The organism is Streptomyces sp. NBC_01571 (assembly GCF_026339875.1).
Classification (GTDB): domain Bacteria; phylum Actinomycetota; class Actinomycetes; order Streptomycetales; family Streptomycetaceae; genus Streptomyces.
The window spans coordinates 626,690-1,047,761 of the sequence record NZ_JAPEPZ010000002.1 but is presented as its reverse complement, the minus strand read 5'-3'; the positions used below and the strand labels follow the sequence as shown (position 1 = coordinate 1,047,761).

General features: G+C 68.5%; 359 protein-coding genes and 50 pseudogenes (1 of these 409 only partly in view). 218 read left to right on the top strand and 191 right to left on the bottom strand.

Annotation, left to right across the window (positions count from 1 at the left end; translation table 11 throughout):
• Nucleotides 1–4: 4 nt before the first annotated feature.
• Nucleotides 5–250 (top strand): annotated as a pseudogene (locus OHB41_RS47975) (LexA family protein); the annotation flags it as partial.
• A gap of 135 nt (nt 251–385) precedes the next feature.
• Here OHB41_RS47975 and OHB41_RS47970 read toward each other — a convergent pair.
• From OHB41_RS47970 to OHB41_RS47960, 3 genes are all read right to left on the bottom strand, one after another.
• Nucleotides 386–2,290 carry an ArnT family glycosyltransferase gene (locus OHB41_RS47970; protein ID WP_266708313.1) on the bottom strand — a complete coding sequence of 635 codons (1,905 nt, stop codon included), beginning with the start codon at nt 2,288–2,290 and terminating at the stop codon, nt 386–388.
• Between the two features lie 23 nt (nt 2,291–2,313).
• Entirely contained in the window at nt 2,314–2,640 is a 327-nt protein-coding gene (locus OHB41_RS47965; RefSeq protein ID WP_266708311.1) for a hypothetical protein, read from the bottom strand.
• A 329-nt stretch (nt 2,641–2,969) separates the two neighbouring features.
• Nucleotides 2,970–4,307: an alpha/beta hydrolase family protein gene (locus tag OHB41_RS47960; RefSeq protein WP_266708309.1), complete on the bottom strand. Its 1,338-nt coding sequence runs from the start codon at nt 4,305–4,307 to the stop codon at nt 2,970–2,972.
• 185 nt (nt 4,308–4,492) lie between these two features.
• Between OHB41_RS47960 and OHB41_RS47955 the strand changes: the two genes are divergently transcribed.
• Nucleotides 4,493–4,807, top strand: coding sequence for a hypothetical protein (locus OHB41_RS47955; protein WP_266708307.1), 315 nt, complete (start codon nt 4,493–4,495; stop codon nt 4,805–4,807).
• A gap of 195 nt (nt 4,808–5,002) precedes the next feature.
• Nucleotides 5,003–5,674 carry a transcriptional repressor LexA gene (gene lexA, locus OHB41_RS47950; protein WP_266708305.1) on the top strand — a complete coding sequence of 224 codons (672 nt, stop codon included), beginning with the start codon at nt 5,003–5,005 and terminating at the stop codon, nt 5,672–5,674.
• Between the two features lie 663 nt (nt 5,675–6,337).
• Here lexA and OHB41_RS47945 read toward each other — a convergent pair.
• Together OHB41_RS47945 and OHB41_RS47940 are read right to left on the bottom strand one after the other, a co-directional pair.
• The gene (locus tag OHB41_RS47945; protein ID WP_266708303.1) at nt 6,338–7,372 is read right to left on the bottom strand and encodes a DNA polymerase Y family protein; all 1,035 of its coding nucleotides are present in this window, start codon (nt 7,370–7,372) and stop codon (nt 6,338–6,340) included.
• A gap of 5 nt (nt 7,373–7,377) precedes the next feature.
• Entirely contained in the window at nt 7,378–10,827 is a 3,450-nt protein-coding gene (locus tag OHB41_RS47940) for a DNA polymerase III subunit alpha (protein WP_266708301.1), read from the bottom strand.
• A gap of 383 nt (nt 10,828–11,210) precedes the next feature.
• Between OHB41_RS47940 and OHB41_RS52870 the strand changes: the two genes are divergently transcribed.
• The 5 genes and pseudogenes from OHB41_RS52870 (at nt 11,211) to OHB41_RS47920 (ending at nt 13,048) form a co-directional block, all read left to right on the top strand.
• A complete protein-coding gene (locus OHB41_RS52870) occupies nt 11,211–11,312 on the top strand; it encodes a hypothetical protein (protein WP_526025100.1) in 102 nt (33 codons plus the stop codon).
• Nucleotides 11,313–11,465: 153 nt separating this feature from the next.
• Nucleotides 11,466–11,687, top strand: a complete 222-nt coding sequence (locus tag OHB41_RS52200) for a helix-turn-helix domain-containing protein (protein WP_323138604.1) — start codon at nt 11,466–11,468, stop codon at nt 11,685–11,687.
• The gene (locus tag OHB41_RS47930) at nt 11,684–12,232 is read left to right on the top strand and encodes a transposase (protein WP_266708299.1); all 549 of its coding nucleotides are present in this window, start codon (nt 11,684–11,686) and stop codon (nt 12,230–12,232) included. Before OHB41_RS52200 ends, OHB41_RS47930 begins: the two co-directional genes overlap by 4 nt.
• Nucleotides 12,207–12,695, top strand: a pseudogene (locus OHB41_RS47925) (transposase); the annotation flags it as partial. The gene OHB41_RS47930 and the pseudogene OHB41_RS47925, both read left to right, overlap by 26 nt.
• A 50-nt stretch (nt 12,696–12,745) precedes the next feature.
• A complete protein-coding gene (locus OHB41_RS47920; RefSeq protein WP_266708297.1) occupies nt 12,746–13,048 on the top strand; it encodes a hypothetical protein in 303 nt (100 codons plus the stop codon).
• 592 nt (nt 13,049–13,640) lie between these two features.
• On the opposite strand, the gene OHB41_RS47910 is transcribed toward OHB41_RS47920, so the two are convergent.
• On the bottom strand, nt 13,641–14,549 hold the full coding sequence (locus tag OHB41_RS47910; protein WP_266708295.1) for a helix-turn-helix domain-containing protein: 909 nt from the start codon (nt 14,547–14,549) through the stop codon (nt 13,641–13,643).
• A 136-nt stretch (nt 14,550–14,685) separates the two neighbouring features.
• Between OHB41_RS47910 and OHB41_RS47905 the strand changes: the two genes are divergently transcribed.
• The 3 genes from OHB41_RS47905 (at nt 14,686) to OHB41_RS47895 (ending at nt 17,868) form a co-directional block, all read left to right on the top strand.
• Nucleotides 14,686–15,954, top strand: a complete 1,269-nt coding sequence (locus OHB41_RS47905; protein ID WP_266708293.1) for an MFS transporter — start codon at nt 14,686–14,688, stop codon at nt 15,952–15,954.
• A gap of 114 nt (nt 15,955–16,068) precedes the next feature.
• On the top strand, nt 16,069–17,091 hold the full coding sequence (locus OHB41_RS47900; RefSeq protein ID WP_266708291.1) for a zinc-dependent alcohol dehydrogenase family protein: 1,023 nt from the start codon (nt 16,069–16,071) through the stop codon (nt 17,089–17,091).
• A 63-nt stretch (nt 17,092–17,154) separates the two neighbouring features.
• Nucleotides 17,155–17,868, top strand: coding sequence for an SDR family NAD(P)-dependent oxidoreductase (locus OHB41_RS47895; RefSeq protein WP_266708289.1), 714 nt, complete (start codon nt 17,155–17,157; stop codon nt 17,866–17,868).
• A gap of 14 nt (nt 17,869–17,882) precedes the next feature.
• Here the strand turns inward: OHB41_RS47895 and OHB41_RS47890 are convergent, their stop codons facing one another.
• Nucleotides 17,883–18,596, bottom strand: a complete 714-nt coding sequence (locus OHB41_RS47890) for a TetR/AcrR family transcriptional regulator (RefSeq protein ID WP_266708287.1) — start codon at nt 18,594–18,596, stop codon at nt 17,883–17,885.
• 129 nt (nt 18,597–18,725) lie between these two features.
• Here OHB41_RS47890 and OHB41_RS47885 point away from each other — a divergent pair, with 129 nt between their 5' ends.
• The 6 genes from OHB41_RS47885 (at nt 18,726) to OHB41_RS47860 (ending at nt 23,035) form a co-directional block, all read left to right on the top strand.
• Nucleotides 18,726–19,403: an SDR family NAD(P)-dependent oxidoreductase gene (locus OHB41_RS47885; protein WP_266708285.1), complete on the top strand. Its 678-nt coding sequence runs from the start codon at nt 18,726–18,728 to the stop codon at nt 19,401–19,403.
• A gap of 101 nt (nt 19,404–19,504) precedes the next feature.
• A complete protein-coding gene (locus tag OHB41_RS47880; protein WP_266708283.1) occupies nt 19,505–20,839 on the top strand; it encodes a 3'-5' exonuclease in 1,335 nt (444 codons plus the stop codon).
• A 185-nt stretch (nt 20,840–21,024) separates the two neighbouring features.
• Nucleotides 21,025–21,303, top strand: coding sequence for an HU family DNA-binding protein (locus tag OHB41_RS47875; protein WP_266708409.1), 279 nt, complete (start codon nt 21,025–21,027; stop codon nt 21,301–21,303).
• Nucleotides 21,304–21,504: 201 nt separating this feature from the next.
• Nucleotides 21,505–21,708 carry a cold-shock protein gene (locus tag OHB41_RS47870; RefSeq protein WP_266708281.1) on the top strand — a complete coding sequence of 68 codons (204 nt, stop codon included), beginning with the start codon at nt 21,505–21,507 and terminating at the stop codon, nt 21,706–21,708.
• Nucleotides 21,709–21,975: 267 nt separating this feature from the next.
• Nucleotides 21,976–22,464, top strand: a complete 489-nt coding sequence (locus tag OHB41_RS47865) for a hypothetical protein (RefSeq protein WP_266708279.1) — start codon at nt 21,976–21,978, stop codon at nt 22,462–22,464.
• Between the two features lie 202 nt (nt 22,465–22,666).
• Entirely contained in the window at nt 22,667–23,035 is a 369-nt protein-coding gene (locus OHB41_RS47860; protein ID WP_266708277.1) for a hypothetical protein, read from the top strand.
• A gap of 181 nt (nt 23,036–23,216) precedes the next feature.
• On the opposite strand, the gene OHB41_RS47855 is transcribed toward OHB41_RS47860, so the two are convergent.
• Complete coding sequence (locus OHB41_RS47855; RefSeq protein WP_266708275.1) at nt 23,217–23,678, bottom strand: RICIN domain-containing protein; 462 nt, start codon at nt 23,676–23,678, stop codon at nt 23,217–23,219.
• 488 nt (nt 23,679–24,166) lie between these two features.
• On the bottom strand, nt 24,167–24,418 hold the full coding sequence (locus OHB41_RS47850; RefSeq protein ID WP_266708273.1) for a hypothetical protein: 252 nt from the start codon (nt 24,416–24,418) through the stop codon (nt 24,167–24,169).
• Between the two features lie 164 nt (nt 24,419–24,582).
• On the opposite strand from OHB41_RS47850, the gene OHB41_RS47845 reads away from it, so the two are divergent.
• The 4 genes from OHB41_RS47845 to OHB41_RS47830 all read left to right on the top strand — a co-directional run bounded on the left by OHB41_RS47845 (nt 24,583) and on the right by OHB41_RS47830 (nt 26,880).
• Nucleotides 24,583–25,413 (top strand): IS5 family transposase, encoded by an 831-nt coding sequence (locus tag OHB41_RS47845; RefSeq protein WP_266708271.1) that lies wholly within the window; start codon nt 24,583–24,585, stop codon nt 25,411–25,413.
• A 195-nt stretch (nt 25,414–25,608) separates the two neighbouring features.
• Complete coding sequence (locus tag OHB41_RS47840; protein ID WP_266708269.1) at nt 25,609–25,842, top strand: hypothetical protein; 234 nt, start codon at nt 25,609–25,611, stop codon at nt 25,840–25,842.
• A gap of 125 nt (nt 25,843–25,967) precedes the next feature.
• On the top strand, nt 25,968–26,540 hold the full coding sequence (locus OHB41_RS47835; protein ID WP_266708407.1) for a GNAT family N-acetyltransferase: 573 nt from the start codon (nt 25,968–25,970) through the stop codon (nt 26,538–26,540).
• Between the two features lie 193 nt (nt 26,541–26,733).
• Nucleotides 26,734–26,880: a hypothetical protein gene (locus OHB41_RS47830; RefSeq protein ID WP_266708267.1), complete on the top strand. Its 147-nt coding sequence runs from the start codon at nt 26,734–26,736 to the stop codon at nt 26,878–26,880.
• A gap of 169 nt (nt 26,881–27,049) precedes the next feature.
• Here OHB41_RS47830 and OHB41_RS47825 read toward each other — a convergent pair whose 3' ends face one another.
• Both OHB41_RS47825 and OHB41_RS47820 read right to left on the bottom strand, forming a co-directional pair.
• A complete protein-coding gene (locus OHB41_RS47825; RefSeq protein ID WP_266708265.1) occupies nt 27,050–27,997 on the bottom strand; it encodes a radical SAM/SPASM domain-containing protein in 948 nt (315 codons plus the stop codon).
• Nucleotides 27,994–28,251: a hypothetical protein gene (locus OHB41_RS47820; protein ID WP_168532041.1), complete on the bottom strand. Its 258-nt coding sequence runs from the start codon at nt 28,249–28,251 to the stop codon at nt 27,994–27,996. Before OHB41_RS47820 ends, OHB41_RS47825 begins: the two co-directional genes overlap by 4 nt.
• 613 nt (nt 28,252–28,864) lie before the next feature.
• On the opposite strand from OHB41_RS47820, the gene OHB41_RS47815 reads away from it, so the two are divergent.
• Nucleotides 28,865–29,812 carry an IS481 family transposase gene (locus OHB41_RS47815; RefSeq protein ID WP_266708260.1) on the top strand — a complete coding sequence of 316 codons (948 nt, stop codon included), beginning with the start codon at nt 28,865–28,867 and terminating at the stop codon, nt 29,810–29,812.
• 354 nt (nt 29,813–30,166) lie between these two features.
• Here OHB41_RS47815 and OHB41_RS47810 read toward each other — a convergent pair whose 3' ends face one another.
• Nucleotides 30,167–31,375, bottom strand: a complete 1,209-nt coding sequence (locus tag OHB41_RS47810; RefSeq protein ID WP_266708258.1) for a right-handed parallel beta-helix repeat-containing protein — start codon at nt 31,373–31,375, stop codon at nt 30,167–30,169.
• A 317-nt stretch (nt 31,376–31,692) separates the two neighbouring features.
• A complete protein-coding gene (locus tag OHB41_RS47805) occupies nt 31,693–32,901 on the bottom strand; it encodes an ISAs1 family transposase (RefSeq protein WP_266708256.1) in 1,209 nt (402 codons plus the stop codon).
• 405 nt (nt 32,902–33,306) lie between these two features.
• Between OHB41_RS47805 and OHB41_RS52480 the strand changes: the two are divergent.
• Nucleotides 33,307–33,858, top strand: a pseudogene (locus OHB41_RS52480) (PP2C family protein-serine/threonine phosphatase); the annotation flags it as partial.
• Nucleotides 33,859–33,901: 43 nt separating this feature from the next.
• Nucleotides 33,902–34,357 (top strand): ATP-binding protein, encoded by a 456-nt coding sequence (locus OHB41_RS47800; RefSeq protein WP_266708254.1) that lies wholly within the window; start codon nt 33,902–33,904, stop codon nt 34,355–34,357.
• Nucleotides 34,358–34,387: 30 nt separating this feature from the next.
• On the opposite strand, the gene OHB41_RS47795 is transcribed toward OHB41_RS47800, so the two are convergent.
• Together OHB41_RS47795 and OHB41_RS47790 are read right to left on the bottom strand one after the other, a co-directional pair.
• Nucleotides 34,388–35,227: a polysaccharide deacetylase family protein gene (locus tag OHB41_RS47795; RefSeq protein ID WP_266708252.1), complete on the bottom strand. Its 840-nt coding sequence runs from the start codon at nt 35,225–35,227 to the stop codon at nt 34,388–34,390.
• A gap of 291 nt (nt 35,228–35,518) precedes the next feature.
• Entirely contained in the window at nt 35,519–35,746 is a 228-nt protein-coding gene (locus OHB41_RS47790) for a hypothetical protein (RefSeq protein ID WP_266708250.1), read from the bottom strand.
• A 171-nt stretch (nt 35,747–35,917) separates the two neighbouring features.
• Between OHB41_RS47790 and OHB41_RS47785 the strand changes: the two genes are divergently transcribed.
• Entirely contained in the window at nt 35,918–37,108 is a 1,191-nt protein-coding gene (locus tag OHB41_RS47785; RefSeq protein ID WP_266708248.1) for a sensor histidine kinase, read from the top strand.
• Complete coding sequence (locus OHB41_RS47780) at nt 37,105–37,764, top strand: response regulator (RefSeq protein WP_266708246.1); 660 nt, start codon at nt 37,105–37,107, stop codon at nt 37,762–37,764. The genes OHB41_RS47785 and OHB41_RS47780 overlap by 4 nt, the downstream gene beginning before the upstream one ends.
• Nucleotides 37,765–38,081: 317 nt before the next feature.
• Here the strand turns inward: OHB41_RS47780 and OHB41_RS47775 are convergent.
• Nucleotides 38,082–39,361 (bottom strand): annotated as a pseudogene (locus OHB41_RS47775) (UDP-glucose dehydrogenase family protein); the annotation flags it as partial.
• A gap of 68 nt (nt 39,362–39,429) precedes the next feature.
• Here OHB41_RS47775 and OHB41_RS47770 point away from each other — a divergent pair.
• Nucleotides 39,430–40,311: an ISAs1 family transposase gene (locus OHB41_RS47770; RefSeq protein WP_266708244.1), complete on the top strand. Its 882-nt coding sequence runs from the start codon at nt 39,430–39,432 to the stop codon at nt 40,309–40,311.
• A 309-nt stretch (nt 40,312–40,620) separates the two neighbouring features.
• Nucleotides 40,621–41,091, top strand: a complete 471-nt coding sequence (locus OHB41_RS47765; protein ID WP_526025112.1) for a DUF6417 family protein — start codon at nt 40,621–40,623, stop codon at nt 41,089–41,091.
• Here the strand turns inward: OHB41_RS47765 and OHB41_RS47760 are convergent.
• Nucleotides 41,088–41,297: a hypothetical protein gene (locus tag OHB41_RS47760; RefSeq protein WP_266708240.1), complete on the bottom strand. Its 210-nt coding sequence runs from the start codon at nt 41,295–41,297 to the stop codon at nt 41,088–41,090. The two genes, OHB41_RS47765 and OHB41_RS47760, sit on opposite strands and share 4 nt — an antisense overlap.
• A gap of 185 nt (nt 41,298–41,482) precedes the next feature.
• On the opposite strand from OHB41_RS47760, the gene OHB41_RS47755 reads away from it, so the two are divergent.
• The 4 genes and pseudogenes from OHB41_RS47755 to OHB41_RS47740 all read left to right on the top strand — a co-directional run bounded on the left by OHB41_RS47755 (nt 41,483) and on the right by OHB41_RS47740 (nt 44,072).
• A complete protein-coding gene (locus tag OHB41_RS47755) occupies nt 41,483–42,190 on the top strand; it encodes an alpha/beta fold hydrolase (protein WP_266708405.1) in 708 nt (235 codons plus the stop codon).
• Between the two features lie 49 nt (nt 42,191–42,239).
• Nucleotides 42,240–42,729: pseudogene (locus tag OHB41_RS47750) on the top strand (transposase family protein); the annotation flags it as partial.
• A gap of 6 nt (nt 42,730–42,735) precedes the next feature.
• Nucleotides 42,736–43,161 (top strand): annotated as a pseudogene (locus tag OHB41_RS47745) (transposase); the annotation flags it as partial.
• Between the two features lie 107 nt (nt 43,162–43,268).
• Nucleotides 43,269–44,072, top strand: coding sequence for a nucleotidyltransferase domain-containing protein (locus OHB41_RS47740; RefSeq protein ID WP_266708238.1), 804 nt, complete (start codon nt 43,269–43,271; stop codon nt 44,070–44,072).
• 107 nt (nt 44,073–44,179) lie between these two features.
• Here the strand turns inward: OHB41_RS47740 and OHB41_RS47735 are convergent, their stop codons facing one another.
• A complete protein-coding gene (locus OHB41_RS47735) occupies nt 44,180–44,653 on the bottom strand; it encodes a hypothetical protein (RefSeq protein ID WP_266708236.1) in 474 nt (157 codons plus the stop codon).
• 311 nt (nt 44,654–44,964) lie between these two features.
• On the opposite strand from OHB41_RS47735, the gene OHB41_RS47730 reads away from it, so the two are divergent.
• From OHB41_RS47730 to OHB41_RS47720, 3 genes are all read left to right on the top strand, one after another.
• Nucleotides 44,965–45,294 (top strand): hypothetical protein, encoded by a 330-nt coding sequence (locus tag OHB41_RS47730; protein ID WP_266708234.1) that lies wholly within the window; start codon nt 44,965–44,967, stop codon nt 45,292–45,294.
• Nucleotides 45,295–45,522: 228 nt separating this feature from the next.
• Nucleotides 45,523–47,853: an FxSxx-COOH system tetratricopeptide repeat protein gene (gene fxsT, locus OHB41_RS47725; RefSeq protein ID WP_266708232.1), complete on the top strand. Its 2,331-nt coding sequence runs from the start codon at nt 45,523–45,525 to the stop codon at nt 47,851–47,853.
• Nucleotides 47,854–47,960: 107 nt separating this feature from the next.
• Entirely contained in the window at nt 47,961–48,140 is a 180-nt protein-coding gene (locus OHB41_RS47720) for a recombinase family protein (RefSeq protein ID WP_526025099.1), read from the top strand.
• A gap of 442 nt (nt 48,141–48,582) precedes the next feature.
• Here OHB41_RS47720 and OHB41_RS47715 read toward each other — a convergent pair whose 3' ends face one another.
• Nucleotides 48,583–49,311, bottom strand: a complete 729-nt coding sequence (locus OHB41_RS47715) for an SDR family oxidoreductase (protein WP_266708230.1) — start codon at nt 49,309–49,311, stop codon at nt 48,583–48,585.
• A gap of 72 nt (nt 49,312–49,383) precedes the next feature.
• On the opposite strand from OHB41_RS47715, the gene OHB41_RS47710 reads away from it, so the two are divergent.
• From OHB41_RS47710 to OHB41_RS47685, 6 genes are all read left to right on the top strand, one after another.
• Nucleotides 49,384–49,761, top strand: coding sequence for a MerR family DNA-binding transcriptional regulator (locus OHB41_RS47710; protein WP_266708228.1), 378 nt, complete (start codon nt 49,384–49,386; stop codon nt 49,759–49,761).
• An 813-nt stretch (nt 49,762–50,574) separates the two neighbouring features.
• Complete coding sequence (locus tag OHB41_RS47705) at nt 50,575–51,591, top strand: LacI family DNA-binding transcriptional regulator (RefSeq protein WP_266708226.1); 1,017 nt, start codon at nt 50,575–50,577, stop codon at nt 51,589–51,591.
• 186 nt (nt 51,592–51,777) lie between these two features.
• A complete protein-coding gene (locus tag OHB41_RS47700) occupies nt 51,778–53,025 on the top strand; it encodes a sugar ABC transporter substrate-binding protein (RefSeq protein ID WP_266708224.1) in 1,248 nt (415 codons plus the stop codon).
• Between the two features lie 21 nt (nt 53,026–53,046).
• Nucleotides 53,047–54,024 carry a carbohydrate ABC transporter permease gene (locus tag OHB41_RS47695; RefSeq protein WP_266708222.1) on the top strand — a complete coding sequence of 326 codons (978 nt, stop codon included), beginning with the start codon at nt 53,047–53,049 and terminating at the stop codon, nt 54,022–54,024.
• Nucleotides 54,021–54,848 (top strand): carbohydrate ABC transporter permease, encoded by an 828-nt coding sequence (locus OHB41_RS47690; RefSeq protein WP_266708220.1) that lies wholly within the window; start codon nt 54,021–54,023, stop codon nt 54,846–54,848. The genes OHB41_RS47695 and OHB41_RS47690 overlap by 4 nt, the downstream gene beginning before the upstream one ends.
• A gap of 81 nt (nt 54,849–54,929) precedes the next feature.
• Nucleotides 54,930–56,690 (top strand): glucosylglycerate hydrolase family protein, encoded by a 1,761-nt coding sequence (locus tag OHB41_RS47685; protein ID WP_266708218.1) that lies wholly within the window; start codon nt 54,930–54,932, stop codon nt 56,688–56,690.
• Between the two features lie 65 nt (nt 56,691–56,755).
• Here the strand turns inward: OHB41_RS47685 and OHB41_RS47680 are convergent.
• A protein-coding gene (locus OHB41_RS47680) for an IS5 family transposase (RefSeq protein ID WP_526025073.1) occupies nt 56,756–57,546 on the bottom strand; the annotation gives its coding sequence in 2 pieces (ribosomal slippage) (nt 56,756–57,222 and nt 57,222–57,546; 792 coding nt in all).
• Between the two features lie 127 nt (nt 57,547–57,673).
• Between OHB41_RS47680 and OHB41_RS47675 the strand changes: the two genes are divergently transcribed.
• Nucleotides 57,674–58,099 (top strand): hypothetical protein, encoded by a 426-nt coding sequence (locus tag OHB41_RS47675; RefSeq protein WP_266708216.1) that lies wholly within the window; start codon nt 57,674–57,676, stop codon nt 58,097–58,099.
• Between the two features lie 497 nt (nt 58,100–58,596).
• A complete protein-coding gene (locus tag OHB41_RS47670) occupies nt 58,597–59,049 on the top strand; it encodes a hypothetical protein (RefSeq protein ID WP_266708214.1) in 453 nt (150 codons plus the stop codon).
• Nucleotides 59,050–59,298: 249 nt separating this feature from the next.
• Here OHB41_RS47670 and OHB41_RS47665 read toward each other — a convergent pair whose 3' ends face one another.
• On the bottom strand, nt 59,299–59,712 hold the full coding sequence (locus OHB41_RS47665; protein ID WP_266708212.1) for a hypothetical protein: 414 nt from the start codon (nt 59,710–59,712) through the stop codon (nt 59,299–59,301).
• Nucleotides 59,713–60,368: 656 nt separating this feature from the next.
• Between OHB41_RS47665 and OHB41_RS47660 the strand changes: the two genes are divergently transcribed.
• Complete coding sequence (locus tag OHB41_RS47660; protein ID WP_266708210.1) at nt 60,369–60,581, top strand: hypothetical protein; 213 nt, start codon at nt 60,369–60,371, stop codon at nt 60,579–60,581.
• Between the two features lie 49 nt (nt 60,582–60,630).
• Here the strand turns inward: OHB41_RS47660 and OHB41_RS47655 are convergent, their stop codons facing one another.
• Nucleotides 60,631–60,831, bottom strand: coding sequence for a hypothetical protein (locus OHB41_RS47655; RefSeq protein WP_266708208.1), 201 nt, complete (start codon nt 60,829–60,831; stop codon nt 60,631–60,633).
• Nucleotides 60,832–61,111: 280 nt separating this feature from the next.
• Here OHB41_RS47655 and OHB41_RS47650 point away from each other — a divergent pair, with 280 nt between their 5' ends.
• From OHB41_RS47650 to OHB41_RS47610, 9 genes are all read left to right on the top strand, one after another.
• Nucleotides 61,112–62,200 carry an AfsR/SARP family transcriptional regulator gene (locus tag OHB41_RS47650; protein ID WP_266708206.1) on the top strand — a complete coding sequence of 363 codons (1,089 nt, stop codon included), beginning with the start codon at nt 61,112–61,114 and terminating at the stop codon, nt 62,198–62,200.
• Between the two features lie 59 nt (nt 62,201–62,259).
• Nucleotides 62,260–64,782 (top strand): TOMM precursor leader peptide-binding protein, encoded by a 2,523-nt coding sequence (locus OHB41_RS47645; protein WP_266708204.1) that lies wholly within the window; start codon nt 62,260–62,262, stop codon nt 64,780–64,782.
• Nucleotides 64,772–66,727 carry a TOMM precursor leader peptide-binding protein gene (locus OHB41_RS47640; protein ID WP_266708202.1) on the top strand — a complete coding sequence of 652 codons (1,956 nt, stop codon included), beginning with the start codon at nt 64,772–64,774 and terminating at the stop codon, nt 66,725–66,727. Before OHB41_RS47645 ends, OHB41_RS47640 begins: the two co-directional genes overlap by 11 nt.
• Before the next feature lie 124 nt (nt 66,728–66,851).
• Entirely contained in the window at nt 66,852–68,441 is a 1,590-nt protein-coding gene (locus tag OHB41_RS47635) for a nitroreductase family protein (RefSeq protein ID WP_266708200.1), read from the top strand.
• A gap of 130 nt (nt 68,442–68,571) precedes the next feature.
• Entirely contained in the window at nt 68,572–71,331 is a 2,760-nt protein-coding gene (locus OHB41_RS47630) for a lantibiotic dehydratase (RefSeq protein WP_323138602.1), read from the top strand.
• On the top strand, nt 71,328–72,494 hold the full coding sequence (locus OHB41_RS47625) for a lantibiotic dehydratase C-terminal domain-containing protein (RefSeq protein ID WP_266708198.1): 1,167 nt from the start codon (nt 71,328–71,330) through the stop codon (nt 72,492–72,494). The genes OHB41_RS47630 and OHB41_RS47625 overlap by 4 nt, the downstream gene beginning before the upstream one ends.
• Complete coding sequence (locus OHB41_RS52865) at nt 72,491–74,905, top strand: ATP-binding cassette domain-containing protein (protein WP_526025098.1); 2,415 nt, start codon at nt 72,491–72,493, stop codon at nt 74,903–74,905. The genes OHB41_RS47625 and OHB41_RS52865 overlap by 4 nt, the downstream gene beginning before the upstream one ends.
• The gene (locus OHB41_RS47615; RefSeq protein ID WP_266708196.1) at nt 74,902–75,654 is read left to right on the top strand and encodes an ABC transporter permease; all 753 of its coding nucleotides are present in this window, start codon (nt 74,902–74,904) and stop codon (nt 75,652–75,654) included. The genes OHB41_RS52865 and OHB41_RS47615 overlap by 4 nt, the downstream gene beginning before the upstream one ends.
• A complete protein-coding gene (locus tag OHB41_RS47610; RefSeq protein ID WP_266708194.1) occupies nt 75,651–77,693 on the top strand; it encodes a TOMM precursor leader peptide-binding protein in 2,043 nt (680 codons plus the stop codon). The genes OHB41_RS47615 and OHB41_RS47610 overlap by 4 nt, the downstream gene beginning before the upstream one ends.
• 140 nt (nt 77,694–77,833) lie before the next feature.
• Here the strand turns inward: OHB41_RS47610 and OHB41_RS47605 are convergent, their stop codons facing one another.
• A complete protein-coding gene (locus tag OHB41_RS47605) occupies nt 77,834–78,007 on the bottom strand; it encodes a thiazolylpeptide-type bacteriocin (RefSeq protein WP_031179489.1) in 174 nt (57 codons plus the stop codon).
• Between the two features lie 368 nt (nt 78,008–78,375).
• On the opposite strand from OHB41_RS47605, the gene OHB41_RS47600 reads away from it, so the two are divergent.
• On the top strand, nt 78,376–79,722 hold the full coding sequence (locus OHB41_RS47600) for an amidohydrolase (protein ID WP_266708188.1): 1,347 nt from the start codon (nt 78,376–78,378) through the stop codon (nt 79,720–79,722).
• Nucleotides 79,723–79,737: 15 nt separating this feature from the next.
• Nucleotides 79,738–79,866: a hypothetical protein gene (locus OHB41_RS47595; RefSeq protein WP_266708186.1), complete on the top strand. Its 129-nt coding sequence runs from the start codon at nt 79,738–79,740 to the stop codon at nt 79,864–79,866.
• A 545-nt stretch (nt 79,867–80,411) separates the two neighbouring features.
• Here the strand turns inward: OHB41_RS47595 and OHB41_RS47590 are convergent.
• Both OHB41_RS47590 and OHB41_RS47585 read right to left on the bottom strand, forming a co-directional pair.
• Nucleotides 80,412–81,704, bottom strand: coding sequence for a fibronectin type III domain-containing protein (locus OHB41_RS47590; protein ID WP_323138601.1), 1,293 nt, complete (start codon nt 81,702–81,704; stop codon nt 80,412–80,414).
• 523 nt (nt 81,705–82,227) lie between these two features.
• Complete coding sequence (locus OHB41_RS47585) at nt 82,228–83,130, bottom strand: helix-turn-helix domain-containing protein (RefSeq protein ID WP_266708184.1); 903 nt, start codon at nt 83,128–83,130, stop codon at nt 82,228–82,230.
• A gap of 33 nt (nt 83,131–83,163) precedes the next feature.
• Here OHB41_RS47585 and OHB41_RS47580 point away from each other — a divergent pair, with 33 nt between their 5' ends.
• The 3 genes from OHB41_RS47580 (at nt 83,164) to OHB41_RS47570 (ending at nt 84,334) form a co-directional block, all read left to right on the top strand.
• On the top strand, nt 83,164–83,631 hold the full coding sequence (locus OHB41_RS47580; protein WP_266708182.1) for a WhiB family transcriptional regulator: 468 nt from the start codon (nt 83,164–83,166) through the stop codon (nt 83,629–83,631).
• Between the two features lie 77 nt (nt 83,632–83,708).
• Entirely contained in the window at nt 83,709–83,963 is a 255-nt protein-coding gene (locus tag OHB41_RS47575; RefSeq protein WP_266708180.1) for a ribbon-helix-helix protein, read from the top strand.
• Nucleotides 83,960–84,334 carry a PIN domain-containing protein gene (locus OHB41_RS47570; protein ID WP_266708178.1) on the top strand — a complete coding sequence of 125 codons (375 nt, stop codon included), beginning with the start codon at nt 83,960–83,962 and terminating at the stop codon, nt 84,332–84,334. Before OHB41_RS47575 ends, OHB41_RS47570 begins: the two co-directional genes overlap by 4 nt.
• A gap of 566 nt (nt 84,335–84,900) precedes the next feature.
• Here the strand turns inward: OHB41_RS47570 and OHB41_RS47565 are convergent.
• The 4 genes and pseudogenes from OHB41_RS47565 to OHB41_RS47550 all read right to left on the bottom strand — a co-directional run.
• A pseudogene (locus OHB41_RS47565) lies at nt 84,901–85,293 on the bottom strand (IS5 family transposase); the annotation flags it as partial.
• On the bottom strand, nt 85,266–85,424 hold the full coding sequence (locus OHB41_RS47560; RefSeq protein WP_266708176.1) for a hypothetical protein: 159 nt from the start codon (nt 85,422–85,424) through the stop codon (nt 85,266–85,268). The gene OHB41_RS47560 and the pseudogene OHB41_RS47565, both read right to left, overlap by 28 nt.
• A complete protein-coding gene (locus OHB41_RS47555) occupies nt 85,424–86,080 on the bottom strand; it encodes a hypothetical protein (RefSeq protein WP_266708174.1) in 657 nt (218 codons plus the stop codon). The genes OHB41_RS47560 and OHB41_RS47555 overlap by 1 nt, the downstream gene beginning before the upstream one ends.
• A gap of 141 nt (nt 86,081–86,221) precedes the next feature.
• Nucleotides 86,222–86,443: a hypothetical protein gene (locus OHB41_RS47550; protein ID WP_266708172.1), complete on the bottom strand. Its 222-nt coding sequence runs from the start codon at nt 86,441–86,443 to the stop codon at nt 86,222–86,224.
• A gap of 1,249 nt (nt 86,444–87,692) precedes the next feature.
• Between OHB41_RS47550 and OHB41_RS47545 the strand changes: the two genes are divergently transcribed.
• The gene (locus tag OHB41_RS47545) at nt 87,693–88,025 is read left to right on the top strand and encodes a histone-like nucleoid-structuring protein Lsr2 (RefSeq protein WP_266708170.1); all 333 of its coding nucleotides are present in this window, start codon (nt 87,693–87,695) and stop codon (nt 88,023–88,025) included.
• A 172-nt stretch (nt 88,026–88,197) separates the two neighbouring features.
• Here OHB41_RS47545 and OHB41_RS47540 read toward each other — a convergent pair.
• Together OHB41_RS47540 and OHB41_RS47535 are read right to left on the bottom strand one after the other, a co-directional pair.
• Nucleotides 88,198–88,871: pseudogene (locus OHB41_RS47540) on the bottom strand (nucleotidyl transferase AbiEii/AbiGii toxin family protein).
• Nucleotides 88,872–88,873: 2 nt separating this feature from the next.
• Entirely contained in the window at nt 88,874–89,116 is a 243-nt protein-coding gene (locus OHB41_RS47535; protein WP_266708169.1) for a hypothetical protein, read from the bottom strand.
• A gap of 336 nt (nt 89,117–89,452) precedes the next feature.
• On the opposite strand from OHB41_RS47535, the pseudogene OHB41_RS47530 reads away from it, so the two are divergent.
• Nucleotides 89,453–89,617 (top strand): annotated as a pseudogene (locus tag OHB41_RS47530) (ubiquinone biosynthesis methyltransferase UbiE); the annotation flags it as partial.
• 90 nt (nt 89,618–89,707) lie between these two features.
• On the opposite strand, the gene OHB41_RS47525 reads toward OHB41_RS47530, so the two are convergent.
• Nucleotides 89,708–89,938, bottom strand: a complete 231-nt coding sequence (locus tag OHB41_RS47525) for an inositol monophosphatase family protein (RefSeq protein WP_266708167.1) — start codon at nt 89,936–89,938, stop codon at nt 89,708–89,710.
• A 335-nt stretch (nt 89,939–90,273) separates the two neighbouring features.
• On the opposite strand from OHB41_RS47525, the pseudogene OHB41_RS52475 reads away from it, so the two are divergent.
• Together OHB41_RS52475 and OHB41_RS47520 are read left to right on the top strand one after the other, a co-directional pair.
• Nucleotides 90,274–90,624, top strand: a pseudogene (locus OHB41_RS52475) (Tn3 family transposase); the annotation flags it as partial.
• Nucleotides 90,625–90,673: 49 nt separating this feature from the next.
• A complete protein-coding gene (locus OHB41_RS47520; protein ID WP_266708165.1) occupies nt 90,674–91,159 on the top strand; it encodes a Tn3 family transposase in 486 nt (161 codons plus the stop codon).
• On the opposite strand, the gene OHB41_RS47515 is transcribed toward OHB41_RS47520, so the two are convergent.
• Both OHB41_RS47515 and OHB41_RS47510 read right to left on the bottom strand, forming a co-directional pair.
• Nucleotides 91,150–91,221, bottom strand: a complete 72-nt coding sequence (locus OHB41_RS47515) for a universal stress protein (protein ID WP_266708399.1) — start codon at nt 91,219–91,221, stop codon at nt 91,150–91,152. The genes OHB41_RS47520 and OHB41_RS47515 overlap by 10 nt on opposite strands.
• Before the next feature lie 95 nt (nt 91,222–91,316).
• Nucleotides 91,317–91,607: pseudogene (locus OHB41_RS47510) on the bottom strand (universal stress protein); the annotation flags it as partial.
• A 414-nt stretch (nt 91,608–92,021) separates the two neighbouring features.
• Between OHB41_RS47510 and OHB41_RS47505 the strand changes: the two are divergent.
• The 3 genes and pseudogenes from OHB41_RS47505 to OHB41_RS47495 form a co-directional block, all read left to right on the top strand.
• Nucleotides 92,022–92,885, top strand: coding sequence for a slipin family protein (locus OHB41_RS47505; RefSeq protein WP_266708163.1), 864 nt, complete (start codon nt 92,022–92,024; stop codon nt 92,883–92,885).
• A gap of 662 nt (nt 92,886–93,547) precedes the next feature.
• A complete protein-coding gene (locus OHB41_RS47500; RefSeq protein WP_266708161.1) occupies nt 93,548–93,937 on the top strand; it encodes a hypothetical protein in 390 nt (129 codons plus the stop codon).
• A gap of 140 nt (nt 93,938–94,077) precedes the next feature.
• Nucleotides 94,078–94,236, top strand: a pseudogene (locus OHB41_RS47495) (universal stress protein); the annotation flags it as partial.
• Nucleotides 94,237–94,259: 23 nt separating this feature from the next.
• Here the strand turns inward: OHB41_RS47495 and OHB41_RS47490 are convergent.
• Nucleotides 94,260–94,478, bottom strand: a pseudogene (locus OHB41_RS47490) (transposase); the annotation flags it as partial.
• 376 nt (nt 94,479–94,854) lie between these two features.
• Here OHB41_RS47490 and OHB41_RS47485 point away from each other — a divergent pair.
• On the top strand, nt 94,855–95,457 hold the full coding sequence (locus OHB41_RS47485; protein WP_266708159.1) for a GNAT family N-acetyltransferase: 603 nt from the start codon (nt 94,855–94,857) through the stop codon (nt 95,455–95,457).
• 607 nt (nt 95,458–96,064) lie between these two features.
• Here the strand turns inward: OHB41_RS47485 and OHB41_RS47480 are convergent.
• A complete protein-coding gene (locus OHB41_RS47480) occupies nt 96,065–97,417 on the bottom strand; it encodes a DUF8189 domain-containing protein (RefSeq protein WP_266708157.1) in 1,353 nt (450 codons plus the stop codon).
• A gap of 531 nt (nt 97,418–97,948) precedes the next feature.
• Between OHB41_RS47480 and OHB41_RS47475 the strand changes: the two genes are divergently transcribed.
• Nucleotides 97,949–98,467: a hypothetical protein gene (locus OHB41_RS47475; RefSeq protein WP_266708155.1), complete on the top strand. Its 519-nt coding sequence runs from the start codon at nt 97,949–97,951 to the stop codon at nt 98,465–98,467.
• 23 nt (nt 98,468–98,490) lie between these two features.
• Nucleotides 98,491–98,864: pseudogene (locus OHB41_RS47470) on the top strand (transposase); the annotation flags it as partial.
• 137 nt (nt 98,865–99,001) lie between these two features.
• Here the strand turns inward: OHB41_RS47470 and OHB41_RS47465 are convergent.
• The 3 genes and pseudogenes from OHB41_RS47465 to OHB41_RS47455 all read right to left on the bottom strand — a co-directional run bounded on the left by OHB41_RS47465 (nt 99,002) and on the right by OHB41_RS47455 (nt 100,660).
• Nucleotides 99,002–99,205 (bottom strand): DUF6207 family protein, encoded by a 204-nt coding sequence (locus tag OHB41_RS47465; protein ID WP_266708153.1) that lies wholly within the window; start codon nt 99,203–99,205, stop codon nt 99,002–99,004.
• Between the two features lie 241 nt (nt 99,206–99,446).
• Nucleotides 99,447–99,584 (bottom strand): annotated as a pseudogene (locus tag OHB41_RS52500) (transposase); the annotation flags it as partial.
• A gap of 152 nt (nt 99,585–99,736) precedes the next feature.
• The gene (locus OHB41_RS47455) at nt 99,737–100,660 is read right to left on the bottom strand and encodes an alpha/beta hydrolase (protein WP_266708151.1); all 924 of its coding nucleotides are present in this window, start codon (nt 100,658–100,660) and stop codon (nt 99,737–99,739) included.
• A 67-nt stretch (nt 100,661–100,727) separates the two neighbouring features.
• On the opposite strand from OHB41_RS47455, the gene OHB41_RS47450 reads away from it, so the two are divergent.
• Nucleotides 100,728–101,204 (top strand): MarR family winged helix-turn-helix transcriptional regulator, encoded by a 477-nt coding sequence (locus tag OHB41_RS47450; RefSeq protein WP_266708149.1) that lies wholly within the window; start codon nt 100,728–100,730, stop codon nt 101,202–101,204.
• 123 nt (nt 101,205–101,327) lie between these two features.
• Here OHB41_RS47450 and OHB41_RS47445 read toward each other — a convergent pair.
• The 3 genes and pseudogenes from OHB41_RS47445 to OHB41_RS47435 form a co-directional block, all read right to left on the bottom strand.
• Nucleotides 101,328–102,136, bottom strand: a protein-coding gene (locus OHB41_RS47445; protein ID WP_526025097.1) for an IS5 family transposase whose coding sequence is annotated in 2 segments (ribosomal slippage) — nt 101,328–101,803 and nt 101,803–102,136 — 810 coding nt in all. Because the reading frame shifts where the segments join, the coding sequence is not laid out codon by codon here.
• 342 nt (nt 102,137–102,478) lie between these two features.
• Nucleotides 102,479–103,394 (bottom strand): annotated as a pseudogene (locus tag OHB41_RS47440) (transposase family protein).
• A 438-nt stretch (nt 103,395–103,832) separates the two neighbouring features.
• A complete protein-coding gene (locus tag OHB41_RS47435; protein ID WP_266708145.1) occupies nt 103,833–104,249 on the bottom strand; it encodes a tautomerase family protein in 417 nt (138 codons plus the stop codon).
• Between the two features lie 319 nt (nt 104,250–104,568).
• On the opposite strand from OHB41_RS47435, the pseudogene OHB41_RS47430 reads away from it, so the two are divergent.
• Nucleotides 104,569–105,020, top strand: a pseudogene (locus tag OHB41_RS47430) (winged helix-turn-helix domain-containing protein); the annotation flags it as partial.
• 34 nt (nt 105,021–105,054) lie between these two features.
• On the opposite strand, the pseudogene OHB41_RS52860 reads toward OHB41_RS47430, so the two are convergent.
• Nucleotides 105,055–106,139 (bottom strand): annotated as a pseudogene (locus OHB41_RS52860) (IS630 family transposase).
• Nucleotides 106,140–106,257: 118 nt separating this feature from the next.
• On the opposite strand from OHB41_RS52860, the pseudogene OHB41_RS47415 reads away from it, so the two are divergent.
• From OHB41_RS47415 to OHB41_RS52850, 3 genes and pseudogenes are all read left to right on the top strand, one after another.
• A pseudogene (locus OHB41_RS47415) lies at nt 106,258–107,173 on the top strand (transposase family protein).
• 91 nt (nt 107,174–107,264) lie between these two features.
• A complete protein-coding gene (locus OHB41_RS52855) occupies nt 107,265–107,585 on the top strand; it encodes a transposase (RefSeq protein ID WP_526025096.1) in 321 nt (106 codons plus the stop codon).
• Nucleotides 107,582–107,803 (top strand): transposase, encoded by a 222-nt coding sequence (locus OHB41_RS52850; protein ID WP_526025111.1) that lies wholly within the window; start codon nt 107,582–107,584, stop codon nt 107,801–107,803. Before OHB41_RS52855 ends, OHB41_RS52850 begins: the two co-directional genes overlap by 4 nt.
• On the opposite strand, the gene OHB41_RS47405 is transcribed toward OHB41_RS52850, so the two are convergent.
• Nucleotides 107,780–108,976 (bottom strand): IS110 family RNA-guided transposase, encoded by a 1,197-nt coding sequence (locus tag OHB41_RS47405; RefSeq protein WP_266708139.1) that lies wholly within the window; start codon nt 108,974–108,976, stop codon nt 107,780–107,782. The genes OHB41_RS52850 and OHB41_RS47405 overlap by 24 nt on opposite strands.
• Before the next feature lie 135 nt (nt 108,977–109,111).
• Nucleotides 109,112–110,542, bottom strand: coding sequence for a group II intron reverse transcriptase/maturase (gene ltrA / locus OHB41_RS47400; protein WP_266708137.1), 1,431 nt, complete (start codon nt 110,540–110,542; stop codon nt 109,112–109,114).
• Between the two features lie 983 nt (nt 110,543–111,525).
• On the opposite strand from ltrA, the pseudogene OHB41_RS47395 reads away from it, so the two are divergent.
• A pseudogene (locus OHB41_RS47395) lies at nt 111,526–111,810 on the top strand (transposase); the annotation flags it as partial.
• Here the strand turns inward: OHB41_RS47395 and OHB41_RS47390 are convergent.
• The 4 genes from OHB41_RS47390 to OHB41_RS47375 form a co-directional block, all read right to left on the bottom strand.
• Complete coding sequence (locus OHB41_RS47390; RefSeq protein WP_266708135.1) at nt 111,802–112,674, bottom strand: LLM class flavin-dependent oxidoreductase; 873 nt, start codon at nt 112,672–112,674, stop codon at nt 111,802–111,804. The pseudogene OHB41_RS47395 and the gene OHB41_RS47390 overlap by 9 nt on opposite strands.
• Before the next feature lie 66 nt (nt 112,675–112,740).
• Nucleotides 112,741–114,042: an MFS transporter gene (locus OHB41_RS47385; RefSeq protein ID WP_266708133.1), complete on the bottom strand. Its 1,302-nt coding sequence runs from the start codon at nt 114,040–114,042 to the stop codon at nt 112,741–112,743.
• Nucleotides 114,043–114,282 carry a hypothetical protein gene (locus OHB41_RS47380; protein ID WP_266708131.1) on the bottom strand — a complete coding sequence of 80 codons (240 nt, stop codon included), beginning with the start codon at nt 114,280–114,282 and terminating at the stop codon, nt 114,043–114,045. It abuts the gene before it with no gap.
• Nucleotides 114,283–114,350: 68 nt separating this feature from the next.
• Nucleotides 114,351–115,085, bottom strand: a complete 735-nt coding sequence (locus OHB41_RS47375) for an SDR family oxidoreductase (RefSeq protein ID WP_266708129.1) — start codon at nt 115,083–115,085, stop codon at nt 114,351–114,353.
• A 201-nt stretch (nt 115,086–115,286) separates the two neighbouring features.
• Between OHB41_RS47375 and OHB41_RS47370 the strand changes: the two genes are divergently transcribed.
• Entirely contained in the window at nt 115,287–115,754 is a 468-nt protein-coding gene (locus tag OHB41_RS47370) for a MarR family winged helix-turn-helix transcriptional regulator (RefSeq protein WP_266708127.1), read from the top strand.
• A gap of 174 nt (nt 115,755–115,928) precedes the next feature.
• On the opposite strand, the gene OHB41_RS47365 is transcribed toward OHB41_RS47370, so the two are convergent.
• Nucleotides 115,929–116,147, bottom strand: coding sequence for a hypothetical protein (locus OHB41_RS47365; RefSeq protein ID WP_266708125.1), 219 nt, complete (start codon nt 116,145–116,147; stop codon nt 115,929–115,931).
• A gap of 19 nt (nt 116,148–116,166) precedes the next feature.
• Nucleotides 116,167–116,658, bottom strand: coding sequence for a MarR family winged helix-turn-helix transcriptional regulator (locus OHB41_RS47360; RefSeq protein ID WP_266708123.1), 492 nt, complete (start codon nt 116,656–116,658; stop codon nt 116,167–116,169).
• 229 nt (nt 116,659–116,887) lie between these two features.
• Here OHB41_RS47360 and OHB41_RS47355 point away from each other — a divergent pair, with 229 nt between their 5' ends.
• Nucleotides 116,888–117,487, top strand: coding sequence for an NADPH-dependent F420 reductase (locus OHB41_RS47355; RefSeq protein WP_266708121.1), 600 nt, complete (start codon nt 116,888–116,890; stop codon nt 117,485–117,487).
• 795 nt (nt 117,488–118,282) lie between these two features.
• On the opposite strand, the gene OHB41_RS47350 is transcribed toward OHB41_RS47355, so the two are convergent.
• From OHB41_RS47350 to OHB41_RS47335, 4 genes and pseudogenes are all read right to left on the bottom strand, one after another.
• Nucleotides 118,283–118,774 (bottom strand): DUF4265 domain-containing protein, encoded by a 492-nt coding sequence (locus tag OHB41_RS47350; RefSeq protein ID WP_266708119.1) that lies wholly within the window; start codon nt 118,772–118,774, stop codon nt 118,283–118,285.
• A gap of 76 nt (nt 118,775–118,850) precedes the next feature.
• Nucleotides 118,851–119,204 (bottom strand): annotated as a pseudogene (locus tag OHB41_RS47345) (ATP-binding protein); the annotation flags it as partial.
• A gap of 706 nt (nt 119,205–119,910) precedes the next feature.
• Entirely contained in the window at nt 119,911–120,204 is a 294-nt protein-coding gene (locus OHB41_RS47340) for a hypothetical protein (protein ID WP_266708117.1), read from the bottom strand.
• Nucleotides 120,204–120,455 (bottom strand): hypothetical protein, encoded by a 252-nt coding sequence (locus tag OHB41_RS47335; protein ID WP_266708115.1) that lies wholly within the window; start codon nt 120,453–120,455, stop codon nt 120,204–120,206. The genes OHB41_RS47340 and OHB41_RS47335 overlap by 1 nt, the downstream gene beginning before the upstream one ends.
• Before the next feature lie 35 nt (nt 120,456–120,490).
• On the opposite strand from OHB41_RS47335, the pseudogene OHB41_RS47330 reads away from it, so the two are divergent.
• Nucleotides 120,491–120,583: pseudogene (locus tag OHB41_RS47330) on the top strand (ISAzo13-like element transposase-related protein); the annotation flags it as partial.
• The gene (locus tag OHB41_RS47325; protein WP_266708397.1) at nt 120,566–121,210 is read left to right on the top strand and encodes a nucleotidyl transferase AbiEii/AbiGii toxin family protein; all 645 of its coding nucleotides are present in this window, start codon (nt 120,566–120,568) and stop codon (nt 121,208–121,210) included. The pseudogene OHB41_RS47330 and the gene OHB41_RS47325, both read left to right, overlap by 18 nt.
• A 402-nt stretch (nt 121,211–121,612) precedes the next feature.
• Here OHB41_RS47325 and OHB41_RS47320 read toward each other — a convergent pair whose 3' ends face one another.
• The gene (locus OHB41_RS47320; RefSeq protein ID WP_266708113.1) at nt 121,613–122,056 is read right to left on the bottom strand and encodes an SRPBCC family protein; all 444 of its coding nucleotides are present in this window, start codon (nt 122,054–122,056) and stop codon (nt 121,613–121,615) included.
• 855 nt (nt 122,057–122,911) lie between these two features.
• Complete coding sequence (locus OHB41_RS47315; protein ID WP_266708111.1) at nt 122,912–125,056, bottom strand: S9 family peptidase; 2,145 nt, start codon at nt 125,054–125,056, stop codon at nt 122,912–122,914.
• Nucleotides 125,057–125,266: 210 nt separating this feature from the next.
• Here OHB41_RS47315 and OHB41_RS47310 point away from each other — a divergent pair, with 210 nt between their 5' ends.
• Nucleotides 125,267–125,524, top strand: a complete 258-nt coding sequence (locus OHB41_RS47310) for a hypothetical protein (protein ID WP_266708109.1) — start codon at nt 125,267–125,269, stop codon at nt 125,522–125,524.
• An 869-nt stretch (nt 125,525–126,393) separates the two neighbouring features.
• Here the strand turns inward: OHB41_RS47310 and OHB41_RS47305 are convergent.
• From OHB41_RS47305 to OHB41_RS47285, 5 genes are all read right to left on the bottom strand, one after another.
• Nucleotides 126,394–127,332 (bottom strand): hypothetical protein, encoded by a 939-nt coding sequence (locus tag OHB41_RS47305; RefSeq protein WP_266708107.1) that lies wholly within the window; start codon nt 127,330–127,332, stop codon nt 126,394–126,396.
• Between the two features lie 610 nt (nt 127,333–127,942).
• A complete protein-coding gene (locus OHB41_RS47300; RefSeq protein WP_266708105.1) occupies nt 127,943–128,809 on the bottom strand; it encodes a hypothetical protein in 867 nt (288 codons plus the stop codon).
• 1,118 nt (nt 128,810–129,927) lie between these two features.
• Nucleotides 129,928–131,016 carry an alkene reductase gene (locus OHB41_RS47295; protein ID WP_266708103.1) on the bottom strand — a complete coding sequence of 363 codons (1,089 nt, stop codon included), beginning with the start codon at nt 131,014–131,016 and terminating at the stop codon, nt 129,928–129,930.
• Between the two features lie 63 nt (nt 131,017–131,079).
• The gene (locus OHB41_RS47290) at nt 131,080–131,682 is read right to left on the bottom strand and encodes an NADPH-dependent F420 reductase (RefSeq protein ID WP_323138598.1); all 603 of its coding nucleotides are present in this window, start codon (nt 131,680–131,682) and stop codon (nt 131,080–131,082) included.
• A 20-nt stretch (nt 131,683–131,702) separates the two neighbouring features.
• Entirely contained in the window at nt 131,703–132,713 is a 1,011-nt protein-coding gene (locus OHB41_RS47285; protein WP_266708101.1) for an alcohol dehydrogenase catalytic domain-containing protein, read from the bottom strand.
• A gap of 821 nt (nt 132,714–133,534) precedes the next feature.
• Here OHB41_RS47285 and OHB41_RS47280 point away from each other — a divergent pair.
• Nucleotides 133,535–133,750, top strand: a complete 216-nt coding sequence (locus OHB41_RS47280; RefSeq protein ID WP_266708099.1) for a hypothetical protein — start codon at nt 133,535–133,537, stop codon at nt 133,748–133,750.
• 1,621 nt (nt 133,751–135,371) lie between these two features.
• Nucleotides 135,372–136,349, top strand: a complete 978-nt coding sequence (locus OHB41_RS47275) for an L-threonylcarbamoyladenylate synthase (protein WP_266708097.1) — start codon at nt 135,372–135,374, stop codon at nt 136,347–136,349.
• Nucleotides 136,350–136,640: 291 nt separating this feature from the next.
• Here the strand turns inward: OHB41_RS47275 and OHB41_RS47270 are convergent, their stop codons facing one another.
• Nucleotides 136,641–137,282, bottom strand: a complete 642-nt coding sequence (locus OHB41_RS47270) for a carbonic anhydrase (RefSeq protein ID WP_323138597.1) — start codon at nt 137,280–137,282, stop codon at nt 136,641–136,643.
• A gap of 494 nt (nt 137,283–137,776) precedes the next feature.
• On the opposite strand from OHB41_RS47270, the gene OHB41_RS47265 reads away from it, so the two are divergent.
• The 7 genes and pseudogenes from OHB41_RS47265 to OHB41_RS47230 all read left to right on the top strand — a co-directional run bounded on the left by OHB41_RS47265 (nt 137,777) and on the right by OHB41_RS47230 (nt 143,359).
• Nucleotides 137,777–138,121, top strand: a complete 345-nt coding sequence (locus OHB41_RS47265; protein WP_266708095.1) for a hypothetical protein — start codon at nt 137,777–137,779, stop codon at nt 138,119–138,121.
• Between the two features lie 7 nt (nt 138,122–138,128).
• Nucleotides 138,129–138,426, top strand: a pseudogene (locus tag OHB41_RS52845) (hypothetical protein); the annotation flags it as partial.
• Nucleotides 138,427–139,681: 1,255 nt separating this feature from the next.
• On the top strand, nt 139,682–139,861 hold the full coding sequence (locus tag OHB41_RS47250; RefSeq protein WP_266708093.1) for a hypothetical protein: 180 nt from the start codon (nt 139,682–139,684) through the stop codon (nt 139,859–139,861).
• 232 nt (nt 139,862–140,093) lie between these two features.
• Nucleotides 140,094–141,089, top strand: a complete 996-nt coding sequence (gene trxB / locus OHB41_RS47245) for a thioredoxin-disulfide reductase (RefSeq protein WP_266708091.1) — start codon at nt 140,094–140,096, stop codon at nt 141,087–141,089.
• 347 nt (nt 141,090–141,436) lie between these two features.
• Nucleotides 141,437–142,258, top strand: a complete 822-nt coding sequence (locus tag OHB41_RS47240; protein WP_266708089.1) for an alpha/beta hydrolase — start codon at nt 141,437–141,439, stop codon at nt 142,256–142,258.
• Between the two features lie 333 nt (nt 142,259–142,591).
• Nucleotides 142,592–142,762: pseudogene (locus OHB41_RS47235) on the top strand (ISAzo13-like element transposase-related protein); the annotation flags it as partial.
• A gap of 393 nt (nt 142,763–143,155) precedes the next feature.
• Nucleotides 143,156–143,359 carry a hypothetical protein gene (locus tag OHB41_RS47230; RefSeq protein ID WP_266695930.1) on the top strand — a complete coding sequence of 68 codons (204 nt, stop codon included), beginning with the start codon at nt 143,156–143,158 and terminating at the stop codon, nt 143,357–143,359.
• A 57-nt stretch (nt 143,360–143,416) separates the two neighbouring features.
• Here OHB41_RS47230 and OHB41_RS47225 read toward each other — a convergent pair whose 3' ends face one another.
• From OHB41_RS47225 to OHB41_RS47200, 6 genes are all read right to left on the bottom strand, one after another.
• Complete coding sequence (locus OHB41_RS47225; RefSeq protein ID WP_266708087.1) at nt 143,417–144,082, bottom strand: hypothetical protein; 666 nt, start codon at nt 144,080–144,082, stop codon at nt 143,417–143,419.
• Nucleotides 144,083–144,210: 128 nt separating this feature from the next.
• Complete coding sequence (locus OHB41_RS47220) at nt 144,211–145,779, bottom strand: carboxylesterase/lipase family protein (RefSeq protein ID WP_266708085.1); 1,569 nt, start codon at nt 145,777–145,779, stop codon at nt 144,211–144,213.
• A 21-nt stretch (nt 145,780–145,800) separates the two neighbouring features.
• On the bottom strand, nt 145,801–146,439 hold the full coding sequence (locus OHB41_RS47215; protein WP_266708083.1) for a GOLPH3/VPS74 family protein: 639 nt from the start codon (nt 146,437–146,439) through the stop codon (nt 145,801–145,803).
• A 114-nt stretch (nt 146,440–146,553) separates the two neighbouring features.
• Nucleotides 146,554–147,213, bottom strand: coding sequence for a response regulator (locus tag OHB41_RS47210; RefSeq protein WP_266708081.1), 660 nt, complete (start codon nt 147,211–147,213; stop codon nt 146,554–146,556).
• On the bottom strand, nt 147,210–148,379 hold the full coding sequence (locus tag OHB41_RS47205; RefSeq protein WP_266708079.1) for a sensor histidine kinase: 1,170 nt from the start codon (nt 148,377–148,379) through the stop codon (nt 147,210–147,212). The genes OHB41_RS47210 and OHB41_RS47205 overlap by 4 nt, the downstream gene beginning before the upstream one ends.
• 29 nt (nt 148,380–148,408) lie before the next feature.
• Complete coding sequence (locus OHB41_RS47200; RefSeq protein WP_266708077.1) at nt 148,409–149,338, bottom strand: HAD-IC family P-type ATPase; 930 nt, start codon at nt 149,336–149,338, stop codon at nt 148,409–148,411.
• 427 nt (nt 149,339–149,765) lie between these two features.
• Here OHB41_RS47200 and OHB41_RS47195 point away from each other — a divergent pair, with 427 nt between their 5' ends.
• The gene (locus OHB41_RS47195; RefSeq protein WP_266708075.1) at nt 149,766–151,100 is read left to right on the top strand and encodes a phosphoribosyltransferase family protein; all 1,335 of its coding nucleotides are present in this window, start codon (nt 149,766–149,768) and stop codon (nt 151,098–151,100) included.
• 179 nt (nt 151,101–151,279) lie between these two features.
• Here OHB41_RS47195 and OHB41_RS47190 read toward each other — a convergent pair whose 3' ends face one another.
• Entirely contained in the window at nt 151,280–151,933 is a 654-nt protein-coding gene (locus OHB41_RS47190) for a DUF6417 family protein (protein ID WP_266708073.1), read from the bottom strand.
• On the opposite strand from OHB41_RS47190, the gene OHB41_RS52470 reads away from it, so the two are divergent.
• Entirely contained in the window at nt 151,921–152,211 is a 291-nt protein-coding gene (locus OHB41_RS52470; RefSeq protein ID WP_353962925.1) for a recombinase family protein, read from the top strand. The genes OHB41_RS47190 and OHB41_RS52470 overlap by 13 nt on opposite strands.
• A 64-nt stretch (nt 152,212–152,275) precedes the next feature.
• On the opposite strand, the gene OHB41_RS47185 is transcribed toward OHB41_RS52470, so the two are convergent.
• Both OHB41_RS47185 and OHB41_RS47180 read right to left on the bottom strand, forming a co-directional pair.
• On the bottom strand, nt 152,276–152,839 hold the full coding sequence (locus OHB41_RS47185) for a pentapeptide repeat-containing protein (protein WP_266708071.1): 564 nt from the start codon (nt 152,837–152,839) through the stop codon (nt 152,276–152,278).
• Between the two features lie 267 nt (nt 152,840–153,106).
• Complete coding sequence (locus tag OHB41_RS47180) at nt 153,107–154,006, bottom strand: alpha/beta fold hydrolase (protein WP_266708069.1); 900 nt, start codon at nt 154,004–154,006, stop codon at nt 153,107–153,109.
• Between the two features lie 56 nt (nt 154,007–154,062).
• Here OHB41_RS47180 and OHB41_RS47175 point away from each other — a divergent pair, with 56 nt between their 5' ends.
• Nucleotides 154,063–154,671: a TetR/AcrR family transcriptional regulator gene (locus OHB41_RS47175; RefSeq protein WP_266708067.1), complete on the top strand. Its 609-nt coding sequence runs from the start codon at nt 154,063–154,065 to the stop codon at nt 154,669–154,671.
• A gap of 484 nt (nt 154,672–155,155) precedes the next feature.
• Here the strand turns inward: OHB41_RS47175 and OHB41_RS47170 are convergent, their stop codons facing one another.
• Nucleotides 155,156–155,743: a TetR/AcrR family transcriptional regulator gene (locus OHB41_RS47170; RefSeq protein ID WP_266708065.1), complete on the bottom strand. Its 588-nt coding sequence runs from the start codon at nt 155,741–155,743 to the stop codon at nt 155,156–155,158.
• A 124-nt stretch (nt 155,744–155,867) separates the two neighbouring features.
• Between OHB41_RS47170 and OHB41_RS47165 the strand changes: the two genes are divergently transcribed.
• From OHB41_RS47165 to OHB41_RS47140, 6 genes and pseudogenes are all read left to right on the top strand, one after another.
• On the top strand, nt 155,868–157,247 hold the full coding sequence (locus tag OHB41_RS47165) for a dihydrolipoyl dehydrogenase family protein (protein ID WP_266708063.1): 1,380 nt from the start codon (nt 155,868–155,870) through the stop codon (nt 157,245–157,247).
• Between the two features lie 155 nt (nt 157,248–157,402).
• Nucleotides 157,403–158,164 (top strand): annotated as a pseudogene (locus OHB41_RS47160) (transposase).
• 43 nt (nt 158,165–158,207) lie between these two features.
• Nucleotides 158,208–158,489: pseudogene (locus OHB41_RS52840) on the top strand (transposase); the annotation flags it as partial.
• Nucleotides 158,490–158,556: 67 nt separating this feature from the next.
• Nucleotides 158,557–158,703, top strand: a pseudogene (locus OHB41_RS47150) (IS5/IS1182 family transposase); the annotation flags it as partial.
• A gap of 408 nt (nt 158,704–159,111) precedes the next feature.
• Entirely contained in the window at nt 159,112–159,945 is an 834-nt protein-coding gene (locus OHB41_RS47145; protein WP_266708061.1) for an MBL fold metallo-hydrolase, read from the top strand.
• A 55-nt stretch (nt 159,946–160,000) separates the two neighbouring features.
• On the top strand, nt 160,001–161,119 hold the full coding sequence (locus tag OHB41_RS47140) for a potassium channel family protein (RefSeq protein ID WP_266708059.1): 1,119 nt from the start codon (nt 160,001–160,003) through the stop codon (nt 161,117–161,119).
• A 60-nt stretch (nt 161,120–161,179) separates the two neighbouring features.
• Here the strand turns inward: OHB41_RS47140 and OHB41_RS47135 are convergent, their stop codons facing one another.
• On the bottom strand, nt 161,180–161,728 hold the full coding sequence (locus OHB41_RS47135; RefSeq protein ID WP_266708057.1) for a hypothetical protein: 549 nt from the start codon (nt 161,726–161,728) through the stop codon (nt 161,180–161,182).
• A 148-nt stretch (nt 161,729–161,876) separates the two neighbouring features.
• On the opposite strand from OHB41_RS47135, the gene OHB41_RS47130 reads away from it, so the two are divergent.
• Both OHB41_RS47130 and OHB41_RS47125 read left to right on the top strand, forming a co-directional pair.
• Nucleotides 161,877–163,115: an IS701 family transposase gene (locus OHB41_RS47130; protein ID WP_266708391.1), complete on the top strand. Its 1,239-nt coding sequence runs from the start codon at nt 161,877–161,879 to the stop codon at nt 163,113–163,115.
• A gap of 79 nt (nt 163,116–163,194) precedes the next feature.
• Nucleotides 163,195–163,374 (top strand): annotated as a pseudogene (locus OHB41_RS47125) (ISAzo13 family transposase); the annotation flags it as partial.
• Between the two features lie 407 nt (nt 163,375–163,781).
• Here the strand turns inward: OHB41_RS47125 and OHB41_RS47120 are convergent.
• Nucleotides 163,782–165,395 (bottom strand): long-chain fatty acid--CoA ligase, encoded by a 1,614-nt coding sequence (locus OHB41_RS47120; RefSeq protein ID WP_266708055.1) that lies wholly within the window; start codon nt 165,393–165,395, stop codon nt 163,782–163,784.
• A gap of 252 nt (nt 165,396–165,647) precedes the next feature.
• On the opposite strand from OHB41_RS47120, the gene OHB41_RS47115 reads away from it, so the two are divergent.
• The 5 genes from OHB41_RS47115 (at nt 165,648) to OHB41_RS47095 (ending at nt 172,314) form a co-directional block, all read left to right on the top strand.
• Nucleotides 165,648–167,417 (top strand): helix-turn-helix domain-containing protein, encoded by a 1,770-nt coding sequence (locus OHB41_RS47115; protein WP_266708053.1) that lies wholly within the window; start codon nt 165,648–165,650, stop codon nt 167,415–167,417.
• Nucleotides 167,418–167,633: 216 nt separating this feature from the next.
• The gene (locus tag OHB41_RS47110; protein ID WP_266708051.1) at nt 167,634–168,200 is read left to right on the top strand and encodes an MFS transporter; all 567 of its coding nucleotides are present in this window, start codon (nt 167,634–167,636) and stop codon (nt 168,198–168,200) included.
• 16 nt (nt 168,201–168,216) lie between these two features.
• Nucleotides 168,217–169,653 carry an IS1380 family transposase gene (locus OHB41_RS47105; protein WP_266708389.1) on the top strand — a complete coding sequence of 479 codons (1,437 nt, stop codon included), beginning with the start codon at nt 168,217–168,219 and terminating at the stop codon, nt 169,651–169,653.
• Between the two features lie 145 nt (nt 169,654–169,798).
• Nucleotides 169,799–170,680 (top strand): MFS transporter, encoded by an 882-nt coding sequence (locus tag OHB41_RS47100; RefSeq protein ID WP_266708049.1) that lies wholly within the window; start codon nt 169,799–169,801, stop codon nt 170,678–170,680.
• The gene (locus OHB41_RS47095) at nt 170,680–172,314 is read left to right on the top strand and encodes a carboxylesterase/lipase family protein (protein WP_266708047.1); all 1,635 of its coding nucleotides are present in this window, start codon (nt 170,680–170,682) and stop codon (nt 172,312–172,314) included. The genes OHB41_RS47100 and OHB41_RS47095 overlap by 1 nt, the downstream gene beginning before the upstream one ends.
• 181 nt (nt 172,315–172,495) lie before the next feature.
• On the opposite strand, the gene OHB41_RS47090 is transcribed toward OHB41_RS47095, so the two are convergent.
• Nucleotides 172,496–172,741, bottom strand: coding sequence for a transposase (locus OHB41_RS47090; RefSeq protein WP_526025095.1), 246 nt, complete (start codon nt 172,739–172,741; stop codon nt 172,496–172,498).
• 33 nt (nt 172,742–172,774) lie between these two features.
• Between OHB41_RS47090 and OHB41_RS47085 the strand changes: the two are divergent.
• Nucleotides 172,775–172,957, top strand: a pseudogene (locus tag OHB41_RS47085) (hypothetical protein); the annotation flags it as partial.
• On the opposite strand, the pseudogene OHB41_RS47080 reads toward OHB41_RS47085, so the two are convergent.
• Nucleotides 172,875–173,275 (bottom strand): annotated as a pseudogene (locus OHB41_RS47080) (hypothetical protein); the annotation flags it as partial. The pseudogenes OHB41_RS47085 and OHB41_RS47080 overlap by 83 nt on opposite strands.
• Before the next feature lie 318 nt (nt 173,276–173,593).
• Here OHB41_RS47080 and OHB41_RS47075 point away from each other — a divergent pair.
• Nucleotides 173,594–174,376, top strand: a complete 783-nt coding sequence (locus tag OHB41_RS47075; RefSeq protein WP_266708045.1) for a FadR/GntR family transcriptional regulator — start codon at nt 173,594–173,596, stop codon at nt 174,374–174,376.
• On the opposite strand, the gene OHB41_RS47070 is transcribed toward OHB41_RS47075, so the two are convergent.
• The 9 genes from OHB41_RS47070 to OHB41_RS47030 form a co-directional block, all read right to left on the bottom strand.
• Nucleotides 174,361–175,197, bottom strand: a complete 837-nt coding sequence (locus tag OHB41_RS47070; RefSeq protein ID WP_266708043.1) for an amidohydrolase family protein — start codon at nt 175,195–175,197, stop codon at nt 174,361–174,363. The genes OHB41_RS47075 and OHB41_RS47070 overlap by 16 nt on opposite strands.
• Nucleotides 175,194–175,532: an L-rhamnose mutarotase gene (locus OHB41_RS47065; protein ID WP_266708041.1), complete on the bottom strand. Its 339-nt coding sequence runs from the start codon at nt 175,530–175,532 to the stop codon at nt 175,194–175,196. The genes OHB41_RS47070 and OHB41_RS47065 overlap by 4 nt, the downstream gene beginning before the upstream one ends.
• A complete protein-coding gene (locus OHB41_RS47060) occupies nt 175,529–176,698 on the bottom strand; it encodes a mandelate racemase/muconate lactonizing enzyme family protein (RefSeq protein ID WP_266708039.1) in 1,170 nt (389 codons plus the stop codon). Before OHB41_RS47060 ends, OHB41_RS47065 begins: the two co-directional genes overlap by 4 nt.
• Nucleotides 176,699–176,729: 31 nt before the next feature.
• Nucleotides 176,730–177,632 (bottom strand): carbohydrate ABC transporter permease, encoded by a 903-nt coding sequence (locus tag OHB41_RS47055; protein ID WP_266708037.1) that lies wholly within the window; start codon nt 177,630–177,632, stop codon nt 176,730–176,732.
• Nucleotides 177,633–177,634: 2 nt separating this feature from the next.
• Complete coding sequence (locus OHB41_RS47050; RefSeq protein WP_266708035.1) at nt 177,635–178,588, bottom strand: carbohydrate ABC transporter permease; 954 nt, start codon at nt 178,586–178,588, stop codon at nt 177,635–177,637.
• A 1-nt stretch (nt 178,589) separates the two neighbouring features.
• Complete coding sequence (locus tag OHB41_RS47045; RefSeq protein ID WP_266708033.1) at nt 178,590–179,960, bottom strand: ABC transporter substrate-binding protein; 1,371 nt, start codon at nt 179,958–179,960, stop codon at nt 178,590–178,592.
• A gap of 953 nt (nt 179,961–180,913) precedes the next feature.
• A complete protein-coding gene (locus OHB41_RS47040) occupies nt 180,914–181,048 on the bottom strand; it encodes a hypothetical protein (RefSeq protein ID WP_266708031.1) in 135 nt (44 codons plus the stop codon).
• A 79-nt stretch (nt 181,049–181,127) separates the two neighbouring features.
• Nucleotides 181,128–181,889: an SDR family oxidoreductase gene (locus tag OHB41_RS47035; RefSeq protein ID WP_266708029.1), complete on the bottom strand. Its 762-nt coding sequence runs from the start codon at nt 181,887–181,889 to the stop codon at nt 181,128–181,130.
• The gene (locus OHB41_RS47030; RefSeq protein ID WP_526025094.1) at nt 181,886–182,905 is read right to left on the bottom strand and encodes a zinc-dependent alcohol dehydrogenase; all 1,020 of its coding nucleotides are present in this window, start codon (nt 182,903–182,905) and stop codon (nt 181,886–181,888) included. Before OHB41_RS47030 ends, OHB41_RS47035 begins: the two co-directional genes overlap by 4 nt.
• Nucleotides 182,906–183,053: 148 nt before the next feature.
• Here OHB41_RS47030 and OHB41_RS47025 point away from each other — a divergent pair, with 148 nt between their 5' ends.
• Nucleotides 183,054–184,040, top strand: coding sequence for an aldo/keto reductase (locus OHB41_RS47025; RefSeq protein WP_266708387.1), 987 nt, complete (start codon nt 183,054–183,056; stop codon nt 184,038–184,040).
• Between the two features lie 360 nt (nt 184,041–184,400).
• Entirely contained in the window at nt 184,401–186,812 is a 2,412-nt protein-coding gene (locus OHB41_RS47020) for a right-handed parallel beta-helix repeat-containing protein (RefSeq protein ID WP_266708025.1), read from the top strand.
• Between the two features lie 758 nt (nt 186,813–187,570).
• Here OHB41_RS47020 and OHB41_RS47015 read toward each other — a convergent pair.
• Nucleotides 187,571–187,708, bottom strand: coding sequence for a hypothetical protein (locus tag OHB41_RS47015; protein WP_266708023.1), 138 nt, complete (start codon nt 187,706–187,708; stop codon nt 187,571–187,573).
• A gap of 2 nt (nt 187,709–187,710) precedes the next feature.
• Between OHB41_RS47015 and OHB41_RS47010 the strand changes: the two are divergent.
• Nucleotides 187,711–188,211, top strand: a pseudogene (locus OHB41_RS47010) (transposase family protein); the annotation flags it as partial.
• Nucleotides 188,212–188,453: 242 nt separating this feature from the next.
• Here OHB41_RS47010 and OHB41_RS47005 read toward each other — a convergent pair.
• From OHB41_RS47005 to OHB41_RS52835, 7 genes and pseudogenes are all read right to left on the bottom strand, one after another.
• The gene (locus tag OHB41_RS47005) at nt 188,454–188,912 is read right to left on the bottom strand and encodes a carboxymuconolactone decarboxylase family protein (RefSeq protein WP_266708021.1); all 459 of its coding nucleotides are present in this window, start codon (nt 188,910–188,912) and stop codon (nt 188,454–188,456) included.
• Nucleotides 188,913–189,031: 119 nt separating this feature from the next.
• Nucleotides 189,032–189,514 (bottom strand): cupin domain-containing protein, encoded by a 483-nt coding sequence (locus OHB41_RS47000; protein WP_266708019.1) that lies wholly within the window; start codon nt 189,512–189,514, stop codon nt 189,032–189,034.
• A gap of 15 nt (nt 189,515–189,529) precedes the next feature.
• Entirely contained in the window at nt 189,530–190,450 is a 921-nt protein-coding gene (locus OHB41_RS46995) for an NADP-dependent oxidoreductase (protein ID WP_266708018.1), read from the bottom strand.
• 180 nt (nt 190,451–190,630) lie between these two features.
• Nucleotides 190,631–191,515 carry an RNA polymerase sigma factor SigJ gene (sigJ, locus tag OHB41_RS46990; RefSeq protein WP_266708016.1) on the bottom strand — a complete coding sequence of 295 codons (885 nt, stop codon included), beginning with the start codon at nt 191,513–191,515 and terminating at the stop codon, nt 190,631–190,633.
• A 163-nt stretch (nt 191,516–191,678) separates the two neighbouring features.
• Entirely contained in the window at nt 191,679–192,956 is a 1,278-nt protein-coding gene (locus OHB41_RS46985) for an MFS transporter (RefSeq protein ID WP_266708014.1), read from the bottom strand.
• Nucleotides 192,957–192,981: 25 nt separating this feature from the next.
• Nucleotides 192,982–193,620, bottom strand: a complete 639-nt coding sequence (locus OHB41_RS46980) for an HD domain-containing protein (protein WP_266708012.1) — start codon at nt 193,618–193,620, stop codon at nt 192,982–192,984.
• Nucleotides 193,621–193,779: 159 nt separating this feature from the next.
• Nucleotides 193,780–194,281, bottom strand: a pseudogene (locus tag OHB41_RS52835) (NAD(P)/FAD-dependent oxidoreductase); the annotation flags it as partial.
• A 127-nt stretch (nt 194,282–194,408) separates the two neighbouring features.
• Between OHB41_RS52835 and OHB41_RS46970 the strand changes: the two are divergent.
• Genes OHB41_RS46970 through OHB41_RS46955 form a run of 4 tightly spaced genes read left to right on the top strand, consistent with a single transcriptional unit; the run spans nt 194,409 to nt 199,706 of the window.
• On the top strand, nt 194,409–195,713 hold the full coding sequence (locus tag OHB41_RS46970) for a bifunctional glycosyltransferase family 2/GtrA family protein (protein ID WP_266708010.1): 1,305 nt from the start codon (nt 194,409–194,411) through the stop codon (nt 195,711–195,713).
• Between the two features lie 17 nt (nt 195,714–195,730).
• The gene (locus OHB41_RS46965; protein ID WP_266708008.1) at nt 195,731–197,944 is read left to right on the top strand and encodes an ArnT family glycosyltransferase; all 2,214 of its coding nucleotides are present in this window, start codon (nt 195,731–195,733) and stop codon (nt 197,942–197,944) included.
• 50 nt (nt 197,945–197,994) lie between these two features.
• On the top strand, nt 197,995–198,738 hold the full coding sequence (locus OHB41_RS46960; protein WP_266708006.1) for a response regulator transcription factor: 744 nt from the start codon (nt 197,995–197,997) through the stop codon (nt 198,736–198,738).
• Nucleotides 198,739–198,767: 29 nt separating this feature from the next.
• On the top strand, nt 198,768–199,706 hold the full coding sequence (locus OHB41_RS46955; protein ID WP_266708004.1) for a histidine kinase dimerization/phospho-acceptor domain-containing protein: 939 nt from the start codon (nt 198,768–198,770) through the stop codon (nt 199,704–199,706).
• Nucleotides 199,707–199,819: 113 nt separating this feature from the next.
• On the opposite strand, the gene OHB41_RS46950 is transcribed toward OHB41_RS46955, so the two are convergent.
• Complete coding sequence (locus OHB41_RS46950; RefSeq protein ID WP_526025027.1) at nt 199,820–201,238, bottom strand: IS1182 family transposase; 1,419 nt, start codon at nt 201,236–201,238, stop codon at nt 199,820–199,822.
• A gap of 188 nt (nt 201,239–201,426) precedes the next feature.
• Between OHB41_RS46950 and OHB41_RS46945 the strand changes: the two genes are divergently transcribed.
• Complete coding sequence (locus tag OHB41_RS46945) at nt 201,427–202,011, top strand: sensor histidine kinase (protein WP_323138586.1); 585 nt, start codon at nt 201,427–201,429, stop codon at nt 202,009–202,011.
• Here OHB41_RS46945 and OHB41_RS46940 read toward each other — a convergent pair.
• The 3 pseudogenes from OHB41_RS46940 to OHB41_RS46930 all read right to left on the bottom strand — a co-directional run.
• Nucleotides 201,961–202,206, bottom strand: a pseudogene (locus OHB41_RS46940) (helix-turn-helix domain-containing protein); the annotation flags it as partial. The gene OHB41_RS46945 and the pseudogene OHB41_RS46940 sit on opposite strands and share 51 nt — an antisense overlap.
• A gap of 14 nt (nt 202,207–202,220) precedes the next feature.
• A pseudogene (locus OHB41_RS46935) lies at nt 202,221–202,634 on the bottom strand (transposase); the annotation flags it as partial.
• A 268-nt stretch (nt 202,635–202,902) separates the two neighbouring features.
• Nucleotides 202,903–203,505 (bottom strand): annotated as a pseudogene (locus OHB41_RS46930) (histidine kinase dimerization/phospho-acceptor domain-containing protein); the annotation flags it as partial.
• Between the two features lie 36 nt (nt 203,506–203,541).
• Between OHB41_RS46930 and OHB41_RS46925 the strand changes: the two are divergent.
• Nucleotides 203,542–203,691, top strand: coding sequence for a hypothetical protein (locus tag OHB41_RS46925; RefSeq protein WP_266708002.1), 150 nt, complete (start codon nt 203,542–203,544; stop codon nt 203,689–203,691).
• A gap of 272 nt (nt 203,692–203,963) precedes the next feature.
• Here OHB41_RS46925 and OHB41_RS46920 read toward each other — a convergent pair whose 3' ends face one another.
• Both OHB41_RS46920 and OHB41_RS46915 read right to left on the bottom strand, forming a co-directional pair.
• Nucleotides 203,964–204,989, bottom strand: coding sequence for a zinc-binding alcohol dehydrogenase family protein (locus tag OHB41_RS46920; RefSeq protein ID WP_266708000.1), 1,026 nt, complete (start codon nt 204,987–204,989; stop codon nt 203,964–203,966).
• Between the two features lie 70 nt (nt 204,990–205,059).
• The gene (locus OHB41_RS46915; protein WP_266707998.1) at nt 205,060–205,740 is read right to left on the bottom strand and encodes a glycine betaine ABC transporter substrate-binding protein; all 681 of its coding nucleotides are present in this window, start codon (nt 205,738–205,740) and stop codon (nt 205,060–205,062) included.
• A gap of 162 nt (nt 205,741–205,902) precedes the next feature.
• On the opposite strand from OHB41_RS46915, the pseudogene OHB41_RS52180 reads away from it, so the two are divergent.
• From OHB41_RS52180 to OHB41_RS46890, 5 genes and pseudogenes are all read left to right on the top strand, one after another.
• Nucleotides 205,903–205,974 (top strand): annotated as a pseudogene (locus tag OHB41_RS52180) (hypothetical protein); the annotation flags it as partial.
• A gap of 422 nt (nt 205,975–206,396) precedes the next feature.
• A complete protein-coding gene (locus OHB41_RS46905; protein ID WP_266707996.1) occupies nt 206,397–206,675 on the top strand; it encodes a LysR family transcriptional regulator substrate-binding protein in 279 nt (92 codons plus the stop codon).
• Nucleotides 206,660–206,824 carry a hypothetical protein gene (locus tag OHB41_RS46900; protein ID WP_266707994.1) on the top strand — a complete coding sequence of 55 codons (165 nt, stop codon included), beginning with the start codon at nt 206,660–206,662 and terminating at the stop codon, nt 206,822–206,824. The genes OHB41_RS46905 and OHB41_RS46900 overlap by 16 nt, the downstream gene beginning before the upstream one ends.
• Before the next feature lie 283 nt (nt 206,825–207,107).
• A complete protein-coding gene (locus OHB41_RS46895) occupies nt 207,108–208,298 on the top strand; it encodes an IS4 family transposase (protein ID WP_323138583.1) in 1,191 nt (396 codons plus the stop codon).
• 276 nt (nt 208,299–208,574) lie between these two features.
• Nucleotides 208,575–209,341: pseudogene (locus OHB41_RS46890) on the top strand (transposase).
• A gap of 68 nt (nt 209,342–209,409) precedes the next feature.
• On the opposite strand, the gene OHB41_RS46885 reads toward OHB41_RS46890, so the two are convergent.
• Nucleotides 209,410–209,841: a VOC family protein gene (locus OHB41_RS46885; RefSeq protein WP_266707990.1), complete on the bottom strand. Its 432-nt coding sequence runs from the start codon at nt 209,839–209,841 to the stop codon at nt 209,410–209,412.
• Nucleotides 209,842–210,417: 576 nt separating this feature from the next.
• On the opposite strand from OHB41_RS46885, the gene OHB41_RS46880 reads away from it, so the two are divergent.
• From OHB41_RS46880 to OHB41_RS46865, 4 genes are all read left to right on the top strand, one after another.
• A complete protein-coding gene (locus OHB41_RS46880; protein WP_266707988.1) occupies nt 210,418–211,137 on the top strand; it encodes an L-dopachrome tautomerase-related protein in 720 nt (239 codons plus the stop codon).
• 197 nt (nt 211,138–211,334) lie between these two features.
• On the top strand, nt 211,335–211,463 hold the full coding sequence (locus OHB41_RS46875; RefSeq protein ID WP_266707986.1) for a hypothetical protein: 129 nt from the start codon (nt 211,335–211,337) through the stop codon (nt 211,461–211,463).
• 757 nt (nt 211,464–212,220) lie between these two features.
• Nucleotides 212,221–214,707, top strand: coding sequence for a SpoIIE family protein phosphatase (locus OHB41_RS46870; RefSeq protein WP_266707984.1), 2,487 nt, complete (start codon nt 212,221–212,223; stop codon nt 214,705–214,707).
• A 448-nt stretch (nt 214,708–215,155) separates the two neighbouring features.
• The gene (locus OHB41_RS46865; protein WP_266707982.1) at nt 215,156–216,250 is read left to right on the top strand and encodes a PP2C family protein-serine/threonine phosphatase; all 1,095 of its coding nucleotides are present in this window, start codon (nt 215,156–215,158) and stop codon (nt 216,248–216,250) included.
• Between the two features lie 178 nt (nt 216,251–216,428).
• Here the strand turns inward: OHB41_RS46865 and OHB41_RS46860 are convergent, their stop codons facing one another.
• Complete coding sequence (locus tag OHB41_RS46860; protein ID WP_266707980.1) at nt 216,429–216,779, bottom strand: GNAT family N-acetyltransferase; 351 nt, start codon at nt 216,777–216,779, stop codon at nt 216,429–216,431.
• Nucleotides 216,780–216,964: 185 nt separating this feature from the next.
• Between OHB41_RS46860 and OHB41_RS46855 the strand changes: the two genes are divergently transcribed.
• The 4 genes and pseudogenes from OHB41_RS46855 to OHB41_RS46845 form a co-directional block, all read left to right on the top strand.
• Nucleotides 216,965–217,333 (top strand): GNAT family N-acetyltransferase, encoded by a 369-nt coding sequence (locus OHB41_RS46855; protein ID WP_266707978.1) that lies wholly within the window; start codon nt 216,965–216,967, stop codon nt 217,331–217,333.
• Nucleotides 217,334–217,721: 388 nt separating this feature from the next.
• Nucleotides 217,722–218,027 carry a DUF427 domain-containing protein gene (locus OHB41_RS46850; RefSeq protein WP_266707976.1) on the top strand — a complete coding sequence of 102 codons (306 nt, stop codon included), beginning with the start codon at nt 217,722–217,724 and terminating at the stop codon, nt 218,025–218,027.
• 408 nt (nt 218,028–218,435) lie between these two features.
• Nucleotides 218,436–218,538, top strand: a pseudogene (locus tag OHB41_RS52830) (IS5/IS1182 family transposase); the annotation flags it as partial.
• A gap of 1 nt (nt 218,539) precedes the next feature.
• Nucleotides 218,540–219,162, top strand: a pseudogene (locus OHB41_RS46845) (MDR/zinc-dependent alcohol dehydrogenase-like family protein); the annotation flags it as partial.
• A 220-nt stretch (nt 219,163–219,382) separates the two neighbouring features.
• On the opposite strand, the gene OHB41_RS46840 reads toward OHB41_RS46845, so the two are convergent.
• The 3 genes from OHB41_RS46840 to OHB41_RS46830 form a co-directional block, all read right to left on the bottom strand.
• Nucleotides 219,383–219,619, bottom strand: a complete 237-nt coding sequence (locus OHB41_RS46840; protein ID WP_266707974.1) for a hypothetical protein — start codon at nt 219,617–219,619, stop codon at nt 219,383–219,385.
• A 75-nt stretch (nt 219,620–219,694) separates the two neighbouring features.
• Nucleotides 219,695–221,392 (bottom strand): MocR-like pyridoxine biosynthesis transcription factor PdxR, encoded by a 1,698-nt coding sequence (pdxR, locus tag OHB41_RS46835; RefSeq protein WP_266707972.1) that lies wholly within the window; start codon nt 221,390–221,392, stop codon nt 219,695–219,697.
• A 182-nt stretch (nt 221,393–221,574) separates the two neighbouring features.
• Nucleotides 221,575–222,812 (bottom strand): IS3 family transposase gene (locus OHB41_RS46830; RefSeq protein ID WP_266695976.1). Its coding sequence is split into 2 segments (ribosomal slippage): nt 221,575–222,486 and nt 222,489–222,812, totalling 1,236 coding nucleotides; the frame shifts between segments, so codons are not numbered across the junction.
• A 164-nt stretch (nt 222,813–222,976) separates the two neighbouring features.
• Here OHB41_RS46830 and OHB41_RS46825 point away from each other — a divergent pair.
• From OHB41_RS46825 to OHB41_RS46790, 8 genes and pseudogenes are all read left to right on the top strand, one after another.
• Nucleotides 222,977–224,187 (top strand): annotated as a pseudogene (locus OHB41_RS46825) (IS110 family RNA-guided transposase).
• A gap of 745 nt (nt 224,188–224,932) precedes the next feature.
• A complete protein-coding gene (locus OHB41_RS46820) occupies nt 224,933–226,204 on the top strand; it encodes an MFS transporter (protein ID WP_266707970.1) in 1,272 nt (423 codons plus the stop codon).
• Nucleotides 226,205–226,516: 312 nt separating this feature from the next.
• Nucleotides 226,517–228,481, top strand: a complete 1,965-nt coding sequence (locus tag OHB41_RS46815) for a SpoIIE family protein phosphatase (protein WP_266707968.1) — start codon at nt 226,517–226,519, stop codon at nt 228,479–228,481.
• Between the two features lie 492 nt (nt 228,482–228,973).
• Nucleotides 228,974–229,645: a TetR/AcrR family transcriptional regulator gene (locus OHB41_RS46810; protein ID WP_266707966.1), complete on the top strand. Its 672-nt coding sequence runs from the start codon at nt 228,974–228,976 to the stop codon at nt 229,643–229,645.
• A gap of 599 nt (nt 229,646–230,244) precedes the next feature.
• Nucleotides 230,245–230,436: pseudogene (locus OHB41_RS46805) on the top strand (AfsR/SARP family transcriptional regulator); the annotation flags it as partial.
• A 265-nt stretch (nt 230,437–230,701) separates the two neighbouring features.
• A complete protein-coding gene (locus OHB41_RS46800; protein ID WP_526025093.1) occupies nt 230,702–230,854 on the top strand; it encodes a sigma factor-like helix-turn-helix DNA-binding protein in 153 nt (50 codons plus the stop codon).
• A 375-nt stretch (nt 230,855–231,229) separates the two neighbouring features.
• Nucleotides 231,230–231,814, top strand: a complete 585-nt coding sequence (locus tag OHB41_RS46795) for a sigma-70 family RNA polymerase sigma factor (protein ID WP_266707964.1) — start codon at nt 231,230–231,232, stop codon at nt 231,812–231,814.
• A gap of 382 nt (nt 231,815–232,196) precedes the next feature.
• Nucleotides 232,197–232,580, top strand: coding sequence for an MmcQ/YjbR family DNA-binding protein (locus tag OHB41_RS46790; protein ID WP_266707962.1), 384 nt, complete (start codon nt 232,197–232,199; stop codon nt 232,578–232,580).
• 620 nt (nt 232,581–233,200) lie between these two features.
• On the opposite strand, the gene OHB41_RS46785 is transcribed toward OHB41_RS46790, so the two are convergent.
• Entirely contained in the window at nt 233,201–233,818 is a 618-nt protein-coding gene (locus tag OHB41_RS46785) for a TetR/AcrR family transcriptional regulator (RefSeq protein WP_266707960.1), read from the bottom strand.
• Nucleotides 233,819–234,834: 1,016 nt separating this feature from the next.
• Between OHB41_RS46785 and OHB41_RS46780 the strand changes: the two genes are divergently transcribed.
• From OHB41_RS46780 to OHB41_RS46760, 5 genes are all read left to right on the top strand, one after another.
• The gene (locus OHB41_RS46780) at nt 234,835–235,293 is read left to right on the top strand and encodes a carboxymuconolactone decarboxylase family protein (RefSeq protein WP_266707958.1); all 459 of its coding nucleotides are present in this window, start codon (nt 234,835–234,837) and stop codon (nt 235,291–235,293) included.
• A gap of 58 nt (nt 235,294–235,351) precedes the next feature.
• Nucleotides 235,352–235,522: a hypothetical protein gene (locus OHB41_RS46775; RefSeq protein WP_266707956.1), complete on the top strand. Its 171-nt coding sequence runs from the start codon at nt 235,352–235,354 to the stop codon at nt 235,520–235,522.
• 27 nt (nt 235,523–235,549) lie between these two features.
• Complete coding sequence (locus OHB41_RS46770) at nt 235,550–236,392, top strand: isocitrate lyase/PEP mutase family protein (RefSeq protein ID WP_266707954.1); 843 nt, start codon at nt 235,550–235,552, stop codon at nt 236,390–236,392.
• Between the two features lie 38 nt (nt 236,393–236,430).
• Nucleotides 236,431–237,078 carry a nitroreductase family protein gene (locus OHB41_RS46765; RefSeq protein ID WP_266707952.1) on the top strand — a complete coding sequence of 216 codons (648 nt, stop codon included), beginning with the start codon at nt 236,431–236,433 and terminating at the stop codon, nt 237,076–237,078.
• A gap of 605 nt (nt 237,079–237,683) precedes the next feature.
• Nucleotides 237,684–238,598: an NADP-dependent oxidoreductase gene (locus OHB41_RS46760; RefSeq protein WP_266707950.1), complete on the top strand. Its 915-nt coding sequence runs from the start codon at nt 237,684–237,686 to the stop codon at nt 238,596–238,598.
• Between the two features lie 117 nt (nt 238,599–238,715).
• On the opposite strand, the gene OHB41_RS46755 is transcribed toward OHB41_RS46760, so the two are convergent.
• Nucleotides 238,716–239,603, bottom strand: coding sequence for an SDR family oxidoreductase (locus OHB41_RS46755; RefSeq protein WP_266707948.1), 888 nt, complete (start codon nt 239,601–239,603; stop codon nt 238,716–238,718).
• An 855-nt stretch (nt 239,604–240,458) separates the two neighbouring features.
• On the opposite strand from OHB41_RS46755, the gene OHB41_RS46750 reads away from it, so the two are divergent.
• The 5 genes and pseudogenes from OHB41_RS46750 (at nt 240,459) to OHB41_RS46730 (ending at nt 244,769) form a co-directional block, all read left to right on the top strand.
• Nucleotides 240,459–240,839: a nuclear transport factor 2 family protein gene (locus OHB41_RS46750; RefSeq protein WP_266707946.1), complete on the top strand. Its 381-nt coding sequence runs from the start codon at nt 240,459–240,461 to the stop codon at nt 240,837–240,839.
• A 432-nt stretch (nt 240,840–241,271) separates the two neighbouring features.
• Nucleotides 241,272–241,740 (top strand): annotated as a pseudogene (locus tag OHB41_RS46745) (IS5 family transposase); the annotation flags it as partial.
• Between the two features lie 109 nt (nt 241,741–241,849).
• Entirely contained in the window at nt 241,850–242,671 is an 822-nt protein-coding gene (locus OHB41_RS46740; protein WP_143606260.1) for a helix-turn-helix transcriptional regulator, read from the top strand.
• A gap of 113 nt (nt 242,672–242,784) precedes the next feature.
• On the top strand, nt 242,785–243,726 hold the full coding sequence (locus OHB41_RS46735) for an NADP-dependent oxidoreductase (protein WP_266707943.1): 942 nt from the start codon (nt 242,785–242,787) through the stop codon (nt 243,724–243,726).
• A 296-nt stretch (nt 243,727–244,022) separates the two neighbouring features.
• Nucleotides 244,023–244,769 carry an alpha/beta hydrolase gene (locus OHB41_RS46730; protein WP_323138575.1) on the top strand — a complete coding sequence of 249 codons (747 nt, stop codon included), beginning with the start codon at nt 244,023–244,025 and terminating at the stop codon, nt 244,767–244,769.
• A 389-nt stretch (nt 244,770–245,158) separates the two neighbouring features.
• Here OHB41_RS46730 and OHB41_RS46725 read toward each other — a convergent pair whose 3' ends face one another.
• Nucleotides 245,159–246,055 (bottom strand): aminoglycoside phosphotransferase family protein, encoded by an 897-nt coding sequence (locus OHB41_RS46725; protein ID WP_266707941.1) that lies wholly within the window; start codon nt 246,053–246,055, stop codon nt 245,159–245,161.
• A 227-nt stretch (nt 246,056–246,282) separates the two neighbouring features.
• Between OHB41_RS46725 and OHB41_RS46720 the strand changes: the two genes are divergently transcribed.
• Nucleotides 246,283–246,678, top strand: a complete 396-nt coding sequence (locus tag OHB41_RS46720; RefSeq protein ID WP_266707939.1) for a NucA/NucB deoxyribonuclease domain-containing protein — start codon at nt 246,283–246,285, stop codon at nt 246,676–246,678.
• Between the two features lie 60 nt (nt 246,679–246,738).
• On the opposite strand, the gene OHB41_RS46715 is transcribed toward OHB41_RS46720, so the two are convergent.
• On the bottom strand, nt 246,739–247,206 hold the full coding sequence (locus tag OHB41_RS46715) for a hypothetical protein (RefSeq protein ID WP_266707937.1): 468 nt from the start codon (nt 247,204–247,206) through the stop codon (nt 246,739–246,741).
• A gap of 841 nt (nt 247,207–248,047) precedes the next feature.
• Here OHB41_RS46715 and OHB41_RS46710 point away from each other — a divergent pair.
• From OHB41_RS46710 to OHB41_RS46680, 7 genes and pseudogenes are all read left to right on the top strand, one after another.
• A complete protein-coding gene (locus OHB41_RS46710; protein WP_266707935.1) occupies nt 248,048–248,554 on the top strand; it encodes a lamin tail domain-containing protein in 507 nt (168 codons plus the stop codon).
• A gap of 302 nt (nt 248,555–248,856) precedes the next feature.
• A complete protein-coding gene (locus OHB41_RS46705; RefSeq protein ID WP_266707933.1) occupies nt 248,857–249,405 on the top strand; it encodes a GNAT family N-acetyltransferase in 549 nt (182 codons plus the stop codon).
• 724 nt (nt 249,406–250,129) lie between these two features.
• On the top strand, nt 250,130–250,708 hold the full coding sequence (locus OHB41_RS46700) for a hypothetical protein (protein ID WP_266707931.1): 579 nt from the start codon (nt 250,130–250,132) through the stop codon (nt 250,706–250,708).
• Nucleotides 250,709–250,917: 209 nt separating this feature from the next.
• On the top strand, nt 250,918–251,355 hold the full coding sequence (locus OHB41_RS46695; RefSeq protein ID WP_266707929.1) for a cytidine/deoxycytidylate deaminase family protein: 438 nt from the start codon (nt 250,918–250,920) through the stop codon (nt 251,353–251,355).
• Between the two features lie 163 nt (nt 251,356–251,518).
• Nucleotides 251,519–252,469, top strand: a pseudogene (locus OHB41_RS46690) (ISAzo13 family transposase); the annotation flags it as partial.
• A 66-nt stretch (nt 252,470–252,535) separates the two neighbouring features.
• Nucleotides 252,536–253,894 (top strand): IS4 family transposase, encoded by a 1,359-nt coding sequence (locus tag OHB41_RS46685; RefSeq protein ID WP_266707927.1) that lies wholly within the window; start codon nt 252,536–252,538, stop codon nt 253,892–253,894.
• Between the two features lie 18 nt (nt 253,895–253,912).
• Nucleotides 253,913–254,662: pseudogene (locus OHB41_RS46680) on the top strand (ISAzo13-like element transposase-related protein); the annotation flags it as partial.
• Between the two features lie 108 nt (nt 254,663–254,770).
• On the opposite strand, the gene OHB41_RS46675 reads toward OHB41_RS46680, so the two are convergent.
• From OHB41_RS46675 to OHB41_RS46655, 6 genes and pseudogenes are all read right to left on the bottom strand, one after another.
• Complete coding sequence (locus OHB41_RS46675; protein WP_266707925.1) at nt 254,771–256,000, bottom strand: IS110 family RNA-guided transposase; 1,230 nt, start codon at nt 255,998–256,000, stop codon at nt 254,771–254,773.
• Nucleotides 256,001–256,465: 465 nt separating this feature from the next.
• Nucleotides 256,466–257,175 (bottom strand): annotated as a pseudogene (locus OHB41_RS46670) (IS5 family transposase).
• Between the two features lie 91 nt (nt 257,176–257,266).
• On the bottom strand, nt 257,267–258,094 hold the full coding sequence (locus tag OHB41_RS46665) for a GNAT family N-acetyltransferase (RefSeq protein ID WP_266707923.1): 828 nt from the start codon (nt 258,092–258,094) through the stop codon (nt 257,267–257,269).
• A 59-nt stretch (nt 258,095–258,153) separates the two neighbouring features.
• Nucleotides 258,154–258,231, bottom strand: coding sequence for a 50S ribosomal protein bL37 (locus tag OHB41_RS52825; RefSeq protein WP_451289919.1), 78 nt, complete (start codon nt 258,229–258,231; stop codon nt 258,154–258,156).
• 31 nt (nt 258,232–258,262) lie between these two features.
• A complete protein-coding gene (locus OHB41_RS46660; protein WP_266707921.1) occupies nt 258,263–259,081 on the bottom strand; it encodes an SDR family NAD(P)-dependent oxidoreductase in 819 nt (272 codons plus the stop codon).
• A 329-nt stretch (nt 259,082–259,410) separates the two neighbouring features.
• Nucleotides 259,411–259,722: pseudogene (locus OHB41_RS46655) on the bottom strand (potassium-transporting ATPase subunit B); the annotation flags it as partial.
• An 802-nt stretch (nt 259,723–260,524) separates the two neighbouring features.
• Between OHB41_RS46655 and OHB41_RS46650 the strand changes: the two are divergent.
• Complete coding sequence (locus OHB41_RS46650; protein WP_266707919.1) at nt 260,525–261,937, top strand: GlnX family signal transduction membrane protein; 1,413 nt, start codon at nt 260,525–260,527, stop codon at nt 261,935–261,937.
• Nucleotides 261,938–261,996: 59 nt separating this feature from the next.
• Here OHB41_RS46650 and OHB41_RS46645 read toward each other — a convergent pair whose 3' ends face one another.
• Both OHB41_RS46645 and OHB41_RS46640 read right to left on the bottom strand, forming a co-directional pair.
• Nucleotides 261,997–262,167, bottom strand: coding sequence for a hypothetical protein (locus tag OHB41_RS46645; RefSeq protein ID WP_266707917.1), 171 nt, complete (start codon nt 262,165–262,167; stop codon nt 261,997–261,999).
• A gap of 199 nt (nt 262,168–262,366) precedes the next feature.
• Nucleotides 262,367–263,959: a Na+/H+ antiporter gene (locus OHB41_RS46640; protein ID WP_266707915.1), complete on the bottom strand. Its 1,593-nt coding sequence runs from the start codon at nt 263,957–263,959 to the stop codon at nt 262,367–262,369.
• Nucleotides 263,960–264,217: 258 nt separating this feature from the next.
• On the opposite strand from OHB41_RS46640, the gene OHB41_RS46635 reads away from it, so the two are divergent.
• The 3 genes from OHB41_RS46635 (at nt 264,218) to OHB41_RS46625 (ending at nt 269,665) form a co-directional block, all read left to right on the top strand.
• The gene (locus tag OHB41_RS46635) at nt 264,218–266,761 is read left to right on the top strand and encodes a sensor histidine kinase (protein ID WP_266708381.1); all 2,544 of its coding nucleotides are present in this window, start codon (nt 264,218–264,220) and stop codon (nt 266,759–266,761) included.
• 67 nt (nt 266,762–266,828) lie between these two features.
• Entirely contained in the window at nt 266,829–267,578 is a 750-nt protein-coding gene (locus tag OHB41_RS46630; RefSeq protein WP_266707913.1) for a DUF4118 domain-containing protein, read from the top strand.
• A 209-nt stretch (nt 267,579–267,787) separates the two neighbouring features.
• Nucleotides 267,788–269,665, top strand: coding sequence for an NAD-binding protein (locus tag OHB41_RS46625; protein WP_266707911.1), 1,878 nt, complete (start codon nt 267,788–267,790; stop codon nt 269,663–269,665).
• A gap of 99 nt (nt 269,666–269,764) precedes the next feature.
• On the opposite strand, the gene OHB41_RS46620 is transcribed toward OHB41_RS46625, so the two are convergent.
• Nucleotides 269,765–270,322: a hypothetical protein gene (locus OHB41_RS46620; protein WP_266707909.1), complete on the bottom strand. Its 558-nt coding sequence runs from the start codon at nt 270,320–270,322 to the stop codon at nt 269,765–269,767.
• Nucleotides 270,323–270,623: 301 nt separating this feature from the next.
• Here OHB41_RS46620 and OHB41_RS46615 point away from each other — a divergent pair, with 301 nt between their 5' ends.
• The 12 genes from OHB41_RS46615 (at nt 270,624) to OHB41_RS46560 (ending at nt 294,275) form a co-directional block, all read left to right on the top strand.
• Nucleotides 270,624–272,465: an APC family permease gene (locus OHB41_RS46615; RefSeq protein WP_266707907.1), complete on the top strand. Its 1,842-nt coding sequence runs from the start codon at nt 270,624–270,626 to the stop codon at nt 272,463–272,465.
• A 299-nt stretch (nt 272,466–272,764) separates the two neighbouring features.
• Complete coding sequence (kdpF, locus tag OHB41_RS46610; RefSeq protein ID WP_033264828.1) at nt 272,765–272,854, top strand: K(+)-transporting ATPase subunit F; 90 nt, start codon at nt 272,765–272,767, stop codon at nt 272,852–272,854.
• Nucleotides 272,855–272,862: 8 nt separating this feature from the next.
• Entirely contained in the window at nt 272,863–274,527 is a 1,665-nt protein-coding gene (gene kdpA / locus OHB41_RS46605) for a potassium-transporting ATPase subunit KdpA (RefSeq protein WP_266707905.1), read from the top strand.
• Nucleotides 274,524–276,656, top strand: coding sequence for a potassium-transporting ATPase subunit KdpB (gene kdpB / locus OHB41_RS46600; RefSeq protein WP_266700717.1), 2,133 nt, complete (start codon nt 274,524–274,526; stop codon nt 276,654–276,656). The genes kdpA and kdpB overlap by 4 nt, the downstream gene beginning before the upstream one ends.
• Nucleotides 276,657–276,661: 5 nt before the next feature.
• Nucleotides 276,662–277,330, top strand: a complete 669-nt coding sequence (locus OHB41_RS46595) for a potassium-transporting ATPase subunit C (RefSeq protein WP_266707903.1) — start codon at nt 276,662–276,664, stop codon at nt 277,328–277,330.
• 124 nt (nt 277,331–277,454) lie between these two features.
• Nucleotides 277,455–278,138 carry a response regulator gene (locus OHB41_RS46590; protein WP_266707901.1) on the top strand — a complete coding sequence of 228 codons (684 nt, stop codon included), beginning with the start codon at nt 277,455–277,457 and terminating at the stop codon, nt 278,136–278,138.
• 124 nt (nt 278,139–278,262) lie between these two features.
• Nucleotides 278,263–280,809 carry a DUF4118 domain-containing protein gene (locus tag OHB41_RS46585; protein WP_266707899.1) on the top strand — a complete coding sequence of 849 codons (2,547 nt, stop codon included), beginning with the start codon at nt 278,263–278,265 and terminating at the stop codon, nt 280,807–280,809.
• A 503-nt stretch (nt 280,810–281,312) separates the two neighbouring features.
• Complete coding sequence (locus OHB41_RS46580) at nt 281,313–283,028, top strand: amino acid adenylation domain-containing protein (protein ID WP_266707897.1); 1,716 nt, start codon at nt 281,313–281,315, stop codon at nt 283,026–283,028.
• 210 nt (nt 283,029–283,238) lie between these two features.
• Entirely contained in the window at nt 283,239–286,613 is a 3,375-nt protein-coding gene (locus OHB41_RS46575; RefSeq protein WP_266707895.1) for a non-ribosomal peptide synthetase, read from the top strand.
• Nucleotides 286,610–292,036 carry a non-ribosomal peptide synthetase/MFS transporter gene (locus OHB41_RS46570; RefSeq protein WP_266707893.1) on the top strand — a complete coding sequence of 1,809 codons (5,427 nt, stop codon included), beginning with the start codon at nt 286,610–286,612 and terminating at the stop codon, nt 292,034–292,036. The genes OHB41_RS46575 and OHB41_RS46570 overlap by 4 nt, the downstream gene beginning before the upstream one ends.
• Before the next feature lie 227 nt (nt 292,037–292,263).
• On the top strand, nt 292,264–293,310 hold the full coding sequence (locus OHB41_RS46565) for a Glu/Leu/Phe/Val dehydrogenase dimerization domain-containing protein (RefSeq protein WP_266707891.1): 1,047 nt from the start codon (nt 292,264–292,266) through the stop codon (nt 293,308–293,310).
• Nucleotides 293,307–294,275, top strand: a complete 969-nt coding sequence (locus OHB41_RS46560) for an NAD(P)-dependent oxidoreductase (RefSeq protein ID WP_266707889.1) — start codon at nt 293,307–293,309, stop codon at nt 294,273–294,275. Before OHB41_RS46565 ends, OHB41_RS46560 begins: the two co-directional genes overlap by 4 nt.
• Nucleotides 294,276–294,405: 130 nt before the next feature.
• Here the strand turns inward: OHB41_RS46560 and OHB41_RS46555 are convergent, their stop codons facing one another.
• The 5 genes and pseudogenes from OHB41_RS46555 to OHB41_RS46535 all read right to left on the bottom strand — a co-directional run.
• Nucleotides 294,406–295,179, bottom strand: coding sequence for a hypothetical protein (locus OHB41_RS46555; protein WP_266707887.1), 774 nt, complete (start codon nt 295,177–295,179; stop codon nt 294,406–294,408).
• A 443-nt stretch (nt 295,180–295,622) separates the two neighbouring features.
• Nucleotides 295,623–296,225 carry a hypothetical protein gene (locus OHB41_RS46550; RefSeq protein WP_266707885.1) on the bottom strand — a complete coding sequence of 201 codons (603 nt, stop codon included), beginning with the start codon at nt 296,223–296,225 and terminating at the stop codon, nt 295,623–295,625.
• A gap of 237 nt (nt 296,226–296,462) precedes the next feature.
• Nucleotides 296,463–297,041 carry a DUF4259 domain-containing protein gene (locus OHB41_RS52175; RefSeq protein WP_323138568.1) on the bottom strand — a complete coding sequence of 193 codons (579 nt, stop codon included), beginning with the start codon at nt 297,039–297,041 and terminating at the stop codon, nt 296,463–296,465.
• Between the two features lie 721 nt (nt 297,042–297,762).
• On the bottom strand, nt 297,763–298,545 hold the full coding sequence (locus OHB41_RS46540; protein ID WP_266707883.1) for a class I SAM-dependent methyltransferase: 783 nt from the start codon (nt 298,543–298,545) through the stop codon (nt 297,763–297,765).
• Nucleotides 298,488–299,381: pseudogene (locus tag OHB41_RS46535) on the bottom strand (transposase); the annotation flags it as partial. The pseudogene OHB41_RS46535 and the gene OHB41_RS46540, both read right to left, overlap by 58 nt.
• A 289-nt stretch (nt 299,382–299,670) precedes the next feature.
• Between OHB41_RS46535 and OHB41_RS46530 the strand changes: the two are divergent.
• Both OHB41_RS46530 and OHB41_RS46525 read left to right on the top strand, forming a co-directional pair.
• Nucleotides 299,671–300,726 (top strand): PASTA domain-containing protein, encoded by a 1,056-nt coding sequence (locus OHB41_RS46530; protein WP_266707881.1) that lies wholly within the window; start codon nt 299,671–299,673, stop codon nt 300,724–300,726.
• Nucleotides 300,727–301,260: 534 nt separating this feature from the next.
• A complete protein-coding gene (locus OHB41_RS46525) occupies nt 301,261–301,653 on the top strand; it encodes a DUF2690 domain-containing protein (protein WP_266707879.1) in 393 nt (130 codons plus the stop codon).
• A 605-nt stretch (nt 301,654–302,258) separates the two neighbouring features.
• Here the strand turns inward: OHB41_RS46525 and OHB41_RS46515 are convergent.
• From OHB41_RS46515 to OHB41_RS46475, 9 genes and pseudogenes are all read right to left on the bottom strand, one after another.
• On the bottom strand, nt 302,259–302,678 hold the full coding sequence (locus tag OHB41_RS46515; protein ID WP_266708379.1) for a CPCC family cysteine-rich protein: 420 nt from the start codon (nt 302,676–302,678) through the stop codon (nt 302,259–302,261).
• Between the two features lie 219 nt (nt 302,679–302,897).
• Nucleotides 302,898–303,326 carry a hypothetical protein gene (locus OHB41_RS46510; protein WP_266707877.1) on the bottom strand — a complete coding sequence of 143 codons (429 nt, stop codon included), beginning with the start codon at nt 303,324–303,326 and terminating at the stop codon, nt 302,898–302,900.
• 148 nt (nt 303,327–303,474) lie between these two features.
• Nucleotides 303,475–303,687, bottom strand: a complete 213-nt coding sequence (locus OHB41_RS46505; protein WP_266707875.1) for a hypothetical protein — start codon at nt 303,685–303,687, stop codon at nt 303,475–303,477.
• Nucleotides 303,688–304,049: 362 nt separating this feature from the next.
• Complete coding sequence (locus OHB41_RS46500; protein ID WP_266707873.1) at nt 304,050–304,703, bottom strand: Type 1 glutamine amidotransferase-like domain-containing protein; 654 nt, start codon at nt 304,701–304,703, stop codon at nt 304,050–304,052.
• A 272-nt stretch (nt 304,704–304,975) separates the two neighbouring features.
• Nucleotides 304,976–305,300 (bottom strand): annotated as a pseudogene (locus OHB41_RS46495) (hypothetical protein); the annotation flags it as partial.
• Between the two features lie 179 nt (nt 305,301–305,479).
• A complete protein-coding gene (locus OHB41_RS46490) occupies nt 305,480–307,207 on the bottom strand; it encodes an enoyl-CoA hydratase-related protein (RefSeq protein WP_266707871.1) in 1,728 nt (575 codons plus the stop codon).
• A gap of 474 nt (nt 307,208–307,681) precedes the next feature.
• Entirely contained in the window at nt 307,682–308,215 is a 534-nt protein-coding gene (locus tag OHB41_RS46485; RefSeq protein ID WP_266708377.1) for a TetR/AcrR family transcriptional regulator, read from the bottom strand.
• A gap of 22 nt (nt 308,216–308,237) precedes the next feature.
• The gene (locus OHB41_RS46480; RefSeq protein ID WP_266707869.1) at nt 308,238–309,074 is read right to left on the bottom strand and encodes an alpha/beta fold hydrolase; all 837 of its coding nucleotides are present in this window, start codon (nt 309,072–309,074) and stop codon (nt 308,238–308,240) included.
• Nucleotides 309,075–310,280: 1,206 nt separating this feature from the next.
• Nucleotides 310,281–310,817, bottom strand: coding sequence for a TetR/AcrR family transcriptional regulator (locus tag OHB41_RS46475; protein WP_266707867.1), 537 nt, complete (start codon nt 310,815–310,817; stop codon nt 310,281–310,283).
• A 75-nt stretch (nt 310,818–310,892) separates the two neighbouring features.
• Between OHB41_RS46475 and OHB41_RS46470 the strand changes: the two genes are divergently transcribed.
• Nucleotides 310,893–311,942 (top strand): aldo/keto reductase, encoded by a 1,050-nt coding sequence (locus OHB41_RS46470; protein WP_266707865.1) that lies wholly within the window; start codon nt 310,893–310,895, stop codon nt 311,940–311,942.
• A gap of 113 nt (nt 311,943–312,055) precedes the next feature.
• On the opposite strand, the gene OHB41_RS46465 is transcribed toward OHB41_RS46470, so the two are convergent.
• Nucleotides 312,056–312,964 (bottom strand): hypothetical protein, encoded by a 909-nt coding sequence (locus OHB41_RS46465; protein WP_266707863.1) that lies wholly within the window; start codon nt 312,962–312,964, stop codon nt 312,056–312,058.
• A gap of 753 nt (nt 312,965–313,717) precedes the next feature.
• Between OHB41_RS46465 and OHB41_RS46460 the strand changes: the two genes are divergently transcribed.
• Nucleotides 313,718–314,317, top strand: coding sequence for a TetR/AcrR family transcriptional regulator (locus OHB41_RS46460; RefSeq protein ID WP_266707861.1), 600 nt, complete (start codon nt 313,718–313,720; stop codon nt 314,315–314,317).
• Nucleotides 314,318–314,632: 315 nt separating this feature from the next.
• Nucleotides 314,633–315,046, top strand: a complete 414-nt coding sequence (locus OHB41_RS46455) for an SRPBCC family protein (RefSeq protein WP_266707859.1) — start codon at nt 314,633–314,635, stop codon at nt 315,044–315,046.
• A 401-nt stretch (nt 315,047–315,447) separates the two neighbouring features.
• Here the strand turns inward: OHB41_RS46455 and OHB41_RS46450 are convergent, their stop codons facing one another.
• The 7 genes from OHB41_RS46450 to OHB41_RS46420 form a co-directional block, all read right to left on the bottom strand.
• The gene (locus OHB41_RS46450; RefSeq protein WP_266707857.1) at nt 315,448–316,152 is read right to left on the bottom strand and encodes a hypothetical protein; all 705 of its coding nucleotides are present in this window, start codon (nt 316,150–316,152) and stop codon (nt 315,448–315,450) included.
• A 238-nt stretch (nt 316,153–316,390) separates the two neighbouring features.
• Nucleotides 316,391–317,065, bottom strand: coding sequence for a GTP cyclohydrolase II (locus OHB41_RS46445; RefSeq protein WP_266707855.1), 675 nt, complete (start codon nt 317,063–317,065; stop codon nt 316,391–316,393).
• Nucleotides 317,066–317,272: 207 nt separating this feature from the next.
• Complete coding sequence (locus tag OHB41_RS46440; protein WP_266707853.1) at nt 317,273–318,319, bottom strand: zinc-binding dehydrogenase; 1,047 nt, start codon at nt 318,317–318,319, stop codon at nt 317,273–317,275.
• Between the two features lie 230 nt (nt 318,320–318,549).
• Nucleotides 318,550–319,623, bottom strand: a complete 1,074-nt coding sequence (locus tag OHB41_RS46435; protein WP_266707851.1) for a tetratricopeptide repeat protein — start codon at nt 319,621–319,623, stop codon at nt 318,550–318,552.
• Entirely contained in the window at nt 319,620–320,789 is a 1,170-nt protein-coding gene (locus OHB41_RS46430; protein WP_266707849.1) for a DUF4331 family protein, read from the bottom strand. Before OHB41_RS46430 ends, OHB41_RS46435 begins: the two co-directional genes overlap by 4 nt.
• A gap of 36 nt (nt 320,790–320,825) precedes the next feature.
• Nucleotides 320,826–322,154: a Dyp-type peroxidase gene (locus OHB41_RS46425; RefSeq protein WP_266707847.1), complete on the bottom strand. Its 1,329-nt coding sequence runs from the start codon at nt 322,152–322,154 to the stop codon at nt 320,826–320,828.
• A 144-nt stretch (nt 322,155–322,298) separates the two neighbouring features.
• Entirely contained in the window at nt 322,299–322,928 is a 630-nt protein-coding gene (locus OHB41_RS46420) for a hypothetical protein (protein WP_266707839.1), read from the bottom strand.
• Nucleotides 322,929–323,572: 644 nt separating this feature from the next.
• Between OHB41_RS46420 and OHB41_RS46415 the strand changes: the two genes are divergently transcribed.
• Nucleotides 323,573–325,186 carry an IS1182 family transposase gene (locus tag OHB41_RS46415; RefSeq protein ID WP_266707845.1) on the top strand — a complete coding sequence of 538 codons (1,614 nt, stop codon included), beginning with the start codon at nt 323,573–323,575 and terminating at the stop codon, nt 325,184–325,186.
• A gap of 34 nt (nt 325,187–325,220) precedes the next feature.
• Here the strand turns inward: OHB41_RS46415 and OHB41_RS46410 are convergent, their stop codons facing one another.
• The 3 genes from OHB41_RS46410 to OHB41_RS46400 form a co-directional block, all read right to left on the bottom strand.
• Entirely contained in the window at nt 325,221–325,808 is a 588-nt protein-coding gene (locus tag OHB41_RS46410) for a TetR/AcrR family transcriptional regulator (RefSeq protein WP_266707843.1), read from the bottom strand.
• 226 nt (nt 325,809–326,034) lie between these two features.
• Complete coding sequence (locus OHB41_RS46405) at nt 326,035–327,546, bottom strand: MFS transporter (protein ID WP_266707841.1); 1,512 nt, start codon at nt 327,544–327,546, stop codon at nt 326,035–326,037.
• Nucleotides 327,547–327,726: 180 nt separating this feature from the next.
• A complete protein-coding gene (locus tag OHB41_RS46400; RefSeq protein ID WP_266707839.1) occupies nt 327,727–328,356 on the bottom strand; it encodes a hypothetical protein in 630 nt (209 codons plus the stop codon).
• A gap of 573 nt (nt 328,357–328,929) precedes the next feature.
• On the opposite strand from OHB41_RS46400, the gene OHB41_RS46395 reads away from it, so the two are divergent.
• Together OHB41_RS46395 and nicT are read left to right on the top strand one after the other, a co-directional pair.
• Nucleotides 328,930–329,499: a hypothetical protein gene (locus tag OHB41_RS46395; protein WP_266707837.1), complete on the top strand. Its 570-nt coding sequence runs from the start codon at nt 328,930–328,932 to the stop codon at nt 329,497–329,499.
• A 405-nt stretch (nt 329,500–329,904) separates the two neighbouring features.
• Nucleotides 329,905–331,041 (top strand): Nickel transporter NicT, encoded by a 1,137-nt coding sequence (gene nicT / locus OHB41_RS46390; protein ID WP_266707835.1) that lies wholly within the window; start codon nt 329,905–329,907, stop codon nt 331,039–331,041.
• Between the two features lie 145 nt (nt 331,042–331,186).
• On the opposite strand, the gene OHB41_RS46385 is transcribed toward nicT, so the two are convergent.
• The 5 genes from OHB41_RS46385 to OHB41_RS46365 all read right to left on the bottom strand — a co-directional run bounded on the left by OHB41_RS46385 (nt 331,187) and on the right by OHB41_RS46365 (nt 337,710).
• Complete coding sequence (locus OHB41_RS46385; RefSeq protein ID WP_526025092.1) at nt 331,187–331,804, bottom strand: malonic semialdehyde reductase; 618 nt, start codon at nt 331,802–331,804, stop codon at nt 331,187–331,189.
• A 144-nt stretch (nt 331,805–331,948) separates the two neighbouring features.
• The gene (locus OHB41_RS46380; protein ID WP_266707833.1) at nt 331,949–333,967 is read right to left on the bottom strand and encodes an acetoacetate--CoA ligase; all 2,019 of its coding nucleotides are present in this window, start codon (nt 333,965–333,967) and stop codon (nt 331,949–331,951) included.
• A 16-nt stretch (nt 333,968–333,983) separates the two neighbouring features.
• Nucleotides 333,984–335,597 carry a bifunctional 3-(3-hydroxy-phenyl)propionate/3-hydroxycinnamic acid hydroxylase MhpA gene (locus OHB41_RS46375; RefSeq protein WP_266707831.1) on the bottom strand — a complete coding sequence of 538 codons (1,614 nt, stop codon included), beginning with the start codon at nt 335,595–335,597 and terminating at the stop codon, nt 333,984–333,986.
• Entirely contained in the window at nt 335,594–336,568 is a 975-nt protein-coding gene (locus OHB41_RS46370; RefSeq protein ID WP_266707829.1) for a fumarylacetoacetate hydrolase family protein, read from the bottom strand. Before OHB41_RS46370 ends, OHB41_RS46375 begins: the two co-directional genes overlap by 4 nt.
• A complete protein-coding gene (locus OHB41_RS46365) occupies nt 336,565–337,710 on the bottom strand; it encodes a VOC family protein (RefSeq protein ID WP_266707827.1) in 1,146 nt (381 codons plus the stop codon). The genes OHB41_RS46370 and OHB41_RS46365 overlap by 4 nt, the downstream gene beginning before the upstream one ends.
• Before the next feature lie 137 nt (nt 337,711–337,847).
• Between OHB41_RS46365 and OHB41_RS46360 the strand changes: the two genes are divergently transcribed.
• Both OHB41_RS46360 and OHB41_RS46355 read left to right on the top strand, forming a co-directional pair.
• Nucleotides 337,848–338,483: a TetR/AcrR family transcriptional regulator gene (locus tag OHB41_RS46360; RefSeq protein WP_266707825.1), complete on the top strand. Its 636-nt coding sequence runs from the start codon at nt 337,848–337,850 to the stop codon at nt 338,481–338,483.
• A 186-nt stretch (nt 338,484–338,669) separates the two neighbouring features.
• Entirely contained in the window at nt 338,670–340,853 is a 2,184-nt protein-coding gene (locus OHB41_RS46355) for an ATP-binding SpoIIE family protein phosphatase (protein ID WP_266707823.1), read from the top strand.
• A gap of 355 nt (nt 340,854–341,208) precedes the next feature.
• Here the strand turns inward: OHB41_RS46355 and OHB41_RS46350 are convergent, their stop codons facing one another.
• Both OHB41_RS46350 and OHB41_RS46345 read right to left on the bottom strand, forming a co-directional pair.
• Nucleotides 341,209–342,255 carry a zinc-binding dehydrogenase gene (locus tag OHB41_RS46350; protein ID WP_266707821.1) on the bottom strand — a complete coding sequence of 349 codons (1,047 nt, stop codon included), beginning with the start codon at nt 342,253–342,255 and terminating at the stop codon, nt 341,209–341,211.
• Between the two features lie 132 nt (nt 342,256–342,387).
• Nucleotides 342,388–345,609 (bottom strand): bifunctional cytochrome P450/NADPH--P450 reductase, encoded by a 3,222-nt coding sequence (locus tag OHB41_RS46345; protein ID WP_266707819.1) that lies wholly within the window; start codon nt 345,607–345,609, stop codon nt 342,388–342,390.
• An 862-nt stretch (nt 345,610–346,471) separates the two neighbouring features.
• Here OHB41_RS46345 and OHB41_RS46340 point away from each other — a divergent pair.
• From OHB41_RS46340 to OHB41_RS52810, 4 genes are all read left to right on the top strand, one after another.
• Nucleotides 346,472–347,128 carry a TetR/AcrR family transcriptional regulator gene (locus OHB41_RS46340; RefSeq protein ID WP_266707817.1) on the top strand — a complete coding sequence of 219 codons (657 nt, stop codon included), beginning with the start codon at nt 346,472–346,474 and terminating at the stop codon, nt 347,126–347,128.
• Between the two features lie 122 nt (nt 347,129–347,250).
• Nucleotides 347,251–347,682 carry a trehalase-like domain-containing protein gene (locus tag OHB41_RS52820; protein WP_526025091.1) on the top strand — a complete coding sequence of 144 codons (432 nt, stop codon included), beginning with the start codon at nt 347,251–347,253 and terminating at the stop codon, nt 347,680–347,682.
• Between the two features lie 126 nt (nt 347,683–347,808).
• Nucleotides 347,809–348,207 carry a glycoside hydrolase family 15 protein gene (locus OHB41_RS52815; protein WP_526025110.1) on the top strand — a complete coding sequence of 133 codons (399 nt, stop codon included), beginning with the start codon at nt 347,809–347,811 and terminating at the stop codon, nt 348,205–348,207.
• Nucleotides 348,208–348,232: 25 nt separating this feature from the next.
• Nucleotides 348,233–348,928 carry a glycoside hydrolase family 15 protein gene (locus tag OHB41_RS52810; protein ID WP_526025090.1) on the top strand — a complete coding sequence of 232 codons (696 nt, stop codon included), beginning with the start codon at nt 348,233–348,235 and terminating at the stop codon, nt 348,926–348,928.
• On the opposite strand, the gene OHB41_RS46330 is transcribed toward OHB41_RS52810, so the two are convergent.
• The 6 genes from OHB41_RS46330 to OHB41_RS46305 all read right to left on the bottom strand — a co-directional run bounded on the left by OHB41_RS46330 (nt 348,901) and on the right by OHB41_RS46305 (nt 352,701).
• Entirely contained in the window at nt 348,901–349,269 is a 369-nt protein-coding gene (locus OHB41_RS46330) for a hypothetical protein (protein ID WP_266707815.1), read from the bottom strand. The two genes, OHB41_RS52810 and OHB41_RS46330, sit on opposite strands and share 28 nt — an antisense overlap.
• Before the next feature lie 656 nt (nt 349,270–349,925).
• On the bottom strand, nt 349,926–350,648 hold the full coding sequence (locus tag OHB41_RS46325) for an alpha/beta fold hydrolase (protein WP_266707813.1): 723 nt from the start codon (nt 350,646–350,648) through the stop codon (nt 349,926–349,928).
• 52 nt (nt 350,649–350,700) lie between these two features.
• A complete protein-coding gene (locus OHB41_RS46320; RefSeq protein WP_266707811.1) occupies nt 350,701–351,453 on the bottom strand; it encodes a TetR/AcrR family transcriptional regulator in 753 nt (250 codons plus the stop codon).
• Between the two features lie 146 nt (nt 351,454–351,599).
• Nucleotides 351,600–351,929 carry an NIPSNAP family protein gene (locus OHB41_RS46315; protein ID WP_266707809.1) on the bottom strand — a complete coding sequence of 110 codons (330 nt, stop codon included), beginning with the start codon at nt 351,927–351,929 and terminating at the stop codon, nt 351,600–351,602.
• A 70-nt stretch (nt 351,930–351,999) separates the two neighbouring features.
• Entirely contained in the window at nt 352,000–352,419 is a 420-nt protein-coding gene (locus OHB41_RS46310; protein ID WP_266707807.1) for an SsgA family sporulation/cell division regulator, read from the bottom strand.
• Nucleotides 352,420–352,446: 27 nt separating this feature from the next.
• Nucleotides 352,447–352,701, bottom strand: a complete 255-nt coding sequence (locus OHB41_RS46305) for a hypothetical protein (RefSeq protein WP_266707805.1) — start codon at nt 352,699–352,701, stop codon at nt 352,447–352,449.
• A 509-nt stretch (nt 352,702–353,210) separates the two neighbouring features.
• Here OHB41_RS46305 and OHB41_RS46300 point away from each other — a divergent pair.
• From OHB41_RS46300 to OHB41_RS46290, 3 genes are read left to right on the top strand one after another with little or no spacing between them, the layout of a single operon-like run.
• Nucleotides 353,211–353,420, top strand: coding sequence for a ferredoxin (locus OHB41_RS46300; protein ID WP_266707803.1), 210 nt, complete (start codon nt 353,211–353,213; stop codon nt 353,418–353,420).
• Nucleotides 353,410–354,774, top strand: coding sequence for an NAD(P)/FAD-dependent oxidoreductase (locus OHB41_RS46295; protein WP_266707801.1), 1,365 nt, complete (start codon nt 353,410–353,412; stop codon nt 354,772–354,774). Before OHB41_RS46300 ends, OHB41_RS46295 begins: the two co-directional genes overlap by 11 nt.
• A gap of 31 nt (nt 354,775–354,805) precedes the next feature.
• Entirely contained in the window at nt 354,806–356,005 is a 1,200-nt protein-coding gene (locus OHB41_RS46290; RefSeq protein WP_266707799.1) for a cytochrome P450, read from the top strand.
• Between the two features lie 117 nt (nt 356,006–356,122).
• On the opposite strand, the gene OHB41_RS46285 is transcribed toward OHB41_RS46290, so the two are convergent.
• Nucleotides 356,123–356,758: a TetR/AcrR family transcriptional regulator gene (locus tag OHB41_RS46285; protein WP_266707797.1), complete on the bottom strand. Its 636-nt coding sequence runs from the start codon at nt 356,756–356,758 to the stop codon at nt 356,123–356,125.
• Nucleotides 356,759–357,154: 396 nt separating this feature from the next.
• Between OHB41_RS46285 and OHB41_RS46280 the strand changes: the two genes are divergently transcribed.
• Complete coding sequence (locus OHB41_RS46280) at nt 357,155–359,617, top strand: SpoIIE family protein phosphatase (protein WP_266707795.1); 2,463 nt, start codon at nt 357,155–357,157, stop codon at nt 359,615–359,617.
• Nucleotides 359,618–359,696: 79 nt separating this feature from the next.
• Complete coding sequence (locus OHB41_RS46275; protein ID WP_266707793.1) at nt 359,697–362,183, top strand: ATP-binding SpoIIE family protein phosphatase; 2,487 nt, start codon at nt 359,697–359,699, stop codon at nt 362,181–362,183.
• Between the two features lie 59 nt (nt 362,184–362,242).
• Here OHB41_RS46275 and OHB41_RS46270 read toward each other — a convergent pair whose 3' ends face one another.
• Together OHB41_RS46270 and OHB41_RS46265 are read right to left on the bottom strand one after the other, a co-directional pair.
• Entirely contained in the window at nt 362,243–362,434 is a 192-nt protein-coding gene (locus OHB41_RS46270) for a hypothetical protein (RefSeq protein ID WP_266707791.1), read from the bottom strand.
• Nucleotides 362,435–362,439: 5 nt separating this feature from the next.
• A complete protein-coding gene (locus tag OHB41_RS46265) occupies nt 362,440–362,838 on the bottom strand; it encodes an ATP-binding protein (RefSeq protein ID WP_266707789.1) in 399 nt (132 codons plus the stop codon).
• A 49-nt stretch (nt 362,839–362,887) separates the two neighbouring features.
• Between OHB41_RS46265 and OHB41_RS46260 the strand changes: the two genes are divergently transcribed.
• Nucleotides 362,888–363,178, top strand: a complete 291-nt coding sequence (locus tag OHB41_RS46260) for a hypothetical protein (RefSeq protein ID WP_266707787.1) — start codon at nt 362,888–362,890, stop codon at nt 363,176–363,178.
• A 6-nt stretch (nt 363,179–363,184) separates the two neighbouring features.
• Here the strand turns inward: OHB41_RS46260 and OHB41_RS46255 are convergent, their stop codons facing one another.
• On the bottom strand, nt 363,185–363,586 hold the full coding sequence (locus tag OHB41_RS46255) for a hypothetical protein (protein WP_266707785.1): 402 nt from the start codon (nt 363,584–363,586) through the stop codon (nt 363,185–363,187).
• On the opposite strand from OHB41_RS46255, the pseudogene OHB41_RS52170 reads away from it, so the two are divergent.
• From OHB41_RS52170 to OHB41_RS46230, 6 genes and pseudogenes are all read left to right on the top strand, one after another.
• Nucleotides 363,570–363,714 (top strand): annotated as a pseudogene (locus OHB41_RS52170) (ATP-binding protein); the annotation flags it as partial. The gene OHB41_RS46255 and the pseudogene OHB41_RS52170 sit on opposite strands and share 17 nt — an antisense overlap.
• 412 nt (nt 363,715–364,126) lie before the next feature.
• The gene (locus OHB41_RS46250; protein WP_266707783.1) at nt 364,127–364,396 is read left to right on the top strand and encodes a helix-turn-helix domain-containing protein; all 270 of its coding nucleotides are present in this window, start codon (nt 364,127–364,129) and stop codon (nt 364,394–364,396) included.
• A 237-nt stretch (nt 364,397–364,633) separates the two neighbouring features.
• Nucleotides 364,634–364,825, top strand: coding sequence for a hypothetical protein (locus tag OHB41_RS46245; protein WP_266707781.1), 192 nt, complete (start codon nt 364,634–364,636; stop codon nt 364,823–364,825).
• A gap of 47 nt (nt 364,826–364,872) precedes the next feature.
• A complete protein-coding gene (locus OHB41_RS46240; protein WP_266707779.1) occupies nt 364,873–365,010 on the top strand; it encodes a hypothetical protein in 138 nt (45 codons plus the stop codon).
• Between the two features lie 2 nt (nt 365,011–365,012).
• Entirely contained in the window at nt 365,013–365,756 is a 744-nt protein-coding gene (locus OHB41_RS46235) for a hypothetical protein (protein ID WP_266707777.1), read from the top strand.
• Nucleotides 365,757–366,384: 628 nt separating this feature from the next.
• A complete protein-coding gene (locus OHB41_RS46230; RefSeq protein ID WP_266707775.1) occupies nt 366,385–368,451 on the top strand; it encodes a SpoIIE family protein phosphatase in 2,067 nt (688 codons plus the stop codon).
• A gap of 397 nt (nt 368,452–368,848) precedes the next feature.
• Here OHB41_RS46230 and OHB41_RS46225 read toward each other — a convergent pair whose 3' ends face one another.
• Both OHB41_RS46225 and OHB41_RS46220 read right to left on the bottom strand, forming a co-directional pair.
• Nucleotides 368,849–369,754, bottom strand: coding sequence for a S41 family peptidase (locus OHB41_RS46225; RefSeq protein WP_266707773.1), 906 nt, complete (start codon nt 369,752–369,754; stop codon nt 368,849–368,851).
• A gap of 443 nt (nt 369,755–370,197) precedes the next feature.
• Entirely contained in the window at nt 370,198–370,587 is a 390-nt protein-coding gene (locus OHB41_RS46220; RefSeq protein ID WP_266708373.1) for a DUF5958 family protein, read from the bottom strand.
• A 239-nt stretch (nt 370,588–370,826) separates the two neighbouring features.
• Between OHB41_RS46220 and OHB41_RS46215 the strand changes: the two genes are divergently transcribed.
• The gene (locus OHB41_RS46215; protein WP_266707771.1) at nt 370,827–372,746 is read left to right on the top strand and encodes a hypothetical protein; all 1,920 of its coding nucleotides are present in this window, start codon (nt 370,827–370,829) and stop codon (nt 372,744–372,746) included.
• A gap of 433 nt (nt 372,747–373,179) precedes the next feature.
• On the opposite strand, the gene OHB41_RS46210 is transcribed toward OHB41_RS46215, so the two are convergent.
• Nucleotides 373,180–373,587 (bottom strand): FKBP-type peptidyl-prolyl cis-trans isomerase, encoded by a 408-nt coding sequence (locus tag OHB41_RS46210; protein WP_323138556.1) that lies wholly within the window; start codon nt 373,585–373,587, stop codon nt 373,180–373,182.
• 226 nt (nt 373,588–373,813) lie between these two features.
• On the opposite strand from OHB41_RS46210, the gene OHB41_RS46205 reads away from it, so the two are divergent.
• Nucleotides 373,814–373,954 (top strand): hypothetical protein, encoded by a 141-nt coding sequence (locus tag OHB41_RS46205; protein WP_266707769.1) that lies wholly within the window; start codon nt 373,814–373,816, stop codon nt 373,952–373,954.
• 168 nt (nt 373,955–374,122) lie between these two features.
• Here the strand turns inward: OHB41_RS46205 and OHB41_RS46200 are convergent, their stop codons facing one another.
• The gene (locus tag OHB41_RS46200) at nt 374,123–374,413 is read right to left on the bottom strand and encodes a hypothetical protein (RefSeq protein ID WP_266707767.1); all 291 of its coding nucleotides are present in this window, start codon (nt 374,411–374,413) and stop codon (nt 374,123–374,125) included.
• A gap of 599 nt (nt 374,414–375,012) precedes the next feature.
• Nucleotides 375,013–375,570, bottom strand: coding sequence for a hypothetical protein (locus tag OHB41_RS46195; protein ID WP_266707765.1), 558 nt, complete (start codon nt 375,568–375,570; stop codon nt 375,013–375,015).
• Between the two features lie 101 nt (nt 375,571–375,671).
• On the opposite strand from OHB41_RS46195, the gene OHB41_RS46190 reads away from it, so the two are divergent.
• The gene (locus tag OHB41_RS46190; protein WP_266707763.1) at nt 375,672–376,370 is read left to right on the top strand and encodes a TetR/AcrR family transcriptional regulator; all 699 of its coding nucleotides are present in this window, start codon (nt 375,672–375,674) and stop codon (nt 376,368–376,370) included.
• 293 nt (nt 376,371–376,663) lie between these two features.
• Entirely contained in the window at nt 376,664–376,999 is a 336-nt protein-coding gene (locus tag OHB41_RS46185; protein WP_266707761.1) for a hypothetical protein, read from the top strand.
• A 46-nt stretch (nt 377,000–377,045) separates the two neighbouring features.
• Here OHB41_RS46185 and OHB41_RS46180 read toward each other — a convergent pair whose 3' ends face one another.
• Entirely contained in the window at nt 377,046–378,014 is a 969-nt protein-coding gene (locus tag OHB41_RS46180; protein WP_266707759.1) for a winged helix-turn-helix transcriptional regulator, read from the bottom strand.
• 246 nt (nt 378,015–378,260) lie between these two features.
• On the opposite strand from OHB41_RS46180, the gene OHB41_RS46175 reads away from it, so the two are divergent.
• Nucleotides 378,261–382,010, top strand: a complete 3,750-nt coding sequence (locus OHB41_RS46175; protein WP_266707757.1) for a S8 family serine peptidase — start codon at nt 378,261–378,263, stop codon at nt 382,008–382,010.
• Nucleotides 382,011–382,265: 255 nt separating this feature from the next.
• On the opposite strand, the gene OHB41_RS46170 is transcribed toward OHB41_RS46175, so the two are convergent.
• A complete protein-coding gene (locus tag OHB41_RS46170) occupies nt 382,266–383,816 on the bottom strand; it encodes a metallophosphoesterase family protein (protein ID WP_266707755.1) in 1,551 nt (516 codons plus the stop codon).
• A gap of 742 nt (nt 383,817–384,558) precedes the next feature.
• Here OHB41_RS46170 and OHB41_RS46165 point away from each other — a divergent pair.
• On the top strand, nt 384,559–385,410 hold the full coding sequence (locus OHB41_RS46165; protein WP_323138553.1) for a class I SAM-dependent methyltransferase: 852 nt from the start codon (nt 384,559–384,561) through the stop codon (nt 385,408–385,410).
• Nucleotides 385,411–385,480: 70 nt separating this feature from the next.
• Here OHB41_RS46165 and OHB41_RS46160 read toward each other — a convergent pair whose 3' ends face one another.
• Complete coding sequence (locus tag OHB41_RS46160; RefSeq protein ID WP_266707753.1) at nt 385,481–385,819, bottom strand: thioredoxin family protein; 339 nt, start codon at nt 385,817–385,819, stop codon at nt 385,481–385,483.
• A 77-nt stretch (nt 385,820–385,896) separates the two neighbouring features.
• Here OHB41_RS46160 and OHB41_RS46155 point away from each other — a divergent pair, with 77 nt between their 5' ends.
• A complete protein-coding gene (locus tag OHB41_RS46155) occupies nt 385,897–386,178 on the top strand; it encodes a protein kinase family protein (RefSeq protein ID WP_266707751.1) in 282 nt (93 codons plus the stop codon).
• A 202-nt stretch (nt 386,179–386,380) separates the two neighbouring features.
• Here the strand turns inward: OHB41_RS46155 and OHB41_RS46150 are convergent, their stop codons facing one another.
• A complete protein-coding gene (locus tag OHB41_RS46150) occupies nt 386,381–387,049 on the bottom strand; it encodes a Type 1 glutamine amidotransferase-like domain-containing protein (RefSeq protein ID WP_266707749.1) in 669 nt (222 codons plus the stop codon).
• Between the two features lie 190 nt (nt 387,050–387,239).
• Nucleotides 387,240–387,776: a hypothetical protein gene (locus OHB41_RS46145; protein WP_266707747.1), complete on the bottom strand. Its 537-nt coding sequence runs from the start codon at nt 387,774–387,776 to the stop codon at nt 387,240–387,242.
• Nucleotides 387,777–387,825: 49 nt separating this feature from the next.
• On the opposite strand from OHB41_RS46145, the gene OHB41_RS46140 reads away from it, so the two are divergent.
• Both OHB41_RS46140 and OHB41_RS46135 read left to right on the top strand, forming a co-directional pair.
• Nucleotides 387,826–388,029, top strand: coding sequence for a hypothetical protein (locus OHB41_RS46140; protein ID WP_266707745.1), 204 nt, complete (start codon nt 387,826–387,828; stop codon nt 388,027–388,029).
• A 104-nt stretch (nt 388,030–388,133) separates the two neighbouring features.
• Entirely contained in the window at nt 388,134–388,571 is a 438-nt protein-coding gene (locus tag OHB41_RS46135) for a hypothetical protein (RefSeq protein ID WP_266707743.1), read from the top strand.
• A gap of 23 nt (nt 388,572–388,594) precedes the next feature.
• On the opposite strand, the gene OHB41_RS46130 is transcribed toward OHB41_RS46135, so the two are convergent.
• Complete coding sequence (locus OHB41_RS46130; protein ID WP_266698704.1) at nt 388,595–390,019, bottom strand: IS701 family transposase; 1,425 nt, start codon at nt 390,017–390,019, stop codon at nt 388,595–388,597.
• 799 nt (nt 390,020–390,818) lie between these two features.
• On the opposite strand from OHB41_RS46130, the gene OHB41_RS46125 reads away from it, so the two are divergent.
• Nucleotides 390,819–391,097 (top strand): GlsB/YeaQ/YmgE family stress response membrane protein, encoded by a 279-nt coding sequence (locus OHB41_RS46125; protein WP_266707741.1) that lies wholly within the window; start codon nt 390,819–390,821, stop codon nt 391,095–391,097.
• A gap of 461 nt (nt 391,098–391,558) precedes the next feature.
• On the opposite strand, the gene OHB41_RS46120 is transcribed toward OHB41_RS46125, so the two are convergent.
• From OHB41_RS46120 to OHB41_RS46105, 4 genes are all read right to left on the bottom strand, one after another.
• Nucleotides 391,559–392,437 (bottom strand): geranyl diphosphate 2-C-methyltransferase, encoded by an 879-nt coding sequence (locus tag OHB41_RS46120; protein ID WP_266707739.1) that lies wholly within the window; start codon nt 392,435–392,437, stop codon nt 391,559–391,561.
• A 15-nt stretch (nt 392,438–392,452) separates the two neighbouring features.
• Nucleotides 392,453–393,697, bottom strand: a complete 1,245-nt coding sequence (locus OHB41_RS46115) for a family 2 encapsulin nanocompartment cargo protein terpene cyclase (RefSeq protein ID WP_266707737.1) — start codon at nt 393,695–393,697, stop codon at nt 392,453–392,455.
• A 70-nt stretch (nt 393,698–393,767) separates the two neighbouring features.
• Nucleotides 393,768–395,180: a family 2B encapsulin nanocompartment shell protein gene (locus OHB41_RS46110; RefSeq protein WP_266707735.1), complete on the bottom strand. Its 1,413-nt coding sequence runs from the start codon at nt 395,178–395,180 to the stop codon at nt 393,768–393,770.
• 394 nt (nt 395,181–395,574) lie between these two features.
• A complete protein-coding gene (locus OHB41_RS46105; protein ID WP_266707733.1) occupies nt 395,575–396,039 on the bottom strand; it encodes an ATP-binding protein in 465 nt (154 codons plus the stop codon).
• Nucleotides 396,040–396,402: 363 nt separating this feature from the next.
• On the opposite strand from OHB41_RS46105, the gene OHB41_RS52465 reads away from it, so the two are divergent.
• Nucleotides 396,403–396,750 (top strand): hypothetical protein, encoded by a 348-nt coding sequence (locus OHB41_RS52465; protein ID WP_353962926.1) that lies wholly within the window; start codon nt 396,403–396,405, stop codon nt 396,748–396,750.
• A 65-nt stretch (nt 396,751–396,815) separates the two neighbouring features.
• Here OHB41_RS52465 and OHB41_RS46095 read toward each other — a convergent pair whose 3' ends face one another.
• The gene (locus tag OHB41_RS46095; protein WP_266707729.1) at nt 396,816–397,169 is read right to left on the bottom strand and encodes an ANTAR domain-containing protein; all 354 of its coding nucleotides are present in this window, start codon (nt 397,167–397,169) and stop codon (nt 396,816–396,818) included.
• A gap of 529 nt (nt 397,170–397,698) precedes the next feature.
• The gene (locus OHB41_RS46090; RefSeq protein ID WP_266707727.1) at nt 397,699–398,445 is read right to left on the bottom strand and encodes a phosphotransferase family protein; all 747 of its coding nucleotides are present in this window, start codon (nt 398,443–398,445) and stop codon (nt 397,699–397,701) included.
• 441 nt (nt 398,446–398,886) lie between these two features.
• Here OHB41_RS46090 and OHB41_RS46085 point away from each other — a divergent pair, with 441 nt between their 5' ends.
• Entirely contained in the window at nt 398,887–399,120 is a 234-nt protein-coding gene (locus OHB41_RS46085; protein ID WP_266707725.1) for a GlsB/YeaQ/YmgE family stress response membrane protein, read from the top strand.
• A gap of 273 nt (nt 399,121–399,393) precedes the next feature.
• On the opposite strand, the gene OHB41_RS46080 is transcribed toward OHB41_RS46085, so the two are convergent.
• The 3 genes from OHB41_RS46080 to OHB41_RS46070 all read right to left on the bottom strand — a co-directional run bounded on the left by OHB41_RS46080 (nt 399,394) and on the right by OHB41_RS46070 (nt 401,045).
• Nucleotides 399,394–399,636: a hypothetical protein gene (locus OHB41_RS46080; RefSeq protein WP_266707723.1), complete on the bottom strand. Its 243-nt coding sequence runs from the start codon at nt 399,634–399,636 to the stop codon at nt 399,394–399,396.
• 322 nt (nt 399,637–399,958) lie between these two features.
• Nucleotides 399,959–400,219, bottom strand: a complete 261-nt coding sequence (locus tag OHB41_RS46075; RefSeq protein WP_266707720.1) for a hypothetical protein — start codon at nt 400,217–400,219, stop codon at nt 399,959–399,961.
• Between the two features lie 163 nt (nt 400,220–400,382).
• A complete protein-coding gene (locus OHB41_RS46070) occupies nt 400,383–401,045 on the bottom strand; it encodes a nitroreductase (protein ID WP_266707718.1) in 663 nt (220 codons plus the stop codon).
• 360 nt (nt 401,046–401,405) lie between these two features.
• On the opposite strand from OHB41_RS46070, the gene OHB41_RS46065 reads away from it, so the two are divergent.
• Nucleotides 401,406–402,008 carry a TetR/AcrR family transcriptional regulator gene (locus OHB41_RS46065; protein ID WP_266707716.1) on the top strand — a complete coding sequence of 201 codons (603 nt, stop codon included), beginning with the start codon at nt 401,406–401,408 and terminating at the stop codon, nt 402,006–402,008.
• Between the two features lie 476 nt (nt 402,009–402,484).
• Here OHB41_RS46065 and OHB41_RS46060 read toward each other — a convergent pair whose 3' ends face one another.
• The 4 genes from OHB41_RS46060 to OHB41_RS46045 all read right to left on the bottom strand — a co-directional run bounded on the left by OHB41_RS46060 (nt 402,485) and on the right by OHB41_RS46045 (nt 406,701).
• Nucleotides 402,485–403,690, bottom strand: coding sequence for an ABC transporter permease (locus tag OHB41_RS46060; protein ID WP_266707714.1), 1,206 nt, complete (start codon nt 403,688–403,690; stop codon nt 402,485–402,487).
• A gap of 147 nt (nt 403,691–403,837) precedes the next feature.
• Nucleotides 403,838–404,917, bottom strand: coding sequence for a lysylphosphatidylglycerol synthase transmembrane domain-containing protein (locus OHB41_RS46055; RefSeq protein WP_266707712.1), 1,080 nt, complete (start codon nt 404,915–404,917; stop codon nt 403,838–403,840).
• Between the two features lie 134 nt (nt 404,918–405,051).
• Nucleotides 405,052–405,489: a hypothetical protein gene (locus tag OHB41_RS46050; RefSeq protein ID WP_266707710.1), complete on the bottom strand. Its 438-nt coding sequence runs from the start codon at nt 405,487–405,489 to the stop codon at nt 405,052–405,054.
• Between the two features lie 372 nt (nt 405,490–405,861).
• Nucleotides 405,862–406,701: a patatin-like phospholipase family protein gene (locus tag OHB41_RS46045; protein ID WP_266707708.1), complete on the bottom strand. Its 840-nt coding sequence runs from the start codon at nt 406,699–406,701 to the stop codon at nt 405,862–405,864.
• 429 nt (nt 406,702–407,130) lie between these two features.
• Between OHB41_RS46045 and OHB41_RS46040 the strand changes: the two genes are divergently transcribed.
• The 3 genes from OHB41_RS46040 (at nt 407,131) to OHB41_RS46030 (ending at nt 408,451) form a co-directional block, all read left to right on the top strand.
• Nucleotides 407,131–407,319 carry a MarR family transcriptional regulator gene (locus tag OHB41_RS46040; protein ID WP_266707706.1) on the top strand — a complete coding sequence of 63 codons (189 nt, stop codon included), beginning with the start codon at nt 407,131–407,133 and terminating at the stop codon, nt 407,317–407,319.
• A gap of 137 nt (nt 407,320–407,456) precedes the next feature.
• Nucleotides 407,457–408,041, top strand: coding sequence for a dihydrofolate reductase family protein (locus OHB41_RS46035; protein WP_266707704.1), 585 nt, complete (start codon nt 407,457–407,459; stop codon nt 408,039–408,041).
• Complete coding sequence (locus OHB41_RS46030; RefSeq protein WP_266707702.1) at nt 408,038–408,451, top strand: VOC family protein; 414 nt, start codon at nt 408,038–408,040, stop codon at nt 408,449–408,451. The genes OHB41_RS46035 and OHB41_RS46030 overlap by 4 nt, the downstream gene beginning before the upstream one ends.
• A gap of 431 nt (nt 408,452–408,882) precedes the next feature.
• On the opposite strand, the gene OHB41_RS46025 is transcribed toward OHB41_RS46030, so the two are convergent.
• The 3 genes from OHB41_RS46025 to OHB41_RS46015 form a co-directional block, all read right to left on the bottom strand.
• Nucleotides 408,883–409,815 (bottom strand): aldo/keto reductase, encoded by a 933-nt coding sequence (locus OHB41_RS46025; RefSeq protein ID WP_266707700.1) that lies wholly within the window; start codon nt 409,813–409,815, stop codon nt 408,883–408,885.
• Between the two features lie 60 nt (nt 409,816–409,875).
• On the bottom strand, nt 409,876–410,736 hold the full coding sequence (locus OHB41_RS46020; RefSeq protein ID WP_266707698.1) for an aldo/keto reductase: 861 nt from the start codon (nt 410,734–410,736) through the stop codon (nt 409,876–409,878).
• A gap of 172 nt (nt 410,737–410,908) precedes the next feature.
• Nucleotides 410,909–412,123, bottom strand: a complete 1,215-nt coding sequence (locus tag OHB41_RS46015; RefSeq protein WP_266707696.1) for an RNA-guided endonuclease InsQ/TnpB family protein — start codon at nt 412,121–412,123, stop codon at nt 410,909–410,911.
• A gap of 51 nt (nt 412,124–412,174) precedes the next feature.
• On the opposite strand from OHB41_RS46015, the gene tnpA reads away from it, so the two are divergent.
• The 3 genes from tnpA to OHB41_RS46000 all read left to right on the top strand — a co-directional run bounded on the left by tnpA (nt 412,175) and on the right by OHB41_RS46000 (nt 415,151).
• On the top strand, nt 412,175–412,603 hold the full coding sequence (tnpA, locus tag OHB41_RS46010) for an IS200/IS605 family transposase (RefSeq protein ID WP_266707694.1): 429 nt from the start codon (nt 412,175–412,177) through the stop codon (nt 412,601–412,603).
• A 539-nt stretch (nt 412,604–413,142) separates the two neighbouring features.
• Nucleotides 413,143–414,387 (top strand): COG1361 family protein, encoded by a 1,245-nt coding sequence (locus tag OHB41_RS46005; RefSeq protein ID WP_266707692.1) that lies wholly within the window; start codon nt 413,143–413,145, stop codon nt 414,385–414,387.
• Nucleotides 414,388–414,860: 473 nt separating this feature from the next.
• Nucleotides 414,861–415,151 carry a WhiB family transcriptional regulator gene (locus tag OHB41_RS46000; protein ID WP_266707690.1) on the top strand — a complete coding sequence of 97 codons (291 nt, stop codon included), beginning with the start codon at nt 414,861–414,863 and terminating at the stop codon, nt 415,149–415,151.
• Nucleotides 415,152–415,394: 243 nt separating this feature from the next.
• Here the strand turns inward: OHB41_RS46000 and OHB41_RS45995 are convergent, their stop codons facing one another.
• The gene (locus OHB41_RS45995; protein WP_266707688.1) at nt 415,395–416,063 is read right to left on the bottom strand and encodes a hypothetical protein; all 669 of its coding nucleotides are present in this window, start codon (nt 416,061–416,063) and stop codon (nt 415,395–415,397) included.
• A gap of 190 nt (nt 416,064–416,253) precedes the next feature.
• On the bottom strand, nt 416,254–416,700 hold the full coding sequence (locus OHB41_RS45990) for a hypothetical protein (RefSeq protein WP_266707686.1): 447 nt from the start codon (nt 416,698–416,700) through the stop codon (nt 416,254–416,256).
• Between the two features lie 433 nt (nt 416,701–417,133).
• On the opposite strand from OHB41_RS45990, the gene OHB41_RS45985 reads away from it, so the two are divergent.
• Both OHB41_RS45985 and OHB41_RS45980 read left to right on the top strand, forming a co-directional pair.
• Nucleotides 417,134–417,949, top strand: coding sequence for a hypothetical protein (locus tag OHB41_RS45985; protein ID WP_266707684.1), 816 nt, complete (start codon nt 417,134–417,136; stop codon nt 417,947–417,949).
• Between the two features lie 328 nt (nt 417,950–418,277).
• Complete coding sequence (locus tag OHB41_RS45980; protein WP_266707682.1) at nt 418,278–418,553, top strand: hypothetical protein; 276 nt, start codon at nt 418,278–418,280, stop codon at nt 418,551–418,553.
• A gap of 53 nt (nt 418,554–418,606) precedes the next feature.
• Here OHB41_RS45980 and OHB41_RS45975 read toward each other — a convergent pair whose 3' ends face one another.
• Nucleotides 418,607–418,816 carry a hypothetical protein gene (locus OHB41_RS45975; protein WP_266707680.1) on the bottom strand — a complete coding sequence of 70 codons (210 nt, stop codon included), beginning with the start codon at nt 418,814–418,816 and terminating at the stop codon, nt 418,607–418,609.
• Between the two features lie 443 nt (nt 418,817–419,259).
• Here OHB41_RS45975 and OHB41_RS45970 point away from each other — a divergent pair, with 443 nt between their 5' ends.
• Nucleotides 419,260–420,210, top strand: coding sequence for an RNA-binding protein (locus OHB41_RS45970; protein WP_266707678.1), 951 nt, complete (start codon nt 419,260–419,262; stop codon nt 420,208–420,210).
• 58 nt (nt 420,211–420,268) lie between these two features.
• Here the strand turns inward: OHB41_RS45970 and OHB41_RS45965 are convergent.
• Nucleotides 420,269–421,072 (bottom strand): annotated as a pseudogene (locus tag OHB41_RS45965) (BamB-related PQQ repeat family beta-propellar protein); its annotated part runs 1,416 nt beyond the window's last position; the annotation flags it as partial.

The window sequence follows — 421,072 nt, the reverse complement described above, 5'->3', positions numbered from 1 at the left end:
TGAGCTGACCAGCCGCCAGGACGCCATCGTCCGCTACATCACCGAATCAGTCCGCCGACAGGGCTACCCACCCTCGATGCGGGAGATCGGCGCAGCGGTACACCTCCCCAGCACCTCCTCCGTCGCCCACCAGCTGATGGCGCTGGAGCGCAAAGGTGTCCTCTCCCGCGACCCGCAGCGGCCCCGCGCCTACCGCGTACGACCGTCGTGGTCGCCCGAGCTCGGCGACCGCAACACCGACCCGGTTGACCACTCAACAACCAAGGTCAGCCGTTAAATTTGACACAGCCGAGCCCGCAGACCGCGGCCACACTCGGAGGCGAGATGCGCGGGTGTCGGGCGTGCGCCCGTGCCGACCGGCCGAATCCATCGACGGCGTCGTGCCTCAGCCCTGCCGGCTGCAGTCGTAAAGGCGGAAGCTGCCCTTGGTGCGCCATCCGTAGGCCCCGGAGCGGATGCGCGTGCAGTGGGATTTCACCCAGGTTGTGGCCGGGGTGGTGGGCCGCAGCGGGGTGAGCAGTACGTAGCGGAGTTGGTGAGTGGTGACCAGGCTGCCGAGTTGATCAGCGGTGGGGAAGGGGGTCTTGCCGGTGAATCCGCCCATGACGAGCATGGGCTGGGACTGGGCGCGCAGCAGGCGCTCCGCGGGGTAGGCGGCCTGGGTGGCGAGCAGGTACTTCTCGCCGTGGTGGTGTGCGGTGAGGTAGTCGAGCAGGGAGGTGTCGCGGTCGCTGGGCTGGTCGAGCCCGACCCGGCGGAGTGCGGATCGGTCGTGGAGGGCGTTGTGGTAGACCTTGCCGACCGGGCCGGCTGTGGGCGAGGTGGAGGCGCCCGCGTAGAGCGGGTCGAGAGAGGAGGCGGCCCAGCCTGCGGGCAGGAGCAGAGTGGCCGTGATCCCGGCGGCCAGGGAGCCCTGGACCATCCCTCGGGAGGTGTGGGACCCGCTGGTCCACAGGCCGAGTGTGCCGCACATCGCAAGGCCCACGGCGAGCAACAGCAGCCAGGAGGCGAACAGGGTCGGCACGTCGAGTACCAGCGCCCAGACCACCGTCAGCAGGATGACCGACGGCAGCCACACGCGCCGCCGACCGCCTGCCTCGTACGCGGACCGGAAGAGGGCGAGCCCGCCCCCGGTAAGCGCGGCGATCGCCGGTGCGAGCACGGCCGTGTAGTACGGGTGGTTGCCGTTGGAGACGCTGAACACCACGGCGTGCACGGCCAGCCAGCCGCCCCACAGGAGGAATCCGGCACGCAGCAGGTCGGTTCGCGGTTCGCGGGCGCGCCAGACCAGGGCCACCACGGCGGCGAGCGCGGCGAGCGGCAGGAACCAGGCGATCTGTGGGCCGACGGTGTGGTTGACCAGCATTCCCCAGCCGGTGTTTCCGGAGGTCCGGCTGGCGGCGGTCCCCGAAATGGCACCGAACGCGGTGTCATCGTCGCTGAAGCGACTCAGGCCGTTGTAGCCGAAGACCAGGCTGAAGGGGTTGTTGTTGGAGGTGCCGTCGACGTACGGGCGGTCCGCGGCGGGCGTCGCCCATGCGAGCAGCGCCCACGAGCAGGAGACGGCCAGGGCGACCGCACCGCTCAGCAGCAGGCGCAGGGCACGTCGCAACGGTAGGCCGCTCGCGGCGACTTGGTAGACGACGGCGAAGACCGGCAGCACCAGCCATGCCTGCAGCATCTTCGTCTGGAAGGCCAGTCCGCCCCAGACGCCACAGGTGATCAGCGGCAGCAGCCGCCCGGTCCGTACAGCCTTCTGCAGGGCTCCGGCGGCTGCCACCAGCAGCAGAGTGAGTGCGGTGTCCGGGATGGTGGCCCTGTTGAGGACCACGGTGATCGGGGTGAAGGTGAGCGTCAGGGCGGCGATCAGCGCGGCGAACGGCCCGGCCCAGGCCCGTACGATCCGGTGGAGCAGCCACACGGTGAGCACGCCCTCGACGACCTGAGGCAGCGCGGCCGCCCACGTGCTGGGACCGAAGATCCAGACGCTGATGGCCTCGGGCCAGAAGGCGCCGGGCAGCTTGTCGAGAGTGATCGAACCGCTGGGGTCCAGACCGCCGAAGAAGAAGGCCCGCCAACTGGCGGCCATCGACCGTATCGCCGAACCGTAGTAGGGGTGAATCGCGGCGTGCCCGATGCCCCAGCCGTACAGCAGCGCAGCGACGACCAGCACCGCGGCCAGCGCCGGGCGTTCCCAGGTTGCCGGAGCTTCCGGCCGGCTGCCGCGCCGGTGCGATGTCCGGTGGCCGCTGTGGGAGCCGGTGGTCTGGTCGGTGGGGATGGTGGCCATGGCGGAGGTCCTTGGATCAGTGGTCAGGCGGGGCGACGGGTTACAGGCGGCGGGTCGGCCGGAAGCCGCAGGCGTTGCTGGTGCGTGCCGTCCAGCGATACGCCGTCCGACGGACTGTCGGTGGTCGTGCCGCTGGCGGCAGACCGGTTGGGGTGGAAGCTGTGGCGGAATGGGCCGTCGAGGCCCGTGCACACGCCGCGGTGGTCGACGGCGGCGGTCGACGGCGCCGGCCCGCCGACGCGAGCGACGCCGGGAGCCGGTGCGCCGGTGGCTGTGGATGTGCCGGCGGTGCGGCCCTGCGCCGTCGTACCGGCGCCGATGGCGACGCGCACCGACAGCGGGATGTCCACGACGACCGGCTCCGCACCGGTCGACACGGCTTCTCGCCCCCTCGGATCGGATGCCGCTCGGCCCGGCCGCGGTGCGGGCGGCCACCACCGGCAGCGGCACGACGAGCGACGCGCCCGGCCGGCACACCTCGCCGGGCAGCCGCATCGCGGTCGGCGACAGGGGCACTGTGGCGCGGAGCCCGGGACGCGGTAGGCAGGGCAGCGGGTCCTCTCTCAACCGAGCGACGAGCGCTCGAACGTTCGATGAACGCACACGGGCGTCCCTGCGTCGTCCTGCCACGGAACTCCCGGGGTGGGCCCCCACGCGGGGGCCCGATTCTCGGAGTCCGTCAGCGGACGAAGGCGATCTCCGGGTAACTCCCGGAGGGCCCGTTCAACAGGGTGGTGTGCTTGCCGCGCAGCTGCTTGTCGAAGAAGGCGGCGAGGTACACGCGCTGGATCTTGATCGCCCGGTCGGGGTCGATCGAGCCGTACTGCTGCTGCACCTGCTCCGGTGAGAGCCCGAGCAGGGGCGCCACCTGCGGGACCAGCCACTCGTTGTCGCTGAACGACAGGTGCCTCGAGCCGTGGAGCTGGATGTCGACCCGGTACCCCTTCAGGTGGGGCCACAGCTTCCGCCACGACGAGTCGTTGTTGCGGTTGTGCGTGCCGGAACTGAACAGCATGAACGGGCGGCTCAGGTCCTTGCTCGGCGCCGTGCCGAAGAACTGGCCGTCCAGGTTGGCGCCGGCGTCGATGCGGTGGTCGAGCTGCATGGCGGTGTCGACCGCGGCGCCGCCCAGCGACCAGCCGAACATCCCGATGTGGGACGTGTCCACGGACTTCGACAGACCGGAGGGGAGCTTGGCGTGGTCGACGTCCGGGTTGCCGCCCTTGGCGATGGTGCCGAGCTGGTTGATGACGAAACGAATGTCGGCGGCGCGCACGTTGAGCGTGTCCGACGAGTGCGAGCCGGCCGGCATGGTGTTGACCTCGAGCCGGTTGCCCGGGAACTGCACCTCACTGGCGTCGTGCGTGTGATCGACGGCAATGACGATGTAGCCGCGGCTGGCGAGGTCCTCGGCCAGGGCCGTGCCCATCGCGCGGTCCGAGTGCAGCCCGGTCGAGTACAGCAGCACGGGGAGCTTGCCGAGCTTGGTGTCGACCGGGGCCAGGACGTGGCTGGAAGTCTGCGGCAGCGTCACCTGCTGCGGCGACAGGCCGCGCGAGTACAGGAAGTGAGCACCCGAGATCGACGGCATCCACGGCGCCACCGGGTGCCCGGAGGTGGAGGAGGCCGGGTACCAGTACGTCACCATCAACTCGCGCGCCCGGTTGCCGGATACGTACGGGTCCGTCCGGGACTTGTCGACGAGGTGCTGGCTGAAGGTGCCGACCTTGTAGGGCCCGCTCGGCGCGGGCAGCTTGAGCTGGACGGCGGAGGCGCGGCCACGGCTGAGCGTGGCTGCCGGGTGGGTGTCCTTGGGTAGGGCCGCGCTGTCGTTCTCGGGCGCCCAGTTCGTGGAGTCCTCGTCGGGCGAGGATCCGGTGGCCGACTGCCTGTCGGACGCCTTCCCGGCGGCCATCGAAGGCGTCACCCCGGCGCCCAGGGCGACAGCGAGCACACCTGCGGTACCGAGCGCTCGGGCTATGAGTCTGCGGCGGTAGCGCGGTCTGCGGTGTTGCATATAACTCCCCCAGTGGTCACGGGCCCAGTGGCCCGCTGATGGTCAGGGCACACCGTACCGCTGCCCAGACCTACGGTTCGCGCGACCACCGCGTTCACCGCGGTTGCACGCACGGACCACCTCTCCCAGGCACTGTCCCGGCGGATCACGGGCGGCGTACCGCCCCGTTCTGCGAGCCGATCGCGTTGATCTTTGCGTTTGGCTCTGCAGCCGGCCGCAAGCCCCTCCTCACTCTCCCGCTGCCCTCACCTGCCACCGCGCCGGACCGTCTCGACATCCCGGACCACCCCGTCTACCAGCAGATCCTCACCGCCCTGGCCGACGCGGGCCGACCGATACGCGCCCGCGACCTCCGCCAGGCCCTCGATCTGCCGATCCTCCCGAAGAACACCGAAGGCATCCGCTCCAAACTGAAACGCCTGGTCAGCCGGGGCATCCTCATCGAACCCGAACCCGAACCCGAACCCGAACCCGGCTTGTTCGCCCGCCCCAACGTCTGAGGACCATCCCCCACTCGGGACCAGGGATCCTTCCCGAACCTCAACCACGAAACGGACAAGAACTCACGTTCCGCACTCTGAAGGCCACCCCGGCCGGCGCCCGGGCAAGCCACCACGGACACACGGTTCCCTTTACGCCAGATGGCGGGATAAGGTCACATTCGGTAAAGATCTTGTCTGACGGAGGTGCCCGCGATGGAGAACACCGCGCCCGCACGCCGGGGACGTCCCCCGAGCACCCGCAACAGGGGCGGTGAGCTGACCAGCCGCCAGGCGAACATCGTCGACTACATCACCGAATCAGTGCGCCGACAGGGCTATCCGCCCTCCATGCGGGAGATCGGCGCCGCCGTACAACTCGCCAGCACCTCCTCCGTCGCCCACCAGCTGATGGCCCTGGAACGCAAGGGCGTCCTCTACCGAGACCCGCAGCGCCCCCGCGCCTACCGTGTACGCCCGTCGTGGGCGCTCGAGCTCGGCGACCGCAGCACCGACCCGGTCGACGTACCGCTCGTCGGTCGTATCGCGGCCGGCGCGCCGCTGCTCGCCGAGGAGATGGTCGAGGACGTCTACTCCCTACCTCGCCAGGTCGTGGGTGACGGAGACCTGTTCGCCCTGACGGTCTCCGGCGACTCCATGATCGACGCGGCGATCTGTGACGGCGACATCGTGACCGTCCGACGCCAGGACAGCGCCGACCCAGGGGACATCGTCGCCGCGCTCCTGGAGGACGAGGCCACTGTCAAAGTCCTACGTCGCGAGGACGGCCGGGTGCGGCTGATGCCCCGCAACCCCGCCTATGAGCCGATTCCTGGCGATGACGCGCAGATCCTCGGCAAGGTCGTCGGCGTGCTGCGCCTGCTCTGACAGGCCCCGCTCTTTCCCGCGCTCGGTCGGGTTGGCTCGACGACCTGTCCTTGCCCCGAGCGTTCACGTTCCGGCGCGCTGTCCTGTCCCGTGCCACCGGCATCCGTATTGTCGTATGTGCCCGGCTCGATGACAGGACGGCAGGGCATGCGGTCCCGCGCTCCGGTCGCACGCCGCGCGGGACCGCCCATACCGGCGGCCGAACCAGCAGATTCGACCAGCCCATGAACGCCGAAGGTATCGGCGTGTGCGAAGCCTGAGCACCGGGTCCTGTGCGTCTTGCAGGCCATCCGGACATCTACGACCTGAGTGCGCTTCTCGCGCATGAAGAACACCGTATGGGATGACCGTTCAGTGACGATCGGCGTTCCGGTTGAGGACTCGCAGCCCGTCCACGCTCTGCACCAGGAGGGCACACCCCAGGAGCGCGCACGCTGCTTCGAGCGTGATCTGAACCCCCGAAGGGTCATCGGAAAGGACTGCGACGGCCTGCACGAGGAGAAGCAGTCCCGCGAGGATGCCGAGCGCGCCAGCCCAGCGGTTCCGCGGCACGAAACGCCACCATGGCCCGCCTTCCGGTCGACCCCAGGCCCGTTCATTGTTAGGCACAGCAACCTCCACATGAGTTCTCGACCAAGGAACAGGTTGCCGAGGATCGGTCGATCATGCGGCCGGTGCCTGTACCTCCCGCCTGAGGTGTGCGCCGGTCGCGAGAGCCGCGGGGTAGATGACAGGCCTCCCGTACCGGGTGCGGGCCCGGTCGGTGACGGCTTCGATCGCCAGCGGCTTCTCGTCGCCGCTGTCCAGCGTGAGTTGTCGGGTCGCCCTGCCGTCAGAACACAGAGCATCAGCGCGCAACGCGATGCTCCGGACCCGGGCGCGCTGCATGCCGAGGGATTCGTAGACCGCGTAGGCGGTGCGGGCCAGGAGCACGGTGTGCTGGGTGGCTTCAGGCAGCGTGCGGCCGCGGCGAGTGGCGGTGTGGTCGGCGTAGCGGATCGTGCAGGTCAGGCCTGCCGCGATCTGGCCGGACGCGCGGAGCTGTGTGCCGAGGTCGTCGGCGAGGGCGAGCAGGGCGCGTCGGTGGGCGGCCGGGTCGAGTTCGTCGCGGGTGAAGCGGTGTTCGGTGCTGATGCTCGCTGCTGTGGGGGCCGGGTCGACGATGGTGGCGTCGTGGCCGAGGGCGTGTTCGTGGAGGGTGCGGCCCGGGCGGGCCCCGAGCAGGCGCTGCAGGGTGGCCGGCGGCAGGTCGGCGACGTCTCCGACTCTGTGCAGACCGTACGAGGTGAGTGTCGCGGCCATCTTGGTGCCCACGCCGGGCAGTTCCCGGACCGGGCGTGGCCGCAGGAACGCGGCGACGGCGTCGGGGGAGTGGTCGATGATGGTGCGCCGGTCGGGCGGGGTGAGGTTGCAGGCCATCGCGGCGAGCATCTGGTTGGGACCGACGGCCGCAGCGCTGTGCAGGTCCAGGAGCGCGAGGGCGCGCAGCTGGATCAGTTCGGTCAGGGCGCGTGCGTCGCGCTTCCAGTAGGGGAGGGCGCCGGTGAGGTCGAGGACGGCCGTGTCCGGCTCGATGATCTGCGCGCGCGGTGTGATGTTCTCCAGCAGCGAGCGCACACCCTCAAGAAGCCCAGTGTCGCCGTCCGTCGGGAGGACGAAGCGGAGATGCAGGACGGTGCGGTGGCCATGGTCGCTCACGGCGATCACCCTGCGCTTCCGGGGCTTCGGTGGCCGAGGCGGCGCAGGTCGGCCGAGCGGGTCCCGGCGGGCTGAAGGTCCGCGTACGGATGCAGACGCGCTCCCGCGGTCCCGTCGGTGAGGGTGCGCTGCGGTGTGGCCGTTCCCGCCGGGGTGGGGGAGGGGGTGGTGCGGCCGAGGAGGTCGAGTGCGGCCTGCGGTCCGTGGTCGCGGCGGGCCGCGGCGACTTCTTCAAGGTTCCAGGCCATCTCGCCGACCACGGTGCGGCGCGGGCCGCGGGCCTCGACGGTGCCACGCACGAGCAGCAGTCCGGAGTGGAAGACGGTGTGCGCGACCTGTTCGTGGGAGTCCTCGAAGAACGCGATGTCGACCAGGCCCGCACTGTCCTCCAGTGTCACGAAGATGACCCGTTTCCCGGACGGGATCGGTGGGGTCTGCGTGGAGGCCCGGACACCGGCGACGAGCACCTTCTGCCCGGGGACCATCGCGCGCAGGTGCGCGGCGTCGGTCGCACCGAGCTCGTTCAACAGTCGGTGGTGGTGGTCCATGAGGTGGTGGGTGACGTCGATCTGGAGCGTCTCCAGCTCCGCGTCGAGCTTGTCCCTGCTGGTCATCTCCGGCAGACCGCTCGCCTCGGTCGACACCAGGTCACCGCCGAGGGGCAGTTGACCGTCGGTGGCGGCCCGGGCGCGGGACTGCCGGTGCAACTCGACGGACTGCAGCAGCAGATCCCGCCGCGTGAGACCGGTCGCGAGCGCATCCAGCGCGCCGATACGGATCAGGTGCTGCGCGGTCGGCAGGGACGGCCGCCCGCGCTGCCACAGGTCCTGCAGACCGGCATACGGCTGCCCGTCGACGAGCCGGCTGACTTCCGCTTCGCTGACGCCCTTCACGGTGCTGAAGGCGAGACGTACCCCCCAGCCCTGCTCGGTCTTCTCGACGCTGTGCTGGGCGCGGGAGTGGTTGACGTCGACGGGCAGGATCGGCACACCGTGCCGGCGGGCGTCGGACACGATGACGCGGCGCGGCCACATTCCCGGGTCGTGCTCCAGCAGCCCGGCGTACAAGAACGCTGGATACCGGGCTTTCAGGAAGGCGCTCTGGAGTGCGGGAACGGCGAACGCGACCGCGTGGGCGCGGCAGAAGCCGTACGCGCCGAACTGGGAAATAATCCCCCAGACTTCGTCCAGCACCGTGCTGCTGTAGCCGCGCTCACCTGCCGTCTGTCGGAACCAGGCTTCGAGCTTCGGCAGCCGGTCGGGGTCGGCGAGGGCGCGGCGGGCGACGTCGCCGGCGGCCCGGTCGCAGCCGGTCATCTTCGACAGGATCGCGATGATCTGCTCGTGCCAGATCACCACGCCGTAGGTGTCGTTGAGGATCGGCTTAAGGTCCGGGTGCGGGTAGTGGGGCTCGGCGCCGTGGCGGGCCGCGATGAACATGGCGGGCATGCCCCCGGACACGGGTCCGGGCCGGAACAGGGAGATGTCGGCGATCACGTCCTGCATGTGGCGCGGCTGCAGTCTTCCCACCAGGTCCTGTTGGCCGGGTGATTCGAGTTGGAACAGGCCGACGGTGTCGGAGGCCTGGATGAGTTCGAACGCCAGGCGGTCGTTGAGGTCGACGTGGTCGGGGTTGTCGAGGTCGAGGGCCCGCCCGGTGGTGCGGTGGATCTCGGTGACGGCGTGCGCCATGGCCGACTGCATCCGAACCCCGAGCACATCGAGCTTGAGCAGCCCCAGATCTTCAACATCCTCTTTATCGGCGAGCAAAGCCGGATATCCGGCAGGAGTCGGCTGCACCGGCAGCCGGTCCAGCAGCGACGCGTTGGAGAGGGTCACTCCGCAGGGGTGCATGGCGAATCCGCGTGGCAGTGCGTCCAGGCCCTCGGCGAGTTCCCACAGCGGGCCGAACTTTTCGGCCCGGGCGGCGAGCTGGCGCAGTTCGGGAAGCTCGGTCAGGGCGGAGCGGATGTCGCGGGCCCGGATGTGCGGAAAGCTCTTGGCGACCTCGTTGACGACCTGGGGCGGCAGGCCGAGGGCGAGCCCGGTATCACGCAAGGCATGCCGGGCCCGGTAGGTCTCGGGCATGCCGGTGACCGCGGTCCGTTCGCGGCCGAACCGGTCGATGATCGCGTCATACACCTCCAGGCGCCGCGCGGACTCCACGTCGAGATCGATGTCCGGCAGCGACGTCCGGCGCTCACTGAGGAACCGTTCGAACAACAGGCGGTGCTCAAGTGGGTTGGCCGTGGCTACAAAAAGCGCGTGATTGACCATCGAGCCGGCACCCGAACCGCGCGCGGCAACGCGGATCCCCAGCGCTCTCGTGTCGGCCACCACCTGAGCCACGGCCAGGAAGTACGGCTCGAAGCCCAGGCGGCCGATGACGTCGAGTTCATAGTCGAGCTGCCGTACCGCGGGTGCGTCCCTGTCGAGGCCGCGGGCGACCATCCCGGCCTCACAGCGCTGCCGCAGCAGCCGCATCGCCGACCCGGGCTCGGGCCTCGCACCCACGACGGACGGCTCGGGGAAGTGCGGTCGGCCCAGGCCCAGATCTGCCGGGGTCAGGGCGCAGGACTGGCCGGTCGCCTCCGTTTCTGCGAGCAGTCGGGCGGGCTCTGTCCGGCCGCCACCGGCGGCTTCCGCGACGCGCTCGGCGGCCACGGCCATGGCGGCCGGGTCCTTCAGCCACCGCTCGCCGCCGTCCAGGTGCCGGCGGTCGACGGGCCGCAGCAGCCGCGCCGCATCGAGCACGTCCGCGAGCCGGTGCTGCGTGGGGTCGGCGTAGCGGACCGCGTTCGTCAGCACCGCGCGCACACCGAGCTCGCCGGCCAGGCCCACCGTGCGCGCGGCCAGCCGCAGCGACCCCGGCCCCGTCCCCTGCTGCCCCAGATACACCGTCTCCAGCCGCAGCCTCTCGTCAGCCAGCTCCCGCCACGGCCCGAGCAGCTGCTCGGCCACGTCAGGGCGGCCCGCGGACAGAGCACGCACCGGCTCGGAGGAAGGACCGAGCAGCACCACCAGGTCGCGGTCGGCGTACTCACGCAGAACCGGCCAGGACACGACCGGCAGACCGCCGTCGGCCTCGGCGTGCGCGGCGGACACCAGACGACACAGCCGCGCCCACCCCGCCAGATTCTGCGCGAGCAACGTGACCCGCAGCAGCGGCTCCATGACATGCGCGCCGCCCCGTACCGGTGTGCGCGCACGGGCGGTCTGCGGGGCGGGCGTACGAAGTGGGGCGACGGCGACGTCGACACCGAAGACGGGCCGGATTCCGGCGGCCGCGGCGGCCTTGGCGAAGCGGACGGTCCCGGTGACGGTGTCGCGGTCGGTCAGCGCGAGCGTCGTCATCCCACGCTCGACCGCACGCTCAACCAGGACGTGGGGGAGGGCGGCGCCGTAGCGGGCGGAGTAGCCGGACGCGACGTGCAGATGAGTAAATCCACAGCTCACGCACCTCCTGCCTCTCCCCAGACCCCTCCCTGACCTGTGTCCTCTCCAGGTTCGCACCAAAACGCAAAATCGCACAAGCGTGCGAATGGGTGATTCGGTCATCCCGCCGCACTGCGGGCTCCCCCGAAGCGGGACAGGCCCTGAATTCAGCCTCGGACCGCCCCCTATGACACGCATCACAGGCTCGTGCTACTCGTTCGGTCAGAGGTCCTCGAAGCTGTGCCGGCCGCCGGACACCGGGCGGAGGTGGGTCAGGCGCCACGGCGCCGGGCCGGCTTCTTCGCGACCGCGGTCTTCTTCGCCGCCTTCTTGGCTGGGGCCTTCTTCGCGGTGTTCGTAGCCGCGGCCTTCCTCAGGGACAGGCCGTGCGTAAGCGGGTGCGTATGCGCGCCGCCGACGGCTTTGCGCGGGGCGAGAAGAACGTTGTGATAGCCAAACGGCTTCGGGTCAGTGCGCGGTCGGTGGAACGGTGGCGTCGGTCCTAGCGTGAGGGAGGCCGGCAGGCACTGTGCATTTCGGGTCCTGCCAAGCGGCCGAAGGTCGGCGACAGTGACTTCGCCGAGCTCGAGCCGCTCCTGCTCAACGGTGCGATAGCCCGGGGCTGGACGGACGAGCGGTGGACGCTCTCGAGGGTACGCGTGCTGATCGCGGGACGGCTCGGTGTGTCGTTGTCGGTCCGAGGAGTGTGGGAGCTGCTGCGACGGCATGGCTGGTCGTGCCGGCAGCCCGCGCGGCGGGCGGTCGAACGGGATGAGGCGGCGGTGGCCGGCTGGGTGAAGGAGACCTGGCCCCAGGCAAAGCCACCGCGGCGGCGCTCGGGGCATGGCTGGTCTTCGAGGACGAGGCCGCCGTCTCGATGACGTCGCACCGCTCACGCACCTGGGCACCCAGAGGGGACACACCCGTGGTGCGGTTCAACGGCGCTTCCCGCGGCCGCATCTCGATGGCCGCACTGGTGTGCTTCAAGGCCGGCGAACGCAGCCGCCTGATGTACCGCTCTCGCATCCAGGGCCATCACCGAGGCGCCCACCGTGGCTTCACCTGGCAGGACTACCGTGACCTTCTCGTACGGGCCCACCTCCAACTCGGCGGCACCGTCGTGGTGATCTGGGACAATCTGAATGTTCACCGCTGCACCCGATTACGTGAGTACGCGGCAGAGCACGCCTTGCTCACCATAGTCCAACTGCCCAGCTATGCCCCCGACCTCAATCCCGTCGAGGGCATCTGGTCGCTGCTTCGTCGCAGCACTACCGCCAACGTCGTCTTCCGTGACCGTGACCACCTTGTCGACGCCGTCCGCAGCGGCCTGCGCCGCATCCAACGACGCCCCGACCTCATCGAGGGCTGCCTCGCCGAAACCGGACTTTCGCTCGACACGACAACTCAACGGAAAGGTCAGTAACAACCTCGCCAAAGCGGTGGAAGAGGCATTCCCCCAGCACCCGGACGCTGAGATCCTGCTGAGCTTCCCCGGACTCGGCATCCAGCTCGCCGCCCGCGTCCTGGCCGAGATCGGCGACGACAGAATCCGGTTCGCCGATGCCCGCGGCCTCAAGGCATACGCCGGCTCGTCTCGCATCACCCGTGCCTCGGGCAAGAAGTCCGCCATCACCAGACGGTGGGTGAAGAATGACCGGCTCGACCACGCCGGCTACCTGTGGGCCTTCTCCGCGTTCCGCCACTCGCCGGGAGCCGGAGCCCACTATCGGCGCCGACGCGAACAAGGCGACTGGCACGCAGCCGCCCAGCGCAACCTTTTCAACCGCATGATCGGACAGCTCTACTACTGTCTTCAGAAGCGCGAGCTCTTCGACGAGGAGTCCGCGTTCCCGACACCCTCGCTTGCCGAGGGGGCCGCGGTCTGACCAGTCAAGATGTCTTGCCCGCAGTGACGAAGGCAGCCGATCATTCGCCCATGAGACCCGAAGTGCAGGTTTTCGTTGCCGCCGGCCCGCTTCCCGACTGGGAGGCGAGCGAAGAAGAAATCGATAGGCGCGTCCAGCAACTCGAAGCGATTTCGAGACCAGTCACCGGAGAAGAAGCCCGAGTGCTTGTCTCCTGCTTCGGTCCCGACGACTGCTACGGCGTCGCCTGGACGCTCCTCCACCTCATCGAGACGGGCCCGAACCCGGTCCTGACCACCGACCCTGGACCGGACGCCAACGAGTGGCACAAGCGGCTCTACCTCCGCGCCGTGAACGGAGGACTCATCCCCTGAACTTGACGGCGTAGCAACGTGAGGTGTCTTCGCGGTCGGGAGCGACATCGCATCCAGTTCCTCCTCCGTGACCGCCACCAGCGTGTCCTTGGAGACCTCGAAGCCCTTGCCGATTTCGCTCGCGGACACCTCCCGGTCCTCCGCCTCGCAGTCCTTGCGCACCCGCACCCGGCCCATGTTTGGAAGTGGACCGAACGGTCCTCGGTGGCGGTGACCAGCTTCACGGGAATGGTCACCAGGCCGAAGCTGAAGGCACCGCTCCACAAGGGTCGGGGCATGACGGACCTGCATGACGGCCCCAAGTCCACCTGCTGTGGGATCTCAGATTCGGTGGCCAAATCCCACGGCCGGTGGCCACCCGGTGGCCAGTCGGCCACAAACCTGAGACGGGCTGGTCCGCCTGTTCACCCTTTGGAGTGCATCAGACGTGATGCAGCCCTCCCATGGGCAGTCCCCTCGCAGCGCCCCTCATCCGCCACCGGCGGCCATTGGGCGCGGGCAGCGGCCGCTGCTGAGCTGATAGCCCTGGGTGTCTTGCCTGCCCGGCTCGCATCGGCTTCGCTGCTGTGAAGTTCTGGGCGATGTCCGGGGTTCACGAGTCCCGGTCACTGGTAGGGCTTATCTCCTTGGACCTGGTCGCTGCCCAGCTTGCGAGGAGCTTGAGCCGGTCCTCATCGGGGGTGTCCGGCTCGGCCGTGTAGATGGTCAGCGAGTGGACCTCGCGTGGAGAAATGGGCAGGTCCAGCGGCTGGTAGACGAGCTCGACGGTTCCGGCGTCAGGGTGCTGGAATTGTTTGACCCCGCCATGGTGGATGCGCACGTCGTGGGCGGCCCAACGAGTGCGGAATTCGGCGCTCGTCGTGCACAGTTCACCGATCAGTTCGCGCAGCGCCTTGTCGTGCGGGTAGCGGCCCGCCTCGGCACGCAGCAGGGCGACGGTGGCGCCGAGGGCGCCGTGCCAGTCGGCGACGAAGTCGGGTGCCCCGCGGTCGAGGAACCAGTACCGGGCGAAGTTCGGCCGGCCTCGAGCATCGGTGGTCTCGCTGTCGAACAATGGTGCGAACAGGGCGCGGGCCAGTGCGTTGGTGGCGACGATGTCGAGGCGGCCGTTGGTGACGAGGCCCGCGGACAGTGTCATGGAGTCGAGTAGCCACTGGACGCGGGGCGGTACATCGACGGCCTTGCGGCGGCGGGGGGTGCGGCTGGACGGCTGGGCTGCCCGGGCCAGGTCGAACAGGTAGGTGCGTTCGTCGTCGTCCAGCTGCAGCGCACCGGCGACCGCGTCGAGGACGTCTTCGGACACTCCGTTGATGTGGCCCTTCTCCAGACGCGTGTACCACTCGGTGCTCACGCCGGCGAGGACGGCGACTTCCTCGCGCCGCAGCCCCGGAACCCGGCGTCGGCCGCTGGTGGGCAACCCGGCCTGCTCCGGGGTGATCTTGGCGCGCCGGGTGGCGAGGAAGTCACGGATGTCGGCGCGGCGGTCGGGGTGGCGTTCCATGGGTTCAACGCTACGGCGCGAGCCGCTGAGGGAGGGGGTTGAGCTTGTCCCCCCTATAAACCCGGCCTCCCGCGCCTGCGGCAGGAGCGGTTTCGTGGGATGCGCCCCTGATTTCGACCTGCTGCGGAGATGAAGCATGACGACGCGAGGAGACACCCTCCACGCCCCCGACGCCCTGCAGGGCACTGGCCCTGGGCAGCTGCCCGCCCGGCTTCCGCTCGTCGTCCACGTCCTGGCGCTGGGCACGTTCTTGATGGGCACGACCGAGTTCGTGGTTGCGGGCCTGTTGCCGGAGATTGCCGGTGACGTGCAGGTCAGCGTGGCCCAGGCCGGTCTGTTGATCACTGTCTTCGCGGTTGGGATGATCGTCGGTGCGCCGCTGATGGCGATGCTGACGTTGCGGCTTCCCCGGAGGCTGACGCTGATCCTGGCGCTGGGGGTCTTCGGGGCCGGGCACGTCATCGTCGCCGTCGGCGCCAGCTTCTCGCTGTTGCTGCTCGCGCGGTTCCTGACCGCGTTGGCGACCGGCGCGTTCTGGGCGGTGGCCAACGTGGTAGCCGCCCGTGCTGCAGGCCCCGTCTCGAGTTCTCGCGCCCTGGGCGTCGTGGGCGCCGGCGCGATGCTCGCCAACGTCGTCGGCGTGCCGCTGGGTGCTTTCGCCGGACAGGTCATGGGCTGGCGGGGCCCGTTCTGGGCGCTCGCGGCCCTGGGGGCAGCCGCCATGGTGCTCATCGCCCGCCACGTCCCGCACGACGAAGTGAGTCACGCGGCGGTGTCGATCCGCTCCGAACTGTCCGCTCTGCGCTCGGGCCGGATGTGGCTGGTCCTCGTGGCCTGCGCGACCACGACGGGCGGCGTGCTGGCGACGTACTCCTACATTTCGCCGCTGCTGACCGACCGGGCGGGGCTGGCCTCCGGCCTCGTGCCGCTGGTCCTGGTCGGATTCGGCGGCGGTGCCCTGGCGGGCTTCCTCGTGGGCGGCCGCCTGGGAGACCACCGTCCGCACACGACGACCATCGCTGCCGCTGCGACAACCCCGATCCTGCTCCTGGCGCTGTGCCTGCTGTCCCGGTCCGCCGCGCCCACGATCGTACTGGTCGCCCTGCTGGGGCTGTTCGGACTCGGCGCCAACCCGGTACTGATCTCCCTCGGCGTCCGCTTCGCAGGCCGGGCCCCCACCCTGGGGTCCGCCCTCACCGTCTCGGCATTCAATCTCGGCACCGCCGCCGGCTCCTGGATCGCGGGCCTCGCTCTGGAGTCATCCTTGCGAGCCACCGGTCCCGCCGCCGTTGGCACCGCCATCGCGGCTCTCACGCTGATCCCCACGATCGCCATCGCACTCACGCAGCGCCGTCGCTCGGCGGTGGTGGTGCCGGACCCGGGACCGGACACTTCGGCTCTTTGAGCGGGCTCGACCGCATGAGCTCTCCGAACCGAGGAAGCCGCGGCAGCGCCGTGCCTTCCTGAACACGGACCGGTGCCTTCAGGTGCCCGCACGATGAAAGCAAGGAGATCCACGATGCGTGGAGTAGTGATGTACACCGCCGGCGACGTCCGCGTGGAGGAGCGCGAGGATCCGAAGATCATCGAGCACACCGACGCGATCGTGAAGCTGACCGCGACCTGCATCTGCGGCTCGGACCTGTGGCCGTACCGCGCCGTCGAAGCCGCCGACCACACGCTCATGGGCCACGAGTACGTGGGCGTGGTCGAAGAGGTCGGTGACGCGGTGAAGACCGTCAAGCCCGGAGACTTCGTCGTCGGCTCGTTCGTCATTTCCGACAACACCTGCGAGATCTGCCAGGCCGGCTTCCAGTCCAAGTGCGTGCACGCCGAGTTCGTCCACGGTGGCATCGGCACCCAGGCCGAGAAGGCCCGCATCCCGCTGGCCGACGGCACCCTGGTCGCCACCCCCGGACAGCCCGACCCCGAGCTGATCCCCGCCCTGCTCGCCGCGTCCGACGTCCTGGGCACCGGCTGGTACGCCGCCGTAGCCGCCGAGGCCGGGCCCGGCAAGACCGTCGCAGTCGTCGGCGACGGCGCGGTCGGCCTCATGGCGATCCTGGCCGCCAAGCACCTCGGCGCCGAGCGCATCATCGCAATGTCCCGCCACCCCGAGCGGCAGAAGCTGGCCCGCTACTACGGCGCCACCGACATCGTCGAAGAGCGCGGCGACGAGGGCGTCGCCAAGATCAAGGAACTCACCGGCGGTCTCGGCGCCCACTCAGTCGTCGAGGCGGTCGGCACCCAGGAATCGTTCATGCAGGCCGTCGGCGCCACCCGCGGCGGCGGCCACCTGGGCTACGTGGGCGTCAACTACGACGTCCAGATTCCCGGCATCGAGCTGTTCTTCGCCGGCATCCACACCCAAGGCGGCCCCGCCCCCGTGCGCCGCTTCCTCCCTGAGCTGATCCAGCTCATCTGGGACAAGAAGATCGATCCCGGCAAGGTCTTCGACCTCACCCTCCCCCTGGAGCAAGCCCCGGAGGGCTACAAGGCGATGGACGAGCGCCGCGCGACCAAGGTCCTGCTTACCCTCTGAGCACCGGGCCGACAGCCCCGCTCGCGCCCTCCACCCCGACGCACGCAAGGAGAACCGGACCACATGGCCCTGATCTTGGTGACGGGAGCCTCCAGCGGGCTCGGTTACGCGACGGCGACCGCGCTGGTCGGGGAGGGGCACGACGTGGTCGTCCACGCCCGCACCCCGGCACGCGTCACCGCGCCGGCGGGAGGAGGCCAGTGGGCGGGCGTGGTGACTGGGGATCTGGCCGAGATGGGCAAGGTCCCCGGCCTCGCCCGGCAGGCCGCCGCGTTCGGCCGCTTCGACGCGGTCATCCACAATGCCGGCACCATGCACACCCCCGTAGCGGCCACCGTCAACATGATTGCGCCCTACCTACTGACGGCCCTGATTAACAAGCCGTCCCGACTCATCTACCTGAGCAGCTCCATGCATCGGGGCGGTTCCACCAGCCTTGCGCGGTTGGCGGACGGCACGGCCTCCTACAGCGACAGCAAGCTGTGGGTGACCGCCTTGGCCATGGCTGTCGCCTCCCGGTGGGAGGGGACGGCCGCCCAGGCCGTCGATCCGGGTTGGGTGCCCACCCGGATGGGCGGCCCCGGCGCGACCGACGACCTCGCCGCCGGCCACCAGACCCAGGTCTGGCTGGCCACCCACGACGACATCATGCCGCCCACCGGCGGCTACTGGTACCACCAGCGCACCCAGGACCCGCACCCCGCCGCGCGCGACCCCGAGTTCCAGGATTGGCTCCTGCACGCCCTGGAGGAGCGCACGGGGGTTCGGCTCGACTGACCGCCGACCGGGGGTCAGTGCCCCTTTCCAGTTTCGGTTGAGGTGAGGCCCAGGCTGGCGCGGCGCATGGCCTGATACAGGGCGGCGTCCTCCGGCGGGTCTGGCAGCGGGCCGCGGGCGGGCGCTTTGAAGGACTGGATCATCCATGCGACCAGACGGCGCCAGGCATCGGGCGCATCCTCACCGGTGGCGCTCAGAACGCCGGCATTGGCCATCAGCAGCAGGACCAGGTCCCTGCTGGTGAAGTCCTCACGCAGGTGTCCGCTGTCCTTGGCACGGGCGATGAGCTCCAGGAAGCCCTGGTACGCCTCGGCGCGACACGCCTCCAGGGCCTCGGCCCCGGGCAGGCTCATCGTCAGGACATCGGCGAAGCCTCGGTCGGCCGCCTGCATCGCGCAGACGGTCTCGATGTAGCCGCTGAAGCCGCGCCACGGGTCGGGGTTGGCCAGTGCCTCGGCGGTGGCTCGCACATAGGCGTCCATCCGGTCCGCGAAGACGGCCGCGACCAGTTCCTCCTTGGTGGGGAAGCGGCGAAACATCGTGGCGATCCCCACCCCGGCCTCCCGTGCGACCGAGGCCATCGACGCGCTCAGCCCGTCACGGCCGAACACCGTGCGCGCGGCGGCGATGATCCGCGCCCGATTGCGCTCCGCATCGCTGCGCAGGGGTTGAGCAGCGGACTCGGCCGTGTTGCCAGCGCTGCCGGTGTGCTGATCTTGGGGGTGCATGCGGACCAGACTAGCAAACCGGAAAGCCCTATCCGATTCCCGTGCTACGCTCGAACCAGAAAACGGATAGGGCTTTCCGGATGAGGAAATGGATAGCCCTATCCACCTCTACTCAATGGAAGGTTTCCCGTGCCCACCATCGCCATCGTCGGCGCCGGCCCCCAGCTGGGGCTGGCCATCGCCCGCACCTTCGGCTCCCACGGCCACAACGTCGCCCTGATCTCCCGCAACCGCGCCAAGCTCGACAACCTGACTGGCAAGCTGGCTGCCGACGGCATCACTGCCGCCGCCTTCCCCGCTGACGTCCTCGACCGCACCGCCCTCACCCGCGCACTGCAGGACGCCGCCGTGCGTTTCGGAGGCATCGAGGTCCTGGAGTACTCGCCGGTCGGCGGCATTGACTCCACCGCCCTCACCACCCCGAGTGCGACCGAACCCGCAGACGTGCAGCACGAGATGGACTTCCAGCTCTTCGGGGCCATCGTCGCCACCCGGGCAGTGCTGCCCGCGATGCGCGAGGCCGGCGCCGGCACTTTGCTGTACACCACCGGCGCCGGATCCATCGACCCCGTTCCTCAGGTCGGCAACGTCAACGCCGCTGCCGCGGCCCTACGCAACTGGGCGATCAACCTGCACAAGGAGCTGGCCGGCAGCGGCATCCAGGCTGCCCACATCGGCATCAACGTCTCCATCGGTATGTCGGTCATCCCCGATTTCCCGACGGCTCAGCCCGAGGAGATCTCCCCGGTCTACTGGGAACTGCACACCACCGACCGCAACAAGGCCGAACGCGTCTTCAGCCGCTGACACCACAGTCCGCCAGCCCTTGATCGTGCCGCGGTGGTCTCTGCCGCGGCACGATCAACGAGACCGGCCCTGCGCCCCTGCCAATATGCCCGCGAAGCCCCGTGAACGCAGCCCTGGGCTTCGCCGCCGTCGCGCGGCGCTTGCAGACGACCGCGATCGCCCGCACCAAGCCCGCCGTACCCCTGGAGCGGCAGCTCGACGCACTCACCGCCGCCGGGTGCCGGAAGATCTTCACGGACAGTACGACCACGGAACTCAAGGCGGAACGCCTCAAGCCCGCCGACGGTCAGCAGCCGGTCGCGTTGGTGCGGGTCTACCGGCGCGGCCATGGATGGGGTGAGTTCCCCCTCTTCGACCCGGCCGCCGCGGCCCCGATGCGGACGCTCTCGGCAAAGCAGCAGGCGGCGATGACAGCGCGCCGGACCTGTCCGAAGTGCGGGCAGGTCCGCCGGTACGTCGTGCATGGACAGTGCCACGCGTGCATCGTGCAGACGCAGGAGGAACGCCTGGCGTTGCAGGCCCGCACGTGTTGGACCTGCCGCCGTGTCTCGGGCACCGCGCTCCCGAAAGGTCAGGAGCCCCGGTGTCTGCCGTGCTGGATGCTGTGGCGGCTGCGAAGGCAGTTCGAGGAAGAGCGGGCCGCCGTCGCGCGGCGTACCTGTCTCGGGCGGGACTGCCAGGTGGTGACGGCGACTGACGAGGAGATCGCCGCCGTGCAGGCCGCCGGGACCTGGTTCACGCCACGCTGGTGCCCGCCCTGCAAGGAGCGCGATGACCGCGAACGTGAGGAAGCCCGCCAGCGGACTGCGGCGCTGGTAGCGCAGGCGCAGCAGGCGCGACGTGATCAGGTCGCCGGGCTCGAGAGGTGGGCCGGCACCGTTCTCGCGGATCCGGACACCGTCGTCCTCGACACGGAGACGACCGGCTTGCACGACGCGGCCCGCATCATCGACCTCGGCGTCCTCAGCATCACGGAGACAACCCTGATGGACCGGCTGCTGGACCCGGGCGAGCCGGTGCCGGCATCAGCCACGGATGTGCACGGTCTGACCGACGACGATGTCCGCGGGGCCCCTACCTTCAGCGACGTGTTCAACGACCTCACCACCGTCCTGGCTGGCAAGCGGGTGTTGATCTACAACAAGGCGTACGACGCCGCCCGACTCCGTCACGAACTCCAGCTCCACTACCGGCGCACCGGGCATCCCGCCCCGCGTGATGCCGCAACCGCATGGCTGGCTGCGATCCGCTGCGAAGACGCCATGATTCCTTACTCGGACTGGTGCGGGGACTGGTCCGACTACTGGGGCAACTACACCTGGCAGCCCCTGCCCGGCAGCGGCCATCGCGCGATCCCGGACTGCCGAGCAGTCGTTGAACGTCTTCGGGAGATGGCAGAAGGCCGTGGGATCGAGTCCTCCGACGAGGGCTCGTAGCGCTCGCGGGTGGTGCGGATCAGAGGGTACCGGGGACGGGCTCGGGTTCATCGGGTGCCGCTGAACACCCGGGGGAGAGACCGCGCCGGGCGTCGCACTGTCAGTGCCCGATGGCAGCATGGTTGGCTCGTCCCGCCTGCACGCCGCGGAACGGGACCATTCAGGAATATGGAGCAAAGCAATGAATCCGGAGCGAACTGGTGACTGCGCTGGCGGAGCGCGCCCAGGTGACCCGCAAGGACGCCGATGCGGTGCTGACCGCCCTCGCCGAGAGCGTCGGTGATGTCGTGGCCAAAGGATATGAAAAGGTGACGATCCCGGGCTTCCTCAGCTTCGAGCGCACGCACCGCGCCGCGCGTACCGCGCGCAACCCGCAGACCGGCGAGCCGCTGGAGATCCCGGCCGGATACAGCGTCAAGGTGTCCGCCGGTTCCAAGCTCAAGGAAGCCGCCAAGGGCAAGTGACCCCCTCCTCCCGTCGCCCTGCCGGGCACCGGGAGCACGGATCGGCGCAGGCGCCAGGCGAGGACGCGGCACGCTACGCCGCGTGCAAAGCCGGGTACTTGAGCCGTCGCGGGGTAGAACGGATGCCGGGCCCGGTCCGCTCGCGGACGGGCCAGCACCCAGACGGGCCGGGAATTCCAGCAGGATTTGAAGGACATCAGTATGGCCAGCGGCACCGTGAAGTGGTTCAACGCCGAAAAGGGCTTCGGCTTCATCGAGCAGGACGGCGGCGGACCGGACGTCTTCGCCCACTACTCCAACATCTCCGGCAACGGCTACCGGGAACTCGTCGAGGGCGAGACGGTCACGTTCGACTTGGGCCAGGGCCAGAAGGGTCCCCAGGCCGAGAACATCGTCCGCGGCTGACACGAACATCGGGGAGCGGATGTCCCAGGCCTTCGGGAGCCTCGGGTTGAATCCCACCGTGTGAAGAGGGGTCCGGCGCCGTCGGGCCACTCCTCCGTTCCCCCGCTCTCCCGCGAGCCTGGCCAGTCCCGGCAGCGCCGAGAAGTGGTCAGCCCGGCCTCGCCAGAGCGTTACGAGACCGGGCTGAAACTGTGGCCAGCAGCCAGTGGGCGCCGGGACCCCAGCCTTCGGATCATCGAGCGGCCCGACGAGCAGGGACGGGAGTGGGTGACCACCCCGCACATCAAGCACCTCGAACGCCTCTACCGCGACGGCCACCTCGCCGAACCGGTCGTCATCCACGACTCGTGGACGGGCAAGATCAACGAGTCGCTGTTCAAACCGTTCTACGAAGCGGCCAGGGCCGCCCGCACCGACCTGATCAAAGTCGGCGGCGAGCCGTACAAGAACTACAAGACCCGGCTGTCGATCGCGCTGCGTCTGCTGTGGCCCAAGCGGCCCGACTCGCGCTCCCCGTTCTGGCGGCCGGACTGGCGCATGAGCATGGTCGCCGAAGCCTCCGTCCGTCACTGGACCGTCGCCTTCAAGGCAGTTCAGGCAGGCCACACCCTCATCGCCCTGCGCAACGTGGATGCCGCGATCTTCTGGGTCCCCAACGAGACGGCGCCCGACACGTACCGGATCGGGACCGGGTTCGGCGAGGTGAAGGCCAAGTTCATCCAGCCCGGCACGTTCATACCGGAAGGTGACGACTGATGGCAGGCCCCACCGGCCGTGGCAACTCCCTGGGCGCCGCCCTGGGCGACCTCCTGCGCGCCCAGGTCACCCCCCGCCACCGGCTGTCCACCTATAGCGCCAAGCACTGGCACGCCCAGCTGAGACAGCTCACCGGTACCCGTCGCGGCTACGAGGCCCTCGAAAGTGCCGGCCTCGACGTCCGGCCCGACACCCTGATCAAGTGGCTGTCGGATCCCGAGTACAACGTCCGCCGCAGCTACCGCGATCTCATCCACACCGCGTACGAGAACGTCGCCATCGTCCCCGCCGACCCATCCCCGACCACATCAAGGACGGTCAGTTCGAGATCAGCGGGCTCGTCAAAACCGGCGCCGACGAGCGCGAACGCGGCACCCGCCGCGCCGCGCCCCTGCGCATCGACGCGAGCCGCGGGGACCGGAGCGACATCGAGGTGCTCTGGCTTGCCGGCGACCTGCGCGACGACGACTTCGAGGACCGCTTCATCGACGACATCATCGTCGCCGACATCGGTGAAGGCACCGACGGTTGGGAATTCTCCGGCGGCTCCTACACCGTCGAGCTGCGGTGAAGCACCGGAAGGAGACCCGTCCATGAGGACCAGCCCCGAACGCCCCGCGTTACCGGTGATCGTCGTGCACGGAGAGGCGGCCGCGGGCGCCGAGCTTCGTGTAGCTGCTTGCCTCGAATGGGCTGCCACCGACTCGCCGTCTGGGTTCGAAGGGTAGGCCGATTGGCGGTGCCTGCAGGAGTCAGGTGGTCTGCATCTCCCACTGCTGGGAGTTGCCGCCTGAGCACGAGACGAGTTTGACGAGGTGCTTGGCGTCCGCCCCTTCGCCGAGACAGGTTTTGGTCACGTTGTTGACCAGCTGGAACTCGACGGTCGTGGGGGCTAGGACCCACAGGGCTGCCGGGTCGCTGGACAGGCACGGCTTCATCGTGGCCGCACCGTTGCGGGCCACCAAGCAGAGTCGGTCGCCCGCGTTCTGCCGCATGGCGGAGAGCTGGAAGGCTTCGTTGTTGATTAGCCAGGTTTGGTAGCCGCTGCCGTTGCAGTCGGTTGCGTAGGGCCCGTAGTCGGCTCGGTAGTCCAGGCAGCGGCCCGTGGCCTTGTTCTTGAAGTGCACGTAGGCCGATGCCGCGTTCGCCGTCGCCGGACTCAGGCCCCACGCCAGCACAGCGGCCGTGCTCACCGCGATAACCTTCTTCAGCAACGCCGTCTCCCTCGACCTCGTCCGGTGCTCCCACTGACCCTGAACAGTAAAGCGCCTATGCCAGCCGCCGGGTGCGCCAACGGCGGATTCGGGGAGCTATCGGGTCAGCCTCTGCGTGTCGGGTCAGAAGGCAGTCAGGAGCCGGGTCTCAAACGCGCCGCCCCACTTCGCATCGACGCCAGCCGCGGCGACTGGACCGAGATCGAGGCCTTCTGGCTCGCCGGCGACATGCGCGGCAGCGGGCAGCGGTACGACGTCGTGTGTCAGTTGGAGGGCGCCGGCGTTGCCCCGGAGTGGTTGGCTTTGTAGCAGGTCATGCCCACCATCTGACCTGTTGCAAGGCTCCGCCAGCACCCTAATGGAGACTGCCCGGCGCTCTGCGAACGCTGTCTGGCCTCGGTGTCCACGAGTTCGTCGCAGGTCCTCAGTGGTGGCGCCAGCGGCGATGGACCTGTTGCACGTCGGCTTCAAGGACATCGCGCAGCTCGTCATCGCTCGCGGGCATTTCCAGGCCCAAGGCTGGCGATCTTGCGGTAGGACGTGGTCATGTCGGGGTCCCCCGAGGCAACGAGAGAGGACAGGAGTGCCTGGTCGGCCGGAGTGCTCTGGTCGACGAGCGTCAGGACCTGCACCCGGTCGGCGAGGGTCATGCGGGGGAGTGCGGATCCGAGTTGCTGTTCCAGCCGGGCCCAGGTGGTGGTCTGCTGTTCGCGTGCGGACCTCTTCAGGGCGCCGCGCACGGCGGCGGCCGCGGCGGAGGACTTCCGGTGCGAAGTCCCAGCGCGCCGGGTTCGGCCGGCCCTGCCTTGCGTACGTGACCTGATGTCCGGTTCGGTATCGCCTGATCGTGTGACTGTGGGAACTCCCAGCCGGTCGGCGGTCTTGGCCGTGCTGGAGTGACGGGGTGAGCGACCGCAAGCCCTACAAGAGCGACTTATCCGACGAACGCTGGGCGCTGATCGAGCCGGTGACCACTGCATGGAAGGCGAAGCACCCGTCCGTCAGCGGCCACCAGGGCAGCTACGAGATGCGAGAGATCGTCAACGCGCTCCTGTACCAGTCCCGGGCCGGCTGCCAATGGGACTACCTGCCCCACGACCTGCCACCGCCCGGCGCGGTGAAGTACTACTTCTGCAAATGGCGCGACGACGGCACCGACGCGGTCATCCATGACCTGCTGCGCTGGCAGGTGCGTGAGAGCCGGGGACGATTAGCCGAACCGAGCCTGGTGGTGCTCGACACCCAGAGTCTGCATGCCGCCGCGGGGGTACCCGCGGCCACGACCGGGCGGGACGCGGCCAAGAAGGTGCCGGGCCGCAAGCCGGGGCTGGCCGTTGACGTGCTGGGCCTGGTGATCGCCGTGGTGGTGCTGGCCGCTTCCGTGCACGACAACGCCTTCGGTACCGCGTTGCTGGACAAGGTCGCCGCGGGGACCTCCACGGTGACGAAGGCGCTGGTGGACCAGGGGTTCAAGAAGACCGTGGTCGACCACGGCGCCGGCCTGGGCATCGCGGTTGAGGTCGTCGAGCGCAACCCGGCCGACCACGGCTTCGTCCCGCAGCCGATCCGCTGGAGAGTCGAGCAGACCAACGGGATCTTGATGCTGCACCGCAGGGCGGTCCGCGACTACGAACACCGCCCGGCCAGCTCCGAGTCCCGGGTGTACTGGGCGATAAGCGATGTGATGACCCGTCGACTGACCGGCACCTCCACCCCGTCCTGGCGCGGCGCGTGAGCGGCGACCCACAGCAGACCCTCGGCGCCCTGCTTGCACGTCTGGAGGTCCGCGAGCGGCAGATCGCTGTGGAAGCGGAGGCCGCTCACGAGCAGATCGCGCAGCTGACCGCGCTGCTGGACGGACTCGCCCAGGCCGCCGAGCACATCACGATCACTCGCAAGACGCTCCTGGAACTGCCCGACGAAAACGCCCTTGGCACCGGCCACACCGACTCCGGCCCTGCCGGACGGCCCCGCCTACCAGCAGATCATGGGCGTGTTCGCCGAAGCCGACGCTCCGCTACGGGCGAGGAACGTGTGCGAGGCGATGGACCTGGACCTAGTGCCGAACAACATCAACAACGTCCGCATCAAACTGAAGCGCCTGACCGGGCGCGGAATCCTCGATGAGACCGAGCCGGGACTGTTCGCCAGGCCGCGACCGTAACCGCCCGGCAAACCCACCACCGGCCCCCTCACGTCGTTCTGCCAGCCCGCCGAGGAAACCCGTTGCGAGTGAGCCGCATCGGATGTCTGATTGATCGGCCACCGATCACGGGATGGAACATGAGTATGTCGCTGCCTGCCCCCTCGTTACACACTGCTCGCCTGCGACTGCGTGCCTTCGAAGACGCGGACGCGAACGACCTGTTCGTGCTGCAGAGCAACGCCTACGTGTTGCGCTACTGGGACGATCCACCGTGGACCGAACGCGCGCGCGCCGAGAAGTTCATCACCCGTTGCCGAGAGATGGAAAAGGAAGGCACCGGGGCGCGGCTGGCCGTGGATCGTGTCTCCGACGGGGCGTTCATCGGCTGGTGCACCCTGAACAGGTGGAATCCGGACTTCCGCAGCGCGTCGCTGGGCTACTGCTTCGACGATGCAGTGTGGGGCCACGGTTATGCGACCGAGGCCGCGCGCGCTTTGCTGCAGTGGGCATTCGACACGCTGGATCTGAATCGCGTCCAGGCTGAGGCCGATACGCGCAACGTAGCTTCTGCCCGCGTGCTGGAGAAGCTCGGCTTCGTGCGTGAGGGGACGTTGCGGGAAGACTGCGTTGTCAACGGCGAGGTCTCTGACTCGTGGGTCTACGGGCTGATCAGGCGGAAGTGGCGGCCGTCGTCCGAGCCGGCTCCCGCCCGCTGAGTCCCATCGCCCGGTACCTGGTATCGACCACGCCCCGAACCACTGATCACTGCGCCTCATCCAAACTCAACGACGAACCGGGTAAAGGCTCACATCTCGCCCTCTCAAGTGGTGTCTCCGGCACGGTCTTCGACAGGAGCAGAAAGCTCGCCACGGCGCTGGCCGCCATCGACGGAGCGGCCGTCCTCGACTCATGACCGTCGAGTTCGAGCAGAGTGCTCACCGGACACACGTCGTGGTGAGCCGGACCTGCGACACCGCCGACGAGCGCGACCTCGCCGAGCAGGGCACCACCACGCTCCTGGACAGCTTGACGGCCTTCCTCAAGACCGCGACCTGACGCACCGCAGCGCCCAGCGCCCGCGCTGTGGTCGGCGAACAGGGGTCGCCCAACCACGCGCCAGTTGGGCGACGGCGCGTAGATTCGACGCGTTGAATTCAACAACGGGCTGGTGCCCGAAGAAGGGAACCTTCGGCACATGGCTAGGCCCATGATCGGGCACCGCTCGCTACAATTCCCTGACTGTCGGCAGAGGTTCGCACGACTGGGTACACAGCAGCGGATCGCACGGACACGAGAGATCGGGCACACAGCACTGGGGACACAGTGTAGGAGCGGTCTTCTCCCGCCACACCGTGTCGTAGATCTCGCGGCGGATCTGCGCGAGCTCGTCACCGTGCAGGATCTCTTCCAGCGTCTGGTCCAGAACGTCACCGACAGCCCAGTCCCGGGCCATGACGCACGGGAAGACCTTTCCGTCCGGCGCGACGGCGAGGTTGCCGTTCCAGCAGTGACCGCACAGGCCCGAGAGGCTCGCGGGCTGTCCCAGGAGGTCCTGCCCCCGGCCGAACTCCCGCACCTCGGACGTCCGCACTGAGCCGTCGACACCGAGGTCGAGCAGGAATTGCCGGGTGCGTTCCGCGGCTGCGGCGTCCCCCTTCACCGCGATGACTCCCACCCGCGTCCGCACCCCCTTCTCGACGAGCCGGCGGAGGTTGGCGACGGTGCGTCGGTGGCTGCCGCGCACGGTGGTAACGGCATCGTGCACAGCGGGGTCGTCAGAGTAGACCGAGGTCGCGAAGTGCACACCTTTCTCGGCCGAGAATGCGAGCGTCTCCTCGTCCAGCGTGGTGAGGTTGGTGAAGACCTCGACGAAGTCGAAGCCGATGTCCACACTGCGGCGCATGAGCTGGTTGAAGGCCGGGTGGAGCTGGGGCTCGCCCCCGATCAGCTGGATCTTACGACAGCCCAGGTCGTAGGCATGGCCCATCACCGATCCGTAGTCATCAGTGGTCAGCACGTCCCGGTCGCCGCTGAGCGGATGCGAATCCGTGTAGCAGTGGACGCACCGCAGATTGCAGCGGTTCGTCAACTCAAGCCACAGAAAGTTCAGGACTCCGTCAACATCCTCAGGCGTCGTCTGGGTCGTCGGCTGTGTTGCTTCCTGAGCGCTCACCGGTTTCCCTCCGCCTCAGCCGAGGCCTGTCCGTATGCGTGGTCCTTCTCCTGACCGGGAATCGGCATCAGGAGCAGCTCGCCGTCCCAGTTCACCGGCGTCATCGTGACCCGGAGCTGGTATGCGGGGCCGCCGTCGACCTGGAACTCCCACGCCTGGCCGATGGTGAACCACGTGTCGCTCTCGGGTTTGTTCCGCGCTCGGAGGGCGAACTGCGGGGGTCCGGAAATGGCTGGCAGAGAATCCTGGGACACAGCTGTCACCCTCCTGACGATCATGCGTTCGACGGACGCATCCCAGCTTCACCGCGTGCCGATGGCTCCGCGATCCAGGCGCCTCCGCTTGAGGCACGGAGTCGCCCGGATGGGTGCAGGCGAAACGTTCCGGCTACGCTCACGCTTCCAGGAAGCTGCCGTCCGCCGGGTCTCGCCTTGGCTGCGGACAGTCGGCGCACCGCCCTGCCTGTGCGGCGCGGGCAGGACGGTGCCCTCGTCGGCCGGATGCCGGTGACGCGTTGGCGGCGCGCGGTGCCCGGATGAGCTGCTGCGCGCCGCCAGGCCGGATCGGTGCCCGGTGATGCGGCCATCGACGGGAGGGGGTCAGTGGCGGTGCCCATGGCGGGGTCAGTTCGGCCCTGGACCCATGCGACACCGACCAGGACATGGAATTTCCCGCCTGGGCCACCCGCACCGTGCTCGGCGAGCTCACCCGGCACTTCCGGCGGAGCAGCGGCGGGCGTTCGGGGCCGGGCAGATGACCGGCAAGCGAACTGCGCGGCTGGAACGGTTGAGCATGGTCTGGTCGGTCGCGGATATAAAACTGCCGATCACCGTTGACACCTGGGTCTCCGATCACTAGGAGATCGACATGTCGAAGACACCCCCGCTCGATCGCGAGGCCAAGCGACGGTTGGCCGTCATACGCCATGTCGAAGAGGTCACCGGCAACGTCGCCATGAGTTGCCGGTACTTCGGAATCAGCCGGCAGGCGTACTACATCTGGTACCGCCGCTACCAAGCTGAGGGCATCGAGGGGCTGCGCACTCGCTCGAAGGCGCCCAAGCACAGCCCGAACGCCACGCACGTGGAGGTCGCAGGGAAGATCATCTATCTCCGGCAGAACTACCACTTCGGGCCCGAGAAGATCGCGATGTACCTCAAGCGGTACCACGACGTCACGATCAGCAAGTCGGGCGTGTGGCGGATCCTCAAGCGCCTGGACATGGGACGCCTGCCGACCTCACAGCGATACAAGCGCCACGACCGCAGATGGAAGCGGTACGAGAAGCAGCTGCCCGGCCACCGCGTGCAAATCGACGTGAAGTTCATCGAACCGCTCGCAGCCATGCCTCAAGGCCGGCGCGGCGGCCGCAACAAGTACTACCAGTTCACGGCGATCGACGACTGCACCCGGCTGCGGGTCCTGAAGATCTATCCGACGCTCAACCAGGCCACCGCCATCCAGTTCGTCGACTACGTCCTGCAGAGGCTGCCGTTCCAGGTGGAGGTGATCCAGACGGACAACGGCGCCGAGTTCCAGTCCGCCTTCCACTTCCACGTGCTCGACAAAGGCATCGGCCACGCCTACATAAAGCCCCGCACACCGCGGCTGAACGGGAAGGTCGAACGCTCCCACCGGATCGACGGCGAGGAGTTCTACCGGCTCCTGGAGGGCATCGTCATCGACGACGCCGAGGTCTTCAACGACAAGCTTCGCGAGTGGGAGGACTACTACAACTACCATCGCCCCCATGGCGGCCTCGGCGGCCAGACTCCTTACGAACGCCTCAAGCAGAAGACCGCGTCCCAGGAGTAAACGATCATCGTCGGTTGCACAGCCGGTCCGCAGACCCCCGCCGGGCATCCGGACCGTTAGGAAGATCGAGAACTGCCGGCGCATCTCGCTGTCGCCGTCGACCGTGACGGGTTCGGCGCCGCAGGTACGACACCGGTGCGCCTGTCTCCCCACAACGGACCTCGGGCCGGTCGGCGTCGGCCAGGCGGACTCCCTACGGACCAGCCGGCACGTAAGCGGCACGACGGCCCCCAGCAGCCAATAATCAAGGCCCAGGCACCGGGATTCACACCGGTTGACCTGGGCCTCTCTCGCGTCCCGAACCTGGTGGGCGCGGACGGTTTCGAACCGCCAACATACGCCTTGTAAGTTCGATCAGCGGCAGATGCCGGGAGGGGCCGCGTTCGGGCCAATGTTGCGAATCCAGGTGTTGGCCGTGCCGTCGGTGCCGGGGCCACTGGTGGCGTCGCGGCAGTCGAGCATGCCGCTGCGGCGGGCGATGTTGGAGTCGATGGTGTTGCCCCCGTTGCCGCCGGCATCGATGCGGATGCCGTCGCCCGCGTTGTCGCTGGCGACGTTCCGGGAGATGACGGAGTTCGCGAGCGAGTTCGCTGCCACGCTGATGCCGTGGCCGACGGTGCTTGATTTGGAATTTCTGATGATGTTGCTGGTGATGGTGACGTTGGTGTTGGGCGAAAGGCCAAAGGCGTTGGCCCGCACGCCAAGGAAGCCCCTCTCAATGGTGTTGGAGGTGATCCTCAATTTCGTATTGCTGTCGCCGAAGAAGATCCCGGGGGCGCCAAAGTTGTCCTGGATGATGTTCTTCCCTACGGAGACGTTGCTGGACTTGAAGATGAATGCAAAGGCTCTATCTTTCAAGGAGGTGTTTCTATTTACTCTGACATTGTCGACTCCTCCGGGTGCCGGTGCGTCCAGAAGGACACCAGAGTTCTCGTTACCGGAAAATGTATTGTTTTCGATGTCCGCGTTCTTCAGGCCCGCGTCCGAGTAGACTCCATTGCCGCTTGCGGAGCCGGGTTTATTGTTCTGACGGATACAGTTCTGTTCAACCTCGGAGAGGTTTGTGCCGCTGGAGTTGAAATAGACTCCGAATACGTTGTCCTGGATTACGTTCTGCCGTACTTGGTAGCCTGAGTGTGCCGCACTCGTGACAATGCCATAACTGGAGGTATTGTTCTGAACGGTGAAGCGGGAGAACCTGATGCCGTTCTCCATCAAGCGGACACTGCCCGAACCATCCGCCGACTGAATGATCGCCTGCCTAGACGGATTCGGAGCTCCGGCCCGGCGGCACCCAGTCCCACTGGGGGCGGCGGCCGGTCCGACCAACCGCAAATTCGCCTTGTTCACGGTGACAACCTCGTTGTATGTTCCGGCGCAGACCCTGATCTCATCTCCCGGCGAGGCCGCAGTAATCGCTGCCTGGATCGTGGTGAAAGGTGCACCCGGGCATTGCGCTCCGTTGTCATCCACAACGAGTACGGCCTGAGCTGCCTGGCTGGGCACCGCCGGGAACGCTGTAGCCACTGCGACGCACGCCGCGACAAGAATCGTCTTCTTCATGGTTTTCTCCTTGACTCTCGATGCAGACCGCAATCCGGTCGTGCGGCAGTACAAGCGGCTAGGTGGCACATAACCTGGCAGCCGGACTGATGGAATGAGCTGGAATTTGCCGGACTCCATCAGTTACGTAAACCGAACGAAGCGCGGGCAAGCACTCGCTGATTGAGAACCTAGGTTGGTTACAGTGGGTGCGCAAGCGATAGCACTCCGTACGCACCACTGAGCGTGCGACGTCACCGACCCGCCGGGCGGGCATGCCTGTGCCTCTGCTCGGAACGTTGTCGAACGGCGTCGTCAACTGCCGTGGCAGGGCTTGATCAAGTTCCGTAGGTGTCCGGATCGTTGGTGATGCCCAGGATGGGGAGTGCTCGCCTGGGTTCGTCGCGGATCGCCCGGGTGGTCTTGGCGATGTTGTGGGCTCCGAGGGTTTTCAGCGCGCCGATGGCTAGGTTGCGGAGGGTTGCCATGGCGCGGGGTGCGGTTCCGGTGTGGACGGTGGAGGTGTCCTCGGCGAAGGTGACGTCTCGGATGTGGTGCGAGGAGTTCTCGATTCCCCAGTGGCCGCGGATCGCGGTGGCCAGGTCGGCAGGGCTGGTCTGGTGGGCGTCCATGCTGGTCACGGCGTAGACGCTTTCACTGCTCTCGCGCTGGCCGGTCGGCTTGCGGCGGCGGTGGGCGCGGATGGCCAGGCGGGCGTGGGGGCACGCGATTCCGCCGAGTCCGTCGGCGATGCCGCAGGTCTTGACCGACCGTGACTCCCGCCGTCCGTGCCCGGTGACGGAGGCGGTGTGCTGGACGGCGATGTCCCGCCAGGGCAGGCCCGCGATCTGGCGGTGGGCGACCGGCTGATTGGCTTTGATCACGGCGATGTAGTGCGCCTTCTTCGTCTCGACCAGCCAGGAGATGTTCGCCTTGACCGAGTGGAGGGCGTCGAAGGTGACGACCGTGCCGGTCAGGTCCAGCGGTGCCAGCAGGGGCCGGAAGTGTGAGGTCTCGTTCGTCTTGGTGCCGACCTCCACCTGGGCGAGGGTCACGACCGGGTCGTGGGTGACCGCGGAGAGCAGATGCCGGCGCGTCGCGGACAGACGGGCTGATCCCTTGAGTGCTTTGCCGTCGACAGCGATCACCCGCGGCCGCCTCGACGCGGAAGCCGACGGCGCCGGGCCGGGTCCGGTGGTGGTGCGGTGCCGGTCGGCCAGATAGGCGCCCACCGCGCGGTCCAGGGCGTCCCCGTCAACAGCCCCCAGCACACGGCCGATCGTGGCCGGCGACGGAGCGTGCCGCCATCTGAGCAGGTGACGACGGATCCCGATCACTGTCAGCAGTGCGTCCGAGGCACGCTGGCCCCACTCAGAGAGTTCGTCGATGCTCCTCGCGCCCGAGACGACCGCGCAGGCACATACCAGCAGGATCGCGGTCAGCGAGTACCACCGCCCCCGACGTGCGCGCGGGTCTGGCACCGAGTCGAAGTAGGGGCGCAGGTCAGTGATCCGGCCGGCATCCAGCGGACCCAGCTTCACCAGCACGGCAGGGACGGGGGAAGATGCAGCGGCAGGCACGGGCAACCTCATGATCATCGGGCTTAGTCACCACAATGATCACGAAGCCCGTGCCTGCCCTGCTACGCGCCCCAACCGGTCACAACCCGACCACTCGGACGACCCTGGAACTTGCAACCGCCCTGGGTTGCGAAGGGAGGCTCTCCCGCCACCCTCGTCGTCCCGCTGCTCGCGCGCGGCGCCACCTTGGGGTTCGCGACCTTCTACCGGTTCGGCAGGGACTTCGAGCAGGGTGACATCGAGGCGGCGACCGAACTCGCCTCGCACGCCGGGCTGTCCGTCGACAACGCCCGCCGGTTCCAGCACGAACACGCGATCGCGCGTGCCCTGCACCTGGATCTGCTCGCCAGTCACTTCCCCGGCCAGAGCGCCGTGAAGAGCGCACACCGTGTCATCGCCGCCGGAGGTGGGACGGACTGGCTCGACGTCATCCCGATCTCCGGGGCCCGCGTCGCCCTGGTCGTCGGTTCGCTGCGGGGCGCGGGTCTGTACGCGGCCGCCGCCATGGGCCGGCTGCGTACCGCCGTACACACGCTGGCCGAGATCGACCTCAGCCCGGACGAAGTCCTCGGCCGACTCGACACCCTCGTCAACCGCATCACCGCCGAGCGGGCGTCCGGCCTCGATCCCGGGGCACACAGTGAGGCGGCGGGAGGAGCGGTCGCGGGAGCCACCTGTCTCTACGCGATCTACGATCCGGCGTCCGGCCGCCTCAGTCTGGCCAGCGCCGGCCATCCCGTACCGGTGGTCGTACACCCCGACGGAAGCCGGCACCTCACGGACATACCTGCCGGCGGCGCCATGGGAACGGCCGACAGTCCGTTCGGTACCGCCGAGTTGGACATCCCGGAAGGGAGCGTCCTGGGCCTTTATTCCAACGGGCTGCTCGCGTCCACCGACCGTGAGAGCTTTCTCGACATGCTCGCCGACCGCCTCATGGCACCCGACGCCGACCTGGACGCGGTGAGTGACGAGCTCGGTCCTGGAGCTCTTGCAGGACCGGGCCGACCGCGACGCGGTCCTGCTGCTCGCCCGGACCCACCGCCTCGGCGAAGACCAGTTCGTCACCTGGGACCTGCCGAAGGATCCCGCCGTGGTGGTCACGGCGCGCGCTCTGGTGGCGCGGCAACTCGCGGCGTGGAACGCCGAGGACATGACCTTCGCCACCCAGGTGGGCGCGAGCGAACTCGTCACCAACGCGATCCGGTACGGCGAGAGTCCGATCCGGCTGCGTCTCCTGCGTGACCAGTCCCTGATCTGTGAGGTCTCCGACGGAAGCTCGACAGCTCCCCATCTGCGGTACGCGCAGACCACCGACGAGGGGGGCCGCGGGCTCTTCATGACCGCGGAGCTGACGCAACGCTGGGGCACGAGATACACGCAGCGCGGCAAGACCATCTGGACCGAGCAGAAATTCGCCTGACGGACCGTCAGACCCCGGAGCGCCGACGGTTCAGGGCCGGTAGACCATTCCCGGCTGGGGCTGGGCGGGGGCAAGGAGCTGGGACACCGTGACGATGGTGTAGCCGCGCTGCTTGAGCGCCTTGATGATCCCCGGGACGGCGGGCACGGTCCCCTTGTGCAGGTCGTGCAGCAGGATGACGCCGTCGCGGTGGGTCTGGTCGAGCACCCGCCGGGTGATGAGGGCCGGGTCGGTCGTCTCGTAGTCCTTCGCCGTGACGCTCCACAGCACCTGCGCCAGGCCCAGCTCCCGGCAGATCTCGGACACCTGGCGGTCGGTGCGGCCCTGCGGCGGACGCATCAGGACGGGCTTGGTGCCGGTGATCTTCTCGATGGCGTCCTGCGTACTGGTCAGTTCCTGACGGGCGTCGTCCGCGTCGATCTGCGTCAGGACCCGGTGGTTCCAGGTGTGGTTGCCGATTTCGCTCCCCTCGTCCGCGATACGACGGATGACCTCGGGGTATGTGTCGATGTGGCCCTTGCCCTGTAGGAAGAACGTCGCGTGCAGGTGCTGCTGCTTCAGGATGTCCAGCAGGCCGGGAGTGGTCGGGCTGGGGCCGCCGTCGAAGGTGAGGGCCACACACTTCGCCTCGCGGCAGTCGACAGGCCCGGTGGCCGCTCCCGAAGCCTTGCCCCGGGCAGCGGCGGGAGACGTGTGATCGTACGTCGTGACGGTCAGGGACAGGGTCAACGCCACGGCCACGACGGCGGTCACGGCCGTCGCGAGGGCGATGACCAGGCGCGGTCGCCGGATGCGGGGCCGTCGCGTGCGGAACGGTGGTATGCGCTCCCGCCGTAGGCGCGTTCGTCGTATGCGGTCGTACAGGGACATCGGAAAACCTCTCACCGGGTGGTGCTGTTCTGCGGTTCGGAAGGCGCCTGGGCGGGTACCCGGGAGCGTCGGGCCGTGGTCAGGAAGGTGGCCGGCGGGGAGCCCGGACCGGGCCGGACGCGGCGCGCCCGCGCCCAGGTCGCGGCCACCGCGTGGAGGGTACGCCGCCGGATCGGGCCGGCCGTCGCGCCGGTGCGCGGCGACGGCCGGCCCGGCCTTGCGGCGTGGGCTTGGGCGTAGGCGTCGGGGAGGGACGGGGGCGGACGCGCCCATCGGTCGGTCGCGGCGCCGCTACCCCTCCTCGGGGCGGGAACGGCGCCAGGGGGAGCCGGGCAGCCGCGTCGCGAGGACCAGCGCCGCGACACCGGCGAGCGCCAGGGCCAGCTTGATCAACGACGGCCCGTAGCCGGGTACGCCGAATCCCCAGAGCGTGAGGTGTGCGTAGAGCCGCTCTGCCAGCGGCACACCGCCGGAGAGCGCGAGCAGCGCACCCACCAGGAGCAGGACGTATTTCTTCATGGCCGAACCCTTCTCGGAAGACCTGTGAGGTGACTCCCCGAACGCTAGGTGTGCCGGTCCGCCGGCCGCCTCGGCTCAAAGTCGGTTCCCGCGCAGACCAAAGTCTGTGGTTTTCCCCGGCCGGCTCTTCCGCCCCGGGCGATCCCGGCCGGTCGCTTACCTTTGTCCCTTGTGAGCAGTTCCCGGCGCGAGAAGACCATCGACCTCGGCATAGTCATCCTGACCGTGGTGCTGTCGGCTGCCCTGTCCCACGGGCGGAGCAGGGGCGCCCTGGATCTGAGTCCGGAGTTCGGCGCCGGTACGTGGCCCGCCCGCACGCTGAGCCTGTCGTCGCCGCTGCTCTTCGGTTTCACCTGGGTGGTGAACCCGATCACTTTGGCGGCCACCGGGATGCTGTGGTGGCGAAGGCGGTGGCCGACCGCTGCCGCCGTCGTGGCCGCGGCGGCCGCGAGCGTCACCCCGGCCGTCGTGCCCCTGGTCGTGGCGCTCTTCACGGTCGCCGTCCTCAAGCCACCGCGCACCATCCTGACCGTCGGCCTGCTGGCGCTGCTGCCCATACCCGTCTACTTCCTCATGCACCCCTCCGTCTCCGGGGGGCCGATCGCCGGCGCGGTGATCGTGGCGGTCCTGATCGCCGCGGCGGTCGGCTGGGGGCTGTTCGTCCGCTCCCTCCACGAGCGCACCGAACGGGCCGAAGCGGAGGCTGTGCTCCGCGCCCAGCGCGCCCAGCAGCAGGCCAGGGAGGACATCGCCCGGGAGATGCACGACGTTTTGGCGCACCGGCTCTCGCTGCTGAGCGTCCACGCCGGCGCGCTGGAGTTCAACTCCAACGCCTCCGCGGCGGAAACAGCCCGCGCGGCCGCCGTGATCAGGGAGAGCGCGCACCAGGCACTGGAGGACCTCCAGGTGGTGCTGCACGTCCTGCGTTCGCCGGCCGAGGACTCCACCGGCGACGGAACCCGGCCTCCGCAGACCGGTCTGTCCGAGGTACCCGACCTGGTCGAGGAGTCGCAGAGTGCCGGCATGCGGGTCGACCTCGACATCCGCTGCGCCGAACCGGGCGGTCCGACGGGTCTCGCCGGCCTCACGGCCTACCGGATCGTCCAGGAAGGCCTGACGAACGCCAGAAAGCACGCCCACGGTTCTCCGGTCAGGATCACGGTGGAAGGCGGCCCCGGCGCGGGGCTCAGCCTGGAACTGACCAACCCGGCCGCGGGCGGCACGACGCGTGACGGCATCCCCGGCGCCGGCCAGGGACTGATCGGCCTGGAGGAACGCGTCACACTGGCCGGGGGCAGGCTCAGCCACGGCAGGACCACGACCGGCTACGTGCTGCGGGCCTGGCTACCCTGGCCCGTATGATCCGTGTACTGCTCATCGACGACGACCCGCTGGTCCGCGCCGGGCTCCGCCTGATGCTCAGCGGCGCCGGCGACATCGACGTCGTGGCCGAGGCGGGGGACGGCGGCGAGGTCCCCGCGCTGGTCGACGAGCACCGCCCCGACCTGGTGCTGATGGATATCCGGATGCCCGACGTGGACGGCCTCGAAGCGACCACGGCGCTCCGTACCCGCCCCGATCCGCCGACCGTCGTCATGCTGACGACCTTCCGGGAGGACGAGCAGGTCCTCCGCGCGCTCCAGGCCGGCGCGGCCGGCTTCCTGCTCAAGCACACCCCACCCGCCGAGATCGTCGCGGCGGTGCGCCGGGCGCACGCGGGCGAGCCGGTGCTGTCACCCGCGGTGACCGAGCAGCTCATCGCCCGCGTCACCCGGGGCATCGGAACGGACCGGCGCCCGGGGAGCGCCGAGGCGCGCACCCGACTCGACCGGCTGGGCCCCCGGGAACGGGAAGTCGCGGTGGCCGTGGGGCAGGGCAAGACCAACGCGGAGATCGCCGCGGAGCTGTACATGAGTCTGGCCACGGTGAAGGCCCACGTCTCCCACATCCTCACCAAGCTGGAACTCACCAACCGGGTGCAGATCGCCCTGGCCGTTCACTCCGCGGGCCTGACCTGACGGCCCCAGCGGGCGCGCTCGACCAGGGGTGCTCGGGTAGGCGGTGACCCGGTCCGCCGCAGCGGCGTGCCGTACCGCGTACGGGCCCCGGCTCGGCCGCACGGCGGAAGCGCTCCGCAGGGAGGGCGGCCATCGAATGCAAGGGGACGATCCCCTATATCCATAGCTGACGCCCGCCCGGTAGGTCGGCCCCGGCCGACCGTCCGCAACGGGTGAGCCCCGGACCGCCCCACCCGGGGGTCCGGGGCTCACCCGTCAGGTCCCACCACCGGCGTCCGCCGGCAGCACGCGGACCGTCCGGCCCCGGTGGACCGCTACGGTCCGCCGAGTCCCCGGTAGGTCCAGCCGGCCGCTTCCCACCGCGCGCGGTCGAGGGCGTTCCGACCGTCGATCACCGCGAGCCGCGCGGCCACCGCGGCGACGGCGGCCGGGTCCGCCTCACGGAACTCGCGCCATTCCGTCAGCAGCAGGACGTCCGCGCCCTCGGCCGCGGCCACCGGGTCGGTCGCGTACTCCAACTGCGGCCGCAGCTTGCGCGCGTGGTCCATGGCCTTCGGGTCGTAGACGCTGACCTGGGCGCCCAGCGCGTGCAACCGCGAGGCCACGTCGAGGGACGGGGAGTCGCGGATGTCGTCGGAGTTCGGCTTGAACGCGGCGCCCCACACAGCTATGCGGCGCCCGGCCGGATCGCCCCCGCACAGCTCGGTGGCGAGCCGCACGACCCGCTCGCGGCGGCGCAGGTTGACGGCGTCCACCTCGCGCAGGAAGTGCAGCGCCGGCCGACACCGAGTTCCTCGGCACGGGCCTGGAAGGCTCGGATGTCCTTCGGCAGGCAGCCGCCGCCGAACCCGATGCCCGCGTTCAGGAAGAGCCCGCCGATCCTGGCGTCGTAGGACAGTGCCGCGCTGAGCTGGACCACATCGGCGCCGACCGTCTCGCACACCTCGGCCATGGCGTTGATGAACGAGATCTTGGTGGCGAGGAAGGAGTTGGCGGAGACCTTGACCAACTCCGCCGTCACCAGGTCGGTCACCAGCATGGGCGGTTGGGGGGCGAGCGGGGTGTACACCTCGCGCAGGACGGCCTCGGCTCCTGGCGACTTCGGGCTGACACGGAACACCAGCCGGTCCGGGCGCAGGGTGTCGTCGATGGCGAAACCCTCGCGCAGGAACTCCGGGTTCCAGGCGAGCGCCGCACCGGCTCCGACCGGCGCCGCCGCGGCGAGGCGCTCCATCAGCCGGTCCGCCGTACCGACGGGGACGGTGGACTTGCCGACCACCAGGCAGGCACGGTCGAGGTACGGGGCCAGCGAGTCGATCGCGGAGTCGACGTGGGTGAAGTCCGCCGCACCGCCGTCCGCGCGCTGCGGGGTCGCGCCGCACAGGAAGTGCACGTCGCCGATCGCGGCGGCCTGCTCGTACGAGTCGGTGAACCGCAGTCGTCCCAAGTCGATCTGCTCCGCGAGCAGTTCGGAGAGTCCGGGCTCGTAGAAAGGCGTCCGCCCGGCCAGGGCGGTTGCAAGTTCCAGGGTCGTCCGAGTGGTCGGGTTGTGACCGGTTGGGGCGCGTAGCAGGGCAGGCACGGGCTTCGTGATCATTGTGGTGACTAAGCCCGATGATCATGAGGTTGCCCGTGCCTGCCGCTGCATCTTCCCCCGTCCCTGCCGTGCTGGTGAAGCTGGGTCCGCTGGATGCCGGCCGGATCACTGACCTGCGCCCCTACTTCGACTCGGTGCCAGACCCGCGCGCACGTCGGGGGCGGTGGTACTCGCTGACCGCGATCCTGCTGGTATGTGCCTGCGCGGTCGTCTCGGGCGCGAGGAGCATCGACGAACTCTCTGAGTGGGGCCAGCGTGCCTCGGACGCACTGCTGACAGTGATCGGGATCCGTCGTCACCTGCTCAGATGGCGGCACGCTCCGTCGCCGGCCACGATCGGCCGTGTGCTGGGGGCTGTTGACGGGGACGCCCTGGACCGCGCGGTGGGCGCCTATCTGGCCGACCGGCACCGCACCACCACCGGACCCGGCCCGGCGCCGTCGGCTTCCGCGTCGAGGCGGCCGCGGGTGATCGCTGTCGACGGCAAAGCACTCAAGGGATCAGCCCGTCTGTCCGCGACGCGCCGGCATCTGCTCTCCGCGGTCACCCACGACCCGGTCGTGACCCTCGCCCAGGTGGAGGTCGGCACCAAGACGAACGAGACCTCACACTTCCGGCCCCTGCTGGCACCGCTGGACCTGACCGGCACGGTCGTCACCTTCGACGCCCTCCACTCGGTCAAGGCGAACATCTCTGGGACCATGTGCAGCACCGCGGCTGCGGTACAGTTGATCTCGCGTTCGCCACTCGAACTCTCAGTGGTGGGCCTGGCGTTGGTGGTCCAAGGAAAGATGCCCCGCTTCCTGCGGGGAGATGCAGGTGCAAGGCCTGCCCGGCGCTCGACACGATCCCGCCTCCGGTATTCGGAGGCGGGATTCGCTTTTCCTCACCCGCCGCCACACGCTGCGGAATCTCCGCGCGCACCCTGTCCTCAGAGCGCCGCCTTGTGACACCGGAGGGCGGGCGGCAACACGGTTGTGTCTGGTCGCTCGGTGGGTTGGCCTTTCCCTTCTTCGCGCCGCATGGGCCCAGGCCGTGTCCACGGTCGGCGGAGACCAATGGGTACGGAGCCGTGGGCGGGGGAGTGGGATGCGGAGTTGGGAGAGAGTACTGCCCGTCTTGGCACTGTGTGAGCGCGGGCAGGTGGTGGGGCACGGCTGGACACTCGACACGGAGTTCCTCCTGATCCACCAGCAGCAGGCCGGCACCCTGGCAGGCCAGGGGCTGGTGGAGCTGGCGGGGAGGGGGACCGGGCAGAGCTGTCGGTGCTGGAGGGCCGGCCCGTACGGTGGGCAGCCCGCCTGACCCCGCACGGGCACGACACCCACACCTACGGCCGACTCCGCCCCCGCGCCGAGGCGACGCCCACCGAAACCGGTGCTGGACGGCCGGTGGAACTCATCCCGTCGCAGAAAGCAGCCCTGCGCGTATTCATCAACCTCGCCGACCAGCTCCGCATCCCGCCCGCTGAAGGGCTTGCTGAGCAGGTCCGTACGGCCTCGTGCGATCACGGGATCAAACGGTGGAGGCTGCATCTGACCGGGGAGCAGGTCGTGTCGGTGGCGTACGGGTTCTGGCTGCATCGCATGACGGGCTCCGCCGCGGAGGCCAACCGCTTCGCCCGCGAATACGGCGCCCTCCACACCCCGTCGCCAGCTGGGCAGGACGGCCTTGCGCCGGGCGCCGACGCCACGATGGCGGCTCCCGGCCAGTCCGGCTCGGGAGGCTAGCGGGCGAGGGTGACGTGGATGGGCAGGTCGGGGCAGCGGGCCAGGCCTTCGGCGAGGACGGCTTGTTCGGTGGGGTCGACGGTGAGGCGGTAGCGGGTTTGTCGGTGACCCAGTCGGTGAGGTACTGGCAGTGGTAGTTGGCGTGAGGGGGGCATCCACGTACTGGGGTCCTTGTCGGCCTTGGACCGGTTGGAGGCTGCGGACACCGCGATCAGGGCGCGGGGGTCGTCGAGGTCGTTGGCGTAGGCCTCGCGTTTTTACGGCTTTGTCGGCTATTGAAGGTCGGGGCCGGAACCGTGTGGCTGAGAATCCGAGCTGCTGACTGGGGATGGTGGTTCGGCTGCTGGTGAACGCCAATCTCCGGCGGGACTTGTCCGCATATCCTCCGGACATGGTTGATCAACGCTCGGTCGACGTTGGCGAGGTCCGGCTGGCTTATCAGCTGTCGGGTCCTGCGGATGCTCCGCCACTCGTCCTGTTGCACGCGCTGGGCAAGGATGCCACCGATTGGGAGGCGGTTGCGCCCGCTCTCGCCCGGAGCCGAAGGGTGTATGCCCTCGATCTTCGCGGTCACGGCCGAAGCGACTGGCCGGGGGACTACTCGCTCGAAATGATGCAGGCCGATGTGCTCCGGTTCCTGGACGCACTGGGGCTTGGACCGGTGGGTCTGATCGGGCACTCCATGGGCGGGCTCGTGGCCTACCTGCTCGCGGAGGACCATCCGCAATGGGTGAGCCGGCTTGTCCTGGAGGATGTGTCGGTTCCCCGTCCCCGGGAGCCGAGCACCCCGGCCAGGCCGGACGGCGCCCTGACCTTCGACTGGGAGATGGTGTTGGCTGTCAGGCGGCAGATCGACCAGCCCGATCCCAGGTGGCTGGAGCGACTCGACCGGATCACCGCCGAGACCCTCGTGATCGCCGGCGGCCCACAAAGTCATGTTCCCCAGGCCGGCGTCGCTGAGCTCGCCCGCTGCATCCGTGGCGGGCGAATGGTCACCATCCCGGTGGGACACCTGATCCACCACGCAGCGCCGGAGGCGTTCACCGAGGCGGTTTCGGCGTTCCTGGAGGAGGACTTCCGTCCTGCCCGCCAAACATGAGCGCGATCACAGGCCGTGACGTGGGGACGGCCGCACGGGTTCTTCGAGTGTGACCACGAATTGGGCCCGTGCGGCCTTGTCCCATCCTGCCTTCACGGGCATCTCGCGCGCGCATCTCGGCAGTTTGATCGAGGAGTTGGCCGGGCCGTGGCAGGCCCGGCGTGAATCGGCATTGCATCAGCGGCGGGGAGAGAAGCGTCACCGTGCCGCCGGGCCGGTGTTCACCGACCGAGTGCTGGTCGCCCTGGTCCACCTGCGCACTCAGCTCCCGCACGCCGCGCTCGCCGAGCTCTACGGGGTCGGCCGCTCCACCGTCACCGAGGCCATCGGCGAGATCCGCCCGCTGCTCGCCGACCGCGGCTTCGCCGTCCCCCGGTCGGCCCGGAGTGCGACTGCGGACGTTGGCCGACGTGTTCGCCTACGCCGATGCGGAGGGCGTGACCTTGCGGATCGACGGGACCGAGACCCAGGTCCGCCGACCGAAGGCTCACCGGCCGGGCCGCTGCGCGTTCGTCTCCGGCAAGAAGAAGCAGAACACCCAACCATCACGCCAGGACTGGGACAAGATCGCCCGTCTCCTCAAGCCGGTCTACACCGCTCCCACCGAGGAGGCCGCCCTGGAGCGGCTCGCCGAGTTCGCCGATGCCTGGGGCCGGAAGTATCCGGCGATCGTGAAACTGTGGGAGAACGCCTGGGAAGAGTTCTCCCCCTTCCTGCGGTTCGACACCGAGATCCGCCGCATCGTCTGCACGACGAACGCGATCGAGTCGGTGAACGCGCGCATTCGTCGGGCGGTCAAGGCCCGCGGCCACTTCCCCAATGAGCAGGCCGCCCTGAAGTGCGTCTACATGGCGATCATGTCCCTCGACCCCACCGGCAAGGGACAGGCCCGCTGGACCATGCGCTGGAAGACCGCGCTGAACGCTTTCGACATCACCTTCGACGGCCGCCTGTCGGCAGCCCGTCAGTAGCCTCAACTACCCCAGTTACAGCACTCGTTTGACAGTCCCGACGGCGCTGAGAAATGGGGTCGCGGCGAGTGATCTGGTTCTGCAGACTCTGGGCTGTGGATTGCTTGATGGAGCTCGCGGATCGGTTGACCGACGTCGGCGGAGTGGTCGGCGTGTGCCTGGGCGGCAGCCGAGCGAGGGGAACCCACCGGCCCGACTCCGATTTCGATCTGGGTCTGTACTACCGGCCGCCGCTGGACGCTGCTGCCTTGCGTCTCCTCGCGTCCGAGCTGACTGGCGAGTCGGTCGAAGTGACGGAACCGGGCGGCTGGGGACCGTGGGTGGACGGTGGAGCATGGCTGACCGTTGACGGTTGCCGTGTCGACTGGATCTACCGCGATCTGGACCGCGTTCACCGGATCTGGGAAGAGTGCCAGGCGGGGAACTTCGAAGTAGGCATTCAGGCCGGTCACCCGCTTGGGGTGTACTCCCATGCCTATATCGGCGAGGTGGCCGTTGGACGCGTTCTCGCTGACCCCCGCGGCGAACTGCGGGCCCTGCAACAGAAGACTCGCCGTTATCCGGAGCCGTTGCGCGAGGCGCTGATCGCCAACGCGCAGTGGGAGGCTCCCTTCACTCTGACCAACGCTCGCAAGGGAGCGGCTCGCGGAGACGCCTTTTATGTCGCCGGCTGCCTCTTCCGCGCCGTGGGGCTTCTCGTGCAGGGCCTGCATGCTCACGCGGGTTGCTGGGTGTTGAACGAAAAGGGAGCTGTTCAGGCTGCGGGGCAACTCCCGGCTGCTCCCGCGGACTTCGTGGCGCGGGCTCACGGGTTGTTCGCCATGCCTGGCATGACCCCAGTCGTTCTGTCCGCCGTGCTCGATGCCGCTGACGGGCTGGCCGCCGAGATATGTAGGCGGCTCACTTCCTGAAGGTAGCCACGGAGACGTAGTCGACCAGCCGGTCATGGTCGAGCACGACCGGCTGGTGCAGCGCCCACGAGGTCTGTGCCCTTCGCAGGGCCGGGTTTCGTTGCGGATCACTGCGTCTCCTCAGGGCGTGGGCGTGGGATATCGAGGTCGGTGGTGGGTCTCTTGGTGAGGCGGGCGGCTTCGGCCTGTTTGGCGCGGAGGAAGGTCAGGGTCGAGTCGAAGCCTTCGACCTCGCCGAGCCAGGACGGCAGCACCCCGCCCGGATCGGGGTGTTGATCGAGTTCGTCGTCGGTGAGCAGCCGCAGCACGGCGGTTTCGTCGTCTTCCGGTGCGAGCGCGGCCGCGGCGCTGTGCAGCCAGTCCGGGATGCCGTTCTGCTGGCAGATCCAGGAGAGTTCCACAGGGTGGAGGGTGGGGAGCGCGTCGGTGACGGCGGCGCGCGGGGTGTGCGGGTTTCCGGCGAGGGCGGTCGGTGCGGCGACCCGCTGGTGCTGATAGCCGCGTTCCAGGAGCTTCGCGGGGGCGGGTCGGTCGTCGCCGGCGGTGTAGAGGTACCGGCCGGTGCCGGGCGGATCTGACACGACGGCCGGCTGTGGCAGCCGCAGGAGCGGGGCGCAGGCCCCGCTGGATGACCAGCCGACCCCACCCCCGGACCGGGAGAAAGCGGAGCCTTCGCCGATGCTGGCAAAGCGGTAGCGAGGCCGTTCCGAACTCTGCTACCTGTGCCGGTCGGCCGCGGGGACGGTGAGTTCCAACAGCCTGCGGGGAACTGGTGGTTGCGCAGAGGCGTCCTGTGCTAACAGTGAATTCATCCAATGCCGCCGAGGGCGCGCGTTCGTCGGCTGCGGGGAGGGGGCGAGTGGTTGTGTCACGGAGCAGGAAGATCACGGTCGTGGTGGTCGCGGTCGTGTTGACCGTGTCGACGCCGTTCTTCTGGCTGCTGGGCACCCCGGATACCGGCCAGCTGGTTGCCGCCTCAGTCCAGGGCGCCACCGGTATTGCCGCCCTGGTGTGGGCGCTGATGCAGTCCTCGGCCACCCCACGCCCCGGGGTTGCGGTGGTCGATACCGGGAATGCCAAGGCCACCGGCGGAGGCCAGGCGTCCACCGGTGTGCGACGCCCGCAAGATGCGGGGAGCGGACCCGTTCGAGCGGAGCGAACCGGGGACGCCACTGCGGACGGGCCTGACAGCAGCGCAGGCACGGGTATCGACTTCAGCTGACCGGGCCGAAACGGCCAAAGCACGCGGGAGGGTTTCTGTCCGATGGTGAGATGGCCCAATCGCCGCCCAGACCCGGACGGTGACCCCAGCGCCCGGCCCGAGGCTGCAGACGCAAAATGCGAGCCGCCGGTAGCCGCCACGGACACCGGCGATGCCACCGCCCGCGGCGGCGCCACGGCGGTATCCGGCTACACCGGACCTGTCCCAGGGACCGCCGGCCCGGTACATGTGACCAATACGGGGGCCGCCACCGCCAGCGAGGGCGGCCTGGCTGTCACCGGGTACCTTGCGGTCGACCGCTTCATCCTGCAGGCCGCCCCGCGCGCGCCCGCCGCCTGGCCGCACCAAGTGGGCGTGATCCCGCCGCGTGCCCTGTCCTTCCAGCACCGCTCCGAGGTCGACCAGTTGCGAGCGGCAGTCGACAGCGGGGGCACCGCTGTGCTCGCCCAGGTACTGACCGGGACCGGCGGGGTAGGCAAGACCCAGCTGGCTGCCGACTACGCACGCACAACCTGGGACAGCGGCGAGGTCGACGTACTGGTGTGGATCAGCGCGAGCAGCCGCTCAGCAATCGCCGCCGGGTACGCGCAAGCCGGAGCAGAGGTCCTTGCCGCCGACCCCAGCGACCCGGAGCAGGCCGCGCGAGCATTCCTGGCTTGGCTGGAACCCAAAGCCGACCAGAGGCAGTGCCGGTGGCTGATCGTACTGGACGACCTCGCGGACCCTGCCGATATGCGCGGCTGGTGGCCGCCCACCAGCCGCCACGGCCGTGCCCTCGTCACCACGCGCCGCCGCGAGGCCGCCCTGACTGGAGCAGGCCGACGCCGGGTGACTGTGGGGGTATTCACCCCTCAGGAAGCCGCCGCCTACTTAACCGCCGTTCTCGCCGCACACGACCGCAACGAGCCGACTGATCAGATCAACAGCCTCGCCGCCGACCTGGGATACCTGCCCCTCGCCTTGGCCCAGGCCGCCGCCTACATCATCGACGCGGACCTGACCTGTGCCTCCTACCGAGAGCTGCTGGCCGACCGGATCAGGAAGCTGGCCGACCTGCTGCCGGAGTCCGGCGCATTGCCCGATGACCAGACCGCCACCGTGGCCGCCACCTGGTCCCTGTCCATCGAACGCGCCAACCGGATCCGCCCGGCGGGCCTGGCCCGCCCCATGCTCCAGCTAGCAGCCTTCCTCAGCCCCGACGGCATCCCCGCCACGGTCCTCACCAGTCAGCCCGCCCTCGCTCACATCACCGAGCACCACACCCCCACCAGCACGGGCGGCACCCACCAGCCAGTCCCGGTCTCAGCCGAGGACGCCGAGCTCGCCCTGCGGACCCTGCACCGGCTCAGCCTCATCGACCACACGCCCGAAGCCCCCCACCCGGCCGTCCTCGTCCACCAACTCATCCAACGTGCCACCCGGGACACACTGGTCCCGCATCAGTACGACCGGACCGCTCGTACTGCCGCGGACGCCCTGGTATTTGCCTGGCCCGCGACCGAGCGCGAAGCTGACCTGGCCCAGACTTTTCGCTCTAACGCAGAAGCGCTCACCGCGTGTGCCGAGGACGCCCTCCACCGGCCCGACGCCCACCGTCTCTACCAGCGTGTCGGAGAAAGCCTCGGAAACAGCGGCCAAGTCAGAGCCGCTGTCCGTCACTTCCAGCGGCTGGCAGACACAGCCACACGCCTCCTTGGCTCCGATCACCCCGACACACTCTCTATCCGCGCCCACCTTGCCGAGTGGCAAGGGAGGGCAGGAGACGCGGCCGGAGCCGCAGCCAGTTTGGAGCGGTTGAATGACGCTCTCGGGCAGATATTCGGCACCGACCACCCCGGTGTGTTCGCCACTCGCCATAATCACGCCTACTGGCTGGGGGAGGCTGGCGATGCAGCCGGAGCTGCCAGTGCTATGGAGCAACTACTACGAGATGAGATACGTGTACTCGGACCCGATCACCCAGGCGTACTAGCGACCCGCGAGAGCATCGCTACTTGGCAGGGGAAGCTGGGGGATGGCGCTGGGGCCAAAGCAGTCTACGAGCAACTCCTACAAGATCAGCTTCGGGTGCTTGGGCCTGCCCATCCTCGCCTACTCATCACCCGTGGCAACCTGGCCTACTGGCAGGTAAAGGCAGGAGATGTGGCTGGCGCCGCGACCGCCTTCGCCGAGCTGCTGGAGGACTACATGCGGGTGCTGGGCCCAGACCACCCCGACACCCTCACCGCCCGTAACAACCTCGCTTTGTGTCGGCGGGAGGAAGGGGATGCGGCCGGTGCAGCGACCGCCTTCGCCGAGCTGCTGGAAGACCGGGAGCGGATGCTGGGCCCGGACCACCCCGACACGCTGGTCACCCGTAACAACCTCGCTTTGTGTCGGCGGGAGGAAGGGGACGCGGCCGGTGCCGCGACCGCCTTCGCCGAGCTGCTGGAGGACTACATGCGGGTGCTGGGCCCAGACCACCCCGACACCCTCACCGCCCGTAACAACCTCGCTTTGTGTCGGCGGGAGGAAGAGGAGCGGCCGGCGCCGCGACCGATTGATGAGCAAGATCGGTAAGCGGCGGCGCGCGGCTGGATCGGCACCGGATCATGCCCATAAAACGGTTTTAGAAAGTTGATGTGCTCAAGATCTTGAGGAGCACCGTTTTCTGTACGATCTGGCAGGTGCAGCCACTCCAAGACGACGACACCGCCGATCTCCTCGCCCCTGTTCCGGACGTACGGACCGGCGGTCTCGTGGGGTACACACGTGTGTCCACGAAAGGGCAACTGCTCGACCGGCAGATCCACGCACTCACCGAAGCAGGGTGCATCCGGATCTTCGCCGACAAGAAGTGGGTCTGATGCAGGTTCGGGTGGCAGGTTGACCTGCCCCACGGTTTGGGTTCCAGCTGCGGTGGCTAACTGGCTGCGTGGATGGTGTCTTGTGTGGAGAGTAGTTCGTACTCGATGGCGGTCGAAGGGTTGCTGGAAGGCCCCGGCTGGAAGGGGGGGCCAGCCGGGGCGGTTGAGGGGGCGTGCGGAGGGGTGCGCCTCGCGGTGGGAAGGCTCCATGGGGCTTCAGCCGGACGATCGTCCCCATGGGCTATGGGTGAGGCCCGGGGGCACTGTCCCCTCCGCAGCCACATACCGCTCAACGGTGAACTTGCTCTGGCTACTCCCCTGTTGACGCCCCGAGACGGTGTGAGGTGTGGCACCCCCGTCGCCGGCCTGCGAGCTGGGGATTGTCGGCTCGTTCCTTTCGGCGGGAGGCCCGGCGCCACGGCCGTGCGGCCGGAGGGGCCTGTCAGCCCGCCATCAGGGCCGCCAGAGCGCGGTCCATCGCGGCGTTGAACTCCTCCGGGGTCAGAGGCAGGCGGGCCTTGACGTCCCGACTCCACTGGTCGGCGAGGATCTCCGCAGACCCTGCCTCGACACCGTCGAGCGCGGCGTCGGCCAGGTCCCACGGTGCGATCTTGGCGACGGGCCAGGCTGCGGCCATGTCGGTGTCGGCCAGGCCGAGGTGTACTGCTGTGACGAGCGTGCCCTGCTCGGCGAGCTCCAGGCGGACACCGTTAGTCATGGCCCAGGCAGCGGCCTTGCTCAGGTGGTAGGCATTGGCGCCCTTGCCCCCGAACCACGACATGGCGGAGAGGACGTTGACGATCGCACCCCCGCCGTTCCTGGCGAGTGCCGGAGCGAACTGCCGGATCATTTCGAGATGGCCGAACATGTTGGTCTCCAGCTCCTGCCGCAGCCTGTCCAGCGAACCGGTCACCAAGCCCGCCCCCGTACTGATCCCCGCATTGTTGATGAGTAGGGCGACGTCAGGGGCGGCCTCGGCGGCGGCCCTCACGGATGCGGGATCGGCGATGTCAAGGGGCAGCACCTCAACCCCGGGCAGGTCCACGGTCGCCGGTCGGCGGGCCGTCGCGTAGACCTTACGCGCGCCCCGATCAAGCAGACGCTGGACGAAGGCGCGGCCGAGGCCGCGGTTGGCTCCGGTGACAAGGGCGACGGAGTTGTTGATATCCATGTCCCGTACGCTAAAACCTGACGCTAACGTCAGAGGCAAGTGACCATCTAAGCCAGGGTGAGAGAAAAGACCATGTCTGTCACCGAGGACGCGAACGAGCCCTTGATCCGCATCGGCGAGGTGGCACGAGGCGCCGGCGTCTCGGTGCGCGCCGTGCGCTACTACGAGCAGCAGGGGCTGCTCACCCCGCAGCGCAGCCCGTCCGGCCAGCGTCTGTACCGGCAGGGCGCCATCTCCCTGGTCCGCTTCTTCCAGCAGATGTACGCCGCCGGCCTGACCAGCCGAAGGATCACCGAACTGCTTCCGTGCTGGGACGCCGGGCACACCGATGCCGATCAACGAGCCATGCTCCGCGTCGAGCGCGAACGCATCCAGGCCAAGATCGACGAACTGGAGGCCGCCCGGAACCGCCTCGACCAAGTCATCGCGGTCACGGACACGCACCCGTAGGCGCGCTCGGTCAGACCTCTCACCAGGACCGCTCCGGCCTGCTCACCTCCTGGTCCACCACGCACTGCGGGAACTGATGCTGAGAACCGCAGCCACCCGCCAACTCGACCCGGACCGCATCTCTTTCACCGAAACTCTGCGTTCCGCCCGGCGTAGTGTGACCGTCACCCCGGGCGGTTTTTCCCCCTGAGCTCCTGGTCCGAGCACTGCACGTACTCCAAGAAGACCTGCTGGAAAGACTCCTGCCCGCCAGACGGCTTCGCAGCCAGCCCCGCGTCATCAAGCGCAAGATGTCCAACTACTGGCTCAAGCGGCCTGGACATCAAACCTGGCCCCAACCCACCCGCGCCGGCACCCAAGCCATCCGCGTCAAACGACCTCCACCACCCGACCCAGACCCGTAAAGCAACGGCACTGCGCCTAGTCCCGCCCTGTCCGTCCAGGCCTGCCGACTCCCGGTCCGCATGCCGTTGCCGGATCCGGATGCCCGCGTTGTCGAATCGGTTCGATTCCGTATGCCAGATGGACGGCGTATCCAGGTGCGTCGCCCCGAAGCGAAAGGGAGCGTGCGGAATGGGCGCCGCCGCCGGAAGATCACTTCGGACGAGCGTAGCGCCGAGGAATTCCCGCAGCAATACCTCTGGCGTCAGCGATGTAAGCGAAGTCCGTGGAAGGTTGGGGTTGTCGTGCTTTTGCGAGAAGTGTCGTTCCGGGGTGTTGACAGCCGTCCGGCTTGTTCCTAACTTCACTTCACGCGAACCGGTTCGACGACCGGGCTGGTTCTCTCGGACCGGTTCGAAGAAGGAGTTCCTCGTGAACATCGGTGAGATCGCCCGGCGGGCCGGTGTCTCACGGAGCACCGTGTCCTACGCGCTGAGTGGCAAGCGCCCGGTCTCGGACGACACCCGCCGGAAGATCCAGCAGGTCATCGACGAGTTGGGCTACCGCCCGAACGCCAGTGCCCGCGCTCTGGCCAACGGCCGGACCAGCACGATCGGCCTGGTCTTCCCGCCGGCAGGCAACCACTACACCGGCATGCAGCTGGACTTCATCGGCAGCGTGGTCGAGGCCGCCGCGGCCTACGACTATGACGTGCTGCTGTCTCCCAGTGGCGTGGACAGCGATCGTTCCTTCCAGCGGCTGCTGGGGGAACGGCGAGTCGACGGCGCCATCCTCATGGAGATCAGGCTCGCGGACGACCGGGTCGACCACCTGGCCGAGCTGGGCTTTCCCTCCGTCGCCATCGGCCGCATCGCCAACCCGGAGAGCGGCTGGTGGGTGGGCCTGGACCACACCGCACTGGTGGAGGCGTGCGTCCACCACCTGGCGGACCTAGGCCACCGCAGGGTCGCCTTCGTCAACCGTCCCGAGCAACTGCTGCGGGCCGGATACGAGTCCGCGCACCGTGGCCTGGACGGCTTCACCAAGGCCGCGGCCGAACGTGGGCTGAGCGTGCGGACGTACAACTGCGGGGACGACGCCGCGTCGGGGCAAGCGTGCCTGGAACGGATTCTGCGGGACGACCCGGACACCACGGGGCTGGTCACGTTGAACGAGGCCGCGCTCGGCGGTCTCTACCGGGGGCTCGCCCAGGCGGGCCGTCATGTACCGCGCGATTTCTCCGTCACCGGGGTCGTCGCCGGCCGGTGGGCGGAGACGGTGACTCCGCAGCTCACCGCCGCCAACGTGCCGGCGGAGGAGATGGGCCGTCTCGCCGTCGACCTCCTCGTCGAGCGGCTCGACGACCCCGGCGCTTCGGCCCGGAACCACCTGCTCGCACCGCCGATCTCCCTGCGGGCCAGCACCGGGCCCGTCCTTGGTTCCGCCTGAGCCCGGCCTCCCGACTCCACCACACTCCCGACCACGACCCACGGACGCACCGCCCACCACGCTCACGGACACCTCGTTCCAGCGCTCCGAGCACCCGCATCCTTCACAGACGCCTTCAGCGTGCTCCGGCCTTCCCCCGTCACCCCCTGTCACGGCACACCCGTGCTAACAAGCAAAGGACCTGCCATGCACAGCACCTCCAGACAACGCCGTCTGACCGCCGTGGCCCTGACGACCCTGGCCCTGGCCGTCAGCGCCACCGCCTGCTCCTCCGGCTCGGACAGCTCCGGATCGAAGGACGCCGCCGGCGGTACCTACACGGTCTGGGACCCGTACCCGCAGTTCGCCAAAGGCTCGGACTGGGCGAAGCTGCTGGACCAGTGCGGCACCAAGGCGGGCGTGAAGATCAAGCGGACGGCCTTCGACACCAGCGACCTGGCCAACAAGACTCTGCTGGCGGCCCAGCAGAGCAACTCCCCGGACATCCTCATCGTCGACAATCCGGTGGTGTCGACCCTCGCCGAGGCGGGTGTGCTCACCACGGCCGACGACAACAAGCTGGACACCTCCAAGACCGATGCCAACCTGCTCGCGGCCGGCCAGTCCGGCGGCAAGACGTACGGCACACCGATCGGCGCCAACACCCTGGCCCTCTACTACAACAAGGAGGTGCTGAAGAAGGCCGGCGTGGACGCCTCCTCGGTCAAGGACTGGGAGTCGCTGACGGCGGCGCTGGCGAAGGTCAAGAAGGCGGGCAAGAAGGGCATCACCTTCTCGGCGATCGGTACCGAGGAGGGCAGCTTCCAGTTCCTGCCGTGGTTCTGGGGTTCGGGTGCGAAGCTCACCGCACTCGACTCCGCGCAGGGCGTCACCGCACTGTCCCTGTGGAAGGGCTGGCTCGACAACGGCTACGCTCCGAACTCGGTGCTCAACAACACCCAGACCACCAGCTGGCAGGAGTTCGCCAGCGGTGACTATGCGTTCAGCGAGAACGGTACCTGGCAGCTCGCCAATGCCAAGAAGGCCGGCTTCGACTACGGGGTGATTCCCATCCCCGCCGCCGAGGGCGGCAACGCCGCGGCCCCTACCGGTGGCGAGTTCGTGACCATCCCGGTCCAGAACGACTCCGCCCGCTACGGCACATCCCAGAAGCTGGTCACTTGCCTGACCAGCGGCGATGCCCTCTACAAAACCGACACCACGCTGTCCTACGTGGCCCCCACCCGTGAAGTCCAGGACAAGCAGGTGGCCGCAAACGCCGACCTGAAGCCGTGGGCCGACGCGGTCCGGGCGGCCAGGGGCCGTACCAGCGACGACCTGGGCACCAAGTACCCGAAGATCTCCGAGCAGATGTGGAAGGCCGTCCAGGCCGCTCTCAGCGGCTCCAAATCGCCCAAGGATGCGCTGTCCGAGGCGCAGTCGGCCGTCAAGTAACCAGGGATTCGCGGTCCGCAGATGAACGACACGAAACAGCTCTCGGACCGCCGGTCCGCGCTCGACAGGGTCGGGGCGGTCGCCGCCTCGACCCGAGCCGCGCGAGATCGGCGCCGTCCGGCCTCCCCGCAGTGGGCAGCCTGGGGCTTCCTCGCCCCGGTCACCGTCTATCTCGCCCTCTTCTACGCCTATCCGCTCTACCGCAACCTCGACCTGAGTCTGCGCGACTACACCGTCCGCTCCTTCGTCCAGGGCGACGCGCCGTTCACGGGCCTGGTGAACTACCGTAAGGTTTTCGACGACCCGGTCTTCGCGCCGGCCCTGCTGCACACCGCGGTCTTCACCGCCGTATGCCTGGTCTTCCAGTACGCCATCGGGCTCGCCCTCGCGGTCTTCTTCAACCAGAACTTCCGGCTTTCGGCCACGCTCCGGGCCCTGTTCCTGGTCCCCTGGCTGCTGCCGCTGATCGTCTCCTCCTCCACCTGGTCGTGGATGCTCAACAGCGACTCGGGTGTGGTCAACGCCGTTCTGCACGCCGTTGGCATCGGGCCGGTGAACTGGCTGACCTCGCCGTCCTGGTCGCTCACCTCGGTGATCATCGCGAACATCTGGATCGGCGTCCCCTTCAACCTGGTGGTGCTCTACAGCGGTCTGCAGTCCATCCCCGGGTCACTGCACGAGGCCGCCGCCCTCGACGGCGCGAACGCCTGGCAGCGCTTCTGGCGCATCACCTTCCCGCTGCTGCGGCCGGTCTCCGCCATCACGCTGCTGCTGGGCCTCGTCTACACCCTCAAGGTCTTCGACCTCATCTGGATCATGACCAAGGGCGGCCCGGCGGACTCGTCGACCACCTTCGCCACCTGGTCCTACCAGCTCGGTTTCGGCAATCTCCTGCCGGCCTTCGGCCCGGGTGCGGCCGTCGGCAACCTGCTCGTGGTCGCCGCTCTGGTGTTCGGCCTGATCTACGTCCGTGTCCAGCGAAAGCAGGCGCTGTCATGAGAACGGACGCTGTCACGAAGACAGGCTGGAAGACGGCCGTCGGCCTGCTGCTGACGGGGGTCATGCTCTTCCCGGTCTACTGGATGATCAACGTGTCCCTCACCCGCGACCAGGACATGCGCAAGAGCCCGCCGGACCTGTTCCCCACCCACGGCACCCTGGCCGGCTACCGCACCGTCCTCGACGAGCAGTTGCCTTACCTCGGCACCAGCCTGGTGGTCGCCCTCGGTACCGTCGTGCTGACCGTGGCCCTGGCCGCGCCCGCCGGCTACGCCCTGGCCAAGCTGCGCCCGCGCGGCGGCGGCCTGCTGAGCTTCGTCCTGCTGGCCGCCCAGATGATCCCCGGGATCATCATGGCGATGGGCTTCTACGCCGTCTACCTCCAGCTCGGCCTGCTCCAGTCCGTGCCCGGCCTGATCGTCGCCGACTCCACTCTGGCCGTCCCCTTCGCGGTGCTGATCTTCACCGCCTTCATGTCGGGTATACCCGGCGAGCTGCTCCAGGCCGCGCAGATGGACGGAGCGAGGGCGCTGCGGACCTTCTGGTCGATCGTCCTGCCGATGAGCCGCAACGCCGTCGTCACGGTCTCGTTGTTCGCCTTCCTGTGGTCCTGGTCCGACTTCGTCTTCGCCAACACCCTGGTCAACGGCGGCGCCCGGGAGCCGATCACCCTCGGCATCTACCACTACATCGGCAACAACAACCAGGAGTGGAACGCCATCATGGCCACCGCGGTCGTGGCGTCGTTGCCCGCCGCGGTCATTCTCGTCCTCGCCCAGCGCTATGTGGCGGCCGGCGTGACCACCGGCGCCGTCAAGGACTGAGTCCCCGGACCTGCCACGCCGACCGGCGCCCTCCCGCGCCAGCCGGCCGGAACCCCCTGACCGAGAAACGAGTCACACCACATGACCGCCGCACTGTCCGGCCCGGCATTCTCCGTCCACGACATCCCGTTCAGCGCGTACGGGTCCTGGTTCGACATCTCGCCCGTGATCGCGGAGAAGACGTATGCCGAGGACCTCCACCTCGTCTCGCACCAGAACGGCATGCACGGTGTCCTGCGTCTGGTCCCCCTGGAACCGGTGGGAGGCGGGCGGGCCGAGACCCGCGTCGAGGCGATACCGGGCCTGCTCAGCTGGGTCGGCGAGAGCGGGCGCGTCGAGCTCGCCTATGAGGCCCCGGACGCCGTACGCCTTCGGGGCAGCGGCCTGGACTTCGGCGTCCTCGCCGCCGTACGGACCCTCACCCCGTTCAGCGGAACGTACTTCTTCCACGATCCGGCCGCGAACGCGCACGTCTTCACCTCGTACGAGACCGGCCGCCGATACCGGGTCACCGTACTGTCCGGCACCCTCGCGGACGCGCCCGGAGACCAGGCCCTGGGCAGTAGCGATCGCGGTGTCACTGTGACAGCGGAGGCAGACGGCCACTGGGAGGTCGCGGTCGAGGAACTCGACACCGCTCGCCCGCCCTACGCATCCTCGGCGTCCTTCGACGACATCGCGTCGGCCGCGCAGGGAGCGTTCACGGATTTCGTGGACGCGGTGGCGCCCTGGCGTTCGGAAGCCACCCCCGCCGCCGAACTCGCAGCCTACGTCGTCTGGTCCGCGACCGTGGCGGCGAAGGGCCTGGTCACCCGGCCGGGCGTGCTGATGTCCAAGCACTGGATGGACAAGGTCTGGAGCTGGGACCACTGCTTCAACGCACTCGCCCTGGCGTCGGGTGCGCCGGAGCTGGCCTGGCACCAGTTCCATCTGCCCTTTGACCACCAGGACGAGAGCGGCGCCTTGCCGGACTCGGTCACCCACTCCGAAGTCCTCTACAACTTCGTCAAGCCGCCCATCCACGGCTGGGCCTTCGGCCACCTGCGGCGCAGTCTGCCAACCCACCTGGGCCGGGCCGAACTGACCGAAGTATACGAGCGCCTGGAGCGCTGGACCGGCTTCTGGCTCACGGTGAGGCGCGCGCCCGGCGCCGAACTGCCTTACTACCAGCACGGCAACGACAGCGGGTGGGACAACGCCACCACCTTCGACCCCGGGCGGGTGGTCGTCACCGCAGACCTCACCGCCTTCCTCGTCCTCCAGCTCCGCGAACTCGAGGCACTGGCACGAGAGTTGGGCAGACCGGACGAGGCGAGCCGGTGGGTCGGGGCAGCCGAGGAAATCCAGGCGGCGCTACTCGACCAGCTCTGGACCGGAGAGAGGTTCGTCGCGCGCTCGGCCGGGACCGGGGAGACCTGGAGCAGCGCCAGTCTCCTCGACCTGATGCCCATCGCGCTGGGTGAGCACCTGCCCGCCGAGGTCACCAGCGCGCTGGCCGACCGCATCAAGGCCCACCTGACCCCGTACGGCCTCGCCACCGAGCTGACCACCTCCCCGCACTACCGGGCCGACGGCTACTGGCGCGGCCCGATCTGGGCCCCCGCCACCGTCCTCATCGAGGACGGCCTGCGCCGCGCCGGCCACCTCCGACTGGCGGACGACATCAGCGCCCGGTTCCGCGCCCTGTGCGAGACCCATGGCTTCGCCGAGAACTTCGACGCCCTGACCGGTACCGGCCTGCGTGACCGCGCCTACACGTGGACCGCGAGCAGCTACCTCCTCCTCGCCCGTGACCACCACCTCCGCCTCGCGGGCACCGGGAGCGACGACGCCGTCGCCTGACCTGCGGGCGAGAACCACGGCCGAGTGGGCTCCCAGGAGCAGCACTCGGCTTTCTCTTAGAGGTCCTAACAAAGGCGTTGGACGTGCCTGTGGGTGATGAGGCAGGTGGCGAGGCCGAGGAAGGCTTCATGGATGTCGTCGCGTCGTTCCCAGCGGACGCGTAAGCGGCGGAAGCCGTGGAGCCAGGCGATGGTGCGCTCCACCACCCACCGGAAAGTTCCCAGGCCGGAGCCGTGCTCGACGCCTCGTTCGGCGATGACTGGGCGGATACCGCGCTGCCACAGCAGGCGCCGGTACTTGTCGTGGTCGTAGGCGCGGTCGGCGAGCAGGGCATCGGGTCTGCGTCTGGGTCGGCCGACGACTCCCGCGACGGCCGGAATCTTGTCGATCAGGGGCAGGAGCTGGGTGACGTCGTTGCGGTTCCCGCCGGTCAGCGACACCGCGAGCGGGATGCCCTGGGCGTCGGTGACGACGTGGTGTTTGCTGCCCGGCCGCGCGCGATCGACCGGGCTGGGTCCGCTTTTGGGCCCCGCCGGGCCGCCCGCACGTGCGAGGAGTCGATCACCGCCCGCGACCAGTCCAGCTGCTTTGCTGCCCGCAGCTGTTTCAGCAGCACCAGGTGCAGTTGATCCCACACGCCGGCTTCGTTCCACGCGGCCAGGCGCCGCCAGCAGGTCATGCCCGAGCCGAAGCCCAACTCCTGGGGCAGGTACTCCCATTGGATGCCGGTGTGCAGCACGAACAGGATCCCGCACAAGGCCTGCCGGTCCGGCACCCTTGGTCTACCCTCGACCAGCTTGGGTCCCGGCTCGGGCAGCAACGGCTCGATGAGCGACCACAGTTCATCCGACACGATCCACGGCCGCGACTGACGTTTCCCCACGCTTGGACCAACGACTGTCCAAGCCGAAGGTCACATGATCAACAACTTCTGTTAGGACCTCTTAGCCGACGCCATTGAACCGCGTCAGGCTGCGCGCGCGGTGGGCCTGTACGGACTCGCGCTGCTCGCCTGCTGCGCGGTCCTGGCCGCCGGCGGCGGCGGGGCCTGGACCGCCTCGGCCGCCCTGCTCGTCGCCGCCCTGCTCGTCGCCGCGATGCTGGTCACCGGCGCCGAGCTGATCCGGTCCGTGAGCTCCTGGGAGCTGGCCGTCTCCCTCGCGCCCCCGCACGCCCGTGCCTCGTACCTCGGCGTGGCCGGGATGGCGCAGTCCGTGCAGAAGTCTGCCGGCCCGCTGCTGCTGACCGGCGCCGTGATGACCGCCGGCCCCGCCGGCTGGCTGGTGCTCGGCGCCGCCGTCGCCGGCCTTGTCGGTGGTGCAGCGGCGCACCGCCCTGCGCCGGCTGGACCTCCTGCACCCGGAACCCGTACCGGCCGACCGGACTGGGCGTGTCAATTTATCGGCTGAAGCGGCCCGTGTTCATGCAGGTCAGATGCCCGTCGGGGCGTGGTCGAGGCGCGGACATCCCCCACAGAGCACCCTGTGACCGTCACGGCAAGAAGAAAAGGGGAAGGGCCGGGAAGAAACAGGGAACGGGGCGCTGCGGGGGATCAGTGGCCCGTGCCCCCAGTAACCCGCGCTGGCGGGGGCAGCGCGGGCCGGGCCGAGAATGCGCCCGGCTGCCCCCGGCGGGTGATCTTGGGCATCGCTGAGGTGAAACACCCGGCCACGAGCACGCCGGACGAACCGTTCGGCGAGAAGGGCCCGGAACTCGTTGCGTTGCGGGCCCTGGGTGTGGAAGGTCAGGAGCGGCCTTGACCTGTAGAGCCATTGCCGACGAGATGGATCACCGACTCATCAGGGCTCACCGCACGAGCGCCTGAGGCGGCCGCTGGAACTGGTGGCGAGGCAGGTCAAAGGAAAAGCAGGTGCCGACTCATGGACCGTGCGGGCAGCATGCCCGCATGTCTACCGAAGTCAGCGGGATGATCGAGTGTCGACCAGGTGCCCGCCTCTGGGGCCCCGACGACGAGGAATCCGTGTGGCACGCTGCCATCGACCTCTTCCTGCTCAACAACGGCAACGCCTACGACGCCCTCGCCTGCATCTTCGGTATCCGGAACTCCTTCGGCTTCCGCCCTCTGGCCGAAGGCCGCGGCTTTCCGAGCGACGCGTCTGAGGATCTGCAGACCGGATACGCCGCGTACAGCGGACCTCCTGACGTCCACGGCACAACATGGATCACCTGGGCCGAGCTTGCCTCCACCGACTGGCAGGAGACAGACAGCTCCGGCACACGAAGCCGAGAATCGGTCGCCGGAGACAAAATCCACTGCGGGCCGGTCTGGAGCGTGATGCGGACACTCAGCGAACTCCACGGAGCAGGCAACGTGCGACTCGTTGCCTGGTTCCACTGACCCGTGGCTTTGCTCACGGGTAGCGACAGCAGTTGTTCACGGGTTCGGGAGGCATCCCGATCCAGGGTCTGGTGATGTTCACGAGCTTTGACAGCACTGCGGTGCTTGCCAGGGCAGCAGTGGGATGCTCCTGGTGAAAGGGGTTGGTCATGCCCGCAGATGTCGAAAGTCGTGCCCGAGCCGAGGCCGGGGCCGGCTAGCTCTCGCCACGACAGTCGGCCACCTCACCAGAACTCACGTCACCAGAACTCACGGGGAGCTGGCCGGCGGCCCGTCAGATCGCAGCGCGGACCGCACCTCATCGAGGGCCGGGGGCCTGGGATCAAGAACGGGCTGACCGACCTCGGACGGCCAATTGGGACGGAAACGTGCCTCGAAGTCTGCGAAGTCGTTCCGCTGATACCGAGAGTCCAACGGCCGCAGCCGGATCTGTTGACGGCTGTCTGCCCACCAGATCTCGAAATCCGCAACCGTGCCTTCCGCCGGCCAGTCATCGCTCTGTTCCGGAAGCCACAGGACGTCGACGAAGCCTCCGATGCTCAGGCCGATGTCCACGAAGATCCCGATCGCACCGGGCCGGGGAACCTTCACAACGGTGCCCTCGAAGACCTGCCCGAAGCACAACCCCCGGCGAATCCGAGCCCACTCGGCATCTGTCACCACGAACGCATTTTCGCACCCTCGTCCGGGTCATGAGCAACTACACCCGGGCGGCAGGGTCCAGTCACAGACGTCGATCGCCCCGCCCGTCTGGGCGACACAGCGCTGCCGTCACTTCTCGTGACCATTCCCCGACGGGCGAACGTTCGACTGCTGCTGAAGCTCATCGACAAACGCTGTCGCTGATAGTGAACGAAGCCAGACCCGGGCTCCGCGGCGAAGCGTCGCTTGGTGATCGTCTCAACTGCCCACAATGCCAAGGGACGGGAATGGGCGCGGGTGAGGATCGCGGACGACCTCACTCCGCCGAAGGATCCGCGTTCATGTACCACGTAGCTCGCCAGGTCCGGGGTGGGGTTCGCGTCCCAACTCACCGCGAAACCGTATTCGGTCGGGACGACAGTGATTCCGGTGACGGCGGAAGGCGGGGCGAGGTCCCCGCGTGAGCCGCTTGATATCGAACATATCGAAGGTACAACCCGAGGTATTGAGGGCATTCGTGGAGCGCCTGGGTGGTGCTGGCGAGCGCTGCTGGGGTGTCGAGGGCGGTGCCGTGGATGTTCGGGGGCGGCAGCAGTGACTCGTCGGTGCTGGTGGCCGATCTCTCTGTCGCAGTCTGCTGACATGATCGTCCGAACAGTGCGGACGAGGGGGCGGGAATGGACCTGGCGGTGGAACAGGCGGCGCGGGAGATCACGGCGGAGGTCGTGGCCCAGGTGGAGGTGGCGGCCGACACGGCGAGCCTGTTGATCGCGCTCGCCCCCGTCTTCAGCGTGCTGCTGGGAAGCCCCTTCCTCGAAGAGCGGCTGAGCCGGAGATCGACTTCATGCCCCGCAGACTCGCCGCCGAATCCACCCCGAGCTGACGCGTGACATGAACCGCACCCGGTGAACGCGATGAGACAACGGGATCAAACGCCTCTCAACGCCGATCCGGGTAGCGGGCCCGGCCGTTGGGCAGCTCGCCCGACGTGGAGTCCTCCAGCAGCGCGGTGTACTTCCGCGAGAGCTCTTCGTAGCGCTCATCGGTGGCCTCGGGCCGACGCTTGCGTCGGGTCATGAGGTACAGAGCGACGGGCCCGGTGATCATCGAGACGACCGGAATCAGCGCCCACCACGGCATGAATCCTCCCCTGAGTGCGGCATACGGAGATCCTCCGGCACTCCTCCGGGAGCGTATGCCCTGGCAGACCACCCGCCAAAACCACACCCCCACACTTGGGCATCCCGGGTCCCGGCGACCGCACTTGTAACCAGTTGTTTCATACCAACCACTGGACGTGGTGGCCTGATCGAATCTAAGTTCCCCTCTCGGCACCGAGCTTGTACCCGCCACACATCCCCGGCGGGGGCAAGTGCGTTGCCGTGCAATGCCTTTGGTGGACCACCCCACCCACCGTGCGATGCGAAAGGCTGTGGTGAAGACCGGTGCCCCCGCGCCCGACGGCGCACTCGCTGAACTGACTACCGCCGCAGCAGGAGCCACCGACCGACCCCGCTTCCTGGTGCTCGGTCTGCTGGCCATCACCGACGGCCACGAGACGGTCGTGCTGCAACCCTCCCGACCCAGTGCGCTGCTCGCCGCGCTCCTTCTGCATCCCGGCGCCGTCGTCTCCGCCGATTTGCTTCAGCGCGTGGTCTGGGGAACCCGACCACCGGCCGGCGGCCGATCGGCGCTGCACACCTGTGTGCTGCGACTGCGCCGGCTCTTCGCGAAGTACGGCGTAGCCGACCAGGCGATCGAGGCCGTCCCCGGCGGTTACCGGCTCCACGCCGACGCCGACACCCTCGACCTGCTCCGGTTCCGCGAGTTGTTGCGACGGGCCGGTGCCAGCGAAGACCCCGAGTCCGCGCTGCACCTCGCCCGGACCGCGCTGCGCCTCTGGAAGGGTCCGGTCCTCGGCAACGTCCACTCCGACGAGCTCCATCGTGACCTCGTGCCCCGCCTGACCGAGGAACGGCTCCTCGCGGTCGAGCGCGTCTTCGACGGTGAACTGAGCCTGGGACGACACCGGGAGATGGTCGCCGACGCCCGCGAGGCGATCCGAGCCGATCCCGGCCACGAGGGGCTGTCCGCCCTGCTCATCGAGGCCCTGTACCGCTCCGGGCGACGCGCCGAGGCACTCGCCGAGTATCGCAGGATCCACGCGCACCTCACCTCGGAGCTGGGCGTGGAGCCCGGCACGGCACTGCGCGACCTGCACGGCGCCGTCCTGCGCGGCGAACCAACCGGCGGACGTCCCGGGTCGGCCAACGCAGGTGTTCCGCCACCCACAGCCGCTGCGTCGTCCGGTCTCGGACGGGCCTCACCTCCGGCCTCGGGAACCCTCGTCCTGCGCGCCCTCGTCAACGCCGGGCTGTTGGAAGAGGATCCGTCCGGCCGCTACCGCGTCCACGACCTGCTTCGGCTCTTCGTCCAGGCGGCCGGCACCAGCCTCCCGAGCGCCGCCCCACCCGATCCGACGTACTTCTCCCCGCCGGCCGCCGGCTGACCGTCCCCCCGCCGACCACTGGCTGACCGCCCCCCGCACTTCGGAGGTTTACGCACCCCATGGCCTACGCTCCCGCGTCCCACGAGGAGATCGCTCAGTCGCGGCCCCGCATCCGCAGGGACGTGCTGTTCACCCGGACCCCGTCCGGGGTGCTCTTCCACAACGCCCACGGCGGGTTCAATGTCGTCACGCAGTCCGCGTACCGCTTCGCCGCGCTGATCGTGCCCCATCTCGACGGCGAGCGCCGGGTCGAGGAACTGTGCGCCGGCCTGGGGGACAAGCAGCGCGACATGGTGGTCCAACTCGTGCGCGCACTCTACGCGCGTGGTTTCGCCCGGGACGCCGGGCTTACGCCACCGGCGGTCGGCTTGTCACCCCAGGTAAAGAAACGTTTCTCGCGTCAACTCGACTACCTTGACCACTACGCGGACAACGCGCCCGCCCGATTCCTGCGCTTCCGCTCCACCCCCGTCGCGGTCCTGGGCGACGGCGCCCTGGCCCGGTGGGCGGCGCTCGGCCTGCTCCGTAACGGCTGCGCCGCCGTGACCATCACCGAGCCGGACCTGCCGTACGACGGGCTCTCCCGCGAACTCCACGGGGTCGAGGGCACCGCCGACCTCGACGCCGAGGCCGCGGCCCTCACCGAGGCGGGCTGCGCCCCCCGCCTGGTCCGCCTGCCCGCACCCACCGCCGGGGCTTCGCCCGCCGAAGTCCGGCCCGCCGCAGGCACCCCCTTCGACGACGGGACGTACGGCTGGCAGGACCTCGACGGCTGGGACACCGTCCTGGTCGCCGGTGCGGCCGGGCGCCGTCAACTGCTCCGACTGCTCGCCGAGGGCGTGCCCGCCGGCCGCCGACTGCTCGGAGCCTGGACGTTCGGCAATCGTGCCGTCGTCGGCCCGGTGATGACCGCAGACGATCCCGGCTGCTGGTGCTGCGCCGTCCTGCGGCTCGGCGCGGGCTCCGACGCCGCCGACAGCGCGGAACTGTGGGCCTCGGTCGGCCCCGCCGCGCCGCTGGGCGCCCCCGCACCCGACCTCACCGGCCCGCTCGCCGGCATGCTCGGCAACCTCCTCGCCTTCGAGGTGTTCCGCCTCACCACCGAGGCGCTGCCCGCCGAGACCCGTAACCAGATCGTGGTCCAGGACCTCGACTCCCTCGACGTACTGACCGAGCCGCTCCTCCCGCACCCCCGCTGCCCGTACTGCGCGGCCGGGGAAACGGGCTTGGCCGAGGATGCCGGGGGGACCGAGGACGGCGGTGGGATCGAGAACACCGGCGCCGCCGAGGGCCTCGGCGGGGCCCTGAACTCCGCCGCGGACGAGAACGCCGGTGCGGTCAAGGACATCGCCGCGGTCACGGGCGTCGCCGGCGCCGAGCAGGCCACCGTCGCCGCCGCGGACACCAGCGCGACCGAACCCGCCGCCCTTCCGGGCGAGATGCTGCGTACGCCCCACTCGGACGACGAGCCCGCGGTGCCGCCCGCCGACGGAGCCGCCGACGAAGACGCCGCCAAGGCCCTGCTCGCGGCACTCGAGCAGCGAAGCGTCCTCGTCCACGAGCGGGCCGGTGTCTTCACCGCGTTCGCCGACGAGGACTGGGAGCAGACCCCGCTCAAGGTCAGCACCGTCGTCCTGGGCATCGCGCCCGGCCGGACGCGCCGGATCTCCGCCGCCGATGTCCACACCGTGGCCGGTGCCCGCCTCACCGCGCTCTTCCGTGCCGCGGAGGTCTACGCCGAACACGTCGTTCCGCCCCGGGTGCTCGACGCCACCGCGCTCCCGGCCGCCGTCGGCAAGTGGACCCGTGTCGCGCCGGCCGAACTCGCCGTCTCCAGCGGGCTCGACGTCCCGGCGGACCGGGTCGCCCACTGGAGCGAAGCCGTCTCCCTGACCGACGGCCGGACCGTGCTGGTACCGGCGGGCGCCGTCCGCACCCTGGGCGGCTGGAACGATCTGGGCCTGTTCGAGCGGACCTCGGCCGGCACCGGCGTCGCCACCGCCCCGCGGCCCGCGCTCGCCCGAGCCCTGGCGACCGCACTCGCGCTCGACGCGCTGCGCGGCGCCGTCCGCCGCACCGCACCGGTGCCCGCCGTGGACCCCTCCTCCCTCACCGCCGACCCCGAGGCGCTCTTCCTGCTGCGCTCGGCGGAGAACCTGGGCGTCGACGTCGAGATCCTCGACCTCACCGCAGCCGGCGACGGTCTGCTGCCCGTCGCCCTGGCCCGCCTCACCGATCCGGCGACCGCCGAGGTGCGCTGGGCGACCGGCAGCGGCCTGCGGCACCGCGACTCCGTACTGGAGGCCCTGCGCGACCTGCTCGGCGCCGAGCAACTGCGCCGCGCCGCGGACGGACCCGACACCGGCGACCCGATGTGGGCCGACCTGGACGCCGCCACCCTCGTCGCCGAGGGCGTCGTACCGCTGGCGGACACCGACACCACCTGGGCCGCCGTGCTCGACGGCCTCGCCGCCGCCGGCCGGGACGCCCTCGCGGTACCGCTGCGCGCCCCCGACCTCGCGGCCGGGCACCTCCACGCGGCGCGCGTCCTGCTGACCCGCGGGGCGCCCTGTGCCGACTGACACCGTGGCCGCGCCGCGCGACCGGGCCGCGGCACGTGAAACGGGGTCCACCGGGCCCTGGGACGAGGTCTGCGCCGCGCTGACCGACGCCCTCGCGGAGCGTGCGGGACGCCACCCCGGCACACCGCCGGCCGTAGTGGTCCCGCTCGGCCGTCGCGATGAACTGGCCGCCGGACCGGCGGAGTTCGCCGCCGACGCCGTACCGGTCGGGCTGTACGGGCACCACGCCGTGGTCGGCCCGCCGACCGTGGACGGCGGTCCGGGCTGTCCGGGCTGTCTGGCCCGGCGCTGGCAGTCGGTACGGGCCGGATTTTTGCGCGACGCCATCGAGCGCGACGGGGAGACCCGGGCCACCGGCATCCCGCCGTGGCAGGCCGACTTCGTGGCGGACGCCCTGTCCGCCCTCGTCGCGGCGGCGGCCCGGCACCCCCGCGCCGCCCGACACCCGTGGGTGTGGCTGCTGGACCTGGAGACGCTGCACGTGGCCCGGTTCCCGCTGGTACCGGACGGTGAGTGCCCGTCCTGCGGGTCACGTCCCGACGACACCGCCGAAGCCGCCCGGATCACCCTCGACTCCAGCCCCAAGCACGCCCCGGACGGCTTCCGGCTGCGCCCGCTGCACGCCTACGACCTGGTGCCCGAGGCGTTCGCCAACCCCGTCACCGGGATGCTCGGACCGTCCGTCGTACCCGACCTGACGTCCGCCTCCACCTCCTCCACGGTCGGCGCGTTCACCACCCGCTCGGGCGACTACCTGCGGGAGTGCTACTGGGGCGGTCACACCGGCACCTACGACGCGAGCGTACGCGTGGGACTGCTGGAGGGACTTGAGCGGTACGCGGGGATGCGGGCCCGCGCCAAGCGGCCCGTCGTGACCGCCGCGCTCGACGACCTCGGCGACACGGCGGTCGATCCGCGTGTCACCGGCCTTTACTCCGACGCCTTCCACGCCGCCGACCCGGACGCGCCGCGCTTCGCCCCGGACCGCCCGGTGCGGTGGGTGTGGGGCTGGTCGCTGCGCGAGGACCGGCCGGTTCTCGTACCGGAGGTCGTGGCGTACTACCACGCACCCGGGGGTATCCAGCGGCGCTTCGTCCAGGAGAGCTCCAACGGCTGTGCCTCCGGCGGCAGTCTCGCCGAGGCCGTCTACCACGGCCTGATGGAGACCATCGAGCGCGACGCGTTCCTGCTGGCCTGGTTCGGCCGGGCCCGGCTGCCCGAGATCGACCCGTCGAGCAGCACCCGGCCGGCCACCCGGGCCATGGTCGCCCGGCTCGCCATGTACGGCTACCGGGCACGGTTCTTCGACACCCGCGTCACCTTCCCGGTGCCGGTGGTGACGGCGGTCGCCGAACGCGTCGACGGCGGACCCGGACTGCTCTGCTTCGGCGCGGGCGCCTCCCTCGACCCCGAGGACGCGCTCGCCGGCGGGCTCTGCGAGATCGCCACCGACTCCGTCAACCTCCGCCGCCGTACGGCTCGCGAGGAGCGTCGACTCCGGCGGATGGCGGAGGACTTCGGCGAGGTGCGGGTGCTGCACGACCACCCACTGCTGTACGGGCTGCCCGAGATGGGCCCGTACACCGACTTCCTGCTGCGCGGCCGCGACGTCGCGGACCGGGTGCCGCTGTCGTCGCTCGCCTCCGGCCCCGGTGCCCTGCCCGCCTCGGCCGATCTGCGGGACGACGTGGCGGCGTGCGTCGACGCGGTCACCGCACGGGGATTCGACGTGGTGGTGGTCGACCAGACCGTCGCCGAACAGCGGGCACTCGGCTTTCACACGGTCAAGGTCCTGGTGCCCGGCCTCATCCCGATCGACTTCGGCTGGAACCGGCAGCGCGGCCCCCTGATGCCCCGCGCACGCACCGCGCTGCGAGAGGCAGGACTGCGCGCCGACGACCTGCCCCCGGACGGCCTCAACCCGGCCCCGCACCCCTTCCCTTGACCACCGCACCCGTCGCTCGACCGACGCGCCGGCCCCCGACATCCGCACCACGCCCCATACGGCGCCCGGCACTTCAGCCGTCCGCGCCCACCACAGACGAGCACGAGCAGAAAAGGGAGTGACCGTGGGATACGCCCATGAGTACGCGACCGCGGTGATGCGGCGGGGCCGAGTCCCCATGGAACCGGCCGACTTCGTCCCCGACTGGTCCGACCGCCCCCGCAAGGGCAAGTTCTTCCCCGGCGCCTCGCACGTGCCACTCCCCGACGGCGGCTGCGCCGCGGACGCGACCCTCGGCCGGGGCCTGTTCGGCGAGTCCGGCACGGGCGCGTTCACGCTGCCGCTGCTCGGCGCGATGCTCCGGGACTCCTACGGTCTGACCGGGCGCCGTCTCGCCGTCCAGGCCAACACCGACCTGGGCTCCCTGCCGTTCTACTCGCACGCCAACTGGTCGCGCGGCACCGCCTCCGGCGGCGGCCTCTACCCCATCGGCGTGCACTGGATCAGCGGGGCGAGCGGGCCCCTGACGCCGGGCGTCTACTACTACGACACCCCGCACCACCGCGTCACCCGGGTCCTGTCGGGCGACGTGAGCGCAGAGGTCCGCACGGCCCTCGGCGATCTGGAGGAAGCCGCCGGGACCGACCAGTTCCTCGTCCTCGGCGTGACGTTCTGGCAGAACTCGTTCAAGTACAACAGCTTCTGCTACCACGCCGTGACGATGGACATCGGCGCCCTCGTGCAGACCTGGCGCATGTGGGCCCGCGCGCACCGCCTCCACCTCGGCAGCGCCCTCTGGTTCGACGAGCCCCGGCTCGGCCGGCTGCTCGGGCTGACTCCCGAGGAGGACGGTGTGTTCGCCGTCGTACCGCTGCGCTGGGCCGGCACCGCCGCACCGACGCCGGCACCGGCGACACCCGACGCCTTCGTGCGCCGGGTCCCCGACGAGAAGTCCCACCGGGTGCTGTCCTTCCCGACCCTGGAACGTATCCACGCCGCCACCCTGGAGGGCGCCGCGGACCGGCCCGCCCCCGGCGTCCTGGACGCCGCCCTCGCCGCTCCCGCCGTCTCCGGCGACCGCGTCCCACTGCCGGCGCCCGCGCCGCTGGAGGTTCCCGTACGCCGTGCGCTGCGTGAACGCCGCAGCAGCTTCGGGCGGTTCACGTCCGTCGAGCCGCTCGACGCGGCCAAGCTGTCCGCCACGCTGCGGGCGGCGATGGCCGCGAGCACGCTGGACAGTGACGCCGAATCGCCCGGGGGAGCACCCCTGACCCGGCTGTGCGTTTTCGTCAACCATGTCCGCGACGTGCCGGCCGGCCTCTACGAGTACGACCGTGACACCGGTGAGCTGGTGCTGCTGAAGGCGGGCGACTACGGCTCCTTCCTCCAGCAGAACTACTTCCTCGCCAACTACAACGTGGAGCAGGCCGCCGCCGTCCTGGTGCCGGTGGCACGTACACACGCCGTGCTGGACGCCGTCGGGGACCGCGGCTACCGCCTGGTCAACGCCGTTGTCGGCGCCGTCGCCCAGGCCGTCTACACCGCCGCCTCCGCGGCCGGCACCGGCTGCGGTGTCGCCCTGGGCTTCGACAGCGTCTCGTTCGAGGAGGAACTCGGGCTGGCCGAGCGGGGCGAGATCCCGCTGCTGATCATGATGATCGGCCACGAGCGTGCCCGCTCCGCCGACTACCGCTACGACATCGTCGCGCCGTGACCCCCGGCCGGGCCCTGCCCCCGAACGCCGCCCCGCCCCGGGGTCGCCGACCGGACTGGCGGCCCGCCCGCGGACGGCGGCACACCCCACACGAAAGACGGCAGCACACCCCACACGAAAGGGGGAGGGCGTGAGCCCCACCGCCACCAGTCCGGCCCAGGACTCCACCGACGCCGGTGGATCCGCGTCCCTGCACGGCCGCTTCATGCTGCGCGTCGCAGGCCTCCCGATCGACACCGTCGTCGCCCTGCGCGCCCCCGAGGCAGCCGACTGGGCCGCCCGCGCCACCGACGAAGAGGATCGGCTCGCCGCACTCGGCGCCGCTCTCAGCGACCCGCTGTCCACCGTGGTCGGCGCCACCGAGGACGCCGCGCTGCGCCGCCGTCTGCTCGCGCTGCGCCGCAACGTCTTCAACAACCGTCTGCCGAACGACCTCGACGCGGCCCGCGCCCTGGCCGCCGAGATCGGCGGGGACACCGGAGCCGACCTCGCGACCTGGCTCGACGCCCGCCTCCGCTGGGCGGACCTGCGCGCCGAGGGGGAGAGCGTCCTCGCCGCCGGACTCGCCCGCACCCGCACCGCCCTGCGCGAGCTCGCCCTGGACGACCGGCTGCGCCGAGGCCTGCTGCTCGCCTCGCCCACTCTGGAGGAGCGGCTCGACGCGTTCGCCGCAGATCCCGCTCCCGTCCCCGGCAAGCGGGCCCGCAAGATGGAACGCTCACTGCTCTCGTACGTCTACCGCACCGCCTGCAAGACCAGCCCCTTCAGCACCCTCACCGGTGTCGCCCTCGGCGGTTTCGAGACGTCGGACGGAACACCGGCGGCCACCCACGTCGGCGACGACTGGACGGGGCACTGCCGGCTCAACGTCGTGGTCCTCACCCGGCTCGCCGAACTGGTCGCCGCCGACCCCCGGCGCCGCGCCGACCTGCTGGTGGCCCTCGCCTCCGGATGGAAGCTGGACGACGACCGGGTCCGCTACGTCCAGCGGGCCGTCACCGCGGGCGACGACAGCGCCGCGGTCAGCTTCGACGCCGCCCAGGACCGGCTCCTCTTCCTCCGCCGCCGAGGCACCCTGGACGGCATGCTCGCCCTGCTGCGGGACCACGACGCCACCCTCCGCCACGGCGACCTGGCCAACTGGCTGGCCACCACCACCGGCGCCGACGACGAGGCCGCGGGACACTACCTCACCGCCCTGCTCGACCTCGGCATGCTCCAACTGCCCAGCCTCGCCACCGAAGTCCACGACCGCGAGCCGCTGCGCGCCTTCCAGCAGTCGCTGCGCGCGCTCGAACGCCCCTGGGCCGACGAACTCGCCGCCCGTCTGGGCGGCCCGGCCGACGTCCTCGCCCGGTACCCGGAGGCGGACGTCCCCGGCCGCCGCGCCCTGCTCAGGACGCTCCGCGCCGACCTGCTCGCCCTCCAGAGCGACCTCGGCGCCGAACGGCCCGCACTGCCACAGACCCTGGTCTACGAGGACGTGTCCGCCGGCACCACCAGCGCCGGCCTCGCCGAGTGGACCGCGCTCGCCGCCGCCCCGCTCCGCTCGATCGGCCGGGTGCTGCCCGCCTTCGACGTGGCGCTGCCCCAACGGCTCACCCTCAAGGGCTTCTTCCTCGCCCGCTTCGGACGCGGCGGGCGGTGCGAGGACCTGCTGCGTCTGGTCCACGACTTCCACGAGGACATCTTCCGGCAGTACCTCCAGTTCACCGCGACCAAGGACGACCGCCTCCCGGACGGCAGCCACGCCCCGGAGGAGAACTGGCTCGGCATGCCGGAGATCACCGCCGTCGACCGGGCGCGCGCGGCCCTCACCGCCCGGATGCGCGCCGACTGGGCCGAACTTCCCGCCGGAGCCGAAGAGTTCGTGCTCGACGACGCCACCGTGGCCGAGGTGGCCGAAGCGCTCGGCTCCGCCGCGCCCACCTTCCAGCCGCACAGCCACTTCCTCCAACTGGCCCGCCGCGACGGCGATCCGCTGGTCGTGCTGAACGACTCCTTCGGCGGCCTGTGCTTCCCCTTCACCCGCTTCACGCACTGCTTCGACGGCGCGGACGCCCCCGGTCTGACCCAGGCGCTGCGCGAGGAACTGCGCCGACTCCTGCCGCCCGGCGCGGTCTTCGCCGAGATCACCGCCGGTGCAGCCACCACCAACCTCAACCTCCACGGCCGCCTCACCGACTACGAGATCGTCTGCCCCGGTGAGCACAGCACCGCCCCGGAGGAGGCCCGACTGCACCTCGACGACCTCTACGCCGTGCACGACGCGGACAGCGACCGGCTCACCCTGCGCTCACACCGCCTGGACCGCGAGGTCGTCCCGCTCTACCTCGGCTACCTCGTTCCCATGGTGCTGCCCGAGATCCCCCGCACCCTGCTGCTGTTCTCGCCGACCGCCCGGTCCGTGCCGGACGTATGGCGCGGGGTGCCCACCGGACCTGAGGACGACGGCGTCACCCGGCGGCCCCGGGTCCGCCACCACTCCCTCGTGCTCCAGCGGCGCTCCTGGACGGCGGCCGACGGCACCCTCCCGCTGCGCGCCCCCGACACCACCGACGGCGAGTGGTACCTCGGCTGGCACCGCTGGCGCGTCCGGCACGGGCTGCCCGACCGGGTGTTCGCCACCGTCCACGAGGAGACCTCGGGCGAGAGCGGCGGCTGGTTCGGCGGTTCCAAGCCCCAGTACGTCGACTTCGAGAGCCCGCTCTCCCTCACCGCCCTCGAAGGCCTCCTGGCAGGGAAACACGCCCGCACCGTCTTCGAGGAGATGCTGCCCGGCGAGAGCGAACTCCACGTCACCTCACCACGCGGCCGACATGTCGCCGAACTCGCCGTAGAGATACTGCCCGGCCCGGCCGGCCTGCCCGAAGAGGACCCCACCCGATGACCGCGCCCACCGCATCCCCCGACACCCCCGGCACCCAGGACGACGACGCCCCCGGCGACTGGCTCGCCGTGCACGTCTTCTACGCAGCCAGCCCCCGCCCGCTGCTCCTGCAGTGCGTCAGACCACTCGTGGACGAACTCACCGAGGAGGGCCTGCTCGCCGGGTACTTCTTCATCAACTACTGGCTGGAGGGCCCGCACCTGCGGCTGCGGCTGCGCCCCCGGCGGGCCGCCGACGCCCCCGTCGTCCGGGAGCGGGCACACGCGGCCCTCGACGCCTTCCTTCGGGAACGGCCGGCGCTGTACGAGGTGAAGGCGGGCTTCCTCGCCGAGCTGTACGAGACCCTGTTCACCCTGGAGTACACCGAGGACCAGCGCGCCGCGTTCCTCGGCGACGACGGACGGATGCGACTGCGCCCCAACAACAGCTTCGAGGACCGGCCTTACGAGCCCGAGTACGGCAAATACGGCGGCCCCAGCGGCATCGCCCTGGCCGAGTGGCACTTCCAGCACTCCAGCGACCTGGTCGTCGAGGCCACGCGCAGCATGAACCTGCACCTGCGCACCGTGCTCCTCGGGCTCTCCGCCCAGCTGATGATGGTCATGTCCGGCACCTTCCTCAAGGACGACGCGGCGCTGCTCACCTTCCTCGACCGCTACCACGCCTTCTGGGACCGGGCGTTCAACGGAACCAACTACACCGAGGACAAGGGCTACGACCGCGCCTACAGCGCGATGGGCGCGAGCCTTCCCGAGCGTTTCCGCCGCATCCGCGACACGGTCGCGCAGGGCGAGCCGGAACGGCTCCCGGCGTTTCTGCGCGGCTGGGCCGAGCACTGCGCCGAACTGCGCGACCGGGCCGAGGCGTTGGCGGTGGGTGGTGAGCTGACGTTCCGGGCGTGGGACAACAGCCGCGACATCCGCCCCACCGATCCCGCCCAGGCGCTGCCCATGCTGCTCTCGCCGTACATGCACATGACCAACAACCGGCTGAGCATGACCATCCGCGACGAGGCGTTCCTCTCCTACGTCCTGGCCCGCGCTCTGCGTGACGAGGCGTCCGGGAACGCCGGGGAGAAGGGGGACGCGGAGGCCGCGGGCACCGACGGACCGGGCGCCGACCCGGCGCCGGAAGGCGGTCGGACGCCGGGGAGCGAAGAGTGAGCACCGACGCGTTCCTCGCCGCCCGGCCGTGCGTACGGGGCGACGTCGTGTTCGGCCCCAGCCTGGTGCGCGGTGCCGACCGCATCCACCTGCTGATGGACCCGCGCACCGGTCGGCGCCTGGAGTTCGGCCCCAAGGAGCACTTCATCATCGCCCGGCTCGACGGCAGTCACAGCCTCGACGAGATCGGCCAGGCGTACGCGGGCGAGTTCGGGGCGCGACTCGGCGAGGCCCAGTGGGGACAGATGCTCCGGCTGCTGCACGGCCGAGACCTCCTAGACAGCGGCCCCGCACCGGCCGCCGTGCCCTCCACGCCGCCCACCGTTCCCCGGGCCGGCCATCCGCCGAGCAGCATCCTCGCCGGACGGACCCGGCTGGTCGCCGACGCGCCCGCGCTGATGGACCGGCTGCACCGGGCCACCGCTCCCGCCCGACGGCCCGCCGTGCTGATCCTGCTCGTCATGCTGGCCGTCGCGCTGCTCGCCGCCGTCGCCGTCCAGGCCGGCCCGCTCTGGCGGCACACCGAGGAGACGGCACGGCAGCCCGCGCTGCTGCTCGCCGTCGGCTGCGTCCTGTGGTGCAGCCTCGCCCTCCACGAACTCGCCCACGGACTGTTCGCACGGGCCTGGGGCGGCCGCGTCACCGAAGTCGGGCTGCGCTGGATCCTCGGCGCCACCTATCTCTACTGCACGGTGGAGGACGTCCAGTTCCTCGGCAGCCGCGGCCGCAAGGTCGCCACCGCCTGCGCCGGCGTCTTCGCCAACCTGCTCTTCCTCGTGCCCTTCTACGCCGTGTGGGCGCTGTTGCCCGCCCAGGCCCAGGCCCGCCCCGCGCTCGGCGCGCTGCTTCTCCTCGGGGTGGTCTCCGCCGTGGCCAATCTGCTGCCGCTGGCACCCCTCGACGGCTACCGGGCCCTCGGCCACGCCCTAGGCGTCACCCAACTCGCCACCGGCAGCCGCGACTTCGCGGGTATCGCGGTCCGTGCCGCGTTCCGCCGCGGACCCGGCCTCACCGCGTACCCGCCCCGACTGCGGGTCCTGTACGGCGGCTTCGCCCTGCTGACCGCCGTACAGAGCGCCGCGCTGCTCGCCCTGTGCGGAGCCGCGTTGCGCGTCACCCTGCCGGACGGCCTCGCGGTCCTGGCCTGGTGGCTGCCCGTCGCCCTGCTCGCCGCCGTACTGCTCCTGTGGGCCCTGGGTTCATTCGGCCGCTCCCGGCGCACCACGCCCGCCGCGACCAGTGGCCCCACGCAGGCGCCCGCGCCCGACGGACGTGCCCCCGCCGCCTCCCCGAAGGACCAGGGCACCGGCCCCACACCCCCCACCGCCACGTCTGGGCACCCCACCCCGGCGACGGGCACCGGACCGCTCCCGCACGGCCCGAGCCCACGGATCCACCCTAGGAAAGAGGCGATGAGCGCACCCGAAAGCAAGTCCGAGACCGTCACCGAGGCCATCCTCACCGAGACCCTCCCCGCTGAGAGCGCCGTCGGTGTGACCGCTACTGAGCCGGTCGTCGCCGTGGACGGCGTCACCAAGCGGTACGGGGAGGTGACGGCACTCGACGGTGTCAGCCTCGACGTACGACACGGCGAGTTCTTCGGCATCCTCGGCCCCAACGGCGCGGGCAAGACCACCCTGGTGGAGATCGTCGGGGGCATGCGCGAGGCCGATTCCGGCACGGTGACCGTCTTCGGGCAGAGCCCCTGGCCCCGCGACACCGCGCTGCTGGCCCGGATCGGTGTACAGACGCAGGCGTCGGCGTTCTTCGCCCGCCTCACCGCGGGCGAGCATCTGCGCACGGTCGCCGCGCTCTACGGCATGGACCCGACCGCAGCGACCACCGCACTGGAACGCGTCAACCTCACCGAGAAGGAGAACGCCCGCGTCGACCACCTCTCGGGCGGTCAGCGCCAGCGCCTCGCCGTCGCGACCGCGCTGCTGCACGAACCCGATCTGATCTTCCTGGACGAACCGACGGCCGCCCTCGACCCCGAGGCCCGCCGCGAACTGTGGGACGTACTGCGCTCGTTGCGCGCGGAGGGGCGCACGATCATCTGCACCACCCACTACCTGGAGGAGGCCGAGGCGCTCTGCGACCGGGTGGCGATCATCGCCGGCGGCCGGGTCGTCGCGCTCGACACGCCCCGCAACCTCATCCGCTCCCTCGCCGCCCCCACCCGCCTGTTCGTCCCCGCCGCCGGCCTCTCCGCCGAGGCGGCCGTCGCACTGGCCGGCGTGGACCGCGCCACCGTCCAGGGCGACGACCTAGTCCTGGAGACGACCGTCCCCAACCGCGTCCTCACCGCCCTCGGGGACCTCGTGGACATCGACACGGTCACCGTCCGCACCCCCACCCTCGAAGACGCCTACCTGACGCTGACCGGAACCGGATCGGAGCACCACCGTTGAGCGCCTACGCCGCACTGACCAGGGCCACCTACGTCGCGAGCGTGCGCGACAGGACGACCCTCTTCTTCACCTTCGCCTTCCCGCTCGCCTTCCTGGTCCTCTTCGGCCTCATCTTCCAGGGCCAGCACGTCGACGGCGGCCTGTCGTCCATCAACTACATCGCTCCGGGCGTGCTCTCCTGGGGTGTGGGCAACGCGGCGGTGTTCTCCGTCGGCTTCGCCCTGATGCAGTGGCGCCGGGACGACCTGCTCCGCCTCATCTGGCGGACCCCGACCCCGCTGCGCACGCTGCTCGCCTCGCGCTGGACCGTGGCGCTGGGCGTCGCTCTGGTACAGACGGTGCTGTTCACCGCCATCGCCCTGCTGCCGTTCTTCGGCCTCCGGCTCAACGGGACCTGGTGGGCGGCGATTCCGCTGCTGGTAGGGGGAGTCACGGCCTTCCTCGCCATGGGTCTGGTCGTGGGCAGCGTCGCCAACAGCCCGGAGGCGGTCGCGGCCATCGCCAACATCGTGATGGTGCCCATGGCCTTCCTCTCCGGGTCGTTCTTCCCCGACGACCTCATGCCGGGCTGGCTGCGTGACGTCGCCAAGGTCCTGCCGCTGCACTACCTCAACGACGGGCTCACCGACGCCTTCGGCGGCCGCGGGGATCTCGGTGACATCGGTGTGGACTGCGTGGGCCTCGCCGTGTTCGCCCTGGTCTTCGGGCTGATCGCCACCCGGATCTTCCGCTGGAGCAACCGGCCATGACCACCGTCACCGCCCCCGCACCCGCCGTCCCGCCCCTGGAGGCCGCCCGCGCGGAACTCCAGACCCGCCTGGCGGCCCGCGCCGCGGCGGCCGGTGTGCCCGCCCCGGCCGTCTCCCGTATCGGCGACATCAACGTCCTCGGCAGGCCGGCCGGCCAGTCCGTGCCCACGGCAACCGTCACGGAGGGGGTGGACACGCAGTCCACGCCCACGGCGGCGGTCCCGGGCGGGCAGCCCGCGCCCCCGAACGCGGCCGTCGTCCACCTCACCGCCCAGGCCGTGCTGCTCGGCCCCTGGGGCGGCGCCCCCGACGCCGACCCGGCCTGTGGAACCTGCCTGGCCATGCGCCGTCAGAGGCTGCGCACCCGCACCGAGCGCGAGGCACTGGAGACCGGCACGGAGACCACCGCGGCCGGACCGTGGCCCACCCTGCCGGACCACACCGTGGACGCCGTGTGGTCCCTGCACCGGCTCATCACCACCGGCGCCGCGCCGCACACCGCCGACGGCGCTGACGGCGCCGACGGCGCACTGCCCCGGATCACCGAACTCGACCTGGAGACCCTCCGGGTACGCACCTTCCCGCTGGTGCCCGAGCCGATGTGCCCGCACTGCCGCCCGTTCACCGAGGAGGCCGCCCTGCGGGCCGCCGCCGAGGCCACCCCGGAGCCGCCGTCATCCCGCCGGAAACCGGGCCCGGACACCTACCGGCTGCGCCGTCCCGACGACTACCCGCTGCCGGTCAAGGGTCTCGCCAACCCGGTGTGCGGGGTGCTCGGCGGCGGCACCTGGATCGACGTCACCTCACCCACGACCGCGCCGGTCGCCGGCAGCGTCTTCATGCGCGGCTACGCCGGACTCACCGACGTCACCTGGAGCGGTCAGGCCAACTCCTACGCCGGCAGCCGCGATCTGGCGTTCCTCGAAGGTCTGGAACGGTACGCGGGCACCCACCGCCGACACCGTGCCCCGGTCGTCACCGCGTCCCTCGACGAACTCGGCGACCGGGCCCTCGACCCACGCGTGTGCGGCCTGTACGAACCCCGCACCTACGCCCTGGACCCGATGGTCCAGCCCTTCGACCCGGCCCGGCCGCTGCCCTGGGTCACCGGATGGTCGCTGCGCGACGAGCGTCCGGTGCTCGTCCCGGCCCGGCTCGTCTACTACAGCGCCGGTACCCGCGAGGACAACTTCGTCTTCGAGTGCTCCAACGGCTGCGCCACCGGCGGGACCTGGGAGGAAGCCGTCTTCTTCGGCCTCCTCGAACTCGTCGAGCGGGACGCCTTCCTGCTCGGCTGGTACGGCGACCTGCCCCTGTCCGAGATCGACTTGGCCTCGGTACGCGGCCCGAAGGTGCGGGCCATGGTGGCGCGGGCCGCGCTCCAGGGCTACGACGTCCATGTCTTCGACAACCGGGTGGACCTGCCGGTCCCCGTCGTCACCGGCCTCGCGGTCCGCCGCGACGACGGGCCGGGAACACTGGCGTTCGCGGCCGGCGCCTCCTTCGACCCGGAGACGGCCGTCGAGTCCGCCGTCTCCGAGATCCTCACTTACATCCCGCACCTGCCCGGCCAGGTCGCCGAACGGCCCGCCGAACTCACCGCCATGACCGAGGACTTCGACCTCGTCGAACGACTTCCGGACCACGCGGCCCTGTTCGGGCTGCCCGCGATGCGCGAGCACGCCGCGAACTACCTCGCGCCGCCCCAGGTCGGTTCCCTCGGCGAACTGTTCGCCGGCTGGGACGGGCGCCGGCCGCGTACCGAGGACCTCCGCGACGATCTGCTGCTCCTGCGCGATCTGCTCGTCGGCGCCGACTGCGACGTCATCGCCGTCGACCAGACCACTCCGGAGCAGCGCCGGATGGGACTGCGTACGGTGGCGACCCTGGCCCCCGGGCTGCTGCCGATCGACTTCGGCTGGCGGCGGCAGCGTGCCCTGCACATGCCGCGCCTGCGGACTGCGCCGCACCGTGCCGGTCTGGTCCCGGCGCCGCTGCGGGAGGAGGACCTGCGGCGGGTGCCGCACCCGTTCCCCTGAGGGGCGAAGTCCGTGCCGTCCGCAGGGAGTTCGGCACGGGTCGCGGAGGTCGATGGCGGGGGAGAACGCCGTACGCCGCAGACGTCGACGGCCCCCGACGCGCAGGAGCGCGCCGGGGACCGTCGATGGCGACGCGGACGTCAGGCGGTGCAGGAGGTGGTGCTGGTGGTGCTGGAGCAGGTGCTGGTGGAGGAGCAGCTCGTGGAGGAGCCGAGCATGACCTCGCTGGCGTCCGAGTAGTCCGTGATCTCGAAGGTCTCCGACTCGAGGTCCAGGATCTCCTGGGCGAGGGAGGCGAGGGTGTTGTCAGCCATGGTGTCTCCTTGTGGGTCCGGGGACCGGGCACCGACCGGGACAGCCCCGGCCGGCGACGCGCTGAACCTGCCGGAGGCCAAGACCTCGGGCTCCACCTTTCTACGCGGCACCGACGTCAGCGCCCTGGCTCCCCGCTGTCACCCCACTGACACACCCGCGCCGTCCCGTTACCGGCAGCTCCACCGGCACCCCTGCCGACCGCCCTCCACCGTCGCTCACCACGCCGTGTAGCCCTCGGGCCGGCCTGGACACCGGAAGGCCGCCTCCTCACCGGCCACCACACATCACCGCACTCCCGCCGCAAACCGCTTCACCGTTCCGTGATCCCACCCCTGTGCACTCGGCCGACATCTGAGGAGTCCCGCCCTTGACCAGCGACCACGACGGACCCCGCACCCCCCAGGGCTCCGGCAGCCCCCCGGCACCGCGCGCACTGCCCGGCCTGGACACCTTGCTGCCCGCCACCGCCGAGCTGTACCTCGACCTGCACAGCCATCCCGAACTCTCCGGCGCCGAACGCCGTACCGCCGCCCGGTTCGCGGACTGGCTTGCCGCGGACGGCTTCCACGTACTGCGTGGCATCGGCGGACACGGCATAGCCGCCACGCTCTCCAACGGCGAGGGTCCGGCCGTCCTCCTGCGCGCCGAACTCGACGCGCTGCCCGTGGCCGAGCAGACCGGCGTCCCCTACGCGAGCACCGTGACGGCGCCCGGACCGGACGGACGGCCCGTCCCGGTGATGCACGCCTGCGGCCACGACGCCCATCTGGCCTGCGTGGCGGCCGCGGCACGGTGGCTCGCGGCCCGACGGGAGAGCTGGCGCGGCACCCTTCTCGTCGTCGGTCAGCCCGCCGAGGAGACCCTCAGCGGTGCCAGGGCCATGCTGGAGGACGGCCTGTACGAGCGGATCCCCCCGCCCGACGTGGTCCTCGCGCAGCACACGGCGTCCTTCCCGGCGGGGATGGTGGCCCATGCGGACGGTCCGGTGCTGGCAGGCAGCCTGACACTGGACGTGCGCTTCGAGGGCGACGGTGGTCACGCCGCCACTCCGCACCTCGCTGCCGACCCGTTGCTCGCCGCGGCCGGCTCCGTGACGCGGCTCTCCACGATCGTGGCCCAGGAGACCGACCCTGCGGAGCGGCTGGTCGTCTCGGCGTCCTCGCTGCGGACCGCGGACGCCGGGCACACCGGGAACGTGATCGCCGCACAGGCGGTGCTGCGAGTCACCGTCCGTGCCTTCTCCGAGGCGGCCCTCGACCGTGCCGCCCTCGCGGTGGAGCGGATCGCCCGCGCTGAGGCGGGTTCCGCGGCCATGCCTCCGCGGGTCACCGTCGCGCAGTCGTCCCGTTCCAGTGTCACTGTCGCCGACCCGGACGTCACAGCCGCCGTCCGCGCCGCGCACGTAGCCGCGTTCGGCCCCTCCCGCGTCACCGGCTGGCCCGCCACCTCGGCCACCGAGGACTTCCCGCTCCTGACCGGCGCAGGCGCGCACCTGCACGGACGCCCCGGCATCCGCGGCGCATACTGGATGCTCGGTGCGGTCGGCGTCGCACAGTGGGCGGCCGCCCCCGGCACCGCCGCCGCCGAGAAATTCCGCAGTCTGCCGGGCAACCACTCGTCCCGCTACCTGCCCAGCGTCCGTCTCACCCTGGAGACCGGAACGACCGCACTCGCAACAGCCGCTCTGGCCCGGTTGGCCGGTCCCGACGACTGACCGGTCCTTCTGCCTGTGCCGTACGGGCAAGCGGCGGAGCGGCGGTTCGCCCTGGTCACCGACCAGGGCGGACCCACTGGCGAGCAGACAAACGCGTTCGCGCTGCGCCGCGAGGCCGATGCCAGCGTTCTTCTCGGGCGCTGACCGTCCTGTACGTGTCCGGTGGGAGGTGTGCGCCTGAAGTGCCGCCTGCGCGGCAACTGCGCAACTAGGCTGGGTCACTTGGAGCGCTGAGGGCCCGGAGCCAGAGAACGGCCCGGGCCCTCGCCCCCGCCCACGGGCTGTAGGGGACCCGTGTGCGGTGCCCGTTCAACGACAGCCGTTGGGGGCAGACACGCCGCGCCCTCTCCCCTCTGGGCGGCCGGAGATCGCCGCTCCCGGCCCGGCCGACAGCCCCGCCAAGAAAGCAGGAGGAGCGGTGTGCGGCGCCAGACTCTGCCGTCCCCGACGGTCGGGCAGCCAGATCTCTCGAGCTTGCCGGGACGGTCGGGCGCCGATCAGGGGCCTCCGGTGGGCAGCCATACAGTGAAGCCCGCCGGGAAATGTGGACCCGGCGGGCTCTGGTGTGGCCGACGCGACAAGGGTGGTCGCCCATCGCTGACCGGCCGGGTGGGCGGCGATCTCCGAAGCGATCATGCGTGGCTCGGATCCAGGGGGAGTCTCTGTTCGAGCCTGTCCGTCGGGTCAGGTCACGCCGCGGGTGCGGTGACGGCCCAGTCGCCGGCGGGCAGAGTTTCGGTGCCGTCAGAATTCACGCCTGTCACCCAGTAGTAGCTGGTCGTGCCACGCCGGGCGCCGGTGTCGAGGTACTCGAAGGCTCCGGCGGGGGCCTCGTGGATCTTCTCGTAGGCGGCGGTGGCGGGGTTCCACCGGTAGACGCGGAAGCCCAGCGCGGGTGCGGACGAGCCTTCCTCGCCCGCAGCGAGCCCGGACCACGTCAGACGGTTTCCTTCCGCGCCCTCTGCGGCGGAAGCCTCCAGGCGCAGGGGCGAGCCGTCGGGCGTTGCGACGCTCGGCGTCATGTCGAACTCGGTCGCGGTCACGATCTGTGCCTCGCCGGTCCACTGGAAGGCGGAGTTCCCGGCATCGTCGACGGCGTCGACGATGAAGCAGCTCTCTTCGCCGTCGGGGACGGTGGTGTACGCGTACGAGGTGGTGTCGGCCGACACGTAGTAGCCCGGATAGAGGGAGCACATCTTCTCGTCGTCGTCTCCCCAGAGTTCGCCGCGGCGGACCACGTAGCTCGCCAGGTCCGGGGTGGGGTTCGCGTCCCAGCTCACCGCGAAACCGTATTCGGTCGGGACGACGGTGACTCCGGAGACGGCGGAAGGTGGGGTGAGGTCCCTGCGTGTGCCGCTGACGGCGGCGGACCGCGCTGACTCGTTGCCCGCCGTGTCGAGGGCGGTCACGCGGTAGGAGTAGCTCACGTCCTCGGCGGCCGAGGTGTCCGTGTACGACACCTGGCCGGTACTGCCGACCAGGGTGTACGTCCCCTGGGCGGTCGCCGCCCGGTAGACCCGGTACGACGCCGCCCCGTCGACCGCGCTCCACCTGACCCGCAGACCGTTGGACTCGGCGGCCGAGCTCAATCCGGTGGGGACGGCGGGTGCGGTGCGGTCGGCGCTCACCACAGCCTGGTCGGCGGAGCCCGCGGAGACGTTGCCCGCCCTGTCGTGGGCGCGGACCTCGTAGTAGTACACCTCGCCGCTGGCCGGCGGGGTGTCGGTGTACGAGGTGGAGGTGGTGGTGGCCAGAGGAGTGCTGCCGAAGGCCGCGCCCTTGAGGCGGCGATAGACGCGGTAGCCGGCGAGATCCATCTCGTTGTTCTTCGTCCAGCCGAGCTTCGCCTTGCCCGTGGTCTTGTCGTACGAAGCCGACGCGCCCACCGGTGGGAGCGGCTTGACCTTGTCGGCGGTCGCCGAAGTGGTGGGTGCATAGCCGAACTTGATGTTCGCCGAGCCCGTCCAGTTGACGTAGTCCACGCGCAGGGTGTGCCGGCCCGCCGGGATCGTGACGTTGACGGTCTTCTTCGTCGTCGTCGAGCCGTTCTTCCACAGGTCGACCTTGCGGGAGCTGTCGACGTAGACGCGGATGCCGTCCTGGACGGCGACCGAGAGGGTGAAGGGGCCCGCCCGAGCCGAAGTCGCGGGTGACGCTCCAGCGGACCGCGAAGTTGTTCGTCGGCAGGCCGGAGGCGGGGGCCTTGGCGCCCCAGTTCTCGTCGACCGTGCTGTCGCAGTCGGTCCGCTTCGGAGTTCCTGAGAAGGTGGTGTTCGCGTAGAACTGCCGTTTGTACACCGGCGACGTGCAGGTCGTCGCGGCGGACGCGGGGACGGCGGTGACGGTGAGCAGACCGCCGGCGGTGGCGAGCACGACGGCGGTTGCGGACGCCGTGGACGTGCATCGTCGAGTTGAGTTCATTCGGCCCTCTGGTCTTGATCGGGACGGGAGTTCCGGCCCGTGATGATCATGACTCACGAGGAGTGGGGTTGGTTGTACGGATCTTTACCCGTGCATGGGCTGCGCTTGGATGACGAGTCCGCAATAAGAGTTGTCAACGCTTTCATAGCTGTCTTCGGCTCGATCCGGAGAACGCCGCTCTCGACCACGCGTCGCAGAGTTGGCCGACCTTGCAGCCGACATCGACCGACAGCTGAGTATCGAGAGCACGTGATGCGTTCGTGGTGACAGAAAGCCGAGTGGGCTCGGATCTGCACGGTTCTGCACTTCGGGCAGGCCTTCGAAGGCGCGGCCGTGAAGGTTCTTCGGCCCGGCCCCGAGCGGAACCTTCGTGGACATGGGCATGAGCGTTGTCGCGGACAGCACTCGGGCCTGCGAAAAGGGAGCGAGGGCGATCCGCACGATCAGTCCGCGGGTGATCGCGAACCGCGAAGCGGCTCCCGCCAGGCGCTGGGGCGACTCCCGCACGTTCGGCACCTGCCATCCGCCCAGAGGAGCACCGTGCAACGGGTCTCTTGTGTCTGCGGGACGCCGCCGCCGCGTCACAGACCCCGCAGGGCGTGGGCGTGAGGTGTATCCCTCTGGTGCGGAAGGCGGCCTGGCGGCAGGCAATGGAGGCGCGGTGGGGGAGCGGTAGAGGTAACCGATGCCGCGGACGGAGACGATGGACCCGCCGCCCACAGGCGTGGCGTCGAGTTTGCCACGCAGCCGGGAGACCGTGAACTTGACCCGGCCCCGCGCGCCCGGATCCGAAACGTCCCAGCCGGCCTTGAGAAGCGTCGCGAAGTGCTGGACGGTTCCGGCATGGCGTACGAGACGGTCGAGCACCCGGAACTCGGTCACGGAAAGGGACAACGGGGAGTCCGCGGCCCATGCCTGCAGCTGCTCGGAATCCAGCCACAGCAGCCCGTCGTCGAAGATCCCGTGGTGCCGGCTTTCCTCCGCCACGCGGTACCGGTACAGAACTCGTCTGATACGGGCATGGCGCGCTTCGCAGCTGGGGCGTCGGGACGACGGCGTCACGTTGGAAGGGGGCGGGGCGGGACAGTGCGCGCGGTCCGGGGGTCGAGCCGAGAGGGCAACCTGCAACAGCGTGATCAACTTGCTCAGCCGTGGGGAGTGGGAAGCCAAGACGAGTGCAAGGGCCGACTGGAGAGAGAACGCCGCGTGTGGAGCGCCGATGCGGCGGAGCTGTTCGCGGACAGCTCACGCCAGAAGCGGTCCAAGATCACCTGCCTGCGGTGTCCCGTGCGCACGGAGTATCTGGCTGAGGCGCTCGACGACCGGTTCGAGTTCGGGATGTGGGGCGGTATGACCGAGCGAGCACAGAGTTCTCACGCGGCGCGAGCCGGGCATCTGGCTGTCTGTACTGAAAGCGGAGAGGGAGAGCGTGGTGCCTCGAGGCCGGCTGAAGATGCGCGGCCCCGCGGCCGCTGCGCGCCGGGGTAGAGGTGGTCCAGACGGATTCTGTGCTGACTTCCGCAGCCATGCTGCTCCGAAGTTCTACCGGCGGTAGAATCGACTACATGAGCAGGCCCACGAGCATCAAGACGAGCGAGGAGGTACGCAACCGGTTGCGTATCCTCGCCGCGGAACGCGGCACCACGATTACCGAGCTCCTCGAAGAGCTCGCGAGCCGTGAGCTCACCGAAACCGAGCGGGAACAGCGTGCCGTCGAGGCGGCCGCCGAACTCGGCATCGACTACACCGAGCAGGTCCATCAGGCCGGTCAGGACGCCTGGGCGAAGATCCGCACCCATCAGGGCGGCGCCGTCGCGTGAACCTGACGGCCGTCCTGGACCACACCGCTCTGACCGCTCTGTACCGTGCGGACCCCTTCTTCACCGGCCTTTACATCGAAGCCTCACGAGGCACTGGCCGCGTCCTCATCCCGTCACTGTCCGTCCTGGCTGCCGAGCGCCGGCTCGTGGGAGCAGGCAGACACGCGGCATCCCTGCGTTTCGCGGAGAGCGTTCCCTTCACGGAGGAGCATGCGAGAGATGCGATGGACTGGGGGAAGGTGGAGTTGCCAGTCGCTCATGCGGCTGCGATCGCCTGGCACGCGGTGAAAGCGGGAGAGCGGCTCACCGTCCTCTCGCTGGAACCCGAGCTGTACGCGGGCACAGGCATCACGCCACTGGACCCCACCTGAGTTCACGCCTGGACCTGTGGGGCCGCCGGGCATCCACACGAGCCAAGATCCAGCGGAACTCGCACAACTGCTCCGCGCCTCCGCCCGGCTCGCCGCGTCCGAATTCGGCAGCGCCCACATCGCACGCACCCGGGTGGGCAACCACCCCATCCCCGCAGACGGCTTCCCTCGGTAGGAGCGCTGCCGTCTATGCCGGGCTACTACTACGAGGCTGTTTCGCACCGGCGGGAGCCACGTCGCCCACGACCAGGCCGGACTCCGCTACGTGTACTTCGTTGATCGCTTCCACACACGCTCCTACGGACAGTCACGACCAGCGGGCTCTCCCACACCGCCCAGTTCACCCGACGGGCCCGAACCCCGGCACAAACAGCGAACGTCGTCGACTCCGGGGGAGCCCGGCCAGGGACACCCTGTTCCCGAGACGATCGATTCCACTGAGGCCTGATGAGCGGAGCCAGGCGCGACGGCCGCTCAGAAATGGCTGTCCGGGAACTGCCGTGCCTCTGCGATGCTCATGGGCCCCGTGCTGTGCGCCACCGTCTCTTCCTCCTTTACTGATCATTTCAGAATGAGGTTCGGAGTCGCCTCAAGCAGATGATGCTGCAGGCGAGTTGCAGCAGGCCGAGATGAAGGTCGGCGCCTATCTCGTAACGGATCCGCAGGCGTTTGAACTGGTGGAGCCAGGCGAAGGTCCGCTCGACGACCCAGCGGGTTCTGCCCAGGCCGGAGCCGTGGGCCGTGCCCCTGCGTGCGATCTTCGGTGTGATGCCGCGGGCCCGGAGAAGTCGGCGGTACTTGTCGTAGTCGTAGCCGCGGTCGGCATACAGCCGGCCCGGCCTGTGACGCGGACGACCCCGGACTCCGCGAATGCGCGGTATCGCGTCCAGCAGCGGTATCAGTTGGGTGACATCATGACGATTTCCGCCGGTCAGCGAGATGGCCAGTAGTGTTCCGTGCCGAAGGAGCCCTTCACGGTGCCGAAACTTCGCTCCGGCGGGATCACCCCGAGGAATTCGCCGAGCCGGTACCCCGCGACATCGAAGTCGGTCCAGTCGCCAAGGCTGTCGCGCAGCAGCACGCTCGTCATCACCAGCCTTGCTGGGGTTTGCCCAGGGAGAGTCCGGACTCGTGGATCCAGTTCTGGCCCTCGGGCGTCCGGGCGACGCGGGGGCCGAGGGAGATCCAGACGCCGAACTCGCCGGGGGACGGCTCGGCGATCTGCTCCGTCCAGACGCCGTTCAGGCAGAGTTGCACGCCGCAGTCCTTGAACTCGGGCAGGCCGCGCCAGGCACAGTCCCATCTGACGTCCAAGGTCAGCGGCCCGAGCACCGAGACCATCTGGTCCAGTTCCTCCTCGGTGCAGTTCTCGTCGGGCTCGCTGTGGGGATCGCCGAAGGGCAGGGCCGAGTCCAGCGTGAGGGTCAGCCCCTCTGGCAGCGGCCAGAGTCCGGCCAGGTCGGGGCGGAGCCCCAGATACCCCGCGAACCAGGAGTTCGGCTCTTCGTTGTCGAACGTGATGACCCTGCGGCGCCGCAGTTCGTCCAGGGCAGCACCGACGCCGGGCTGTCCCTGGTTCCCGTAGATGCGGGCGGTGTCGAAAGCTCGGAGGGCGTGTGCGTACTGCTCGGCCGTGGTGACCGGCTTCAGTCGAGGCCAGGGGAGGGCGGTCCAGTCAGCCAGGTCGTGCATGATCGCCCGCGCCCGCGTCAGGGCGCTCCGGGCGTCGGGGAAAGGTTCGCGCACTCGGCAGAGCGTCGAGGACAAGGAACGTGCCTTTCGGACAGGGACAGGGGCGGACGCGCCCTCACGGTACGCGTCCGCCCCCGTTCCTCGCCGGGTGAACAGCAGTGACACCAGGCATCCGCATCACCTGGACGCTGGGGGCTACGTGAGGCTGGTGGTGGGGTCGATGGTCTTGGCGAGGAAGGTTTTGTCGTCCGCCGTCCAGAGCGGGCTCGACCGTCTCCCGGAGGAAGGAGTTGATTGAACACTCCTGGTGCGGCGCTGCTGTCGCGCCGCGGCCGCTACGCGTTGAGGCACGACAATCTCGATCAGCGAAGCTGCCGCGTACACCTGCTGTCGCATCGCCAGGGCCGCTTCTCTCATGGCCGCAGGGGGACTTCCTGCCTCGCCGCTTCTCGAACGCCGAGCCGACGGCAGCCGTCACACGCAGGTCGGCCTTGAGCATGGCCTGATAGGCCGCCTGCCGTTGATCATGCTGCCGACGCCGGTCCTCTGCGTGCAGCTGCAAGCTGAGCATGTTCGCGCTCACCTTTGCCGCCCCAGATGGCTGCCACAGTGCCAACTCCCGCCCTAGCCAGCCCGGATGCGGCCGCCACCCAATCGCTCATCCAGCGCATTCTGGGCTGTCTGCCATCCGGGCGCCAGCGGCAACAGCTTCCACGGTTCCTGCCGGCGGCCACCCTCAAGACCGAACGGCGGACCGGCAGTGGCGGAGGCCCGCCGCGCGGACGCCTGGCTGACCCGGGACGAACGCGGCGGGGCCCCTGGAAGGCAGGACGGGAGGGTCACGTTCCTGGGCGAGGGGGGAGATGCAGGGCTGGGGCCGGGCACAGCAGTCATCGAGGGTCCGGTCCTCGGTGAGGACCTTGCTGAAGGTTCTCATGACGGCGTCCGCGCCGGCGGGCTGATCCTCGCGGGTGCCGACCCGTCTGACGGCGCGGGGTGGAGTGTTCGGCGGAAGAGGGCGCCGACGCGGCACGCCGTGAGGGATGGGCGAGGAACTGCTCCTGAGGCGTTTCAGCGCGGGCGTTGTCCAGGAGCTGGTGGAAATGGTCGGTGTCCCCGCCTAGGACGCGTGCGAAGGTCTCGAGGACGGCCTCGTGGGGCAGGACGGGGCAGCGAGAATGGAGGCAACGGCGCTGGTGCTCAGCAGCCAACGGCTGGCGACCGCGCCATCGTTGGCAGCGGGGCGTCCGGCACGCACGTGCAGTGTCTGAACCGCGGCGCGCAGCCGTTCCCTGGCGGACCGGGATGCGTCGTCCAGGTCGGTGTTCGTTTCACGGTTTTTCTGGCTGAGTTTCTCGGACTCCCACGGTTCGCAGGACTTCCGGGTCGGCTCCGCCGGCGTCTACCTGGCAAGACGCAGGAGAATCCATGTTTTATGCCAACTCCGTCTGTGTGCCGCATAACGCCGAGCGGCGACGCACCCATCTATTACTTCGCGCCTGTCCGATAGAAGCGATGGCTAGCTCGACAGTAATCATGAGACGAAGAGGCCGAGATTGATCTGCTTCTATCCTCTTTCCTCCCGAATGCAGGGCATCCGGTCTGGATCTGTCAGCTTCAGAAGGTTCGGGTTGGACGCCGGGAGGAAAGTCGGTACCATCCCCGTATGGCTCAGAAAATTGTTACCGTTTACACGGATGACCTCACGGGCGCAGAAACTGACGAGGTGCGTACGCACACCTTTTCCCTCGACGGCGTGAGTTATGAGATCGACTTGGTCTCGGACAACTATGACAAGCTGTTCGAGGCGCTTGCCCCCTTCATCGAGAAGGGCCGTAAGACTGGTCGGGCGAGCGGAGTCGGTCGAGCACGCAAGGCGCCGGTCGACGGGCCGAGCTCTGAGGAGCTCCGGACCTGGGCCAGAGCCAACAATTACGAGGTCAACGACCGCGGCCGTGTCCCGGCCAGCATCCACGAGGCTTACCGCAAAGCCCACTGACTGCACATAATTCCCTCACCGAGACGTTCCCGGCCGTCCCCGGCCGGGAACGCGGGCATTTCGCAGAGCGAGGTCAGCGGCGCATGACCCCGGCGCACTGCACATTTTTCAGACGATTGCGCCCCCAGCTGGCGTTTGAGCGGGCTGCGGGTCCGGGCTGCTGAGGCGATTGCTACTCGTCGAAAGGCTCTTGGTAGGGCTCGGCGAGCCGCTGTGCGAGATCCTCCAGCCACTCCTGGGCCCAGTGACGTAGTTCGGCGATCCCGGCGGAGTCCAATCCATATGCCTCGAACTCGGCATCACTGATCCATTCCAGGCTTTCCAGCCGGTCGTGGAGCTCCTGGAGGTCGAATTCTTCTGGGCGTCTGGCTGCGAGGTTTTCCAGCTGGGGGATGGTGTAGTGGTGGCGGGCGGCGTGGATGTGATGGCGTCGCGGGCGAGACCGCGGTCTCCAAGAGCGCGTACTTTCGTCCCGATGAGGTCGTCCAGGTCGAGCACGGGTCCGACGTCCAGTACGACGGGAGGACGTCAGAGGACTTCTTTGAGGAGATCCACTTCGCAGGTGGCTTCAGTGTCTGGGTCGGTGGCGAGGAATCGTGCCTTGAGCGGGGCCACGTCGATGACGGTAATGCGCCAGCTCCGGCTGCTGAGGGACTGGGTGATCTGGTCGATGATCTCGTGCATGGATGCCGGGTGCTCGGTGGCGAAGTCGAGGTCCTGGCTGGGCCGGTGAACGATGCCGTGCGCCTGGACCGCGTAGCCGCCCATCAGAGCGAGCCCGTAGGGGTGTCCGGCGGCAAGGGCGTCGGAGAGCAGGCGGCGATGATGGTCGGGCAGGCCGGACAGGGTCACGCGGCGGCCGCCGGCCGCAGCTGCGTGAAACGGTCCTCCCAGGCGGTGCGTACGCCACCGCCCAGCATCTTGCGGAGGATGGGCCAGTGGGCTACCAGCAGCGCGGCGTCCAAGTAACGGGTGTAGTCCACGTACCTGCCGTTGAGCAAAACGATCCGGTACATGCCCAGGAGCAGCTTCTCGTCGCCAAGATCGAACGCGCGCAGCCCGGACCACGCCAGATGCAGCGGAAGTTCCACGACGCCGTGGGTAGGGCCGGTGAGTACAGCAAGATCACCAGGCAGCTGACCCTCGGCCGGAGCCCAGCGAGAAGAGACCGATACCCCCGATAGCCCTTCACCCATGGCCCCAGCCTCCCCGCTCCCTGTAACCGGCCCGCACAGAAGTCAGCCTAGTCTTTCGAAGCGATGGAGGTCGTGAGGCCGATCATCGCTACACGAGGCAGCCATCCCTGCGGGCTGCACGGCAGGGGGCCAGTTGCAAGGGACGATCGGCACCACCGCACGCCTGGACCTCGCACCTATAGGGGCGTCTTGGTGACCGGGCCCGATCGCGCCCCTGTTCAAGGAGACCGCATGACCTTGCTGCATGACGAGGGGTCGGCCTCCGCGTTCAACCACGCCTCTCGTTGCTACGACACGCTGGTGGCCTTCAACCCGGGATACCACCGCGACCTGCGCCGCCCCGCGCGCCGGCTCGGCTTGCCGGAAGGCGGCCGCGGCGTGCGCGTGCTGGACCTCTTTTTGAGTGGGAACGGGTTCTGCGAACCGGAACGGTGCTTCGCGGTTGCCGGGCCGTCGCATTTGATCTTGCTGGGGAATAGGGGCCGTTCATACGAGTCGCGTGGTGCCGTTGATGGGGTCGATGATCCAGCGTCTCCCTGACATTCCGGCGGTCGATCCCTTCTCCTCGCCGTAGATTCCGTCCTCGGGCATGTGGCGGGCCAGCTCGTTCCTGACCGACTCCTCGACCGCGAGGTCGATCTCCGTGACCTCGCTGCCGTCTTCCTTGCGGTGGCTCCCAGTCCCCGAAGAAGCCCTGCGCGGACATTTGCTCGGCACGCGTGGCCAATCCGACGGCGAAGTCGAGGACCTCTCGGTCAGCGGGTGGAGCGTCGAATGCGTGATCCATCCGGTGAGCCTGCCACGACATCCGGGACCAAGATGCACTCTCCCTCAGACGACCAGTTCACGACGGTGTTCGGAGCCGCGTAGGCAGGTGATGCTGCCGGCAGCGGCATAGGCGGAACCCTCAACACCGCTGTCCGAGAAGCGCAGGGCAACCCGCCGAAGCCCTCCACCGCCTGCGTGACCGCGCTGAGCCCGCCGGTCGGTCTGGCGTATTCGACGGTTCGGGACTACCGGTGGGTGGCCTCGCGCACCGGGCCGCGGGGCCGATGGCCCAAGCCGCGGTCGTCGCGTCCCGGCTCAGCACAGCGCGGTCAGCGGAGACGGCAGTCCACGTAGCTGTGGACCCGCTGGGGGTCATGGTGCATCAGTTCCGCAAGAACGAGGCGATCTCCGACCTGGTCAACGCGCACGCACGCCTGGATATCTCGCAGGCGTCGGGCGACGGGACCGCCGTCGCGGCGGACGGCACCCACATGGACACCTATCTCGACAACCTGCTCTCCGAGATGAGCGTCAGGTACGGCAAGCCGGGCGGGATCGCCTACCACCACATCTCGGACACGTACATCGCGCTGTTCACCCACTTCATCCCGTGTGGAGTGTGGGAGGCCGCCTACATCATTCGAGGGCCTCCTGAAGAACACGAGCGAGGTGCAGCCGACCACCGTGCACGCAGATACGCAGGGCCAGAACTTCCCGGTCTTTGCGCTCGCCCACCTGCTGGGCTTCGACCTGATGCCCAGGATCAGGAACTGGAAGGAACTGACCTTCTACCGGCCGTCCAAGCAGAGCAAGTACGTGCACATCGACGCGCTGTTCGGGGAGCCGGGCAAGCACGTCATCGCCTTCGACCTGATCGACTCCCAGTTTCGGCACCTGATGCGCGTGGCCGTCTCCGTGAGGGAGGGGGCGATCTCCTCCTCCGCGCTGCTCAAGCGGCTGCGCTCCGGGTCGCGGAAGAACGCCACCTACGGCGCGTTCCGCGAGGTCGGCCGCGTGATCCGCACCGTGCAGCTGCTGCGCTACCTCTCGGACGCGCCGCTGCGGCGGCGGGTGACTGCGGCGACGAACAAGGTGGAGTCGTTCAACCGGTTCTCCCAGTGGATCGTTGCTTCTACCCGACCGACGTTGCGTCGCACGGGTCACGGTTGAGGGATGACGACGACCGGGCAGGGCGCGTGCTGCACGCAGTGCTGGCTGACCGAGCCGAGCAGGATGCCTGAGAAGGTGCCGTGCCCCGGCTGCCCAGGACGAGCAGTTGTGCGTTGCGTGCGGCGTCCATCAGGACCTGCGCCGGGTGGCCCTCGGCCACCCGGATCGACACCTGCGCAGGGTGGTCCATCTGGCCGCGTACGGTGTCAACGGTTTCCTGCAGGGCGTGTTCGGCGGTCTTGGCGAACTCGCCCCCTTCCGGCATCGAGGGGATCCATCCATAGCCGTACCCGTACACCTCGGGGTACTGCCAGGCGGCGATCGCTTCGACGGTGCTTCCGGTCAGTTTGGCTTGGGCCAGTCCCCATCGCAGGGCCGCCTGTGAGCCGGTCGATCCGTCGACCCCCACGACGACGGGCCAGGGCTTCTTGTCCGTGTGCTGGGGCATGTCGTTCTCCTGACGGTCGGTTGAGAACTGAGCCGACGTACGAAGTGCGGCGCCGATCCGTGCATGGCGGCCGTCGCTGGGACACCGGAGACATACAGCAGCACGCTACTCACTTTCGCCGGTCCGGCGGTCGGCCGACCGGCCCTACCACCGGGGCCGGTCGGCCCTGCCCCTCTCGCCTCGTGCATGCCTGCCGAGTGTGAGGCACAGGATTGGGGACCGTTCGGCCCCAGCGCGCGCCGCAGGCAGCGAGCCACACTCGGAACACGGCACGACTGCCGAGTCAGCAGGACCCGCCGCTCCGGAGCCATTCGTCCCCACGGACGCAGGAGCGCCGTCCGGCTTCCGTGTCCTTCGTGCTCCGGCTGGAGCGCGAAGGGCCACAGGTGTCGTGCCCTAGCTGAGGAGCAGCACATGGGAGTACTCATTTTCCTGATCATCGTGGTGGCCGTGCTGGTCATCGTGATGGTCGGCATGGCGATCAAGGTCGTCAAGCAGTTCGAGAAGGGGGTGCTGTTCCGCTTCGGAAGGCTGGTCGGCCCTCGCTCTCCCGGTCTGCGGTTCATCATCCCGTTCGTCGATGTCCTCCACCGGGTCTCACTGAGGATCGTCACGATGCCCATCCAGTCACAGGGCATCATCACGCGCGACAACGTCAGCGTCGACGTCTCGGCTGTGGCGTACTTCCGTGTGGTGGACGCGGTGAAGTCGGTCATCGCGATCGAGAATGTGCACGCGGCGATCAACCAGATCGCCCAGACCACACTGCGCAAGGTCGTCGGCCAGCACACGTTGGACGAGACGCTGTCGGAGACCGACCGCATCAACCTGGACATCCGCGAGATCCTCGACATCGCCACCGTCGAGTGGGGCGTCGAGGTCACCCTGGTCGAGCTCAAGGACATCCAGCTGCCGGACAGCATGAAGCGCGCGATGGCCCGCCAGGCCGAGGCCGAGCGGGAGAAGAGGGCGAAGATCATCAACGCTCAGGGCGAGTCGCTGGCCGCAGCGGCGCTCGGGGACGCGTCGGACATCATGATGGACCATCCCCTGGCCCTCCAACTGCGCAATCTGCAGAGCCTGGTGGAGATCGGCGTCGACAAGAACACCACCGTCGTCTTCCCCGCCCCGCTGATGAGCACGATCGGCGAGCTCGGCTCCTTCCTCGCCCGCGAGTCCGCGGCCGCAGGTACGGGCGCCGTGACCACGCCGCCGCCGGCCGACCGCATCACCGCCCTCCCGGAGCACGTATTGAACGGGGCGCCCAAGCCGGTCTGATCAAGCACGCCGCTGTCGTGGCCTGCCGGAACATGCGTTCTGGCAGGCCACTGTCCTTGCCCGCGATGGTGGCGCCCTTGTGCCCTGCTCGAATGGGGCTAGGGTGAAAGACAGATGTCCCGGACCCCGGCGACTTACCGCCAGCTGACACGGATGGACCGATGTGGCGTGGTATGGCCACCCGGTACTTCCCCGGCGGCCGCCGGCCAGGTTCCGACTCTCCTGCCGTAGGCCGCGTTCATGCACGGCTGTGCTGCGCTGGGCACTCACGATCGTCTGTCCGCAGGCGTCAGCAGGGGCGGGTGCTCCGGTCCTCGTCTCGCGAAGACTGCACGCCCGCCTTCCACAACGCCGCCGTGCCCTTGGCTTCCAGATTGAGGCACCATGCCTGCCCCTCAGGTACCAACGGCGTATCCGCACGGCAGCCAAGCCCCTGGTCTGAGCGGTGGGAAAGGCGGATCCGGCAGGGTTTGGATCGCGCGCATCGAACCTGGCCGACCGCCTGGGACCGCCCACCCGGCCACCGGACTGAGTTTCCGGAGTCGGCTGTGGTGACCACACCGGACAGGACCCGAACCACTGACACGCCGCCCGATGACGTCCCGATCGAGCACCTTCTTGCCCGCCGACGTTCGATCGTCGCCTGGTGCGACCGTCATCTGATGGCCATCCACGCGCTGTCCACGCTCATGACGGACGATCCCGGCGTTGTCGACGCGGCCTTGTCCGAGGTGCTCAAGGATCCCGTGGAGCCTGCCCTCGGCTGCAGCCAAGGAGACGATCACCCTCCGGCGGTGACCACCACCCACCGAGCGCGCTCGCAGCCCGCGCCCTCCCACCTGCCCGCCACCCGCGACCACTGTCCTGACCTGGCCGCCTCCCCGTACGACCGCATCGAACTCGCTCTCCACCTCGTCGGAGACCGCTCTTGCGCCGGCGTCTCCCGACTCCTGGGCATACCCGAACGCGCTGTCGCCGCCCGACTCCGGTCGGGGCTGTGGATGCTCTTCACGCCCTGCGACGGCGATTCCGGCACCATCAGGCTGCTTTGAGTGCGCACTGCGAGGCGATGTCCGTACGCCGGGACCTTCGGCTCACGGTGTGTACCCTCGGCCCTCGCCGTCCGGGGTGAGGGTGAGGAGGCTGATCGAGACCGGCACGCAGGCGCAGCCAACCGAAGGCGAGTCCCCCGATGGCCACCGTTCCCGTATCCAGTCCCCATGGCCTCAAGCCTTTCGTCGTCGGCGTCAGCCGGTCGGAGGCCAGCAAGGCCGGCGTTGCCTGGGCCGCGGAGGAAGCAGCAATGCGGCATCTGCCGCTGCGCCTGGTCCACGCTCTGGAGTGGCCTCCGGGGCAGAACCCCACCCGCATGTTCCGACCGTGGTTGATCCCGGAGTACAACGCCCCGTGCCCGCGCCGATGTTCGGGAGCGAGCGCCAGGTCCACGAGGGTGCGGACCGGACCATCGGTGCACAGCAATGCGTCGCACAGCTCGAACAGGGCGTCGCTCCGCGAGGTCAGGCACGCGTACAACTCCGACCGAAACGCCGCCACCACCGTCAACGCGTCTCGTTGAACCTTATGCCCGACCAGTCCACGATCCCGGCCTCCGCGCTGCGTTGTCGCTCTGCACAGGATCGGCCCGCCGCCCCTCACTCATCTGGTGAGCTGGGAAAACACCGAACAAGTTCGAGCCCCGTTCGATGCCGGACCATAAACGACAAGATGAGTGCCTGTGTCTGAACCTCGGATGGAGAGTCTTCTCAGGTCAGGATTCGAACGAGGCGATCCGAAGGCGGCTAGATGGGCAGCACAAGACGCTCGGCCCCCGGCGAGGAGCCGGGCAGGCATGAGAAACTGAGCCTGGTGTCGGTGTATGGGGCAACGTGGCCCACCGGGTATAGCCGAACGTGCACGTCCAAGCCGATGCTCAGGGATTGATCTCGGTTGTCCCGCCTATCGAGCGCCCATGATCGGGAGGACCAAGCGCACCCCGTGGCACGACAGCGCGTTCACCCGTGCCATGGTTGCTGCCATGACAGTTGGCGCGGCTCCGGGCAGTGAGGTTGTACTCGAGACAAGTCGCCTGCTGCTCAGGCCCTGGCGGGTAGCCGAGGCCGTCGTCCAGCATGAGCTGTGGACCGAACGTGATCCACGAGTGCCGCCGCACCGCCGAATCGACGCGGACGGACACCCCACGGTCGCGGAGCTCGAGGATTCGGTCCGCACCAACCAGCTGTGGTCGAGCGGGTTGCTGGCGGTCGAGCGGAAGGCATCTCGTGACGTCATCGGCTACTGCGGGCTGGTCGACAGCGAGCGAGGATCGGCAGGGGAACCTGAACTGGCATTCGAGCTGCTACGCCGAGTTTGGCGTCAGGGATACGCGACCGAGGCATCGTTGGCGGTTCTGGAATGGGCGAGATCATCTGGGTACGAACGTCTGTGGGCCACGGTCTGGGACTGGAACACCGCTTCTCGCCGTGTGCTGGCCAAGATCGGATTCACTGAAACCGAGCGGAAGGAAGTGGACGCGGTGTACGGGACCAACCTGTTCACCACGAGACGGCTCTGACACACCTCGTACTGGCCTTGCGGACGGCTCCGTGTCGACGGCTGACGCCGAGTCCCCTGGTGCGGATTGCCCTGTGGAGCCGTCGTGGTGGTGCGACAATGAGGTTGGTCTGAGGGCCGTTGATCTCTTTCAGGCACCAAGCAAAGGAACTGGCCACTGCTCGGACAGGACCGTGGACCAAGGACCTGGACACAGCCTTCTACGTCGCGCTGTTCCTGCGCGCCGCCCAGCACTCGATCCGACGCGGCTGCCCCATCGTCTGTACCTGAGACCCATCTTCGGTCCCATTCGTCCCCCAGCAGAGATCACTCACCGTGCACGCGTCACGGAAAGCGAGCCAGAACCTCCGATCGGACAGCAGTTGTTCAGCACTTCGGACAGCACTGGGGGGAGTTCTCGATTCGAACAGCGAGCAGTTGCAAGGAGCGGCGTTATGGCATCGAACCGATCGCCCAGCTGCTCGATTCTCCTCGGCTCTCACCGCGCCAAGGGCGGCGCGCTCCAGTTCGGTTCCCGCGCCGCGGGGTGGGTGACAGACACCGGTAGGCCGGGGCGGGTGGGGCCCCTGCCGACCGGTGATCAGGACCGGTCGGCGGGAGCGCGGTGATCAGCTGGCGTCTTCCTCGGCGGCGATCTGTGCCTGCACTTCGGCGCTGTCGGTGCCGGCGGCGCGGTTACCGTAGCCGCGGTGGATGACCATGAGTTGGTCTTGCGTGCCGTTCTTGTCGCGGTACACGACGACCGCTGGTCCGGCGCCGCTGGTGTGGCCGGGGAACTTCTGGTCGTCGGTCCAGGGGCCGCTGCCGGGCTTGTAGCTGGTCCACCACAGGTTCTGGTCCCCGTTGCCGTGGCCGCGGTGGACGCAGTAGAGCCTGTTGTCGAAGACTGCCAGGCCGGGCCCTTCCAGGCTGGAGTGGGCGCGGAACTTGTTGTCCGAGCCCCAGCCCCCGTCGCTCGTGTAGGTGGTGTGCCACCGGGAGGTGTCGTTGCCGCTGCCTCGGTGGACCATGTGGAGCGTGCTGCCATACACCGCCAGTGCAGGGTTCGAGGCTGTGGAGTGGCGGGGGAGCGGGGTGTCTTGGGTCCAGCCCCCCGAGCTGGTGAAGGTGGTGTGCCACAGCGTGCTGTCAGAGGTGGCGCCCTTGTGGACGCAGTGCAGCTTCTCGTCGTACACCGCCAAAGCCGGGCCGACAGAGCTGGAATGGGCGCCGAGCGGCCTGTCTGCGGACCAGCCACGGCCGTCGAAGGTGGTGTGCCACAACTTGGTGTCGCTGCCGTGCCCGCGGTGAACGCAGTGCAGCTTCCCGTCGTACACCGCCAGAGCCGGGCCGGCGGCGCTGGAGTGGGCGCCGAACTCCGTGTCCACAGACCAGCCGCTGTCGGGGTCGAACGAGGTCCACCACAGCCGCTGGTCGTCGAAGCCGCGGTGGACGAGGATCAGACGGCCGTTGAACACCGCCGCCGCTGGGTTCGCGGCGCTGGCATGGGCCGGGAACATGGTGTCCTCGTTCCACTGAAAGTGACCGGTATCCGCGCTCCGACCGAACACCGTCCACCACAAGTTGGGGTCCTCGGAGGGATTGATACCGATCGGGATGAGCATCGTCGGCGAGATCCACGGCGAGACCAGCTTGCAGCCATACCCCCTCGACACCGCCTGCACCCAGACCTTCTGCGCCATGGCTGCCAGAGTGACCAGCATCGACAGGGGCTCCTTGAGAGCTTCGCCGAGGATGTCCGCGAGGAGGTCCTTGATCTCCAGGTACGCGTCCACCGCCGCCTGGTTCAGGTGAACCTCAAACCCCCACCACTTCGCCTCGAACCGAACGGTGGCGCCCAGCGCCTCCAGCTCCTTGCGTGCGTGCTCCGCCCTTTCCACCAGCTCCGGCGGTGGCGTGTCGTAGAGCCCGCCGCTCTGCGGCGCGCTGTCCTGGGACTCGGTGGACTGGTCAATGGCCATGGTCTCCCTCTCCACCGGCGAATGTCGTACCGGCCTGCCCGGGCTCGTGACTCGAGGAACCCGGCGGACATCAGAATGCACACATAGCGCAGCACGATGACTGCATAGAGTTACCGATTGGCCGCAGAGGTACTCAATCTGGCGGAAAACATCCACGCCCCGTCATACGGTGAAAACCGAGCCGGCTGTCACCAGGCGCGGACGGGAGCGACGGCGCACGCACCCGCCCGCGGCGGTGTCCTCAGTCTCAGCGGCCATGATGATCAGAAAGTACGAGACCCCGGACCTCTGCGGCCCGGGTCCTTCCTGGGCTGTGCAAGCTCGCGTCACATTTTTCCCACTGATCGCGATGCCAGCAGCTCGGGGCCTTCCTGATGTTGAAGTGACGGTTCCGCAAATGCCGTGCGAACGAGCAGTCAACAGCGCATGCCGGTCTAGAGCCGAGGGGGCGGGCGGTTTTACCGGGGGACGCACGGTGTCCATAGTGGGTTCCGCGCCCGCCCCAGGCAGGCGCGGGCAGAGGGGGATGCCATGGTGCGCTACGTTCACTTTCAATTGGCGACGATCTTCGAGGTGGGGGCTGCCATTGGCGTGGCTGCTCCTGTGGTCCTCGGCGTGCACGGGCTGCCGCAGAGCAACTATGCACTTCCTCTTTTGTGTGTTTTGGGATCCAGCGCGCTCTTCGGCCTGCTAGCGGTTTCGACCCGCTCGGGCTGGCTGGGCGGCGAGAAGCGCGATTTCGAGAACGCAGTCCCCTTGGCCGACCCCGAGGCGATACTCCCCGCCCCGCGTGAGTCGATGCGCCGCAGCTTCGACGGATCCTTCGTTGTCATCGTCGCGCTGCCGACCCTAGTTTTCGGCCTGCTCTGGGGTCCTTGGGTCATCAGCTGGGGGCTCTTTTTTGTACCGGAGCGGATCGTCAAAGGTGTGTACACGTTCTTCTGGGAGCGACGCCACGGCGTACTCCTGTGGCGTGGAAAGGCCGAGGAACAACCCCTGGGTAGGGACCAGTTCCTGTATTCCTCGCCACGGATCGCGACGCCCAGGTGAGTTCGCACTGCCGTGCCGGAGGTGCCACGGAGCAGGAGGCGGCCCTGGAGCGGCTCGCCGAGTTCGCCGATGCCTGGGGCCGGAAGTATCCGGCGATCGTGAAACTGTGGGAGAACGCCTGGGAAGAGTTCACCCCCTTCCTGCGGTTCGACACCGAGATCCGCCGCATCGTCTGCACGACGAACGCGATCGAGTCGGTGAACGCGCGCATTCGTCGGGCGGTCAAGGCCCGCGGCCACTTCCCCAATGAGCAGGCCGCCCTGAAGTGCGTCTACATGGCGATCATGTCCCTCGACCCCACCGGCAAGGGACAGGCCCGCTGGACCGTGCGCTGGAAACCGCGCTGAACGCTTTCGGCATCGCCCTCGACGGCCGCCTGTCGGCAGCCCGTCAGTAGCCTCAACTACCCTAGTTACACCACTCGTTTGACAGTCCCCGTCACGGCTGCAGGCTCACCTGGGGCTATGGCTCGACAGAGATCGTCCCGGGCGTAGAGGGCCGGGTGCCTCTGTTCTGGCGGCGGGCCGGGCCTGGTCAGGGGCTGAGGCTCTGGCGCATGTCGAGGTAGCAGCGCAGCCGTACGCCGGGCTGTCCGGGGTCCCAGGTTGTGGCTGCCCACATTCCGGTCAGGGCCGCCTGGAAGGCGAAGGCGGTCTGGTCGTCGGCGGCTGCGACGTCGACCACGACCAGACCGGACTCCGATACGCGTACTTCGTTGATCGCTTCCACACCCGGCACGACGCACCATCGCGGGATCGGGTTCTCCCATCGCGGGTGGTTCACCCGACCGGCCCACAGCGAGAGCCGGAACCAAGCCGGAACCAGGGTGAAGGTCCGCGGTGCATGGCCCTTACAGCGGGGGCTCCTGGGTGAACTCGCCCATGCCGCCCCAGGGATCATCCTGCTCTATCAGGTCCGCCCTCTCCCGTTCCCGCCGCTCGGCGGCCGTCCGTTCTTCGACTCCTCGGACGCTCCAGGGGCGGCCTCCCGTCTTGAACCGCCAGATCACGCCCTCGAACTGCTGTCGCAGACGCTCGGGGTACGGGCCATACTCGCCGATCGGCAGGTACGGATCGACGAACTCCCCCTCGCTGTCGGTCAGTTGCACTCGCGTCACGCAAGTAGATCTAGCATCCTCGCGTGAGCCAGCGCCCACGGAGAACGCACCTCCGGGGTCTTGAACGGCCCTCGGAGCGAGGTGGGGCGCCGGGCGTCAGGAATTGGGAACGGCGGGCCGGGGCTCGGTCCGCGTGAGACCTTCTGCGGGCTTCAGCCTGCCGACGTGCGTGCCGTGTCCCTGGGGCGGATGTGCTGGCTGAGAAAGAGAGCGGCGCGGTCCAGTGCCTCGTCGGCTTCGTCCAGGACGCCGGTGAACGCCTGGAAGACATGTGGAACGTCAGCGGTGATGTCCAGGATGACATCCACTCCGGCGTCCCTCGCGCGCGTGGCCATGCGTGTGGAGTCGTCCAGGAGCATTTCGTTGGTGCCCGACTGCAGAAGCATCGGGGGGAAGCCGGTCAGGTCGGCGAGGGTGGCGGGGCTGAGCATGGGCTGGTGGGGGTCCTGTCCCGCGCGATACATGGCCCCGGTGTGTTCCAGGCCCTCACGCGTGAAGAACGGATCGATGCTCGCCTTGGTGTCCATGCTCTCGCCTGTCCGGGTCCCGTCGAGTCCGGGGGAGAACGCCACGATCGCGGCGGGCATGGGCAGGCCCGCGTCGCGAGCGGCGAGGCAGGTGGTGACAGTGAGGCCGCCACCGGCGGAGTCGCCGGCGAACACGGTCGCCGAAGGGTCTTCGCCGCTTTCGAGAAGTGCGCGGTAGGCGCTCAGCCCGTCCTCGATCGCGGCCGGGAACGGGTGCTCAGGGGCAAGCCGGTAATCCAGCGAAAACGCCCTGAACCCGGTTCTGGTCACCAGGTTCCCCGTCAGCGACATCGCCGTCTCCGGTGAACCGACCACGTAAGAGCCGCCGTGAAAGTAGAGGATCGTCCCTGCCTTCGGAGTGCTGGCTGGCTCGACGAGCACCGCGGGCCGATCGCCGAGCGTCGCAGTCCGGGTGCGGATCCCGGCCGGGACGATCATTTCCCCCATCATCGCCCTGAACCCGGCGCGGAGCTCCTCCACCGACCGAGGGCTCTCCGGCTGAGGCCGTCGGACCATCGCGTCGATCTCCGCCCGCTGTTGCCTGCTCATTGTCGCCTCCATCGCAAGTGCATGCCAAAGAACTATATGCCATGGCATATAGATTAGACTATATGCCATGGCATCTAAGTCAAGCCGTAGCCCGATCGACCTCCCGGGCTTCTTCGCCGATCTCGTCCGCTGCGAGACACGCCTCTACAACGCGCTGAACGACCGCCTCCGCGAGCGGCACGGGATCGTCACCTCGCAGTTCGAGTTCCTGCGCTTCCTGCGCGACCACCCCGGGTCCCGGGTGGCGGACCTCGCCACCGAATTCGCCATCGGGATCGGCGCGACCAGCAAGGGCATCGACCGCCTGGAGAAGCAGGCATGGGTCATACGGCGAACCAATCCATCGGATCGCCGCTCATCACTGCTGGACCTGACCGCTGGAGGCCTGCAACTCGTCGAGGCGGCGGAGGCGACCTTCACCAAAACACTGGCCGAGCTGACCGCAGACGTCCTCGGCGGTCCCTCAGGACTGGCCGCCGTACAGATCCTCTCGGAGCTGCGCTCCGTGCTCGAACGCGACCAGATTGGCCTGCCCACAGGCTGACCGGGATCACCTACAACGAGCCGCCCGCCATGGATCGTGCGGAGCACGAGACAGGTGAGTAGGAAGCGAGCGCGTGGAGGGTGCCCCGGCGTATTCGCCGCCTTCTCAGAACTCGTAACAGCATCATGAGCGGGCCTTCTTGAGGCGGCGCCAGCAGATCAGGCTGCAGCCCAACGAGACGAAGGCGTCATGGAGTTCGACGCGTCGCTCGCAGCGGACGGCGAGGCGTTTGAACTGGTGGAGCAGGGCGAGGGTCTGCTCGACGACGTAGCGGAGCTTGCCCAGGCCCTTGATGTTCGGGGAGCCCTTGCGGGAGATCACCGGGAGGATCCGGCGCCGGCGGAGTTCGCGGCGCACGGCCCGGGAGTCGTACGCCTTGTCGCCCAGCACGGCTGCGGGGCGTCGGCGGGGACGACCGGGGCATCCGGCCACCGGCGGGATGCCGTCGACGAGGGCGAGGGTCTGCGTGATGTCGTTGACGTTCGCCGCGGTAGTGATGACGTACAGCGGGGTGCCCTTCCCGTCGCAGATCAGATGGTGCTTGCTGCCCGTTTTCCTCCGGTCGACCGGTGACGGGCCGGTCGCGGCTCCCCCTTTTTCGCGCGGACGTGGGAGCCGTCCACGCACGCACGCGTCCAGTCGAGTTCACCGGCCGCGTGCAGCTTCGCGAGCAGGATGCGGTGCAGTTGGTCGAGGGCCCCGGCCTGCTGCCAGCGGTCCAGGCGGCGCCAGCAGGTCTGTCCGGAGCCGAACCCCAACTCCAGCGGCAGGAGTTGCCAGGCGATGTCATTGACCAAGACGTACAGAATGCCCTGCAGACAGCGCCGGTCATCCACCGGCTTCGGCCCAGGCGACCGCTCGGGCCAGGGCGGCAGCAACGGCTCGATCAGCTCCCATAGGTCATCGTCCACGATCCACGGCCGAGTACTCACGAGCCCATCAACGGCCGGATCATCACATCGGACACGCGCGACCAGCGCACTCGCCCAAGATCTTGTTACGAGTTCTTAGGGCGTGCAGAAGAACAACACGCTGATTCCGGTTCTGGGGCAGATCGTTGTGGTAGACCTCGGCGACCAGGAAAGATGCGACGTTAGCCGTCGCTGTAGAGCGTGGCGTCCACGACGGTGGTCAGGCAGATCCTGCAGCTCAGCGAGCCGTTTACCACATGACGGCGCACGCGAATCAGACATCAGCGTGTTGTTCTTCTGCGAGCCCTTACGAGTTGGTGCGTGATAGCGAGTGAGGCGTGTTTGCCTCGCTCACGGCGTTCGTCAAGCGGTGGTGGTGCGGTCGGATGCCAGGGTGGCGATGGCTTGGTATGTGTCGGGGGGGGCGGTCACGGCGGTGGGTCCAGCGCTGGAGTTGCTTCCAGCGTTTGTGGTCGGCGAGGGCGTGTTCGACGGTGATGCGTCGCGAGGAGTGGTCGTGTCGCTGGCGTTCTCGGTGCTCGACGAAGGGCGCTATTGCTCCCGGTCGCAGTTTGTGTGGCGGGGTGAGGGCCTTCCCTCGATGGTCTCGGCTGAGGCCGAGGTAGCCGTCATCGAGGAGGACCTGGACCAGGTCGAAGTGGTCGAAGCATCTGCCGATGCCGGCCGTGCGGGCGGCTGTGATGTCGTGCATGCGCCCTGGCCGTAAGGCGTCGGTCCACAGGGTGCGGCCCTGGTCGTCGGCGACAACGGTGGCTTTCATCGTGTTCTGTTTCTTCTTGCCCGATACGAACGCCCTGCGGCCGCCCCGGCCTGCAGCGGGCCGGCGGACCTGAATCTCGGTGGCGTCCAGCCGCAGCTGAACGCCCTCGGTCTGGGCGTAGGCGAACACGTCCTCCAGGGTCCGCAGCCGCACACCGGGCCGGTCCGGTACGGCGAACCCCCGCCCGGCCAGCAGCCGACGCACCTCACCGACCGCGCGGGTCACGGTGGAACGGTCCACTTCGTACAGAAGGGCCAGGACCGCGTGCGGGAGGTCATGACGCAGATGAATGAGCGTTGCGACGAGTCGGTCCACGAACACCAGCTGATGACGGGCACCGGCCCCGGGCGCCCGCTTTCTGGCCCCGCCTCGTGCCTGGTGTCGGCGACCCTCGACCCCGACCACCCACGGCCTGGCCAACTCCGTCACCAACGAGGACAGATGAGCCGTCGAGATGCCCGTGAACAACGGATGCGTTAGAACCGAGCGGTCCACCATGCCTCTCACCAGCAGAGCATGCCCACCCGCTATCACGCACCAACTCGTAAGGGCGTGCAGAAGAACAACACGCTGATTCCGGTTCTGGGGCAGATCGTTGTGGTAGACCTCGGCGACCAGGAAAGATGCGACGTTAGCCGTCGCTGTAGAGCGTGGCGTCCACGACGGTGGTCAGGCAGATCCTGCAGCTCAGCGAGCCGTTTACCACATGACGGCGCACGCGAATCAGACATCAGCGTGTTGTTCTTCTGCGAGCCCTAAGAGTCAGTTAGACCGCTGTCCCTTGTACTACCGCAATGGCCTCCACGATTCACGGCAACATGACGCCGGGCTCACGGAGGCCATTGGTCACCCAGAGTGTCCGCAGCCCCACCGCACACTCGCGGGATAGGTGCGCCCCCCAAAGGCCCCCAACTCGTGATCGCTTACGGGACACCCTCAGACCGAGTTGGGGTCGAGACGATCAGCGGGCACCCCGTTGTTATACGTAGCTACACCGTTACCCATAGACCAATCCGCTGGGGTAACGGTGAAGAGGTTGAAGAAGACGTCCTCCCGCCGTAGGTGCAGCTTCTCATGCAGTTCGTCGACGACAGCCTTGTAGAACCCGGCCTTTTGCTCAGGACTCGCGACGTCCAGGAAATCCAGTTGGATGAAGATGCAGTTCTCGGACCGGTAGATGCCGAGGTAGTCGGGGTCATAGAGGAAGTTCTCAATTTTATGTTCGGTGATGACCTGGAAGCGGTCTTCCGGCACACCCAGATGCTCGATCATCTTGTCGTATACGACGTTCGCAATGGTTTGGCGGTACTCTACTGACTTCCCCTCTACGAGGTCGATTCGCGCGAGCGGCATGGGAGATGTCCTTTCTTTACGGAGAGGCGCGGCGCCGTCTCTCGACCGCGATCCTAGGTCGCGGTCCCGGCATTGCGACAGCACCGGGGCCGGGCGTGTCCTGCCATCCGCACGACTCGGGCGGCCTGAGTTAAAAGGCAGGCGCTTGGGGTGCGGAAGGTGTCTGCAATAGAGAGAGCGGTGCGAATTCAGACATGCCAAGTGAAGAGAAGACCGTCGGGTTGGTGAGCTGCTTTCACCTGCACGCCGCTGAACTTGATTGGGTGATGTCGGAGCCGTTCGCCTGACGGCGGCGGGTCCGCTCCGGTAGCCCTGGATCGTGAGATACGCGCAGGGCGGCGGGTTGACCGACGCCGGGGGAGGGCCATGAGGGAGCGGGTCCGACTGCAGGCCGTGGAACGTTTCGAGGGCGGGCAGAAGAACAGGGAGATCGCTGCCGCGCTGCGGGTCAGCGAGCGGTCCGTGGAGCGGTGGCGCCGCCAGTGGCGCGAGCGTGGCGAAGCGGGGGTCCTGTCGAAGGGATCGCCGGGGCGGCCGAGGCTCAGCGAAGCGCAGATCGCGAGGCCGGAGCGGGAGTTGGAGCGCGGGCCGCTGGCCCACGGCTGGGCCGACCAGCGGTGGACACTTGCACGGATCAAGACGTTCATCGGCCGCCTGTTCCACGTGAGCTACACGGTGGAGGGCACGTGGCTGCTGCTGAAGCGGCACGGCTGGTCCTGGCAGCAGGCCGCCCGGCGGGCGATCGAGCGCGACGACGTGACGGTCGAGGTGTGGAAGAAGGAGACCTGGCCGCGGGTAAGAGGTCCTACTGACCTTTCCGTTGAGTTGTCGTGTCGAGCGAAAGTCCGGTTTCGGCGAGGCAGCCCTCGATGAGGTCGGGGCGTCGTTGGATGCGGCGCAGGCCGCTGCGGACGGCGTCGACAAGGTGGTCACGGTCACGGAAGACGACGTTGGCGGTAGTGCTGCGACGAAGCAGCGACCAGATGCCCTCGACGGGATTGAGGTCGGGGGCATAGCTGGGCAGTTGGACGATGGTGAGCCAGGCGTGCTCTGCCGCGTACTCACGTAATCGGGTGCAGCGGTGAACATTCAGATTGTCCCAGATCACCACGACGGCGCCGCCGAGTTGGAGGTGGGCCCGTACGAGAAGGTCACGGTAGTCCTGCCAGGTGAAGCCACGGTGGGCGCCTCGGTGATGGCCCTGGATGCGAGGGCGGTAGATCAGGCGGCTGCGTTCGCCGGCCTTGAAGCACACCAGTGCGGCCATCGAGATGCGGCCGCGGGAAGCGCCGTTGAACCGCACCACGGGTGTGTCCCCTCTGGGTGCCCAGGTGCGTGAGCGGTGCGACGTCATCGAGACGGCGGCCTCGTCCTCGAAGACCAGCCATGCCCCGAGCGCCGCCGCGGTGGCTTTGCCTGGGGCCAGGTCTCCTTCACCCAGCCGGCCACCGCCGCCTCATCCCGTTCGACCGCCCGCCGCGCGGGCTGCCGGCACGACCAGCCATGCCGTCGCAGCAGCTCCCACACTCCTCGGACCGACAACGACACACCGAGCCGTCCCGCGATCAGCACGCGTACCCTCGAGAGCGTCCACCGCTCGTCCGTCCAGCCCCGGGCTATCGCACCGTTGAGCAGGAGCGGCTCGAGCTCGGCGAAGTCACTGTCGCCGACCTTCGGCCGCTTGGCAGGACCCGAAATGCACAGTGCCTGCCGGCCTCCCTCACGCTAGGACCGACGCCACCGTTCCACCGACCGCGCACTGACCCGAAGCCGTTTGGCTATCACAACGTTCTTCTCGCCCCGCGCAAAGCCGTCGGCGGCGCGCATACGCACCCGCTCACGCACGGCCTGTCCCTGCGGAGTGAGCCCACCGCCCTGGGCATACCTCATGACCCCGAACTACCGCAGGGATCAAGGAAAGTCACCCGACAACTCAACAGATAGGTCAGTAGGACCTCTTACGAGTTGGTGCGTGATAGCGGGTGGGCATGCTCTGCTGGTGAGAGGCATGGTGGACCGCTCGGTTCTAACGCATCCGTTGTTCACGGGCATCTCGACGGCTCATCTGTCCTCGTTGGTGACGGAGTTGGCCAGGCCGTGGGTGGTCGGGGTCGAGGGTCGCCGACACCAGGCACGAGGCGGGGCCAGAAAGCGGGCGCCCGGGGCCGGTGCCCGTCATCAGCTGGTGTTCGTGGACCGACTCGTCGCAACGCTCATTCATCTGCGTCATGACCTCCCGCACGCGGTCCTGGCCCTTCTGTACGAAGTGGACCGTTCCACCGTGACCCGCGCGGTCGGTGAGGTGCGTCGGCTGCTGGCCGGGCGGGGGTTCGCCGTACCGGACCGGCCCGGTGTGCGGCTGCGGACCCTGGAGGACGTGTTCGCCTACGCCCAGACCGAGGGCGTTCAGCTGCGGCTGGACGCCACCGAGATTCAGGTCCGCCGGCCCGCTGCAGGCCGGGGCGGCCGCAGGGCGTTCGTATCGGGCAAGAAGAAACAGAACACGATGAAAGCCACCGTTGTCGCCGACGACCAGGGCCGCACCCTGTGGACCGACGCCTTACGGCCAGGGCGCATGCACGACATCACAGCCGCCCGCACGGCCGGCATCGGCAGATGCTTCGACCACTTCGACCTGGTCCAGGTCCTCCTCGATGACGGCTACCTCGGCCTCAGCCGAGACCATCGAGGGAAGGCCCTCACCCCGCCACACAAACTGCGACCGGGAGCAATAGCGCCCTTCGTCGAGCACCGAGAACGCCAGCGACACGACCACTCCTCGCGACGCATCACCGTCGAACACGCCCTCGCCGACCACAAACGCTGGAAGCAACTCCAGCGCTGGACCCACCGCCGTGACCGCCCCCCCCGACACATACCAAGCCATCGCCACCCTGGCATCCGACCGCACCACCACCGCTTGACGAACGCCGTGAGCGAGGCAAACACGCCTCACTCGCTATCACGCACCAACTCGTTCCACTGATGCCGCGGGCCGCGACGGGCCGTCCGCGTGTGGAGGATCGGCAGGTCATCAACGGGATGGTCTACAAGATCCGGACCGGGATCTCCTGGCGTGACCTGCCGGATCGCTACGGGCCATGGAAGACGGTCTACACCCGCTTCCGCCGCTATGCGCTGGACGGCGTGTTCACCCGGGCCCTCCAGCAGATCCAGAGGCACGCGGACGCGGCCGGCGACATCGACTGGCTCGTCCAGATCGACTCCACCATCGTCCGCGCCCACCAGCACGCCGCCGCCACCGGCCGAAAAGGGGGAACCACCCGCCGGACGAACCGGACGATCACGCCCTCGGCCGATCCCGAGGAGGCCTGACCACCAAAATCCATCTCGCCTGCGACGGCAAGGGCCGCCCGCTCGCGATCCTGCTGACACCCGGCCAACGCCACGACAGCATCTGCGCGCGCCCCCTCCTGGAACGCATCCGCGTCCCGCGGACCGGCCTTGGCCGGCCCCGCTCCAAACCCGACCAGGTCATCGCCGACAAGACACCCCATGCAGCTATCGGGTCAAGCAGCTGCGGTGAGTGGTGATGGTTTTGGTGGGGCGAATGCGATTGCCTCGTTGAACTTCTGGCGGGTGGTCAGGTAGTGGTGGAGCTGGCCGAGCATGCGGTTGAAAAGGTTTCGGAGAGCCGCGTAGTAGCGATCGCCGGTCTGCCTTCGGCGGTTGTAGTGGTCGTGGGCGCCGATTGAGGCAGTGAGTGCGGCGAAAGCCCAGTGCCGGCCGGTTGCGGCCAGGCGGCTGTTCTTGATCCGGCGGTGGCTGACGTGGCGGCTTTTGCCGGACTCTCGCGTCACGGGGGCACTTACGGCGTAAGCCTTCAGATCGTGGGCTGTGTCGAACCGGGTGCGGTCGTCGCCAATTTCGGCGAGGAGCCGGGCGCCGGTCAGCGCGGCGAGACCCGGGAAGCTCGTGATGATCTCCGCGTCGGGGTGCTGCAGGAAGAGCTCCTCGGTGGCGCTCGCCAACTCGTCGCAGGCCTTGCAGGCGGCTTCGAGCTGGGCGAGCAAGGCAAGTGTTTGCTGTCCCATCGCCGTCTCCACCAAAGCCGGCTGACGAAGCCAGGTCCGGCGGAATACCTCGAGCAGGCGGTCGGTCTCGGCCTCGATCCGGCGCTGGCGGCCAGCCTGTTTGACGGCGGCTTTGAGCTTGCTGCGGGCGAGCTTGGCGGCTTTGGCCTGTGTGGGCGCGATCGCCAGGATCGCTCGAGCCTCTCGTGCCAGTAGCTTCTCGCGCTTGTCGGCAAACGCTTCAAGGACTGCCGGGTAGTACTCGCGCAGGTGCGAGCGCAGACGGTTGTGGGCACGGGTGCGGTCCCAGACCGCGTCCTGCTGGGCTCTGGCGAGGACGGCGATCGCCTTGACCAGCTCAGTGTCGCCCGGCAGAGGCCGGTGAAGCTGTGCGTCGGTTCGTAGGATGTTCGCCAGGACGACGGCGTCCTGGTGGTCGGACTTTTTGCCGGAGACGGAGTGCCGGTCTCGGTAGCGTGCCACGGCCATTGGGTTGATCGCGAACACTTGACGCCCGGAGGCCCGCAGACAGGCCACCATGAGTCCGCGCGAAGTCTCGATCGCGATCGGGATCGGATCGTCGGGAGTGTCGCCGTGTTCGGCGAGCAGACGGAGCAGGTCCTGGAAGCCCGCCGCGTCGTCACTGACCCTGAGCTTGCCGAGCAGGCGAGCGTCGCAGTCAACCACCGCCACGTCATGGTGGGGTCGGCGCGGAGCGCGGTACTGGGGTTCCTCCCAGCCCGTTTCTCCGCGCCGCCCTCCCGAACCGGACGTGCGAGTTGGCCCCGCATCCGGCTCTCCACAAGCCCCGTTGAGCAGTTGCTTTCCTCAGGTCGTGCTGGGCCAGGGCGACGGAATGGTCGTCCCTCTGGGCCGGTATCGCGTGGTTACTACCGAGCCCGGGTTGAACAGGACGACGTCGCCGTCGTGTGGCCACCATCCGCCGTCGCAGTAGCGGCGGCGGAGTTCCTTCCATCCGGTTCCGAGGTGTTTGCGGCGGAGCCATCCGAAGACCTGACGCCAGACGATCATGCGCAGGTATTGGAAGGCCCGGGCAGACACCCCGGGGCGGAAGTAGGCCGTCCAGCCCCGCAGCACTTGGTTGAGCTTGTGCAGCAGGACTGCCAGCGGCAGGCTGACGTTCATCCGGCAGAGCGCCTTCGTCTTGGCCTTGATGGACCGAAGTGCCTTCTTGGCCGGGTAGTTGTAGACGTACTGCCGGTCGGTTCCCCGCTTCTGGTGGCGCTGGATGCGCCAGCCGAGGAAGTCGAGGCCCTCGTCGATGTGCGTGATCAGTGTCTTCTCCTCCGACAGCCGCAGGCCGACGGTGGAAAGGACCTCCGCCACTTCGGGAAGCAGTGCTTCCGCGTGAGCTCGGGTGCCCGAGACCAGAATGACGAAGTCGTCCGCGTATCGGAGCAACCGGTAGTTGGCCAACCCCTTCTGGCGCCGGGTGAACCGTCGCTTCGGGCTGGTCTGTGGTCCGCCCTCGATCTTGGTGAAGTGCTCGTCCAGGACCGAGAGGGCCACGTTGGCCAGCAGCGGCGAGAGAATCCCGCCCTGCGGAGTGCCAGTGACGGTCTCCTTGGAGGTGCCAACCTCGGTGAGGATGCCCGCCTTCAAGAACGCCTTCACCAGGGCGAGCACGCGCTTGTCCCCGATCCGAACCCGCACTCGGTCCATCAGAGCCGAATGCGAGATCTCGTCGAAGCACGCCTTGATGTCGCCCTCCAGCACCCACTCGTAGGTCTTGGATGCCAGAAAGCGCGTCTCGGCCATCGCGTCATGCGCACGCCGGTTGGGCCTGAAGCCGTACGAACACGGCGCAAAGTCCGCCTCGAAGATCGGCTCCAGCACCAGCTTCAAGGACGCCTGGACCACCCGGTCGGCCACGGTCGGAATCCCGAGGCGCCGCCGCTTGCGCGACCCCGGCTTGGGGATCATCCGTTCCCTGACCGGCACCGGACGGAAGCTGCGGGATTTCAACTGCTCCCGCAGCTCGGCGAGGAACTGAGCCTCGCCAATCCGTTCCCGGACGAAGGTGACGGTCATGCCATCCACTCCGGCCGAGCGCGCACCCTTGTTCCCCGCTACCCGCTCCCAGGCCATGGCCAGGAACGCGGGATCAGCAACGAGGTTGTACAGATCGTCGAACCGACGATGAGGATCGTCGTTCGCCCAACGGTGCAGCTTGGTCTGGATCTCCAGTACCCGTCGTTCAGCCCGGAACGAGCCGAGCGGCAGATCACTCGTATTCACCAGCGGTCTCCTGGTCTTCCAGTACTTCCACTACTGACTTGCTGGCCCCCTTCGCCATGCGGCCGGCTTTCCCGACCTCGGACTACTACGGAGCCTCCGCCCCGCCCGGCGCCGTCGGCTGACGACGTGCCTGTCCTTCCGCCGCACTGGCTGCGCGGGGCGAGGACGACACCGGACGGTTCCCACGTTCACTTGAGAGTCGATCGACGGGTGAGGCGCCCAGCTCTACCCCTGCGGCATCGCCACGACTACGCCGCAGACATTCACCGTGGCCTCCTGGCCGTTGATCACATGGCGACCAGGAGTTACCCGCTCTCGCACGAGGAGCAGGTATGCACCGCGACCAGCCCATATCCGCCAGATTTGAGCTGGTGGGCCGTTAAGGGGCGTCAGACACCAGTTCCTCTCGTACACCTTCCCGTCTCGCTGACCGGACCCGCACCATCTGGCAGTACTGGCACGTCCCGGCGTTGTCAGGGCTGCTCCCACCCTCCCCGGCGTCTCCCGGATCAGGCTGCCCTCAGCTTCACCCGACCGCTGCGACGGCCAGGAGTCGAAGGTCTCTCACCCCCGCTCGACTTCAAGCGCCTCGTGGCGCACATGGTCTTCGGCCCAGTCGATTCCGCAGGTCACCTGCATGCACGCCTCTTTTCGATACGTCGCTGTCCGCTGGCGTCGAGCCGCGGCAGGACCACTCGGCGACCTAATAGAAGCGCTCGTCGGCGCACCACCCCATCAGCCGTCCGTGGCCCCAGCTGTTCGCAGGGTCCTCGCTCTCGTGAAGAGCTCCACGACTCCGGCTGATCAAGAGGTGGCCCTGGGAACGGCTCGAACCACGGCACGCTACGGCGGTCGAGTGCTAAGCGGCAGGGGTCGCGCACGCGTCGCTCTTGTCGAAGCACTCAAAGCGCGGCATACAGCAAGACATCTCGCTCGACCCCTGCCCAGAGCTGATCCAACTCCCAGCCCTCAACGCCTATTAGGCCTACAGCTCCCGAGGATTCCGCGCCTACCTGCGCAAACGCGGCATCGCGTGCACCATCCCGGAGAAAGCCGACCAGCAGCGACACCGGCTGGGCCGCGGCCGTCGCGGCGGCCGGCCACCGGCATTCGACCGACAGATCTATCGCCGCCGCAACGTAGTCGAGCGCTGCTTCAACCGCCTCAAAGGCTTCCGCGGCATCGCCACCAGATACGACAAGACCGCCGCCTCCTACGAGGCAGCGGTCAGTCTCGCGTCATTCCTGCTCTGGGCAAGATCAGTTTGAAGACGGACCCTCGTTGCGTTCGCGGGCGACGTGTTCGCGTACCGCGGGGATGGTTTCAGCGGCGAAGCGCTCGATTACGTCCTGGTCGTCGCTGGCCAGGATGAAGGTGCTGACGCCGTCCTCGACGGCCAGCTGGGTCAGTGCCTCCGGAGTCTGCTGGCCCGGGAAGATGTTGAGTAGACGGGTGATCTCGCGGGGATCGCGGCCGGCGGCCCGGGCGGCATCGTCGATGATCGCGTTTCCCTTTGACACGCCGCCCGGCTCCATCATCGGCAGTGACGGCAGCCAACCATCGGCCTTGCGTCCCACCAAGCCCTGCATCTTCGGCTTGTGGGCGCCGACCCAGATCGGGATCTCGTGGGCGGGCGCGGGTCCACGTTCGGCGCCGTGGACCGAATAGAACTCGCCGTCAACGTCGACGCCGCCGGGCCCGTCGGCATCCCAGACCCCGCGGATGATGTCGATTGCCTCGTCAAGTGCCGCAACGCCCTGTAGTGGGGTCAGCCGCCGTCCGCCGATCGCCTGCACGGCATCCCAGTAGTAGCCGGCTCCGAGTCCGAGGCTGGTCCGTCCACCGGAGAGCAGGTCGAGGCTGGCCGCCGCGCGGGCGAGTACGGCGGGGGGCTGGCGCAGCGGCAGGTTCAGCATGTTGCCGGACACGCTGATGCGCTCGGTTCGCGCGGCCACCCAGCTCAGCAGAGTCCAGGTATCGAGAAAGCTCGACTGGTAGGGATGGTCCTGGAAGGTGACGAAGTCGAAGCCGAGCCGTTCACTTAGCTGTGCCAACTCGACCGGACGGCTCGGCGGGGAGTTGGTGGGACCGATGAATGTTGCGAAACGCAGGGGATGACCGTAGTCAGGCATCGATGTCTCCTTCGGTCGTTCGTTCGTGGTCAGCCGCGACGCGACGTCGTCGCGCACAGCGTGTCGTCAGATCAGGACGCTGACGATTTCGTCGAGAGGCTCGGGCTGGCCGGCCTCGTGGTGAAGGCTGGTGCCACCGCGGATCAAAGCACCGCAGACGACAGCGGCGGCCCAGAACAGGCCGGCGGCCCACCAGAAGCCGACAGTGAACCCGTGCACGGTGGCACCAACAACGGCCGTGCTGCCATGGTGGGTCAGGTAATGGTGGGCTGAGGTAGCGACGAAGGTGCTGATCAGGGCGACGCCGAGCGCCGAGCCGAGCTGCTGGGAGACATTGTTGAGCGCCCCCGCGGTGCCGGCGTCGCGCGGTTCGACACCCAACTGCCCGACCGCGACGGCCACGACGGCGGCCGAGCCAATACCGGTTCCGATCAGGATCAGGCCGGGCAACACCCAGGCCGCGTACGGGCTGCCCGCATCGGCCTGGGCCAGCAAGGCCGCCCCGGCACCGGAGGCGATCAACCCGGCGGCGACGATGACTCGCATAGTCAGGCGCTGCAGCAGCACGCCCTGGGTCAGCGTCGCCACCACCCCGACCGTGACCATCAGCGGCAGGAACGCGACGCCGGTCGTGATCGGCGAGTAGCCCAGCACGCCCTGGAAGTAGTACGTCAGGAACAGAAACACTGCGAACACCGCCGCGTTCGACAGGAAGAGCGTCAGATAGGCGGCACCGCGGTTGCGGTCGGCGAGCACGCGCAGCGGGATGAGCGGGTGCCGATCGACCTTCTGAAGCACGACGAAGCCGACCAGTAGAAAAACACCGGCGATCAGCGGGGTCAGGGTGACCGCCGAGCCCCAGCCGTCGGTCTGGGCCTTGGCCGATCCGAAGACCAACCCGAAGATTGCCGCCGAGCCGACGACAGTGCTCGGCCCGGAAAGCTTGGGCTTGTCGGGTTCGGAGGAGTTGTGCAGCAATGCGAGTCCACCGGTGATCCCCACGACCGCGAGGACGATGTTGACGTACATGCACCAGCGCCAGCTGACGTAGTCGGTCAGCAATCCACCGAGCAGCAGGCCGATGGCGCCGGCGCTGCCGGACACCGCTCCGAAGATCCCGAACGCCTTGTTCAGCTCCTGGCGGTCGGTGAAGATCACGGTGATCAGCGACAACGCGGCCGGCGCGAGAATCGCGGCGAACCCGCCCTGAAAGGCCCGGGCAGTGATCAACGTGCCGATGTTCGGGGCGGCGCCACCGACGGCGGAGGCAATCGCGAAGCCCAGCAGTCCCACGATGAACATGGTCTTGCGGCCGTACGCGTCGGCGAGTCGGCCGCCAAGCGGTAGCAAACTGCCGAAGGCCAGCACCTAAGCGGTGATGACCCACTGCCGGTTGGCGTCAGAGAAGCCCAGGTCGGCCTGCGCCGTAGACAAGGCCACGTTCACGACAGTCGCATCCAGCAGGATCACGATCTGGGCGATCACGACGACGCCCAGAGCCATCCACCGTCGCTCGTAGTAGGGATTGTGCGTAACCGACGATTGCGCCGCGTCGGCTTTCGCGACGGCTGAGACGCCAGGGGCCCTGGATGTCTCGTTACTGCTCATTTTCTCTGCTCCTCGTGCGGTCAGGTCGGAGCGCCGACATGAGGCACTTCTCTGGTCGTCACTCGCCGTCAGATCTGGCTGAACCCGCCGTCGACGACTAGGTTCGCGCCGGTGATGAAGCTGGCGTCCGAGGAGGCCAGGAACAGCGCGGCAGCCCCGATTTCCTCGCTGGTGCCCAGCCGTCCCAGCGGGATGGCGGCGGTGATCTGTTCCCGAAACTCGGGGGGCACGGTGCTGAAGAGCGCGGTGTCGATCGAACCGGGACTGACGACATTCACCCTGATACCGCGGACCTTCAACTCCGCTGCCCAGGTGCGGGCAAGTGAACGAACGGCGGCCTTGCTCGCCGAGTAGACACCGGCACCGGGGATGCCCTTGGTCGCGCTGTTCGTGCCGTTCAGGATGATCGACGCACCGTCGCTCATCAATGGCAGCAGGTACTGAACGGTGAACACAGTGCCGCGGAAGTTCACGCCCACCAGCGCATCGAACGTATCGGGGGTGATACTTCCCAACGGGTCCGATACCGACGCGACGCCAGCGCTCGCAAATAGGACGTCCACTCGTCCGTGATGCTCCCGCACGGTCTCGGCCAAGCTAGCCAGGTCGTCCAGATTTCCCGAGTCCGCCTGTACGCCCGTCACGTTGTGGCCGATGGCCGCGACCGCCTCGTCCAGCCTTTGCCTGTCTCGTCCGGTGATGAACACGTGGGCGCCTTCGGTCACGAACAACTTGGCCGTTGCCAACGCCATCCCAGAGGTCGCTCCAGTGATCACGGCGACCTTGCCATCAAGTTTGGGCATTTTGTCCTTCTACTTTCTGTCGGCCGATCGGCCGATCGATATGTGGACCTGCGAGCTACGTGGGGCCGGCGGGGTGACGCCGGTTGTGAGTAGCGCTCCGCAGCGGGATCGGTTCCCGTTCGTACTGCATGCCGACCGTAACAGATGCGTGCGCGCGCGTGTAAATGGCAGGGCATCCAATTTTCGGGTATGCTGCCGAGCGTGAAGGCACCCGTGTCGCAACCGCGAATCATTTCCCCGGACCAGGTCAACGGCTGGTTTGCGCTGCTGTTCACCCACGCCACGGTCACCGGTCGGATCGACGCCGTGCTGATGGACAAGCACAAGATCTCGTTCAGCACCGTCGAGATCCTCTGCTGGCTCCTGGAGGCCGAGCCTCAGTCGGTTCGAGGTCTGTCTCGCGAACTGGTCAGCGTCAGCCCGACCAGAGCATCACGGTTGGTTCAGGAACTGATCGATGCTGGGCACCTACAACGTGGAGCCGACCAAGGCGACGGTCGGGTGTCGCTCATCAGCTTCACCAAGAGCGGACGGCACTACGCCGAGACGGTCAGACGAACCTTCGAAGATTCGGTCAAGAAATATTTCGTCGATCCCCTCGACGACGATGACATCGCTGCCATCACCCGGATATGGGCCAAGCTCGAAAACGCAGAAGGTCCTAGCTGAGGGAATCCGATTCGCCCTGATCACTGCCCCTCTCCCGGCGATACGAGACCGATCAGCGGCTGTCGTCCGCTGTTGGACTTCGGACGACAGGGCCGCGCGATGCTGGGATGGATCGCAGCGACGACCACACTGAGCCGCTGCCCTCCGTAGACCTCCGCCCGGTTCGGCGGGACGTCACGAGTGAACCGCCGGCCTCGTCGTCCGGCGGTTCGCCGAGTGGATAGGCCGCGGGCCGACGAGGGCCGGACCACGCAGATCCCTGTCGATCTCCTGAACGCCGCCGGCGAAGTCCTCCGGTCCGGCGTCGAGGAGTTCCTGCACGACGGTGGCGAACACGGTGAGGCCGTTCCCCGACTCCGCCCTGGCGGGCGGGGGTGGGTGGCGGGTGTCCATCGGGTCGCCCGGCGGCCGCTCAGCTTTCGGCGGTGCCGTCATCTTGGGCGGCTTCGGCGACAAGCCGGCGGAGGATGCGTTCGTGGATGGCGGCAAGGGTGTCGAGCTCGTCAGGGGCGAGCAGATCGATGAAGTACCGGCGCACATTGTCCACGTGCTGGGGTGCCGCTTCCTCGATCGCCCGGCGTCCGGCAGGCAGCAGGCGGACGAGGGTGCTACGGGCGTCGGCCGGGTTGGCCTCGCGGGCGACCAGTCCGCGCTGCTGCATGCCCCGAACCTGATGGGAGAGACGGCTCTTCTCCCAGAGAAGCAGGTCGCACAGCTCTCGCGCGGGCAAGCACTCCTCGGGATGCTCCGACAGTACGGCCAGGACCTCGTAGTCGGCCTCACTCAGTGCGGAGTCCTGGAGGAGGCGCCGCTGCAGGCGGACACGAAGCTGGTGGTGCGCGTGCATGAAGGTCCGCCAGGCGTGGTCCTCGCGCGCGTCGAGCCACTTCGGCTCAGTGGGCATGCGCCCACTCTAGCTGGAGGTTGAGTACTCAATCAAATGGAGTTATTGTTGAGTCCTCAACCGTTTTGCCGGGGAGGGCCGCGCCCCGCCGACGGCTTGGTCGGCGGCCCGGCCCCGGTACTGATCGGCTGCACCGCAGTACGTCCCCTGATACGCAGGCACCATCGCCGCGGTCATCGCCCGGAGGGCGGCCGATCGTGCGAGCCCACAGCAGTGAAGGAGCACACCGATGAAGTTCGGGATGATCGGTGCGGGAACGCTGTCCCGCGCCATCGCCGGTCACGTCGTGAAGGCCGGACATGACGTGATTTTCAGCAACAGCCGCGGCCCCGAGACGCTGGGTGACGTCGTGGCCGCCTTCGGTCCTCGCGCCTCGGCCGGCAGTGTGGCCGAGGCCGGTGCCGCGGACATCGTCGTCCTCGCGGTCCCCTGGTCGAAGGTCCGCGAGGCGGTGCGCCACCTGCCGGCCAGGGAGGGGCGGATCGTCATCGACGCAACGAACCAGTGGATCAAGCTCACCCCCTCGTTTGTCGCAGAGCACCTCGACATCGGTGGGAGTGAACTGGTCGCCTCGCTGATCCCCGGGGCACATGTCATCAAGGCCTTCGACAACATGTACGGCCGCTACGTCGCAGCGGACCCCGTCACCGAAGCCGGCCGCCGGATCCTCTTCTACGCCGGCGACGACCAGGACGCCAAGAGCATCTTCCGCTCCGTCGTCGAGGGCTTCGGATTCGCTCCCGTCGACCTCGGTCCGCTGGTGATGGGTCGCCTCATGCAAGTGGACGGAGGGCCGCTGACCGGTCTGCACGCCATCCGAGAGGGATGACCACCCCGTACCACCGACCTTACGGCCCTCAGCCCTCCGCCCCGGCGGGACCACACACACCCACGCAACAGGAGTTCCCTCAGCGGCCGTTCGTCGCCGGCAGAACCAACCGAACGCCGCGCTCAGCGCCGTGGTGTCGACGGTCAGCCAATGCCCAACCCGGAACGTCACGTAATGGGCCAGGGGGACGGTGACCGTGCGTCGGGATCCCAGGGTGCCAGAGGTTCCCGGGCCGCCCGATAGCCAGACCTTCGTTCAGGCTGTCCAGGGTGGCCGAGAGGCCAGCGCGTAGCGCCGCCGAAGGCGCCCTTGACCGACCGGACCAGCCGCACACTCAGCCGTCGGGCGGCCCGTCACGGCCCCAGCCCAGGTGGGGAATTACGTGACGCTGATCATGGAGATCCTGGGGAATTGCATGACCGCTGACACTGGTCTCCCTCCGGACGGAGGCGCGGCATGCATGACACATCGTCGCCACGAAGCCGCCTTCTCGGTATCCGCAGGCTGCCCGGTACGACTGGCCTCTTTCCCAGGGCAACCCACACACATCTCGCAAAGGAGCAAGGCGTTGACAATGGAGTCACAGCAGTCCGCCGCCCGCCGCGCATTCCTCAAGCGGACGCTGGCCGCCGCCGCAGCCACTTTGATCGGCGGCACACTGCCGTGGCTGTTACGTCGTTCATCGGCCCCGGCATGTTGGCTCCGAGCGGCCCCAGTTGGTGAAGGTTGTGTAGCTTCCCGACGTCCTGAAGTGGCCCCGGGAATTGGCTTGCGTCGGGACCAGCCGCGGCGTAGTCAGCTCCGCGTGGTTGAGAACGGCATGGCGTCGGTCCATTCCCAGAAGGCGCCGGCCTCGTCGACTTCCCGTTGCAGCAGGGCGAACAACGGGCTCATGTCGGTGCCGGGAGGTACGTCGACGGCGACGAAGTGCTCTCCGTGCCATTCGCTGAGCAGCCCGGACTCCTTGATCGAGTTCTTGATGAGGCTGATGCTGCGGCCAAGTCGTGCAGCGTCCGTGCTCAGCCTGAGCAGTGTGCGCAGGACGCGGTGTCCGCTCGCCTGGGCAACTTCGACCACGCGAGCTTCTGGTGACAGACGGACCCGGTCTGCAAGAGCGAGGCCGTAGGTCATGAAGGGGAGGCAAGCGACCGCGTATGTGCCGTCCTCTTCGGGCTGGAGCCACAGCTGCTCGATCTGCCCGTCGAGGTCGAAGGGGGTCAGATCGGCCTGGGCGATGTAGTTGCTCTCGGCCCGACCGACCGGGTCCTTGTGCACGATGTACTGCATCTCCGCCCCCTCTGCCTGCTCATCTCGGCGAAGATCGTCCCATGGCGTCAGCTGGCGAAGCTGATCGGGTGCGCCACTACTGCCTGCCCTTGTGCTCCGCCCTGGCTTTGGAGCGGGCCAGGCGGTAGGACTCGATGCCGGTCTCGATGAGGGTGGCGTTGAAGGTGAGCCGGTCCACGATCGCCGCGCAGAGCCGTGGATCGGTGAAGGTCCGGCTCCAGCCGGTGAATGCCTCGGTGGAGGCGATCGCAATACTGCTCTTCTCCTCACGCTCCGTGAGAACCTGGAAGAGCATTTCTGCGCCGCGGCGGTCCAGTTCGCGATAGCCGAGCTCATCGATTTCGAGAAGGTCGACGCGCCCGTAGCGGGCGATGGTCTTGCCCAGCTGCTTGTCGTCTGCCGCTTCGACCAGCTCGTTCACCAAGGCTGTCCGCGAACTCGACCGCCTTCACTCGTTGCTTGCGCCCGCGTGGGCGCAAGGGACGCCGAACACTCTGGTTTCTCCGCCATCGGCAAGACCGCGCTGGCCGTGCACTGGGCGCACCAGGTCCGAGCCCCTTCCCGGACGGCCAGCTAGGCTGCTCTACCTCCGTCTGCGCCCCGAGCACGGCGAAGCCGGGATCGACGAAGAGATGTCCCACCCAGACCGCCTCATCGGATCCGGACCGCCCGCCCGGCTTCGGACTCGTTCAGGCACTCGCCGATCGACCGACGTCAGACGGGGGGGCCATGCAGCCTGTAACCGTCCGTGACTACCCGTGAGATCTGGGGCCAGTCAGCGTGCCCGGCATGACGTGATCGACTATGCGAACCAGCAGCGCGACCGTCCGTGTCGTCGTCAGGGGATGCCACCGGGTTGTACTACCTGCTCACCGTGGAGAGTTCGCATCGCACCGGCTTCGGCCTCCAGGTCGAGCCGGCCGTGCGGATCCATCCGGTCCGGTTACGCCTCGGTGCAGTTGTCCTCGGGCTCGCTGTCCGGTCCGCCGAAGGGAGGAGTCGTGGCCAGAGCAGGGGTCAGGCTGCCCGCGCGGCGCCGAACGTCCGAACCGCGCGCGTGTAATGCTCGGATGTGGACCAACGACAGCCGACCGGCTGCGTCGGCCGTCCGCCGCGGGTCGGCTGTCGTCGTGGGATCACGTCAAGGGCGGCAGGGGCTCCTCGTCCAGTGGCTGGCCGATGTCGGGCTGGGCGGGATTCCACCGGTACTGCAGGTCGTCGTTCTTCTCCAGGAACCCCGCCTTCACCATGCTCTCCAGCATTTCGTCCAGCATGATGCCGAGCGGGAATCCGTCGATCCAGAAGAAGCCCTTCACGGAGTCGAAACTTCGCTCCGGCGGGATCACCCCGAGGAATTCGCCGAGCCGGTACCCCGCGACATCGAAGTCGGTCCAGTCGCCAAGGCTGTCGCGCAGCAGCACGCTCGTCATCACCAGCCTTGCTGGGGTTTGCCCAGGGAGAGTCCGGACTCGTGGATCCAGTTCTGGCCCTCGGGCGTCCGGGCGACGCGGGGGCCGAGGGAGATCCAGACGCCGAACTCGTCGGGGGACGGCTCGGCGATCTGCTCCGTCCAGACGCCGTTCAGGCAGAGTTGCACGCCGCAGTCCTTGAACTCGGGCAGGCCGCGCCAGGCACAGTCCCATCTGACGTCCAAGGTCAGCGGCCCGAGCACCGAGACCATCTGGTCCAGTTCCTCCTCGGTGCAGTTCTCGCAAGCAACACCCGGACCGCGACGCCCAGTTCCGCTACATCAACGAGCAGGCCAAAGAACACATGGCCGACGGCCAGCCGGTGATCAGTGTGGACTCGGCCATCGGCTCCCCCTACCCTCTGGTGCTCACCGGCGGCTACGCCGTTCAGGCCCACGAACTGATCGCACGCTCAAGCCAGGATCTCGACGTTGCCACCGAGAACCCTGCCCCGATGGGCGAGATCGTCCGCAGCCTCACCGAAGGGCTCACCGAACGCGGCTGGCAGCCTCAGGTGATCGAAGTCGCCCCACTCTCCGCGCGCCTCAACGTCACCGACCCCCGCGCCGGAACCCAGGAGACGTGCGAGGTGAACGTCCTGAAGGAAGTATTCACCCGGCCGGCCGCCTCCTGCGCCTACGGGCCCGTGCTCGCGGAGGAAGACGTGATCGGCACCAAGGTCCGAGCGCTGGCCGAACGCGGCGTGGCCCGTGATGCTTTGGACGTTTTCGCCGCCTCGCGCCGAGGGCCTACGACCGACCTTGAGGAATTCGGCCGTCGCCATGCCCGCGAGCGATTCGACCTGGAATCTCTCCAGACCCGGCTGACCGCTGTCGCCTGGATCGATGACGCGGAACTCGAGGCATACGGCGCGACTCCCGAACTGATCGACGATCTGATGGCCTGGGCCCAGGAGTGGGCCGACGACCTCAGCCGCCGACTACTTCGCGACCAGGACCTGGATTAGATGCGGCAGTCGCGTGCCGTGCCACGCCAGGCGCGGAGCCAGCCACCGACACTCACCAGGGGCGCTCTCTCGACGGCCCTCAGTCGCCTGCCACCGTGGCCAACCCGTACACCCGGCCAATCCGTAGCGCGGCAGACCTCTCGGAGGGGCACACCTGTATTTCGGCGCGTCGGCCCAGGTCGCGTGAGTGCCCAGGTACAGCCGCCCGAACTGGCCGACCTTGTGTGCTCGTCCGACGGCATCATCCACGGGGACTTACCGGCGAAAGGGACCCCCGCGCCCCCTCCCCGTCCCCTCTGGTGCCCGCAGCCGGTTGGCTGCGGGCACCCACGCGTCGTCGCGCTACGCGCGCGTGAGTGAGCGGTCCCTGCCCGCCGATCACAGCGCGGGCGGCGCGGTGCGTCAGGCCGCGGTCTTCAGGAAGGCAGTCAAGCTGTCCAGGAGCATGGTGGTGCCCTGCTCGGCGAGGTCGCGTTCGTCGGGGGTGTCGCAGGTCTGGCTCACCACGACGCGTGTCTGGTGAGCACTCCGCTCGACGAGTTCGACGGTCATGACTGCCGGCTCGTTCTTCCCCGGTACGTCCATGCCGATCACCAGACGCTGATACTCATCGACCTCGGAGTAGGAGCCGGTCAGCGGGAACTGGCCGCCGTCCGGGGTGACAATCGTTGCCTTCCATGCCCCGCCCGGCCGTACGTCCATCTTGACGGACCCGGGAGCGGCATAGGACCACTGCGCGTAGGACTCCGCGGTCGTCCAGGCACTCCAGACTTTCGCCACCGGAGCTTCCAACGTCCGTTCCAAGGTGTAGGAGAAACGCTCGGCCGTCGTCTGTTCTGCGGTCACTTTGTGCTCCCTGGCTCGCTCGTGCGGGTCGTCGTACTGCAGACAGGGACCGATGCGAAAAGTCATCGGTCATCCGCGCCCCTTCTGAGCAGCCACCGTCCACCCCGGCCGCGGTTCGCCGGTAAGTGCGGCTCCAGCCGAGCCCACTCTTCATCCGAGAGATCCCCTCCGCCCCATGTCCCACAGAACGAGTCCCCAGCCGGAGCGTCACATGACCCATCGGACAGCCCCCAGTGCGGAGCATGCTCTGGAGCGAGCTGCCCTCACCGGCGGCAGTGGCCTCTTCGACCCAGGCGCTCACGATGCGGTCGGTCTGGTGCCAAAGGTCGGCCCACCCGCACGCTTCGTACGTCTGCGCCCGACCTGCAACAGCAGCGGCGATAGGCGACGTCGCCACAGGTGAAGGAAGCGGATATCGTCATAGCCGTCGAGGGCCCGACCGTTCACATCCGACGCGTCCGCCTTGGCCCGCGCCGCCAGCGACTCCGCCGGGCCACGAGCCGCATCGCTGAGATGCCCGAAGCGTCGAGCGGTATGGCCCAGGCACAGCCCAGCCGGCCCGAGCAGCGGACTCCCCGACACAGCCCGCGTGCCCACCTGCACGCACCAGTGCTCGACGAACCCTGCGTCGTCGTCGGGTGGCGGCGTCGTTGCCGGGCATCACGGCGTTGGCGGTGATTCCGTCATCAGCCCAGCGTTCAACAACGCCGACGGCGAACAGAGCAGCTTCGAGAACCCTCCCGCGCTGCCTCACGAAGTGGCGGTCGAGATTTTGGAGCTGGCTCGGCGTGACCGCGCTCAGCAGAGGGCGAGGCGGCGGGAGTCCTGGTCGGCTCGGCGTTGTCGGTATGCGCTTTAGCAGGGCACCGTGGCGGGTGAGCCGACCAGGTGCCGCTGGAGGAATTCCAGTTGGTGCCCCAGTAGCCGGGCGAACGTGTCGTTGGTCGGTGTGCCATGTGTCATCCCGCTCAGTGGCAGCACCTCGTGCGGCTTCCCAGCGGCCAGCAGAGCGCTGGAGAGCTGCAGCGTACTGGCCACGAAGACGTTGTCGTCCGCCAGCCCGTGCATCAGCAGCAGCGGACGGCTGAGCTTCGGAGCGTCGGCAAGCAGCGAAGACAGCTCATAATGCTCCGGGTATTGGTCGGGCAGACCGAGGAAGCGCTCTTTCCAGCAGGCGTCGTAGAGCCGCTGGTCGGTGAGCGGGGCGCCGGCCACCGCGGCGTGGAAGGCGTCGGGCCGGCGCAGCACCGCGGCGGCGGCCAGCATCCCGCCGAACGACCAGCCGCGGATGCCGACCCGGCCGAGGTCCAGCTCCGGGTGGCGCTCGGCCGTCGCGTGCAGCGCGGCAACCTGGTCGTCCAGGGTCGGGCCGATCAGGTCACCGAAGATCTCCTTCTCCCAGCGTGGCCCGCGTCCGGGCGTGCCGGCGCCGTCCGTCACCAGCACCGCGAAGCCCTGTTCGGCAAACCACTGAGAGACAAGGGTGTGAGCGGTCTGTTCGGCCATCACCTTCTGCATCGCGGGGCCACCGTAGGGGTCGACCAGCACCGGCAGCGGGGCATCACCGGCCCGATGCCAGGACGGCAGGAAGAGGTGTGTGCGCAGTTCACGTGGCCCGACCGCGGCGGATTCGACACGCAGTTGCAGCAGCGGTCGTTGGGCCAGCGAACTGATCTCGACGGGCGCGACGCCATCCGGTTCCGGTCGGTCGTCCCCGGTCAGGTGGTGCACGGTGGTGTACGAGCCCGGCAGATCCAGCGTGCGCGTGGTGTGCACAAACGTGTCGCCGCGAAATGCGCCGGAGTGTACGCCCGGCTGCTCGGTCAACCGGCTTATTCCCTGGCCCGGACGGTACCTCCACACATGGCGCTCGGTGGGTTCTGCGGCCGCCGTGAAAAGCACCGTCTCGCCGTCCACCGCGAGTACCTCGTGCAGCTGCAGGCCGTCCGGCGTGACCGGAGTGCCGTCAATGCTCAGGTGCCGGGTCTCGTCCCGGTCGAGGTAGTCGACGAGCAGGCCCGTACCTGTCCGCGCGGGCACTCCGGGCACCAACAGCTCCACCCAGCTCTCATCGTGCCGCTCGGCCAGGAGGCTGGTCCTCCCGTCTGCCGGGTCGACGGCCAGTACCTGGAGCGTGCGCTGGTCGCGGCTGAGCACGGCGGCGAACGGACCGTGCCCGTCCCAGCCGGCCGCGGGGAGGTACTCGAAGCCGGCCCGGTCCCAGTGGACCTCGGTGCGGTTGCCCGCCAGGTCGGAGATCCAGAGCGTGACCTCGGCGTTGGCGGTACCGACCTGCGGGTAGCGCATCGTGCGCGGCGGCTTGGCGGGATCGGCCGGATCGGCGATGTACCACAGCCTGACATCCCGGTTGTCCACCCGGGTGGTCAGCAGCTGCTCCCCGTCCGGTGCCCACCAGTACGCCCGGTAACGGCCCATCGACTCGCTCGCCACATGCTCCGGCAGGCCGAAGAAGACGTCCGGACCTTCCGCCGGCTCGGGCGCGGCCACCACTCGGTCGCCACTGCCGTCGGCGCCGATCACCCGGAGCGCGCCGCCGGAGACGTAGGCGATGTACCGGCCGTCCGGGGACGGGCGCGGGTCCACCACCGGCTGCCGGGCAGGCAGATGCCGGACGGCGTCGGAGCCTGTATCCGCCACCCACAGCTGCCCAGAGAGGGCGAACGTGGCCACCTGAGCGGCCGTGTCGGTAGCGTAGTCGGTGATCCCGGCGGCCTGCTGGCGGGCGCGCTCGCGCCGGATGCGCTCCTCCTCCGGCACCTCATCGGCCGCGTCGCCGAGCAGCACGGCGGGGTCAGCCAGCAGCCGCTCCGCGCCGGTTGCCAGGTCCAGCCTCCACAGGCACCCGACCGGATCGTCCCCGGCCCGGCTCCGCAGGAACAGGACACAGGAACCGTCCGGTGCCACGGTGAAACGGCCGGGTGCGCCGAGGGTGAAGCGGCGAGTGCGGGCGAGCTGTCGCAGAAGTGGGGAAGTCACCATGCCTGGCACTGTGCCATTCGTTCTGTATAGCAGCATTGGAATATCGAGATCAGGTGGGCACCAACCGCACTGGGCGTCCTTCACCGACACCCGACGCACGGGTCATCGTCTTCCCCTCCGGCGTCGGAGGCGTCATCACTGAAGAGGGCGTTCACCTCGTTGGTGAACTCGTGCGCGCACGCTGGTCGTGCGGGCCTTCATAATGCCGGCTTGCTCGCGGCCGGCTCAGGCGGCCGCGCCGAACCGGCGTCAGCGCCGCACCAGGAGTGTTCAATCAACTCCTTCCTCCGTGAGACGCTCGAGCCCGCTCTGGACGGAGGGGTGTGGGACGCGGCCGCGGCGTCCACCCGCCTCCCCACGGCGGTCGGGGCACGGACGGCGGACGACCTGATAAGCCATCTGCTGATGTTCACCGTGGACGGCCGGCCGCTGACGGACGACGAACTCCTCGTCGACTGCCTGGGCTAGCTGCTCGGTTCTGTGGTGACCACGGCCCAGTCGATCAGTGTCTGTCGACGGATTGGTTCAGCACGACCGGTCGGTACTCGCTCTCGCTGCTCCAGGCGATGTGCTTGCGGAAGAACAGGTGGCCTTTGTTGGCCTCGGCGTAGGCCAGTGACACCGCGTCGATCCCATGGTGTGCTGCGTTCGTTTGTCGGTGACGGGAGCACATTCCGCTGCCCGGGCGGCCGGTGGCGGAAGCCGGGCTGAATCGGGATACCGGCCTTGTTGCCGCAGGCCGCGGCCTAGGCTTGGTGTCGGAACGCGGGGCGTCCCGGGAGGTTTTGGGACACTGGGGGATGGGGCGGCGTTGCAGCGGGGAGACGAGGCACGCAAGCGGTTCGCCGTCTGGCTCCGGGAGGTGCACCGGGCAGCGGGTACACCCAGCGTCGCGGAGCTGGAGCGGACGATCGCTCGCAACCCGGCGGTCGGCGCCGGGGCCTCAGCAGGTCGAGCGTCCACCGGCTCCTGCAGGGCGATTTCGTCAGGCCCCCGGACTGGGAAGCCGTGACGGCGGTCCTCGACGCGTGTGTCCGCTGCGCGCCGCCCTCCGATCCGGTCAGTACTTCCCTGGTGGACCGGGAGTTGTGGCGGAATCGGCACCGGCAGCTCGTCACGCTCCTCGAAGCGGCCAAGGGCGACGGCCAGGACGACGTCACCGAGGACGAGCAGGACGCCCCCGAGCGGGCGTTTGTAACCTATGCACGCCGCGTCAGGGATCAGGGATACGTATGGACGTCTCGACCTGGAGGTCCTCACCCCCGACGACGACCAGCCGCGTGGTGAAAGCGGCGCCACCCACGCAGTCGCAGGCCGGCCTGAACCGGGAGCCGACTCTACGGAGCAGCCCGGTTGCAGTGACCGGGACGCGGCGGGCGTTCCGTGTGAAGGCCCCCGGGCCGCGTCAGCTGGGTCAGCAAGTGTCTGTACGCGGCAGGGTCTCCTGCGAAGTCCGTCGCGGCCGCGAGGGCGGCCAGGTCGGCGTCCTGTCCCCGAAGCAGGTCGACGGAGGTCTGTGTGAAACGCTCGGGCAGGCCGTTGCGCTCTGCGACGGACAAGTGCAGGCGCAATTCGGCAACTGCCTGGGCTGCTTTGCGGCGGGCTGCCGGGCCGGCCTGCAGCATGCTCCGCAATCCGGTGGCGGGGGCCGCGTCGTTCAGCAGTTGGTGAAGCTGGTCCGTGAGATTCCGGCCGAAAGCCGCCGTCTTCCGTGCTTGCGGTCCAGCCTCCCGTAGTACCCAGAGTGCCGTGATCAGCTGGGAGTTGGAGCCGCTGTCGGCCCCGTCGGGAAGGACGTCGTGGCGTCCCGCTTCCTCTACGGCCGCGACAGCCCGTTCGTAGTCCTCGACGGCCGACGTCGCGGTTGCCACGAGCTTGTTCGCACGGTGGATGAGCCCTTTCTGCACCCCGAGGATCCGGGGCAGGGCTCGGAGGTTCCCACCGAGCAGCCCGAGGGCGATGAGCGGTGTCCCGAGCAGCAGGAGGATGTCCGCAGAGACGGGGTCGTGTTCGGTGGCGAGGTCCTCAAGATTCCCTCGCTGCGGCCCCTCGGTGAGCATGAACCCAGTCTCCCAGCCGTGGCCGCGGCTGTCGTACTGCGGCGCCTTGAGGAGGTCGGACCGGCCGGGATCGCAGTGGTAGGACGCTTCCCTCGTCCGCTTCTCATAGGGGTCGATCCAACGAACCCTGCAGGACCCGTCGGACTTCTCGTCGAGCACAGTCAAGTCGATCTGCCGCGCTTCAGGCAGGGCCGAACCGGCGGCATACAGCCCCACCGCACATGCGCAGAGGACGAACCCCAGTGTCAACACCCAACGGAAGAAAGGCACATGTCTCATCCCGCTACCCCCCAGTAAAGGCTTGCCAGTATCCCGTGGAATCGGCGGGGGCGCGAGAGGCTGCCCCGGCAGCCCTCGGGCGTGGGGCGCTCCCGAATCCGGCAGGTGGCGCACTTCGGACCATCCTGCCGCCTCGATCGGGACGTTGAAGTCGATGGTGCGGTGACCTCAGGGACCGCTGGCGCTGACTTACCGCGGCCACGGCTACGGACAAGCCCTGTGGAGCGTGGTGATGCAGTGGGGCTACGAACCCTGCGCGACCCACCGGGTCCTGGACTCAGGTAGGCCGCGCAGCTGGACGAGTTCACGTGGACGAACCGCTCCACCCCGAAGCGACGTGCCGTGTCCAGGAGCCGTTGCGCCTCGACAAGGCCGACCAGGTCCGGGTCGAGGATGTCTCGGCGTAAGCCTGTTCTGCCCAGTTGTCCGGTAGCTGGTCGCGGTGACCGGCCTCCGAAGAGCCGGTCACCGCCTGTCCACCGTCCGCGAGTCCGCTTGCAGCCCCCTGTACCGGCCCCTTGGCGCCTGGACCGGCCGCGCGATGTGGTCAGTAACGGTCCAGGATCACCTGGGTCTTGAGGATGTCGCCGTGGTACAGCCAGCCGTGGCTTTCCGCGACGTCCACGGCGTCGGTGTGAAGCTTTGTGGCGTCGCTGTAGCTGTCTGTCTTGAAAGACACCTCGACGATGTACTCGGTGCCCGAACCGCTCGCGCCGACGACCGGCAGCACCTCGATGCTCGCATCATCCGAGACCTCCCACGCACCGCCCCACGCCTGCGAGGTGACCGGGCCGTGCACCCGGGACGCCTGCAGCGTGGTCTTGCCCCAGTTCGAGGAGCTCCAGTCCTCCAGCTTGCCGGGGATGTCGCCGACGACCCAGCCCAGGCCGGTACTCACGCTCGGCAGGGCTGTGCCGGAGTAGCCCGAGGCACTGTGCGACTTCTCGTTGCTGAAGCTCAAGGTCTGCTTGGAGTAGCCCCAGTCGACCTCTGCATCGTAGTTGGTGTCGTTGCTGCTGAAGCCGGCGGTGTTGGCGGTGCTCAGCGCTGCGTTGATGTCGCCGCCGGTGACCGGGAAGCGTTTCTTGTAGCTCTCCTCGAACGACGAGCCGCTCTTGTGACGGAGCCGGACGTCCCAGCCCTGGCCGTTCAGTCCCAGCGCGCTGGTGTCGAAGTATTCGTAGGAACGGGCCTTGGCGGAACCACTGATTCCGAAGGCGGACTTCACGGCGGCGAGCGGGTTGTGCGAGGAGTCCAGCGCCGCAGTCGTGAGGTTGATCTTCACTTCGTACGTGGGAACCGCATTGGAGGCGGCCTGCGCGGGGGTCGTAGTGGCGAACAGCGACGCAGAGGCGGCCAGGGCGATCGCGGCGGCGGTGGGGTGGAGCCGGGCGATGCGGGAAGTGATCGTCATAAGGAGGAGGATCGCCAGCGAGAGTGATCTCCGCCCGACCGGCGGAGGCGTTCCGGGTGAACGGCTAGGTGCGCGCCGGCCGTTTCGTGGACCACCTGTGAAATATCCCAGTTGCGGGTTTGGAACGGCCAAGTTCTCTATTGGCGCGTCGACTTGGAGCGGGCGGTCGCAGGCCGAGCGTTGGTCACGTACTGCCGCTGTTGTCACGAACGAAATCCTCCTGGACTGCAGCGGCCCCCCCAGCGTCAAGGTCTCGATGCCATGTGGAGGCCGTGACTGCACGGAGGCAGTGACTGCGCTGGGCGTTACACCGGGGCGCCGCGGCGGCCGGAGGAGGTACGCAGGAACCCCCGCTGTAGGCGGGGGTTCCTGAACGGTGGGTGGGCGGATTCGCTGCCTACGGTGCTTGTCCCAGGCGCGGGCCGGTTCCTGTATCGGTGTTGCCCAGTCGCCCGCGCTTTCGTCGGCGGTGGAGTCCCACAGGCGACGGTGAACGTGGGCGAGGACCCGAAGGCCTTCGCTGGCGCGCGGCGCCATGCCGGGTGCGTGGCGGCCGCCCGCTCGGCCTGGTCGGTGTGGCCGTGCGCAAGCAGCCACAGCAGCCACAGCGCCGGGTCGATCCACGCGGCCCCGGTGGAGGCCCACCCCCAGTCCACGATCAGCGCCTGGTCCCCTGGCGATGAGGACGATGTGCGCGTTCCATTCCGTGTGGAGGAGACTGTCGTCTGCGAACCAGGACAGGTCCGCAGGCTCGTCCACGTACGAGCGGAACCGACGGGTCATCGATTTCGGTTCGAGGGTCGGCGTACGCCACGACGGCGCCCTGTTCTGCGAGACCGGGGTCGGCGGAACGGTCGACCTCGCTGTCTGATCTCTGGCAAGGAAGACCATCCGCCAGCAGGTCAGATCCCGCGGGCATGGCATCTGCAAGGCCCCGGAGGGCCGCCACCAATGGTGGCGACCCTCCGGGCGTTTGGGTCAGAAACGGCTCACCCACACGATGATCAAGCTCACCGCGCCGCTGCCGAGGCTGTAGGAGGGACCGCGTCTTCGAGGTTCTCTACTTCGACGTTTGCGATCATCCCTCGGATGTTGCTGCTCGCGGAGATGTTCTTTGCTCAGTTGGCGGTGAAGGTGGGGTAGTCGGTGTAGCCCTCGCTGTGACCGGCGTAGTAGGTGTCCCTGTTGCCGTCGGCCAGCGGGTGGCCCTGCGTGAAGCGCTCGACCAGGTCGGGGTTGGCGATGAAGGGTTCGGCGAAGGAGACCGCGTTGACGATTCCGTGGTCGAGGATCTCGTTGCCGAGGGCCTGGGTGAAGCCGAGGTTGGCGACGATGTTGCCCTGGTAGTGGGCGCGGTAGCGGGAGAAGAGGGCGACGCGCTCCTCGATGGTGCCGGGTGTGCCCAGGAGGTGCAGGTAGGCCAGGTTGCTGTCGTTGAGCTTCTTGAACAGCTGGTCGTAGTCGGCGAGTGTCTCCTCGTCCGCGGTGAACGTGCCTCCGTTGTCCCAGGTCGGGGACATCTTCACGCTGACGCGGTCGCTGCCCCACACGTCGCTGACGGCGTCGAGGATGTCGAGGAGGAACTGGGCCCGCTTCTCGCTGCTGCCTCCGTAGGCGTCGGTGCGCTGGTTGAGACGGGGGTTGAGGAACTGCGGGATCAGGTGGGACTGCTGGGCGTGGATTTCCACGCCGTCGAAGCCGGCGCGGCGGGCGTTCTCGGCGGCTTGGCGGTAGTCGGCGATGGTGGCGGCGATCTCGGCGGTGGTGTAGGCGCGCGGGGTGACGGTGTCCTTGGGGCCGGAGGGGGTGAAGGACTTCTCGTCGGGGTTGATGGCCGAGGGTCCGGCGGGCAGGCGGCCGCCGAGGTGGTCGGGGTGGGAGGCCGCGCCGAGGTGGCCGAGCTGGGAGACGATCCGTCCGCCGGCCTCGTGGACGGCTTCGGTGACCTTCGCCCAGCCGGCGGTCTGGGTGTCGGTGTAGATGCCGGGCGCGTGGATGAAACCGATCGCGTCGCGGTTGACCCAGGTTCCCTCGGTGACGATCAGGCCGGCGCCGGCGCGCTGCGCGTAGTAGGTCGCGTGCAGGTCGGTGGGGGCCAGCTCGGCGTTCTGGGCGCGGGCGCGGGTCATGGGGGCCATGACGACGCTGTTGGCGAGCTCCAGGGCGCCGAGGCGGACGGGCTGCAGCAGGGGCTGGGTGGTGGTCATGAGCGACTTCCTTGTGCTGAGGGGTGATGAGGAGGAGAGCGAAGAAATGGGCGAGGGCCCGGCTCAGTCCTGTTTGAGGGCGTGGAGGCCGGAGAGCGGGCCACCGAGCTGCATGAGGCGTCCGCCCTCGCGCAAGGAGCCGAGGTCGACGGGGGCGAAGCCGAAGGCGGCGGTGAGGTCCTTGACGGTGGTCTTGGCGTCGGCGTCGTCACCGGCGAGGAACAGCACCTGGCGTCCGGCCTGGTGGTGCGGGTCGGCGGCGATGTACTGGCCGTAGAGGGTGTTGAACGCCTTGACGACGCGGGCTCCGGGCAGCAGTGAGGCGACATGTTCGCTGCCGGTCAGCTCGCCCAGGTCGACGATCTTCATGGGCGGCGGCGGTGAGGCGAACTGGTTGGTGGCGTCGATGACGATGCGCCCGTCGAAGGGTGGCAGGCCGGCCACCGCGTCCGTGATCTGGGGCCAGCCGACTGCGAGCACGACGAGTTCCGCCGCGGCGGCTTCCTCCGGGGTGCCGGCGTGGGCGAGCGGTCCGAGTTCGTCTGTGAGGCCGGCCAGGGAGGCGGGGCCGCGGCTGTTGCTCAGTACGACCTGGTGGCCGTGGGCCACGGCGTGGCGGGCGATGGCCTGGGCGACGGTTCCGGCGCCGAGGGTTCCGATCTTCATGGCGGTGCCCTTCGTGGGGTTCAGGGTGTGGGGCTGGTGAGCAGGACGGTTCCGCTCTTGCCGGGGCGGCGGACATGGTCGATGGCCTTCGCGAAGTCGGCGAGGTCGTAGCCGGCGGCGACCTCGAAGAGTTCCGGGGCGGTCGTGGCCAGACGGGCGGCGAAGGCGACGTCCTCGGCCCGTTCCTCAGGCGTGCGGGCGGCCATCCAGTGGAAGACGGACGTGCCCCGCACGGTCAGGGCCCGCGGGGTCAGCGCGAGCGACTCCAGCGGCGTGCTGCCGGAACCGAGCCCTCCGTAGGTGATCAGCGTGCCGCCGTCGGCGAGCAGTCCGGCCAGGTCACCGGTCAGGGATCCGCCCACCGCGTCCAGTACGACCTGGACGCCCCGGCCGCCGGTCGCGTCCTGGACCTGAGTGCGCCAGTCCGCGTCGGCCGTCGAGATGGTCGGCAGGCCGGGGAAGCGCTGCCGCAGGGTCTGCGCCCCGGTGGCGCTGCGTACCAGGTTGACCAGCGGGATGCCGTGCTTGAGTGCGGCGGCGCTGACCAGCTTTCCCACCGACGAACCGGCGGCCGTCTGCACCACCGGACCGGGCTGGCCGTGCTGGGCGTCCTCGACCGCCCGCAGCAAGGAGAGCAGGGTCAGCGGGTTGACCAGCATCAAAGCCGCCCTCTCGTCGCTGAGGTCGTCGGGCACCGGCACCACAAGATCGGCCGGCGCCGTGACGAGTTCGCTCCACGCGCCCGGCACCGGGAAGAACGCCACCCGCCGACCGGGCCGCAGGTCCTGCACGCCCTCGCCGACGGTCTCGATGACGCCCATTCCCTCCACGCCGGGAATCCGTGGCGTGGCGAACCGCTGCCGCGGCCCACCCGCAGGGCCCTCCACTCCCGCCAGGTCGCCGGGGTGGATCGGCCGGGACAGCACCCGCACCCGCACCTGCCCGGCCGCGGGCGCAGCAGGGGCCGGCTGCTCGCTCAGGCGCAGTACCTGCCCGGCTTCTCCGTGCCGGCCGTAGGTGATGGCGCGCATGACGCTCCCTTTCCACGAACTATTAATGATGGGCATCATTGCAATTTCTGCTATGATGAGAGGCATCATTAAAAATGTCAAGTCGAGAGCGATATGAGAGGACGGCCCTGCCGCCGCCTACGCCGCCTCGCTCGAGGCCCTGGCCCGGACGATCGAGGACGGTCCGGACCAGGCCGGCTCTCCGCTGGAACGGGTCGTGGCCGGGTACCTGTCCACCGCGCACCGTGACGCCCCGGACGGCGGCTGTCCCTCCGCCTCCCTGGTCACCGACGCCGGACGGCACGGCGAAGCCGTGCAGAGCGCGTACGCCCGAAGGCGTCGAGGGCTACCTCACCGGCTTCGCCGCCGAGTTCCTGCGCGAAGCCGACGAGAAGGGCCACGAACGAGCTCGACCCGGCCGACGCCCGCCACAAGGCCATCCGCCTGCTCAGCGAAAGGGTCGGCGCGCTGATGCCCGCCCGCGCCGTACACCACGTCGAACCCGAGCTCTCCGACGAGATCCTGCAGACCGGCCGCAGCCACACCCTCGACTGACACGACTCAAGGCCGCTGCGGGACGTGGAGCTGAGGCGTTCGCGACGGACGGCCGGCCCCCGACAGGCGCAGGAATGGACACGCTCTCTACAAGGCTGATCGGCCTGACCTGGTTGAGGGCTCTACTCCTCCGCGCCGTCTTCGTCGAGCTGGCGTAGGTGGCGGATGATCGGCGCCCTGTGCGCTCTGGCAGTCGTCGTGAGTGCCGTGTACGCGGTGCGTGCGATTATCCGCGGGGGCCTGGAGCCGGCCGACACCGTGACCATCCTGGGATTCCTCTAGTTGTGGTGGGGATCGTGCTCGCGGTCGCGGCGTTGGGTAAGCCGGTCGAGGGCAACGACGCAGAGCTCGCCCGAGGTTGGGCCGCGACACTGGCCAAGCAGGTCGAGACCGGCGAGAGCGCGGTGTGGCGGCAACTGCTCGGCGACGACAACCGGCGCATCAACCTCGCCTACGTCCTGCACCCGGCCGCGGCCCGCCCGGCCTCAGCCCCGGCCGCCTGAGATGGCGTCCCGCCGAGTGGTGTAGCCGATCAAGCTGACGGAATCCCCAGGTCGCGGCCCGAATCACCCCCGCCGGAGGCCCTGTTGAGGCTCGCCGGGCCGGGACCAGCGATGATCGCACGACGGCTGGCAGCGGCACGTACCGGACGGCTCCAAAGCGGAAGCGACGGACTGTGATCGGCTACACCACGACCGGGAACACGACCCCGCCTGACCACCGACGGCCCCAACCCGGCGACACTGCCAGACATCGTCGCCTACTACCGCATCGCCTACTACCGCAGCACCCATCCGCTGCGCCTGATCGTCACCGGCGCCGCTGGGGCCGGCGAGACAGTCCTGGCCCTGGAACTGCCGCTGGCCTTGAGCACAGGAACGAGCTCTTCGGCGCAGCGGTCGCGGTCGGCTACCTGCATGCCAGCGGTCTGCTTGCACGGATCCTCGCCAAGGGAGCCGCCGACGTTGCCGAACAGGTGTCGTCCGGGCACACGAACGTGCAGGCTCTGGTGGCTGTCCTCAAAGAATGGACCGAGCGCAGCTGACCACCGGTTCCCTCGCAATGCTCAGCGGTTCCGTCGTGTACCGGCCGGCTGACCCTGGCCGGTGAGGCCTCCGCTTGAAGCGGCCGGGAGCGGCCCGCCGATGAGCAGCGCTGGTGACCCGGTGCGGATCCTGCCTGTCGAGGGCGTGCCCGGCCCGCTGTCGAGGGCTCACTCAGGGCGATCCAGCGTTCCGGCCGGTTCCCGCACTGCGCGAGCAGGTGCTGCAGAGCATCGCTGGGGTTTGTGCGTGAGGACGTCGTCCGCGGGGAGCTGGCGCAGGTGATGCAGCGTGCGGTGGCGGGAGTTGAGTACGGCGCGGTAGACGTTCCCCGACTACCACAAGCCGTCGTTTTCGTGTGCGTCGCGCCAGGACTGCAGAATGCTGCCTGGGTCGGGGTGGCGGTCGAGTTCGTCGTCGGTGAGCACCTGCAGCACAGCGGCTGGTCGTCCTCCGGCGCGATGGCGGCCGCGGCAGTCTGCAGACAGTCTGGGATGTCGCTCTGGTGGCAGGTCCAGGCGAGTTCAAGCGGATGCAGTGCGGGGAGGGCCTCCGTGACCGCGGTGCGCGGGGTGTGCAAGCCGCCGGTGCTGGCGCCGCCCGTCCACGAGGCGCGGGCCGGCGGCACGCAAGGCCGGACGGAACGCGGTGTCCGTAGCCTGCCGGCAGCCCTTCTTTGTGCTGCCGCCTTTGGGACCCGTAGCACAGCTACTAGCGTTCAGCAGATGATCTTGGCGGCGCTCCAGAAAGAGATCGGGGTACTCGGAACGCTGGAGTTGCTGGGTCGTTGGGTATGTGAGGCCCTGATCGCCCGGGAGCATCATCCCGGCGATGCTGGCGGTGACCGACCAGCCGGGGTAGGGCCCCGGGTTCCACGCTGAACCGGGCCGACCTGGCAGTGCTCACCGGCGCTGCCGTGACGGCTTTCGTGCGTCCGGGCTCGCGGTGCCGACCCACGGCGCGGCGCCGGGACCCGGCATCGGCAAGGCTCCCTCGGTGGAGCCGGACGGGCGGGACGACGCTGCTCGTCGGCCGTGGGAGAGCGGAGCAGTGAGAGGAAGACCAGTGAGAGGACTCGAGGGTGACAGCAGGAAGCAATGACATCGAGAAGGCGGCTGGTGTGCTGCGCACCGGAGGGCTGGTGGCCTTCCCGACCGAGACCGTCTACGGTCTCGGAGCGAACGCCGAGGATCCCGCCGCGGTTGCGCGTATCTTCCAGGTCAAGGGGCGTCCGACCTCCCACCCGCTGATCGTCCACCTTGGCGGCGCGGAGCTCCTGGACGACTGGGTCGAGGATGTGTCGGCGACCGCGCGCCTGTTGGCCGAACGCTTCTGGCCGGGGCCTCTCACGCTGGTCCTGCGGCGCGGTCGCCGGGTACCCCTCAAAGCGACGGGTGGCCTTGAGACAGTGGCTGTGCGCGTGCCCGACCACCCCGTCGCGCTCGCGCTGCTGGCGGCCTTCGGCGGTGGTGTCACGGCCCCGTCCGCCAACCGCTTCGGCCAGGTCAGCCCCACGACAGCGCACCACGTCGGTGCCGAGCTCGGTGATGCCGTCGACTTCGTGCTGGACGGCGGACCTTGCGAGGTCGGCGTCGAGTCCACGATCGTCGACGCCACGGACGAGATCCCGAGCATCCTGCGGCCCGGCGGAGTGACGCGCGAGGATCTCGAAGCGGTGCTGGGGTGCCCGCTCGCGGTCCACTCGACGAGCGGCGTTCGAGTGCCGGGGCAGCATCCGTCCCACTATGCGCCGCGTGCGCGCGTCGTCCTCGTCGAGCCGGACAAGGTCGTGGCCGAAGCGGAGCTTGCGCAAGAGCTGGGACACCAGGTGGGCGTCTTGCTCCCTCCTGCCTTCGCCGACGCTCCGGTGAAGGCGCACGCCGTGGTGACGTTGCCCGGGTCGCCGGCCGCCTACGCGCGCGGCCTGTACGGGTTTCTGCGCGAACTCGACCAGCAAGGGTGCGAGCTCATCCTCGCGTCCTTGCCAGCGGAGGAGGGGCTGGGATTGGCGGTCGCCAACCGGCTCCGCCGCGCCGCAGGGCCCCGTCTCACGGCGTGACCAGCACCGGCCCTGTCCCCTCCCTGCTCCCAGACACGGGTGCCAGGTGGATTCGTGACGGAGTCGACTGAGCGCCCACCAGACCGGCAGGCCGGGCACAGCTTCGTGCCACCACCAGTCATGGGTGACGACCGTCCCCCATCCCCGCCACACCTCGCAGCCCGCGGCCAGAGCCAGTCGGCCGCGGGGGGCGATGCTGCACGCCCGGTCGGCGCGGTGGTAAGCGGTGTCCGCGTATACGGGTGTCCTCCGACGGCCGCCAACTCACGCTGAGCAGCCACGCCGGGGCGGTCAGGACGCGGTGGGCACCGCCGCATCGAGGCCGCGGGACGCGACGAGCTGCGCACTGCCGTCAGCCAGGCGGTAGCACAGCCCCGCCACGGCGGCCTGCCCGGCAGCGACCTTGTCGGCAAGCACCCGGGAACGGTCCAGCATCAGGTCGACGGTGTGCCTTATGTGCTCGGCGAGGATCTCCTCCGGTTCAACCCGTCCGGCGGCCCGCGCCGCCAGCACGCTGGGAGTCACCCGCTCCACAACGTCCCGGATGTACCCCGCCGGCGCCATGCCATCCTCCAGCGCGGCGCACGCCGCACCGACCGCACCGCACGAATCGTGCCCGAGCACCACGACCAGCGGGCAGCCCAGCACGTCCACGCCGTACTCGATGCTGCCCAGCACTTCCGCACCCATGACGTGGCCTGCGGTGCGCACCACGAACAGGTCGCCCAGGCCGCGGTCGAAGATGATCTCGGCGGCCAGCCGGGAGTCGGAGCACCCGAACAGCACGGCGAAGGGCTGCTGGGCCGGTGCGATCTCGGCGCGGCGGGTGGCGTCCTGGTTCGGGTGCTCAGGAGCACCCGCGACGAAGCGCTGGTTACCTGCCAGCAGTAGCCGGAAGGCGTCCTGGGGGGTCGAATCGTTGATCTCGGTCATGACCGCAGCCTACGACCAGCACCAGCCGTCATACCGTCTGGCTCTCGCACCGGGCGCAGCTCGCTCACGCCGAGGCCGAACTTGTCGTTCGACCTCGCATGCGCGGGAACTGCAAAATGACCGCTCCCGCCTGGTATGGCTACCCGCCGTTCGCCCTCGCGCTGTTCAGGGACCCCAGTCGGCGTGTAACAAACCAATCGCCTGCACGCCTGGACCTCGATGCTTCCGTAAAGTCCCCGGGTTGTCGTGGCGGAGAGGCGGTTCGGAACGTGGCACCCAGGTCTGTGACGCGGGAGCAGTTTGCAGGTGCGGCGCGGGCCGCGCTGGGCGGCGGGCAGCGGCTGGCGGCGGTCGAGCCGCTTGCGGGCGGCAGTAATAGACCGTGTCCTATGTGGAGCTAAGGGCTGTCCCGCAAAGGCTGGCCGGATGTAACCATGTGAGAGCCGGGGGATACCCGCGACCCTGCGGCACGACAGTTGTGGCAGCCTGCCGACATGTCATGGGAACTGCGAGAACATGCAGGACGTCACTACGCCGTCCTGTTCCACTACGCCTTGCCCGATGATGCGTGGGCTGTGGAGTTGAGTGAGGCTGTGCCCGCGTCGGCCATGGGGGCCGAGAACCCCGACGCCGCGGTGACCCACTTGCCCGGCGCCGCCTTCTTGGTAGCGCTCGTCCCAGACGAGGACCCCACTCTGCAGCCGACGGTCCGCGTCTACAGTCCTGACGAGCACGTTGTCCCCTACGAGGTCATGCGCTGGTTCATGGACCAGGTGGCCGACCAGGTGGAACGCTGCCGTATCGCGTTCGAGCAGGGGGAACCTGAAGCAGTGGAATGATCACGCAGTGACTGGTGTGATCACTGCGTCGATGCCTTCTTGGATAGGCCCGTTCTCTGGGCTGAGCCGTTCGGGGTGCCCAAGTCGGCGGCGGACCGGATCATCGATCATCTCGGGCCGATGCTCGCGCTCCAGCCGCGGAAGCGGTTCGCCAATCGCGCCTTCGGGAAGCTGGTGACAGTTCTGCGGCGCCAGGGTGCGGACGCGGTCCGCAAGGGCCGGGCGTGGAGTCTTCCGACCGGGCTCTGCTGGTCGCGGCGTACTGGCGAACGAACCTCACGACGCGCCAGCTCACCCCGATGTTCGAGCCCGTGTCACGATGCCGTGCTGCCCCGCTACGCACTGCACCGAGCGGGGCGCTCCTGATCGTGGCCAGCCGTCCAGAGCGGGTCGCCGGCCCGCGTCGCGCATTGACGCCCCCTCCGGCGTGCCACCATCCGGAGAGGTGTCCTGTCCATCCCGGGGCTCTTCCAGCCGCGCGCAGCCGTCGACCCACTCCGCTCTGGACGGCTGCGCAGGGCACTCGGATCACACCGAACACCACACTGACGACGGCCATCGGGACCGCCAGAGTGGAGGCATTGGCGGCCGTGCAGGGCATGAGGGGTGAAGTTCACCGGCGTCGAGCCCGTCGAGTTCGACCTGTGATGAGCCGGGCCCCGGGGTCGGCCCGGTTCGGGGCCCGGCTTGCGCGCCGCTCGCCAGTGCTCTGACCGGGAAGGTTCACCGGGGTCGGTGCGCTGAGCCCGGCTGCGGTGGACGAGGAGGTCGGGCATGACGCGGAAAACGTCGATGGACAAAGCCGTGGGACTGCTTGAGGGTGGACTGGGGTCAGCGCAGCGAGCGCTTGACGATCTGGTCACGGAAGACCTCTGGCCAGGCTTCCTTCGATTCTGCCGACGGCTGTTCGACGTCCCGAACACACCCGACGTTGACGGTCTTCTGTTCCAGTACGGGACGCACCCCGGGCAGCGCGCGGCCTGACCCGCAGCCTCCCATAGCGCTGGCCGACTGCCGTGCACTCACGGCTCCTGATGCCGGCGAGTCAGCCGCGCGCGAACGGGGCGGGGAAGTTGTGCTGGCCGAGTCGGTCCTGTGTCTGGTCTCGCGCTGCTGTGCGAGGCGCCGGTCACGGCCGTCCGCCGGGTCGATTGTCTGGACCCGGCCTCGGCCCCGGTCCATCCGCAACCCGCTCACCGGACACGCCGGCTCGGCTCACGCGAGCGTGCGCAGGTGATCGTCCCGCACAGGCGTGTCGTGAACCGGCCTGCGGTTGGGTGCGGAACAGTTCTGACGGAACGATGCTGACTGCTGCGCATGCCACCTCCACCACTCGACGTGCGCCACGTAGGCATGCGCGTCAGGCTGGGAAGCGGGAGGGCAACGGCTCCCCCGAGCACCCTGGCCCGACGGGACAAGGTGGAGAAGTCATCCATGGGCACAACCGTTCTTGAACCTGACACGCAGGGCGTCGCGGACGCCACGTCGAGCCCGCCTTTCCTCCATGAGCCAGGCCCAGAGGGTGCCCGCAGGGTGCTGGACGATGTTCAGGTGACGCCCATGGACGAGACCGAGGCCGGGGGAGAGTGGGCGGCAGTGCCGGCCGAGGTCGGCGACCTGTACGTCCAGCTCGTCGAACCGGTCGGTCGCGGCGCCGACCTGCTCGTCGTTCCTCACGTACACCAGGGGGGCTTGATTCTGGGCAACGCCGCAACGCATTCGCCGATGGGCCCTACCTGACTGTCAAGGCCATGGCTGGGTGCCGGGGCCTGCGCGCGGCACCTGACGCAAGCCGGCGTCGCCACCACGAGTGTCCGGTACAGCGGCATCATTCACGATTTCCTGAGGTCGGCCCGATCCGCGCCAGCCACACTGCGACCACTGCGATGGAGAAGCCATCGGTGTCCTTCGCAAGGCTGTCAGAAGCAGTTGACGGTTTCCCGATGTTCCCTAGTGAGACGGGGTCAGGACAGTGAATGACACCCTTCGTAACGTAATCATCGTCGGGTCCGGCCCGTCGGGCTACACGGCTGCGCTCTATTGCGCCCGGGCGGAACTGCGGCCATTCCTCTTCGAAGGCGCCATTTCCGCTGGTGGCGCCTTGATGAACACAACCGAGGTCGAGAATTTTCCAGGTTTCCCGGAAGGAGTGCTGGGTCCGGATCTGATGGACAAGCTCCGCTCGCAGGCTGAGCGTTTCGGAACGGAGTTCGTCACCGACGACATCGTGGAAGCACGTCTGACGGGACAGAGTAAGGAACTCGTCGACAGCACCGGCCAGGTCTACCGCACCAAATCGGTGATCCTTGCCACCGGATCTCGCTATCGTGAACTGGGGTTGGAAAACGAGAAGCGTCTGTCGGGTCGGGGAGTGAGTTGGTGCGCAACGTGTGATGGGTTCTTCTTCCGTGAGAAGGACATCGTCGTAGTGGGTGGCGGCGACTCCGCCTTGGAGGAGGCCACCTTCTTGACCAGGTTCGCCCGCTCGGTGACCATCGTGCACAGGCGCGAGAAATTCCGCGCCTCGAAAATCATGCAGGACCGGGTCCGGCGCAATGAGAAGATCCGCGTCCTGTGGAACCGTGAGGTGTTGGACATCATCGGCGATGAGAAAGTCGACGGGGTACGTCTGCGCGAGGTGACCAGCAACGAGGACAGCACCCTGGCAGTTTCCGGTGTGTTCGTCGCCATCGGCCATGACCCCCAGGTCGGCCTCGTCGAGGGGCAGATAGCTCTGAACCACGCCGGCTACATAGCAGTCGACGGACGCTCAACGCGTACCAACATGGATGGCGTGTTCGCCTGCGGCGATGTCGTCGACCATGAGTATCGACAGGCGATCACTGCCGCAGGCTCCGGGTGTGCGGCAGCGCTCGACGCCGAACGGTACCTGATGGCGCTGCATGACTGCGCGACGCCGGAAGAAGCCCGTGTGGAGGCCACGGCCGTGGCGGAGCTCGCGTACTGAACCGGCGAGCCGTGACATCAGGGGGCTGCACCGCCACGCCAAGGTCATCGCCCACGCGGCGACCGGCGTACCGGGTGGTATGCGCACTCGGGTGGGTGCGTACCTACTCTCCCTCGATTGCCCCACTCAACGCGCCCAGGGGGCGGGGAACACGAAAGATGTAAGCCCCGCCCCCTCCCAGAGGATGCGAAGAAATGGACGTAGGTATAGCACCTATCACCCTGCGGGTGAGGCGTACGATAGCCTTCCTAGCGACTCTCGTAGCCGCTGGAACATCGCTTTCGGCGGTCGCTTCTGCGGACTCTTCGAGTTCCTCGAAGACACCACACGGATCGGCCGAGCCCACGGTGGTTCTCGTCCACGGCACCAACCTCGACACGTCGTCTTGGAGCCAGGTTGCGAAACAACTGCGTCGCGACGGCTATCCGGTGGTGGTGTCGACCAACCCTCTGCGCGGTCTGAAATACGATGCCGCTTACACAGCGAGCGTCCTGCGCAGCGTCAAAGGCCCCGTCATTCTTGTGGGGCACTCCTACGGTGCTGCTGTGGTCAACGAAGCGGCGCTCAGCAGCAAGAACGTCAAGGCGCTGGTCTCCGTCGCGGGTTTTCTGCCCGAAAAAGGCGAGAGCCCTGCCGAACTAGTGGGCAAGTACCCCGGAAGTACGCTGGCAGGAACCCTGGAGAAAGTGCCCTACCCCTTGCTCTCCGGCGGTACCGGCACCGAACTGTATGTCAACCAGGACCAGTTCCCCCAGCAATTCGCGGCCGACCTTCCGCTGTCGGTCTCCTCCGTCCTGGCAGTGAGCCAGCGTCCAGTAGACGCCAAGGCCCTGGATGAGAAGGCCAGTGGTGCGGCCTGGAAGACCATTCCTGCCTATGACCTGATCACGGCGGAGGACAAGAACATTCCCGCTGCGGCCCAGCGCTGGATGGCGAAGCGGGCCCACGCGGTGACGGTTGAGATCCACTCCTCCCACGTCGCCCCGTTGTCACACCCCGAGGCTGTCACCGACCTCGTCGAGCAGGCCGCGGGCCGAACGCCTGAACCGTCAACAACAGCCCTCGCTTCCACTGGGTCAAGCACCTGGGCGTTGCTCGGCGGAGCTGCGGGTCTCACAGCTGTGGGGGGCGCACTGCTGCTGACAGCCCGTCGGACCAGAAGAAGCTGACACGGCCCGCCCCCGGGAAGCAGGTCGTTCGGCAGGCTGGCGCCGCCGAACGACCCGTCCCACTCAGGCCGAGCCTTTTCGGCCCGAGTGGGACGGGTCCGTGAAGCGGCGCCTCTTCCGACATGCCCAACATCGGGCACCCCACCACCACTCCGTCGGTGGTCCGCACCGTGATCCTCACCGGGCTCCGGCCAGCTCCCCCTTGTCGATCAGCACCGAGGCCAGGTGCTGAAGGAGATCCTCAGCAACAACGCGACACATCACCAGCCCGGCCCACATGTGGCGCCTTGAACGGTCCGAATCTCAGAACCGGTCTACGCCTACGAAAACGAGCGGGGTGATCCGATGTCGCCGCTGCGCTGGACGACGAAGTCGACCCGGAACCTGGCAGCGGAACTGATTCCGGCCCACGGTCAGTCCGGAGTCCGCGCCGATACCGTCTCCCAGCGCCTCAACCATGCCCACGCCTTCCATACCCGGCGTGACCGGGGCCGGCAGGTGTGATCGGTGGTGTAACGACCGCGAATGCCGGCGAGATCCCCAGGGTGCACGGGGCGCGTCGTCACCCGGATCAGCACCTCACCAGGGCCGGGCGCCGTCGGGTCGGGGACCTCCGCACCCGCAGGACCTCCGACGGCTCGCCGAACCGGTCGTGAACAATGCTTCGCACTGGAGCCTCCAAAGAATTCAAAATGGGCGCAAGGACTCGCGCCGCGGCCACGCCACCCGGGGCTGGGGAAGGTGCGGTGCCGTTTCGGCTGGGACCCTCCGGTGAGCAGCGCAGGGTAGTCCGCGCGGCCCTGGAACTGACGCAGCCACCCCAGAGCGGCTCGGGGTTCTGTCCCGAGTGCGCAGTGAAGGGGAGTGGGTGAGGCTGGAGAAATGAGGGAACGTTCCGTGATCGTCTGCCTGCCCGTGAAGGGTGAAGGTCGGCGCGTGTGGGTGGACAGGAAACTTGTGGGCGCGGCGCACAGTCTGCGTGATCTGACCGAGCTGCTGCGGCGTGCCGGCTGGGAAGACCTGGACGAAGTCGACGTAGCCGTCCTGCCGGTTGTCGAGTGGCACGGAGGCGGCCCGGAAATCTGGTCACCGGGCGGCTGACCCACACGCCCACCGACGCGTTTTCGTTTCGTGGCGGTTCGGGCTGCCTGGGTGGCGTCAGGGCTGCAGGGCCGGTGCTGCGGTGGGTGTGTGTCGGGTGGCGCTTCGGTGGGCGGAGATGCCCAGAGCCAGCATCCAATAGCTGAAGAGGGCGCCCATCAGGGCGGTCGTGCCCCAGCCGTTCGCCGCGTAGAAGTGCGAGGGAGTGTTGCCGAAGAACAGGGACGGCACGAAGAGCAGGTTCGCCGCCGCCAGAATGTAGGCCGTGCGGCCGGTCCAGCGAGGCAGGAGGTTCGCACGGGTGATGACGTAGCCGACAGCGGTCAGGAAGAACGCGAGCAGGAGGCGGCCGATCGTCCCGTAAAGGACGTAGGTGCCGTTGACCGTGATGGTCGGGTCGATCGGGTGGGCGGCCGCGATGACCGCGCCGGCTTCCAAGCCGCTGGACACCAGGGTGATCGTGGCATAGACCAGTCCGGCGGCAAAGGCCGCCGTCCCTACCCACTCGTAGGCGGGGGCTGCCGCCCTGACCAGTTCGCGGAAGAGTACGACGAACGCAATCAGGAACGCCAGCGCGATGATTCCGACCAGCAGTCTGGACAGGACGTTCGCGTCCGGCGGCGGGCCGGAGTAGAGGAAGTAGAGGGGCACTTCGACGATGAAGGCGATGGCGGCGGCGACGCCCGTGTAGCCCGTCAGGCGCCTGGCGGTGGTTTCGTTCATGACTGTCCCCCGGAGGTTCGGATGGTGGGTTTTGTTTCCGGCGATGTGTGATCCGCCTGTTCGTTCGCCCCTTGCCTTGCGGGATGCGGCTCGCGCTGTTCGAGCGATGCCGGCCGGCCCGGCCCGAGTTACCGCTGTGCTCGACCGAGCGTTTTCCAGAACGCGCAGTGGTGGCGGGCCCCCGCCGTGTGGGTGGGGACGATGTGGTCCGGGGCCAGGGAAAGCACCGCCTGCCGCGGCCAGGGCGGTGAGGAGGGCCCGTTCGGGTCTGCGGTGCGGGCGAAGCGGCTCCAGTAGTCGATCATGGTGTATGCCAGCCGGTGCTGCGCCGCGGTCAGGTCGCGGGGGCGGCCGCCCAGGTCGAAGAGGTAGGGCAGTTCGCTCGCGTGCGGTGCGCCGAGCGGGAAGGGCGGTGTGCCCGAGGTGAGGGGCGGAGCATGTTCGTCGGCGAACTCGTAGCGCCATACCGGTACTTGATCGGTGAGAAGTCCGACGGTGCGTTCCGTCGGGCAGGCGAAGTCGGCGTCACCGATGACCGCGCCGAACACCGGGCCGCCGTTGGTGCGATGCACCGGATACGCGCGGACGATCGCTTTCGCCCGCCCCGGCGCGGGGAAGAAGGTCGCCACTACGTCCCGCCAGGTGTTCGGAGTGACAGGATGGCCGGCTTGGATGATCCCTGCGGCCCAGCCATTGCCCTCGTCATGGGTGCTGCCGATGAGCGTGGGGACGCGAGGGAAACGACCGGCGGCAAGCACCGTCGCGGGGTCACTCGGCAACAATGGAGTGGTGTACGCGGGCTGTTGATCGGCGTCCTGAGCCGCGAGCAGTCGGGACACCTTCACTCGCCGCAGGCAGGCCAGGACGTTGCGACCCGAGCCGCACCCGACCCGCGCCGCGAAGTCTGAGCCCTCGGCGCGGGCCGTGGGCAGCGAGATGGAGGACGGGGCGAACGGCTGATCCGGGCCGCTGTCACACGGGCCGCTCTCGATGATCGCCCGGTCGAAGAGGCCCGAAGCGGCAGGGGAAGCGAGTTGGGCGCAGACGCTGTACCCGCCCGCCGACTCACCGGCGAGCGTCACATGGTGCGCGTCACCGCCGAAGGCGCCGATCTCGGTGCGTACCCAGCGCAGCGCCGCCTGCTGGTCGGTCAGGCCGAAGGTGCCGGAGCCAGGTAATCCGCTGTGCGCCAGAAACCCGAGTTCTCCCAGCCGATAGTTGAGGGTCACTACCACCACGTCACCCCGTGTGGCCATGCGGTGAGCGTCGTACGAGCTGCCCGCACCGGTGGTGAACCCGCCTCCGTGCAGCCACACGATCACCGGTCGGGGACGTCCCGGCTCGGCGCCGTCGGGCGTGGTGATGTTCAGGTGGAGGCAGTCCTCGTCGGTGCTGCCGCCAGGCACCTCGCCGGCTGGCTGGGGGCAGGGGCTCGTGGGCCGAGTGGCATCCCGCACCCCGGGCCAGTGGACGGGAGGCCGGGGCGGGACCCAGCGCAGCCGGCCGACCGGGGGCGCCGCGTAGGGGATGCCTTCGAAGGTGCGGTAGCCGTCGTGACTGGCGCCCCGCACCGTCCCGTCGTGGGTGCGTACCGTGGCGGTGGCGGGCCGGGCGGGCTTTGTCGCCGGCGCCGGGACCCAAGCCGTCGCGAGAGCGGCGATCAGGGCGCAGCCCAGAGTGGTCAGGGTGCGGTACATGGTGGTCGTCTCCTCCCGTGGTCAGCCGCCGCCCATGCCGCCCCGCGCGGCGACCATGGTCATCGGCAGAGCGCGTACGGCTTTCTCCAGGCCGGGCGCCAGGGCGGCGAGGCTCTGCGTACAGGCGTCGATGCGGTCTCGGTGCGTCTCCCGGTCCTGGCGCGAGAGGACCGTGCGGACGCGGCCCGCCGCGGTCAGTGCCAGCAGTGCGGCGTCCGCGACGGGGATCTCCCGCACGGGTGTGTCCCCATGCATCGCCACGATCACGCGGGAGCGGGCGTCGGCGGTTTCGGCGTGTCGCGTCACCATCAGCCTCCGTCCGCCCAGGCGTGTGCGGGTCGGTTTCACGGTGAGAAGTCCCGTCGCCACGAGCCGGTCCTCCACCGCCGTCAGGGTCCGCTTGCGGTGGCGGCGCACGAGGTGCTTCCAGCTGTGCCCGGCTCCGATGTCGCGCAGCACACCGTCCAGAACCGGGGCGCCGGTCGGTTCGCCGCCGGACTCGACGACCGTGCCGCCGTCCTCCTTCAGTCGGCCGCGCGCCGCCAGGTCGATCAGGGCGGCGGCACGGACCAGCAGCTCCGTCCGGCCACGGTCGTAGAGGCCCTCGGCCGCGGCGTCATGGGCGAGCAGATACATGGTGCAGGCCAGGTCTTCGATCACACCTCGACCGTAGGGCCCGGCGCTCTGGTCAGGGATCGGCCGCAGGAAGGGTCCGTCGCTGGGAACAGGGGAGGAGTCCGGCCCCGTCTCCTCCCCAAGGAGGAGGCCGGACCGTCAGGGGCGGCGCGGCCGTACGAGGCCGTGGTCGTAGGCGGCGACGACGGCCTGCACGCGGTCGCGCACGTCCAGCTTCCGCAGTACCGCGGTGACGTGGTTCTTGACCGTGGCCTCCGACAGGCCCAGCCGCTCGGCGATCTCCGCGTTCGACAGTGCCTGCCCGATCAAGGTGAGCACCTCCCGCTCGCGGCTGGAGAGGTCTCGCAGGGAGGGCGGTGGCGCCAGGTCGGGTGTGGTGCGCAGAAACCGGTCGAGGACTCGGCTCAGCACAGTCGGCGCGAGCAGCGCGTCTCCTCGCGCGGTAAGGCGGATCGCCTCGACGAGTTCACCAGGGCGGATGTCCTTGAGCAGGAAGCCACTGGCCCCCGCCCGCAGGGCGGCGACGACGTGTGCGTCGACGTCCCAGGTGGTCAGCACGAGGACCCGGGCCCGACTGCCGGACCGCACGATCTGCCGCGTCGCCTCGATACCGTCCACCACGGGCATGCGCACGTCCATCACCACCACGTCCGGCGCCCGTTCGCGAGTCAGCCTCACGGCCTCCCGGCCGTCCGGAGCCTCACCGACCACCTCGAGGTCGTCCCGCGCGTCGATGATCATACGAAACCCGGTACGGACCAGAGCCTGGTCGTCGGCCACCACCACGCGCAGGGTCATGACGCACGCTCCACGGGCAGCCGCGCCGTCACCTCGAACCCGCCTCCGCGCACCGGGCCGGCGCGCAGACTGCCGCCCACGAGCCGTACGCGCTCCTTCATGCCCACCAGACCGCGTCCTGCGCCTGCCGCGGGCGAGCTGCTCTGCGTCGTACGTCCGTTGTCGACCACCGTCACCTCTACACAGTCCCCCGAGGCCGCCACGCGCACACTCACCTCGTCGGCGTCGACCGCGTGACGCAGCGTGTTGGTCAGTGCCTCCTGGACGATCCGGTACGCCGTCTTGTCCACTGCCGCCGGCAACCCTCCAGTGGCACCCTCGTGATACACGCGCACGGCCATCCCAGTAGCTCGTACCGTCTCGGCCAGCTCCTCCAGACGCGCGAGCCAGGACCCCGGCTCCCGCTGCTCCATGGTCCTGTCCTCGTCCTCGTCGGAACTGAACGCCCTTAGCAGCAGACGCAGTTCACCGAGGGCGGAGCGGGCGCCGGTCTCAATGGCCCGGAGCGCTTGACGAGCCTGTTCGGGCCTCTGCGCGAACACATCGTCCGCCGCCCCAGCCTGAATGACCACTACCGACAAGGTGTGCGCCACGACGTCGTGCACCTCCCGCGCGATCCGCGCCCGCTCCTCCACCACGGCACGGCGCAACTCCGCCCTCGTTCGTGCCTTCTGGGCGCTGCGCCACTGTCCAGCGGTCCACGCGAGGATCACCGTCAGCAGCCAGACCGCCACACCGGCCGGCCCGCCCGCCCCGAACGCGAGGGGCGCCGCCAGACACATGGCCGCGAGCGCCCACACCGACGCCCGCCACGGCCGGATGGCCGACAGCACGCACAGCGTGATCTGCGCCGCGAGCATCGCCCCCGTCAAGGTCACCGCGGGCAGCAGCGCCCACACCACGAGCCCCGACGCCGCATTCACGGCGAGGACGGTGACCGGGGCGCGCGCCTGCCACCTCAGGGCACCCGCCTGTGCGAGGACCAAAGTCAGGGCAATCGGCATCCGGCGGACGTTCTCTGTACCGGCCACGGACACCGAGGCGCCGAGGATGGTGAGCACCAGACCCGCCGACCCCCACCACAACGTCCGCTCCGCGCGAGGGGACAGCTCACCCCGCGATTCCCCGACCAAGGCGCCGCCCGGCTGTGCACCGTTGCGGCTCACGGTTCGTCCAACGCCTGCTCAGCCATGTACTACCCCGTCCTGCCACCCGATGTCAGCACCCTAGCCGTGTGATCAAGGCAGGGGCGCACGTTCAGTAGATCGTGCCAGGCCCCACGCGCTTGGCAACACCGAGACGTCCCTTGTGAGGCGGCCCTCCCAGGCGATGACCACCTTGTCGACGCCGTCCGCAGAGGCCTGCGCCGCATCCAACGACGCCCCGACCTCATCGAGGGCCGCCTCGCCGAAACTGGACCGTGGTCAGCGGCAGCGGTACGGCCCCGCCTGGCCAGGGCGTAGACCAGGAACGGGGCGACCTCCAGGGTGGTGGGGGCGAGGATGTAGCAGACGAACTTGCGGATGTTGTCGTAGACGCGGCGGCCCGCGTGCACCGCGGCGACGATGGTGGCGAAGTAGTCGTCAGTGAGCACCATCGTGGCCGCCTCGCGCGCCACGTCGGTGCCGGAGCGGCCCATGGCGACCCCGATGTCAGCCCGGCGCAGGGCGGGTGCCTCGTTGACGCCGTCGCCGGTCATCGCCACGACGTGGCCTTCGGCGCGCAGCGCGTCGGCGATCCGCAGCTTTGCCTCCGAGGATGTGCGGGCGAAGATCAGCTCCTGGTGGTGGCGCAGGATTGGGTCGAGTTCGTGTTCGGGCATGCGGTCGAGTACGTATCCGGTTACCACCTTCGGTTCCAGGCCGCCGGAGACCACGATGATCCGGATTCCGGCACTGTGGCAGCGGGCGACCGCGTCGGCCACCTCCGGGCGGGGCGGATCGGCCATCACCATCAGCCCCGGGAAGATCAGCCGGTCTTCGGCCTCCTCGCGGCTCTGCGGCAGTTTGGCGCCGGCGGCCAGTTGCCGCTCTGCCGCAGCCAGGGCCCGCAGCCCCTGACGGGCGAGTGTGTCCACGTGAGCGGCGTTCGTACGGCGTCGTTCCTCGGAGAGCGGGCCGGCCATCCCGTCGGCTTGTCTGGTCGCGGTGCACAGCGGCAGGAGTGCTTCGGGGCCCCCTTGACGGCGATCCGCATTCCTTGGTCGTCGTGCTGGTGCCGTCCACCTGGGCGGGTCGGCCGCAAGGCCCAGTCGGCAGCCCCGTGGATTCAATGACGGGCTGTCACCACTACTTGAGGGCAAGGATGTTGGGGCCTGGACTCCGTCGAGTGGTTCTCGGGTGATCAGGCGGTTCACCGTGACGCCGTGATCGCGTCCCGCAGCGGTGACGCCGTGATCCCCCACACGGTCCACACGCGGGAGGGCACACCCCAGATCCGAGAGCGCCTCCCACAATGGTGCGCATTCGTTCTCCGCTGGGGTGAGGATAGAAGAAAGGGGCACATGCGCATCGCGTTGTCCGCCGTGTTCCCTGGGGCGAGGAGGCCGGATCGTGTTCTTCCTGGATCGTCGAGATGCCGGCCGACAGCTGGCGGCCCTGCTGAAGCACTTCAAAGGTTCCGACGTCGTGGTGCTGGGGTTGCCTCGTGGAGGGGTCCCGGTCGCTGCGGAGGTCGCGAAGGCGCTGGGCGCGCCGCTGGACGTCTGCCTGGTGCGCAAACTGGGTGTGCCGTTCCAGCCGGAGCTGGGCATGGGGGCCATCGGCGAAGGTTGCGTCCGCGTGATCAGCGACGAGGTCGTGCGTAGCGCGCGTGTCACCCCGCACGAGCTGGCCGAGGTCGAGGCACGCGAGCGGGAGGTACTCGAAAGCCGTGCACGGCGCTACCGGGGCAGACGGGAACCGGCAGTCCTGACGGGCCGCACGGTACTGGTCGTCGACGACGGAGTCGCCACCGGTTCGACGGCGCGCGCGGCCTGCCAGATCGCCCGCGCTCGCGGAGCCGCACGGGTTGTACTGGCGGTTCCCGTGGCCCCGCACGACTGGACCGCGCGGCTGGGTGCTGACGCCGACGAGCTGGTGTGCCCGCACACGCCGTGGGACTTCTACGCGATCGGGCAGTTCTACGCCGACTTCTCCCAGACCGACGACGACGAGGTCGTCGCCTGCCTGGAGGAGGCGCTCGCCCGCCCGGTGAGCGCCCGCCGGGCCCCGACGGGGCAGAGCGCGCCCGAGGACCGGGAGGCGGATGTGCGCGCGGGTCCGCTGGTGCTGCGGGGACAGCTGACGGTGCCCGAGGGCGCGCTCGGGATCGTGGTGTTCGCGCACGGCAGCGGCAGCAGCCGGCACAGCCCGCGCAACCGGTTCGTCGCGGCCGGCCTGAACGGCGCGGGTCTGGGCACCCTGCTGTTCGACCTCCTCACCGAACAAGAGGCGACCGACCGGGCCAACGTCTTCGACACGGATCTCCTGGCCCGACGGCTCACGGACGCCACCGGCTGGCTGCGTGAGCAGCCCGAGGCCCAGGGACTGGCCGTCGGCTACTTCGGCGCCAGCACCGGCGCTGCCGCCGCGCTCTGGGCCGCCGCCGAGCCCGACGCGCGGATCGCCGCGGTCGTCTCCCGCGGCGGGCGGCCCGACCTCGCTGGCCCACGGCTGCCGGCCGTGACCGCCCCCACTCTGCTCATCGTCGGCGGCCACGACCGACTCGTGCTCGACCTCAATCGTGGGGCGCAGGCGCGGTTGCGCTGCGAGAACGATCTCGCTGTCGTTCCCGGAGCCACCCACCTCTTCGAGGAGCCCGGAACCCTGGAGCAGGTAACCGGCCTGGCCCGTGACTGGTTCACCGACCACATGGCTCCGGCCCCTCACACCACGGCCCGATTCTGAACGCGGCAGCCGGTCGCGGGCTGACCGGCGTGTGGAGGGACATCGTTCTGTTGCTCCTGCCAGGCACCTCGTCGGCTCCGGGGCCGGGCTTCCGGCCTGGGCGGAGGCAGCACGGTTGGCCTGGTCACTCGGTGGGCTGGGCCTTTCCCCTCTCCGCGCCCCGTGGGCCCAGGCCGTGCCTACGGTCGGTGGAGACCAATGGGTGCGGAGCCGCGGGTGGGGGAGCGGGATGTGGGGCTGGGGGCGAGTGTTGCCCGTCTTGGAGGCATTGTGCGAGTCCGGGCAGGTGGCAGGGCATGGCTGGACACTCGATACGGAGTTCCTCCTGCCCCATCAGCAGCAGGCCGCCGCCCTGGCAGACCAGGGGTTGGTGGAGCTGGCCGATCCGGAGGACCGGGCGGAGCTGTCCCTGCTGGAGGGCCGGCCGGTGCGGTGGGCGGCCCGCCTCCTGCGGCGCCGGCGCCCTTCGGCAGGTGGTCCTGCTCGGTTGGGGACGGGGTGTAGGTGGCGCCGTACTCGCGAGTGAAGCGGTTGGCTTCCGCGGCGGAGCCGGTCATCCGGTGCGGCCAGAACCCGTACGCCACCGAAGCGATCTGCTCCTCGGCCAGATGTAGCCGCCGCCGTTCGATCCCGTGATCACACGACGCCGTACGGACCTGCTCGGCCAGCCCGTCAGCGGGCGGGATCCGGAGCCGCCCGGCGAGGTGGACGAACACGCGCAGGGCCGCCATCTGCGACGGGATGAGTTCCACCGGCCGTCCCGCATCGGCTTCGGCGGGCGTCGCCTCGGTGCGGGGGCGCAGCGCGCAGCCGGCCGTAGGTGAGGGTGTCATACCCGTGCGGTGAGGGCGGCGCGTTCGGCGGGGTCGACGGTGAGGCCGTAGCGGGTTTTACGGCTGAGGGAAGCTCCGGCGTCGAGCAGCCCGCCGAGCAGGTCGGTCTCGCCCGGGCTCGGGAACTACAGGCGGCGGGCGCCTCGCTGCGTGAGATCTGCCGCCGCCTGGAAGCGGAGCAGCTCCCGCCTCGCGGCAGCGATCGATGGTATCCGGAGGCTGTGCGACGGATGCTTCGGCACGAGGCGCCGTACACCCTCCGGCCACGCACAACCTGAGAGCGCACGTCGTGCGAACGCCGGTAACAGTGACGGCCGGATGGCAGGCATGGCACGGCATGGCTCACCAGTGGGGAGGCAGGGTCAAACCAGAAGGAAGGGGCGATCCGCTCGCCGGAACCAGGTCAGGTGGTGCCTCGCCGCTGACCGTGTCGAAGCTGACTGTTGCGCCGGAGAACTGCGCACTGTCGACGCCAATGGCTGCGCCGGAGAACCGCGCCATGGTGAAGTCGACCGAGCCGCTGTCGAACCGAGCACCCGCGAAGTCGACCGTGCCGTCGGAGAATCGACCACCCTCGAAGGAGACCGTGCCGCCGGAGAAGACTGCGCTGGAGTAGTCGACCGTGCCGCCCTGGAACCTCGCGCGGTTGAAGGCGACATTGCCGCCGGAGAACTGGTTGCCGACGAAGGCAACGGTGCCGGTGGCGAACTGGCAGAGCCTGAAGTCCACTCTGCTGCCGGAGAACGCCGCGCCGGATAGATCCACTTCACTGCCCCTGAACCGGGCGCCGTTGAAGTCGACCGTGCCTCTGGCGAACTGCGCGTCGTTGAAGTAGACCTCTCCCTCGTCGAACGCAGTGCGGGAGAAGTCGACCTTTCCCGAGAGGACTGCCTCCTTGAAGCGCACAATCCCCCCGTTGAAACGTCGCGTATGACACGGATGGCCGTGTGCCGGACTTTCCTCAGGGCGAGGTAGGCATGCTGTGCCTGAGGCGTCGCCAGCAGATGAGGCTGCATGCCAGGAGACGAAGGCGTCGTGGAGTTCGAGGCGTCGTGCCCATCGGATGGCGAGGCGTTTGAACTGGTGGAGGAGGGTGAAGGCCTGGTCGACGACGTAGCGGAGTTTGTGAAGCTCTGCCTGTCGCTCGCGCGGTTCAACCGTGTGGCGTGCCTGCTACCGGTTGGCCGCGAGGAAGTCCTCCAGGATCTCGACAAACCGCGCCGGCTGCTCCTCGGCTGGGTAGTGGCCGCAGTCGTCGAGGACGACCCCCGTGACGTCGTCGGCCGCCAGCCGCATCGTCTGGGCGGCATTCGCACCGCTCCACAGCGCGCCGCCGAGGGCGAGCACCGGCAGCGTCAGCCGGGTCTTGCTGCGCTGCTCGTTCTGCGCGATCGTCTCATCCAGCGCCCGGTAGTACGCGAAGCTCGCCCGCAGCGCGCGAGGATCCGCGGTGATCGCGTCGACGTAGACGTCGACGGCGTACGCGGGTATCGCGTCCGGGGTGGCTGCCTTCTTGGCGAACTGGTAACCGAAGAAGAGCCGCTCCCGTCCCCGGACCAGTTCCTCGTTGAGGTCGGTGAGCCGGTTGAAGCCGAACTGCCAGAGCTTCAGGTTGACCGCGGCCGGGCCGAAGAACGGCGGGGACGGCGTGAGACCGGGGATCACTGCTTCGACGATGGCGAGGCGGCCCACTCGCTCGGGGTGATCGGCGGCGAGGGCATATCCGGTCCACGTACCGATGTCGTGGCCGACCACGTCGAACCGGTCGTGCCCGAGCGCGGCCATCAACGCGACCAGGTCGGCGGACAGCGTGCCGGCGTCGTAACCGTCGTCGGGCTTGTCGGAGAGCCCGGACCCGCGTGAGTCGACGGCGACGACGGTGTGCTGGCGGGCGAGCGCGGGCATCACCTGCCGCCAGGCGTACCAGGTCTGGGGCCACCCGCCGATCAGCAGCAGCGCCGGGCCGTCCCCACCGGTGACCGTGTGCAGCCGCAGCCCGTTCACCTCCACGAGCCGGCTGGTGAAGACGTCAAGGAATCCGTCAGGCAGTCGCAGCGAACGCAAGCTTGTCATGGCAGCGACCATACCAATCTTTGAACGATCGGTACAACATGTGTAGGCTGAGGACCATGGCAGGCCGCAAGCAATTCGACGTGGACGAGGCGCTACGACGTGCGATGCACGTCTTCTGGCGCTGGGGTTATTCGGAGGCCTCGATCGATCGCCTGACCGAGGGCACGGGCCTGGGCCGGGGCTCGCTCTACGGCACCTTCGGCGACAAGAGCGCCCTCTTCCGGAAAAGCCTCCAACGGTACGCTCAGACCTACCACCCGCTGTACGAGCAGGCACTGTCCGGCCCCCACCCGAGCCCGAGCGCCGTTGTGGCCGCCTTCCTGCAGGTCGCCCTGAACCGCATCGCCGACCCGACGGTCCCGGATGGCTGCCTGCTCACGGTGTCGGCAACGCAGTTCCCGGCCCTCGACGCGGAGGGTCAGGCGACGGTCCGCGCCATGATCGACGGTTTGCGGGCGATGCTGGAGCAGGCGTTGCTGGCGGCGGGGACCGGTGAGCAGGAGGTGGCAGAGCTGGCGTTGTGCACGCTGGCGACGAACAAATCTCTGGCGGTGCTGAGCCGCGCCGGCTTTTCGGGCGAAGACCTGGCAACCGTCGCGGCAGCCGCCGCCAAGAATGCCAAGGTTCTGCCGAATCGACCGGCCGATCCGTCGGGGCCGCGATAGGCGGGAACGGCTTCGTCGCCGATGGATCTGCAGAGACCTTGGGGCAGCCGGCGGCTCGGCAGGAAGTGACTCGGCACAGCCCTCATGGGGGCTGAGCCGACCCGGGCGACGAGATCGCCCCACCGGGGGAAGAAGCTGACCTGAGCCGCCTCGGTCTTCGGGCTCTTGGAGCTCGTAAAAGGGTCATGGGTGGGCCTTCTTGAGGCGTCGCCAGCAGATGAGGCTGCATGCCAGGGAGACGAAGGCGTCGTGGATGTGCCCTGCGAACACAGCCGGTCCGCCGCCGGCTTCGGCCCCGGAGACCGCTCGGGCCGAGGCGGCAGCAACGGCTCGATCAGCGCCCACAAGCGCAGCCAAGGCGCACGCATACCCGACTGCTCAGTCTTCGGGAGACTTCGTCCCAGTGGCGGCGTTGAACCGGATGAGGTGCATCCAGTTGTCCCGCCGGCTCAGGCCCCCGCTGGCCGTTATCGAGGAGTTCGCTCTACTCAGAGTTAGCCTGGAGTTGGCGGGCGATGAGTTCCGCCGCCATGTCCTTCGCCTGGCGGATGGGCTTCACCGACCTGCTGAACTGAGATCCCCGAAGGCCGCCGTCGTGAAGCAGCAGCAATTCTTCGGCCGTCTTGGCTGGTTGGGGTACGCCCAGAGCTGCGAGATCCCGGGTCCATGCGTCGAGTATCCATTTGCGGTGGCGGTCGACCACCGTGTGAACGGGATGGTCGCGCTCCGGGAATTCGGTCACCGCGTTGCCATAGGAGCAGCCTCGGAACTCGTTGCGGGGGGCGGTACGCGCGTCCAGGTCGAAGATCATCAGGATCCTCGAGATCGGGTCGGACTCGCCGCGAACGGCCTGTTGGAAGGCGGCGCGATCCCGTTCGTCGCACTGTTCCATGTAGGCGACGACAAGGGCGTCCTTTGATCCGTAGGTCTGGTACAGGCTTGCCCTGGCCGTGTTCGCTTCAGCGAGGATCCGGTCGATGCCGACTGCGCGGATTCCTTGCCTCAGGAAGAGTTCGGAGGCCGCCTTGAGCAGGCGCTCCGCTGGCAGCTGTCGGGCAGGCTTGAGGGGCATGCCCCCATCATACTCGTAGACCGACTGGTCTATCTGTTACCGTGGGCAACAACGCCGCGGCTCTCCCCCGACGCTGTCGACAGCGACGCGCTCGACCGGCGACCATCCAACCTGTGGAGCATTAATGACTGGCATTGTCGAACGATTCGATCTCCTGGTCGTAGGTGGTGGAAAGGCGGGCAAGACGCTCGCCATGGACACCGCCAGGAGCGGCAAATCTGTCGTCATGGTCGAGCGAGACATGATCGGTGGTTCCTGCATTAATGTGGCGTGCATCCCTACCAAGGCACTGGTGAGCAGTGCCCGCACACTCAGGTCCCTGCGCCATGCCGGCCAGGTGGGGGTCGAGGTCGAGGCTCCGCGGGTGACCTCCGAGAGTCTCCTGGAGCACAAGGTCGGCGTGGTTGAGGGCATGGTTGCCATCAATCACAAGCAGTTTCTCGACTCGGGGATGGACCTCGTCCTCGGCCAGGCCCATTTCGTCGCCCCGGGCACCGTGGAGGTGGCTCTCAGCGGGGGAGGGACCCGCACTCTCAGCGGGGCGCAGACCGTGATCAATACTGGAACCCGCCCGTTCATCCCGCCGATTCCCGGCTTGTCGGAGGCGGGCTATCTGACCAGCGACTCGCTACTCGACTTGGAGCGGCTTCCTCAGCACCTGGTCATCATCGGCGGGGGGGCCATCGGCCTCGAGTTCGCCCAGATGTTCGTCACCTTCGGTACACAAGTGACGCTCGTCGAGGCAGGGAACCGACTCCTGCCCCGCGAGGACGAGGACATCGCACGTAGCGTGACCGAACTCCTTACCCGTGACGGCATCCGTATCGTGACAGGTGTATCCGTCTCGGAGATTCGCCGGAACCACGGAAACGTGCACGTCACCCTGAGTGAAGGCTCCTCGCTCGAAGGAGACGCCCTCCTCGTGGCAACGGGACGCGCGCCTGTCACCTCCGACCTCAATCTGTCCGCCGCCGGCGTGGACGTAGACGACAAGGGCTACGTCGCGACGGACGAACGACTGGCCACCTCCGCCCCAGGAATCTGGGCTGCCGGGGACGTGGCAGGGAGCCCTCAGTTCACGCATGTCTCACTGGACGACTACCGCATCCTGAAGGAGAACCTTGCGGGCGGCTCGCGCAGCACCAAGGACCGGCTCATCCCATACACGATCTTCCTGACACCCGAGCTGGCCCGCGTGGGCCTCACCGAGGAGCAGGCGCGGGCCGCGGGGCACGACGTCCGCATCGCCAAACTCCCTGTCGCCGCCATTCCGCGCGCTCGCACCATGCGGGAGACGGACGGCCTCTGGAAAGCGGTCATCGACCGGCGCACGGACCGCATTCTAGGAGTCTCCCTGCTGGGGCCAGAAGCCGGGGAAACCCTCACCACAGTGCAGACGGCCATTTTGGCCGACATGCCTTATACCGCGCTGCGAGACATGATCATTACTCACCCGACCATGACGGAGGGACTCAATCTCCTGTTCGCCGCCGTGAAGGACTGATCGGCTCCCTCCGTTGATCGTCGGGAGCCGTCGGTAGTCGACCGTCCGCTCTATGGAGCACGGCAAGCGGGACGAGGCATGTCTGTATGACACCCCAGGTCAGGGGGCTAAAGGTTGTCCCGTAACCGATTCGGCGGGTGGTGTGTTGACTGGGCATGGGTGGGGTGGTTTCAGGTGATGATCCGAAGTGGATCGAGCCGTTCGCGCTCTGACCGAGGTGCAGTTCGCCAGGCTGGTGGGTCTGGTGCGGCGTCGTGGCGGCGATGCGCAGCGTGGCCGGCCGTGGCGGTTGCTGCTCGAAGGTCGGGTGTTGCTGGCGACGTACTGGCGAATGAACCTCACGTTGAGGCAAGTGGAGCCGTTGTTCGGAGTGTCGAAGTCCGCCGCGTGATAGGATCCTCGACCACCTCGCACCGTTGTTGGCGATCTCGCCGGCCCGATGGCCGCGCAAGGACACCGTCTACGTGGTCGACCGCACGCTGGTGCCTACCCGCGACCGCACCATCGCGTCTTCGAGCAAGAACTACCGGTAGTCGACGAGCCTGCAAGTTGTCATCGACGCCAACAGCCGCCTGGTCGTGGCCATCGGCTTGCCGCTGCCTGGCAGCCGGGACGACTGCCAGGCCTTCACCGAGTCCGGTGTGGATCTCGTCTGCCGCGGTGCCCTGACCATCGCGGACGGCCGTTACCAGGGCACTGGCCTGTTCCCAGATCGTGAACGCCGAGGCCAGACGCATCTGAACCCGCAACAGGAAGCGGAGAACGCCGTCCACCGCCGAGCCCGTGCACGGGTGGAGCATGCGCTGTCCCGGCTGAAGAACTGGAAGATCCCGCCGGACTGCCCGCTCAAGAACAACGGCGTTCACCAAGCGATGCTTGGCATCGCCCGGCTCGACAACCTGACCCTCACTGGATAGCTCGCACCCCATACGGGACAACCTCTAGCGAGGCCACGCAGAGATGCATAACAAGCTGAGCAAGTGCCGACGCGCGGACCTGGACAATCGTCACGGCCCAACGTCGCTGTTGACGCGTCGGCCGGAGGGCTGCGCGATCGCAACCCCCAAGCTCAGGACAGGCAGTTACTTCCCGCTCTGGCTCTTCGAACGCCGCCGCCAGGGCGACCAGGCCCTCATCAGTGTGGTCGCCACTGCCTACCGGCTGGGCGTCTCCACCCGCCGGGTCGAGAGGCTCGCCGAGTTCCTCGGCGTCATCCAGCTGTCCAGGTCGCCGCCTTCCGCGGGCCGTCGACCTTCTGGCCGCTTCGGGCGCCCAAGGCAAGAACCTGTGCGGCTGGCGTCGCCGTCACAACCGCGATCAAGCCGAGGCTCGCAGCCTCGGCGAGCGCGCCGTGGCCACCCTCAAGTGCTGGCGCCTCCTGCGGAAGTACCGTTGCAGCACCACCCGGATCACCGCCATCGTCCAAGCCATCGTTGCCCTCAAACTCGCCACCTGATCAAGATGAAAAGGCTCAGCGTGCACCTCCGGGCCTTCCGGCCTACGCTTGATGTCTATCGAATACTTGGGCGGTCTGAGGCACCACCGCGCGACAACGTTCCACGCAAGCCCCCTGTCCTCCATGAGCAACCGAGTCGTGGAGGATGGGGTACCTGCACGGAGCCTGACTGTCACGTGACATCTTTCAAACCCCCACATAGCGATTACGGCCTGAGGGGGAGGGGTTCACGGGGTCAGGGGTCGCAGGCAATCTTCGCAAGCTCATCTCAAGAGACGAGTATATGACACTCTCTCAGATACGCGCATGAGCGTGTGGTTTCGGGGCTGGGGAAAACAACCGGAGCTTGACAGCCGCTGCGACGTTCGAGTTCAGAGCCCGTTCCATAGGCTCTTGGGAGGAATCCCTATGAGTATTGAATTGATGAGCACAGCGCAGGCAGAATTCGATCATGGCGAGTTGTACTTCGTCGGCAATGCCACGACGGTGATCCGTTACGCTGGGTTCTCGATCCTTACCGACCCGGCCTTTCTCCATGCTGGCGAACATGTACACCTCGGGCATGGCATGTACGCGCGCCGTGAGGTCGAACCGGCATGCCAGATCAGTGAGTTGCCTCCTATAGATCTGATCGTTCTGTCGCACCATCATGGCGACCACTTCGATGACGTGGCGGCGCGAGAGTTGGACAAGGATCTGCCGATCGTCACCAACGAGCACGCGGTGGGTCGCTTGCGCGAGCAGGGGTTCCTTCGTGGATACGCTCTCGACACTTGGGAGTCGCAAGATGTGGTCAAAGGTGATGCCCGTCTCCGGATAACTTCGATGCCGGGAAAGCATGCGCCAGACCAGATCGCAGGGATGCTCCCGCCAGTGATGGGAAGCATGCTGGACTTCAGTTTGGGTGAGGAGCGTAAATTCCGCCTCTACATCAGCGGGGACACGCTGCTGCACGAGCGGTTGTATGACATCCCTCGCTGGTATCCGGGCATCGATCTTGCGATGGTGCACGCGGGCGGTACAACCCTGATGGGTATTGTGGTTACCATGACGGGAGAAGACGCGGTGCGTGTCGTCGAGATTGTCGAGCCGAGGACTGCGATCCCGATTCATTATAATGATTTTTCAGTTTTCCTATCAGGGCTTGAAGATTTCCAGCGTGCCGCCGAACAGACGAGGACGCCAGCCGAGTTTCACTACGTAAGTCACGGTGACACGTACCGTTTCCGCCCAGCGCAGTGACCCGAGGAAGAGATCACTGAATCAGTGCGTCGCGGGGTTGAGACTGGGAGAGACTGTGAACGGGCTGTGGATTGCCCTCGGATTTGTGGTCCTGCTGGTAGTATTCAGCGATATTTTCCTGGCTACGATGAATTACAGAGAGAAGGCATTCCTGCATCCGTCAGTGTGCGCGCTGGCGTGGATGGGGATGCGGCGAGTTTTCTGTAGGCTGCCGGAAGTTGCGCGGAGAAGAGCGTTCCAGCAGGTCATCGGAATCCAGATCCTGCTCGTGCTGCTGGTCTGGCTTGTCGGAACCGTCCTCGGTTACGGGCTGATCTTCTTTGGCGCGATGAATAGCTTCGAGGTCAGTGGACCTGGGCTAGAACCGGGACTGTCCGCAGCGTTCTATTACAGCTTTGCCCAGCTGGCCACCGTCGGCAGCAGTCAGCTTACGCCCGCCAGCGATGTGCTGCGGGTGCTCAGCATTATGGTCACCTTCAGCGGACTGGCCGGGGTTGGCCTGGTCATCGCGTTCCTGCTGGAAAACTTCCAGGTCCTTCGTGACCTGTCTAGGCTGTCTGCGATCTTCTCCAACCTCACACCGGCGACTGCAACCTCGGATACCCCGGTCAGGTGTGTGGCCCTGTATTACCCCCGCGGGCGTCCCGTCGGCCTGGATAACCATCTCCTGGCGCTCTATGAGGCTTTCACCTCTTATAGCGACGGGTTGCAACGCCACCACCTGGTGTACTGGGCCAGATGCCCAGATGGAGCGTCCTCCCTGGCCTACCCGCTGCACGTGCTCGGTGGAGTAATCGGCGCCCTTCGCTGGGGTCTTCCCTCCGGAACTCCGGGCTCTGACCATCCGCTCCTGTACCAACTGGAGAATGCCTTCGAAAAGTTCATTGTTTTCCTCACCAAGAGCAAAGGCTGGTCGCTGGGTCAGGCCCCGAATGCCGTCGACATGGACAGCTTTGCCGCCGTGACAGCCGGCAGGGAAACACCAGATATCTGGCTTGCACGGTTCCTTAGTCTCGAGAACAACATGGCTGCAGTTGCTCGAATTGCTGGCGTGAAGGATCTGCACGGTTCCTACGCGCGTTACAGAGAGTGGCTTCCCTTCGCATATCAGGCTCAGCGGATCACTGAGGCCGTGAGCCGCGACCTCGACAATCAGCCCTTTCCCATCCGCTAAGAGGTCCTACAGTAGGACCTCTAATACTCCAGCTGTAGATCGTTCTTTGGCTGCTGGTGGCTATGCTTTCCTCGGTTTGCGTCGCTTGCTCCAACTGCCGTAGGGGCGGTTCCGGTCCTGGGCCAGCATCGTCGCGTCGAACTGGGCTTTGCTGGTCACGCTCCGTGGTTCAGGTACGAGCGTAGTCGCGGTCGATCGCCACGGAACTGATGAGGCCCAGCCGACCATGGGCATGGTCTCGTCGTAATGCGGAGCGAATTGCGCGACGGTGATGGTGGGTATCTGGTAGTTCAGGCTGCGGACGTGTTCGAGGAAGGCGTCGGGCAGCGAGACGTGGTGGGTTTCCACATAGTGCGGGAAGTCCTGGCGCCACAGCCACGCTCCGTCAGTCAACAGGGATGAGCATCCTGGAGAGTGCCGGTGGGGGCTGCCGGTAATGACGTCCGGTCCGCCTTCCATGACGTCGTTCAGGACGTAGCCTGCGTCCAGGTAGGCCACCAGGTCCGTCTCGTCCGGCTCACCGGCGGGCCGGACGGCATCGCGGATCGATCCGTTCGGCTGGCTGGAGCGGGTGTCGAATTCGTCGTAGAAGCCCAGCAATCCCAGCACTGCGTCTCCTTCGACGAGCCGTTCCGCCCTAGCTGGCACTGGAGGTGCGGCCACCGTTGATCATCGGTGTGTGAAGACAAACGATCACGCGGCGGCCGCAGGTCACAGCGTAGACGCTGCCCGCTGGCAGGAAGCGTTCGAGGGCCTGATGGACCGCATTGCAGGCCGGTTTGCCCGGGTCGAACCCCGTCGCCGAATACGGCACCTGGTGCTGGGACTGCTCGCGGACCTCCCGCGGAAGAACTGCTGGACCATCGCCGAATGGGCCGGGGAGGCGACTCCGGACGCCATGCAGCACCTGCTGAGCCGCGCCAAGTGGGACGCCGACGCCGTCCGTGACGACCTGCGCGACTACGTCGTCGAGCACCTGCACGACGACCAGGCAGTACTCGTGGTCGACGAGACCGGTGACGTGAAGAAGGGCATCCACACAGTCGGCGTCCAGCGCCAATACACCGGCACCGCGGGCAGAATCGAAAACGCCCAAGTCGCCGTCTACCTCGCCTACGCAGGCCAGCACGGACACGCCGCACTGGACCGAGAGCTCTACATCCCACGCTCGTGGACCGACCAGCCCGACCGCTGCCAGGCCGGCGGACTCTACCCGGACACCGCGTTCGTCACCAAGCCCGAACTGGCCGCCCGCATGATCACCCGTTTCCTGGACTCCGGACACCGCGCCCCCTGGGTGGCCGGAGACGAGGTCTACGGCGGCAACCCCACACTCCGCGCCGCCCTGGAGGACCGCGCCACCGGATACGTCCTCGCGGTGGCCCGCACTCACGAGGTCATCACCGGGGCCGGCAAGTTCCGCGCGGACATCCTGGCCAAGAAGCTCCCCAATCGGGCCTGGCAGAAGCTGTCCGCCGGAGCCGGAGCCAAGGGACACCGCTTCTACGACTGGGCCCACATTGACCTGCCCAGCATCGCGCCCGGCCACCGCCATCTGCTGATCCGCCGCAACCGCACCACCGGCGAACTCGCCTACTACCGCTGCTACTCACCCGAATCGGTACCGCTGACAGCCCTGGTGCGGGTCGCTGGATCCAGGTGGAGGGTCGAAGAGACGTTCCAGTCCGGAAAGGGCCTGGCTGGCCTGGACGAACATCAACTCCGCCGCTACACGTCCTGGTCCCGCTGGGTCACCCTCGCCATGCTCGCCCATGCCTTCCTGGCCGTCGTCCGTGCCGACGAGCACCGTCTCCGCCCTGGCCCCGACGACCTGATACCGCTGACCTGCAACGAGATCCAGCGGCTCTTCATCCCCCTTGTCGCCCGACCCGTCCACGAGGCCGGTCATTGGCTCCGCTGGTCCCACTGGAGGCGTCGTCATCAAGCCCGCTCCCAGGCCAGCCACTACAGACGCCAAGCCGCGACCCAAGCATGATCGTGATCTACAGCTGGAGTACTAAGGGCTCGCAGAGGATCAAGGTGTTGCTTCCAGTGATGCCGCTCGTTTTTGTGACATGAACGTCTCCGATGGGGTACGTGGTCAACTCGGCGTGAAGTTCGAGGTATTGTTCCGGCACCTCGACGAGCGGCAGCGCCGGCTCCTGATGGGGGCCGAGGGCCGGGTGCTGGGGCACGGCGGTGTCCGGGCGGTCGCGCGTACGGCACAGGTCAGCGAGACGACGGCCGGCCAGGGCAGGGACGCGGTCTCTCGCACGACGGCAGCACGCCGCGGGACACCCGACGTGACTCCGCACAGATCGACAGCGACTTCGCCGACAACGGTCTGTCAGCTCGCTGACGGACCCTCTTTGCTTGTGAATGGGCGTGGCGGCGGTGGCTGGGATACGCGCCAGACAGCCGTTGCCACGTCCCAGCCTCCAGTCGCACATGAGCCGCCGCCTCGACGGTCGGCGGCGCGGGGACGATACGGCGATACAGCCCCCTCCAGTCACCCAGCTGCCAAGTTCGGGCCGTTGCCTGCTGGTCGTAGAGGACGTGGCCGACGTGCCGGTCGACGGACGGTGCGTCGCTCTGCGTCGACGCCGCTAGGCACCAGCCGTGACACGAACCCCTGATCCACCGGGCCCGTTTGCGGGATGGTTCACGGAGAACGCAGCAACCGCCGCAATGCCTCTTTGGACAGTTTGCCCGTTCCAGTCGTGGGGATGGTCTTGAGGACGATGAACTCGTCCGGCAGCCACCATGAGGCCACCTGGTGCGAGACGTGTTCGCGTAGTTGCTCCACACTCGTGGTCGTGCCTGCGCGGAGGACGACGAAGGCGACGGGGCGCTCGACCCATCGCGGATCGTCCCGTGCGACGACGGCAACCTGTTCGATGTGCGGGTGCGTGGCGATTGCTGCCTCCAGCTCGACCGAGGAGATCCACTCACCACCGGACTTGATCAGGTCCTTCATCCGGTCGACAAGTCGTAGGTAGCCGTGCTCATCGACGGTGGCAAGGTCGCCGGTGCGCAACCAGCCGTCCATGGTGAGGTTGTCAGCCCCCTCGCCTCCGTAGTAGCCCCGTGCCACCCAGGGCCCCGTGACCTGGAGCTCGCCTACAGCCTTCCCGTCGTGTGGCATCTGCTCACCGGACTCGAGGCAGACGATGCGCAGGTTCACCAAAGGGATCGGCTGCCCCTGTGCCGCTCTGACGGCGTCGCGCACATCATCGTCGAGGCCATCGTGATGGCTGCGCAACCCTCCGATAGCACCGACCGGACTGACCTCCGTCATCCCCCAGGAGTGCGTGATGGGAACTCCGACTGCGTCTTCATACGCCGCGGACAGTTCCGGAGTGACCATCGATCCGCCGCCGAGGAGGAGACGGATCGATTGCAGGTTACGGCCCGCCAGCTCCGGGAGCAGATCAGTCCAGATGGTCGGGACCGCGGCTGCCAGCGTGACCCGGTGCCGCTCCATCAGATCGGCCAGGTGCCTGCGATCGGCTGAGGGACCGGGCAGTACGAGGTCGGCTCCGGCCATCAGCGAGCCGTACGGAAGTCCCCATGCATTGGCGTGGAACATCGGGACGATCGGCAGGACCACGTCGCGCTCGTTGATACCGATGAGCCCGGCCGCCATGGTCCCGAGGCAGTGCAGGACGGTCGACCGGTGGCTGTAGAGGACACCTTTAGGTCGGCCGGTCGTCCCGGATGTGTAGCACAAGCCGGCAGCCAGGTTCTCCTCCGCGCTAGTGAAGGAGGCCTCGAAGGAACCCTCGTACGGCTCGGCGCCGGCGATCAGGTCGTCGTAGTCATGGAATCGGGAGTCCGGTGGCAGCTCGCCACCCGTGCCGTCGGGGAACACCACCCAATGTCGTACTCCAGGCAGCCGGTCGAGGCAATCCTCAACCAACGGCAGATGCCGCCGGTCGAGGAACACGATGTCGTCGTCGGCGTGTTCGATGATGTACGTGAGGTGATCTGACGAAAGTCGGATGTTGAGCGTGTGGAGGACTCTCTTACTGATCGGCGCCGCGGCGTAGACCTCCAGGTGCCTACGGTGGTTTGCTGCCAAGGTAGCCACCCGTGCTCCCGCCGGAACACCCAGTCCGGCCAGCACGGTGACCAGGCGACGTACCCGCTTTGCCCACTCGCGGTAGACGAGGCTATCCCCGTCGGCATCGATGACGCGCTTGTGCGCGAACAGTGTCTCAGCCCGCTCGAAGAGGTGTGCGATCGTCAGTGGTCTTGCCTGCATGAGCCCGTCCATGTGCGCCTGCTCCTCGCATCTAGTTCAGGGCGCAGGGCAACTTGCCCGGCAGGGCCGCGTCGTGGCAGGTGCGCCGACTGAGCCCTGCCCCCGTAGTCGGCATCACAGTAGGAGCCGGGATCCCCATGCCGGGAGGTGAGCATCGACCACAAGTAAGTTCATGGCGGTGGACGAATAATCTACTGTTCCGCACGGTAACGACCCGCCCCGGTCTTGCACCAACGGCCGCCCACCGACGTAGATGCAGGGAACATGAGCGATCGAGTAAACGCGAATATCCGCCCGGGCCGCGAGCGTGAGCTCGCATCGCTGTATGCGACGGCGAGATCCCTGACCGCCCTGGGTGATGTCGATGACGTGCTGGACTCCATCGTCCGGCACGCGCACGACCTAATCGGCACGGATTTCACCTATCTGTCCCTGCTCGACGACGCCGGCGAGCTGAGCATCAGGGCCAGCGAAGGCACTATCTCGGCCGCGTTCCGGTCCGCTCACATCCCGCCGGGCACCGGAATCGGCGGCAAAGTGATCGAGTCGCACGCCGCCCACTGGGTCGGCGACTACCTCAGGGCCCACAATGTGCAGCACGATCCCGCTTTCGACGCGGTCGTCGGCAACGAGGGCTTGGTTGCGCTGCTCGGAGTCCCTCTCCTCGTGAGGGAGCGGGTGATCGGGGCCCTCTTCGCCGCCCACCGCAGCGAACGCCGGTTCCGTGCCGACGAAATTGCTCTCCTGAGCGCGTTTGCCGACCACGCGGCGATCGCCCTCGACAACGCCAGGCTCTACGAGGAGAGCCGCCGCGCGCTCGCCGAGCTGCGATCGGCCTATCGGACCATCGAGGAACAGGTGGCCGTCATGGAGCGGGCCCAGTCGCTGCACGAGGCGCTGACCGGAGTCGTCCTCGCCGGCGGCGGGCCACAGGTAGTGGCCTCCGAGCTCGCCGCACAAATGGGGGGCAAGGTCGTCATCCTCGACCGAAACGGAGATCTCCTCGCCCGTGGCGGTACCCACGAGTCCTCCGGCAAAGAGCCGGAAGGCGGCGTACTCGCCGAGGTGATCGAGCGGGCACGCAGCACAGGTCGTGCAGCCACTACGACGGAAGGCGGCCGACGGCACAGCGCCGCGACCATCCGAGCAGGGGACAGCGTCCTGGGCACTGTGCTGTGGAGCCAGCACCAAAAACCTTCTGCCATGGATGTGCGGGGTCTCGAACTCGCATCGCACGTCGTCGGACTGCTGATCCTCAAGGACACCGCTGCCGCCGACGCGGCCGAGCGGCTCAGCGGCGAACTCCTCACCGAGCTGATCGTCGCCAGTCCCCACGTGAGCGTGACGCAGCGGACGCGGGTCCGCTCCCGTGGCATCGACCTCAATGCTCTCAACGTTCTGGTCATCGCCGAGGCTCACAACGCCTCGGCCAGAGAGCTTGTCCGACACTTGCACGTGATCGCCCGGCAGGAGGCCGGACTGGCGGGCGAGCACCTGGGCCACGCCACGCTCATCGCTGCCGCTCAGGACGCCGAAGGATTCGCTCGCACCGTCCAGCAGCGACTCCGCACGGAACTCGGTCGTCCCGTCATGGCAATCTGTGAACGCGTTACCGGCCACGACTGGGCGCGTGCGTTCTCACGTGCCACACGCTGCATGGCGGTCGCCCGACACCTCGGGTGGTCCGACAACGGGGCCGCGACAGACAGGTTCGCCCTCTACGCACTCGCCTTCGACGTTGACCGCAAGGTCGAGCTCGACCGCTTCCTCGCGGATTCGATCGGCCCCCTCCTCGCCTACGACGCGAGCCGGTCGACCGAACTGGTCGCCACCTTGGACGCCTACTTCCAAAATGACGGCAACCTGCGCCGTACCGCGGACGGCCTCCAGGTGCACCTGAACACCCTGATCAAGCGCCTCGACCGCATCTCGACGGTCCTCGGCGACGACTGGCGGGCCACTGACGACCTGCCTCTGCGGCTGGCCGTCCGCCTGGAGCGGCTACGGCAAGCCGCGCAGTCCTGCCGCGTGTAACTGCACTGCATCACGGTGGTCTTTTACTCCACCCGTGCTCACGCAACTGTGGACGATCCACACCTCATGAGGCCATGCCCCGCTCCCTACAGTGACGGCGACCACATCGGGTGGCGCGGAGACCCGCCCGGCCAAGGGAGACCTCATGAGAGTCGCACCACGAATTCACTCAATGACGAATGGTGGCCTCCAGCATCAAACCGCTGGAGGCCGGTCATGACAGAGCAGCACACCATCCCAGATGACACCGATCGCACCCATGCGGTTGCCAGCCGCAAGGCTGCGCTGCACCTCTTGCCGATCTTGTGCTTCGTCTACTTCATGGCGTTCGTGGACCGCACCAACGTCGGCCTGGCCAAGACCTCGCTCGACGCTGACGTGGGCATCGGCGTCGCTGCATACGGCACCGGCACAGGCATCTTCTTCCTGAGCTACGCGCTCCTCGAGGTGCCCAGCAACCTGATCATGTACCGCGTGGGTCCGCGGCGGTGGATCACTCGCATTGCCGTGACCTGGGGTGCTCTCTGCGCCTGCATGATGTTCGTGCAGAACGAGCTTTCTTTCTACATCGTCCGGCTCCTCCTGGGAGCCGCCGAGGCCGGCCTGTACCCGGCTCTCATGTACATCATCACCATCTGGTTCTCGCAGAAGCAGCGGGTGACGATGGTCGGGATCCTCTACCTAGCCGTCTGCGCCGGCCTGGCCCTAGCCTCGCTGTTTCGCTTGGGTACGGCGGCTGGTGGGGCGGAAATGCGAAAGTGCCTTCCTGACCTGGGACGATGAACCTTGCTGAGGAGTTCTGTCGGTCCAGGCGGAGGGCACTTTCTACGTGCAGGCTATCGGGTTGCGTCCCAAGATCCAGGTCAGTGCAGATGGTTCGGGGGTGGTCGGGCATGCCGGGGCACGGTTACTGGCCGATCTCGCTGATGCCACCGGGCTGACCGCCGCGTACTCCACCGCGCTCAGGCCGCTTCGGCCGCGCGGGACCGGGCATGATCCTGGCCGGATCGCCACCGACCTGGCGGTGGTGCTCGCCGACGGCGGTGAGGCCATCGCGGACCTGGCCGTACTGCGGGACCAGGCAGGGGTGTTCGGTTCGGTCGCCTCGGCACCGACGGCCTGGCGACTGCTCGCCGACACCGACGAGAGGACACTGGCTTCTCTGCGCGCGGCGCGTGCCCAAGCTCGGGAAGTCGCCTGGATGCAGGCCGCCGAGCAAGGCGAGGGCATACCCGCAGTCCGGGCCGCGGGACGCATTCTGCCCGGGCTGGTCCTGGACCTCGACGCCACGCTGATCACCTGCCACTCCGAGAAGGAGCAGGCCGCACCCACCTATAAAGGCGGCTTCGGCTTCCACCCGCTGCTGTGCTTCCTGGCCAACACCGGCGAGGCACTGGCGGGCCGACTCCGTCCCGGAAACGCCGGTGCCAACACCGCGAGCGACCACATCACGGTGTTCGACCAGGCACTCGCGCAGATCCCCGACGCGCAACTTCACGGCACCGACATCCTCGTCCGCACCGACAGTGCCGGATCCGCGAAAGCATTCCTCGCCCACGTCCGCGACGTGCGGAAACGAGGAATCCGTACCTTCTTCTCGGTCGGATACGCCATCACCGAGCCGGTCCGCCGAGCCATTCGGGCCATGCCCGACCGCCTCTGGCATCCCGCCCTGGACCAGGACGGGACTCTGCGTGATGGCGCCGAGGTCGCCGAGCTGACCGGCATGGTCGATCTGGACGGCTACCCGGCCGGCACCCGCATCATCGTGCGCCGAGAGCGGCCGCACCCCGGAGCCCAGCTGTCCCTGTTCGACCAGGACGAGGGCCTACGGCATCAGGTGTTCCTCACCGACACCCCGTACTCCGGTGGCGGTTCCGCCCAGTTCCTCGAGGTCCGCCACCGCGGACATGCCACTGTCGAGGACCACATCCGGTGCGGCAAAACCACCGGCTTCGGCCGCTTCCCCTCCCGCGACTTCGCCGTCAACGCCGTCTGGCTCGAACTCAGCCTCGCCGCGATCGACCTGCTCGCCTGGACCCGTGTCCTCCTCCTGGACGGGGAGCTGGCCACCGCCGAGCCGAAGAAACTCCGCTACCGGCTACTGCACGTCACGGCCCGCCTCACCCGCGGCGGCCGACGCCTCCACCTGCGAATATCGGCGACCTGGCCCTGGAGACACGAACTGGCCACGGCCTTCCACCGACTCGCCGCACTGCCCCGACCCGCCAGCTGACCAGCAAACCCCCGTCCGCCCACGACCCGAAAGAACCCGGAGAACCCGACCACCGCGCCGGGACTCCGACCTGCCCAAGCACCGAAATCACATCGGCCACCCAACAGTTGGCGATCAGCGACGCCGCCTCAGCCCAACCGAAACGGTGAGGCTAGGCGCCCCGCTCGGCGGCGCACTCATGGAACTCCACGGCGCAGCCGGGTTGTTCGGTTGGCAGTGGATGTTCCTTATCGAGGGCGCGATCACGATCGTGGTCGGGAGCGTCGTATGGCACTGGGTGCCGGACAAACCGTCTGACGCGCTGTGGCTCTCAGCACAAGAGGCCGCGGTGCTGAACGAACGAGCCACCGTGCACACAGCCCCCGCACACGCCACCTTGAAGGGCAACGTGAAGGTGGCGTTCGGCCGGCCCTTCATCCTCGTACTCGCGGTGATCTACTTCGCCAACCAGATCAACAGCGTCTCGATCCAGTACAACTTCCCGTCAATCGTCGAAAGCCTCGGTGTCGAGGGATCCTTCCTCATCGGTGTGGTGAGCGGCAGCGCGGGCATCGGCGCGCTTATCGGCGTGCTCGTCATCCCCTGGCTCCACCGGCGGGCGTCAGGTGAGCTCCACGTCCTCACTGGCGCCACCATTGGCACAGTCCTAGTGGCAGTGGCTTACACCCTCGCGGATGGTGCGGTAGCCCGCATCCTGCTGATCGACGTCGCGATGATGCTGCTCATCGGGGTTCTGCCCCTCTACTGGTCGATCGCGATGGCGCGGATGTCCGGGCTGATGGCTGCGGCAGGGCTCGCTTTCATCAACACAGTCGGACTGCTCGGAGGTTTCACCGGTCCCTACCTGTACGGGTTCGCCGAAGGCCGGGGCAGCGAGGCAGGCGGGTATGCGGTGCTGATCGGAGGCTCAGTTCTCGGCGTGCTGGCCCTTCCGCTGTTGCGGCGCACGGTGCAGAAGGAGGACAGCGAGCCGCAGCCCAGCACGCCGCCGGTAGAACCCAGTGTTCAGACGGGAGGGAGACAGTGATGCTGATGACACGAGTCGGCGCCGCACTGCTCGGCATGGTGCTGGCAGCCGCAACGATGAGCACAGCGTCGGCACACGGCGCACCCAGAACACCTGTCGTACGGCAGACCAACCTCGGCAAGGTCCAGGGCATCGACCAGGACCGGTCGACCGGAACCTATTCCTGGCTGGGCATCCCCTACGCAGAGCCCCCCGTGGGGCCGCTACGCTGGAAAGCCCCCGTCCCTCATCAGCCATGGCGCGGGGTGCGTGACGCCAGCCAATTCGGGAACGGCTGCATACAGCAAGGCCGCATGTTCAGCCCCGCACCGTCCGGCCCTCACTACGGGCTGGACGTCCGCGACGGCCTTGGCAACCCCGTCGGCTCCGAGGACTGCCTCACCCTTAACGTCTTCCGCCCCTCGAACGCGAAGAAGAACCTGCCGGTCATCGTGTTCATCCACGGAGGAAGCAACGTGGTCGGGTACTCGGCAGATCCGATGTACGACGGCCGCGCCCTGGCACGCCGGACCAATGCGGTCGTGGTCACCGTCAACTACCGGCTCGGGGTCTTCGGGTGGCTCGACCTGCCTGGGCTGAAGACGGGCGACAAGGTCAACGACTCAGGAAACTTTGGAACGTTGGACCAGATCGAGGCCCTTCGCTTCATCAACCGCAACGCCCCCGCCTTCGGCGGCGATCGCTCGAATGTGACGGTGATGGGGGAGTCCGCCGGCGCCGTCAACGTGTGGGCCCTCATGGTGTCCCCTCTGAGTAAAGGTTTACTGGACAAAGCGATCCCGCTCAGTGGCGGCCTCCTGTTCACCACCCCGCAAAAAGCGCGCACGTACGCTGACGGGCTGGTCGAGGAAGCCGCCGGCACAGGTGAAGGCCCAGACGACGCCGTGCGCCGTCTGCGATCGATGCCGGCCGGTGACATCATCCGCGCGCAAGTCCGGCAAGGCTCCAAGGCCGGCGACCCGCCCGCAGTCATCGCGGAGGGGACGGTCTTGCCGACGGACTACCACGCCGCTATCAAGGCGGGAAAGTTCCGCAACGTCCCCACCCTCGCCGGGAACACCTTGGAGGAGGGCAAGCTCTTCGGATCGGCGATCGGGGCGTTCCGGCCGACCGACTACCAGCGCTTCACCTCGCAGTACTTCTTCGACCCCGACAAGCCATCACCGTTCACGGTGTGCGATTTCATCACGGACGCGTACCTTCCCGTCGACGGGCCTGGCGGCTGGAACGAGGCTGCGGACGATCTGACCGACCTCATCTTCACCGGCATCACCCACGACTCCCTGAACTCAGTACAGGAAGCGGGAAACAAGCACCTGTACTACTACCAGTTCGCCTGGAACCAGGAGTCACCGCCCTTCGACCAGGTGTACGGCGCCGCACACGCCATGGACCTGCCCTTCGTGTTCCATACGTTCGACGAGGGCTTGTTCACCTTCGCGTTCAGCGCCAAGAACGAGCCGGGGCGACTGCAGCTGTCAAGCCTGATGATCGACAGCATCCGGACCTTCGTACGTACGGGAACCCCGCAACACGCGAGTCTGGGCACACGGTGGCAGCAGTGGCCGCGCGGCGTCGTCTTCGACGCCGGGGACCAGAGAGCAACGGTGCAGCCCAAATCACCGGGCAGGTAGGTCCTGCGGTGGCCGGTCATACACAAAACGGTGCGCCGTCCACCGTAAAAGCGTGCCCTGCCGCAATTGCTTGGGCGCCTCGCCAGAGTGGGCGGCTGGAACATTCCTGTTTGACCGGATGAGCCCTGCGCAAGCGACGTCCTTCAGGGCGGGGTGAGGCGCAACGGTCCGCAGAGCGAAGCTACAGCCGGCGGCGCTGCTGCTCGATGTACTGCTGCACCACCGCGAGCGGGGAACTGCCGCAGGACGCGGCGAAGTAACTCGGCGACCAGAAGGGGCCGTGCATGATGGCCCGGTTCACTCGGGAGGTGAAGTCTCGACGCAGGATGCGGGCGGAGACACCTTTGAGGCTGTCCACCAGGCCGGACAGGGCAACCTTCGGCACCTCGATGTCCTCGCGCACCTGCCGCACGGTCGCCTCGTGCACGTCCGCATCTCGTCGTTGAACACACCACAGGCACTGCCCCGCCGCTGGGTCGTCGAAAGATCCTTCGCGTGGCTCCTGCTCAGCCGGCGCCTGGTCCGAGACTACGAACGCCGCACCGACGCGAGTGAGGCCGTCATCCGCTGGTCGATGATCGCACCCATGAACCGCCGGCTGGCCGCCCGACATGATCAACCTGTTCCGACGGCGGCGTCGTGAACCTTCCCGGCTTCGCCTCCACCAGCCAGCCCCGTTCCACCACCCTCTTCAACCGTGCTCTCGCACCCTCGACGCGCGAGGCGGACGCACTGTCCCAGCCGAGTACCACGGCTGTCCGCCGGGCATCCAACCCCTCGACTCCGGCCTCCGCCGCGGCAGGCGCCAACGCTCGGTAGTCCACCGACAGATCCCCGCCCCGGCCGCGTTCTCCCAATGCGACACAGCACGGCGCGGACCCGTCGGCTCTCTCCGCGACGGCCCGACGACCACCACGGCCGGGGCTTCCTCCTCGACCAGCGCCTCCAGATACTGCTCGAGCACTGCTTCCGGGGCCCGCGCCGACATTGATCACCCCAAGCCAAGACGATCCGGGCAAACGCTGGGCCCTGACCCGTGGACCAGGGCCCACACCTGGCTGGCAGGGTGGCCTTCACCGACTGCGACCCGCGCGCGAGGGTTGCCGGCCGGTGACTTCGGCGGCCGCCGTGGTCCAGGCTGACTCGGTATGCCGCTGCCGACGACTTCGAGGCTATGCGTCGTGAACGCCTCTGCGGCCCGGACGTTGAACGTCGGCGACATATCGTGGACCAGGAACCTCGTCGACCGCAGGTTGATTGAGGCGTTAAGGTCATACGTATGCCAACCGAGTCGCAGCACTCAACCCGTCTGTTCCCGCGACGTCTGCCCGCCGGGCGCTTGGGGGTTGCAGTCGTTTCCGAGCTCGTAGACCTCATCGTGACGGGCCAGTTGAAGGAAGGCGAGTTGCTGCCCCCGGAGGGTCCGCTGAGCGAACACTTCGGCGTGAGTCGCACGGTGCTGCGTGAATCGGTGAAGCGGTTGGAGGAGAAGGGCCTGGTGATCGTTTCCCAGGGGCGCGGCACCCAGGTGCGGGCGCCGGGTTACTGGAACATGCTCGATCCGGTGGTGCTCTCCGCGTTGATCGACAACGACGAGACGCTCGGCGTCCTCGACGAGTTGACGATCGTGCGGGCGAGCCTCGAGTCGGCGATGGCGGGCGCGGTTGCCGGTTCTCGCAGCGCAGACGGGTTGCGGAGGCTGGAGAACGCCTTGACCACGATGCGTGAAAGCCAGTCCGAGACGGACTCCTTCCGACAGGCGGATGTGGTGTTCCACTACGCGCTCATGGAGATCTCCGGCAACCGGCTGGCGGAGAACATCGCCAAGCATCTGTACAAGCGAGCCACGGAGTCCAGCCGCTACCAGGGCATCGACCCGCCTGACGCGTTCGCACTGACGCTGAAGGAACACGCGGCGATCGTCGATGCCATCTCGAGGCAGGACGTCGCCGCGGCCCAGAAGGCGATGCACGATCACATCCACATCTCGTGGGAGCGTCGTCGGCTGCCCGACCACGCGCCTCGGGCGCGTGGTCGAGCGCTCGATCAGGAGAGCGAGTAGACGTCGGCAGCGTTGCCGCCGAACACACGCGCGCGTTCCGCGGCGGAAAGCCCGTCGAGCAGGGCTTCCAGAGCGGACTTCCAGGGCGCCGCCCCCCCGCCGAGCTCAGCCAGCGGCCAGTCGGAGCCGTAGAGCAGACGCTCGGGGCCGAAGGATCCCAGGGCGATCGTCACCGGGGCGGCGAGATCGGCCGAACGCCATGATCCTGGGACGAGTCCCGACGTGAGTCCCGAGACCTTCGCGACGACGTTCGGTTGGCGCGCGAGCTCCCGCAGCTGCGACGCCCACGTACTCCTGTCCTGCCCGGGCCCAGGCGGATCGCCCAGGTGATCGAGAAGAAAGCGGAGTCCGCCGTGGCGCGTGGCCAGGCGGGTCGCCTGAGGGAGCTGCCACTCACGCACGACGAGGTCGAAGCAGAGGCCCTCGCGCTCGAGTACCGCGAGGCCCGCGCCGACCTCCTCGCGCATCATCCACTCCGGGTCCGGGTCGATGTGGGCCAGATGCCGCACCCCGACGACGGGGACAGCGGCGTTTTCGCGGATCCGGTCGAGCTGGGGTCCGACCTCCGCCGCGAGGTCGACCCACGCGACGAGGCCGGCGATGGCGGACGAGTCCAGCTGGGCGAGCCGGACGCTCTCGTCGAGGCTGTTGCTCGACTGCACGACCACGGCACCGTCGAGTCCGGTCGAGGCCAGCATCTCGCTCAGATCAGAGGCGCCGAAGTCGCGGGCGATCGGCGCCATGGTCTCCGCGTCGATCCAGTCCTGCGGGTCCACGGCCCGGTCCCACAGGTGCACATGGGCGTCGATGCCGGCAGTCATGCGAGGTGCCACAGTTCCTCGACGGGCTGCCACAGCGCCCCGGGATCACGCTCCTCGGCGATCCTCACCTGGCACGGGTCGGTGTGCGTCCACCATTCCTGCGAAACCGGGTCGTCGGCGATCCTTCGCATGTCCGCCTCGTGGTCCTCGCCGACGTACTCGTAGTAGGCGAACAGGATGTCGCCGAAGATGAAGATGCTGTAGTTGCGCACGTTGCATTCGGTGAGCTTTCGCTCGACGCTCGGCCACACGGCACGATGCAGCGCCAGGTACTCCTCGCGCTTCTCGGGCCGCACACCCACGACGAAGGCCCTGCGCTCAGGTCGACGGGTCACGAGGGTCGGCCTCCGCGGTGCGTCACGTCCGGCTCGGCCACCAGCCGCAGGGCAGCGCGTTCGGGCCGGATGTGCGGTCCAGTCGCCGCGGGCCGGGGCGTCGCGGCGCCGGCTGGTGACATCTGGGATTCGTCGACCACGATCCCGATGCCCGGGCGATCGCCCAGGACGATGCCTCCGTCGTCGAACTGCTGGTCGACATCGAGACCGACGGGAAAGAGGAGATCCTGGACTTCGAAGGCCAGATGGTTCGGCACGGCGGCGGCGGCGTGCGCCACCGGGTTCGCGTTGTACGCGACGGGACTCACCGGCAGATCGTGGGCGTGCGCGAGCGTCGCGACGCGGAGGAAGTGGGTGATCCCCCACACGTTGCCGACCTGCACGATATCGACCGCGTTGGCGTCCAGCAGGGGGCGGTACTGCTCCAGTCCGGTCAGGTTCTCGCCGCTGGCGATCGCCGCGCGCACCTTCCCGCGCAGCGCGGCCATGCCGGCCGCATCCCACCGGCGCAGCGGTTCCTCCACCCAGGTGAGGTCCATGCGCTGCTCGATGGCCGCGACATACCGGGCCGCCTGGGCGTGGTTCCACGACTCGTTGGCGTCGAACATGAGTGCCGGGCGGCGGGAGTTGCGGCTGAGAATGTCGCGCATGATCTCCAGCCGGGGCAGGTCCCGGTCGAGGTCGCGGCCGCCTTTGAGCTTGCCGGCCTTGAACCCGCGGTCCGCGAACCGACCGTAGAGGTCGGCGAGTTCGTCCTCGGTCAGGCCGTACTCGAGGCCGGACGCGTACCCGGGGACGAAGCGCTCGCGGCCCCCGAGGGTCCGCCAGAGCGGCTCGTCAGCGGCCTTGGCCTTGATGTCCCAGAGGGCCATGTCGACGGCACCGATGGTGCCGAAGGTGGATCCTGAGTGACCGGCCTTGAATACCCAGTCGAGCATTCGGTCGTAGAGCGCCACGACCGACCGCGGGTCATCGCCCTCGATCGCGGGGAAGACACGGGCGATGTCGGCGTGGGACCCGAGGCCTACTCCCTCGATGCCGGTGTCGGTCTCGATGATGAGGACGGGGACCGGCGTGGCGTGGCTGGGCTGGACCCCGTTGACGTCCCCGGTGATTCTGCCCCAGTCGTGAACGGTGCTCAGGCTGCGGTACCCGGTGATCTTCATCGGCGGTAGTTCTCCTTGCATGTGCGAGCGGTCATTCCTTGGCTCCTCCCGCTGTCATGCCCGCGACCAGGAATCGCTGGGAGAACAAGAAGACGACCAGGACGGGCAGGATCGACACGATCGTCCCCAGCGCCAAGGTGGGCAGCTGGACGGAGTCGGATCCTGCGGAGCTGGGATTGAAAGCCGGGGTTGACGCCAGAAGCGAGGTGAGCCCGACCTGGATCGGGTAGCCGTCGCTCGAGGGCAGCATCACGAACGGGAGGAAGAAGTTGTTCCAGTTCTGTACAAAGCTGAAGAACGCCACCAGGGCGACGATCGGGGCGGCCAGCGGAAGGGCGACTCGGGTGAAGACCTGGACTCCGTTGCAGCCGTCGATGCGCGCGGCTGCGAGGATGTCACGGGGGATGCTGGTCGAGAAGTAGATATAGGTGAGATAAACGCCGAACGGGAAGAAGGACATGGGCAGGATCACCGACAGCGGGCTTCCGATCAAGCCGACACTGTTCAGCTCGAGGAAGATGGGCAGCACCAGTGCGGTGCTGGGGATCAGCATGACGACGAGTGTCAGCACGAGCAGCGCCTGCCGAAGCCTGAACTCCGTGAGCGCGAGCGCGTAGCCGGCGGGGATGCTCACGAGGAGCGTGATCACCAGAGCGCCGATCGCGTACAGCGCAGAGTTCCCGATCCAGGTCGTCACTGCACCGTCCTGGAAGTTGAACAACTGATGGCAGTTGGCGACGAAGCCCGACCACGACCCGAGCGAGAACGGGTCGGCGACGACGAGCGTCTTCGAGTTCTTCGTGACCGCGAGGAGCAGCCAGACGATCGGGATGGCGAAGAACAGGACGAAGACGACGAGCAGGACGCCCGCGATGGACCGCCCGCTCCACCCGCTGAGGCTCGGCCGGCGGCGTCCGGCGGGGAGTGCAGTCATGGTCATTCCTTCTCGAAGAGGCCGCCACGAGCCACGAACACCCAGGACAGCAGGAGTGCGACGACCAGCAGGATCAGCGAGATCGCGGCCGCGCCGTTGAAGTCGTTCTGCTGGAACGCGTACTGATAAGCCAGCTGGTTGAGCGAGTAGTCGTTGGGCACTACTGCGTTGCTGGCCTGGCTGAGCAACTGTGGCTCGACGAACAGCTGGGTGCCGGCCGCGAGCGACATGACCCCCATGTACGCAACCCACTTACGAAGCATCGGAAGCTGGATCCGCAACGCGATCTGGACGGCGTTCGCTCCGTCGATGCGGGCGGCCTCGATCACTTCGGGGCTGATGTTGTTGAGGGCGCCGTACATGATGATGATCCACCCGCCGGCTCCGGTCCAGAACGCGATGATTGCGAAGATCGCCGGAAGGTGGCCGGGTTGGATCACCTGTACGAAACTGTCGAATCCCATTGCGCTGAGCAGACCGCTGACCGGGCTCGCCGTCGGATCAAGGACGAAGAGCCACAACAGGACGCTGGACGCGCCCGCGAGCGCGCCGGGCAGGTAGTAGATGAAGCGCAGGGTCGTGCTCACCCACCGCAGACTGACAGCGTGGACCACCAATGCCAGGCCGACGACGAAGACGACCAGCGCGAGGAGCCAGATGAGGAGATAGGTGGTCACGTGGAACACGGCCGGCCAGAACCGGAAGTCGCCGACGACCTTGGTGAAGTTGTCGAAGCCCGCGAATCCACCGTCGGCGGTCGTGAAGGCCAGGAGTACTGCGTAGAGAGAAGGGAAGATCCCGAAGGCGATGGTGAGCAACGCGTAGGGCGAGACGAAGAGATAGCCGATCGGACTGCGAGCGAAGGCGCGGCCGGCCGGCCGGCCGCTAACCCGGCGTGACCGCCGACGCCTCGAGGCGTCAGCGGTCAGCCGGTCACTCGGAGGAGCGAGGGACATTTCACTTCACCCTGTATCCGTTGACCTCGGCCTGGTTCTCGATTGCCTTCTGCCAGGTCGGCAGCAGGTCCACGATCGACTTGCCGCCCGTGATCCCCGGGGTCATCGTCTTCGCCCATATCGCCTCCTGGCTGAACGTGGGGTAACCCCAGCCGTCCCAGATCCGCGACGCTGCGGTCACCACCGGCTGCAGCGGGGTGGCGTAGTACTTGCTCGCCTCCTGCTTGGCGATCCACTTCTGTGCGGCGGGCCCGTACGCCGGGTATCCCGGTGCGACATCGACCTGATACTCGTCGGCCGTGGTGACGAACCGGACGAACGTCTCGGCGGCCTTCAGGTTTTTCGAATGGCTGGAGATGAACCAAGTTCCGCCACCCACGTTGCCCGTCACAGCCTCGCCCTCGCCCTTCCACGGCAGGGGCGCGGCGACTCCGAGCCGCCCGGCCGACACGTTGAGCGACTGAGGATTGTTGAAGATCGCGCCGGCATACCAGGCAGGACCCGGCATCATCAGCACTTTGCCTGAGTACTTCTTCAAGAACTCGGGAGTGAACACGCTGACCACCGGCACGGTGCCGTTCTGGCGGAGGGCGTCGAGCAACGAGGCCGCCCGCTTGCACTCGGTTGAGTCGGTCTTCACGGTGAGGGACTTGGGACCGGGCACGTCATTGGCCTGGCACTTGCTCGCCCACATGAACACCTCGGGCGTCCATGCATCCCCAGCCGTCCCGATGATGTAGCCCGGGTGCTCCTTGGCGACCTTTTCTCCGAGCGCCTGGTACTCCTCCCACGTGGTCGGGAGGGCGTAGCCGAACTGCTCCAGCAGTGACTTGTCGTACCAGAGCACCGCCTGGGCGAGGTCGTTGCGCAGGCAGTACACGCGGCCGTTTACCGTGCAGGGTTTGAGGGAGCCTTCGGTGAAGTTGCTGAGCGTGTCCTTCTGGACCAGTCCCTTGTCCAACACGGCCGCGAACGCCTGCTTGCCGCCGCTCTTCTGGCTGGCCCATGCCGCGTCGTTGTTCTGGCTGGAGAAGACGACGTCGGGCCAGCCACTACCAGCGCGGTCGAAGAGCTGCATCTTCGTCCGGAAGGAGTTGGACCCGTTGGCCGACCCGTCATAGGTGACGACCTTGACCTTGGTGTCCGGGTTCTTCGCCTGGAACGCCTTCGCGGCAGCCTGTCGGTCCGCGTCCACCCAGACGGTGATCGTGGAGGAGGCCTCCTGCTTGGCTTCGGGAAAGCCGTACGACCCGTTCGCCGAGCTGCCTTCGCCGCCGCAACCAGCGAGGGTCAGGAGCGCGGTTGCTGCGCACAATACGGCGACGGCCGGCGCCTTACGGCGCGAACGCACCACAGTGTGGGTTCCGACCATGGGATGTCCTTGTCCTGTCGACTTCGTTGACGACTCTGCGCCAGGACTGTAGGACATACGTATGATGTTTGTCATCACCTGAGTAGCCGGTGTCCTTCCGATCTTGAGGGGTGCCCGTCGAACGGTGGTCTTGTTCGGCGGTTGCTGTCGGCTGCGGGCATGGAAGCAGGGCCTCTTGGCAGTTCGGGGTCGCGAAGCCAACCGAGATCCAGCGGCTCAGTCGCTGCGTTGTACGTGCTCACACCGGTGGAGTTCAACTCGGCCGCACCGACACGTGATTGTGTCGCTCAGCCGGAGGCAAACTGCCGCCGGGCGATACTGGACGCTATCCGCTGCCTCGTCGACAACGGCATCAAGTGCGGGCGGTGTCCGCCGACTTTCGCCGCAGGACCGGATCTGTGCGGTCTTCCGCCGGCGGCGCGACCACTAGCCGGTCGGGGAGTTCCAGGACTGGTTGCGCGCAGCGCTCCGCAAGAGCCGCCGTCGGTCTCCTTGCCCACCCGAAGCGCGCGCAGCCTCGTCCAGCGACACCCTGCGCGAGCGTGAACCGGCCCTTGCGCCACCTTGGCAAGGCGGCCGCGCGTGACCGGACGCCTCGCCGTCGACCGCGGCGGCTCCACCCGTGCCGACACCACCTCCCTGCCGAACACGGCGGCCATCTCCTGAAAGGTCAGCGGTCCTTGACCGGGCCAGAGACGGTCCGAGAGCGCTTACAGAATGCGCTGGTGGTCCACCGACAGCGCTGGCCAGGTCAGCCCCTCACACCGCACCGGCACCTGTGACTCCGGCTCCGCCGAATCCCGGGGCACCGACGGCCCGCCCGCAGCCGGCCCATCCGGGACGCCGGTATGTCGGGATCGACGGTGACCTCGCGTCGAACACCTTGCCCTCCGATGTCGCGAACGACCCACCAACCGAGGGCGTTGGCGCCGACTCGTCCTACCCCGACCGCCTCAATGCCGAGCCGACTGGGGCCCGTGGCAGCTTGCTGTCCGCACACCGGTCGCGGTGTGGGCGTCGGCCGCCTTGGCGAGGTCGCCGACCTCGGCGGCGCGGAAACGCTCCATCGTCTCCCCAACTGTCAGCACGTGCCGGCTCATCAGGCCGCCCTTACCGCTTCTTGCCGGAGCCGGAGCGTTGACACCACCGGCGCGCGTTCGAAGAGCATCATCGGCCGAGCCAGCCGCCGTCCACCGGCAGGACCGTCCCGGAGACGTAGCGCGCGGCGTCCGAGGCCAGGAACACGGCGGCGCCTGCTATGTCCTCCGCCTTTCCCCACCGCCCCGCCGGTATTCGCTCGAGGATCGTGCGGGCCCGGTCAGGGTCGTCCTGAAGTGCTTGGGTGTTGTCGGTCGCGATGTAGCCCGGTGCGAGGCCGTTGACAGTGACACCGTATCCAGCCCACTCGTTCGAGAGCGCCCGGATCAATCCCGCCATGCCGGACTTGGCTGCCGCGTAGCCCGGCACGTTGATCCCGCCCTGGAACGAGAGCAGGGAGGCGGTGAAGATGATGCGCCCATGCTGCGCATTCAGCATCCGCCGCCCCAGAACCTGGCTGAGCACGAACGTGCTCGTGAGATCGACTTCGAGCACCTCGTCGAACCATTCGAGAGGGTGCTCGGCGGCAGGAGCGCGCCGGATGGTCCCGGCGTTGTTGACCAGGATGTCCACCGCCCGCTCGCCGGCGACGAGTTCCTCGGCGAACCGGATCACCTGCCGCCGGTCGGCAAAGTCGACGCGGTGTCCCGAGAACTCACGGCCGAGTTGGCGCACGCGGTCGCCAATCGCCGACGACGCCGGATCGAGGGTGGCAGAGAGTCCGACGATGTCGGCACCGGCAGCGGCCAGAGCCTCGGCGACGGCGAACCCGATTCCACGCTTGGCCCCCGTCACGACGGCAAGGCGGCCGGTCAGGTCGAACGGGTTCATGACGCGCTCACCGCGACGAGCAGTTTCATAGCCTGCCCCGCCTCGAGGACACCAAGGGCCGGTTCGATCTCACTCAGGGGCACGATGCCCGTGATGAGCCTCTCGGCCGGGATGGCGCCCTCGGCCAAGAGCTCGATGGCGCGCTCGAAGTCGTGGCGCTGGTAGACCCGTGCCCCGAGCAACCTCAGCTCCCGCCAGAACACGCGGTGCAGGTCAATGGGCCGCGGTTGCGAGTGGATGGCCACCACCACGAGCGTGCCACGGACCTTCGCCAAGCTGGTGGCGCCGAGCACGGCGGCGGCCGAGCCGGAGACTTCGAACACGACGTCCGCTCCGGCGCCGTCCGTCCACTCCTCCACCCAGGCGACCTGGTCGACCGACGAGGGGTCCAGCGTCGTCAGTCCCATCTCCTCGGCGGCGGACCGCCGGGTCGGGTCCATCTCGGCGATCACGACCTCGGCGCCGACCGCGGCAGCGACGATCGCGATCAGAACGCCTATCGGGCCCGCACCGATAACGAACGCCTTGCCACCTGCGGCGAGTTCGGAACGTCGTACGTCGTGAACTGCCACCGCGACGGGCTCCACGAGCGCGGCGTCTCGCAGCGACATCTGTGACGGCAGCCGCACGAGTGTCGACGCCGGTACATTCCAGCGCTCCTGAAGTGCTCCGGGGGTGTCGATGCCGATGAAGTTCAGGTTCTGGCAGATGTGCTCGTTCCCAGCACGGCAGGCCGGACAGGTGCCGTCCCAGGCCAGCGGCATGACGGTCACCGCATCACCCACCGACCAGCCCTCCACGCCGGCGCCGAGGGCGACGATCGTGCCTGACATCTCGTGTCCGATCGTCGCTGGCTTGCTGACCCGACCGTCCATGTCCCCGTGGAACACGTGGAGGTCCGTGCCGCAGATTCCGACGTAAGCCACGGCGATCTGGACCTCCCCTGCACGTGGCTCGGCCGGTTCCCGCTCCTCGACCGTCATTGTGCGCGCACCTACATAACTTGCCGCCAGCATGCGACCGGCTCCTCCTCGCTATGCCGCAGGCCGCAGCGGCCCACAGCCCGCGTACCCTAACAGGAAACATAATACGTATGCTGTCGCAGCTATAGTCGGCCTCGTGACCAGTAAGCGACCGCCGCGCGACCCTGCATCCATAGAACAGATGCTGCCGGCCCGAGGGCTGCGAACCGGGCACCAGCTCACGGAGTTGGGCTTGGGTGCAGCCCAGTTCGGCAACCTGTTCACCGAGACGACCGACGACGAGTCACATCGCGCCGTCAGAGCCGCAGCCGAGGAAGGGATCCGCTACTTCGACACCGCGCCGCATTACGGCCTCGGGTTGTCCGAACGCCGCCTGGGGGACGCCCTGCATGCGACCACTCGGCGAGGCACCGTCATCTCTTCGAAGGTCGGCCGCCTGCTCGAGGACAGCCCGGACACGCGTCACCGGCTCGACGACGACGGGTTCATCGTGCCGGCAGCGAAGAGGCGCGTCTGGGACTTCAGCCGCGACGGGATCCTTCGCTCCGTGGAGGAGTCACTGGCTCGCCTCGGGACGGACCGGCTTGACATCGCCTATCTGCACGATCCGGACGATCATTGGGGACCGGCATCGGTGAGCGGGGTCGCTGCTCTGGCCGAGCTTCGGGAGCAGGGCGTCGTCGGTGCCATTGGCGCCGGCATGAACCAGGCAGCGATGCTGGCCGAGTTCGTAAGGCAGACCGACGTCGACGTGGTGATGGTCGCCGGGCGGTTCACCCTTCTCGACCAATCGGCACTGGACGACCTGCTGCCCGTCGCCAGCGCCCGCGGCGTCGGTGTCGTCGCCGCGGCGGTCTACAACTCCGGACTGCTGAGCAGTACGGCCGTGGACGGCTCGGCAACCTACAACTACAGAGCAGCGCCGCGAGCCGTCGTCGAACGTGTCGCCCGCATTGCCGCAGTCTGTGAGCGACACGGCGTGGAGCTTCCCGTGGCCGCCATCCAATACCCGTTGCGCCACCCCGCGGTCGCCTCGGTGGTGACAGGGATGCGCACCCAGGAACACGTGCGAAGCAATGTCGCGCGGTATCGGGCGGTGATCCCGGAGGCGCTGTGGGAGGAACTGCACGGCACAGGGCTCGTCCCGGACCCGACCCGGACAAGCTAGCTAGTCGTCCAGGGCCCTAAAGCAGACGTCATATAAATCTTGTCGCAAACATCATACGTATGCTAACTCTGTGGCGGGCATCAACGCCCCCATCACAGGAAGCGATCGAACATGACATCGACGTCAGACTCGACACGCTCGGTGAGCAGACGATGGACGCGCAGGGCAGGCACCCTGGCAGCGCTCGGCACCTGCGCCGTGATCGCATCAGCGCTCATTCCCCTGCAGGCGCAGGCCGCGCCTCGGACGGTGTACTTCGCAGCGCCGGACGGCAAGGACTCCGGACACTGCAGCCAGTCGCAGCCGTGCTCGCTCGAGCGGGCTCAGCATCTGGTCGGCCCGGCCGCCAAACATGGTGACGTGAGCGTTCAGCTTGCCGACGGCACCTACCGCCTTTCCGAGCCCCTTCGGTTCGGACCCGGCAATGACGGCGGCGACCACACCGTCCACTGGAACGCCGCCCCGGACGCTCACCCCGTCATCACAGGCGCCTCGAAGGTCACCGGCTGGTCCAAGTCCGAGGCAGGGTCAGGTATCTGGGAGGCGAACACCCCCAGCGGCCTCGACACCCGCCAGCTCTACGTGAACGGCGTGATTGCCCCTCGCGCCGCGATCCGCCTGGCCAACGCGGACGTCAGTCCCACAGCAACTGGTCTCACCATCAAGAACCCGGCCCTGAGCTACCTCGCCACGCTCCCCGACCAGGGGCGCATCGAGTTCGAGTCCCTCGGCGACTTCACGAATCGCTACTCGCCGGTGCAGAGCATCAGTGCCACCGAGATCACGATGGCGCAGCCGGCGTGGGACAACAACACGTGGGGCTGGGACACCGTCCAGAACTCATTCCTGGCCGGTCCGAGCTGGTACCTCGACAACTCACTGAGTTTCCTTACCCAGGTCGGCCAGTGGTACATAGACCCGGGCGCCAGGAAGCTCTACTACAAGCCGGCGGACGGGGTCGACCCCAACCAGCTCGACATCGAGCTGCCCCGTCTGGAGACATTGATCAGCATCGGCGGGACGTACGGCAAGCCGGTGACCGGCCTTGCCTTCAAGGGCATCCAGTTCTCCGGAACCTCCTGGCTCGGCCCCTCGACCGACGGCTATGCGGACCAGCAGAACGGCCTCTTCATCAAGGGCGCCTACGACTACCGTCCCGCTGACGCCTTCACCAGTTGCTCGCGCGGATGCGAGATGTTCGAGCGAGCGCGCACCAGTTGGTACCAGGAGCCCGCCGCCGTACAGGTCTCCGCTGCCAGCCGCATCTCGTTCACCGGCAACACGTTCACCAACCTCGGTCAGTCGGCGCTGGGTGTCGGAAACGACGCCAACGCCACGACGACCGGCGTCGGGCTGGGCGCCAGCGACATCGACGTGGTCGGCAACCGGTTCATGGAGAACAGCGGGCACGGCGTCGCGGTCGGTGGCGTACTGCCTGACGCGCACCACCCCAGCAACCCGAGGATGACCAATCGGAACATTCTGATCGCCAACAACACGATCAATCGCGTGGCGGTGGACTACAAGGACAACAGCGGCATCCTCAGTACCTACGTCACCAACGCCCGCATCTTGCACAACGAGGTCTCGAACGTCCCCTATGACGGCATCGACACCGGCTACGGTTGGGGCATCAACGACGCCGGGGGGTCGAACGACTACGTCGACCGCGGCTACTACAAGTGGAACACGCTTTACACGACGCCTACCACGCTCAGGGACAACCGCGTCGAAGGCAACCTCGTGCACAACACGAAGGCACGCTTCGCCGACGGTGGCTCGGTCTACAACCTATCCGCTAGCCCGGGGACCGTGGTCGCCAAGAACTACCTGTTCAACATCTCAGGAGTCGGCCTCTACCTCGACGAGGGCTCGCGCTCGATGTCATACGAGAACAACGTGGTCCAGGGCGGTTCGTTCCTCTTCACCAACGCGTACAGCCTCCGCAACAACACCAGCGACAACGTCATCCAGAACAACTGGTACAACTCGGGTGGAGCCTCGACGCCGAACGCTGAGGCGCACAACAATAAGCTGATCAACAACGTAAAGGTCACCGGCGTCAACTGGCCCGCGGGTGCACAAGACGTGATCTGCCAGGCGGGTGTCGCGCCGCAGTACCGGACGTCGCTCAACGCGAACCAGTTCGGCTTCAGTGGGTGCGCGGTTGATGCACCGGTCGCAGCCGGCCACGCCGCTGCCGGAGGTTCGGCCGTCAGCTCGTACTTCGGCCAGAGCGGCGATGGCTTCGGGATCGCGGCAGCCGGCACCGACGTGTGGGGCGCCGGCGGTCAACACGACGACCAGTTCGGCTCGATCTACCGGGCCGGTTCGTTCAACGCCGACTCAAGCGTGTCCACCCGGGTCGTGTCGGTCAACGACGCCAACGCCTGGGCCAAGTCCGGGGTCATGGTCCGCAACGACATGGCCAAGGCGGGAGAGTCGGCCGGATATGCCGTCGTCGCGGTTACCGCCCGCAACGGCGCCGTGTTCGAGTGGGACACCAACGGCGACGGGTACCTGGACACCGACGCCCGCGTCAGCGTCGACAACTACCGCCCCATCTGGGTGAAGCTCACCCGATCGGGCAGCTCGTTCAGCGCCTCGTACTCCTACGACGGTGCCAACTATGCCCCGATCGGTCAGCCCGTGACGTTGACCTCGGCCGCAGTGAAGCAGGACGCGGGCATCTTCTCCACGTCCCACGACGCCGCCCAATCGGCGATCAACCAATTCGACTCCGGCGCCTTCACGGCCGTAACGATGCCGTAGGTGCGTCTCACGGTGGCTCGACGACAGGCACGGCGAGGTGTTCTGGAGCGCGCCGACAGGCGGACGGTTCAGATTCACGGACTCTGGCGGCTGGCTCATGAAAGGACCAGAGCACCAAGCGTGGCCTGTCGTCGACCATCTGGCCGTGCGGGGCGAGGGTACGCTCACCCCGCACGGCCAGATACCCCAGTGTGATGAGCCGCATCCAACCGAAGTCGCAATCTACGTGGATCTTGGAGCGTAGAGAACTACATGACCACAGGTGCCGTGTTCACCTGCTTCCGGGGCCCACCGCCGACATCAATCACCCCAGGCCGAGACCATCCGGGCAAGCGCCGCGGTCCTGGGGCTTTCCCGAGACGCCCGAGCCCCGCAGCTACTGCAGGAGGACTGGATGGAAGTCCACATTGAGGCTTCCCCGTGATCTCGGACGCGTGATCGTTTTGCCGCGAGGACGTGCTGAGGCCGGTGCCTGGTCTCGGGGGGGGGGGGGAGAGATAGCCGAAGGCCTTGCGCTTGCGCAGGCGGTGGGGGTTGGACGCGTTTGCGGACAAGCGCGAACGTCTGCTCGCCCGAGAAGCCCGCGCGATCCTGGCGCTTGCGCCGACTCCCGTCGAGACTGCCCGGCCCACGCGCCTTCTCGCCCGGCACGGCCGCGCCGAGGAGGCTGCTGGCGGCTACTCGAACCTGCTGAATGGTATGTATCGACGCAGGAGTACGGGCAGTGACTGGCCGCCCTGGGTCTCGGCTGCAGCAGATCAGATGGCTCCGGAGAGTCCGGCTGCGTCTGCGACGACCCTGAGGGCACCTGTCCAGGGCGAACCGACCATCAGGTCGTTGAACGCGACCATGCCGAAGAACAGGAAGAAGAAGGCGATGCAGGGCGAAACCTCCATTGGTCGTGGTTGACGGCACCCTCATCGCCATCGACCGCGTCAAGGCGGACGAGCCGTACCACTCGCAGAAGCCCAAGAAGCACGGCATGAACGTGCAGGCCATCGCCGCTCGGACGGCACCCCGCTGTGGTTCTCGCGGGCCACGCCCGGCCGCACCCACGACCTGACCTCCGCCCGGGTCCACGGCATCGTCCAGGCCTGGCTCACCCGAGAGATCTCGTCCTCGCGGCCCGCGCCTACCAGGGGGCCGGCACCACCTTCCAAACCCCCCCACTACCACCACCGCGAACAGCCCGAGCTCTACCAGCAGTTCAACCGCGACCACGCCAGACTCCGAGCCCCCCCCCGCGAATGCGCCTCCGCCTGACTCCAAGACCTGGCGCATCACGCGCAGAGCATCGACACCCACGGGCTGTTCAGGAGGCCCCGTCTCCGTGCTCTCGCCCGACGAGGATCACCCCACCGGGAACCACGTTCGACTATCACTGCTCAAGACCGGATGAACCGGCACGGCCTGGCCGCCCTGGTCTGGTACATCGTCAACCGGTACGGCACCTTCCGCCTCGACATGGACAAGCGGCTCGGCCTGGCTCCCCTGGCCGTTCCCGTGCGCGGACGCCGTCGGACGCTTCCGCGCTTGTGCGGGCCGGGGCAGCTCGCACAAGCCGCCCGAGTGATTCCGCCGTCACCTTCACGACGGTGGAGGCTTCGGCAGCCCGTATCACCGCCGGTGTCACCGTCGAGGTCAGTTGCCGACGGGGTATCGGCTGGTGATCGCGACGCGGTTGAAGGCGTTCATCACCGTTGACAGCCAGGCGATTGCCGAAACCTGGTCTGGGGCGAGTACGGCCGCGGCGGCGTTGAAGTCCTCGTCGCTGACGTGTCCGTCCGGCACGCGTGTGATGGCCTCGGTCAGGCGGAGGGCGGCGCGGTCGGTCTCGGAGAAGTAGCCGGTCTCTGCCCAGGCGGGCAGCACGGCGATCCGGTCGGGGTTTTCGCCCTTCTTGAGGGCGTCGCGGGTGTGCATGCGCAGGCAGAACGCGCAGCCGTTGATCTGAGAGGTGCGGATCCTCAACAGCTCGACCAGGAGGGGGTCGAGGCCCGCTGTGGCGGCGGCCTCTTCCACCTGTGACGACAGAGCGATGAGAGTCTTGTAGGCGGCCGGGTGCTGCTTGCCGATGTCGACGCGCTGGGGGTCGGTCATGATTCCTTCGATTCGTTCGGGTGGCCTGCGCCGTGCACTTGGCGTGCGTGGGCTGGCCGGTGTGTTTGGCAGGGGCCGAGTGTTGGGCGGGGCGGTTTCCGTCCGCTGCGTGCCCCGGCCTACGACGCCGGGTCGTCGATCTTGAGCTTCTCTCCGGTGTTGGAGACGAAGACGACCAGGAGCCTGGCCCGTTCGGTCGGGCTGGTGTTCTCGGTGAGGAGGTGGTGCGCACCCGGCGTCTCGACCCAGTTGTCGCCCTGGTGGTAGGTACTCACGGGCTTGCCTGCGAGCTGGCTGCGCACGGTGCCTTCCAGGACGTAGGCGTAGACGAACGCTTGGCCGTGCCGGTGAGACATCGCGCGTGCGTTGGGCGGGAAGTCGACGATCACCGAGGTGAACGTCTTGCCCTTCACATTCGGAAGGGCCTGCTGGAGCAGCGGCTTGAGGGTTTCGGTGGGGCGTGTCGATGCCATGGCCGCAGGCGATGCCACGGCTGCGGTCGTCCCCTTGACGTGGGTGGGCTGGGCCGAGGTCGAGCAGGCCGTGGCCGCCGTCAGCGTGGCGACGGCCAGGAGGCTGGCGGCGATTCGTTTTCTGATCACGAGGGGTCTCCTTATTCAGCCATCCGTGACGCGGATGATCGTCTTGCCTGGGGTGCGCTTGCCGGGGGCGAAGGCGGAGGGCGCTTCGGCAAGCGGCCGCACAGCACCGACGAACGGCTTGAGCCGGCCGTCCCTCAGCCGCGCGGCGAGATCGGTGAGCCGGGCGCGGTCGGGTTCGACGACGAAGAAGATTGCCCGCCCGTCCTTGGGGTGGACCTTGGCCGGCATGACGATGGTGACCAGCGTGCCACCGGGGCGCACCAGGGCGGCCGAGCGGTCGAGGATGTCGCCGCCGATCACGTCGAACACGACGTCGGCCTCGCCGGCGTCTTCCAGCTTCTCGGTCTGCAGGTCGATGAAGGTGTCGACGCCGAGTGCGAGTGCCTTGTCCCGCCCGGAGGCCCGGCCGGTGCCAATGACGCGGGCGCCGACCTCGTGGGCGAGCTGTACCGCGATCGAGCCGACGCCGCCCGTGGCGCCATGGATCAGGACGGTCTGGCCGGTGGTGAGGCGGCCGTGGTCGAACAGGCCCTGCCAAGCGGTCAGCCCGGAGATCGGCAGCGCGGCGGCCACGGTGTGGTCGACGTCCACTGGCAGCGGGGCGAGGTTGCGGGCCTCCACCGCGGTGTACTCGGCGAGTGTGCCGTTACGGGTCCAGTCGGCCAGGCCGAACACCCGCTGTCCGACGCTCAGGCCGGTGGTGCCGTACCCCAGCTCTACGACGACACCGGACAGCTCGTGTCCGGGCACGCTCGGCGTCCGGTCGCGCCCGGCACGATCGGTCCACGTGGCGGGCCAGTCCAGCTCGCCAGGGGTGAACCCGGCGGCGTGCACCCGCACGATGACGTCGTTCTCGGCCGCATGGGGGTAGGGCATGTCCGTCAGGGACATCCCGGCAAGACCGACCTCACGGTCTCGCACAGTGATGGCTTGCATACAGGTCCTTACTATGGAGGGGCGACCCGAGCGCACAGCGCTCGCGCGCAGGGCTCATAGCGGCTGCAGGTGGATGTATGCCGTGCCGCATGATCGATCTCACTTGCTCTGGCGTCTTCCTTCGTCACCCGTCGTGCGTTCTCACCAGGGAGACGAGGTGGCCCCTACGTGTGTGACAGCTCAGACGCGCACGAGTTTGTCGGGATTGAGGACCCTGCGGTACGCGGTGATCAGACCGCCTGTGATCTGGACCGTGTCGACGGAGTAGACCCGGCCTTCCCGGTGGAACACGAGTGCGAGCTCGCCGCCGACCTCGGCGAAATCGATGTGGTCCGGATGCCACTGGCGCCCCGTACGCACCATGACCCCGGCGACGCGCTCGCCGCCGTGAACGAGCTTGCGTGCCGCCAAGACCTTGCCGCCGCCGTCGGTGACGTAAACGGCGTCTGGGTGGAGGAGCCTGACCAGGCCGGCCAGGTCCCCGGCCTCGTAGGCGGCGCGGAAGACCGTGAGGACGCGTTCGCGCTCCGCCTTCGACGCCTGCGGCGTGGACTGCTTCGCCTTGGCCACCCGCCGTCGTGCCCGCGAGGCAAGCTGCCGGGCAGCCGGCACGGAGACGGCCAGCACTTCGGCGATCCGGCCGAACTCAAGGCCGAAGACATCGTGCAGGACGAAGGCCACCCGCTCAGGCGGGCTCAGCTCTTCCATGATCAGGAGCATCGCCGAGCTGACGGACTCGTCGACGAGTACCGGCTGCGACGCGTCCGGCCCTGTCAGCAGCGGCTCCGGCAGCCACGGCCCGACATAGGTCTCCCGGCGGAAGCGGGCGCTCTTGAGAATGTCGTACGACCGTCGCGCAGCCACCGTCACCAGCCAGGCCCGCAGATCACCGATGTCCTGCAGATCCGCTCCGGCCGCCCGCAGCCACACGTCCTGGGTGACATCCTCGGCATCAGCCACAGTCCCCAGCAGCCGGTACGCCACGCCGAAGACCGCGGGCCGGTGCCTCTCCCATTCGGCTCCGAGCGGGTCCTCCTGCTCACACCGTCCGGGCCCGTCACCCATACAGATCGCAACCTCCTCCAGCTTGCGGATGCAGCGTAGCTATTTCGATCTCAGGATCTTCGAAGACAGCTCCGCACAAGCGAGCCGACCCGCTCCGACACGACAGCCGCAAGTCCTGATCAAGCTGCCTCGGGGACGCTGTCGCGTAGGGCGTGCGGCGCGCTCAGCAGCGGGACCGCTCGACGCGAGGGCCGCTTTCCCGGCCTGTGCCTATCGGATCGCCGGTGGGCCTGTGACTGTGAGCATGTGATCGTCCGGCGCGCAGGGCCGCACCCAAGGACAGCGCCCCGACGAAGCCGACGTACAGATAGCCCGTAGTCTCCAGCCCCCATGAGGGCGCCGCGAGGCCGGCCGCGAGGGCCGGAAGACTCAACGCCGCATAGCTGATCACGTAGACGGCCGAGAAGACCTCCGACCGCGACTTCACGGTGGTGACCGCGCTGATGGCGCGGAGGTTGCCGTTGAACGTCAGGCCGACGCCCAGCCCCGCGACGACCGATCCGCCCACGTACACGGCCGGCGATGCGACAGCGATGGCCACCGCCAGCCCGGACGCACCCAGGGTCAGGAGAACCGCCCCCAGCAAGGTGGCGAGCCGAGCCGCATGCCGAACGGACCACAACCCGCCCACGCTGTTGGCCACAAACAGCGCCGCGATGCTGAGCCCGCCCGCGGCGCCGGACCGCACATGCAGGACATTGCTCACCAGGGACGGAGTGAGCGCGAGGAACAGACCCGTGACGGACCACCCCGCGACGAGGGCGGGAACGGAGGCGAAGAACTCCGGCCGGGCTTCCCGAGGAACCCGGACTCTGGGGCGCAACGACGCCAGTCTCACCGCTCGCGGGACGAGTGTCTCAGGCATCGTGAGGACGACCGCGGCCAGAACGACGAAGGTCAGCGTCAGGACGGGAAAGACATACGCGTCGGGGCGTGAGGTCGACTGAACCAGCAGCCCCACCACTCCGGCACCGGTGGCCATGCCGATACTTGTGCCCACCGCTGTCGTCGTGGGCCCCAGATGCGGACGTTTCTTGGGTGAGAGCTCGACCAGTCCGGCGGCAATAGCGCCCGTGGCCGTCCCCGTGGCGATGCCCTGCACCACTCGGGCGATCAGGAGGGAGACGATGCCGTCGGCCGTCCAGAAGATCGCCGTGCTGGTCGCCGCCACCAGAAGGGCGGCGACCAGCACCGGGCGGCGACCCAGCTGGTCGCTCAGCGATCCGACCAGCAGCAGGGCGCCGAGCAGAGCCCCGGCATACACGGCGAAGATCACTGTCAGCATCGTGACCGACAGGCCCCAACGTTCCCGGTACAGCGGGTAGATCGGTGACGGTGCGCTTGCCGTGGCCATCATCACCACATTGGCGCAGGCCAGCACAGCGAAGGCCGCACCTCGCCCGAGACGACGCCCGTCGCGACGGCCACTCACACGTTTCATCACGTTGCCTTTTATCGCGCCTTTATCAGCTCTGCCAGGGGGCGCCCATGATGCGCTCGACCGTGGTTGTGCGCTGGAAGTCGGGAATGAAATGCTCCAGCACATCCGAATTCACGGTTCCGTTCGTGGTCTCCGGGCGGTGCTTGAGTCCCTCGACGAAGGCCTGCAAAAACTCGTTCTTGAAGTCACCCCGCGGATGGACGGCAGTGATCTCGTCCACCTGGCTGCGATCCAGCTCATCCAGGCCCAGGCCGAGCACGTCGGTCAGGACCCCCAGATTCGTGATGGCGATCTCCGGGCCCATCCGCCCGGGAATTCCCGGGGTGGTGTGCAGCGCGATCGCCGTCCACACCACGTCGGCGGCCCTGGCCGGGAAACCGCGGTCGAGCATGAACTTGCGTGCATGGTCGGCTCCATCGACCTCGAAGCGCTGCTCATCGTCTGAAAACGGCGTCAAGAGGCCGGTGTCGTGAAACATGGCGGACAGGTAGAGAAGCTCCCGGTCGGGCTCCAGGCCGAGCCTGTGAGCATGCATGGCGCCGAAGACGAAGACGCGCCGGGAGTGGTGGTAGATGAGGGGGCTGGTCATCTCCTCCATGAGGCGGGTGGCCTCGGCGACCGCCACCGTTTCAGGAATCTCTACCCCCGCGATGATCTCGCTCATGAACTCTGCTCCTTCCGATATCGGTGTGTTGCGAATGGACGGTGCGTCCGTCTTCCACACTGCCAACCACCCGCCGTCCGGCGCTCCCTCGGTCCGGCCATGAGTCACCCGAATCCGGACAGGCGGGTAGCGGGGCTGTGGGCTCCGCCACGCATCGGGCAGGGTGGAGCGGCGGTGTACGACGGTGACCGAGCGGGCAAGGGGGCGCCCTCTGCTCGAGTGAGGCCGAGGCCTTGGGGGAGGGTGAGGAAGGTGGCCTCTTCCATGGCGGTGTCGCCGCGGCCGACGACCACGATGTCGCGGTCGCGGAAGAAGAAGCCGTCGCAGGTCGTGCCCCAGGACACGCCGCGCCCGGAGAGGGTGTCCTCCTTGGGCAGGCCGAGCTTGCGGGAGCCGGAGCCGGTCGCGATGATCACGGTCTTCGCCCCGTGCACCGTACCCGCGCTGGCGGTAACGGTCTTGACGGGGTCGGTCAGGTCGGCCTCGACGACATCGGCGTCCAGCATCTCGGCGTCGAACCGCCTGGGCCCGCATGTCGTCCATGAGGGCGAGGCCGTCCGCTTCCTCGGGGAGGCGGGGGAAGTTCCCCCTCGGTCGTCGTAGTCAGTGAGCCGCTGACGAAGATCGAGCTACCGAAGACCAGCGGCTTGAGATCGGCACGGGTTTCGGCAACTGATCTGACTCTCTGTCAGTTCTCGGCATCCTCCCGCCGCACCCACAGGCGGGGCGGCGACAGTGAGGCCGCAGCCCTGGATCAGGGCCTATGAGCCGCAGTCTGCCGTCCCCTCATGCCTGAGGAAGCCATGACCCCCACCCCCCACCTTGCCGAAATCGCAGCCCGCACGGAGCGGCCGGCCTCATTCCAGCCCGTCGACCGGGTCCTTCTCCCAGACGCCGACACCGCTACGGTGGACATCGTCGTACCGGTCTACAACGAGGAACGCGCCCTCCCCGGGTGCCTGCGCACCCTTCACGCGCGGCTGTCCGAGGGGTTCCCCTTCCCCTGGCGGATCACGGTCGCCGACAACGCCAGCACCGACGACACCCTCGCCACCGCCCGCCGCCTCGCCGACGAACTGCCCGGGGTAGGCGTCGTCCACCTGGACCGGAAGGGGCGCGGGCTGGCCCTGCGCACCGTCTGGGGCGCCAGTGACGCGGACATCGTGGCGTACATGGACGTGGACCTCTCCACCGGCCTCGACGGACTGCTCCCGCTGATCGCGCCCCTGGCCAGCGGCCACTCGGACATCGCGATCGGCTCCCGGCTTGCTCCGGGCGCACGCACGGTGCGCGGGCCGCGCCGCGAGTTCATCTCCCGCTGCTACAACGGCATCATCCGGCTCACCCACGGAGTCCGCTTCAGCGACGCCCAGTGCGGATTCAAGGCAGCCCGTACGGAGGTACTCCGGCCGCTGCTGAAGGTGACCCGGGACGACGCATGGTTTTTCGACACCGAAATGCTCCTGCTCGCCGAGCACAACGGACTGCGGATTCATGAGGTCCCGGTCGACTGGGTCGAGGACGTCGACACCCGGGTGGATGTGGCGCGCACCGCCAAGGAAGACCTGCGGGGCCTGTGGCGCATGGCGCGGCTCAAGGCGTCCGGCGAGGCCCGGGTCGAGGTGCGGCCGCGCCCCGAGCCGGCCGCCGAACACCCCGACGCCGTCCTTGCCCCCTCCACCGGACGCGGTGTGCTGTCGTGGGAGGTCGGCTGTTTCCTCGCGATCGGTGTCGTCTCAACGGCCGGACAGGCCTTGCTGTACTGGTTGCTGCGCGACTGGTGGTCTCCGGCCGTCGCCAACCTGATCTCGCTGTTCGGCCTCACGGTCCTCAACACCGAGGCGAACCGCCGCCTCACCTTCCGGCACTCCACCACTGCGCCCGCACGTGCGCACCTCGGCGCTGGGGGTTTGTTCGTCCTCGGCTATCTGGTCACGTCCGCGGCGGTGCTGTGGTTCAAGTGGCTCGATCCCGGTGCCTCACCGTCCGCCGAGACCGCGGTCCTCGCCACGGCCTCCGCCGCGGTCACCTGCGTGCGCTTCGCCGTGCTGCGGCTGGCCGTCTTCGCCGACCCCCGCAGCCGTACCCGTTGATGAGAGCGATTCCCGACATGAGCAACTCCGCGCACATCAGGCCCGCACCGGCGGCATCGGCAAACGACGGGGGGCACACGGGTACGTCCGTCCGCTCGCTGCCCGCCTGGGCGGCACCCGTGGCGCTCGGCGCCGTCCTCGTGCTCGCGGCCGTCCTGTACGGCTGGGCACTGGGCTCCCTGGGGTGGGCCAACAGTTACTACTCGGCGGCAGTGAAGTCGATGGGGAGGAACTGGACGAACTTCCTCTTCGGCTCCTTCGACCCGGCGGGCGTGATCACGGTCGACAAGCCCCCGGCCGCACTGTGGCCGCAGGTGATCAGCAGCAAGATCTTCGGGATGCACGGCTGGGCGCTGATCCTGCCGCAGGTACTCGAAGGTGTGGCCGGGGTGCTGGTGCTGCACCGCACCGTGCGCCGCTGGGCGGGGGAGGGGGCGGCGCTGATCGCGGCTCTGGTGCTCACCCTGACGCCCATCACCGTGGCCATCAACCGGGACAACAACCCGGACACACTGCTGGTCCTGCTACTGGTGTCGGCGGCGTACGCGCTCACCCGCGCGCTGCAGGCCGAGGGCAGGTCCGCGACCTGCTGGCTGTGCGCGAGCGGCTTCCTGATCGGGTGCGGATTCCTCACCAAAATGCTCGCCGCCTGGATGGTCATCCCCGCGTTCGCTCTCGCCTGGGTCGTGGGAGCAAGCGGCCCCTGGATTCCGCGAGTGGGGCGTCTGCTGGGCGCGGGAGCCATCCTGGCGGCGTCCTCCCTGTGGTGGGTCGCCATGGTCGCCCTGTGGACGGGCGACCGCCCCTACATCGGAGGCAGCACGGACGGCTCGGCCTGGGACCTCGTGATCGGCTACAACGGGCTCGGGCGGGTCTTCGGCTCCAGTGACGGAGCACCCCAGGGAATGGGAGGCGGAGGCGGCGGCGGGTTCGCCGGCGGGTTCGGCGGTGAGTCCGGCCTGACCCGGATGTTCGACGCGCAGGTGGGCGGTCAGATCAGCTGGCTGCTGCCCCTCTGCGGGCTGGCTCTGGCCGTCGCGGTCGTCGTGGCGGTGCTGCACCGCCACGGGAAGCTGCCGGCCTCGGCCCTGCTGCCGGCCTCCGGCTGGCTGCTGTGGGGAACCTGGCTGGTGGTCTGCGCGGCCGTGTACTCGACTCAGAAGGGCATCTTCCACCCCTACTACACCACCCAGCTCGCCCCGGCCATCGCCGCCTTGTGCGGCGGGCTGACAGCCGGCCTGGTCCGTGTGCACCATGCGGGCTTCAGCTGGGCTCCACTGGCCGGTGCGGCTGGGGTCGTGGCGAGCGTGGTCTGGGCGCTGGTGCTGGTCCGTCGTGTACCCGACTGGAACGGCTGGCTGGTGTGGCCGGTCCTGCTCGTGGGAGGTGCCGCCGTCGTCCTGCTGGTGCTGGCACGACGGAACGCCCGGTTGCTGACAGTTGCCGTGGGCGCGGCGGTGGCGTCGGTCCTGGTGGCTCCCGGGGCCTGGGCGGTGAGCGTGCCCGGTTCCACCAGTATGGGCGGCTCCAACCCGACGGCCGGCCCGACGACGATGGGCTTCGGCGGAGGCGGTGGCATGCCCCGGCAAGGTCCGAACGGCGGAGGCATGCCGTCGGGCATGCCGTCCGGGATGCCGTCGAACATGCCGGGCCTCCCCGGCGCCGGCGGGTCCTCGAGCGGATCCGGTGCACCCTCGTCCGGCGGAATGCCGTCCGGGATGCCTTCCGACATGCCCACGGCGGGAGCGGGCGGCATGCCTGGTGCCGGCTCGGGAGGTACCCCGGGCGGGCGCGGCGGTCCCGGCGGCGGTGGGGAACTCACCGCTGACCAGCGCAAGATCCTCCAGTACGCCGTCAAGCACGCACCCGACGCACGCATCAAGCTCGCGGTCGAGGGTGGCGCCCTGTCCGCCAGCCCCTTCATCCTGGGCAGCGACGAGAACGTCATCGGCATGGGCGGCTTCACGAACAGCGACAACGCGCCGTCGGTGGCCCAGCTGAAAGAGTGGGCCAAGAACGGCGAACTGCGCTACATCCTGGGGTCCGGCACCAACGGCGGCGGGTCGGGCGGGATGTCCGGCGGATACGCCAAGCAGCGCTCCGACTGGATCGCCGACAACTGCACGAAGGTGCCGGCGTCGTCCTACGGCGGCACATCCTCCGAGTCGGGCAGCGGAGGTGTGATGGGATTCGGGGGAGCCAGCGTGCTCTACGACTGCGCCGCCAAGTAACCCGGGCCGGAGCAAGCGCCGCCAGACAGCAGAACGGATCAGCAGAGGTCATGACCGACAGGCCCCCAGCAGCGAGGCCGGGACATCGGCTCCTCGTGGTCGAGGACGAGCTCAGCATCCGTACCCTGCTGGAGGCGACGCTTCGGCTGACCGGATACGAGGTGAGCAGCGCCGACACCGGACAGTCGGCCCTCCTCGAGGTCGAACGCCTGGAACCGCACCTGGTGCTGCTCGATGTGATGCTGCCCGACCTGGACGGCTTCGAGGTGACCCGCAGGCTGCGGGCGGCGGGGAACGACTGTCCGATCCTGTTCCTCACCGCCCGCACCGGCACCCACGACCGCGTCAACGGTCTGCGCGCGGGCGGAGACGACTACGTCTCCAAACCGTTCAACATCGAGGAGGTCCTGCTGCGCATCGAAGCCATCCTGCGCCGAACGGCTCCGGCCATCACGGCGGGGGTGATGCCGAGCGTCCTGAGCTACGCCGACCTGGAACTCGACGAGGGCGCCCACGAGGTGCACCGCTCGGGGGAGTACATCGCGCTGTCACCCACCGAGTTCAAGCTCCTGGCCTACCTTCTGGCGAACGCCGGACAGGTAGTGAGCAAGATCCAGATCCTCGACCATGTCTGGAGCTACGACTTCGCGGGAGACGTCCGGATCATCGAGACGTACGTCCGCTACCTGCGCAAGAAGATCGACCGTTTCGATCCGCCGCTCATCCAGACAGTGCGCGGGGTCGGCTACAGCCTCCGACTCTCCCGCGACCACGGAGGGACGCCGGAGCAGTGATCCGCTTCCTGCCCCGGCCGTCCGGATCAATGAGACGACGCCTCGTCCTCGGCGTCACCGTCCTCGCCACCGCAGCCGTCCTGGCCTCTCAGGCCCTCGGCTACGTGGTGATGCGCTCCTGGCTGCTCGACCGCGTCGACGAGCAACTCGTCGAGTTCCACCCGCCGGCGCCGGCCTTCTACGACGCTCTCGACGGGACCCTGCCGAGGCCGGGGGAACAACCGGACATACTGCCCTCGGACTTCCTCGTCTACTTCTACGACGCCTCCGGGCGCCTCCTGAACGGCTCGCTGGGCTCCGAAACGAAGCCAGGGCCCCGGTTGACCGACGACGCGCAGGACCTCGATCTGCGGGACGGGCATCCGGAAACCCTGCCTGCCACCAGCGGTGACGGCCGCTGGCGAGTGATGCTCAACCCCGGCCCCGGGGGCATGAATGCGGTGGTCACCCTGCCGCTAGACACCGTCGATGGCGCCGCCTCGAAGATCCTGTGGCTGAACGCGGTCCTGCTCGCCGTCACGATCGTCTCCCTGGTCGCTCTGGGCGGGTGGGTGGTGCGGCTGAGCCTGTTGCCCCTGACCAGGATGGAAGGCATCGCCCAGGACATCACCGCGGGCCGGCTCAACCTGCGGTTGCCCGACACCGATCCGCGCACCGAGATCGGACGCCTCGGCCGGGTTCTGAATTCCATGCTCGACCGCCTCCAGAAGGCGCTGCTGGCCCGTGAGGCGTCCGAGGCCCGGCTGCGTCGGTTCGTCGCCGACGCGGGGCACGAACTGCGCACCCCGCTCACCGTCATCCAGGGCTACGCCCAACTCGCACTGCGTCCGGAGCGACGCCCGGCGCAGGAACTGCGGGAGGCCAACCGGTTCATCGCGCAGAACGCGCATCGCATGAGCCTACTCGTCGACGACCTCCAGCTGCTAGGAGCGTGTCTCGGTAACGAGCAAGGGGCTCGCTGGCCGTGATCGATGGGATCGGTCGCGGCCGTTTCGTGTGCACCTGTGAGGCCGTGGTTGGGTCCTTCCCGGCTGTTGTTCGGCTGGTAGGGCCTGTGGCGTGGGCCGGGGGGCCTGGCTGGTCAGCCGGCCTGGGCGGCGAGCCCGGAGTGTCGGAAGATCTTGCGGAGGTTGTGGCAGGCGGCGAGCAGTCGCCACTCACCGCGGGCGCCGTCCTCGCCACGCAGGAGGAGCTGGCGGCCGTTCTGGCAGGTCATGACCTGTCCGAAGACAGGTTCGACGATGGCTTTGCGGCGGCTGTATGCCTTCCGGCCGGGTTTGGTCCGCAGTTTGCGGGCCATGCGCTCCTTCAGCGTGGCGTCCTTGGGGATGCGTCCGCGTGGAGCGGGCGGGACCTGCTCGTCGTGGGCGAGTCGGCCGGTGGCCATGAAGGTGTCGGTGCCGCAGGCCAGTTGGCGCTCGTTCGCGGCTTCGAGGTTGGTCTCGGAGCAGTACCCGGCGTCGACCAGGGCCTGCTTGGGGTGGATGCCGGTGTTGTGGGCGGACTGGTCGAGCATCGTGGTGTAGTTCAGTGCGTCGGAGGGGTTGGTCGTCACGTCGGCGGCGGTGATGACCTGGTGTTCTTCGTCGACGACGGCCTGGGCGTTGTAGGCCTGGATGTAGGCGCCGTCGCTGTTCTTCATGATCCGCGAGTCGGGGTCGGTGAAGTTGGCCTGGGCTTTGGGCTTGGGACGGGCCTTGGCGGCGGCCGCTTCCCCGGCGTCGGTGACGGCCTGCTCGTCGCTGCTGGCGGCACGTTCCTGACGGCGGCGTTCCTTGTCCTCGGCGTGGGCGCGGGCCTTGGCGGCGGCCTCGGCCTCGATCTGCGCGCGGGCGGCCTGCAGCTTCGCCAGGCGTTTCTCACGCCGGTCCAGCTCGGCGGGCAGGTCCGCCTCCTTGCCGTCCACGCCGAAGGTGTCGTCCTCGGCTTCGTCGGCGGCCTCGGCGTCGGTCAGCAGGGCGTGGGCCTTCGCTTCCAGAGCGGCGATCTCGGCCTCTATCCGCTCTTCCTTGTCGACCAGGCGGCCGTAGCTCATCGCCTTGTGTTTGGAGGCGCTGGCCTCCAGTTTCGTGCCGTCCAGCGCGACGCGTCCCATCTTGACCATGCCGAGTGTCTGTGCGAGGTGCAGGGACTGGGTGAACAGACCGGCCAGCGCGTCGAGGTGGCGGCGGCGGAAGCGGGCGATCGAGCGGAAGTCCGGTTCCTGGCCGGCGGCCAGGAACCGGAACGCGACATCGTCGGCCAGGCGGCGCTCGATCGCCCGGGAGGAGCGGACGCCGGTGGTGTAGCCGTAGATCAGCAGTCGTACCATCAGCCGCGGATCGTAGGGCGGGTAGCCGCGCTTTTCGGTGTAGTCCGCCAGGACCGGTCCGAGGTCGAGCACCTCATCGACCAGGTCGGCGACGAACCGGGCCAGGTGGCCCTCGGGCAGCCAGTCGTCCAGCGACGGCGGCAGCAGCAGGACCTGATGCGGATCGAAGGGCCGAAACGTCTTGTCCACCGCCGCCAGCTGACCCTGCGGCCGCTTCTTCCCGACCGGCTCGACCTCGAACAGCCCCTCGCCACCACGCATACCGTGATCATCCCGTATGAATAATCACGAACCGCAGGCGGGTTGCCGGTTACTGAGACACGCTCCTAGCCACCCTGGACAAGGAACCCTCGTACCGGAGGGAACAGGTCGATCTGTTGTCCCTGGCGGCGGACGCCGTCACCGCGACCGCCGCCCACGGGGCGTCCCACCCCGTCGACCTCGGCCCGCTGCACACCCCGGCTGATCCCACCGGAGCCGAGCAACTCGACGTCGCGGAGACCGTCGGCGATCCGCACCGGTTGCGGCAGATTCTCGAGAACCTGCTCTCCAACGCCCGCATCCACACCCCAACGGGCACCCGCGTCCATGTCCGCGTCGGCACGACCGAGGCGGGTCCCGGAGCCGGCGGCACGGACCGACCCGGACGCTTTACCGCTTCACCGGCCCTGCCGGAGTGCACGCCGATCAGCGTGATCGAGGTGGCGGACCAAGGGCCGGGCCTCGAACCGGTCGACGCAGAGCTCGTCTTCGAGCGCTTCTACCGCGCCGACCCGGCCCGCTCCCGCCTCCACGGCGGCAGCGGCCTGGGTCTCGCCATCGCCGCGACCATTGCCGAGGGTCACGGTGGCCGCCTCGAACTCGACACGACCCCCGGCCACGGTTGTACCTTCCGCCTGGTCCTCCCCGCAGCCGGCTCTGGTCAGGAGCCTTCTGACGTGTGTCTTCGCCGTCGACGGTGACAGCACCGGCCGTGCGGCGATCTTGTCGTTCGTGTGCCCTGCGGCCACGAACCGCATGACCTCGCGCTCCCGTTCGGTCAGACCGTCGAGCTGGGGATTCGGCCTCGGACCCTGTACCCGGCCTGCGAACTCGGCGATCAGCCGCCGTGGGACCGAAGGGCTGATCAGGGCATCGCCCCGCGCGGCGACCCGTACCTTCTGGAAACGGGGTAAACGCGGTCGAAGGGACGGCTCTGCCATTCGGCCATGCCCTCCATCACCTCGTCGGTGATGGTGGAGATGGTCTGCTTGGGAGCCTCGGCCTCGTGGACCTCCGCAAGGTGGGCGGCGATATCGCCGTGTGTGAGCCCCTTCGCGGACAGCGACAGCACCATCTCATCGACCCCGGTCAGCCGCCGCTGCCGCTTCTTCACGATCTGCGGTTCGAACGTGCCCCAGGTGTCTCGCGGCACCGCGACCTCGACTGGCCCGAGGTCGGTCGGCACGGTCTTGGTCCGGCCCCCGTTGCGGGAGTTGCCACTGCCCCGGCCGGCAGCATCGTGCTTCTCATAGTCGAGGTGATCGGCGATCTCACCTTCAAGACCACACTCCAAGACCCGCTTGGGCAGCTGCTGCACCTTGCCCGGTCAGCTACGGCCCCTCCGACCGGGCCCGCTCCACCAGCATCGCGACCAGTTGCTCGTCGGACACAGGCGAAGGAGACCCGGACTAGGCACTCTCGACAGGTTCATGGCCCCCAACTCCACGGCTTTGCCGGTCATTTGACGTCTCTCCCATGATCGTCGGATCCGCCGTCAGATTTACACTCCCGCGCGCGGGTCGCCTGGTGCCTTCCGGTTCTGAAGGGCTGCTGCGGTGAGCGCGTCATCTCTTGGCTGGGGTGGGGGGCCTCGGGTTTCCGTATGCGTGTGCGGGGGCGGCGCCGTCGCAGGTGAGGGTCAACGGTCGCTCAGTGAGGGGGTATTGCTCGGTCAGCCGGGAGGCGAGGGCCGTCAGGTCGACGGTGTCGAGGCTGGCTATGGGGGTGCGGGTGTCGAGGCGCGCGAGAAGCAGCAGGTCTTCGGCGAGGGCTTGGAGGCGGCGGGTTTGTCGTGCGGCGGTGGTGGCTGCGGCGGGCCAGTCGGTGCGTTGCGGGTAAGTGAGCGCGACTTCCAGGCTGGCCAGCAGTGTGGTGAGAGGGCTGCGCAGTTCGTGGGCGGCGTCCGCGACGAAGCGGTGTTGCTGCGCGGCGGCGTTGTCGAGGCGTTGGAGGGTGGTGTTGATGGTGGTGGCCAGGGCGGTGATCTCGTGTCCCGTGGCGGGGACGGTGACGCGTTCGCGGGGGTCGCTCGCGGTGACCGAGGCGGTGAGGATGCGTATGGCCTCGACTGGGCGCAGCGCGATTCGGATGGCGAAGTAGGCGACTGCGGCGGTCAGTACGAGGGTGACGAGCCCGGCCCGCAGCAGCAGGCGGTCCGTGGTCTTGGTGATTGCTTCGGCTGTGTCCGGGAGCACCCGCTGTTCACCTACGAGTTCCAGCGCAGGCTGCCCGTGGGCGGACCGCTGGCCGTCACCGCGCATCCCGGCGGCGCCGACACCACGGGCTCCAAGGACGCGATGACACATGCGTCCGCTCTGACCCGTACGGCGTTCGCGGCCGTCCGGCCGCTCCTCCTCCAGACCCGGCGATGGGGGCGCTGACCGTCCTCCGTGCCGCGACGGACGCGGGCGTCCGGGGTGGGGAGTTCTACGGCCCGCGCGGATTCCAGCAGAGCAGGGGCTACCCGAAGGCCTTCCGGTCGAGCGGTCCGTCCTACGATGCGTGGCTCCAGCGCCGGTTGTGGACGATTTCCGAGGAACTGACCGGGGTCTTTCCCCGCGCGGTGAATGGACGGAACCGTGCGCCCCCCCGGAACCGAGCTGAACTCGGCCCAGGGGGTGCGCCGTCACCGCGAGAGGAGCCGGCCGAGGGTTCAGAAGCCGGTGAGCGTGATCTTCCCGATGGCGGAGCCGGACTCGAGGATGCCGTGTGCCTCGCGGAGGTTGGCCGCGTTGACCGGCCCCAGATCCTTGGTGGCCGTGGTCCTCAGGATGCCGGCGTCCACGAGGCGGGCGACCTGGGTCAGGATGTGGTGCTGCCTGTCCTGGTCCGGAGCCTGGAAGAGGGACCGGGTGAACATGAACTCCCAGTGGAACGCGATGGACTTCGGCTTGAGCAGACCGAGGGGCAGGCTCTCGTGGTCGTCGATGGCGACGATCCGGCCGAACGGAAGCAGGGCCTCGGCGTAGTCGGGCAGGTTGCGGTCGGTGTTGGTGGTGCTGAACACATGGGTCACCCCCTCCGGGGCCACCTCGGCCAGCTGAGGCGCCAGCGGTTTGTGATGGTTCACGACGTGCTGGACACCCATGCGGGTGGCGAAGTCGACCGTCTCCGGGCGCGAGGCTGTGCCGATCACCGTCAGACTGGTCAGTGCGCGGGCGAGCTGGGCGACCATCGCTCCGACACCACCGGCCGCCGCGGTGATCAGCAGGGCACCCTGCTGATTCATGCCGCCGTTCTCCAGACCCAGCCGCTCGAACAGGCCTTCCCAGGCGGTCAGCGAGGTCAGCGGCAGCGCGGCGGACTCGGTGAAGGACAGGGTGCTCGGCTTGAGCGCCGCGATGCGCTCGTCGACCGTGTGGTACTCGGAGTTGGCCCCGGGCCGGTCGATGGCACCCGCGTAGTAGACGTCGTCGCCGACCTTGAACCGCCGCACCTTCTCGCCGACGGCGACGACGCTGCCCGCCGCGTCCCACCCGAGGACCTTCGGCTCTCCGGCCGGATCGGTGGTCTGGCGGACCTTGTAGTCGACGGGGTTGACGGCGACGGCCTCCACCTTGACCAGCAGGTCGTGCGGTCCGGGCTCGGGAACGGGCAGTTCCAGGTCGATCAGGCTCTCCTGGTCACTGACCGGCAGGCTCCTGCGGTAGCCGACAGCGCGCATGGACGTTGCGTTCATAGGGTGATTCCTTTTCGGTGCGGTCGGTGGCGATGGGCGACGGGCTCGCGCTGGAGTGGCGTGGCCCGGGTCAAGGAAGGAGTCCGGAGTGGTGGTCGGCGAGGTAGCGGTCGGCGGCCTGCAGCGGGCTCAGCCCGCCGACGTTGATGAGCGTGTCGATCTCCTCGACACCGTCGTTGCCCAGACGGAGAGCGTCCAATTGGGAGACCGCTTCGGGGCGGATGCGTTCCAGTGCCTCCAGGCCGATGACCGGGCAGGCGTCGTCCACGGTGCCCAGCAGCCCCTTGGGCTCTTCGAGTCGGTGCAGACGGTGGTGCCGGTTGAGGTACTGCGGTCGCCACAGCGGGATCACGAACCATTCGCGGGCGGCGACGCCGCGGTCCACACGGGCGGTGAAGCCTTCCTCATCCCCGGGCGCGGAGGTGTATCCGGCCCGGTCGAGACCGTAGGCGCCCACCATCGTGGCGGAGAAACGGCTGATACCCGCGCCCGGATTGATGCCGTCGACGGCCTTCGTCATGCGCTCGGCAATCCCGGGCCGGGCGAGATCGGACACCTCCCCGACCTCGTCGACGGGAACGTACGGCGGCACCGCCCACAGGCGGTACGGCTGAGAGTGAGGCCTCAGCACCCGGACCCGGTCCCGGTACCCGGACAGATACAGAACCCGGCGAGTAACGCCGGCGGCGGCGCGGTGAAAGGACAGAGTGATATTCCCTACGATGATCGGATCGGAAGCACCGACGGACATGACGCCTCCCTGAAAAATAGCAGTGCCGATTTCGCTTCAGCGGCTACGACCGCGACGCGACCGCAAACCCGATCCCGTCGGATCGGTGTACGGGAACCACCCTCTCCCAGTGCCAACCATAAGTCCAAGAAACATTTGGCCTGGTTTCTATATGTTGATTTCATGGCAACGCTGAGACAGCTGGAATATATAGTGACCATCGTGGACGAGGGGTCGTTCGCGCGGGCCGCCGAAAGCCTCAATGTCACCCAGTCCAGGCTCTCGCATCAGGTCCAGGCGCTGGAACGGCTGCCCGGCGGCGTCCGCCTCACTCCGGCTGGACGGTCGATGCTGCCGCACGCCCGTGCCGCTCTGACAGAAGCGGCGCGCGCGACGACCTCCGCCCGGCGCGCCACCGGGGTTTCCGCCGGCGAGCTGCATCTGGCGGCGCTCTACTCGATCAGTTCCGGCGTGCTGCCCAGGGTCCTGCGCCTGTGGCGGCAGCAGCACCCGGAGTTGCGCATCCGGTTGTTCGAGCACCGCACGTGGGACGAACTGGCCCAGGTCATGGACGCCGTCCAACCGGACGTCGTGGGGCCCCTGCCTCAGGATGGGGAGGGCACTGCCCGCCACACCGAGCCGAAGAGTGCCTGGTCGTCACGCATGTCGACCACCCCGTGGCCGCCGTCGCCGAGGGGTCGGGCGTCCGGCTCGCCGATCTCGCGGAACGGGACCGGGTCCGCTTCACCCCCGACAGTGGGCTCTCCGAAATCCTCGACAACCCCTGCGCTGCGGCCTGGCTCCAGCCCCGCATCGCGGTGCGCACCGAACAGGCCCCCTCCGCCATCGAATACGCCGGGGCAGGTCTCGGGCCCACGCTCGTACCCGCCAGCACCATCCCACCGCACTTCGCGGCACGGTCCTGCGCCCCGATCCGCCCGTGCGCCGACAACTGACCGGATACACCCACACCAGCCCGGACCCGGTCACCAGGTCCTTCCTCGACATCCTCAGCACCCAGACCCCCCTGATGCCCGCGCAGGTGGCAGAGCGCCTGCGCGACACGGACCGCACCACGCGCGCGGTACCGAATAGGCACGAGTGAACCTTTTGCGCCGGATGCGACTGCGCGTTATCATCCGATTCCGTGAATTCCGGAGAGTGCCGGAACAGACGCCGAGTGTGTTTGCATGCCCGTCTCCGCCGGCCGGAACGAAAATATTCCCGGTTGCGATCCCCGTTCATCGGCCATAGGTTCGTATGGGTCTCATGGCCGTTCTCGTGACCGCAAATGAAAAGGCGGATCAATTGCCCGGAAATTCTCGTCCCTAAGGGCAATGCCGTTGCTTTTGGCGTGGGCGTAGGCTAGTTGGCAGTGGGTCCCGGGGGTGGTTGGGGTGGCGTCGAGTGCGTCGGACTTATCGGGTCTTGGTCTGCTGACGTGGGTGTATCCGCCGGGGTTGGTGGACCGGGTGGTAGCCGCGTGTGGGCGTTCAGAGCAGCGTAGACGGCTGCTTCCTGCGCGGTTGGTGGTGTATTTCGTTCTGGGGCTGGCGTTGTTTTCGCCGGCTCCTTATCTCGAGGTCATGCGGCATCTGGTCGCGGGTCTGCGGGGGCTGGGACTGCTGGGCGACTGGCATGTTCCGGCGAAGTCTTCGCTGTTCAGAGCTCGGCAGCGACTGGGCTTCGAACCGCTGCAGGTGCTGTTCGCGGCGAGTCCGAAGCCGATGGCCGATGAGTCGACGCCTGGCGCGTTCTGGCGGGGCCTGCGGGTTGTGGCCGTCGACGGGACCTGCTGGGACGTCGCGGACACGGAGGCCAACCAGGCCGCGTTCGGCCGTCCTGGCAGCGGCCGCGGCGCGAAGCGCAGTGCGTTTGTCCAGGTGCGGATGGCGGCGTTGGTGGAGGTGGGCAGTCATGCGGTGCTGGATGCGGAACTCGCCGGCTGCCGGACTGGTGAAGTCACCCTCGTCGGCCGTCTACCCCGGTCCTGCAGTGCGGGCCAGCTGGTCCTGGCCGACCGCGAGTTTCTTGGCGTCCCGCTGTGGCGGGCCTTCACCGACAGTGGCGCCGACCTGCTCTGGCGGGTGCCGGCCAACCGCGTCCTGCCCGTGAACAAGCTATTGCGTGATGGATCATGGCTCTCCAGCATTCACGCCGGCACCGACCCTGCGAAACGAGATCCGGTGCAGGTCCGCGTCCTGGCCTACCAGCTCAAAGGCATCGGCAAGGACGCGGCGGCAAACAACAACTTTCGCCTGGTCACCACGCTGTTGGATGCCCGCCGCTATCCAGCCCGGCAGCTGGCCGCTCTCTATCGCGAGCGGTGGGAGATCGAGTCCGTCTTCGCCGAGATCAAGACCTTCCAACGCGGTGCGAAAGTGGTCCTCAGCAGCAGAACGCCTGACGGTGTCCTCCAACAGATCTGGGCTCATCTCCTGGTCCACCATGCGCTGCGGGAACTGATGCTGAGAACCGCAGCCACCCGCCAACTCGACCCGGACCGCATCTCTTTCACCGAAACTCTGCGTTCCGCCCGGCGTAGTGTGACCGTCACCCCGGGCGGTTTTTCCCCCTGAGCTCCTGGTCCGAGCATTGCAAGTACTCCAAGAAGACCTGCTGGAAAGACTCCTGCCCGCCAGACGGCTTCGCAGCCAGCCCCGCGTCATCAAGCGCAAGATGTCCAACTACTGGCTCAAGCGGCCTGAACATCAAACCTGGCCCCAACCCACCCGCGCCGGCACCCAAGCCATCCGCATCAAACGACCTCCACCACCCGACCCAGACCCGTAAAGCAACGGCATTGTCCCTAAGGGTTGTCCCGTAAGTGACCTCGCCCCGCAATGATCTTGATCGTGTCAGGTGTGATCACGGCGTCGGAACCGTCCTGGATAGCCCCGTTTACCGGGCTGAGCCCGCGCGTCTTCGGCAAGTTGGTGACCGCGCTTCGCCGCGAGGGCGCCAGCTCCCCGGGCCAGGGGCGGCCGTGGGGTCTGCCGCTGGAGGACCGGGTGCTGTTGGCAGTCGCTTACTGGCGCACGAACCTGACGATGCGCCAACTTGCCCCATTGTTTGGCATCTCGAAGTCGGCGGCCGACCGCATCATCGACCAGCTCGGCCCGCTCATCGCATTCCAGCCTCGGCGCCGGTTCGCCAAGGACACCGTGCTGGTAGTCGACGGCTCCCTGGTGCCTACCCGGGACCACAGCATCGCTGAACAGTCAAAGAACTACCGGTACTCCACCAACCACCAGGTCGTCATTGACGCGGATACCCGCCTGGTCGTTGTGGTCGGTGAGCCTTTGCCCGGCAATCGCAACGACTGCCGGGCATTGGAGGACTCTGGCGCGAAGGCCGCCGTGGGCAGGACCCTCACGAAGGCCGGCGGCAGCTACCCGGGCACCGGCCTCCTCATGCCCATCGCCGCACCCCGGGCGAAGAGTTGCCGGGCTGGAAGCGCGAGCACAATCGCTCGCACGAACAGGTCCGGGCCCGCGTCGAGCACGTCTTCGCCCGCATGAAGACCTGGAAGATCCTCCGCGACTGCCGTCTCAAGGGCCAAGGGGTCCGACACGCCATGCTCGGCATCGCCCGACTGCACAACCTCGCTCTCACGGGATAGCTTCTGCCGCATACGAGACCTGAGAGGTCCCCGGGAGACGGCTCCCCTCTCGCAGTCTCGGAGGAGAATCAGGCGAGACAGAACTCGTTGCCCTCGATGTCCTGCATCGTGATGCAGGACTCGTTGACGCCATCGGCGCGCTGCGTCAGCACGTGTTTCGCGCCGAGCGCCATCAGCCGTGCGCATTCGGCCTCGAGTGTGGCCAGGCGCTCGTCACCCACGAGCCCTGTGCCGACCCGCACATCAAGATGCACCCGGTTCTTGACGACCTTGCGTTCGGGAACTCGCTGGAAGAGCACGCGCGGACCCACACTCGAGGGATCAGCGCACGCGAAGTAGACCTCCTCCTCAGGCGGCAGCGAGTGGTGGTACTCCTCCCACGTGGCAAAGCCCTCCGGGACTGTCGGTACGACGTACCCCAGCACCTCGCACCAGAAGGCGGCGAGGCGCGCAGGTTCCGCGCAGTCGAAGGTCACTTGGAACTGCTTGATCGTTGACATCGGCGCACGATAACAGGAGCCCTGCTCATCTCCCCGGGCGGGTGGATCCACACGTTGCCGGGAGGACGGCCCCTGCCATCCGCTGCTGTGTCGTGCGGTCACAGGGGTGAACCGAGGTCGGCGCCTCTTCCAAAGGGTGGGACCCAGGATCCGATCTCAGCCGACCACTCTCGTGCCAAAGATCAGTTACGGGACAGCCCTTGGAATCTCGGAACAGGAGCAGGACGTGACTGGGAGAAAGATACCGAGCGGCGGCGTCGTCGCCCTGGTGGCGGCCCTCTGTATCGGGGGCAGCGCTACCCAGACCTCCCTGGTGAGCTCGCCGTCCGATTCCAGGGAACCGGCCGGCGCACCCGCGCAGAACCAGCAACGCCTGCAGCCTGTCGCGAAATTCAATGGGGCAATGCCCACAGGAGTGAGCGTCTCACGCACCGGCCGGGTGTTCGTGAACTTCCCCCGCTGGGGCGACGAGGTGCAGTACTCGGTTGCCGAAGTGCGCAAGGGGAAAACCGTCCCCTACCCGAACCGCGAGATCAACACCGCCGACACACGCGACCCGCGCATCACTTCCTGGGGGTGCAGAGCGTCGTCGTCGACGCCGCCGACAGGCTGTGGGTCGTGGACACCGGGCGCATCCAGTTCGGCAACGCACCAGTGGGCGGGCCCAAACTCGTCGCCATAGACCTGCGCGCCAACAAGGTCATCCGGACCATCCTGCCGCCCCGTCAGGTCGCCGGCCCCCGCAGTTTCGTGAACGATGTGCGACTCGACCTCACCCGTGGCAAGGCGGGCACCGCCTACCTCACGGACGCCTCCCCGGACGGCCCCAACGGACTGATCGTCGTGGATCTGGCGTCGGGGACATCCTGGCGCCGGCTGAACAACGCGCCCTCGGTACGCCCGGGGCCCGACTTCGTTCCCATCAACGACGGGAAGCGGATGCTCAACCGGCCGGCACACGGTCCCACCAGCTCCATCAACATCGGGTCGGACGGCATCGCCCTGAGCCCGGACGGCAAGACCCTCTACTACTGCCCCCTGTCCAGCCGCACCTTGTATTCCGTGCCGACGAGCGGTCTGACCGACCGCCGGGTAGCGGATTCCAAGATCGCGAAGACCGTTCGCAATCTCGGCACGAAAGGGATGTCCGACGGGCTGGAGACGGACAGCGCGGGCCGCGTGTACGGAGGCGACATCGAGCACAACGCGCTCGTCTTTCGCCACACCGACGGGCGATTCCGCACCCTGGTCCACGACAACCGGCTGATCTGGCTGGACACCTTGTCGATCGGCTAAGACCGGAACCTGTACGTGATGGCCAATCAGCTGAACCGGCAGGCTGCATACAACGCCGGCGTCGACCTTCGGCGCAAGCCCTACGTGCTCTACCGGATCCCGGTCGACGGCGGCCCCGCCCGTCGGTAGAACTCGGGGTCAGCGCCGAGTGGCTGTGGAACTGGGTCAGGCAGGATCAGGCCGATCGGGGTCAAGGCGTGCCGGGCGAGCTGACGACGGCGGAGCGGGAGGAGCTGCGCCGATTGCCCAGGCTGGCCCGCGAGCAGGCCGAGACCATTGAGGTGCTGCGAAAGGCGGTCTTCTTCGCGAAGGAGAGCGATCGGTGAGCGCGGTGTATGCGTTCATCGAGGCGGAGAAGACCACCCACAACGTCGCCCTCCTGTGCCGGCTGCTGAACTTGGCCCGCTCCTCCTTCTTCTATGCCTGGCGGGCCGGGCAGTAGGCCCGCGCCGCGTGCGCCAGCTGCAGGCCTTCGCCGCGATCGACCAGGACCGCCTCAGTCTGCCGGCGAAGCCGGAGCCCCGCGTCGCAGGCTCGGAGCGCCACAGTCGGGAGCGGGATGGTGTCCCAGCTTCGTCGATCGCGATCTTGCTTTGTCCGGAATTGGTCTGGGAATTTTTCATAGAAATGGACCCATCCTTCAGCGTCACTGGATGCGTAGCCTTGCGCGCATGAGTACGAACGAAGCGCACGGAAGCCCGCAGCGCATTCCGAGCACAGGCGCCGTCTGGACTGCCGACTTCAGGCCATGAGCCGCCTGGCGGGCTGCCCTGGGGGCCTGGCTGCGGTCGCTGGCTGACGTGTGAGGTACGGGTGAGTGCAAGCGAGGGGCCACCGGACGGCCGTGTTGCCGCACATCGGTGTCAGCCGACGGCCGTTGGCCGCAGCCCAGGCACCGACATGGGTCCCGCCGGAGCACGCCTTACGGGCCGAGACCACCACCGCAGCCACCGCCGGCGGCCGGGTGAATGGGCTGTGGCATGCCCTGCCCGGAGCTCGATCATTCCTGCCCTGAACCTATCCATCCACCAGACAGCTGATCAGCTGGACCGCGTCGCCGGGGGGAGATAGAAGGGAAGAGCCATGGGCAGTTCCGCAGAGACAGCAGTCCCCGAGGTTCAGGCGACCATCGAGACAGTCTGTCCAGCGATAGCTCTCCTCGACACGCAGGGGACGGTGGTCGGATGGTCGCAGACCGCTCAGCGGCTCGTGGGCTACTCGGCTGCGGAGGCGGTGGGGCGGTCCGGCGGTGTCCTGTTGGCGGCTGCTGGCGACCGAGAAAAAGCTTCACAAGCCGCACAAGAGAGCACCCTCCGGGGCAACTGGTCCGACCTTGCGCAGGTACGCCACCGCGACGGTCACTGCGTCGATGTGCGCCTGTGCGTGTCATCGCTGTCCGGGCAGGACGGCCAGGGCTGGTGGGCGGTCTGCGCGACCGGCAAGGTTCTGCTTCCCGCGTGGCCGACCGAGGCCACAAGAGCGGAGCCGGTCCTCGCTACGCTGCCGCTGCAGAGCTGCCCGCCGATCGGTGTCGTCATACGGGACACGCACCTGCGCTGCATCCAGGTAAACGACACCCAGGGCTCAAAGGACGGCATCCCTGTCCCCAAGCGGCTGGGCCGCAGGCTGACGGAGGCAGCGCCCGGAACGGAGGCCGAAACGCTGGAGGCGGTGATGCACCAGGTGCTGGAGAGCGGCGACCCGACGATCAACGTGGACTATCAGGCCTTCCTGCCGGCGAAGGAGGGAAGCAGTCGCATATTGACAGCGTCCTACTTCCGCCTCGACGACGCGCAGGGGCGCGCGCTGGGCGTGTGCGTCGTGAGTGTGGACGCCACCGACAGCCGACGGGCGCAAGAACGTCTGGCAATCCTTGGCGCAGCCAGCAGGCGCATCGGCACCACTTTGGACGTCATGCAGACCGCGCAGGAACTGGCCGACCTCGCCGTGCCGTTCCTCGCGGACTACGCCACCGTCGACCTGGCGGAGTCAGTCCCACTCGGCGAGGAGCCCCTGGCCCATCTCGGCCCACAGGACGGGCGCATCCCCGTCTTCCGCCGTGCGGGCCTGGCCTCGATCCACCCGGGAACGCCGGAGTCCCAGTTCGCTCGCGGAGAGCCGGTCTTCGTCCCGCCCACTTCGCCCTTCACCGGCGTCCTTCGCTCCGGGAAATCCCATTTCCAGCCGATGCTGGACACATCCCCGAGCACATGGCTCGACCACCACGACCCGGCGCGGGCGAAGAAGATCCGCGAGCACGCCATGCACTCGTTGATGGTCGTCCCAATCCATGCCCGGGGCGCAGTGCTGGGCGTCGAGGTCTTCGTGCGGACCGAGGACCCCAGGCCGTTCGAGGAGGACGACCTGCTCCTGGCCGAGGAGCTCGTCAGCTGGGCAGCACTGGCCCTGGACAACGCCCGCCAATACGCGCGCGAACGCTCCGCGGCTCTCGCCCTGCAGCGCCTGCTGCACCCCCACCGCCCCACGGGCGGCTCCGCCGCTGATGTGGCCTGGCGCTACCTGCCGGCCGACAGCCACCACGGCATCGGGGGTGACTGGTTCGACGTGATCCCCCTCTCCGGCGCCCGCGTCGCCCTGGTCGTCGGCGACGTGGTCGGACACGGCATCAACGCGGCGGCGAAAATGGGCCAACTCCGCACCGCCATGCACACCCTCGCGGACACGGACATGCCTCCCGACGAAGTACTGTCCCGACTCGACGAGCAGGTCATCCGCTTCACCGAGGCGGAAGACCCCCGGAGCCCGGACACCACCATGATGGCCGCCACGTGCCTGTATGCCGTCTACGACCCGGTCACCCGCACCTGCACCATGGCACGGGCCGGCCATCCTCCGCCCGCAGTCATCGCCCCGCACGGCCGCGTCACCTACCCCGACCTGCCCGCCGGAGCACCGCTCGGTCTCGGACTGGTCCCCTTCGAATCCGTTACGTTGGAACTCGCCGAAGGAAGTGTGCTCGCCCTCTACACCGACGGTCTGATCGAGACCCGCCACCAGGACATCAGCGCCGGCATGAACCGCTTGCGCGCGGCCCTCGCACGGCCCGACCTCACGCTGGACGATCTGTGCGCTTCGACGGTCGACACACTGCGGGCCAAGCCGCCGAGCGACGATGCCACTCTGCTTCTCGCACGGACCCGCTCGCTGAGCACAGACCAGGTTGCCTCCTGGCAGTTCCCCAGCGTCCCCGCCGTCGTCAGCCGTGCCCGAACTCTCGCTGCCCGGCAGCTGACCCAGTGGGGACTGGAACACCTAGCCGAGTCCACAGAGCTGATCGTCAGCGAACTGTTCACCAACGCGCTCATCCACGGCAACGGCGAGTGCAACAGCGACCACACGATCGGCCTGCGCCTCATCCGGCACACGATGCTGACCTGCGAAGTCTCCGACGCCAGCCACAGCCACCCGCTTGTGCGACAGGCCCGCACCACCGACGAACACGGCCGCGGCCTCTTCCTCATCACTCAACTGTCCCGCCGATGGGGAACCCGCCACATCCCGGACGGCAAAATCATCTGGGCTGATCAGCAACTGCCGGCCAGTGCGTGAAGCCACTTCCCCGCCCATCTCCAGCGCTTGGAAGCCAGCGCCTACGCTCGGAGAAGACCGACACTCGTAACTAGACAGCAGACCCACGCCACGCCAGCGACAGCCCGGTATCGGGGGTGGAAAGTCCCATACGGCCCTCCCACCTTGTCGCCAAACCACAGCTACTGCGTCGGAGGTTTCGTGAAAGTCGGACCTCGTCCGCCCCAGAGATTGGGAGTGGATCTGCTACCTGGTCGAAGCAGCCAGAACGGCCGAAGCAGCCGGATACAGCAGTTTGTGGATGTACGAACGGCTGCTCTGCCCGGTGCCCTGTGCCGTGACGCATCTCGGTGTGCGAACCGAGCGGTGACGCTTCATTGCCGTGCGCGCCGAACCTGGGAGAACAATGATGAGCAGACCGCCTTTGCAGGCGCCTAGAGCAACCAGCCAATGGCGGGGTTACCGATGGGTGACCCTGTGGGCCACGCTGATCGCGGCGGTTCCGGTGGCCGACTGGTTCCTGCCGCCGAACATCCACCTCGCCCATCTGCTGGTCATCCCGCTCGCGCTCGCCGCCGCCTTCGCCGACACCCGCCGTACTGCCGTCATCGCTCTGCTGGCCCTCGCGGCGCTGGCCGCCGCGGGAGCTGAGCGACACGCGCTGACCACCGAAAACGTACTCGTGCAGATGCTGTCCCTGGTGCTGTTCTCGACGCTGCTCCTGATCGTCACCCGTCTGCGCGAGCAGCATCAGCGTCAGCTGGCTATCGTGCGCCAGGTCTCGGAAGCCGCGCAGTCCGTGCTGCTGCGGCCACTGCCGCGACGCGCGGGATCGGTGTCCCTGGCGTCGACGTACGTGGCCGCCCAGACCGAAGCCCGTATCGGTGGAGACCTCTACGCACTGGTCCGCGCGCCTGGCACCACTCGGCTGATCATCGGGGATGCGCGCGGCAAGGGGCTCGGGGCCATCGGGGACATCGAGACCGTCCTCGGTGCCTTCCGCTTCAACGCGCACGGCCAGTCCACCCTGTCCGCGCTCGCGTCCGCGCTGGAGTCCGACGTGTCCTGGGACCTGGGCCAGTCGCACCGTGGGGATCCTGACGGATGGCCTGGTGAACACTTTGTCACGGCGGCCGTGCTCGAGATCCCGGACGACCAGTCCTGTGCCCGTCTGATCAGTTTCGGCCATCTGCCGCCGCTCCTGCTGCACGGAAGGCAGGTCACGCCTCTGGAGGTCAGCGTCCCCGCTCCGCCGCTGGGTCTTGGCGCACTGACGGAGACGGAGTACGCCCCATTGACCTTCCGTTTCACCCCGGGGGACCGGCTGGTGCTGTACACGGACGGAGTCACCGAGGCCCGGGACTGCATGGGCAGCTTCTACCCCCTCGTGGAGCGGGTGACGGCTTGGGCCGATCAGCGTCCGGATGCGCTCGTGCGCAGGCTCGGCGCCGACCTGCGGGCGCACACGGGCGGGCCGCTCGCCGACGACATGGCCCTGATCGTGCTGCAGCACGAAGGGGCGAGAGTCCGGGCCCGGATCCCCGAGAACCGGTGGGATTCGTGACACAGGCGCGGCCTGCTTGAGGAAGAGTGGCGACGGCGCCGGACGCGCCCGGGTCCGGCGGGCTGTTTCCTGCCGGGCGCGGCGTGCGGCGTGCGGCTCTGCCGTGTTCGCGTCACTTCAACGCGTCGTAGTGACGGCGAGCCCAGGCTCGATGGCAGCATGCAGGTACTTCGCAGTGTCAGCGCTCGCTGGTCGTGTCTCGGGCGGTGCGAGTGGCGATGAAGGTTGATCGGCTGATGTCGACGGCGTCGTTCCACTCGGGGTGGTCTTGGACGTAGTCGGCGACAAAACCGCAGTAGATGCCAACCTTGGTCGGCCCTCGAGCCAGGTCTTCCAGGGCGTGACGCGCTAGGGCAGACGCGATGCCCCGATGTCGTTGATCTGGATCTACATAAGAGTGGGTGAGCGTGGCACGTCCGCCAGCCGTCTCGTATGCCAGCGTACCGACGACCTGCTCATCGATCAGCGCCTCGTAGAGGCGGGTGGTTTCGTCCTTGCGTACCTCAACGGCGGCCGGTGATGGCTGCATGTTTCCTCCTCGCCTCGTTCGTCTTCGGTCGGTGGTTCCGAGCAGCCCTCACTAGGTCTGGGAACGGACCATCGAGTCCAATTTATACACGCTCTTGCGCCTAGAAAAGCTTCATACTGGACTAGGAGGTCCGAGACGGGACCGTTCGAATGGTCCACGTGACGACACATCGAAGGGGTAAGGCGATGAGCGGCGAAGAGCAGGTTCCAGTAACTGAGCAGCTGACCGACAACTCGGATCGAGGCCGCTTTGAGCTCCGCCGTGACGACGACCTGGTCGGCTGGCTCTACTACACCCACCTGAAGCCCAACCGGTACGCTCTTCGGCACACTGAAGTCGAGACGAGCCACCAGCACCAGGGGGTGGCGGGCGCGCTGGTGCGGCGCGTGTGCGACGAGATCCGCACCCGCCAAGGCACGATCACCGCAATCTGCCCCTTCGTGGCCGACTACCTCTCACGAACAACCGCCTACGCCGATCTGGTCGACGCCCGGCACCCCGGCTACTCCGATCGCGCTGCTGCCGAGTCGGCGCGGGTGGCGGCTGGTGGCTGAGCTACCGGGCCGCAATCAGCAGTCCCCTCGGAGGAGCCCCATCACGGCCTCACCACGTGCCGCCTCGAGCACCTGGGCGGCATACAGCGACCCAGCCGCAAGGCAGGGTGATTCGGCACGCCTGGCGAACGCCGATGAGCTCACGCTCCCCGATCACCCGTAGCGTCAAGACACGGGTAAGAAGCGGAGTCCACCCGACGCCAACCTCCGACCGACCGCGTGAGCTGGCTGTGACCGCACCGACTGGACGCCCGCCCGAAGCCCGGCATCTCAACCGGTGATCGCGACCTGGAAGCCAAAGTGCGAGGCATTGGTGCCTCTGTGGTCACACGGCCGGACACGAGGGCAGATGCGGCCCGAGCAAAGGGATCGATGAGGGGAAAGACCGATGAAGGCAGTGGTTGGAGAGACCGTCGTGGCCGAGGCCGCGAGCGAAGCGGTAATCAGTATCGAGGGAAATGTCTACTTCCCGCCGGACTCAGTTGCGGCCGGCGCGCTCCGCGACAGCCCGACTCCTTACACCTGCCCCTGGAAGGGAAGGGCGCGGTATCACGACGTTGTGCTCGGCGAGATCACGCTCAGGGACGGGGCTTGGTCTTACCCGAACATCAAGGAGTCTGCAGCGAGCCGTGTCGGTCGCGACTTCAGCGGCTACGTCGCCTTCGATGTACGCCAGGTCAGGATCGAGAGCTGACAAGGCACACCGACCTCTGCCCGCAGAGCAAATCCGTCGTCGAGTACTGAGACGGAGCCCACGCGGCCGCCGTGGCGCGGACCCCCGGCCGTACGGCCGGCCGGGCAGGTCAGGACGGACACCGCCGCTACTTCTCCGGGTTGACCACCGGTCGATGTCATTCCCATCGCGCCTGCGCCGCGAGCGGCGGCGACCAGCGGCGGTCAGCCCGATCTGAGGTGTTCTCGGCCGTCCATCTCATCAGTTTCGCGGCGCTGAGCCCTTCCGTCCCTCACAGCCGGTCTCCCGGTACCCTCATGGGGGCTGAAAGCCACGAGCTGTCTCTCGATCGGGTTCGTCGGGGTTCTGCCACTAGGCCGTGTCCGATGGGTCGTGTGACGTTCCGGCTGGGAACTCGTTCCGTGGGACATGGGGCGGGGGGATCTCTCGGATGAAGAGTGGGCTCGGCTGGAGCGGCACTTGCCGACGAATCGCGGCCGGGGTGGACGCCGGCAATGCCACCGTCGCCGACTTGGGCCCGCAACGGCGCGCTGGCCGAGTACGTCGCCGTGGAGGCCCGCAACCTCGCCCCACTGCCCGCAGATCTCGACTACACGGTGGCGGCGCGCTGCCGATCTCCGGATTGACCGCCTGGCAAGGCCTGTTCGACCACGCGCGGATCACGACCGGGCAGAGCGTGCTGATCCACGGCGCCGCGGGTGCCGTCGGTTCGACCGCGGTGCAGCTCGCGCTGGAGGCGGGAGCCCGGGTGATCGGCACCGGTCGCTCCGCCGACCAGAGCACGGACCTCGCTCTCGGCACGCATACGTTTCTGGATCTCGAGGCCAGCCGACTGGAGGACATCGGTGAAGTCGACGTGATCGACGGTGACATCCTCGACTGCTCGACCGCGCTCGTACGCGCCGGCGGCACGCTCTTCACGATTGCTCAGCCGCCCACCGTCCGGCCCGAGGACGGGCGAGCGATCTTCTTCGGCGTGCAACCCGACCGTGCGCGCCGCGCGGACCTGGCGCAGCGGCTCCGGGACGGGCGGGTCGGCGCGGTGCATCCGCTGACCGAGGCAGCCGCCGTCTTCGCCCCGGAGCGGCGCGTCACCGGCAGGACGATCATCCGGGTCACCGAGGACCCCCAGTGATCACAGGGCGTCGCAACTCCGCGATCACCAGGTGGTGTTCAGCAGTTCCGGCAGCACCCCGGCCACTCATTTCTCGACCAAGAGTGCCAGGTGCGAGCTCCGGTTCCAGGCCGCCAAGCAGTGACGGCCTGGTCCGCCGAGTCAGGAAGCGCGGCAGGTGCCGTGGCCGAACGAGGTACGGGCGAACACGTCCCCGCTTCGTCAGCGGACAGGACGCGGGTCACTCGGCCGTACCCGGGGACAGCGGGACGCACCGGTCGCTGTTCCAACTGCGTTGATACATCTGCTCGTCCAGCATGAGCAGGCGGCATCCCTCCTCCACGGGGATGTCGCCGGGCAGCCCCTCGTTCGTGGCGTATCCCTCCTCCGCCAGCTCCTCGAACGCCGAAGGGGGGCAGCAGGCCCGAGACCAGCGCCCGGCGACCAGCCGGGTTCGCCCCGACCTTGACCCCGGCACCAGGCGCTTTCACCTGGGGCAGGTCCCCAGGACACTGCCGTCCGCGAACGCCCTGTCCAGGGCGTCACGGGTGCGTCAGGAAAGGATCCGCACGAGTGCGGAGAGCGCCTGAGGCCACGCTGCGTCGGAGGGCACCCCGTATCCAACGACGAGGGCATCGGACAGGACGTTCAGGGACCGTTCATGGCGGTATCGAGACAAGCCAGCCACCTTGAGGCCCTGCTGGGTCGCCGACTGAAGGACCCGCTGCTCGGTCCCGGGCGTCAAAGCAAGCACGGTGTGCAGGCCAGCCGGTGTCCCGATGACGCGCACTTTTGGGGCGTGCTGGGCCAGGGCCGTCACGAGAGCGTCTCGTCGATCGCGGTAGCGCCGACGGGCAGCACGTACGTGACGGTCGTAGGCGCCGGAGGTGATGAATTCCGCCATCGTCAGCTGGCTGAGTACCTCGCACGAGTCGATCTGCCCCTTGGCCGCCGCGGCTTCCTCAGCGAGTGCGGGAGGCAGCGCCATCCAGGCCAGCCGCAGGCCGGGAGCAAGGGTCTTGCTGGCGCTACCCAGGTAGACCACGCAATCGGGGTCGAGTCCTTGGAGCGCCCCGACAGACTTGCGGCCGAACCGGAACTCACCGTCGTAGTCATCCTCCAGGACCAAGCCGCCGGTCCGTCTGGCCCAGTCCACGACGGCCGTCCGGCGATCGCGCTGCAGCGCCGTGCCTACGGGGAACTGGTGAGCCGGTGTGAGTAGGACCGCATCGGTGCCGACTGGCGGCACCGGGTCGGTCCCGTGGGTATCGAAGGGAAGCAGGAGGGTCTTCAGCCCTGCATCCGCCAGCAGCCCGCAGTGCTTGTCCAGGCCGTAGGACTCGACGGCGACGTTCCGCGCCCCCCGCCCGGCCAGGACTCCGCTCAGGATTTGCAGGCCGTGGGAGACGCCGGCGCAGATCAGTATGTGCTCCGGACTCACGTACACGCTCCGGGCTCGAGCGAGATGGTCCGCGAGTGCGGCCCGTAGTTCCGGCCGACCGCGGGGGTCGCCGTAGCCGAGCGCGTCGGCGGGGGCCGCTGCCAGGACGCGGCGTGTGGCCTTCAGCCACGCTGCACGAGGAAAAGCGGTGAGGTCGGGGGTACCTGGGATCAGGTCGTGGCAAAGGTTTCCGGACGGCTCGGTGGCCGAGCGCGCCAAGATCGGCCGAGTGTTCATCCTGTCTGCCACGAGCGTGCCCGAGCCTCTGCGCGCGGTAAGCCACCCTTCGGCGACGAGGTCGGTATAGGCGTCAGCCACGGTGTTGCGGGCAAGGCCGAGATCAGCGGCGAGCTGGCGAGAGGAGGGCAGCCGTGTCCCCGGGGCCAGGTGGCCGGTGCGGACCGCTTCGCGCACGGCTTCGGCCAGCGCACGGCGCACACCTCGTCCAGCTCGCATCAGATCATTCTCAAGGGCCTGCCGAAGCTGCGCTGCACTGATCCTGGTGCGGGCGCCGAGGTGTTCGACAGTGGCCGCATTGCTGACCGGAACATCAACCGGGCCGCCGGGCAGCATGCAGTCGATGGCCGTGGTGCGCTGATCGTCGTGGGTCAGATCGGTAGTCACGATGCGAACCTCAATGCTCGACGCGCTTGCTCTGATGGCGTTGACGGTTTCGTCGAGTTGGTCGGCGGTGCGGGCGAGAAGGATGACATCGACTCCGGCATGGGCAAGTCCGGTCGCGATCGCCGCGTCAATGCCGTGGCCAGAGCCGGTGATCAGTGCGGTCTCGCCAATAAGTCCAGCTGTCACGCATGAGGGTTCCTTACGTTGTTGGTGGGTTGATTCCGGTCACTCGTAGGATCGGGAAGCCCAGGGATGCCGGGTGTGGCTTGTGGGTTCCAGCCCTGTGGTGGCTTGAAAGGATTGGCTGCCCGGCGTCCCGCGACGACTCGACGGGCCTTCCCCCGTGAAGGTGGGCACGCGGTTATTGATCACACGGCGAGCGTGAGTTTAGCGGTGTGGTGTCGGTGTTCGTATTCGTTGGGGCTGAGGTGGCCGTTGGCGGAGTGCCGGCGGCGGGTGTTGTAGCGGGTCAGCCAGGCGAAGACCGTCCGGCGGCAGGTGCCGGCGTCACCGTAGTCGTGGGCGCCCTGGAGGGTCTCGCGTTTCAGGGAGGCGTGGAAGCTTTCGCAGGCCGCGTTGTCGGCGCTGGTGCCGACCGCGCCCATCGAGCGGGTGACCCCGAGCTGGTAGCAGAGGTCGGCGAAGGCCCGGGATCCGTATTGGGCCCCGTGGTCGGAGTGGAACACGGCGCCGTCCAGACGGCCGCGGGTCGCGGCTGCCATCCGCAGCGCGTCGGCGACCAGGCCGGTGCGCATGTGGTCGGCCATGGACCAGCCGACGACCTTGCGGCTGAAGCAGTCCAGCACGGTCGCGAGATAGAGGAACTCCCCGCCGGCGAGCGGGAGATACGTGATGTCGCCCATGTACTTCCGTCCCGGATCGGCGGCGGTGAAGTCCCGCTGGAAGAGGTCCGCAACCGGTGAGGCTGCCGGGTCCGGGACGGTGGTGCGCACGCGTCTGCGCAGGCGGATGCCGGTGATCGAGAACGTCCGCATGATCCGGGCGACCCGCTTTTCGTTGACCCGCCGTCCTTTCTCGCGGAGCTCGGCGGTCACTCGCGGGGAGCCGTAGGCGCCGCCGGACTCGCCGTGGATCTCGCGGATCTCCTCGGCCAGGATCCGGTCCTTGTGCTGCCGGGCGGCCCGGGCCTCGGCGCCGGCGAGCCACTTGTAGTAGCTGGACCGGTTCACGTCCAGGACGTGGCAGAGCCGCTTCACCTCGTAGGTGTCCCGGTGGTCGTCGACGAACTGGAAGCGGCTGATCACCAGTTCGTCTCTCCGGCGAAATACTTGGCCGCCTTGCGGAGGATGTCCCGCTCGGTCGCGAGCTTCCGCTCACTCGCCTCGAGCTCGGCCACCCGGGCCTCCAACTGCCGGATCCGCTCGTCCGGAGCGTCGGACGGCACCGCCGCCCCCGGTTGGACGGCCGGCTTTGCAGCCGTGGCGGTGACACCGCGGCGTTCGCGGTCCCGCAGCACCCACTCGCGCAGGGTCGCCCGGTTGATGCCCAGGTCGGCGGCGATGCTCTTGTAGGTCGCCCCGGGTGTGGACTCGTACAGGGCCACGGCATCGGCCTTGAACTCGTCCGAATAGTCCTTCATCGCCATCGGCGGTCTTCTCGCTTCCTCCGGATCAAGCAGATCCAGTATCAGCGTGTCCACCACTCAGGGGGAGGCCCCGACCACTCATTGGGATGCGCGCGACAAGATCGCTTGGTAAGGACACGCTGGCGAGGTCGTCTGCTGGGATCGGTACAGGAGCGACTTCGGAGGTGGCCGTGCCCGAACTGTGGGCCGGTACGGATGCGGGCAAGGCCGAGCATCACTGCGTGGTGATCGGTACGGACGGGAAGCGGAAGCTGGCGCGGCGGGTGGCCGACGACGAGACCGTGCTGCTCAAACTGATTGGCGACCTACTGGAGTTGAGCGAGGGCGAGCCGGTGAACTGGGCAATCGACCTCAATCCGGTGATGCCGCGCTGATGATCGCGCTGCTGACCGACAACGGGCAGGATGTGCTCTACATCCCCGGTCGCACCGTCCATCACGCCTCCGGCTCCTACCGGGGCGACGGCAAGACGGATGCCAAGGACGCGTTCGTCATCGCCGACCAGGCCCGCATGCGCCGCGACCTCCAGACGATGCACCGCGGTGACGACATCGCCGTCGACCTGCGCATCCTCACCTCGCGCCGCCTCGACCTGGCCGCGGACCGCACCAGGGCGATCAACCGGATGCGGACCCAGATGTTGGAGTACTTCCCCGCGCTGGAGCGCGCCTTCGACTACAAGACCTCGAAAGCGTCCCTGGTACATCTGACCGGCTACCAGACCCCGGCCGCCCTGCGCCGCATCGGCAAGAGCCGGCTGGCGGCCTGGCTGAAGAACCGCAAGGTCCGCAACTCCCAGCTGGTCGCGGCCAGCGCCATCGAGGCCGCCGAGGCCCAGTACACCGCCGTGGCCGGGGAAAAGCTGGCCGCCGCCGTGGTGGCCAGGCTGGCGAGGGAGGTGATGGCCCTCGATGAGGAGATCGCCGAGACCGATGCCCTGATCGAGGGCCGGTTTCGCGACCACCCGCACGCCGAGGTCATCCTGAGCATGCCCGGCCTCGGCCCCGTCCTGGGCACCGAGTTCATCGCCCACACCGGCGGCGACATGAGCGTCTTCGGCAGCTCCGACCGGCTCGCCGGCGTCGCCGGCCTGGCCCCCGTCCCCAAGGACTCCGGGCGGATCAGCGGCAACATGCACCGTCCACGACGGTACTGCCGACGCCTGCTGCGGGTCTTCTACATGTCCGCGATGGTCGCCGCCCGCTGCTGCCCCGTCTCGAAGGCGTTCTACGAGCGCAAGGTGGCCGAGGGCAAGGGCCACCGGCAGGCCGTCATCGCTCTCGCACGACGTCGCCTGAACGTCCTGTGGGCCCTCATACGCGACGGCCGCACCTTCGAGATCACTCCGCCGCCCAGCCCCGCCGTGCTCGACTGACACGCTCACAGTGAGTCACCAGTCGGGCTTGACAACTCCATTGGGAATCCTTTCAACGCGGAGTGTGGGACGGGCTCTCTCACACCCCGTGGCGCATGACGCGACTCCGATGAGGGAGAGGGGCTACCGGAGAGCCTCTGCACTGTCTGATGAGCGTCGATCCTTCGCGCCGTCTTACCAATAATTCCCTATCACCTTGGCGGCCTCCTCTCGACAGCAGGTCAGTAACCCCAACCACCCTGGTCAAACCGTTCCCTTGACCGGCCCAGGCTTACTGATCATTTCAGAATGAGTTTTTGAGAGGTGAGAGCAGGTCAATTCCCCCCGATCTCGCGAGGGTGAATACGTCTGTCCAGACGTCGATCGAGCACGACCTGGCAAAGCCGTCCGGCGTTCCGACGGGTCGTTCGCCCCAGACCGACTTGGCGCCTCGCCGGCTCACCATCCTCAGGTGCGCGGCCCGTCGGCGTCGTACCACGTTCACCGGCGCGGGCAGCGGTGGGAGGGCGACGCGGAACGGGCGAGATCGCGACGTGGTTGGTAAGACGGCCCCGCGGTTCGACGCTGACCCGATGGACGCCGACATCCATTCGTTGTGACTTCTTGCTCACGGGTGGTGTCGCGTGGTGCGTCATTTGGCCGGAGTGTGTCGGCCCGGCTCTGCCCGGTGTCGGCGCCCGGGGCAGACAGCCCCGGACTTCCAGAAACTCCGGGGTGGTTCAGAACAATAGAAAGGCACGGTTAGATGCAAGACGTGGCACCAGTGATCAACCTGGCGCGCGGGGGCAAATCGCCCCGGCTGGCATTCTCATCTGCGGTGGTCTCCCTGGTGGCCTCGTTTGCTGCGACGGCCGCTCCGATCCCCCTGTTCAACACCTACCGGGCCGAGGACGGGTTCACCAACGCCAGCATCTCACTGGCCGTCGTCACGTACTCCGTCGGCACTATCGCCACCCTGTTGGTGCTGGGACGACTGTCCAATCATCTGGGCCGGCGGCTCACCGCGATCGCCAGCCTCGGGCTGCTCCTGTTGGGCTGTCTGCTCCTGCTGAACGTGCACGACATCGGCACCCTGCTGGCCGGTCGGCTACTGATGGGCGTCGGTGCGGGGTTGGCCAGCAGCAGCCTCACCTCCTACATCGTCGACACCGCACCCGCCAGGCCGGAATGGTTGGCCTCCGTCGCGTCCAGCCAGGGACCCATGCTCGGCCTCACCCTCGGCGCCGTCACCTCCGGCGCCCTGGTCCAGTTCGCCCCCTGGCCACGCGATCTCATCTACCTGGTTTGCGCCGTTCTCCTCGTACTGGCAACCGCACTCATCGTCATCAGTCCGGAAACCGCGAAGTCGACGCCAGGCGCTTGGCGATCACTGATACCCCGGGTCCACGTAGCGGCCCGGGTCAGGCACCTCCTCCCTGTCGCGGCCGCGGTGTTCTTGGCCACCTGGGCCACCGGGGCCTTCTACCAGGCCTTCATGCCCGCACTGGTCGCAGATCAACTCCACACCCACAGTCCACTCCTCCTCGGACTGGTCTTCGCTGCCTACATGGCCCCCAGCGTTCTCGGCGCTCCCGTCGGCGGCCGCTTCACATCCATGGCGGCTCAACGCATCGGCATGACCATCTTCCTGGCCGGATGGATCGGCATCGTTGCAGCGATCGCCATCGGCACACTGGCGCTGTTCATCGCCGCAACCGTCGTCGCCGGAGCCGGTCAAGGCATTGCCATCAGTGCCGCCACCCGCGGCCTGCTGCACGGCAGCACACTCGCCGACCGGGCGCCGATCTTCAGCGCGATCTACCTCCTCTGCTACAGCGGCGCCGCCTTCCCCAGCCTCATCTCGGGCCAACTCTCGAACGCCTTCCCGCTACCGCAGATCGCCCTCGGATACGGCGGACTTGCCATCGTCGCCACCCTGTTCACCGTCCTTGCTGCACGCAACCCGTACACCGACACGTCGAGCACGGTGAGTAATCATGATGATTCTCACCGTCATCCAGGCCTCACCCGACCCTGAGCGGGTCGCCTCCCGAGCTCGCCGGCGCACGCCGATAGCGACAGCCGGATCACCGATGGTGATATACCCGTCGATCGTTGATCGGCGTGATCAGGAGGTAGCGGGCCAGTTTGACCAGGTCGCGCGGGAGCCGGTCAAGCTGGTGGGCGGCGGCCAGGCGGTCGACCAACAGGTAGCAGGCTGTCCGCTCGTCTCCCGCGGTCTGCGCTCTGTTGCATGCCCCTGCTGGTGGAGGCGGCCTGCTCTGCACGCAGATACTGTTATTGAAGGACAACGAGGTCATATCGCTCGAAGATGGGTAGTGAGCGGCGAATGGACGCCTCGGACGAAATTCTTCAGATGGCAACACCGTCGGCTCTTTTGACCCTGGCCGGAGTTATCCGCAACCTCAACGCGGCGATGGCAAGGACACTGGGCAGGACAGTGGAGCAGTGCGTGGGTCGTGGCTTCGGTGATCTGTTGCCCACAAGTCAGCTGAGCGCGGTCGAGAGTCTCGTTTCCCACGCTGCCACGACAAAGACAGTTGCGATGCGAGTGTTGGAGTTCCCCGGGCCAGGTTCAGCATCTGTCGTCTGCCTTGTCGAGGCGCGACGAGTGAATGATCCCGTAGGCGGCGAGGCGCTGGTGTGGGTGCACTCGTTGGACGCGACAAACGACCGGGGCGGCCTGTTGATCCCGTTCCGTCTGGCGGCCAAGGCCGCCAACCTCGGTCTGTGCATGTATTCACCCCAGGAGCGCAAGCTGGAGTGGCTGGGCGGCGCACCCGCCTTGGCGGCGCTGTTCCCGGAGGCCTCCATGTCGATGTCCGACGTGGTTCGGCGAGTCCATCCCGATGACCGCGGCGCTCTGCGGCGGCTCGTGCGTTCGACGGCCCCCCGGTCCCCCTGGATCAGGTTGAGGTTCCTTACCGAGCATGATGGCTGGCATTTTCTGGTCTGCCGGGCCCGTCGGATCATTCTGGGGTTTGGCGGCCCTGAGCGGGTCTTCGGAGTGATCCGCGACGAGACCAAGAGGCAAGCGCGCCGACGGCGAGCGTTGGTCGCGCTGAGTGCTGAGCGTCAGCGTGCCGACGAGATCGCGGCCTTCTCCTCCGCCGTGATGACAGCAGTCACGGAGCAGGAAGTACAGCAGGTCGTCCTGACCCGGCTCGCCGCTACCTTCGGTGGTACGGGCGCCGCGCTGGCGTTCATCACCAATGGCCGCCTACGCGTCTCCTCCGATGCCGGGATCCCGATACCGGTGGCCGCCCTGCACGGCCTGCCGCTGGACGCCCCCAGCCCGCTGCTCCATGTGATCCGCACTGGTGAGCCGCAGTTCATTCCCAACCAGGCGGACTACATCCGCCGCTGGCCGCACGGGGCCATGGTGCCGTACTTCGACCAGCTCGACTCCGGCTACGCCATCTCGATCACCTCCCTCAGCCCGGGTGGCGATCAGCCGCTCGGGGCCTGGTTGGTGACCTACGACAGTGAACACCGCTCCTCCCCGGATGAGCGGGCCCTCATGAGCACTCTTGCCGACCTTGCAGGCCAGGCACTAAAGCGCGTCAGGTTGCAAGAGGCACGAGTCGAGCTGGCCACGGCGCTCCAGCAGACCATGCTCCCCATGCTGCCCGAGCACCTCCCGGGCCTGGAGGCCGCCGCCTGCTACCAACCAAGCCGCGACGGGCTCGACATCGGCGGAGACTGGTACGACGCTTTCGTCCTGCCCGACGGCGCCATCGCCCTTGAGATCGGCGACGTCCAAGGGCACGACGTGGACGCCGCCGCGGCCATGGGACAGGTGCGCGCCTCCATGCGCGCGATCGCCGCCCACGAACCGGATCCCGCGACGGTGCTGACGCGCACCAACGAGCTGCTCGTCACGATGGGCGCGGCACGCTTCGCCAGCTGCACCATGCTGCGTATCGACCCAGACGATGGACGGGTCACCGGCGCGAGCGCCGGCCATGTGCCCTTGCTGTACGCACGCGACGACGGCAGCCACAGCATCCGTGAGATGCCGGGCGGCCCGGTGCTGGGCGTCCTGCCCCACGCCGACTATGCCGAAGAAACCTTCACACTGGACAAGGATGCCGCGCTGGTCATGGTCACCGACGGCGTGGTCGAAGGGCCAGCCCTGACACTGGACGCCGGACTGGAGCGAGCCGGAACGCTGGCCGCCCAAGCCATCCACGACGGGCTCAACGCCGAGGAGACCGCCGACCGCATCCTCGACGCCGCCGTCGCGGTAGACCACCTCGACGACGTGGCCCTGCTGATCATCCGACGCACATGACGGCGCCCGCGTCCTCACACATCCTCTCTTCAGAGCCACTGCAAGACCCCCTCTCACTCATTCGCCAAGCGGTGTGTTCTGGATGACTCGGCCAAGCCGGCCGCGGGAAGGGACCTCCAGCCCAGCCGTAACCACCCAGAGACCTAGGTTGGAAGGTCGCGTACGTGGACGACACCTGGCCTGCAGAGTCGCTGACCTGCGATGTCGTGCGGGGTTCCCCGTGACTTCCCCTTGTTCACCGGATGGCGTGTCGTTCCGTCGGTGCATCCAGTGGGCCGTTTCGGCTGCTCGGTCGAGTGGCCGGCATGGTCGCGGCTCGGCTGTCGCGTCGACTGGGCGCCGGGTTCCAGCTCTCCGGTCGTGGGCTCGTCGGGGTGGGGAGGCCCAGGACGATGGCTCCAGGTCGGATCGGCCGCGAGCCGGAGGCGCGGAAAAGGGACCTTGAGGTCCACTCTGAATCCTGCTAGCGTTCGCACCGGTAATCTGGTCAATGTGGCGGAACAGGCGAGCGACAAAAACGGCTCCCGGCTGACTGAGCGCGGGCGGGCGACTCGAGAGCGCATTTTGAGGGCCGCCGCCGACATGATGTACGTCAAGGGCGTGGGTCCCACCACCCTCGACGATGTCAGGGCGGCCAGCGGAACGAGTAAATCTCAGCTCTACCGCCACTACCCCGACAAGGATGCGTTGGTGCGGGACGTTGTCGCGTTGCAGGCCACGGAATTGCTCGAACGCCAGCACCAGCTACTGCGGCGGCTCAACTCCCTCCGCGGGCTGGAGCGCTGGCGGGACGTAGTAGTCGAACATAACGCGCTCCGAAACGGAGCGTACGGCTGCCCGCTCGGCTCCCTTGCAAGCGAGCTGGCCGATCAGGACGAAGAGGCGCGCAAAGCGATCGCGCGGCACTTCGGCACCTGGGAAGGGCTGCTCGAGGCCGGGCTCGCACGGATGAAGGACTCGGGAGTCCTCCGTGCCGACGCGGACACTGGAGAGCTCGCCACCGGCCTCATGGCCGCCCTTCAAGGCGGCTACCTCCTTGCCCAGACGGCCCGGAACGTCCAACCCATGAGGATCGCCCTCGACATGGCGATCGGCCACATCAAGACTTATGTCGCGCCTGCCGAGGACGGCGATCCGCCTGCAGAGGGCACGCGAGAGCACTGAAGCCGCCCGGGACGAGACGGCGCCGAGCAGGCCCAGTGCGGCACCACAGGCGGTTGCGCCGCGGTCTCCTACCGGCTGAGATTCACCGTCTCCCGTAGGCCAGAGGCGCGACGGCGGAAGGGCGTGTCCGTCCGCTTGCCTCACTGTCCGCATACGACCCCAGTTGCCAACGAAAAGCGGGCCGCCCCTGTGTAAAGGCAGGTCGCTTTCGGTCGAGCTCTCCGGACGGAACGCGCACGGGTCGCCCGCTCGCCGCTGCATGCCTTCCTCCATACCGGAGGTCACCGAGCGGTTCGCCGACCGCTACCGGTCGCGGTTGCGCGCGAGCACACCGCCGCCCGCGAGGACCCCGACGGCTCCGAGTCTGCCCCTGGGTCATGAGGAGTTACTCGACTGCGGCCAGGACGGCGCCGTCCGGTCATGCCGGCGCAGCGCCGTGGCCGCCCTGTAGAGCGAGGTGCCAGTAGGTCTGACAGCGAAAAAAAAGGGACCATTTGGTCCGGAAAACTGGACCTACCTGCGGTACGTTTGGGGGAAGCGGTCCCTCGCGGACGGCCAAGCAGTCAAGCCTCACAAGGATCCCCAAGGCGGTAGGCACCATGTATGCGGGCGTCCAGTTCTCAGTGCTCGGCCCGGTCCGGCTACACAGACAGAGGATCGAAGCCGGAGCCGGTCAGCCGAGGCAGTGCGCAGTGCTCGCTTCGCTGTTGCTCGGGGCAGGCAAGCCTGTAAGCCTCTCGAAACTGGTGGAGGACGTGTGGGGCGACGACGCCCCACCATCTGCCGCAGGCTCCGTGGGCACATACGCGTACAGGCTCAGGCAGGCACTGGGGGAGCGGAGCGACCGCTCCGTGAGCCTGGTCGACGGGGGCTGTCTCCTGCGCATCCAACCGGACGCTCTGGACCTGAACAGGTTCGACGGGGCGAGGGAGGCACACACCGCCGACGACCTGGCGTCCACGGCGAGCCTGCTGACCGAGGGCCGCGAGACGCGGAAAGGAGTCTCGCCGGGGTCCCGGGGCCGCTCGCGGGCCAGCAGCGCAGCCCCGGCCCGCTGTGTACCGCGAAGACGTCGAGGGCCTCTCCTCCCGCGAAATCGCAGAATCGACAGGAACCCCTGCGGGCACCGTGACGTCGCGCATCCACAGAGGGCACCAGCAGCTCCGTCAGCTGCTGCCGCAGTACACGCCCGGGCTGCGCACGGCGTGACCGCCTGCCACCGGCGTGGTGGGTCGCAAGCCTCCACGGTCAGCCTGCTCACCAACCAGCCGCAACAGTACGGAAAAGCGTGCCCCACGCCGCGCGTGAATCCCTCGTCGAAATACGCGGGAAACCCCTGCCGTGAACCGCAGGATGCGCGCACGGCGAAAGAAAAAACAGGGACTTCGCGTAGACGTCCTGTAGATGGTCTCTTGACGGGCTTGTCCGCACGAAATGACCTGGGGATTGAGATCCATGCACTCTGCGGATGTTAGAAAGACGTGCCGCTCGGCTCTGGATAGACATACCGGAACCAGCGGCAGCTCCCCGGCAGCAGGGCCCGACACGGGCCGACGGCAGCTCGACCCGGAGTCCGCCGCCTGGGTGGACGCGCTCGAGAGTGGCCGTGGGTCGCACTACGAGCAGGCCTGCACACAGCTGCACGAACTGCTGGTGCGGATCGCCATGAAAGAAGTGTTCCGCCGGGGTCCTCGTTATCGAATTACCGGGCCCGAGTTGAACGATCTCGCCCACCAGGCGGCTGCCGACGCACTGATGAGGATCACGCATAAAATCCGGGAATTTCGAGGCGACGCCAGGTTCACCACATGGGCGTTCCGATTCGTCGTACTTGAAGTGTCCAGCAAGCTGGGCCGCCATTTCTGGCGTGTTTCAAATCCCTTGTTCGACTTGGACGAATGGGCGCAAGTGCCCGACCGTTCCGGTACCGACCCCGTCAGCCACTGGCAGGCGCGAGAGCTGATTGAAGCCGCGCGCAACGCAGTCGAGACAGCACTGAGCGCCCACCAGCGACAGGTCTTCACCGCCGTCGTCAACGGGGTCCCCCTGGAAACGCTCGCCAGTGAGCTGGAGACGAACCGTAACGCGCTCTACAAGACGATGTTTGACGCCCGTAAGAAACTGCGAGCTCAGCTGATAGCCAGCGGACATCTCAGCGCTGCGGGCTGATTCAGCGGCGTCGACGTCGGCCCGGCAGCGCTGACCTGGGGGCTCGCACCGCCGCCGAATACGCCCTTCTTTCCCGTCCACGCCGGGAGGACGACTGCCAGGCCCCCTGCGCCGCCAGGAACTCACCTTCCCGACGGGCCGGAAGTAAGAAGTCGCCACCCGCGGGCGCTCACCTCCGGAAGTAAGAAGTCGCCACCCGCGGGCGCTCACCTCCGAAGTGGCCCGCAGGAGCCGCCCCGGACAAAGGTCGGCGGCGTTCGTCGAGCAGTTGCCGGCGTACTGGCGCCGCCGTTCGTGGCGGCCACGCGATAAACGCCGTCTTGGGCCTTGGCCGGTCGGTCGACCGGTCGAGGCACTCGGATCGATAAAGGAGTTGATCACCTTGGACGGACAGGAGCTGCAGAAGATCGCGGGCGACTGCACTGTGGAACTGCCCGGCGCCGACCTGGAGCATCGTTTCGGCCCCGACTGGGACCTCTACAAGGTGCGCGGCAAGGTCTTCATGCTCATGACCGACATGCCGGGGCGTCCCGTCGTGATCCTGAAAGCTAGTCCGGACGACGCCGTGGCCCTGCGTGAGCGGCAGGCGGACATTACCCCCGGCTATCACATGAACAAGAGGCACTGGATCACGGTGGAAGGCGGGGGCACCATCGACGAGAAGCTGGTGAAGGAACTCGTGATGGACTCCTACCGTCTCGTGGTCGGCGGGCTTCCCAAGTCCGAGCAGCCCGTGGATCCGCACACCTACGGCCGTCGCGTCTGACCTTCGTCATGCCCATCAGCAGCGAGAAGCTCCAGGACAGACCGCGCGGCACAGCGCTGGCGCTGCCCGGAGTCAGCCACCGGCGCCCGTTCACCTAGCACCTGGACGTCTGCACGGTGGCGGGCAAGGTCCTCCTGATCGTCACGGACGACCCAGCCGTACCCGTCGTCATCCTCGAGGTAAAACCGGTGTACGGGCGGCTGCTGCAGGACGAACACCCATCGATCACCGCGGGCCTGCCAATCAAGCCCTCGTTACCTGGTACTTGGCGGAGTAGTCACCCCGGGGTGGAGCGCCCTGGTCGCCACGTCCCCCGTAAGCCGATCACCCTTGCCATCGACGGAAGGGCCGCCCTGGACTGGTCTGCGGCCGTCGAGTTGCTTGGCTCGGCGTCGCAGGCGCGCGGGCTCGCCGCCTCGGCAACCGATCTCCGGGCCCGCCACGCCTCTGGCCGGCGATCCTCGAACGCACAGGGTCCGGGCTCGTCGACGACCGGACTCCAACCGGCTCGCGAAGTCCCCCCTGCGGCCGGCGTGTTCTTGGGCCGCGCAGGTATGCGCAGCTGGCCTCAGGAGGCAGCGACCGCCTGAGAAGTGTGTCGTGTAACTGCGAACATGTGCTCAGTGGCGAGCGAAGGAGGCGATGTGGTCCAGGGCCATGTCCAGCGCGACGGCCATAGGCTCGGAGTTGTGAGCGTTCTGTGCGAGCACGTAGCCACCCTGCAGAGCAGCCAGCAGACCAGTACCCAGGCGTTGTGGGTCCGCGTGCTCGGCAAGTACGCCCAGCACGCGGAGCCGGGTCAGCGTTTCGACGAGCATCCGCCGCCACGTATCCAATGATGCGTTGAGCGCTTGGCGGGACCGCTCATCGTTGTCGGACAGCTCGATCGACATCGCGCCCAGCGCGCACCCGTACGAGCCGTCCTGCAGCGAGTTGGCCTGGACGAGAGCGTCACGCCATCGGCGCAGACCGGTGAGGGTCTTCACGCCGCGCAGGCGCTGTTCCTCGCGGGCGAGGACGAACTTCGACTGCAGGTCGATCACGGCGTGGATCAGCGCGAGTTTGTCCTCGAAGTGGTTGTACAACTGCGACTTACTCGTGCCGCTCGCCAGCCGGACGTCATCGAGCGTAGTGGCGTTGACGCCCCTGACATAAAACAGCTTGGCCGCCGAATCAACGATCCGTGAACGGGTCTCCAGGCCGCGTGGCGTGCGGCGAGTACCGCTGGTTCCGGGCACGGTGCCTCCCTCGGGCATGTTACTCACTCGTGCTGCTCGGCCGCGGGCTGCATCACAACCGCGGTGGCCTCGATCTCCAAGACGGAGACCGGACCGGATCAGTTGTGGCACCAATACGAGCATATACGCCGGTCGGTGAGAGATGACGTCCTTGCGAACCTCCATGTAGGCGTCGATGTCGTCGCGGTCGGTGAGCCGGAATCGGACCTGGCCGATGTCGCTCAGTTCGGCGCCCCGCCCGCCACAGCGCCTCGCACAGGCTGTCCGAGGCTTGCCCGACCTCCTCGGCGAAGTCTGCCGGCAGTTCTGTCCAGCCGAGGATCGCGACCGCATCGGAGTAGTGCCGATGCGGCACGACACCCTGGCGTCGATGAGCGCTGTTGCGGCGGTCATGTCAACTAGAGCCTCCTCGTGGACGGATGTGAGACGAAGGCGCAGGCAGATCCGGGAGATCTTGCCTTCGGTACCGTCAGTCCTATCTAACATTGGACTAAATAGTCCACCAAACCCGACGATCGAGTTCAAGTCGAACCGACTTTAGGCGGTTTGCACTCGCCCGCCCAGACGGTCTGCGTTGCTCGCGACGTAGCCCTATCGGGCTTCTGAACTGCACACTTGCAGATCCGACGCGACATTGCCCCGCTTGTACGCGACAAGGCGGACGTGATCCGCCCGAGGAGGGGTTGCATTGAAGTTTCTGGTCTGTATAGTCCTTCATAGGTGGTGTCGGGGGTGGTGATGAGGTCTCCGGACTCGGCGCCGACGGAGTCACCCCCCGCAATGCACGGCACCAGGCGCAACCGACGCCACCGGCGAGGTTGCAGCCAACGCAGGTAGGGCCTGCGACGGAACTCCGAACCACTTCGAGCCCGACCCGGGCGCAACGACGACTACACACCCCGACCGGAGGTCGACTCGCCGTGTCACGACTGAACGTTCCCCCTCCAGAGGATGTGCCTACCGGCGCACAGCAGATACTCGACAACGTTGGTGCGCAGCTGGGCTTCGTTCCGAACATGTTCAAGACCCTCGCGTCGAACCCGACCGTTCTTGAGGTCGTCACGACTCTGCAAGGCACCCTGAGCCGGGTTCTCGACGCCAGGACGCGGCACAGCATCGCGCTGGCCGTGTCGCAAGCCAACGGCTGCAGTTACTGCGGGGCGATGCACACCCACGTCGCGACCAGATTCGGCGGTATGTCGGGCGACGACATCGAACTCGGCCGGGTCGGGAGCTCTGTCGATCCCCAACGCGCCGCGGCCGCCCACTTTGCGCAGCGAGTGGTCGAGAGCCGCGGGCGGGTCAGCGACGCCGAGCTCGCAGGTGTGCGGAGCGCCGGGTACACCGACCCGCAGATCCTGGCGATCGTCGCGGTGGCAGTGCAGTTCCTGCTCACCAACTTCATCAACAATGTCAACCAGACCGACCTCGACATCCCCGCTGTCGACTCGGTCGATACGACTGTGCCCCAGTGAACCCGCACCCGGATCCGCCGGGCCCGGCCCGGCACGGCACGCGAGAGCGTGATCGAGCATGGTCGAGTCCACGGACATCGTCCACGGATTCAGCGCGCGTCATCTCGTCTGCTGGGGCTGGGGCGGCTTTAGGAAGCTCCGCGCCGCCGCCGACAACTCCCCACCCACCGGTTGTTCTTTGGAATCCCTCGGCGCGGTCCAGGCACCCAGCCGGCACACCCCTCACTGAGTCAACGATCATTCAGGAAGGCTCGACATGCCGGGCTCCGAACTCTATGAGAAGTTCATGGCGCTGCACACCCGCGACGGTGGCGTCGTCATGCCGAACGCATGGGACGGCCTCTCGGCGCTGATGCTGGCCGATGCCGGCTTCGAGGCGATCGCGACGTCGTCCGCGGCGATCGCCGCCACCCTCGGCCGCCTCGACGGGCGTCACGAAGTCACCCGCGAAGAGCACCTTGAGCATGCGCGGCTGCTCGGCCGCCTCACCGGGCTGCCCGTCAACGGAGACTTCGAAGACGGCTATGGCGACATGCCTGAAGACGTCGCCGCGACCGTCGAGGCGGCCGTGGAGTCCGGCCTGGCCGGTATCGGGGTGGAGGACACCTCCGGCGATCCCGATCAACCGATCCGCGACTTCGACGAAGCAGTCAGTCGCGTACGTAGCGCCGTCGACGCTGCCAAGGGGCGCATCGTCGTCACCGGCCGCACCGACAACTTCCTCCAGGGACGGCCCGATCTTGACGACACCATTCGGCGTCTGACGGCCTTCGCTGAGGCAGGCGCGGATGTGGTCTACGCGCCGTTCCCACCCGACCGCGAAGCACTCGTCGCGATCGTCACCGCGGTCGCCCCAACACCGGTCAACGTTCTGGTGTCTCCGTCGGACAAGGTGCTGACCGTTGCTGAACTGCAGCAGGCCGGGGTCAAGCGCATCAGCCTGGGTCCGTTGCTCTACACCCACGCGATGGGCGCACTCGAACAGGCCACGAAGGCGCTCCGCGCGGGCGACCTCGCGTCGGCAACGACAGGTATGAGCTTCGCGCGCATCAACGAACTGCTTGCCCACGGCAAGAACCCAAACAGCAGGAATCACTAACTCTTCAACCAGTGATTGCAAGACAAAGGCAGGTTGCCATGAATCTCGACAAGCTCATGAACAAGCACCTCACCAGGTACTTCGACCCCAGCAAGACCATCCCGGAGGAGACACTTCAGCAACTGCTGGGGTTCCTGCGCTCGACACCGTCGTCGACGAACGTACAGCCCAACCACTTCTACGTCCTCGCCACCCCCGAAGGCAAGGAGCGGCTGGCGGCCAACCTCGGCGAACGATTCCAGGACAACAGCGAGAAGATCCTGAACGCCTCACACACCGTCATCCTCACCACCAGGGCGGATCTTCCCGACAGCCACCTCGATGCGGTCTTCAGCAAGGAGAGGGCCGACGGCCGGTTCGCCGACCAGGCAAAGCACGAGCTGTGGGAGTTCATGACCCGCGACTTCCTCAACCTGCGCAAGTACGGCTACAAGGACGTGAACCACTGGATGGAAAAGCAGACCTACCTGGCCATGGGTCTGACCATGATGGCGGCTGCCGAGCTCGGAGTCGAAGCCATGCCGCTCGAAGGGTTCGACCCGACGAGTGTCGACAAGGCGTTCAAGATCCGCGAAACCGGACACACCACGACAGTGCTGCTGGCCCTCGGTTACCCCGACCCCGCGAAGGTGTACACCAGCCCGACTTCGCGCTTCGAAACCGACCAGCTGTTCACCTTCGTCTGAACACCCGAGGCACCGGGAACAGCGTGGCCGAAGTCCGCAGGCCGCGGACATCCCTGGCCTCGATATCGGCCCACCCGCACCACCAGACCGGCGGCAGGCGCCGCCGGTCATCACGGACATCGCGATGCCGGTCGCAGGGCGCCGGGCGGCGCCCCAATCGTTGGGCTCCGGATGACCCAGCGCCGTCCGCGGACCTCCGGCTTCGGGTTCTCCGACCCGCACCGCGGGGTCGTTGAACGGCTCGGCACGGAACTGCTGGCGATAGGCGTCGACGAGATCCAGACCGTGCCAAGCCGGCACCCATCTCGGCGACGCCGATCGGGTCGGGCGGCGCCTCCCGCAGCGCCCCGACATCCACCGCGTACTGCACGTCGAGCGCCGCGGCCTCCGCAACGCGGAGCCGCGGACTGATGGCGACCCGCCGCCGGCAGCAACGCTGCTGTACCAGGCGCTGGAGATCTGGAACCTGTCGGTCGGACTGAGTGCGAAGACAAAGATCTACTGTGAAGGCATGCGGAATGTCCTGTTCGACACCGCCGCCGGATTTGAGTTTCCGGCCCGTACCTCCTGGTCGGCCGGACTGAACGAGAGGACAACGATCTACTGTGAAGGCATGCGGAGTATCCACGGCCGAGAAGGAAGTCGTCCTGCTGGAACTGCCCGAACCGTCATCTCCCAAGCCCGGTCAGATCCTGGTGGAGGTTGAGGCAGCCGGAGTAGGCCCCTGGGACGAACTGGAAATCGACGCCAGCTGGGACGTAGGGCTACGCCCCCCGGCTGCACTGGGAGTGGAGGGCGCAGGCAAGGTGCTGGCCGTGGGTGCGGGTGTCACCCGGTTTGCCGTAGGCGACCGGGTGCTCGCACACGAGGCCCCGCTGCCCGGGGGAAGCGGCTTCTGGGCCGAACGCGTTCTGATCAACGCGGAACACGCGGCGGCCTGCCCACCCGGGCTGGACGCCGTCCACGCGGCGGCACTGCCGGTCAACGGGCTCACCGCGGTGCAAGCCCTGGAGAAGCTGAACCTCAGCCGAGGACAGCGCCTCCTGATCACCAACGGAGGCGGGGGCACCGGAGCCCTGGCCATCCAACTTGCCGCGGTCAACGGCATCGAGGTGACCACCACCGCTTCTGCTACCGCCACAGAGCGCCTGACTGGCCTGGGAGCGACGGAGGTCGTCGACTACCACGACCCGGACTGGTCGACGAAGGTGCGCGGCGGGTTCGACGCTGCCCTCATCATCGCTGCAGGCACGGCGGACGCGACCCTGCCCTTGGTGCGGGACGGCGGCCAACTGTGCTCCCTGACCTCGGACGCGCCTCCGGAGGAACGCGGCATCACGAGCTGGGACCTCTACATCGAGCCCAACGGCGCGCAGCTCGTCCAGCTCGCGGAGCAGGCCGCGGCGGGAACCTTGAAACTCGCACCGGAGCCCCTGCCCCTGAGCGAGGGACCCGCTGCATTCACCCAGGTGGTTGCCGGACGGGCCGGCGGTAAGAAGATCGTACTCATTCTGGCATGACCAGACCGGGCACCGATCGATCCCGATGCCGGGCCACAATGCCCGCCAGGCGCGAGCGAGAAGTCGTCAGGCTGAGAATAGGAAGGTTCATCAAGGCTCAGCCGCCGGGAGAGGTTTTCAGCCCAGGGCGGGATAGCCGCCAGCGACGAGGTCGGCCATCAGGCTCGGGTGGGCAGGTTCCCAGCCGAACCGTTTCCGAGTCAGTGCACTCGATGACGCCATGTCGAGGGCGAACAAGCGGCCGATGACGCCGAAGTCATCAGCCGACGCCGACTCGACCGGCAGTGCGAGAGCCCCGCCGATAGCCTCCGCCAACGACCTCATTGTGTCGCCCGTGTCGGCTACGGCGTGCAGGACCGTGCCAGGCTCAGCATCCTCGAGTGCGATGCGGAACAGCCGGGCGGCGTCGAGCCGGTTGACCGCCGGCCAGCGCTGCGTGCCATCGCCGACGTACGCCGACACGCCCGTTTTCTGCGCGGCGGCGATGAGCACCGAGCAGAAGCCGTACTGCGACCCGCGCTGATGCACGGAGCGTGGCAGCCGAACCACAGAGGACCGGACACCCTGGGCGGCCAGCGCCAGCACCGCGTGGGAATTGCGGCCGCGTCCACCGACCGGACCGTTGGTCGTGTCGGGGTCCTCCTCGGTGGAAACTTGGCCAGGCACCATCGGCGTGAGGCCGGCATGCACGAACAGCTTGCCACTGCCCGAAAGTGCGGCCGCGAAGGTCTCCACGGCGCGCGCTTCCTCGTCGATGCACGGCTCCAAGTTGCTCCAGTCGTTCCCAAAGGCCAGGTTGATGACACCATCGGCCTGAGCGACGCCAGCGCGAAGGCTGTCAAGGTCGGCGAGGTCGCCGCGGAGCGGCATCCCGCCGGCAGCGGAGACGGCCGCAGCTGCAGCATCGGAACGGACAAGGCCGAGGACTTCGTGACCAGCAGCGATAAGTTCGGGAACGACAACTGAGCCGATGCTGCCGCTGGCTCCAGTGACGAATACGCGCATGGGAGGCTCCAGATGAATCCTGCGACGCTGCGTCGCACGACAAGATCCGGCGGTCCGGGCAACTCAGGCTCGCGACGCCCGCCGCTGAGACATCCCCGCCGAGGCGCCTGCAATCACCTCAGACCCACCGCACCCGCCATTCTACCAATCGCATACAAGTCGCGTACGCATGGTGATGCCGGTTGCGCACGCCTCGATCAGGCTCAATCCTTCACGGCGAGTCCCGTGTGCGAGGACCACTGGATCGCATTGCGGACAACGCATATCGGGCGCGGCATCGCTGCGCAGCTGCCATGGCAGAGTCGCCCTCATTGATGTGATGGCCCTCTCCCACTACATGATTTCGGGATGCAGGAGGATTTGTCACGGACACTCGCTTGGCGGGGGACGACCCGAAGTGCCGTGTGAAGATTCACTTAGCCGCTCGGCTCACTCGCCAGCCGACATCGTGACAGATCAGGTACGCTGCTGAATTTCTCGGGTGCAAGGCGGGCCACTCCGCATACAAAGCGCATTCCTCGTCTTGTCCGACCACGGGAGCGAGGTCTTGCACGGCCTCCTCTGCTCAGGAAAGATGAGAGGAGGGCCGTCCAGACGGGAGTCTGCGCCGCACCTCAGCACTGCGCTCAAGTTCATCACAAGACTCTGCACGTACACCACGCCCGCGCATGCTTACCAAGTGGGCAGGCGCCGCTCTTCTGAGCGTAGGTCCTGCGGGTGATATGCAGCCCGATAACTTCGGGAGCTACGGAGTGGGTTCAGGAAAAAAGTACCGTTCACAACGACTCGGCGTGCATTGCCGCGAAATGGAAATTCAGCCTTACCGAAAATAAACACGCAGAAAGGGGCAGAGAGATGAATGACATCCAGCCGCCCTCTGAGGATCTGGCGGTCCTTGAACAGCTGAACAATGACTACGTCCAGTCTGATCAGTTCAACGATGTCAAGCGCTTCAGCGAGTTTCTCGCCGAAGACTTTATCTCTCAGACTCCGGGCGTCACGCGCAACCGTGCCGAATTCTTGGAGTACATCGCTAAGCCGCGTCCCTTCCAGGATCTTGCCGTACATGACGTCAAGGTCCGAATCCTCAGTGACGTTGTGCTGATCCACGGCCGCGCCACGTACAACGTGCTCGCTGATGGATCTGAGCAAGAAGCCCTGTACACGGACACGTACCAGAAGCGTGGGGGTACCTGGGTCTGCGTCTCAGCGTGTGCGATCGCGCCGGGCACCTGATCCGCCCGTACGAGTCCACCTGTTTGGACGACCACGACACGCTCCGCCTTCCGTTCCGACCACCACAGTTCCTTGTCGTAGGAGAGGAACCGGTCTGTCTCAGCCACCTCCACCACGGCGGCGAAGGTCAGGAAGCAGGCCGCCCGGGTGCACACGGCCGAGGTTCGGCATGAACGAGGAGTCACCCGCGGCGCGCCCTCGTCCTGGCTGCACCCGTGCTCGTGCTCACCCCGGCCCTCACCTGCGGCATCAGCGTGCCGAGTTCACGTTTCGGCGCTCGAGCCTCTAATCAGCGGTCTGTCGATGCCCTCGATCCCGGTGACGCCACTTTTTCGATCATCGTCGACGAGGGGACGAAGTCATGCCGGGCCGAAGGCCGGGAGCCTCATCGCGAGGCCACGAAGAAGGTGACGGGGGCAGTCCTGGCCGGGTGAGGCAATCGGCCGGTCCCGCGGCGGACTGACCACGAAGATCCACCTCGCCTGTGACGGCCAGGGACGGCCGCTGGCCTTCACCCTCACCGCCGTCAACGTCAACGACTGCACCCAGTCGAACAGGTCATGGCCCGCATCCGCATCGAGCGGTGCGGACAGGGACGCCCCAGAACCCGTCCCGCACGCGTCGCGGCCGACAAGGGCTACTCGTCCACGAAGATCCGCTCCTACCTGCGGCGACGCGGCATCAAAGCAGCGATCCCGGAACGGACGGACCAGATCAACGGCCGTATCCGGCGAGGCGAGAGCCGCTGCCGGCTCGACCGGGCCGCCTACCGCCGCCGCAATGTCGTCGAACGCTGCTTCAACAAGCTCAAGCACAACAAAGCCCTGGCCACCCGCTACGACAAGCGCCGGCACTACCAAGCCCTCGTCACCCTCGCTGCTTACGACTCTGGTTGACCTGACATTGCGGACACGGCCTAGCCAGGGACAACTTGTCCGGGGTTAGAACTGCCCTTCATCCGGTCTCCGGTTCGCGTCAAGATTGTCCTGTCGAACAGAGGAGGTCGGACGATGGACCGGGCGTTGCTGGCGGATTTTCTCCGAGCGCGTCGTGAGGCGCTGCAGCCGGAGGATGTCGGGCTTCCCCGCGGGCAGCGGCGCCGCACCGGCGGGCTGCGGCGCGAGGAGGTGGCGGTGCTGGCCGGGATGTCGGCCGACTACTACAGCCGAATCGAGCAGCAGCGGGGTCCGGCGCCGTCGGAGCGGATGCTCGTCGCACTCGCCCGGGCGCTGCGCCTCAACCAGAGCGAGCAAGACCACCTCTTCATCCTGGGCGGGAACCCGGCGCCGCGGCGGATCCCGCGGGACGATTACATCGGTCCCACGATGACGCGAATCGTCGCCGGTCTCTCGGACGTGCCCGCCATCGTGCTGTCACGTCTCGGCGAGGCGTTGCTGCAGACGCCCCCGGCGGTCGCCCTGCTCGGTGACTACACCCAGTACTCGGGTATGTCCCGTTACCTGGTCTACCGTTGGTTTACCGGTGATCCGCGGGTTCGTGGCCTGTACCCCGTCGAGGACCATCCGATACGGGGCAGGGTCTTTGCCGCGGAGATCCGGGACGCGTACACGGCGGATCCCACAGGAAGGGCCGGCGAGATCGTCGCGGCGCTGCTGGAGGCCAGTTCCGAGTTCGCGAACATCTGGCGATTGCACGAGGTGGGAGTGACCCATCATCACGACCTCAAGCGCTACCTGCACCCCGAGTTGGGGGAGCTGGAGCTGTACGCCGAGATGCTGTTGGATCCGGAGCAGTGTCAGACGCTGCTGGTGTTCACCGCCGTGCCCGGCTCCCCGAGCCACGGCAAGCTTCAGCTCCTGACCGCCGTCTAGCGGCTGTCGTCCCTCACACACCTGAAGGCACTGCCTCGAAGCCGAGGTGTGCCCGGGTCGCGCGATGCTTCAGATTCGAAGCATCTTCCCTGCCATGAAAGGTGGTATTTGTCATGAAAGCAGTGCGTTTCCATGAGTACGGCACTCCGGACGTCTTGCGTTACGAGGACGTGGAACAGCCGGTCCCCGCGGCCGGGGAGGTGCGGATCCGGGTGGCGGCGACGTCGTTCAACCCGGTCGACGGCAACATCCGCGCGGGCTTCATGCAGGGCCCCATCCCGGTGACGCTGCCGCACACCCCCGGCATCGACGTCGCGGGCACGGTCGACGCGCTGGGCGAGGGCGCGGACAGGGTCAGGGCGGGTGACCAAGTCGTCGGCTTCCTGCCGATGACCGGTGCCGGCGCGGCGGCGGAGTACGTGCTCGCACCGGCCGGCCTGCTGACGTCAGCGCCCGCGAGCATCCCGCTGGCCGATGCGGGCGGGCTGCCGCTGGTCGGGCTCACCGCCTGGCAGGCCCTCTTCGACCACGCCAAGCTCACTGCTGGCCAGCGGGTGCTGATCAACGGTGCGGGCGGCGCGGTCGGCGGCTACGCCGTCCAGTTGGCCAAGCACGCCGGCGCACACGTGATCGCCACGGCCGGGCCGCGCAGCAGCGAACGCGTCAGGACGGCAGGTGCCGACGAGGTGTTCGGTCACGGGGTCCCCGAGCTGTCCGCGCTGGTCGACGTCGTGCTCAACCTCGCACCGGTCGATCCGATTCAATTGGCCGCGCTGACCTCCGTGGTCCGCGACGGCGGCATCGTGGTGAACACCACGGTGTGGATGCCCGCGCCTTCCGACGAGGAACGCGGCGTGCGCGGCGTCAACCTCTTCGTCAACAGCGACGCCGCGCAGCTCGCGAGGCTGGTGACGCTGGTCGACTCCGGAGCGCTGCACGTCGACATCGCTCGACGGGTGCCGCTGGCCGAGCTGCCGGCGCTGCACATGGAGGCCGCAGAAGGCGCGCTCTCCGGCAAGGTCCTCGTCCTTCCCACCGCCGCTTCTCTCACCTAGGCGACCTTCTTCGGCACGGCGATCGCGTCGCGTCTCCCTACAAGCGGTCGAGCCATCGCGGGGAGTTGCGCTCTGCCGGACCTGGCAGAGCGCAGCCCCAGCAATTCATGCCAGCCAAATCTTGCTAGGGCCACACCGCTCCTACGTCGCACACCAGCTCAGACCCATGCGTCAAAAAGATGGACAGCCATGTCACTCGGTTTCGACCCCGAGTCCGCGCAGGATTGCGCCCCCTGGCCGAGACCAGGGCCCACACCACACCCCCGGCGGTCGGCGACGCGCCCGCACGCCGGGCTATGAGGGAGTCGATCACCGGTGCCGCCTCGGCGGCCCAGCCGAACCCGACCGACGTCACGACCGCCGAGCACCACGCAACCGCCGACGACGGCACGCAGATCACCATGCGCTGGTACGCCAAGACCGGCGCCGCAGCAGGGTCGGCGGTGCTGTTCTTCCACGGCGGTGGCTACATCTTCGTCCACATCGACCTGTTCGACGGACCGGAATCGCGCTATCTCCGCCAGTGGCGTGCCGATGCTGTCGGTCGAATGCCGCCGGGCCCCGAGCATCCGTTCCCGACGCCGGTCGAGGCCGCCTACGCCGCCCTGTGCTGGCTGCACGAACATGCCGGCGAACTAGGAGTCGACCGGGACCGGATCGCAGTGATGGGCGACAGCGCCGGGGGCGGACTTGCCACGGCTCTGCCGATTTTCACCCGGGAGCGCGGCAGTCCGGCAATCGCTCGGCAGATCCTGCTCATGCCGATGCTCGACGACCGCACCAACAAGCCCGACCCGCACATCGAGCCGTACCTGCTGTGGTCCTGCGACGACAGCCGCACCGCGTGGCCGGCGTTGGGGGACGTCGCCCGCTGCCGTGGACCCGCCTTGAACACCCGAGCGTTCGGAAGATCTGGGCCGACCAGGGCTTCGCCGGCGGTCTGGCCGACTGGTCCGCTCAGATCCTTGGGCGCGAACTGGAGATCGTGCGCAAGGAACCGGATCAGCGTGGCTTTCAGGTCCAACCGAAACGGTGGGCGGTAGAACGGACGCTGTCGTGGCTGTCCGCCCATCGGCTCTGGCGCGGGACTACGAGACCAACCCTGCTCGCTCGGAGACCATGATCCGCTGGGCGATGATCGGCATCATGCTTCGGCGACTCTCCCGCAAGGGAACGGCTGTCCGCCCAGGCGCCCGACCACTCACGCGGAGCTCTGCAATGACCGGACTGTCCGCTGTTGGCGGACCTCTTGCTCCTCCTCATCACCAAGGAGCATGGTCTCCAGCGCGAGCAGGTCCAACCGACTGAGCCAGTTGGCTGACCGGGATCGAGGGGGCTCGGTCTGGACGGTTCCAAGGGCCGGGACTGCATCGATTCCTGTCAGCGATTGCCTGGCCGCCGGGGAGGCAGCCCAGTCGATCCATGCCGACGGTCAAAGGCCCTTCAGGACACGGTCAAGTGCGGACCGGCCCGCGGGCCCCCAGTTCGGCTTGCCGCCGGGCAGGCCGCGGTCCCCGTTCTGGCCCATCGACATCAGGAACAGGCTCTTCATCGTGGCCAGTCCGCGCGCCCGTCGCACCGCTGCCACATCCGCCTGTGCGTAGCTGTTGAAAAACCGTGAGGCGCCGCCCGTGGGGAGTAGCAGCCAGGCGGCCGCGAGATCCCACGCCGGATCGCCGGCGAAGAGTGCGCCGAAGTCGACGACACCCGCCAATGTCCCGTCCGCGACGACGACGTTCGCGGGATGCAGGTCGCCGTGTACCCACACCGGTGGGCCCTCCCATCCAGGGGCCGTCACCGCTTCGCCCCAGACTTCACGGATCTCGTCGGCGAGCTCGGTCGGAGCAACGGCCTGGAAGAAGTGCTCGAAGCCGTCCGTGCAGTCATTGGGGTGAGCGCCGAAGTCCGAAGCGGTCGGTGCGTCGGCGGGCGCCTCCACGTGCAGCGCCCTGAGAAAGCCCGACAGTGTCTCGGCCGCGTGGTCGCCGCGAGTGATCGAGCCGTGGTCCAGCGGCGTGCCCTCGACCCATGTCATGACGGTCCAGATCTTGGGGAAGCGGTCCGACGGTGCACCGTCCCGTAGGGGGACGGGAATTGGCAGCGGCAGGCGCGCGGCCAGAGTCGGCAGCCACCGGCGCTCCTTGAGTTGCAGATCGGGGCTCGTGTCCATCCGCTGCATCCGGACGGCCAACTCGTCACCGAGGCGCCACATTTGGTTGCCCCAGCCGCCCGCCACTTCGCGGATGGGCAACTCGGCCAGGTCCGGATGCTGTTCCCGAAGCAGGTCGCGGACCAGATCCTCGCTGATCTCAATCTCGGATTCGATCATGCCGAGTCACCGTACTTGAGGTAGGTGGAGGCCACCTTGCACATCGGGAGATCCAGCTCCCCAGCTGGATCTCCCGAGCTCTCTGAAGAACCCGCAGGCAAGCGCTGCAGGCCGTGCCCGCCCGCCAACTGTCGGGCTCATCCGCCAGCTGGAGCGCAACGCGCGTACGAGCGGGCGGGACCTACCGTCTCCTGCGCCGTCCGTGCACCCGGCTCCGCGGGGCTTGCTTGGGCAGCACCACGAACTTTTTCCTGAAGTCCGCGTTCGCGTTGTCTGCGAAGAAGGTGCCCGGGCAGGCAGTCAGCGACCCGCTGCACCGGACGGTGAGCGCTGCCCACATCCACGAGAACCGTGCGGCGGCGGTCAAACAGTGCAAGCGCGCCTGGGGGGACAACTACACCAACGGCGGCACGAAGGAGTGCGACGAGTACCCCTTCGCGAGCACCTACGACGGCGCCGCGGAAAACTACTACGACCTAGAAGCGATCAAGTTCAACTTCTCCGCGAAGCCGATCGCGAAGGGTGACAACCAGGCAGGTGGACTCATCCTGAAGAGCTTCTACGGCAAAGAGCGCATCATCGACGGACTCAACGACGGCTTCATCGTGAGGATCATCGTCTGAGTCGGGCCCACCAGGACGGCAGCGGGCCGGTGCCACCGGCCCGCTGCCGGCGGGGTCCATTCACGGCTGGGCGGGCCAGAACTGCACCAGGTAGCGTTCGACACCCAGCCCGGTGCCCTCGCCCTCCGACAGAGCCGCTGCGGCGGCCCGGCCGACGCAGCTGACACGCACCCGCCACGAGCCGCCGGAGTCCGCCAGCGTGATGAGGTCGTCGCCGCGGCCTGTGTGCATGGACCACACGGCGACCTCACCGCTGGTGGACTCGAAATCCGCCTCGGCCTGCTCGTCCCAGTCAGCCAGGTCCTGCTCGGGCGGGGGGCCGTCCCATGCTTCGACGCTGACTGCGGCGGTGTGCGTGTGGCCAGCGCTGGTGATGTCCAGCCGCCCAGGATGGGCGCCGAGAAAGACGTCGAAGTCGAAGTCGTCCGGGAAGGGAGCAGGCAGGTCTGCGTCGTCGCTCTCCTGGAGCCCGAAAGCGTGGTACCCCACGTAGGCATCCACGTGCTGCCGACGGACAAGCTCTGCCACGGGCATCCCCCCAACTCGCCCAACAGGTTACCGAAGTGACCCTAGCTCTCAGTCGCTCGAGCCGGCGCCGCTCCTCCTTCAAGCACGCCCATGGCGCGAACCTCATCTGCTACCGGGTCCATTCGCAAGCCACTGGGCTTCAGCCTGTGATGTAGCCCGATGCAGAGCTTCCCCTGTACGGAAGTGACTCGCGTGCCGCATCAAGGCCCGGCCGGCAGCAGGCGACCGCCTCCACACCTGGAACAGGACACCGAACGAACCCGTTCCTGACTCCCGCGGTTCCTCGTCAGCCGAGTCCGTGGAACGGGCGTACGTCAAGAAGGTCCCCGGACAACTGGACACCGCAGGACGCTGACCGTCCACCGCTCGAAACGACATCCTGTGAGAGCGACACGGCAGCGGGCCTTGGCCACGCGCCGCGTGGCCAAGGCCCGTCCAGGTCTCTGCAGCGGCTTGATAAATAGAACGTGTCATCAAATACCAGTCGACAGTTCGCTTTCTGCCCACATTTTTCTGTTACGTGCCAAAGGCGGCAATGCCTCGAAGCGGATGGGCGCCGCAATCAAGGCACTCAGAGGCTGGAAACCGCTTCCATCGAGATGGCTGACGGATGGGTGCAATCGCCTGCGAGCTGGACGGCACCGCGCAGACGGCTGGTTGAACGTTGCAAGTGACCGTCACGGAAATGTCCGCATACAGCAACATGAAACGGCGCAACTCCCATCGAGCCGGACGGGCGGCCAGGCTGTGGGTTCTCGGCACCAGCGGGGATCCGCACACCGCCCGCTCCAGCCGTCCCGCACTGGTCGGCTGGTTGGGCTTGCACCTCAGGGGAGTGCTCATGTCTTCTCGTTCGATCCGCCGTATCGCCGCCGCCACGCTCGCCGCCGGCGCCGCCCTCGGCGCGGCCGCCCTGCCGGCCTCCGCCCAGTCCAGTCCCGTCCAGGCCGCCGCGTACCGCTCGGGCGTGGTCATCAGCGATGTGCAGGCCGACTCCCCGGGCTTCGACGACCGCGGCAACCGCTCCCTGAACCGGGAGTGGATCGACGTCACCAACACCTTCCGCCGCAGCGTGAACCTCGACGGCTGGACCCTGTCGGACAGGGACGGCCACACCTACACCTTCCACCACTACCGCCTCGACGGCCGCTCCACCGTCCGCGTCCACACCGGAATCGGCCGCGACACCTACCGCGACGTCTACCAGGACCGCCGCACCTCCGTGTGGGACAGGCGCTCGGACACTGCCACCCTCCGCAACGACCACGGCCGCTTCATCGACGATGCCTCCTGGGGCGGCCGCCACCACCGCGGTCACGACGGTGACCACCACGGCCGCCGCCTCTGAACCCCAACCCACCGGTGACCGTGCAGCCGGTCACCACCCCGAGCACTGTCCGGCGGCGCCCGGCGGCCCACCTGGCCACCGCGCGCCGCCGGGGCGTTGGGACGTCTCTGATCCCTCGCCCTCCTGATCGGCGCCGTCACGCACGTTGTGCCTGATTCAGTTCTGTCCTCTGACAGTGAAGTTAGCCCGTAGGTGGGCGCTGACCTGCGGCGACTATGTTGAATGACAGGGCCTGGAACAGATCTCCAGCCTGGGCCTTCTCTTTCGGATCACGCTCATGGGCGTGCGATAGGTTGCCCGCCATGACTGAGTTAGGATCCGTCGCTTGGCCACCTGCCCCGATAAGTACCGAACGGCTCGTGCTCCGCGAGTCCGATGCCCGGGACCGTGCGGCGTACATCGAACTGTTCGCCTCGCCGGAGGCGCGCACCTACCTCGGTGGCCCTCGACCCCGCGACGAGCTCGAACGCGCGGTGCCTGAACTGCCCGCTCGGCGCCCTGGCCTTTTCGTAGTCGATCTCGACGGAGCGATGATCGGCACGATCACACTCGACCGGCGCGACGCGGAGCGTCCGGGGCACGTCCGTCCCGATGCCGGGGAGGCCGAGCTCGGCTATATGTTCTTGCCGGAGGCGTGGGGATGCGGGTATGCCGCCGAGGCGTGTGCGGCGGCGCTCGGCTGGTTCGCCGACGCGCTTCCCGGCGAGCTGGTGGTGCTCTGCACCCAGACTGCCAACGACCGTTCGATGCGCCTCGCCGCGAAGCTAGGGTTCGCCGAGGTGCAACGGTTCGAGGAGTGGGGCGCCGAGCAGTGGATGGGCGTGTGGACTCCGGTCACGCCGTCCGGTTGAGCGGCGAATGGCTGCTCCGGCACCCTGCAGACCAGCGCCGACGGCGGCCGAGACCTCGTAGTCGTCCACGAGGTTCAGCCAAATCTGTTTGGGCCCGAGGCTCTCGTCCACCATGGTTCGGATGTCCTTGATGAGGTCGCTGTCGAGGCCCGAATGGCCCCGTTCGACTCCTCGGGGAGGCGGTTGAATCGTGTCCAAGGCGAGGCGGACGAGCCGTCGGGGGACTTCGTGCCGCAGAGCGAGCTCCTGGATGGTGTGACCTCTGCGAGCGTCGATATAGATGAGCAAGGGCAGATGCGGTTGGCCGGGGAACAGTTCCGTTCGAGCTGTGCGTGGATTGGGCTTCATGTGGCCGCGCGGGGAGCTGGCGTCAGCGAGTGCCCGGTCGGGCGCAGCTTGTCACTTCCGCAGCCGGTAAGCGCCAGGGCTCCGGGAGCGGTAGCTGCCAGGCCGCGCCGCGGAGGAGGGAACGCGCGCGCGATGATGGAGGCGCGGCTGGGTGTCATACGCACAGTCTCCGGCGGGCCTCCTGCGCCCCGCATGAGCACGCGGACTCATACATGTCGGGGTCACATAATTCCCCACCAGCGGCGTCAACTTCCCCGCCCACACGTTCGAACGAGGCGGGTTTCTCCTGCGCCTGGCGATCCGCATGTGGTTTGCTCCGGTCTGCTCAGCTGATAAAAGCTGGCTCGCGTCCGTCTCATGCGTGAAGATTCTCGGTGTGGCAGACACGGAACCTACCGAAGAAGAGACGCCGGACGGACTGCTGGGCTGGTGCCTGGTGGCCAACGTGGCGCAGGAAACCGTGCGCGGCGAGAGTGGTCTCGACATCCAGCGCGGCACGAAGCACTTCCCCGTAGGCGCCCTGCTGTGGATCCCGCCCGTGCGTTGGGACCCTGGCTGGGGTCGCTGGCATGCGGTCGGGCGGCACAGAGGCAACGGCCGCCGGTACGTCAACATGGTCGTGCGCGCGGACGACTTGGAGAACTTCCGGGTCAAGGGTGTCTACAGCGAGGGTCTCGTCCGCAGCCTCAACGGCTACGACCACGACCCGGCCGCTCCGCGCACCCTGCAGAACCCGTGGACTCGCGAGCGGGCCCAGAGCTGGGCGGACGGCCGGAACGACCTCCGGGAGGGCATCGTCATCGACGGCCAGCGTCACCCGCGGATCTCCGTTCCCAACCCTCCGCCGGCAGAGCTCGTGGTCGGCGGCGAAATCCTGCACCTCGCCCAGTACGGGACCAGGGGACCCCACTACAGTCGCATGCCCCCTCCCGTGGAATGGGTCCCCGAGACCTGAGACGTGGCGTTCGAACGTGTGCGGGGAAGTTGACGCCGCTGGTGGGGAGTCGCGTGACCGTCGACAATACACATGGGCGTCCACGTTCAGCAGCCGACAGCCTGCCCTGCCGCAAAACACAAAGGCACTCACGGACGCGTCGGCGCGGGTGCCTACGCGCCGTCGTCACCAAGGCCAACGTCGCCTGACACCGCATGAAGGCAGAGAAGATGACCACACGGACCGACCCCGTCGACCATGAACTGATCCAGGCCGCAACGCATATCGCGGCCACTCGCTGCCGGGGTGACAACCACACCATGGCGGCTGCGGCCCGCGCCCGGGACGGCCGGATCGTCACCGCGATGAACGCCTACCACTTCACTGGAGGCCCCTGCGCTGAGGTGGTCGTCATCGGTACGGCGGCCGCCCAGGGCGCCTACGACCTGGACACCATCGTCGCCGTGGGTGACCGCGGCCGCGGGGTGGTGCCCCCATGCGGCCGCTGCCGGCAGGTCCTTCTTGACTACTTTCCAGCCCTCAAGGTCATCATCGGCGCAAGCGACAACCTCCGAACCGTCTCCATCACCGACCTGCTGCCCGAAAGCTACATCTGGGCAGACCACCAGCTCGACGCCGAGCAAAACGCACCGATCAGCACGAACTGACACCCCAGGCGGCAACACGGAAAAGATTGCCTGATGCGGCACTTGATGCTGTCGTGGGCGTCGGCAGCCATGGATCGAAGGTCTCCCGCATAAGGACTCCTACGTGTAAGGGCGTGCAGATCTTTAACTCGTAGCTTTCCGCTCGGTGGTTCGTTGGTCGGGCATGAGTGGGTTGGATGGGCAACGGGCGGTTCTGGCAGCCAAGTTCGAGGCGATTCTGCCGCACCTCGACGAGCGGCAGCGTCGCCTGCTGATAGGGGCGGAGGCCCAGTCCCTGGGCCACGGCGGGATCAGAGCAGTCGCCCGTGCCGCCGGTGTCCGTGAGGCCACTGTGTCTGTCGGAGTGCGGGAACTCGCCTCCGGAGAGGCCCCGTTGGGACGCATCCGCCGGCCTGGCGCTGGCCGCAAGCGCGTCGTCGACCGGAACCCGGCCGTTCGGGAGGCACTCCTCGTACTGGTCGAGCCGGATGTTCGCGGAGATCCCATGTCGCCGCTGCGCTGGACCACCAAATCCACCCGCAAGCTCGCCGAGCAGCTGACCCGGCAGGGCCACCGGATCTCCGCGGACACGGTGGGCGACCTCCTGCGCGAGGAGGGCTTCAGCCTGCAGAGCAATGCCAAGACGCTGGAAGGCAAGCAGCACCCCGACCGGGACGCACAATTCCACTACCTCAACGAGCAGGCCCGCGACCACCAGGACGGCGGGGCCCCGGTGATCAGTGTGGACACGAAGAAGAAGGAACTGATCGGCCCGTTCAAGAACAGTGGCCGTGAATGGGAGCCGAGAGGCGAGCCGGTACGGGTCGACACCCACGACTTCCCCGACCGCGAGCTGGGCAGAGCAGTGCCTTACGGCATCTACGACGTCGCCGCGAACGCCGGCTGGGTCAACGTGGGCACCGACCACGACACCGCCGCGTTCGCCGTCGAGTCGATCCGACGCTGGTGGAACGGCGCCGGACGGGCCTCTTACCCGACAGCCGGCCGACTACTGATCACCGCCGATGCCGGCGGCTCCAACGGGTATCGCACCCGCACCTGGAAAACCGAACTGGCCCGGTTCGCCGCCGAGACCGGCCTGGCCATCACTGTCTGCCACCTGCCTCCCGGCACTCAATGCCGTTGCTTGAGGTTGTCGAGTAGTTCGTGACATTGGGGCAGCGCGGTCGTTGGGCCGGGCATGCATCCTTGGGTGGGGTTGTCTGATCACGTGCGGCTGGGTGTGGTGACTCGGTGGGTGACGCCGGAGCTGGTCACCGAGGTGCTGGAGGGCTGCGGGGTCCGGGACAAGAAGCCCGGTGCGCTGCCTGCGGGGTTCATGGTCTACTTCACCCTGGCCCTGGCGCTGTTCCAGCAGGACTCCTATGACGATGTCGCCGAGCAACTGGTAGGCGGTATCCCGGAGTTGAGTGCCAGCATCCCGAACAAGTCGTCGTTCACGCGGGCGCGCGGACGTCTGGGGCCACAGGTTTTGGAGTCCCTGTTCCGCGAGCTGGCCGGCCCCTTGGCGTCGGTCGGTCCGGAGGGCTCCTTCTACCGCGGGATGCGGCTGGCAGCAGTCGACGGGTTCGTGCTGGACGCGCCGGACACGAAGGCGAACCGGGCCGCGTTCGGCGCGCCGACCAAAAACGGCTGGCCGGCGGGATTCCCTCAGGTGAGGGTGGTGACGCTGACCGAGTGCGGCACGCACGCGCAGATCGACGCGGCGGTGGGCGGCTTCAGCGGCGGTGAACCGGAGCTGGCGATCAAGACGGCCGACTCGGCCGCCGGGATGCTGGTCATCATGGACCGCGGCTTTCCCGGGGTGGCGCTGTGGAAGGCCTACACCGGGGCCGGCGCACACCTGCTGGTGAGGGCCCGCTCGAGCGTCGCGGCACGTCCGGTCGAGCACCTGCCTGACGGCACATACCTGGCGAGGATGAGCCTGGCCGGCCAACGGGCCTCGCATCCGGGCGGAGTGACCGTGCGGGTGATTGAGTACCGCGTTGACGGCGGCGAGGTGGTCAGGCTGCTGACCGATCTGCTGGACCCGACTGCGTATCCCGCGGCGGAGCTGGCCCAGCTCTACCACGCGAGGTGGGAGGCGGAATCGGCATTCCGGCAGATCAAGACCTTCCAGCGCGGGCCGGCCGAAGTCCTGCGCTCAGCGGACCCCGACCTGGTGCGGCAGGAGGTCTGGGCGCACCTGGTCGTGCACCACTGCCTCACGCGGGTCATCATGTCCCTGGCCGACGACAACGGCATCGATTCCGACCGGGTCTCGTTCGTCAAGGTCCTCAAGCACACACGACGCAGCGTGGTCCGGCAGTGCGCGGACACACCTGCGAAGATCAAGAAGTTCCTGGCCATACTGGCGGCGAAGGTGCACCGCAAGCTCGACAACGGTGCCAGGCGCCTACGCGAGGCGGACCGGCACCTCAAGCGGCCGGACTCGAAGTACTCCTCCAAGCTCTCCTACCGGATCAACACTCGCGACCGGCAGCCGACACGGCGCGTCGCACCCAAGGTCATCACCCTGCAAGCAGCAATACTTCACTAACTCAAGCAACGGCATTGTCCCGGCACTTCGAAGTGGAACCGGATCGAGCACCGGCTGTTCTCCCACATCACCATGAACTGGCGAGGCAGGCCCCTGACCAGCCACGAAGTCATCGTCGAAAGCATCGCCGCGACCACCACCAAAACCGGCCTGACCGTCCACGCCGAACTCGACACCAACCCCTACCCCACCGGCATCCAGGTCACCGACGACGAGATCGCCGGCCTGCCCATCACCCGGCACCGCTTCCACGGCGACTGGAACTACACCCTCCACCCCCAGCATCCGATGGACGCGGCGACGACTGACAGCACGTCCGGCCAGACCGCGGCGAGCAGACTGCCTCGCCTCACGCGGTGTTCGCTGCAGGACCCAGAACTGACCGGGATGACCCGCCAGCAACTCAGCGAACTCATCGACGCGTTGACTCCCGCGCTGGAGGTCCAACGCGAGCAAGTGCTCCGCACACGTCGCGGTCACGAGCGCCTGGTGGCCCCTGGCACAGGCGCCAAAGCCAAGCTCACCCCAGCCGACCGGGTCCTGGTCACCATTCTCCACCTGCGCAAACTCGCCACCATGGACCTCCTGGGCCAACTCTTCGGCGTCACCGCCATGACCGTCAGCCGCGCGAAACAGGAGGTCCGCCCACTCCTGGAAGCACACGGCCACGACATCGACACTTCTACCGCTCGCCTTCGCACACCAGCCGACGTCGCGGCGTTCCTCGCTCCCGACTCCACCCAGACCAAGGTCAAAAAGACGAGTTAAAGATCTGCACGCCCTTAGAACTCCTAACGAAGTGGGAGGTTCTTCAGTCGTCGCCAGCAGATGATGCTGCAGGCCAGGCTGAGGAAGACACCTCACGACCCCAAGTCGTCAAGCCGCAGCGGCCAAGGCAGTTGGGAATGCGGTGTTCTCATCGAACAGTTCGCGTCGCTGGAGGCAGTGGAACATCTGTCCGAGCATGCGGTTGAAGAGGTTGCGCTGGGCGGCAGCGTGCCAGTCCCCATGCTCGTCGCGGCGGCGACGGTAGTGAGCCATGGCTCCGGGCGAGGCCCGGAGGGCGGAGAAGGCCCAGAGGTAGCCGGCGTGGTTGAGGCGGTCGTTTTTGACCCAGCGGCGGGTGATGCTGGACTTCTTGCCGGAAGCCCGAGTGATGGGCGAGGAGCCGGCGTATGCCTTCAGGCCGCGGGCGTCGGCGGAACGGCCGCGGTCGTCCCCGATCTCAGCGAGCACCCGGGCGCCGAGCTGGACGCCGAGGCCGGGAAAACTGAGGATGATCTCAGCGTCCGGATGCTGAGGGAAAGCTTCCTCCACCGCCTGGGCGAGGTCGTCGGCAGCCGTGCAGGCAGCCTGGAGCTGGACCAGGAGGGCGAGCATCTGCTTGCCGAGCGCGTCCTCGACGAGGGCAGGATGGTGGGTGTGGTCCTCGCGGAAGACCTCACGGAGGCGTTCGGTCTCGGCTTCGATGCCGCGTTGGCGGCCGGCTCGCTTGAGGGCGGCTTGGAGCTGGGCGCGAGTCAGTCGAGCAGCTCGCGTGGGAGTTGGAGCCAGTTTGAGGACTTCGTGGGCTTCGGGGCGGCACAGACCGTTCTTCCACGACTCGAACGCCGTCAGGGCGGCTGGGTAGTACTCGCGCAGCAGGGAGCGGAGCTGGTTGGAAATCTGCTGGCGGTTCCAGGTGGCGTCCTGCTGGGCGCGGGCGAGGACAGCGATGGCGCGGGCCAGTTCGCTGTCATCGGGCAAGGCCCGGTGGGCGTGCATGTCGGTGCGCAGGATGTTCGCGAGCACCAGGGCGTCGCCCGGGTCGGACTTCTTGCGGGAGACGCTGTGCCGGTCGCGGTAGCGGGCGGCGGCCATCGGGTTGATCGCGAAGACCTTCCTCTTGCCCTGCCGCAGCACGGCGACCAGCAGACCGCGGGAGGTCTCGATCGCCACCGGGATCGGGTGTTCCTCGGTGTCGCCGTACTCGGCGAGCAGCTCCAACAGGATCTTGTAGCCAGCCGCGTCATCGGTGATGTGGCGTTTGGCCAGCAGCTGGCCCGAGTCGTCGACCAGGGCGACGTCGTGCGTCCTCTCGGCCCAGTCGATTCCGCAGTAGATCAAGGCATCCTCCCCATGGCGTGGGTGTTTGCGCTGGTCACGAGCGCATGCGGGCCACGCAGCGACCTAATTCCAGGACTCGGCGACAGGGCCGGTCCGCCACCTCACTAGCCGTTCGTGGCACCAGCGCGTCACACGGGCCTCGGTCTCGACGGGAGCTCGCAGCTCGGGCATATCGAGAGGTCACCATGTAGCGGGCTCGCACCACCAACGTCAACGAGCAAGCACGGCCTGGGGTGGCGGCGGTCACGCAGGCACGAGCGCTTCGCTCTTCGCTCAAGGCTTCTCAAGCCAGGCTTCGTGTAGGAATCCGTCCGACGCCCACGCGACCACCACCACGAGCACGGGGGGCTGCACGCCGCTCTATGCGGAGGTCTCAATGAACCCGGTTCGCCGGAGGCGTCGCAGTCCCGTACTCGAACAGCCCGCTGGAGCGACAACCGCTCTGTATGGGCCGCTGAGAACGAATTAGGCTTCGTGGATGTCGTCGCGTATCTCCCAGCGGATGCGTAACCGGCGGAACCAATGCAGGAGTGCGAAGCTCTGCTCGACGACCCACCGGTGGACGCCCAACCCGGAGCCGTGTTCGGTGCCGCGGCGGGCGATGACCGGCGTGATCCCGACCGCCCGGACCTGCTTGTGGTACTTGTCGTGGTCGTAGCCCCGGTCGGCATAGAGACGGTCAGGGCGTCGGCGGGGCCGTCCGGGTCGGCCGCGCACCGGTGGGACGGCCTGGATCAATGGGATGAGCTGGGTGACGTCGTTGCGGTTTCCGCCGGTCAGGGAGGCGGCCAGCGGGATGCCGTGCCCTTCGGTGATCAGATGGTGCTTGGAGCCTGTTCGGGCACGGTCGACCGGGCTCGGTCCGGTTTTGGGCCGCCTTTCATGGCCCGTACGTGGGATCCGTCGATCACCGCCCTGGACCAGTCCAGGGCGCCGGCGGCGTTCAGCTCGGCCAGCAGCGATTCGTGTAGACGCTGCCAGACACCCGCGTCGTTCCAGTCACGCAGGCGCCTCCAGCAGGTCATGCCGGAGCGGAAGCCCAGTTCCTGGGGCAGGAACTCCCACGGATTGCCGGTGTAGAGCACGAACAGGATGCCGGACAGTACCTTCCGGTCGTCCAGATTGCCAGCAGTTCTTCCTCTCGACGCCGGACAGAAGTCCGAACAGGTAAGCACGGGCCGACGCCCGAGGCTCGACCCGGCGGAACCGGCCCGCGATCCGGTCGAGGATCGGCAGGGTGAGGAGGGGAACCCCGGTCACTTCGGATCACTTTCCTGCGCGCGGTGTCTGGGGCCCTGCGGTGGTGTGGCTTCTATGTCTATGCGGTGAGGCGGTCGTGCCGCGAGGACTTCCCGTCACGTAGTGGACGTACTCGCGCTCCAGTCGGAAGCCGGCGGTCCAGGCGAGCAGGCGACTGGGGCGGTTGTCGCGGGAGCAGGACCAGCTCGGGGTGTGGCCGCGAGCCGCGATGTCCGTGCACAGGGCGGTGACGCAGGCGATGGCCAGGTGTTCGCGCCGGTGCTCGGGGACCGTGACGCAGGCGATGTCCTCGTATCTGCTGCTCAGGAGGTGGGCGCAGGCGACGGCGAGGACGCGGCCTTTGTGGAAGGCGGCCCAGCCCAGACCGGAGGCCGCGAGAGCGGTCGGTCCGCCCCATGTGCCGTGGATCCAAGCTGTGTCCGTGCCGAGTTCGGCGAGGGCCGGGGCGTGCTCGGGCGTCAGCCGTCGCAGCGTCACGCCCCACGGGAGACGGGGTGTGGAGGTGGTCGATGTGCGCTGGGTATACACCATGCGCTCCCACGGGATGACCTGGTCGAATGCGGTGCCGAGGGCGGGGAGGAAGCGGTCGGGTGCGTCGATGCAGCAGTCGGCCAGCGGCGTGAGGTCCCCGGCGGTGAGGGCATCCGGGTCACCGCGCAGCAGGGCGTGGTCACCGCAGCGTACGGCGACGGTGCGTGGGTGCACCGGCCGGTCGGCCCACCACTGCCCGGTTCCGGTCGCCAGGGCGTGTTCGGCGAGGGCGGCGGGGCCGGGCGCCGCGGCGGGGAACCACCGGGAGAGGGCGGGAAGTTGGCGGGGGAGGAGTTGGATCACGGGGTCGCCTTTCACTGGGTCGGGGCGACCCCGGTGAGTGGTGGGGTCGCCCCTGGGGCTCAGTTCTGTCCCGCCTTGCGGCCGTGGTTCGCCTTCTTCTTGCGGCGGGCCCTCTTCTTGCGGGCGCGCTTCGACATGGGCATCAACTCCGTGGTGTGGAAGAGAAGTTCAAGCGGTGCGGCCGACGAGCAGGTCGGCGAGTTTGTTGAGGCGTTTGACCGTGCGGTCCTCGGTGGCGGCCGGGGCCGGTTCGACGCGTTCGGCTCGGTCGTAGTAGGCGCCGTTGACGATCTCGACGGCCGGGTCGCAGAGGCGGACCACGTTCGTCGCGCCCTCGGCCGGCGTGACGCCTTCGTGCGCGTACAGGGGCATCAGTGCCGTGTCGCAGATGCCGGGGTGGACGGAGACCGCGGTGACGCGGGGGTCGGCGGCGAAGACGGTGAGCGCCAGTTGCGACTGGGCGTAGGCGGCGAGCCGGGAGTAGCGGCGGGCGCGGTTCGGGTCGTTCCACTGGATGTTCGCGGTGCGGTGCAGGGACGACGAGACGTTGACGACCCGGCCGCCGGGGTCGCTGGTGAGTGCCGGTTCCAGCAGGCACGTCAGGAGGTAGTGGGCGAGGAAGTTGACCTGGAATGCGATCTCGTTGCCGTCTGTGGTGACGGTGTGCCGCTCGGGCGCCGCGATGCCCGCGTTGTTGACGAGGACGTCGAGGTGCGGGTGCTCGGCGACGACACGGTTCGCCAGGCACTCGACCTCGTCGAGGTGCGTGAAGTCTGCTGCGAAGGGGCGGAGCCGGGCGGCGTCGATGCCCACCGTGGCGACCAGGCGGTCGGCAGCGGCGCGCGCCTCCTCGTCGGTGCGGCCGTGGAGCAGCACGGTGGCACCGCGTTCGGCGAGCTGCCGGGCGGTCTCCAGGCCGATGCCGGAGGTGGCCCCCGTGACGAGGACGGTGCGGCCGGGAAGAGGGGAGAGGTCGTGGTCAGACATGGTCCATCCGGGGTTGTGGGCACGTCGGCGGCCCCTGCGCGGGGACGCCGAACATGTGCGGATACGAAGAACGGGGCGCCGGAACGAATCACGGCGCCCCGAGGGCTACGGACGACGCGTCGGCGTCAGCGGAGAGCGGACGCGGGCGTTGCCGGGCAGCGAGGCGCACAACGGGCCGCGCCGGTACTCGGCGGCCGGTCGAAGAGAAGCCATGCGCTGTTCACGGGTCCCATGGAACCCGTCCCGCAAGTCCCGGACAAGCACAACTTCCCTTCTCTGACGCGCCCCTGACGTGCGCAGACCTCTTCTTGACGGGCTTCGTTCGGCCATCAGGAGCCCCCGCGTCCCAGCCCGGGCACTCCGGAGATCGGCAGGTTGATCAGCTTGATGCCGACGAAGGGCAGGGCGAGTCCGCCGAGGCCGTACAGCGTGAGGTTGCGCCGCAGGAGGTCGTGCGCCGACGACGGCGTGTAGCGCACGCCCCGTAGCGCGAGCGGGATCAGGGCGACGATGATCAGCGCGTTGAAGACGATCGCCGAGGTGATCGCGGACGTGGGGGTGTACAGGCCCATGATGTTGAGCGACTTCAGGCCCGGGTAGGCCATCGCGGACATGGCCGGGATGATCGCGAAGTACTCCGCCTCAGGGAGGGACTGCACGAACCGGGTGGGTTCGAACAGCCCACTCGGCGCCCGGCGTTTCACCCCTCCCGCCGATCCGGGCCGGGGCGCGCGCTGAGGGCGGGACGGCGGAGCTTGCTGGGGAGCGGCGGAGAACTTGGGGACCTTCGAGCCTCGGTGGGAACCGGCCCACGCGCACAGAGGTACCCCGGTGACCGGTCGGCCGAGAGAGCGTGTGGTGGCCGCCGGGCCCTGCGATGCCGGGGGTCCCGGCACCGCAGAGCTGAGCACGGGCGTCGGCGGCGCGATGACGACGAGAACGCCGCCGCGTGCTCGGCCGCCGGGGGAGGCCATTCGGATGCCTTCGGGCGAGGAAGGCATCCGAGGGTGCTTCCGGGGTGAAGCCGTCATGCCACTGACGTCCGAGGTCTCCCCGGCGGCCGAGGGGAAATCTAGCCTGGCCGCACCTGCCAACCGCCCGGCCGAGCCTGGAATTTGCGCCTCTCTTACGGCCGGTCGGGGCGACGTCAAGGTGCCGTCAAGGTCACCTGATATGGCGTCAGGAGAACATCAACGGACGACGTCGGTGGCCGAAACCGGTCTCAGACTGAGCGGCACGGGGACACGGGCGACCGTCCGTGGCGTGACGGTTGGAGGGCTCGTGACGATCACGGCCGGTACCACGCGCAGTCCTGAGGCAGGGGCCGGGACCAGCGCACAGCCACAGCACAGACCGCTCGTCCGACCCGGGGGTGGACCCGGGCCGCGGTCCGGAAGGGGGCCGCGGCCGCGTGGCCCGGGGCGTCGCCCCCGTCGCGAGACCGTGGCCGCGTGGGCCGCTCTGCGCCGCCGTTACTGGGCCTCCCTGCCCGCGCGGTTGCGTCTCCTGCGCGTGGTCACGGTCTCGCTCGCCGCTGCCCTGGCCCTGTTGCTCGCGCTGGCCGGGCTCGCTGCGACCAGCAACTGGGACACTGTCGCCGGCCGCGACGCGACGCGTACGACCAGCGCCGCCGACCTCGACCTCGCCCTGAACGACATGGACGCGCAGGCCGCCAACATCCTGCTGTCCAGCGGCGACGCGGGCAAGGGACGTCTGGCGACGCCGTACGAGAAGGCGGTCGGCTTCTACGGGGGCGCGCGGCGCGCGATCGGCCACGACCTGCGCACGCTCGCCGTCGCCGCCCAGGGCGACCGCGCCGACGAACACACCGTGGAGTCCCTGACCGACGACTTCGCCGAGTACCAGGAGCTGATAGGCCGCGCCCTGGAGAACGACGGCCGCACCGGCGGCAAACCGGCCGCGCTCGCGGACTACCGCAAGGCCACCGACCTGCTGCAGAATCACCTCCTGCCAGGCGCACGGAAGCTGGTGGATTCCAACAACAGCGCTTTCAACACGCGATACGAACAAGCCCGTTCGACCCTGGCAACCCAGCTTGCCGTCGTCGTTGTCCTCGGCGTACTGCTCCTCGTCTCGCTCGGCGTCCTCCAGTGGTACCTGGCCCGCCGTTTCCGCCGGATCCTCAACCCCGGCGTCCTGGCCGCCACGGTGTGCGCGGTGCTCGCCATCCTTCTCGGTGTCCAGGCGCTGTCGGCCACCGCCGAGCACCTGCGCGGGGCACGGCGTGATGCGTTCGACTCCGTCGTCGCGCTCTCCCGCGCCCGCGCGATCGCCTACGACGCGAACGCCGACGAGAGCCGCTACCTCCTCGACCCCGAGCGCCGCGACCAGTACGCGCAGGCCTTTCTCACCAAGTCGCAGGAGCTGTACGGGCTCAAGGGCGCGAGGCTCACCACGTACGACGACGAGTTGGCCACGACATGGCAGTCGTACCGCTCCGACCACGGCGACCTGCGCTTCACCGGCGAGTTCCGGCGAGAACTCGACAACATCACCTTCGCCGGCGAGCGGGCCGCGGCGGAGAAGACGGTCGAGACGTACGCCATATACCAGCGCGACGACCGCAAGATCCGCGCCCTGCTCGCGCAGGGCGAGGAGCGTGAGGCCGTCGCGTTCTGCATGGGCTGGGAGGCGGGCACGTCGAACGCGCACTTCGGGGCGTGGATGACGGCGCTGGACAAGGTGACGGACATCAACCGCCAGCACTTCACCGCCTCGGTTCAGTCCGGCCGCTCGGCAGTGGGGGATCTGCTGCCCGGGGCTCTGGGAGCCCTCGTCTCGGCGGCCGCGCTCACCGCCCTCGGGCTGCGGCCGCGGCTTGCCGAGTTCCGCTGAAGTGCGCGGAGCGCTCAGCGCCATCGTGCGAACACGCACGAGCTCTGTGGCGGGCCGGCTTACGGCGGGTGGTTCTGTGGGGCGGCAACACCAGGCACGCCGAGCTTCGTGGCCGTCGCCTCGACGAACTCCGACAGCGAGTCCTGCACATCGCTGATGACGATTTCCTCGTCGAGGAAGGGGAAGGGGAAGGGGTTCCCCGTCGTGAGCCACGTTCCTTGGGCGCCCACGGCGTCCCCCGCCAAAAGGCCGGGGAAGAAACGGAGTTGTGCTGGGCAGCCGATCGGCCCGATGTGTGGCCCACCTGCCGGGAGTTGCTTCGGCCAGTAGCCGTACCGAAGGCGGTCGGCCGGCGTGGTCGCTGCCGACCCGCACGCCTGGCTGCCGAATCACCCTCCAGCCGAGCCTCCAGACCGGCACACCTCAAGATCAATCGCGGGGTGGCGCGTAAGCGTCCGCGAGCCGCGCCTCCTCCAGGTCCAGCGAGCGTTGCAGGCGGCGGCGGGTCGTGTCGCTGATGCGGTGTTGGTCGTACAGGCGCTGGAGCTCGGCCTCCTCGACCGTGATCAGGTCGCGTCGTAGCTGGCGGTAGGTGAGGTCGGCGGATTCCGGCGGAGTGCCGTCGCCGTCGGCCTGCCCGAGGCGATCGCTCGCGTCGTCGAGGCGGGCCGTCAGGCCTCGGCGGAGGCGGTCGAGGACGACGTCGGGGACGGCCTCCAGCTCGGAGATCTCCTCCAGGCGGCTCAGGCCCGCGTTCGCCAGGCTGCAGCGGGCCGCGGCCTCCTCACGTTCGGTGTGGTCGGGTTCGAGGGCGATGCCCGAGCGACGGACGACGGAAGCCAGTGTGAAGCCCTGGACGACGAGCGTGACGACCACCACCGAGGTGGTCAGGACGAGGACGAGGGGGCGTTCCGAGAGAGCGTCCCCGGCCTGCGTGGTCACCGGGATGGACAGGGCGGCGGCCAGGGGGACTACGCCCCGAGTGCCCGCCCAGGTCAGTACGACCGGCACCCGCCAGTTCATACGCTGGATCCCCCCCTTGCGCTGCACCACGGCCGACAGGGGCGCCAGCCACAGCATGCGCATGGTGATCAGCGTGGCGGCGACGGCGAGCGCGTACAGCGGCCAGGCCCGACTGCCGTCGGACAGGGCCCGCACCTGGGCCGGCAGCGCCAGCCCGATGAGCGAGAACACCACGCTCTCCAGAAGGAAGACCACCGTTCCGTAGACGGCGTGCAGTTGGAGGCGAATGCGGGCGTTGGTGAGGCGGTCGCCCCGGCCGCCGAGGACGACCCCGGCCACCACGACGGAGGTGACACCCGATGCGTGCGCGGCCTCGGCCAGGACGTAGGCCGCGTACGGGGTGACGAGGGCGATCACGGTCTCCAGGACGGGGTCCTCGGTGCGCCGCCGGATGAGCGTCACCACGCCCGCGACCGCGGCACCGATGACCATGCCGCCGCCCGCCAGCAGCGCGAACTCTCCCGCTGCCGAACCCCAGCCAACGGCCGCCGATGCCACGGCGACGCTCACCGCGACCCGAAAGAGGACGAGGGAGGTCGCGTCATTGAAGAGGCTCTCGGCCTGGACCAGCACCTGGACCTTGGGTGGCAGCGCCAGCCGTCTGCCGAGCGCGGTGACCGCCACCGGGTCGGTGCTCGCGAGTACCGCGCCCAGTACGAACGCCATCTGCCACGACAGGGGCGTGACCAGGGAGGCGACCGCCCCGACCGCGGCCGCCGAGGCCAGGACCAGCCCTATCGACAGCACCCCGACGGGTTTCCACACGGCGCGCAGCTCGCGCCAGGGCAGTTCCTCGGCACTCGCGTACAGGAGTGGTGGCAGTACGACGAGGCCGATGATCTCGGGGCTGATCTGGATCTCCGGGGTGCCCGGCAGCAGCGCGACGGCGAGGCCCGCGACCACGAGCAGGGAGGGCGCGGGGATCCGCCAGCGGCGCGCGAAGGTGGCCACCACGGTGGCGAGGACCACGAGAGCCAGGACTGTCCCTACACTGCGCATGCCATCCCTTTGGTCATGAGAAGGAGACCTTGTGGGCTCCCTGCCGACCAGACTTCCCGGCACACCGCTTTCACCCTATCGGGCCAGGGCCCGTCAAAGCAGTGTCAACGTCCATGTGACCGGCGCCAAGGATGCGTCAATGAGGGCGCCGAACGACTCGCACAAGCGCTTCGGTAGGGGGAAGCAACCCTTCCCTGCGGGGAATTGATCTCCAGTGAGCGGAGCGCCTCGGCTGCGATGAGTGACGTACGGACCGATATGAGTGACGTACGGACCGGCGGGGGTGAGGTATGGCCCGGTGCGGGTGACGTACGGCCCGGTCTGCTGAAGGTCTACCTTGGGGCGGCCCCGGGGGTCGGCAAGACCTACCGCATGCTCGACGAGGGGCGACGCAGGGCGGCGCGGGGCGCCGATGTGGTGGTGGGATTCGTGGAGTGCCACGGGCGCCAGGGCACGGAGGCGATGCTCGACGGCCTGGAGGTCATCCGGCGTGCGCCCTGCGCCTATCGTGGCGGGGAGTTCGAGGAGATGGATCTGGCCGCGGTCCTCGCGCGGCGTCCGCAGGTCGCGCTGGTGGACGAGATCGCCCACAGCAACGTGCCGGGAGGCGGCCGCAACCCCAAGCGATGGCAGGACATCGAGGAGCTGCTCGCCGCCGGGATCGACGTCATCACGGCGCTCAACATCCAGCACCTGGAGTCCCTCAACGACGTCGTCGAGAAGATCACGCGGGTGCCGCAGCGCGAGACGGTGCCCGACGAGGTCGTACGACGGGCGCAGCAGATCGAGCTCGTGGACATTCCGCCGGAGGGTCTGCGCCGCCGGATGGCGCACGGCAACATCTACGCGCCCGAGAAGGTCGATGCCGCCCTCGCCAACTACTTCCGCCCCGGTAACCTGACCGCCCTGCGCCAGCTCGCCCTGCTGTGGGTCGCCGACCGGGTCGATGAGGCGCTGCAGTCGTACCGCTCCGAGCACGGCATCGGCGGGGTGTGGGAGACCCGGGAGCGGGTCGTGGTCGCGCTCACCGGGGGGCCCGAGGGGGACACCCTCATCCGGCGGGCCGCACGCATCGCCGACCGGTCGGCCGGTGGCGATCTGCTCGCCGTACACGTGACCCGCAGTGACGGTCTCGCCGCGGGCGCCTCGTACGCTTCCCTGGCCCGGCAGCGGCGGCTCATCGAGGACCTCGGCGGGAGCTACCACTCGGTCGTCGGTAACGACGTGGCCACCGCCCTGGTCGAGTTCGCCCGCGTGGAGAACGCCACCCAACTCGTCCTGGGCACCAGCCGCCGCGGCCGCCTCGAACGCTTCGTCACCGGGCGCGGCACCGGCGAGACGGTCGTCGGCCTCTCCGGTGACATCGACATCCACACGGTCACGCACGAACGCGCCGGACGCGGCACGCTGCTGCCCTCCCGCCGCCGTACCCTCTCGACCGTACGCAGAATCGCGGGCCCGGTGGCCGGACTGCTGCTGCCCGTGGCACTCACCCTCCTGCTGAATCCGGACACGGCACGCGACAGACTCAACCTCACCAGCGAGGCCCTGCTCTTCCTGCTCACCGTGGTGGGTGTGGCCTGCATAGGCGGTGTTGTGTCGGCGGTGATCGCGTCGGTGACGGCGTCGCTGCTGCTCAACTACTGGTTCATCCCGCCCGTCGGCCGGTTCACCCTCGACGATCCGAACGCGCTGCTGGCCCTTGCGGTCTTCGCGGTGGTGGCCGCCGTGGTCGCCGGCGTCGTCGATCGCTCCCTGCGCCTGTCGCGGCGCTCGGCCCGTGCCACCGCGGAGGCGGAGACCATGTCCTCGCTCGCCGGCACCATCGTGCGCGGGGGTGCGACGATCCCGGCGCTGGTGGAACGGACCCGCGAGACGTTCGGGATGGACTCCGCGGAGCTGGTGGACGAGCCGCCCGGAGAGGACGGCGTCACGGCCGTGCCCGCGGGGCCCGGCGCCTTCCTGGTCTTGCGCGGTCGCACCCTTCCGTCGTCCGAGCGGCGCGTCCTTGCGGCCTTCGCCGCGCATGTGGGGTCCGCCGTCGAGCGGGCCAGGCTCGCGGAGGCCGCCGCCGAGGTGGAGCCGGTCCGGGCCGCCGACCGGATGCGTACGGCGCTGCTGCGGGCGGTCGGCCACGACCTGCGCACCCCGCTCGCCGCCGGCTGGGCCGCCGTCGCCTCGCTGCGCAGCCGTGACGTCGAGTTCTCCGCCGCGGACCGCGACGAACTCCTCGCCACCGCCGACGAGTCGATGGCCAAGCTGAACCGGCTGGTGGAGAACCTGCTCGACCTCAGCCGTCTGCAGGCGGGGGCGCTCACGCTGAACCTGCGGGCCACGGCATTGGAAGAGGTTCTCCCGGCCGCGCTGGCCGACACCTCCGAAGTCGAGGTAGGGGACCTGGAGAAGGTTCCGGCCGTGCTGGCCGACCCGCCCTTGCTGGAGCGGGTGATCGCCAACCTCGTCGCCAACGCCGCCCGGCACAGTCCGGCCGGGCGCAAGGTACTGCTGACCGCCAGCGCCCACGCGGGCCGCGTCGAAGTCCGTGTCGTCGACCGGGGCCCCGGCCTGCCGCCCACCGACCGCGAGCGTCTCTTCGAACCCTTCCAACGCCTCGGCGACACCGACAACACCACCGGACTCGGTCTGGGCCTGGCACTCTCGCGGGGCCTGACCGAGGCGATGGACGGCACGCTCACCCCGGAGGACACTCCTGGCGGGGGCCTGACCATGGTGCTGTCCCTGCCCTTCGCCGAGCGGGCGGAGCACCCTGGTGGTACGCAGAGCGTAGGAGGCAGCGTATGAGCCCCGAAAGGCGTACCAGGACGCGGGGCTCGGAGCCGTCGCGTCGAGCGAGGGAGGTGACGGCGTGATGACCGGTTATCCGCTCCGGGACCGGCTCGCCCTGGTGGCGGGCCTTGTGGCCCCCTTCCTGGTGGCGCTCGTCCTGGTGCCCTTCCGTACGGATCTCTCGCGCGCGAACGCGGCGCTGATCCTGGTCGTGGTGGTCGTCGCGGTAGCCGCCCTCGGGAACCGCCTGGCAGGCGCGCTCGCGGCGCTTTCGGCCGCGGCCTGGTTCGACTTCTTCCTCACCCGTCCGTACCAGACCTTCGACATCACCGCGGCCGGCGACATCGAGACGGGCGTCCTGCTGCTGGTTGTCGGCCTGATCGTGTCCCAGCTCGCCGCCCGCGCACTCCGCCTCGAAGTGATCATCGTGACGGACGCGGGTTACCTCGCCCGTCTCCATGAGACGGCCGATCTCGCCCAGTCGGCGAAGTCCTCGGACACCGTGGTCGACCACGTCCGTCGCGAACTGACCGAACTGCTCGATCTGCGCGGCTGCCGCTTCGAGTACGGCACCCTCATGGGCCAGCCGCCACGCCTGGAACAGAGCGGGAACGTGGCGGTCGGGCGGCGGCGCTGGGATGTCGACGCCAGCGGCTGGCCGGACGGCGAGATCGAGCTGCGTACGTACGGCAACGGCCAGTACCGCGGCCGCTTCATGCTCACCCCCGGCCCGGGCCCCGTACCCCCGCTCCAGGCCCGTCTGGTCGCGGTCACCCTCGCGGATCAGACGGGCGCGGCCCTCAACACGGCGGGACCGGCGAAGGACGGTTGACACCGGGGAGTGTGTGGGCGTGCGATGCCAGGGCAGCAGTCACGTCGGCACGGCTGACGGACGCATACGGGACGAGATGACGGACGCATACGGAACGTTGACGCCGAACCGTTGCCCACCCGGAACCGGGTGCGTCCGCGCTGCCGTTCTTGACTGGTGTGACGTCAACTCTTCACCTTCATACGGAACTTGGCCCCCGCTCTCAGCACATGGTGATCTGCGGCGACGACGGGCTCGCACACCGGCTCGCCGTCGAACTGGACGCCGTGTGCGGCGAGGCCGTCACCGTCGTATTACGCTCCCGGCGCGATGAGTACGGCGCGGAGATCGCCGCACTGCACCGGGATCCGCACTCGCCCATCGAGCTGCTGGTGTCGACGCACCCGGATGAACAGACCCTGCGTGCAGCGGGCGTGCAGCGGGCCGCGGCCCTCGCGCTGACCTATCGCGACGACCAGGTCAACATGACCGCGGCGCTCATGGCCAGGGGCCTCAACCCCTCCATACGCCTGGTCATCCGCATGTTCAACCGTGAGCGCGGCCGCCACTTGGAGCGCCTTCTCGACCGCGCGGCCGCCGAGTTCACGGGCGGGGGCGACGACGATCCCCGGCCGGACATGTCCACCACGGTGCTGTCCGACGCCGACACCGCCGTGCCTGAACTGGTGGCTGCCGCCACGGTCGGCCACGGCCACACCCTCCAGATCGAGGGAAAGGTATTCCGCGGCGTCGTGCGGCCCGCCGGGTCGGCGTCCCGATCGACCGATCTGGCCACGCTCGCAGTGCTCTCCGGCGCGCACGAGGACGACCCGGCGAGCGAGGACAGCGCCGAAACGCCGGGAGAGGACGGCACGCAGCTGCTGCCGGACACCCGCACCGCCTACCACCGCCAGTTCACGCACGGCCGGCTGATGTTCGAGGAGGTCACCCATCACCACGCGCCCGAACCGGCCGCCAGGGAGCGGCGCGGCTCTGTCGGCAGCTGGCTGCGGGCGCGGCTCGCGCACCTGCCGTGGCGGGTCTTCCTCTCCCGCGACGTCCTCGCGGTCTTCGGGGCGCTGGCCGCGATCGTGCTGGCGCTCACGGCCGCCACGGCGCTGTTCGCCGACGAGCATCCATGGTGGAAGAACGTCTACCTGCCGCTGCTGGACATCTTCACCATGGGTGACCCTGCCACCGGAGAGGCCGTGGCCCGCCGGGTGCTGCAACTGATCGCGGGTTTCGTCGGACTCGCGGTACTCCCACTTGTCGTGGCCGCCACCATGAACGCCACCGAGGCGTTCCGCACCGCCTCCGCCGGCCACCCGCCCGCCGGCGACCTGACGGGTCACATCGTCGTGGTCGGTCTCGGCAAGATCGGCACCCGGGTGCTCGCACAGCTGTGCACCACCGATCACGAGGTCGTCGCGGTCGAACGAGACCCGCACGCGCGCGGTGTCGCCCTCGCCCGCGAACTGGGCGTACCGCTGGTCCTGGAGGACGCCGGAGTGCCGGGTGTCCTCGACCGGGCACGCATCCGGCACAGCAAGTCGCTGCTGGTCCTCTCCCGCGACGACGGGGAGAACCTCGACATCGTGATGGCCGCACGTGAGGCCAACCCGGGTGTACGGGTGGTGATGCGGCTGTACGACGATGACTTCGCCGCCACCGTGCAACATACCCTGCGCGCCTCCTACCCCGACGCGCCCACCCGCAGCCGCAGCGTTTCGGCGCTCGCCGCGCCCTCCTTCGCCGCCGCCATGATGGGCCGCCATGTGCTGGGAGTGATGCCGGTCGAGCGGGGCTCGCTGCTGTTCACGGTGGTCGATGTGGCCGGGCACCCCGAGCTCGAGGGACGCTCGGTCCATGAGGCGTTTCGGGAGCACGAGTGGCGGGTCCTGGCGGTCGGTTCCGCCGCGGCGCACCCCGCGTCGTCCTCCGGGGACACCCTCGCCGGAATCCGGTCCCGCCGGCCCGGCTTCGACTGGCGTCCGCCGCACGGGAGGGTGCTTCGGGCGGGCGACCGAGTCGTGCTGGCGACGACGCGGCGCGGTCTGGACTTCCTCATGACCGGGGTGCAGCCACATCCGGTGGACAGACGGGGATGAGGATGGTGTGGCTACCGTCGCCCGCCCGCCCGCCCGCCCGCCCGCCCGCCCGCCCCGCCTGCCGTGTGCGCGTTCGCGAGGACGGGAGTGGGGGGGGGCTCAGTCCAGGCCGGAGACCTTGAACACAGTCAGGGCGGTCTCGCGATCGATCCGTTCCGAGACCTTACGAAGCGCGGTCGCCCCGCAGGTGAGTGATCCGGACGCCGCCGACTTCTGGGCGTCCTCGTCCAGGCGGTGCCACAGCTCGGGGTTGTTCACCAGGACCTGGGGGTTGATCTCGACCCGCGCGCCGAACATGTCCCGCAGGAGGAGCCGCTGCGAGACGCCGTCCAGACAGCGCACCGACACCAGCAGGTCGGTTCGTACCCGCCGCTTCCGCAGCGGCCCGTGTGAGGCCAGCCAGCCTTCGCCCACGCTGACCCTGGGCGGGTACAGCACGAGGAACAGGAGTGCACCGAGCCCGGCCCACAGCGCGCCGCGCAGGGGGGTGAATGTGCCTGCTCCCCAGTCGATCAGCAGCAGAAAGGTGAGGAGTGCGGCCGCACAGCGGATCGAGCTGCGCAGATCCCCTGCCCAGCGGCGGTCGTGCGTCACCTCCGCGGGTGGCTCTGCAGGAATGTGGACCGCGTCGTGTCGCGCGTCGTTGCGGCGTCCCATAATGCCGACGGTAGAGACCCGGAGAACCAGGCCCCCACACTTTGACGCGACTCTGATGAGCGCTCTGCGCGTCCTTGACGCCCAGGTTGTGGTGCGTGCCGTGGGGACGGAATTCGCCCGGGCGGGAGTCGTGTGGGGCACGCGGCCGTCAAGGCCGCGTCAAGGTCCAGGGGTTCGGCGCGAAGAAGGCGCAAGGAAGGGTCGGAGCCTGCCGGACATGGACAGAACCTGGACGCACCCGCGCACCGCCTCCCCGCGTGCGCGGGCTTTTTCGTGCAGTTCGTGAAGGAGCCCGTGCCCCATGTCTGTCCTGACCGCAGCGCCCGGCGCAGCCCCCGCGGACGAGGAGCCGCCGGATAGCGGCGAGCCCCATCGCCTCACCGCCGTCACAGGTCTGGCCGCGCTGTCGCTGGACGCGATGGCGTCCGTGGCGTACGGCCCGGAGGCGATCGTCCTGGTGCTGGCCGCGGCGGGCGCGCACGGTCTCGGTTTCACGCTGCCTGTGACGCTGGCCATCGCCGGGCTGCTGGCGGTGCTGGTCGCCTCGTACCGGCAGGTGATCGCCGCATTCCCGGACGGCGGCGGGTCGTACGCCGTGGCCAGAACCCACCTGGGCGCGCGTACGAGTCTCGTGGCTGCGGCCTCGCTGGTCCTGGACTACGTGCTCAACGTGGCGGTCGCCGTCACCGCCGGGGTGGCGGCGCTGACCTCGGCGTTCCCTGAGCTGTACGGCGACCGGCTGTGGCTGTGCCTGGCCGTGCTGGTGCTGATCACGGGCGTGAACCTGCGTGGCATCGTGGAGTCGGCGCGCGCGTTCATCGTGCCGACGGCGGTCTTCGTCGTGTCGATCCTGGTGCTCATCGCTGTCGGTCTCTTTCGGTCCGCGCCCGTCAGCACCGCGGCCGCGGCCGGGCATGCCTCCGTTCTCGCCGACAACGCCACGACCGTGGGCACGCTGCTCCTGCTGAAGGCCTTCGCCTCCGGGTGCAGCGCGCTCACTGGTGTGGAGGCGCTGGCCAACGCCGTGCCGTCCTTCCGCGTCCCGCGGGTGCGCCGGGCCCAGCGGGCGGAGGTGGCGCTCGGGGCCGTCCTCGGGGTGATGCTGGTCGGCCTGTCGGTGCTCATCTCGCGCTTCCACCTCCAGCCGGTGGAGGGCGTCACGGTCCTCGCTCAGCTTGCGGACGCCTCGCTCGGCCACAACTGGGCTTTCTACGTCATCCAGTTCGCCACGATGATCCTGCTGGCGCTCTCCGCGAACACCTCCTTCGGCGGCCTGCCCGTGCTGCTGAAGCTGCTGGCCCGCGACAACTACCTTCCGCACGTCTTCGCCCTGAAGGCAGACCGGCAGGTTCACCGTCACGGTGTGCTCGTGCTGGCCCTGGTGTCGGCGGCCCTGCTCGTGTTCTCCGGCGGCGAGACCAACACCCTGGTGCCGCTCTTCGCCATCGGCGTCTTCATCGGCTTCACGATCGCGCAGGTCGGGATGGTCCGGCACTGGCGTGGTGAGCGGGGGAGGGGGTGGCGGGGCAAGGCTCTGCTGAATGCTTTCGGTGCCGTGCTCGCCGGTGTCTCGGCGGTCGTGGTGACGGCGACCAAGTTCGAGGAGGGTGCCTGGCTGATAGTGATCGCCGTGCCGCTGCTGGTGGCGGCCTTCGAGACGGTGCACCGGGCGTACGCCATGATCGGGGAGCGACTGGGCCTGGGCCGCGTTCCCGAGCCGCCGCACCGCGACCGTTCACTGGTGATCGTGCCCGTGTCGAACCTGTCCCGGCTCACTTGCGAGGCGATCAACGCCGCCACGTCGCTCGGTGACGAGGTGCGCGCCGTCACCGTGTGCCATCCCGACGCCGAGGACCGCGCCCAGGTCGCGGCCCTGGAGCGCGCTTGGGAGGAGTGGAACCCCGGGGTCCCACTCGTTCGGCTTGCTTCCGAGCGCCGGGCACTCGGCCGCCCTGTAGCGTCGTATGTGCGTCGTACAGCGGTCTACGAGCCCGGCACCCGCATCACCGTGCTGATCCCCGAGGTCGAGCCCGACCGCCTGTGGCAGCGGCTGCTGCAGAACCAGCGGGGCGCGGTCGTCGCCCACGCGGTGCGGAGGGACACGGACGCGGCGATCTGCCGGTTGAGGTTCCGGCTCTCGTGACGCTCACCTTGACGGCCCACACCCCGTTGGCGCGGGTTCTCGGCGTTTCAGGCGGACGAGGCTATGGGTTCCCGCAGATGGATGAGTCGGCCGTAAGAGTTCCGTCAAAGGTGTACGAGGCTCCGTATAGGAGGCGTCAACGGCGCTCGAAATCGGCCAGAGAGGCGGTTTCCTCTACCCGTCCGTTCCATTATTCCGAACCTCATCCAGGAGCTCACGATGGCCGATGTGGCCTTCGTTGTCACCACGATCGCGGTGTTCGCGCTGGTGGCCCTCGTCGCCAAGGGGGTGACGAAGCTGTGACCGCCGAGAACATTGTCGGCCTGGTCGTGGCCGTCGCCCTGCTGGGCTATCTCGTCCTCGCCCTCGTCTTCCCGGAGAGGTTCTGAGTCTCGACATGAGTCCCGTCCTCGCCGGCGTGCTCCAGCTTCTCGCCCTGATAGCGGCGCTGGCTCTCGCCTACATCCCGCTTGGCGACTACATGGCCAAGGTCTACTCCTCCGACAAGCACTGGCGTGTCGAGAAGTGGATCTACAAGGGTATCGGTGCCAATCCGAACACGGAGATGCGCTGGCCCGCGTATCTGCGTGGTGTCCTCGCCTTCTCCGCGGTCAGTGTCCTCTTCCTCTATCTGCTGCAGCGGCTCCAGGGCCATCTGCCCGGCTCGCTCGGTTTCTCCGCGATCGACCCGGACCAGGCGTTCAACACTGCCGCGTCCTTCGTGACGAACACCAACTGGCAGTCGTACTACGGCGAGCAGGCCATGGGCCACGTCGTGCAGACCGCCGGTCTGGCCGTGCAGAACTTCGTCTCCGCTGCTGTCGGTATCGCGGTGGCCGTCGCGCTCGTGCGCGGCTTCTCGCGTTCGCGCACCGGTGAGCTCGGCAACTTCTGGGCCGACCTGGTGCGTGGCACGATCCGTATCCTGCTGCCGCTCTCGGTGGTGGCCGCGGTCGTCCTGGTGGCCTGCGGTGCGATCCAGAACTTCTCCGGGATTCACTCGGTGGGCCAGTTCATGGGCGGCTCGCAGCAGTGGAACGGCGGCGCGGTCGCCTCGCAGGAGGCCATCAAGGAGGTGGGCACCAACGGTGGCGGTTACTTCAACGCCAACTCCGCGCACCCCTTCGAGAACCCGACTCCGTTCACGAACCTTTTCGAGATCTTCCTGCTGCTGGTCATCCCGTTCGCGCTGACCCGCACCTTCGGCCGGATGGTCGGCTCGCTCAGGCAGGGTTACGCGATCCTCGCCACCATGGCCACGATCTGGGTCGGTTTCGTCGCCCTGATGATGTGGACGGAGTTCGCCCACCACGGCCCGGCGTTCCAGATCGCCGGCGGTGCGATGGAGGGCAAGGAGAGCCGCTTCGGTGTGGGTGCGTCCTCGATCTTCGCGGTGTCCACGACCCTGACCTCGACCGGTGCGGTGGACTCCTTCCACTCGTCGTTCACCGGTCTCGGCGGCGGCATCACGATTTTGAGCATGCAGCTCGGCGAGATCGCGCCGGGCGGTACCGGGTCCGGGCTCTACGGCATCCTGATCATGGCGGTCATCGCGGTGTTCATCGCCGGTCTGATGGTCGGCCGCACCCCGGAGTACCTGGGCAAGAAGATCGGCACCCGTGAGATCAAGTTCGCGGCCTGCTACATCCTCATCACCCCGGCTCTGGTGCTCGTCTTCACCGCCGCGGCGATGGCGCTGCCCACTCCGGGCCACTCGATGACCAACAGTGGGGCGCACGGATTCTCCGAGATCCTGTACGCCTACTCCTCGGGCGCCAACAACAACGGTTCGGCCTTCGCGGGTCTGAACGCGGACACGCAGTGGTTCAACAGCACGATCGGTCTCGCGATGCTGCTGGGCCGGTTCCTGCCGATGGTGTTCGTGCTGGCGCTGGCGGGCTCGCTCGCCGAGCAGAAGCCGGTCCCCGCCACCGCGGGCACCCTGCGCACCGAGAAGCCGCTGTTCACCGGTCTGCTGGTGGGCGCGATCCTGATCATCACCGGTCTGACCTACTTCCCGGCGCTCGCGCTGGGTCCGCTGGCCGAGGGGCTGGCGTCATGACCACCGACGTAACGAACCAAGAGGACGAGATGTCCACAGCCACTCCGACCCGGGCGCCGCACAGTGATGTGCCGACCGGCCACAAGTCCGACGAAGGCCGTGTCGGTGCGGGTCTGTTCGACCCGCAGCAGCTGCTGAGGTCGCTGCCGGACGCCTTCCGCAAGCTCGACCCGCGGGTGATGGTCAAGTCGCCCGTGATGTTCGTGGTGCTGGTCGGCTCGGTCCTGACGACGGTCTTCTCCTTCAAGGACCCGGGCGACTGGTTCGGCTGGGCGATCAGCGCCTGGCTGTGGCTGACCGTGATCTTCGCCAACCTGGCGGAGGCGGTGGCCGAGGGCCGCGGCAAGGCCCAGGCGGACACGCTGCGCAAGGCGAAGACGGACACCGTCGCGCGGCGCCTGAGTGGCTCCGCCGAGGAGCAGGTGCCCGGCACCGAACTGCGCGTCGGTGACCTGGTCGTGTGCGAGGCGGGCGACATCATTCCCGGCGACGGTGACGTCGTCGAGGGCGTCGCGTCCGTCGACGAGTCGGCCATCACGGGTGAGTCGGCTCCGGTCATCCGGGAGTCGGGCGGCGACCGCAGTGCTGTGACCGGCGGTACGAAGGTCCTCTCCGACCGGATCGTCATCAAGATCACGACGAAGCCCGGTGAGACCTTCATCGACCGGATGATCGCCCTGGTCGAGGGCGCGGCCCGGCAGAAGACCCCGAACGAGATCGCGCTGAACATCCTGCTCGCGTCCCTCACGATCGTCTTCCTGCTCGCGGTGGCGACCCTGCCGCCGTTCGCGGACTACGCGGGCACGCACCTGACCATGGTCGTGCTGGTGGCCCTGCTGGTCTGTCTGATCCCGACGACGATCGGCGCGCTGCTCTCGGCGATCGGTATCGCGGGCATGGACCGACTGGTGCAGCGCAACGTGCTGGCCATGTCCGGCCGTGCGGTCGAGGCGGCGGGCGACGTGTCGACCCTCCTCCTGGACAAGACCGGCACCATCACGCTCGGCAACCGTCAGGCTTCGGAGTTCGTGCCGGTGACCGGCACGACCGAGGCGGAGGTGGCGGATGCCGCCCAGCTCTCCTCGCTGGCCGACGAGACGCCCGAGGGCCGCTCCATCGTCGTCCTGGCGAAGGAGAAGTACGGGCTGCGCGAGCGCCACCAGGGCGAACTCGCGGGCGCCGAGTGGATCGCCTTCACCGCCCAGACCCGGATGTCGGGTGTGGACGTCGACGGGCGCATGATCCGCAAGGGTGCGGCCGGTTCGGTCGTGGCCTGGGTCTCGGAGCGGGGCGGCGAGGTGTCCGCGGACGCCGCCACCCTCTCCGACCGCATCTCCCAGGCGGGCGGTACCCCGCTGCTGGTGGCCGTCGAGGACACCGAGGGCGCGCGCGTCCTCGGGGTGATCCACCTCAAGGACGTCGTCAAGGAGGGCATGCGCGAGCGGTTCGACGAGCTGCGCCGGATGGGCATCCGCACGGTCATGATCACGGGTGACAACCCGCTGACGGCCAAGGCGATCGCGGACGAGGCCGGCGTCGACGACTTCCTCGCGGAGGCCACTCCCGAGGACAAGATGGCGCTCATCAAGCGTGAGCAGGCCGGCGGCAAGCTGGTCGCGATGACCGGCGACGGCACCAACGACGCCCCCGCGCTGGCCCAGGCGGACGTCGGCGTGGCGATGAACACGGGTACGTCGGCCGCCAAGGAGGCCGGCAACATGGTCGACCTCGACTCCAACCCGACCAAGCTCATCGAGATCGTCGAGATCGGCAAGCAGTTGCTGATCACCCGGGGCGCGCTGACGACGTTCTCCATCGCCAACGACGTCGCGAAGTACTTCGCGATCATCCCGGCGCTGTTCGCGGCGGTCTACCCGGGCCTGGACAAGCTGAACATCATGCACCTGTCCTCGCCCGACTCCGCGATCCTGTCGGCGGTCATCTTCAACGCGCTGATCATCATCGCGCTGGTGCCGCTGGCCCTGCGGGGTGTGCGGTACCGGCCCATGAGCGCCGACCGGATGCTGCGGCGCAACCTCGGGATCTACGGCATCGGCGGCCTGATCGCCCCCTTCATCGGCATCAAGATCATTGACCTGCTCATCTCCCTCATCCCCGGAATCGGCTGATCGCCATGAACAACTCGGTTACGAACACGGCCCGGTTGCTCTGGGCCGGCCTGCGGGCCCTGCTGGTCCTCACCGTCGTCTGCGGGGTGATCTACCCGCTCGCCGTCACCGGCGTCGCCCAGGGCCTCTTCTCCGACAAGGCCAACGGCTCGGAGATCAAGGCGGACGGGAAGGTCGTCGGCTCCTCGCTGATCGGCCAGTCCTACAACCTGCCGCTGAAGAAGGGTCAGGAGACGCCGGACGCCGACCTGAAGTGGTTCCAGGGACGCCCCGCCAACGGTCTGGGGACGAACTCGGTCAACACGCAGTACAAGCTGATCCTGTCCGGCGCCACCAACCGGTCGGGCGACAACAAGGACCTCATCGACTGGGTGACCGCCGCGAAGAAGGCCGTCGTCAAGGACAACTCGGTGAACGGCTACACGGTCAAACCCTCCGACGTGCCCGCCGACGCGGTGACGTCCTCCGGCTCCGGCCTGGACCCGGACATCTCCCCCCAGTACGCCGACATCCAGGTCCACCGGATCGCGGAGAAGAACGGCCTGTCCGTCGCCCAGGTGCAGAAGCTGGTCGACGAGCACACCGACAGCCGCACCCTCGGCTTCATCGGCGAACCCCGCGTCAACGTCCTCGAACTCAACATCGCGCTCAAGGCACTCGTGGCGAAGAGCTGATGGCTTTAGACGCACCGCACGGGAGTTGGCGACCGAGGATACTCCTCGAATTGCCAACTCCCGCAGCCACGAAACCGGTTCCGCATCGTTCCGGGCCGCCGTACGACAGGAAAGGCGCACAACGATGACCCGGGTACTGGTGGTGGAGGACGACCCTCAGCTCGTCCGGGCCCTCGTGATCAACCTGCAGGTCCGCCAGTACGGAGTGGACCCGGCCCCCGACGGCACCACCGCACTGCGCATCGCCGCCGCCCGGCAGCCCGACGTGGTCCTGCTCGACCTGGGACTGCCCGACATGGACGGCGTGGACGTCATCAAGTCCCTGCGCGGCTGGACCCGCGTACCGATCCTCGTCCTGTCCGCCCGCCGGGCCTCCGACGAGAAGGTCGCGGCCCTGGACGCGGGCGCCGACGACTACATCACCAAGCCGTTCAGCATGGACGAACTCCTCGCCCGGCTGCGCGCCGCCGTCCGCCGCACCGAGGACATTCCACTGGCCCCCGAGACCGTCCTGGTCACCACGGAGCACTTCACCATCGACCTGCTCGCCAAGAAGGCCGTACGGGGCGGGCACGATGTACGCCTCACGCCGACCGAGTGGCATCTGCTGGAGGTCCTGGTCACCAACCCCGGCCGGCTCATCACGCAGAAGCACCTGCTCCAGGAGGTGTGGGGCGCCTCTCAGAGCAACAAGACCAACTATCTCCGGGTCTACATGGCCCAACTTCGCCGCAAACTGGAGATGGACCCTGCTCACCCCCGCTACCTCATCACTGAACCCGGCATGGGCTACCGCTTCGAAAGGTGAGCCCCTGGATGAGTCCCAGACCGGATTCCTGGCTGGGTTCCTGACCGAAATTCCTGACCGAATTCCTTTCGAGACCGGCCCCGGCACCCCACGGCCCCGCCCGTAGAGACGAAGAGAAGAGAAGATGGCACGCGGCAAGCTTCGGATCTACCTCGGTGCGGCACCGGGGGTCGGCAAGACGTACGCGATGCTCTCCGAGGCGCACCGCCGGGTCGAGCGGGGCACCGACTGCGTGGTCGCCTTCGTGGAGCACCACCACCGGTCGCGCACCGAGGTGATGCTGCACGGTCTGGAACAGATCCCCCGCAAGGAGTTGGAGTACCGAGGCACCGTCTTCACGGAGATGGATGTGGACGCGGTGCTCGCACGGCAGCCCCAAGTGGCCTTGGTCGACGAGCTGCCCCACACGAACATCCCCGGCTCCCGCAACGCCAAGCGCTGGCAGGACGTCGAGGAACTCCTCGCCGCCGGCATCGACGTCATCACCACGGTCAACATCCAGCATCTGGAGTCGCTGGGCGACGTCGTCGAGTCCATCACCGGTGTCCGACAGCAGGAGACGGTCCCGGACGAGGTCGTACGACGGGCCGACCAGATCGAACTGGTCGACATGTCCCCGCCGGCCCTGCGCCGCCGTATGGCGCACGGCAACATCTACAAGCCCGACAAGGTCGACGCGGCGCTGTCCAACTACTTCCGCCCCGGCAATCTGACCGCGCTGCGCGAGCTGGCGCTGTTGTGGGTGGCCGACCGGGTCGACGAGTACCTGAACGAGTACCGCAGCGAGCACCAGGTCTCGAAGATCTGGGGCTCCCGTGAGCGGATCGTCGTCGGCCTCACCGGTGGTCCCGAGGGACGCACGCTGATCCGCCGTGCCGTGCGCCTCGCGGAGAAGGGCGCGGGTGGCGAGGTGCTGGCCGTCTACATCTCCCGCAGCGACGGCCTGACTTCCGCGTCACCGAAGGAACTGGCGGTCCAACGCACGCTGGTGGAGGAGCTGGGCGGCACCTTCCACCACGTCATCGGGGAAGACGTACCGACGGCGCTCCTGGACTTCGCGCGCGGGGTGAACGCCACCCAGATCGTCCTCGGGGTGTCCCGACGCAAGGGATGGCAGTACGTCTTCGGGCCGGGCGTCGGCGCGACGGTCGCCCGGGAGTCAGGGCCCGACCTCGACGTCCACCTGATCACGCACGACGAGGCGGGCAAGGGACGCGGGCTGCCGGTAGCCCGTACCACACGGCTCGGTCGGTCCCGGGTCGTCTGGGGCTGGCTGGTCGGTGTGGCCGGCCCCGCCCTCCTCACGCTGCTGCTGGTCGGCGTCGCGCCCGAAGTCGGCCTGGCCAACGACATGTTGCTCTTCCTGGCGATGACGGTGGCCGCCGCCCTGCTGGGCGGCCTCTACCCGGCGCTGGCCTCGGCGTTTGTGGGTTCCCTGCTGCTCAACTGGTTCTTCACCCCGCCAGTCCACACCCTGACGATTGCCGATCCGAAGAACATCGTCGCCATCGCGATCTTCGTCGGCGTGGCCGTGTCGGTGGCCTCCGTGGTGGATCTCGCCGCGCGGCGTACCCAGCAGGCGGCGCGACTGCGCGCCGAGTCGGAGATCCTCTCCGTTCTCGCGGGCAGTGTGCTGCGCGGGGACACCAGCCTGGAGGCGCTGCTGGAGCGGGTCCGGGAGACCTTCGGCATGGACTCGGTCGCCCTGCTGGAGCGGGCCAGTGACGTCGATCCATGGACCTGCGCGGGCAGCGTGGGCACGCGAACGGCGGTCGCGCGGCCGGAGGACGCGGACGTCGACGTGCCGGTCAGCGACCGCATGGCACTGGCGCTCTCGGGGCGGGTGCTGCCGGCGGAGGACAGGCGGGTGCTCGCCGCGTTCGCCGCCCAGGCCGCGGTGGTCCTGGACCGCCAGCGGCTGCAGTCGGAGGCCGACCAGTCCCGTGCGCTGGCCGAGGGCAACCGCATCCGCACGGCGCTGTTGGCCGCGGTCAGCCACGACCTGCGTACGCCGCTGGCCGGGATAAAGGCAGCGGTCTCCTCGCTCAGGTCAGGTGATGTGGCCTGGTCGGAGGAGGACAAGGCGGAACTCCTCGAAGGCATCGAAGACGGTGCCGACCGCCTAGACAACCTGGTGGGCAATCTGCTGGACATGTCCCGGCTCCAGACGGGCACGGTCACTCCGCTGATCCGCGAGATCGACCTCGACGAGGTGGTGCCGATGGCGCTCGGCGGGGTCCCCGAGGGCAGCGTGATGCTGGACATCCCCGAGACGCTGCCGATGGTCGCCGTGGACCCCGGCCTGCTGGAACGCTCGGTTGCCAACCTCGTTGAGAACGCCGTGAAATACAGCCCTTCCGACGAGCGGATCCTGGTCTCCGCGTCCGCGATGGCAGACCGGGTGGAGGTCCGGGTCGTGGACCGAGGCCCGGGAATTCCGGACGAGGCCAAGGACCGCATCTTCGAACCCTTCCAGCGGTACGGGGACGCACCCCGTGGCGCCGGGGTGGGTCTGGGCCTGGCGGTCGCCCGCGGCTTCGCCGAGGCGATGGGCGGAACCCTCGCCGTCGAGGACACCCCCGGTGGCGGCCTCACCATGGTGCTCACCCTCCCGACAGCGTCCGGCATCGAGCCGATGCGCCCCGACCTTCCGGTGACCGCCACCTCTTAGCAGTCCGACCAGGGGCGAATGGGACCTTACCGGCGGGTGGTCGGCACGCTGGCAGTCCTGCCGTGGTCGTTCCTCGATGGGAACAGGACCGGGCTCAGCGGGTGAAGGCTCCGGTCCAGTGAGGGTTGTTGTCCATTCTGGACACAATGGTGCCGCGCCTTGAAATGCGCTGGGCTGACGATGCCCGGTCTGTCGATGCCAGGAACCGGCAAGGCCGAACGGTCGTCGTCGTACTCCTCCGCGCGCCTGCCGGCCATCGCGACCCGGCCGCCTCGGGCCGTGTCTCGGCGCGGCGGGACAGCCCGGCCGACTTGGCGAGCGCGGCTGCTGAAATGCCTCACCGGTACCGGCTCGTTCCGGGGCGGTCGACACACTGACACAACACCGAGCCGCGTGAAACAGCAATGTGTCAAAGGGCAGTCAGCGACGCGTTAGCGCCCGGCTCTTTCGCCACCCGCATACCTATAGTTGCCAGCGCCATACGCTGAGAGGAACTGTGAGAAGTGCGGCCAAACCCTGTCGTCCCCCGAAGCGAACTGCACGGCCCTGCGGTGGAGCGCGACAGCTCGAAGGGTCTGCCCGGCCTCATCAGGGCCACCACCCTCAGCCACCCTGATGCCGTCGCGGTCAGCGATGCCACGGGTGAACTGACCTACCTCGAGCTGGAGGTGTGGTCCGACGCCGTGGCACGGAAGCTGCGCGAGACTGCACCGGGCAAGCCGGTGGCCGTCGCGATTCCTCGCAGTGTCGGTCTGCTGGTCGCCTTGCTCGGCACGGTGAAAGCGGGCCTGCCCTATCTGCCGATCGATCCCGACGATCCGGCCGAGCGGCTCGGCCGGATACTGGACACCGCCGGCAGCAGCACGGGCCTCGGGAACGTCGGCACTTTCCGGGTTCTGGCGGACCACGGGCTCACCGCCCTCGATGTCGAGGCGCTGCGACCCGTGACAGCGGATGCCGATCCCGACCCGCTTCCCGAGGTGGCCGGCGACCATCCCGTCTACGTCCTGTTCACTTCCGGCTCCACGGGGGAGCCCAAGGGCGTCCTGTTGCCCAACGAGGCTCTGTGCAACCGGTTGTTGTGGATGCGCGACACCTATCGGGTGGGGCCGCAGGACCGGATCCTGCAGAAGACCCCGGTCACCTTCGACGTGTCCGGCTGGGAGCTGTGGCTGCCGCTGATCTCGGGGGCCACCTGTGTGTTCCTTCCGCCGGAGGAACATCGCGACCCGGTGTCGGTGGCGCGGGCGATCGTGGAGCAGTGGATCACCGTCTGCCACTTCGTGCCGTCCATGCTCCGTGAGTTCCTCCGGTGGCCCGACGCCAAGGGGTGTACGTCACTGCGACACGTGTTCTGCAGCGGGGAGCGGCTTCCGGTAGAGGTTGCGAGGGAGTTCGTCAGCACCCTGCCGGCCACCCTGCACAACCTGTACGGTCCCACCGAGGCGGCGATCGACGTCAGCCACTGGACCTGCCCGGCGGCAGCGGAGAACATCAACGGGGTCTTCATCGGGCGCCCGATCGACAACTGCATGCTGGTCACGCTGGACGAGGACGGAGCGCCGGTCCCGCCGGGCGAGGACGGGGAACTGTACATAGGTGGTGCCCCGTTGGCGTTGGGCTATCTCAACAGGCCGGATCTGACGGCGAAGGCGTTCGTGACCGCTCCGCGGGGCTCGGCGGCGGGAAGGCTGTACCGGACCGGTGACCGGGTGCGGCTGGTCGACGGTGAGCTGGAGTATTTGGGGCGGGCCGACGACCAGGTCAAGATCCTCGGGCAACGGATCGAACCGCAGGAGATCGAGCACCACTTGGCCGAGCACCCTGAACTCAACGGGGCCGTCGTGGTCGCGGCCAAGGTCGCCGCCGACGTGCAACTCGTCGCCTGGGTCCGGCCGGCGGATGCCGAGGGACAAGCAAGCCAGTTGTCCGGGAGGTTGCGCTCGTACCTCGCCGCCAGGCTGCCCGCAGCCTATGTGCCGACGAAGTTCCTGGTCATGGACGAGATTCCGCTGACCAGCAGCGGCAAGCTGCATCGGGCGCTGCTGCGTGAGCGTGCTGAGCAACGGCTGGCCGACGGGCGGTCGGCGTCCGCCACGCCGCGCCAGGCGGATGGTGACCGGTCACTGTTGCGGGAAATCCTGCGAGAGCGGCAACAGCGTGCCGGCGAGCCCGCGGGGGACGCCCCCGGCGGGCCGACAGCGAGTTCCTCACGCTGATGGCCGCCCGACCCTGAGATCCACCGCCGCGTCCGGGCGCGGAGGGCCCGCACGGGAGCCGGGACACCCAGGCCACGCTTCGATCCACGAGGACATGGGGCACCCGACCGCCTTTTCCCGGTCAGAACAACGAGGAATCGCAGTGCCGTGCCGCCCTGGTGCCGCGGCAGGCTGCGGCACCACTTCGAGCTCATAGAAGGAACCACCCTCATGACGAGTGTGTACGATCTTGTCGCCTCGCAGGTCGAGCGCGTCCCCGAAGCGACCGCGGTCATCGTCGGCGATCGCCGCACCAGCTACCGGGAACTGGACCGCATGGCCGCCGGGTTCGCGCGTGGGCTCACCCAACCCCGCGGGGGCCTGGTCGGTGTCTGCCTCGGCCGCGACGAGCGCATGGTGGCCGGGTTGCTGGCGGTGTGGCGGACCGGCTGCGGCTACGTACCGCTCGACCCGGCGATGCCGGTACCGCGCCTTGCCGGGATGGTCCGGCAGGCAGGGGTACGGCAGGTCCTGACCACCCGGGAACTCGCCCCGACCGTCGCCGCGACCGGCGCACAGCCCGTGCTGGTCGACGGCGCGGACGACGACGGCGAGGAGACCCCGTCCAGGGCGGGTGACGGCGTCGCCTACGTCCTGTTCACGTCCGGCTCCACCGGCACCCCCAAGGGCGTGGTGATCGAGCACTCCTCCGTGCTCGCCCTGCTGAAGTGGATGGCCCGGACGATCGACCCCGCACACCTGCGGACCGGCCTGGCGACCGCGTCGCTCTCCTTCGACGCATCGGTCCACCAGATGTTCGGACCGTTGAGCACCGGCGGTTGCGTCGTCCTGGCCGACGACATCCTCGCGCTGCCGTCGCTGCCCGCCCGCGACGAGGTGACCATGATCAGCGCGCCGCCCTCCGCGCTCGCCGCCCTGCTGGAGCGGCCGTTGCCCCGCGGCGTGCGCCGGGTCAACGTCGGAGCCGAGGCGGTCACCCGCCCGCTGGTCGATCGCCTCTACGCACAACCGGGGGTGGAGACGGTCGTCAACCTCTACGGGCCGACCGAGTGCACGGTCTTCTGCGTCACGCACGCCATCGGACGCGACGAGACCGGCGCCCCACCCATCGGGACGGCCGTCGCCGACTGCGAGCTGACCGTCCGCGACGCCGACGACCGGGTGGTGGACGACGGCACGCCCGGCGAGCTGTGGGTGGCGGGACCGCTCGTCGGGCGCGGCTACCTCGGTGCGCCCGAGCTGACGGCCGGGCGATTCGTCGAGGACCCGGCATCTCCCGGCGGCCGTCGCTACCGCACCGGCGACCTCGTCCGCCGCGTGGACGGCCTCCTGCACTACCTCGGCCGCCTGGACGACCAGGTCAAAGTGCGCGGCTTCCGGGTGGAATTCGGCGAGGTCGAGTCCGCCCTGGCCGCGCACCCGGGCGTGCGGCACGCCGTGGCCGTCGCTCCGGCGGACACCGACGGGACGCGCGTGCTGCACGCCTACGCGGAGGCAGCGACGGCCGGCGCCATCCAGCCGCCCGACGAAACCGCACTCCGCGACCACCTGCGTGAGCGGCTGCCCCACTACCTGGTGCCCGCGCGCATCCTGGTGATGGAGAACCTGCCGCGGAACACCAATGGCAAGGTGGACCGGGCCGCGCTGCCCTCCATCCCGTTCGGCAAGGACACCGCCGGCGCCGGCCGGAGCACGTACGAGGAGCCGCGCGACGCCGCCGAGGCGCAGGTGGCCGCCATCATCGCGGACGTCCTGGACCTGCCGCGGGTGGGACGCACCGACCGTTTCGACGACCTAGGCGGCCACTCGCTGTCCGCGGCGCGCGTTGTCGCACGCGTCCGCGTCGAACTCGGCGCAGCCGTAAAGCTCGGAGACTTCCTGGCCGACCCCACCGCCGCGGGCCTCGCCCGCCGTCTCGAGGGCTCCGGGTCCCCGATACCGCCGCCCACCAGGCTCCCGGGCGTCACGAAGGTGCCGCTGACCGACGTGCAGCGCCAACTGTGGACGTCACGCCGGATCAGCGGCTTTCCCGGAGCCACCACCGAGGCGTTCGCGATCGGCATCGCCGGCCGAGTCGGCTCGGCGGCACTGACCGACGCCCTGAATGCCCTCGTCGTACGGCACGAGGCGCTGCGCACCGTGGTGCGCGAGGACGAGTACGGGCTGACGGGCGAGGTGCTCGCGGCGGTTCCGGTGCCGTTCACCGAACACGACGCACGGGACATGACGGAAGCGGAGATCCGTACGGTCGTCGACCGGGCGGCACGGCAGACCTTCGCGTCCGACCAGCACGCACCGCTGCTGCGCGCGGCCCTGCTGCGCACCGCGGAGGACGCGGCGACCCTGGTGATCGCTGTCGATCACCTGGCCTTCGACGGCTGGTCCGGCGGGATCCTCAGGGACGAACTCGCCGCGCACCTCGCCGACGCCGGTGGTCCGATCGCGGAACCCGCCGTGCAACTGGGCGACGTGGCCCGCTGGGAGGAACAGCTGTTCGCCGCCTCCGCCCCGGCCGACCAGGCGTTCTGGACCGAGGAACTGGCGGGCGCACAGCCGCCGTACGGCATGACCCGCACCCCTCGCGGCGGCCTCCCGAAGTACCGGGGGAAGCGGCTGGTCCGCCCGCTGCGCGCGGAGACCGTCGAGGCGGTGCGCCGATTGGGCGCCAGCACCGGGCTGAGCGATTTCGCCGTGCACCTGGCTGCGCTGGACGTGCTGCTCGCCCACTGGACCGGCTCCCGTGACGTCCTGGTCGGGGTCTCGGCGGCACGGCGCGACCTGGTGGAACTGGACCGGGTGGTCGGCCCTCTGATCGCGGTCCTGCCGGTCCGGGTGCGCTGGGAGCCCGAGCAGAGCTTCCGCACGGTGGCCGGACTCGCGGCACGGGCACGCAACCGCACCCTGGCGCATACCGACCTGTCCACGTCCGCCCTGTCGGACGCGGCCCGCGCAGCGGGTGTGGAGCGGCTCGCGGGTGTGCCGCTGACGCCGGTGGCGCTCTCCATGCAGCCGTCGGGGGTACGCGTGTCCGTGCGGGCGGGGGAGACGGAGCTGCGGTCGCTCGGCGAGTTGGACACAGGTGTCTCCCGCTACGAGGCCACCTTCTTCGTCAACGACACCGCCTCGGGCGTCGAAGTGCAACTGTGCTACGACGTGGAGCGCTTCGACGAAGCCGCCGCCGGCGCATTGTTGGACGGCTTCATCCAGGTCCTCACCGAGGGCACCGCCGCGCCCGACCGCGCCTGCTCGGCGATCGCGCTGCCCGCGCCACCGCGGGCGGAAGCCCTGCCACAGCCCGTCACCGAGCGCAAGCGGCTGGAACCCGCGACCGTCGTGGAGCAGTTTCTCGCGGAGACCTGGGAGCGGCTGCTGGCGGTCGAGAACGTGGCCGCCTCCGACTCCCTCTTCGAACTCGGCGGTACCTCACTGACGGCGATCCGCGTGGTCAGGGAGATCTGGGAGGCGCTGGGCGTCGAAGTGGCCGTACACACCATTTTCGAACTCCCCGTCCTGGCCGACCTGGCAGCGGAGGTCGAACGCAGAGCTCTCGCCCTCCTGGACGCGGAAGAGGCCGAAACCGAATGACCGTCACCACCAACTCCTCGACCAGGGACCAGGACCGGTTGCGGGCCCTGCTGGCCGCCCGCGCGGCGGGCCCCCGACGTCCGGCGGAGCGGACCGGCCCGGCGCCGCTCAGCGCCGCTCAGCGGCGCATGTGGTTCGAGTCGCAACTGCAGCCCGACAGCCCCGCCTACCTGGTTCCGGTACTGCTGCGGCTGCGCGGCGCCCTGGACCGCGCGGCGATGCTGGGGGCGGTACGCGACCTTGCCGAACGGCACCAGGTGCTGCGCGGCGTCGTGGACGCCTCAGGACCTCAGCCCGTCATCGTGACCCGGCCGGCCGGGGAAGTCCCGCTGGACACCGTGGACCTCGGCTCGTACGAGGACCCGCGGGCCGAACTGGACCGGCGGGTGCGCGAACATGTGCGCCGCCCCATCGCGGTGGAGCGTGAGTGCCCGCTGCGCGTCGCCTACTTCTCTCTGGGCGACGACGACCACGCGCTGCTGCTGGTGATCCATCACATCGCCACCGACGCCTGGTCCACCGGGCTGCTGATGGCCGACCTGGGCGCGCTGTACGGCGCCAGGCTGGGCCTGGGCCCGGTTCCACCGGCGCCCCCGCAGTACGCCGCGACGGTCGAGCCGTTGCCCGAGGAACTGGAGGCCCGCCACCTGGACTGGTGGCAGGAGCGGCTGCGCGACTGCACGGCCGGGCTGGACCTGCCGGCCGACCACCCGCACCGCCCGGTGCCCTCCGACCTCGGCGGCAACGTGCCCCTGGTGTTCTCCGCCGAGGTGACCGCACGGCTGCGGGCTCTGGCCGCCGAGTCGGGCGGCACGCCGTTCATGGTGCTGATCGCCGCCTGGCAGGCGCTGCTTGCGCGCCTCTCCGGCAGCGACGACATCGCCGTGGGCGTGCCGGACGGCGGACGTCGCGTGTCGGGGAGCGACCAGGCCGTGGGCCTGTTCGTCAACACGGTGGTGCTGCGCTGCGATCTGTCCGGTGACCCCACGGGGCGGCAGCTGCTGGAGCGGGTGCGGAGCACCGTTCTGGACGGGCTCAGCCACGCCGACGTGCCCTTCGACCGTGTCGTGGAGCGGGTACGCCCGCAGCGCACCACGGGCGCCAGCCCACTGTTCGACACCATGGCGAACCTCTACCACCGCTCGGACACCTCCGGGTTGTTCGCGGGCCTCGTGGCCGAGTACGCGGAGATCAGCACCGGCTCGGTCAAGGCGGACCTGGCCCTGCAGTGCTTCGAGCGCGAGGACGACGGCACGCTCAGCGGTGTCCTGCAGTTCCGCGCCGATCGGTTCACCCACGACAGCGCGCAGCGCATCGCCGACTGGTACCTGCGCCTGCTGGGCGGTCTGCTGGCCGACCCAGACCTGCCGGTGGGGGCGCTGGCCCTGGCCGAGCCCGGCACGGGGGTGATGCGCGGGCCCGTACGCGACTACCCGCTGGAACGCCCTCTCACGGAACTGGTGGCGGACTGGGCGGAATCCACCCCGGACGCCGTCGCGGTGACGGCGTCCGACGGCGCACTGTCCTACGCGGAGCTGGACCGGCGGGCCAACCGGGTCGCCCACCGGCTGCTCGCCGCCGGGGTGTGCGCCGAGGAGCCGGTGGCGGTGCTGGCCGAGCGGAGCCTGGACCTGGCGGTCGCCCTGCTGGGCGTGCTGAAGGCCGGGGCGGCGTTCGTGCCGCTGGAACCGTCCTACCCGGACGACCGGCTGGCGCGGATCCTGGCGTCGGCCGGCACGGACATCGTACTGGCGCAGCGGGACCTGGCCGGGCGAGTGCGGGCGGAGCAGGTCGCGGTCATCGAGGAGGCGGCCGGCGACAGCGGGTCGCCGGCCATGCCGCCTCCGGTGCGGGTGAACCCGGACCAGCTCGCCTATCTGATCTTCACCTCCGGCTCGACCGGCACACCCAAGGGCGTCGCGGTCGAGCACCGCAGCCTCGTGCATTACCTGCGGGGCGCTCTGGAGCGCATCGGCGGGCACGGGCGGTCCTTCGCTCTGCTGTCCACCGCCGCGGCCGACCTGGGATACCTGTCCTTGTTCGGGGCACTGGTGAGCGGGGGCACGCTGCACCTGGTCGAGCGCGAGACGGCCACGGATCCGGGGCGACTGGCGGAGTACTTCGCCACGCATCCGGTGGACGTCGTCAAGATGGTGCCCAGTCACCTGGAACTGCTGGCCACGCACGGCGACCTGGCAACAGTGCTGCCTCGCCGCACCCTCGTGCTGGCGGGCGAGGCGTGCCCGTGGCACCTTGCCGACCGCGTCCGAGCGGCCCGGCCCGACCTGACCGTGCACAATCACTACGGCCCGACCGAGACCACCGTTTCCGTCCTGGGATGCGACCTGGCAGAGGCCGGAGCACCTGAGGACCGGAGCGGTGCGGTCGCGCCGCTGGGATCGCCCTTCCCCAACGCGGTCTGCTACGTGGTCGACCCGGCCGGCCGGCTGCTGCCGCCCACCGTTCCGGGCGAACTGCTGATCGCCGGCCCCGGAGTCTCCCGCGGGTACCTCAAGAACACCGAGGCCACCCGACGCGCCTTCGTGACGGACCCGTTGGAGGGCACCCGCCGCTGCTACCGCACCGGCGACCGGGTGCGCGTGCGCGCCGACGGCCTGATCGAGTTCCTGGGCCGCCTCGACGATCAGGTCAAGGTCCGCGGCTACCGCGTGGAACTCGGCGAGGTCGCCGCCGCCTGCCGTGCCCTGCCCGAGGTGCGCGAGGCCGTCGTCCTCGCCGTCGGCGAGGCCCACCAGCGGCGGCTCACGGCCTGGCTCGTGCCCTCGGGCGACGAGCCGCTGGACACCAGGGCCGTACGGACCGCGTTGCGCGCCGTGCTGCCCGACCACATGGTCCCGTCGGCGGTGGTCGGCGTGCCGGGCATCCCGCTGACGCCCAACGGCAAGGTGGACCGCGTGGCGCTGCCCCGGCCCGAGGCGCAGGGCCCTGCGGACCGGACGCCCCCGCGCACCGATACCGAGCGCCGCATTACCGCCGTCTGGCAAGAGGTCCTCGAACTCCCCGACGCGGACATCGACATCGACGCGGACTTCTTCGCCCTCGGCGGAGACTCCTTCCGGGCCCTGCGGGCCGCCCGGCTCATCGACCCCACCCTGCGGGTGGTCAATCTGTTCACCCGTCCCACCGTGCGGGAACTGGCGGTCTTCCTGGACCAGCCTGCCGAGATCGACTCCCGGCTGCTGCAGCGGCTGGCGGGTCCCGCGGAGGGCACCACCCCGAGCGTGACGGTGCTCTGCGTGCCCTACGGCGGCGGCTCCGCGGCCTCGTACCAGCCGCTGGCGCAAGAGCTGGCCGTACGACACCCGCAGGCGGAGATCCTCGCCGTGGAGTTGCCCGGGCACGACCCCGCCGGCTCGGACGAGGCCATGCTCACGATGTCCGAGCTGGTCCAGGGCTGCCGCGACGAGCTCGCGCAGCGTGCCGGGGGACCGGTGCTGGTCTACGGGCACTGCGTCGGCACCGCGGCCGCGGTCGCGCTGTCACTGGAGCTGGAAGCGCAGGGCAACGAACTGGCCGGCGTGGTGCTCGGAGCCTCGTTCCCCACCGCCAGGCTGCCTGGCCGGCTGTCCGCGCTGATCCAGCGCTGGTTCCCCAACGACCGCTGGACGTCCGACCGCGCCTACCGCGAAGTACTGCAGGCACTGGGCGGCCAGCTGGAGGAGGAGACCGAGGAGGCGATGATCCGCGCCGTACGGCACGACGTGCGCCAGGCGACCGACTGGTTCAGCTCCCAGCTCGACTCCGCCGAACCCGTGCGGTTGCGGGCGCCGGTCCTGTGCGTCGTCGGAGACCGGGACCGCACCACGGAACTCTTCGAGGAGCGGTACCGGGAGTGGTCCGTCTTCGCCGAGGAAGTCGAACTTGCCCGGATCACCGGAGCCGGCCACTACTTCCTCAAACACCAGGCAGCCGATCTGGCCGAGCTGGTGTCCGGGCGGCTTGCCGGGAACAGCACCTCCGTCCCGGCACCGCTTCGGGACGGGGTATCCGCCGATGCTGATGCCCCTGCCGTAGCCGCCGGTGGCTCTCGCCGTCCGTCGCGTCCGGCCCGCCGGGACCTGCGGGACCTGCGACTGTTCGGGCTGCTGGCGCTGGGCCAGACGGCCTCGATGACCGGCGCCGCACTCACTTCGTTCGGCCTCGGCGTATGGGTCTACCAGCGCACCCACCAGGTCGGCTACTACTCCCTGATCACCATGCTGGCGATGCTGCCCATGTTCTTTGCCGCCCCCGTGGGCGGCGCGGTCACCGACCGGTACGACCGTCGCCGCGTGCTCCTGGGCTGCGCCGCGGTCTACGGCATCACTCTGTCCGGTCTGATTGTTGCGGCGGCCGTCGGGAGTCTGCAGGTGTGGGAGGTCGCCGTCTTCGCCGGACTCACGTCACTGACAGCCGCCTTCCAACGACCCGCCTACCTGGCCTCGGTCGCCCAGTTGGTACCCAAGCCTTACCTGGCACAGGCCAACGGCATCACCCAACTGGGCTCCGCGATCAGCACCCTGATCGCACCGCTGCTCGGCGGCGCCCTGATCAGCCTGACCGGGCTGACCGGCGTGGTGTGCGTCGACTCGGTAGCCGTGCTCGCGGGCGCCGGCGTGCTGCTCCTTGTCCGGTTCCCGGACCGGCTGTTCCGCAAGCGGCGTGAGTCCTTCGCTTCGGCGCTCACGGGCGGCTGGCGCTTCATCGCGCGCCGCCGGCCGATGGTGGCGATGGTGGTCTTCTTCGTCGTCGTCAACTACATCACCGCCACTACGACCGTGCTCACCGCGCCGCTGGTGCTCTCCACGGCCAACGCCGGCGTGCTGGGTCTGGTGATCGCCGCGGGCGCACTGGGCGCGGTGGCAGGCGGCCTCGCCATGGCCTTCTGGGGCGGCACCCGGCGCCGCGCCGACGGCATGATCGGCATGACCATCGGCATGGGGCTGGCGACCGTCCTGATCGGGCTGCGGCCGACACCGCTGCTCATGGGCGTCGGACTCTTCCTGTGGTGGGTCTGCAACGCCATCCTCAACGCGCACTGGCTGGCCATCCTGCAGGCGAAGGTCGGCCTGGACCTGCAGGGCCGCGTCGTGGCCACCAACCAGATGCTGGCGACCGGGATGATGCCGCTCGGCTTCCTGCTCACCCCCCTGCTGTACAACCACGTGTTCGGCCCGATGGTCGCCGGCAGCCACGAGCTCCAGTGGCTCATGGGCGGTACCGGTCAGGGCCGCGGCATGGGTCTGCTCATGGTGGTAGGCGGGCTGCTGTTGACCTGCTGGGGCGTGCTCGGTATGCGCTACCGCCCGCTGCGCCACATCGAGGACAGGCTTCCCGACATTCCCACCGGCAGTGTCATCGCGGCGGACCTCGACGACCTTCAGAACGAGGCGGACGCTCTGCACGAGCAAGCCGCGTCCTGATCTCCACTGGTGACGACGTGGCGACATGAAAAGACGGGACATTCCTCGCCCGGCCCGACCGCGCGGCGACCGTCCCGCCTGCCCTCGCCGTCGTGACCAACCCGCTTGAGAAGAAACCCGAAGGACAGCACCACATGACTCAGATACTGCACAACGGTCCCACACAGGTCCCATCGCCCTTGTTCACCACCACACTGTCCTTGCCGGGCTGCGACGCCGACGCATGGGTGGTCGTCGACAGCACCGTCAACGGTCTGGCCATGGGCGGCACGCGGATGACCGCCACGGTCGACCAGACGGAACTTGCCGCCCTGGCACGGGCGATGACCCACAAACTTGCCCTGGTCGACCTGCCTATCGGCGGTGCGAAAGCGGGCATCCGCCCTCGTGGCGCGGTCGGCGATCGCGACGCCCTGATGCGCACCTTCGGCCAGGTCTCCCGGCCGCTGATGCATGGCGGCCTGTACCTCGGGTGCGACCAGGGAACGACCCAGGCCGACCGGGACACGTTCTTCGCCGCGGCCGGCTACGACGTCACCGGCGTGCCCGGTGCCACCCGGCTCGACATGGAGTGGCACCAGTTCTACAAGACCATGTCCGACATCACCGGTTTCGGCGTGGCTGCAGCCGCGCTGGGCACGCTTGAGGCCCAAGGGGTCCGCACGCCGCAACGTGTCGTGCTTCAGGGCTTCGGGGCGGTGGGCCGAGCCGCCGCGCTGCACCTGACGGCCGCGGGCCATCAGATCGTCGCGGTCGCCGACGTGCTGGGCACGATCGAGGATCCTGCCGGTCTGCCGGTGGACAAGCTGATCGCGTGCACCGGTATCGACGGCACGATCGACCGCGGGAAGCTGCCGTTCTCGGTCCGCACGCACGCCGGAGACCGCGCGTGGCTGAAGGTGGGGGCGGACCTGTTGGTGCTCGCCGCCAACGCCGATGCGGTGGACGAGTCAGCGGTCTCCTCGGTGCGCGCGGGCATCGTGGTCGAAGGCGGGAACATGAGCTGCAGCAAGCCCGCGCGCCACATGCTGCGCGATGCGGGCCATACCGTGCTCCCGGATGTCGTGGTGAACGTCGGCGGAGCCGCGCTCACGGGTACGGTCATCACCGGCATCGCGCCGTCCGGGCTCACCGCGCCGCGGCTCTCGGCATGGATGCGGGACTGGATCTCCACCAAGATCAAGAAGAACTGTGCGCTCGTCCAGGGGCTGACCGCCTCGGGCAGCCCCGATCCGGTCGCCGAACTCCTGGCCGCCCGGAACATCGCGCTGTGAACGCCACCGACTGGTCGCGCCCAAGGGTGCTCGTCGCGCACCCGAAGATGGCGCCGAAGCTCGTGCCGTATCTCGACGCGGAGGTCTCGGTGCTGTCCGCCGAGTCCATCGCCGACCTGCCCGAGGACTTGCGGGCCGGTGTGGACGCCCTGGTCGGCTACCACTTCCCGCCCGGTGGTCTGGCACGGCTGCCGAATCTGCGGTGGCTCCATCTCACCGGTACGGGCACGGAGCACCTGTCGGCCGCGGGGCTGCCCCCGGGGGTGCTGGTGACGAACTCGGCGCGAGTGCCGGTGGAGTCCGTCGCCGAGTACGCGGTGTCCGCGCTGCTCATGCTGCTCAAGGACTTCACGACGCTGTCGGAACGCCCGCAGCACCGTCCCTGGTATGCGTCGTCGGCATCGATGCTGCACGGTTCCACCGTCCTCGTCGTGGGGGCGGGACGCATTGGGCGAGCCGTCGTACGCAGGCTCGCCGCGCTCGGCGCGCGCTGCATCGCGGTCACACGGACCGGCGCGGTTCGGGTCGCAGGCGCCGACCGGACCGTGGGCGTGGCCGGTCTGGCCGAGGCCGCCGCGCGCGCTGACCACATCGTGTGCTGCCTGCCGGAGGCCCCCGGGACGGCGGACCTTGTGGACAAGGACGTGCTGGCTGTGTTGTCTCCGCACGCGGTGCTGGTCAACGTCGGACGTGCATCCACCGTGGATGACACCGCGTTGTACGAGGCGTTGCGCTCACGCGCTCTGCGCAGCGCCTTCCTCGACGTACACCGCGTCGAACCGCTTCCGTCCGACGATCCCGCGTGGACGGTACCCAACCTCGTCGTCTCCCCGCACTGCGCCTTCGCCTTCCCCGGCGAAGCCGCCGCGGTGGGACAGGCGTTCCTGGACAACCTGTCCGACCTGCGGGCCGGTCGTCTGCCCCGAGACCTCGTCACCGTTCACCACGACAAGGAGGCCTCCTGACCACCGCGTCACTATCCGACCCAGCTGTTGGACCGTATCCTCAGCTCCCCTCTTGTTTACGCAGAAGAGGAACGGGTGGAACCGCTGGCTGCTCCTGGTCATGGGCGTCCGTGGAGGGCTCTGCGGCCCGTCAGGTGGTCAGGGACCATCCCTGCGTTGCGTCGGTGAGGGCTTGCCGTCTGAGGTTGCCGCCGAACAACTGCATCGTGGTGGCGGCCAGGATGTCGTCCCTGCCGATGGTCCGCCTGTCCCCCCTGCGGGCGGACAGGGGCGGGAGGGAATCCTTGAGGAACGGGGGTGGGGCCGGTTCGCCAGACATCACTGGGGTGACCGTACCGAACCGTTTACCCCCGCCCTCGCGGACGACCATGGCCGCGTCCCGGGCGAGGTCCGTCAGGAACACGCTCCCGATTCCGTCCAGGTCACGGACCATCGCCGGGACGGCTGTCGCCCCCTGGCTCCGCAGCAGCTTCTTGACCCCGGCCTCGAACCTGTGGGCGCCGACCACAGCGCTCGGTTTGCGCGACCTGCTGCGCTTACGAGGAGGCACGATGACACCCTCGGCGTCGTACAGGACACCGGTCAGGCCTTGAAACGTCGGGCTGTGGTCGTACCACTTGCCCCCCACCTCCAGCTCGACGTTCCGGTCGATCGCCGAGAGAAGGTCCCCGGGAATCAGCTTCTTCCGGGCCTCCTCCGCCGCCGCTCTCCTCGCGCCGTCGATAATCTCCGTCAGCACTGTCCGCGTCACCGACGCGGCGGCCCACGCGGCCGACCGAGAGACGTGCATCGGGGTCACGTCCCTGAACACCGCTTTGACGAGAGAAGGCTTGAACGGCGAGACGTCCATGACCGAGGGGGTCTCGGGGCTGCTGCGTTCAGGGCGGGCGGACTGTGCGGTCATCGGAAGAAACGTCCCTGCTGTCGGAGTTATCGGCGGCCCAGACTTCACCAGGCAGACCCGCTCTCCTCTCCCATCCTGCGTCGAAGTGACACCCGGTCAAGGTGGGAGCAGGTATGAGACGGAGAAAGATCAGAGGACTGCCAGGGACCATCCCCGCGCGTGCGGGGAGCAGGCCCCCCAGGTCTGCGCCGCGTACACGATGGGACCATCCCCGGCGCGAGATCCGGGCGGTTTCGCCCGGCGCGCCCTGCTCCCGCACGAGGCCGGCGCGCCTGATCGGCGCATACGCGAAAAAGCTCCGCAACCTGTGCGGGTCGCGCGGGGCGGGGCGCCCGGCACCAGCGCCCCGCCCCGTCTCGTCCCGATCGGGTCAGGCTGTGTGCCTGAAGTCGGGCGGTGACAAATAGCAGCCGTCGGCGTGCGTACTGCGGGCGGCTGTCGGCTCAGATCGTCGGTGTGTCGTCGATGGGCTCGTGGTGCGGTTCGACGATGAACTTCCAGCCGGTGCTGGGCTCCATGAACCGCACTCGGGTGGGGTAGATGTCCAGGGCGCGGCGGTCGCGGTTCTGGCCGCTCGTGCTCTTCCGACCGCGGGCCGGCTCTTCGAACAGGTCGACCTTGACGTCCGGCACCGCGACGACTTCCTCGTTCCAGCGCTGGACGATGCCCGCGCCGAACGCTTCCCTCGCGGCGGTGTAGAGCGACTCCAGAGATTCCTTGTTCCCGTTGGGCACGAAGAGCGCGAGGTTCAGGAGGACGCCGGCACTCTGGAGAACCTCGATTTCTTCCCCGACTTCGTCGGCAACCCAGATGCCGCGCTCTTCGGCATTGTCCGGAAGAACATGAATTTCCTTGCCGAAAATTGTCCTTGCGATGAAGGATCCTCCATCGAAATATTTTCCCGGCTTCGTGAGGAAAGCCGGGGCGAAGCAGTCGAGAGAAAGGAGGTCGTCCAGCTCTGCCGAGACAAAAATCTCCTCCTGGAGGCCCAATTCTGAAACCTCCTCGCTCGTAAGACGTCGAGCTGTAACCTTTTCGGTGTTCACGCTATTTCTCCTTCATGGTATGGCCACGGACAGTCCGAAGATCCGCTGGATCCGATGCTCCTGGCTCGGCCACGGCGCCACCAGCAGGCCTGAGTTGGGGCCGGGGCGAGTGGTGCCGGCGGCCGAGCGCGTTGCTCGAGCTCGCCGCTCCGGACAAGATCCCAGACACGGTACCCGGGCGGCAAATCTTCGTGGGAAAAGGCGAAGGCGACAGCATCGCCTCCGGACATCGCGGGCTTACCGACCCGCCCCTCTCTTCTGGACACCCGCCCGCGTAGACCTGTTGAGCTGTATCGGTTGGTCGGTATTGATTTTTCGACGTGGATGTGCCAGCACCTGTGGTTTTGATAACGGCCGGTTGGTGAGCAGTCGGGAGGCAGGGCTGCGGCCTGGCTGAACGCCTCTCGAAGTCGTGACCATATGCAGTCCGTTCTCGGGCTCTGGCTCACCTTCCGTGCGGAGTGACGCTTCAGTCCTCCGGATCGACCCACTTCGAGGCCGGCCCAGCTTCGTCGCTGGAGATGCGGGCGAGGGCTTCGTCAGCGAGCGTCCGAAGGTCGGAAGGGAACCCGGCATAGGCGTTTCCGGGCCGTAGGGCGTGTCGACGACAGGTTGGCCTCCCGGGCATTGCGCCGCGATGAGTGCGGCGGCGGCCACCACCTCGTCCGCTTCCCTGAGATAGCCCGTGGCGCCGACCGTCCGGACGAGGACGCCTCGGATCAGAGCTCCACATGCCTCGGGCCCGGCGTCGTCGAGAGCGTTGGCGAAGTCCGCAGCTGTGTCGAAGCAGAAGAGACCGATGTCCCAGGTGCCCATGCTGATCTCCTTGCGTAAGGTCGTCCGGATCCTCGCATCAGGCACTGACAACGTGACTACGGAGCGAACAGGACTCGTTTGCATACCTGTTCCACCTGTCGGGGTTGCGGGAAGCGGCCGGGATGGGGAAAGCGCCCATGGACGCACGGATGGCCGGCGCGGACTCGACGGCGCGCAATGCCCCGTCCCCGCCGTGCACAGCGTCAGAGTGATGGGGCGGAAGACCAACGAAACCGGCGACGCGCTCCCGTCGGGTCTGCATGGTCTGTGACCTGACGGTGAAGGGGCGGGCGACGTTCACCCCGCGCGGGTATGCGCAGATCTTCAAGGACTTCCACCGGTTCCTGTAGGCCCGCAAGGCAGTCGGGATCGAGGCGAGTTCAGGGTCCGACTCGTCTGCCCAGTCGACGAGTTCAACGCCTGTCGGCATGTCGGCGACGACTCCCCGGCTCTGCTGTCGCCGCTGACACTGGAGCAGGCGACGGAGTTCTTCGACCTCATGCCCGTTCGCGGCTCGGCACCGGCCGGGATTCGCACACCGCCCACCGGCCGCTCCGCATCGGCCAGCTGGCAAGACTTCGCACGATGTTCCTCCCCACTCCGCACCCGAATCCGCCGCCCCCGGTGGGTAATCCAGATCACGCTAGTGCCATGCCCGGCGACGTTCACCGGTTTGCCATGGATGAACGGAAAGCCAGGCAGGGCGGGACCGAGGTCTGGACTACCGCGCTGAGGGAGCGCGCTGTGCGGTGAGCACGGGCTGGTAGTACCCGCTGGAGGCCGGACTGTGCCAGGTGATGTTGGTGAAGCCGGCTTCAGCCACGAACTCTGTCACCTGCGGCGTCGTCAGCGCCCAGGAGGTGCTCCGGCGCACTCGAACATGCCAGGTGTTCTCCGCGGGGATGAGCTGGAAGTGCTCCAGATCGTAGCGTTCGCCGTCTTCGTACCAGTGCCACAGCTGGAAGGTGATCGCTCGGCCGTCGCGTGTTTCCGTGACCTGGGGAGGTGCCGCCGTGGGTCTGGTCTGGCGCGTCTCGTCATAGGCCCGGACAGTGATCACCAACAGTCCGTCGTCTCGGAGTACCCGTCTCATGCCGAGGAGTGCCGCCCGGAGATCTTTCCCGGAGAGCAGATGCGGGAGCGAGTTGTCCGCGCAGAGGACGACGTCGAATGACGCCTCCTTGAAAGGCAGTTGGCGCATGTCGGCCGCAGCGGCCGGAAGCCGGCTGCCCCGCGCCGCCGCCTCGGTGGCGGCGCGCGCGGCGGCGACCGGGCTCAGGTCGCTGCCGATGACCTGGTGCCCGGCCAGGGCCAGGCCGATGGCCTGGGTGCCGATCCCGCACGAGCAGTCCAGGACGCTGTGCGATCCCGCGCCGAGAGATTGGCGGAGGAGCCCGCCCAATACCTCGGCCTGGTAGGCCATGCTCGCGTCCCAGTCCCGGAACATCAAGTGGTAGTCGGGGGCCAAATCGTCGTAGAAATCCCGCACGGAGAGCTCGGACATGTATCCCACCGTAGTGCGTGGCCGCCAGGGAGGACGGGCAGTTCAGCAGCGGCTGCCTGGCTACGGCCGCCCCAGCGGAGGCCCTTCTCGTCGCGGATACGGGCGCGTTCGCGGCGTTGGACGGCTAGCACGTCGGGGTGGCGGGGTTCGCGTTCCGCCGGCGGAGGTAGGCGTGGAGGGCTCGGGTCTGTGCGGTGTGGTTGCGGTGGTCGGAGTTGGCGATGGTGAACTGCCGCAATGGTCCGAAATAGGCCTCGATCGGGTTGGCCCAGGACGCGTACGTCGGGGTAAAGCACAGCTCGCCCCGGTTCTTCTTTGCCCAGCTCCGGATGGTCCCGCCCTTGTGAGCGGAGAGGTCGTCCAGGATGACGTAGATCGGGGCACCGTCCGGGCGGGCCGCGCGGATCGACTTCAGGGCGGCCAGGGTGTTTACAGCGCCCCCCTCCTGCAGTTGACGCCCCACAGGGTGTCGTCGCCGACGGGGTAGCAGCCGTGGAAGTATCGGACGCCGTTGGTGCGGTGGTAGGTCGCGGAATGGCGTTCGGGGTGGCCGGCGCGGGCCCAGCCGGCTCCAGTGGTGGGGCGGATGACGCCGCAGCGGGCGAGCAGGCACCGTAACGCGTCGTGGCCGGTCCGGATCACACGGCGGTGTACGCGGCACGGATAGGCGGCGAGTTTGCGGAGTGACCAGCGGGTAAAAGGCTGCCCGAGCTTGGTCGGGCGGGTGATGGCCGTCTGAACGACGAAGTCCTCGTCGGCAGGACTGAGGTCGGGGACGGCCTTCCCGCCCACTGAGGGTCCAAGCAGACCAGACCAATCTCGTTGAACCAGTGGATTCGGCAGCGCGGACCCTCACGCTTCGCCGCCAGACGGACGAAACTCCGACGGCTGCCGCATCACGACGCGGCTGCCCGCGGGAACCCGATGATGACCGGTCGGGTCCAGTCGGGCGGCGTGTTCTGGCGCGTGGGAGTGAGCTGGCGACAGGTGGCACGCGGACTGAGCTGGTTGTTTGCGCTGCGCAGTGAGCTGAGGTCTGTAGGATGCCGACGCTCGACAGATGCCCGGAAGCGGCCTCGGCGGGCCCGTCACTCACCTGATCCGGATTCAGAGAAGACACCACCCATGAACCACTCGCCCGCTCCCCCTCCCGGCACCCGCTGGTGGCTGAGCACACCGGCCCGCATCGGCTTCGTACTCGCCGTCCCCCTGCTCGGTCTACTCAATCAGTACCTGGGTTTCCTAGCGTTGATCGCGGCGATAGTCCTGGTGTGGAAGAACAGCTCCTGGCAGAAGGGCGCGAAGGTGGCCGCCACCATCGGTGCCATGGCGCTGCTCGGCGGAGTCCTCCCCGACCCGCCAGAGAAGGGGAGCGCCGACGCCGTGGCCCAGGAAGACGGGAAGGGCGCGGCGGCCCGTACCCTGACCTCGCCGTCGCCCTCCGCAGCCCAGGATGACCCGTCACCGGCCCCCAAGCCTCGGCCGAAAGCCGCGGACTACCGGGGCATGCGCCTGGACGAGGCCCGGGACAAGGCCGAGGACGCCGGGTTTGGCGTGGGCGACCACAATGCGTCCGACGACGACAAGAGCATCTGGATGCGGTCCAACTGGACCGTCTGCTTCCAGAAGACCGGCTGGACCTGGGCGGAGACGAAGACGATCGACTTCGGCGCCGTGCAGACCGGCACGCCCTGCCCCGACACGGATGGCGGTGCCATCCCGTGGCCGACGATGCCGGAGCTGACCTGGAAGACCTGGAAGACGGCACGGAAGGAGGTCGTGGCCCTTGACGTCGTACCCGCGGAACACGTGCGAGCTGACACGGCCTACCTCAACGACACGCTGCCCGACGAAGGCAGATACGACAATTGGCGAGTGTGCCTGACCGACCCGGTCGAGGGCGCGGACGTCACCGTCGACACATGGGTCACCCTGGAGTTGACGCACCCGGACAACGGCTGCCCGGACCCCCGCGGAAGCGAGGACGACAAGGCGCACCTATCCGACCGGGACGACGACGGCGACCCCGACTACCGCGACCCGTTCCCAGGTGACCGCAGTCGCAACAGTACGTTCCCGAACGGCTTCCCAGACAGCCCGGACAGCCCCGGAAGCTCGTCCGGCGGAGGCGGCGGGGGTGATGGAGGCGGCTGGAACTGCCCCCGCACCCGTTGGTGCTGACTGTTCTCGGCGAGACGGCGCCGACGGAGCGTGGCAGTCCCAACGGGCCGATCCGGCGAAGTACTGATCAGGACATGCCGCTCGACCAGCTACGCCAGCCGACAGCCTTTCCTGCACCGCGCTTACTGCGATCCCGACATCGATGGCTACGACGAGCGTATGCGCCTCGGACTGGCCATCATGAGTGCAGGGACCGCCGGGTCGCGAAGGTCACGGCGGCCGATCACACCCACACCATGCTCGCGTTGTGCGGCTGATGAACGAACTCGTGCGGGAACGGGGGCTGTCGATCCCAGAGTTGCCGGAGCGGAGCGTCGGCCAAGTCAACCTCACGCCACTATCCAGGGCACAGTCCACTCTTTGCGGTGATCATTTCCCCGCGCTCGTCTACAGCGCATACGCGCTGGCTATCACCTATTGCGTGAACTTAAACGCGACGCGCTGTCCCCACCACAGCGCACGATAGGGGTCTCCATGGCTACTCACCGAGTTCCGCATCTCCTGGCAGGCACTCTCGCTGTCCTGGCGCTGGGCGTGACCGCTCCCGCCGAGTCTCTCGCGCAAGCCGCGGCAGCACCCGCGTGCAAGGGAGCGACCTGTAACGGCAAGAACCCCCACACGACCGGCTGTGACAGGGACGCCGTCACCCCCGGAGGGGCAGTAGCCCGGTCGGACGGCGGCGGGCCAGCCGTTCAAATGCGTTATTCGAAGAAGTGCAACGCCGTGTGGGCGCGCTTCGAAACCGCAGCGATCTCCAACTGGAGGGGCAAGCTGGAAGTCAAAAATAGCAACCCGTACGTGTTCAACGCGTCTCCCAACTACGCTGCCTACACCACAATGGTGAACGCTAGCTTCGCCACCCGCCCCTGCGTGGAGCAATACGATGGCGTCGGCGGCAGTTGGGCGTGCACGAAGAAGTGGTACTGAGTAGGGCTTGGACAGGTCGGTTGGCCCCCTGCTGGCTCAGGGGAGGCCGCCGAGGGGACTGACAGTGATGCTGGCCGAGGGCGTAGGCGACCTCGTACTCGCCGCGTAGGCGACAGCCCATACGGATGCCGTCCTCAGCGTGGCATGGTCTCCTTGCCGGTGCTCACGATGCTGGCGGGCACCTTGCCCGGCACGCAGTCGGCGCCCCCTCGCCGTGCGCGGCAACTTTCTTTGTCAGGCCGCGCACGGCATCCCCGCCGACCAACCCGGCGATCCTCAGCTCCAGTTGAGTCCGAGGGCGGTGAGGGCGGCGAGTTCGGCGGCGGTGAATTTGGCCCGCCCGATCTTGCTGTTCGACAGGAACACCCCCGCGTTTCATCGTTGCCGCATCGCGGTTGCGACGACGTCGCCGCAGAAGGTCTCTCCCGAGCGCCGGAAGGGCAGGTTCGAGGTCGCCATCGCCGAGCGCTGACTCATAGCGCGAGGCTTGGAGCTGGAAGAACAAGTTCGCGGCGTCCTGGTCGAACGGAACGTGGCTGATCTCGTTCATTTATGCGGATATCCGCATAGGTCGACCCATGGCGAGACCGCGACTATGCCGAGGGCTAGATCAAGGGGTGAAGATCACCGCTGGTTGAGGCCTCGGGCTGCTCGGTGGTGTTCGGCATAACCACGGGGGTGGGCGAGGCAGCGAAGCGCTCTGGCAGGTGCCGAGAGGCGCGGTAGGCGAGGCAGGCTTCGAACCAGCTGCCTTGACCGCCATTTGCCACCGATCTTGAGTCTTTTGCTCTGGCGGCCGCGACGTACTGCGCGTATCGGAGGCGTGCATCGGTGAGGCTGTCCGATCCGTTGGGACCGCCCCATACTTCGTCGGCGTTCAAGTCGTCCTGACCGTCGTCCTCCCAGCCGCATTCGTGGCAGATCTCCCACTCGACGCGGGCTTCCAGGGTCGGGAGCTTGCAGCAGGGGCAGGCGTACGGACCCTCGCCCGCCGGGTATGCCTCGCGCAACTCGCTGGGTGTCATCACGCCTTGAGTGTCGCATCCCGACTCCGTCGGTCTGCTCCTGTCTGATCCAAGGTCGCCCCCACTTAACGCCGTTTGTGGTGGAGTGCCGGACCGGGCGGCTGCGCAGACAGGGAAGCAGCCTCGCGGGAGGGAGAGAGCCGGCCGCTGCTGGGCGGCGGCTGTGTCCGCAAACGGCCGGCAGTTGGGCCCTGCCCGGGGCTTGGACCGCCGTGAAAGCTACGAGCCCTCCACCGCCTTCCAGTTGGGCAGGGCATCTCTCCACAGGTGTCCTGGCGGCAAGCCGACGCGCGGGTCGTCCACCCACGCTCTCCAGGCTTGTGGCAGCCGAACTGGGCACTGCGACGTGGGCTGCTGCAGCAGGTCCCACGCGTCGCGGTAGCCCTCCCAGGTCGGCGCGTACACGCGGGCCTGATCGAACCCGGTGTTCCTCTTGCCAGGTGGGACACCCAGCTCGGTCAGCCAGGCCTGATGCTCCATCCACGCCGCAGCCCACACATGGTCGCGCGGGACGACGTACGACGCCGGGGCCCTCCCAGGCGTTGGGTCCAGAGCGACGAACACGAACCATTCGCGGTCGCTCAGGGACGGCAGCTGCGTCTTGGTTCCGCAGCGGATGGCGTCCCGCCGAGTGGTGTAGCCGATCAAGCTGACGGAATCCCCAGGTCGCGGCCCGAATCACCCCCGCCGGAGGCCCTGTTGAGGCTCGCCGGGCCGGGACCAACGATGATCGCACGACGGCTGGCAGCGGCACGTACCGGACGGCTCCAAAGCGGAAGCGACGGACTGTGATCGGCTACACCACGACCGGGGACACGACCCCGCAGCGCCAGTTCGGCCGCGGCATAGGGCTTGCCGTTTTCACCTGTACCTCGATCATGCGGCGGGTGCCGTCGGCGCGGACGGCGAGAATGTCGGTGCGCTCCAGCCCGTCGCGGGTGAGCGCGGCACCCCACCCGGCGCTTGCGAGAACCGAGCAAACCCAGTGCTCGCCGGCGTTCTTGGTCATCTTTGTGTCCACGACAGACAGTGTGCGCGATGGCCACGACGTTCCGCGAGCGACGTGCGCTCGGGGCAGACCAGCCCGGCGGCAGCCGACCGGTCACGTGTCTGCGGGCAGGGCGAACTTCCCGCGGGCGGCGGCCAGCAGCTGCGCGCCCCTGGCCAGGGCCCTCTTTCGCTTCGCACGCCACTGCATCAGCGCCCTGTTCGCCATGCTCCGCGACCGATTCAACAGCGAGGCAAAGAGGCAGTCGCCCACGCTGGGACCCCGCCTTGAGCGGTGGGGGACCGCACGCACCGACCATGAGCCCCCGGTGTCCTTCACACCAACGGCTGAGCGGTGTCTGAGTAACAGTCAAGACCTGTGGATCAAGAAGATTGTGGCCAGGTGACCGGCCCGGTGGTGTCATGGACGTTCACCGCCTCCCCGTCGCGTAGGCGGCGGTGCGACAGCCCGCGCTCGGCGAGATGGACGGCGGCTCGCTCCGCGCCCTCCGTTTCACGGTGTTCGGATCGCCAGTGGGGGACGATCCGGTAGGGCACCAGGCAGAGGCACTCCGGTGCGGTAGTCGGCAGATAGCCTTCGGGTAGGACGGTTGGATCGTCGATGAGGTCGATGCCCTGGAGGTCCGGTCCGGCGACGCAGGCTCCCGCTGAGTAGCCGCCGTAGGTGAACTCGGGTCGATGCAGCTGCTTTTGGAGGGCATCGCGGAATCCTGCCTGGGTCATGGCGCGGGCCAGGACGAACGCGTTGCCGCCCAAAGCCCAGACGAGGTCGAGGCCGTCCAGGCGTTCGGGGAGTTCTTCGGGGGCGGTGAAGTAGTCGCGGAGGTCGAGTTCTTCGCAGGTGTATCCGAAGGTTTCCAGGGTGCGGCTCTCGCGGGCGAAGTCGCGGGCGCGTGAGCGGCCGTATTCGTCGAGCGCGTTCAAGACGATGCCCGCTTGGCCGGTGGCCAGAGTGCCGGGGAGCGCCGACGGTCGGCTGTCGGGGGTCAGAAACCAGGAGCTCAGTAGCAGCCTCATCAGTACCTCTCGGTTAACGGATAGCGCATGGGTGATCATTCAGGCTGCCGTGACTGGGACCTGGCTACTGGGGCTTTCGACGAGGATGCCGCCGTCTGCGTGGCCTCGGCGATGGGGTGCAGGAAGCGCCAGTCTGAAACTCCTCGACGAGGTGCCGGTGAAGAGCGTGGATCTACGAAAGTGGCTCCGTGGCCTGCGAGAGGCTTTCACGTCGCTCCCCGCCACAAGCACGCCATTACGACAGGCACGCCGTCCTCGTCGGTGGACACTCACTCCTCGACGAAGGGCTTGAAAAGCTCCGGGACTTCGTCGATCACTCCCGGCCAGGGCTCGCCGTCATTGCCATACGGGCTCATCGGCGATTCATGGTCGAAGCCACGTATATAAGCCCCGGCAGTCGAGAACAGGATGGAGTACTCGTTTCCCGACCCGTTGCGCATCGAGGCCACCCCTCGCCGTCGGCCCAGTTGGCGTTCATGGAGTACTACCGGTCTTCCAGTCCGGGCTGAGGATCGCATCGAGCGTCGCCAGTGAACGGCACAGGTCCCGCAGGTCGGCGATGGCAGGGAGCCGGCGAGCTACGTCATAGACAGTCACGTGCCCATCCAAGCGGATACCGGTGACAGCCAGGCCGCCGCCAGGAACGTCACGAACCACCACCCCCGGTCCCAATATGCGTGGCCAGGTTCCAAATTCCGTGTCCCGGCTCATCACGAGATCTCCGGCAGAGCCGAATTATGTGATCGTCCACCAACGGGGCCTCCTGGCATCGGCCGTCAGGGGACGTGGTGCCATCCGGGGGCGACGGGTGCGGTGAGCGGGAAGGGAGAAAGGCTCGGGGTCTTGCGAACGAAGGCGGAGCGCAAGGCGTGGTAGGGGGCGCGGGGGTCGAAGAAGGTGGCGTGCATGCGGGCGAGTTCGGCACTTCGGTGGCTTGCGAGGGAGCGTGCGCGTTCCTTCGCGGCGTGGGCGTCGGCCTTGGCGGCGATGCGCCGGTCCAGGTCAGGGTCGGCGGCGATTTCGCGGGCCAGCCGCTCGGTCTCGGCGGCGAAGTCCTGCGGTGCGGTCGGTACAAGCCGGTCCACGAGCCCGATCCGTTCGGCGTGGGCCGCGCTGATCGGCAGGGCCTCGTTTGTAAGTCGCTCTGCCTGTTCGGGGCCGACGCGCCGGGGCAGGGTGTACGTCCAGTACTCGGAGCCGTACAGACCCATGCGCCGGTAGTGCGGGTTGAGGACGGTGCCGGTGCGACACCAGACCTCGTCGGCGGCGAGGGCGAGCATGGCGCCGCCGGCGGCCGCGTTCCCGCCGAGAGCGGCAACGACGAGCCGGTCGGTGGTGAGCAGGATCTCCTCGACGAGGTCGTCCATGGCGTTGAGGTTGGCCCAGGACTCCCGGCCAGGATCGGGGGCTGCTTCGATGACGTTCAGATGGATCCCGTTGGAGAAGAAGTCCCGCGTGCCACCAAGGACGAGGACGCGGGCGGGGCGGGAGAGCCCGAATCGGTAGGCGGCGAGCAGTCGGCGGCACTGCCGGGTGCTCATCGCCCCGCCGGGAAAGGAGAAGCTAAGGAAGCCGACATCGCCGTGCTGGCGGTAACGGATGTCGCTCCAGGTGCGCCGGTTCGCCGGGATATCAAAGGGGAGGCGGGCCTCCGGCAGGGCCGTCCCGTCACGTCCGGTGAGGGAGGCGAGAACGGAGGTGGCCGGACGCCGGAAGGGAGCGGGATCGCCAGAGTTCTTGCGGGGGCGAAGCTCCGGGATCCAGATCGCGCCGTCCTTGGTGGCCCGGCAGACGGCACCGGCGCGTTTGGCGAGGAGTTCGCCGGGGTGACCGCGTAGCAGGTCTTCTGGATAGCCGCCGTGAAGGAACACCTCCCGGCCGAGGAGTTCATCCAGCACGCCCGGCTGCGAATCCGCGGCGCGAAGCTTGTGCAGCACCGTCTCGGTGTCATCACGGTGCCAGTCGATGCGGCGCCGCTCCTGCCGGAAGGCGTCGCGCCAGACAACCGTCACCGACGCGTCTGCCTGCGGCAAGGGCTTGTGTGTGCCTTCCGCGAAGCGTCGTACCGCCGCAAGGACTGCGCTCACCGCAGCGTCGGCGACCTCGCCCCGGTACAGGTCGCTCTTGCCGACGGGCGGCACGAGGAACGGCTCGGCCGCCCAGATCGCGCCCGCGTCCATCGCCGCCTCCGCCTGCAGCACAGTCACACCCCAGTGGAGTGTCCGTGCGTCGATGGCCCAGTCCAGAGCGGACGGTCCCCGGTCGCCGGGCGGGCCCGGGTGCACGATCAAACACGTGTGCTCCCGCCACACGTCCTCGGGCAGCGCCGTCCGGAGCATCGGCGCGACGACCAGGCCGGGTCGCAACTCGCGTACAGCAGCCCGGATCGGGTCAGGGCCATGAGAGGCGAGCACGACCTCCACACGGTGGCCGTGGCCCGACAGTTCGGCGTACAGGCGCTGGGAAAGGCTGTTGAATGCGCTGGCGATGAGCAGGATGTCCACGGCACCGCATTTTCGCGGGTTGTGGAGGGAACGGCGAAGAAGCGCGGCCGCGTTTCGTCCGCCCGGTCAGCTCACCCTGTGCCCTCCGGAACACCCGTGCAGGCCCAACTGCGCAGCTTGCGCATAGACCCGATTGGCCCCCCACAGCAGATCTCGGGCCCAGTGGAGCGGGCCGAGGTCCGGTAGCGAGCGGCACCCCTGCGAGACCTTCCGAAGGCTGCCCGGTCCGCGGCCGCCACTGATCCAAGGCCGCGGCGGCTAGCGCGACGACCGCGCACCGGGGAAGCAGGAGCGCAGGCGGTGGAGGTGAACGCACGCTTCGGTACGCCGGTGCTGTCCCATGGCGGCGGCACCAGCCTGGCTGGTCAGTCGACATACCGCCCCCAGTGTGCCGCGCACGCGGTGTGTACGTCGGCCTCCTGGAGCAGAACCACGTTGTCAGAAATGTGGCGACCGTCGAGGTCTCCAGCATTCCTACCTAGCGCGCAGGCCTCTGTCGGCGAAGGTGATCAGCCACTCGAAGCTCTCGTCGATGTCGGCGCTCCACTGGAAGGCGTTGTCCGCCTGCAATGTGGCGAAGCCGTGGCAGAGGCTGCGGAGCATGCGCAGGGCGTGGTCCACGTCGGACTCTGCGATCTCGTAGCCGCGCAGGACCGCCATGAACGCGTCGAGCAGCCGCTGACCCTCGGTGGCCAGCGGATCGTCCGGTCCGGACGGTTCCACGCCGATCGTCGCGGCGTACCGGCCAGGGTGCTCCAGAACGAAGGCACGGAAGGCGCGTGCCGCAGCCGCCAGGGCGTCGCGGCCCGCGTACCCCTGGACCGCGCCGCCGACAGCGTCGGCAGCCTCGCTCAACGCCAAGGCCGCGATGCGCCGGTTGAGGTCTTCCTGCCCACCCACGTGCTTGTACAGGGACGGAGTCCGCACACCCACCCGCTCGGCCAGCAAACCCATTGTCAGGTTGGCGAAGCCCACCTCGTCGGCGAGGGCGGCACCGACCGCGACCACGGCCGCCGCGTCCAGACCGGCCCTAGGCACGAGAGGCGACCGATCGGAAGAAGACGAGCATGAGCGAAACCACCTGATCGGAGAACTGGTCGTGCGGGTAGTGCCCGGCACCCTCGATCATCTCAAGCCGACCGAGGCCGGACGGCACGGCATCAACAACCGCCGAACCCTCGGCGTGCGGGTCGGCCCAGTCGGGGTCGAGCGTGCCCATGATGACCAGAACCGGGCAGCGGACATTGCCGAGCTGCGCACCGGCATCGGTCGGGGCGCTGCGACCCATGCCCTGCAGGGCCTTCATCCGGCCCGGCTCGCGCAGCAGGGAGTCGATGCGGCCGAGCCTCTCGGCCCAGTCCGCCGGCTTCACGCCGGGGTAGGCAACGTCGAGGTACGAACGCCAGAGCGGAACGCTGCCGAACGCGCCCGCGCCGAGCAGCCGCAGCATGCCCCGCCGGAAGCGCTTGACCCGCAGGTCGCCGAGGCGGATCGACTGCTTGCGGGTGAACGGCGCCAACTCGACAACCGCGGTGATCAGCGAGGGCTCCCGCGCCGCGGCGATGGTGGCGGCGCCGCCGGAGATCGAGTGGCCGACGAGCACGGCCGGCCCGCCCAGGTGGCGGATCACGGCGAGCAGGTCGTCGGCGATGGCAGCGCGGCTCCAGGCCGGCCAGCCGACGCTGGACTCGCCGCAACCGCGCAGGTCGACCGCGGCAACCCGATAGCCCGCTGCCACCAACTGCGGGATCACGGCGCGGTACGCGGCGCGGCTGTCGCCCATGCCGTGCGCCAGAACGATCAACGGGCCGACCCCCGCCACTTCGTAAGCGATCATTCCGTCGTTGACGGCAAGGTACTCGGTCATGACATCCTCCAGCTTGGCTAAGTTCGTTAGCTTAAAGCTAATCTTATTAGCCAAGCCTGTCAATGAGACGGTCCATGCTGGAGGGCCTGTTCATCGACGGCGCACTGGAAGATCCCTGGACGCTGGTGGCAACCGACGACCGACCGGGACAGTGCCCAGGGGCGCCGACATCGCCGGCTCCAGCGCAGCGCACGACGGTTCGCGGAGCGCGCCGTCGCGCGCTCCGGGCGGAAAGAGGGCGGACATGGCGCGGCCTGCGAAGGAGATCGACTCCGGGACATCCCTGTCCCTGCGCTCGCTCGCGATCGAGCTGCGTCTGCTGCTGACACTCGACTGTGCCCTTCCAGGTCATCGCATCGGTAGGAGCTGGATACGAACGGGTGGCTTGGCAAGCTGCCGGCCGCACGAGTCCCGCCGAACGCCACGAGACGGCATGGGGGAAGTAGAGGCAGAGACATCACGCGAATCCCTCGGCCTGCGTGAGGGCGGGTGTGCAGTCCGGAATGACGCGAGGGTGACTGCCGGCAGGGCCGGGTTCACCGGACCGCGGTCGGCCAGGGCGCCCGGAAGGCTGAGCACCCGCAGGTCGTGGATGTCGGGAGTCGCTTCGAGCCCGGTCGAAGTGATGGGCGTCGACAGCCTGGGCGGTGAGACTGGAACGACAGCCGGCAGGGTCCAGCAGGCTGAAACGACCAGAGTCATCGAGGGAGTTCCGATGCGGATGCCCCAGCGTGTTCTTGCCGCCGCTCTCATGGCCATCGCGGCCATCGCGGCATTCGCCGCCCTCGGGGCACCGGCCGTGGCTGCGCCGACGCCGTGGGATTCACACAGGATCCCTGCCGCTGCAGTGGTGACAGGTGACAGCGGCACGGTCGCCGTGCTGTGCGGCGGTAGCTGCTACGAGTAGACGGTGGCGCGGCGGTTCTGGCATTCCCGTAGGGCAGGACCCTCTGGCTCTGGACGGCACAGTCGCCGCACAGGGCGCGGCCGCCGACACGGGCCAGGTTGGGCGGCTTGCGGGGCTCCACCTTGAGCGCAGCCCGGACTTGGACCCGGAGTGCGGTGAAGTCGGGTCCGTCGTCGGGGCAGATGATGCCGGGGGCGGGAGCCCCGCAGGTTTTCGCGTGCCGGATGAGGTCGGTGATGCGCCGGTCGGCGCGGAGGCTGTCGCCCCGCACCTCTTGACAGGCCCTGTGTGTGCGTCGTCTACCGGTGCGCGCGGAGTCCGTCGAGGATGAGCGCGAGCATGTGGGGTGCCCGGTCCTCGGGGCTGGACGCGGCACGCCACAGTGCGCCGGTCAGTTGGAGGAAGTCCCCGGGGTCGGCGTCCACGCGGATGCTTCCGTCCTTCTTGCCGGCGTCGAGGAGTCCGGTGATCGCGGCGATGACCGGCCCGTAGCTCTGCTCGGTGATCGTCTGGTGCGCGCCCGGGCCGAGGGCGTCGCCCAGTCCGTGCTTTTTGCGCATGGCCTCGACGAGGTCGGTCGTCCAGTGGCGGAGCGCTTCCAGTGGCGGCATCTGGGTCAGCAGGTCGGGCACGGTGCCGATGATGCGTGCCACCTCGTCCTGGTAGACGGCCAGGACCAGCGACTCGCGTGTGGGGAAGTTGCGGTACAGGGTCCCCGCGCCGACTCCCGCGCGCTGGGCGATCTGGTTCATCGACGTGCTGCCGTCCGCCGCGAGCGCTTCGCGTGCGGCGGCGAGGATGCGTGCCCTGTTCTCGCGGGCGTCTGAGCGGACCACAGGACCTCACCTTGCTAAGTGGAGAGCTCTCCATTACGTTATGTGGAGAGCTCTCCACATACTCTAAGGAGCGTCATGCATTACATCAAGCTCGGCATGACCGGCCTCGACGTGTCCCCGATCGCGATCGGCGCGATGACCTACGGAGAGCCCGACCGCGGGCACCCCGTCTGGTCGAAGGGAGAACAGGACGCGCGCCCGCTCATCCAGCACGCGCTTGAGGTGGGGATCAACTTCTTCGACACCGCGAACATGTACTCCAACGGTTCCAGTGAGGAAATCCTCGGCCGGGCGCTCAACGACTTCGCCGACCGTGATGCCGTGGTGATCGCCACGAAGCTGCGCCATCCGATGCGGCTGGGGCCCAACGGACGGGGACTGTCGCGCAAGGCGATCATGACCGAGGTCGACCATTCGCTGCGCCGCCTCGGCACCGACTACATCGACCTGTATCAGGTGCACCGCAACGACCATGCGACGCCGCTGGAGGAGACCCTCGAAGCCCTCAGCGACCTCGTCAAGGCAGGCAAGGTGCGCTACCTCGGCGCCTCCTCCATGCATGCCTGGGAGTTCGCGAAGGCGCTGAACCTGCAGAAGCAGAACGGCTGGGCGCGGTTCGTGTCGATGCAGGACCACTACAACCTGCTCGCCCGTGAAGAGGAGCGGGAGATGATCCCGCTGTGCCTGGACGAGGGCGTCGGCACGATCATCTGGTCGCCGCTGGCCCGCGGCCGCCTCACCCGCGCGTGGGACGACGCCCGTTCGACGGCGCGCTCCGAGACGGACGGCGCCTACGCGGACCTGCTCTACTCGCCGGAGCAGGAGGCATCCAACCACGCGATCATCGACGCGGTCGGACAGGTCGCGGACGCCCACGGCGTCAGCCGCGCACAGGTCGCGCTCGCCTGGCTGCGACGCCAGCAGGTCGTCACCGCACCGCTGGTCGGCGCCGGCTCGGTCCGGCAGATCGACGAGGCGGTGGCCTCCCTCGGCATCGAGCTCACCGACGACGAGGCGCGCGCCCTGGAGGCCCCGTACACCCCCCGGTACGACTGGCAGGGCGTCTCGGACGAAGCCGAGATGGAAGCCATCCGCAGGCGCGTCCCCGGAATGGCTCTCGCATGAACCCCATCGTCCGCTCCGGCGCCGCTGCCCGCGCCGGAGTCCTCCTCGGCGGGCCGGTCACGGGTGAGTCCGGCCCGACGTGTCCCTCGCGCCGGATCTCCTTCCCGTAGGGATCAGAGGTCGACCGCAGCCCACAGCGCCATGTCTGTGCGGTTCAGGCGTCCGGGCATCTGCTTGGTGCTGTCGGGGACGACAGCCCGCACCAGCGACAGGTCCCCGCTCTTGTCCACCGTCACCTTCGTGCCGTCGTACGTCGGCGCATCTTCCGCGACGATCGCTCTCAACCGGCCTGCGATCTTCGCCGCGGTCGCTGCGTCCTTGACCACGAAGCACATCGCCTCGGTGTTCTTCGCCGCGGTGGCGGCCCGTTGGCCGAGGACCGAGAGTCGCACCGGTCCGGAGGAGCGCAGTGCGGAGAAGTCGACGCGGTAGGCGTCGCCCACGCAGTCGGCGGCCCGCCGGTACTCCTTGATGTCGGCCAGCGTCTTGCCGTCCTCGGGATGGAGGGCCGACAGGCCGATGCCGCTCCTGGTGGAGTAGGAGACCGAGTTCTTCGCGATCTCGTATGCCTGGTGGGGGTGTTGGGAGCTCGTCCAGGTCTCCCTGCCGTCCTTCTTGCTCTTCGTGTATCCGTTGGACTTCAGGGACGTGGTGACGGCCGACTGGTCGAACTTGCCCTCCCAGTGCCCCGCTCCCTGGAAGTCGATGGCGGTGTCGATCTGTTGCGCCGCCAGACTGTGGCCCCACGGGGGCGGACTGTACGAGGAGAGCAGCGAGCTGGCCGGTCCCCGCACGAACGCGAAACGATCGGTGGCGCCCCGTGAGAGGCGGCGTGCCTCGGCGGCGTCTACGTAATTGACCATGTCCGCACGCGCGCTCCTGGCCACACCGCCCAGCCCTTGCAGGACTCCGGAGCCGTCGTCCGTCTTGTCCGTACCGGACGAGCAGCCGGTGAGGGCGAGCAGGAGGGCGGTGCTGAGCGCGAGGGCGGCTGGTCTGGATCCGCGTCCGGTTGTGTACATGACGGAGGAGCCTATAGGTCGCAATGGCGTGGTTCAGCGTGCTTACATCTTCGACCGCCGATCCGGAAGTGCCTTCCGCGACGGGTGTGACGCCCGCGGTACTCCGCCGGTGACGAGCGCGTCCAGGAGGGCGTCGTGGCATCAGGACTCGTTTGCCGAACCGAGGAGAGGCGGGGTCAACTCCTGGTGTTGTCCGCTGCTCGCGCACGAGTTGGGTTCGACCGGTGACGGACGGGCGTTGGCAGCTTCCAGCGGTACATGAGGGTCTGCGAGGCGCATCTGGCCGTGCGGCGGTCGTATCCCGTCGCTTCACGGATCTCATCGATCGCTTCGTCGAATTTCCGCTGCCGGATGAGCTCACGAGCTCGGTCCTGTGCGGATTTCGGGACGGTCAGCCCCAGACCACGAATAATGTCGTGATCCCAGTTCTGTCCGCGCGCCCGCCTGATCCGCACCCACGCCGCCACGGACCAGACCATCGCATCTCCGAGAGCTCCCACGGACTGCTCTGCTACCCGTGAGTGAGGATACGCGGGGCCGCGGCGGCTGGAAGAGGGCTCGGCCGTATTGAGCACAGCCCCGCGCTCTGCGCAGCCCGGCAGCAACTCGCCCTGCGGGTCGCTCAGGGGTGACTCAGGGGTGACTCAGCACACGTACGAAACGGTTTCGTTTCGCAAAATTCCTGCGCTAGATTGATCGTGTAGGAAGCGGAGCTACGAAATAGTGTCGTTCGGAGTGGGAAGGGTGAGCGGCATGGCCGAGATCGCAACGGCCCGGCGCAGTCGGATCACGCCCGAGCGTGAGGCCGAGTTGTACGAGGCCGTGCTCGACCTGCTCCGGGAGGTCGGCTACGACGCCCTCACCATGGACGCCGTGGCCGCTCGTACACGGTCCGGTAAGGCGACGCTCTACCGCCAGTGGGGCGGCAAGGCCGAGCTGGTGGCAAGCGCGATGCGGCACGAAAAGCCGGGTCGTATCGCGGACGGGGGCACCGGATCCCTCCGCGGCGACCTGCACGCCCTCGTGCAGCGCGAGGACGACTGCTGGATAGAGCAGTACGCCGCACTGATGCGAGGTCTGGCCATGGCGACGCACACGAACCCGGATCTCCTGCGGGCGTTCAAGGAACTGCTCATCAATCCCGAGATGGACGAGTTCCGCCTGGTGATGCAACGCGCCGTCGACCAGAGTGAAGTGCGTGCGGACAACCCGGCGTTGGAGTATGTGGTGCACATGATGCTCGGCGGGTTCGCCACCCGCACGCTGATCGACGAGCTGCCGCCGACGCAGGAGTTCCTCGTTTCCTACATCAATGCCGGGCTCCTCCCCGCCCTCGGCGTTCCCACCGTCTGACAAGTCCCCCGCTGCTACGCCCGTTACCCGTCGCGGAAGCCGGGGCACCGATCAGGCCCGGAGCACTTCACCCTGCGTGGTGGTGCGCACGTGAGAGACCCGTCGTCTGCGGATCGCCTCGCCGGCGCAGGACGTGAACGGGTGGGCGCGGTCGTGCCGACTGGTGCCGTGCATGACGGCGCCGACGGCGCTCTGCCGGTCCTGTCCGGCTTCCGTGCGGCGTGCACAGGCGCGTCGTGGATGACTTCTGCGCAAAACGGGCGATCCCTGCGTTGTTCCGTTTGGTCACCAAACGCTTCGGGGACCAGGTGGGCTATGGGTGACTACAGCGAGAGCATCATTGTGCAGGTGTCGCCGGACCGGCTCTTTGCCTACCTGTCCGACGTGCAGCATCTGCCGTCCTACATGCCGCGGCTGACGTCCGCGCGCCCTCATGACGGCGACAGGGTCACCGTCACCGCCCATATCAATCCCCCTGATGCGTCGGAACAGGACGTGACCAGCGAGGCGTGGATCCACGTGATGAGGGACGGCAAAAGCCTGGAGTGGGGCGCGCCGGGACCGCACGACTACCGGGGCCGGCTGCACGTGGACGAAGGTGAGAGCGCCGGCAGCTCCCGCCTTACCGTGGAGCTGCATACCGAGCACGCGGAAGGCGAGCAGATCGACCACGGGCTCGACGAGGCATTGCGCGGCATCAAGCAGGCGGCGGAAGACGCTGAACGCTGACACCGCTCCAGCACGGGGACAGGGTCGCGGTAAGCGGTCGCTTACCCGCTCTCGGCCCCTTGGGGCCAGTGACGCGAGGCAGGACGCGAGTCCGGTCGCCGAGGTGATGCAGCACCCCACGTTCCGTCACTCTCATCACCGAGATATTCGAGTCGTTGCGCCGATAAACGGGGGAGGGGTTGCTGGGAAGAGTCGCTGCCGACCAAGTTCCCCGTGGCAGCGATGGCCGGCCGACGCCTAAGGGCTTTCCCGTGATCCCCGGTGGATCAGCGCGCGGCGTCGGATGCGGTGCATCGCAAGGCGGAGGGTCGTCCTCATACTGGGTGTGCTCGGGCGATCCGACAACGCGGCGAGGTGCCGTAGCTGTCGTCGTGCGCCCGCCGGGGATTGCGGGACGGCCCTTAGGGATTCGTGCCGGTGTCGCCTTCGTCATTCGAAGAGTCCCGCTGCTTCCTCTCACCCGGAGGGGAGAGGCCCTCGTGCTCGTCCAGCAGTTCCAGGAGCGCGGCGTCCGCCTTCCGCCTGTCCTCTTTCGTCAGTCCAAGAGGTGCGTTCCTGTAGACGGTGTACCGGTCGGGATCGACGATGTTGGCGGCTCTCAAGGTGAACGTCAGAAGGGTACGCCACCCCTTGCGGTGACCGACCCTCGCCTGAATCTGAGCCTTGTAATTACGTGGCTCCGGAACGAATCCGGAAAACGGTGCCTCGAACTCGATGAAGAGTTGCTGCGCTTCCCTGCCGGCCACCGCGAATACCGCCGGCAACTTCGGCTCCTCCTCCGGCCCGGGTTGGAGACGGGACGGTGAAGAGATCCACAGGAGCGGCAGGTGAGAGGCGGGCTCATCAGGGAAGGTCAACCTGAGATCCTGCACGACTATCGGCTTGGCGCCGGTGTTGTGAAGGACGAGCGGAAGCCTCAGGCGAGCCACGGAGCAGTGGACGATCGCGGCAAAGGAATGAGGCTCCCAGGACTTCAGGTGCCCTCGCCTGGCGTTGATCCACCAGAAGGATGCGACGGTAAAGATCAACGCGCAAACCGACACGACGCCGGCACCAGGAATCGATGGAAACGCACCCTGAACTGCAGCGGCCGTCAGTGGAAGCACAAATTCAGTGTGCCAGCCGCAGGGCGGGCGCGCTAACAGAAATCGGTGAGGCGGGGCCCTTGAGCGGCCCAGCCTCTCGGTGCGGAGCGGCTGGATTCCTTCGTCCCTCGGCGATGAGGTGCGCCGGCGAAGCGACCAAGTCGACGCGGCCGGGCTCGGCCCCTGGGCACTACTGCGTCGGTTTCCCGCAGGCACGCCTCGATGGCAGGCTGCGCCATGACCCGATGGGCATCGGTCGTCAGCCCGTCGGCAGTTCCGTCAGCGGCAGTGTGTGCTGAGTGCGGACCACCTTGGCACGGAGGTACCGGACGTTGTGCGTCGTGGTGAAGACGCCTGTGGGGACATGCTGGGCCACGGTGAGGCCCAGGGCGCACAACTGGGCCGCCTTGTCGGGGTTGTTGGACAGGAGGTCCAGCTCAGAGATGCCGAGAGCGACGAGCATCTGCGCGGCGGCTGTGTAGTCGCGGGCGTCCTCCGGGAGGCCGAGGGCCGCGTTGGCCTCATAGGTGTCGAGGCCCTGGTCCTGGAGGGCGTAGGCGTCGAGCTTGTTGTAGAGGCCGATGCCGCGGCCCTCCTGGCGCAGGTAGAGCAGAACGCCGCCCCGGTCGGCGATGCGCTCGACCGCCTCGCGCAGCTGGGGGCCGCAGTCGCAGCGGGCCGAGCCGAGGACGTCGCCGGTCAGGCACTCGGAGTGCAGGCGCACCAGCGGGGGCCGACCGGCGGTGGGTTCGCCGAGGATGACGGCCACGTGTTCCTGACCGTCGACGAGGCCGTGGAAAGTGGCGAGGTCGGCAGTCACCGAGTAGCCGTCGTCGAAGCGGAGCGGGACCGTCACGCGGGTGCGGACCGTGGCCGCCAGGCCGGTCGGATCGCTGCTGTCGCTGGGTGCGGTGGCGTTGCGTGAGTCGCGCATGTCGGTCTGCTTCTCCGGGGCGGCGGTTGCGGGTGTTGTTCGCACAATGGGCCGACACCGACGCCAGGGCGCCGTGATCGGCCGCCGATCACGTCGAGCGCGCCGCCATTCGGCCTCCTTCTGCGCAACCCGGGTCTTCACGGGACGCGCCGGCCGTACGTCTTCGCAGAGTGCACGGCCGGCAAGCCCACGCGCTCGGTCGTGTCGTCAGGGAACGAGGATGAGGCGGATCGGATCGCCGATCTTGCGCTCCAGGCGGTGGATCGCCTCGGGGGCGTCGGCCAGGGGGATGTGGTCGGTGATGGACGGGGCCAGGTCGAGACGGCCGCTGCCGGCCAGCCGGATCAGTTCGTAGACGTGGTCGAACGACGATCCGTAGTGTCCGTACACCTTCTTGTTCTTCAGGTTGAAGGTCATCTTCTCCGAGATCTTCAGCGGCTCCATGGTGATACCCACCAGGACGAGCGAACCGTGGTCACCGAGGAGGGGCGACGCCTGCTCCCGGACCCGGGGAACGCCCGCGAAGTCGAAGGCGTAGTCCAGGCCCAGGCCGTCGGTGGCCCTCAGCACGGCTTCCGCGAAACCGGGGTCCGACGGGTCGAGCGCGATGTCGGCACCGAACGCGAGGGCTCGCTCACGCGCATTGGGCAGCGGGTCGACGGCGATGATCGGCGTGGCACCCATCATGCGGGCCAGCCGGACGGCGTGGGCGCCCACCCCGCCGACACCCCAGATGCCCACGGCCTGGGCGGAACGTACCTGCACGGTCTCGACCAGGGCCGCGTACGAGGTGGAAACGGCGTCCGGGATGATCGCCGCCTGGTCGAAGGGAAGTGCGTCGGGGATGGGTACGACGGTGTCCTCACGAGCGATCGTGTACTGGGACCAGCCACCGTCGTAGTCGACGCCGCGGCCGCGGAACGACGTGCACGTGCCGCCCCTCACGCAGGTGGCGCACTCGCCGCAGGGCTGTCCCGCCTGCAGCGCGACCCGTGTGCCGACGGCCAGGTCCCGCTTGAGGCCGGGTCCCAGGGTATGGATGACACCGGAGATCTCGTGGCCGAGGGTGAGCACGTTGGAGTTCAGGTGCAGCGGCGAGATGCTTCCGTCGATGAGGTGGAGGTCGGAGAGGCACACGCCGGCCGCCTGCACTTCGATCAGTACCTCGCCCGGCCCGGGTTCGGGGACCGGGATCTCCTCCACGAGGAACTTCTTTGTGTCCAGGTGGACGCGACCTGCCAGCATGGTGTCCATCGTTTGAGCCTTCTTGAGTGGTGGTTGCTGATTCGGAGTGCTGCAGCGGTCGGTGGGACCACAGGGGGTGAGGGGCGCTGCGAGAGGGGGCGGGGGATGGGGGCATCAGCCGGCAAGAGGCCGAGCCACTTTTGCCCCTGGCGGGTTGGTGCGGGGTCGGCCGAAGGGCATGCCGATCCGTCCGGCCGACCCCCGTCGGTCCCTCTATCGACGGCATCGCCGCTCGGCGGCTATGGGGCAGCCTGTGCAACCCGGTTCTGCGCGAGGACAGCACGCTGGAACAGGGCATGGGCTCGGGCCGTCTGGCGGAATGCGAGGTTCTGCAGGGCCAGTTGGAGGCCCCGCTCGGCGTCGGCTCCCACGGTGAGCCAAAAGTCGGCCGCGTGGTCGGCGTAAGCCTCCGGATGGCGCAGCACCAGTTCGTCGTAACCCGCGACCGCGCGCTCGCGCCACTGTTTCGCCTCGTGGACGCGACCGCCTGCGTGCAACGCGGTCGCGAGGTGGCCGGCGTACTCGGGGTCGTCGCTGATCCAGGTGAGGGGACGCAGGAGACCGATGGCGGTCTGAGGGTCTCCGCGCAGCAGCTCGACCTCGGCCAGGTGGCCGAGTGCCGGCGCGTAGTCGGGCACCCGGTGCCGGGCGGCCTCGTAGCACGAGCCGGCTGCACCGAGATCGCCCTCGCGGTGCCACATCACACCGCGTCGGAAGTCCAGCTGGGCGAGCGGGAACGGCGAGGTCCCCCGATAGTGGCGCCGCGCCTCGTCGAACAGCCGCTCCGCCTCGGTGACCTCCCCGCGCTCTGCCTGAAGTACGGCGAGCGCGCCGAGCGTCGTGAAGCTGCTCTGCCGCTCCGCCACTTTGCCGATCAGGGCCATGGCATCCGCGTAGCAGCCGAGGGCCTGCAGGACGACGGCTCGTTCCGCGGCCAGTGTGGCCTCGTCCGCACCCGTCCGGCCCGCCGCGCCGAGGTCGGCGACGGCCTCGGCGAAGCGGTGCAGGGTCGCCCGCGTCCTGGCGCGAGCGAGCAGGGCAGTGCCGTCCTCGGGTGCGATGTGCACGAGCCGCTCAGCGAGTTCCGCGGCCCGCTCGTAGTCGGCGACACGGCCCAGGATGTGGCCTCGGAGGTTGAGGAGGTCGATCAGGGCCGCCCCTTGCGCCACCGCCAACGGAGCCCAGGGCGTCTCCCCGGTATCCGCACGGCTGAACCGTACGGCCAGGCCGTCGATCTGCCCGTGCAGATTCGTTACGGCGATGGTGCCGTTCGTCGTGACCGGCTCCCACTTCCGGGGAGACGCCCCGGTCATGCCGCTTCCTCGCGGGGAGGCATCTGCGCGGCCAGGCGGGCCCCCAGGTCCGGCGGGGTCGGGTTGGAAGCGTTCAGGTAGGGGAAGCTGCGGGTCGCGGGCTGAGTCGGCTGGTCGACGCCGTCGCTGATGCGCTCGCCGTCGACCCCACCCACCAGCAGCGTGAAGAGGGTGTCCACGATGTCGTCGTTGAGCGACCGGCCACCGCAGGTCGTGTGCGGGCGGCCGGCGAGCAGGGCGGTCTCGATCTCGAAACAGCCGTCCTCGGAGAAGGGCTTGGAAAGGTCGACGACGAGGAAGTCCGCCAGCAGCAGTTCGGTCAGCGGGTGAGAACCCTGCTCGTCCAGCGGCCAGGCGGTCTTGCCGTCCAGGCCGTCGTAGAAGGCGAGGTTGGCGCTGAGTCGTGCGCGGTAGGTGCTCGCATAGTCGGGCCGCACACCGAAGGCGTCCTCCTCGTTGAAGAGGTCGCGGATCTCCAGATCGCTGTTGACGGTGTCGAACTTCTTGGGCGACATGATCACGTTTTTGATCTCCGGCCGGCCCATGCGCTCCAGCCGCACCGGGCGTTCACCGGAAGTCACGGTCTCGCCGACGACCGCCACCAGCGAGCCGGCGGCCGGACCGAGCACCGCGGCGTCGACTTCGAGGACGATGCTCAGCACGTTCAGGCCCTCCAGAACATTGCTGGCATCAGACCTGAAACCCAGCTTCCCCGTCGCCTCGGTGACCATCACGCCCACGAAGTCGATGAAGAACGGGTCGAGTCGCGACCCGGCGAAGATCTTCAGTCCCTCGGCCTCGGTGGGCACCTCGTTGCCGACCTGGAAGGCGACCTGGCGGCCTCCGGGTGCCTGGCACGTGCCCATCTGCACCGTGGTGTCCGGGCCGTCAGGCTGCTGAGGGGCGTCGAAGGTGAAGTCGAAGCTGTACTCGTCCTCGCCGACAGTGAACGGCGCAGCCGCACTCTCACTCCCGGGCGCGACCGGCCGGACACGGAAACGGTAGGTGATCGCATCGGAGAACAGGGCCGTAGGGGCCGAGGCGGGGAACGTGTTGAGGACGAGCACCAGGTTCCCCGGCCGCTCCGGGCTGGGGAAGGCATACACGTCGGCGATGTCGGACGCAGGGTCGGCGATGGCACGAGGCCCGGAGAAGTGGTCAGCCATGAGAAACGCTCCTTGTCGTGTTGATCGTGAGAGATGTCAGGTGTCGAGGTCGGAGAGCCAGCGCAGCGCCGACCGCCCGGGCATGAAGCAGTACTCGCCACCCCGGTTGACGACGAACGGCGGCAGCCCCTTGAAGCGGCGGCGGATCGGCCGGCGCGGGACGGTGAACCCTCCGTCGTCGTTCACGCCGATCAGCGGGTCCTTCTCCGCGGGCGCCCCGATGAACTTGCCGTCGTTCACCCACTGCCGCTGGACGAACTCGAACTGCCGGTCCAGGTGCGCTCCGACAAAGGCGAACATGATGCCGCGGTCGGCGCCGTCGTTCTCCAGCACTCCCTTGGGCAGCGGCGGGCCATAGGTCGTACCGCGCCGGATCATGCGGTGCAGGCGCACCTCACCGGTGACGACCGCGTCCCGCGGGTTCATCCGCCGGGCGTGGGCGCCCACCGGGCACTTGAGGCCCTCCGGGTCGTCGCCGTACAGGAAGGCGTTGTTCCGCTGAGGGTCGGCACCGAGTTCAGGATCGTCCTTGTCCGGGGTCAGTGACAGCGGGGCACCGCTGGGCCAGCGGCCGAGGAACTTGGCCGCAAGCAGCTCCTCGTCGGCGGGGTCCTTGGCGCGGTCGCGGAGGTACTGACGGAAGTCGGCCACTCGCGTGTGCAGCTTGCGGAAGGCCACGTACGTTCCGTTGCGCCCGAGCACCTCGGGCTGTGGAATGGGCGCGATGCCGTGGGTCTCGTCCTTGTATCCGGTGATGAACTCGCCTGCCCTGAGCGGCTCTTCGTACGGATTGGTGCCGGGTATGCCCGTGCCCTCGATCGCCGGCTGACCGATGCCGTCCCGGAAACCGAACGGTTCCTTCTCGTCCGGTCCGACGTGCACGTCCTGCTGCCAGATGGCAACGACGCCGGGCAGATCGCGCAGGGCATCGCGGGTCAGGAGGAGGACCATCTGCAGGCGGGCGGCGTCCGGGGCGAGTCCGGCCAGGATGAGGTGCACGTCCTTTGAACCGAGCGGGCTCTCCCAGTTCTCCGGCGCGCTTTCCCCGACGTCCCCGATGTACTCCGCCCGCGCGGCCATGCCCTCCTGGAACTCCTCCGGGAAGGTGGCCAGCGACTCCGCGGGCACCCCCAGGGCCTTCAGGCCCTGGAAGCTGAGTGCCACCGCGAGCGAGACCTGACGCTCGGGGTCGAACGAGGCGACCGAGTCGAGGACGGGGGTGAGCCGCCGCAGCAGCTCGCGCCCCTGACGCCGGTCGTCGATGCGCAGGGCGAGGTAGAAGCCCGCGTAGGGGATCGGCCGTGGCTGGAGAGCGGCGGCTTGGATGTCGTCGAGCTCCAGGGCGCTGCCCTTCTCGATGCTCATGATGCCTTCCAGAACTGTCTTGCGTGGACGCAGTCGGCACGCGGGTCGTGGAGGGGGCAGGGGCGGGGCCCCTGACCGGAGGGGGCGGGGTGCCGCCCGCATCTGGCGAGGCGGGTTGGCGCCTCCTCCGGGGTGTGGGGTGGGTCAGCTGGCGGCTTGGGCGAGCAGGGGCTGGAGGGCCGGGTGCTGGAGGGCTTCCTCGGCGGCGGGGTCGTCCAGGACTTCCTGGAAGGCGGCGTTGATCCGCTCGGCCTTGGTGATCTCCGACATCGTCAGGGAGCTGACCGGGTTCCAGTAGGCGGTGGCCTTCTGCTGGCCGTCCTGCAGGATCCACCTCATGCCTGCCATGTTCGCGATGATGTGCTCGTCGAAGCCTTCGCGTGTCTTGTCGCCGGTGAGCGACTCTAGGCCGCCGGACTTCTCGATCCACGGGGCGATCTTGGTGTCCCACTCGGTGGTGTGCTGCATCCAGTCCACGAAGTGCTCGAAGCCGACGGTCAGGAACGCGTCGTCGATGTAGGGCACCCACTCGGTCTCGAAAGTGGTGGCCCACAGCAGCTCCGTGCCGTTGTTGAAGATCACGTGGCGGGTGTCGCGCAGACCGGTCTTGATGGTGGCGGCCATGGGGGCCTGCTTCAGGGCTTCGACCATCCGCTGGCAGGCCGCCGCGCACTCCTGTTCGTGTCCCGGCTTGATGTGGAAGTACGTGGCCATCTCTGAAACGACACCGTCGGTGGCGCCCTTGCCCGCCTTCTTCGTGACCGTAGCGTTCATGACTTCCTCTTCCATGAGAGACCCTGTGCGCCAATGTCATGGCATTGGCGATATCTGCTGGTAGGAGCGGGATCTGCGTTTCCACGATCCCGATGTGAGACAGATTGACTCACAGTGAGTCTATGAGTCAACTTGTCTCATAGTGACCTGTACCACAACGGCTCAGTGCAAAAAGATGCAGTGGATCGGACCGGTGGCGCCCGCACCAGCCTGCGGGCCGATCGGTTCGCGTCGCCGGGTTCGGCCGACTGCCAGCTAGGTAACGAAGCGGGGAACCCAGGGGTGACAGGGCCTCGCAGATGTTCATGGGTGCGAAGGGCCTGTCACCCTGATCAGCCCCGGCCGAACGGCGGACGTCCAGCCGCGCCGGGGACTCGACGACGCTAGGTCGTGTTGCGAAAGTCCCGCCTGCCAGGCGCCGCGAGGCAGGCGGGACTTTCGCAACACGCCCTAGCTTGACTCTGTCGGGGATCTTGGAGTTTCCCGGTGCAGCAGCATGGTCAACGGGCATGCTCGGGTAGTTCAGGCCGACGAAGCTGTCGAGGTGCCCGTTGTCCCTTCGCCCCCGTTCCGGTGAGCAAGTCCCGCCTCTGACTGCGCAGATCGCGCGGGCGAGCAACCCGGGCGGCACGACAGCGATATGGGTGCGTGACCGGCTGGACGGGCTGTGGCATGACGAGGACTTCGCCGACTGGTACCCGCGGGACGGGCGTCCGGGTCTCTCGCCCGCTCAACTTGCCACCGTCTGTGTGCTGCAGTTCCTGCTCGGCCTTTCGGACCGGCAGGCCGCCGAGGCGGTCCGCTGCCGCATTGACTTCAAGTACGCCATGGCCATGCAGCTGGACGATCCCGGTTTCCACCACAGCGTGCTGGCCGATTTCCGTGATCGTCTTGCCGAGGGCGACCGTGCTGACCGCCTCCTCGACCTCGTACTGACCCGTCTCAAGGAGGCCGGGCTGGTGCGCGAGCGCACCACGCAGCGCACCGACTCCACCCATGTCCTGGCCGCAGTGCGGGACTTGACCCGGCTGGAGCTGATCACCGAGGCGGTCCGCGCCGCACTCGAAGAAGTCGCCGGCATGTTCCCTCACCTGTTGGACGAGCTGGTCGATGAGGGCTGGGGGCTCCGCTACGGCAGGCCGGTCCGCCTGGGCAAGAACCCCACCAAGCCCAAGACCAGGATCCTTGCCACCGGGAACGACGCCGTCCGGCTCCTGGAACACCTCGACCGGCACAGAGCGGACCACACGTCCGGTCCTCGCGTGCAGGCCCTGCGCCAGATCATGGTGCAGAACTACCACCGGGATGCCGCAGGGCACCTGCGCTGGCGCACCGCCGAGAAGGAAGGCGGGCCCGGACTGCCGCCCTCGTCCCGGGCCATCGTCTCCCCCTACGACACCTCGGCCCGCTACGCGCGACATGGACACATCATCAGTTGGAAGGGGTTCTCCGCGCATCTGACCGAGACCTGTGCTCCCGACAGCCCGAACGTGATCACGGACGTGGCCACCACTGCGGCCACCACCCACGACAGCCAGGTCCTGCCCGGCGTCCACACCCGCCTGGCCCGCCGCGGGCTGCTGCCCGCCGAGCACCTGGTCGACGCCGGCTACACCTCCCTGCCCCATCTGGAACAAGCCGCCCGCGAACACCAGGTCACCGTCTCCGGGCCGCTGAAGAGCAACCCCACCCGCCAGCACCGCCGGAACGAGGGCTTCGCCCGGGATGATTTCCACATCGACTACGACAGGCAGCAGGTCACCTGCCCCCAGGGACAGGTCAGCGTGGGCTGGCACGGCCCCTACCCGACCTCCTCACCCACTGCCGCCCCGCTGATCGTGGCACGGTTCACCAAAAGCCAGTGCCGCCCCTGCCCGACCCGCACCCAGTGCACCAGCACCGCCGACAACGCCCGCACCGTGGGATTTCCCCCGCAAGAGCTCCGCGATCTGCAACTCCGCGTCCGCACTGAACAACAGTCGCCGGAGTGGAAGGCCCGCTACGCGGTCCGCTCAGGAGTAGAGAGCACGGTCAACGAGCTCGCCCACGGACACGGCATGCGACGCTGTCGCTACCGAGGACAAGGAAAGGCCCACATCCAGCACATCCTGACGGCCATCGCCGTCAACATCGAGCGCCTCAGCGGACTGCCACCGACCGAGGAAATCCCCATGCCTCGCCGGCCGACTGCCTTCCAAAACTATCTCGACCAGCGTGAGATACCCCGGCCGAAGTCCTGGCGGACTCTGGGCAGCTGACCCCGGCGACACCAAGATCCCCGACAGAGTCAAGCTAGGACCAGCCCCGCATGGCGGCATCCACGACGGCGTCCACGGTGTCACGCCCAAGACGGTTCCCTGCGAGAAAGCGCTCGAAGAACAGGGGACCCGCGGTGGCCATGGCAAAAGTCTCGGGGGTGACGTCCGGCCGGAGCTGGCCGCGCTCCACGGCCTCGGCAACAGCGGGACGCAGGGCATCGGCGATCTGCTTCAGCAGTGACTCCCGTAGGCGGCGCATGCCTTCGTCGTGCCGGGAGCCGCCGAGGACCGCAGCAAGGACGGCACCTGCCTGCTCGTCGTCCCACCGCTCGGCAAGCACGCCCAGGCGGTGAACGAGCTCCGCTCTCGGATCATTGCCCGAGGCGGCCCGAACCTCCTCAGGCATGGGGGGGAGAGGTGGCATGCCGGCTTCCAGCGCGGCCAGGCGGAGGTCGAGAAGATAGGGCCAGTGCCGATAGACGGTGGCTCTGCCAACACCGGCACGTGCGGCCACCGCTTGATGCGTCACGGCCTCCAGCCCGCCTTCCGTAAGCAGTGCGGTGGCCGCCGAGACCATGGCTTCACGACTGCGCAACAGACGCGGATCGGTTCTGTCTTCCACCCCTCTGTTCCCTTCTGTGAGACAGTGCGATTTAGCTTAGTAGGACATTCTGTCTCAGAGGGGTGAAGGGGTAGCTGGTAGGCCAGCAAAATCTGCACGACCTTCCTGGGCTGCCCCGTCAAAAGTACCTGGACACTTCCCCCTTTTGATTCCTCGTGCACGGCAGCTGTCGCAGCAGATGACTGCGGCGGGGCCTGCGCTGCTCTCGGACAGATCCGTCCGCCGGTCACATGTGGACGAGAGGTGCGGCGTTCTCGTCCTGCTGGGGCGCACCGCGACGGTAGAGCAGGGCGGTCGCGACCAGGCCGGTGAGGAAGAAGCCTGCCGACCACCAGTAGGCGGTGGAGTAGCCCTCGAGGCCGGCCTGGGCCAGGACGGCGGGGTCCTTGGGGTTGCGGCCGGAGAGGTGTTCGGTGACGGCGTCGGCGGCCATCGTGCTGAGCAGGGCGACGCCGATGGACCCGCCGACCTGCTGGACGGTGTTGACGGCGGCGGACGCCGCACCGGCGTCGGCGGCGGCCACGCCGGAGGTGGCCAGGCTCATCGCGGGCGCGACGACCGTGCCCAACCCGACGCCGACGAGCAGCAGTTGGGGCAGTACCTCCGTCAGGTATCCGCTGTTCATGTCCAGCGTGGTCATCCAGACCATGCCGGCGGCCGCGACGGCCATGCCCAGCGGTACCACCGGCTTGGGGCCTGTGCGCGGCACCACGACGTTGTTGGCCACGGCTGAGGCGGTCGACGATGCCACGATCATGGGCAGGAAGGCGAAGCCGGTCTTCAGGGCGCTGAAACCGAGGTTCTGCTGAAGGTAGTAGGTCAGGAACAGGAACACGCCGAACATGCCCGCGCCGCTGACGAAAAGGGCGGCGAAGGAGGCGCCGCGGTTGCGGTCCAGCAGGACCCGCAGGGGCAGCAGGGGATATGCCGCCTTGTTCTGCCGCCAGACGAAGAGGGCCACCAGGACGGTGCCGGCCGCGAGCATCCCCCAGGTCGATGCCGACCCCCAGCCGTGCGTCTCGGCGTTCGAGAAGCCGTAGACCAGGCAGAACAGGCCGGCGGAGACCAGTAGGGTGCCGGGAACGTCGAGCTTCGAGGACGTGTTGCGCGGAGCGCGGTGCAGCAGGGCTACGCCGCCGACGAACGCCACCACCGCGAAGACCACGTTGACATACATGGTCCAGCGCCAGTCCAGGTACTCGGTCAGTACGCCGCCGAGGATCAGGCCGACGGCTCCGCCCGCACCGGAGACCGAACCCGCGACGGTGAAGGCCTTCGCCCGCTCGCGCGGCTCGGTGAAGGTGGTCATCAGGATCGACAGCGCGGACGGTGCCAGCAGGGCGGCGAACCCACCCTGCACTGCGCGCGCTGCGACGAGCATGAGGAACCCGTTCGCCGCGCCTCCCACCATGGAAGCGGCCGCGAAGCCGACCAGACCCACCAGGAAGGTCACCTTCTGCCCGACCAGGTCCGCGATCCGGCCGCCGAGCAGCAACAGGCTGCCGAAGGCCAGAGCGTATGCGGTGACCACCCACTGCCGGTCGGCGTCCGAGAAGCCCAGGTCGCGCTGGGCGGACGGCAGGGCGATGTTCACGATGGTGCCGTCGAGCACACCCATCAGCATGGACAGGGAGATGACCATCAGGATCCACCAGCGGCGCCCGTGTGACGGGTCGACAGGCACCTTCTCCGGTGTGGTCTCAGCGCCGCGAGCGGCGGCGACGGTGTTCTGCGACATGGGGACAGCCCTCCAGGCGGCGGATGGGGTGTGGCGGAAAGAGAAAGGGACAGGCGGAGTGATCAGGTAGGGCTGCGGGACGGCGTGGCCGCTTCGGTGAACGGGTCGCGCGGGTGCTCCAGTTTGACTAGCGGTGAAGGCCCCGGAGGGGTTGGCGCTTCCTCCGGGGTGTGGGGTGGGTCAGCTGGCGGCTTGGGCGAGCAGGGGCTGGAGGGCCGGGTGCTGGAGGGCTTCCTCGGCGGCGGGGTCGTCCAGGACTTCCTGGAAGGCGGCGTTGATCCGCTCGGCCTTGGTGATCTCCGACATCGTCAGGGAGCTGACCGGGTTCCAGTAGGCGGTGGCCTTCTGCTGGCCGTCCTGCAGGATCCACCTCATGCCTGCCATGTTCGCGATGATGTGCTCGTCGAAGCCTTCGCGTGTCTTGTCGCCGGTGAGCGACTCTAGGCCGCCGGACTTCTCGATCCACGGGGCGATCTTGGTGTCCCACTCGGTGGTGTGCTGCATCCAGTCCACGAAGTGCTCGAAGCCGACGGTCAGGAACGCGTCGTCGATATAGGGCACCCACTCGGTCTCGAAAGTGGTGGCCCACAGCAGCTCCGTGCCGTTGTTGAAGATCACGTGGCGGGTGTCGCGCAGACCGGTCTTGATGGTGGCGGCCATGGGGGCCTGCTTCAGGGCTTCGACCATCCGCTGGCAGGCCGCCGCGCACTCCTGTTCGTGTCCCGGCTTGATGTGGAAGTACGTGGCCATCTCTGAAACGACACCGTCGGTGGCGCCCTTGCCCGCCTTCTTCGTGACCGTAGCGTTCATGACTTCCTCTTCCGTGAGAGACCCTGTGCGCGAATGCCGTGGCATTGGCGACATCTGCTGGTAGGAGCGGGATCTGCGTTTCCACGATCCCGATGTGAGACAGATTGACTCACAGTGAGTCTATGAGTCAACTTGTCTCATAGTGACCTGTGCCACAACGGCTCAGCCCGCATACGGCCACGGGGGTAGGTGGCCCTGGCGTTCGCGAGTCCCCCTCGGTGTACCGACCGGGGGCGGCATCGGTAGGGAGTCCCGATGGGCCCCAAGTCACTTGACGGCTCAGCGGGCCGGATCCCTCAGGCCGCGACCAGATCCCGCGAGCTGCACCTCGGCGCCGCGATCCCCCGTGTTCGACATTTATGGACATTCTCTGATATCACTGAAGTTCCATACGGCGTATGGAAAAGGGCGGAGTGCCACCGAACCTGTGACCTCCATTCCGCAGATGGCCGTCGGCTGCGCCCTCACGAGGGGTGAACTCGCCGATACGGCTTCGACATAGATGGGGCGCACCGCATCACATGCACAGCAATCGCTGGGTTTGCGGACGACGCCAACACGAAGGAGATAACCATGAGGAAGCTCACGAAGCGCATTTCTCTCGCTGCCGCCTCCGCGGCGGTCGCGGGTGGCGCCATTCTCGGCGCTGGGGGCACCGCCTCGGCCGCGGTTCCTGGGTCTGCGCACGTGCAGCGCCCGGCCGTCAGTGCCAAGGCCGGCGACTATCGCGGGGAACGCGGTGTCGCCTACCGGCACGACTCCGAGAAGGACTACCGCCGGGACGGATACAGCACCCGACAGCACAGCGACCGCTTCACCGCCTGGGACCGGTACGACCGCCGCGGTCACTTCTACTGCTGGGGCGACGAGGACCGCAGCTGGAAGTACGACAGGAACCACGGCTACGACTGGGACCGAAACAGCCGTGATTCGAACCGGTACGACCGTGCCTGGGACCGATACGACCACGCGTCGAAGCGGCACGACTGCGCCTCGAAGCGGTACGACCATGACTGGGGCCGACACGACCGTGACTCGAACCGGTACGACCGTGATTCGAACCGGTACGACCGTGCCTGGGACCGATACGACCACGCGTCGAAGTGGTACGGCCACGACGCGAACCGGTCCGACAACGGCTGAGGCCGAGACAACCGTGAGGCAGGGGCCGTCGGCACGGGTGGGCTCAGACCGTGCACGTCGCCGTGACAACCGCTGGCGGTAGGGCGGCGGACGCCGACCTCAGGATCGGCAACCCCTGGCTACCCCGGGAGGCAGGCAGGAGGGGCTCAACGGCGCCCTCCTGCCTGCACCCGTCGTCATCCCATGCGGCGTACGGAAGAGGCGATGCCGTGCAGCGTATGAAAGAGCCGCGTCGTCCTCGTCCGGCCGGAAGACCCCTCCGGGCGGGCTCTCACGGGTCTGCGCGTCGGAGTGGGCAGCAGCACTGACGAGAGCCGCGGCAGGCGACGAGGGGAGAACGGCTGCTGCGCCGCGATGTCCGCGCACCTTGATCACGTTCCTTTCAGAAGCGAGGGAAGACCGCACATGACAGCCGCACCCACGGCCACCGGCGGCCTCCGTTCCCGAGGGCAACGCATATCAGGCTCGATGAGCCGTGCCGAGTGGGCCCGCGCCGCCGGGATGGCCGCCTTCATCACCGTGCTTCACGTCGTCGGGTGGTTCACCCTGGTGGCGATCGTGTCCCCGGAACACCACAGCCTGGGTACCAAGGGCTTCGGGATCGGCATCGGGGTGACCGCCTACACCCTGGGGATGCGGCACGCGTTCGACGCCGACCACATCGCCGCGATCGACAACACCACCCGCAAGCTCATGGACGAGGGCCGACGTCCCCTGTCGGTCGGCTTCTGGTTCTCCCTGGGGCACTCCAGCGTCGTGTTCGTGCTGGCCCTCCTGCTCTCCCTGGGCGTCAAATCCCTTGCCGCACCAGTCCGTGAGGACAGCTCCGAGCTGCACCACGTCACCGAGTTGATCGGCACGACCGTCTCCGGAACGTTTCTCTACCTCATCGCGGTCATCAACATCGTCGTCCTTGCCGGCATCTGGAAGGTGTTCCGGCAGATGCGGTCCGGCCACTTCGACGAGGCCGTGCTGGAGCAGCAGCTCAACAACCGCGGCCTCATCAACCGCCTGTTGGGACGCGTGATGAAGTCGATCACCAAGCCGTGGCAGATGTATCCGCTCGGACTGCTCTTCGGTCTCGGCTTCGACACCGCAACCGAGGTCGCTCTGCTGGTGCTGGCCGGCACCGGAGCCGCCTCCGGCCTGCCCTGGTACGCCCTCCTTTGCCTTCCGGTCCTTTTCGCGGCTGGCATGAGCCTGCTGGACACCATCGACGGTTCTTTCATGAACTTCGCCTACGGCTGGGCCTTTTCCAAGCCGGTACGGAAGGTCTACTACAACCTCACCATCACCGGCCTGTCCGTCGCCGTCGCGCTGATCATCGGCACCGCCGAGCTGCTGGGCCCGCTCACCGACAAGGCCGGCCTGCACGGCACGTTCTGGGACTGGATCAGCGGTCTGGACCTGAACACCCTCGGCTTCGTCGTCGTCGGCCTCTTCTTCGCCACGTGGGCTGTTGCCCTGGCCGTGTGGAAGCTCGGCCGTGTCGAGGAGAAGTGGACCGCCGGGCTGCGGCCCGCCGAGCAACAGGCCGACTGACAGCGAGTGATGCGTGAGCCCGGCTGGAGGGCGCAGAAGTCCGTCACAGTCAACTCGGCTGGGGTGAAGAGTGGGCGCCGGTACTCAGAACAGCACCGGCGCCCACGGCATGGCACCTTTCACCCACCAGGCGGCGGCAGTGCCGTCAGGCCCAGGCGAGGGCGTGCTCGACGGGCACGCGGGGCAGCCGCGGGAACCACGGGTCGGCACCGGGGTGACCGATGTTGACCACAAGATGTGAGCGCCAGCTGGTACCGGCGAAGAACTCCTCGTCCACGCCGGCTTTGTCGAAACCCGCCATGGGACCGGCCGCGAGCCCCGCCGCGCGGACCGCGAGCAGGAAAACCCCGGTCTGCAGTGCCGAGTTGTACGCTGCGAGGCTCTCGCGCGTCTCGATCCGGTCGGCGAACGCCGCTCGCAGCATGTCGCCGCGAGCGGGGAAGACGGTCGGCATCTGCTCGTGGAAGTCGACGTCGTACGCCAGGATCGCCACGGCCGGCGCACTGAGCGTCTTGGCCCTGTTGCCCTCGTCGAGGTGCCCGACCAGTCGCTCCTTGCCCTCGCGGGTGCGCACGAAGAGCACGCGCAGAGGCTGGCCGTTGGCGGCGCTCGGCGACCAGCGGGCGAGTTCCCAGATCATGGCGAGTTCGTCGTCGGCAACGGCCACGTCGGCGAAGGTGTTCGCGGTGCGGGCCTCGGTGAACAGCACCTTTCGTCCGGCGTCGTCGAGGACATCGAGGGCCTGCGGTTCGCGGTCGGTCATGCTCATCATTTCTCTCTTACTTCGATTGTGTGGTGCCGGGGCGGGTTGACCGCCCCGGCACCACCCCGTGGGGACGGGGTTTGCGGAGCCGGGCGGGGCACAAGGACCCGGTGCTGTCACATGGGCTGTGTCCCCTGGCCGACGTCATGCGTTGTGTGCTGACCGCCTGTTCCGCTCCGCGCCCAGGCGGGCGAAGTAGGCGATCAGGTCGGGGTTGTCGACCGCCGCGGGGTTCAGGACCTGCTCGGCGGGGGCGCCCTGGAGCAGACGCTTGACGGGAACCTCGAGTTTCTTGCCGGTCTTCGTGTGCGGGAGCGCCGGTACGGCGAGGATCTCGTCGGGGACGTGGCGAGGTGAGGCGCCGGCTCGGATCGCGTCGCGGATCTTCTCGCGCAGGGAGTCGTCCAGGCCGACCCCGTCGGCGAGGACCACGAAGAGCGGCATCCAGTAGCCGCCGTCGGGCTCCTCCGCGCCGATGACGAGGGCCTCGGCGATCTCGGGGAGATGTTCGACGATGTCATGGATGTCGGCACTGCCCAGGCGCACACCGTTGCGGTTGAGGGTGGCATCGGAGCGGCCGTGCACGATCACCGAACCGTGCGACGTGAGCGTGATCCAGTCGCCGTGCCGCCACACACCGGGGTAGGCGCCGAAGTAGGCGTCGCGGTAGCCGCTGCCGTCGGGGTCGTTCCAGAAATACAGCGGCATGGAGGGCATGGGGCGGGTGACGACCAGTTCGCCGACCTGGTCGAGGACAGGGGTGCCCGCCTCGCCGTAGGCGGCCAGCGCCACGCCCAGGCCGGGGGCGGACAGCTGCCCCGCCCAGACGGGGGTCGTGGTGGCGCTGCCGGCGAAGGCCGAGACGACGTCCGTGCCGCCGCTGCTGGAGGCCAGCTGGACGCCTGCGCCCACGTGGTCGCGGACCCAGGGGTAGGCGGAGGCGGGCAGCGCGGAGCCGGTGCAGCCGATGACGCGGATGGCCGACAGGTCGTGCACGGAGGGTTCGATGCCCAGCTTGGCCATGGCCAGCAGGTACTGGGGGCTGGTGCCGAAGAGGGTGACCTTGTGGCGGGCCGCCAGCTCCCACAGGATGTCCGGGCGCGCCTGCGGTGCCGGGCTGCCGTCGTAGGTGCAAGTGGTGGCACCGGTCAGCAGGGTGGAGACGACCAGGTTCCACATCATCCAGTGGGTGGTGGTGTACCACAGCAGGCGGTCCCCGGTGCCCAGATCGCTCTGCAGGCCGAGCATCTTGAGGTGTTCGAGCAGAACCCCGCCGTGCCCTTGGACGATGCCCTTGGGTACGCCGGTGGTGCCGGAGGAGAACACCACCCACAGAGGGTGGTCGAACGGCACCGGGGCGATGGTGAGGTACTCGGCGCGAGTAGCCGAGTCCTCCCAGTCAACCGTCAGCCCCGAGTCCCCGCCCTCGGGCCAGGCAAGACCCACGTGGTCCACGAGCACCGTGGCCTTCAGCGTGGGCAGGGCGCGGACCAGTTCGAGCGAGGCGGTCCGACGGTCGTGTGTGGTGCCGTTGAACAGGTAGCCGTCCGCCGTGATGAGCACCGTGGGTTCGAGCTGGGCAAAACGGTCGGCGGCGGCCTTGGGCGCGTAGTCCTGGCCACACACCGACCACACCGCGCCCAGACTCGCGGTGGCGAGGAAGGCGACGATGGCGTGGGGGGTGTTGGGCAGGTAGCCCACCACCCGGTCGCCCTGTCCGACGCCGAGGTCGCGCAGGCTGGCAGCGACGGAAGCGACCCGGGCGCGCAGCTCCCGGCCCGTGATCTCATAGCCGGCTCCGGTCTCGTCCAGTGCGGTGATCGCTGGAGCGTCCGGCTGCAGGTTGCGCAGCGCGTGATGGGCGTAGTTGAGGGTGGCGCCGGGGAACCAGCGGGCGCCGGGCATGGTCTCCTCGGCCAGCACCCGCTCGTACTCAGTCGTCGCGTCGATGTCGAAGTAGTCCCACACCGCGGCCCAGAACCCTTCGAGGTCGGTGACGGACCAGTGGTGCAGGGCTCGGTAGTCCGTGGCGTCCTGAATCCCTTCGGCGTCCCGGTGCTGGACCACCCATCGGGCGAAGTCCGCGATGCGGCTGCGGGCGGCGGACCTCGGGTCGGGGGTGAAGAAGGGTTCCGTATACGGCGTGGAGTGCGGGCTGGTCATGGTGTGGTGTTCCTCGTCAGGGGACGGGCCGGACATCGGCGGTATGGCTCGCCGTGTGCAGCAAGGGGGCCCAGGTGGCGGTGTCCGTGAAGTCGCCGGTGCCGGCCTGGACGGTGTCCATCACGACGCGGTCCGGGCGCAGCAGGACGGCGTCGGCCCGGCCGCGTGCCAGCCAGCCGGCCAGAGTGCCGTCGTCGCCCAGGTCGTCCACGTGAATCATCGGGGCGCCCAGTGCGGTGGCCACGGCCATCATCGGCGCCGTGGGCGGCACAGCGGTCAGGGCGGCGAAGGAGTCCCCGAGGACGTCATCGAGGCGCACTCGCCTGCCGTCGTGCCGTACCCAGGGCTGCGGGCAGAAGGTGCCGGCCAGCACACGACGGGTCAACCTGGGGCGGCGCCGTACGAGTGGACCGGTGGTCAGGGTGGGACTGAGGTCACGGCCCACCGCCGCGGTCACGCCGGGGATACGACAGGCCGTGCCCACGACGGCCCGGCGGAGCGCCGCACCGCGGTCCTGTCCGCCGGTCATGGCCCAGCCGACGGCGACCGCGACTCGGATCACATGGCGGGCGTGCGGCTTGCGCTCGCGTTCGTAGGTGTCCAACAGCTCCTCGGGCGCGCCTTGTCGGAGGACACGAGCGAGTTTCCAGGCGAGGTTGTGGGCGTCACGCAGGCCCGCGCACAGACCCTGCCCGACGAAGGGCGGGGTGAGGTGAGCGGCGTCGCCCAGCAGGAAGACGCGCCCCTGGCGCCACCGGTCGGCGAGGCGGGCCCGGAAGGTGTACTGGGACTGGCGGATCACCTCGAAGTCATCGCCCGGCGAGGCATCGGGCGGCAGGTCCACCCAGGGGGCGACCAACTGGCGCAAGCGCTCCCATCCGTCCGGACCGTCCAGGGGCTGATCGTCGGCCAGCCGGAACTCCCAGCGGTAGCGGTCCTCACCGACGCGCATGAAGGTGCCCGGCCGGTTGGGGCAGCAGATCTGCTCGGCGCCTTCCCAGGTGCGCACCGGGCGGCTGGTGCGCACGTCGATGACCCGCCAGCTCTCCTCGAAATGCAGGTCCTCCCAAACGGCGCCGATGGCGTCGCGGGTGACGCTGCCCGCACCGTCGCAGCCGAGGACGGCATCGGCCCACAGGTGCTCCTCCTCGTCGCTGCCGGCGCGGCGGAAGGTGACCCGGACCGGACGCGTGGGGTCGTTCGATCCGTCGGTGTCCTGGGCGACGGACACGACCTCCACCCCGCCCCACAGCTCGCACTCCGGGCGGCGCGCCAGGGCGTCGCGCAACAGGCGTTCCAGCTCGGGCTGGTCGAACATGCTGGTCTGTGGGAAGCCGTGGTGCCCGTGCAGGGACCGCGGGAATTCAGCGATCATGCGGCGCCGGGCGTCCAGCAGCCGCAGCCCGCGCGCCGGGCGGGCGAGGGCGGCGAACTCCTCGTGGACACCGACGCTCTGCAGGATCCGGCGGATCTCGTCGTCCACGACAACGGCGCGCGGCAGAGGGTAGATGTCCCGGTGGCGTTCGAGGAGCAAGCTGCGCACTCCGCGCCGGGCGAGCAGGAGGGCGGCCGTGACCCCGACGGGTCCCGCACCGATGATCACCACCGGCCTATGGGCTGTGGCACTCACGGTGCGTCCGTAACGGGGGTCCGCTGCTCGCCGAGGTCGATGTGCCCGTCCGGGGTGGCGATCGTGGCGGTGATGAGGTCACCGCTGCGCAGATAACGGGGGTTCTTGGCCTGGCCCTTGAAGAACGCCTTCCACTTCAGTGCGGGCGGCAGCAGCGCACCGATCTTCTCGGCCAGCTTCGGCGGGGCCTTCAGAGCCGTGCCGCCGGGAGTGCCCGTCAGCAGCAGGTCACCAGGGTCGAGGGTCTGGAAGCGGGCGAGCAGGGTGAGCGCCTGCGCGGGCCGTACGATCATGTCGGCCAGCGTGCGGTCCTGGCGTGACACGCCGTTGACCGACAGCCGCAGCCGCAGGTTCAGCAGATGGGCGAAGTCCTCGGGCTCCAGCAGGGTCAGGTACGGACCCGTCGGAGTGAAGGTCGGATAGGACTTGCTCTCGTAGAACTGGGTCTTGGTCAGCTGGACGTCGCGGGCGCTGACGTCGTTGGTCAGGACAAGGCCGGCGACGTAGCGCGGCAGGTCCTGCTCCTCGACGACGGTGCCCACGGGCAGAGGGGCGCCCATGACGAGGCCGAGTTCCACCTCGTAGTCGAGAAAATTGACGTGCGCGGGACGGATGACCGGGGCATGGGGGCCGCTGACCGAGCCGGACGCCTTGCGGAAGAAGGTGGGCGGGATGTCCCCGGTGAAGCCTGAATCCTTGGCGTGACTGCGGTAGTTGACCATCTGGGCGACCACCCGGCACGGGGTGGTGACCGGGGGTAGCGCCACCAGGTCGGCGGCAGGTGTCCCCGGCCCGTCGGAGGCGGCGGCCGCGCGGACCGCGTCCCGGTCGGCGAGCAGTTCGGCGGTGGTGAGCGCCTTGGTCTCGATGCGGAAGGCGCGCTCGTCCCGGACGACCCACCAGCCTCCCCCACTCTCGGCTTCGCTCGAGCGGGAGGCGCCTCCAGTGGTGCGCAGAACATTGGTGCTCATGAGCTCATCGCTTTCATCAGGCCCAGCAGGCGTGCGGGGTCGAGTTCGTTGTCGCCACGCAGGGCCGTCATGACCTCGCGCAGCTTGGCGGGGGACGGGTTGGCGCCCAGGAAGTCGCGGGTGACCGGCGGGCCCCACTGGGCCAGGCCGCTCGACGACATCGGTGCCCAGCCGGGCTCCAGGTCGCAGGAGAACAGGTCGCCGTCGGCGAAGTGCTCCAGCATGAAGTGGTCGGGGTCGCGCCAGTAGTCGAACAGCTGGCTGCCCTGGATGTGTCGGCCGATGCCCCAGCTGCGCTGGTAGCCGCGCTCGCCCAGGTACTCCCCGCCGGCGGCGATCGAGTCGAGGTCGGTGACCTGGTAGGCCGAGTGGACGTAGCCGGTGCCGGGCCCCAGGTGCAGGGCCAGCGTGTGGTGATCGACGGCCACGCTCCCCTGGTCGCACCGGATGAACGCCATCGTCGGCCCGCGCCCGCGCTGCCCGTCCAGGAACAGGAAGTCGGACACGATCAACCCGAGGGTGTCCAGGTACCAGTCCAGGGTGCGGGCGAACACCCGTGTCTCCAGCACCACATGGCCCAGCCGCTGGATACGGGACGGCTCACGGGGCGGACGCTGGGTGATGTTCGTACGACGGTGATCGGTACCGAAGTTGAGGATCAGCGGCTCCTGCTCGGGCAGCGCGGGCAGCTGCTCGGCGCAGTGCACGACCCGGACCGGCAGGCCCGAGGGGTCGAGCAGGGCGACCGCCTGGCCACCGCCCGGCACGCCGATGTCCCGGACGGTACTGCCGGTGGCTCGGGCCAGCCGGTCCAGGTCGGCCCGCTCGGCCGCGCGGAACGCCGGCCCGATGAACCGGGACGCACGCCCCCGCCGGATGACCATGCAGGGTGAGCCCGCGAAGGTGCCGCGCAGCCATAGCTCCGCCTCTGTGCGGGCGGCGATCGCGAACCCGAAGTCACGCGCGAAGACCTCGGCCCGGTCCAGGTCCGGCTTCTCGAACTCGAGCCAGGCCAGATCAGCCGCCTTGATCACGGGATTCCGGGAACGTCCGGGGTGCTCACCGCGCAGGGCGCCCTGCTCACTGTGGAGGTCTTGGTGGGGCGTCTGGGGATCGGCCCTGTTAACGGGGGTGTGGGACATGGTGTCCTCCAAGCAACACTGCTGTAATGAGGAAATCATCAACTTTGCCGTAACCCATCGTCAATAGAGCGAGGCCAAATAATTGAGGATCTCATCAGTAATGGCAGACTCATCGCGACGGTTGTTACACTCGCCGTATGCCGACGTCAGCCCCGCCCAAGAACCGCTTCGAACGGCGCCGTGCCGAGACCCGCCAGGCGCTCGTCCGTGCGGCCCGGCAGATCCTCGCGGAGACCGGGGACACCAGCGCCAGCATCCAGGCCATCGCCGAGCGCGCGGACGTCGGTTTCGGCTCGTTCTACAACCACTTCGAGTCCAAGACGGAGCTGTTCGACGCCGCGGTGACAGACGCCCTGGACGAGTTCGGGCAGGTCATAGACGAGCGCGTGCGAGGAATCGACGACCCGGCCGAGCTCGTCGCTGCGGGCTTCCGGCTCACCGCCCGGATGGCGGACTCCCACCCTGAGATCATGCGGATCCTGCGTGACCGCGGTCTGGCCTACATCCACGCCGACCGCGGCCTCGCCCCGCGAGCCCTGCGTGACCTGGAGAACGGCATCGCCTCGGGCCGCTTCACCTGCCGCAACGCGACGACCGCCTTGTCCGCCGTGGGGGGCACCCTGATGTCCCTCGTGGCGCTGCGGCTGGCCCGCCCGGGCCTCGACGGCGACGAAGCCGCCTCGGACTTGGCCGAGATGGTCCTGCGCATGCTGGGCGTCCCGCCGGACGACGCCCACCAGCTGACCCGGCGGCCGCTGCCCGACCTCGGTTGACCCGAGCGCCTGCTGCGCCACGCCCCGGGGCCACCGGAAAGCCGTGGACGGCACTCCGTCCGCCGGTGGCCGCGCGGACCCTCGTCCTCGACCAGCCCGTGAGACCGATTCCCTCCCGGCCACCGCGCAGCCAGATGCGGCCGGCTGAGGCTTCGCAGTCCACCAGGGCGGCGTAACGTCGACAGAGTGGACTCCACCGCGGACAGTCTTCTGTCCCGTGCCGCGCATGAACTCAGCCCGCGAGCGGACGAGCTGATCCACGACGTAGTGCAATGCCTTCGGCGCGAGGTCCCCGAGCTGTGGGACGAACCGGGCCTCGCGCGGATGACGGGTGACAACGTCGCTGAGCATGTGGCCGCCCTGCTCGTCGGCATCGAGCAGGGCGTCGAACACGGCATCGAGCCAAGGCGGATCGATCCGCCGGCTGCCGACGCTGAGCGCGCGCGTCGGCTGGCTCAGCACGGGAAGCCGGTCACAGCGCTGCTGCGCGCCGTCCGGCTCGCCCAGGGCCTCATCCTCGACCGGCTGCTCGAAGAGCTGCCCCGGCTCACCAGCGATGCCGAGACGATCAGTGTGGCCACCCGCAAGCTGATCGCACTGGCGACCGAGTACACGGACCGCACATCGGAGACGGGCGTCCTGGCCTTCCAGGACGAGCGGGACCGTCAGGTTCAGTGGCGGCTGTCGGTGGTGAACGAGGCGAGCGTACGCGTCGGAACGACCCTGGACATCGCCCGCACCGCCCAGGAGTTGGCGGACTTGGCATGTGAGTGCTTCGCCGATGCCGTCACCGTCGACCTCCTCGACACGTCTTCCGGGGACGAGCCTCCCGCGATGGGCACACTCGTGGTCCGCCGGGTCGCCCAGCGGTCGGTAACGGACGGTTACGCCGGGGCGAGCTACGGGGAACCGCTGATTCCGCCGCAGCAACTCCACAGGTATCCGGACGGATCACCGCAGGCTCGCGCCCTGGTCACCGGCCAGCCCTCACGGCACCACCGCGGCGCATCCGCATCCATGCTGCTGGTGCCACTGTGCGCCCGGGGCACCACGCTGGGTGTCGCTCAGTTCTTCCGACACCACGACCACGACGCGTACGGGGACGAGGACCTGCTCCTCGCCCAGGAGATCGCGGCCAGGGCTGCGGTGGCCGTCGACAACGCCCGCCGCTATACGCACGCGCGCGACACCGCCCTTGCCCTCCAGCGCAGTCTGCTCCCGCGCGGTACACCCGAGCAGTCCGCCGTGGACGTTGCCTCCCGCTATCTGCCCGCCGCCTCCCAGCTCGGCGTGGGCGGCGACTGGTACGACGTCATCCCGCTCTCCGGTGCCAGGGTCGCACTCGTGGTGGGCGACGTGGTCGGCCACGGCATCCGGGCCGCCGCCACCATGGGTCGGCTGCGGACCGCCGTACGCACCCTCGCCGACATCGATCTGCCACCCGACGAACTCCTTACCCACCTGGACGACGTCGTCATCCGTCTGTCCGCCGAAGTCTCTTCCGAAGCGACCGCCGAGACGGACCCCGAAGCCACGGGTGACATCGGGGCCACCTGCCTGTACGCCGTGTACGATCCCGTCGCCGGCTGCTGCACCCTCGCCACCGCGGGGCACGTGCCGCCCGTGGTGGTGACCCGGGACGGAACCGCCGACATCATCGAGCTGCCCGTCGGCCCGCCACTCGGGCTGGGCGGCCTGCCGTTCGAGACGGCGGAGATCGACCTGCCCGAGGGCAGCCTCATCGCCCTCTGCACCGACGGCCTGATCGAGGCCCTCGACCACGACATCGAGGCGGGCCTCACCCGACTGTGCCAGGCCCTCGCGCAGTCCTCCGCCTCCTTGGAGGCGAGCTGCGACGCTCTCCTCGAAGCGCTCCTGCCCGCAGACCGACCGTGCGACGACGTGGCACTCCTCCTGGCCCGCACCCACGCCCTCGGGGACTGTCAGGTCGCCACGTGGGACGTGGACCCCGACCCGGCCGAGGTCGCCCGGGTCAGAGCGAGCGTTGCCGAGCAGCTGACCACCTGGGGACTGGAGGAACTGGACTTCACCGCGGAACTTGTCGTCAGCGAACTGGTCACCAACGCCATCCGTTACGGCCGGCCTCCCATCCAGCTGCGTCTCATCCACGATCGCACCCTCATGTGCGAGGTCGCGGATGCCGGCAGCACGACTCCGCACCTGCGCCGGGCACGTGCCTTCGACGAGGGCGGGCGAGGTCTGTTCCTCGTCGCCCAACTCACCGAGCACTGGGGAACGCGTCATGCCCGTGGTGGCAAGACGGTCTGGGCGGAGTGCGCCCTGGGTGCGCCGGAGCTCTTCGCGGGAGCGGCAGCGGTGGAGGCGGAAAGTATTCCGGGGGCCGTATGAGCACCATCTCGCCCGGCCCGCCGAGACGATCGCGAGGTTCCTCGGCGGCTTCGACTGGCCGACGATGCAGCACCAGCCGGTGTACGCCTGAACGCGGACAAGGAGTCACCTGATTCTTCACTTCGGAGTGGCGCTCACCGGGAGACCTCGCCTTCCGTTCCTCCCGCAGCAGCCCGTACATCGGTGCGTTCCCCGCAGAGGTACCACCCGGCTCGCCCTGCCCGACTACACCTGCCCCGGAGTCGGTGTGCCCCAGACCCGGATACCGGAAAGCCGCGGGCGCCGGTGCTCCCTCAAGCACCGGCGCCCACTCACCCCTGCCCGAGGTGGTCTTGATGAACTTTCTGTTCAGTTGTCAGGGGACGAGGATGAGGCGGATCGGATCGCCGATCTTGTTCTCCAGCCGGTTGACCGCGGCAGCGGCCTCGGCGAGCGGGAGGTGGCCGGTAATGGAGGGGGCCAGGTCGAGACGGCCGACCTCGGCGAGGCGGACCAGCTCGGTGACGGACTCGGGGCTGCCGCCGTAGTGGCCGCGCACCTGCTTGCCCAGGTAGTTGAAGGTCAGGCCCTCGGTGATGGTGAGGGGCCTGGGGCTGATGCCGACCAGGATGAGGGAGCCGCCCAGGCCGAGTGCGGCGGCGGCCTGCTCGCGGACGGCGGGCACGCCGGCGCAGTCGAAGGCGAAGTCGAGGCCGCGTCCGGCGGTGGCCGCGCGCACCTGGTCGGCGAAGTCGTCGGCAGCCGGGTCGAGGGCGAAGTCCGCGCCGAAGGCCAGGGCGCGTTCGCGGGCGCTGGGCAGCGGGTCGACGGCGATGATCGGTGCGGCGCCGGCCAGGCGGGCGAGGCGTACGTTGTGCGCGCCGACTCCGCCCACGCCCCAGACGCCGACGGACTGGGCGGGGCGTACGCCCGCGGTGGTGACGACGGCGGCGTAGGGGGTGGAGACCGCGTCGGGGATGATCGCGGCCTGGTCGAAGGGGAGGTTGTCGGGGATGGGGATGAGGGTGTCCTCACGGGCGACGGTGTACTGGGCCCAGCCGCCGTCGTAGTCGATGCCGGCGGTGCGCATCTGGGTGCAGGGGCGGCGGCGGACGCAGCCGGCGCACTGGCCGCAGGTCTTGCCGGCCTCCAGGGTGACGCGGGTGCCGACGGTCAGGCCGCGCTGGAGGTCGGGGCCAAGGGTGTGGATCACACCGGAGACCTCGTGGCCGACAGTGACCGTGTCGGAGGTGGCGAACAGGGGGACGAGGGAGCCGTCGATGAGGTGGACGTCTGAGAGGCAGACGCCTGCGGCTTTGACCTCGATGAGGACCTCGCCCGGGCCGGGCACGGGGACGGGGACCTCCTCCACGGCGAACTTCTTGCTGTCCAGGTGGAAGCGTCCGGCGAGCATGGTGTCCATGGTGCTCTGCTTTCTGTGAGCGGCACTCCCGGCGGTTCGGGCCGATGGGTGCCATGTAGTGCCTCGCGGGTGAGTGGTGGCCGGGATGGGTGCGGGGTGTCAGGACCGCCGCACCCTCCCGGCGTCTGGGGGTCAGGCGAAGACGTCCTGCTGGTAGCGCTCGTCGGCTTCGAGCTGGGCGAGCCACTGCTGGGCGGTCTCGTCGTCGCTGCCGGTGTGCTTGCGGTAGATGGCGGCGAGCGCCTCACGCACAGCGGGTGCCATGCGGCGGCCATCGCCGCAGACGTAGATGTACGCGCCGTTCTGGATGGCTTGCCACACGGTGTCGGCGGCGCCTGCGATGGCGTCCTGGACGAACCGGGCCGGGTGTCCGGTCACCGCGGAGAAGGCGGTGTGGACGTGGGCGATGCCGGACAGCGCCCACATCTCCATCTCGTCCCGGTAGAAGTAGTCGTGCTCAGGGTGGCGGCAGCCGACGAAGACCTGCGACAGGCCTACCTGCGTACCGTTCGCGTGCTGCCAGGCCCGCTCCTCGAGGAAGCCGCGCAGCGGTGCGATGCCGGTGCCGGGACCGATGAGGATCAGCGGCGTGGCCGGGTCGGCCGGCGGGGCGAAGGTGGGGGAGGGCACGCGCACGTAGCCGTAGAAGATGTCTCCGGGCTCGAGGCCTGCGATGTAGGAGGAGCAGGTGCCGCGGTACCGGCCGTCGCCGGACAGGGCCGGGCCTTCCAGCAGTCCGACGGTCAGGCGCACGTGCCGGGGGTTGGCCAGCGGGGCGGAGGAGATGGAGTAGAACCGCGGGCGGATCGGGCCCGTCATCTCCAGGAAGACCGCCAGCGGCAGTTCGACCGCGGGGAAGCGATCCAGCAGGTTGAGCACGGAGACGCGCTTGCCCAGGACCTCGGTCTGGTAGCGCTCCTCGGCCTCGGCGGTGTCGGCCGTGTAGGCCTCCAGCTGCGGCCGGGTCCATGGGCAGTCGGTGTACCCGGTCAGCGTCTGTATCTGGGAGCGGGTGGCCACGTCCTGCAGCTCAACGAACTCGGTGAACAGCAGGCCCGCGGTGACGGGAGTGCCCACCGGCAGGTGGGTGCGGCCGCCGGCCGGCTGGTCCAGGCGCAGGACCTGGTCGCGGTCGACGCCGAGCCGCGCGAGGGCGCGGTTGACCAGCTGCGGCTCGTTCTTGGCGAAGACGGCCAGGTGGTTGCCGGTGTCATAGGTGACACCGTCGGGGAGTTCGACGGTGATGGACTTCGCGGCCGGGCGAGGCGGCTCGATGCTGAAGTCCCACAGCCCGGTCGCGTCGCTGACCAGCTCCTCGTTGGCGACCACGGTGAGGGGGTAGGCCTGCTCGGAGACGATCGCGGGACGCACCTCCGCCTCGGTCAGCAACTGCACCTCGAAGCGCGGGCCGCTGGCCTGGGAGGTGTCGGCGGCGTACTCCTCGGCCAGGGTGGCCCACAGGGTGTCCATCCAGCGGGAGGCCATGCCGTCGAAGTCACCGGCGGCGTCCGCGATGCCGCGCTCGATGACGCGGGTGGCGCCGGCGGCCAGCAGGCCTGCCTCGATCCGCTTGGGGAAGCCCTGGTAGGTGGCCACCCACTGGGTGTTGCCGGCGCCCAGCAGCGCGAACCGCACGTTGGACAGCGAGCCCTCCGGCAGGCCGGCGGCGAGCAGGTCGTCGAAACGCTGCGCGTTGTCCGGGGCCTTGCCGTTGTAGCTGGAGGCCACGACGACGAGCAGGCCCTCGGTGGGCAGGTTGTCGCCCAGCTCGTCCAGGCCGACCAGGGTGGTGCCGAATCCGGAGCGCTCGCCACGGTCGGCGATGGTGCGCGCCAGGTCCTCGCACGAGCCAAGGCTGGAGCCGTAGGCGACGGTCAGGTTCACCCCGACACCGCTGACCGCGGCCTGCTCCCGCGTGTCGTCCCTCTGCAGGTCCACTGCGCCGAACACGGTCCGCTCGTGCTCCTGACGGGCCCGCACCTTCAGTTCGAAGCCGCCGGGCTTGCGCGTCAGCGCCTCCTTGACGTCCATCTTGTAGTCGCTGGTGTCGGCGAACTTGAACTTCTGCAGCACCAGCGCGAGGGCCAGACGGGCCTCGGTGAGCGCGAACTGCCGGCCGATGCAGGCACGCACGCCGTTGCCGAACGGCTTGTAGGCGTGCGGGTGGTGGTTGACCCGGTTCTCCGGCAGCCACCGGTTGATGTCGAACTCCTCCGGGCGGTCCCAGGCCTTGGGGTGGGTGTGCAGCGGACCCTCAAGGATGTTGACCCGCGCTCCCTTCTTCAGCCCGTAGCAGCCGCCGATGACGGTGTCCTCCAGCGGGGACTTGCCGATCATCGGGATGGGAGCCCACAGGCGCAGTGTCTCCTCCAGGATCCGCGGGATCACGTCCATCTGCATGATCGTGTCGTAGTCCGGGACCGTGTCACCCGGCAGCAGCCGGTCCACCTCGGCGTAGGCCTGGGCCAGGATGTGCGGGTTGCGCATCAGCGAGTACGTGGCGAACGACAGCAGACCACTGGTGGTCTCGTGACCGGCGATCAGGAACGTCAGCACCTGGTCACGGACGTTGTCGTCGTCCAGCCCCTTGCCGGTCTCCGGGTCGGTGGCCTCCAGCATCAGGCCCAGCAGGTCGTCCTCACCGGTGCCCTTCCCATCACGACGCTCCTTGATCACACTCTCGACCAAGTCCCGCATCAGCCGGATGTTCTCGCGGTACTTCTTGTCATCGGCCTTGCGCATCTTGGTCATCATCGGCAGCTCCTGCGAGCGCCGCAGCGACTCGATGAGGGCCTGCAGCAGCGCGTTGAGGAAGGGGTGCAGATCCTCCTTGGCGAAGGAGTCGAACCGGTAACCGAACCCCGTCAGGGCGATGGTGTCCAGGGTCAGCCGGGTGTAGTCGTCGGTGATGTTGACCGGCTGGCCCTCCTTGCGCTCCCACTTGCCCGCCAGGTTCTGGGCGATCTCCAGCATCTGCCCGAAGTAGCCCTTCATCGCCCGCTGGCTGAAGGCCGGGAGGAGGACTCGGTGCGCCATGCCCCATTCCTCCTCGTGCTGGTGGGCCGTGAACAGGGCGGCTCCCGCATAGTCCCGGACATGGGCCAGCGGCGTCTTGTCGATCTGCTTGAAGAACCGCGTCTCGTCACAGACCTCGGCCACCAGGTCCGGGTCCCAGACGAAAACCTGCTCGATGCCGGCGATCTCCATGCCGTAGAGCCCCTCGGGGAACTGCTTGGACAGCTTGCCGAAGTACTCCACTGGGTTGGTGCTGGGGATCTGCGGCGTGTGGCCGAAGAGCGGGACCCCCCGCGGAGAACGGATGGGCCGCAGGTCGGTCTCGGGCTGTGTGGTCATGGCTGGCTCCTTCAAGGGGAAAGGCGGGCAGGGCGCCATGCGGTGTCGCGGGGCGCCGGTACGGCAGCACCCGGTTTCCATACGCTGTATGCCTTCAGTAGTACCATACGACGTATGGAAATTCAATCGGCGGGCCCGGAGTCGAGAAACAGGAACGTTCGGCTCATCAGGGACGGCGTCGCTCGTCGCAGCGGGGTCGCATCAAGATCAGGCGCTTGCGAACGCTCTCCCGGCTGGAGGGGGCGAGGGGCGAGACCGGTCGCCGTCAGTCGGCGGCTCGACCGGGCTCCTCCAGGTGGGTGCGACCCACGGAGGACGTCTACGGTCCGCGACGGCGGCCGCGCCGACATCCCGGCGAGGAGCCAATCCCCCTGCCTGTCAGTACGCATCGCGGCGGTCGGGTCTGCATCCATACGCGTCGGTGGCTGACGGCAGCGCCGGAGAAGCAGGCGCGTGTGCCGCGTCGTGGCGGCGCCTCTACGTCTCTGTGCCGCGCTCGATCGGTCCGGCGTCAGTCCGTGAGAGCGGGCAAGTCGGGTTCGCGAGGGTCTTCTCGGCAGGGCATACCTGCGATCCGCTGCCGCAGGCGAGCACACCAGGGAAGGGGGACGGCCGACACGCCTTGCCTGGTTTATGCCCGCACGCGTCAGGCGGCAGTGCGCTGAGGCCGCCGCTCGAGCGTCTTGCCGCACTCCTCGAGCGCAGCTTCCAGTCGAGCCTTTTCCTGTTCAAGGCGCGCCTTGGCGACCTCGTCGCCCACCAAGGCCAACCAGTCCGGGACTGTCCGCGAAGCCGGAAGAACGGGGGGCTGAAAACGGTGCCACTGCCCTCCGCATTGGCGAAGGCTGGTACCGTACACCGTATGGCGACTGAACGGAAGCCCCCTCGGGGCACGAGAAAGAGGGACGTACCGCTCACCAAGGACGGCATCCACGCCATGGCGTTGCAGCTCATCGACGCCGACGGGGTCGAGGAGCTCACCATGCGCAAACTCGCGGCCGCGCTAGATGCGAACCCGATGTCGCTGTATCACCACGTGCCGAACAAGGACGCCGTGCTGCGCGGCGTGGCCCACCGGGTCGGTTCGCAGTTCAGCGCGGAGGAGCGGGGAGACATCCCCTGGCAGGACCGACTGCGTGAACTGGCCCGGGACTTCCGCGAACTGTCGCACCGTCACCCGAAACTGATGGGGTATTCCTTCACACGCCCCGACTACGTGCAGCCGGAGGACCCCTTCTGGCAGGCACTGATCGACATCCTGGCCACCGCGAAACTGCCCGAGGAGGAGATTCCGCGCGTCGCCGCGACCCTGGTCGGTGTGTTCACAGGTTTGCTACTCAGCGAACTGAACGGGGCACTGCAGCGGTGGGCCACTCTGCCGCCGGCACCGTCGGGCCTCAACGAGGAAGAAGCGCCCCCGCCCTCCAAGGACGTGATCGACACTATGTTCAACTCCACGCTGGACGCCGCGGTCGCCGGAGTGGAGAACCATGTCGCACGAGCCCGCGACAGGGTGTGACGGAAGCGATACGGCTCTGGTGGGGCGGTGCGCGGTCCGGCGGCGTCCCCGCCGGGCCGGCCTGGTGCCGCCGCGACAGCGAAGGGCCATAGTGGAGGCAGGAACATAGAGAGGCCGCTGCGATGTCCGGAGCGCCGACACAGCACACGTCAGCCCGGTACCTGCCGATTGCCGAGCACGGCTTGATCGGGGACCTGCGCACAGCGGCCCTGGTGGGTACCGACGGGACCATCGACTGGTACTGCTGCCCGTCCTTCGACTCCCCGAGCGTGTTCGCCGCCATCCTGGACGCGGACCTGGGACGGGCGTTCGAACTGTCCGCGGCCGTGCCCGCCGTCACGAAACAGTTCTACTTCCCCGACACCAACGTACTGATCACCCTCGGCTACGGCGCCCACCCGCACACCCTGCGGATGTTGGAGGGCGCCGCCCTGTTCGCTTCCGAGACGCTGTCGCCGACGCTGACCTCGACGGTGCCGCTGGAGTCCGACGGGAAGGACGTACGGGCCGAGTTCACGCTGTCCCAGGGCGACACGGCGGTCTTCGCGCTCTAGCGGGTCACCGACGAGACTCCGCCGCGCGGCTGCCCGCACGCCGAGGACGAGCGGGAGTTCACCGCCACGGTCGCCTTCTGGCGGCACTGGCTGCAGCAGTCCCGCTACCGCGGCCGCTGACGGGAGATGGTGCACCGCTCCGCCCTCACCCTGAAGCTGCTCACCTACGCCCCCACCGGTGCGATCGTGGCGGCCCCGACCACGAGCCTGCCCGAGCAGCTCGGCGGCGGCCGCAACTGGGACTACCGCTACACGTGGATACGCGACTCCGCGTTCGCCGTCTATGCGCTGCTCAGACTCGGCTTCGCCGAGAAGGCCGAGGCGTTCACTGGCTTCCTCACCAGCACATCGACCGGCGCGACGACGGACCGTCCGGGCCGCTGCAGATCATGTACGGCATCGACGGACGGGCCGAGCTCCCCGCACACGAGCTGCCCCACCTCGGGGGCTACCGGGGCTCGGCGCCCGTGCGGGTCGGCAACGGCGCGGCCACCCAGCTGCAACTCGATATCTACGGCGCTCTGATCGACTCCGTGTACCTGTACGACAAGTGGTGCCGGCCCTCTCCAGTGGCCACTGGCGCGCGGTGTGCGCGCTGGTGGACTGGGTCTGCGAGCACTGGGACCAGCCGGACGAGGACGTGTGGGAGACCCGCGGTGGGCGGAAGAAGTTCCTCTACTCCCGGCTGATGTGCTGGGTGGCCATCGAACGCGCCATCCGCATGGCCCTGCACCGCAGCCTGCCCGCCGAACTCGGCCGCTGGGGTCCGGTCCGGGACCGGATCTACTCGCAGATCATGGACAAGGGCTGGTCGCCCACCAGGCAGGCCTTCGTCCAGCACGAGGAGGGCGACGTACTGGACGCATCGGTGCTGACGATGCCGCTGACCAAGTTCGTCTCCCCCACCGATCCCGTCCGGCTGTCCACTCTCGATGCCCTCGGCAACGAATTCGTCTCCGACTCCCTGGTCTGGCGCTATGACCCGGAGGCCAGTCCCGACGGCCTCGAAGGCGACGAAGGCACGTTCTCCATCTGCTCCTTCTGGTACGTCGAGGCCCTCACCCGCGCCGGACGACTGGACGAAGCCCGCCTGGCCTTCGAGAAGATGCTCACCTACGCCAACCATGTCGGCCTGTACGACGAGGAGATCAGCCACACAGGTGAGCAACTGGGCAACTTCCCGCAGGCATTCACCCACCTCGCCCTCATCAGCGCGGCCTACAACCTCGACCGCGCCCTGGGCTGACGACCGACCGGCGGCGTTCCTCGATCAGTCGCCGTGGGAGCCTCCCGTTCCGCCCTCATGTCGAGCTGCGCGCCGAGGAGGGGCTGCTGTACGTCACGGCCGTGCCGGACGATAAGCGGTTCCCCGACCCCGACCGGTTCGACCCGACCCGCCCGCACAAGGCGGGCCTCGTGCGGGAAAAGGCCGAACATGTGCAGGAGCATCTCCGCCATGGTCTGTGCAGCCTGGTCCATGTGGGGTTCCGGCCGGTTGAACCACAGTTCCAGGAGCGCCAGCAGGCCGCCGTTGACCACCGTCAGGGCGATGACCGGGTCGGCCACGGTGAAGTGGCCCGTGGCCATGCCCTGCCCCCATGTCGCGCTTCGCGCGGGTGGCCAGTCCGTGGCTGGCGCACATGCGGCCGAGCTCGCTGTGGCACAGGATCCGGAGGATCTCCGAGTACGCGCCGGCCATGCGTGCGCTGAGCCGCACGCCCCCAGCGAGGCGCTCGGCGGGATCGCCGGTGCTGTGCAGGCGTTCGTCGATGGCTCGGTCGTACTCGTCTTTCGTCGGCGGCGGCCGGGCTCGCGTCCGGCCGCCCTGCCCCGTGTCACCGATGACACCCACTCAGAGAACCGGAAGGGGAACGAGTCTTCATGTCCCAGTACCAGTTTCGCGTCTCAACACCGCGTACCCCCGAGGCGCTCGCCGCCTACGAGACCATCTGGGCCAAGCACATCCCGGGCCCGGCCAAGCGCCGGATCACCACGCATGGCGTCTGTCCATCCCCGAGTTCAAGGCGGACATGGAGGGCTTCGGCATGAGCCAGATCGTGAACGTCGCCGAGACCTCGCTGACACCCACCGCCGATTCACCCCTACGGTGACCGGCGCGCAGGTCCAGTCCCTGCCATGGCCGAGATGAAGGGCCGGTCAGTAGGTGGTTCCCCTGAGTGGCCCCTCGGTGTCAGCGACACCGAGGCCGGCCCCCAGTCGACAACCCGAGGGCGGGCACCTTGTTATACAGTCCAGTGTGTCTCCAAGGCCGCAGCGACCTCGGCCGGCTTCTGGACTACCGTCCAGTGGTTGCAGTCCAGCTCCACGACGGGCGACGCCCGCACGGCTCCGCCGAGCTTTCCGGCGAACTCGACGGGACAGGCGGGGTCGAGCGTCCCCCAGAAGACCAAGGACGGCGCAGACACGTTCGCCAGTTCCGGCTCCCACTCCGCACCCACCGCCTCGGCGGAACGGTACAGCTTGAGGATGCTGTTCCTCATGGTCCCGTCTACGCGCAGGACCATCTCCGCGGCCACCTCAGCCGGGAGATCGAAGTTTTCCACCAGGTCCTTGGCGAAGGACGCCGGGTGAAGCTCGTCCATGAACCGGTCGCCCTCGACCGGGTCCTGCCAGATCTTGGCCAGCGGATGCCAGTCGTACTGAGCACTGACCGGAGCGCTACTGCCGGCCCACGTACGAACGAGGTCCGGCCGCAGGGAAGCGACGCGCGCGGTGAGGATGCAGCCCCAGTCATGGCCGACCAGGTCCACCGGCTCGCCCACCTGCTCCAGCCGTTCGATGAGCCAATGGACGTACTCCTCTTTGGTGGAGCCGAAGCCACGCGGCCGGGGCATGCCGAAGCCGGGCAGATCCCACGCCTCGACGTCGCTCCGGATCAGGTGTCGGCGCACGCCGTCCCACACACGGTGGGTGTCGGGGACGCCGTGGATCAGAACTGCAGGCATGACTGAACTCCCTTACCACTACACAAAAACAGCATGTCTGGGCTTTCGGCCCTCACTGCTCTTTCAGGTCGAAACCGGCCTCCATGTCTGAGACGGGATTCCCTGAGGACTCTCCTTCGCAGAGCGCGGCCGGTGGTCGGAGTTGACGGGGGATACGTCTGGAGGCGCGCCGGGAGTTCTGCGGGGGCTGACCGTCGCGCCCACCGGCGTGATCGGCCGTGAGCCGACTTTCCATGCCGCTGATGATCGTGTCCAGCACCAGGCGGAACATCCGGTCCTCGCCAAAGCCCTCGTTCGTCGGCCCGTCCTCGCCGGAGGCGGGTGTGGTCGGCTGGAGGTTCGACCACCGGTGGAGCGCGCCGTTGAGCTCGGCGATCATCACGCCGATGACGACGGCGCACACGAGCGCGGCGAGCTGCGGGATCTCCGACTGCGGAACCCCTGCCGCGTCCAGCACGGCGGTGAGCGCGACCCAGAAGGGATCTTCGGGCTGGATGAAGTCCGGCTGGCTGAACGAGTAGGCCATGAGGTTGGGATGGCGGTGTGCCAACGTCCGGAAATCCGTGGCAAGCAGGCGCATGCGCTCCTGCCAGGGAGCGTCCTCCAGCGTCACGGTGCGGAACCGGGCGCCGACCATTCCTGCCACGCCACGCAGCAATGCTTCCTTGTTCGGCACGTGGTGGTACAGCGACATCGGGTTCGCGTCCAGCGCGGCGGCGAGTTTGCGCATCGTGAGCGCCTCGACCCCGTCCGCGTCGATGAGCCGCAGGGCGGAGGTGCAGATCCCTGCCTCGGTCAGAGGCACATCCCTCTTCCGAGTACCTCTAGGGGTACGCTTCACTCTTTCCATACGGTGTATGCTATCAAGCCTTAGGCCAGTGAGGGGGACTCGCCGCCCGTGGTGGCGATCACTCCCAAGGTCGCCGCAGACTTCGAGCGGCTCGGTGCCTGTCACCGCAAGGGTGAGTCGGCGGTGGGCGTCAGCACGGACTCGGCGACGCCGGCGATCTGGCTGATGTCGAAGTCCTCCATGTCCGCACGGAATTCGGGGCTGGACAGGTACGCCTCCAGTCGCTCCTGAACGTCGTCGGCGTCCCGGTAGGAAACGAGGGCGTACAGCTGGGGCGACTCACTCCCGGGAGCTGCGGGCGCCGTCCAGACGCCGTGTGTGGTGATCCTGTGCTTGGCCATACCGGGAATGTGCTTGGCCCAGATGTTCTCGTAGGCGACGAGGGCCTGAGGGCTGCGCAGTGCGTAGACACGAAGCTGGTACTGGGGCATGAACTCTCTTTCCTTCTCTTCCGCCGCCGGGACAAAGGTCCCCAGCGGCACGGCGGTTGGGAGGCTTCTCTCAGCCTTTCGCGAACAAGTTCGCCAGTTCGGGCTCCCAGTCGATGTGTCCGGACTCGGTACCCCGTGGCACCAGCGCCTCCGTGTCCTCCAGGAAGGTCCTGACGTCCTGCACGGGAACCTCGAGCAAGGCGGTGCCCGCCGGAGCCCCGAGGACGATGTACATCGCTTGGTCACCACGGCCGACGGCCGGCCAGACCCGGATGTCCCCACAGCCTGCGGAACCCCTCAGGCCATCGGCCAGAAGATCACGCCCCAGGACCCATTCGGCCGGCTCGTCAGTGTCGGTGAAAAAGACGGCACGGACGACGTAGGGATCAGTGGGCTCGTACTGCAGGCTCATGCGCATGGACAGCGAGTAGGTGCGCGAGATGACAAGCTGCACGGCCATCCCCTGCGTGACGGTCTTCAAAGACTCCATCGATTTCCACTCCTGCCTGGGCGGCGGTCAGCAACCGCTGATCTCATCCCGGCCGTCGTTGTGCCAGCCATAGATCTCGTCCCATGAGTAGCCCAGTTCGAGCAGGTAGCCGACACCGTGGTCCCAGCGGTAGTCGCCGGCGGTGACGCTGGCGGCCGGGCGTTGGACGTACGCGGATGCAGAGGTCGCGGCCGAAGCGGTGCCCCCGGCCCCGAGAACGGCGACACCCGCGACCGCCACGGAGAAAGCGGTGACGGCAACGCGCCTCGTGAGCTTCTTCATGGTCTTTCCTTCCCGATTGGCGTGATCTGCGCCATGGCTGCACGCAGGCGATGTGCGGCGCCTGGCGCGGTCCGAGCAAACCCTTCCATACGGCGTATGGAATTGCCCTTCCAGGATTACCATACGATGTATGGAACTGTCGAGGCGGCGGAAATGGGCCGCCCGGCGGGCAGCGGCATGAACAGCTCGATGTCTTCGCCGAGACCGCGTCGGCCACCTGGACGAAGTCCGCCTGCCCTTCGAGGAGATGCGCACCTGAACCGACCATCTCGGGCTCTGCACCGCGGAGATCAGTCACACCGGCGAGCAACTTGACAGCCACTCCCGGGCGTTTGTGCACCGTTCCCTCATCGGTGCGGCCTTCGGACTCGACTACGCCCTGGGCTGAGCCCTTGCCCCTGCGGGACGAGCTGCCCTGGATTTCCGTCTCCGGAGCCGTGGCATGCGGGCGCCCGGGTCCGGCCCCATGCTGGAAACGAGGGGGTGAGACACCGGAGGGAGTGGTGGGGATGCAGACCGTTGTGGATCTCACGCGCTGCCAGGGCTATGCGCAGTGCGTGTTCCTCGCACCGGAGGTGTTCGAGTTGCACGGGGAAGAGGGGCTGCTGTACGCCACCGCAGTCCCCGACGACCAGGTCGAGCGCGTACGCCAGGCCGCGGCGGCGTGCCCGGTACAGGCGATCCTCCTCGGTGAGGAGGTGAGCGTCGGTGCCCGGTGACCTCAAGGACGGCCGTATCGTCATCGTCGGCGCGTCGCTGGCAGGGCTCAGGGCCGCGGAGGCGCTGCGGGAGGAGGGCTTCACCGGCTCACTGACCGTGGTCGGAGACGAGCCCCACCCGCCCTACGACCGGCCGCCGCTGTCCAAGCAGGTGCTGCTCGGCCGAGCGGCGGCGGACACCACCGGGCTGCCGATGCGCCAGGACCCGGACGCCGACTGGCGGCTGGGCGTGCGCGCCACCGGGGTGGACCCGCTCGCGAAGCAGGTGCTGCTGGAGGACGGCGAGTCACTTCCGTACGACCGGCTGCTGATCGCTACCGGAACCCGCGCGCGGCCCTGGCCCAACCCGGAGGAAGCCGCCCTGGAGGGGGTGTTCACCCTGCGCACCCGCGAGGACGCCGGGGGACTGGCCCAGCGGCTGGCCGCGGGGCCGGAGCGCGTGCTGGTGATCGGCGGCGGCTTCACGGGCTCGGAGATCGCCTCGGCCTGCCGGGAACGGGGACTGGAGGTCACGGTCGCCGAACGCGGCCCCGCACCCCTGGTGGGCGCGCTCGGTGGCACCCTGTCGAAGCTCGCGGCTGTCATGCAGCGCAACCACGGCGTGGACCTGCGCACCGGGGTGACGGTCACCGCCCTGCGCGGGAACGGCAGCTTCACCGGTGCGGAGCTGTCCGACGGCAGCCGCGTCGACGCCGACGTCTGCGTCGTCGCCCTGGGCGCTGTACGCAACGTCGAATGGCTGGCGGAGTCCGGGCTCGCGGCGGGCCCGCGCGGGATCGCCTGCGACGCCGGGTGCCGGGCCTTCAACATGTACGGGATTGTCACCGACGACGTCTTCGTGGCCGGTGACGTCTCCCGCTTCCCCCACCCGCTGTTCGGCTACCAGATGCTCTCCCTGGAACACTGGGGAAACGCGGTCGAGCAGGCCGAGGTGGCGGCACACAACATGGTCAATCCCGGGCCCTTGCAGCGCCCTCACCTGGCCATCCCGTCGTTCTGGTCGACCCAGTTCGGGCTCAACATCAAGTCGGTGGGCGTCCCCACCTACTCCGACCACGTGGTCATCGCCCAAGGCTCCCTGGAGGCGCGCCGCCTGGCAATGGTCTACGGCTACAAGGGGCGGGTCACCGCCGCGGTCACCGTCGACATGGCCAAGTCGCTCGACTACTACCGTCACCTGATCGAGACGGCCGCGCCTTTTCCGCCCCCGCCCGGCGCGGCGGACCGTGCGATCGCAGCCGATGTCCCGATTCCGTCCGACGTGCCGGATCCGAAGGGGCTGTCGCACGGCCCCACCGTGGCGCTCACCGGTTATCTGCCGGACCGCCGGCTGACGCTGGTGCAGCCCGGCTGACCCACGTCCCGCCCCACCACGAGGAGCCACCATGGACTCCGACACTCTGCTGGCCCGGATCACCGACTACGCCAACCGCCCCGACCCCTACCCGCTGTACGCCGAACTCCGCGAGGCGGGGCCCGCGGTGCGGCAGGCGGACGGCAGCTACCTGATCGGCACCTACCACGAGATCGTCGCGCTGCTGCACGACCCACGGATGAGTGCCGATCCGCGCTCGCGCACCGCTCCCGCTCCGTACGAGGTGACACGAAAACCGCCGTTCCTGCGGCTCGACGACCCGGAGCACCACCGGCTGCGCAACTCGGCCATGCGGCCGTTCGGCCCGCCGCACAGTCCGGGCCGGGTCGACTCCATGCGCGGCGAGATCGTCCAGCTGACCAAGGAACTGGCGGAAGTGTTCCAGGAGGGCAGGCAGATCGACGTCGTCGACGACTTCGCCTACCCACTGCCCGTGACCGTGATCTGCCGCCTGCTCGGCATCCCGGACAAGGACGAGCAGCTCTTCCAGGACTGGACCGACACCCTCGTCGCGTCCGCAGACATCGGGCCCGAAGGTGACACCGCCGAACGGGACCGGGCGGGCGGCCAGGCGCAGGAGGAGATGGGCCGGTACCTGCTCCAACTCGCCGAACTGCGCCGCGGTCGGCCCACCGGCGACATGCTCTCCGACCTCGTCAACGAACCGGACCCGGCCGTACGGCTCAGCGAGGAGGACCTGGCGGCGAACACCATCCTGCTGTTCATCGCCGGACACGAGACCACGGTCAATCTGATCGCCAACGGCGTCCTCACCCTGTTGCGCCGGCCCGACCAGTTGGACCGTCTGCGCGAGGACCCCGGCCTGCTGCCGCGAGCGGTGGAGGAACTGCTGCGCTACGAGCCCCCGGTCCACATGCGCGAGCGGGTTCCCCTCGTCGACATCGACGTCGCCGGCACCACGATCCCCGCCGGCACGTCCGTCATCCTGGCGCTGGCCTCGGGCAGCCGTGATCCGATGCGGTTCAGTGAACCCGACCGGTTCGACCCCACCCGCCCGGACAACCAGCACGTCGGCTTCGGCAGCGGTATCCACCTGTGCTTCGGCGCGCCACTCGCCCGTATCGAAGCCGAGGCCGCGCTCGGAGCGCTGATCCCCCACCTCGGCACGGCACACCTGGTCCAGGACCCGCCCCCCTACCGGCAGAACGCCATGCTGCGCGGCCCCCGCCACCTGCCCATCCAACTCTGAGGCCGAGGGGCGGCGACAACAGGCGAGAGAGGCCAGCCAACCCGGTCCATTACCCAGGCCGCGGGAACCGGTGCGCCGCCGGCGCCAGTCGGCCGGTGCGCAGCAGCAGGGTCCTCTTCACGCTGCGGCGGGAAGGGGCCGCCGGGCGACGTCACGGGCCTCATCCGGGGAGAGGCCGAGCATATGCAGGATCATCTCGGCCATCGTGCCTGCGGCCCGGTCACTGTCAGCCTCAGGCCGCTTGCACCACAGCTCCAGGAGCGCCAGCAGGCTGCCGTTCAGCACGGTCAGGGCGATCACCGGGTCGACCACGGTGAACCGGCCTGCGGCCATGCCCTCCTCCACATCGCGTTGTGCCCGCGGAGCCAGTCCGTCGCCTGCGCATATCCGACCGAGCTGGCTGTGGCACAGCATCTGCATGATCTCCGGGTACGACTCGGCCATGCGCACGCTGAGCCGCACGCCCCCGGCGAGGCGCTCGGCGGGATCATCGACGCCGTGCAGGCGTTGGTCGACGGCTTGGGCGTACTCCTCCAGCGCATCGGCCACGGCCACGTCGAACAGGTCCGGCTTGCCCGTGAAGTGGTTGTAGAAGGAGCCGAGGCCCACGTCCGCGCGCTCCGCGATGGCATGGACGCTGGCGCCGACGCCACCGCACTCGGCCAGGATCTGCCGCGCGGCGCGGACGAGTGCCTGGCGGGTCTCGGCACGACGGCGTTCGAATCGGTTTCTGCGTAGGGCTGGCATCGGCATGCTCCATGAATAAGAGCAGCAGTTCTGATGGATTCATCATGTCATCGCCCGCCTCGGACGTCCACCCCCCTGCTCGTCGATCCCGACTCCACGGCCCAGCGATGTGACACCGCACACTCATTTCTGACGCTTTGATCAGTTTCGAGGGGCTTGACGATGAAGCGCTCGTATCTGACAATTTCATCAGAAATGGACAAACTGGTCCGAGATGGGCAGATGTCGCGCTGGGCCACTCAACCATCGGCGCAGCAGCGCGTCCCGTCGCACGCCTGGCACGACCGGTCCCGCCGGGGGCTCCTCAGCCCCGGCCCACACCGTTCCACCACGGCTACGGATCAGCCCGACGCCGCACATGCCGGCGCTGTCTCACACCTCCGCACCAACGGGAAGAACCAGATGACGAAGACTGACCAAACGCCGCTCGCCAAGCCGGTGAGCCCCCGAGAGATACCCGACGCGGCCATAGCGATGCTCGATGTGGAGGGGACGGTGGTGGGGTGGACGCACGCCGCTGAGCAGCTTGTCGGGTACCCGGCCGGGGAAGTGGTGGGCCGGTCCGCGGCACACTTGCTGCCGCCCGCCGAGGACGCCCCGAGTGCCGCGGCGTTCGCCCAGCAGTGTCGTGCCCAGGACGGCTGGTCCGGCACCGTGACGGTCCGCCACTGCGACGGCCACGCCATCAAAATGACACTGCGGATCTCACTGTTGTGGGGGCAGGACGCCGGCACCCGGTGGTTGGTGTCCGTGACCGATATAGGAACCCTGTCCTCGGGGGCACCCAACGGAGCTGTGCGGGAGTCGCTGCTGGCCCACGCACCGGTCGGCATCGCTGTCTATGACCCGCAGCTGCGCTGTACCTGGGTCAACGACGTCATGGAGCGCCACGACGGCACCTCTCCTGAGCGACGGTTCGGACGCCGTCTGCGGGACTCACTGCCCGCCGTCGAGGCCCAAGCGCTCGAGGTGGTGATGCGGCAGGTGCTGCAGAGTGGCACCACCATGGTCCACGAGTACCGGGCGTGGTCGTCGACGGTCCGGCGCCGGGAGCACGCGTACTCGGCCTCGTTCTTCTGCCTCCAGGACGCGGACGGCACGGCACTGGCAGTGTGCGCCATGAGCGTGGACGTCACCGGCAACCAGCGGGCGCGCGAGCGCCTTGCCATCCTCAGCGAAGCCGGCACCCGCATCGGCAGCACCCTCGAGGTCATGCGCACCGGGCAAGAACTGGCAGACCTTGCCGTACCCCTGCTGGCCGACCACGCACTCGTCGACCTGATGGAGGCGGTTCCGTTCGGCGTGGATCCCTCGGCGGGGACCGGCAAGGCGAACGACCGCCCGCCTGTGCTGCGCCGTGCCGGTGTGGCCTCCATCGACCGTGGTGTCGTCAAGTTGCCGTGGGTGCGGGAAGAGGTGATCCGCCCCTTCCCGACGTCACTGTTTGCCGCCGCCCTGCGCACGGGCAGGTCTTACCTGGAATCGGTGCTGGACACCCATCCAGGCCCCTGGGTCATTCACGACCTGACGCTGGCGCAGAGGGTCCGCGACAGCGGCGTCCACTCTTTGATGGTCGTACCCATCCGTGCGCGGCGCTGTGTACTGGGACTGGCGGTGTTCGGCCGCTCCCATGAATCGACGCCGTTCCAGGAGGACGACCTCCTCCTTGGTGAGGAGCTTGTCACCCGGGCCGCGCTCAGCCTGGACAACGCTCTCCAGTACGCCCGTCAACGCACCGCGGCCCTGACGCTCCAACGCGACCTGCTCCCGCACCATGTGGGCGGCGGCGCCGCCCTCGATGTGGCCTCGCGCTATGTGCCGGCCGACATGGACCACGGCGTGGGGGGTGACTGGTTCGACGTGATCAAGCTGTCTGGCGCCCGGGTGGCCCTCGTCGTCGGAGATGTGGTCGGCCACGGCATCAACGCCGCGGCGACGATGGGGCGACTGCGCACCGCCGTCCGCACGCTCGCGGACATGGAACTGCCTCCCCACGAACTGCTGACGCATCTCGATGACACGGTCCGGCGGCTGAGCGAGGAAGATGCCGACGCTCCGGACCAGAACCCCGCGGCGGTGGGCGCCACCTGTCTGTATGCCGTGTACGACCCGGTCACCCGGCGGTGCACGATGGCGCGGGCCGGGCATCCCCCGCCCGCGATCATCGACCCGCAGGGCCGTATCACTTTCCCCGACATGCCCGCCGGGGCCCCGCTCGGCCTCGGCCTCGGCCTGGTCCCTTTCGAGTCCGTGGAACTGGAACTGCCCGAGGGAACTCTGCTCGCGCTTTACACCGACGGTCTGGTCGAGTCCCGCGACGACGACATCGACGTGGGCCTGGATCGCTTGGGCGCCGTCTTGGCGGAGACCAGTTCGTCCCTGGAAGACCTGTGCTCTCGGGTGATCGAGTCCTTGCCGACTCAGTCCCCGGCCGACGACGTCACCTTGCTCCTCGCGCGGACGCGCGGACTCGAACCGGCCCAGGTAGCTTCCTGGGAACTGCCGAACGAGCCGGCGGCCGTCCACATCGCCCGGCAGGCAGCCACCCGTCAGCTCAGCGGATGGGGGCTTGAGCGTCTGGTGACCACCGTGGAGCTGATCGTCAGTGAACTGGTCACCAACGCCATCCGCTACGGCGGCGGCCCGATCCGCCTGCGGCTCATCCAGCACCAGGTCTTGACGTGCGAAGTCTCCGACAGCAACGCCAGCCACCCACGCCCCCGCCAGCCTCACATCATCGACGAGCAGGGCCGTGGTCTTTTCCTCGTCGCTCAGTTGTCCCGCAGGTGGGGCTGCCGTACTGCCAGGGACGGCAAGGTCGTCTGGGCCGAACAAGACCTGCCCTCCAAAGCCGTCGCGTTGTGACGCGCAGCCGACCGGGCCGGCGACGGCCGCCACAGCATGCGGTCTCCAGAGCCGCAGGCTCTCGCAAAGGAAGCCAGAGATGGACAAAGAGAGTGTCAACAAGGCCTGCTCGGCAGGCGCCTCCCGAGGGTCGACGGGCGTCTCCTGTTCCGGCGGTCCCGGCGGCAGGTTGTACGCCTTCGACGGTCCGGCAGCCGCCGTGCTCGACGATCGAGGCGCGGTGGTGCGGTGGACCGGGACAGCAGAGGACCTGACGGGGTTCCGCGCCGAGGATGTCTGCGGCCGTCCCGTGCGGGAACTGGTGGCCGACCTCCCGGACGACCTGCGCCGCGCCACGGAGATGCCGGCGTCCGGCCGGGTACGGCTGTGGCACCGGAGCGGCGACGCCATCGATGTCACCTTCCGGACCACCAAGGTGGGCGGCTCGGCGGAGGTCCTCGTCCTGGCGGCCCCTACCCACCATGTCGCCGGCCACGAGCAGGGTGCAGCGCTCCTGCGCGCACTGTCCGCGCAGAACCGGGTCACGATCGCTGTGCACGACACCGATCTCACCACCGTGCAGACGAACGCCACGCCGGGCACTCTCGACGGCCCCCCGGTACAGCCCGGCACTCGGCTGAGCGACGTGCTGGGCGCCGAGGACGCCGAGAACCTCGAGGCAGTACTGCGCCAGGTACTCGAGACGGGTGCCCCGGTGGTCCGCAGAAACCAGCAGGTCAGCTGGAGGCACGATCCGACGCGGCAGCACGCGCTCTCGCTGTCCGCTTTCCGACTCGAGGACGCGCGAGGGCGCCCCACGGGGGTCGCAGCCCTGTACTTCGACAACGTCGACCAGATGCGCGCCCGCCGTCATCTGGATCTCGCCCGCGAGGTGGCGGAGCGAGTAGGAGGATCCCTGGATGTCGTGCGCACTGCGCAGGACCTTGCGGACGTTCTCGCACCCGCGTTTGGAGAGCTCGCCTCAGTCGACCTTGCTCACTCCGTTTTCGACGGGGACGAACCCTCGAAGCAGTTGGGCGGTGGAGACATGGGCAACGCGGCCCTCGCGCCGGGCACCGCGGTGTGGCCGGCCGGCATCAAGCGTGGCGGGTCCATCCCGCCCCTTCCCGACCACCCCTTGCTGCACAGCTTCCGCAACGGTGAGCCGGTCGTCTTCGGCCTTGACGACTTCATCGCCATGGTCAGAGACCCGCACCTCGTCGAGTATCTCGTCCCGAAGGACGTCCATTCGGTGCTGGTGGCCCCGTTGCACGCCCGTGGTCTGACGCTCGGTGCCGTATCGGTCTGGCGCTGCGGCCGATCCGATCCCTTCACCGAGGACGAGGCGGATCTCATGAAGCAGATCGCCTCACGGGGTGCGCTCGCCATCGACAACGCCCGCCGCTACACGCGCGAGCACAGGGCGGCCGTGGCTTTGCAGCAGAGCCTCCTTCCCCCGGCCACGACCGACACTCCGGCAGCCGAGACCGCCGGCCTCTACCTGCCCGCAGGGAACGGAGCAGGCAGCAGCGGCGACTGGTACGACGCCATTGCTCTGCCCTCTCTCCGGCTGGCCCTCGTCGCCGGGGACGTGGTCGGCCACGGCATGCCCGCAAGCACCACCATGGGGCGCCTGCGCGCCGCCATCCAGACGCTCGCGGACCTGGAACTCGAGCCGGACGAGTTGCTCACACGGATCACGGACCTGGTCCAGCGACTGGCGGCCGAAGCCCCACTCGGCGACCACGACATCGTCGGCGGCACATGCCTGTACGCGGTCTACGACCCGGTCACCAGGCGCTGCGCCATCGCCAGTGCCGGGCACCCGCCACCCATCCTGGTCCGGCCCGACGGGACCGCCGAAGTCGTCGAGATCTCCCCGGGGCCACCACTCGGCGTCTGCGCCATGGCGTACGAGACCACCGTGATCGACCTCGAGCCGGGCAGCGTCCTCGCCCTGTACACCGACGGCCTGATCGAACAGCTCGACCGCGACATCGACCAAGGCCTGCGGCGCCTGACGGATGCCCTCGCCGCGTCCTGCCGTCCGGATCGCGCCCTCGACGAAACCGGCCGGGCGCTCCTCGCCGGTCTGGCAGACCAAGCGCCGCGCGACGACGCGGCCCTGCTGCTGGCCCGCACCCGCGCCGTCCCAGCGGCCGACACCGCCAACTGGGAGATCCCGGCCGATCCGGCCGCCGTCTCCAAGGCCCGAGAATGGACAACCCGCCAACTCACGCTGTGGGGCCTGGACGACCTCCTCTTCGCCACCGAACTCATCGTCAGCGAACTGGTGACCAACGCCATCCGCTACGGTCGTTCGCCGATGGACCTCCGTCTGATTCGCCACGACGTCCTGGTGTGCGAGGTCACCGACTCCAGCAGCACCCAACCTCGTCTACGGCGTGCCTGCACCACCGACGAGGGAGGACGCGGCCTGTTCCTCGTCGCTCAACTCGGCGGACGATGGGGCTGCCGCCATGTCCGGAACGGCAAGACAATCTGGTCCGAGCAAGCCATTCAGGACCGAGGTGGGTCGCGGCAGATCACCCACAGCTCTGACGTCTCTCGACCCGGTGTGCCGTGACAGCAGCCGCCCGGGGCCGGTGCCGGTTGCCAGTAACACTGAAAGCCGTGACCGCCGGGTCACCGAGCGTGGCTCGGCTCCCCGGATCTGCGGGCAAAAATCGGCCGCGCGGCCGAGGCGTGTGCACCACCGTGGCATCGGCGGCCTCCTCCCTGTTCAGGGCGGGGGTTCTCCACCTCGATCGACAGTTCCACGGTGGTGCGCGGCAGGAACGTGGTCAACTGCTTTTCTGGCGCCAGCTGTTGCTTCACCCGCGTCAGCTCCTCGGGCAGGGCCGCGTGCCGCTCGGCGAGTTCCTGGGCAGCTGTGGGCACCCTGCCTTGCGCTTTGGCCCTGAGACGGAACTCGTCGACCAGGTCCTGATGTTGTGGATAGACCACGTCGCGATGAGGATGGTGGAGTCCTCGGCCCGCAGGGACGCGAAGGTCTTGCCGGTAGGGAAGTTCGCCGACCGGCGCCGGAGGTGCATGGTTGCTGCGTCGCGGCCGGTGACCTCCTCGGAGATCAGCAGCCGCAGGACCTCGGCTGGGTCCCACCGCTGGGCCCGAGCGGTCGCCAGGACGCCGGGTGCGGCGTTGCGCATGTAGGGCAGCCGCATCCGGCGCATCAGCTTGTCGAGCTCCTCGGGCAGGGCCGGAGCCTGGGGAAACGTCACGGTCGGTAATTCCTTCGTGGGTCGCAGTGGGCGCCGATAGGCTCGGCGGATGATCAATATGGCGGTGCGTGGTGGCAGCGGGAACGTGGTGGCTCGGGCCAAAGCCGGTGTGGAGTGGACGGCCGGCTTCGCGGATCTGGACCCGGCGGAGTTCCCGATGCTCTGGGCCCTGACGCCGTATGGGGATGCGGTCTTCAACCAGCGGCAGGTGTCGCTGCTGCTGGCGGAACTCGACCGGCTTCCTGCCGACTTGGGCAGTGACTGGGTCGGTCAGGCCCGCGAGCTGTGCCAGGTCGTGGAACGAGGGCTGCACCTGTATCTGTGGTTCATCGGCGACTGACTCAGGTCAGTCTGCCCTCGGCTCCCCAGCCGCCGTATGCTGCCGGCCCAGGGCTTGCCAGGCGACGGTGCCGTTCTGCACGGAGTGGGCCTCGTCGGCACGGACGACCTGGCCGACGGGCTTGCCGGCCGCAATGTGCTCCAGGATGGAGACCAGGTCGTCCTCGGCGAAACGCCCGGCCGCAGCCGCGAGTCCGAGGGACTGGTCGACCCGGTGGCTGCCCAGAACCGCGGTGAGCTCGCCGGCATGGGCCATCTTGGCGCGGATGCGGGACGCCCCGGCGGGGCCGGCCTCCTTCAACCAGCGCCCGACTCCCGGGCCGATGCCCACGAACGCGACCTCCGCCTCCGAGCACGGCTGGAGCCTGGGCTGGTGAACCGAGCGGCCGTCGGGGTGGTCGGCCTTCACCGACCCGTCCTCTGCGCGGCCATCGTCGACCGTCTCACACTTTCGGCGGCAACATCATCGAGACCGGCACGGACTCCTATCGCCTCGCCACCACGCGCGCCCGCGCCGAACAACAGGCCGCCGGCTGAGCGCTGAGCAGCGAGGAACCACCAGACCCTCAGTTCTCCATGAATCGCCTGCGTCAATATCCGCGTCAATATCCGCAAGCACTGAACGGAGTTGCAAGCACGAGGTGAGCTGGGGAGACGGACCTGCGGCCGAACTCAGCGTCGAACCTGGCAACAAGCCTGCCGAGGTCAGCCCGAGCACCACGGGAAAGCCACTGCAGCGCGTCCTCCAGACGGTCTCGCGCCACCAGGGGATCGCAGCAGTCGCAGCCCATCATCGGATCTGGCAGAACGCGCCCCGGTTGCCCCACCACCGGCACTCCGCATCGACTTGGGTTCGGCCTGGTGAGCGCGTTGCCGCGGCCGGTGCCCCTGGGGCATGGGATCGAGTCAGAGGGCTGTCCCAGCCCGGGCTCTGCGAAATACTGCGGTCATGAGTGGAGAGGAATCGGCGCGGCTGGCGAGAGCCCTCATCGAGTTCCGTGAAGCTGAAGGCATCTCAGAGCGTGAACTCGCGCGCCGCACCTGGCTGAGTGAGGCGACCATCAGGACCTTCGAACGCGACCGTGGAGAGCTGCCCACCCCGACCGTTGCCCGAAGCTTCGAGGAAGTCCTCGGCTGGGCTCCGGGCAGCATCAAGACCGTGCCGTCCGAGGCGATGGGCCGTGAGGCATCGGCCGACTCGGCCATGGACCTGGAGTAGGTGCGCTGGTCAGGTCTGGCTTCCGGGCGATTGTGGTCGCGGCCTGGTGAGCAGTCCCGGCTCGAGCGATGGAGGTTCCTCGATGACCGTTCCCGCCCAGCGGACCCCCGCCGATGCCCGCACGCGCCCCCGGAGCAGCACACCCGCATACGGGACACCGATTCCGGGATCTCCCAGGTCACCCTGCCCAGTGGCCAGGTCGCCTGGTCCCTGAGCCGGTTCGAGCACATCCGGGCCATGCTCACGGACCCGCGGTTCAGCTCCGACCGCCGGAATCCGAACTTCCCCCATTTCAGCCGCGAGCGGCGCGCCTTCTTCCCGCGCCGCTCGCTCATCCACTGGGACCCGCCCGAGCACGGTCCCGCTCGCAAGGCCGTGGTCGGCGAGTTCACCGTGCGCCGCATGGCCGGCCTGCGCGTATCTCTCTGAAACATCAGACTCCGGCCGTCTGCTCATCGTGTTCGCGAAGCATCCGCGTGACGGTGGCCGACGAGGTCGACAAACTGGCGGTCACGTCGCGAAGGGTCGTCGTCCAGCTGAAGTACGTCGGCAAGGGAAACCATGCGCACCCTCATGGCAAGTGGGTCGTCTTTACCTCCTATCTGAAAGGGTGACCGTGACACACGAGCCTGAGAGCGACGTCGAGGACGATTTCGTCGAAGTCGAGTTCATCGAAGACATCTACGTGACGGACATCGGGTTGACCTGGCTCGCCTCGCGATGGCGCGACCTGGAGGAGTTCTACAGGGAGCACTTCCCGTCCCTTGCCGACGACCCCGGCCCCGTCACGGTGTGGCTCATGCTGGTGGAAACGTCGCTCGACCAGTTCGACCGCACCAAGGCCGCCCAACTGGGCCAGGACATCCAGCGGCTCCTGCGCTCACCGCTGCCGGACGAGACGATCCGCACGGTGTGGCTCGCCGCCACGCACGGCATCCTCGACCCGGACGAGCACGGGATGACGGCCTGTACCTGGCTGCGGCGGATCGAGGAGGCATGGCTGGCCCGCGTGCACCAGGACGATCCGGCGTTCGTCCCTCCGCCGCAACAACCGGTGGTCGACCAGGAGCTGCGGCGGGCCGTGATCGAGGTGATGCACACGGTCGCGGAGCCGTTGCGCCTCACCTCGGAGCAGCCCCCGTACGGGGTTCCGGCGACCGGCCTGATCCCCGCGCTGGAGCGGGTGGTCACCGAGGCGTGCGCCGACCTCGGCTACCGGCTCTTCCTGCGCGCGGTGAAGACCTACTTCGTGCCGGTGCCGGCCGACGGGGAGACGCACGCCAGGTTCGTCGCCCTCGGCGAGAGGTTCGGCTACCCGTACTGGGTCGTGCGCGAAGGACTCAACGACCGGACCGATTGACGCCAGGGCAGCGGGGCGGGTGGGAACGCCGCCCGCCCCTGCAGGAGGCCGTCCGGAAGACTGAGTCCTCTGACGTCCTTCACGTCCTCAAACGGTGTCTCCTGAGCGCCGTCGTCACCTGGCAGTCATCTACGCCGTTGCCCAAGCATGGGAGTCCGGCGGGCACCCGGACACAGGGCGTGAACGGCCGGCATCCACCGCGGGTGGGTCAGTCCCGGCAACGGGACGGGACCCACCCGCCGTCGTCTTTCGGCACCGAGACGATCAAGGTGCTGTGGCTGTCCGCCACGGGGTGGGGCTACAACATCGACCACCTCGGTACCGACGCGCGGGACTGGCTCCGGCTGATCGACGGCATCAGCGTCGGCGACAGAACCATCCGGAGACGGCGGGTCCCGGGACCCGCCTGGGGGAGGGGTAGCCGGAGACAAAGCCTTTTTGCAAGGCTTTCATCGATTTAGCTAGCTATTGTCGGTGTATATCTTGCGCACGGGAGGCCCTCGGTCGACTCCGGCACCAGGCTGGAGCCCGCCGGGTGCGCGGTAACCGAGCGTGTGGCCGGTTTCCAGGAAGGTCGGTGACGGTCGTGGAGTCTCCTGCGTCGGGCTCCGCACGGGACTGGAAGGAGATGGCCGCTCACTTCCGGCATCTGGTGACGGACACCGACGCCTCGAGCGCCATGCTGTTCCTCCTTTCCCCCAAGGAGCCCGTCCTGCAGTTGTCGATGCTGTACGGCACGTCCTGGACCGTTCTCTCCGCCTGGGCACGGATCCACGTGGAAGAGGCGATCCCGGCTGCCGAGGCGACGCGCGAGAGGCGCATGGTCTGGGTCGGCGACTCCGAGGAGCTGGCCCTGCACTATCCCCGGCTCGCTCTCATGGTTCCCGAGCACGCCGTGGCGGCCGCCCCGATCTTCTCCGGTGAGGCCGTACAGGGTGCGGTCTGCCTGCTGTGGCCACCCACGCATCCCGTGCGGCTGAGCCCGGCGGAAGAGGCGGCGATCGATACGTTCTGCCGCCGAGCAGGCCTGTTGTTGGAGCGCTCGACGCGAAGCGGACATCCGTTGCTGCCCGGCAAGCGCCCCATGGCATTGACGGCGGAGCGGTCCCGCACCCCGGATCAGGCCGAAGCACTGGCCGCTCATGACTACGCCATGCGCCTGCCGGGGGCGATGTCCCTGGATCTGGAAGGTCGGATCACCTTTGTCAGCAAGGCGGCGAGCGACCTGCTCGGAGTGGGCGCCGCCGACCTGCTGGGTGCGCGACCGTGGGAGCTTGTGCGGTGGCTCGGTGGTCCCGACTTCGAGGAACGGTTCCGTGCCACGGTCATCGGCCACCGGCCCGCTCACTTCACCGTCACACCCGCACCCGATGTGTGCCTGTCCTTCGAGCTCTACCCCGACCCCTCAGGTGTCAGCGTCCACATGGCGGCCCTTCCCCAGACGTCACCGGCCGGTCAGCGCCGACACGTCCTGCCTTTCGTGGAGCCGACCGAGATCAAGCCGTTCCACCAGTTGATGCACCTGGCGGCAAGCCTCACGGAGACGGTGCGGGTGAGCGATGTCGCCGACGCCATCGCCAACCAGTTCCTGCCCGCCTTCGGTGCCACGGGCCTCGTGCTGATGACCGCGGCCGAAGGACGGCTGCGGGTCGTCGGTCACCGCGGCTACAGCACGGCCTTCCTGTCCCTCTTCGACGGCCGCTCCCTGGCCTCCGACAATCCGCCCGCGAAGGCCCTGACCGGCCACAGCCCCCTGTTCTTCGCCAGTTTCGCCGAGTTCCAGCAGAAGTACCCGGAGGCTGTCCGATACGGCACCAAGAACGCGTGGGCGTTTCTGCCGCTGGTCATCCGCGGTCGGCCGGTCGGAATTCTCGTCCTGTCCTTCGACCGGCCCCGCCGGTTTCCGTCGACGGAGCGCAATCTCCTGATTTCAGTGGCCGGACTGGTCGCCCAGGCCCTGGACAGGGCCTGTCTGCACGAGGCCAGGGACGATCTGGCCCGCACCCTGCAGACCGGTCTGCTGCCGCAACGACTACCCGCCGTTCCCGGCCTGCGGGCCGCCGCCCGCTACCTGCCCGCGGCTCACGGCATGGACGTCGGAGGCGACTTCTACGACCTCATCCGCTGCGGCACCGCATGTGCCACAGCGGTCATCGGCGACGTCCAGGGCCACAACGTAGGGGCTGCGGCCGTGATGGGCCAGCTGCGCACCGCCGTTCACACCCACGCCGCCTTGGGAATGCGTCCGGACGACCTCCTCGCCCGTACCAATCAGGTGATGTGCGACTTCGATCCCGGCCTCTTCGCCAGCTGTCTCTGCATCCAGTTCGATCTGGTCCGGCGCCGGGCCCTCCTGGCCACGGCCGGACACCTTCCGCCTCTCCTGCGCCATCCTGACGGCCGTACGGAGGCCCTCGCACTGCCCCCGGGACTGCTGCTCGGTATCGTCGCGGACGCCGACTACCCGGCAGTGGACATTCCGTTGTCCTCAGGTCTCACCCTGGCGCTCTACACCGACGGGCTCGTCGAAGCACCGGGCATCGACATCGACGATGCGATCAGCGCCCTCGCCGACCGAATGGCCCATGCCCCGAACGACGACGTCGAAGGTCTCACCGAAACCCTCCTCGGCGATGCCTCGCTCAACCCGCGCACTGACGACATCGCCATACTGCTGGTCCGCGTCACGAACTGATCCACGACTGCCGACGAGTCCATTCGTCGTGGTACCCACCGAATCTCGTGGCGAGGCCGGGCAGAGCCCCTGCTTCAGTCTGTGGCGGACGTGCGGGCTTCGCAGCCCTGGCACGCCCACGCTTCTACCGCATGGCAGCCGCAAGCACAGGCAAATCATGGCCGAATGAACGCTTTCAGTGGCGAAACCGCACTTCTCGTTGCGGCACCAACGGGATGGCGCACCATTGAATGACCGCCGCGATCATGAGGGACTCGTGCCGAAGCCGGCCAGGAGCAGGGATGCGGTACATCGTCACAGCCAGGCATGCCGGCCGCACCAAGGCCGGCCTTCGCCCAGCTCGCCAGGGTGGGTGGGGGAGGCGCTGCCAGCAGTGCTGTCGGTGAGCTGGACTGGCTCAGTCTGCCAGTCGGGCAAGAGCCAGGGCGTGAGCGTGGTCGAGGGAGTCGGCAGCGGCGCAAGGGATGTCCGGCTGCACACCGACGCCCTCCCAGTTCTTGCTGGAGACGGGGTGGATGGCACGGCCGACGGGGACGGTGGCTTCCAGGTGTGGATGCAGGGTCCAACCCTGGCACGGATGGGCGCCGCCGCGGGTGGGCTCGCCGACGACCACGGCGCGGCCGAGCTGCTGGAGGTCGTACGCCAGCTCCTCAGCGGCAGAGAAGGTGCTGTCGCTGGACAGCACATACAACGGCTTGCTGCCGCCGAAGCGCGCGCCGGGAACGTGCGGGAGGCTCCAGGACTGCTCGCTGCGCTCGCCGCCGCGCCAGTACATGGTGTTGAGGTGGGTGCGCTCGTCGAGCAGGTAGCTGCAGACGAAGGCGACCGTGTCCGGGTCGCCGCCCCGGTTGGCCCGCAGGTCCACGATCAGTGCCTGGGCGCGGGAGGCCAGGGTGAGCGCGGCGCTCAGCGGCTCGGCTGCCCACTCCAGCGGAAACAGCATCGGTGCGAGCTCCACCACGGCGACCCCTCCGTCGAGCAACTGCACCCGGGGCGCACCGCCCAGAGAGGAGTCGAAGTCCCGGCGCATGGCGTCCAGGGTGGCCGCCCCCTGCTTCGGGGGGACCGGGACGGCGTGGTGCTTCAGTCTCAGGTGCCGGTCGCCGTTGACGGACTGCAGGTCCGCGGTGACCAGGCGGGCGAACTCCTCGGCGTCGTCGACGTCGTAGGCGCCCTCGGCGAGGCGTCGTTGCAGCAGGCCGGCCAACTGCTCAGCTATCTCGGGGAAAACGTAGTGCTCGGTCAGCAGCCTGGCCGTCTCGTCGATGACAGGGGCAGGCGCAAGCTTCGTCGGAGTCGTCATGGCAGGGAGTAGAGCACTGCCCTTGCGAAAGCATCAAAGGGTTTAGACGCTCTTGGCATGTGTGATCAGCCTCCCTGTCCGCCGCCTCCTGAGGACGTCCTGGAGATCGGTGCGCCTGAGCAGTTCGCGGCGCTCTCTCACCCCTTGCGTCAGCGGTGGCTCTTCGCCCTGGGCCACCGGCCTGCCACCACCAGCCAGCTTGCGGCGCAGCTCGAGCGAAGAAGGGCAACGTGGCCCACCACCTCAAGGTGCTCCGCGAGGCCGAGTTGGTCCACATCGCCGAGACGCGCCAGGTCCGCGGCGGCACCGAGCAGTACTACCAGCGCACGGCCCGCCAGATGGTCGTCGCCGAACCCCAAGCGACAGGCACCGCCGCGATGCTCGCCGCGGTCGCCCAGGAGCTGGACCGCTCACCCGTGGAGACCCACCTGACACTTCGCCACCTACGTCTGAGCCCCGCGAAGGCAAGAGAACTCGGCGAGGCCCTCGCCCAACTGGTCGATGAGGCCGAGGAGGAGGCAGACGCGCCGGAGTTCGGCGAAGGTAACGATCAGCAGCGCGCCGTCCATCACCGCCATGTTCCGTGCGTCGGCGATCGCGAGTACCGCGATCAGCAGCCGGAACGCCTTGCGGCGCTCGTCGAGAGGGGCAAGGCCAGCGATCTTTCCCAGCTGCTGTTCGATTCGGCCGCGTGTGATCAGTACCGCGGCGCCACAGTGCTCGGAAACGGCCTCCGCCGCCTTCGGAATGCCTGGCCAGAGGGGCTCTCGTGAACAGTCCCGTAGCGGATGTCCCGTAGCGCTGGCTACAGCGGCGTCAAACGGCCCCGTCATGACGGCTCGAAGCGGCCCCGTTTCGTGAAGATCCATGGCGGCCCGAAGCGGCCTCGTGCCGGCATGGCCCGGTCTCTGCCGGAGCCGGCGAAAGCCTCTGCTGCACAAGTGGGGCCAACTCGAGCCGCCTGAGCGGGGCCGAACGACATCGCAGCCAATCAACCTGTACGCGGGTGAGGGCCGGTTGGGCCTGGGCTGAGGGCCTTGTCCCACCGTGAGTCGATGGGGATCATGACCGGGTGCAGCACCAACAGAAACTCCACGAACTACTCGCACGCGCCGGACTCACGGTTGTCGAGGACGTGCGCCCGGGCAGCCTGTTCCCGCCGGAGGCCGGCTGGCGGATCGCGCGGGGGATCGCGGCACCGGACGGTGCGGCCCGGGAAGCGCTCGACGCCGCGTGGTGGAGCCGCCTTGCAGATGCCGACGGAGAGTTCCTGGTGGCAGTCCTCGGACATCGGATCGGCGGCAACGACTCCTGGTGGACCCAGGTCCGCTACGCCGGCGGCGGTGTGCCGGGGCTGACCGGCGACCCCGGGTTCGTGGCGCTCTCCCTCGACGGGCAGGTGCTGCTGGCGGAGGTGCCCGGCGCGGACGGGTCTCGGGTGACGGCCCTCGACCGACTGCCGGAGCGGCTGGAGGAGGCCGCCGTGGCCGCCGGGCGCGAGACGGAGGTCGAGCGCGCCGAGGTGTGGGCGGCGGTGCCCGGCCGGCCGGCATGGCCTTTGCACTGGGCGGAGGGGATCGGGTCCAATCCGGCCGCACCGGACGAGCTGCTGATCCGGCTGCTGGATGTGGAGGCGGGCTTCCTGTACGGCTGCGACCGGCCCGCCGTACTCGACGCCGCCGTGGCACATCCCGATCCGAGGGTGCGCTCGAGGCCCGCGGACACCTTCCGGCCCAAGCTCACGTCCGATCAGTGGGTACGCCTGGTCCGCGCCGAACCGTCGCCGAGCCGGCGCGTGCTCTGGGCCGAGCATGCCTGCGCCTGGGGCGTCGAACTCCCCGGAGACCTGTACGACGACCTCCTCGCCGGCCCGTCCCGCGCTCAGGCGGCCGAGCTCCCGGGACTCCCTGCACACCACCTCCCCAGCCTCGCGGCCGACGCCGATCCCCGGGCGCGGGCGACTGCCTGCGCCCGGTGGGAAGACCTCGCCGCGCCGCTGCGGGCGCGACTGCTGGCCGACACCGACGACGCGGTGCGTACGGCGGCGCTGCTCGCCCACCACACCGGCGTCCCCATGCCTCGCGAGGTCTTTGCCGCGCTGCCCCCGCCCCGTAGCGCGCTCGAACAGTGCCGTCTCTCAGCCGAGCTGGAGGCGGAGCTGGTCCGGGACGAGGACGCGGAGGTACGCCGAGCGCTGGCCGCCAACCCGCGGCTCAGTGCACACGGCGTCGCGGTCCTGGCAGAGGACCCGGACGACGACATCCGCTCGGCGGTGGCATTGCGGCCCGACCTCGACGAGGATCAGCGTGCCGCGGTGCGCTACGACTTCGACCCGACGTCGGTGTCGCGCACTCTGCCCTGGGTCAAGGGCCTGCACGGTGACGCCGACGCGATGCGCCGCCTCGCCGTATCGTCCCATCCGCTCATCCGCCGAAGCGTGGCCCGTGCGCGACATCTTCCACCGGACGTCGTGGAGCGTCTGGCGCGGGACGAGGACCGGACGGTCCGCCTGTTCCTCGCCGAATCGTGCGACGACGCGCCGGCCGAGATGCTGCTGGAGGTCTGGCGCTGGTGGGACGGCAGCTTCACTTACCCCGACCGCCCCCGCAGCCACCCCAACTTCCCCCGTACGGGCCTGCTGCGCTACGCCGGCGACCCCGGTGGGCGGATGCGCCGCCTGGCCCTGGACGACCCGGAGTCCACGCCTGCCGACGTCGCACGTCTCGCCCGCGACCCGGAAGCCGAGGTGCGCCGCCGCGCGGCCGAGGACCCCCGGCTGTCACCGGCCGACGCGGTGCGGCTGCTGAACGACCCAGCGGACCACGTCCGCGGGACCGCGATGCGCAATCTGCGACTGCCGGCCCGCGTCCTTGCCGGGCTGCTGCACGACCGCGACACGGCATGGGCGGCGGTCACCAATCCGGCGATCCCGGTCCCCGTCCTGCACCGCATCCTGGCCGCGGCCGCGGCAGCCGTGGCAGCCCGGAGCTGAACACCGCCACCCCGCAGGGCAGCGGTGGCGCTCTGACCCTGAACTCCGGCACACCCCCCGGGCGGCTCGAGCTGGCCCCACTAATGCAGCAGAGGCTCTCGCTGGTCCGGGTCTTGGTTCGTGTCGGCTTGCGCACTGTGTTGTCGCTGGGCGGAGCCTTCTCGGAACGGCGCCGTGATCGGCAGTGCGACGAGCTGGATTCCGCCGGGGACCCTTCCCGTTTGCTGAGCGCGCGGCCGCTGGGTTCAGACGTCCGGGCGGCGGCGCCGGGCAGGTCGTCGAGCAGTGGGTCGCTTCGTGGCCTTCGGCGGTCGCTGAGTCGCAGCGGTACCGTCGGACACTGCGGAGGCGGAAGCAGGAGCGGCAGCGAGGAGCACGGCGGCGCCAACCCCGGGGGACGACGCAGCACGTCGTGGGGGAGGAGCGGCCAGGGTCACCAGGCTTTGCTCCACCCGGTTGTGCTGGAATACGAGTCCAGCAGGTCCACCACGAAGACCAGGGTCGAGCCCCCCGGGATCAACGGCGAGGGTGACTGACTGCCGTAGCCGAGCCGCGGGGGAACGATGATCTCGCGCCGACCGCCGACCTTCATCCCCCTCACCCCCCGGTCCCAGCCCTTGATGACCTTGCCACCGCCGAGGGTGAACTTGAACGGCTGCCCCCGGTCCCAGGAGGCATCGAACTCCTTCCCGGACTCGAAGGTCACCCCGACATAGTGGACCCTGACCACCATCCCCGGCTTCACCTCAGCTCCGTCCCCGACGACCAGGTCCCGGATGGTCAGCTCGGTAGGAGCGTCACCCTCCGGAACGTCGACCTCGGGCTTCGTCAGTTCACTCATTGCAGCCTCATCACTCTCCGTCGGAAGCCGTCGCACGGACCAGCAGGACACCTGGACACTCCATGCAGCAGATGGTTCACGCTACCGAGAACGCCGGTCCCCGGAGCACACCGGATCCGGCGGCCACACGTGATGATCCTGCGCACAGCCGGACGCAACGGGGGCGTGTGGTGACGACGACGGGCGACGTGTCTCGCAATGTGCCGACAGCCGTCTGCACCGCGTCTTGTTCTGGCGAGTACTCCGTGACCTCGTCGAGGAGGCGTGGAAGGCCGGCATCCCCGGCGACCGCCACGTCCGCGCGGAGCTCTCCTACAGCGGGAAGATCAAACAGGTCGAGATCGCGCTCACCGAGGACGACGGCTGACCGCGTTGCCATACCTGGGCGAGCTCGTCGAGGGTCATCTTCTTGCCTTCACCGGTCGCCCGGACAGAGGTTGGCGTGCGCCCAGGATGACGCAACGGGCCCCGCTGCGGGCGACGTTGGCAGCAGGGCCCGGGCAGGCGCGCATCATCCGTTCCCGATACCGTGACCTCACTGCTTGTGGACGTCGGTGATCTCGATGGACACCTCTGTGCTCGCGGAAGCGGTGTTGATCATGGCGGGCTTGTAGTTCAGGCTCGTCCGGGTCGTCAGCTCGGCCGTCTCGATGACCGGGTCGGACCCGTCGCCGCTGATCTCGTACGTGGCGTCCGGGCCGACGTCCTCGGTCCCGACCCGGAGGGTCAGGTTCGGCTCGACGGTGACGTTGCAGCCTGCGAGCCCGAAGCGCTGCCGCTTCGTGGTACGCAGCTTGACCGAGAAGCTGTCGGTGTCGAGGGGCACGTACGTCGGGTCCTCGCTCGTGCGGCGGCGGCCGAGATGTCCGCGTCCGGGATGCTCGACTCGGAGGCTGTCAGGCGGGTTGCTCTGTGGTTTCTTCCAACGGGCTTGCCGGGACTGCCTGTTCGGGCCACTCCGCGGAATTGGGGTTAGTGCATCGAAGGGAGGCGCTCCCTGGAGTGAGAGCGGAACGGTTCGTGCGGCGGTCCGTCCGATACCGAGGGACTGGCCTGCAGCAGGCCGGTGACACTGATTTCCTCGACATCGAGACGATGATGCGACGGGCCCGGCAAGGCCGGGAAAAGATCCCACTGACTGGTCGCCCCATTCCGCGGCGCACGGGGCGGGGCGGGGGCGGCCGGCTCAGCTCCAGCCGAAGCCTGACCTTGCGGTGGCGGCTGCAACGTGGCGGACCACGCCGGTCGGCCAGTCGCATCGATCGAGTTGTCCCGGTCTGTCGGCGGCCCCCAACTCCCCGGCCGGGCCAGGCCTCATGGCGCCGAACGCAACCGTCGCACCGGCCTGTCGCCGAGCCGGACCTTGTCGGGCACGTCCGGATTCGTGCGCCGCGTCTGGTCGCCGCGCTCCTTGGTCGACACAGGTCAGCCCTTACGGGCCGCGCGGGACAGGCGGATCGCCGAGACGAGGAAGAAGATCCCTCCGAGCGTGGCGTAGCCGGCGAGGGCGGTCAGCGAGGGGTCGTTCTGTGAGGCGCTTCGGATGAAGGACGCGCCGGCCAGTACCGAGATGCCGCCGCTGACGATCATGGCCCACTGGCCGCCCATCGGTCGGCGCGCGACGCCCACGAGGAGCTGGATCAGGCCGGAGACGACCGCCCACGCGCCCCAGACGCGCAGAACGTCGGCGATGTTCGAGGTAGTGGCGACCGCGACGCCGACGGCGGCGAGCGCGCTGACGGCCATGTTGGCGTACAGGCCCTTGACCGGCCCGGCGGCGCGCGCCGACCTCGAGTCGACGACGGCCGCAGCCACGTCGAAGGCGGGATAGAGGAACAGCAGCAGCTTGGCCCCGGTGGTGAGGTCGGATCCGGACACCAGGAGGAGCACCGCCCACACGGCGGCGAAGACGAAGCGGATGACGTACAGCCGGTGCAGGGAGGGCGTGGCGGCGACGTGCTTGTCGGAGGCGACGGATGCCATGGGGTTCTCCAGTGGGTGCAGGGTAGAGAGAACGTTCTTTCTTGTCCGCAGCTTGGCACACCCCTTCCGCGATAACAAGAGAGAGCGTTCTACCCGCTACGATGGGCGATATGACGAGGACGGAAGCTGGCACGGGAACCGGCAGGCGAGTCTCCGAGGCTCGGGAGCGGCTCCTGAGGACTGCCGGACAGCTCTTCTACGCCGAGGGCATCCACACGGTGGGCGTGGACCGCCTGGTCGCCGAGTCGAAGGTCACCAACGCCACCTTCTACCGCCACTTCCGCAGCAAGGAAGACCTGGCCGTCGCCTACATCGGAAGCGTCGACCAGGCGATCCGCGCCCAGATCGACACCCTGATGGCAGCGGACACGCCGACCGACGGAATCCTGAGGGGCATCGGCGCGTCCCTGGTCGAGCAGATCCGCTCGCCCGGTTACCGCGGATGCGCCTTCCTCAACGCGGCAGCGGAATTCCCCGCCCCCGACCACCCGGTCCACCGGGCCGTCGTGCAACACCGCGAATGGTTCCTGCAGACGGTCACCGGACTGTTCGCCGAGATCACGGACGAGTCCGCCGACCACGCCGGGCGGCACTTCGTCATGCTCCGCGACGGCGCGATGAGTGCCGGCTACCTCGGCAACCCCGTCCTGGCCGGCGAGACCCTGCTCCGTGGCATCGAGGGACTGCTGCGGATCCACACCGCCCGTCGGCTCGACGAGCCAGCCGCGCCCACGCCCGACCAGGCACCTCCGAACGTCACGCCTGTCCCCGACATCGAGTGCTCGCCGCCCGGCGCGTAACCGCGGCCGGGGCGCGACCGGCGCGTTCAGCTCGTGATCGCCAGGGTGGGGTCCGTCGGGCTCATGATCGTCTGGCTGATCGTGGACGGGCATCCGTGGCCTCGGCAGCAGAGGTCTCGCGGGGGTGCCCCTTGTCTTTGGTCAAGCTGACTGAGTCCCTGCCGCCCGTGGCGGTGTCGGCCTTGGTGTATGCCTGGATCCAGGTGAGCCATCGGGACATGGCGGGGTGTGCACTGTGGTGGATGGCTGGCGCCTCCGCAGGCGAATCGGGTTGCAAACCGCAGGGGGTATGAGTGGAACGGATCACTGAGGATCAGGTCGCACGGCTGGTCGGTTTCGTGTCGGCACGCATCCCCGAAACGGCTCCGCTTCAAGGCGAAGCCCGCCGCACGGCCGCAGCCCTGCGACTGGCCGCGAACAAACAGATCGCGGCGGTGATCTTCTGCCGGAACTCTCCGGCTGAGCACGCGGGGGAGACGGAGCTCAATGCGGCCGCCTCATGGAACCTGCTGGTCGCCTTGGCCGGAATCTGGGACGACCACCCGGAGTTCCCCGCCGATGCCGCCGTAGAGACCTTCGATTTCGACTGCGAGTCGCCCCTCTCGACGACCACGCACCGCGACTCGTGAGCGATCTCGAGCCACTGCGCGGACAGCGGGACCTTCACAACACGCCCTAGATCCAGCCCCTCTTGGCCGCCTCGGCCCCCACCTGGAAGCGTGTCTCGAGGCCGAGCCCGGACGCGATCGCCGCGATGCGGCGGGTCACGGTGCGCGCGCTCGTCCCCAACTGCCGGGCGATCGCATGGTCCTTGTAACCCGCCTGCATCATCTTCAGCAGCAGGAGGTCCTGCGCGCTCGGCCCGTCGGGGGTCTCCGGAGCGGCCGCGACGAGGGACTGCCCACGCTGCCAGTAGGAGTCGAACAACTCGAGGAGTGCGTCGAGCAGTCCCGACCGGTGGACGACGGCGATCCTGTCGTAGCGGCCCGGGACCAGTGCGACCAGCGCGACGCGTCGGTCCATGATGCGCAGTCTGAACGGGAGCGCCGGCAGGATGCGGGCCTGCTCGCCGATCCGGGCCAGGTGGGTGATCAGCTCGAAACGCTCCGGCTGCGCCAGCGCCTCGGGGGTGTAGACCGACCGTATGTCGACGCCGCGGCCCAGCAGGTCCATCGTCAGCTCCTCCTCCAACTCGGTGCTGTAGGGCCCGAGATAGGGGGGTCGATCCAGCACCCAGAAGTGGGTGCGGACCGACTGCATCAGTTCGGCGACGCGCAGGGTGATCTCCGCCTCACCGGTGATCACCTCCACCAGTCCGGTCGGATCCTCCTGCAGCCGACGGGCGCGGTATTCGTCCGCCAGATCGTCGACGGTGCCCCACACCGCGGTGAACGCCGCCTCGGTCTCGGCTCGGCGCCTGGCGAGCAGTGCCCTCAGCGCGGTCTGCGGGCTGACCGGCCGGTACTGGCCGTGCCCTTCCCTTCTCAGCATGCCCAGCTCCACCAACCGGGAGACCGTGCGCCTGACCCGGCTGGGTGTGGTGCCCAGGCTCTCGGCGATCTCGGCAGCCGTCCGGTCCGGCTTGGTCAGATAGATGCGATAGACCCGTTCGTCGAACTCGCTGATCCCCAGGGTGCTCAGCACCGGACGCCCTCCCAGCGAATACCGCCCGGCGAGCCGTCGGGACGGTCGTGACGCGAATCGCCAACTGGCGATGTACGACACGAGTTTGATCTAGACATTCCTCGTTCACAAGCTTTCACTCTGAACGTTCACGCCACCTGTGGAAGGGCTCCGAGCATCCTCGATGCCGACGACCGGTCAGGCGGCGCCACTTGGACGGCAGAGGACGACCGTGCTCTGCCCGACTGCACAGCCGGGAGAGACCTTGTGAAAGCACACCACCGCAGACGCTGGAGTGTGCCGGTTGCCGCCGGTGCTCTGGTACTCGCGCTGGGCGGCCCCTACGACGCGACGGCCTCGGCGCCCTCAGCAGCCCGTTCCGACACCGCCGACTCCCCGACCACCACATCCGCGTCCGACCGGGTGCCCGCCGGCGACCACTCCGTCACACTGATCACCGGTGACGTGGTCACCACCCGACAGAGCCCCGGCACCGACGGCGGGACCGGAGGCACCGTCAGCGTCCGCGGTGCCGGCGGACGCCCGGTGCAGACCCGCATCCTGACGTCGGGCGACGACCTCTACGTGTTCCCCGAGTCCGTGCTGCCCTTCGTGGCCAAGGGCACCCTGGACCGGCAGCTGTTCAACATCACGGCCATGATCGCCGACAGGTACGACGACGCCCACCGTGACCGGCTGCCGCTCATCGTCTCCTACACGCACCCCGCCGACGCGCGCGGCAAGGCCGCCGCTCTGCCCGATGGGGCGACCCGGGTCCGTACCCTCGACGGCATCAACGGCGCGGCCCTCACCGCGGACCGCTCGCACGCCGCGGACTTCTGGAAGTCCGTGGCCGGGACGGCGACGACCGACGGAGCCCGCAAGCAGGCCGCCGCACCGGCTTTCGCCGGCGGGATCGCGCACATATGGCTGGACGGCCTCGTCCACGCCGACCTCGCCGACAGCACCACGCAGATCGGCGCCCCCCAGGTCTGGGCGGACGGCAACACCGGGAAAGGCGTGGACGTGGCCGTCCTCGACACCGGCGTAGACGCGGGACACCCGGACCTCACCGACCGCGTCGCGGGCCGGCAGAGCTTCGTACCGGACGAGAACCCGGACGACCACTTCGGTCACGGCACACATGTCGCGTCCATCATCGCCGGTACCGGTGCGGCCTCCGACGGCAAGGAGAAGGGTGTCGCACCCGGCGCCCGCCTCGACATCGGCAAGGTGCTGGACGACACCGGCTCCGGACAGACCTCCTGGGTCCTGGCCGGCATGGAATGGGCCGCGGTCGACCAGCACGCCAAGGTCATCAACATGAGCCTCGGCGACGGCCAGCCGTCCGACGGAACCGACCCCCTCAGCCAGGCCGTCGACAAGCTCAGCGCCCAGACCGGTGCGCTGTTCGTCGTCGCCGCCGGTAACTCGGGCGCACCGAGCACCATCGGCGCACCAGGCGCGGCGAGCGAAGCGCTGACCGTGGGCGCCGTCGACGCCGACGACGCCGTGGCCGAGTTCTCCAGCCAGGGCCCCCGCGTGGACGGCGCTCTGAAGCCGGAGATCACCGCCCCCGGGGTCGACATCCGCGCGGCGAACTCCCAGTTCGACGGCAACGGCGAGGGCGCCTACCAGACCATGAGCGGCACCTCCATGGCCACGCCCCACGTGGCCGGCGCCGCCGCGCTGATGGCCGCCGCGCATCCGGACCTCACCGGAAGCCAGCTGAAGGATCTGCTGGCCAGCAGTTCCCTGCAGACCCCGCGGTACGACGCCTTCCAGGCGGGCAGCGGCCGCCTCGACGTAGCCGCGGCCTCGCATGCCGGCGTCTTCGCCACGGCGACCGCGTACGCCGCGCAGGTTCCGCAGAATCCCGCCGACGGCGTGCGGCGCCCGGTGACCTACACCAACACCACGGACGCGCCGGTCACCCTCGCGCTGACCGTCGAGGCGGCACACGCCCCCGCCGGCGTGTTCCGGCTCTCCGCCCCCCAGGTGGTCGTGCCCGCCCACGGTACCGCCGGTGTCACCGTGACGATCGACGGCTCGGGCGTCACCACCGACGGCCGGTACACCGGCCAGGTCGTCGCGAAGACCGCGGACGGCAAGGTCGCGGCGCACACCGCCGTCTCCCTCGGGGACGTCGAGCACAAACTGACCATGGAGTTCAAGGACGCCCAGGGGCGGCCCATGTCCGGAGTGGTCGAACTGCTCAGGTCAGGTGACGACGTCCCGCAGTTCATCGTGATCGACGACTCCGGTACGGCGCAGATGTACCTGCCCAACGACGTGTACTCGGTGCTGTCCTTCAAGACGGTGCAGGGCGTCCACGGTCCCCACTCGTGGGGCATGGCGCTGCTGGGGGACCCCGACGTCCGCCTGGACCGCGACACCACCGTCACGCTCGACGCGTCCAAGATCGACCGGATCGACATGACGGCCCCGCAGCGGACCGAGACGACCTACCAGCGACTGGACTACACCCGCCTGATGGGCGGCCAGAACTGGCGGGACTACATGGAGACCCAGACCAACTACGACAGCCTGTGGGCCCAGCCGACCACCCACAAGGTCACCCACGGCGACTTCTACCTCGCGGCCCGCTGGCGCAAGGAGCAGCCCGCACTGGCCCTCTCCACCCGGACCACCGACTTCACCGACGTGCTGCGCCAGGACGGTGTCACCCCCCTGACCAAGGGCAGCGCCAAGCTCCCCCTGATCTTCGCCGGCCAGGGCGCGAGCGCCGACTACGCTCACCTCGACGTGCACGGCAAGGCCGTGGTGGTACGCCGTAACGACGACGTCTCCGACAGGGACCAGGCGGCCGCCGCGATCGCCGCCGGCGCCAAGCTCATGCTGGTCGTGAACAACGTGGACGGCCGCGGCTTCCGCAGCTACAACGCGCCGTTCAGTTCGACGCCCGTCCCGCTCGACGTGGGCCTGCTCAGCACCGACGAGGGCGAGAAGCTCGTCCGGCAGGCCCAGGCCCGCGGCGCTTCGGTCACGGTGGACTCCGCGCCGGTGAGCCCGTACGTCTACGACCTCGACCAGACCTGGCACAACGAGATCCCCAGCCACATGGTGGTGCAGGGCAGTTCCAAGAACCTCGCCCGGGTCGACGAGACCTTCGACAGCCCGGCCCCGGGAAGCACCGGCGGAGAGTTCCGGTTCGACTGGCCCGCCTACAACGACTGGGCCATCGGCGGAATGATGCCGGAGCCGGTGCGGGGGAAGCGCACCGACTGGGTCTCCACCGGGGGCTTCAACAGCTGGAGCCAGAGCGCGTACGCGGACGGCATGGTCTTCGAAGCCGGGCCCAAGACCTCCTACCGGGCGGGCAGCACCCTGTCCGAGGACTGGTTCAAGCCGATCGAACGCCCCTACCTGAACGACGTCTACAGCATGCCCACGCGCAAGGGTGACCACCTGTACATCGACACCCCGGCCTGGGGCAGCCGTGACCACGTCGGCATGAACCAGATCGACGGCGGAGCGGAGCAGCGGCAGACCCTCTACCAGGGCACCACCGAGCTGGGCACGGGAACCTTCACCAACGTCTCGGGCGACGCACCCGGTGCCGGCAAGCTGCCGTACCGGCTGGTCGTCACCGGCAAGCGCGACGTGGCGTTCACCCCGTATTCGTCCAGCACGCGTACCGAGTGGGACTTCACCTCGAAGGCGGCGGCGGACGACGCCGACGCGGTGCTGCCGCTGGTGCAGATCGACTACGAGGTCGGCACCGACTCGGCAGGGCGGGCCGGGCGGCGCGACACCCTGTCCGTCACCGCCGCTCAGCTGCCGGGGGCGGCCGGCGCCGGCAAGGTCGGTGCGGTCACCCTGGAGATGTCCTACGACGGCGGCACGACGTGGCACCGGGCCACGCGTGACCACGACGGGCGATACCGCCTGGACGCGCCGAAGAAGGCGTCCTACGTGTCGCTCAGGGCGAGCGCCGAGGACTCGGCGGGCAACGCGGTGCACCAGACGGTGATCCGGGCGTTCGGCCTGCGCTGACCCACAGCTGCGGATCGCGCGCGTGAAGAACGGTCCGTCCGGGGTCGCACGACCCCGGACGGACCGCTGCCGTCCTCCACGGACCGCTGCCGTCCTCCACGGCCGGGGCGTTCAGCGGGTGCGGGTCCCGTCGGGCCGCACCCGCTGACAGCTCCCCCAGAATCCTCCCGACGACCTGAAGACGATCCCGCACCCGTACCCGTCGGGGCCGGAGCCGACAACACCCCGATCGACGCCCACGCCTGACAGATCACCTCATGACGACGCGCCCCGAACCGAGGAACGACCCGACCGTTTCCCGGACACGCCCGGCAGCGGGATGACCACCTCGTCCTCGATCGGCGGGTCGATCTCCTGCTCCCGGTTGCCGGTGGCGGCGAAGCAGCGCAACCGGACCGAGGACGGGGTGACGTCCAGACGCAGGAACGACTTGAAGAACGGCGGACTGTAGGTCGCCGAACCCGGGGAGAAGACCTGGGTGTACGTCTTGCGCACCGGGAGACGCAGGCGCGAGGCACGGTCGGGACGCCCGCCCGCGCCCAGCAACGTGGCGACCAGCCGATGCCGCCAGGTGACCCGGGCCGGCGTCCCCGCGGACCGGATCGGCGGAACACCGAGACGCTCCGCCATGACGGCCATGGACTCCTCCTCGGTCAGGGTGAACAAGCGGCGCATCCGTAGCCGGCGCCCGTAGAGCCTGCTGTAGAAGGCCAGCGAGTCGCCGCGGAGCGGGTAGCAACGGAAGTCCGTTTCGGTGACCCCGGCGACGGAGACGCGCGGGATCGTGTGCGTGGCGTGCATGAACGCCCCACCGCCACCCGCGACCACGTACTGCAGGGTGCGGTCGCCGACCCGTACGGGATAGCGCTGGTAGTTGTGGATGTCGCCCCCTATCGCCGCGACGTAGTGATGCGCGGGGTCGCGCACGATGTCGTCGACGGTGCCGCCACCCTCGATCTCGCACGGGTGGTGCTCCGCATCCACGTACAGAGGGGAACCGGTGATCAGGATCTTGGGCGTGTCGCCCGCGGACACCTCCCGCAGCCAGCGCCCCTGCTCGGCGTCGATCGTGCCGAGGAGGCCGGTGTCGATGCCTATGATCCGCACCGGACCGGCGTCGACAGCCCAGTACGGCCCTGGCTGGACCGCCTGTTGGGCCGGTTCCGACCTCAACTGCCGTGCCTCTTCGAGCCGTTGCTCTTCTTCCTTGTGCGGCGTGTGCCACAGCAGTGAACGCAGCCGCTCCCGTGCCGTACGCCGCGACTCGGTTTCCGGGGCGAGGGCAGGCGCGTCGCAGAAGACCCGCATGAACCCGTGGAGATCCTCGTACCAGTCGTGGTTGCCGGGTACGGCGTAGATGGGGGCCTGGTAGTCGCGGTACGGCCGGTGGAACTTCGTTCCGTAGTCGTCGAGACTGCCGACCGGATAGATCACGTCACTGGCGAGGACCGCGAAGCTCGACCCCTGACTGGCCTTCAGGAACCCAGGGACCACGGCGTATTGAGGTTCGTCACCTTCGCCGGTGTCCCCGATGACCATGAAGGAGAAACGGTCGGGATCGTCGCGCCGCACCACCGCGTCGGCGGGCGCGCCCGCGTTCCTGCGCTGCTCCACCCACCGGGCACGGGTACGGCCCGTGGGGTCCCCGAACCACGAGGCCAGCACGCCGTTGCGCGCAGGCCACATCGTCCTGGGGTCGAGCCACGAGAGCTTCTCGACGCGGGCGGGCATCAGGCCTCTGTAGTCACCGGGTTCCGGGCTGCCCCAGCCGGCGCCCCGGGCGGTGTCGCGTGAAGAGTCGGACATCGGCGAACGGTAACAATGATCTCCCGAGGCGCAGGACGGGGGGCGTGCCCCTGGCGCTCGGCACCCACCGGAGGGACCACCCGTGCCACCCGGGTATCGGATCGCGCCGGCCGCCTGCCGCCCCTGCTCCTCACCCCAGGGCCGCACCTCGACAGCCGCGAGAAACCCGGCCCTTCTGGGCCTGACACTGCCCCAACCCCGCCGCCGTCAGTCACCCCATCAAGTCAGGCGGTCGGCTGCTCACGGTCACCGACGGGCTCGTCGAGACCTGGGACAGCAACCTGTTCAGACGCCCGGGCCTCCTCAGCAGCGTCGCTGCGACCGGTTCCGAAGAACCCGACGCGCTGCGCAGCGACCGCCAGAGCAACCATCCCGAGATCGCTGGCAATTGCTGGTCAAGGCCGCTGGTTCGAAGCCTGCCTCGGTTACCACGCTTCCCGGCCGACCTGACTTTGATTGCGAACTCCGGGACCGGACAGTATTCGGGGGGACACCACCCTGGCGCGACTCTGTTCGCAAGACCGCATCCTGCAACAATTCGCGGACCCCGGACAGGCCGCCGCGACGCTGGGCCCGGACGAGCGTGGGGCACGGCCGCTGCTGGCCCGCTTCGGCCGCTGGAGCCCCTACAGCTGACAGTGCAACCGCGCCGCACGAAGGCCACTCGTGTCATCGTGGACCGCGCGTCTTGTCCGTCTCCACCCGTCAGGTCCCCTTGGAACCGATCATCTAGTCTGGCGCGGTGACTGATGAGCAGGAGCGGGTGCAGCCGTCGGGAGTGTGGGCCACGGCAGTGGGGGTGGCCAAGGTGCGGGCGCTGGAGACCGAGCGGGAGGACGCGCTGTTCCGTGACCCACTGGCACAGGCCTTCGCCACCGCCGGCGGCCTGGGGCCCTCCTCGCCGCCGTTGCCCGGTGACGAGGCCGCGCGACGCCGCCGGCTGGGCGTGGCGTTCTCCATCGTCATCAGGACGAAGTTCCTCGACGACCTGCTGCGGCAAGCCTCCGCGTCCGGGGTCCGACAGGTCGTGCTGCTCGGCGCAGGCATGGACAGCCGGGCCTTCCGGATGGACTGGCCCGAGGGAACCCGGCTGTTCGAGATCGACACCGCCGCGCCACTGGACTTCAAGGCTTCGGTGCTGCGCCAGGAGCGGGCCGTCGCACGCTGCGAGCGGATCACTGTCGCGGTGGATCTGCGTGAGGACTGGCCACGCGCGCTGGCCGCCGCAGGGCACGACCCGGCGGTGCCGACCGTGTGGATCGCCGAAGGACTGCTGATCTACCTGCCCGAGGACGCGGTGGAGCTGCTGCTGGCGCGGATCAGCGCGCAGTCGGCGGCAGGCAGTCGGATGGGCCTGACGTTGGGCTCGCGCGGCGTGATCGAGCGCTTCGGCGCGGACGCATTGCCGGGATCGGCGGCGTCCATGTGGGTTTCGGAGATGCCCGACGACCCGGTGGGCTGGCTGGCAGGGCACGGCTGGGAGGCCGACAGCCACACCCTGCGCGAGCGCGCTGCCGCCTACGGCCGCCCGATCAGCACCCCGCCGCAGCGCGAGGAGCTGCCCGGCGGACTGATCTCGGCGGTCCGCCGGTAGAACGACTCGCCGGCTCCCTGGATGATCGATTCAAAGGGGCCTGCCGAATGGGGCCAGGCGCGGCGGCCGCTCAGAGGTGGCCGTCCAGGAACTGCCGTACCTCGGCGATGGTCATGGGCCCCGTGCCGTGCGCCACCGCCTCTCCGTCCTTCAGCAGGACGCAGGACGGGGCTCCGGTGATCCCGTATCGCTTGGTCGCGGACGGACAGCGCGTGATGTCGGTGCGGACGGCCGTCAGGCGGCCCGTGTACTCGTCGGCGATGCCGCCCACGACGAGGTCCATTGCCCGGCAGGGCTCGATCGCCTTGGGCCAGGTCCCGGTGAAGTATGCGAGGACCGGGACTGCGCTCATCCTGAGGATGAAGTCGAACTCCGCGTCCTCACGGGGTTGGTGAACCGGCTTCGCCATGGAAGCTCCTGACCTCGCGTTCCGTCATTCCATCCCTATCTTCCCCCGCGCGGTGCGTCAGGCTGGTCCGGTCGGTCGTGGCGGCCGTCCACGCGGCCGGGGTGGTGCACCGCGATGTGAAGCGGGGGAACGTCATCCTGGCGCCGGACGGGCCGTGGGTACCGGACTTCGGCATCGCCCACGCCTTGGACAGCACCCCGGATACCCCAACCGGCGTAATGACCGGCACCGCGGGCCGAATCAGCCCCCAGGGCTACCGCACCGGCGCTGCGGGGCCGGCCGGGCAGTGCACGGTGCTGATCGCCGCTCAGACCACTCAGGTCCCGCAGCCGGGGGCCGAGGCGCCGAACCTCTCTTGACGTTCCCGCTTGTCTTGGGGGCGAGTCCGGCGATCCACTCCGGGTCCCTGGTTCCAGACCTGGTGGTTCCGACGTTCACGGAACCCGTGGTCCCCGACGGCGGTGGGATGGCTACTCCGCCGAGGGGGCCTGGAGGCGCCTGGCACGTTCGACCTGGCGCAGCAGGGGATCGGCGAACCGGTGGGCGCCACCACGCGTTGGGTCACGGATGGAACCGCCACCGGCCTTCAGAAACGACATCCACCTTGCCGCCCCTGACCCGAACGGCCGAGTCGTCGTCGATGAAGTAGATCGGGAAGTCCGCCCGCTCGGCGATGCGGTCAGCCCAGGCGTCGTCCCGCTCGGGGAAATCCGGCGAGTACAGGTGGGGCTTGAGATACCAGTCGAAGAGGCCGAACGGCGGCTCCACGGTCGTCGCGCCGAGAATGTGGAGGTCCGTGGAGTCCCCGATGACGTCGGCGGAGTGTCCGGTGAGATTACGGCTGAAGATCATTGATCCGGCGCTGACCCCCACATAGACGCGGCTCTCCAGCGCCTCCAGGAAGCCGTCGGCCAGGCCGTTGCCGGTGATGCTGCGCGCGAGGTGGTAGTGGCTGCCTCCCTCGACATGGATGACGTCGGCGTGGAGCAGCCGGTCGAGCACCATCTGCCGGGGCAGGCCGTTCAGCTCCAGGATGTCGAACTCCCGCCAGCCGAGGCCGTGCAGCCGGTTCATGTCCGCGACGACCCACCCGTGGTCACCGGGCTCGGCCACGGATGCCGTGGGAACGTACACGACGTTCGCCGAACCGAACGGCTTTCCCAGCATGTCCCGCAGCGCATCCCGCAGCGTCTCGTTGCGCAGGCCACTCGCCGTCAACAGAAGGTTCATCGGGTGATCCAAACATGGCTGACGGCGGCGCGCAACGAACTCAGGGCCACCACGCATACCGTCATGGCACGGCCGTATCAGGTACAGGCAGTCAGCCTGGCGTCCAACCTCAGTACGTGGGTTTCGCTACGGGCGGGCCGCCACCATCAAGATCACGCCGGAGAACGCTCGTAGCCTGGGTCTGGCACAGTCATGGGCCTGTGTTTCCTTCGAAGGCGCCCAGGTTGATCAGGCTTATTCGGTGGTCCCAGGCGTCCCAGCTCACGTGCTTCTGCGCGCCCCAGTAGTAGGCGTCGTAGCCCATGAGGTCGCCGTATACCTCGTCTTCGCGCGCCCGGTCGGGTGTGCCGAACGCGCCCAGGAGTTCCTCGTACGAGGTCAGGTGGGCGAAGTGGGACAGGTGCGGTCCGTAGATCGCGAAGCCGACGACCGTCCCGGCTCGAACCTTGTAGGAGAGCTTGTCGGCGCAGTACAAGAATCCGTCTGACTGGGCAGCGTGGTTGACGACCTCGTCGAGGGTCAGCCGCCGCCCGTCCGCGTCGTAGTACTCGCTGTCGATGTCGGTCCCGCCGCGGTACCGGACGACCAGGGAGGACTGGGCCTCGACGATGCTCCGGCGTGGAACGCTGGTGGCTGGTGCCCCCAGGGCTACGCCGCCCAGCCTGACAGCCGTGAGGTCGAGGTGTGGCCGGGACAGCGTGTCCAGGTTGTCGAGGATCTCGATCACCGCCAGAGTCTAAGCTCGTCATGCGAACAACGGCCGCCCGATGTTGGCGGTGGACGTCTCTCCGCGGCTGCGGCCGGATGCCGGCATCCGCAATGTCCGGACGGGCGAGCCGGACCTCCAGCAGCTTCCGGCCCTGGCTGCCGGTGAGGGTCTCGCGGGGCCGCATCAAGAGTCCTTGGGGATCCGCCTCTTCGACCAGCGCGCCCGCGCCGCCCGGGTGATCCGCACCGGCCTCGACCCGTGGATGCTGTAGCCCTGTACCGTACGACCTTCTACTTACGCGTCTTCGGCAACTTGCGAAACCGACACCACACTCGCGGCATGATGTCCGCTCAACTCGGATCCCATGGGGGGACCTTGAAGAACCGCGCCACCCTGCTCGCCGTCCTCCTGCTCGCGACGGCCGCCGCGCTCACCGCCTGCGACGACGGCAACAGCAGGGCCGACAGCAAGCCCAACAAGGCCCCCACGGCGCCCAGCAAGGCGGTCTCCACCGCGGCCGCGACGCCGAGCGTCGATGCCCTCGCGAAGGCAACCGGCATCCCGCCGAAGCCGACCGGCGCCGCCCGGGCCCGACTGCTCCGAGCCCTGGCCGCCGCTGCCCCGGCCGCCTCCCGTTACGAGGACAAGGCCGTCGACGCCGCCCGAAACCAGTGCAGCGCCATCAACGCCGGTGCGCAGCGCCTCGACCACCTCGCCTCGCAGCGCTTCACTTACAAGGACGTCACCACCACCGAGGCCCAGGGCAAGCAGATCAACCAAGCTCTCAAGGCCACCGGTTTCTGCGTCGTGTGACGCTCAGACCCTTCAGTTGTAATTCAGGGCGAGTTCGCGAACCCGGCGTCTGCGATGATGCCCGTTAGCGTCGGCCTGGTGACGTCGTCGCCAGCGTGACCAACACAGTCCGTGGGCGGTCCGACCGTGCTCGGGTGGGGGTGGCGGGTGGATGAGCGTAAGGAGCTTGCGGATCTCGGCCGCGGTGTAGGGGATGAGCTGTTCGGGGCTGATGATGTCCTCGCGCTCCCCCCTTTGGGCTCCTCATCAGACTGGTCACCGCTGAGGGCTTCCCGGAGCGGTGCGGGAGCGTCAGCGTCGCCTGTGGCGGCCTGTACCGCCAGGAATGCGGCGGCCAGCATCGACAGGGTGATGTGCCGGTACCAGCTGTGCCAGTGGCGCACCTCGTAGTCGGCCAGCCCGCACTGATGCTTGCCGAGTTTGATCGCGTCTTCCACCCGCCAGCGCGCGCCGGCGACGTGGGCCAGGTGTTCCGGCGGGGTGCCGGACGGGCCCCAAGCCAGGTAGTAGTCGAGGTCGTCGGGCGTTTCGGGGCGGCGTCGGGCGATCATCCATCGGCTCGGCCAGGGCTGCCCCCGCACCGCGCTGCCCACGGGCTCCTGCGGGTCGGCGATCCGGCGGACCCACCACTGCCACCAGCGGGAGCCGGTCTGGCTCGGGCCGGCTTCGATCAGCTGCCACTCGCTGTCGTCTGCGGCGGCGGCCAGCTTGTCGATACGCCGCCAGCCCGGTCGGGGCAGCACTGTTTGGGCGCTGGAGACGTTGACCACGTACGGCAGTTGGCGGCTCTCGGCGAAGGAGCGGAAGCCGCCGTCACGGCCGTAGACCTCGTCGGCGGCCAGCCAGGTGTTCTCCGGAAGCTCGGGGAGAATCCGGTCGATCATCTTCTCGGCGAGGCGGGGTTTGGTGGCGAAGCCGACCACCTCGGGCACCTGCGCAGCCGCGCACCGCTCGCGATCGCCTGTCCAGACTTGCGGCAGGTAGATCTCCCGGTCGACCAGGGTTGCCCCGCGGGTGGTGGCCCAGGCGGCGAACACCCCGATCTGGCAAGGAAAGACGCCGCCGAGTGAGCCGGTGAACTGCCGGGCCACGCCGACGGAAGTCTTGCCCTTCTTGGCGAACCCGGTCTCATCGATGACCAGCACCCCGCCCACGCCGTTGGCCAGCCCGTCCAGCGCATACCGGCGGACCCGGTCGCGCAGCTCATCGACGTCCCACTTCGCCCGGTCCAGCAAGTGCTGCTGCCCGTCGGGGCGCCGCCAGCCGGCGTACTCGGCCAACTGCCAGCCATTCTTGCGGGAGACCGGGCCCAACAGCCCGCGCACACACGCGTTCGCCCGCCGCCGCAGATCCGCCCGGGGGAAGACGTCGCCGACCTGCCGCAGCAACGTCTCCAACTCAGCATCCCACTCGGCTACTTGTGCCACATCACCGGACCAGTCGTCCATAACAGGGAGTTACCCTGCGAACCTGATCGCCGAACTACAACTGAAGGGTCAGACACGCCAACACCCCCACGGCGAGCAGCACATGGACACCGCACTGCGCTGAGCACGCACGTACGCCCGCTTCAACGACCTTGCCTGCCGTCGCCTGCGCACCGCGGCTGTCCCGATTCTCCTCCGGGGAGGCGTCGCAACCGTCATCGCCTGGGCGATCGGCAACCAGACGGGCAACCGGCTGATGCCGTGGTCGCCCGCCGCGTGCGCCTGGAACCTCGTCTGCTTCCTGCTGCCGTAACGACCCCGTGGACATCCCTGCTCCCGACCTACGCGAGCCCGCGACGTGGGCAGCTTGACGGCCAACCGGGTAGCCCAGAAGGGCCGGCCCTGCGACGCCCACCGCAGGTCCGGGCAATTTGCGTTTCTTCCCCATGCGCGGCCGCGCAGCGCATCCTGTTCCTCTTGCCGGTAGCCGCCGAGAGCGAAGCCGCACACGCTGCGCTGGAGGAAGTGGGCAACGATGATGACTTCTTCCTTGTCCGGGTCAGCACTGCCCTGCGGGCCGGGACCCCTGTTCCAGCGAGGCGAGACTTGTGTCAGCCGTCGCCGACAGTCGGCGTCTGCGGCACGGACGCGGTCTTCAGGTGCAAAGGGGCCGTAGATGTCTGGATGCTGCCGCAGCCTGCCTGGCCGTGGTCTTGGATCCGGGGCCTCCAGGATTGCCATACAGAGGAGACGTTTGTTCGCGCGTGATCGGTGCACACGATGAGCTGACACGTTCTTTACGAGGAAGCGGAGTGGCATCATGGGTATCATCGCGTGGATCATCATCGGCTTGCTCGCAGGCGCCATCGCCAAGGCCCTGATGCCGGGCAGGGACCCGGGCGGCATCATCATCACCATGCTCATCGGCGTCGCCGGCGGTCTGCTCGGCGGCTGGCTCGGTAAGGTGATCTTCGGCGTCGACTCCATCGACGGATTCTTCGACCTGTCGACCTGGATCGCCGCGATCGTCGGCTCCTTCATACTGCTCGCCATCTACCGCCTCGTCACCGGTAACCGGCACTCGCACCGTCACGCGTGACCTGCTGACGGAATCCACATCCGAGACACCAGACGGCTCCCGCCCCTGCTCGCAGGACGGGAGCCGTCTGGTGTGCAGTCACGATCTGGGACGACTGCATCGAAGGCCGGCGGCATAGCCTGATAGGACTCCGTCAGGTCTTCCTGTTTGGGCTGTTCTTGGGCATGTTGGATGGGCGGACGCACATGAAGTGAGCAGTGTCCGGGCGGCGTTGGCGTTGTGTGTGGCGGATGTGTCCGCAGTCCTTGAACCCCGGTAACACCTAGATCAAGAACGACCCGACGGAGTCCTACCAGCGATCCTCGTTGGCGTGGCGGAGGGCACCTGTAGGGCCGGATCGTCCGCGCACGCGGTTCGACCGCCCCCGTCGGCATGCGGGCCCTTTGCCGTCAGGTGGATCGGGCGGCTGCCCGACGGTCCGGGCACGTCGTGTGACGTGCCCGGAGGTGTCATGTGGTTGGTCAGACGCGGTCGGCCGCGATCAGGAGGTACTGAAAGGAGCCGTCCTCGTAGGAGTTGACGAACGCCGTCTCGATTCCGGTGACCAGCGAGGACGTGGCACGCAGATTCCAGTAGGGCAGGGTCTCGGGCGTCAGGTCGATCACGGCCTGGGGTACCAGTCGGTTGTTGGCCATGGCGCGGAGGTACTCCCGGCGGGAGTGGATGTTGCACTCGAAGTGGGCGTTGATCTGGGAGACCCACTTCGACGGCTGGCCGTAACGCGGGTTCCAGCAGCCGGTGATGGTCACGTATCGACCGCCGACCGACAGGACGCGGGAGTGCTCGGCGAAGAGGTCTTCCAGGTCGACGTACATGCTCGACTCGTTGTTCCACGAGGCGGCGACCTGTCCCGTTTCGAGCGGGGTGTCCAGCATGTTGCACACGCGAGCACGGACGTGGCCCTCGATGCCGAGTTCCAGGGCGCGGCGGTTGGCGAACTCCGCCTGCTTGGCCGACAGGGTGACGCCCTCGACGCCGCACCCGAACCGTTGGTGGGCCATGACCATCGAACCGCCGCGGCCGCAGCCGGCGTCAAGGAGGGTGTCGTCACGCTCGATGGGGCCCAGGTGGTCCAGGAGGACTTCGGCCTGCGCCGACTCCAGGCGGTGAAGCTCCGAGATCAGCCTGTTCTCGTACCCACCGTCCCCGGTGTCCCCGAGGGCGGCGTGGTCGATGTCGCCGATGCCGTAGTGGTGGTGGTAGAGCCCGTCCACGTCGCCGAGACGAAGGTTGACGGGCCTCGCCTCGCCGTCCCAGTAGCGGGCGATGTCCCCTTGGTAGGGCGAGGCAGGGCCGGGGACGAACGTGGCCGCGGTGGTTGTGAGTTCGGTGCTGGTCATGGTGGAATCCGCTCCTTACCAAAAGTCGGGCAGGCTGTATCGGTAGGTGTTGGTCCGGTGCCAGTAGTGGTTGCCGTCGACCCACACGGCCACGCCTCGCAGGAAGCGCAGCACGTTCGGGACAGGGCAGGCGGCGGCCAGGCCGGCGGCTTCGGATTCGAATGCGCGCATGAGGTCGTTGTGGATCTCGACTGCTTTCAGATAGCCGTCCCGGTCCGAGACGCCCTCACGTTCGGCGATCACCACGGGCAGGTTCAGGTGTCTGCCCGGGCTCTCGAGTTCCTTGGTGTATGAGTAGAGGTCGTTCACGATGGTCGTGGCGTTGGAGGCGAGCGCGATGACCCGCTGCATGTCCGGCTGGGCATGCAGGTCCGCCGGCAGTTCGTAGCCGCCGATGGTGTCGGTGATCGTCGGGCAGGGACGGAAGTTGTTGAACTGGCGCATCGCCAGGTACTCCCAGACCTCGGGGACGTGATCCGCCTCGGACCACGCGGCCTCCGCGAGGTAGCCCAGGTGCAGACGTGCCATGTCGTGCCGGTACCGGTCGGCCTGCGAGGGAGTGGCCTGTTGGAGGAAGTACGCCATGGCGGAGCGGTAGGCGCGCCGGGGGGCGTCCGACTGGAGTGACTCCGTCCACGGCTGCTCGTACTCCTGCGTCGTGAGCAAGGGGTCGAGAGCCGTGTGCGCCAGCAGAAGGCGACTGCCGAGCCCGACCGGTGAGCCGCCATGGTCCTCGCAGTAGCAGTCGTCGAGCACGTTCTCCGCGACCATCAGCCGTGTGGCGATCATCAGATGGTCGACCGTGGGAGCGTCGGGGTGGCAGGCCACCATGTAGCGTCCGACGGAGAAGCCGTCGAACTGGTCCTCCCACTCCGGGGGGTAGGCCTGGACCTCGTCGACCGCCCACCTCTTGATCCTGCGGCTGACCTCCTCCACCCGAACCGGGTCCGGCTGTGTCACCGGATGGTGGTAGAGGCCGGGGACCGGCGTGCCGTCCGCCGGTGTCCCGGGCGCCGGTGGTTCCTCTCGCGGGGTGAGATACAGGCCGGCTGTGCCCAGCCCGCTGGGACCCCGCAGAATCCGTTCCAGGGCGGGGCCCGCTGGACCCATCGCCGTACCGCCCTCCTCCCTGCGCTGTGGGACGACGTCACTGGTGGTGGCGCCGTCGGCCTCGGTGTGGGTGAGCCGGGTACGGGCCCCGACGAGGGCCACGGCTTCAGCCAGGCACGACTGCACAGGGGAAGGCCCGGGCTCGGGCATCCTTAGCTCCTTGGTGAGAGGGGGAGGGCCTCGCCAGGCCGGGAAACCGAGGCGGTCGAACGCGATCCTTCTAGCTGCGGCTGCGGGCGATCTGCACGTCCTCCAGCACGCCCAGCGCGTCGGGCAGAAGGACAGCGGCGGAGAAGTACGTGGTGACCAGGTACGAGAGGATCGCCTGCTCGTTGATGCCCATGAAGCGCACCGACAGCCCCGGCTCGTACTCCTCGACCAGGCCGGTCTGACGCAGGCCGATGACGCCCTGGTTGTCCTCCCCGGTCCGCAGGGCGAGGATCGAGCTGGTGTTTTCCTCGCTGATGGGGATCTTGTTGCAGGGCAGGATCGGGACCCCGCGCCACCCCGGGACCTGCTGGCCGCCGAGGTCGACATGCTCCGGGTAGAGCCCGTAGGCGCTGAACTCGCGGCCGATCGCCGCGATCGTTCTGGGGTGGGCGAGGAAGAACTTCGTGCCGCGGCGCCGACAGAGCAGATTGTCGAGGTCGTCCGGCGTGGGCGGCCCGGAGTGGCTCTGGATCCGCTGCTTGAAGGCGGCGTTGTGGAGCAGGCCGAACTCACGGTTGTTGATGAGTTCGTGCTCCTGGCGCTCCCGCAACGCTTCGACGGTGAGCCGGAGTTGTTCCTCCGTCTGGTTCATCGGACCGTTGTAGAGGTCGGCGACCCTGGAGTGGACGCGCAGGATCGTCTGTGCGACGGAGAGTTCGTACTCCCGCGGGTGGAGTTCGTAGTCGACGAAGGTAGTCGGCAGCTCGGCTTCGCCGGTGTGCCCGGCCGACATGGCGATCTCGGCCTCGCCATGGTGGTTCTGCCGCCGGAGGGCAAGCTCGCCGAAATGCTGCAGGTGCGTCCGAAGGCCGGGGGCCGAGGACAACACGGCGGCGAAGTCGGAGCGGGACAGGGTCAGCAGGGTACCCGCCGTCTGAGCGGTGACGGTGCAGTCCCACCTCGCGTCGGTGTCCACAAGGGCGTTCTCGCCGAAGTGGCTGCCGTCGGCGAGCACGGCGACCGTCACCTCGTCCCCGTACTTGCCGGCGGAGGTCTGGCTGAGCCGGCCGCGGGCGATCAGGTGGATCTGCTCGGCGGCCGTGCCACGACGTGCCAGTACCTCGCCGGCCTGGAAGTCGCGGGGGACGCACCGGTCGGCGATCGCCGTCAGCACGTCGATGTCCTCGAAGCCGCGTAACAGGGCCAGCTCACCGAGCTGGCGGGGAATCACCCGGACGTCGGCACCGTCCTGGACGAACTCGACGTGTCCGTCGCCGACGTTGTAGCTCAACCGGCGGTTCACCCGGTAGGTGCCGCCCTTGGTCTCCACCCAGGGGAGCATCCGCAACAGCCACCGCGAGGTGATCTCCTGCATCTGCGGGGCGGACTTGGTGGTGCTCGCAAGGTTGCGGGCTGCCGCAGTGCCTAGGCTGGACTGCCGACGCGGCTCCAGCCCTGCGTCCGAGCTGGTCTCAACGGTCATCGAGCGAGATCTCCTTTGCGGCGGCGTCGACCGGCGGATGAGCGCCGACCACTGCGTGCGGAAACAGGTGGATGAAACGTCGGGAATCGATCCAGATCCACCGGAACCGTAACGGCCTCCGCGACCGATTTGCCCGTCGTGCCAATCGAGTTACTTCGATGCAGCGATCTTGCTCCGGATCGGGTTTATCGGATAACTGGTGATGTTCGGGCAGTGCGAGCCAGATCCGGCCGACGCCTGGCAGCGGCCGGGGCCGTTGTCGCCTCCGGCGCTCAACTGGCGTTCACCACGCAGGCCGGCCAGACATCCTGGGCTGTCGTGACGGGGCGGGGGCGGTCACGACCGGTTGTGGCCGAATCTTCCTGCGCGTACTCGTTCGGCGAGGCCGGTGCGGTTATGCGGTGGCGGGGGTGAGGGGGACGCCGGCCGTGATGCGTTTGCCGCCGGCTGTCCGCTCGACGGTGACGGTGCGGGCGAAGGCTGCGACGATCTCCAGGCCGTGCTGGCCGACGCGCGTCGGATCGGGGGCTTTGGAGGCCGGCGCGACGGGGTTGCTGTCCCAGAGTTCGACTTCCAGGATGGGGCCGGTGATGCGCAGGTGCAGCAGGGCGGGCCCGGGGGCGTACTTGCGGGCGTTGGTGACGAGTTCGCTCACGACCAGCTGGGCGATCTCCACCGTGGCTGCCACCACCGGTATGCCGTAGCGGTCCTTCACCTCCGTGAGGAACGCGGCGGCGAGATGGCGGGCCTGGGCGATGCGGGACCCGTCGCTGTCCAACTCTAGCGAGGCCTCCAGCGCCGGGGCCGTGCCGGGCTGTCCGGGTCGTTCAAGGCCGGAGTTCCCACGTGTTTCATCCATTCGTGCCCGCTTCCCTCTCTTCGCCGTTTACCCCTCCAGGCACCGTGTACGCCAGCCTCCCTACGTTACCTGTGGCACAGCCACCCACAGGCAGCCTCCATACAATGGTGCGCTTCATGCACTTCTTCCCGACGGGTTTGCCTGTACCGCAGGAGATCGCCGAAGGGCGCACGTGGCAGACATGCAGGACACATCCGAGCAGCCCACGCCGCTGTCGATCACCCAGACCACCACCGCAGGCATCCGGGTCCTGGTCCTGAGCGGTGAAGTCGACTTCGACGCCCTGGAGTTGTTCCGTGTGGCTCCGCGGATCGACGACGGCAGTCCGGTGCGGTTGTGCTCGACCTCAGCGCCGTCACGTTCATGGACTCCAGCACCATCGGTGTCCTGGCCGCCGCACACGGCAACGCCCTGTCGGCCGGCGGCCATGTCGCACCCGGTCCGGCAGGTCGTCGGACTCGTCGGCCTCGACGCGGTCCTCGCCTGCTATCCCACTCTCGGCCAGGCCCTCGCCCCCTGACATGGGGCCGAGGGCCAGCTATGTCTGTACCGGCTGCCCGGCTGCCCGGCTGCCCGGCCCCGGCCCCCGGGCCCTGCGGGCTGGGAGGACGCCGGCGGCTGGCTGGGCGTTGCCGGTGTCCACGGGCGTGCCGTGACCGTCCTCTCCCGCGGCAGCCTGGATGCCATCACGGCCTGTCACCCCACCACTGAACACGCCCTGGCCGACTGCGCACGTATTCGCTTTGCGGCAACAGCTGTGCTGCCGACTCCGTCCGCTAGCCGACGCCGCCCAAGTCCGGACCGTCCTGACCTTGCGACCATCGCTGCACCGCCGCGTCCAGCTCCGGCCCGACGGGCGGCTTCAGTGGCTGTCCCAGTGCCCAGCCGATCACCGTCTCAGCGACGCTGCGCAGCTTGATGTTGGTGCGCTGCGAGACCTCCCGCAGTACCTCGAACCCGGCCGCCGGCGGAACGCGGCACAGCGCAGCGAGCACACCGATGGCCTGGTCGACTGTGGCGTGTGCGCCCACCGCGCGCCGCAGTTGGAGGTTCTCCTCTTCTACACGGGTGATCATCGCCGCATCAGGCGCGCCGTCCGGTGAGGGGTACGGCCCACGGGAAGTCGTCACGGTTGGTCCTTCGTACAAAAGTGGATCGGCACTCCCTTTACGCCTGCCCCGGTCGGAAGGAGCAAGGCACCACCATCCTGAAACGAAGATCACACACGAGCAGTGGGCGCTCCTGTGTATCGGACCAGGCGCCGGAAACCGGGAGACGGCGGGCGCCATCGAACGGACAGCACCGCTCGCCGCGCGACATCAGCGAACCGCGCCCTGGCCACCGGCGGCAACGACCCAGCCGCCCTCGAGGTGACAACGACCTCCTGCGTCGACTCCGCTTCCGCGCGCCGATGACGTGCGAACGACTCCATGGGGCGTGGAAGGAGCGATCGCGCTGCTGCACCGGTTCCGCCGCCTGTGCACCCGCTGGGAGATCCGCGACGACATCCACCACGCGTTCGTCACCCTCGGTTGAGCCGTCATCTGCTGGCGACGTCCGCGCACCGTACTTTGCCGGGAGCAAGGGCGGGCGATCGCCCCAGGGGAATGCCCTGCTCGATGGGTCAGAACGTACTCACAGTAGTCGGCCCGCGCAGCCTCACATCCGGGATCTCAGCACGTCCACCTCACAGCCCGGCGCGGACGGGTCGAAACCGTGCTCGACCAGCCAGCGAACCACCAGCAGGCTTCGTAGCGACCACCACGCGCGGATCACGTCGAGGTCGACGTCGGTGCCATAGCCGGCGATGAGGTCGTCGAGGTGCTCCTCGTGTCCGAGCGTGAAGGTGGCGAGGTCGTACAGGGCATCACCCTGGCCCGCCTCGGACCAGTCGATGATGCCGGTGACCTCGTCGCCGTCGACAAAGACGTGCGCGATCTGCAGGTCGCCGTGCGTGAACGCCGGAGTCCAAGGCCGGAGCGCGGCCTCGGCGACCTGGCGGTTGCGGGTGACCAGGTCGGCGGGCAGGACGCCGTTCGCCACGAGCAACTCGCACTCGTCGTCTAGTTCCGCCGCCAGCGCGACGATGCTGCGGCCGGCCCGGCCGGGCCGGGGCGGCAACGGCGCGTCGTGCAGCTTCCGGATGGCGGCGCCCGCCGCGGCCCACGCCGCCGGCGACCCGGTCGACGGGCCGCCGAGGCGCCCAAGCGTCGTCCCCGGGAGTGCAGCCGTCGCAAGCACGGACGGCTTGCACCACAGGACCGCCGGGGTCGGGACCGGCGCCAGGGCCATCGCCTCGACCTCGAGGTCGATGCGCGCCTGATCGGCGTCCACCTTCAGAAAAACGTCGCCGACGCGCAGGGTCGCGCGCTCGGAATGGGCGACGACGACTTCGACCTCATCCATGAGCGACCAGTATTCCGGGGATGGCCGCCGACGTCGCCCGGTTTGTCGTGTGCGATGACGCGGCTGATCGCGTCCCGCTGCCCGGCGGCCTCGTGCACGACACCGACTTCCGACCAGGTCGAGCCCACCACTTCTGTTGACAGTCCTCAGTGGAGAACGCGGTTCGCCATGGTGAACCGGCCGAGGATGGCCAGGAGTTGCGGGAGCCTCTCGACGCGGCGACGTACGTCCGGAAAGGCCAATTCGCCGCGCGCGCCAACGGCATTGTCTGCCTAGGGGTATTGCCGGTGATGACCGTGTGGGCCGTCGCCTCCTTCGTCCCGAAGGCCAAGGCGGTGGGCCTGTCTCAGGAAAGCGGGGGCACCGTTACTTCGACATCTTGCGGAGAAGCAGGAGGAGGCAGACGGCACGGAGATCTCAGGGGTCGTCACGGCCCTCGTGATGGGCATCGCCATCGGTCTCCTGGGCCGTCTCACCCTTCCCGGCCGTCAGCACGTCGGGGTGTTGTCGACCATTGTGGTCGGCATCGCCGCCGCCCTGCTCGGAACAGCCATCGCCGGTGTGTTCGACGTCGCGGACACCCAGGGTGTCGACTGGATCGAGCTGGCCTTCCAGATTGCCCTCGCTGCTTTCGGTGTTGCCGGGTTGGACCGCCTTCTGGGTGATGTCCCGTAAGTCTTGGGCTGGGACGGTGCGTTGTACTGGTAGATCAGCGTGGTGTCGCATTGCCGTCGGTGTCGGCGGTCTGGTGCCCGGAGGCGTCGTAGCCGCACTCCGTGGTGATGGACACGGTGTCGCTGACCGGAACGAGAGCCTCACCCCGATCGAGCGGCAGGAATGCAGCGGTACTTCTGATATGCCACGGCCGAGGGCGACGACGTCCTCGCAGTCGAGCGCCCTCGCGCCAAAGCATCCTCGGGGACTGCCATCTGAAAGGGCGACAACTGCTCAGGCGCCGCGCGCGTGCTTGCGCTCGTCGCGGGCCGCACGCCAGTTCCGTCCTGCCCTCTGCGCACGTTTCATGTACCAGTCCCGGAACTTCCACATGGCCACCAAGAACGGTGCCGCGATCAGGCCGAGGAGCATGGAACTGCTCCAATCCTCGTCCTTGCCGAAGTGCAGATACAGCACTACTCCCACGAACGCCAGAAGGAACAGCAGCAGAAACTTCACCGGCCTCGAAAGACTCATACAGGTCCGCCTACCCGCGATCCCGGCGCTGCACCAACTGCCGCCGCATGGACGCCGCGTGGCCCGCAATGACGCTCGCTTGCGAACCCCGCACACCACGACCGGAGGACGGACGCGCGTACCGGGTCCAAGCGCGAGCAGGCCTGGTCGCCTCGATGAGGCTGCCGAGTTGGGTGTTCAGCCCGGTGATGCGCAGGTGCGGTAGGGCGGGCCCGGGGCGTACTGGCGGGCGGCGCTTGCCACGCTTCGGCGCGGAAGGCCGCGCGGGTGCCTCCGCGGTGTTTCCCACCGCGGAGATTCCCGGTCTGCCCGCTGGTCCGACCTACGTCCACTGGGCCCCCGGCTCCGGGACGGCTCCGGCGGCACGGATGCCCGTCGTACCGGCGGCCGCGACGGCGAGGACGCGTACCCCGCCGATTCCGCCGGGGTCGACTCCTACGTGCCGCCGTACTGGAAGGGCGCCGAGATCGCCACACACCCGCTGCGGCACGGCGCCCGGCCGCGCGTCGTGCAGAGACTGACCGCCGGCACCGACCACGTGGGCGGCCACGTGCCGTCGGACACGGTGCTCTGCAACGCTCACGGGGTGCACAACGCGAGCGGACGAGCGGGGTCGGTTCGCGGGCGTGACCTGGGCGCCGGGAGCGGGCCGGGTGGAGAGGGCTCGGCCTGCCGCTGCTCGACAGTCGGCAAGGTTGGATCCGTCTGTCGGGTAGTCGGGCTGTCGTGGTTTGCCTTGCTCATCGTCAGCGGACGTAGGTCACCGTCTCGCCCAGCGGTGCCCGGCCTGTACGAGGGGCCCGCGCCGTGATGTCCTCGAATCCGACCGACATGCCGCAGAAGAGGATGAGCTCGTCCGGGGGTGTCAGGACCTCCGCCACGGTCTTGCGGTATTTCGCCCATGCCATCTGTGCGCAGCTGTGCAGTCCTTCGGCGCGGAGCAGCAGCATCACGGTCTGCAGATACATGCCGACGTCGGACCACTGGGGTCGGCCCATGGCACGGTCGATGTAGCAGAACAGCGCGACGGGCGCGCCGAAGCAGTCCCAGTTGGCGGCCGCGGCCCGCTGGCGTGCCTCCAGGTCTTCGCGCGGGATGCCGAGCGCACCGTAGCGCTGCTCGCCGAAGGCGGACCGGCGCTCGCGGTAGGGGGACTCCAGCACCGGCGGATACTGCTCGTACTCCGGTTCGTCCCAGGGGTCGCCCGAGGCCACCCGTTCGCCGGCGCGCTTCTTGAGCGTGGCCAGCGGCTCACCGGTCAGCACGTAGAGGTGCCACGGCTGAAGGTTCGATGCCGACGGTGCCCAGGCCGCTGCGTGCAGCACTCGCTCCAGTACCTCGCCGGGCACCTGCCTGTCGGTGAATGCGCGCGTTGCCTGTCGGCTTGCGACTGCCTCATAGACGTCCACGGCTTCCCACCTCCATCCGCTCTCACTTCACCGACCGCAGAAGAGCGTGAAATGTGACAGCCCTGGGCTACTTCCTGTGTGATGGGCCTGCCGGGAACCGCGCGCGGATGGCCGGCGGTAGGTATGGCGGAGCCTCGCCGACCGGGCCGCCGTCGGCCCTGTGCCCTGCGTCCGCGTCCCGCCAGGTCTGTGACTTGCTCGGCGCATGGCCGAAGTGGTCCGACCTCCGGTGGCGGCCGACGGCGCAGTGTGTACAGCGAACCCGGAGAACGGCAGCGCGAACCCGGAGGACGGGTGGGCGTATCCTCCGTATGCTAAGATAACACGAAGGTTCGTTTTGTTTCCGCATAGGATGGAACCATGCCCAAGGTCACGCAGGAGTACATGGACGCCCGCCGTGCGCAGATCTTGGACGCGGCGCGCCGCTGCTTCCTGCGCGAGGGATTCCATTCGACTTCCATGCAGGATCTCTTCGCGGAGTCGGGCCTCTCGGCCGGCGCCGTATACCGGCACTTCGCCAGCAAGAACGAGATGATCACGGCGATCGTCGAGGAGAACATGCGTGACGTCCTCGCGATGGTCAACAGCGTCGCCAGGAACCGGCCCAGCAGTTCGATCGGGGACCTCCTCGCCGATGTCCTCGAAATCGTGAAGACGAAGACCGCTGAGCAGAACGTCGCCGGGCTGGCCGTTCTGGCCTGGTCCGAATCACTGCGGAACCCCTCTCTGGCCAAACAGTTCGACGACCTGATGGCACAGATGCGCTCCGCCATGACCGATGTCATTCGCGAGAACCAGCAGGGCGGCAACCTCACACGCGCGGTGTCCGCGGAAGCGATCGCCGCCACACTGATGTGCATGCTGCCCGGCTACATTCTCCAGCTGGCGATGGGGGACTCCAAGGCGCTGGAGGGCGTTTCGGACGCCCTGCGGGCTCTCTGGCCGGATCCGGCGACGTCCTGACACGTCGACCCGTCGCACCGTGACGCCCGACCAGAAGCGCTCGGCAGACGCGTGCTGGTACTTCGTCGTTGACGACGGCCGACAGCGGGGAACTACGCGGCCTTCGCGGCGCCCCTGCCCTCGGCGTACGAGACAACCTCGTGCGCGAAGAACCTCCCCAGCGCGGCCACGTTTCCCGCGTGGGCACCCCCCGCGAAAGCCGTCAGGAACCGGTAGCAGTCAGCGGCGTTGGCAGTGGCGCGTTTCTCCGCCGTCAGATGCCCGCAGGCCCTGCTGACAGGTCTCCGCCGTCAGATGCCCTCGGGCCCGGCTGACAGGTCGGCGAGCGCCGGCCGGGGACTGACCGGCGATCTCCGTCCTCTGCTGGTCTGCTGGTCTGTGGAGGGGGCGTGGGTCTGCCGGCGCATCCGGGCCTCCTGGAGGGCGTCATCTGGCTGGTGCGACCACACGCGCCACCGTGAGGATGACCGGCTGCCTCATTCCTGGGCCGTGTGCCGGGCGTGCGAGTGCGGACGGTTCGTGGGTGAAGACGGCAAGGACGTCGGGGTCTCGTTTCCGGCCGGTGAATCCGCGCTCCTGCCGTCGGCAGCGGCGAGCTGTGCTGCGAGCGTCGCGTTCGCGACGGCGGGGGTTCGGCGACCGAGGACGACGGCGGTCAGCCCCAGAGTGCTCCACAGGGCGAGGACGGCGATGTGGCCACCGGATGCGGCGCCTTCGAAGTAGGCCGTGCTGCGCAGAAGATTCGCGCCGGCGCCCGGCGGCAGCCACTGGCCGATGTCGCCAACTGCTTTGGGCAGCAGTTCCGGTGCGGAGGTGATGCCGGAGAACGGGTTCCCCACGAAGACCATGAGCGCCGCACTGAGTCCGATCCCGGTAGGACCGATGAGGGTGATCAGGCCGACGCTGGTCGCGCTGATGGCGAGCATGGTGAGGGACAAGGCCCCCCACGTGGCCAGATGCTCGTGCGGCAGGGCGCCGAGGAGACCTTCGGCAACCAGGTAGGCGGCCAGACCCGTTGCTGCGCACGCGGCGAGCAGGTCGATGAGCCGGCGCCACACCGGCATCTGCGCACCCGACATCGCGATGAGAGCTGCGATCAGAATGCTGCATATGGTGAGGGGGAGGAGTGCCGAGTTGAAGACCACCCCCCGCGGGTCGTCGGCAGAGGTGGACACGACATCCGCCGTTCGGAGACTGACCTTGGGCACGGGCTTGGCCAGGCTCTTCCCCGCGGAGGGCCCAGCGGATGTGCCGGCGGCCGGCTTGGCGTGACTCGCAGGCAACTTGGCTGCGTGGGCGGCAAGTTGTTGGCCCGTCGTGGTGAGCAACTGGGCCACGGACGTACTCGCGGCAGTGGCTTCCAGCACCGTGACGTTGCCGGTGGTGACCACGAAGGCGCCGTAGACCTCCCGGTTCTTGATCGCGGAGCGCGCCGACGCCTGGTCGGGGTAGAGGTGGAAGTCGAATCCGCCCGGTTTGTTGTGCGCCAGGCCCTCGACCGCGTTCTGGCCGGCCGTGCTCGCGCCCACGACACCCACGGGCAGATCGCGGGGCGCGATGCGCGATGCGGGCCAGGCGTACGCCATCACGGCCAGCGAGATCACCAGCGGCAACGCCACGGTCATGATGACGGTCCGGCGCCATGAGAGCGGTCCCGCCGACAGGTTCTTCACTATGGTCATCCCTAAAAAGACGAACGATCGTTTTGTTAAGGCTTCAGTCTGCCGCCGACACTCCCGCGCGTCAATGCGAGCATTCGTTTTCTTGCGGGGAGCGGCCCGCCTCGCGGGGTGCCGGGGGTCATAGGCCAGGCGCCGGCTACGCCTGGTCTACGTCCTGCAGGTCACGGTGCTAGTTTTCGCCGTCGCGTCGGAGGCTGCCGAAACGGTTCGGGCGTGGTCGCCGGACTCGCGCACATGGTGAGGGCGGGCTGGTCGTCGGCGCTGTTGGACCAGCAGGACCCATCCGGTGATGCCGACCAGTCCCGGGGTGATCGTCCGGTAGAGGAGGTCGGCGGCTGTGGCGGCGCTGACGGGTACCCCACCGTGGTGCAGGGTGAGGACCAGGGCCGCGTCGAGTACGCCGATTCCCGCGGGCAGCAGCGGCACCGCGGACGCGGCTGTCATCCCGGCGATGTAGGCGAACAGCGCCGTGCTCAACGGGGGCGATGCTCCGACCGCATGGCATACGGCGAGCAGGCACGCGAAATCGCCACCCCAGTTGCACAGGGCCAGGCCGAGTCCCCACGCCCAGAACCGGGCCGGGGGGTGCATGGCGGCCAGTTCGTCGAGCAACCGGTCGGCCGACGTCTGTACCCCGGCGCCGCGGCGCAGCCCGCGCAGCAGGTGAAGCAAAGCACGCACGGGCCGACGCAGCACCGCGGGATGGCGGACCAACGCGAACACGGCGCTGGTGAGGGCACAGATCGCCCCGACGCGGACGGCGACCGAGAGGAGCTGAGCGCTGTCGCCCGAGAGAAGGTGACCGGCGCCGGCGAACAAGGCGAGCGCGACCGTGCTCAGAACACCGGTCGCCGCGTGCGCAAAACCGATCTGAGACGCGCTGGCTCCCCAAGAACGCATGCGGCGCGTCCGGTAGGTGATCGAGAGCAGGCTACCGCCGGGCAGGGTCGCGCCCACCGCGTTGCCGGCGAAGACGGTGGCTGCGGCAGAACCGAGCCGGACGCGTAGTCCGCCGGTACCGAGCGCGTGCCGTTGCAGGCGGGCGAACATCATCATGGAAATCAACTCGCCGGCAACGGCCGGCAGGATCCACGCCAGTTGGGCTTGGGCCATCTCCCCTGCGGCCCGACGTGTGTAGGGCGCGATCAGCACCAGTTCGGCACTCATCGCCACCGCGACGGCACCTCCCATCAGCGCACTGCGCCGGCGCAAGGGCAGCAGGGACATGAACCGGCCTGTCCGGTCAGCCTGCTCCGCACGCCGGTGAGCCTGCTCCGCACGGCCTGCCGTGTCCGCGTCCTGATCGTGTGCGCTGTCGCTGTCGCTGTCGCTGTCGGTATCGGCTCCGTGCGACCCGCACATCATTGCGACGGCCAGTGAGGCAGGACGCGGAACGAGCCCTCTAGGTGCACCTGGCATCGTGTGCGCTCCGGGAACGCCAGGTTCCACAGGCGCGCGACGAAATGAACGTCAAGGCCGGCGGGTGCGGCACGGCCCCGTCCCGTGCCGACGGCGCAGGGGAATGGGTCGGCGACGTCGAGACGCGCCAGGGGTGCGACGTCGGTGATGCCGTTGATCGTGAGTACGGCGATGGGGGCCCGGGAAGTGACGCCTTGATCGACGGGGCGGTAGCGGACCAGCCGCAGCTCTCCTGCAGATCCGGCGAGTTGACGGCCTACGTCTGTACGGCGCGACCAAGAGCGCCGGGAGCGGCGCTCTTCGACGTTGTCCGATATCCGAAAGCGCACCAGACCTTCTGCCGGTCTTCTGCCGGCACGGCTGACGAGGAAGGCTTCCACGAGGTGCAGGGGCAGAGGTGAGGAGGCCTGGCCGCGACGCCGACCGCACAGCCAGCTGTCGGCCTCGCCGCTGCCGCTGACTGGTGGCCTGCGACCGACATCCGGGTGGTCCCCGGCGCCCGGAGGCAGGGGAAGGGGAGGATAGATCATGGTGGACTGCCTAGGGGGAAGCTTCGGGTGGGGACTCGGGCGGCCTGCCCAGGCCGGTTCGGGAGTGTTCCGGGCGACCGGCAGGGGTGACCGGGCCCGGCCGGTTCCTCGGCCCGGCGGCAGTTCCCCCCGCCGTCTCGGCAACCCGTGCCCGACCGGTGAAGCCGAGGGCCATGGAAGCGGATGTCGCACGGACGGGGGCACGCTGGCCATCGGGCGTTCTCACGCCATGACCGCGGGCTGCCGTGCGAGCCAGTCCTGGGTGAGCGAGTAGCCGGCCTGGATCAGCCGCCGGGTGTCGCTGAAGTCGATGAGGCTACCCACCGGGGTGTCGGCGGCCGGCAGACGTACGACCGACCCGCGTACCGCCGCCACGTCCCGCCGCTCGCGCTCATCCAGGATGTGGCCCACTGCCTGGTAGGCGGCGAACAGGACCGCATGCGCCTGACGGCCCGTCTGCTTCGTGACCGCAGCAGGCAGCACGTAGATTTTGGTCGCGCCGAGTGCTTCCGCCTGGAGTACGGGCGTGTCCGCCGACACACCACCATCGATGAGCCGATGCTCCCCGACGCGCACCGGAGGGTACAACCCCGGGAAGGCCGCGGAAGCGAGCAGCGCTGAGACGGCGTTCCCCCGGGACAGAACGACCGCGGCGCCGGTCTCGAAATCGGTCGCCACGACGTGCACCGGCACGACGACGTCCTCGAGCCGTCCGACGCCGACCCCGAACCGCAGCAACTTCCCCAAGCCCGCGCTCGAGACGGCCGCTTCCCCACGCCCCACCACGGCCATGACCAGAGTCCGGAGGGAAATCGGTGCGACGTGCCGACGCTTGATGTTCAGCCACAGTGCTTCCAGCCGGTCGATGCCCTCGATGCTCGGGTCGGCGGCGAACGCAACGCCGTTGAGCGCACCAGCCGAAGACCCCACTACGAGATCTGGCGTGATCCCCGCCCGCGTGAGCGCCCGCAGCGCGCCGACCTGTGACGCGCACAGACTGCCACCGCCCTGCAGTACGAACGCCACGACGTCGGGCGACGCCGACTCAGCCGTGGAAGGCATGGGCAGGACCCCGTCTTCCCGGGGAACCTGAAACGGAGCGATCGCCGGTCTTCCGGCTCGCAGGGTACTCACGCCGCCTCCGCCCTTCCGGGAACAATCGTTCTTTTTAACGGTCTCCATCCTGCGGCACGGACGGAAGAGACGTCAAGACGAACATTCGTTTTCCTTGTGAGAGGGGAAGCCTTCGCCGCCAAAGCCCTCGCCGACGCCCCCACAGGAGGCGCGAAGGAGGCCCACCGGTGCGCGGCCAACGAACGATCCCGCGTTCCCGCCGCGTGTATCTGGTCGGGGTGCGGCATGGCGGCGTGCGGACCGGTGACGGCGCCGAGGCTGCAGCCGAGCATTGATGAAGATCGGCGAGGCCGCGCTAGCCGAGCCCCCCCCGGCGGCGCCGCGCGGTATGCCGGCAGGACTCGGACGGTATTGGTCGTGGCCAGCGACATCGCGGCCCATCCCGACAGCGTGGTGGGCGAGATCGCCGCACGCACCGGCTTGCCGCAGAGTCAGGTGTCGACGGCTGTCGCCCGACTGAAGGAGGCCGGCTCGGCGCAGGCCGTCACGGACCCGGACGGTTCACGGACTGTGAAGGCTCCACGCAGCCTGAATCACCGCAGCTGATCGACTGCTCCTGATTTACGCCTCGTCGGGCCGATGAGATTGCCTGCCGCCTGAAGTCCTCCCCTTTGACATTCCGGCCCCCCGACGGGGCGGGAAGCGGAGCATCCCCATGGCATGGAGGGGAGAGGGAGGCCAGCATGAGCAGTCCGATTCGGTTGTACATGTCGATGTCGCTGGACGGCTACATCGCCGGTCCGGACGATCGACCGGGCCAGGAGCTCGGACACGCCGGTGGGCGGCTTTTCAACTGGCTCGACGACCGGGAATCGGACGGTCCCAGCGGACAGGTTCATCGAGAGGCGCTGGCGACCGGCGCGGTGATCTCGGGCCGTCGGACCTTCGAACTCGCCGGGCGTTGGCAGGGCGACCATCACGACGGTGTGCCGATCTTCGTCCTCACCCATCACGTGGATGACGGGGACGTGCCACCAGGCCACGCGCGATTCGTCACCGACGTCGAGGACTGCGCCCGTCAGGCTCGCGCGGCCGCCGGGGACCGCCCGGTCATGGTCCATGGGACGGGCGCGGCCCAAGCGCTCCTCCGAGCGGGGCACATCGACGAGATGGAGATCCACCTGGTGCAGGTCCTCCTCGGGGACGGCCGACGACTCTTCGACCACCTCGGTGGTGATCCCATCGAACTCGACCTCGTCCGACGGCTCGAGGACCGAGACGTCACGCACCTCCGCTACCGGGTATGCCGCCCCAAAGAGGCCGCATGAAGACGCTCTTCGTCGCCTACCGCGTCACCGACCTGGACCGCTCGCTCGATTTCTACACCGTGTTGGGCTATGTCGAGCTGGGCAGGGTCGACAGCAGGGAAGGGAGTCACCTCGTGATCCTCAAGTTCCCCGGCGAACCGGCGGCGTCGCTCGAACTCGTCCACCGTCCCGCTGGCGGACGCGTCGACGTGGGCGGAGGTTTCGACCACCTCGCGATCCAGGTGGACGCACTGGCCGCCACCCTGGAGCGGCTGACCGACGCCGGCCTGGAGCCGGGACCTGTCGGGTACCCGGGCGGGCCTCGCGGCCCGAAGACGTCATGGCTCACCGAACCGGACGGCTACCGGATCGAGTTGGTGGAGTGGCCGCCCGGACACCTCGACGGCATCACCGCCGCGGACTTCTCCTGAGCGGTCCGGTGAGCGGAGCGGACCGTGTCAGCCCGCATCGACGCGGACGCCCTCGCCGAGGACACGGCCACGGACAAGAAGTCCGGGCAGACTCTTCTACTCGGCCAGGGCACCAGTCTGGAGCAGGCGTGCTTCGCGGCGAGTCGCGCTTTTGTGAGCGGACGCGGGGTGCCCTCCAGGGGGCACCCCGCGCCGTTGACTGTCTGCCCTTTGGGAAACCCGCCGACGTGCTTGCAGCATCGTTGTCCGACTGCGCGGAACGGACAGAGCAGTGAGCATCCGGCTCGATCGAAATCCACCGCGAAGCACCGGCCACCGTCCCGGCTCGACCAGCATCGGCTGCACGATCTCGCCGGCCGCCCCTGAGGCCGATGCGGATGGAGTTGGGCCGGCCGCCCCTGAGGCCGATGCGGATGGAGTTGGACCGGCGATCAGGGCACGATGTAGTTCGCGGCGCGGAACAGTTCGTACCATTCCGCACGGGTCAGTGGTACGTCCGATCCGAGGGCGGCGTCCGCGACGCGCTGCGGTGTGGTCGTGCCGATGACCACCTGCATCCGGGCGGGGTGCCGGGTGATCCAGGCTGTCGCGATGGCCAGGGAGGGCACACCGTACTTCGCCGCCAGACGGTCGATGACGGCGTTGAGCTCGGGGTGGCGCTCCGAGCCGAGGAACGGTCCGTCGAAGAAGCCGGCCTGGAACGGTGACCAGGCCTGCACGGTGATGTCGTGCAGGCGGCAGTAGTCCAGGAGCCCCTCGTCGCGGCTGACCGACTGGTCGAGGCCCTGCATGTTGGCTGCGACGCCTTGCGCGATGAGCGGGGCGTGCGTGATCGACAGCTGGAGCTGGTTCGCCACCAGCGGCTGACTGACGTGGCGCTTCAGCAGGTCGATCTGCCGGGGGGTGTGGTTCGAGACGCCGAAGGCCCGCACCTTGCCTGCCGTGGCGAGCTCGTCGAACGCACGCGCGACTTCTTCGGGTTCGACCAGCGCGTCGGGACGGTGCAGCAGCAGGATGTCGAGGTAGTCGGTGCCCAGGGCCTTGAGTGAACCGTCTACCGACTCGATGATGTGGTCGTAGGAGAAGTCGAAGTACGGGCCTTCGCGGACGATGCCCGCCTTCGACTGGATGATCAACTTTTCGCGCTGCGAGGGGCTCAGTCGCATCGCCTCGGCGAAACGGCGCTCGCAACCGTGCAACTCGCTGCCGTACACGTCGGCGTGATCGAGGAATGTGATGCCGGCGTCCATCGCGGTGGCGAGGAGCTCTCGCACCTCCGCGTCGCTCTTGTCCTGGATGCGCATGAGGCCGAGCACGATGTTCGGGACGACCATTTCGGTGCCGGGCAGCTTGAAAGTCTTCACGATCGGATCCTTGTCCATAAGTGGTATTCGGTGCCGGTGCCGGTGCCGGTGCCGGGCGCCTCAGGCCGCCGACAGGCGGGAAATCTGCTCGGGAGTGAGCTGGACGTCGGTGGCGGCCGCTGAGTCACTGATGCTTTCGGGGCGAGAGGACCCGGGAATCGGGACCACCACGGGCGCGAGGGCGAGCTCCCAGGCCAGGGTCACCCGGTAGACGCTGACGCCCACCTCGTCCGCGACCTCCCGGAAAGCGGCGTGCTGCGCCGAGAGTTCGGGCGCGTTCGCTATGCCGCCCAGCGGGCTCCAGGGCAGGAACGCGATTCCTAGTTCGTTGCAGCGTTCCAGCTCGCGCAGACTTGAACGGAACCTGGGCGAGAACTGGTTCTGGACCGAGTCGAGCCGACCGCCCAGGATCTCGTTAGCCTCGTCGATCTGGTCCACGGTCGCGTTCGAGATGCCCGCCATGAGGATCACGCCCTCGTCGAGCAGGTCACGGATTGCACCGATCGAATCGGCGTACGGGACGCTCGGGTCGGGGCGGTGGAACTGGTAGAGGCCGATCGCCTCGACGCCCAGACGCTTGGCCGACTCCTTGGCGGCCTGCTTGAGATGGGCGGGGGTGCCGTTCACCGTCCAACTGCCGTCGCCGGGCCGCAGGTGACCGCCCTTCGTCGCGACGAGCACGTCGTCCGCTCCGCGGCCGTACGCGCGCAGAGCCCGGGCGATGAGCTCCTCGTTGTGTCCGACCTCGCCGGCGTCGCGGTGATACGCGTCCGCCGTGTCGATGAGCGTGACACCGGCATCGAGCGCAGCGTGGATCGTCGCGAGCGATCTGTGGGTGTCGGGGCGGCCCTCAATGGACATCGGCATGCCGCCGAGCCCGATCGCCGACACCGTCTTTCCGCCGATCGTGCGTTGCTTCATCGAACGTCCCCTCCGGATGTGGAAGACAGGTGGTCGAGGTCTTCTCGCACGGAAGGCCTGCCCGGCCGAGCCTAGGAATCAATGATTCGCAAGTCCAACAGTTGCTGGTCATGGCATTGAGAACTGGAATGGATAAGTGACTCCTCCTCCTCGTGAACGAGGGGGTTTCTCGCTATGCCGGTTGGGCTTCGCGACGGGCCAGCCCGGCCCGTAGAACGTTGAGCGCGCCCACGGTGTCGGCGTGCGTCTGGTGGTCGCAGTTTTGACAGTGGAACTTCTCCTGTGCGGGCCGGTTCTCCGCTGCGACGTGCCCGCATTCGGGGCAGGTGCGGGAGGTGTTGCGGGGGTCCACGGCGATCACTTCCCGTCCGGCGCTTTCAGCCTTGGCGTGCAGGATCGTCAGGAACACCCCCCATCCGGCATCCGAGATCGAGTGGTTGAGTCCGGCCTTGGCGGCAGCCCCGTTGGGTAGGAAGGTGCCTGGGGTCGTGGGGTCCGGCTTCGGGGCGGGAGCCTTGACCATATTGCGAATCTTGAGGTCTTCGTGCGCGATGAAGTCGTGTGCGCGCACGAGGTCGAGGGCGGTCTTGTGTGCGTGGTCGAGGCGGCGGTGCCGGACTTTGCGGTGCAGGTCGGCGACCTTCTGAACGGCCTGCTGGTGGTTCTTGGTGCGCTTGTCACGGTGCACCCGGGGGAAGCGGGACAGCGCCCGCTGTGCGGCTTCGAGTTTCGCGGCGGCGCGGCGGCCGTGGCGCGGGTTGGGCGCGAACTCGCCGTTGGAGTCAGCAAGGAAGTTGGCTATGCCCATGTCGATGCCGACCACGCTGCCGGTCGCGGGCAGCGGCTTTGGCTGGGGCTGCTCGGCGGTCAGGATCACGTACCAGCGCTTGCCTTCGCGCTTGACGGAGACGGTCTTGATCTTGCCGACCACGGGCCGGTGCTGGTTGACCTTGACGTGCCCGACGCCTTGGAAGCGGACACGGGTGACCGGGTCGTGCGGGGTGGAGTTCCAGCGGCAGCCGTCGCCGTCCTTGGGGAAGTCGACGGTGTCGAACCAGTTGTTGCCCCGGAAACGGGGGTAGCCCGGCGTCTCGCCGGACTTGACCCGGCGGAAGAACGCGGCGAACGCCTTGTCCAGACGGCGCAACGTCGCCTGCTGCGACGAGAACGACCAGCGAGCCTGACGTTGCGGGTCGAACGCCCGGATGTCCTTGAGCTGCGCGGACTGCTGCCCGTACGTCACGCTCGTCTTCGAGGCGTGCCGGTAGGCGTCGCGGCGTTCCTGCAAGGCTCCGTTGTAGAGCGAGCAATGGTCTCGCAGCATCTCGCCGAGCGCGGTTGTCTGGCGAACGGTGGGCCGCATGAGGAACTTGTACGCACGGATCATCCGGCCCACCCCCTTCCTGGTCAGCTCCAAAGAAGATTCTACCTTTGGTGTATGTCACCGCGTTGGGAACCAAACCCTGATGTCCGTACCGGACGTCACGTCGCTTACCACCTGCATGCTCACTTGGTGTTTGTCACCAAATATCGGCGCGATGTCTTCGATGACACCATGCTCAAGCGCTGCGAAGAGATCATGCGGGAGGTCTGCACCAGCTTCGAAGTGGAACTGCGCGAGTTCAACGGCGAAGCCGACCACGTCCACCTGCTCGTGCACTACCCGCCGAAGATCGCCCTGTCCAAGCTGATCAACAGCCTCAAGGGCGTCAGCTCCCGCTACCTGCGGGCCGAGTACACCGGCCGGCTACACCGCATCGGGATGGGCTCGGTGTTCTGGTCGCGCTCCTACTTCTCCGGCTCTTGCGGCGGTGCACCACTGACCGTGATCCGTCAGTACATCGAAAGCCAGAAGCGGCCTGTCTGACCGTAAAAACAGAGACGAAGTCAACTCAGGCGCCGCGTGCCTCCGGGACGAGGACGCGTTTCCCTCCCTGGCTGAAGCCGGGGGTACCCACGCAAGATCAGGGATGATCTGCGGCGGACACACTTTTGTCGTGCTTGGCGAGGAGTGTCACTGAAGTGCTGCAACAGTGCTGGTTCTGGTCGCTGGGCAGGCTTTCAGGGGCTGTGGCCTCGTCGTTCGTAGTGGCTGACGCAGGCTTGGTGTCGGCGTCTGCGACACCATGTCGACCGGTGCAAGATGTGGTTGCCTTGATCGCCTATCCCGGCGAACCCGCGTGGCCGAAGCGCTAGCGGATTCGACAGCCGCTCGCACCCCAGGGCGGTCCAGGAGGTCAGGACAGCACGTCGCGGCCACCGTCGGAGAGCCCGCCAGATCCCATGAACAGGTCAAAAACAACTGGTCGTTACAACTAAGGTGACCCTCCAGGTGTCCAGAAGGTGAACCGGCGGACGGAAAAAGCCACCGCCGTCCTGCTTTTTCCTGTCCCTGGAGGAGATTCCGTGGTGCGTGCACGATTCCGCCGAACGGCAACCCTGGCCACCGCCGTGCTCGGCATGACCGTCCCCGCACTGTCCGCCTCCGTCGCGCACGCCGACGCCTCCGGTGTGCAGCTGGTGGTCTCGACGCTCCCGACCCCGGCCCTCGAGCCGGGCGGGACGTACGACAAGAGCGTCACCCTCACCAACACCGGCACGGAGGCCGCGCACGGCGTCCTCTTCCAGGTGCGGCTGACCCGGGGGCTCGGCTTCACCGACCACACCGAGGGGTGCACCTATTCGACCGACGCCGACCAGGTGGGTCAGGCACGGTGCAGGCTGGACACCGTCGTCGAACCGGGAGCCTCCCTCACCGTGCCCGTACGGTTCAAGGGGCTCGCCAAGGGCCTCATGGAGTCCGTCGAGTACGGCACCGGCCCCACGGGAGATGTACCGGGCAAGGAGGGGTACGGCGACAGCTATCACCGTATGCCTCTGACGGTGGACAGTTCGGCCGACCTCGTGGCGGTCGGGGACCGGGCGAAGGGCCGGCGCGGGCACACCGTCACCGTCACGGCCGCCCTGCGCAACGACGGACCCGGCTGGATCCACAACACGCAGAGCGACGACCAGCCGGGCCTGATGGTGCACGTTCCGGCCGGTACCACCGCCGTCCAGGTCCCGCAGGAGTGCGCCCCCTTCGGGATCGACTCGCCGACCGGTCCGTCGGAGCCAGGGCACCCCGTCTACGTGTGCTGGCACGACGACAACCTCATCGAGGTCGGCCAGACGCTCCGTTACACCTTCGTCCTCAAGGTCGGCGGCAAGGCGCACGACACCGAGGGAGAGGTCCGGGCGAGTTCCGTCTACGGCACCCACCAGGACTACGACAAGAACGCGGCGAACGACACGGCCTTTCTCCACGTGGACGTGGCCAAGGACGACGACCCGGGAACGGGCGGCTCGGGCGGCACCACCTCCGGCGGCGGGACAGGACACGGTGGTACGGGTACGGGTACGGGCACGAGCGGCGGTGACAACACCCACGACCCCTCGACGGGCGGCCCCCACACCATGACCGGCTCGACGTCCCCTGCGCCCACCGACAGCCCCACCGGTGACTCGTCCGGCACGAGCCCGCAGGGCAACCTCGCCGCCACGGGCGGCAACGGCACTGCCGAGCTGGCCGGTTCGGCCGCGGCGACGGTCACGGCCGGCGGCACCCTCGTGCTGCTCGCCCGACGCCGCCGCGGCGCCAGGACACGGTGACGTGCGGACGCCCCATCTCAGAGCCGTCTGAATACCAATTCGAGCCCTGTACCTGGTGTGTTGCTGTCGGACGACACCCACCGGTCCGCGGCAGGCTGCTGTACGGCGCGACTGCCATCCTCACGGGCAGCGTGGTGACCACGTGACGAATGCCGGGGCGGTCCGCGCCGTCGGGCTGCTCATCGGGGCATTCGTGCGGGGGCTCACCGGTCAGTTGGTGTACGGCAGCCTTCAACACCCGTGAGCGGATGCGGGTTGCGTCACGTATATCGGGATGGACGGTGAACGAGGGGCCGATGCCCTGCGCGGCAGTGGCGCGGTTCGCAGTCCCGAGCGTCGGGGCGACGGCGCCGCGTTGGGGAGGAGTGGGTTGGGTTGGGGTGGGAGGGCGCGTGCGGTCCGGGGATCGAGCCGGGACGGCAGCCTCTGCAGCAGTGTGATCAGCTTGGTCAGGGGTGGGGGAGAGGGAAGCCATGACGAGTGCGACGACCGACTGGAGAGAGAACTCCGCCTGTGGCAGCGCCGATGCGGATGAGCTGTTCGCGGACAGTCCGCGCCAGAAGCGGGCCAAGCTGATCTGCATGGGGTGTCCGGTGCGCACGGAGTGTCTGGCTGAGGCTCTCGATGAGCGCATCGAGTTCGGTGTGTGGGGCGGCATGACCGAGCGGGAGCGCAGAGTGCTGCTGCGGCGCAAGCCGGACGTCGCCTCCTGGCTCTCTGTACTGGAAGCAGCCCGGGACGGCATGGTGTCCCGGGCCGGCTGAGGACGCGAAGGGCCCACTCGCACGGAACAAGAGGCTGAAGGGTGCGGAATCCCGGACGGGTTTCACGGGTGCTGGTCTTTGAACTGGCGTCCCCTCCGCTCGAGTACGCCAGCGTGCTCGACGGAGCCCCGCGCTGACGAGCGGGTCGGGCAGGGGACGATTCACATGGAGACCTCCGAGGGGCCGGACGCCGCCTACCGGAGTTGGCGGCGCCCGGGTGTGGGGCGGCGCTCCGGTGCGTTGCTAGCCTGTCTGGGGTTCGCCGAGCGGCAGTCCCGAGGCGCGCAGCCATGACTGGCCGGCCGGGCTCCAGGCGACGCGGGAACCGAGGGAAACCCAGACCCCGAACTCACCGGGTGTCGGCTCGGCGTACTGCTCGGCCCAGACGCTGTTCAGACAGAGCTGGACGCCACAGCCTTTGGAATCGGCCAGGCCCCGCCAGCCGCAGTTCCAGCTGACGTTCATGGTCAGAGGCCCGAGTGCGGAGACCATCAGGTCCAGTTCCTCCTCCGTGCAGTCGTCCTCGGGTTCGCTCTCGGGGCCGCCGAAGGGCGGAGTCCTGGCCAGGGAGAGGGACAGACCTTCGGGCAGTGGCCACAGGTCGGCCAGGTCCGGACGGAGCTGCATGTCCGCAAGGAACAGGCAGCTTCGCTCCTCCCGGTCGAACGCGACGCCGCGGCGCTGCAGTTCATCCCGGACGGGTCCGAATCCAGACAGGTCCTGATCCCAGGCGGCCAGCGCGGCGCCGAACGTGCGCACTGCGTGCGCGTACTGCTCGGCTGTGGTGACCAGCTCCAGTTGGGGCCAGGGGATGGTCTGCCAGTCGGACAGTTCGCGCATGATCGCGCGCGCTCGTGACAGCGCGATCGGCGCATCGGGAAAAGGCTCGCGAACCCGATAGAGAATCGACATGGACAAGAGAATTTCCTCTCACAGCGACAGAGGCGGAGGCGCCTGACAGCACGCGAGTTCGGGAGTCGCTCGTAGCTGTACTCCGGCGACTCGCCGAGTGCCGCAGCGCCGATGAGCGGCTCCCCATGTGCCAAACAGGGACGCCGCTTTGGGCATGTGTCCGACTGAGGCGTTCTGCCGGGTCCAGGGATCAGCGGTCGGTGACGGTGGTGTCGACCGCGTCCGGGTCCGCCTGATGCCAGTCACCCGAGGCGATGTCGGCGATGATGCGGCGCCAGCCATCGGTGCGGTGACCGCTGGTCGGAGCGTTGTCGTCGAGCCAGATCTCGGTGCCCACCGGGAGGCTCTCCTCCGGGCCTCCCCGGCCGCCGAGGGCCAGTGTGAACTCCGGGTCGGCTGGGTCGCTGCGGGTGTAGACGAGACCGTCCTTCCGCCACGCCTCCAGGCCGAAGGAGGCCAGCGGGGCGATCCACCACGTGCCCGTGTCGGGGCGAAGCAGCAGGAGGCGGTCGCCGGGCATGGGGACGTCGGTGTCATTCACCCGTGACGCCAGTTCCCTTATTCGCACGGCGGGTTCGACCTGCAGCCCGAGGTTGGTCCGCCGTGAGGCCGTCACGGTGAGCAGGTAGTACGGCACGAGGGCCTCCGGCAGCGCTTGCGTGCGTCATGTCAGCCGTAGCCGATCACGCCGCGATGAGTCGTTCAATCCACGACGGGTAAAGCCGCCATTCGAGCAGGTGGTCCCCAACGGGTCCACCGCTGGCCGAGCGTCGGACCTCACCCCCAGCCTTCCGTCACGGCCGTGTCGGGCCGGGCCAGGCTGAGTGACTCCCGCTCCTGTGAACACCGCCCGTTGCGCTAGCGTGCGACTTCGACTCACGCGTTGAGACGACGTCGCGGCAACTCGTCTACTCAGCCCAGGGGGTTCAGGCATCGGCAGCCCGGTCCTGTCGACCTCGTCGTGGACGGCGGCGCCGGCCAGGTGTGAGCCCCGGGCTCGCGTCGACATGCCTTGACCAGCGGGTTCGTGTGGCTGAAGGTGGCCCTATTGATCGACTGGGGTGGGAACCGTGACGCACGACGAATACGTCGACCGCTGCGAGGAGCTTTTTGCAGTGGGCGGATTCACGCAGGTCCGGAAGCTGGCCGAATCCGGCCTGGAGGAACTCGGGCCCGATCCGGTGCTCTACCGGTGGCTCGGCCTCGCCCACGCGGCGGAGGACGAGGACGACCACGACGCCGAGGCGGAGAAGGCCTACGAGGCCGGGCTCGCACAGTGTCCCGAGGACCTCGGACTGCTCGTCTCCTACCTGGAGTTGTGTCTGCGGGCCGACGAGTGGACGTACCCCGGGCGCAGCGGTCGGGCGACCTCGCTGAAGGAGCGGATCGCCGTGCTGGCGCCGGCGGGTTCGCCCGAGGCGGTACGGGCGCAGGCCGCGCTCGGCTGGGCCGGGCGGGGCTACTGGCAGGACGTACGGGAGAGGACGGGGACCGCGCGGGCCGAGCGGGCGGCTCTGACGTCCCACAGCGCTGATGTCGCGGAAGCGCTGGAGCAGGGCGGCCAGGCGCCCGCGCATCCCGAGGACCTGCGGGCCACCGAGGTGGCGGCCGCGCTGGAACTGCTGGCCGGTCCGTGGCGGGCGCCGCTGCGGCTCATGGTCCGTCATCGGGTGGCCGCGTACGTCGCCACCTTCGTGCTGGCCGTCGCGACCAACAAGGCGCTGGTGCTGAGCGGGACCGTTTCCTACAGCGTGTGGGGTTGGATCTGGTACGCGCCCCTCCTGCTGGCCGACGCGAAGCTCAGGCGGGCCCGGCGGCTGGCCCGGCAGCGGGTCATCGCCGCGATGGAGGCCCGGCACGCCGATACCGCCGCGTCCGCGGGCTAGGTCCCGACGACGGACACCGCAGCCTCGCGTGAGTTGTGGGGCCGCAGGCCGGCCGGCGTAGGACCTGATCGGCTCGTGACACGGCGCCACCCGTCGTACGGTGGAAGCACCGGCAGGTGCGCCTCCGCAGCACCCTGTGGTGGTGTCCGCCCCGTGAGAGGCCGCGTATCACCCTGCGGCTGTTCCCATGCGACGGCTCCGCGGGCGGATGCCGTGGGCGAGCCCTCGCCGAGCGCCGCTCGGCGCCGTTCCCGCACGGTCCACCGCCGGGACCGGGCCGCGTGACCATCCCGGAAAGCGTGACGATCCCGGAAAGCAGGTACGCCCCATGCTCACGTCGCCCCGCGTCGCCGCTGTCCTCACCGGTCTGACACTCGCGCTCGGCACTACGGCTTTCGTCGCCCCCGCCACCCACGCTGACATCCCCGCCTGCACTCAGATGGCAGCACAGGCGGGTGCCGACGCCACCGGCACCGTCACGTCGGCGTGCCACCGTGGCGTGAGCGGCGACCTCCAGGGCTGCGTGAACGGGCTGACCGAGGCCGGAGTGCCGGGCGGCGCTGCGAACGGTGCCTGCCGACTGGCAGCCCACGAACCTCGCTGAACCGCCCGTGGACACTCGCCGTCAAGTGCTGGGGCGCCCTCCGGGGAGCCCTCTCACGTTATGGGGCTGTTGCTGTATGTGCCGCCCGAGCAGTACTCGCCGGCGTACGGTCTGCTGCTCACCGTTCCGCCCCCTTGCTGGCACTGGTCCGGGGTGACGCTGGTGTGGGGCGTGCCGACCTGCGCGGCAGCGGCGCCGGCGAGGCTGAGTCCGGTGAGGGTCGCTGTGGCGATCGCGAGTCCGAGACTTCGGCGGATACGCATGGCGTCTCCCTTCGGGAGCTTCCCCCATTCGGATTACAACCGTTGCCGGTCACGGAAGCGCCCGCGCGTGTTACTACTCCGAACGAGTGAACGTGATCGACTTCGATCGGAGGTCCCGGACGTGCGGTCGCTCCCTCCCGGGTCGGGGCCACGCTCACGGAATGGACCCGCTGCGCAGGCGCACGATCCCGGGGACGGGCGCGCGCACGTGCGCCAACGGGTACCGGCAGTTGAAGGGCACCCGCGCGGTAGCGGGCCTGCTCGGCCGGTCAGGCGTGAGACGGGGGCGGCTTCTCGAAACGGCGGAAGAACCGGCGACTACTCGCTCATCCTGGGGTGCGGCTTCAGATCGCGCCGCCGGCGGACAGAGGTGCTACCCCCTCCCTGCGGATCCGAAGTCGGTCACTACGCTGGTACCCCTTCCGCCCCGCCCAGGGAGCGGCGTGCCACCCGCCTTCGTCCACCGGATCACCAAGTACGACCCTGCCGACCGCGATGAGCGCGGCCACTACACAGGTGCGGAGGACACGGTCAGCGACCACGGGCCTGTCGAAGCGGCGTACCTGGCGGCGGTCGCCGCCTTCGCGGACGCCTCGGGCATCGACCGGCTGGAGATCCGCGAGCCCGCGGTCACCGGTTTCGCCAACTTCGGTGCGGAGCCGCCGGTTGAGGGACACGGCCTCGGTCTGCTGTTCCCTGCCGACCTCACCGGCTACCACGACGGGGCCGAGGTCTCCCTTCCGGTCGCCCTGGAACTGGTCCGGGCCATGCTCCGCGACCAGGGCGTCTGGTGTCGGCTGGAGGCGGGAGGCAGGTTCACCGTGCACGTCGGGTGGGACCAGTACCTGTACGTGGGCAGCGACCGCCCCTGTACGGACGCCGTGGCCCATACACGGGAACTCGGCCTCTTCCCGGAACCCATGGCGGCTTCCCCCTACGCAGCGGAGCTCGAGGAACCCGAAGTCATCCAGGCCGCTGACGAGGACTTCTGGACGCAACTGCACACGGAGCTGGCCTCACGGCAGGCGCTGCTCCTGGAGGAGACCTGCGTCCGCAACGCCGCACGCTGGCACCGCCTTACGCCGGAGAGCCTCGACGCGGTGCGCGCGGGTCTCGGCCCGCGCGCCCTGCTGAGCGCCTGGCCCGACCTGACCTCGGATGTAGACACGGTCCTCACAGGGCTTCCCGAGGAAGGATCCGTGGAGTTCGTCTGGGAGGCACCGGACGGGACGATCAGCCGCGCGATCGTCGACGACACCGACCACCAGCAACTCGCCACCCTGGTGGCCGGCGCACGAGCGGCCCGCGCCCTGCCTTTGCACGTCGCCGAACATCACCCGCTGCTGAGTGCCGTCCTGCCCGACAGCGACGGCGTGCTGCGTGCCCGGTGGTGACCCGGTTCGATTCGTGCGCAGGCTCACCGGCCAGTTGGTACGGCAGCAGTTCGATGCCCGCGACGACTCCGTTCTGGTCGCCTACGACCAGTGTTCCGCCAGCGATCGCCGGAGTGCTGAACGAGTACGCCAGGCTGTGCTGCAGTCGGCCCTGCGGGGTACCGTCCGACAGCTTCACCCCCAGCAGCTTGCCGTCGACCGACTGGGCCCAGGCGACACCGTCGGCGATCACTGCTCCTGCGTTGAAGACGCGCACCGCCAGGTTGGTCTGCCAACGGGTCCTGCCCGTCGCCAGGTCGACCCGGGACATGATGCCGAACTCCGTGGTGAGCAGGGCCGATCCGTCGTCGAGGACGACGGTGGGGGCGTACATCGCGCTGCCGGCCACCGTCCACAGCAGCGCACCGGTCGTGGCGTTCAGCCCCCAGGAACCGGCGACCGAGCCTACGACCACCACACCGTCTCCGGTGGCGACGACGTTGTCCCAGCCGCTGTAGAGGGCCACATGGTTCGCGGTGCCGGTGGCCATCGCGAAGGCCCACAACTGCTCACCGGTGGCCGCGTCGTGGGCCCTTGCGTAGCCGTCGCCCGCGGCGGTGTAGACCCGGTACCCGTCGGACGCGGCCCTGCCCGAGGAGAAGCCGCGTCCGGGAACCGACCAGAGTTCGGCCCCGCTCGCCGCGTCGAGCGCGAACAGGTTCTGCCCGGCGGAGAAGAACACCCCTTCCCGGCCGTGGACTTCGGCCACCAGGGGCGCGCTGAGTACCGGGGCCCCGGCGTCGAAGCGCCACTTCTGCCGCCCGTCGGCGGCCTTCAACGCGTACAGCCGGTGGTCCGCTGAGGGGATGAACAGGGTACGGGC

Coding starts and splice junctions, on each gene's coding strand:
- OHB41_RS47970 (WP_266708313.1), bottom strand. CDS start 2,290: ATGGCCACCATCCCCACCGACCAGACCACCGGCTCCCACAGCGGCCAC.
- OHB41_RS47960 (WP_266708309.1), bottom strand. CDS start 4,307: ATGCAACACCGCAGACCGCGCTACCGCCGCAGACTCATAGCCCGAGCG.
- lexA (WP_266708305.1), top strand. CDS start 5,003: ATGGAGAACACCGCGCCCGCACGCCGGGGACGTCCCCCGAGCACCCGC.
- OHB41_RS52870 (WP_526025100.1), top strand. CDS start 11,211: ATGCGCGCCGCCGACGGCTTTGCGCGGGGCGAGAAGAACGTTGTGATA.
- OHB41_RS47930 (WP_266708299.1), top strand. CDS start 11,684: ATGACGTCGCACCGCTCACGCACCTGGGCACCCAGAGGGGACACACCC.
- OHB41_RS47920 (WP_266708297.1), top strand. CDS start 12,746: ATGAGACCCGAAGTGCAGGTTTTCGTTGCCGCCGGCCCGCTTCCCGAC.
- OHB41_RS47910 (WP_266708295.1), bottom strand. CDS start 14,549: ATGGAACGCCACCCCGACCGCCGCGCCGACATCCGTGACTTCCTCGCC.
- OHB41_RS47905 (WP_266708293.1), top strand. CDS start 14,686: ATGACGACGCGAGGAGACACCCTCCACGCCCCCGACGCCCTGCAGGGC.
- OHB41_RS47900 (WP_266708291.1), top strand. CDS start 16,069: ATGCGTGGAGTAGTGATGTACACCGCCGGCGACGTCCGCGTGGAGGAG.
- OHB41_RS47895 (WP_266708289.1), top strand. CDS start 17,155: ATGGCCCTGATCTTGGTGACGGGAGCCTCCAGCGGGCTCGGTTACGCG.
- OHB41_RS47890 (WP_266708287.1), bottom strand. CDS start 18,596: ATGCACCCCCAAGATCAGCACACCGGCAGCGCTGGCAACACGGCCGAG.
- OHB41_RS47870 (WP_266708281.1), top strand. CDS start 21,505: ATGGCCAGCGGCACCGTGAAGTGGTTCAACGCCGAAAAGGGCTTCGGC.
- OHB41_RS47835 (WP_266708407.1), top strand. CDS start 25,968: ATGTCGCTGCCTGCCCCCTCGTTACACACTGCTCGCCTGCGACTGCGT.
- OHB41_RS47830 (WP_266708267.1), top strand. CDS start 26,734: ATGACCGTCGAGTTCGAGCAGAGTGCTCACCGGACACACGTCGTGGTG.
- OHB41_RS47815 (WP_266708260.1), top strand. CDS start 28,865: ATGTCGAAGACACCCCCGCTCGATCGCGAGGCCAAGCGACGGTTGGCC.
- OHB41_RS47810 (WP_266708258.1), bottom strand. CDS start 31,375: ATGAAGAAGACGATTCTTGTCGCGGCGTGCGTCGCAGTGGCTACAGCG.
- OHB41_RS47795 (WP_266708252.1), bottom strand. CDS start 35,227: ATGTCCCTGTACGACCGCATACGACGAACGCGCCTACGGCGGGAGCGC.
- OHB41_RS47790 (WP_266708250.1), bottom strand. CDS start 35,746: ATGAAGAAATACGTCCTGCTCCTGGTGGGTGCGCTGCTCGCGCTCTCC.
- OHB41_RS47780 (WP_266708246.1), top strand. CDS start 37,105: ATGATCCGTGTACTGCTCATCGACGACGACCCGCTGGTCCGCGCCGGG.
- OHB41_RS47755 (WP_266708405.1), top strand. CDS start 41,483: ATGGTTGATCAACGCTCGGTCGACGTTGGCGAGGTCCGGCTGGCTTAT.
- OHB41_RS47740 (WP_266708238.1), top strand. CDS start 43,269: ATGGAGCTCGCGGATCGGTTGACCGACGTCGGCGGAGTGGTCGGCGTG.
- OHB41_RS47715 (WP_266708230.1), bottom strand. CDS start 49,311: ATGGATATCAACAACTCCGTCGCCCTTGTCACCGGAGCCAACCGCGGC.
- OHB41_RS47710 (WP_266708228.1), top strand. CDS start 49,384: ATGTCTGTCACCGAGGACGCGAACGAGCCCTTGATCCGCATCGGCGAG.
- OHB41_RS47700 (WP_266708224.1), top strand. CDS start 51,778: ATGCACAGCACCTCCAGACAACGCCGTCTGACCGCCGTGGCCCTGACG.
- OHB41_RS47695 (WP_266708222.1), top strand. CDS start 53,047: ATGAACGACACGAAACAGCTCTCGGACCGCCGGTCCGCGCTCGACAGG.
- OHB41_RS47690 (WP_266708220.1), top strand. CDS start 54,021: ATGAGAACGGACGCTGTCACGAAGACAGGCTGGAAGACGGCCGTCGGC.
- OHB41_RS47685 (WP_266708218.1), top strand. CDS start 54,930: ATGACCGCCGCACTGTCCGGCCCGGCATTCTCCGTCCACGACATCCCG.
- OHB41_RS47670 (WP_266708214.1), top strand. CDS start 58,597: ATGTCTACCGAAGTCAGCGGGATGATCGAGTGTCGACCAGGTGCCCGC.
- OHB41_RS47660 (WP_266708210.1), top strand. CDS start 60,369: ATGGACCTGGCGGTGGAACAGGCGGCGCGGGAGATCACGGCGGAGGTC.
- OHB41_RS47655 (WP_266708208.1), bottom strand. CDS start 60,831: ATGCCGTGGTGGGCGCTGATTCCGGTCGTCTCGATGATCACCGGGCCC.
- OHB41_RS47650 (WP_266708206.1), top strand. CDS start 61,112: ATGCGAAAGGCTGTGGTGAAGACCGGTGCCCCCGCGCCCGACGGCGCA.
- OHB41_RS47645 (WP_266708204.1), top strand. CDS start 62,260: ATGGCCTACGCTCCCGCGTCCCACGAGGAGATCGCTCAGTCGCGGCCC.
- OHB41_RS47625 (WP_266708198.1), top strand. CDS start 71,328: ATGACCGCGCCCACCGCATCCCCCGACACCCCCGGCACCCAGGACGAC.
- OHB41_RS47610 (WP_266708194.1), top strand. CDS start 75,651: ATGACCACCGTCACCGCCCCCGCACCCGCCGTCCCGCCCCTGGAGGCC.
- OHB41_RS47605 (WP_031179489.1), bottom strand. CDS start 78,007: ATGGCTGACAACACCCTCGCCTCCCTCGCCCAGGAGATCCTGGACCTC.
- OHB41_RS47580 (WP_266708182.1), top strand. CDS start 83,164: ATGGCGCGCTTCGCAGCTGGGGCGTCGGGACGACGGCGTCACGTTGGA.
- OHB41_RS47575 (WP_266708180.1), top strand. CDS start 83,709: ATGAGCAGGCCCACGAGCATCAAGACGAGCGAGGAGGTACGCAACCGG.
- OHB41_RS47560 (WP_266708176.1), bottom strand. CDS start 85,424: ATGACGAGCGTGCTGCTGCGCGACAGCCTTGGCGACTGGACCGACTTC.
- OHB41_RS47550 (WP_266708172.1), bottom strand. CDS start 86,443: ATGAGAGAAGCGGCCCTGGCGATGCGACAGCAGGTGTACGCGGCAGCT.
- OHB41_RS47545 (WP_266708170.1), top strand. CDS start 87,693: ATGGCTCAGAAAATTGTTACCGTTTACACGGATGACCTCACGGGCGCA.
- OHB41_RS47505 (WP_266708163.1), top strand. CDS start 92,022: ATGGGAGTACTCATTTTCCTGATCATCGTGGTGGCCGTGCTGGTCATC.
- OHB41_RS47500 (WP_266708161.1), top strand. CDS start 93,548: ATGGCCATCCACGCGCTGTCCACGCTCATGACGGACGATCCCGGCGTT.
- OHB41_RS47485 (WP_266708159.1), top strand. CDS start 94,855: ATGATCGGGAGGACCAAGCGCACCCCGTGGCACGACAGCGCGTTCACC.
- OHB41_RS47480 (WP_266708157.1), bottom strand. CDS start 97,417: ATGGCCATTGACCAGTCCACCGAGTCCCAGGACAGCGCGCCGCAGAGC.
- OHB41_RS47475 (WP_266708155.1), top strand. CDS start 97,949: ATGGTGCGCTACGTTCACTTTCAATTGGCGACGATCTTCGAGGTGGGG.
- OHB41_RS47455 (WP_266708151.1), bottom strand. CDS start 100,660: ATGAGCAGGCAACAGCGGGCGGAGATCGACGCGATGGTCCGACGGCCT.
- OHB41_RS47450 (WP_266708149.1), top strand. CDS start 100,728: ATGGCATCTAAGTCAAGCCGTAGCCCGATCGACCTCCCGGGCTTCTTC.
- OHB41_RS47435 (WP_266708145.1), bottom strand. CDS start 104,249: ATGCCGCTCGCGCGAATCGACCTCGTAGAGGGGAAGTCAGTAGAGTAC.
- OHB41_RS47390 (WP_266708135.1), bottom strand. CDS start 112,674: ATGCCTGACTACGGTCATCCCCTGCGTTTCGCAACATTCATCGGTCCC.
- OHB41_RS47380 (WP_266708131.1), bottom strand. CDS start 114,282: ATGAGCAGTAACGAGACATCCAGGGCCCCTGGCGTCTCAGCCGTCGCG.
- OHB41_RS47375 (WP_266708129.1), bottom strand. CDS start 115,085: ATGCCCAAACTTGATGGCAAGGTCGCCGTGATCACTGGAGCGACCTCT.
- OHB41_RS47365 (WP_266708125.1), bottom strand. CDS start 116,147: ATGGACACCCGCCACCCACCCCCGCCCGCCAGGGCGGAGTCGGGGAAC.
- OHB41_RS47360 (WP_266708123.1), bottom strand. CDS start 116,658: ATGCCCACTGAGCCGAAGTGGCTCGACGCGCGCGAGGACCACGCCTGG.
- OHB41_RS47355 (WP_266708121.1), top strand. CDS start 116,888: ATGAAGTTCGGGATGATCGGTGCGGGAACGCTGTCCCGCGCCATCGCC.
- OHB41_RS47350 (WP_266708119.1), bottom strand. CDS start 118,774: ATGCAGTACATCGTGCACAAGGACCCGGTCGGTCGGGCCGAGAGCAAC.
- OHB41_RS47340 (WP_266708117.1), bottom strand. CDS start 120,204: ATGACGAGCGTGCTGCTGCGCGACAGCCTTGGCGACTGGACCGACTTC.
- OHB41_RS47335 (WP_266708115.1), bottom strand. CDS start 120,455: ATGGTCTCGGTGCTCGGGCCGCTGACCTTGGACGTCAGATGGGACTGT.
- OHB41_RS47315 (WP_266708111.1), bottom strand. CDS start 125,056: ATGGTGACTTCCCCACTTCTGCGACAGCTCGCCCGCACTCGCCGCTTC.
- OHB41_RS47300 (WP_266708105.1), bottom strand. CDS start 128,809: ATGACGATCACTTCCCGCATCGCCCGGCTCCACCCCACCGCCGCCGCG.
- OHB41_RS47295 (WP_266708103.1), bottom strand. CDS start 131,016: ATGACCACCACCCAGCCCCTGCTGCAGCCCGTCCGCCTCGGCGCCCTG.
- OHB41_RS47290 (WP_323138598.1), bottom strand. CDS start 131,682: ATGAAGATCGGAACCCTCGGCGCCGGAACCGTCGCCCAGGCCATCGCC.
- OHB41_RS47285 (WP_266708101.1), bottom strand. CDS start 132,713: ATGCGCGCCATCACCTACGGCCGGCACGGAGAAGCCGGGCAGGTACTG.
- OHB41_RS47270 (WP_323138597.1), bottom strand. CDS start 137,282: ATGACCGAGATCAACGATTCGACCCCCCAGGACGCCTTCCGGCTACTG.
- OHB41_RS47265 (WP_266708095.1), top strand. CDS start 137,777: ATGTCATGGGAACTGCGAGAACATGCAGGACGTCACTACGCCGTCCTG.
- OHB41_RS47250 (WP_266708093.1), top strand. CDS start 139,682: ATGGACGAGACCGAGGCCGGGGGAGAGTGGGCGGCAGTGCCGGCCGAG.
- OHB41_RS47225 (WP_266708087.1), bottom strand. CDS start 144,082: ATGAACGAAACCACCGCCAGGCGCCTGACGGGCTACACGGGCGTCGCC.
- OHB41_RS47220 (WP_266708085.1), bottom strand. CDS start 145,779: ATGTACCGCACCCTGACCACTCTGGGCTGCGCCCTGATCGCCGCTCTC.
- OHB41_RS47210 (WP_266708081.1), bottom strand. CDS start 147,213: ATGACCCTGCGCGTGGTGGTGGCCGACGACCAGGCTCTGGTCCGTACC.
- OHB41_RS47200 (WP_266708077.1), bottom strand. CDS start 149,338: ATGGCCGGCCCGCTCTCCGAGGAACGACGCCGTACGAACGCCGCTCAC.
- OHB41_RS47190 (WP_266708073.1), bottom strand. CDS start 151,933: ATGACACCCTCACCTACGGCCGGCTGCGCGCTGCGCCCCCGCACCGAG.
- OHB41_RS47180 (WP_266708069.1), bottom strand. CDS start 154,006: ATGACAAGCTTGCGTTCGCTGCGACTGCCTGACGGATTCCTTGACGTC.
- OHB41_RS47175 (WP_266708067.1), top strand. CDS start 154,063: ATGGCAGGCCGCAAGCAATTCGACGTGGACGAGGCGCTACGACGTGCG.
- OHB41_RS47170 (WP_266708065.1), bottom strand. CDS start 155,743: ATGCCCCTCAAGCCTGCCCGACAGCTGCCAGCGGAGCGCCTGCTCAAG.
- OHB41_RS47165 (WP_266708063.1), top strand. CDS start 155,868: ATGACTGGCATTGTCGAACGATTCGATCTCCTGGTCGTAGGTGGTGGA.
- OHB41_RS47145 (WP_266708061.1), top strand. CDS start 159,112: ATGAGTATTGAATTGATGAGCACAGCGCAGGCAGAATTCGATCATGGC.
- OHB41_RS47130 (WP_266708391.1), top strand. CDS start 161,877: ATGGACCGCATTGCAGGCCGGTTTGCCCGGGTCGAACCCCGTCGCCGA.
- OHB41_RS47120 (WP_266708055.1), bottom strand. CDS start 165,395: ATGGACGGGCTCATGCAGGCAAGACCACTGACGATCGCACACCTCTTC.
- OHB41_RS47115 (WP_266708053.1), top strand. CDS start 165,648: ATGAGCGATCGAGTAAACGCGAATATCCGCCCGGGCCGCGAGCGTGAG.
- OHB41_RS47110 (WP_266708051.1), top strand. CDS start 167,634: ATGACAGAGCAGCACACCATCCCAGATGACACCGATCGCACCCATGCG.
- OHB41_RS47095 (WP_266708047.1), top strand. CDS start 170,680: ATGCTGATGACACGAGTCGGCGCCGCACTGCTCGGCATGGTGCTGGCA.
- OHB41_RS47075 (WP_266708045.1), top strand. CDS start 173,594: ATGCCAACCGAGTCGCAGCACTCAACCCGTCTGTTCCCGCGACGTCTG.
- OHB41_RS47070 (WP_266708043.1), bottom strand. CDS start 175,197: ATGACTGCCGGCATCGACGCCCATGTGCACCTGTGGGACCGGGCCGTG.
- OHB41_RS47060 (WP_266708039.1), bottom strand. CDS start 176,698: ATGAAGATCACCGGGTACCGCAGCCTGAGCACCGTTCACGACTGGGGC.
- OHB41_RS47055 (WP_266708037.1), bottom strand. CDS start 177,632: ATGACTGCACTCCCCGCCGGACGCCGCCGGCCGAGCCTCAGCGGGTGG.
- OHB41_RS47050 (WP_266708035.1), bottom strand. CDS start 178,588: ATGTCCCTCGCTCCTCCGAGTGACCGGCTGACCGCTGACGCCTCGAGG.
- OHB41_RS47045 (WP_266708033.1), bottom strand. CDS start 179,960: ATGGTCGGAACCCACACTGTGGTGCGTTCGCGCCGTAAGGCGCCGGCC.
- OHB41_RS47035 (WP_266708029.1), bottom strand. CDS start 181,889: ATGAACCCGTTCGACCTGACCGGCCGCCTTGCCGTCGTGACGGGGGCC.
- OHB41_RS47030 (WP_526025094.1), bottom strand. CDS start 182,905: ATGCTGGCGGCAAGTTATGTAGGTGCGCGCACAATGACGGTCGAGGAG.
- OHB41_RS47025 (WP_266708387.1), top strand. CDS start 183,054: ATGCTGCCGGCCCGAGGGCTGCGAACCGGGCACCAGCTCACGGAGTTG.
- OHB41_RS47015 (WP_266708023.1), bottom strand. CDS start 187,708: ATGGAGGTTTCGCCCTGCATCGCCTTCTTCTTCCTGTTCTTCGGCATG.
- OHB41_RS47005 (WP_266708021.1), bottom strand. CDS start 188,912: ATGACCGACCCCCAGCGCGTCGACATCGGCAAGCAGCACCCGGCCGCC.
- OHB41_RS46995 (WP_266708018.1), bottom strand. CDS start 190,450: ATGCAAGCCATCACTGTGCGAGACCGTGAGGTCGGTCTTGCCGGGATG.
- sigJ (WP_266708016.1), bottom strand. CDS start 191,515: ATGGGTGACGGGCCCGGACGGTGTGAGCAGGAGGACCCGCTCGGAGCC.
- OHB41_RS46985 (WP_266708014.1), bottom strand. CDS start 192,956: ATGAAACGTGTGAGTGGCCGTCGCGACGGGCGTCGTCTCGGGCGAGGT.
- OHB41_RS46980 (WP_266708012.1), bottom strand. CDS start 193,620: ATGAGCGAGATCATCGCGGGGGTAGAGATTCCTGAAACGGTGGCGGTC.
- OHB41_RS46970 (WP_266708010.1), top strand. CDS start 194,409: ATGCCTGAGGAAGCCATGACCCCCACCCCCCACCTTGCCGAAATCGCA.
- OHB41_RS46965 (WP_266708008.1), top strand. CDS start 195,731: ATGAGCAACTCCGCGCACATCAGGCCCGCACCGGCGGCATCGGCAAAC.
- OHB41_RS46960 (WP_266708006.1), top strand. CDS start 197,995: ATGACCGACAGGCCCCCAGCAGCGAGGCCGGGACATCGGCTCCTCGTG.
- OHB41_RS46955 (WP_266708004.1), top strand. CDS start 198,768: ATGAGACGACGCCTCGTCCTCGGCGTCACCGTCCTCGCCACCGCAGCC.
- OHB41_RS46920 (WP_266708000.1), bottom strand. CDS start 204,989: ATGAACGCAACGTCCATGCGCGCTGTCGGCTACCGCAGGAGCCTGCCG.
- OHB41_RS46915 (WP_266707998.1), bottom strand. CDS start 205,740: ATGTCCGTCGGTGCTTCCGATCCGATCATCGTAGGGAATATCACTCTG.
- OHB41_RS46885 (WP_266707990.1), bottom strand. CDS start 209,841: ATGTCAACGATCAAGCAGTTCCAAGTGACCTTCGACTGCGCGGAACCT.
- OHB41_RS46870 (WP_266707984.1), top strand. CDS start 212,221: ATGGGCAGTTCCGCAGAGACAGCAGTCCCCGAGGTTCAGGCGACCATC.
- OHB41_RS46860 (WP_266707980.1), bottom strand. CDS start 216,779: ATGCAGCCATCACCGGCCGCCGTTGAGGTACGCAAGGACGAAACCACC.
- OHB41_RS46855 (WP_266707978.1), top strand. CDS start 216,965: ATGAGCGGCGAAGAGCAGGTTCCAGTAACTGAGCAGCTGACCGACAAC.
- OHB41_RS46850 (WP_266707976.1), top strand. CDS start 217,722: ATGAAGGCAGTGGTTGGAGAGACCGTCGTGGCCGAGGCCGCGAGCGAA.
- OHB41_RS46820 (WP_266707970.1), top strand. CDS start 224,933: ATGCAAGACGTGGCACCAGTGATCAACCTGGCGCGCGGGGGCAAATCG.
- OHB41_RS46815 (WP_266707968.1), top strand. CDS start 226,517: ATGGACGCCTCGGACGAAATTCTTCAGATGGCAACACCGTCGGCTCTT.
- OHB41_RS46780 (WP_266707958.1), top strand. CDS start 234,835: ATGTTCAAGACCCTCGCGTCGAACCCGACCGTTCTTGAGGTCGTCACG.
- OHB41_RS46775 (WP_266707956.1), top strand. CDS start 235,352: ATGGTCGAGTCCACGGACATCGTCCACGGATTCAGCGCGCGTCATCTC.
- OHB41_RS46770 (WP_266707954.1), top strand. CDS start 235,550: ATGCCGGGCTCCGAACTCTATGAGAAGTTCATGGCGCTGCACACCCGC.
- OHB41_RS46765 (WP_266707952.1), top strand. CDS start 236,431: ATGAATCTCGACAAGCTCATGAACAAGCACCTCACCAGGTACTTCGAC.
- OHB41_RS46755 (WP_266707948.1), bottom strand. CDS start 239,603: ATGCGCGTATTCGTCACTGGAGCCAGCGGCAGCATCGGCTCAGTTGTC.
- OHB41_RS46750 (WP_266707946.1), top strand. CDS start 240,459: ATGAATGACATCCAGCCGCCCTCTGAGGATCTGGCGGTCCTTGAACAG.
- OHB41_RS46740 (WP_143606260.1), top strand. CDS start 241,850: ATGGACCGGGCGTTGCTGGCGGATTTTCTCCGAGCGCGTCGTGAGGCG.
- OHB41_RS46735 (WP_266707943.1), top strand. CDS start 242,785: ATGAAAGCAGTGCGTTTCCATGAGTACGGCACTCCGGACGTCTTGCGT.
- OHB41_RS46730 (WP_323138575.1), top strand. CDS start 244,023: ATGAGGGAGTCGATCACCGGTGCCGCCTCGGCGGCCCAGCCGAACCCG.
- OHB41_RS46725 (WP_266707941.1), bottom strand. CDS start 246,055: ATGATCGAATCCGAGATTGAGATCAGCGAGGATCTGGTCCGCGACCTG.
- OHB41_RS46710 (WP_266707935.1), top strand. CDS start 248,048: ATGTCTTCTCGTTCGATCCGCCGTATCGCCGCCGCCACGCTCGCCGCC.
- OHB41_RS46705 (WP_266707933.1), top strand. CDS start 248,857: ATGACTGAGTTAGGATCCGTCGCTTGGCCACCTGCCCCGATAAGTACC.
- OHB41_RS46695 (WP_266707929.1), top strand. CDS start 250,918: ATGACCACACGGACCGACCCCGTCGACCATGAACTGATCCAGGCCGCA.
- OHB41_RS46685 (WP_266707927.1), top strand. CDS start 252,536: ATGCATCCTTGGGTGGGGTTGTCTGATCACGTGCGGCTGGGTGTGGTG.
- OHB41_RS52825 (WP_451289919.1), bottom strand. CDS start 258,231: ATGTCGAAGCGCGCCCGCAAGAAGAGGGCCCGCCGCAAGAAGAAGGCG.
- OHB41_RS46660 (WP_266707921.1), bottom strand. CDS start 259,081: ATGTCTGACCACGACCTCTCCCCTCTTCCCGGCCGCACCGTCCTCGTC.
- OHB41_RS46640 (WP_266707915.1), bottom strand. CDS start 263,959: ATGCGCAGTGTAGGGACAGTCCTGGCTCTCGTGGTCCTCGCCACCGTG.
- OHB41_RS46635 (WP_266708381.1), top strand. CDS start 264,218: ATGAGTGACGTACGGACCGGCGGGGGTGAGGTATGGCCCGGTGCGGGT.
- OHB41_RS46630 (WP_266707913.1), top strand. CDS start 266,829: ATGACCGGTTATCCGCTCCGGGACCGGCTCGCCCTGGTGGCGGGCCTT.
- OHB41_RS46625 (WP_266707911.1), top strand. CDS start 267,788: ATGGTGATCTGCGGCGACGACGGGCTCGCACACCGGCTCGCCGTCGAA.
- OHB41_RS46620 (WP_266707909.1), bottom strand. CDS start 270,322: ATGGGACGCCGCAACGACGCGCGACACGACGCGGTCCACATTCCTGCA.
- OHB41_RS46615 (WP_266707907.1), top strand. CDS start 270,624: ATGTCTGTCCTGACCGCAGCGCCCGGCGCAGCCCCCGCGGACGAGGAG.
- kdpA (WP_266707905.1), top strand. CDS start 272,863: ATGAGTCCCGTCCTCGCCGGCGTGCTCCAGCTTCTCGCCCTGATAGCG.
- kdpB (WP_266700717.1), top strand. CDS start 274,524: ATGACCACCGACGTAACGAACCAAGAGGACGAGATGTCCACAGCCACT.
- OHB41_RS46595 (WP_266707903.1), top strand. CDS start 276,662: ATGAACAACTCGGTTACGAACACGGCCCGGTTGCTCTGGGCCGGCCTG.
- OHB41_RS46590 (WP_266707901.1), top strand. CDS start 277,455: ATGACCCGGGTACTGGTGGTGGAGGACGACCCTCAGCTCGTCCGGGCC.
- OHB41_RS46585 (WP_266707899.1), top strand. CDS start 278,263: ATGGCACGCGGCAAGCTTCGGATCTACCTCGGTGCGGCACCGGGGGTC.
- OHB41_RS46575 (WP_266707895.1), top strand. CDS start 283,239: ATGACGAGTGTGTACGATCTTGTCGCCTCGCAGGTCGAGCGCGTCCCC.
- OHB41_RS46570 (WP_266707893.1), top strand. CDS start 286,610: ATGACCGTCACCACCAACTCCTCGACCAGGGACCAGGACCGGTTGCGG.
- OHB41_RS46555 (WP_266707887.1), bottom strand. CDS start 295,179: ATGACCGCACAGTCCGCCCGCCCTGAACGCAGCAGCCCCGAGACCCCC.
- OHB41_RS52175 (WP_323138568.1), bottom strand. CDS start 297,041: ATGGGCACCTGGGACATCGGTCTCTTCTGCTTCGACACAGCTGCGGAC.
- OHB41_RS46540 (WP_266707883.1), bottom strand. CDS start 298,545: ATGTCCGAGCTCTCCGTGCGGGATTTCTACGACGATTTGGCCCCCGAC.
- OHB41_RS46530 (WP_266707881.1), top strand. CDS start 299,671: ATGAACCACTCGCCCGCTCCCCCTCCCGGCACCCGCTGGTGGCTGAGC.
- OHB41_RS46515 (WP_266708379.1), bottom strand. CDS start 302,678: ATGACACCCAGCGAGTTGCGCGAGGCATACCCGGCGGGCGAGGGTCCG.
- OHB41_RS46505 (WP_266707875.1), bottom strand. CDS start 303,687: ATGACCAAGAACGCCGGCGAGCACTGGGTTTGCTCGGTTCTCGCAAGC.
- OHB41_RS46500 (WP_266707873.1), bottom strand. CDS start 304,703: ATGAGGCTGCTACTGAGCTCCTGGTTTCTGACCCCCGACAGCCGACCG.
- OHB41_RS46480 (WP_266707869.1), bottom strand. CDS start 309,074: ATGACCGAGTACCTTGCCGTCAACGACGGAATGATCGCTTACGAAGTG.
- OHB41_RS46470 (WP_266707865.1), top strand. CDS start 310,893: ATGCATTACATCAAGCTCGGCATGACCGGCCTCGACGTGTCCCCGATC.
- OHB41_RS46465 (WP_266707863.1), bottom strand. CDS start 312,964: ATGTACACAACCGGACGCGGATCCAGACCAGCCGCCCTCGCGCTCAGC.
- OHB41_RS46460 (WP_266707861.1), top strand. CDS start 313,718: ATGGCCGAGATCGCAACGGCCCGGCGCAGTCGGATCACGCCCGAGCGT.
- OHB41_RS46455 (WP_266707859.1), top strand. CDS start 314,633: ATGGGTGACTACAGCGAGAGCATCATTGTGCAGGTGTCGCCGGACCGG.
- OHB41_RS46445 (WP_266707855.1), bottom strand. CDS start 317,065: ATGCGCGACTCACGCAACGCCACCGCACCCAGCGACAGCAGCGATCCG.
- OHB41_RS46440 (WP_266707853.1), bottom strand. CDS start 318,319: ATGGACACCATGCTGGCAGGTCGCGTCCACCTGGACACAAAGAAGTTC.
- OHB41_RS46435 (WP_266707851.1), bottom strand. CDS start 319,623: ATGACCGGGGCGTCTCCCCGGAAGTGGGAGCCGGTCACGACGAACGGC.
- OHB41_RS46430 (WP_266707849.1), bottom strand. CDS start 320,789: ATGGCTGACCACTTCTCCGGGCCTCGTGCCATCGCCGACCCTGCGTCC.
- OHB41_RS46425 (WP_266707847.1), bottom strand. CDS start 322,154: ATGAGCATCGAGAAGGGCAGCGCCCTGGAGCTCGACGACATCCAAGCC.
- OHB41_RS46420 (WP_266707839.1), bottom strand. CDS start 322,928: ATGAACGCTACGGTCACGAAGAAGGCGGGCAAGGGCGCCACCGACGGT.
- OHB41_RS46405 (WP_266707841.1), bottom strand. CDS start 327,546: ATGTCGCAGAACACCGTCGCCGCCGCTCGCGGCGCTGAGACCACACCG.
- OHB41_RS46400 (WP_266707839.1), bottom strand. CDS start 328,356: ATGAACGCTACGGTCACGAAGAAGGCGGGCAAGGGCGCCACCGACGGT.
- OHB41_RS46395 (WP_266707837.1), top strand. CDS start 328,930: ATGAGGAAGCTCACGAAGCGCATTTCTCTCGCTGCCGCCTCCGCGGCG.
- nicT (WP_266707835.1), top strand. CDS start 329,905: ATGACAGCCGCACCCACGGCCACCGGCGGCCTCCGTTCCCGAGGGCAA.
- OHB41_RS46385 (WP_526025092.1), bottom strand. CDS start 331,804: ATGACCGACCGCGAACCGCAGGCCCTCGATGTCCTCGACGACGCCGGA.
- OHB41_RS46380 (WP_266707833.1), bottom strand. CDS start 333,967: ATGACCAGCCCGCACTCCACGCCGTATACGGAACCCTTCTTCACCCCC.
- OHB41_RS46370 (WP_266707829.1), bottom strand. CDS start 336,568: ATGAGCACCAATGTTCTGCGCACCACTGGAGGCGCCTCCCGCTCGAGC.
- OHB41_RS46365 (WP_266707827.1), bottom strand. CDS start 337,710: ATGTCCCACACCCCCGTTAACAGGGCCGATCCCCAGACGCCCCACCAA.
- OHB41_RS46360 (WP_266707825.1), top strand. CDS start 337,848: ATGCCGACGTCAGCCCCGCCCAAGAACCGCTTCGAACGGCGCCGTGCC.
- OHB41_RS46350 (WP_266707821.1), bottom strand. CDS start 342,255: ATGGACACCATGCTCGCCGGACGCTTCCACCTGGACAGCAAGAAGTTC.
- OHB41_RS46345 (WP_266707819.1), bottom strand. CDS start 345,609: ATGACCACACAGCCCGAGACCGACCTGCGGCCCATCCGTTCTCCGCGG.
- OHB41_RS46340 (WP_266707817.1), top strand. CDS start 346,472: ATGGCGACTGAACGGAAGCCCCCTCGGGGCACGAGAAAGAGGGACGTA.
- OHB41_RS52820 (WP_526025091.1), top strand. CDS start 347,251: ATGTCCGGAGCGCCGACACAGCACACGTCAGCCCGGTACCTGCCGATT.
- OHB41_RS52815 (WP_526025110.1), top strand. CDS start 347,809: ATGGTGCACCGCTCCGCCCTCACCCTGAAGCTGCTCACCTACGCCCCC.
- OHB41_RS46330 (WP_266707815.1), bottom strand. CDS start 349,269: ATGGCCACGGGCCACTTCACCGTGGCCGACCCGGTCATCGCCCTGACG.
- OHB41_RS46325 (WP_266707813.1), bottom strand. CDS start 350,648: ATGCCTGCAGTTCTGATCCACGGCGTCCCCGACACCCACCGTGTGTGG.
- OHB41_RS46315 (WP_266707809.1), bottom strand. CDS start 351,929: ATGCCCCAGTACCAGCTTCGTGTCTACGCACTGCGCAGCCCTCAGGCC.
- OHB41_RS46310 (WP_266707807.1), bottom strand. CDS start 352,419: ATGGAGTCTTTGAAGACCGTCACGCAGGGGATGGCCGTGCAGCTTGTC.
- OHB41_RS46305 (WP_266707805.1), bottom strand. CDS start 352,701: ATGAAGAAGCTCACGAGGCGCGTTGCCGTCACCGCTTTCTCCGTGGCG.
- OHB41_RS46300 (WP_266707803.1), top strand. CDS start 353,211: ATGCAGACCGTTGTGGATCTCACGCGCTGCCAGGGCTATGCGCAGTGC.
- OHB41_RS46290 (WP_266707799.1), top strand. CDS start 354,806: ATGGACTCCGACACTCTGCTGGCCCGGATCACCGACTACGCCAACCGC.
- OHB41_RS46285 (WP_266707797.1), bottom strand. CDS start 356,758: ATGCCGATGCCAGCCCTACGCAGAAACCGATTCGAACGCCGTCGTGCC.
- OHB41_RS46280 (WP_266707795.1), top strand. CDS start 357,155: ATGACGAAGACTGACCAAACGCCGCTCGCCAAGCCGGTGAGCCCCCGA.
- OHB41_RS46275 (WP_266707793.1), top strand. CDS start 359,697: ATGGACAAAGAGAGTGTCAACAAGGCCTGCTCGGCAGGCGCCTCCCGA.
- OHB41_RS46260 (WP_266707787.1), top strand. CDS start 362,888: ATGATCAATATGGCGGTGCGTGGTGGCAGCGGGAACGTGGTGGCTCGG.
- OHB41_RS46250 (WP_266707783.1), top strand. CDS start 364,127: ATGAGTGGAGAGGAATCGGCGCGGCTGGCGAGAGCCCTCATCGAGTTC.
- OHB41_RS46245 (WP_266707781.1), top strand. CDS start 364,634: ATGCTCACGGACCCGCGGTTCAGCTCCGACCGCCGGAATCCGAACTTC.
- OHB41_RS46230 (WP_266707775.1), top strand. CDS start 366,385: ATGGCCGCTCACTTCCGGCATCTGGTGACGGACACCGACGCCTCGAGC.
- OHB41_RS46225 (WP_266707773.1), bottom strand. CDS start 369,754: ATGACGACTCCGACGAAGCTTGCGCCTGCCCCTGTCATCGACGAGACG.
- OHB41_RS46220 (WP_266708373.1), bottom strand. CDS start 370,587: ATGACGGGGCCGTTTGACGCCGCTGTAGCCAGCGCTACGGGACATCCG.
- OHB41_RS46210 (WP_323138556.1), bottom strand. CDS start 373,587: ATGAGTGAACTGACGAAGCCCGAGGTCGACGTTCCGGAGGGTGACGCT.
- OHB41_RS46195 (WP_266707765.1), bottom strand. CDS start 375,570: ATGGCATCCGTCGCCTCCGACAAGCACGTCGCCGCCACGCCCTCCCTG.
- OHB41_RS46190 (WP_266707763.1), top strand. CDS start 375,672: ATGGGCGATATGACGAGGACGGAAGCTGGCACGGGAACCGGCAGGCGA.
- OHB41_RS46170 (WP_266707755.1), bottom strand. CDS start 383,816: ATGTCCGACTCTTCACGCGACACCGCCCGGGGCGCCGGCTGGGGCAGC.
- OHB41_RS46160 (WP_266707753.1), bottom strand. CDS start 385,819: ATGGCGAAGCCGGTTCACCAACCCCGTGAGGACGCGGAGTTCGACTTC.
- OHB41_RS46150 (WP_266707749.1), bottom strand. CDS start 387,049: ATGAACCTTCTGTTGACGGCGAGTGGCCTGCGCAACGAGACGCTGCGG.
- OHB41_RS46130 (WP_266698704.1), bottom strand. CDS start 390,019: ATGGACGACTGGTCCGGTGATGTGGCACAAGTAGCCGAGTGGGATGCT.
- OHB41_RS46125 (WP_266707741.1), top strand. CDS start 390,819: ATGGGTATCATCGCGTGGATCATCATCGGCTTGCTCGCAGGCGCCATC.
- OHB41_RS46120 (WP_266707739.1), bottom strand. CDS start 392,437: ATGACCAGCACCGAACTCACAACCACCGCGGCCACGTTCGTCCCCGGC.
- OHB41_RS46115 (WP_266707737.1), bottom strand. CDS start 393,697: ATGCCCGAGCCCGGGCCTTCCCCTGTGCAGTCGTGCCTGGCTGAAGCC.
- OHB41_RS46110 (WP_266707735.1), bottom strand. CDS start 395,180: ATGACCGTTGAGACCAGCTCGGACGCAGGGCTGGAGCCGCGTCGGCAG.
- OHB41_RS46105 (WP_266707733.1), bottom strand. CDS start 396,039: ATGGATGAAACACGTGGGAACTCCGGCCTTGAACGACCCGGACAGCCC.
- OHB41_RS52465 (WP_353962926.1), top strand. CDS start 396,403: ATGGACTCCAGCACCATCGGTGTCCTGGCCGCCGCACACGGCAACGCC.
- OHB41_RS46090 (WP_266707727.1), bottom strand. CDS start 398,445: ATGGATGAGGTCGAAGTCGTCGTCGCCCATTCCGAGCGCGCGACCCTG.
- OHB41_RS46085 (WP_266707725.1), top strand. CDS start 398,887: ATGGGCATCGCCATCGGTCTCCTGGGCCGTCTCACCCTTCCCGGCCGT.
- OHB41_RS46080 (WP_266707723.1), bottom strand. CDS start 399,636: ATGAGTCTTTCGAGGCCGGTGAAGTTTCTGCTGCTGTTCCTTCTGGCG.
- OHB41_RS46065 (WP_266707716.1), top strand. CDS start 401,406: ATGCCCAAGGTCACGCAGGAGTACATGGACGCCCGCCGTGCGCAGATC.
- OHB41_RS46060 (WP_266707714.1), bottom strand. CDS start 403,690: ATGACCATAGTGAAGAACCTGTCGGCGGGACCGCTCTCATGGCGCCGG.
- OHB41_RS46055 (WP_266707712.1), bottom strand. CDS start 404,917: ATGTCCCTGCTGCCCTTGCGCCGGCGCAGTGCGCTGATGGGAGGTGCC.
- OHB41_RS46045 (WP_266707708.1), bottom strand. CDS start 406,701: ATGCCTTCCACGGCTGAGTCGGCGTCGCCCGACGTCGTGGCGTTCGTA.
- OHB41_RS46035 (WP_266707704.1), top strand. CDS start 407,457: ATGAGCAGTCCGATTCGGTTGTACATGTCGATGTCGCTGGACGGCTAC.
- OHB41_RS46030 (WP_266707702.1), top strand. CDS start 408,038: ATGAAGACGCTCTTCGTCGCCTACCGCGTCACCGACCTGGACCGCTCG.
- OHB41_RS46020 (WP_266707698.1), bottom strand. CDS start 410,736: ATGAAGCAACGCACGATCGGCGGAAAGACGGTGTCGGCGATCGGGCTC.
- OHB41_RS46015 (WP_266707696.1), bottom strand. CDS start 412,123: ATGATCCGTGCGTACAAGTTCCTCATGCGGCCCACCGTTCGCCAGACA.
- tnpA (WP_266707694.1), top strand. CDS start 412,175: ATGTCACCGCGTTGGGAACCAAACCCTGATGTCCGTACCGGACGTCAC.
- OHB41_RS46000 (WP_266707690.1), top strand. CDS start 414,861: ATGACGAGTGCGACGACCGACTGGAGAGAGAACTCCGCCTGTGGCAGC.
- OHB41_RS45995 (WP_266707688.1), bottom strand. CDS start 416,063: ATGTCGATTCTCTATCGGGTTCGCGAGCCTTTTCCCGATGCGCCGATC.
- OHB41_RS45980 (WP_266707682.1), top strand. CDS start 418,278: ATGCTCACGTCGCCCCGCGTCGCCGCTGTCCTCACCGGTCTGACACTC.
- OHB41_RS45975 (WP_266707680.1), bottom strand. CDS start 418,816: ATGCGTATCCGCCGAAGTCTCGGACTCGCGATCGCCACAGCGACCCTC.